Genomic DNA, 461,373 nt, shown 5'->3' with positions numbered 1-461,373 from the left:
AAGCGGGCCGGCGAGGGCCAGATCGCCAGCGACTGGGACACCGTCACCGAGGAGCTCGGGGCCAAGTTCAAGGAGCTGCGCGGCAAGCAGGGCGAGGGGCTCGCGGTCGTGCTGCCGACGGTCCTGTCGCCGTCGCTGCGTGAGGCCGTCAAGACCTTCACCACCAACTTCCCCAAGGCCAAGCTGTTCGACGGCGACGTCGTCGGCTCGCGCAACGCGAACGCCGGCGCCGAGCTGCTGTGCGGCGCCGGCACGCGCTTCACCTACCACATCCAGGGCAAGGGCAGCGCGGGCGGCCAGATCACCGCCGCCGGCACGCGCGTCATCTTCTCGGTCGACAGCGACTTCCTGTGCGGCGAGCAGGACAGCGTCCGCCTGCAGCGGGAGTTCGCCGCCGGCCGCGACGTGCACTCGCAGGCCGACGCCGGCAGCATGAACCGGCTCTACGTCGTCGAGCCGCACTTCAGCATCACCGGCGCCCAGGCCGACCACCGCCTGCGCATGCGCGCGAGCCAGGTCGGCGCGGTGCTGGTCGCCCTCGCCAACGAGATCAAGGGCAGCAGCAAGGCGCCGAGCGGCGCCGAGGCGGTGCTCGACGCCCTGCCGGCCGTCACCCTGACCGACGCCGAGCAGAAGTTCGTCAAGGTCCTGGCCAAGGACCTGCTGGCGGCCAAGGACGCGCGTGACGCTCACAGCCTGGTGATCGTCGGCGAGCGTCAGCCCGCGTGGGCCCACGCGCTCGGCCTGCTGATCAACGTCATGCTCGGCAACGTCGGCAGCAGCGTCCGCCTGCGCCACGACGACACCGCGGTGGTCGCCGAGCCGCTCACCGCCCTGGCGGCGGCGCTCGGCGCCGGCATCGACACCGTCCTGGTGGTCGAGTGCAACCCCGCCTACGAGGCGCCCGGCGAGCTCGATCTCGCGGGCAAGCTCAAGGGCGTCACCGTCATCCACCACGGCCTCTACAACGACGAGACCGGCAAGCTGGCCGCGTGGCACCTGCCGGCCACCACGTACTTCGAGGCGTGGGGCGACCTCGAGGCCGCCGACGCCACCATCTCGATCGTCCAGCCGCTGATCGCTCCGCTCCACCAGAGCAAGAGCGCGCTCGAGCTGCTGTCGTGGATCGCCAGCGACGCCGCGGTCGACGGCTACAGCCTCGTCCAGGGTTACTGGCGGAAGGCGCTCGGCGCCATGTGGTCCGACAAGGTCTGGCGCCGCTGGCTGCACGACGGCGTCGTCCACGGCGTCCCGCGCTCGGGCCAGAACCCGATCCCGCGGGAGTACGCCAAGGTCGCCGAGGCGATCAAGGCCGCCGACTTCACCGCGTCCGGCTTCGAGGTCAACTTCCACGTCGACCCCAAGGTCGCCGACGGTCGCTTCAGCAACATCGCGTGGCTGCAGGAGCTGCCGCACCCGATGACCAAGCTGACCTGGGACAACGCGGCCTACGTCAGCATCGGCACCGCGCGCAAGCTCGGCGTCGAGAACTGCGACCTCGTGACCGTGACCGTGGGCGGCAAGTCGGTCCAGATCCCGGTCTGGATCGCCCCGGGCCAGGCCGACGACACCGTCTCGCTCGCGCTCGGCTACGGCCGGCAGAACATCGGCCTCGCCGCCGACGGCGCCGGCGTCGACGTCTACCCGCTGCAGCCCGCCGCGAACCCCTGGTTCGTGCAGGGCGGCACCGTGGCCAAGGCGGGCGGTCAGCGCAAGATCTACTCGACCCAGGACTGGGGCTCGCTGTCGCCGGCGATCGACATGGCGTCGACGCGCGACGACAACGACCCCAAGCTGCTGAACCCGGGCCGCGGCTACCCCGACCGCCCGATCGTGCGCGAGACCACCGTCGAGGACTTCAAGGCCACCGGCCGCGAGTTCGCCGTCAAGGGCGACCTCATGAAGGACGAGCAGCTCGTCTCGCTGTGGGACCACAACACCCACCCCGACTTCGGCGCGCCGGCGATGGTCGGCAAGCAGCAGTGGGGCATGGTCATCGACCTCAACAAGTGCAACGGCTGCAGCGCCTGCGTCGTCGCTTGCCAGGCCGAGAACAACATCCCGGTGGTCGGCCGGGCGCAGGTCGCCAACGGCCGCGAGATGCACTGGATCCGCCTCGACCGCTACTACAGCGGCGCCAAGGAGGACCCGGCCGCGGTCGTGCAGCCGATGCTGTGCCAGCACTGTGAGACCGCCCCGTGCGAGAACGTGTGCCCGGTGGCCGCGACCGCGCACAGCCCCGAGGGCCTCAACGACATGGCGTACAACCGCTGCATCGGCACGCGGTACTGCGCCAACAACTGCCCGTACAAGGTCCGGCGGTTCAACTTCTTCAACTTCAACCGCGACCCGATGAACAGCGACGACGAGAAGTTGCTGTGGATGCAGAAGAACCCGGACGTCACGGTGCGCTTCCGCGGCGTCATCGAGAAGTGCTCGTACTGCGTCCAGCGCATCCAGGAGGCCAAGATCCAGGCCCACGTCGCTGGCGAGGACACCGTCAAGGACGGCGCCATCGTCGTCGCGTGCGAGCAGTCGTGCGCCTCGCAGGCGATCGTGTTCGGCGACGTCGCCGACCCGACCACGCGGGTCGCCCAGCTCCGCACCAACGTCCGTCACTACGGCGTCCTCACCGACCTCAACACGCGGCCGCGCACCACCTACCTCGGCCGGATCCGCAACCCCAACACCGAGCTCGCTCCGTCCGCTCCGGCCCCGGCCGCTGCGCCCGCCGCCGCCGCACCGCACGGTGCCGCCGCCGGCGAGCACAAGGCTGACCACGCCCCGGCGCACTAAGCCCAGGTGACGCACATGGCCAAGTATCAAGACGAACTCGACCCGATCACCGGCCGCATGGAACTCGTCGAAGGTGACCACGTCACCTTCCACGACGTGACGGAGGCCGTCGCGCGGCCGATCGAGATCCCCAGCAGCCGCTGGTGGATCGCGTTCATCCCGTCGGTGATGTTGCTCGGCGTGTACCTCATCTCGATCGCCTACCTGCTCTACATGGGCACCGGCATCTGGGGCCTCAACAACCCGGTGGCGTGGGGTTGGGCGATCGTCAACTTCGTGTTCTGGGTCGGCATCGGCCACGCCGGAACGCTGATCTCGGCGGTTCTGTTCCTGTTCCGCCAGAAGTGGCGCACGTCGATCAACCGCGCCGCGGAGGCGATGACGATCTTCGCCGTCATCTGCGCGCTGCAGTTCCCGACGTTCCACACCGGTCGTCCCTGGTTCATCTACTGGCCGCTGCCGCTGCCGAACCAGATGGACATGTGGCCGAACTTCCGCAGCCCGCTCCTCTGGGACGTGTTCGCGGTCTCGACCTACTTCACGGTCTCGCTGCTGTTCTGGTACGTCGGCCTGATCCCCGACCTGGCGACGATGCGCGACCGGGCCAAGACGCCGATCCGGCGCTTCGCCTACGGGCTGTTCTCGCTCGGCTGGCGCGGGTCCACGCGCCACTGGCTCAACTACGAGAAGGCCTACATGATCCTCGCCGGTCTGAGCACGCCGCTGGTGCTCTCCGTGCACACGATCGTGTCCTTCGACTTCGCGGCCTCGCAGCTGCCCGGCTGGCACACGACGATCTTCCCGCCCTACTTCGTCGCCGGCGCCATCTTCTCCGGCTTCGCGATGGTGCTCACCCTGCTGCTGCCGGTTCGGGCCTGGTTCAAGCTCGAGCACATCATCACGGTCAAGCACCTCGAGAACATGGCGAAGATCATCCTGCTGACGGGCACGATGGTCGGCTACGCGTACGCGATGGAGTTCTTCATCGCCTGGTACTCGGGCAACCCGTACGAGAGCTTCGCGTTCCAGAACCGCCTGTTCGGTGACTACTGGTGGGCCTACTGGATCATGGTCAGCTGCAACGTGATCTCGCCCCAGTTCTTCTGGTTCAAGCGGATCCGGCGCTCGGTCGTGTGGCTGTTCATCCTCTCGATCTTCGTCAACATCGGCATGTGGTTCGAGCGCTTCGTCATCACGGTGACCTCGCTCCACCACGACTTCCTGCCCTCGAGCTGGGACTACTACTCGCCGACGGTGTGGGACGTGTCGACCCTGGTCGGCAGCTTCGGCCTCTTCTTCACCCTGTTCTGCCTGTTCGTCCGCTACCTCCCGACCGTCGCCATCGGCGAGGTCAAGAGCGTGATGGCGATCGCCAACCCGCACCACCACGGTGATTCGCACGGGGAGCACCACTGAGCCATGAGTAAGCCCATCAAGAAGAAGACCTACGGCTTGCTCGCCGAGTACGACTCGGCCCGGGCCGTCTACCACGCGTGCGAGCAGGTCCGGGACGCCGGCTACAAGGTGTGGGACTCGCACACGCCGTTCGCGGTGCACAACCTCGACAAGGCCATGGGCCTCGGGCCGAGCGTGCTGCCGTGGATCGTGTTCGCCATGGGCATGACCGGCGCCACGCTGGCGATGCTGCTGCAGTACTGGACCTCGGCGATCGACTACCCGATCATCATCGCCGGCAAGCCGTACTTCAGCTGGCAGGCCTTCGTGCCGGTGACGTTCGAGCTCGGCGTGCTGTTCTCGGCGTTCGGCGCGGTGTTCGGCATGCTGGGCTTGAACCGGCTGCCCATGTGGTACCACTCGCTGTTCAACAGCGAGCGGTTCCTGCGCCACACGGACGACAAGTTCTTCATCGCCATCGAGGCGCGCGACCCCAAGTACGACCCGCAGAAGACCCGCGAGCTGCTCGAGCGCACCGGCGCCGCGCACATCGAGGAGGTCGAGGACTGACATGGCACGCACGAACCAGATCCAGGCCATCGCCCTCTGCCTCGGCACGCTCGGCGCCCTCGCCGGCTGTCAGGGCAACCGGTCCGAGCTGCCGCCGGTCCACCTCATCAACCAGATGGACTTCCAGCAGCGCTTCGACGCTCAGGAAGTCAACGACTTCTTCAAGGACGTCGACTGCGCCAAGGCCCACAACCCGCATCAGTGCGAGGGCAGGGCGGCGCGTCTGCCGGTGGCCGGCACCGTGGCCGTCGGGCAGCTGCACGACGACGAGGAGCTTTATCGCGGTCGCGGGCCCGACAACCGCCTGCTCGACCGGCTCCCGGCGGCGATCAAGCTCAGCACCGAGCTGATGGCCCGCGGCGAGGAGCGCTACAACATCTACTGCCAGCCCTGCCACGACTACACGGGCGGGGGCCAGGGCGTGGCCACCCTGCGCGGCGGCGGCTTCAGCGTCGCGCCGAAGAACCTCAATGACCCGCAGATCCGGGCCATGCCGCTCGGCCACTTCTTCGACGTCATCACCAACGGCAAGGGCACGATGATGCCCTACGCCGCCCAGATCCCGGCGCAGGACCGCTGGGCGATCGCGGTGTGGGTCCGCACGCTGCAGGTCGCGCGCACGCCCGAGGAGGCCAAGTAGCCATGAGCCACGCTCACGACAAGCCGTTCGTTCTCCCGGCCGACCAGATCCACATCCCGGCCGGTTCGATGTGGCGCAAGATGCCGATCATCGGCCTCCTGCTCGGCGCCGGCGGCCTCGGCGGCGCCTGGGCGACCTCGCACGGCGACAGCCACGCGTTCTGGTACGCCTACCTGGTCGCCTACATGGTCTTCCTGGCCATCGCCCTGGGTGGTCTGTTCTTCGTCATCGTCCAGCACCTGGTCCGCGCCGGCTGGTCGATCGCGGTCCGCCGGATCGCCGAGAACGCCATGATCACCCTGCCGGTGATGGTCCTCCTCGGCCTGCCGATCATCTTCCTCGGCGCCCACGACCTCTATCACTGGATGGACGTCGCCGCGGTCGAGCATGACGTCATGCTCAACGCGAAGAAGAGCTACCTCAACGAGACGTCCTTCCTGATCCGGATGGGCGTGTACTTCCTGGTCTGGACCGGCCTGTCCGTGTTCTTCTACGCGAAGAGCACCGGCTCGGACGGCAACCCCGAGGCCGGCATCCGCGCCGCGCACTCGATGCGGTTCTGGGCCGCGCCGGCGGTCGCCCTGTTCGCGCTGTCGCTGACCTTCGCGGCGTTCGACCTGCTGATGTCGCTCGACCCGCACTGGTTCTCGACGATGTTCGGCGTCTACTACTTCGCCGGCAGCGCGCTCTCGATCTTCTCGTTCATCAGCCTGACGGTGGTCCTGCTGCACAAGTCGGGCTACCTGCGCGGCGTGGTGACGACCGAGCACTATCACGACCTCGGCAAGTTCCTGTTCGGCTTCACGGTGTTCTACACGTACATCGCGTTCAGCCAGTACTTCCTGATCTGGTACGCGAACATCCCGGAAGAGACGATGTGGTTCGGTTACCGCATCGCCGACGACTTCCTGCCGCTGACCTTCCTGCTGGCAGGCGGGCGCTTCTTCATCCCGTTCTTCTTCCTGCTGCGCCGCGGGGTCAAGCGCAACGCGTTCACGCTGACGCTGGCCGCGGTGTGGATCCTGTTCATGCAGGTCGTCGACATGTACTGGCTGGTCCAGCCGGTGCTGGCGCATCACCACGCGCTGGAGAGCGCTGACCACGTGATGCACCTGCACATCGGCCCGGTCGACTTCCTGGCGCTGCTCGGTGTGGCGGGCGTGTTCATCGCTGGCTTCACCTGGGCGCTCGGCCGCAAGGCCCTGGTCCCCACCGGCGACCCGCGGATCGAGGAATCGGTCCGGTTCGAGAACTTCTGAGCGGAGCGGAGGCAGTCATGACCGAGCATCATAACGATTCGCACGGCGCCCACGGCGGCGGTCACGGACACGGTGGCGGCCACGAGCTCGACGCGCCGCCGACCCGCGAGCTGTTCAACATCGTCTGGGGCCTCGGCGCGCTGACGCTGCTGTCGCTGATCACCTGCGTGCAGCTGTTCAACGACCAGGCCCGCGACCTCAACGCCGAGCGCGGCAAGGAGGGCTCGACCCTCCTGGCCGACTACCGCAAGGGCATGGAGACCCGGACCCGCGGCGCGGGCGACGACGTCCTGACCGACGCGACCGGCAAGGTCGTCGGGCGCTACAGCTACATCCCGCTGGCCTCGGCCCGCGACCTGATCCTCGCCAAGCCGGAGAAGCTCGGCGCGTTCGCGCCGCCGTCGGGGTGGATCCACCCCGACGACGTCGCCACGGGCGGGCAAAAGGCCGCCGCGCCGACGCCGGCCGCGCCCGAGGGCGCTGCGGTCGAGGGCACGGCGCCGGTGGTCCCCGGTGCCGAGGGCACCGCGCCCGCGGACGGCACTGCGCCTGCTGGTGCCCCCGCTGACGGCACCGCGCCCGCGGGCACGCCGACCGACGGCGCCGCCGCCAAGCCGGCCGAGGGCACTGCGCCCGCGACCGACGGCGCCGCCGCCAAGCCGGCCGAGGGCACCCCGCCGGCCGCGCTGCCGCCGGGCACCAAGGACGAGGCCATGCCGATCAACGCCGACAAGGGTCAGTCCGAGAGCACCAAGCCGGTCCCGGGCGGCACGCCCGAGCCGGTCGGCGCCAAGTCCAACCCGGGTGCGACCGCGCCCGTGCCTGCGCCCGCGCACTGAGAAGCTCGTCGCCATGTCTTGCCGGATCCCCGCAATCTGCCTCGCCGCTGCTCTGGCCTTCGGGTCGGCCGCCGGCGTGCGCGCTGCGCCGAGCGACGCGCAGCCGGCGGGGAGCAACCAGGTCCTGGCGCCGGCGATGACCGCGATCGACGTCGACGAGCATCTCGGTCTCGACGTCGACCGCAGCTTGAGCTTCGTCGACCACACCGGCAAGCGCGTCACCCTCGGCGACTACCTCGACGGCAAGCGCCCGGTGCTGGTGACGATGAACTACTTCCGCTGTCCGGTGCTGTGCAACGTGCAGCTCAACGAGCTGACCGACGCGCTGCACAAGCTCGAATGGACGCCGGGGGACGAGCACTTCCGGGTGGTCACCGTCAGCATCGACCCGCGCGAGACGCCGGAGCTCGCGGGGCCGAAGCGGCAGAACCACCTGAACTCGCTGGGCCGGGGCGACGACGTCGACTGGGCCTTCCTCACCGGCGATGCCCTGAACGTCCGCCTGCTCGCGGCCCAGCTCGGGATTTCGTACACGTACGACCCGGAGCAGGACCAGTACGCGCACCCGGCGGTGATCGCGTTCCTGTCCCCCGAGGGCAAGATCGCCCGCTACGTCTACGGCCTGTCGTACAACCCCAGCGACCTGAAGTTCGGCCTCATCGAGGCTGGCGAGGGTCGCGTGGGCAGCACCATCGACCGGCTGATCCTCAGCTGCTTTCACTACGATGCGACCCTCGGTCGCTACGGCCCGTTTGCGTTCGGTCTCATGCGCATCGCGGGCGCCGTGACTGTGTTATTGATCGGAACAACCCTGCTCGTGTACTGGCGGCGCGAACGCCGGGCCACGGCCTGACAGGGACCTGCGGAGGAAAACCGTGCTCTTCTCGCTCTTGATCGCCCCCGCCGCCGCGGAAGCAGCGTTGCCGCCCTCGAACCCGGGCACGCCGCCGATGTCGGACTCCCCGTGGAGCCTCCTGCCGGCGGCTTCGGCCAACGCCGAGGCGCTCGACACGCTCTACATCTTCTTCTGGATCCTCTGCGGCATCGCCTTCGTCGGCATGATCGGGGTCCAGGCGTACTTCATGTGGAAGTACAAGAAGCCCGCCCATGGCCACGCCAAGACCTCGCCGCTGACCCACAACGGCAAGCTCGAGTTCATCTGGAGCGCCATCCCGACGTTCTTCTTCGTGATCCTCTTCGCCTGGGGCGAGATCGAGTACATGAAGCAGGCGACGCCGCCGGCGGACGCGATGGACGTGCGGGTCACCGGGCAGAAGTGGTCGTGGACGATCGAGTACCCCGAGGTGAAGGGCTGCTCGCTGACGAACGACCTCTACGTCCCGGTCGGCAAGCCGATGCGCCTGACGATGACCTCGGTCGACGTCATCCACTCGTTCTACCTGCCGGCGTTCCGCCTGAAGAAGGACGTGGTCCCGGGGCGTTACACGGTGCTCTGGTTCGAGGCGACCAAGCCGGGCCTGTATCCGCTGATGTGCACCGAGTACTGCGGTGACGAGCACTCGAGCATGGTCGGCCGCGTCCACGTCGTCGCGGCGGAGGAGTACGACGCGGTGCTGGCCAAGGCCTGCGAGCTCAAGCAGGGCGACGCCGAGTCGGCCGAGGACTTCGGCGCCCGCGTCGTCACCCGTGGCGGCTGCGCCAGCTGCCACACCACGGACGGCACCGTGAAGACCGGCCCGAGCTTCAAGGGTCTGTTCGGCAAGAGCGAGACCCTGGCCGACGGCACCACGATCACCGTCGACGAGAACTACATCCGCGAGTCGATCCTCGAGCCCAACGCGAAGATCGTGTCCGGCTTCAGCCCGCAGATGCCCAGCTTCGCCGGGCGCTTCGACGACAAGCAGATCGCCGCGCTCATCGCCTACATCAAGGCCCAGAAGTAACGCTTCGCCCGCGGCACTCCACGGAGTCTTCCCATGTCCACTGCTGTCCAGTCGCAAGACCCACACCCCGCCGTCGAGCCGAGCTACTTGGTGTCGAAGCGGGGCCTGATGTCCTGGCTCGTCACCGTCGACCACAAGCGGCTCGGCCTGATGTACCTGGCGTCGGTCATGTTCTTCTTCCTGATCGCCGGCATCCTGGCGATCGCCCTGCGTACCGAGCTGTTCACGCCGGACCAGGACTTCATGAGCGCCCAGACCTACAACCAGGTCTTCACGCTGCACGGCGCGATCATGGTGTTCCTGTTCATCATCCCGAGCGTACCGGCGGCGCTGGGGAACTTCTTCTTGCCGCTGATGCTCGGCGCCAAGGACGTGGCGTTCCCGCGGCTCAACCTGCTGAGCTTCTACGTCTACTCGGTCGCGGCGGTGTTCCTGATCGTCGCCATCCTGACGAGCGGTCTCGACACGGGGTGGACGTTCTACACGCCGTATTCGACGAGTACGGGGACGGCGGTGATCACCGCGACGGCAGGCGTGTTCATCGCCGGCTTCTCGTCGATCCTCACCGGCCTGAACTTCGTCGTCACGGTGCACAAGATGCGCGCGCCGGGCATGAACTGGAACCGGATGCCGCTGTTCGTGTGGGCGATCTACTCGACCGCGGTCATCCAGGTGCTGGCGACGCCGGTGCTGGCGATCACGCTGCTGCTGCTCATCATCGAGCGGTCGCTCGGGATCGGCATCTTCGACCCGGCGATGGGCGGCGACCCGGTGCTGTTCCAGCACTTCTTCTGGTTCTACAGCCACCCGGCCGTCTACATCATGATCCTCCCGGGCTTCGGCATCATCTCGGAGATCATCACGGTCCACAGCCGCAAGCACATCTTCGGCTACAAGGCCATCGCGCTGTCCTCGGTCGCCATCGCCGTCATCTCCTTCGTCGTGTGGGGCCACCACCTGTTCGTCTCGGGTCAGTCCGAGCTGGCGGGCGTGCTGTTCAGCTTCCTGACCTTCGCCGTCGGCGTGCCGACCGCCATCAAGGTGTTCTCGTGGGTGGCGACGCTGTACGGCGGCAGCATCCAGTACAACACCGCCTGCTGGTACGGCATGGCGTTCCTGTGGACCTTCACGGTCGGCGGCCTGACCGGCCTGCCGCTGTCGACCCTGGCGATCGACGTTCACCTCCACGACACCTACTTCGTGGTCGCGCACTTCCACTACGTCATGGTCGGCGGCACCGTCGTCGCCTTCATCGGCGGCCTGCACCACTGGTGGCCGAAGATGACCGGCCGGATGTTCAACGAGACGGCCGGCAAGTGGGGCTGCCTCCTGGTGTTCATCGGCTTCAACGTCACCTTCATGACCCAGTTCTTCCTGGGCCACCAGGGCATGCCGCGGCGCTACTACGCCTACCTGCCCGAGTACCAGGTGATGCACCAGGTCTCGACGATCGGCTCGTACATCCTCGCGGTCGGCCTGCTGTGGACCCTGATCTACCTGATGCACTCGCTGTGGAAGGGCGAGAAGGCCCCGTCGAACCCGTGGGGCGCCGTGACCCTCGAGTGGCAGACCCAGAGCCCGCCGATCGAGCACAACTTCCACGAGACGCCGCACATCCATGGCAGCCCCTACGACTTCCCCGAGATCGACAAGTCGGCCGGCGCCCTCCATCACTGATTCCTCCACGCCAGTTCCCCGGGGTAACGCAGCCATGAGCAACGAACACGCCCACGCGCCCGCCCACGACGACGACGAGCACAACCCGCACCTGGCCCATCACTTCGACACGATGGGCCAGCAGACGGCCTCGGCGAAGCTCGGGATGTGGCTCTTCCTGGCCACCGAGATCCTGATGTTCTCGGGCCTGTTCCTCGCCTACTTCATCCTCCGGATGCTCTACCCGGAGATGGTGCTCGAGGCGCACGAGCACCTCAGCAAGTGGGCCGGCGGCATCAACACGGTGGTCCTTCTGACCTCGTCGTACACGATGGCCCTCGGGGTCCGCTCGATCCAGCTCGGCGACGTCAAGAAGCTGCGCCTGATGCTCGTGCTGACCATCCTGTGCGGCTGCATCTTCATGGTGGTCAAGTACTTCGAGTACAGCGCCAAGTTCGAGCACGGCATGCTGCCGGGCAAGTTCTACTCGGCGCACCTCCACGGCTACGAGATCGACGGGCTGCCGCACATCTTCTTCGGCGTCTACTTCCTGATGACCGGCCTCCACGGCGTCCACGTCGTGATCGGCCTCGCCATCATGCTGTGGATGTTCGTCCGCGCCGGCCGCGGCGAGTTCGGCGCCAAGAACTACGTGGCGATCGAGAACACCGGTCTCTACTGGCACCTCGTCGACCTGGTCTGGATCTTCCTCTTCCCGCTCCTCTACCTGGTCAAGTGACCCTCGCCCGGAGTTGATTGTCATGGCAAAGGTCTTCCTCAACGGTCAGCCGGTCGAGCATCCGCACGAGGTCCACGAGCACATCTCGCCGATGAGCACGTACAACGGCGTCATCGGCGCCCTGTTCGTCCTCACCGGCCTGACCTTCGCGGTCTCGTTCGCCGACCTCGGCCCCGCCAGCCTCACGGTGGCGATGGTCGTCGCCTTCATCAAGGCGACGCTGGTCGTCGCCTACTTCATGCACCTGAAGTACGACGACAAGTTCCACCTGTTCGTCTTCCTCGGGACCATCATCTTCGTCGGCATCTTCTTCGGCTTCACCATGTTCGACATGAAGAGCCGCGACGCCCTCAACGACGAGCAGGAGACGTTCGTCCGCTGGAAGGAGCAGGAGAACGCCGGCAAGGGCCTCGTCGTCGGCGTCGACAACGTGCCCGAGCGGCGCGCCAAGGTCCTCGCCGAGATCGAAGCCCACGGCGGCGGTCACGGCGGCGGCGAGCACGGCGGTGGCCATGGTGGCGGCGAGCACAAGGCCGAGGCCAAGGCCGAGCACAAGGCCGCGGCGCACTGAGAGTCATCACGAGCCCGGCTCGCGCCCCGCGCGAGACGACGCGAATCCGGCCACGAGCCGCCCGAACGAGGGCCGCTACGTGGCCGGGCTCGCTTTCTGGCGCCGCCGGGCGCTCGTCGCGCCTGTGGTAACATGAAGCGACGCAGCAGGTGGTTCGCGCATGACCCTGGTTCAACTCCGCACCGCGCGGCCGCCGTCCGCGGTCGGGGAGCCTTCGCTGCCGGGGGGCCCGCTGGTCGACCCGCAGGCGCGGCGGATCCGCTACTTGCGCGTCTCGCTGACCGACCGGTGCAACTACCGCTGCACCTACTGCATGCCCGAGGAGGGCATCGACCGCATCGCCCGCGCCGACCTGCTCACGCTCGAGGAGGTCGCGACGATCGTGCAGGTCTTCGCGGAGCTCGGCGTCGAGCGCGTGCGCCTCACCGGCGGTGAGCCGACGGTCCGCCGCGGCTTCGTCGAGCTGGTCGCGGCGCTGGCGGCGATCCCGATCGACGTCGTCCTCACCACCAACGGCGCGCGCCTGGCCGAGGTGGCCGCGCCGCTGCGCCAGGCCGGCCTGCGGGGCCTCACCGTCAGCCTCGACAGCCTCGACCCGGCGCGCTTCGCCGCCATCACCCGCCGCGGCGTGCTCGCCGAGGTGCTGGCCGGCCTCGACGCCGCGCGCGACGTTGGCTTCTCGGCGATCAAGATCAACACCGTGGCGATCCGCGGCTTCAACGACCACGAGCTCGGCGAGCTGGCGCTGTGGGCGTGGGAGCGCGGCCACGTGCCGCGCTTCATCGAGGTCATGCCGATGTCCGCGGGCCGCCTGTACGTGCCCGGCGAGCTGATGCCGGCTGCGGAGATCCGCGAACGCATCGCCGTCGCGGCCGGGGCGCCGCTCGTGAGCGACAGCGGCGAGGGCGTGCGCGGCCTCGGCCCTGCGACCTATTGGCGCGTCGCCTCGGGCCCTCACGCAGGCCGCCGCGTCGGCGTCATCGCCCCCATGACCGAGAACTTCTGCGCCTCTTGCAACCGTCTGCGGCTGTCTGCCGCAGGGTCGCTCCACAATTGTCTCGCCCGCGACGACGCCGGCGATCTACGCTCGGTCCTGCGATCCGCCGGCCCGGTCGCCCTCGCGGCGCGCGTACGCGCGGTCCTCGGGTACAAGCAGTCGGGTCACACTTTCGCCCTGGATGGCCATGGAGGCCCGGACAAGGCGATGATCAGCATCGGAGGCTAACCCCGTCATGGCGCTCCCCGTCTCGTCCAAGGTCTTCATCGGTCTCTTCGTCGGCGGCGCGGTGTTCTACCTCGTCAGCACCAGCAGCGGCGAGGGCGTGCTCGACTACATCTTCGTCGACAAGGTCATCGACAACCCGGCGATGTACTCCGGCCGCATGATCAAGGTCCACGGCACCGTGGTGCCCGGCACCGTCAAGCAGAAGAAGGGCGAGGCCGGCGACTACACCTTCGACATCGAGCGCGAGGGCCGGCGCATGCCGGTCCACTTCACCAGCATGGTGCCCGACACCTTCGCCGAGGGCGGCGAGGTCATCCTGACCGGCGAGCTGCAGGACGGCCGCTTCGAGTCGGAGGAGATGGCCGCCAAGTGCCCCTCGAAGTACGAGGAGCGGCCCTCGGCCGACCCGAGCAAGAACGGTCGCTGACCGGTCCGAAGGAGCAGTCTCATGTCGATCGCTACTCTCGGTACGGCCTCGATCCTCCTGCTGTTCGTGCTCAGCCTGGCCAGCACCGGCTTCTCCGCTCTCGGCGCCGCGCGCCGGTCGGAGCGGCTGATCGAGGCCGGCCTGCAGGGCGTGTACGCCAGCTTCGCCCTGTCGGCGTTCGCCTCGTCGCTCATCATCTACGGCTTCATCGCCGGCGACTACTCGATCCAGTACGTGCAGAAGACCAGCGACGCTGCGATGCCGCTGTTCTACAAGATCACGTCGTTCTGGGGCGGGCTCGACGGCAGCATGCTGTTCTGGGTGCTGCTGCACACCCTGTTCGCCTCGCTGGCGCTGCACGCCAACCGCGACCGCCACCGCGAGCTCATCCCGCACGCCGCGGCTGTCCTCTCGGTCATCACCGCGTTCTTCGCCGGCCTGCTGCTGTTCATCAAGGACCCGTTCGGCGTCTACATGCTGGACATCCCGACGCAGGGCAAGGGCCTGAACCCGCTGCTGCAGAACCTGTACATGATCGTCCACCCGCCGAGCCTGTACCTCGGCTACGTCTCGCTGGCGGTGCCGTACGCGTTCGGCATGGCGGCGCTGATCACCGGCCAGGTCGACGCCGCGTGGCAGCGCAGCGTCCGCCGCTGGACCCTGTTCTCGTGGATGTTCCTGACCTTCGGCCTCATCCTCGGCGGCCTGTGGGCCTACGAGGAGCTGGGGTGGGGCGGCTACTGGGCCTGGGACCCGGTCGAGAACGCGGGCCTCTTGCCGTGGTTCACCGTCACCGCGTTCCTGCACTCGATCATGATCCAGGAGCGCCGCGGCATGATGAAGGTGTGGAACGTGTCGCTGGTGATCGTCAGCTTCCTGCTGACGATCGTCGGCACGTTCATGACGCGCAGCGGCGTGGTCCAGAGCGTGCACGCCTTCGGCGCCGACCCGGTGCTGGCGTGGACCTTCGGCGGCTTCATGCTGGCGATCGTGCTGTTCAGCTTCGGCCTGGTGATCTGGCGCCTGCCGCTGCTGCGCTCGCGCGGCGAGCTCGAGAGCGTGCTGTCGCGCGAGTTCGCGTTCCTCGTCAACAACTGGCTGTTCCTGGTCGCCGCGCTGTTCGTGCTCGGCGCGACCATGTGGCCGACCTTCACCGAGTGGCGGATGGTCCTGGCCGAGCGCTACCCCGACCTGCTCGGCTGGCAGGACCCGGGCGAGCGCGTCACCATCGGCGCCCCGTTCTTCAACCGCTACATGCGTCCGCTCGGCCTGTCGCTGCTGCTGCTGACCGGCATCGGTCCGTTGCTGGCGTGGCGCAAGACCTCGCAGGTCAACCTGGTCAAGCAGTTCCTCGGGCCGCTGGTCGCCGGCGTCGTCACCACCGTCGTCCTGCTGGCGCTCGGCCTCGGCTCGCCGTGGGGCCTGGCCTGCTTCGGCCTGTGCGCCTTCACCTTCTGGACCATCGTCCAGGAGTTCTACCGCGGCGTGGCCCTGCGCCGACGCCAGCGCCCGCAGAGCGTCCTCGACGCGCTGATCGGCCTGGTCCTGCGCGCGCGCCGGCGCTACGGCGGCTACGTCGTCCACCTCGGCATCGTGCTGATGTTCCTCGGCTGGGCCGGCAACGCCTACAAGATCGAGCGCAAGACCACGCTGCGCCCCGGCGACACCACCGAGCTCGGTGACTACGTGATCCGCCACGACGGCCTGCGCGCGACCGAGGACTGGCAGAAGGAGATGATCACGGCCCACATCGCCGTGCTCAAGGACGGCGACCAGAAGACCACGCTGCTGCCGGCTCGCTGGTGGTACTTCCAGCTGCCCGAGCAGCCGACCACCGAGGTCTCGCGCTACATGACCTTCGGCGAGGACGTGTACGTCTCGATCCAGGAGGTCGACATGACCACCGGGTGGACGCAGATGAGCCTCTACATCAACCCGCTCGTCAACTGGATCTGGTTCGGCTTCGCCGTCATGCTCGCCGGCTCGCTGATCTGCGTCGGCACGCGCAAGAGCGACGGGCCGGGAGAGGACGTCTGAACGTGACCGAGGCGCCGCAGAGCAAGGACGCTCGCGCCGCGGCTGCGCCGAAGCTCCCGCGCACCGCTGTCCTGACCGCCGGCCTCGCGCTCGTCGCGTTCGGCCTGGTCCTCGTGGTCGCTCGCGCGGCCGGCCCGGTCGACGAGCCGACCATCGCCCTCGCGGCCGCCGGCGCCGCGCTGGTCTACGCGCTGAGCCGCATGTACGCGATGGTCCGCGCGCTGGCCCGGCCCGACTCGCTGGCCCAGGTCGGCCGCGGCGTCGGCCACTTCAGCCAGTCGGAGCTGCGCGAGGAGAAGCGCCGCCTGCTGCGCGCGATCAAGGAGCTCGAGTTCGACCACGGCATGGGCAAGCTGTCGACCGCCGACTTCGAAGCGGTGATCGGCACTTACCGTGTACGGGCGATCGAGGTCATGCGCGCCCTCGACGGTGGCGGCGACCTCCACCCCGAGCTGCAGAAGGTCCTGGCGGAGCTCGACCGCAAGGCCGGCCCGCCGGCGGCTCCCGCGGCCCCCGCGGCCCCGGCCGCGCCGACCAGCGCCCCGGCCGAGGCGGCGCCCGGGCCCGAAGCCGGCTTCACGCCGGCACCGCTGCGCAGCATGACCGAGATCTCCGCGCCCGATCTCGACCGCACCTCGCGGATCTGCGCCAACTGCGTCGGCAACAACGACAACGACGCCAAGTTCTGCAAGCACTGCGGCGTCTCGCTCGGACGCAACAAGGTGAGCGTCGGCGAGAAGCGCGGCAACGCCTCGAGCTCGGGGGAGATCGGCCCATGACTGCGCCACGCCGGCCGCTCCGCGCGGCTGCCCTTGCGTTCCTGTTCGTCGGGACATGTTTCACGGGACAGGCCTCGGCCCAGCCGCCCGGCGGCCCGCCGATCGACCCGCGGGCCATGTCCGGCATCCCGCGCGCCGACCCGCAGACCGAGCCGGGGACGATCACCGTGCGCGCGCTGCTCGGCTCGTTCAGCCAGCCGGCCGTCGGCGTCACCGTCGAGCTTGAGCTGAAGTCGCAGGACGGCAGCAAGACCGAGACGCGCACCGCCGTGGCCGGGCAGGACGGCCGCGCCAACTTCACCGACCTGGCCGCGTTCCACGGCGGCACCGCGGTCGCCCGCGCCGACCTCGACGGCGAGCGCCAGAGCTCGCAGCCGATCGCGCTGTCGCCGACCCAGGGCTACCGCGTGCTCCTGGTCAAAGGGGCAGGTTCGTCCGGCGCCGCCAGCCCCGGGACGGGTCCCACCGCGGGCCCGGCCGCTCCGCCGAGCCAGCCGGGTCCTGGCGAGGTGCCGCTGCCCGGCGTCGCCTTCGTCAACCCCGGCACGCCGAAAGGCACGCTGCTGGTCGGCACCCTCGACCTGCGCGCCGGCACCCCGCTCGAGCGCGTCAAGGTCCGCCTGGTGCTCACGGGTCCCGATGGCAAGGTCGAGACGCGCGAGGCGATCAGCGACGCCCGCGGCACCGCGCGCTTCCCCGGGCTCGACGAGCTCGCGGCCGACGTCTCGCTGGTGGCCGAGGCCGACCTGCCGACCGGCACCGAGCGCAGCCAGCCGTTCTCGCTCACCGGCAAGGACGTCGGCATGGCGGTGGTGCTGGCGGTGATCGGCCAGCGCGCCGCGGGGCCGCAGCGGCGGCAGATGATGGGCCCGCGGGCGGTGCCGACGATCTTGCCCGGCAGCGTGCGCGTCACGGTCGTCGGGCCCGACGACCAGCCGATCAACGGCGTCCCGGTCACGATCGTCAAGCAGGACACCACCGGCTTCAGCAAGCGCTTCGAGGACGCCACCGGCGAGGACGGCGTCGCCCGCATCGCCGACATCCCGCTCACCGGCGAGGGCCTGTTCCACGCCGAGGCCTCGTACGCCGGCGCGCCGTGGAAGTCGAGCTTCTTCACCCTCGACGAGCGCATGGGCGTCGCCGTCGAGATGCGCGTCTACCCGATCACCACCGACCTGACGCGGCTGCGCTCGGCGGTGCAGTTCGGCGTCGAGTCGATGGAGAACGACCTCGCGCGGGTCGACCACCTGTTCCAGGTCTACGTCGACGGTGACGCCGCCTACTGGCCGGGCAAGGCCTACAAGCTGGCCGCGGCCGACGGCGCCACCGGCCTCGTCGTCCGCGACCGCGCCGACCAGGTGCTCGAGCACGAGTCGGACGCGCCGTTCACCACCATCACCGGCCCGCTGCCGCCCGGCGAGCTGATCGACCTGTCGACCGCGTACCTGCTCGAGCACGACGGGACCGCCGAGATCCACTGGGCCGCGCCGTTCCCGATCGTCGACGGCCGCGCGGTCGTGGTCGACGGCCTGAAGCTCACCAAGGGCGCCAAGAAGCCGCCGGTGAAGCCGCCGCACGAGAACGGCGAGAGCCGCGTCGACCTCGACGTCTACGACGTCGGCGCCATGCCGCAGGGCCAGGCCTACGACCTCGTGGTCGACGGCCTCGTCTCCCGCCCGCGCACCTACAAGTGGCTCGGCCTCGGCTTCGGCCTGTTCGTCGCCTTCGCCTGCGGCCTCGCGTTCGCCCTGCGCCCGCGCGCCTCCTTGCGCGAGCGGCTGCTCAAGCGCAAGGCGGCGCTGCTGCGCAAGCTCGAGGCCGCGGGCCCCGGCGAGCGTGAGTCGATCGTCGCCGCCCTCGACCAGGTCTACTGCCAGCTCGACGCCCTCGACTCGCGGCCGCGCCACGCCGACCCGGGCGCGGCCTGGCAGGACAAGGCATGAGCGGCGCGCAGCAGCCGATCACCCCGATCGTCCTGAGATCGATCTCCCAGAGGTTCGGCCGCAAGGTCGTCCTGCGGGGCGTCGACCTCGAGCTGCGCGCCCGCAGCATCACCGGCCTGGTCGGCGCCAACGGGGCCGGCAAGACCACGCTGTTCTTGATCCTCGCCGGCCTGCTGCAGCCCGACGGCGGCGAGCGCCGCTACGGCGAGCGCGTGGTCGCCGACATCGACCTCGAGCTGCGCGCCCGCCTGGCCTACGTCGCCCACGCGCCGCAGCTTTACCCGGGCCTCGGCGCGCGCGCCAACCTCGAGCTGTTCGCCGAGCTGCGGCACGCGGCCGGCCTGTCCTCGCGGCCAGCCGACGACGTCCTGCGCGGCCTGGGTCTGCCGGCGGAGGCCCTCGATCGCCCGGTCTCGACCTTCTCGCGCGGCATGGCCCAGCGGGTCGCGCTGGCCCGGGCCGTCGCCGGCGACCCCGAGCTGCTGCTGCTCGACGAGCCGTTCACCGCGCTCGACGCCCGCGGGCGCGCGCAGCTGGCCGGGGCGCTGCTGGCCGAGCGCGACCGCGGGGCGGCGATCCTCCTCAGCTCGCACGACCAGGGCACGCTGCTGCGCGTGTGCGATCGCCTGGTGCTGCTCGAGGCCGGCGCGATCGTCCGCGAGGTCGAGCGCGGGGACGACGACCCGGCCGGCTTCGCCGCCCGCGCAAGCGAGGTCCTCGGCGCCGTCGGCCCTGACGATCACGCCGCCGCCTGAGCCGCGGCCCAGCGCCGCAGGCTCGCATCGGCCCGCAGGACCCGCGTCGGCCCGCAGGACCCGCGTCGGCCCGGTTCCGCCGCGCGCCGACCCTGTGCTACACCTGGCGCCGGTGCGTCTGCTCCGCCAGAGCCTGCTCCTCCTCCGCAGCGAGCTGCGGCAGGAGCTGCGCGACCTCGAGCTGGTCCTGACCTCGACCTTCTTCACCCTGGTCGTGCTCGGCATGTTCTACCTGTCGTTCGCGGCGCTGGAGAAGAAGCACACCATGCCGGCGGTGCCGGGCCTGTTGTGGCTCACCGTCGCGTTCGTCGGCACCATCACCTTGACCCGCGCCTTCGACCGCGAGCGCGAGGCCGACACCTTGCGCGCGCTGCTGGCCGCCCCGGTCGAGCGCCTCGCGATCTACGTCGCCAAGGCCGGCTCGACCTTGCTGGTGCTGCTGGTCTGCTGCGCGCTGCTGGTGCCCGGCCTGGCCTCGATGTTCCCCGCGGGACAGGTCTTTTGGGACATGCCCCTCGAGACAGTCGCGCTCGTGGTCCTCGGCTGCCTCGGCTACGTCGCCATCGGCACCCTGTTCGCCGCCGGGCTGGCCGGCGGCGGCGGCAAGAACATGCTGCTGGCGGTGATCCTATACCCGGTCACCACCCCGGTGCTGATGTTCGCGCTGGTGACCACCCGCGCGCTGCTCGACAAGAACCCCAACCTCCCGAGCTACCTCGGCCAGATGGCCGCGCTCGACGTCATCTTGCTCGGCCTCGGCGCGCTGCTGTTCGAGCCGGTGCTCGTGGGGGCCGCGCCGGCCCGCACGGCCCAGGCCGCGCGGCAGCACGCGCGCGACCGCCTGCGCACGACCGGCCGAGAGGAGCCCCGATGAAGCGGAAGTCCGAGTTCGTGGTCCCGTTGCTGTTCCTGGCCGCCGCGCCGCTGGTGGTCTACAGCGTCCAGCGGGTGTTCCTGCACACGCCCAACGAGCGGACCATGGGCACCGCCTTCAAGATCTTCTTCTTCCACGTGCCGATGGGCTGGCTGTGCATGCTCATGGCCGTGATCTCCGGCGTCGCCGCCTACGTGCAGCTGCGTCGGCGCTCGCGCACGGCCAGCGCGGTCGCTCTGGCGGCGGCCGAGGTCGGCTTCCTCGGCGGCCTCGGCGTCATGCTGACCGGACCGATCTGGGGTCACGCGACGTGGGGCACCCCGTGGACCGGCGACGCCCGCCAGGTCACCACCGCCTTGCTGTGGCTGGTGATCGCCGCCTACCTGCTGCTGCGCCACTTCGGCCAGCACGCCTCGGAGCGGCTGGCCGCGGCGCTGGCGATCTTCGGCGCGGTCAACGTGCCGCTGATCTACTACGCGGTGAAGCTGTGGAAGACCACGCACCCGACCACCGGCGTGGTCGCCAAGCTGCCGCCGGAGATGTGGGCCACCTTCTGGCCGGGGCTGTCCGCGCTGTTGCTCGTCAGCTTCGGCCTGTTCGCCATCCGCGCCCGACAGCTCGTCCTCGCCGGCGAGCTCGACGACGCTTACGTCCGCCTGGAGGACTCTCGCGCATGACACCGATCGCTCCGCCCGTCCTGATCACCGGCCTCGTCTTCGAGGCTGCGCCCGCGCCGGCTGACGGCGGTGAGTACGAGCCCGCGGTCGGCACGAGCCGCGAGGAGAAGGAGATCCTCGCCACCCTCGAGGACAAGGCCGCGGCCAAGACCGCCAGCGACTACCAGCACATCGTCTGGGCCTACGGCATCCTGTGGGCGCTGTTCGCCGCCTACGGCCTGTTCCTGTGGCGCCGGTCCGCGCGGCTGCGCGCCGACGTCGACGCCCTGCGGCAGGAGCTCGGCAGGTCGGGGGCCCGCGGGGGGCCCGGGGCGTGACTCTCGGGCACTTCCTGTACATCCCCGGCGTCTTCCTGCTCGGGATCTTGATCGGGTACATCCTCGGCGGTCGGGCCGCCGCCAACAGCGCCGCCGACCGCGATCTCGTGGCCCGCCGCGCAGCTGCCCGAAGGGCCAGGTCGGAGCCGACTCACGAGCCCTCGCACGGCCGCGACGCGCCGCCGTGACTCTGGCGCCGCTTGTGTGACCGTGGTATGCGGGGGCGCCGTGTTCGACCCGACGTACACCGACGAGCAGAACGCCCTCATTCAGACCGCGCGCAAATTCACGCGTGAGTCGATCATCCCGGTCGCGCACGATTACGACGAGGCGGAGAAGTTCCCCGTCGACGTGTTCAAGGCGGCGTTCGACCTCGGTCTGATGAACATCGAGATCCCCGAGGCCTACGGCGGCCTCGGCTACCACACCCTCGACGGCTGCATCGTCAGCGAAGAGCTCGCCTACGGCTGCGCCGCGATCGCCACCAGCGTGATGTGCAACCACCTCGGCGCGCTGCCGCTGCTGGTCGCCGGCACCGAGGAGCAGAAGCAGAAGCACCTGCGCCGGCTGGTCGAGGAGTTCATCTTCATCAGCTACGCCTGCAGCGAGCCCGAGGCCGGCTCCGACGTGGCGTCGATGAAGACCCGCCTGGTGCGCGACGGCAACGGCTGGCGCCTCACCGGCCAGAAGCGGTGGATCACCAACGCCGGCCACGCCAGCATCTTCACCGGCTTCGCCACCCTCGACCCCGCGCTCGGCCACCGTGGCATCACCGCCTTCGTCGTCGACAGCGATCGCCCCGGCATCTCGATCGGCAAGAAAGAGAAGAAGCTCGGGCAGCGCGCCTCCGAGACCTGCGACGTCATCTTCGAGGACGTCCCGCTGACCGACGCCGACATCCTCGGCGAGCCCGGCAAGGGCTTCTACGTGGCGATGGAGGTGTTCGATCGCTCGCGGCCGATGATCGGCTCGCAGTGCGCCGGCATGATCCGCCGCTGCCTCGACGAGTCGGCCCGCTACGCCAAGGAGCGCAAGACCTTCGGCAAGCCGATCGCCGAGCACCAGGCGATCCAGTTCATGATCGCCGAGATGGCGATGGCCTACGAGACCACGCGCCTCCTCTACAACAAGGCCGCGTGGGAGGTCGACAAGGGCATCCGTCGCACCAACACCAGCGCGATCGCCAAGTGTGTCGGGGCCGACAGCGTGGTGAAGTGCGCCTCGGACGCCGTGCAGGTGTTCGGCGGCTACGGCTACACGCGCGAGTACCCGGTCGAGAAGATCTACCGCGACGCCAAGCTCATGCAGATCTACGAGGGCACCTCGCAGGTCCAGCGCATGGTGATCGCCAAGAACATCCTCGCTCGGGGCTAGCGTGACCCGGTCGACGGTGGCCGATCTACCGATCGGCGTGTTCGACTCCGGCGTCGGCGGACTCACGGTGCTGCGGGCCCTGCGGTCCGCGTTACCGGACGAGCGATTCATCTATCTCGGTGACACGGCGCGCCTGCCGTACGGGACCAAGAGCGGCGAGACGGTCACGCGATACGCCGAGCAGGCCACGCGGGTGCTGGTCGGCCGCGGGATCAAGCTGCTGGTCGTCGCCTGCAACACCGCGTCTTCGGTCGCGCTCGGTCACCTCGCGGCAGTGTTCGCGCCGCTGCCGGTGATCGGCGTCATCGAGCCGGGGGCCGCGGCCGCCTGCGGGGCCTCGGTCAGCGGGCAGATCGGCGTCATCGCCACGGAGGGCACCGTCCGCGGCGGCGCCTACGAGCGGGCGATCCGGGCCGCGCGCCCGGGCGCCGAGGTCGTCTCGATCGCCTGCCAGCTGTTCGTCGCGCTGGCCGAGGAGGGCTGGGTCAGCGGGCCCGTCGCCGAGGCCGTGGCGCAGCGCTACCTCGCGAACGTGGTCGGCGAGCGGCCGGGGCTCGACTGTCTGGTCCTCGGATGCACCCACTTCCCGGTCCTGCGCCAGGCGATCGCCGCGGCCGTCGGCCCGCGCGTCCGCTTGGTCGATTCGGCCGAGACGACGGCCGAGGTCGTGGTCGATTGCCTCCTGCGATCGGACCTGCGCGCCGGCCACCGGACCCGCGGGCAGGACGGGGCAGGGCAGGCGGGCGTCCGCTTCCTCGCCACCGACGCGCCGGCCCGGTTCGCGCGGGTCGGTGCCGTCTTCCTCGGCGAGGCGATCGCGCCCGAGGACGTCGAGCTCGTGGACCTGTAACGGACCTCGCGTGCTTTCAAAGCAGGACGCTGTCTCGCAGGCCCGCGGTTTTCGCGGCACCGGGGGGGAAGTCTGATCGCCGTCCGGCCCCGGAGGCCCGGTACTCAAGGCAAGATTCCCGTATTCAGTGTTGCTTTCGTTGTGATATACCCCCCGCTGGTATCCGACCGATGCCCGAGGCGCTCGCCGTGACCGCAAGGAGCACCCTCCTGTGAAGACAAGCCGCTCTCTGCTCAAGTACTCGCTGTCCATGCCGCTGGTCATCATCCCGCCAGCGGTCGCGGCGATGGCCCCCAACCTCGCGCTGGCGGCCTCCGACGTCACGATCAGCGGCGTCGTCACCGACCAAAACACCGGTCAGAAGATCTCGGGCGCCCTCGTCATCATTCAGTGTACGTGCCTCCAGGGCGCGCGCGAGGTGATGACCAACGCGGACGGTCTTTACACGTTCCGCAACCTGCCGCAGGGCAAGTACACGGTGCAGGTGCTGTATCAGGACGCCAACGTCAACAAGACGATGGACGTCCTGCCCGGCGCCAAGATGCGCGCCAACTTCCAGATCGATCCGAAGCTCAAGTTCCGCGTCGACATCGAGGTCCAGACCAAGACGCGCAACGACGCCGCCCAGGTCACCAAGGTGAAGATGGAGCAGGCGCGCAACATCCCGGTCGGCGGGACCAGCCGCGACTTCACGGCCGTGGTCGACATGTCGCCGACCGCCAGCCGTGACGCCGCCGGCATCCGCCTCGGTGGTTCGACGGGCGCCGAGAGCAAGTACGTCGTCGACGGCCAGAACGCCACCAGCCCGGCGTTCGGTACTGTCGGCGCGACGATCGTCCAGGAGTTCATCGACGAGGTCGAGGTCGTCGAGGGCGTGTACGACGCCGAGAGCGGCGGCGCGTCCGGCGGTCTCGTCAAGGCGCGCCGCATCGGCGGCAGCAACAAGCTGCGCGGCACGGTGCTGTTCCGCATGACCCCGCGCATCGCCTTGCCGCGCTTCATCAGCGCGACCGACGAGTCGCTGCGCGTGGCCGAGATCAACAACTACCAGGGCGAGGGTGTCGTCACCCTGTCCGGTCCGATCATCAAGGACAAGTTGTTCTTCGCCATCGGCGTCGCGCCGGGCGGCACCAACAACTCGCTGATCCAGTCGTTCTACAAGCGGCGCGACAAGGACCGCTCGGGCGGCTACGAGGATTGCGCCTACGAGAACGGTACCAACGACTGTACTGCCAACGGCAACTACATCGACTCGGTGAAGTTCGCCGAGCAGCGGTTCAAGACCGGCCGCTTCAACATGGGTTGGACGGTCGCCCTCGACTGGCAGATCAACCCCAAGCACCGCCTGCGCCTGTCGGGCGGCGGCGGCCCCGGCACCCAGCGGCGCAGCTATCGCCAGCCGCCGGGCTCCGAGCCCAACTCGTTCGGCACCAACCCGAACGCGACCATCGGCGGCGCCTCGCGCGTCGGCTCGGGCGTCGTCAACAACAGCTTCGGCAGCGACTTCGGCAACTCGACCACGGTCGGCCTCGACTACGAGGGCCGCGTCGCCAACGACAAGCTCGAGATCGACGCGGGCGTCTATTACTCGCGCTTCTCGCAGAAGCAGGCGTGGAAGCTCGACAACGAGATGCAGCGGAACATCCCGCTGACGCAGGAGACCGACAGCCAGGGCCGCAACCTGTACGACCTGCTCGACCGCGACGGCGCGGTGCGCCTGGTCCAGGGCGTCGACGAGGCGTGCAACAACGCCAACCTGCCGGGCCTCACCTGTCCGACGCGCGTGTGGCTGTCGGGCGGTATCGGCACCTACTCGCAGTCGGTCTCTGACCGCGTAGGCGGCCAGCTGGCGCTGACCCACTTCCTCAGCGGCAAGAAGGCGGGCGCGCACCAGCTCAAGTACGGCACCGAGATCGACAGCGTGCGCCTCAAGCAGGGCACCGCGTACTCGGGCCAGAACGACCCCGACTTCTACCAGAACTGTCCGGTCGGCACTGTCGGCGGCGGCGAGTACTGCTACGACCCGGCGACCAACAACTACTTGATGGGCGGCGACGTCAGCCCGAACCGGGTCAACAACAACCGCCTCGTCATCGTCGACGCCGACAACCCGGACAACCGCCGCACCCTCGGCTTCGGCCGCGTCCGCTACGAGCAGGAGGACCTGCGCGCGATCGCCAGCCCGATCGGCGCCGGCGTCCGCGTCTCGGCCTACAACTCGACGCTGACGACTCAGAACTACGCGCTGTTCGTCCAGGACAAGTGGTCCATCATGTCGAACCTGTACCTCAACGCCGGCGTGCGTTGGGAGATGCAGGACATGAAGGACGTGTTCGGCAAGCGCAACATCTTCATCAACGACAACGTCGCGCCGCGCGTCAGCCTCGTGTACGACTGGACGGACGAGGGCAAGAGCCGCCTGTACGCGTCGTACGGCTGGTTCTACCAGCAGCTGCCGGTCGTGCTCAACAACCGCGCCTTCGGCGGCCTCGTCAACGTCACCCGCAGCTACCGCGCGTCCGACTGCGCCACCCCGGTGCTCATCGGCGGCGAGTCGCGCGAGCGCTCGGTCAACGGCGCCCCGACCGAGTGGTGCACCGACTTCAACCAGTCGACCACCGGCCTCACCGCGGGCTCCGTCGTGCCGAAGCTGCGCGGCATGTACACCCAGAAGTTCGTCGTCGGCTACGAGCAGGAGGTCATCGAAGACCTGCTCGTCGGCGTCAAGTGGCAGCACGAGAGCCTCGGCCGCGCGGTCGAGGACGTGTCGACCAACGGCGGCCTCAACTTCATCATCGCCAACCCGGGCGAGTCGGTCTCGGCCTCGGACATCCAGCGCCAGCAGGACGCCTGTACCAAGCTGCAGGAGCAGTTCGACCAGGCCGCCGACGACGACCCGCAGCGCGACGTGCTCGCCCGCGAGCTCAACCGCTGCACCTTCCTCGCCGACGCCTACTCGAAGGTCGGGACGCTCTTCAACAAGCCGGTCCGCAACTACGACGCGTGGGTGTTCAACATCACCAAGCGCTTCGCCAAGAACTGGACCATCCAGGCCAGCTACATCTACAGCCGCCTGATCGGTAACTACGACGGCTTCGTCAACCGCAACACCGGCGCCATCGACCTCGGCACCACGACCACCTACGACATCCCGGAGCTGGTCCGTAACAGCTACGGCCCGCTGTGGGACAACCGGCCGCACCAGGTCAAGTTCGACGGGTACTACTCGTTCGACCTCAAGAAGGCCGGTCGCCTGACCCTCGGCCTGAACTTCCGCTACCAGTCGGGCACCCCGATCAGCGTGTTCGCCGACAACAACCGCTACAGCGGCCAGTTCCTGGTCTACGCCATCCCGCGCGGCGCCGGCGGCCGCCTCGAGCCCAACTACTTCGCCAACATCGGCATCAGCTACGCCTACCCGCTGCCCGGCGAGGTCGAGCTCGAGGTCTCCGCCCGCCTCGTCAACATCACCAACAACAAGGCCGTCCTCCGCGTCGACGAGACCTACTCGTACTCGCAGGGCCGCGCCATCGCCGGCGGTGACCTCGACGACCTGAAGCACGCCAAGGTCCAGAGCCCGAACGCGCCGACCAGCTTCTTCCAGCGCGGCGTGCTCCCGCCGCAGGGCAACTTCCTGGTCCAGACCGTGTTCCAGCAGCCGATCGGCGCGCAGTTCGAGCTCCGCCTGCGCTTCTAGCTCCTGGTTTCCTGACTTCTGGGACTCGAACCTCCGCTGCGAGGTTTCAGCTCGGCCCGCCTGTCCGCGACAGGCGGGCCGAATCGCTTTCGGGCGATCGCCGCCGCGGCGAGCTGGCCTCCGCGTGACCCTCCGCGGGGGTGGCAGTCCGGTGTCACCGGCTCCGATCATTCACCGCCCACGACTCGCGCGGCGCCCCGCTGATTCCCGCCATTCGCGCGAGTGCACGATTGCCGGCGGTGCCCCGATTCCAGGGCCCGGTCGCAGCCGGCTCTTCGGCCCGATTGCGGGCAGTCCAGAGCCGGCATCCGCGAACACGGGCATGGCGAAAATCGCCCACGGCCGTGCGATGATGGTGGGCATCATGCGTCGTGGGCTCCTCTGTCTCCCTCTCCTCGCGGCCGTGGCCTGCGGCGACCTCCCCGGCGACACCGACGCCGCCACTCTCGGCACCTCCGACGCGAGCACCAGCACGGACACCAGCACCGCGGCCTCGACCCAACCGACGACCACGCAGACCCCGCCGGACACCAGCGAGGGCAGCATGAGCGGGGCCGAGACGACGACGACGGGCGCGCCGACGGGCACCTCGGAGCCGCTGACGAGCACCACGGGCGACCCGCCGAAGGCCGACATGGGCAGCAGCGGCGGCGAGTTCTTGCGCTGTCACGACGCCCCGCCCGACGGCGCCACCCTGGCCCCGGACATCCCGGCCTACGGCGGCAGCTGTCCGACCCTCGAGATCGGCTACATGGAGGGCCAGGCGTTCAACGTCCTGCCGCAGCAGCTCGGCAACAACACCGTCGAGCGCCAGTTCCTCGTCATCGCCCCCGAGGACGCGGGGCCCGACGAGCGCTTGCCGGTGATCTTCCTGTGGCACTGGCTCGGCGGCGACGCCCAGGACTTCTACGAGCGCGGCGACGTGCAGAACGCGGTCAATCAGAAGCGCTTCATCGCGGTCATCCCCGAGGCGCGCGAGGGCCTGCTGTTCAAGTGGCCGTTCAGCGCGCTCGACAGCGACGCCGACCTGCAGGCCGAGTTCCGGTTCTTCGACGACATGCTGTCGTGCGTGGCCGAGCAGTTCAGCGTCAACAAGGAGTGCGTCTCCTCGACCGGCGTCAGCGCCGGCGCCCTGTTCACCAGCCAGCTCGCGGGCGGCCGCGGCGACGTGCTGTCGTCGTTCATGTCCCTGTCCGGAGGGACAGGCGGCGCGATCAAGCCGTGGACCGCGCCGGCCCACAAGATGCCGGCGATGGTGCTGTGGGGCGGCCCCGACGACTTCTGCATCCTCATCGACTTCGAGCAGACGTCGAAGGACCTCGAGCAGAACCTCGAGGCCGGCGGTCACTTCGTCCTCGAGTGCGTCCACAACTGCAACCACTCGACGCCGCCGTTCCCCGTCGAGCCGGGCGAGACCGCCTTCGCGCCGCTGTGGGACTTCTTCCTCGACCACCCGTACTGGCTGGCGCCGGGCGAGTCGCCCTACGACGAGTTCGGCGTCCCGGCAGGCATGCCCGACTGGTGCGCGATCGGGGTCGGCAACGCGGTCCCGCCGCCCGAGCCGTGCGACAAGAACGAGTGCTCGTGACGGCCACGCCGCGCGTACGCACGAAGGGCCCGGCGCAGTGCGACCGGGCCCTCGTGGCGCCGCCGTGGCGCTCCGGGCTCACAGCCCGCTGACGTTCAGGCCGCCCGCCTTCACCTTCGACTTCGTCTTCATTGGGACCCTCCTTTCGCCTCGACGATAGCCGGCGGGCCCGGGACGCACCACGCGCCGGGTCGCGCGTGTCGTGTTCGCGCGGGGGCTCCGGTTGCGCCCGCGCGCGACTGTGCGGCATCCTGACCGCGATGCTCGGTTCGCCCGCGACGCGCCGCTCCGCCGCCCTGTTCGCGCTGCTCTGCGCCTGCAGCGATTCGGCCGCCACCACCACCACCGACGACAGCACCGGCGCCGCCAGCAGCACGAGCGAGTCCGGCGCGAGCACGAGCACGACCACCGGCACGACCGCCGCGCCGACCACCACTGTCGGCCCCGACAGCACCAGCAGCAGCGGCGATCCGGGCTTCGAGCCGCCCGCCCCGGTGTGCGGCAACGGCTACCTCGAGGCTGGCGAGCAGTGCGACGACGGCAACGACGTCGACGACGACGGCTGCGACGGGGCGTGCCTGATCCCCTGCGGACTGGCCGGCGAGGCCATCGCGCTCGCGCCCTCCGCCGAGTCGGAGCTGTGGGTGGTCGCGGTCGCGCCCGCGCCTGACGGCGGCTTCGTGGCGATCGCCCGCCAGCGCGAGATCACCAGCGACGAGGAGGGCATGCAGACCTTCGGCCTCGCGCGCACGCGGGCGATCCGCTACGCCCCCGACGGCCAGCCGCAGTGGGACGTGCTGCTGGCGCCGGCCGACATTCGCTTCACGCCGGTCGACGGGGTCGTCGACGCCGACGGCCACGTCTACGTGGTGGCGACGGTCGCAGGGGCCGACGAGGACGACATCCGCGCGGTCAAGCTCGATGGCACCGACGGACATGTCCTCTGGACCATGGACAAGGACGGCGCCGAGCCGACGAGCGACGACAAGGCCAGCGGCATCGCGCTGGCGCCCGACGGCGACGTGGTGATCGCCGGCGACGTCAGCGACGGGCCCGGCGGCGGCGACGTGTGGCTCGGCAAGCTGACCGCGGGCGAGGGCACCGAGGTGTGGTCGACCGTGTGGAGCGGCGCGGGCAACGGCATGTTCTCCAACGACGACGCCGGTCGCCTGGCCGTCGCCGAGGACGGCTCGATCTACGTCGGCGCCCGCGAGTACGTCGACTACAACATCGGCGAGGCGGTGCTGCTCAAGTTCGCGGCCGACGGCGGGCCGGCCGAGTGGAAGTTCTCGCCGCTGGCCGACGGCAGCGTCCACAACCACGGGCCCGGCTGGGTGTCGGTCGACGCGGCCGGCGACGTGCTCTACACCGCGGTGCGCCTGCAGGGCGCGGTGTCCAACTTCTGGATCTACAAGGTCGGGCCCGACAACGAGCTGCTGTGGGAGCGGGCGCTGGCCGACTATGAAAACGACGGCGACCAGTGGTCGCTCGACGGCGCCGCGTTCGCGCCCGACGGCGAGGTCGTGCTGGCCGGCAGCCTGCGCCTCAAGGACAAGGTGGCCGCGCTCGAGTGGCGCGAGGCCTGGCTGGCCCGCCTCGGCGGCGACGGCGAGGTCCGCTGCCGGGTCCGCCACCGCGCCCCCAGCCCCGACCTGCTGCCGCCCGACGTCGTCACCTACGACGCGGCCGTCGGCGCCGACGCGACCGCGTACGTCGGCGGCGTGCTGGTGGTCGCCGGCGAGCAGCAGAGCTGGGTCGGCCTGTTCCGGCCGTAGCGCGGGCGAGCGGGCGCGTCGATCGGCCACGTCGCGGGTCTCGCGGGCTTCGGGTACAGCGCTTCGCGAAATGTCGACTGCGAAATCAGCTTAGTTCCGGCGTAAACGCCGGATTTCGGGCTACTTGCCAGCCAGTGCCCGGCGGTTGCCACGGCCGGTCGGGGTCGACCGCATCGGCACCATGGGCGCCAGCGTCGGGGGCGGGGCGGTTCCCGCCAGCATGTCCACCGCCTCGCGAGCCTTCCGCAGCTCGACCGCGCCGCTGGCCAGGACGGCGCCACCTGCCACTCGCCATGCGTGCCACAATGCCGCGAGATATGCTGACCCTCGCTCCCGTCGCTGATGTTTTGCTCACCCGAAGCTGGGCCGTCACCGACCTCGGCGGCCTCGCTGCCGAACATGTGATCGCGGCGGTGGCGGACGAGCAGACCCATCTGTTGCTGCCGGTCGGCCCCAGGCGGGCCGTGCTGTGTGAGCTCGACGCGCACTGCACCATCGCCGCGACCATGACGTTGCCGTCGAGCCACGTATGGGGTGATCGCGCGGGGAGTGAGGCCGACGAGGCGGTGGTCGACGGCGTGCCGGTCCTGCCCGTCGCGGTCTCCGTCGATCGCGGGTGCGTCGTGCTGAGCGCCAGTCCACTCCCGGACGCCCGGACGAGCTCGTTCCTCGACGGCGCGCCCGCCGAGGACGTCCTGCTGTGGTCCTGGGAGCGCGGCACGGTCGAGGCGATGTTCACCGGTGAGGCGCTGGCGGGCGAGCTGTGGGCGGCCGCCTTTGAGCCCGCGGACGCCACGCTGTGGCTGGTCAGCGCGGTGAGTCGGGACGACGTGAGCACCCTGTCGCTGCACCGTCACGGCCAAGCCGGTTCGCTCGACCTGGTGAGCGCTCGCCACGGTGCGGACTTCGAGCGGGACGGCTGGGGCTTTGTGCGGCTCACGCCGTGCGGCGGCGCGGTGGTGGTGTCGATCGGTACCTGTGGCGCGGCGACGGAGCACCTGCACGTCATCGTCGAGGCGCGCGGCGAGGCGCTTGTGGAGCAGGCGCGAAGGACCGGGGCTGGGACCCGTCTCCTCGGTCGCGGGCCGGTTGAGACACTGCGGCTGCATACGCCGGCGGGGATCGTGGCGTTCAGCGGCGCGGCGGCGGCGATCGAGCTGCCGGCGTGGCCGTCGCGGATCGAGGCCCATGGAGGTTCACTGATTGCCCTCGGGCGCGAGCACGCGGCTGTGCACACTCCGGACGGCTGGCGGCCGGTCGACATCGCGGCGCTCACCGAGCTGCTGGCCGCGTGGGACGAGACGCGCGACGAGGAGGTGCTCGCGCCATGGGACGACCCGCGGGTCGTGCGCACCGCCGACGGCGACGCGCTGCTGGTGACCGGCGTGACCGAGAATGGCCTCGTGGCGGCGATGTTCGGCGTGACCGAATAAGTACGGCGAACCCCGCGAACCTCTGGATGGCGGCGGCACGCTCGTAGATCGCTCGCCCGTCATACGAGGCCGACCCGCCGTCGTCGGCTCCACGGTCGGCTGTCCCTTCGACCAGATCTCTGGGCGCCTGGTCGACGGCCAGGGCTGGCCGCCGACGAGACGCTTTCTCGCGTCCATGACGGCGTGTCCTCTCCCGCGATGAATCACCCCCGGCGCGTCTCCCCGTAGAAAGGCTGGCATGTCGTTCGGGACATGCCCCTGAAGACATCCGCGCGTCGGCCCGCCGCTCAGGCGTCGCCGAAGCCGCCGGAGATCCAGCGGCCGGCGCTCGCGCTCGAGAGCTTGAAGTCCGGCGCGACGCGGCGCTCGGCCAGCTTGTCGCCGAGGGGGCCCCACGCGGTGAGCAGCGCGTGCGGGTCGTCCTCGTCGGCGGCGACGTCGAGGTCGACGCGGATCGCCTCGCCCTCGGCCATCACGGTGACGCTGCGGTGGCGCCGGGCCCGGGCCTGGGCCTCGTGACGGGTGAGGACGTCTCGCGCGCCCTTCAGCAGCGTTTTAAAGTCGGTGTGGTTGAGCGGCTTGGGGTTCTTCTTGTCGCGCCCCATGGTCCACGGGCTGACGAGGACCGGCTCGGCGTCGCCGTCGCGCGTCATCGTCACGGCCCAGCCCTCGTCGTCCTCGTTCTTGATCACCTGCGCAGTGAAGCCGCTGGCGACCCACCGGCGCGCGTCGCCCTCGCTCCCGTCGTCTGCCTGATCCGACGTGTTCTTCGTCATGGTGCTCCGTGCCTGGAGAGGCTGAGCGTTTGTATAGCATCGTCGCGGAGAGCGACAGGCGCCGCGCCTCAGGGGACGCGGACCAGCAGCGAGACCGGGAGGTCGGCGAACACGTCGGCCAGCGGCACGGTCTCGCCGCGGTGCTCGGCGCCGGTCAGCAGGTCGCGCCAGGCCGCGGCCGGGCCCAGCGCCAGAGTCTGCTCGCCCCACGCCGCGCCCAGCGGCCACGGCTGGCGGCCGCCCGTCAGCGTGTACGCCAGCCGCGGGACCACGCACACGAGCTCCTGGTCGCCGTGGGCGCGACGGAACGCGACCACGTGCTTGCCGGCGGCGATCGGTGCGTAGCTGCCCTTGAGGTAGAGGGCGCGGTGCTGGCGGCGGTGCCTCAGGCCGAGGTGCAGGACCATGAGCTTGATCCGGCCGTCGAGGTAGTTGGCCAGCAGGTCGCGCGCGCGCCCTCGCGGGTCCGACGCCCGCGCCTGGATGTCGGCCAGCGCCTGTCGGCGCCGCTCGTAGTCGACGGGCCGGCGGTTGTCGGGGTCGACGAGCGAGAAGTCCCACAGCTCGCCGCCCTGGTAGGTGTCGGGCACGCCGGGCGAGGCGAGCCGCAGGCACACCTGGGCGAGCGAGTTGACCGCGCCGTAGGTGGAGAGCTTGCGCGCGAGCGCGGCGGCCGGGCCGCAGAAGCCGGGGTGGGCCAGCATCTCGCGCACGAACTTCTGCACCGCGGCCTCGTAGGCGGGGTCGCTGGAGATCCAGCTGGTGCGCTCCTTGGCCTCGCGGGTGGCCTTCTCCATGTACGCGGCGACGCGGTCGACGAAGGCGGGCGGGACCGCGTCGCCCTCGCCGAGCTCGTCCAGCGGCAGGGCGCCGACGACTGTCTGATAGAACAGGTAGGCGTCGTTGCGGGTCGGCGCCAGGTCGTCGTCGACCTCGGTCCGGTACGGCCGCGACATCCGACTCCACGCCGAGACCGCCCGCCGCCACTCGTCCGGCAGCTCCGACAGCACCGCCAGGCGGGCCCGCACGTCCTCGCCGCGCTTGGTGTCGTGGGTCGCGGTGGTCGTCATGGTCCGCGGGAACCACTCGCGCTGGCGGTGGTTGTGCGCGTGGAACTCGTCGATCGAGGTGCCGAAGATCGCGGGGTCGCAGCCGACCTCGTTGAGGCAGACCAGCCGGTTGTAGCGGTAGAGCGCGGTGTCCTCGACGCCCTTGGCGATCACCGGCCCGGTCAGCTGGGCGAAGCGCATGGCGAAGCGCACCGCCTCGGCGCGCTGCTCGGCCTCTTCGGGCAGGTTGCGCAGCATCAAGAGGTCGCGCAGGAACTCGAACACGCTGGCGTCGACGTCGGGGCGGCGCCGCCGGGCCCGGCGCAGCGCGCGGTCGATGTACGCGTCGTCGCTCGCGGTCCGCGAGCCGTCCGGGCGCACGTAGGTGCGGTAGACCGGGAAGGCGGCGATGGTCTCGACGATCGCGGAGGTCAAGCTGACGCGCGTGAAGTCGCGGGAGCGCCGGCGGGTCTGGGCGATCCGCTCGAGCCGGTGGGCGAGCATGTGGATCTCGCTCGACAGGCTGGCGCTCAAAATGGCGAGCCGCGAGTCGTGGGCGATCGCGTCGTAGTCGCGCTCGGTGGCGATGAAGCGGTGATAGAAGCGGGTCAGCCGCGGGCCCGAGTCGGGGCGGACCCACAGGCCACCGACGATGCCGAGGAAGTCGTAGCCGGTGGTGCCGTCGACCTGCCAGCTGCGCGGCAGCGCCTCGCCGGGCTCGAGGATCTTCTCGATCACGAGGTACAGCGGCTGCGCGCCGGCCGGGGCGTGCGCCCGCGCTTCGGCCTGCAGCGCCTCGAAGTAGGCCGCGGGGTCGTAGAGGCCGTCGGTGTGGTCGAGGCGGAGGCCGGTGATCCGGCCCTCGGAGAGCTTGCGCAGCACGAGCGCGTGCGTGGCCGAGAACACCGCGGGGTCCTCCATCTTGATCGCCGCCAGCTCGTTGACGTCGAAGAAGCGGCGGTAGTTGATCTCCTCGGTGGCGACGCGCCAGAAGCTGAGGCGATAGACCTGCTCATTCAAAAAGGCCTCGAGGGCGTCGAAGCTGCGCGGGTCGCCGGGCGTGCCGGCGAGCTCCTGCAGGGCGGCGTCGACCGCGGCGGCGATCGGCTCGGACTCGGCGAGCAAGGCGGTCAGGCGGCGCTTGATCACGTCCTTCTCGCGCGCCCGCTGCTCGCGCGCCTCGGGCGGCGTGCTCGCCTCGGCGGGCAGGTGATCGATCGCGGTCAGGATGCTGTGGAGCTCGGCCAGCGTCGGGTCGTCGGCCGCGAGGCTCAGGCGCGCGAGGGCGGGGCCCAAGATCCGCGGCAGCGACTTGATCGCGGCCGGCAGGCGGCGCTCGTAATACGCGACGAAGAAGCTGCCGCCGTCGCGCACGACCTTCAGCTCGCCGGCCTCGAGCGCCTCGCCGAACTGGCGCCCGAGGATCGGCAGGAGCACCTTGCCGGTCATGCCGACCTTCGGCGGCGCCCACTCGATGTCGAACCAGCCCTCGTGGATCGAGGCCTCGCCGCTCTCGAGCACGTCGTTCCACCAGCGGTTCTCGCCGCTGCCGATGCCCATGTGGTTCGGCACGAAGTCGAGCACGTGGCCGAGGCCGCGGGCGCGCAGGCCGTCGGTCCAGGCGTCGTAGTCGGCCTCGTCGCCGAGCTCGGGGCCGAGGCGGCCGTGGTCGACGACGTTGTAGCCGTGGGTGCTGCCGCGCTCGGCGTGCAGGTACGGCGAGGTGTAGACGGCGTCGACGCCGAGGGCGTCGAGGTAGTCGGTGATCGCCGCGGCGGCGCGGAAGTCGAAGCCGGCGTGGAGCTGGAGGCGATAGGTCGAGGCGGGGGTCGTCACTGCGCGTCTCCGTCGGCCGCGTAGATGGCCGCGCGGGCCGGCGGCAGTGCCGGGTGGGCCTCGCTGCCGCTGCTCAGCAAGAGCCGCCACGCGCGCCCCTCCGGCGGGGTCGGCGGGCCGCCGGCTTCGCGCGGGCCGAAGTCGACGACCAGCAGGCGGTCGCCGCCCGGGCCCTTGCGCAGGACCCACATCACGTGCTCGCCGACGATCCCCACGGACATGTTCGATCGGTCATGCGCCCTGATCGTCTCGTCGGATCGCCGCAGGTGCAGCAGGGCGCGGTAGAGCTCGAGCACCCCGGCGTGCTCGCCCGCGTCGCGCTCGCCCCAGTCGAGGCGCGAGCGCTCGAAGGTCGCGGGGTCCTGGGGGTCGGGGATCTGCTTCTGTTGTTCGGGGTCGTGGAAGGCGGCGAACAGCTTGAACTCGGCGCGCCGGCCGGCGGTGACCTTCTCGCCGAGCTCCGGCGGGTGGTCGGTGAAGTATTGCCACGGCGCGCTCGCGGCCCACTCCTGGCCCATCCACAGCAGCGGCGTCATCGGCAAGAACAGCAGCAGCATCGAGGCGGCGCAGTAGAGGTCGAGCGCGGCCTGGTGGTGCAGGCGGTCCCCGAGGGCCCGGTTGCCGACCTGGTCGTGGTTCTGCAGGCAGTAGACGAAGGCGGGCGCGGGCAGGCCGCTGGCGTCGGCGCCGCGCGGCTTGCCCGAGGGCGGCCACGCCTGACCCTCGTAGACGAAGCCGCGCTCGATGCAGCGGGCCAGCTCGAAGACCCTGGGCTCGAAGGCGTCGTAGTAGCCGTCGCGCTCGCCGGTGAGGACGACGTGGACGACGTGGTGGAAGTCGTCGGCCCAGATCGCGTCGAGGCCGCGTTCGAGTACCAGCGCGGGGTCATGGGTCTCGTCCTCGGCGATGAGCAGGCGGTGCTCCGGCAAGGCGCGGACCTCGGCCGCGAGCTCGGCGAGGATCGGCCGCTCGGTCGGGTCGACCATCGCGTGGGTGGCGTCGAGGCGCAGGCCGTCGAAGCCGAACTCGGTCAGCCAGTAGCGGGCGTTGTCGATCACCAGGCGGCGCATCGCCGGGGTGGCGAAGTTCAGGGCGTCGCCCCACGGGGTCTGCACCGCGTGGGCGAAGTACTCCGGGCTGTAGCTGCCGAGGTAGTTCCCCTCCGGCCCGAAGTGGTTGTAGACGACGTCGAGCAGGACGTTCATGCCGAGCAGGTGGGCCGCGTCGACCAGCGCCCGCAGCTCGTCGGGGCGCCCGTAGCCGGCGTGCGGCGCGAAGTGGCCGACGCCGTCGTAGCCCCACCCGCGCCCGCCGGAGAAGCTCGACAGCGGCATCAGCTCGATCGCCGTCACCCCGAGCTCGGCGAGCAGCGGCAGCTTCTCCGTCGCCGCCGCGAAGGTGCCCTCGGGCGTGAAGGTGCCGACGTGCAGCTCGTAGATCACGCAGTCCGTCAGCGGCCGCGGCCGCCACTCGGTCGCGCGCCACTCGTGGTGCGCGCGCACGACCTCGGCCGGGCCGTGCACGCCGAAGGGCAGGGCGCGCGCGTAGGGGTCGGGGACCTCGGCGTCGTCGAGCTTGAAGCGGTACAGAGTGCCCTCGGGCAGGTCGTGGAACGCCTCGAACAGGCCGTCGCCGAGCGGCTGCAGCGGCCGCTCCTCGCGGGCGACCGGCGGACCGCCGTCCTCGGGGCGCTCGTACAGGACGACCGCGACGCGGCCGGCGCGGGTGCTCCACACGCGGAAGCGGACGCCGCCGTCGACGAGCGCGGCGCCGAGGTTCGACATGTCGGAAGGTTCATGTGTCATGGGTCATGTCCGGATCGACGCCGCGGAACAGCACGAGGGTCTTGGGCGGCAGCTCGGCCCGCTCGCCGCCGGCGACCTGGCCGTGGGGCTCGTCGGCGGCGGTGTCGACGAGCCGCTCCCAGGCGGCGTGCAGCGGGGGCAGCACGAACTCGACCGGGCTCAGGCTGCCGTTGAGCACCAGCAAGAGGTCGTCGTCGCGGATCGGCTCGCCCTCGTCGTCGACGTCGTCGACGCCGTGGCCGGCGAGGAACATGCCGAGGCTCTGGGTGGTCGGGTCCTGCCAGTCGTCGTCGGACAGCTGCTCGCCGTCGGGACGCAGCCACATGATGTCGTGGACGTCGCCGCCGCGGATCTTGCGACCCTTGAAGAACTTGGAGCGCTGCAGCGCGGGGTGGTCGTGGTAGACGCGGAGGGTCCGCTGCACGAACCGCAGCAGAGCGCGCCGCTCGTCGTCGAGCTCCCAGTCGTACCAGCTGATCTCGTTGTCCTGGCAATAGGCGTTGTTGTTGCCGCCCTGGGTGCGCCCGATCTCGTCGCCGCCGGCGATCATCGGCGTGCCCTGCGACAAGAGCAGCGTCGCCAACATATTCCGCTGCTGCCGCTGCCGCAGCGCCCGCACCTCGGGGTCGTCGGTCGGGCCCTCGGCGCCGCAATTCCACGAGCGGTTGTGGTCCTCGCCGTCGCGGTTGTCCTCGTGGTTGGCCTCGTTGTGCTTGTGGTCGTAGGCGACGAGGTCGGCGAGGGTGAAGCCGTCGTGCGCGGTGACGAAGTTGACGCTCATGTACGGCCGGCGCCCGTCGTTCTGGTAGAGGTCGCTGCTGCCCGACAGGCGGTAGCCGAGGTCGCCGGCGACGCCGCCGTCGCCGCGCCAGAACGAGCGCATGGTGTCGCGGTACTTGCCGTTCCACTCGGCCCAGCGCACCGGGAAGTTGCCGACCTGGTAGCCGCCCTCGCCGAGGTCCCACGGCTCGGCGATCAGCTTGACCTGACTTATCACCGGATCCTGGTGGATGATGGTGAAGAACGACGACAGCTGCTCGACCTCGTACAGGCCGCGCGCGAGGGTGGCGGCGAGGTCGAAGCGGAACCCGTCGACGTGCATCTCGAGGATCCAGTAGCGCAGCGAATCCATGATGAGCTGCAGGGTCTGCGGGTGCCGCACGTTGAGGCTGTTGCCCGTGCCGGTGTAATCGTAGTAGTAGCGCGGGGCGTCCGGCACGAGCCGGTAGTAGGTCGGGTTGTCGATGCCGCGGAAGCTGAAGGTCGGCCCGAGGTGGTTGCCCTCGGCGGTGTGGTTGTAGACGACGTCGAGGATCACCTCGATGCCGGCCCGATGCAGCGCGCGGACCATCTCCTTGAATTGCTGGACCTCGGCGGCGACGCGCTCGCCGCTGCGGTAGCGCACGTCGGGGGCGAAGAAGCCGATCGTGTTGTAGCCCCAGTAGTTGCGCAGGCCGCGGTCGAGCAGGAACTTGTCGTCGACGAATTGATGCACCGGCAGCAGCTCGACCGCGGTGACGCCGAGCTCGGTCAGGTGGCGCACGATCGGCGGGCTGCCGACGCCGAGGTAGGTCCCGCGCAGCTCGGGCGGGACCTCGGGGTGGCGCATCGTCAGGCCCTTGACGTGCGTCTCGTAGACGATGGTCTTGTGCAGCGGGACGTGCGGCCGGCGGTCGTCCTGCCAGTCGAAGCCTGGATCGACGACGACGCCGAGCGGCACGCCCCAGCTCTCGTGCGGGTTGGCGATGAGGTCGCGGTCGGGGCTGTCGCTGGCGATGTCGTAGGAGAAGGTGCCGTCCTCCCAGCGGGTGACGCCGCTGAAGGCCTTGGCGTACGGGTCGGTCAGGAGGTTGCGCGGGTTGAAGCGCAGGCCCTCCTCGGGCGCCCACGGGCCGTCGACGTGGTAGCCGTAGCGCTGGCCGGGGCCGACGCCCTCGACGAAGGCGTGCCACACGAAGGCGGTCCGCTCGCGCAGCGGCACCCGCTGCTCACCGCCGTCGGCGTCGATCAACACGAGCTCGACCCGCGAGGCGTGCTCGCTGTAGAGGGCGAAGTTGGTCCCGGTCCGACCGTCCCAGGTCGCTCCGAGCGGGTATGCATTGCCAGGGCGGATGCGCACGGTATTTTCTCGCTGTCACGCCCGGCGGCCGCGGCATTCGACGAGGAGGTCGCGCTCGCTGTCCGGGAGCTCCCGACGCGCCGGCCGGAGCCGCTCGCGCCGCACTTTGAAGTCGATCCTTCGCGTCGTCATGACGGGTGCCGGGGCGACCAGGAGAGACGTGCTCGGAAAACCGAGGCGAGCAAACGATGTCCGGCCGCGCGGCTTTTGTCGGCTCTGTCGCGCCAGGGGCTCGGCGCCCGCGTCGACCGGGCTGAACGGCGTGAGCCGCGCAAGACCGACTCCCCACGGCTCGTGCCAGATCCCGGGGCCGGGCCCCTCGCCGGGTAATTCGCCTGGGTCGCGGGTCGAGTCTTTCTTGCGAGAAAGACAGGCCGGTCGCAGTCCGGAGGTCGGGCTACACAGAACGTCTTTTTGGACATGTCGTGGGAGACATGCCCTTTGAGTCAGGCGCCAAGCCGCGCGTCAGTGCAGGCGCACGACCTGGCTGGCGGACACCGCCGCGCGCAGCTTGCCGCCCGTTTTAAAAGACAGGCCGGCCAGCGTCCCCGCGGGCAGGGCGGCGACCACCATCGTCGCGTCGCTGTCGGGGATCTCCAGCGCCGCGGCCGGCTCGCGCACGGTCTCACCGTCGAGCGCGAACTCGACGAAGGTGTCGCTCGCGCGCCCGCGCAGCGGCACCGCGCCGGTGGTCGTGTACCAGTGGGTCTTGCCGTCCTTCATCAGGGTGCCGACCACGATCGGCTGCGGCGCCGGATCGAGCGGAGCCCCGCCGGCGTCCCACGACGTAAGCTCGCGGATGCTGTCGAAAGTCTTCTCCCACCCGAAGTCCGACACCCACGACTGCGAGCAGTAGCTCATGTAGTCGCGGAAGCTGGTCGGCGAGCGCATCCCGGTGTCGTGGATCCCGTAGCCCCAGCGGCCGATCCGGCCGTTGGCGTACGGGTATTCGGGGTCGGCCCCGGCCTCGCCGCCGCTGCAGCGCACGTGATAGAGGCCCTGAGTGTGGCCGACCTCGTGGACGAAGGTGTCGCGCGCGGCGGCCCCTGACGATTGATAGCGGCCCACGGCCAGGCGCTGGTACGCGTAGCCCTTGGTGGGCAAGTCGGGGATCCCCGCCGCCTGGCCCAGGAGCCCCGGCGGATAGCCGTCGCAGCTCTCGATGAGGCCGTAGTAGTAGACGTTGTCGGCCGGCGCGTCGGCGGCCCGCAGCTCGCCGAGCTTGGTCAAGATCGGCACGAACCCGTTGGGCTCGTTGCCGATCGTCGCGGTGTACTCCCACGGCGCGTGGACCGTCAGCACCGCGCGCTGGACGGGGTTGTGTTGCTCGAGCCACACCCGCATCGCCTCGATGTCCGCGTCGGTGATCGTCGGCGTGCAGGTCATGCCGTCGATCACGTGCTGCAGCGGCACCAGCTCGACCTTGAGCTCCATCGGCGCGTCCTCGACGTGCAGCGTGCCGCGACCGGCCAGCGGCAGGATCGGCGGCGGGTCGCTGATCTCGCCGGAGGCCAGCGCAGGGTCGGGCTCGAGCGCCTCGATGCGGTACTGCAGCCCCGGCCCGACCAGCGACGCCGGCAGCTCCCACGAGAAGGTCGTGAACAGGTCGCCGTCGTTGCTCGGCCCGTTCACCATCACCTTGAAGTCGTCGACGCGGGTCTCGCCGTCGGGCGTCCAGAGCGTCAGGCGGCCGACGATCTCCCGGGGCGTGAAGCCGGCGTGCAGCAGCCAGTCGGCGCGCATCACCGCCTTGCGCCCGGACAGCAGGCGGGCCCCGAGCTCGCCGCTCGGCACCTCGGCGCCGTCGCGCACGATCTCCAGCTGCACGCCCTGATTGAGGGTGGCGCGGGTCAGGCGGATCCCGCGGGCGTACTCGAGCGCGGGGGTCTCGTCGTCGCCGGTGGTCGAGCTCGCGGCCGCGGTCGTCGTCGGCGTCTCGGCGCCGGTCGAGGTCGAGGCGTCGCCGGTGGTGCTGGTCGACGAGGGCAGGGACTCGGTCCCGCTCGCCGGGTCGTCGGCGCACGCGGGCAGGAGGACGATCGCCACGATGGACGCGAGGCGGGGGCGCGACATCGCCTGCGACTGTATCAGGCCCGGCGGGCGCCGAGTACCGCCCGCGGGCCCGAATCGGGCCGCGGAGGGTCCCGGTCGGCGCGAGTGCGGGTGGGGGCGGGTGCGCGCGCGTGCCCTCGCGCGTGATCCCGGCCGGCGCTCGCACCTGCTTGCAGGTGCAAGCCGGTCAGGGCTATAGCGGGAGTGCCGTGAAGTTGATCCGTCGCGTCTCCCTCGGCCTGCGCGAAGGCTCCTCCGACAAGGTCTACATCGTCGACCTGTGCGAGGTGAGCAAGGGCAAGTTCGTCGTCAACTTCCAGTTCGGCCGCCGCGGCGCGCCGCTGAAGGACGGCACCAAGACCGAGGCGCCAGTCGCCGAGACCACCGCGCGTTCGGTGTTCGCCAAGCTCGTCGACGAGAAGAAGCGCAAGGGCTACGCCGAGTCGACCGAGGCGGCGGCCGTGGCGCGGACGCTGGGCGGCGCGCCGAGCGAGACGGCGGCCACGGCGGCACCTGCCCGAAAGGCCAGCTCCGCGTTCACCAGCCCGAAAGAGGCGATCCTCGCCCGCCTGCAGGGCGGCGGCGGGCGCAAGCCGTGGAAGCCGGCGCGGGTGGTCTGGCGCGCCGGCGAGTACCGCCTGCGCGAGGCGGTGCCGCACCTCATCCGCCTGATCGGCACCGGCGACCTGATGCTCGACTACTGCATCGCCTGGGCGCTGGCCCGCTGCGGCGACGCCGACACCTTCACCGCCCTGGCGCGGGCCCGCAACGAACCTGGCCTGCAGGCCAGCAGCCTCGACGAGGCGCTGAAGCTGTTCATCCCGCGGGCGAGCAAGAGCGACATGGTCATGCGCATGACGCTCGAGATGCTGCGCGGCTGGAGCGACGAGCTGCGGGACGCAGTCGCCGCCAGGGCGCGCGCCGCCCTGCCGCCCGCGCTGAAGGAGTTCGCGGGCAAGGGCGACCCGGAGGCGTTCGCCGCGGTGCTGCTGGCCGCGCTGGCCGCCGGCGACACCGCCGCGCTCGAGGACATCTACCGCATCGACGACGAGACGGTGCGCCCGGGCCTGCTCGCCGGGCTGCGCACGATCCCGCTGCAGGTCGGCAGCTTCCGCCACGTCCGCCACGTGCTCAAGATGGCCGAGGTCCGCGGCGACGCCGAGGTGTTCGGCCTCATCGCCTACCGCGTCGAGAAGACCCCGGCGGCCTTCGGCTCGCGCCGCAACGTGTTCCTCGGCGGCGGTCGCTGGACCGACGTCGCCAAGGAGCTGAAGCGCCCCGACTCGCGCCTGGCCTACTCGAGCAAGACCCGCGACTTCCTGCGTCGTCGGGCCTTCCGCTCGCTGCGGCGCCTGGCCGAGGCCGGCGACGCGCTCAGCTACGTCAAGATGGCGGTCGGCGTGCTGCTGCCGTTCAGTGACGCCGACGGCCAGGAGGTCAAGACGGCGACGCGCTACAACTACAGCACGCGCAAGAACAAGGTCACCCGCTGGGACCGCTTCGCCGCCTACCACGCCTTCAACGCGATCCTCTACGGCGGCAACAGCCCGCGCTACGAGCCGCGGGTGCGCGGCGCGACCTGGCGCTGCCGCGGCAACTACAAGCCCGGCGACCCGGCCCCCGCGAGCCGCGAGGAGGCGTTCCCGAAGATCTGGGACCAGGTGCCGATGGGCCTGATGCACCTCCTGTCCGAGAGCACATGTACTTTGGTGCATGAATTTGCGGTCAGGGCGGTCCGCGACAACAAGGAGTTCCTCGGCGCGCTCGACGTCGACGGCATCGTCATGCTGCTCGAGCGGCCGTTCGAGGTCACCGCGCAGCTGGGCTTCGAGCTGGCCCGGGCCCGCTACAACCCCGAAGAGCCCGACCTGGCGCTCGTCGCCGCGGTCGCCAACTGCGCCGTGCCGGCCGCGCGCAAGCTGGCCCACGGGTGGATCGACAACAACCGGGCCCGCTTCGTCGAGGCCCACGACCTGCTGATCGCGCTGCTGTTCTCGGCCCACGCCGACACCCGCGCCTACGCCCGCGTGCTGCTGCAGGGCGTGCCGCTGCTGTCCGCGGCCGCGTCGGCGTTGATCGGGCGGGTCGTCGCCGGCCTGCTCGCGCTGCCGAACACCCCGGCCGCCGGCGAGGTCGCGGCCGACGTCGGCGAGACCGTGATGCGGGCGTTCGCCCGGCCGCTGCGCGGCATCGGCCTGGGCGTCGTCGTCGACCTGGTCGCGCACCCGCTCGAGGGCGTCCAGCTGCTGGCCGCCAACATCCTGCTCAACCACGACACGCGGCCCGAGGACCTGCCCGAGCAGCTCGTCGCCGCGCTCGCGGTCGAGAGCAAGCACGCCGCGGTGCGCAGCCTCGGCATCCGCCTGTTCGGCGAGCTGCCCGACAGCGTGCTGGTCCACCGCGGCGCGCTGATGCTGGCCTTCCTGACCTCGGCCCACGTCGACCAGCGCGACGCGATCCGGCCGGTCGTGCAGCGCCTCGCCGCGCGCGACCCGGCGTTCGCCGCCGCGATCGTCGCCCCGCTGATCGGCGCGCTGCTGGTCAAGGAGGTCCACGAGGGCGTGCACAGCTTCGTCCTGCGCCTGCTCAAGACCGACCTCGAGCAGGGCCTCGGCGCGGTCGACAAGGACCTCGTCATGCGCCTGCTGCGGGCCAAGGCCTCGGCGGCGCAGGAGCTCGGCGGGATCTTGCTGGCGCGCAACGTCGACCCCGACAGCCTCGACGTCGGCGAGGTCGCGCGCCTGGCCAGCCACGAGATCCTCGCGGTGCGCCAGGCCGCGTGGAGCTTCTTCGAGCGCAACGTCGAGCGGATCCGCCGCGAGCTGCCGCAGGCGATCAAGATCCTCGACGCCAAGTGGGACGACTCGCGCGCGTTCGCGTTCGCGTTCTTCCGCGAGCGCCTGCAGCCGGGCGACTTCCCGCCCGACGTGCTGGTGGCGATCGCCGACTCGGTGCGCGCCGACGTGCAGTCGTTCGGCCGCGAGATGATCACCCGCTGCTTCCAGGAGGAGCACGGCCTCGACTACCTGCGCCGCCTCAGCGAGCACCCGTCGGCCGACGTGCAGCTGTTCGCCACCAACTACCTCGAGCGCTACGCGGCCGGCTCGGTCGAGCGGCTGCGCGAGCTCTTGCCGTATTTCCTCGGCGTGCTGTCGCGGGTCAACCGCGGCCGGGTGGCCAAGGCGCGAGTGTTCCGGTTCCTGACGCTCGAGGCCGAGAAGAGCCCGGAGGCGGCGCAGCTGGTCGCCGAGCTGATGACGCGCCAGAGCTTGACGATGGCGATCGGCGACCGGGCGGCCAGCGTGGTCGCGATGGTCGAGGTGCGCCAGCGCTTCGGCGACGTGCCGTTGCCGATCGAGATCCGCCAGCCGCCGGTGCGGACGAAGGGACAGGTGCAGCGTGGAGTTTGAGTACCGCTATCACGGCAGCACCGCCGTGGACTCGTCGGCGCGGGCGACCAGCATGTCGTTCTCGCCGGACACCCGGCGCGAGCCGACCTACTTCGTCGGCGAGCTCGGCAAGTGCCTCGAGTTCCGCGAGGCGATCTCGGCGCTGCACGACGTCGTCGTGTCCGACCTGCGCTTCAAGCCCAAGGACCGCACCGAGTACATGGCGTGGCTGGCCAAGCAGGAGCAGGTCAACTGGCAGCAGGTCGCGCTGCAGCGCTCGCGCAGCGCCGCCGACATCAAGCGCATGCAGGAGGAGCTGGACGGGCTGTACCGCACCAGCTCGACGCGCATGCAGGGCTTTTACAACGCCAAGCGGCGCTACTTCGATTATCTGTACCAGAAGGACCGCGACGCCTGGTTCGTGCTCGACCCGGTGATCACCGTCCACCCCGACGAGGTGTTCTTCGAGTGCTTCTCGCAGGACGAGTCGACCTACGGCCGGCTCGGCGCGCGCTACGAGGTGTTCAAGCAGGTCAAGGAGTTCGCCTGCGGCACCACCAACATCGACTATTCGGCGGCGCTCTACGACGAGTTTCAGAAGATCCGCCGCTACAAGCAGACGATGTTCACCGTCGACCCGTCGGGCTTCGGCGTGCAGACCACCGCCGAGGACGACTTCAAGGAGCTGAAGATCGACCTGCCCGACTCGTGGGTGCGCGGGTTCTTGCAGGTCAGCTCGGCGATGACGCTGCCGACGATCTCCTTCGACCTGCACCCGATGGACGTGCACAACCTGTGCTTCGTCCTCCGCCGCAACAAGGAGAAGGTCGGCCCGCGCAGCCTGCGGTACATCCTCAAGCCCGGGCACCCGGTCAAGGTGGTGTTCGAGCCGTGGAACCGCGAGGTCGTGTTCCCGCGCTCGATCTTCCGCGGCGACAAGGAGCACGAGGTCCGCGTGTGGGGCCGGCGACGGATCCTCATCCTCGAGCGCCTCATCCAGCTGGCGAGCAAGTTCACCGTGCACCTGCTCGGCACCGGCCTGCCGTCGTTCTACATCGCCGACCTCGGCGACATGAACTTCACGCTCGGCCTGTCCGGATGGACAGCCAACGATTGGTCGACCGCCGGTAACTTCGACCTCATGGCCCCGCGCGCCACCGTCGACGAGTTCACCAAGCGGCGGGTGTTCGAGGGCCTCAAGAAGCACTGGTTTCACAGGCCCGAGGCGCTCGCGCGCGAGCTCGAGCTCGACACCAGCGCGGTCTACGGGGCCCTGGCCGCGTACACCCAGGCCGGCCGGGCCATGTACGACCTCGACAAGCAGGTCTACCGCGTCCGCGAGCTGAGCCGCGACCCGCTGCCGATGGACAAGCTGCGGTTCGCCAACGACCGCGAGGCCGAGGCCCAGGCGCTGGTCCAGCAGAATCACGCCACGGTGCGCCAGGCGTCGGCGTCGGGCGAGGGCGGGCTGGTGCTGCGCGGACGCGTCCGCGACGGCTCACACAACTACGAGCCCGAGCTCGCGCTCGACCGCGACGAGCGGCTCGCTTCCGCGTCGTGCACGTGCAACTTCTACCAGCAAAATAAACTGTACAAGGGCCCGTGCCAGCATATACTGGCCCTGCGGATCCAGCACCGCCGGGCCCAGGGCGGGGTCGTCTGAACCTGTCCTCCGGAGCAGCTGAAATGCCGCGTCGCCGCGGCAGTCCCCCCATTCCCACGAGGCGCATCACCACCGAATTTCGTCATGACAACGGCGAAGGCCGAGCCTAGCAACCCGGGCGGTGGATCGCCGTCCTTGCGAAATGCTCGTTCACGCTTCACTGGCCCGCTCTTGACTGTGCGGCCCATCGGGTAGCTGTCGCTATTCCGGTGTGACTTCCATGAAGCGACTGAGCGACAGCTACCCGGGGCCGCTTGAGTTGAGCGGTCCAGTCCTTGGAGCCTTCGTAGCGGGTCTTCGCCGTTGTCATGACACCTATTCCTCGCCGTCGCGCGCCCCCTGACGTGCCCCCGTAAGAACATGGCCGGCCAACCGACATCCCGCGAAGCGCTGTACGAGCGGATCCGCAGCACCTCCAAGGAAGAGGTGATTCTGGAGGAGATGATCCGGCTCGGCTTCTGGCCGGCGCAGGGCACGGTGCCGCACGACCCGGCCGAGGAGATCCGGCGCCGGGGCGAGCTCGAGCGGCAGCTGGCGGAGCTGCGCGAGAAGTCGCGCAAGCTCTACAACGAGAAGGTCCTGATCGCCGAGCAGCGCAAGGCCCGGCTGCTCGAGTCGCGACGCAAGCAGAAAGAGACGAAGGCCCGCCGCGAGCGCGAGCGCCAGGAGCGGGCCCAGAAGTGGGCGGCCCGCAAGGGCGGCGAGATCGTCTACCTGGGCGAGGATGTCTCCGGGGGCATGTCCGACAAGACACCCGACCTCGAGACGCTGAAGGAAGAGGGCCTGCCGGTCCTCGCCAGCGCCGAGGAGCTGGCCAAGGCGATGGGCGTCGAGGTCAAGGCGCTGCGCTTCCTCGCCTACAACCGCAAGGTCTCGCGCGTCTCCCACTACCGCCGCTTCCTCCTGCCCAAAAAGACAGGCGGCTTCCGCCTGATCTCGGCGCCGATGCCCCGCCTCAAGCGGGCCCAGAAGTGGGCGCTCGAGCACATCTTCGCCAAGCTGAACGTCGACCCGGCCGCGCACGGCTTCGTCGCCGGCCGCTCGATCGTCTCCAACGCGAAGCCCCACGTCGGCGCCGACGTGGTCGTCAACTTCGACCTCAAGGACTTCTTCCCCACGGTGACCTTCCCGCGGGTGAAGGGCGCCATCCGCCACCTCGGCTACAGCGAGTCGGTGGCGACCGCCCTGGCGCTGGTCTGCACCGAGCCCGACGTCGACGAGGTCGCGCTCGACGGCACGACGTGGTTCGTCGCCCGCGGCCAGCGCTACCTGCCGCAGGGCTCGCCGTGCAGCCCGGCGATCACCAACCTGCTGTGCCGCCGCCTCGACACCCGCCTCGGCGGCCTCGCGCGCGCGCTCGGCTTCGTCTACACCCGCTACGCCGACGACCTCACGTTCAGCGGCCGCGGCGAAGCGGCCGAGAGCAAGCGCGTCGGCAAGCTGCTGCGCGGCGTGGCCGACATCGTCGCGCACGAGGGCTTCGTCGTGCACCCGGAGAAGACGCGGGTGATGCGTCGCGGTCGCCGGCAAGAGGTCACCGGCATCGTCGTCAACGACCGGCCGAGCGTGCCGCGCGACGAGCTGCGCAAGTTCAAGGCGACGCTGTTCCAGATCGAGAAGGACGGTCCGGCCGGCAAGCAGTGGGGCAACGGCGGCGACGTGCTGGCCGCGGTCCACGGCTATGCGTGCTTCGTCGCCATGGTCGATCCGGCGCGCGGCCAGCCGCTGCTGGTGCGCGCGCGGGCGCTGCTCGCCAAGCACGGCGGCCCCCGCAAGCCGCCCGCTGGCTCGGCGCCGCGCGTGCCGTCGCCCGATCCGCAGCCCGTCAATGCCCCCGAAGCGCCCAAGCCCGCCGCACCAGCGAGCCCGGCCGCGCCCGCGAAGAAGGGCTGGAAGCTCTTCTAGCGCCCGCCCTGGCGTGCGACAGTCACCGGCATGACGCCGGAGTTGACCGCGCTGATCGTCACCGCGGGGGCGTGGATCCTGCTCCATCTCGTCGTCGCCGGTTCGCCGCTGCGGCGCGTCATCGTCGCCAAGATCCGCGAACCTGGCTTTCAGGGCATGTTCTCCCTGCTGTCGCTCGCCGGCCTGGTCGCGCTGGTGATGGCGTACCGCAGCGCCTCGGCCCCCGGCGTCAACTTCGACCTGTGGGTGCCGAGCCACGCGGCGCTGTGGACGCCGCTGGTCGTCATGCCGGTCGCGCTGCTGCTGCTCGTCGGCTCGCTGACGACGCCGAACCCGACCTCGGTCGGCATGGAGCGCGCGCTGCATGCCCCCACGCCGGCCCGCGGGATCTTGCGAGTCACTCGCCACCCGATGCTGTGGGGCTTCGTGCTGTGGGCCGCGGCGCACCTGGCCGCCAACGGCGACGCGGCCTCGCTCGTGCTGTTCGTCGCTGTCGCAGTGCCCGCGCTGACCGGCATGTTCAGCATCGACCGCAAGCGCGCCCGTCGCGACCCGGTCGGCTGGCAGCGCTACGCGGCGGTCACCTCGATCGTCCCGTTCGCGGCCATCGCCGCCGGTCGCAACCAGTTCGTGGCCGGCGAGATCGGCCTGTGGCGCGCCGGCGTGGCCCTGCTGGTCGCCGCCGCGATCGTGGCCGTCCACCCGCTGCTGATCGGCGTGTCGGCGCTGCCGTTCTCCTGAACTTCGGGCTATGTCCTTCAAGACAGCCGACGAGGCCCACGCCGAGGGCGAGCGCCGCCAACGACGCGGCGAGCACGAGGGGGCGCTGGCGGCCTTCGAGGCGGCGCTCAAGCTCGACCCGCGCCATGCCGCGGCGCTCAACGACGCCGGCTGGCTGCTGACCACGACCCTGTCCGAACGACCCGGTGCGCGGGGTCGGGGGCTCGAGCTGCTGCGTGACGCCATCGCCGCCGGGCCGGACGACACGCGGCCGCTCTACAACTTCGCCGACGCCTGCGTCGCCGTCGGCCAGCTCGGCGAGGCGCTGGCGCCGGTGCAGGCCGCGCTGCAGCGGCGCCCGGACTGGGCCGAGGCGTGGAACCTGCGCGGCTGGCTGCGCGGGGTCAAGGGCGACGACCCGCGCGGCGGCCTCGACGACCTGCAGCAGGCGCTGCGGCATCGATTTTGGTACGGCGACGCCCACCTCAACCGCGGGCGGATCTTCGTCGCCTTCGGCGAGCACGCGGAGGCCGAGTCGGCGCTGCGCCTGGCGCTCCGCTGCGGCTGCTTCCGCCCCGGCGAGGCGCACTACCGTCTGGCCGGGCTGCACGAGCGCCGCGGCCACCTGCGCCGCGCGCTGGGCCACTACCGCCGCGCCTTTGAAGTCGGCGCCGCCGAGTTCCAGCAGGACGCGGCCGGCGGGGTAGTCCGCTGCGGCAACGCGCTGCACCACCGCGGCGCCTTCTTCGTCCACGCCGACGAGCAGATCCGCCTCGCCACCATCGACCGCGAGGACCGACGCCCGCGGCCGATCGCCGACGTCCTGGTCGAGGTCCGCCGCGAGCTCGCGCGCGTCCCCGAGGGGTCCGAAGACAGCCAGATCGAGGTGGGCCGCCTCGGCCTCCTGGCCGCGGAGGCATGTCTGGAAGGACATGTCCTCGAGCCCAGGTGGACCGATCAGTCGCCGGCGCTGGCGATCGAGCTGCTGGCGACCGGCTTCACCGGCGAGCGGCACGACGCGCTGCGGCGGCTCGCCGAGGACGTCCGGCGGATCTGGCTCGAGCTGTATGACGAGCTGCTGGCGCGCGAGGAGCCAGATCCGGAGGCTTCGGCGCTGGCCGAGGTCGAGCGGCTCACCGGCGAGCGCGACCATGCGGCTGCCATCGCGGCCCTGCGCGCGATCGACGTGTGCGACAACGGACATTTGCTGCGTCGCGCCGACGTCGCCGAGCGACTCGGCGATCGCGCGCGCCTGCACGGCGACGTCCAGGTCGCGCTCGACCTCTACCGCCTCGCCCACGGCGACTTCGCCCGCTACGCCTCGTACGCGACCGCGGGCGCCGAAGGCATGGCACGTATGCGCGACGTGAATCGCCTGAACGGCAAGCTCAGCGAGCTAGGCGACCGCTGAGCTCATAGGCTCGTGAGAGCGTCGGCGCGGCCAGGGCGAGCGATGGCGATCTCATGACGGGCGCGCGGCGGCGCGTTCGCGCCCGTTGAGCCGCCGGGCCGGCCGCGTTACCGTGCAGCCCGGCGCGCGGCCCGGGCATGACCTGTCCCGAAGACCATCCTCCGCGCGCGGGGAGCGGACATGGGCGGCGGAAGTTACGACGGCGAAGTGGCCAGGGAGTCGCGCTCGCGCGGCGGCGACGTGTTCACCTACCGCGGCGAGGCCGCCCCGCACGGGGCGCGGGGAGTCCACCCGCTGCTCGACGCGCAGGGCAGGGTGCGCGAGTGCATGAACCCGACGCCGATCGTGGTGGCGATGGACGTGACCCGCTCGCGCGGCGACGACACGCGCCTCATCTACGCCAAGCTGCCGCTGTTCATCGGCCAGATCGAGCTCAAGGGCTATGTCCCCGGCGCCGCGATCAGCTTCTGCGCGATCGGTGACGCGACCGCCGGCGACAAGGCGCCGATCCAGATCGGTCAGTTCGAGGCCGACAACCGCCTCGACGAGGCGCTCAGCAAGATCTGGATCGAAGAGGGCGGCGGCGGCTCGGGCCAGGAGTCGTACGAGCTCGCGGCCTATTACTACGCCCGCCACACCAAGCTCGCCTGCCTCGACCAGGGCGCCAAGGGCTATTTCTTCTTCCTCGGCGACGAGGGCTTCTATCCGCAGGTCAGCGCCGAACAGGTGCGGCGCGTGCTCGGCCACGAGATGCCGGAGGCGCGGCCGGTGCCGGTCGGCGACCCCCGCGACGGCTACGAGCAGCCGGGCGCGACCGGCGTCGACAGCCGCACGATCTTCCGCGAGCTGCAGGACAAGTTCCACACGTTCCTCATCTACCCGCAGAAGTCGATGTCGGAGCGCCGCGCCGACATCGACGCGGAGATCCGCCAGCGCGTGCTGCAGGCCGGCGGCCGCTACGAGGGCGTCGACATCCGCGCGTCGCTGATCTGGGACAACCGCAACGACCTCGACCTCCACGTGATCGCGCCGTCGGGTGAGCACATCTACTACGCCCACAAGCGCTCGATGTGCGGCGGGTGGCTGGACGTCGACATGAACGTGCGCGGCGAGTCGACCAAGCCGGTCGAAAACGTGCAGTGGATCCGCGGCTCCGCCCCCGCGGGCCGCTACCGCGTGTTCGTCCACAACTACCGGTTCCATGAGCCAGACCAGCGGCCCACGCAGTTCCGTGTGGAGGTCGAGATCAACGGCAAGGTTCAGCACTTCGCTCGCGTGATCTCGGAGAAGGGCGAGACCGGGGTCAACAGCGAGGTGTCGATCCTCGAGTTCGACTACGACCCTGCCGAGCGGCCTCCCGAGCAGCCTGCCGACGCCGGTGTGTACGCCAGCTACAGCGACGACGTGATCCTGCGCCAGTGGGGCGAGGTCCTGCCGCAGCCGCACATCCTCCGCATCGAGGACCCCAAGGCGATCATCGACGTCATGCTCGGCGCGCTGGCGATCACCGGTGGCGGCCGCTCGCTCGACGAGTACATCGCGGACATGCGAGGCCGCGAACAACTCGACCTGCGCCAGGACCAGGCGTTCCGCACGCTCGGCGCGCTCGCTGCGGCCTGGCACGGCGGTGGCCCCCCGGCCGTGCAGGCCCCGGGCGAGCCGCGGGCCGGTCGCTCGCGCAGGCTGTGAACTGTTCCTGGGCCGGTGCGGCGGTCCCGGCTTCGCGGCGGCGGCCGCCAGCTCAGCGGGGCTTCGCAGCGGCGGCCGAGTCGATGCGGAGGGCTCGTCGCCGGCATCGATGCGCAGGCTGGAGTCGCCTGGTGCGCAGAATGGCGAAGGCCGCACGCCGCGATCGCTGCGAGCTCGAAGCTCGCGGGTTCGTGGCGGTGCGGCCGGGGTCGGCGCGCGCCGTTCGATCAGTGGCGGCCGCAGGCGAGCGCGCGCAGCTCGTTCATCGTCTTGAGGCGCACGCTGCACGGCAGGGTCTCGACGAACTTGGCGGCCTGCCGCCACGAGTCGCCGCGCATCTTCCACGAGTTGAGCTCCTCGGCGGGCGTGTACTTGCGGCGCTCGAGGTCGGCGCAGTACTGCTCGGCCGAGCGCTTGGCCATGCGCTTCGCGGGGGTCAGCTTGCTCTTGTCGACGGCCTTGGCGGCCGGGGCGGCGGGCGCCATCTGCAGCGCGGAGCCGGTCCACATGCCGGCGGTGACGACCTGCGCGTCGCGCTTGCTCAGGCCCGCGGCCTGCCAGGCGGCGACGTCTTCGGCGGGGGTCGGGCCGAGGGCGTCATGGCGCTGAAGCCATGTCCCGAAGACCAGGCTGGCGATCGCGGCCACGGCGAGGGCGCCGGCGCGGGCGGGGCGGATGGCGGTCTCGGAGCCGCGGAGCACCACGACGGAGCCGGCGAGGGCGGTCGCCACCGCAGCGATCGCGGCCACGGCGGTCGAGCCCGAAAGGCCCACGAGCAGGCCGAACAGGGTCCCCACGGCGCAGCCGAGCGTCAGGTCGGCGGCGAGGGCGTGACGGGGGGCGAGGTCGGTAGGCGAGGGGAAGGCTTTCATCATCGTGACCCCAGCGTATCACTGTCGCGAGGGCCTGCGACGGGCGAGCCCGCGCGGTGCAGCGATCGGCGGGCGTCGGATATCCTGCGCCGGTGAGCCCACGATCGCCGCTCGTCCTCCTTCTGCTGGTCGCCTGTCCCGGCGAGTCGGCGACCTCGGCCACCGACTCCGACGCAGGTGAGAGTTCGACGGCGAGCACGACCACCTCCGGCTCCAGCGGGGAGGGCGCGAGCGCGTCGACCACCGATGTGACTACGTCGACAGGGACTGGCGGATCGCCGACCGAGGCGACCACCGAGGTCACCGGCGGATCGACCACCGAGGACCCGGCGCTGGCGTGCAACGGCCACGTGGCCCTGTGCGCGCGCCGCTACGACGAGGTCGCCTATCCGTGCACGCACAACAGCTACTCGGCGCAGGACGCCGGGTTCACGCAGCTCGTCGCCAATCAGCGGCGCACCGTCGCGGTCCAGCTCGCCGACGGGGTGCGCGCGCTGATGCTCGACGTCCGCGTCGAGGACGGCGCGACGGCGCTGTGCCACGGCTCCTGCACGTACGGCCAGACGCCCCACGTCGAGGTGCTCGGCGACATCGCGGCGTTCCTGGCCGACAACCCGCGCGAGGTCGTCACGATCCTCTACGAGGACTCCGCCGAGGTCGAGGCGATCGCGGCCGACTACGCGGCGCTGGGGCTCGAGGACAAAGTGTTCGTGTACGCGGGCGGGCCGTTCCCGACGCTCGAGGAGATGATCGCGGCCGACACCCGCCTGGTCGTCACCGCCGAGCAGGGCGGGCCGCCTCCCGCGTGGTACCACCACCTGTGGGACCTCGCGTGGGACACGCCCTACTCGTACATGAGCGCGGAGGACTTCTCGTGCGCGCTGAACCGCGGCGACGCCGACAACCCGCTGTTCCTCGTCAACCACTGGGTCAACAGCGTGCTCGACCTGCCGAGCGAGATGAACGCGATCGAGGTCAACACCTACGAGGTCCTGCACGCGCGCGTGGTCGAGTGCATGCAGGCGAGCGGCGACTTCCCCAACTTCGTCGCGGTCGACTACTACGAGCGCGGCGACCTGTTCGCGGTGGTCGACGCGATCAACGGGGTGTGACTGCGTCGGCACGCGGGCGAGGCTGGCCGAGCGGACAGGTCAACGGCGAAGCGCGGGCAGGAGTCGGGCGAGCGGGACCTGTCCGTGAGGCCAGGTCGGCTCAGCCGTGGCGGACGGTGACCTGGAGGCTGCCGGCCTTGGGCACGGTGAGCACGCCCTCGGCGAGGATCTTCTGGCCGTCGCGGACCTGGATGTCGTGCTTGCCGGGCAGGAGCGACAGGTTGGCGTCGGGGGCGGTGCCGGCGTAGCGGCCGTTGACGAACACGCTGCCGCGGCCGCCGTCGATCTCGAACGCGACCTTGCAGGCGGGGCCCTTGCGCTTGGCCTTGAGTTGCTTGGTCGACAGCGAGGTGTCGGGCTCCCACTTGGCCTTGTCGTCGGACAGGCACACGCCGCTGGCGTCGGAGCAGGCGGCGGCGGCGGCGCGGGCCGGGGCGGCGGCGCCGAGGGCGAGGGCGAGGGCGAGGGCGGTCAGGACGGCGGGTGTGCGGAGGGACATGGCCGAAAGTTCCTGGTCGAAGGGGAATGTCCTGAAGGTCAGAAGCGACCGCCGAGGGAGAGGCCGCCGTAGCCGTAGCCGAGCGCGGGGGCGACGTGGACGCGGGCCGTCTCGCTGGCGCCGTGCTCGGCCCGGTAGGCCTTGCGCTTCTTGACGCCGAGGACGAGCAGGGCGATGCCGGCGGCGAGGCCGACGGCGGCCACGCCGATGCCGGCGTAGGCGACCACGTTGGCGGTCTTGCCCTTCTTGTCGATGTCGGCGAACTGGGCGTCGAAGTCGATCGCCGAGGGGTCGAGGGCGTCGACGTCCTTCTGCGCCTTGTTGCTGAGCGCGAGGCCGGCGCCGATCATCGCCAGGCCGCCGACGCCGACCACAGTGAGCAGCGAGCCGCCGGCGATGAGGCCGCGGCCGTCGCGCGGGGTGCCCTTCTCCTGCTTCGGCTCTTCCTTCGGCGGCGGCGCCTCGACCGGCTTGTCGAGGTCGGCGATCGCCTTCTCGCTGTCCTCGACGACCTTCTTGGCGCGGGCCATCTCGCGGTCGTAATCGCCGGCGTCGAGGTGCTGCCAGGCCGGGTCGCAGCGCGGGTCCTGCTGGAAGGCCGCGATGTCCATGCCGATCGAGGCCTGCTCGATCGCCTGCTCGAGCGCGGCCTTGTCGCGCTCGGCGACGCCCTCGGCGAGGAAGGCCTCGCCGGCGTCGATGAAGAGGATCGGGTCGCTGGTCTTCTTGGCCTCGGTGCGGAGCAGCTCGGCGGCGCCGCCGGGGTCGCTGCTCAGCATCGGCTTTGCGCGATCTTGCACGGTCTTGCGCACGCCCGAGGCGCTGGCCGGCGTGACGTCCCCGGCGGCCTGCGCCGGCAGCGGCAGGGTGGTGATCGGGAGCGTGACGGCGAGCAGGGCCGCCGCGAGCTGCGGGACAGGCCGCCTTGCCGGGGTCGAGTACGCGATCATCCCGGGCACGGTACCAGGGCCGGCGGCAGAGGAAAACAGCGCGCCCGGGGCGCGAAACCCCGGTCCCGCGAGGCGTGCGCGGACCGGAGAATTTCTTGGCGGGGTCTGGGTGCCGCAGTGGTTCGACCTGGCCCCGAGGCCCGGCTGCAGGCAGTCCTTGTTCGTGGGCTCCGTCGTCGCCGGTCTTCCCTTGCGCGCGGTTTTGCGGCTACGGTGACCGGGTGACGACAGGCCGCCACGGAGTTCGCGAGTGGTTGGGCATGGCGCTGCTGGGCGCGCTGCTCGGCGGTGCGTGCTACGAGGGTCCGGGTCCCAAGGAGCCGCCGCCGGGCTCGCCCGGAGGCTTTTGCGCGCCCGGCGGGCTGTGCAACGAGCCGACCAGCGTGTGCGAGCCGGACGGCGATTATTGCTACGACAAGTTCAACGTGTGCCGCGGGATCTTCTGCGGCGAGGCCGGCCAGTGCGTGCCCGTCGACGCCAAGCCGACCTGCGTGTGCGATCCCGGCTACACCAACGAGACCTACTCGCTGTTCTGCGAGCCGCTCGCCTCGAGGTGAAGGCGCCGCGCTCGCGGCGGCGCGCGCCCGCGAGTCGATCGGTCGCCGAGGGAGTAGTTGCGGCGCCGCGGGCCGGCTATGCTCGCCCGGCCCATGCGCTCGTTCGTGCATCGCCTGCTGACCCGTCCGCTGCGTCTGCCGGCCGTCCTCGGGCCGAAACCGCAGCCGGGTGACCCGCAGATCTTCCGCTTCAACAGCGAGCGCGAGCAGATCATCGCCGAGGTGGTAAGGCGCGTCGAGCAGCACTTCGCGGCCGATCCGAAGAAGCTGCTGTACGCGCTCAACGAGGCCGGCCACGCCGAGATCCGCCGGCTCTCGGCGCAGGGCGACGCCGAGGCCGATCAGGCGCTCGGCTCGTGGCGCCGGCTGGTCAAGCGCCTCGGCAAGATGTCGGACGAGGAGCGGACGGAGAGCCTGCGGGCGATCGGCCGCGTCATGACCGAGGACATCGCCGGCAACTTCGACACGCGGGTCTACAAGCTGGCGACGCGCCTGATCCCCGGCGTGCTGACTGCGGTGATGAACCCGATGGGCCTGCCGACCCAGCTGTTGGCCGGCGGCTTCAGCCAGCTCGACGCGCTGATCTCCGCCGAGGGTCCGATCGACAAGCTGCGCCGGTTGGCCCAGATCGGCACGCTGGTGCTGGTCCCGACCCACTCGTCGAACCTCGACTCGGTCGCGCTCGGCTACGTGTTGCTGCGCGCCAACCTGCCGCCGGTGGTCTACGGTGCCGGCAAAAATCTTTTCTCGAACCCGCTGATCAGCTTCTTCATGCACAACCTCGGCGCCTACCGCGTCGACCGGCGGGTCTCGGCGCTCCTCTACAAGGAGGCGCTGAAGACCTACTCGTGCCTGATGATCGAGCGCGGCTATCACTCGCTGTTCTTCCCCGGCGGCACGCGCTCGCGCTCGGGGGTGATCGAGCGCCGGCTCAAGCTCGGCCTGGCCGGCACCGCGGTCGAGGCGTTCTCGCGCAACCAGACCCACGGCCTCCACCGCCCGGTGTTCTTCGTGCCGGCGACCTTGAACTACGCGCTGGTGCTCGAGGCCGAGACGCTGATCGAGGACCACCTCAAGGGCGCGGGCGCGGCCCGCTACATCATCGACGACGACGAGTTCTCGCGGGTCGACCGGATCTACGCGTTCATGACCAAGCTGGTCACGCTGCGCTCGGCGCTGGTGGTCCGCTTCGGCGACGCGATGGACCCGTTCTGCAACCCCGTCGACGACGAGGGGAGATCGATCTCCCCCTCGGGCAAGCCCGTCGACCCCGGCTCCTACGTCAGCCGCCGCGGCGTGCCGAGCGTCGACCCGGCGCGCGACGCCGGCTACACCCGCGAGCTCGGCGACGCGATCGCCCAGGCCTATCAGCGCGAGACGGTGATCATCTGGACGCAGCTGGTCGCGCACGTGCTCTACCGCTACCTCGTGTGGGCGACGCCCGAGCTCGACCTGTTCAGCCGTCAGCGTCGGCGCGGCGAGGTGGCGATGCCGCGCGAGCAGCTGGTGCGCGAGGTCGCCGAGGCGCGCGACCGCCTGCTGCAGGCCGAGGCCGAGGGGCGGGTCCACGTCGGGCCGGTGCTGCGCTCGCAGTCGCCAGAGCGGATCGTTTCCGAGGCGCTGTCGGCGTGGCGCGACTACCACACCAAGGTCGTCGCGCGCGAGGTCGGCGACGACGTGCTCCTCGAAGATCCGAACCTGCTTCTGTTCTATCAGAACCGCCTGCTGCCGTGGGCCGAGGAGCTGGCGACCGAGGAGACGCTGGCCGCCGCGCGCAGCATCGTCAACCAGGGAGGCAAGGCATGAGCGCGCCGCCGGTCGGGATCATCGGAGGCGGAAACTTCGGCTGGGGCCTCGCGCACGCGGTCGAGCGGGCCGGGCGTCAGGCGCTGCTGTGGAGCCGCCGGCCGCAGCGCGCCGGCACCGACCACATCGACCTGGTCTCCGGGCCAGCCGCGCTCGCCGAGGCCGAGCTGATCTTCTTCGCAGTGCCGTCGCCGTACGTCGCCAGCATCGCCCGCGAGCTCGGCGTGCACCTCGACGGCGGGCACTTCCTGGTCCACATCTCGCGCGGCGTGGTCGGCGACGACCTGCACGGCCTGACCCAGGTGCTGCGCAGCGAGACGCCGTGTCGTCGGGTCGGCGCGCTGGCCGGGCCGCTGGTGGCCGACGCGCTGCTGACCGGCGCGCCGAGCGGGGGCGTGGTCGCCAGCCGCTTCCCCGAGGTGCGGGCGGCGGTGCGCGAGGCGATCGGCGGGCCGGCGGTGCGGCTCTACAGCACCGACGACGTCACTGGGGCCGAGTTCGCGTCGACGTCGGTGGGCCTGTTCGCCACCGCGATCGGCTTCGCCCAGGGCCACGGGCTCGGGCCGGCGGCGCAGGCGATGCTGGCGACGCGGGCGATGGCCGAGGCGGCGCGGATCGGCGTGGCGCTCGGCGGCAAGCACGAGACGTTCATGGGCCTGGCCGGCTTCGGCGACCTGATGGCGGCGGTGGCCGGCGACGACCGGCCCGAGCTGGCGATCGGGCGGGCGATCGCGGAGAACCAGCCGCTCGAGCAGATCGGGTCGATCGGCGGCACTTACTTCGAGGGCCTCGAGAGCGCCGGCCGGATCGCCGCCTACACCCGCCGGGTCAAGCTGTACGCGCCCGTGATCACGCTGTGCGCCGCCGCGTTCGCGCGCGAGATCCCCGCGGGCGAGGCCGTCGCTGCGTTGATGTCGCGCGAGGCCGGTGAGGAGTGATGTCATGACCTTGTTGCCCTCGTCTCGATTGGTCCCCTGTTCCGCCTGCGGCGAGCTGCTGCGGGCCGGCTCCGGCCGCTGCCCGCACTGCGATGTGAGCCTGTCCGAAGGGACAGGCCTGCTCTGCACCGCCGCGCTGCTGGTCTCCGGCCTGACCCTGACCGGCTGCCTGGTGACCGCCGTCTACGGGGTGCCGGCGACCGAATCGGACTCGTTCCAGCCGCCGCTCAGCACCGGCAGCGGGACCGAGACCGACACGAGCACGAGCACCGGCACGACCACCGGCGAGACGACCGGGGCGCCGACGACCGGGACGCCGACGACCTCGACGTCGACCGGGACGACGACCACGGACGAGACGACGGGGACGACCACCGACGAGCCCGAGACCGGCACGGCGAGCACGGGCACCGACACCGGGGCGACGACGAGCACCTCGGGCAGGAACTAGGCCGAGCCGGCCGCGCGACCCGGGCGACCGCGGGCGGCGAGCCGAGCCGCCGTCGACGAAGCTGTCCCGGGAGCATGTCTTCTGGAGCATGTCCAAAGGACAATGTTCTTTCGTCCAGGAGCGAAAGAACATGTCCGGTCGAGGAGACCCGCCAGTTCTGAGGGCCCCGCGACTGCGCACGCAGGCGACGATGAGGGTCCTCGAGCTAGCGGATAGGTCAGGCCGATGCTTCGCGGCGGAGGTCGCGGGCGCGGCGGCCGGCGTCGGCGACGATCAGGCCCTCGACCTCGCGGACGACGTGGGCCAGCAGGGGGCCGAGGGCGCGCTGGCGGCGGCGGACCAGTGACCACAGCAGGGCCGCGAGCGCGGGGACGTCGACGTCGGCGTCGCCGGAGACGCGGGCGAGCAGGTCGCGCAGGGGTCGGCCGCCGAGCTCGGCGAGCCATGGCGCGAGCCGGTCGTCGAGGGTCGCGGTGACCTCCCGCCACAGCTGCTCGTCGCCGGCGACGGCGTCGCCGAGCGCCGCGACGACGGCCGAGGGCCACAGCCGCTCGACCTCGCCGGCGCGCGCGAGCAGGCCGGCCGCCTCGCGGGGCGTCAGCGCCAGCGCCAGCACCAGCCGCAGCGCGCCGGCCTCGGGCGGCTCGCTGGCGGGGAAGCCGGCGGTCACCCCTCGCCTCCGCCGGGCACGACCTCGAGGACAGGTCGTTTGGGACAGGTCCGCGCGAGCTGCACCATCGCCCGCGCGAGGGTGGTGGTCAGCGCCTCGCAGGCGTCGCGCGCCAGGCGGAAGCTGAGCGGGCCGGCGTGGACGTGGACGACGCCGTCGTGGGCGAGCTCGACGCGGTAACCCGGCGCGCTGGCCAGCAGCAGCGGGTCGGGCCGCCCGCTCACGCCTCACCTCGCACGCGCCGCCCCAGGTGCAGCGGAAGACCGCCGTCGTGGTCGCTCGGCGGGCGCGCGGCCAGCTCGGCGACCGCCTCGAGGATCAACGCCGACACGCCCTCGAACGCCTCGGGGGTGAAGCGCAGGGTGGTGGCGCCGACGTTGAGGTGGATCATCGTGCAGCTGCACGAGTCGATCGTGACCATGGCGCTGGTGGCGAGGCGAGTCCGCTGACAAGGGCGTGTGGGGTGCATGGGTGCTCTCGGTGTTAATTGATATGGGTTTTGAATATCATTTTCAAGATGTGGTGAAGGCGACAATTTGGTGCTTGAAACGAAGTTCAGGCAGATGGGCGAAAGCGAGCGTGTCCCGAGAGTCAGCCCGGGTCGGCGAACTTCTGAAGCCGGGATCCTGCTTTTGGGGTCCGCCCCCGCCCTGGCTCGGGGGCATGGGAGCGTGGCGACGCCGGGGATGCATGGGCTTCGAGACATGTCCCCGAAGACATGTCTCGGCCGGGCCCGCGGCGCTCCGGCGCTTCACGTCGCGCAGACGTCGAGCGTGGCCGGGTCGGACGGCGGGAGCTCGGCGAGGCGAGGTTCACGGCGGGCAAGTTCGTCCGCGGTGAGCGAGCCGGCAAGGCGCTGGCCCAGGTGGAGGTAGAGGCGCCGCGAGTCTGGATCGAGGCGGCTCGTGAGGTCGGCGATGAGGTTGAACGGGAGGCCGACGATCGGCGAGATGCCCTGGACGTGGACCTGGAACGGGGCGAGCGCGCGGCTGTCGTCGCGGCCCTGCAGGCGCAGGAGCAGGCCGGCGAGGAAGGCGAGGCCGGCGGTCTCCATGGCGCTGGGCTCGGAGACGAGAACGAGGTCGCGCAGGCGCTGGAGCGCATCGCCGGCCGCCGAGAACTGGTCCGTCGATGCGAGCAGCAGGATGAGGTGCGCCAGGGTGAGCTTGTCGCGCGGGTCAGCCGCGAGCAAGGCGGCGATCGTGGAAAGGGCCGAGCGGACCGACTGTCGGGTGGGCGCGTCGGTGAGGCGTTCGACGAGGTCCAGCGACAGGGTGCGATCGCCGGGGAACTGCTCCAGCCCCGCGCGCAGCAGCGCGAGGGCGCGTTCGCGGTCGAGCTCGGCGCGGGCCTGGAGGGAGATTGTCCACGGGTCGGCGGCGGCGGCCTCGCCGGCGACCTGCTGCATCGCGCGTTGCAGCGAATTCGTGGCCGCCGGCAGACGCTGCAACGGCCCGGCGGTCCACGAGCGGGGCGCGGCGGGCTCGTCGGCCTCGAACCGCAGCTCCGAGGCTTCGTCGACCGCCGCGAACGCGTCCGCGAGCCGGAACTCGTCAGGTCGGACGAGGCGCCGCGCCGGTTCGCGTCGGTTCGCGCCGGGGAGCGAAGTGTCCGAAGGGACATGTTCCGCTTCGGGCTCGCTCGGGGCGGGCAGGGGCAGGTCGGCGGCGAGGTCGACGTCCCGCGTGGACGGGGCAGGCTGGCCGGCGGGAGGCGACCCGGGCGGGCTGCCCGAGAGGACAGGCGCTGGCTGGCCGTCTCGGCGAGAGGCGATGGACTGGCTGGCAGGGTCAGACTGGGCGCTCTGGCGGGGAGATCTGCCCGAAAGGACAGGCTCGCTGTTCGCATGGGGGGCGCTAGAGTCGCTGGGAAAGACGGGCCGGGCGTCCTCGCTAGAGCTGGTCGAAGGGACAGGCGGGGCCTCCTCCCGGGAGGCGCTCGAGTCGTTGGAAAGGGTAGGCCGGACGCCCGCGCGAGGGCTGCTCGAAGGGACAGGTCGGTCATCCTCGCGAGAGCTGCTCGAGGGAGCGGATCGGGCGTCCTCATGGGAGGTGGAGCTGCTCGAAAGGGCAGACCCGGCTTTCTCGGAGGTCAAGCCGTGCCACGGGTCGGACCGCGCGTCTTCGCGGGAGCTGCGCGAAGGGGTGGGCCGGGCGTCCACGCGAGCGGTGATGGCGCTGGTCGAAGGGACAGGTGATGGCTGGCCGTCGCGTCGCGCCGTGGGTGCCTTGATCAAAGGGACGGGCGATGACTGCTCGTCCGGGCGCGGGGGCGGTGGGCGGGCCGACGACGCGGATTCGAGGCCGCGGCGCGGGGGGGGCGGGGGCTGGGCGGCAGGGCCGGGCAGCGGCGCGGGCGTGTTGCTCGCGGACTCCGAAGGTGCGAGCGGCGACGAGGTCGAAGGCCTGGCCGAAGGGACAGGTTCACGGGCCTGCTCCGCGCGCTCCTGCTCGGCCGGCATCGCCTCCTCCTCCTCGGCCGCGGCGAGCGTCGGCGGGAACAGGCGCGCCTGCAGCTCCTCGACGCGGCGGCGGTAGTTGTCGACGCGGGCGCGGGCCTTGGACTCGATCACCTGGTCGAGCAGGGGGATCCGCAGGCGCGCGCTGAGCCGCAGCATGAGCTCGTCGAAGCCCTCGATCGGGACCAGGACGCCGCGGTGACGGGCCACGAGGCGGCGGATCTCGGGGCCGGGCGGGCCTGCGGGGCCGTAGTAGCACCAGAACAGCCCGCCGGGGATCGCGTCCTCCGGCAGCCCGTTCAAAAAGCCCATGAGGCTGCCGTCGTTGCCGCCGTAGCCGATCACGATCGGCGTGTACGCGCGGAACACCCGGGTGAGCGGCTCGATCCACGCCGTCTGCAGCGCGGCGATCTCGGCCGCCTGGTTCATCGGCGCCATCAAAAGGTCGCGGTGGATTTTGACGACCACCGGCCGGCGCGGCTCGACATGGACGAAGTTGGCCAGCGACTCGTGGCCGCACACCAGCGGCGCGGTGCCGGTGAAGATCGACAGCGCGTCACCGACGAGGTTGTCGAAGTTGGTGGTGATCACCAGCTTGTGGCGCGTCTCGGCGAGGATGTGGGCCAGCACCGAGTAGCCGAAGCTCGGGTCCTTGCCCTGCATGATGTCCTCGAGGTCGGCGTAGCCCTCGTCGGGGTGCTGGCGGAAGCGGCGGGCGAATACCTGGCTGTAAAACGCCGCCGCGTCGGTCAGCGAGAAGCCGCGGATCTCGAGCGCCTCGGCGGTGGCCCAGCGCTCGAGCGACAGGCCGCTGCGAGCGAGGCGCCGGTGCAGCTCGCCGAGCCAGCGCCACACCAGGGTGCCGGCCGTGGGGATCCCCGACTGCACCGACGCGCCGGCCCCGAGGATGAAGGCGAACCGGCGGTTGTGCATCTTGCGGTCGATGTCCCAGAACTGCTCGCACAGCCCCTCGGGGCCCCACTCCTCGGGCTCGACCACGCTCATGCGAGTCCAGGATGGCCCCCTGCGGGCAGGCCCCGCAAGGGCCGCGAGAGGTGGTCGGGGAGCCGTTGGCGGGAGCGCCGTCGACGAGCGAGGCGGGGCGGTTTCGCCGGGCGCTCGCTGCGGGGGCTCCCCGCGCGGTTATTCCTGGCTTTGAGGACAGCTCGGCCGCCGGGGCCGGCGGGCCGCGGGAGGGCCGCCGGGGCCGCGGCCTTGTGCCGGCGGGCGGGCGGTGCTACGAGGGTCGCATGCGCAGGGTCGCACGCGTCGCAGCGCTCGTGGTCGCCGGGTTCGCCGCTCTGGCGGGAGAATCGGGGCCGGTGCGGGCGGCGGAGGGGCTCGTGCTCGACAAGATCGTCGCCGTGGTCGGCGACGAGATCATCCTCCTGAGCCAGCTCGACACGCTGGTCGCCAGCTCGCCGCTGCTGCAGGAGGCGCTGCAGAAATACGGGCGCAGCCCGACCCAGCAGCAGGTCGAGATGGCCACCCGCGAGGCGCGGACGCAGGCGCTCGACGAGCTGATCGACCAGCAGCTGATCAAGAAGGAGGCCCAGCGCTTCCAGATCAGCATCACCGACGCCGACGTCGACCGCTACCTGCAGCAGATCGCCCAGGAGAACGGGTTCTCGAACACCAAGCAGCTGCGCGAGGCGGTCGAGCAGAGCGGCCAGTACGGCAACTGGGCCGACTACCTGCAGGACACCAAGGATCAGCTGCTCGTGTACCAGACCACTCGCGCGCTGGCGAACACGTCGGTGACGGACGCGCAGATCCGCGAGCAGTACCGCAAGATGGTCCGCGGCGTCGACATCAAGGCCGACCTGCTGCGCTTCGTGTTCACGCCCGACGAGCAGACCGCGAAGTCCCGCGACGCCGCCTACGCCAAGGCCCAGGCGGTCGCCCGCCGCATGCGCTCGGGCGAGGACCCGATGGCGCTGGCGCAGGAGTTCCAGATCAAGGAGCCGAAGGCGACGCTGTCGCGCGGCGAGGTCGCTCCGACCATCGAGGACGCCATCTTCGCCGCTCGCGTCGGCGAGACCGTCGGCCCGCTCGAGACCGGCCAGGGCTACCTGGTCGTCAAGGTGGTCCGCCACGAGACCGGCAACGTGCTGCCGTTCGACCAGGCCAAGGAGCGCATCCGCATGCAGCTCGAGCAGGAGTCGTTCGCCCGCGCGGTCAAGGAGCTACGCTCGAGCCTGCGGGCCAAGACGCACATCGACCAGCGGCTGTAGCGCGTCGGACGAAAGGACATGCCTGCAGGGGCATGTCCTCGCGGACATGCCCCCGGGGACAGGCTCAGCCGCACATGATGTCGGCCGGGCAGAACAGCGAGTCGAAGGCGCCGTTCAGCTGGTTGTTGTCGGGCAGGGTGAGCTCGAAGGTGCCGCGCACGCCGTCGGCGGTGATCTCGGTGATCTCGATCTTGCCCTGGTCGGTGCTCTCGGGCGTGCCGTCGCCGTCGTCGAACCAGGCGAAGCCGAGGCCGCCGAACAGCGGGTGCTCGCCGAGCTGCAGCTCGCCGGCGTCTTTGAAGAGGGCGATGCGGAGCTGCGGGGCGTCCTCGGGCCAGTCGGCGTCGCAGGCGCGCTCGGCCAGGGCGATCTCGAACTCGACCGCGGGGCCGTCGTTGGGCGCGCAGGCCTGGGTGTGGCTGCCCGGTTCGCCGAGGAGCGGGCCGTCGGTGGTCTCCGAAGTGGTGGCGTCGGTGGTCTCCGACGTGGTGGCGTCGGTGGTCTCCGCGGTGGTGGCGTCGGTGGTCTCCGCGGTGGTCGCGGTCTCGCTGACGGTCGAAGTCTCGCTCGCGGTCGCGTCGGTCTCGCTCGCGGTCGACGTCGGCTCGCTGGCGGTGCCGGTGGTGGTGCCGGTGGGCGCGTCGGTCGTCGACGCGGTGATGTCGGTGGTCGCAGTGTCGGTGGGGGCGCAGTCTTTACTGTCGCCGCACAGCGTCGTGGCACAGGCCGGCGCGAAGAGGATGAGGGTGAGGGGGAGCGCGTAAGCGTAAGTTCGCATGGCGGGGAGTATAGGAGACGCGGGTCGGCTGTCGAGCGGCGCGATCGCGCCGCGGCGTCGGCGGACCCGGTCGCTTCGCGGCGAGGGTGGCTTTGCTGCCGATGCCGTCGGGTCGACGACGCTTCGCCTCAGGGCTTCGCCGCTCGGCGGGTGCGGGCGAGGTAGACCGCGGCGGAGGCGGCGAAGCCGGAGAACCATGCCCCCGAGAACAGGAACTCGAGGCCAGGTACGAGCTTGCCGAGCAGGACCACCGCGACGCCGACGCCCATCGCCAGCATGGCGTCGGGGTTGAAGCCGCGGCGGTAGGTGTACGGGCCGTGCGAGCGGTAGAGGCCGGCGAGGTCGAGCTCGGTGCGGCGGACCAGCCAGTAGTCGGTGAGCAGCACCCCGCTGACTGCGCCGAGCAGGCCGGAGTAGCTGACCAGCCAGGCCTGGTAGACGTCGAGCAGCAGCCACGGACACACGAGGATGCCCATGGCCGCGGCGACCAGGCCGCCGCGGCGGAAGTCGAGCGCGCGCGGGAAGGCGCTGGCCAGCGAGTTGGCGGGGCCGACCACGTTGGCGGCGATGTTGGTCGACAGGGTGGCGACCGCCAGGGTCAGCATGGCGAGGACGGCGAGCAGGGTCGAGCCTGTCTCTCGGGACATGCGGACCACCAGCTCGACCGGGTCCCAGATCGCCTCGCCGTAGAGGATCAGGGTCGCCGAGGTGACCGCCACGCCGATGAACGAGAACAGCAGCATGGTGGTGGGCAGGCCGTAGAGCTGGCCCAGCAGCTGCTCGCGCTGGCTGCGGCAATAGCGGGTGAAGTCGGGGATGTTGAGCGAGAGGGTGGCCCAGAAGCCGACCATGGCCGTGAGGCCGGGCAGGAACACCTGCACGAACCATGTCCATGAGGACATGTCCTTTTGGCCCTGCACGAGCGCCTGCGAGCGCGACAGGATGACGCCGAGGCCGCCGGCGCGGCTCTGGGCCCACCACAGCAGGGCGAAGCCCACGACGATGAGGAACGGCGCGGCCAGGTTCTCGAGCCACTTGATCGACTCGGTGCCCTTGTAGACGAACACGACGTTGAGCAGCCAGAAGCCGAGGAAGGCCAGCCACATCGGCAAGGACAGGCCGATGAAGGTGCCGCCGCCGCCGAGGTCGTGCCACGCGGGCCACAACAGGCCGATCAGCTGCGACATGGCCTGGCCGCCGATGAAGGTCTGGATCCCAAACCACCCGCAGGCGATGAGGGCGCGCGCCAGGCTGGGGATGTGCGCGCCCTGGGTGCCGAAGGCGGCCCGGGCGAACACGGGGAAGGGGATGCCGTAGCGGGTGCCGGCGTGGCCGCACAGGATCATCGGCACCAGCACGATCAGGTTGCCGAGCAGGATGGTGAGCATGGCCTGCCACCAATTCATGCCGCTCTTGATCAGCGAGGCCGCGAGCACGTAGGTCGGGACGCACACGCTCATGCCGACCCACAGCGCGGCGAGGCTCCAGCGGTTCCACGTCCGCGCGCTGCGAGGCGTGGGGTCGAGGTCGGCGTTGCGGAGGGCGTCGTCGTCGGGCGGGCTCGTGAGCTCGACGAGCCCGTCCTGCTCCTGCGTGGTCATGCAAGCGATGCTACCAGGCCCGCGCTGAGCCCAGACCGTCGCCGGCGGCGCTGCGGCGGAACAACGCTCTGAGGGTCAACAGCCGCTGACCGCGAGCGCCTCGGTGGCGACGCTGACCTGGGCGGGCACCCACGGCTCGTCCTGCGGGAAGTCGAGCACGAGGTCGATGCTGTCGATGAGGGTCGGGCAGAACGGCTCGGTGTCCCAGGTGGCGACGCCGGCGACGCCGCTGGCGCCGATCGCCTGCGGCATCGGAGCCATGAATTCGAGGCAGTCGGCCGCGCCCTGCGAGACGACTGCGCCCTGATACCACCAGTCTGTCGGCAGCATGGGCTGCGGGTCCGCGCCGCCGCCGGGGCGGGCGAAGTGGATCTCGACGCAGAAGTCGTCCTTGAGCGCGGCCATGCGGACAGTGATGTGATCGAGGCCGCCGGCCCAGAACTCGGCGGCGAAGGCGACGTCGGGCACACCTTCGGTCTCGCCGGTCGTGGTCGTGGTCGTCGAGGGATCGGCGGTGGCGGTCTCGACGGGCCCGGTGGTCGCGTCGGTGGTCTCGCCGTCGGTGGTCTCGATGCCGGTGGTGGGCAGGGCGTCGGTGGTGGCCGAGGTCGGGGTGGTCGGCGAAGTCTCGCTGGCGACGGTGGTGGCGGTGGTGGGCAGGGCGTCGGTGGTCGCGGGCTCGGCGGTGGTGCTCGCGGCGGTCGCCGTGCCCGGCTCGGTCCCGCCGCTCGAGCTCCCGGTGGTGGGATCGGCGTCGGTGTCGCCGGGCGCCCCGGGGCCGCAGGCGAGGATGGTCGAAAGGACAGGTAAGGTAAGGATCGCGGTGCGCATGTCGCGAGGATGCGCGCGGGCCCGCGGTCTGTCCATGCGCGCGCAGCGATCCGCAGCTCGGCGGCCTGGACGAGCGCCTGGGCGAGGGCCGGGCACCTGCGCGAAGGCGAACGCGATGTCGGTGGCGAGTCCGGACAGACCGAGACCGCGCGCCGATAGTCGCGTCCGGTCGAGGCCTCCACGAGGAGGAGCCGGCGTGCGATCTCAATGAACATGCCCTGGGGGGCATGTCCTATCGGGCATGCGTGCTAGGACATGTCCTTCAGGGAATGTCCGAAAGCGCATGCTCTTCTTAGGGAATGTCGACCACCGGGGTCGGGGTGGTCGACTGGCTGCCGGTGCCGCCGCCGAGCTGGCCGCGCTGGTTGCTGCCCCAGCACAGCACGCGGCCGTTCTGGCGCAGCGCGCAGGTGTGTTCGGAGCCAGCGCTGAGGCGGGTGACGCCGTCGATGCGGGGGCCGGCGACGGGGAAGCGCTGGAGCTGGGTGCCGCGGTCGCCGAGTTGGCCGGCGTTGTCGCGACCCCAGCAGTAGATCTGCCCGCCCGCCACCGCGGCGCAGGTGTGGGCCTCGCCGCCGGCGATCGCCATCGCCCCGCGCATGTCCTTGACCCGCACGCGGGCGACCGAGGCGATCGTGAGGCCGGCGCCGAGCTGGCCGTCGTCGGTGTTGCCCCAGCAATAGACCTCGCTGTTGGTGGTGCGGGCGCAGGTGTGCAGGGCGCCGGCGGTGACCTCCTCGGCCGGCAGCAGCTTCATCACCGGGACCACTGCCTGGCCGGTCTGGGTGCCGACGCCGGCGAGGTTGCCGAGCTGACCCCAGCGGTTCTGCCCCCAGCACAGCGGGATCCGGTTCGACTGCAGCGCGCAGCTGTGGACCTCGCCCATGGCGAATTGAGTGACCTGGCCGAACGACCCGTTGACGATGGTCGGCCGGTCGGCGTCCTCGATCTTGCCGACGGCGACCTGGCCCTCGGCGCCGCGGCCCCAGCACACGACCTGGCCGGACTTGCGCTGCGCGCAGGTGTGGTCGCGACCGGCGCCGATCTCGACCGCGTCGCTCAGACCGGCGACCCCCACCGGGCGAGTGCGAGTCTGCTTGCTGCCGTCGCCGAGCTGGCCGCGGCCGTTCTGGCCCCAACAGGCGACCGCGCCGCTCTTGCGGCGGGCGCAGGCGTGGTTGCGGCCGGCGGCGATCTGGACCGCGTCCTCGATGCCGCTGACGTCGTCGGCGCCGCCGCGGTCGCCCTGCGAGCCGTCGCCGAGCTGGCCCATGTTGCCGGCGCCCCAGCACTGGACGGAGCCGCCGGACAGGGCGCAGGTGAAGTCGTCGCCGCTGGCGATCTCGCTGACCCCGGTCAGGTTGCGGACGCTGACCGCGACGCCCTCGGTCTCCTCGCCGGCGACGCCGTTGCCGAGCGCGCCGGCGCCGTTGCTGCCCCAGCAGACCACGCCGCCGCCCCGCAGCGCGGCGCAGGTGTGGTCGGCCCCGGCGGCGACGCTGACCGCCTGGGTGAGGCCGGCCACCGCGGTCGCGGCCTTGCGATCCTCGGCGGTGCCGTCGCCGAGCTGGCCGTTGGCATTGTCGCCCCAGCAGCGCGCGGCGCCGTCGCCGGTGCGGGCGCAGGTGTGGGCCTCGCCCGCGGTCAGGGCCACGGCCCCGGCGACCCCGGCGATGTCGACCGGGTTCTTGCCGAAGCCGGCGCCCCAGCACAGCGCGCCGCCGTTGGCCTTGAGCGCGCAGGTGTGGCCCTGGCCGGCGGCCAGCGCCTGCACGCCGTCGACCCCGGGGACCGGGCCGGGGGCGCGGGCGCTGCCGCGGTCGCCGAGCTGTCCGTGAGAACCTGTCCCCCAGCACATGACCTTTCCGCCCTGTACTCTCGCGCAGCTGTGGCGCGCGCCGGCGACGACCTCGCCGGCGTTGGTGACCCCGGGGACCAGCGCGGGCGAGGCCCACACTTGGCGGCTGAGGTCGCCTATCTGGGCGTGGCGGTTGTCGCCCCAGCAGGCGACCTGGCCGGTCTTGCGCACGGCGCAGGTGTGGCTCGGTCCGGCGGCGATCGCGGCGGCGTCGCTGAGGCCGCGGACGGTGGTCGGACGGGCGCTCTGGGCCCCGGGACGGCCGGCGCCGTCGCCGAGTTGGCCGGCGGCGTTGCTGCCCCAGCACTGGACCTGGCCGCCACGCACGAGGGCGCAGCTGTGCTGGTCGCCGAGCGCGAGCTGGACGACGTCGCCGAGGCCGACCACCCGCACCGGGCGCGGGCTGTCGCGCAGGTTGCCGTCGCCGAGCTCGCCGCTGCCGCCCCGGCCCCAGCAGTCGACCGCGCCCGAGCGCAGGACGGCGCAGGTGTGAAGGCCACCCGCGGCGACCGCGACGGCCGGGTCGGGGCCGGTGTTGGTGTTGCTCGGGACAGGTTGCGAAGGACCTGTCCCGGGGGACGTGTTCGTAGGGCCAGGTTTGTTGGAGGCGCTCGGCGGGGCGGTCGGATAGCCGCGCGGCCCGGTGGCGCAGGCGGCGAGGGCGAGGAGGCCCGCGGCGAGGCCGAGGGCGCGCGGGGAGCGGCGCATGCGGCGAGTATGCCCGGCCCGGGCCGCGCGCGGCCGCAAATCGCGGGGCTCAGCGCAGGCGCCGCAGGCTGCCGGGACCCGGACGAGCGCGAGCAGAGCGATGCATCTCGCTCCGCCTCGGAGCGCGCATCGCCTCCGTACCCGCGTGGCCGAGAGCAGCGAGCGGGAGCTCAGGCCGCGAGGGCTGGACGAGCGCGCCAGGCCGACAGGTCGAGCAGCGCTGCGCGGGGGAGGATGGTCAGGCCCCGCGCTCCGCGGTCGCGCCGCGAGCCCACGCGTGCGCGCGACGGCCTCCGCGTTCAGCGGGCCACGCTGGCGGGCGCGTCGAGGGGCTCGCCCTGCTGGCCGGCGGCGAGGCCGAGGAGGGCCAGCATGCCGCGGCGGTAGCCCTTGGCGTCGGGGCCGAGGGCGCCCTCGGCGAGGCCGCGGATCTGCTTGTACGTGACGGCGCGCGCGTGCTCGGAGTTGCGCAGCTTCATGCCGAACATGGCGACCGCGGCGGCGAAGCGGAGGTCTTCGGAGGCGGCATCGAGGGCGTGGCCCGGATCGGCGACCGGCATGGTGAGGAGCTGGCTGCCCTCGCCCTCGGGCTGCTTGTAGCGCAGCTTGACGTGCATGAGCTCGGCGCTGGCGGAGGCGGGCGCGGGCGCGGCCTTCGGCTGCTGATAGCGCAGCGGATCGACGCCGGGCACCGCACCCTCGGCTCCGGGCGGCAGGACCTCGTAGAGGGCGGTGACGGTGTGGCCGGCGCCGATCTCGCCGGCGTCCTTGCTGTCGTCGTTGAAGTCCTGGTGGGCGAGGACGCGGTTCTCGTAGCCGATCAGGCGGTAGGCGCCGACCTTGAGCGGGTTGAACTCGACCTGGATCTTCACGTCCTTGGCGATCGTGACGAGGGTGGCGCCGGCCTGCTCGACCAGGACCTTGCGCGCCTCCTGCAGGCCGTCGATGTAGGCGTAGTTGCCGTTGCCCTTGTCGGCCAGCATCTCCATCGTGCTGTCCTTGACGTTGCCGGTGCCGAAGCCGAGGACCGACAGGAAGATGCCGCTGTCGCGCTTGTGCTCGATGAGCCGCTGCAGCTCGCCCTCGCTGCTGACGCCGACGTTGAAGTCGCCGTCGGTCGCCAGGATCACGCGGTTGATGCCGCCCTTGCGGAAGGCCCGCTCGGCCAGCGCGTAGGCGGCCTCGATGCCCTGGCCGCCGTTGGTCGAGCCGCCGGCGTAGAGGGCGTCGATGGCGGAGACGATCTTGTCGCGGTCGGCGGTCGGCTCGAGCACGACGCCCGCGGCGCCGGCGTAGACGACGATGCCGACGCTGTCGACCGGGCGGATGTCGGCGACCAGCATGGCCAGAGAGCGCTGCAGCAGCGGCAGCTTGTCGGGGCTCGACATGCTGCCCGACACGTCGAGCAGGAACACCAGGTTGCGCGGCGGGATCTCGGCCGGCGCCAGCGACTTGCCCTTGATTCCGATCTGCACGAGCCGCGCCCGGTCGTTCCACGGGCAGGCCGCGACCTCGGTCTTCACCGAGAACGGCTGCGCGCCCGCGGGCTCGGGGTAGGCGTAGGTGAAGTAGTTGATCATCTCCTCGATGCGGACGGCGTCGGCCGGCGGCAGCTGGCCGTCCTCGAGGAAGCGGCGCACGTTGCTGTACGAGGCCGTGTCGACGTCGATCGAGAAGGTCGAGAGCGGGTCGTCGGCGACGCGCTTGAACGCGTTCTCGGCGATGTGCGCGTAGCTCTCGATGTTCGGCGCCTCCATCGCGGCGGCCGCCGGGGTCGCGGAGTAGCCCCCCCTCATGTCCGCGTAGGAGGCCCGCTTCGCGCAGGCCGGAGTGAGGAGCAGCAGGGCGACGACGGAGAACAGGCGCGGGCGGGTCATGCAGCCGCCCGAACGCCAGGGTCCCGCGGGCTCTTACAGGGGCTCGCGGGGCGCGGCCGCGCTCGCGCGGACAACTACGCGCAGAGAATCAAATGTCCTTCGGGACATGGTCCGAAAGACACTCGAGTGGGCGCGGGTGGAGGCGCCCAGCGACGAGCGCCCGTGAGGTCCGCACTCGTGGTCGGCGAGGTCGCCGCCGACAGCAGGCGGTGGACCAAAGCAAGAAGGCCCGAGTCTTGCGACCCGGGCCTTCTCACTTTTGTTGTCGGGGTGAGAGGATTTGAACCTCCGACTCCCTGGTCCCGAACCAGGTGCGCTACCAGGCTGCGCTACACCCCGAAGAGGAGGCCGGGTAGATAGCGGAAACGAGGTGTCCGTGTCAAAGGGTAAAACGTGATCGAACTCGCGGGTCAGAGGGCCGAAACGGGCTCAGGAGCGAGAATTGAGCGGAGCGCGACAGCCGCGCTGCGCGAGCGGCGAGTGACGCGATGGGCGCAGGGAGATCGCGCAGCAAAAGGGCGTCGGAGGGCCCGCGCAGGGCCGTGAAACTGGGCCGGCGAGCGCCGCGCCTCAGGTGACGATCGAGATCTCGTAGGGGCCGACCCAGATCTTGTCGTTCTCCTCGAGCTCGACCGGGCGCTGGACGGGGGTGTCGTTCACGCGCACCGAGCCGTCGCCGATGATCGGCCGGAGGAACGGGTGGTTGGGGATCCCGCTCCACTCGAGCACGGCGTGGACGCGCCGGATGTGCTGCGAGTGGTGGTCGGGCAGCATGATCTCGCAGCGCTCGCCGCTGCCGATCCGGTAGCTGCCCGGGAGGAACATCCGCTCCTCGACGCCGCCCTCCGGCCAGCGCAGGCGCAGGGTCGCCGCCACCGGGATGCCGAGCTCGCGGTGCAGCACCTCGCCGAGGATGTTGGCCAGCACCCCGGCGTCGTGCGGGCGCCGCTCCGGCTCCTTGTCGAGCGAGGCCATGAGCCCCTTGACCAGCGTCCGCGGCAGGCTCTCGCAGCCCTCGTGCTTGTCGATCGGAACCACCGGCATGCTCGCGTGCGCGTGCAACCATCGCACCGGCTTCTCGCGGTACTCCTCGCGCACCGCGTTGAGCGGGCGGTCGCCGTGGAACGGCGATCGCGCCGACAGCAGCTCGTAGAGGATGGTGGCCAGGCTGTACACGTCGCTCGACGGCGCCAGCACGCGGGTCTTGAGCTGCTCGGGCTGACAGTAGTGCGGCGTGCCGACGACCATGTGGATCTGGGTCGCGTTCATGCCGATCACGCTCTTGCCGTCCCACGAGCGCGCCAGGCCGAAGTCGAGCACTTTGATCTGCCCGTTGTCCTGGACGAAGATGTTCTCCGGCTTGACGTCGCGGTGGACGATCCCCTGCGCGTGCGGCTCCGCCAGGCCCAGGCAGGCCTGGTGCACGATGGTGACCGCCTGCGCCGGGTGCAGCGGCTGGTCGAACTTGTGCCACGTGTTGAGGGTCTGGCCCTCGAGGTAGTCCATCAACATGTACACGTGGCCGTCGGGCCGCAGGCCGCAGTCGAAGGTGCGCACGACGTGCGGGTTGGTCAGCGAGCGCAAGATCGTGATCTCGCGGAGCGCCCGCTGGGCCTGGTCGCCCGAGGTCACCGGCTCGCGCGTGAGCTTGAGCGCGAGCGGCTTGTCGTAGCCGCGGACTTCGACCTTGTACACGCTCGCAAAGGCGCCGCTGCCGAGGACCCGCAGGATCTTGATGTTTCCGGCGTAGACATCCCCGGGTTGAAGTACAAGCGCCATAGCCCGCACGAAAACTATCACGAGGGCCCCGCGAGACAGCAAGGGGGCCCGCGAACGAGCCGCCGGTCCCATGAACACACACCTGCCGAGCCGACCCACCCCCGAAGGCACCTCGGGTAAAGCCCCGGAAATTACGCCGATTTCGCGCCTGAGCCCGTCCCCGCGGCCTGCGCTGATTGCGACCGACGTCGACGGAACGTTGACCCGGGCCGGGAAGCTGGACCCAGCGGCGCTGGCGGCGATCACCCGCCTGGTCGCCGCCGGGGTCGCCGTCATGCCGGTGTCGGGCCGGCCCGCGGGCGAAGTCACGGGACTGTGTCGCTACCTGCCCGGCGTCACGCGTGGACTGGCCGAAAACGGCTTGCTCGAGGTGATCCCCGACCGGGCGCCGCGCTGGCTCGGCAGACCGACCGACAAGCCGCGGTTGCGCCAGGTCGGCGAGCGCCTCAACGGCGAGCATGACGCCCGCCTGCGGCTCACCGGTGACGACTTCTGCCGACTCGGTGATATCGCCTACGAACGCGACGGTCGCGACGAGCCCGAGCTGGTGCGCCTGCGCGACCTCGCCGCCGAGATGGGCGTCCACCTCGTGTGGTCGAACGTGCATGTGCACCTCGCCGAATCGGTGCCCGACAAGGGCGCAGCGGTGCTGCAGATGGCCGCCGAGCTCGGGCTCGACCCGCGGGCGATCGTGACGATCGGCGACGCGCCCAACGACGCGGGCCTGTTCGTCGGCGGCCGCTTCGGCGCGACGGTGGGGACTGCCGACATCGCCGGGCAATTGCAGTACCTGCCCGAAGCCCCGCAATTCATCACCCAGGCCCGCGAGGGCGCCGGTTTCGTCGAGATGGCCGAGGTCGTCCTCGCGGCCGTGGCCGCCGGGGCGTGAGGGCCCCTACGCGAGAAATCGCCGGTCCGTGAAACCAGGCGCTGGTTGCGGAGGTCGCAAGCCTTCGCCGCGCGGTCCACCGAGCGCGGGAGCGCTGCGACGATCCGCGGCGATCTCGCCGCTTTCGTGCTATGCCGCGGGGCGTAAGGCCCGGACATGCTGAGTTCGCCCGCCCCCACGAGGATCCGTCCGTCGCGTCGTTGGTTGCTGCTCTCCCTCGCGCTCGCGCTCGGCTGCCAGGCCAGCGCCGGCGGCGTCGAGAAGAAGGCCGCGGACGCCGAGGTGGTCGAGCAACCGAGCCCGGTCGTCGTCGGCACCGTCGAGCGCGGCGCCATCACGGCGACGATCTCCGCCGCCAGCACGATCGAGGCCGAACGCCAGGTCACCGTCCACTCCGAGTCGGTCGGCCGCCTCGTCGACCTCACGGTCGAGGAGGGCGACAAGGTCAAGGAAGGCCAGGTGCTGGCGAGGATCCGCTTCGACGCCCAGGCCAACTCGCTGCTCCGCGCCAACACCTCGCTGGCCAAGGCGCAGACCGACTTCCAGCGCATCGAGCAGCTCTACAACGAGCGCGTGCTCGGCAACGAGGAGTACCAGAAGGCCAGGAACCAGCTCGACATCGCCGAGCTCGACCTGCGCGACCGGGCCCGCGAGATGAAGAACACCAAGGTGACGGCGCCGTTCTCCGGCACGGTCACCCAGCGCAAGGTGATCGAGGGCGGCTTCGTCACCAACGGCGCCGAGCTGCTGCAGGTGACCGACTTCAACACTCTGGTCGCCCGCGTGTTCGTGCCCGAGAAGGAGCTCGACCGCATCAAGGTCGGGCAGGAGGCGCTGGTGGTCGGCAAGGCGGCGAAGGGCCGCAAGGGCACCGGCAAGGTCCTGCGGATCTCGCCCACCGTCGACGCCGGCACCGGCACCGTCAAGATGACCGTCGCGCTGCCGCAAGAGCTGGCCGGCGCCCAGGGCTTTTTGCCCGGCATGTACGCCGAGGTCACGCTGACCGTCGATCACCGCGAGGACGTCGCGCTGGTGCCGAAGGGCGCGCTCGTCCACGACGAGGAGCAGACCTACGTGTTCGTGCCCGAGGGCGACAAGGCCCGCCGCGTGCGCGTCGAGCTCGGGCTGCAGGACGCCGAGCGGGTCGAGATCGTCAAGGGCCTCGGGGCGGGCGACGCGGTGATCGTCGCCGGCCAGACGGGCCTCAAGGACGGGGCGAAGATCGTCCGCGTCGACATGCAGGGCCGGCCCGAGGGCGGCGACGCCAAGCCCGCCGGCGACGACAAGCCCGCCGAGGCCAAGGTCGACGCCAAGGCGGAGGACGCCAAGGCCGCCGGCAAGCCGGACGCGAAGGCCGAAGACATCAAGGCTGCCAACAAGGAGAACTAAAGCCGTGGAGCCCGTTCGTCCGGAGTCCGGCGACCTCCAACTGGCGGCCAGGGCCCGCGAGATGGAGCGCTACCGCTTCACGGTCACGCGGCCGGTCGCGGTGTTGATGGTGTTCCTCGCGGTGGTGGTGTTCGGCGCGTTCAGCATCCGCCTGCTGCCGCTCAACCTGATGCCCGACATCAGCTATCCGCGCCTGACGGTCCGCACCGAGTACCCCGGCGCGGCCCCGGCGGAGGTCGAGAACAACGTTTCTCGGCCCATGGAGGAGATCCTGGGGGTGGTCACGGGGCTGACGCGCATCGACTCGGTGTCGCGCGGCGGCTACAGCGACGTGATCCTCGAGTTCGCCTGGGACACCGACATGGACGAGGCGAACCAGGACGTCCTCGAGAAGATCGACGCGATCAAGCCGACGCTGCCGACCGAGATCAAGCAGCCGCTGATCCTGCGCTACGACCCCACGCTCGATCCGGTGCTGACCCTCTCGATCCACTCGCCGATCGAGCCGGATCCGGACAAGGCCCAGGGGGGCGTCGACGACCCGTTCGCCGGCACCTCGGGGCTCAAGTACCTGCGGCGGATCGCCGACCGCGACATTCGCCGCTTGCTCGAGCCGCTCGAGGGCGTCGCCGCGGTCAAGGTCAAGGGCGGCCTCGAGGAGGAGATCGAGGTCCGGCTCGACGAGGACCAGCTCCGCCGCACCAACATCAACATCGACACCGTCATCAAGCGGCTGCAGGCGGAGAACATCAACCTCGCAGGCGGCAGCATGCGCGACGGCCGGACGCGCTACCTGGTGCGCACGGTCAACGAGTTCCGCGACCTCGACGACATCCGCGACCTCGTGGTCGTCTCGCGCGACGGCAGGGACATCAAGCTGCGCCACCTCGCCGAGGTCAGGAGCGGCTTCAAGGACCGCGACGTCATCACCCGCGTCGACGGCCGCGAGGCGGTCGAGATCGAGGTCCACAAGGAGGCCGACGCCAACATCGTCGACATGGCCAAGCGGGTCACCGACGCCGTCGAGCAGCGGGTGCAGCCGCGGATCCTCAAGGAGTACGGGGCCCAGGTCGACATCCTCACCGACCGCTCGAAGTTCATCGAGTCGAGCATCGACGAGGTCCGCGGCACCGCCCTGTCGGGCGGCATCCTCGCGGTCATCATCCTGTTCCTGTTCCTGCGCGACGTGAAGACCACCCTCATCGTCGCCATCTCGATCCCGATCTCGGTGCTCGTCACCTTCGCCCCGCTCAACATCGCCGGGGTCTCGCTCAACATCATGAGCCTGGGCGGCCTGGCGCTCGGCATCGGCATGCTGGTCGACAACTCGATCGTCGTGCTCGAGTCGATCCACCGCTGCAAAGAAGAGGGCGACGACTACATCCGCGCCACGGTGCGCGGCGTGAGCGAGGTCGGCAGCGCGGTCATCTCGTCGACCCTGACCACCGTCGCGGTGTTCTTCCCGATGGTGTTCGTCGAGGGCATCGCCGGGCAGATGTTCGGCGACCTCGGCCTGACCGTGGTGTTCAGCCTGCTCGCCTCGCTGGCGGTGGCGCTGTTCCTGATCCCGATGCTGGCCTCGCGTCGGTTCGTCGGCGGGCCGCCGTCGAACGAGAAGCCCGCGGTCGGCTTCTGGCGCTCGCTCGGCCGGCTGTGGCTCGACTGGGAGTCGCTGCGCGACCTCCGGCGGGCGATTCGCCCGCGCTGGTGGTGGCTCACGGTGGTGCCGATCGTCTACGGCCTGCTGCGCTTCGTCCTCCACTTCGTGTTCGAGCTGCTCGGCAAGCTGTTCACCGCGCTGTTCCTGCTGCTGAGCTATCTCGGCGTGCGGGCGGTGCGGGCCGGCGGCTGGCTGCTGCGCTGGCCGCTGATGCCGGTGCTGTTCCTGTTCGACGGCCTGCTGCGCATGCTCGAGACCGGCTACCCCAAGCTGATCCGCTGGAGCCTGCGCAACCGCATCGTCGTCTACGCCCTGACCCTCGGCACCGGCGCCGCCACCCTGTGGGCCGCGCCCCGGCTCGACAGCGAGCTGATCCCCGAGCTGCACCAGGGCGAGTTCACGGTCGAGATGAGCCTGCCGGTCGGCACGCCGCTGCTGGCCACCAACGAGACCACCGCGCCGCTCGAGCGCGAGCTGCTGGCCAGCATCCCCGACCTGCGCACGCTGATCTCGACGATCGGCAGCCAGCGCGACTCGAGCGAGGCCGGCGAGCGCGGCGAGCACACCGCCCGCCTGCGCGTCGCGCTCGGCGAGAAGCGGGCGCCGCCCGTCAAGACCGCCGAGGCCGACAAGGCCGAAGGGGCAGGTTCCGAAGGACAGGACGCAAAGGACAGGCCCGAAGGGGCAGGTCCCGAGGGACAGGCGAAGCCGGAGAAGAAGCTCGACCCGGCGGCGGCGGAGGAGGCGGCGCTGGCGGTGATCCGGCCGCTGGTGCGCGGGGTGCCGGACGCGATCGTCCACGTCACGCGGCCGGTGCTGTTCTCGTTCGCCACGCCGATCGAGGTCCAGGTGCGCGGCTACGAGCTCGACGAGCTGCGCGAGGCGACCGACGCGGTGCGCGACGAGCTGGCGGGGATCGTCGACCTGCGCGACGTCAAGACGTCGATCCTGCCGGGCAGCCCGGAGGTCCAGATCGTCTACAACCGCGACGCGCTGGCCCGCCTCAACCTCGACATCCGCTCGGTCGCCGAGCTGGTGCGCAACAAGGTCCAGGGCTTCGAGGCCACCAAGTACAACCGCAAGGACCGCAAGATCCCCGTGCGCGTCCGGCTCAAGGACATCGACACCGCCACCGTGCGCGAGCTCGAGGACCTGGTGGTCAACCCGGGCCAGGCGCGGCCGGTGCCGCTGTCGGCGGTGGCCGAGATCACGCTCGGGCGCGGGCCCAACGAGATCCGGCGCATCGGTCAGCAGCGGGTCGGCCTGGTCACCGCCAACCTGGCGGGGTCGGGTCTCGGCAGCGCGGCGCGCGAGATCGACGAGCGGCTGGCCAAGCTCAACCTGCCGGCCGGGGTGACGACGGCGGTGACCGGTCAGAGCGAGGAGTGGGAGACCTCGTCGCGCTCGCTGTACCTGGCGCTCGGCCTGTCGATCTTCCTCGTCTACGTGATCATGGCCTCGCAGTTCGAGAGCCTGATGTACCCGATGATCATCCTGATCACGATCCCGCTGGCGCTGGTCGGCGTGGTGTGGACGCTGCTGCTGCTGAACGTGCCGGTCAGCGTCCTGGTGATCCTCGGGCTCATCTTGCTGGCGGGCATCGTCGTCAACAACGCGATCGTGCTGGTCGACTACGCCGGCCAGCTCAAGGAGCGCGGGCACAGCACCGACGACGCGCTGGCGCTGGCCGGGCAGGTGCGGCTGCGGCCGATCCTGATGACGACGCTGACCACGGTGCTCGGCCTGGTGCCGATGGCGCTCGGCCTCGGCGACGGCGCCGAGCTGCGCACGCCGATGGCGATCACGGTGATCGCGGGCCTCAGCTTCTCGACGCTGCTGACGCTGGTCGTGATCCCGACGATCTACGCCGGGGTCGACCGGATCTTCGGCGGCGGCGTGCCGGAGTCGCGCGAGGTGAAGCTGCTGCGCGAGGTGCGGGCGGTGACGCCGGAGCAGCTGGCCCCCGAGGTCGAGGTGCCGAAGTGAGCGGCTCGTCCGTCCCGGGGCCGGAGCTGCGCGACAACGGCATGGTCCACCTGTCGCTGGTGCGGCCGGTGACGATGCTGATGGCGCTGCTCAGCGCGGTGGTGATCGGCGTGGTCGCGTTCTTCGGGATCCCGCTCGAGCTGATCCCGTCGGGCTTCTCGCCGCCGTTCCTGATGATCGAGGTGCCGTACCCGAACGCGACGGCGCAGGACATCGAGGACCGGATCACGCGGCCGCTCGAGCAGTCGCTGGCGACCACGCCGGGGCTCGAGGAGATCAGCGCGACCTCGCGGGCCGACCGCGCCAGCGTGACTCTGGTGTTCGAGGGCGAGACCGACATGGACGTCGCTTACCGCGAGGTCCGCGACCGGGTCGCGCGCGCGCGGCCCGAGCTGCCGAGCGACGTGCAGCGGGTGCGGATCAACAAGCAGTCGGGCGCGGGCATCCCGGTGGCGTTCTACAGCGTGACCTGGGACGAGTCGATCGATCTGCCGCGCGACCGCGTGCAGAAGCACCTGGTCCGCGCCATCGAGCGCATCGACGGCGTCGCCCTCGTCAACCTGTGGGGCAAAGAGGATCGCGAGATCCGCATCGAGCTCAACCGGCCGCTCGCCGAGGCGGCCGGGGTCAACATCTTCACGCTGGCGCAGAAGCTGTCGCAGGCCAACTTCAACCTCGCCAGCGGCGAGATCCGCGACCCCGACGGGCGCTTCGTGGTCCGCTCGCTGGCGACCTACCAGACGGTCCAGCAGCTCGAGGACACGATCGTCGGGCAGAAGAGCCTGCGGCTCAAGGACATCGCCGACGTCGTCTACGACTACCCCGAGAGCGACCGCATCGACCGCTTCAACGGGCGGCCGTCGATGGTGCTGTTCGTGCTCAAGGAGTCGCAGGCCAACACCGTCGAGGTGTGCGACAAGATCCGCGAGGCGGTCGAGGCGGCGGTGCAGGAGCCGGGGCTGACGGGCTTCGACGTCAAGGCCTTCTTCATGCAGGGCGACGCGATCCGCTACTCGCTCAACCAGGTCACCGACTCGGGCCTGCAGGGCGGGGTGCTGGCGATCGTGGTGCTGCTGTTCTTCCTGCGCCGGGTCCGCCTGACGCTGTTGATCGCCGCCTCGATCCCGCTGTCGATCTTCCTGTCGCTGCCGGTGATGTACTTCCTCGACCAGTCGATCAACATCATCTCGCTGCTCGGCCTGATGATCTGCGTCGGTCTGGTGGTCGACAACTCGGTGGTGGTCGCGGAGAACATCGACCGCTACCGCGAGCGCGGCATGGGCCCGTACGCGGCGGCGCTGCACGGGGCCTCGGAGGTGGCGCTGCCGATCACTCTGGCGACGCTGACGACGATGATCGTGTTCGCGCCGGCGGCGCTGCTCAGCTCGGGGCCGACGCAGTTCTTCATGATCCGCATGGTCACGCCGGTGTGCGTGTCGCTGCTGGCCAGCCTGTTCGTGGCCCTGGTGCTGGTGCCGATGACCAGCGCGATGGCCCTCGGCACGCCGGACCCGCTGCGCTGGCGCGCGCTGCTGGCGGTCGACGCCTGGTGGAAGCAGTGGATGGGCCGGCTGTACACGGCCACGCTCGGGCGGCTCAACGCGTGGTACGGGGCGCTGCTGCGGGGCAGCCTGCGCCGGCGCATCGACGTGGTGATCCCGTCGCTGCTGATGCTGGTGGCCACGTGCGCGATCCCGATGCAGCACGTCAAGTTCTCGAGCGGCGAGAACATGGGCACGCGCAACTTCTGGGCCTACTACTCGATGCCCTCGGACATCACCAAGGCCGAGGCCGAGAAGTTCTTCGGCGAGGTCGAGCGGTCGATCGCCGAGGTCAAGGACGACTACCGGATCTCCGGCCAGTACATCGGCTTCGACGGCAGCTTCGCCCAGGTGCAGGTGTTCTTCGAGCCGCAGGAGCCGGGCGAGCGGCCGTTCAACGAGGTCCGCCAGGAGGTCTACGACAAGATGCCCAGCCGGCCGGGCTGGGTGAAGGAGGCCCGCTTCGGCGGGGCCGACGGCGGCCAGGACAACACCTTCATGGTCACGCTGTACGGCGACGACCACCGCTCGGTGCAGGAGGCCCGCGAGGCGCTGCAGTCGGCGCTGCAGCAGCAGCCGGGGGTGCTCGGGGTGTCGAACCGGGGCTCGGACGCGGTCCGTCGCGACGAGCTGGCGCTGGCCGTCGACCGGACGATGACCGAGCGGTTCGGCATCCCGGCGGGCAACATCGCCAGCTCGATCGCATACGCGATCCGCGGGCAGGTGCTGCCGCGGTTCCAGAGCGCCACCGAGGACCGCGAGATCGAGGTCCGGATCCGCTACCGCAAGGAGGACCGCGAGCAGCTCGGCGAGCTGCTCGAGTTCAAGGTGCCGAGCGAGAAGAAGCCGGGCACGGTGGTGCCGGTGCGGGTGCTGACCGAGATGACGGTGCAGAAGGGGGAGCAGGCGCTGATCCGCAACGACAAGCGGGTGGCGGCGCTGATCCGGCTCGAGCTGGCCGAGGACGACCGGCTGGCGGTCATGGACAAGCTGCGCCAGTTCATCGCCACCTACCGCCTGCCCGCCGGCATCAGCTTCGACGCCGACCGCGACACCCGCGAGACCGACGACCTGCGCAACGACATGGTCGGGGCGATGATCCTGTCGACCGCGTTCATCTTCCTGGTGATGGGCTTCTTGTTCGAGAGCTTCATCCTGCCGATGAGCGTGCTGCCGTCGATCCCGCTGTCGTTCATCGGCGTGTGGTGGTTCTTGATGCTCACCGGCTCGCCGATCGACGCGCTGGCGGTGATCGGGATCCTCCTGCTGCTCGGGGTGGTCGTGAACAACGGCATCGTCCTGGTCGACTTCATCAACAGCGCCCGCGCCTCGGGGCTGTCGCGCGAGGAGGCGATCGTCCAGGCCGGCATGCAGCGGTTCCGCCCGATCTTGATGACCGCGCTGACCACCGTCGGCGGCATGATCCCGCTCGCGTTCACCACCCCGAACGGCGAGGGCCTCGACTACGGCCCGTTCGGCAAGACCCTGGTCGGCGGCATGACGACCGCGACGGTGCTGACGCTGGTGGTCGTGCCGGTCGCGTACACGTACTTCGACGACCTCCGGATCGCCGCCGGCGAGTGGGCCCGCCGCGTGCTGTGGCGCCGCCGCTGAACAGTGATAGGTTTCCGGCTCGGAGAGGGTGTCTCATGAGCCAGGTTCCCAGGATCGGCGCCGGCCTCGGCGCGCTCGCGCTGGCGGTGCTGGCGGCCTGCCCGTTCCCTCGCGCGACCCAGAGGCCGATGCGTTCGAGCCAGCTGCTGGCCCACGCGGGCGAGCGCAGCGACACCGTGGCGATCCTGCTGCAGGGCCACGGCGACGCGCCGGAGGAGTTCGTGCGCCACGGGTTCGTCGCCGAGCTCGAGGCCGCGGGGGTCGACGTGATCCTGGCCGACGCGCACTCGGGCTACTACGCCGAGCAGTCGACGGAGGTGCGGCTGTGGAGCGACATCGTCGCGCCGGCGCGCGCGGCCGGCTACGCGCGCGTGTGGCTGGTGGGCATCTCGATGGGCGGGATGGGGGCGATCTGGACCGCCTCGATGCACCCGGGCGAGGTCAGCGGGGTGGTCCTGCTGGCGCCGTATCTCGGGCGCCGGCGCACGCTGCGGGCGATCGAGGAGGTCGGCGCGCCGGCCTGGCAGCCGCAAGCGGAGGCGGGGCCGTGGGACTACGAGATCTGGCGCTGGCTCAAGCAGGCCGGCGCGGCCCAAAATCCGCCGATCTTCCTCGGCTACGGCACGCAAGACGCCGACCGCGGGCGGGCGCTGCTGGGCCAGCTGCTGCCGCCCGAGCGCGTGTTCACCCGCCCGGGCGGGCACGACTGGCGGACCTGGACCGAGCTGTGGCACGTGATGGCGGCGAAGGTGCCGTGGCGCGGCGAGGACCCGCGGGCCCCGGGCGCGGGCCCGGTGCTGCGCACTGCCGACGAGCTGTGCCAGGACAAGGGCTTCGACTTCGCCTACGACCCGGCCGGGGTGCCGGTGGAGGGCAGCGGCGATCGAGGGTGCGGCTTCGGGCCGGGCACGCCGTGCGTGCCCGAGACCAGCGACGCCTTCTGCGACGGCGTCTCGATGGTCGCCTGCGAGCGCGGCAAGATGACGGCGACGAACTGCGTCCAGCACTGCCGGCAGGTCGGCGACCCCGAAGGGAACTTCCACGACTCCGGGCGCTGTGCGATCCGCAAGGACGAGGCCGCCTGCGTCTGCTGCGACCGCGACCAGCCGGGCTGCCTGCTCTGAGTGTGCTAGCGTTTGCGCTGACGACGGGCCGCGGCGCCGCAACGGTTGCGGGGATCGGGCCTGTCCTTTCAAACATGGACTTTTGGCTATGTATTTTCGGACATGGTTCTTGATGCTGGTGGGCGCGGCGCTGGCGGGCTGCGGCGACCCCTCCGAGCCGATCCTCACCGACAGCGGCGCGACCCAGACGACGACCGCCGCGCCGAGCACCGACGGCGCGAGCTCGACCGGCGGCGCGAGCACGACCGACGGGGCTGGCGGATCGCACGCGTGCGGGTCGCTGCTGGCGAACAACGACGCGGACTGCGTGTGCGACCCGGGCTACGAGCGCTGCGAGCCGGGCACGGACAACACCGACTGCTGCAAGAAGCAGGGCATGGGCGACGGGGCGTGTCCCGATCCGAACAGCACGCTCGATGGCGAGGAGTGCTTCTGCAACGACGGCTACACGTGGTGTAACCCGGACAGCCCGGACGACCTGTCGTGCTGCGTCGACCCCGACCAGACCACCGCGACGCCGACCGAGGCGACGAGCGACGCGACGAGCGAGGGGACCAGCGGCGGCGAGGCGTGCCCCGACGCGGTCGATCCGCCGCCGAGCTGCGCCGAGGACAGCGAGAGCTTCTACTGCACCAACCCGAGCTCGTGCGGGCCGCAGGGCAGCGCGCATTACGTCTGCGAGGGGGGCGTGTGGGCCCCTGACACGTCGCTCGACCAGACCTGCCAGCTCGACGGCTACGACTTCGCGTACGGCTGCGTCGACGACGGCGGCAGCATCTACGTCGAGTGCGGCTCGGGCTCGGGCGCGGCCTGTTCGGGCGAGGCCCCGAGCTGCCAGGACGCGAACACCTGGGTCGGCTGCAAGTGGGGCAAGACGAGCGAGGTCGACTGCTTCGTCGCGTGTACGGAGATCGGCGACGACATGGGGGCGACCTACGACCACGGCGCGTGCGAGGTGCAGGACGGCGAGGCGGTGTGCGCCTGCTGTGACGCGGGCGACCCCGGTTGCCCGATCTGACGCGCGCTCGCGGCCACTGGCGCGGCCCGGGCGGCAGGACGTACTCTCGAACGCGTCATGCCGCGCGCCCCCGTGCCCTCGTATTACTTCGCCCTCGTGGTGGTCCGCCGCGGCGACCGGTTCCTGGTCGTCCGCGAGGTCAAGCACGGGCAGCTTTGGTACCTGCCCGCCGGGCGCGTCGAGCAGGGCGAGTCGCTGTTCGAGGGGGCGCAGCGCGAGGTGCTCGAGGAGACGGGGATCCCCGTCGAGCTGACCGGCGTGCTGCGCGTCGAGCACACGGCCCACGCCGAGATGACGCGAGTGCGCGTGTTTTTTACAGCGGAGCCGACCGACGACCGGCCGCCGAAGTCGACCGCCGACGAGCACTCGCTCGAGGCCCGCTGGGTGACCCTGGCCGAGCTGCGCGCGCTGCCGCTGCGCGGCGAGGAGGTCGAGGAGCTGTTCGTCGCGGTCGAGCGCGGGCTGCCGGTCCACCCGCTGTCGGTGATCACGCCCGAGGGCGCGCCCTGGCGGTGAGCCGAGCGCGGTCCGATCGGCGCGGCCGCGAGCTGTGATACGAGCGAAGGTCGATGCGGGCGAGCCTCTTCGCGGTGGCGCTGTTCGGCTGTCGGGTGCAATCGTCGGCCCAGGCGACGCCGACGACCCCGCCCGCGCCGCGGACCATGGGCGAACAGTGCCGCTCGCAGGGCTTCGACTTCGCCTTCGACGACCGCGACCTCGGCGAGGAGAACGTGCTGATGCGATGCGGCAAGGGTCCCGGGACGCCGTGCGAGCGACAGCAGCGCCACTGCGCGGGCCGGATACTCGTGCGCTGTGATGCCGGCAGGCTGGCCGACCTCGACTGCAGCGAGTGGTGTCGGCACAGCAGTGCCGTCATGAGCCTCGACGTGGACGGCACCTGCGGCGAGCGCGACGGCACGGCCGAATGTGTATGCTGTGCCGCCGGTGAGCCGCCTTGTCCAAGCGAGCCGACGCCAATTCGCAGCGTACCGATGTCGCCGCCGATGGAGTGATGCTCAGCGCCGGCGGCGGCGCCACAGCAGCGCCAGGACCACCACGACGCTGGCCTGGCAGACATGTCCGAACAGCCAGCCGCCGCGGGCGTAGATCGTCGGCGCCGAGGCGGTGTCGCGGCCGAGCTCGAGCTGGACCACCAGGTGCTCGGGCGGCACCGGGGCGTCGACGCTGACGGCGCGCAGGTCGGTGGAGGCGACCACGCGACCGGCGCGATCGACCAGCGAGCTCGGGCCGGAGTTGACGGCGCGGAGCACGGGGATCCGGTGCTCCACCGCGCGGAGCTGGGCCAGCGCGAGGTGTTGCCACGGCTCGGCGGTCGCGCCGAACCACGTGTCGTTGGTGAGGTTGACGAACGCCTCGATGCCGCCGGGCTGGGCCGCGACGGCGCGGGCGAACGCGGGCAGCACGTCCTCGTAACAGACCAGAGGGCCGAACGCGATCGGCGGCGCCTCGCTGCCGGCCGGACCTGGCCGAACGAGCAGGCGACCCGGGCCCGCGCCGCGGAAGTTGTGGGCCATGCCGGGCACCAGGCCCTTGGCCCACTCGGGGTCGACCAGCGGAATTTCTTCGCCCAGCGGGACCAGGTAGATCTTGTCGTAGCGGCCCACCACCTGGCCGTCGGCGGCCATGTTGATCACCGAGTTGTAGCCGTACAGGTCGCTGTCGGCGGCGGTGCCGGCCCCGAACAGCGTCGGCAGCGAGTGGCGGCGGAGCACGCGGTCGTCGTCGCTGAAGTCGCGCTCGAACGGGCGGTTCAGCGACCACGGGAACATGTTCTCGGGCCACACCACGAGCTCGGCGCCCTCGGCCTCGGCGCGGGCCGACGGCTCGCGCAGGCGCTCGAGCTTGGCCGGGCGGTCGAACCACAGCAGCGGGATGTTGGGCTGGACCAGGCCGACCGCGACGGTGCGGACCGTCTCGCCGGCGAGCGACGCGATTCGCCAGCCGCCGAGCGCGAAGCTGGCGAGCGGGAGCGCGAGGGCCAGGGCCGCGAGGCGCAGCCGCCCCGGGCCGCGCGCGCGCCAGGCCTCGCCGAGCAGCACGCCGCACAGCAGCATCGGCACCTCGACCAGCTGGGCCCCGCCGAGCTCGGCCGCCTGGATCCACTCGGGCCGGGCCGCCAGGCCCATCGCCAGCGAGAACGGGAACAGCATCGGCCACGACCACCACAGCCCGGACAGGACCATCGGCATGACCCACAGGACATGTCTCGAAGGACCTGTCCAGGCGGACGCCATGGCCGTCCACGCGGCCAGCGGCGCGGCGGTCCAGGCCGCGAACACCACGAACAGCGGGACGCACAGCCACAGATCGAGCTCGCCGAAGGTGTGGAGGAGATCGACGATCCAGGGGTAGCCGATCGCGCCCATCACCAGGCCGGCGACGAGGCCGAGGCGCAGGGCCGCGCGCCAGCGGGGGGTCTCGCGGGCGGCGACCCACAGCGGCGCGACCGCGAGCCAGCCCAGCGCGGGTGCGCCGTGCGGCAGGAACGAGGCGGCCAGGAGGGCGCCGGTGCCGGCGGCGGCCAGGAGGCGGAGCGTCGGCGCGCGGTCGGAGGGCACGCGCGAGAGTATTCCGCGCGCGGTCGTCCCCGCAACCTGCGCTTGACTCGCCGGGCCCGGCCGATAGCCTCATCGCCCACCATCGGAGGCGCCATGCCCAAGCTCAATGCCATCCTCGCGGTCGAGAAGGGCCGCCGGACCGAGCTCCACACGCTCATCACCAGCCTTCACAAGTCGACGCAGCAGCCGTCGCTGATGACGGGCCACCACAAGAAATTCACGCCGCGGCGCGAGGACGGCGAGACCTTCCCGGACGACTCGCAGGTGGTGCAGCTGACCTACGAGTCGGCGATCAAGGACATCACGGGGGCGCTGGTGTCGCTGCTCGACACCGTGGCCACCAAGGACTGGTCGAACTGCCAGGCGCGGGCCGACGTGGTGGTCGACGGCAAGGTGTTCCTGCCGCAGGTGCCGGTGACCTACCTGCTGTTCCTCGAGAAGGAGCTGCACGACCTGCAGACCTTCATCGAGAAGATGGTCGAGCTCGACCCGGCCGAGCGCTGGTCGTACGACGCCGGCACGGGGCTGCACCAGAGCGACCCGGTGCAGACGCAGAAGACCAAGAAGGAGCAGCGGCCGATCGTGCTCTACCACGCGACCGAGCACCACCCGGCGCAGACGCAGCTCATCACCGAGGACGTGGTCGTCGGCCACTGGACCACGACCAAGCGCAGCGGCGCGATCCCCCGCCCGCGCAAGAAGGCGCTGCTCGAGCGCATCACCAAGTTAGGCGAAGCGGTCAAGTTCGCCCGCGAGCGCGCCAACACGATCGAGGCCACCGAGGTCGGCGCGGGCCGGCGGATCCTCGACTTCATCTTCGAAGGGGCCCAGGCCGAGGGCCCGGTGACCAAGTAGGGCCAGGCGCCCGCACGACCTCGCAGCCGCGAAGGAGGCCATGAATTCCCGACAGGGAGACAAGCTCAAGCTGGAGTTCAATCTCAGCAGCCAACCACGCGAGCCATGAAGGTTCGAGTCCTTCCCCCGACATCGCACGCGCGTCGGGGTGGCGAAACGGTAGACGCACCTTCACCTGGCGGTGAGGGCGGTTCGCAGGGCTTCAAGCTCATCTTCTCTCCCAAACTCAAGACAGGTCGGACGGAGCTCTCTCGACGCCCAGCCACACCCCGATCCGAGATGCCGGTTAGATTCCGGCCTGGCACGCCAATCGTATGTGCCGGTGGTCCAACGTCAAGACGCGGGTCTTCAGATCTAAGGGCTGGAAAAGGCCGTGAGCCTCGAATTCCGACCCCGCGGACGCAAGTGCCGATGGCACCCAGGTCCGCGGACCCCAGGGGCTCCAGGGTAGGCTACACTCTGGAGCTCCGCCTATTTGGTCAGCATGAACTTTTGGCCAGGTGAGGGGGGGCGCGGCGGTGGAGGTCTGCGCGGCCTGGCGCGATGGGATGAGCGCGGACGTGAGTCGGGGCGCGGCTTCATCGTGACGGTGCGTGACGGTGTGGTTGATCCGTCGCAGCGCACGGGCGATCGTCGGCGTTGCGGCGCCCTTGGCGATCGTTGTATGGTCCGGCTCGCGTGTCTGCTGCGTCCCCCCGCTCAGTGATTCGCCCGCGCGTGCTGCCGCGTGCGCGTAAAGTGCAAAAGGTCCCGTTCGTCGAGCTGTACGCCGGCCGCCTGCAGGGCGTCGTCTCGAGCGGCTCGGACGAGGAGCGGGTGTACGTCTCGTACTTCGAGGCGGGCACGGGCAACTTCTATTGTAGTACGAACAACAACCGCCCCTGCGGCGGCCTGCGCGGCTCGCCGTGCAAGCACTTGATCGAGCTGATCAACGAGGGCGTGCTGCAGTACGGGCCGGCGCGGGTGATCGCGTACCTCGGGCTGCAGCAGGCCGAGCCCGACAAGGTGAAGACCGGCGCCGAGTTGGTCCGCTTCATCAAGGGCGGGCCGCACAAGGTCGAGGCGGGCATGGTGTTCAGCCGCTTCCTCACCTATCTGCAATACGTCAGCGTGGCGCCGACCGGCGTGCCGCTGCCCGACATGGCCTGGTTCGTGCGCTGATGCCTTTGACGGATCTGAAGAGTGTCCCCGAGCCGGTCGTGCAGACCGCCGAGCTGATCGGGCACCTCGACGAGGTGTTCGAGTCCGGGTTCGGGCGGCTGTCGAGCGCCAACCTGCAGACCCTGGCGTCGCTGGCGGCGAGCTTCGCCGGCACGCCGCTGGCCGAACCGCTCGACGCGGCGATCGCCGGGCTCGGGCGCTCCGAGTTCGTCGACCGTCACTTCGCAGTGATCGCGGGGGCGCGGGCGGCCGCGCACGGGGCGATGCACGACGCCCTGGTGGCCCAGGCGAGCGCGGCGCTGGGACGGCCGCGGGCCGAGCTCGAGGCGCTGGCGAACACGCCGGGGCAGGCCGCGCCGCCGCGGGCGGCGGTGCTGCTCGAGAGCGTGCGGCAGTGGTTGATGGAGCTGGCGATCGCCGGCTTCGCCAACCTCGAGGTCGGGGCGCTGCTGCCGTTCCAGGCCACGCTCGACGCGATCATGGCCGAGCCGGCGCTGGTGCGGCACGCGGCGCTGCTCAGCGGCTTCCTCGACGAGCTGCTCACCGTGTTTCCCGCGCACGGCAAGCCCGAGGTGCCGCGGCTGCGGTGGGTCGATCTGTGGACGCGCTCGATGGTGCTGTCGCTGGCCCCGCCGGCGCCGGCGGCCACGCGCGAGGTCAAGGGCGAGCTGCGGGTGTTCGCCACCGACCTGCGGCAGCACGACCACGTGGTCTCTCTGGTGGCCTTCGGCGCGCTGCACGAGGCGGGCAAGCCGGCGCGGGTGGTGCGTACCAGCGTGTCGGCGTTCAAGGTCGACGTGCTGCAGGGCGACGATCTGGCGGGGCTGCTCAACGAGGTCGGCGGCAAGCTGCTCGAGGCGATCGCCGGCGGGCAGGGATTGAAGATCTCCGGCATGTTGTTGCACGCGACGGGCGACCTCGTGTGGCAAGAGGCGCGCGCGGAGGTGCTGCCGGCCAAGTTGAAGCTGGCCGAAGAGGCAGCCGCGGTGCTGACCTCGCCGACAGCGCTGCGGCCGAGCGCGCGGCCCGAGGATCGCCACCCTGCCGTCGTCGAGGAGCTGGTGTGGCTGCCGGGCGATGGTTACGCGGCGGTCGGCAAGGAGGCGCGCGAGCTGTCTCTCGGCGGGCAGCCGTTCCCGGTGGCGTTCGAGCGCTGGCCGAGCAGCGACGACCTGGTAGCTGCGGATATCGCGGGCAGCAAGGGCCTGGTGGCGCTGTTGCGGTTCGACGGCGGGCGCTGGTCGCTGCAGCCGGTGATGATCGACAAGGGCAAGCCGGTGCCGCGGATGGTCGGCACCGGCCTGCAGGCGGGCCGCGGCAAGGCCAAGGGCGGCAACCTCGCGACCCTCAAGGAGCGCGCCGGCAAGCTGCTGCGCAAGAAGAGCTGACCATGAGCGCTGCCGATCCCGAGCTGATGCAGCGGGCCCGTCAGGGGCTCTACTGGCGGTTGATGTCGGCCCTGTTCGAGCAGGGCGACGCGGCGCCGAACCTCGAGTCGCTGGCGCGCGAGCTGGCGAACACGACCGACCTGCCGGTCGAGCTGCTCGACCCGAAGGTGACCGTCGACGTGCTCGTGCACCGCTTCCCCAAGCTGAAGCCCGAGTTCTCGCGGCCCTTGCCCGGGTTCGAGCCGCCGGCGCTGGACGGTGAGGCGCCGCAGCCGTCGGAGAGCCCGACCGATCTGAAGAGCACGGTGCAGCGGGCGCTGGTCGTGTCAAAACTGCTGCTCAACGCGTTCGGGCCCAACACGCAGGGCTCGGTGACCGCGCAGCAGTACGGCGCGTGGGCCCGCGACGTCGAGTGGCTCGAGGGCGCGCTGGGGCTGCCGCCGGGGTCGTTGCGGCAGAGCGGCAATGCGCAGAGCTCGGGGCCGCCGTCGGGCGGGGGCGGCGAGGCGACGCGGCCGCCGATCGGCGACGACGAGCTCAAGGCCGGCCTGGCGACGCTCGAGGCCGACATGATCCACCGCATGGATCTGCGCGAGGTCCTGAAGGACCCGGTGCTGAGCGAGCGGCTGACGCCGTCGATGGCGCTGCTCGAGCAGATCCTGTGGGACAAGGGCAACCTCAGCGGGCCGGCGCTGCAGAACGCCAAGAAGCTGATCGCCCGCTACGTCGACGAATTGTCGAAGGTGCTGAAGCTGCAGATGCGCCAGGTGACGTCGCGGGTGCACGACAACCGGGTGCCGCCGCGGCGGATCTTCCGCAACCTCGACATGAAGCGGACGATCTGGAAGAACCTGACCAACTGGGACCCGAACGAGCGCCGGCTGTACGTCGACCGCCTGTTCTACCGCCGCACCGGCAAGAAGAGCCTGCCGACCAAGCTCATCATCATCGTCGACCAGTCGGGCTCGATGACGTCGGCGATGGTGCAGACGACGATCCTGGCGTCGATCTTCGCCGCGCTGCCGAAGGTGATCGTCCACCTGTTCGCGTTCGACACCCGCGTCATCGACCTGACGCCGTACGTGCACGACCCGGTCGAGACCCTGCTGCGCACCAAGCTCGGCGGCGGCAACGACATGCGGCTGGCGCTCGACCTGGCGGCGCCGTGCATCGACTCGCCGCAGAACACCGCGGTGGTCGTGATCTCCGATTTCTATGACTGGAGCGACTTCTTCTCGGTGCTGCGCCAGTGGAAGGAGTCGGGCTGCCACCTCATCCCGGTCGGGTCGCTGCACACGACCGGGTACTTCGCGGTCAACCCGGAGTACGCGGCGAAGTTCAAGGAGATCGGCGCGCCGATCCTCAGCGGCAGCCCCAAGAAGCTGATCGAGCAGATCAAAAAGGTGATGTAATCGCCATGGCCAAGAAGATCGCGACCCCCGCTACGACTGATTCCGTGCCTGCGCCCGCGCCGGCGACCAGCGAGACCAAGCTGCGCATGCCGGCCGAGGAGAAGTACGCGGCCGAGCTGGCGTACCTGGCCGGCGTCGACAAGGACCCGCGGCCGTTCTTGTGGCGCCTGTCGCCGCGGATGATCCGCACGTTCATCCTCGGGGCTGGCCCCGGGGACAGCTTCGACCGACCGATCGCGCAGAAGTTCTTCGGCGACGCGTCGCTGGTCGAGCGGGCGATCGTGACGCTGGCGTCGGACCGCGGCCTGCTCCTCATCGGCGACCCGGGCACCGGCAAGAGCTGGCTGGCGGAGCTGCTGGCGGCGGCGACCTCGGGCAACTCGACGCACGTGGTCCAGGGCACCGCGGGCACCACCGAGGACCACATCAAGTACTCGTGGAACGTGGCGATGGTGATCGCCAGCGGGCAGTCGCGCGAGTCGATGATCCCGTCGCCGATCATGACCGCGATGCAGCGCGGCGAGACGGGCCGGTTCGAGGAGCTGACCCGCTGCGGCTCCGACGTGCAGGACGCGCTGATCTCGATCCTGTCGGAGAAGTACATCACCATCCCCGAGCTGCGCGGCGACGAGGGCGTGGTCTACGCCAAGCCGGGCTTCAACATGATCGCCACCGCCAACAGCCGCGACCGCGGGGTCAACGAGCTGTCGACGGCGCTCAAGCGGCGCTTCAACTTCGTGACGATCCCGATCGTCACCAACAAGAAGTCGGAGAAGGAGATCGTGCTGTTCCGGACGCGCGAGCTGATGGCGCGCCACACGATCGACGTCGACGTGCCGCCGACGATGCTCGACATCCTGCTGCAGACGTTCGCCGACCTGCGCGAGGCGACCGCGAACACGACGTCGGAGGACCAGCGGCTCGAGTCGTCGCTGTCGACCGCCGAGCAGATCGGCGTGCTCGAGGACGCGCTGCTCCACAGCAACTTCTTCGGCGACAAGGCGCTGCAGCCGGGCACTCTGGCGCGCTCGCTGGTCGGCACGCTGGTCCGCCGCGTGCCCGAGGACGTGTCGATCCTCAACAAGTTCTGGCACGCGCCCGCGGCCGAGACCGACGGGGTCAAGAAGCGCAAGAAGGGCGAGGAGGCGGCCGTCGCGGCGCCCGCGAAGGGCGAGAAGTCGCCCGAGTGGCAGGCGTTCGTCGCCGGCGGCAAGCAGGCGCTGTCGTCGTTCAAGTAGGCGGTGCCCAGGTGAACTCGATCCTCGACCCAGCCCTCCTCGACCCGGCGCTGCAGGCCCTGCGCACCCAGCTCGAAGCGGCGGCGGCGGCGTTCGCCGGCGACTCGGCCCACCTCGGGGCGCTGCTGCGCGCGATGCTCGAGGACGTCCAGCGCGCCACCGCGGAGCCGGTCGAGGTGTTCCCGGTCAAGCACCACTCGCCGGCGTCGGCGCTGCACATGCTGCGCCGGCTGCGAGCGCGCGCGCCGAAGGTGATCTACATGGAGGGCTGCGAGGACCTCAACGCCTCGCTCGCCGGCCTGCACCACTGCCGCTTCCCGGTCGCGCTGCAGGCGTTCGCCCCCGAGGCGCCGGCGTTCCCGGCCGACTGGACGCCGCTCAACGTGGTGCTGCCATTGACGGAGTTCTCGGCGGAGTACCAGGCGATCGCGTACTGCCTGCAGAACCCGGGCACGAAGCTGGTGTTCGTCGATCGCTCGGTCGACCACGTGTTCCAGTGGATGCCGAAGGGCGGCCCGCCGCCGGGCGAGGACAGCGGCGAGGCCGACGACGGCGGCGAGGAAACGGAGCCGGCCGAGACGGCCGGCGAGGGCGAAGGCGAGGGCGCGTCGACGGGCAACACCGGCAACCTGCACGGCGGCGCGGTGGGCCTGCAGATCGGCGACATGCAGCCGACCTTCGGCGACTTCCTCGACGTGCTGCTGCGCAACGCCAAGGTGCGGCACTACAGCGAGTGGTGGACGCAGTACGTCGAGGGGCCGACGCTGGCCTGCGACTACGGGACGTATCGCCAGGTGTTCTTCCTGATCGGCTCGCTGCTGCGACGGATCGGGATCACGGAGAAAGACCGCGTCGCCGACTGCGAGCGCGAGCGCTACATGTGGACGCGGATCCGCGAGCACATGAAGGCGCACAAGATCGACCCGCGCGAGGCGATGTACGTGTGCGGGGCGATCCACGCGGTCTCGCCGATCGCCGAGTTCGGCTCGAAAGGCGCGACCTGGACGGTGCCGGCGAAGACGCCGACGCAGTGGTTCTACGGCGTGGTGCCATCGAGCTACGCGGCGATCGAGCGCCAGTTCACGCTGCCGGCCGGCGAGATCTCGATCGCGCAGTCGATGTGGGACAAGGGGCTGCAGGCGCTCGAGCTCAAGCCTTTCAAAATCGAGGCCGAGAAGAAGGCGGAGGGCGAGGGCAAGCCGACGGTGCGCAAGAAGGCCGCTCCGGCTGCGAGCGCTCCGGCGGCGCCGGTGGAAGTTCCGCCGGCGGTGAGCGGGGCGGGGCTGCGCGAGTTCTTGACCCGCCCGCCGACCTTCGTCACCGCCGACGACGAGCAGCTGATGCGCTGGTGCATCGAGATCGTCCGCCTGGCGCGCAAGCACGGCTACAACGCGTCGACGGCCGACACGATTGCGATCCTTCACACCTCGACGCTGCTGGCGCGGCTGCGCGACCGGCCGCACCCGTCGCCGTACGACTTCCAGGACGCCGCGGTGACGTGCCTCGAGAAGGATCGCGTGCCCGGCCGCCGCGACGTGCGGCGGCTGTGCCAAATCTTGCTCGGCGGCGATCGCCTCGGCCGCGTCGGCTACGAATCACTGCCGCCCCTGGCGCAGGACGTCTACGACCGCCTGGCGGTGCTCGGCATCAACCTCAAGTCGAGCCGCATCGAGCGTGCCTTGCTCGACATCCAGGGTCGACCGGAGTTACTCCCGGCGTCCGACTTGCTGTGGCGGCTGCGCTACCTCGGCGCGGGCGTGCGGCCGATCATGGGCGAGCGCACTCTCGGTCACAAGCCGAAGCAGGAGTCGTGGGACATCGAGATCGGCAAGCACCAGGGCTCGCTGATCCAGCTCGGCTACGAGGGGCTGACGATCGAGCAGGTGCTCGAGAAGCGGCTCAAGGCCAAGGCGTTCGAGGCGACGTCGCGGGCCGCGAAGGCGCTCGAGGCAGCCGAGGACAGCGTGCTGTACCTGCGCAGCGGGCGACTGACGCGCGAGCTGGGGCTGCGCGCGACGGAGCTGCTGCGTGCGGAGCTCGGTGGCAACGACGCGCCGGAGATCTTCCAGCGCGTGCGCGGCCTGGTCCACTACTACCGCACTCTGGGAATGCCGGATTGGATCAAGGACTTCGTGTCCACCGGCTATCGCCACTACGCGACGCTGCTGCCGACTGCGTTCACCGATCGCGGCACTGCGCCGCGTCAGCTGGCGGCGATGCTGGCGTTCATCTTCACGCAGGAGGCGCTGGCGTTCTCGATGGGCTGCGAGCGCAGCCAGCTGCTGATCGCGGTGGCGCAGGCGGAGCCCGAGGACCCGCCGAAGATCGCGCTGCGCTGGGCGGCGCAGTGGATCCTCGGCCAGCGCAGCGAGGACGAGATCCGCGCCGACTTCCAGCACCTGCTGAGCAGCTCGATGCTGCTGCCGGCCTTCCCCGAGTACATGGCGGGCTTCCTGCTCGCGCTCGAGTTCACCCCGCGGATCTCCCGGCTCGCGGTCGAGTTCCTCAGCCGCGCGTTCGCGGCCCTGCCCGACGAGGTGCTGGTGCCGTGGCTGCCCAAGCTGGTGGTGACGCTGCGCCCGCTCGGGCCGGGGGTGATGCAGACGCTGGTCAAGGAGGCGGGCCTGGCGTTCCCGCGCGACCTGGCCAAGTTGCCGGCGTGGGAATTTTCGTGGGACCGCAGCGTACCGGTGGCGCCTCCACCTGCCCCGAAGGCCAGGAGCGAGGCGAAGCCGACCGCGAAGGCGACCGTCGCGGCGCCGGCCGTCGAGCGCTCTCCGGCCGAGCTGGCGGTGGCGACGCTGCTGCGCGCCGAGCCGGCCACGCTCGACGCGCTCGCGGGGCTGCTCGGGGTGCCGACGACATGGGCCGCGCTGGCGCCGGCCGGCGAGGCGAGCGCGGCGACGAGCGAGGCCGAGGCGGTGGCGAGTGAGTCGCTCGAGGTCGCGGAGGCGAGCGTCGCCGACACGCCGCTGGCGCAGCTGCTGGCCGCCCACCCGGAGGCGCTTCAGGCCCTCGCGGCGCGCTTGCAGGCGCTCGCGTGAGCCCGGCTGTCGGTCCTGGCCGGCGCTTGCGGGCGCTCGCCCGGGCGTGCCACGCTCGCGCGGTGCGCTGTCTCGTCGCGTGGCTGATGCTCGGTTCGTTCGCCGGATGTGCTGGCTCGAAGGACATGTCGCAAGGTGCAGCTCCGGCGAACGCGGAGCGGCCGGAGCCATCGGCCGCGGAGGTGAGCGACGCATCGGCGCCGGATGAGCACGCGAGCAGGGAGCCGACAGGGAGACCCGATCCGTCAGCGCCGGCGGGCGCGGACGCGAGTGCAGGCGCCTCGGGGCAGCCCGACGCAGCCACGCCGGAGGTCGGGCCAGTCGCGTCGGCGCAGGCCGTCGCTCCGCCCGCGAAGGTCCCGCCCGCGCAGCTGCTCGGGCGCAAGCAGGCGGCGATCGAGGCGCAGCTCGGGCCGCTGCAATTGGCAGACGGATGGGCCCGCCCCGCCGACGGCGCGCTGGCGCTGCAGTTCCGCGGCGGGCGCTGCGTCGGTCTTCGCGGACATGTTCCGGAGGACATGGACTGCGCCGCGGTGGCGGCCTGGCTCGGCTTCGAGGCGGCGACCTTCCCGCTGCGCCGCTCCGACCGCTGCGAGTGGCCGGGGATCAGCCTCAAGCACCGCCTCGCCGACGGCGTAACCGGCAGCTACGTCCCCGCCACCCGCGAGTACGCGCTCACCCTTCAGCGATGACGGCGAGGAGGTCGAGCGTGGGGCACGGACGAGCCGCCGTGCGAGGATGATCTTTTAAAGATGACCTGAAGGACAGGTGCTGTTGAGCCGCGGCGAGAGTTCGGCGAGAAAGCTGTCCTCGCGGACAGGTCGGCCGCGACGGTCGCGCCGGGCGCCCCGAGCGCGTGGAGAGCTCCCCATTCTCGGTCTGCGCTGCGGGTTTCTCCCGGGTCTGCGGCGACTCGTGCGGCGATTGCGCGAAGTCGCACCCCGTTCCTTGCGCGTTCGCGGCGGTCGCCTTGCCAAGGCCAACCCGGTGTGGTCTCGTCAGCGCGGATGCGCCTGACGGGCCTCGCGGCGAGCTGTCTCTTCGGACATCTCGTCGCGGCGTCGGGCTGCGGCGGCGACCCGCGCGGGCCGGCCGAGCGGGCCGAGCCGCCGGTCGAGCCGGTGCTGCACGCGGGCGACTTCGCCGACCCGCAGGGCGGCCAGCGCTTCGACGGGGACGTGCGGTTCGCCGGCGGGGCGACGATCGGCGCGCGGCAGGTGACGCCGGCCGACCCGCGCCCGGGCGAGGCGATCAAGGTGCGCTTCGCGGCCACGGGCATCGGCGCCGGCGCGCGCCTGCGGGTCGGCCTGCGGGCGCCGCAGATCGCAGGGCTGCAGGAGGCGCGCGGCCAGACGAGCGTACCGCGCGGCCCGGTCGACGATCCGCGCGACCGCTTCGTCGAGCTCGCGGGGCCCGTCGAAGACGCGGAGGTCGAGCTGACGCTGGCGTCGCCGTGGCACGCCAGCCACGCGGTGATCGTGGCGGAGCTGGTCGGCGACGTGGCGGTCGCGGGGCCGCGGCGGGCCGACGGCGTGGCGATCCTCGCGGCAGTGCGGGTGGCCGGCGGGCCGATGCAGGTCACTGCGCCGCGGGCGAACAGCATCACGGTCGACGGCGTGCTCGACGAGGCGACGTGGAGCGGCCAGACCGGCGTGCCGTTGACGCTGTCGCTCGACGGCGAGCCCGACCCGACGGCGACGACGAGGGGGCAGATGACGCCGTTCGGGTCGCTGTCGCCGGGGCTCGGCACGCGGGTCGCGTTCGCCTGGGACGACGCCTTTCTCTACGCCGCCGCCGACGTGCCCGACGACGACCTGTGGACCGAGTACACCCAGCAGGACGACCCGCTGTACAAGCAGGAGGCGTTCGAGCTGTTCGTCGCGGCGACCAATGAAGGGCGACGCTACCTCGAGTATCAGGTGTCGGCGCGCGGGGTCACCTTTGACGCTCGCTTCCCGCGCTATCGCACCGGCGACGAGGCCTGGGACTCGCGCTGGCGCACGGCGGTGCAGGCGGACGGCACCATCGACGGCCCGCGCGACCGCGACCGCGGCTTCGTCGTCGAGGTGGCGATCCCGTGGGACGAGCTGTGCGCCGAGACCGAGCTGGCCTGCCCGCCGCGCGCGGGAATGCAGCTGCGGGTCAACGCGTTCCGCCTCGAGCGGGTCGGGCGCAAGCGGGCCGTCGGCCTGTCGCTGAGCCCGACCCGCGCGCCCGACTTCCACGCCTGGGACAACGCGGCGGTGCTGCGGCTCGAGTGAGGGGACGATGCTGAACTTGAAGACATGTGCGTTCGGACTTGTCCTCTCGAGCATGTTCGTACAGACAGGTTGTGCCGGTGGGCAAGGCGGGGGCGGCAGCGCTGGTGGTGGTGGCGGGGCCGGCGGCGTCCTGGCCGACGGCGCGACCACGGCCCCCCGGGTGCGCGGGATCTCCATCGCGGTCGAGGACGTGCGGCTGTCGAGCGCCGGGGTCCCGCGCTACGGCACGCCGGTCCAGCAGACGCTGAACGCCGCCGAGGCGGCGCTGGTGGAGGCGATGAACGGCGCCGGCCTGCGCCACGACGCCGGGCTGTCGCGAGCGGCGCGCGAGCTGGCCCGCACCGCGCCCGACCGCACCAACGTGCCGGGGGCGCTGATCACCGGCATCACCTCGTGGGTCGGGCTGTACGACCCGCCGCCGCGGCTGGCGATCTCCGAGCTGCCGCGCGACGGGGCGCCGTGCGGCGAGCAGGTCGGCGCGAGCTGCCGCGAGGCGATCGCTATGCTGGCGAAGGCGGCGCGCGAGTCGGTGCGGCAGCTGACGCGCGGAGGGGTGTACTTCGGGGCCGGGGTGTCGACGCTGCCGGACGGGACGATGCGCCTGGTGGTGGCGCTGACCGAGCGCGGGGCGGCGATCGAGCCGATGGCCAAGGCGCTGCCGGCCAACGGGCGCGCGGAGATCCGCGGGCGCCTGCTCGGCAAGCGGCAGAACCCGTCGTTCGAGGTGTTCGACCCGCAGGGCCGGTGGACGCCGATCCCCGCCAAGATCTCGCGCGGCGAGTTCGTCGGTCAGTTCTCGTGCGAGCACGGGCGCGGGGCCTATCAGATCGAGGTCCTGGCCGAAGGGACATACGGGCCGGAGGTCGTCGCCAACTTCCCGCTGTACTGCGGCGAGGACCCGCCGGGCGCGCTGCGCATCGAGGTCGAGCGGATGGACGCGAGCGTCGACGCGGCCGAGATCGCCCGCGCCAACTTCGCGGCGCTCAACGACACGCGCGCGCGCCAGGGGCTGCCGCTGCTGCAGTGGGACAACCAGGCGGCGGCGATCTCCCAGGCGCACAGCGAGGACATGCTGCGCAGCGGGTTCGTCGGCCACACCTCGCCGTCGACCGGCGACGTCGACGACCGCTTCAATCGCGCCGGCGTGAAGTCGGCGGTGGTGCGCGAGAACGTGGCCCGCGGCTACGGGCCGTGGGCGATCCACCAGGGGCTGATGCAGAGCCCCGGGCACCGCGTGAACATCCTCGCCACCGACGTGACCCACGTCGGCATCGGCGTGGTCATCGCCCCGCCCGAGACCGAGGCCAAGGACGCGCCGCGACCGATCTTGCTGACGCAGAACTACTACTCGAAGGTCGGCGCCGACGCGCCGACGTCCGACATGCCGAAGGCCCTGCGCGACCGCGTCGACGCCCTGCGCAAACAGAAGGGCCTGGCCGCGATCGGCTGGCACCGCGGGCTGTCGGAGGCGGCGCAGGTGTTCGCCGACGGCATCGCCACCGGCGACGAGGGCCGCGCGACCAAGCAATACGACGCGCTGCTCGAGAAGCACCGGTTCGCCCGCGTCGAGACCCACCGCGTGCTGGCGCCGAGCTTCGCCTCGCTCGACGGCGTCCAGCTGTGGTCGGAGGCGGTCGCGGGCGCGGTCGGGGTCGGGATCGCCAAGGTCGCCAAGGGCAAGGACGTGGGCTCGCTGGTCGTCATCATCGCCGTGGGAGCGGCGCGCTGAGTGCTGCTGCGGTTCTTCATCTACGGGGTGATCGGCTGGGCGGCGGAGATCGTATGGACCGCCGCGTACGAGCTCGTCACCGGCACCCGCAAGGATCCGCTCGACCCACGCGTGCGCGTCAGGATGACGCCGCCCGAGCGGTGGAAGCTGGCGGGGCACACCTATCTGTGGATGTTCCCGCTGTACGGAATGGGCGGTCTGGCCTTCGAGCCATGTCATGAGTGGATTCGCCACTGGCCATGGCCGATCCGCGGCGCGCTGTGGGCCGCGGGTATCTTCGCCGTCGAGTACGCGTTCGGCCGTCTGCTGCGCGCCGTGTCGGGCCGCTGTCCGTGGGACTACAGCTACGCGCGCTGGCACGTCCACGGGCTGGTGCGGCTCGATTATGCGCCGGTGTGGTTCGCGTTCGGGCTGTTCCTCGAGCGGCTCCACGACGCGCTGCTCCGCCTCCGCGCCTGAGTCGTCGCCGAAGAACATCGCTCAGGGCCGGCGGCGGCGCCGCCGATTGACCCGCGTGGCGGGCCGCGGCATGCTGATCCCGTGAGCCTCGCCCTCGCGCCCCGAATCGATGCCGCCTTCGCCGGTGGTTATCGCTATTACGGCGCGCGGGCGTAGCACCTCGTCGCGCCACGAGGGGCCGCCCGCGGAGGGCAGGCCCCTTTGTCGTGCGGATCGGCCTGCCGCGGGAGTCCCCCCAAACCCCAGCAGGTCAGCATGTTCCACGTCCAGCTCGATCCCGAACACCCCGGCTTCCACGACCGCTCGTACCGCGCCCGGCGCGACGACATCGCCCGGATCGCCGACCGCTACGCGGGCGACGGCGCCATCCCCGACGCGCCGTACACCGCCGCCGAGCACGCGGTGTGGCGGACCGTGACGACCGCCCTGGCGCCGCTGCACCGCCGCTTCGCCGCCCGCGAGGTGCAGGCGATGTTGGGGCGGTTCCCGCTGCCGACCGGGCACATCCCGCAGCTCGCCGGGGTGTCGTCGCGCCTGCGCGCGGCCTCGGGGATCCGTCTGCGCCCGGTGGCGGGGCTGATCGCGGCCCGCGAATTCCTGGCGGCGCTGGCGGCCGACACGTTCCTTTCGACGCAGTACATCCGCCACGCCAGCCGCCCGTGGTACACGCCCGAGCCCGACGTGATCCACGAGTTGGTCGGCCACGCGGCGACGCTCGCCGACCCACGCGTGGCCGCGCTGAACCGCCGCTTCGGCCGCGCGGCCCTCCGCGCCAGCGAGGCGGCGCTGCCGGCCATCGAGCGCGTCTACTGGTTCACGCTCGAGTTCGGCCTGGTCCGCGAAGCGGGCGAGGTGCGAGCGTTCGGCGCCGGGCTGCTGTCGTCGGTCGAGGAGCTCGAGCGCGCGGTGCTGCACACGGAGCACCGCGCGTTCGACCTCGACGCGATCGCGGCGACCGAGTACTCGCCCGCCGACCTGCAGCCACGGCTGTTCGTGGCCCATGGCGTGGAGGACATGTTTAATAAAACATCCGCGTGGCTGGACGGCTTCGCCGGGTGAGCGGCGGGCGGCTCCGGGCGGAATGCGAGGCGGCGCACAGCCGCCGGAGCGCGCCGCCCGGATCACGCAAATCTTCGCGGTCCATTCGCGAGGATTGTTTAAATGGTGAACCCGACGATCCTGCGGACATTCGACCGACGGACAATGGCCGATCTGGGTCCGCGAAGACGCCCTCGAAGAGCGGGGGAGCCGCCGGGTTGCGCGCCCACGAGAGCGGCCCGGGACGACGGTCCAGGCTGATCGGCGCGCCCGTCGCCGGGGCCGGGCGCGCCTCGTCGGCGGCTCGAACTCGCTGTCAGTTTAGCGACGCCACGCAGCGTCATTCCGCAGGGCGACCGCGCTCGAGCTGCGACGCTCGGTGTGATGGCCGACGGCCGGTGATGCGATAGAACCTGGCCTGCGAGACATGCTGCCACCCCCCACGAGTGGCAGCGGCCGAGAATGCGTCGCGCCTCACAGCGACGGGGAGGAGCGACCCGAAGCATGAGAAGGCACGCGGGACGCTCGCGAAGCGGCGCGTAGCGACGCGGTGCGACACGACCGCAGGCGTCGGTTCCCCCGTGCTCTCCATCATCGCGCCGGCGGCCTCCGGTACAACCTGAGCCATGGTTGTTCGGGTCGAGCGAGCCCGCGAATGGACGGGGGCAGCGATCGACGATTCGGTGCTAGCGAACGAGAGGATTGGCCTGACATGACCTGGTCTGGGCGATACGCGAGAGTTGCATGGACCCATTCCACGGGCGAGGGGGGCGTGGGCGCTCCTGCGGTCCTTTGTCCGATCGCGAAAGCACCGAGTCGCGGGCCCGAGGGCAGGTCGAGTCTGACCATGACATCCGGAGAACACGGGCGCTCCTCGGCGGTCGTGCTCTGGTCGGGCTCGCGCTCCGCTTGCTCGCTCCGACGCGGCCGCAGCGGCAGTCGGACGATGTTCGGGGCGAGTGACAGCGTTCACTGTACAATCGTGGGAGTGCAGCTAGATCCCCGGCAGGAGAGATCACAGCACCGGAGCCCGCAAGCCCGCGCGGGCGGGGGCGCCGGAATTGAACGGGTGGCTGGGAATCGTCTCGGTGATGCGTGAGCGCCGAAAGAGCGGTGGCTTATAGGCCGAACGAGCAAGTCGGTCCGATGAGCGACAGACCGGGGACCCATTCGCCAGGCGCGCTTGCCGGGCGCTGGTGGAGGCAGACAGACAGGATTCGTTCGTGCGTGGCCAGCCGGCTGGGTCGGGTGACTGCGTGCGCGAAAGGGACGACGGACCATTCCGCCGTTCCGAGCGGACCTACCATTTGTGAACAGAAGGAGGAGTGATCATGAAATTACACAACCAAACCTGGGCATACATCATGGCGGGGCGTTCGAGCGTGGCGGTCGTCGCCGGCGTCGGGGCGCTGTTGAGAGTCGGTTCTGCGTGGGCGCAGGTGCCTCCGCCGATCAACGGTCCATCGACGGAGAACGTCGCCTGCATGCAGGAGGTGTTCACGTCGGAGGTCGGCGGCGGCACCCTGAACTGCACGGCCAACGACGTCAGATCTCGGAGGCGACGTCGGTCTTTCCGAGCACCTGCGTCGCTGGCACGAGGTTCGACCTCACGGCGACGTTCGAGACGGTCGTGACCGCCAACTCGCGCTACGACGTGGGCTTCTGGTTCAATACTGAGGGCGGCGACAGCGCCCGAGGCAGCGGGGGTCTGGACGAGTGCTCGATCAGCGCGCTCACGCCTGCACTCAGCCCCTCGACGAACCTCGACGGCGACGCGTGCGGTGACCTCAACGCCGGCACATACGCCTTGACGTTCACCATCGAGGATGTCCTCTGCGAGGCGGCCGAGGGCACCAACGAGCTGCGGCTGCCGAACTGCACCAGCTGGCACAACAAGGCCGGCACGGTCTGCAGTCCCAACACGAGCGTGTTCGAGTTCTTCCCCGACACGAAGTCCAAGTGCGTGTGCGACGACACCTTCACGGTCCCCGTCGAGGTCGTGAGCCTCGGGGTCGTGAAGACCACGACGACGCCAACGCTCGTAGAGCCGGGTGGGACGGCGACCTATGAGGTCAGGATCGAGAATACGTCGGACGTGAACGTGGAGATCGTCAGCATCATCGACGCTCCTTTCGGCGACGTCGGCGCCGGCAATCCCCCGGGCGTTTCCGCCAATACCTGTCCTTCTTTGATCGGCGTGGTGCTCGAGCCCGACGACCCGCCCGCCATTTGCACGTTCTCCGCGCAGATCGAGAATGGGGCGCCCGGGGTCCAGTTCGAGGACGTGGTCACGGCTTGCGTGGCTCCGGAAGGCGGTGGGGAGGCGATCTGTGACAGTGACACGGCGGTCGTCCTGATCACCGATGCCGCCGTTCCACCGACTCTGACCAAGACCGCCGTGTCGACTCAGAACTGTCAGATCCAGGTGGATGCGGTCTACACCGTCTCGGTGAGGAACAACTCCACGCTCGATTCCATGCAGTTGCAGGCGCTCGTGGACGATCAGTTCGGCAACATCGCCACCCCCGGGACGCTCGGGCCCCGAGTCGTGAGCACGACCTGTTCGGTCCCGCAAACCATCGCTGCGAATGCCACGTACAACTGCTCCTTCACGGGGCGGATCACGAGTAATCAGTGCGACTTCACCCACATCGACAGGGTGACGGGCACCGTGAGGGACGATGACGGGGTCATCAGCTCCCCGTTCGATACGGCCGAGGTGACCGTGGTGACGACTCCGTAGAGCCCGGCGCTGTCCGATAGGGCCGCAGCTGGCTTCGCGTCGGTCAATCCGGCCGGCGCGGAGTTCATTGTTGCCTCTCTGCAAAGGCTAGCGACCCGATTGCGTGTCCTTGCGAGGATGGGCTCGTCTGGTTGTCTTGCGTCGATCAGAAATGTTTCTGTCGACGCGTCGTGAGGTGCGTTCACGGACGCCGGCGACGGCAGGCGACGAGAACGAGCAGGCCGAGCGGCGCCAGGCCGGCGCCGGAGGTCTTCGTGTCGCAGGCGATCGCGGTGGTGAAGATGGCAGCCGCCGGCGGCGCCGCGTCGAGGTCGCCGTCGTGCACGCGGAACACTCCGCGGCGCGGCGTCCAGTCGTTGAGGACCCGGCTCGTAGGTGTAGCCGGCCACCACATAGGCGACGCTTGCGGCGACGAGGACCGCTCGCGGTCCGGGCTCGACTGCTAGTCGCACTTTCCGGGGCCGATGATCCCGTTGTTGTACTGGTCGAGGATCTTCGCCAAAGCGACGATCTGCGCCTTCGTCAGGGGCTGCCCGTTGAAGTAGTCCTCGGCCTGTTGGAGCGCCGTGTCGACCTCGCTCGGCGTGCTGGCGCCGCTCTCGATGTTGAGGATCGCGGCGATGTACTGATGGGCGAGGATGTAGAACGGGTCGCCTGCAGGCGGCGTCCACATGACCTCGTACCAGGTCTGGCCGCTGTCGAAGAAGTCCTCGTCGGCCCCCTCGGACACCCCGTCGCCATCGACGTCGCCCAGATCGAACCAGGTCGCGTCCTCCGGTGCCGGCCCGTGGTGGGAGTGCGTCTTCCAGTACCCCTGCGTGAGGGTGCAACCGGCGTCGCAGGGGAAGTCGATGTAGACGACGTGGCTGTCACAACCCGTCGTGCCGGTGTCGTTCGTCTCGAAGCACGCCGTGTTCGTGAACTCGTGCGGGCCACAGACGTAGTAGGGTCCGACCTTCAACGAGTACTCGAACGTCTTCGGCGCATCGGCGGCGCACACCGTGCCGAGGATGCCGAACTGGTCGTCCGCGACCTCGACGCATTCGTCCTTCTCGGCCGTGGGCCCGTAGAACGTCACAGGCGCCGTGCCGACACCGCCTCCGACAGGCCCGTACGTCGTGACCGTCGCGGTGTTGGTGCGATCGGCGCCATCCGGAAGGTCCGCCGTATACGTGCAGAGCAGATCCTGCCCGGGCTCCAGCATGTACGGGAAGGCGACGCCGCAGTCGACGTCCGCGACGATGCCGGGAGAGATCACGTCCGTGACGCTCGTGATGGTCGCGGCGACGTAGGCCGGGTTGTGGATCGTGATCGTCCCCGAGACCGCCCAGTACGAATCCTTCGCCGTGGCACCGACCGTGACGTCGTAATTGACGACGTGGGACTCCCAGGGGTCCAGGTTCAGGGCGTTCTTGTCGCCGACCTTCTCGATGGTCCAGGTCCACGCGCGCTTGAAGGTGGTCTCGGCTGTTTTCGTCACCTTCAGGCTGACGTCGCCCCAGACGTGCGCGGGCTCGAGGGGCGCAGCATACGCGGTCGGGGCTCCGACGACTCCCGCTGCGGCCAGAGTCGTGAGTAGCAAGAACGAACTTTTCATGAAGAGCCTCATTGCCACTAACTATTGCCCCGTCGCTGAATCCGACAAGTGATCCTGGTGACCACCTTGAATTGGGATGTGCGCAGTGGGGAGTCAATGGCGAGGATGCGAATCAGCGCACAGTCATCGAGATGCACCGACCCGAACATGAGAACGACCGCGGGTCGTTTGCGAGGCATTTTTGGGGGGAATTCGAGCCGGCCGGGAGCGGGGCGCGTTCGCTCTCGTCGGCGGCACGGCCGGCGAATCGCGCCCGGGCGGCGTCGCCTGGCTGCGCGCCGCGAGAGCGGCCCGGGACGCGGAGCGGGGCCGCTGCTCGACGGCGCTATCCTCGGTGACATCACCCCGGAGCACGGCGACGCGCTCGATTCGGCCCGCCCAGACGAACGCCCGAATGGCGACCTGACTGCTCGCTCGTCGGTCGACGCGTGCGACATCAACCATACGAATATGGGGACTGCAGAGCAGGAGGCCGCGATATCGCGCGGTCAGCCCCCGGCTGATTCGGCGACTGCGCTCGTCCGAACGCCGGGGGCGAGACGCAACGATGAGCGCAAAGCGCCGCGAGTGGCTTCAATCGCGGCGGCGACGGCAGGCGACGAGGACGAGCAGACCGAGCGGCGCCAGCCCGGCTCCGCGGTCGGAGCTGCAGGCGCAACCGTCAGCCGGGTCGTCGGGCGTCTGGCCAGAGGACTCGGGCTCGCTCGTCTTGCCGCAATCCGGCAGGTCGTCGGCGGCCGGGTTGTCGCGGCAGAAGTCGAAGTCGTTCGGCTCGTCGCCGCCGCTGCCGGTCACGCCGGTCTGCTTGCGCATCAGCACCGTGCCCGGCGTGGGCATGTGGGCGACGGTGGTGCGGCCCTCCGGGTCCTCGACGACCAGGCGCACGTGCAGGCGGACGTCGGCGTGGGCGTCGTCGAGCACGAGCTCGATGTCGAAGTCGGTCGACTCGACCGGCGAGACCGGGACGAGCGTCTGCCAGTCGAGCTCGAGCCGGGGCTCGTCGGGCATCGCGGCGTACTCGAGCCGCCAGGTCGAGCCGGCCATCGCGTCGACGCACGCGGTCAGGCGCACCGGGTCGCCGTACCACACGTCGACCGCGGTGGTGAAGATGGCAGCCGCCGGCGGCGCCGCGTCGAGGTCGCCGTCGTGGACGCGGAACACCCCGCGGCGCGGCGTCCAGTCGTTGAGGACCGGCTCGTAGGTGTAGCCGGCCACCACGTAGGCGCCGGGCGCGAGCGCGGAGGTGTCCCAGTCGACGCCCGGTCGCGCCGCCTCGCAGGTGATCGGCCGGCGCTCCGCGGCGCCGGTGATCGGCCACCAGCAGTCGGTGAAGTACGGGCTGTCCTCGACGACTTGCCCCGGCTTCAGCTCCGCCGGGTCGAAGTAGCCGGAGTCGATGTTGGCCTGGACGTCGGCCAGGCTCAGCCAGTGCGGGATCGACTCCGGCGGCGCGTCGCGGCAGAAGGCCACGAACTGGTGCGTGCGGCTGTCGGCCGGCTCGTCGGGCGTGAGGCAGATGTCGATCGAGGGGATCGTGTAGTCGAGGTGGACGACCGGGTCGACGCTGCGGTCGACCCGGGTCAGGCACGCCTCGCCCCGGTGCTGGACGGGCGTGCGCGGCAGGCCGACGTTGCCCGCCGAGGCGGCCTTCGACCACGCCAGCGCCGCGAGCAGCGCCGCCTTCGGCGCTGCCCGGACGAGGATGTCCCGAAGGACAGGCATCACTCGAGGCCGACGACGCGGATCCGGTGATTGTGCGTGTCGGCGATGTAGAGGAGGTCGTCCTCCCACTCGACGCCGTAGGGACGGTCGAGCAGGGCCGCCGCCGCCCGCCCGCCGTCGCCGCCGTAGCCGGGGTTGCCGCACTGGCCGGCGACGGTGGTGATGACGCCCTTGGTGTCGACCTTGCGCACGCAGGAGTTGTCGGTGTCGGCGATGTAGAGGTTGCCCGCGGGGTCGAGGTCGATGTCGCTGGGGCGCGACAGCGAGGCCTTGAGCGCAGGGCCGCCGTCGCCGCCGAAGGTCGGGTCGCCGTTGCCGGCGTAGGTGCTGATCACGCCCGACGGGTCGATCTTGCGGATCCGGTTGTTGCCGGAGTCGGCGAGGAAGATGTTGCCGGCGCCGTCGATCGCCAGGCGCCCGGCCGGCGGCGCCGACTGCCCGCCCGGCAGCTTGATCTGGGCCGCCGCGGCCGGACCGTCGTCGCCGCTGAAGCCGGCCATGCCGGTGCCGAGGAAGGTTTCGATCTTCTTGTCGACCCCGACCTTGCGGATCCGCTGGTTCGCCTGGTCCGTGATGTACATGTTGCCGGCGGCGTCGAACGCCGTGGCCACCGGCAGGTCGAGGATCGCGTCCTTGGCCGGGCCGCCGTCGCCGCCGTAGCTGCGCATGCCGTTGCCGCAGATCGTCGTCAGCGTGCCCGCCTTGGTGTCAAACTCGATGATCTTCGAGTTGTGCCAGGCCGAGATGATGAGCTTGCCGTCGGGCGAGTTGCTCAGGTGGGTCGGGTGATTGAGGTTGGTCTTCAGCGCGTCGCCGTCGGGCGCGTCGCCGAGCTCGCCGGTGCCGACCACGCGCGTCACCTTGTCGTCGGCCTCGACGACGATGATGCGGTGGTTGTTCCAGTCGAGCACGTAGGGCCGACCGTCAGCCGCGAAGGTGAGGTCCTGCGGGAGGTAGAGCTCGGTGTCCTCGCGGTCGAGGCCGTCGTCGCCGAGGCCGGCCTCGCCGGTGCCGAGGTAGTTGCAGATCTTGCCGGGGCCGGGCTGGCAGCGCTCGTGGCCGCGGTCGCAGGCGGGGCTCGCCGCGAAGGTCAGGGCCGCGAGCGAGAGCAGGGTGGCGGAGGTCTTGATGGACATGGCTTTAAGTTCCTGTACTTAAGTTACTTGCCGAGGACCACGGTGCGGACGCGGTGGTTGTGGCTGTCGCTGATGTAGAGGGTGCCGTCGGCGTCGAACGCGACGCCGGTCGGGCGGTTGAGGGCGGCGTCGACTGCGGGCCCCCGGTCGCCGCTGAACTCGGCGCGGCCGTTGCCGGCCACGGTGGTGATGACCCCCGACTCGACGTCGAGGGCGCGGACGCGGTGGTTGAGCTCGTCGGCGATGTAGAGCCGGCCGTCAGGGCCGATCTCGATGTCGCGCGGGTTGTTGAGCTTGGCCGCGGAACCGGGGCCGTCGTCGCCGCCGTAGCCGGCCTCGCCGGTGCCCGCCACCGTCTCGATGGTGTCGGCGGCGAAGTCGATGCGGCGGATCGCGTGGTTGAGGGTGTCGGCGACGTAGAGGCGGCCCTTGGCGTCGAGCGCCAGGGTGCCGGCGGGCGGCGGGTTGCTGCCGGGCGGGAAGTGGAACTTGGCGTCCATCGGCGCGCCGCCGTCCCCGCCGAAGCCCATCTCGCCGGAGCCGGCGACGGTGCTGAGCATCGAACCATCGGCCGAGAGCAGGCGGATCCGCTGGTTGCGCTGGTCGAGCAGGTAGAGGTTGCCGTCGCCGTCGAGCACGCCGCCCGACGGCTGGTTGAGCCGCGCGTCGGGGTTGTCGATTCGCCCGCCGTCGCCCGCGTAGCCGGCCCCGCGCCCGCAGATCACGTAGGCCTTCCCGGTCTTCGGGTCGTAGCGGCGGATCTTGTGGTTGTGCCACGAGACCAGCAGCAGCGTGCCGCTCGCCTCCTCGAGCATCTGCGTCGGATGGTTGAGGTTGATGTTGGTGCCGGCCGTACCCGGCTGCATCAGGTCGGACAGGTCGAACGGGCCGTCGCCGACGAAGTCGGTGCCCAGGACGGTCTTCAGCGTGCCTTCCTCGGTCAGGAGGCGGACCTGGTGGTTGTTCCAGTCGAGGATGTAGAACTCGCCGCCCTTGGTGATCGTGACGTCGATCGGCCAGTACAGGCGGGCCTCCGACAGCGGCTCGTCGTCGCCGTTGAAGCCGGCCTCGCCGTCGCCGGCCCAGGTGCAGATCGTGCCGGCGGTGGTCGGGCAGGGCGGGGGGCCGTCGCTGTCACATGCGGACGCGAGGGCGATGACTGCGAAGAGCGAGAGGAGCGGTTGGCTGCGTGTCATCTGGGGGTACCGATGCTTTGTGCTAAGGGCTGGTTTAAGCGTTCACTGCGGGAGCGGGGCGCCGTAATGGGTGAGCAGTCCGTCGCTCAGGTTGCCGGTGTAGATCCGGCCCCCCACCGCCCAAATCTCGTCGGCGGGATCGACGTAGACGGCATGGTACTCCAGCGGCGTGGTCGGAGCAGCCTCGATCGCGGTCCAAACACCGTCATCCCCGCGCTCCCAGACCGCACCCTCGAGCCCGACCGCGACCGTGGCGGATTCGCTCGCGTAGACCCCCGCGAGCTGCGGAACCTCGCCCTTCGGCGTGACGTCGCGGGCGCCGTCGTCGCGGAGCTCGACGATGTAGCCCGAGACCGCACCCCCGACGGCGAACACGTCGCCGCCGGCCCCGTGAACGGTGAACAGCGGTCGGTCGGACGGGAGCTCGATGCGGCTCCAGGTGCCGCCCTTGTAATGGAGGACGACCCCGCCGTAGCCGACGAACCACAGGTCGTCGGCACGCGATCCCCAGACCTTGAAACAGGCGAAGCCTTCCGTCAGCTCGGGGGTGAGGTCCGTCGGCGCAGCCCAGGCGGCGCCGTCATAGCGCCAGATCACGCCGGCGGTGTTCTGCTCGTTGCTGCCGCACGCCCACACGTCGTCCTCGGCCAGCGGGAACACCCCGTAGAGGCGCTCGGGAGACGGGGCCGTCCATGACTCGAAGGACATGTCCTCTCGGTCATATCGGAGGATCCGCCCGCCGTCGCCCGCCATCCACACGCCGTCGCCCCGGCCGCTGACCCACCAGAGGTGCCCGGGGCTGCCGGCGTCGAGCTCCGTCCAGGTCTTGCCGTTCCAGTGCTTGACTGCCGGGCCGTCGCCGGCGTCGGCGCCGACGACCCAGACGTCATCGAAGCTGCTGCCCCATACGCTCATCAGCGCCCCGGGCAGGCCCTTCTCGACGATCTCCCAGGTGCCCTCCTCGGGCGAAGGGTGCGGACAGGCGGACAACGAAATAAGACAGGCGAAGGCGGCGCGACGCATGGCGCGACGGTAGCACACCGGCGCGACCGGCGGTCGCAAGCCCGCGCGCCGCCGACCCCGACGCGACTTTTGTGGCATGGTCGCGCGATGCAACGGCTCACGAGCTCGGTCCAGATCACGCTGCGGCTGTTCGTGGTGGCCCGCTGGGTGATGCTCGGGCTCATCGCGCTCGGCTGGACGCTGCAGGCGGTCCGGCCGACGCTGTTCCGCCAGATCGTGTCGTGGTTCCCGCCGCCGCCGGAGCCGATCGGGACCAGCATCGTCGTCGTGCTGATGGCGGTGGCCAACCTTTGGGTGTCGCGGCGCGTGCTGGCTCGCGGGCGGGCGACGATGTCCCTCGCGGGCACCCACCTGCTGCTCGACACCGCGGCGCTGACGGCCCTGCTGGCGCTGTCGGGCGGGGTCTCGAACGCGTTCACGAGCATGTACTTCGTGCCGATGACGCTGGCGATCCAGCTGTCGCCGGGCTGGGCGTGGGCGATCGGCGGGGCGTGCCTGCTCGGGTTCGCCAGCCTGTTCGTGCTCGGCCCGGCGCCGGTCGGCCCGCCCGGCCACGAGGAGCACTTCCTCGGCCACATCCGCGGCATGTGGGTGGCCTTCGGCATCTCGGCCGCGTTCGTGATCTACTTCGTGCACCGGATCGCGCTGTCGCTGGCGCGTCAGCGCGCCGAGCTCGAGCGGCTGCGCATGACGGCCCAGCAGGATCGCCAGCTGGCCGCGCTCGGGACCCTCGCGGCCGGCGCGGCCCACGAGCTCGGCTCGCCCCTGGCGACCATCGGCGTGCTGGTGGCCGACCTGCCGGTGATGGAGGCGCGCGAGCAGACCGAGGCGATGCAGACGATCCGCCACGAGCTGGCTCGCTGCAAGCACATCCTGCAGCAGATGTCGTCGCCCGAGCTGCGCGTCGGCAGCCTGGCGGCGTCGGCCGAGGCGTGGCCGCTGGCGGAGCTGGGCGAGGCGCTGCGCTCGTTCGGCAACGAGGTGACGATCGAGCTGTCGGCGGCCGGAGCGGCGGCGACGACGACGCAGCCGCAAGAAGTGGTGCTGCAGATCGTGCGCGCGGTGGGCACGAACGCGGTCGACGCCTGCCGCGCCAAGCCGGGCAGCGCCGGGGTGCGCGTGACGATCGACGTGGCGGCGGACCACGCGCTGCTGCGAGTGCGCGACGACGGGGTCGGCATGCCGCCGGAGGCGGTGGCGGCCGCGTTCGACCCTTTCTTCTCGACCAAGCCGGAGGGCAAGGGGATGGGTCTGGGGCTGTTCCTGGCGCGAGCCCACCTGCGCAAGCTCGGCGGGACGATCGAGCTCGAGTCGCAGCATGGCCGCGGGACCACGACGACCGTCCGCTTCCCGCTGCGCGAAGCCTTGCGCGAGGGTGCGACCGACGGTCGCGGCGGTTGAGGCCGCACGCCCGCAGACTTGCCGCGACGTCAGCGGCGCGGGATGCTTGCGGCGGAGGAGCGCGGGATGCCGGAGGCAGAGGACAGCCACAGCACGGTGCTCGTGGTCGACGACGACAAGCCGTTCTGCGCCGCCCTGGCGGGTTCGCTGCGCCGCCGCGGCTGCGCGGCGATCGTCGCCCATAACTTCGACGACGCCATGGCCGAGGCGGAGGCCTGGGCGCCGGACCGGGCGGTGGTCGACCTGCGCATGCCGGGCCGCGGTGGCCTCGAGCTGGTGGCGGCGCTGCGCAAGCTCGACCCGACCATGGCGATCGTGGTGCTGACGGGCTTCGGCAGCATCGCCTCGGCGATCGAGGCGATCAAGCTGGGGGCGACGTACTACCTGACCAAGCCGGCCGAGCCCGACGAGATCCTGCGGGCGTTCGAGCGCGTGGAGCCGACGATCGTCGAACCGCCGAGCCCGCACGCGGCCAAGCCGCTCGACGAGCTCGAGTGGGAGCACCTCCAGCAGGTGCTCACCGACTGCAACGGCAACGTGTCGGAGGCCGCGCGCCGGCTGGGGATGCACCGCCGCAGCCTGCAGCGCAAGCTGGCCCGCGGGCGGCCGTCGCACGAGCCGCCCGAAGCGCCGTGAGCGCGGCGGGGCGGTTCGCGCTATAGTCGCCGGGTGCCGCGCCTGTTCATCGGGATCGATCTGCCACCCGGCGTCGACGACCACCTCGAATGATGTGTTACGGCCTGCCCGAAGCCCGCTGGGAGGGCGCCGACAAGTTCCACCTGACGCTGCGCTTCATCGGCGAGGTCGACGGCCGGGTCCACCGCGAGATCGTCGACGCGCTGCAGGAGCTCGACAGCCCGTCGTTCCTGCTCGGCCTCAAGGGGATGGGGATGTTCCCGCCGCGCGGCCTGCCGACGTCGGTGTGGGCCGGGCTCGTCGACACGGCCCCGCTGCTGGCCCTGCGCCAGAAGGTCGACGCCTGCCTGCGCAAGGTCCCCGACGTGCCTCCCGACCCGCGCAAGTTCATCCCGCACGTGACGATCGCCCGCACCGGCGACTGCGAGCTCGACGACGTGATGGTCTACCTCACGGAACACTCGCTGATGCGCACCGAGCTGTTCCCGGTCGAGCGCGTGCTGCTGTTCTCGAGCACGAAGACGCACCACGGCTCGGCCTACCGCATCGAGGCCGCGTTCCCGTTGCGACCTGTCTGAAGGGCCATGTCCTCGCCGCGCCCGCCCATCCCCTGGCCGGCCGTGCTGCGGCGCCTGGTGGTCGCGGCGGCCTCGCTGGCGCTGGTGGCGACGCTGGTGTTCGCGACCTTCGAGTGGCTGGCCGACCCGGCCGCGCTGCGCCTCGGCCGCGGCGCCAGCCCGGAGGCGCGCGAGGCAATGCGCGCGGCGATGGGGCTCGACCGGTCCGTCGGGACACGTCTTTTGGAACATGTCGCAAGAGCCATCACGTTCGACTTCGGCCCGAGCCAGGCGCGCGGCGAGCCGGCCGGGACGCTGATGCTGCAGGCGCTGGGCCCGACTCTGGCCTACGCGCTGCCCGGCTGGCTGCTCGGGACCGCGGCGGCGGTGCTGGGAGGACTGGCGGCGGCGAGGCGGCGCGGGGTCGACCGCGCGCTGTCCGGGCTGTCGATGGCGGTGATCAGCACGTCCAGCGTGATCGTGGTGGTGCTCGCGCAGCACGTGCTGGCGCACCGCCTCGGCTGGTTCCCGGTGCTCGGCTGGCCGCTCGCCGGCGCCGGCGCGAGCCCGCTGGTGTACGTGATGCTGCCGGCGCTGGTGTGGGCGCTGCTGCAGTGGGGGCCCGACGTGCGCCACTACCGGGCGGTGTTCGAGCGCGAGCTGGCGGTGCCGCACCTCGACGGCCTGCGCGCGCGGGGCGTGCCGGAACGGCGGGCCTTGCGGCACGCGCTGCGGGCCGCGGTCGGGCCGATTGTGGCGCGCGTCGGCCAGCGGCTCTCGCACGTGGTCGTGGGCAGCGTGGTGATCGAGGAACTGTTCAACATCCCCGGGCTCGGCGCGCTGCTGGTCGCGGCCATCCACGAGGCCGACGCGGCGCTGGTGCAGGCGATCGCGGTGGCCACGGCGGCGGTGACGCTCGCCGGCCAGGCGCTGTGCGACGGGGTGGTGTGGCTGGTCGACCCGCGGGTGCGGCGGAGGGACGTGGCGTGAGGTGGAGGACGGCGGGCGAGATGCGGCGCTGCGTATGTCCTCAGGGACATGTCGTGGAGATCTCGGCGCGGGGGCTTTCGGTGGGCGTCGCATGTTGATGTTCTCCGGGACATGTTTAGAAGGACGTGTCGTTGTCGGCGGAGGCGGCGCGTGACGCGAGCGCTGGGGCGTGCGGGTCGGCTGGCGCTGCTCGGGATCGGCGGATTCGTGGTGCTCGCGCTCGGAGCGGCCGTGGGGCTGTGGGCCCAGGCGTGGGACGTTCCGGTCGGGCGGCCTTACATGTCCCCCGGGACAGGTGCATGGCTTGGCACCGACGCGCTCGGCTACGACCTGTTCGCCCAGGCGGTCCAGGGGGCGCGGGTGTCCCTGGTCGCGGGGGTCGGCGGAGCGGCGGGCACAGTGGCGGTCGGCGGGGCGCTGGGAGCCTGGGCGGGGCTGCGCGGCGGGTGGACCGACCGGCTGCTGTCGGGGGCCACGGACGCGTTCGCGGCGGTCCCCTCGGTGGTCGCGCTGCTGGCGATGGCCCTGGCTCTCGGGCCAGGTGTGTCGACGGTGGTGGTGGCGATCGCGGCGACCCAGTGGACGGGGGTGTTCCGGGCCGCTCGCGCGGAGGCTCAGCGGCTGCGCGCTGCCGACTACTACCGCGCGGCCCAGGCGATGGGCGCGGGTACGCTGCACCAGATCGGCTGGCACTTGGTCCCGGCGCTCCGGCCGGTGCTGCTGTCGGCGCTGGTGGTGCTGTTCGCCCACGCGGTCAAGGTCGAAGCGCTGCTGGCGTACCTCGGCGCGAGCGCGCCCGAGCTGCCCAGCTGGGGGAAGCTGCTGGCGCGCAGCGGCAGCGAGCTGGCGCGCGGAGTGTGGTGGCCGACGCTGGCCGCGAGCGCGCCGCTGGCCCTGCTGGTGCTGTGCGCCCAGGTGCTCGCGGACCGCTCGGGTCGGCGCAGCGAGTGAGACGGGGTCGTCAAAGGATTTTGGTGGAGCTGGTCTTCGGGCCATGTGAGGCGACTTGTCGCGGGGTGAGGCGCGTGCGACGTCGGGGCGATCGAGGGTCGCAGGTGGGCCGGCGTCGAGGTCAACGACGGCTGGCCTCGGGGCTGCGCGGCGCCGACCCGGCCGAGGTGCTCGCGGTGCTGCGCGGTTCTGTGGTGACGGGCGAGGCGGGCGAGGCTGCGCGCTGGCTGCGTCCGCGCGCGAGGGTGACGCCGTAGCGAACCGCCGCCACGCCGTGATAGTGGAGAGCGGACGTCATGAGCGCGCTGTTCCGCCGATTCTTCGACCGTCTGCCCGTGCGCACGATCCCGAGTGACGGTCAGCTGCATTTGCTCAGCGACGCGGAGCTCGCAGCGGTCCGGCGCACCCATCGCGTCGCCGTGGCCAGCGCGGCGGTGATGAGCGTGGTCGGCTTCCTGCTGTACTTCATGCCGGTCTACAGCGCTCCCGAGCTGTTCCCCTCGGTCACGATGTCGCTGTTCGGCAGCGACCTCGCGGTGCCGTGGGCGGAGACGCTGTGGGGCCTGCTCCTCATGGTGATCGAGATCTACGCGCTGGTGCTGCTCAACCTGTGGGGCGTCCACGAGATCGCCGCGGCGACCGGGTTGCTCGGCCCGCACAACAAGGCCGAGGTCGCGGGCACGCTCATCGACATCGGCCTCGAAAACAAGCACCGCGGGCTCCTCAAGTACGGCATCGATCCGTTCCTCGGCGTCAATCCGACGCTGCTCTTCCTGGTCAACCTGCTGTTGCGCCTGAAGGGCTGGCTCGGCAGCAAGATCCTCCGTTACGCGGTGCAGCGGCTGCTCGGGCGCTTCGCCGTGCGCGAGGTGCTCGACTTCGCGGGGATGCCGATCTACATGGCCATCAACGCCTGGAGCACGCATTCGGTGCTGCACGAGGCCAAGGTGATCATCATGGGCCAGAAGCTGATCGAGCACCTGTGCGTGCGCCTGCCCGCCGATCTGGCGCAGAGCCCGGAGGACAGGGCGCTGCTTTACGACACGTTCCGCTTCATCGCCGTCAGCAAGCGCGACTTCCATCAGAATCACTTCGCGCTGACGAAGGCGCTCATCGAGCGCTACGCGATCGCCGTCGAGCCGAATCAGGGCTCGCTCGAGGACTACCTGGCGCGGCTGGCCACGGCGCCGGAGCGGCTGCGTCGCGCGGCGGTGCTGCTGATCGTCATCGGGTTCCTGCTCGACGGCCAGATCTCGTGGCGTGAGCGGCGACGGATCCGCGAGCTCGCGGAGCGCGGCGTGTTCCGCTTCACCGCGGCTGAAGTCCGCGCGATGTGCCGCGACTTCGTGCGCGGGGCCGGGATCGAGGCGCTGCTGACGCGTCAACTGGCGCCGACGTGAGTCTGCATCAGCGGAGACGGTCGACAGCCCCGGACCGGGTTGGCAAGCTGCTGCGCGATGCCGACCGTATTCGAGGATTTCGTCGCCGTCCCGGGGGTCTGCGAGGTCGTGTATACGCCGCCGCGGGCGGGCGCGCCGACGCTGTTGGTCGAGCTGCCGCACGGGGCCACGCGTACCGCCGATTACGAGGCCACGCGCGTGCGCCTCACGGGGACGCTGCCCGATAACCTCGAGGCGTTCTTCTATGTCAATACCGACATCGGCACGCCCGAATCGGCGCAGTGGCTCGGCGAGGCGCTGGCAGCCGAGGGCTACGGTACGTTGATTCTGCGCTGCCTGGTGCCCCGGACCTTCATCGATTGCAACCGCGTGGTGCTCGGGGCGCCGGCAGGAGCGGTGGTCGACGGGTTGACGCCGGCGTTCGCGGCGTACATCGAGGAAGCGGCCGACCAGGCGCTGCTCGCCGAGATGCACGCCAGCTATCACGCGCTCACCGAGCGGGCCTATCGCCGCCTGTGCGGGGCTGGCGGGCTGGCGTTGCAGCTGCATTCGTACGCGCCGCGGTCGGTCGGTATCGACCGCATCGACGGCCAGATCGTGACGGCGCTGCGCCGCGCATACGAGGCGGCGGTCTACGAGACCTGGCCCGAGCGCCCTGCGGTCGACCTGATCTGCGCCGACGGCGAGGGCACGATGTGGTCGTCGCCGGAGTTGGTCGGAGCGGTGCGGGCGGCCTTCGCGGCCATCAACGTCGACGCGCGCGAGAACGAGACGTACAAGCTCCACCCCGCGACCATGGGATATCAGTACGCGCGGGCCTATCCCGGCCAGGTGCTGTGTGTCGAGCTGAATCGCGGGCTGCTGGCCGAGCCGTTCGTGCCGTTCGGCGAGTCGCCGATCAGCCCCGCGAACGTCGAGCGCATGACGCGTCCGCTCGCCGTGGCGCTGTCGCAAGCGCTGGCCCGGCAGGTCCGCTGACCCCGGCGCGGGGTCGCCCGGCGCCTGGTGCAGGGGGCTGCTCGCGGCGAGACAGCCGGCCGCGAATGTGCGACGGTCGAAGGGATGCAGCGCCGCTATCCTGAGGAAACGAGCCCCGGCCGCCGCCTGTTGCGAGCGGCGGTGCTGTTGTCGTCGACCGGCCTGGCCGCGGTCCTGATCTTGCGGGCAGGCGGCATGACGGGCTGTGACGGGCCCGCCTCGCCGCCGCCACATCAACCGGCGAGCCCGGCGCAGCCCCCGGCTTCCGATGCCACCAAGACGGCGCCCGCACCTCAAGCCGCGCCGCCCGCCGTGCAGGCCGCGAATGCCCCTACTCCGGCACCGCAGCCGGGGACGGCGCCCGCGGAGAACAAGGCGGCCAACAGCCCCGAGCCGAGGAACCTCGAGGTCGGCAAGAATTACTTCCCCGCCTCGAAGGCGGGGCCGGCGATCCACCCCGAGCCGTTTGTCGAGCCGGCGCGGGAGCCCGCGGTGCAGCAGCAGGCACCGCAGCCGCAGCAGGTGGCGCCGCAGTGATCGACCTGCTCCTGGCGACGGTCGCCAGCGCGGCCGTGTTGGCGGCGATCTACGGGCCGCTGGAACGAATGTTCCCCGCTCGCCCGGAGCAGGCGGTGCTGCGGCGGGAACTGGCGATCGACGCGGCGTTTTTCCTCGGCCAGTACCTGGTGTTCTCGGCGGTCGCGGTGACTGTCCTGACGTGGATGGATTACGCGCTCGCCGGCGTGTGGCCCATGTCCCTTCGGACATGGTCGATGGGACTTCCGATGTGGGCCCAGATCGTCCTGGCATTGGTGCTCGGCGATCTGTTGACCTACTGGTTTCACCGCGCCTGCCACTCCTGGGGCCCGCTGTGGCGGTTCCACGCCGTGCATCACAGCTCCGAGGATCTCGATTGGCTGGCGGCGCACCGCGAGCACCCGGTCGACGGTGTCCTGACCCAGCTGTGCGTGAATCTGCCGGGCATCGCGCTCGGTCTGCCGTTTGCGGCGCTCGGCGGACTGGCGATGTTTCGCGGTCTTTGGGCGATCCTGATCCACGCGAACGTGCGGCTGCCGCTCGGGCCGCTCGGACTCGTGCTCGGGGCGCCGGAACTGCACCACTGGCATCACGCGCGTCTCGATCGGACCCGGCACAACTTCGCCAACCTGGCGCCCTATCTCGACCTGCTCTTCGGGACATATCATCGCCCTCGTGGGCCGGAGACCTACCCGCTCGGCCTGACCGAGCCGTGGCCGCGCCGTTATCTGGCGCAGCTCGTGCGGCCGTTCCGGCGCGGTTAGGGGCGAGGTCCTGGCGCGAAGCGTCGGGCATGGCGATCCTCAGAACACACGCACCCGGCGACACGCCAGGCGAAAGCCCTCGCCCGTCATTCCGGCGGCGCGAGCCGCCGCGATCTTGGTGCGGTGGGCGCAGAGTTGGTGGCGGAAGTAGAGCGTCTCGAAGCCGGCGACTGCCTCGTCGTGGGTGCTGTGCATGAGCGCGGCCACCCGGGCGAGGTTCGGGTCGAGGTCGCGACCGAGGCCGAGGTCGGCGCGCTCGATCACCGCGCCCCCCGTGGCCAACCGGGCGCGCTCGACCACGAATTCGAGCTCGCGCACGTTGCCCGGCCACGAGTACTCGCGCATGGCGGCGACGGCCTCGGCGGACAGCGTGCGGCTGCGGCCGTCGACGCTGAGCCGAGTCAGGAGCCGCTCGGCGAGGAGGACGACGTCGCGGCCGCGCTCGCGCAGCGGCGCGAGCACCACGTGAAAGCCGCTCAGGCGCGCGTGAAGGTCGTGGTCGAACAGGCCGGCCGCGGCCAGGCGTTGCAGGTCGCGCCGGGACGTGGCCAGCAGTCGCACTGGTATCGAGGCGAGGGCGCGATCGAGGGCCGTCTGGATGGCCAGCGGGAGCTCGTCGATGGCCTGCAAGAGCAACGTGCCGCCGCTGGCCTCGGCCAGGCGACCCCGACGCGTCGGAGTGCCGAACAGCTCGGCGTCGATCTGCTCGCGCGCGATCCGGCGCAAGTCGACGACGACGAAGGCGGTGTCCCGGTCGGGACCCATGAGGTGGAGACTGCGGGCGGCGAGCGCCTTTCCCGTCCCGGCTTCGCCCGAGAACAACCCGTGACAGCGGCCCGGACGGGCCATCAGCTCGGCCAGGCGGTGGAACGTCAGCCGCATCGTCGGGCTGTGGCCGTCGAGGTCTCCGAAGCGACAGAAGGGCGGGAGGGGAATATCGGAGAGCTCGATGGTTACCAGCTCGAGGCGAGTGCCGCCGATACAAAAACCTGTCCCGGGGACCAGCCAAGCCTCTCGCACTCGCATATCGCCGACGAGCACCCCGGTGGCGCTGTCGAGGTCGCGGACAATGAGCGCCCCCCGCTGTGCGGCGAGCTCGAAGTGCATGTCACTGACCCGGGGATCGCGGAGTGCGAGGTCGCACAGCTCGCTGCGGCCCCCACGGAGCGGAGGACCCGCGACTTCGAGATCGAAGGTGAAAAGGCGGCCGGTGTCGGGTCCGGCGGCGACGCGGAGCACGACGCGGTGGACGACGCGCTCGGAAGTCTGAAGGGACATGTCCTGAAGGACGAGCGCGGAATTCATGGCGGCAGCGAGGTCGCGGACGGATGGGGTCGGGGCAGGACAGTGCTCGGTCATGCGCAGGGGCTCCTGGTTGCCGCGGCCTCTGCAGATCGCTTGCCAACCCGCAAACGGCCGCTGTGGCGGGTTTGGGCGTTCGATTCGGAGGAGGCCCAACGCGGGTTGGGCAGCGCCGGCGGGGACCACCCACTGGAGTTGGGGGATGACATGGCTTCAAAGACAGGTGAGTGCGAGGCCGCCGGCGAGGGCGGCCATGAGGACAGTCGCGGCGACGGCATGGGCTCGGCGAGGGCGACTCGCCAGCACCCCTGGGGGTGATGCAGCCGGCTCGGAGCTCGTCGGCTGGCATGGCTGGAGGGGTTCGTCGGCGGCCAGGATGGTACGGACCCGGGCGGCGCTGTGCGGGCGTCGCGTCGGGTTCTTGTCGAGGAGCTGAAGGAGCAGGCTGTCGGCTCGATAAGGCAAGCTGGCGACGACGCTGGAAGGCGCGGGCGGGCGGCGCGACAATTGCTGCCGGAACACCTCACGCGGTGGCCCCTCGAACGGCAAGCGACCGGTGACGAGCTCGAACAGGACGAGACCGAGGCCATGAAGATCGGTGCGTTCATCGGGCGCCTCACCCCGCAGCTGCTCCGGAGCCAGGTGCCCGGCGTCCGCGAGCAGGACGGAAGAATCGTTCGAATCGGTGAGGACCCGGATCCCGAAGTCGGTGAGCCAGACGTGCTCCCGGTCGATGAAGATGTTGGTGAGTTTGACTGCGCCGTGGATCACGCCGGCCTCATGAGCGACCGCGAGGGCGCCGGCGACCGCCTGGCCGAGCGTGCGTGCCTCTTTCCATGCGAGCGGGCCGGTTCGCAGGAGCCTGCGGAGCAGGCTCTCGCCGGGCAGCAGATCCATGACCACGAAGGGATGGATTGGGTCGGAAACGACTTCGTAGCGCCGAGCGCCGCTCACGAGCGGTGAGGATGCGATCGCCGCCAGGCGAGCCAATCCTGACGGGGTGCAGCGGCCCGGGTCGAGCAGCTTGATGGCGACATCGCACGAATGGAGCTCGTCGCGAGCGCGGTAGACGTGGCCCGAAGGACCGGAGCCGAGATACGATTGCAGGCGAAAGCCCGGCAACGCGGGGAGAGGCGCGAGCATGGGGCACTCCTGTGACGGTCGAGCGCGAACCATGCGGTGAAGCTAATCGAGTCCGTTATGCAGTGCCACGATTTAATCGATGCAATTTTATTTGGGGATGGACTACTGTGATTGCGTGGCCCCAACTGAATTTGGTGAGGATGCAAGAATTGCCGCGCTGGTTCGGAGCAGGCGTGGCGATATGCTGAAGGCTTGTTCCAGGGAATTCACAGCTCCGTGCATGCGACGCGGAACGGGGGCGCGAGGCCCTCGGGCGTCGGCGCCGTGGACACGTCCATCGCTGGAACGCCACCTGCTCGCCGGGACAGTGCGCCCGGTCCGAGGAAGTGTTTTCATCTCGCGCATCAGCTGGACCTGCGAGGTCGTCTTCGCGACGCCGTCGCGGCGTCACTCGCCGATGATCTTGATCAGCGCCCGCTTGCGGCGGCGGCCGTCGAATTCGGCGTAGAAGATCTGCTCCCACGGCCCGAAGTCGAGCTTGCCCTCGGTGATGGCCACGACCACTTCCCGGCCCATGAGCTGACGTTTGATGTGGGCGTCGCCGTTGTCCTCGCCGGTGCGGTTGTGCCGGTAGTGGCTGGTGGGCGCGTGCGGGGCCAGGCGCTCGAGGAAATCGTCGTAGTCTTGCAGCAGGCCCGGCTCGTCGTCGTTGATGTACACGCTGGCGGTGATGTGCATCGCGTTGACGAGGCAGAGGCCTTCACGCACACCGCTCTTGCGGACGGCGGCCTCGACCTGCGCCGTGATGTTGAGGTAGGCGCGTCGGGTGTCGGTCTGGAACCACAGCTCTTCGCGGTACGACTTCATGCACGCGAGCGTCGCTCACTTGGCCGAGGAGTGCCAGTGGGGCATCGAGCCGTGCGGGGAGTGGAAGTAGCGGGTGGGCGAGACGTAGCGGAAGTTGGTGACGCGGCTGGTGTAGATGCAGGCGTAGCTCTCGACCTGGGCGCCGAAGCGGCTCGAATCGCGGCGGGCGGCGAAGACGGAGCCCCAGTAGGGGTTGAAGGCTTCGTCGACGTCGGCGATCCGGCGCTCCAGGGTCGCGGCCATCTCCTCTTCGTACTTGCGCAGGCGGTCGAAGCGGCGGCGGACCTGGATGCGGGTGTCGGCCAGCAGGCTCTCGGCGGCCTCGGGGGCGACGCCTTGGCGGACCAGGTCGTCCGGGGTCATGCGGGCGAGCAGACGCGACAGGTAGCGCTGGGCCGAGAGCTCGTCGGCCAGCGAGATCCGCAGGGACGAGAGTTGCTCGACCTCCTTGAGCACGATCTGGCGGTCGCGGCGGATGCCGAGCTCGTGCTCGAGGTCCTCGACGACCAGCGCGGTGCGCCAACCGGAGCTCTTTTTGCTGCGGACGATGTCGCCGTAGATGTGGTCGCCCACGTAGAGCACCTCGTCGGGATGGACGCCGAGGGAGGCTTGCAGCCCGAGCTGATTGCCGCCGTTGTAGATCCGTCCGCGACGCGGCTCGCCGGTGGGGCGTCCGAGCGGGTTGGCGGTGGCGTCGAGCTCCTGGAACGGTTGGTTGCCGGTGAAGAACTCGGGCTTGCGGGCGCCGACGATGACCCAGTCGAAGTAGTCGCGCCAGGTGGCGTAGGCCGACATCTGCCCGCCGAGGACGTAGCCGAGCACCGATTCGGTGTAGGGCAGGAGGCTGTTGGTGAGGAGAAACAGGCGTTTGCCGGCCGAACGGAACTTGTGCAGCGTCGGCCCGAGCTCGAGGTCGAGCTGGAAGTAACGCGGCAGGTCGGCCTGGATCAGGTCCTTGAGCGAGCCGTCCTGGTGGGCCTGGTCGATGCACTCGCGCACGTCGTTCCACGCCTGCGCGTAGGTCGGCGGGCCGGAGGGCCACAGGTCGGGGCGCTGGTCGATGCGGTCGACGACCTCGGCGTACATCGTGACCTCGGGCAGCGCGAACAGGGTGTCGACCGGAGCGAAACGCTCGCGCTCGGTGCCGAGGCGCTGGGCGCGGTAGAGGGCCTTGCGCGTCGGCTTGGGGAGCAGGTTCTTGCCGTGATAGGCGCGCCCGACGTAGCCGTGGCGGTCCATCTTGATGATGTTCCCGTACGTCTTGTCGACCACGAGGCCGCGGATGGCGAACGCCGGATCGGCCTGCATGTCGCGCAGCGCTTCGGGGTAACCGCGCGCGATCAACTTGTCGAGCGTGCAGCGGATCGACAGCGCCTCGAGCTCCTCCTGGCGGTAGAGCGCGAGGGTGTAGTCCATGTCGAAGCCGATGACGCTGATCTGGTCGAACGCGAGATCGCGGTTGGTGAAGATCCGGCGGGTAAACGGAGCCTCGAGGACGAGCTCGCCCTCCTGAAGCACTCTGCGGATGGGAGACGGGAGCCCGCTGGCGATCGACATGGGGGGACGTTCAGGGTAGCAGCGCAGCCCGCTGGTGGCGGAGCGTTTCCCGGATTGCGCGGATCCGCAAAGCCTCGTAGCTTAGGAGGTAGCGAGAGCGCGCATGCATCAAGCCGCCAAGGAGCCTGCTCCGCCCAGGGACGAGCGCCGTGTGCTCTGGTACCTGCGCAAGATCCCGCTGCTCGAGGGCGTGGGCGGAGAGCACCTGAGAGCGCTCGCCGCGGTGGTGGAGATCAAGGAATTCCGCCGGCGGCAGATCGTGTACCTGCCGGGCGATCCGGGCGAGCACGTGTTCTTCCTGCAGGGCGGGCGGGTCAAGTGCAGCAAGGTGTCGCGCGACGGCAAGGAGCTGACCCTCGATTATCACGGTCCGGGGGCGTTCTTTGGCGAGTTGTGCGTGTTCGCGGGCGCGCCGCGCGAGGAGATGGCGGAGGCGATGAAGAACGCGATCGTGGCGCTGTTGCCGCGAGAGCCGCTGCGGGACCTGATCTTCGCCGACTCGGTGCTGGCGTTCCGCTTCGCCCAGGTGCTGGCGCAGCGGCGGCGCAGCGCCGAGACCAGGCTCGAGCACTTCGTGTTCCGCGATGTCCACGCCAAGCTGGCGGCGCTCCTGCTCGAGCTCGGCCGCGAGTACGGGCACGAGACGGAAGATGGGATCAAGGTCGACCTCAAGATCACGCATCAGGAGATGGCCAACCTGATCGGATCGACGCGAGAGACCATTTCCCTGGCGCTGGCGAGCTTTCGCAAGCGCAACCTCGTCCACCTGCTCGGACGCACGGTCGTGCTCGTCGATCGCGAGGGCCTCGCCGCGCTCTGTTGATCGACTCTGGCTCGGCGCTGCCGAAGGGTCCGGCGGCGGAGGCGCGAGGCGGCGAAGTCGAGTTCCGGGAGTCCGCCCGGTGTCAGCAATTGTTTGCTGGTTCAGGGCTCGTCGCGGTCACTGAGCTCAACGCCGATGAACTCGGACAGGACGCCGAACTTGTACATCGGCACGCGACCGAGCTCGCGCATGACCACATTCCCCTGCGGATCGAGGACGACGAGGGCGGCCTCGCCGGCGGGGATCTGAAAGGCCGCGCGGGCCTCGGTGCTGTCCGTAGCGGTCTTCCAGCGCTTGAGCTCGGCGCCGTCGATCTGGCCGACCAGTTGCGCGCTGACCTTGCCCGAGTCGAGCTTCGCGTCGCTGTCGACGACGATGCCGGCAAGCCGCACGTCGGGCTTGGCGAACTGCTTCACGCTGTCGTCGGTGCTGCCGTCGAAGCCCTGCTTGCCGCCCGGGATGTCCTTGCGGGCCACCGGGCCCCCGAGGAAGACGAAGGCGCAGGTGCGGCCGGCGCAGGCGGCGTTGTCGAGCTCGCCGACCTTGAAGGCGGGCGCGGGCGCGGGCGCGGGCAGCGTGGCGCCCAACAGGTCGCGCAACTTCTCGATCTCGGCGGGCTCCATCTTGCCGCTGTGGCGGTAGACGACGGCGCCGGCCGGGTCGAGCACGACGATTCCAACGTGGCCCTTCGGCAGCTTGAAAGTCTTGGTGACGGCGCCCTGAAAGTCGATGTAGAGCGGCAGCCGCAGCTCGGGCCGCATCGGTCCGATAAATTCTTCGATCTTCGAGGCGAGCAGGCCGAAGCCCTCGGCGTCGCCGACGGCGAAACCGGACACGGTGTCCGGATAGTTCCAGCGGGCCATGGCGCGGCTCATGGCCGACGACTCGCGTGCGGCCATGCTCTCGCGATCCTCGACGATGATGTAGACGGTGCGGCCCTTGAGATCGGCGAGCACGAGGTCGCCGAGGCCGCCGCTCCCGGGAATGACGAGCTTCTGCGGGTCGGCCTCGGCGACGTTGATCGCGGGCAGCTCGTCGGGGATCTCCTCGGCGCGCGAGCGCAGCATCCAGGCGACGAGGCCGAGGAGGATCAGGACCAGGAGGACGAGGCCGAGGGCGATCTTGCGGAGGATCGACACGAGGTGGGCAGTATATCGGCGGGGCCCGCGGGCGCCACTTCGCAGTCGGGGGCGACGATGGGAGATTCGCGGCCGACGGCCTGGCGACGACGTGAGCGATCGATCACGGGCCAGGCAGCCGCCGCCGTCGAAGAGGGGCCCTCAGGGGTCCGCGAGGCTGGCTTTGAGCACTCCCACGCGCAGCGAGCCGCCTTGCAGACAGGCGAGTGGGACGGTCGGCGTGTCGAGGTTGCCGCCGAGGCTGGGCATCAGCACCACGGCGCGGCACGACAGCGGCTCGGGGTCGACGAGGGGAAGGACGTAGGTGCGCAGCCCGTCGCCCAGCACCAGGTGTACGGGCGCGGCGTCGCCGTAGGGCAGGAGGAAGGCGGAGTAGCCGAAGAGGACGCCGGCGGCCGGCTGGGCGGTGATGCGGGCGTCGGGCAGCTTGTCGGCGGGGACAGTGACGGCGGTGTTCTTCGGCTTGCCGCTGGTACCGAGGAAGGCGACGCCCACGCCACGATCGGGAGTGACGGCGGCGACGGTGCGGGCGCCGAGGTTGCTGGTGATCGTGGTGAGCACCGCGGGTGCGCCGGGAGACAGGTCGACTTCTTCGCCCGGCTCCGAGATGAGGGCGGCGCCGGCGTCGGAGAGCGAGAGCAGACCGGTGACGCGCTGGCCGAGGCGGACGGAGATGCTGGCGCCGAGGCTGAGCTGAGGCAGGGAGACCGCGGGCCCGAGAGCGTCGAGGTCGAGCGGTTTGGCGGTCGGGACCCGCTCGGGGGCCGACCAACTGCTGCGATCGCTGCTGCGCCGCACGTGGGCGATGCCCCGATCTCCAGGGTGGGCGGTCTCGGCGTCGTCGGCGGCGAGGAACTCCGTGAGCAGGACGTCGCCGAGGAGGAACGGGCGGCCGAGCGCGGCGAACTCCGCGTCGCGAAAGAGGTCGGCCGACAGATCGACCGCGGTCTGCAAGGGACCGATGTTGGGCTCGGGGGCGATCGTGAGGTCGCGGGTGACGATGGCGTCACCCGGCAGGCCGCGGCGGTACGCGACGCGGACGACCGTGCTGTCGCTGCCCGGAGGCCGGGGCAGGACGTGCGCGGCAACGCCTGGCCCCAGAGACATGACCTCGGGGACATATCCCTTGAGCGAGGTCTCGAGTACCGGCGTGTCCGCCCAGGCGCCCTCGTCGGCGCGGTACAGGCGGAGCGTGGGGTCGAGGCCGCCGGAGACGACACCGAGCAGGATGTCCGGAGGGGCGCCGCTGACGAGCAGGGCGTCGCCGACGTCGCGCGGCTCCGGGTCGAGTTCGGTCCACACCTGCGGCAGCGGGTTGTCCGGCGCGCCGACGTTCATGGTCAGCTCGGCCGAGAAGCGCGGGCCGTCGGGTGTGAGCGAGGCCAGCTGCAGGGTGTGGGTCCCGAGCGCCAGGGCGCCGTGGAGGAAGATTCGCAGGCGAGCGCCGGTCAGCTCGCCGAGCGCGCTGCCCGGGCCGAGGGTGCCGGCGGTCTGGCCGTCGATGAGCAGCTGAGTATTGCCCAGCGTGATCTTCTGGACGACGATGTCCTTTGGGACATGTTGCGTGCTGACGACGAGGAAGTCGCCGAGCGCCGGGTTGAGAAAGGCCGGGTCGGGGACCACGCTGGAGTCGGTGTCGCTGCCCGTGCCCGTGTCGCTGCCGGTACCCTCGTCGATCGGTTCGCCGTCAGGTCGACAGCCGAACGAGCAGAGGCCGGCCCAGAGGGCGAACGCGGCGGGACGCAGGGGCCCACGAGGGAGCACGCCTCAGGCGTATCGCGTGCGCGCGAGGACGCCAAGGGGTGTCACCCGGACGTCGTGATCGTCCAGACGAGCACCGCGAGCACGGCGTGGCCGGCACCGAGAGCAAAGCCGGCCCAGCGCAGACGCGCGGCGCCCGCGAAGAAGAGCGGGAGGCACAGGCCCAGGCCGATGAGGAACAGCGGGAGGGCATCCTGGGCGAGCGGGACCCGCAAGTCGAGGAGCGCCCGGCCGCCGAACCACAACAAGGCGAGCGCCCCCCACCAAGCGCCTCGGAGCGCCACCGCGCGCAAGGCTGCCCGGTGCTGCCACAGGATGCCGGCGACGCGGCGGGAGGCGCGGGCGCTGGCTCCGCCGAAGCGGCGGCAGCCGCGGCCGATGGCGAGCCCGGCGACGCGCGACAGGCGGGCGGCCTGGGCGAAGGCGCGCAGGCTCAGGTGCGAGAAGCGGCGGAGGCCGCCGGCGCTGAGCCGGGACAGGCTGCGGAGACCACGTCCACCGGCCACGGCCGAGCGGCCGAGCTCGCTGGCCCCGTGGTCGAGGCCCTTGCCCATGCCTTCGATGGCGCGCTGGGCCGCGGGCATGAGCGCCCGACCGCGTTCGACGACGAGCTGTCCGGCCCGGCGCCAGGCGATCCGGGTTCGCAGACGCGAGGGAAGGCCGCGCACGACGAGGGCGCCGCGGCGGAGTTGGTTCATCAGCCAGCGCGTGTGTCGGCGCGCTGCGGCCTGGGCGGGAGGCCGGCGGCGCCGGTTGCCCTGGCCGGCGCGAACGGAGGGCCGGGGAGTCACGCGGCGAGTGTGCGTCGCCGGCGGGCAGGGACCAAAATTTTGGCGCGGAGCGTTGGCGATCGCGCGGCCGCAGCGGGCTGTGCCAGATGCTAGGCTCGCTACCCATGTCGTTCGTCGCGGCGATCTGGCTGGCGCTGGCGCCGGCGGGGTGGGAACCCCGACCGCCCGACCCGCCCACGGTATGGGCCCAGGCCGGCAGCCGGCCGTGGGGTCAGTGCCGCGAGCTCGAGCGGACCGCCGAGATCGCGGTCGCCAAACAATCGGTCGGCGCGGATGGGCCGAACGTGTGGGCAGAGCGGGCCCGGCTGTGCCCGGGGGCGCCCGCGGTCCTGGTGGCCGCGGCGATGCTCGAGCTGACGCAGGTGCCGAGCTTGCCGCCGCTGTCGGAGCTGGCCGGGGAAGTCGGGGCGCTGGCCGAGACGCAGCGACAGAGCCGCAAGCGGGCGGCGCAGTGGCTGGCAGCGGCGCGCGGCGAGGCGGCCCGCCGCGGTCAGGCGCCGCCGCCGATGACGTGGATCATGACGGCGATCGCGGCGATCGGGCTCGGCGATGCGACGACTGCCCAGGCCGCCCTGGCGCAGGCGGAGGCGCGGGCGGAGGTCGAGGGCTATCGCATCGATCGGCTGGCGGCCGTGGCGGCGCTCCTGGCTGGCGATCTGGCGCGGGCGTTGGACCTGGCGCACCGGGCCCGCGAGCGAGCTGCCTCGCGCGAGCAAGTGCGGACGACGCTGCTCCTGTCGCTGGTTTACGACCGCAGCGGCGCGGCCGATGCCGCCCAGCGCGAGCTGACGCTGCTGCGACCGCTGGCATCGAGCGCCGAGCGGATGGCAGTCGATGCCCTGTTGCCGCTGCACGAGCGCCTCTATCTGGCGGCGATCGAGCAGGTCGCGTTCAAGAACCCGGCGAACGCGAGCTTGTTGTTCAAGGGCTATCTGGCGTGCCCGGAGCCCGAGGAAGCAGAGCGGCGGCTGGTCGAGCGGCGGCTGGCCGAGCTGCGTCCGATGTGAGGCGGGCGCGCGGGGCAGGCGAGACGGGCGAGACGAGGAACGGGTCGACGGAGCGCGTCATCGCGTCGCGCAACAGGGCGGCGAGCCGCGCAGCGTCCGATTTGAGGCGGGCGCGCCGAGCAGGTGAGACGAGGGACGGGTCGACGGAGCGCGTCATCGCGTCGCGCAACCTGGCGGCGGGCCGCGCAGCGTTCGATGGGAGGCGGGAGCGCCGGGCAGGCGAGACGAGGGACGGGTCGACGGAGCGCGTGATCGCGTCGCGCAACGTGGCGGCGTGCCGCGCAGCGTCCGATGTGAGCGCGTCGGACGCGAGGCGGGAGCGGGCCGGGCGAGCAACTCCGGGTGCCGAGATACTACGAAGCCCCCGAAACATGGCGGAGAGGCCATGTCCCGGAGGCCGTGTTCTTCGAGACATGGCGGAGAGGCCATGTCCCGAAGGCCATACGCTCAGTTACGCCAGGTCAGCGCAGCTTGAGCCCGTCGGCGCTGCAGCTCCAGGCGAACTTGTCGCCGAGGAGCAGCGGGGCGTGGACGTTGCACAGCGACTCGGTGTCGGTGCCGGGGACGGCGAAGGCGGGGATCGCCGCCGGGTCCTGGTCGCGGCTGGGCACGCCCGACAGCATGAACTGCGGGGTGCTGAGCAGCATGCCGGCGAACCGACGGGCGCCCTCCTCGAGCTGGCCGGTGTCGGCCTGGCTCATCGGGGTGTCGAGCGGGAGGCCAATGACGCCCTCGATCGCGGCGATCTCGGCCGGTCCGTCGAGGGTCGGTTCGGTGATGAGGCGGTCCTTGATCGCCGCCGCGATGTCACCCACGGTGGCGCCGGGGACCATGCTGGCCTCGACCAGCATGAGCTCGATCCACTCGTACTGCGCGCAAGGCTGGCCGAGCGGGCCGGTGCAGCCGCCCTGCATCGACTGCTTGCTGCCGCCGGCGAGCTGGTTCTCCCACGACAGCAGGCCGTTGAAGTCGACGCCGTTGAAGCCGTTGATCGCGTCCTTGAGGAACACACCCTGGTCGCGCAAGAAGTTCATGCCCGGGTAGTTCCACTCGTTGTCCTGGACCTGCTGCACCGGCAGCTCCCACCACATCGCCCGCATCGCCGATTCGATCAGCACCCAGGCGCTGTAGCGCTGGACGCGGTCGCCGACGCCGTTGCCGCGCATGTTGGGGTCGGCGGCGGTGATCGAGAACGGGTCGAACACCGCCTTCATGGGGTACGAGGTCGAGGCGTCGCACAGGTCCGGCGCCTCCTGGTTGAAGTAGGGGTGCGTGACGATCTCGACCAGGAGAGTCCGCAGCGAGTAGTCGTCGGAGATGAAGGCGTCGGCGAGCTCGCCGAGGATCTCGCGCTGCTTCTCGTTGCGCGGGAAGCTGTGCGCGAGCGTCAGCGGGTAGCCGAGCATCTCCTTCCACACGCCGTTGGCGATGTTGACGGCGGTGAGGTACGCGAGCGCCTGGTCGGGGGCGACGGCCAGGTCACCGTCGACCATGAGGCCCTCGCTGGCGAGGGTGGCGAAGCCGGTCTTGAACAGCGGGTCGATGTCGAACAGCTGGCCGCCCTCGGGCAGCGCGCCGCCGAGGTAGCCGGGGATACCGAGGATGTCGCCGTCAGTGCCCGGGTTGAAACGGCCGCAGCTGCCGCTCCAGCCCCACGGCTCGACCGAGCCCTGGTCGTCGACGAAGCCGGTCCAGCGGAAGGCGGCGTACACCTCTTCCTCGGGGCGGCCCTTCGGGTCGCCGTAGATGGCGCCCTCGAAGTCGCCGGGGAGCGCCCAGAAGTGGTTGTACTTGGGATCCGGGTTGTAGGTGACCGACTCGGTGCTGGTGTGGCACTCGAGGCAGCCGCTGCGCCGACCGAGGTAGCTCGACTCGAAGATCTCGCCATAGTTCGAGCGCGCGTTGACCTCGAACTCCTCCTGAGTGATGTTGGCGCCGGACAGCGGCCGGGCCATGCGCGCGAACATGTCTGCGCGGTACATCGGGCTCAGGTCGTCGAGCCGCAGGGAGCTCATCATGACGTCGCCCATCGTGAACGGCGGGCCGAAGCTCGAGCCCTGGGCGTCGTTGTCGCGGATGTAGGCCGCGAGGTCGCCCTTGTCGCCGGCGCCGGTCATCTCCGAGTAGCAGCCGTAGTTCGACTTGGTCTCGAGCCGGTTGATCTTCAGCTGCTCCCAGAAGAAGGTGCGCCAGCGGTGAAGGTAGAGGTCGCCGCTGGCGAGCCCGCGGGCGACGATCGCCCGCCCGTCCTGGCCCTTGGCGTCGAGCTGCTCGATCGCGCTGACCAGCAGCTGGACCTCGCGCATGCCCTCGGGCTTGCGGCCCTGCAGCAGCGGGATGACGCGCTTGACGAACGCCTCGTCGCCGGCGTCGCACGACTCCTCGCCGTCACCGGCTGGCGGTGGCTCTTCGCCCGGGTCGCCGCCGGAGTCGCTGGTGGTCGCGGAGTCGCTGGTGGTCGGCGCGTCGCTGGTGGTCGGCGCGCTGTCGGTCGCGGACGCGCCGTCCTCGGTCGAATCGACGGTGGCCTGGCTGTCGCCCTCGGTGGCGGTGGAGGCTCCGGAGTCGTCGTTCGGACATGCCGTGAGAGACATGCACGCGAGGACAGATGCGAAGAGAGGAGCGTGGTTGGGATGAAGTCGGGTCATGGTCGCGCCTCCTCTCGCTCAGAGCTTGAGCCCCATGTAAATGTCGCGCAGCCGCTGGGCCGCCTCGGCCTGGTTCTTGACCCCGCCGGCGACGTCGCCGACGGCGAACGTCTGCGAGCTGAACGGGTAGATGCCGAGCGCCATCATCACGAGCATTCGGTTCTCGGCCGGGCTGATGTAGGTCTCGGCGAAGCCTTCGGCCTCGGTGATGGCGCCGTAGATGCCGCGCTCGGCCTCGGTGATGGGGCCGCCGATCAGGACGTTGACCATGCCCTGCGGCCAGTGATTGAGGCCCGACTGGCCCTGCCGGTGCGGCGTGCGGCCGAACTCGGTGTTGATGACGATCATCGTCTCGTCGAGGTTGATCTTGCCGGGGTCGTTCTCGTTCGGCGCGTTGATGATGTCGGCCAGGCACTGCATCGTGTGCGTGACGTTGCGCGAGGAGTCCTCGACGTGGCTGTCGTGGGTGTCGTGGCCGGCCGACGGGTTGGGCTTGAGGCCGCCGTCGATCCAGTGGACGTAGCGGGCGCGGTCCTGGGCGCGGGTGAGCAGGCTGGCGGCCATGCGCGCCTGCATGCGCGGCTTGTCGGTGCCGGACATGTCGCTGCACTCGGTGCCGGCGACGCCCTCGAACAGGTCAGCCGACAGCACGCCGGACAGCTCGCCGGCGCCGCGGCGGGCGAAGTGGGCGAACTCGAAGTTGCTGCGCTCGGCCGAGCGGGTGAGCTGGCCCTTGCCGCCGGGTCGGAAGCGCTGCTGGTAGGCGGCGAGGTAGTGGTCGACCGCGGCGTCGTAGCTGTCACGGCCGGCGCCGACGCTGGGGCGGGCGAGCAGCTGCGACAGCGACGAGCCCGGGTCGACCGTGACGCTGAGCGGCCGCGCGGAGCCGGGGTGGAGGCCGATCGCGGAGGCGGCGAGGACGTTGTCGGTGGGGAACTCGACGCCGGGGTAGAGGACGTAGGCGTACGGGGTCGGGCGCAGGCCGCCGGGCTGCTCGAGGAAGTGGCGCTGGATCGACGCGCCGACGCCGGCGAGGCGCGGCGAGCCGAGGCGGCTGCCGGTCAGCGCGTAGGGGTTGGCGCCCTCGTGCGGCAGGAGGTCGTGGCGCTGCACGAGGATCCGCATGCGCGCGACGATGTCGGGCCGCGCCCGCAGCGGCGCGACCCACGGGCCGAGGTGGACCAGGAGGCCGTTGGCGTCCTCGGCGAACTCGTCGGTGAGGGTGTTGCCGAGGCCGCACTGGCCGAAGCGGGTCTGGGTCTGGTTGTAGTAGGCGTGGAGGAACCGCTCGGTGTCCTGACCCCAATCCGGCACCGCGTAGAAGGTGTCGAAGGCGTTCATGCCGCCGTAGAGGTAGAGCTCGAGCACGTTCTTGGCCTGGCGCTCGACGGGGATCATGGCGTCGAGCTTGTCGGCCGGCCACTCGCCCCAGTACGCCTCCGCGCGCCGCGGATGGCGAAGAATGCCGAAGGAGGCGCCGGCCGCCGTGGCGACGCCGAGGGACTTCATGAAGGTTCTGCGCTGCATGGTCCGTCTCGTGGGTGTCCTTTAAATCAGGTCGGGATCGGCCCAGACTTCGTAGCGGAGGACGACCCGCAGGTCGCCGTCCGGGAGGCCGAGGTCGAAGCTTTGCTCGCGGGCGATGGTGAGGGTGGCAGGGCCGGGGGCGAGCTGGGAGAGCTCGGCGCTCGGGATGGTGAAGCTGCCGTCGTCGACGGCGTGGGCGGTGAGCATCTGGCCGTAGGTGTCGATGAGGCGGATGACGACCTTGTTCGGCTGGCCCCCGTTGGTTTCCCAGGCGAGCTCCAGGCCTTCCGCGCGGTCGAGCTCGAACAGCGAGACGCCGACGTCGGGGGCGGTGATGGTCAGCGCCGGCGGGGCGGTGACGGCCGCGGGCAGGACGATGTCGTCCTTGCCCTCGCCGCCGAAGGCGATCAGGTCGTACTGGGCGCCGGCTACCCAGCGCGCCGGATCGGGGGCGCACAGCGGGTCGAAGAACTCGGCGTCGTCGCTGAAGTAGACCGGGAAGGTGTCCTGCACGAGCAGGAGGCACGCGAGCGACTCGCCGGTCTCGCCGCGCAGCTTGAGCGCGTTGCCGCCGGTGACCCAGGTCTTGTCCTTGCCCCAATCGTAGGGCGCGGGGATCGAGTTGTTGACGATGGTGTTGGCCTCGTCCGGCGGCGGCGGGAGGTGCATGCCCCAGGCCTGGACGGCGAAGAAGTCGTCGGTGGTGAACGGCTCGGTGCGCCAGGCCCCGGCCATGCCCAGCTCGGCCGGCAGGCCACCGGCGGTCTCGGGGTAGAAGGTGAAGTTGAGCAGGCCCTTGGCCTCGCCGACGACGACGCCCGAGTCGCCGGTGGAGCCCGACGAGTCGATGCCGCTCGTGGTGGGGGCGGTGGTCCCGTCCGTCCCGGAGGTGCCGCCCGACGTGTCGCCGGTGCTCTCGGCCTGAGGGTCCGTCTCGCTGTCGGTGGTGTCTCCGCCCGGCTGGCCACAAGCCCAGAGAGACATGGCGCAGAGGACCTGTCCCACAGGACAGATGGCTCGAAGCAGGGGCGTCGCACGGACATTCGTGCGAGAGGAACGTCGATCAGTCCTTCCCATCAAAGTCATCTTTTCCTAGTGAAGAAAATAAGTCTGCGTGAAGACACGGCGGGAACTTCACACTCGGGTGATTTTTGTCACCGCTGTCCAGCGAAACAGCGCACGTCGAATCGCGGGCGTTCACTCTGTGAACTCGTCGTCACAGGCTCGAGGGACACGATGCGCCCAGGCCGCGAGGCGAGGCGTGAATCGTTCCGCACACATGTCGCGATCCGCTGCCCGACCGGCCAGGGGGCGCGGCGGCGAAATTCTTCATGGACGGCGACCTGGGTGCTCTGCGATATGCTTCGCGCGAGCGACGTATGACCCTCGGAGCCAAGCCCGCAGCAACCGGGGAGATCCCCGCGACGACGCGCCGCGTGACCGCGCCGGTGCTCCATCAATACAAGCGCCAAGGCCAGCGCATCGTGATGATTACGGCGTACGACGCGACCTTCGCTCGCCTCGTCGACGAGTCGGGCGCAGACGTGGTGCTGGTCGGGGACAGCCTCGGCATGGTGATGCAGGGTCACCCGCACACGCTCGAGGTCACGCTCGAGCACATGTGCTACCACGCTCGCTGCGTCCGCCGTGCCGTCCAGCGAGCGCATCTGGTGGTCGACCTGCCGTTCATGAGCTACCAGGTCAGCGCCGAACAAGCGCTGCTGTCCGCGGGCCGGCTCGTTCAAGAAGGTGGGGCCGAGGCGGTCAAGCTCGAGGGTGGCGGCCGAGCCGATGCGGTGCGCAAGATCGTGCAGGCCGGCATCCCCGTGATGGGGCACCTCGGCCTCACGCCGCAGAGCGTGCATGAATTCGGCGGCTTCCGCGTGCAGGGTCGCGAGGACGCGGCCGCGGAGCGGCTGCGACAGGACGCGCTGCAGCTCCAGGAGGCCGGCGCCTATGCAGTGGTGCTCGAAGGCATCCCGGCGGCGCTGGCGCGGCAGATCTCGCAATCGCTCGCGATCCCGACGATCGGCATCGGTGCCGGGGTCGGCTGCGACGGCCAGGTGCTGGTGATGCAGGACCTGCTCGGCCTCGACGACCGCTTCAAGCCGCGCTTCGTCAAGCGCTTCGCCGAGCTCGCCGGAGTGGTGCGCGACGCGTTCGCCACCTACGGCCGCGAGGTCCGCGAGGGCAGCTTCCCGGGCGCCGAGCACAGCTTCTCCAGCAACCCGTCGCCCGCGCCCGTGAGCGGCTCGGAGCCGCCGACGGAGTAGGACGATGCTGGTCGTTCGGACATGTTCGGAGATGCAGGTGTGGCGGGCCTCGCTCGGCCACGCGACGCGCGTCGCGTTCGTGCCGACGATGGGCTACCTCCACGAGGGCCACCTGACGCTGCTGCGCGAGGCCCGTCGCCGCGGCGACCGCCTGGTGCTGTCGATCTTCGTCAACCCGACGCAGTTCGGTCCCAACGAAGACCTCGCCCGCTACCCGCGTGACGAGGCCGGCGATCTGGCCCAGGCGAGCGAGTGCGGCGTCGACGTCGCGTTCTGCCCGACCGACCCGCGCGAGCTCTACCCGCACGGGACGAACACATGGGTCGAGGTCCAGGAGCTCGATCGCCACCTGTGCGGGGCGTCGCGCCCGGGTCACTTCCGCGGCGTCTGTACCGTGGTGGCCAAGCTGTGGGGGCTGGTCCGCCCCGACGTGGCGCTGTTCGGCGAGAAGGACTTCCAGCAGCTGGCGATCTTGCGGCGCATGCACGCCGACCTGTTCCTCGGCGGCGAGGTCGTCGGCATGCCGATCGTGCGCGAGCCCGACGGCCTGGCGATGTCGAGCCGCAACACCAACCTGTCCCCGGAGGCACGTGCGCAGGCCCTGGCGATCTCGCGCTGGCTGGCGGCCGTCCGCCAGCGCTTCGCCGCCGGCGAACGCGAGGCGACGGCGCTGCTCGGCGACCCCGCAGCTGCGCTGGCGCCGGGACGGGTCGACTACGCGTCGCTGGTCGACGCCGACGATCTGCAGCCCGTCACCGAGGTGACGCGACCGGCCCTGTGCGCGGTGGCGGCGTTCTTCGGCGGGGTGCGCCTGATCGACAACACCGTCCTGCGACCGTGACGCTCGCCGAGACCGCACGCGGTGGCGGCGTTCTTCGGCGGAGTGCGCCTGATCGACAACACTGTACTGCGACCGTGACGCTCGCCGAGACCGCACGCGGTGGTGGCGTTCTTCGGTGGGTGAGCCTGATCGACAACACTGTCCTGCGACCGTGACGCTCGCCGAGACCGCACGCGGTGGCATGCTTCGGCGAGCTCAGAGTGCCTCGAAGTCTTGCGTGGTTCACCTCGAGCCCGAGGGCGCCGTACCGGGCCGACTTGCTCGCAGCGATAGTGTTCGCGTCACTTCCATATTGGAGTGCGCCGAGCGGGCGGCGCACTCGAGTTCGCGGGTCACTGCAGGACGTCGCGCTTGCCCCGCACCAGGACGACGCCGGCGGCGCCGAGGCGCTGCTCGTCTCGCCGGTCGCCGTACTTCTGCCAGCGCTCGTAGAGGCCGAGCAGGTCGCCGTCCGGACAGCTGTCGGTGGCCTCGGAGATCGCCTCGGCGGCGGCCTCGAACGTGACCGCGAGGGTGCGGAACACGGAGGGCTCGCCGATCTGGCGATACGCGCTGGTGCCGATGGAGCGCACGTAGCGCAGGTCGACCGGGGTGCGGTCGATGCTGTGCGGGACGACCCCGGCGATGAACAGCGCCCGATCGCCGACCGCTCGCAGCGCCTGAGCCCGCCGGGCGCCCTGTTGCTCGCGGGCCGCGAGGTACTGCAGCGCCAGCGGCCCGGCGGTGCGACCGGCGACGCTGGTCCGGCGCACGTGGTCGGCGAGCATGTGGACCACATAGGCCCCAACCTCGGTCGGCAGCGAGCTACCGGTCTTTCCCTGGGCCACGCGGTCGTAGAAGAAGGACTCGAGGGTGCCTGCAAAACGAAGTTCTGGCTCGGGCATGGGAAGATTCCTATTTTCCCACGCTACCAGAGACGACCGACCAAGCAAGCCAATTATGTGAGTTAACCGCACGGATTCCGAGCCGATAACGCCCCGACAGGAGGGGTTGACCGGGTTGGGACTCGCTTTACACTCCGCGCCGCGTTAGCACTCCTACATGGGTGATTGCTAACCGAGCCCCCGCAAATTTTCACGGCGATTGCGCAGAGTTAGGCGAAGTCGCGCGGGAACGCTCGCAACCGCGAACAGCATCTTCCCCCCACGGGGCCTGCATCGGAAATCCCAGGAGAGACCGCAGATGACAACGACGAAGGTTCGTCCCTTGAACGATCGCGTGCTGGTGAAGCGCATGTCCGAGGAGGAGAAGACCGCCGGTGGTCTTTTCATCCCCGACTCCGCGAAGGAGAAGCCCGCCAAGGGCGTGGTGATCTCGGCCGGTCCGGGCAAGGTCGACGACAACGGCAAGCGCACCCCGCTCGAGGTCAAGGCGGGCGACAAGGTCCTGTTCGGCAAGTACTCCGGCACCGAGATCAAGCTCGACGGTGAGGAGCACATGATCCTGCGCGAGGACGAGATCCTCGCCATCCTCGAGGCCTGAGCGGGCCCGACGACGCAACCGTTTTTTCTCACCCACACACGAGACACACATCATGGCTGCCAAAGAAGTTCGTTTCGAAGAGTCCGCTCGTCACGCGATCCTGCGCGGGGTCAACATCCTCGCCGACGCGGTCAAGGTCACCCTCGGGCCGCGCGGCCGTAACGTGGTGATCGAGAAGTCCTGGGGCTCCCCGACGGTCACGAAGGACGGCGTGACCGTGGCCAAGGAGATCGAGCTCGAGGACAAGTTCGAGAACATGGGCGCGCAGATGGTCAAGGAGGTCGCCTCGAAGACCTCCGACATCGCCGGCGACGGCACGACGACCGCGACCGTGCTCGCCCAGGCGATCTACCGCGAGGGCCTGAAGATGGTCGCCGCGGGCCACGACCCGATGGAGCTCAAGCGCGGCATCGACATCGCCGTCGAGGCGCTGATCGGCTTCATCAAGGGCAACCTGTCGAAGGCCACCAGCAGCGACGAGGAAGTCGCGCAGGTCGGCACGATCTCCGCCAACGGCGACGAGGAGATCGGCAAGCTCATCAGCAAGGCGATGAGCAAGGTCGGCAAGGAGGGCGTGATCACCGTCGAGGAGAACAAGTCCTCGACGACCGACCTCGACGTGGTCGAGGGCATGCAGTTCGACCGCGGCTACCTCAGCCCGTACTTCATCACCGACCAGGAGCGCATGGTCGTCTCGCTGCAGGAGCCCTATATCCTCTGCTACGAGAAGAAGGTCTCGACGATGAAGGACCTGCTGCCGGTGCTCGAGCAGGTCGCCAAGCAGGGCCGCAGCCTCCTCATCATCGCCGAGGACGTCGACGGTGAGGCGCTGGCCACCCTCGTGGTCAACAAGATCCGCGGCGCCCTCCACGTCGCCGCCGTCAAGGCCCCGGGCTTCGGCGACCGCCGCAAGGAGATGCTCAAGGACATCGCCGTCCTGACCGGCGGCAAGGCGCTCACCGAGGACCTCGGCGAGAAGCTCGAGAACCTGACCCTGAAGGACCTCGGCACCGCCAAGCAGGTCACGATCGACAAGGACAACACCACGATCGTCGACGGCGGCGGCAAGAAGGCCGACATCCAGGCCCGCGTCAAGCAGATCCGTGCCCAGATCGACGAGACCTCGTCGGACTACGACCGCGAGAAGCTGCAGGAGCGCCTCGCCAAGCTGGTCGGCGGCGTCGCCGTGATCAAGGTCGGCGCGGCGTCCGAGGTCGAGATGAAGGAGAAGAAGGCTCGCGTCGAGGACGCGCTCCACGCGACCCGCGCGGCCGTCGAGGAGGGCATCGTCCCCGGTGGCGGCGTCGCCCTCATCCGCGCCCAGAAGGAGCTCGAGAACGTCAAGGCCCCGACGCACGAGCAGAGCGTCGGCATCAGCATCATCCGTCGCGCGATCGAGGAGCCCCTGCGCCAGATCGTGGCGAACGCCGGCGCCGAGCCGTCGGTCGTCATCAACGCCGTCCGCGGCGGTGAGGGTGCGTTCGGCTACAACGCCCGCAGCGGCCAGTACGTCGACCTCGTCAAGGACGGCGTCATCGACCCGACGAAGGTCGTCCGCACCGCGCTGCAGCACGCCGCTTCGGTCGCCGGCATGATGCTGACCACCGAGGCGATGATCGCCGAGAAGCCCAAGAAGGAAGCCCCCGCGGCTGGCGGCGGCGGTCACCCGGGTGGCGGCATGGGCGGCATGGACATGTGAGCCCCGCCCGCGTCCGCTGACCCGGACGCGCGCGCACGAGCCCCGTTCCGCGAGGAACGGGGCTCGGCCTTTTTAAGGCTCGAAGGTCCGAGGTGTACGAGCCCCGATCGGCCGCGATCGAGGCTCGTTTCTTTTAGGCAGGGTTTTGCTAGCGTCGCCGCCGTGGAGCTCAAAGACAGGGTCGCGCTCGTCACCGGCGCGTCGTCGGGCATCGGCCTGGCGACGGCCAAGTTGCTGCACCAGTCGGGCATGCGCGTCGTGATGGTAGCGCGCACGGCCGCCAAGCTCGAGGCGGCGGCCGCCGAGGTCGGCACGGGCGCAGTGGCGATCGCGTGCGACGTCGGCGACCTGTCCCGATTGACATGGCTCATCGACCAGGTGGTCACGCGCTTCGGCGGCCTCGACGTGCTGGTCAACAACGCCGGCGTCCACTACCGCGGCGACATGCTGCGCCACCCGCCGGAGGCGCTCGCCGAGATCTTCAACGTCAACCTGACTGCGCCGGTGGTGCTGACGCGGATCGCCGCCGACCACATGCGCGCGGGCGGCTGCATCGTCAACGTCGCCAGCCTGGCGGGCAAGCTCGGCGTGCCCGGTTCGGCGGTGTACTCGGGGTCCAAGGCGGGGCTGCGCTTCTGGGCACTGGCGGCCGCCGAGGACCTCGCGCGTCGCGACATCCGGATCGCCAACGTCAACCCCGGCCCGGTCGACAGCAGCTTCTTCGACTCCGACATCCAGGGCGTCAGCAACCTGACCTTCTCGCAGCCGATGAGCACCCCCGAGCAGTGCGCGGAGGCGGTGCTCGCGTGCATCCAGGACACGCGCAGCCCGGTGGAGATCGATCTGCCCTTCGCGTCAGGCAAGCTGGCGACTCTGGGCTATCTGTCGCCGCGCCTGCGCGCGTGGCTGCGGCCGGCCCTGGAGCGCCGCGGCGCCAAGAACAAGGCGGCTTTCATGCGCCGTCGTGGGCTGTCCTAGGGCGCGGTCGTGCGCGCGGGTTTTCGCCGTTGAAATGTCGGCTGCGGCGGACGATCCTCGCGCGCGCGTGGGGAGGCTTCACATCGGTCTGGTCGCGACGCTGTGGGCGGGCGCGGCGGAGCCGGTGCTGGCTGCACCCGCGAGTCCACGGCCGGTCGTAGAGTTTCGCTGGGACGCGCCCGCGAGCTGCCCGGTCGAGGCCGAGGTCGTCGCCGAGCTCGAGCGACTGCTCGGCGGACTGCTGGTCGAGCGCAAGGGGCCGCGGCTCACCGCCATCGCCCGCGTCCGCCAGGAGCCCGGCGGCGGCTTCGATCTGAGGCTGTGGACCGTCAGCGACGAGGGCACCCTGCAGCGGTCGCTGACACACGCGCAGTGCGACGCCCTCGCGCGCGCGGGGGCTTTGATCGCGGCGATGGCGATCGATCCGTCGGTCCTCGAGCGCATGTCCGAAGAGACAGACGCCGCCGAGGTCGCGGCCGAAGCCAGGACGGTCGAGGACCCCGAGCCGCTGCCCGAACCGGAGCCCCCAGCGCCCGAGCCCGAGCCTGCGCCCGCCGAGCCTGCGCAGCCCGAGCCCGAGCCGCCGAAGCCGCCCCCGGAGAAGAAGAAGAAGGAGAGGCGCGTGCGCGGCGGCGTGCGCCTCGGTGCCGGCCTGAGCTTTGGCGACCTGCCAGGCGTCGGCGCATTATTACGACTCACGCCGGCGCTGATCTGGCCGCGCGCGCGGCTCGAGTTCGAGGTCGGCTACGGCCCGCTGCGACGGGCGCGCTTCGACGACACGCCGGACCGCGGCGCCGACCTGCAGCTCGCGGTCGGCGCGGTGCGCGGGTGTCCGCTGCTGCACGCGCGCAAGTTCGAGTTCCCGCTGTGCGCCGGCCTCGAGCTCGGCGCCCTCTACGGCCGCGGGGTCGGCTACGAGATCACCAGCGAGGCGCGCCAGCTGTTCGTCGCCCTGCACCTGGCGCCCGGCGTGTTCTACGCGGTCCACCCGCGGGTCGCGGTCGGCGGGATCGTCGAGGGCGCGGTCCACGTCGTAAGGCCCAGGTTCGTCGTGGAGAACCTCGGGGAGATCTATCGCAGCGCCCTGGCGAGCGTCCGCGCGCTGCTCGCGGTGGAAGTCCGATTTCCGTGACCCGTCGTGATGATAATTCGCGGAGCCGGTCACAAACCCGCGAGTCCATGTCCGCCGCCGCCCAAGCCGCCGCTCCGCCCAGCCCCGCGCTGGTGGCGGCCTACCGCGAGCACTTCCAGTTCGTGTGGCGCAGCGCCCGGCGGCTCGGCGCGCCCGCGCCCGCGCTCGACGATGTCGTCCAGGACGTGTTCCTGATCGTCGCGCGCAGGCTGACCGAGTTCCGCGGCGAGGCCTCGATGCGGACCTGGCTGTTCGCCATCACCATGCGCGTGGTCCAGCTCCACCGGCGCAGCGCCTCGCGGCACCTGCGGCGCGTCGAGGCCTTCGCCGAGGCCCACGCCGAGGACGGCGGCTCCGACCCCTACGCGCGCAAGGACGCGACCGACACTTTAATAAAATTGCTCGACCAGCTCGACGACGAGCGCCGGGCGGTGTTCGTCCTCGCCGAGCTCGAGGGCATGACTGCGCAGGAGATCGCCGCCGGCCTCGGGCTCAACGTCAACACCGTGTACTCGCGGCTGCGAGCGGCGCGGCAGCAGCTCGAGCGTGCGTTGCCTGCGGCGGCGCGGACGGAGGTGCGCTGATGCAGTCCGACAGGCTCGAAGACCTGCTCCGCGCCGAACGCGAGGCCGTGCCCGAGCCGGGCGCGGAGGACCGGATCTGGGCCGCCGTCGAGCACCGCCTGGCCCATGGGCCAGCTCCGCCGAGCGGCGCCGATGTCGCGCCTGCGACCCTCGGGAAGGCCGCGGGCGGCGGGGTGACCCTCAAGGTGATCGCCGGGCTCGCGCTCATCGCGGCTGCGGTCGGGGTGTGGGCCGCCCGCGATAGGCCCGCGGCGGCGCCGGTCGTGGCCGTCGCGGCGCCGATCGAAGCTGTCCCCGAGGCCAGGCTTGAAATTCCCGCGTCGACGCCGACACCCGCAGGGGTGGAGGCGCCTGCGCCTGCGCCTGCGCTGAAATCTCCGGTGATCGAGGCGCCCGCTCCTGAGCCGGTCCCCGAAGAGCCGCAGGAGATCAAGAAGAAGCCGCGCACCAAGGCGAAGGCCGAGGCGCCGGTGGAAGAGGAGCCCGCGGACTTCGCCGCCGAGCTGAAGCTGATCGCCCAGATCCGCGGCGCCCTCAAGCAGGGCGACAGCGCTCGCGCCCTGGCCGGCGTCGACGAGCACGCGCGGCGCTTCGGTGTCCGCGGACAGTTGGTGCAGGAGCGGCTCGCCTATCACGTCGAGGCGCTGTGCCTGGCGGGTCGCGTGGCCGACGCGCGGCGGGTCGCGCGGGACATGCTGGACAAGTGGCCGGACTCGACGCACGCGCCGCGGGTCAAGAGCAGCTGCGCCGGCGCGTAAACAGCTCGGTGAGAGCCCTGTGAGACATGTACGATCGTACATGTCTCTTTTGTCATGTCTAAAGATGGAATTTCCGGGCAGATAGCCGCGCTGCGTATTCACTGGCTCACGCGGGCCTCGGGTTGAGGAACCTCAGGGCTCCGCTCCGCTGAAAAATCGCCGCCGCGGTAACGAACCGATGGAACGAGAGAACGACGCCATGAAGACCACGACTACCTTGAAGCTCCGCTCGCTCTTCGCCGCCCTGTGCCTCGCGGCCTGCAACGCCTCGCTCGGCGACGGCACCGACAGCTCGGACGAGACCGACGGCGCCTCGACCGCTTCGACCAATCCCAGCGGCACCCCGACCGATCCCAGCGGCGATCCCAGCGGCGATCCGAACGCGCCCTGCAGCGCCGCCAACGCCTGCCCGGACGGCCAGTTCTGCTGGAACGGCATCTGCGCGATCGGCTGCACCAGCGACGGCGACTGCGCCGAGAACCAGTTCTGCGCGACCGACACCGACATGCTGTGCCACAACAAGGAGGTCACGACCTGCCCCGAGGTGCCTTGCGCCGAGGGCCAGGTGTGCAAGAGCGGCTTCTGCAGCACCCCGCCGCCGCCGACCCAGTGCACCCCCTCGCCGGTCGACGACGGTTGCGAGTCGAACGCGGTGTGCTTCCAGGAATCGGAGGACAAGGCGAGCTGCTACACGCTGCCGTACTGCTCGCAGGACGACACCTGCCCGACCGGCACCGAGGGCGCGGTGTGCAACAACGGCCTTCTGCCCGACAAGGACAAGATCTGCCTGATCGGCCTGTGCACCGAGGTGGCGAACTGCCCGGCCGACTGGAAGTGCGTCAAGGACCAGCCCAACGCGGTGGTCGGCTACTGCAGCGACGGCGGGACGTTCGCCCCGTGCAGCACCAACGAGGACTGCGCCAGCAACGTGTGCGACCTGCCGTTCCCGGGTCAGTCCGGCTTCTGCCAGTGAGCCGCGCTCACGAGCGCCAGCGCAGGCCGATCACGCCGTAGGCGGCGGCCGCGTAGAACACGGTCGAGATCCACGGGATCCCGATCGGCGACGTCGCCGGCAGACCGAGGCCGAGGGCGTACGTGCCGCAGGCGATGCAAGTGATCGTCAGCGCGGCGCGTACGCCCTGGTTCATGCGCCGCTCGGCCGCCTTGTCGAGCGCCGTCAGCGACGCGGGCGCGAGGCCGACGGCGAGGCGGCCCTCGTGGACGTCCTCGAGCAGCGCGGGCAAGCGCTGCGGCAGGCTGTGGGCCGCGCGGGACAGCAGGTGGAAGTCGGCCAGCAGGGTCTGCTTGATCCGCTCGCTGCTGTAGCGGTCCTGGATCATCTGCGAGATGAACGGACGCGCCTGCTCGAGCGGGTCGACGTCGGGGGCGATCGAGCGGGCCAGGCCTTCGGTGGTGAGGATCGCCTTGAACATCATCGTGAAGTCGGTCGGCATGCGCACGCGGTGGCGCGTGGCGCCGGCGACGAGCTCGCCGAACAGCTCGCCGATCTGCAGCTCCGACAGCGGCACGCCGCCGAGGTAGCGCTCGGCGATCTCGACCACGTCGGCCTCGAACGCGGCGTAGTCGACCTTGCCGGCGGTCGGGATCGCCAGGGCGTAGAACGAGCGCGCCAGCGCCTCCATGTCCTCCGACATGACCGCCCACAGGATGTCGATCAGCTTGTCCTTCATCGACGGCGACAGGCGGCCGACCATGCCGCAGTCGATGATCGCCAGGCGGCCGCCCTCCTGCACGAACACGTTGCCGGGGTGCAGGTCGCCGTGGAAAAAGCCGTCGATGAACAGCATCTTGTAGGCGGTCTTGAAGTACACCTCGACGAGCGGGCGGGTGTCCTCGCCGGACTGCAGCACCTCGCTGAACTTGCGGCCCTCGACGAACTCCATGCACAGCACCTCCTCGGTGCTGAGCGCGTCGTAGACGGTGGGGACGCGGACGTTGTCGTCGCTCGAGAAGTTGCGGTGGAAGCGGGCGATGTTGCGGGCCTCGACGCAGAAGTCGAGCTCCTGCGCGAGCGACTTGGCGAACCCGCGGATGACGCCGACGAGGTCCATCGCCGCGGCCTCGGGGAAGGCCTCCTCGACGTAGCCGGCGGTCGCCAGCAAGATGTTGAGGTCGCTGGCGATCTTCGGGCGCAGGCCGGGCCGCTGGACCTTGAGGACCACGCGCTCGCCGGTCTTGAGGGTGGCGCGGTGGACCTGGGCGATGCTGGCCGAGGCCAGCGGGGCCTCGTCGATCTCGGCGAACTGCTCGCGCCACTTGGGCCCGAGGTTGCTGCGCAGCTGGGCCTCGATCTGCTCGAAGGGCAGGGGCGAGACCTGGTCTTGCAGACAGGTGAGCTCGCGGATGACGGCGTCGGACAGCAGGTCGGGCCGGGTCGAGAGGATCTGGCCGAGCTTGACGAAGGTCGGGCCGAGCTGCGTAAACGCGGCGACGAGGCGCTTGCCGGTGTCGGCGCTGCCGACGGTGGCGCGGGTCAGCTCGCCACCGGTGAGCTCGATCTGCAGCTCGCGTCGGAGCTTGAGCTGGGCGACCCACCAGCCGAAGCCGTGACGCACGAAGACGGTGGCGATCTCGCGGAAGCGGGCGACGTCCTTGGCGCCGGTGACGAGGGCGCGCGAGGAGCTGACGATCGTGCGCAGGACGGACACGCGCGCGCAGTATACCGAGACCGGCGTCAGGCAGCGGCGCTGGATCTGCTAGACTTGAGGCGTGCGAAGTCGGCTGTGGACATGGCTCCTGGTCGGAGCGGCCGTCTCCGGGTGCGACGCGCCCGAGGGCCGCACGCGGGCCGCGGAGATGGCCGAGATGGCCGGCTCGCGCACCGCGGAGGCGGCGCGGGCGGCCCGCGCCTGGGCGGGGCAGCTCGGCCTCGGCGAGCTGTCCGAGGCGGCCAAGGCCTGGTTGCGCCAGGGCGCGGAGGCGTCGTCGTCGGGCATCGAGGCGGTGCTGCAGAAGGGCGAGCAGGTGGTGCCGGTGGCGGTGGAGATCGGGCGAGCCCTCGGGGGCGCGGTCGACACCAGCACGCAGTTCGAGCCGATCTACCAGGAGGTGCCGGGCGGCTCGTCGGAGCTGGCGGTGCGGCGAGCGGAGGCCGACGCGGCGATCCAGGGCATGCCGCGCGTCGAGCTCATCGATGGCCTCTCGGTCGGCTTCAAGCAGCTGTCGAGCGTCGACCTCGGCCGCACGAGCTCGGAGTCGGCATACCTGGTGATGTGGCGCCAGCACGACCGGCTCATCGGCTTCGTGTTCCGTTCGCGCCGCGACGTCGCGCTGGCCGACCTCGTGCGCGAGGCGCCGCGGCTGGTCGCGCTCGTGCGCTCGGTCCTGTGAACAGGCGGTTGCTGCGCCGCCCCCGCCCTGGTATGCCGGCCGGGCTTGGCGAGCCTCCAGCGGACGCTCTTGCGGCAGATCGGCCGCGCGAATCGGCGCTTCGGCCCGATCGAAGTCGGCGACAGGAGCATGGTCGCGGGCGAGCCGGCGGGGGCGCGCGACACGGTGCTGCTGTCGCCGCGGATGCTCTTGAGGGCATGAAGGAGAGGACATGCTGCAACGGACATGGTTCTTGGGACTGGTTCTCGCGGCGGCGGGCTGCAACAAGTCGTCGGGGATCTGCATGAACTCGAGCTGCGAGGCCTCCGTGCCGCTCACCGTGGTCGACGACGGCCAGCCCGGCGGGCGGCTGCGGGCCGGGGCGTACACGTTCCGCGTGGCCACCGACTACGCCGAGGAGACGTGGAGCTGCGCGCTGCCGGCCGAGGACTGCGCGCTCGACTTCTTCACCCCCTTCGAGGACGGCGAGGACGACGGCACCCTGTCGATCGTGGCCCACGCGGGTGAGACCGGCCTTCAGATCGAGGTGCTCGAGATCCGCGGCAACACCTGGAGCGGCCCGGCGAAGTTCGTGGTCGCGGTCGAGCGCGACGGCGAGGCGGTGGTCGAGGAGACCTTCGAGCCGCGCTACGAGGAGGCGCTGGTGCCCGACGCGTGCGCGGTGTGCCTGAAGCGCAAGGGCGGCGACCTCGTGGTCCACGTGCCGGCCGAGTAGGGCCCGGCAGCGCGTCCCGCCGGCTGGACGTGTCCCGCGGGCGGGACGGGTCGGGTGAGGCGGCTGCGCGAAAGGACAGGGGATTTCGCGCGAGCCCGGGCCGCGGCGCGGCGTGCATGGCCCCGCGGGTGTGCGCCTCGCCCGTCGATCCAGTCCTCGGCCTCCTGCATCGCCGGCCCGAGCTTGTCGTCCTCGCGCTGCACCGCCTGCTCGGCTGGGAGCTCGAGCAGCCGGCCCGGGCCGAGCCGGTCGACGTCGGCGATACTCAGCTTTACGCCCACGGGCACGAGTGGTCGGCCGACCTGGCGTTCGCGCTCCACCGGCTCGGCGGGCCGTCGACGTGGCTGGCGGTGGTGGTCCCGCCCGCGCGCGAGGAGCAGGCGCGGGCGTACCTGTGGCCGTGCTACGCGGCGCTGCTCGGGCTGCGCCGCGGCGGGCCGGCCGCGCTGCTGGCGATCGTCGGCGACGACGACGCGGCGTGGGCCCGGCAGACGGTCGCGTGCGGCTTCGGGGCGCTGACGTTCACGCCGCTGGTGATCACTCGCGCCGCGCTGCTGGCGCTCGGCGAGGATGTCTGATGGGACATGTCTGTGCGGACAGCCTGTCGGCGGGCCCGCGCGAGGCGGCGCGGCGGCCGGAGGTTCCACCTGTCCTTCGGGGCAGGTGGGAGCGGGCGACGCGGCTAGGGCTTGCGCCTGTCTTTGAGGACAGGGAAGCGCTCGCGCGCGTCGCGGACGACCTCGGGGCGGACGTCGGCGAGCACCATCGTCTCCCCGCCGGCGGCGGCCGCGAGCACCTCGCCCCAGGGGTCGACGATGCGGCTGTCGCCGCTGTAGTCGAGGCCGTTGCCGTGGCCGACGCGGTTGACGCCGACGACGTAGGCCTGGTTCTCGATCGCACGGGCCTGCAGCAGGGTGGTCCAGTGGTGGCGCCGGCGCTCGGGCCAGTTGGCGACCACGACGTAGGCGTCGGTCTGCTCGGCGCGGCCCCAGAACTCGTCGGCGAAGCGGAGGTCGTAGCAGACGAACAGGGTGCAGCGCAGGCCTTCGACGTCGACGGTGATGTGGTCGCTGCCGGCGCCGTAGTGCTCGTGCTCCTTGGCGAACGAGAACGGGTGGATCTTGCGGTAGCGGACGACCTGGCCGTGCGGGCTGGCGAGCACGAGCGTGTTGTAGGGCTTGGCCTCGCCGAGCGGCACCTCGGGCACGCTGCCGCAGATCCACAGGTCGTGCTGACGCGCCTGGTGCTCGAGGAAGCGGGTCGAGGGCCCGCCGGGCGGCTCGGCGATCTTGGCGGTCGTCATCGAGAAGCCGCAGGCGAACATCTCGGGCAGCACCACCAGCTTGGCGCCCGCGGCGGCCGCCGCGGCCACCCACGGGCGCAGGCGAGTGAAGTTGGCCTCCGGGTCCTCCCACGCGATGTCGCTCTGGATCGCCGCGATCTTCATGCTCCGGTCCCCCTGCGTGCTGTCCTTCGGGTCATGCGTGATAGTCTATCCGCCCGCGCTCGCCAGCGGCGCGCGGCGCGGCAGCTTCTGCAGGCGACGCAGGCCCTCGTCGAGCACGTCGTCGGTCTTGCAGAAGGCCCAGCGCACCAGGTGACGGCCGTTCGCCGGGCGCTCGTAGAACGACGACGGCGGGATCGCGGCGACGCCGACCTGCTCCGGCAACATGCGGCAGAACTCGACGTCGTCGGCGTATCCGAGCGGGCGGATGTCGGTCATGACGAAGTACGCACCGGCCGGCGCGAGCACGCCGAAGCCGAGCTCGCGCAGGCCCTGGCACAGACGATCGCGGCGCGCGCGGTACTCGGCGACGAGGCCGGTGAAGAAGGCGTCGTGGGCGACGAAGGCCTTGGCGAGCGCGTGCTGGAACGGTGTAGCCGTGCAGAAGGTCACGAATTGGTGCGCACAGCGAATCGCAGCGCTGAGCGCCGGAGGCGCGCACGTGTGTCCGACCTTCCAGCCGGTGAAGCTGAAGGTCTTGCCCGAGGAGGAGATCAGCACGGTGCGCTCACGCATCCCGGGGAGCGTCGCGAGCGGCACGTGCGAGCCCTCATACACGAGGTGCTCGTACACTTCGTCGGTGATGGCGATGAGGTCGAAGCGCTGGCAGAGGCTCGCGATATGCTCGAGCTCGCTGCGCGTAAAAACCTTCCCAGTGGGGTTGTGCGGGGTGTTCAGAAGAATTGCCCGAGTCTTGGGGGTAATGACCGCTTCGAGCTCTTCGGGCCGGTACGCGAAGTCAGGCGCGTGCAGCGTGACGACCTTCGGGACCGCGCCGGCCATGGTGACGCTGGCGCGATAGGAGTCGTAGAAGGGCTCGAACAGCACGACCTCGTCGCCGGTGTCGCACAGCGCTTGCAGCGTCGCGCAGATGGCCTCGGTCGCGCCGGAGTACACGGTGACCTCACTGTCGGGATCGTAAGAGAGGTCGTAGAAGCGCTGCTGGTGCGCCGCGATCGCGCGATTCAGCTCGGGCAGGCCGCTCATGCGAGAGTACTGGTTGGCGCCGGCGCGGATCGCAGCGATCGCGGCTTCTTTGATGAAGTCGGGTCCATCAAAGTTGGGGAAGCCCTGGCCGAGGTTGACCGCGCCGAATTGAATCGCAAGGCGCGTCATCTCGGTGAAGATCGTGGTGCCGAATCCTTGGAGGCGGGCTGTGAGGTGCGGCTGGCGGGCGCTGCTCATGGGCCGCTGGAGTGTGGCATAGTTGTAGCGATGCAGGACGTCCAGAGCGCGCACGCCGACCTCACCGCCCACGCCAACGACGCGGGTCCCGACCCGGCCGCCCGCCTGTCGCAGATGGCCGGGGCGCTGGTGGGATCGGAGATCCTCAAGATCGCGGCCGAGATCCGCGCGCTGATGGGCCAGGGCGTCCCGGTCTGCAACCTCACGGTCGGCGACTTCAGCCCCAAGCAGTTCCCGATCCCCGAAGTGCTCCAGCAGGCGATCTTGCGGGCCCTCGAGCGCAGCGAGACCAACTACCCGGCGGCCAACGGCCAGGTCGAGCTGCGTCAGGCGATCCAGCGCTTCTACGAGCGCGAGCTGGGGCTGCGCTATCCGCTCGACAGCTTCCTCGTCGCCGGCGGCGCGCGCCCGGTGATCTACGGCCTCTACCGCACCGTGGTCGACGCCGGTGACACGGTCATCTATCCGGTGCCGAGCTGGAACAACAACCACTACGTCCACATGTGCGGCGCGCGCGGCGTGCCGGTCGTATGTGGCCCCGAGACCAGGTTCCTGCCCACCGGCGAGGCGCTGCTGTCAGAGCTGCCGTCGGCGCGCCTGGTGTGCCTGAACTCGCCGCTCAACCCGACCGGCACTGCCATCAGCCCCGACGCGCTTCGCGGCATCTGCGACGCGATCCTGGCCGAGAACCGCAAGCGCGAGCAACGCGGCGAGCGCCCGGTCTACCTGATGTACGACCACATCTACTGGATGCTGCGCTTCGGCGACACGAAGCACGTGACGCCGCCCGGGCTGCGCCCGGAGATGGCCCGCTACACCGTGTTCGTCGACGGCATCAGCAAGGCGTTCGCGGCCACCGGTCTGCGCGTCGGCTGGGCCGTCGGCCCGGTCGACATCATCAAGCAGATGTCGGCGGTGCTCGGCCACGTCGGCGCCTGGGCCCCGCGCCCGGAGCAGATGGCCACGGTCGACCTGCTCAGCGACGCCAAGGCCATCCACGCCTACGGCAACAACTTCCTGCAAGGCCTCGACCGCCGGCTCGAGCTGCTGCACACCGGCTTCCAGGGGCTCAAGAAAGACGGCCTGCAGGTCGACAGCATCCCGCCGATGGGCGCGATCTACCTGACCGTGCGCATCAATCCGTTCGGCCGCCGCACGCCCGCAGGCCAGGTGCTGCAGACGAACGAGGATGTCCGCAAGTACATGCTCACCGACGCCGGCATCGGCATCGTCCCGTTCCAGGCGTTCGGCGTGCCCGGCGACGAGGGCTGGTTCCGCCTCAGCGTCGGCGCGGTCTCCGAAGACGAGATCAAGGCAGCCCTGCCCCGCCTCGCCCGCGCGATGCAGGCGCTCACCTGAGCTGCTCGATCGGGGTAGGTCGGAGAGCTGTCCGTAAGGGCAGGTCAGGCGCCGCGAGAGAGCCTGCGCGCAAGGGCAGGCTCGAAGGGACAACCGCTCGGAGGTGCAGGCGGGGTGAGGGGGAGCCTGCTCGAAAGGGCAGGCTCGAAGGATCGAGCGGGGCCTGCTCGAGAAGGTAGATCGGGGCGATATGGTCGAGGGGACATGTTCTTGAGAACATGTCCCATCGTGCAACCTCAGGCGCTGCGGATCCCGTGGCGCGCCAACACCTCGACGAACGCGGCCACGTGCGAGCGGCGCTTGCGGAAGGGCGAGGGCGGCGGCGAGGGGTTGGTGGTCGGATAGACGACGGGGCCGCCGGCGAGCGCCTCGCCGATCGCGGAGCGGATGTCGGCGGTCACGGCGCCGCGCAGGTCGACGCGCGCGAGCAGGGCCCGCACGGCAGGGCCGTGGTAAGCCGACAGCACCAGCGCGTCGGTGATCTCCTTGAGCAGCGACATGTTGCCGCCCTGCCACATGCCGCCGCGGTAGTAGCAGGTCCACGAGAACAGGCTCTGGCCGGCGTCGGTGTCGGCCAGGCCGCGCAGGCCGGGGAGCGCCCGCAGGCGCGCGAGGGCCAGCGAATGGTTGTAGGCGCGCCACTTCGGGGTGGTGAAGACGTCGGCCAGGGCGCCGACCCAGAAGATGGCGCGCCGCTCGAAGCGACCGGCGAGCTCGCGCAGCTCGGCGACCCATCGCACGTGGTCGAGGCCGATCCGGCAGGCGTTGACCGCGATCTCGCTGTCGAGCAAGGAGGCGTCGCGGTCGACGAGCTCGACGACGTCCATGCCGAGCCGGTTGTCCTTCACGAACTGCTGCACGAGCGGGAAGTTGGGCCGCGCGCTGACGGCGATCACCGGGTTCTTCCACGGCAGTAGCAGCAGGTTGAGGCTGTCCTTGCCGCCGCACAGGACGAGGTTGGTGAAGCCGGGCCGCCGCGCCTCGACGCGGGCGATGTCGGCGCGCATGGCCGCGGCGAACTGGGCGACGTACTCCTGCGGATCGGAGAGCTCGAGGGTGGACAGCTCGGGGCAGCCGACGCGACGCACGCGGCGGTCGATGGTCGCGTTGGTGGCGAGGTAGCGGACGGCGCCGCCGACCTGGCGGGCGACGTCGGCGTCGAGCTCGAGCGCGCCCTTGTGGACGATCAGCGGCAGCGGCGAGGTCGCGTAGAGGTCGCCGCTGCGGTAGACCGGATAGAACATCGGCGGCGGCCGGCGGAAGCGCTCGGCCTGCCAGACGACGGGACCCGGCGTGAGCCACAGGTCGTCCTCGTCGATCTCGGGCTGCCGACGCAGCTCCCAGCCGTCCTTGGAGGTGAGATCGGGCAGGATCATCGCAGGTCCTCGTCGTCGTCGAGCTCGCGGCGCGGCGGCGCGGGCCCTCGACGCGACTGCAGCGGCTCCTGCAGGGCGCAGGCGTGCTTCGTCGGCGTGTCCAGGCGGAGGAGCATCGTGTGGTGCTCCGCGCGATACCAGAGCCCGGCGAGGACGGCGTGCCGCGGGGGTTGCGGAGGGCGTGCGGCAAGTCATGGCTGGGCGAGGCCGGTTGACACCCTCGCGCGCCGGAGCGTACGTTCGCGGCCGTTTCGCTCGGCATGTCGACCTCGCCGACCGTCGGCTTTGTACGCCACGAATTCCTGCCGCCGTCGGAGACGTTCATCTACACGTCGATGCGGTCGCTGGAGCGCTACGCGGTGCGCGTGTTCGCGGTCGAGCGGCTGTCGCGGGAGAAGTTCCCGGACGGCGAGGTGACTGCGCTGCGCGACCAGCCGCTCGGGGCGCTCGAGGCGCTGCTGTACCGCGCGACCACGCTGTCGCCGCGGCTGTCGCGGTGGGCCCGCGGGGTGTCGCTGATCCACGCGCACCTCGGACAGACGGGGGCCCACGCGCTGCTGACCGCGGCCCGCCACGGCCTGCCGCTGGTGACGAGCTTCTACGGCAAGGACGTGACGGTCCGCGGCTCGCGGCTGCGGCTGCTGCCGGCCTACTGGCACTTCGCCGCGCTGGCGCCGGCGCTGTTCCGCCGCGGCGACCGCTTCCTCGCGCTGTCGCAGCACATGCGCGGCCAGCTGGTCGCGCAGGGCTGTCCCGAGAGCAAGATCCGCGTGGTCCCGCTCGGCGTCGACCTGTCGCGCTTCCAGCCGGCGCCGCGGACGACGCGGGCGCGCACGCGGGTGCTGATGGTCGGCCGCGAGGTCGAGAAGAAGGGTTTTGATGACGGGCTGCGGGCGTGCGCCCGGGCGCGCGACGAAGGGGCTGACCTCGAGGTCATGTTCCTTGGGACAGGTTCGGCGGGGGCCGGGCCGCTGCGCGCGCTGGCCGAGTCGCTGCGCCTCGACGTGACGTGGGCGGCGCCGACGACGGCTGTCCCTTCGGCCATGCAGGAGGCGGACGTGCTGCTGGTGCCGAGCCGGACGGCGAGCGACGGCGACCAGGAGGGCACGCCGACGGTGATCTGCGAGGGCTCGGCGGCAGGGCTGCCGATCGTGGCGACGCGGCACGCGGGGATCCCGGAGCAGGTCGAGCACGAGCGGACGGGGCTCTTGGCGGAAGAGCGCGACGTCGCGGGGCTGGCGGGGCACCTGGTGCGCCTGTCCCGAAGTGCAGACGAGCGGGTCGCCCTCGGCGAGGCCGGGCGGCGCAAGATGCAGGCGGAGTACAGCGTGGAGGCCCACCGCGAGCGCCTCCAGGCGGTCTACGACGAGGTCCTGGGGAGGTCGCGATGAAGGTCGTCATCCTGTGCGGGGGCAAGGGGACCCGCTTCAAAGAGCAGACGGAGCTGCGTCCCAAGCCGATGATCGAGGTCGCGGGGCGGCCGATCCTCTGGCACATCATGAGCTACTACGCGTCGTTCGGGTTCGACGACTTTGTGCTGTGCCTCGGCTACCGCGCCGAGGTGATCAAGCGCTACTTCCTCGACTTCGCGGCGCTGTCGGGCGACTTCACCGTCGACCTCGGGCAGGGCGGCAAGCTGACGCTGCACAACCCGCCCGAGGCGCGCTGGCGCGTGACCTGCGTCGACACCGGCGAGGAGGCGATGACCGGGGCGCGGCTGCGCCGGGTCGGTCGCCACCTCGACGAGGACGACTTCATGCTGACGTACGGCGACGGCCTGTGCGACGTCGACCTGAAGGCGCTGCTGGCGTTCCACCGCAGCCACGGCAAGATCGGGACGGTCACCGGGGTGCGGCCGCAGAGCCGCTTCGGCGAGCTGCTGACCGACGGCGAGCGTGTCGACCGCTTCAGCGAGAAGCCGGCGGTCACCGAGGGGTGGATCAACGGCGGCTTCTTCGTGTTCCGCAAGGCGATGCTCGAGTACGTGCGCGACGACGATGTCTGCACGCTCGAGCGCGAGCCGCTCGAGCAGCTGGCGGCCGACGACCAGCTCCGGGTCCACCGCCACGAGGGCTTCTGGCAGTGCATGGACACCTACCGCGATCTGCAGCTGCTCGAGCGCGCGTGGACCGGCGGCGCGGCGCCGTGGAGGAAGTGGTAACATGTCCTTTTGGACAGACAAGAACGTGCTCGTCACCGGGGCGACCGGGCTGCTCGGCAGCCACATGGTCGAGGAGCTGCTGGCCCGCGGGGCGGCGCCGGTGTGCCTGGTCCGCGACGGGGTGCCGCGCAGCCTGTTCCACGGCCGCGGGCTCGACCGCCGCTGCGTCAGCGTACAGGGCCAGCTCGAGGACTACGCGCTGCTCGAGCGGGTGATCAACGAGCACGAGATCGAGGCGGTGTTCCACCTCGGGGCGCAGACGATCGTCGGCACGGCCGGGCGCAACCCGCTGTCGACGTGGGAGGCCAACGTCCGCGGCTCGTACAACCTGCTCGAGGCGTGCCGCCGCAACGAGCGCAAGGTCCGGCGGATCGTCGTCGCCAGCTCCGACAAGGCCTATGGCGACCAGCCGGTGCTGCCGTACACCGAGGAGTCGCGGCTCGAGGGCCGCTTCCCTTACGATTGCTCGAAGAGCTGCACCGACCTGATCGCCCGCTGCTACTTCGACAGCTACCAGCTGCCGGTGTGCGTGACCCGCTGCGGCAACCTGTTCGGGCCCGGTGACCTCAACTGGAACCGCATCATCCCGGGGACGGTGCGCTCGGTGGTCCGCGGCGAGCGGCCGCTGGTGCGCAGCGACGGGACGTTCGTGCGCGACTACGTGTACGTCGGCGACGCGGTGGCGGCGTACCTCGAGCTGGCCGAGCAGATGGACCGCCCCGAGGTGGCCGGCGAGGCGTTCAACTTCTCCGACGAGCGGCCGCAGAGCGTGCTCGACATCGTCGACCGGGTGCTCGGCCACATGGACGCGCGCCACCTGCCGCCGGTGATCCTCGGCGAGGCGTCGCGGGAGATCCGCGAGCAATTCCTGTCGTCCGAGAAGGCGCGCCGGGTGCTCGGCTGGCGCCCGCGCCACGGGCTCGACGAGGGGCTGCAGCGCACCATCGCCTGGTACCGCGAGCTGCTGGGGGCGACGTGACCGCGGTCGCGATCGGCGGCGGCGGCGGCTTCATCGGCCGCGCCGCCGCACGCGCGCTCGCCGGTGGGTCGGCGATCGCGTTCGGTCGCGAGGGGCTGTCGGAACGGACATGTCCGGAAGTACACGCGCTGATCTGGGCCGCCGGCGGCCGCGAGGGCGGCGAGGCGGGGCTGGCCGAGATGCACGTGGCGGCGCCGCTGCGGGCGCTGGCGGTGGCGGCGGCGCGCGGGGCCCGGCGGGTGGTCTACGTCAGCAGCGGCGAGGTGTACGGGCTGCAGCCGGTGCCGTTCGCCGAGGACGCGCAGCGGCTCGGCGACACGCCGTACGCGCGGGCGAAGATCCGCGGCGAGGACGAGGTCCGCGCGGCGGCGGCCAGGCTGAAGCTCGAGGCGGTGATCGTGCGCCCGGGGGTGGTCTACGGGCCAGGTCAGCGCCCGGGCATGCTGATCCCGTCGCTGCTGGCGGCCCTGCGCGCCGGCCAGCGGTTCGCCTGCACGCCCGGCGAGCAGACCCGCGACTTCGTGCACGTGCGCGACGTGGCTCGCCTGCTGGCCCGCTGCGCCGAGGACGGGGCGCCGGCGGGGACCTACAACGCCGGCACGGGGATCGAGTCGGCGGTGGCGATGGTGGTGCGCGCGCTGGCGTGGCGGCTCGGCCGCACGGACCTGATCGACCTCGGCGCGCTGCCGTACCGCGGCAGCGAGGTGATGCGCTACGTGCTCGACGCGACCCGCGCGAAGGAGCGGCTCGGCTTCGTCGCCAAGGTGGCGCTGGCCGAGGGGCTCGAGTCGGTGGTGAGCTGTCCCGAGGAGCATGTCGGTGCTTGAGGCCGAGGCGACGTTGCGGCGCGCGATCGCGGAGTGGATGATGGTGGCGAGCTGTCCCGAGGAGCAGGTCGGTGCTTGAGGTCGAGGCGCGGTGGTTGCGGGCGCGGCTGCAGGAGCTCCCCGACGGGGAGCTGTCCCCTTTATTGAATCTCGGCAGCAGCGACCTGCACTTTCGGACAGAGGCGCAGCCGTGGATCGACCGCGAGGTGTTCGCGCCGCTGCGGGCCCGCGGGGCGGAGATCGTCCACAGCGACCTGAAGACGCTGCCGGGCGTCGACATCGCCGCGGACGCGCTGAGCGAGGCGGGGCTCTCGCGGCTGCGCGCGGTCGGGGCGCGGGCGATCCTGTGCTGCAACATGCTCGAGCACGTGACCGACCGGGCGGCGCTGGCCGAGCGCCTGGCGGCGCTGGTGCCCGCCGGGGGGCTGCTCGTCGTCACGGTGCCGTTCAGCTACCCGTACCACCCCGACCCGATCGACACGTATTATCGACCTGACCCGGAGGACATGTCCCGCGAGCTGTTCCCGGGGCTGCGCCTGGTCCGCGCCGAGATCGTCGACGGGCCGACCTACGCGCCCGAGCTGTTGCGCCGGCCGTGGCTGCTGGTCCGCGACCTCCGCAAGCTGGCTGGCCTTCGGGACAGCCCGAGCGGGACCGCGGGCTCGCGCCTGCCTGGCTGCGTCGCCCCTATCGGGTCAGCTGCGCGGTGCTGCGGCGGGAGTAGAGGATGTCGGAGCGCGAGGAGCAGGTCCGCGTCAACCAGAGCCTGGCGTGGGTCGGCACGGCGACCGCGCTGATGGGCGTGCTCGACGTCGCTACCAAGGCGGTGCTGCTGGCGATCTGGATCAGCCCCGAGGAGTACGGGGTGGCGACGCTGGCCCTGGCGGCGATCCCGATCCTCGACCTGGCGACCGAGCTCGGGCTGCCGGGGGCGCTGGTGCAGCAGGGCGACCACACGCCGGCGCGCCTGTCGACGGTGTTCTGGCTCAACCTGCTGCTGTCGCTCACGATCGTCGCGGCGATCTTCTTCGCGGTGGCGCCGCTGCTGGCCAGCCACTACAAGGCGCCGATCGTCGGCTGGATGCTGCAGGCGCACTGCGTCAAGCTGCTGCTGCAGAACCTGTACATGGTGCCGGGGGCGCTGATGATCCGCGAGATGCGCTTCCGCGAGTTCTCGCTGATCCGCTTCCTCGCCAGCGTGGCCGAGAACGTGGCCTTGCTGGTCGCGGCGCCGCTGGTGGGGATCTGGTGCTTCATCGCCGGGGCGATCGGCCGCACTCTGGTGACGACCGCGGGGGTGCAGTACTTCCAGCCGTGGCTGCCGCGGCTGTTGTTCGACTGGGCGGCCACCCGCGAGGCGGTGCTGTTCGGCTTAAAGACCTCGCTCAGCCGGATCCTGTTCTTCGTCTACACCGGCCTCGACTTCTACATCGTCGGTCATTTCTTCGGCCGCGCCGCGCTCGGCCTCTACAAGGCCGCCGCCGACCTGGCGCTCGACCCGGCCCGCATCATCAGCACTGTGGTGGTGTCGGTGGCGTTCCCGGCGTTCTCCCGCGCGCGCGACCGGCCGGCGGTGCTGGCGGAGCAATTTCTGAAGTTGTCGCGGCTCAGCTTCATCGTCGTCGCCGGGTTCCTGGTGATCGTGGTGCCGGCGGCGCCCGACCTGCTGCTGCTGCTCGACGAGCAATGGGTCGGCGCGGCGGCGGCGGTGCGCGTGCTGGCGATCGCGGCGCTGCTGCGGGCGGTCAGCGCAGTGGTGCCGCCGCTGCTCGACGGGGTCGGGCGCCCGAGCCTGACTCTGAGCTACATGGCGGTGGCGGCGGTGACGATGCCGCTGTGGTTCGCGATCGCGGCGATCGTGCTCGGCGGCTGGCTCGGCTACGCGTCGGTGGCGTGGGCGTGGGTGATCGGCTACCCGATCGCGTTCGCGGTGCTGCTCCGCTTCGCCCTGCGCCACCTGCAGCTCGGCGCCGGCCGCTACGTCGGGGCGCTGCTCCGCCTGTTCTTGTGGACAGGTCTGGCGATCGCCGCGGGGGCAGGGGTGCGGGCGCTGATGACCGACGCGGTCGCGCTGCCGCTGGTGCGCGCGCTGGTGACCGCGGCGACTTCGATGGGGACGTTCCTGGCGGCGCTGGTGGTGGCCGAGGGGATCACGCCGGCGTCAGTGTCGGCGGCCCTGAAGCCGCCGCCGCGTGACCCGGAGCCGGCGATCGAGTAGAGGTGCAGGCGTGGAACCAGCATCGGGCGACGACGACCTCTCGCTGCTCCGCGCGTGGCAAGCCGGCTCGACCGCGGCCGGCCGGGCGCTGATCGCTCGCCACTACGCGAGCGTGTACCGGTTCTTCTTCGCAAAGGTGAGCGGCGACGCCTGCGAGGACCTGGCCCAGGGGACATTCGAGGCGCTGTGCCGGCGCCGCGACGCGTACCGCGGCGGCTCGTCGTCGTTCAAGGGGTTTTTGTTCGGCATCGCCCGCAACAAGCTGCTCGAGTACATCCGCCACCGCTCGCGCCTGGGGCCGACGTTCGACCCGGCGACCGGCAGCGCGATCGACCCGGCGACGGAGGGGTCGCTGTCGTCGCTGCTGGCGGACCGGCAGATCGAGCACGTGGTGTCGCAGGCGCTGCGCGGGCTCAGCCTCGACGACCGGATCGTGCTCGAGCTGAAGGAGTACGAGCAGCTGACCGCCCGCGAGCTGGCCGAGCTGTTCGCGGTGCCGGGCGGGACGATGGCGGGGCGGATCGCGCGCGCCCGCCAGCGCCTGCGCGAGGCGACCGAATTGTTGCTGGCTCAACCTGACCTGAGAGACAGCCAGGTGCGCGACCTCGACAGCGCGATGCGCAGCATCGGCGACAAGATCGAGGGCTACCTCCGCGACCGCAAGTGAGCGGAGTCGCGCGCGCGAAGTCGGTGCTTTTTTCCACCGATCAAAGTCGCGACAACCAGCACTCGCCTGGCGATGCGTCCCGAGCTCCCGCCCCCGCCCTCGCCCGATCCCGCCACCCTCGCGCGCGCGCAGGCCCGCCTGCTCGCCGGTCTTTCGCACCTCGGGTTCGAGACGACGGCGGGCGACGCGACTGCGGGCCAGAGGTCGTGGGGCGAGCCGGAGGCCTCGCGCGAGCCGACGCGCGGCGAGCCGACCACCGGGCGCTACCGCTTCGGGCCGGTGTTCGCGCGCGGCGGCCTGGGAGCGGTGCGCCGCGCCGAGGACCTCAAGCTCGGGCGCACGGTGGCGGTCAAGGAGCTGCTGCGCTTCGACGAGCGGTCGGTCGACCGGTTCGTGCGCGAGGCGGCGATCACGTCGCGCCTGCAGCACCCGGGCATCGTGCCGCTGTACGACCTCGGCCGCGCCGACGACGGGCGGCCGTTCCTGTGCATGAAGCTGGTCGAGGGCGCCTCGCTCGAGCAGCGGATCGCCGGCTGCGCCGACGTCCAGGCGCGGCTCGGGCTGGTGCCGCACGTGATCGCAGCGGCGGAGGCGATGGCCTACGCGCACCGCCAGGGCGTGATCCACCGCGACCTCAAGCCGGCCAACATCCTGATCGGCGCGTTCGGGGAGGCGGTGGTGATCGACTGGGGGCTGGCGAAGTACCTGTCCCAAGAGACAGAGGCCGCGCCGGCCGAGGACAGCGATGACTTCGCGGTGTCCAACCTCACCACCGCGGGCTCGTTGCTCGGGACGGTCCGCTACATGCCGCCCGAGCAGGCGCGCGGCGACGGGGTCGATGGGCGCAGCGACATCTATGCGCTCGGGGCGGTGCTCTACCACGTGCTGGCCGGGGTGCCGCCGTTCCACGATCGCCGCGCGGCCGAGCTGATCCGCGAGGTGCTCGAGGGCGAGCCGCACCGCCTGGCGAAGCTGGTGCCCGAGGCGCCGCCGGCTTTGATCGCGGTGGTCGAGAAGGCCATGGCCAAACAGCCAGGTCGCCGCTACGCCGACGCGGAGGCGTTGGCCGACGATCTGCGGCGCTATCAGGCGGGGCGGCTGGTCGGCGCGCACGCGTACTCACTGGCGGAGGTCGGGCGGCTGTGGCTGCGGCGGCACCGGGCGGTGGCCACGGTGGGAGCGGCGTCGCTGGTGGCGCTGGCGGCGATCGGGGTGGTGGCGGTCGGACGGATCCGCGAGGCCCGCGACGTCGCCGAGGAGCAGCGCGCGGCGGCAGAGTCGGCGCAGGATGTCGCCGAGGCGCGCGCGAGCGAGGCCGAGGCTGCGCGCGTGACCGCGGACCGACGCGCGGATGAGTTGCTTTTGGCGCAGGCGCGGCTGGCGATCGCGGCCGAGCCGGCGCAGGTGTACCCGTTGCTGGCGCAGCTGGCCCCCGAGCCCGCGCGCGACGGGGCGGTGCGGGCGCTGGCGCTGGCGGCGTGGCAGCCGGGGGTGGTCGGGGCGGCGATGACGGGGCCGACGGACTCGCTGCACGACGGCATCAACCTGGCCGATGGGACATGGATCGCGGTCGGCCTCGACGGGCTGTGGCGCTGGCGGCCGGGAGCGGCCGTGGGCGAGAAGCTGGGCGGTCGCGGGCAGCTGGCGGTGACGCCCGATCGGACGGTGTGGGCGCACGTGAGCTCCGAGCGGGGCAAGGAGTTCGTGGCCGAGGTGCATCGGCCGGGCGGCGGTGAGTCATTGCGCTTCACCGGCAAGACCGACAAGCCGGTGGGTTTCTATCGCTGGGCGCTGAGTCCCGACGGGGAGTCGCTGTGGGCCTGGCCGGTGCTGGCGGTGCCGGCGCTCGAGTTCGCGGTGCGGACCGGGGCGCGCCGCGAGCTGCCGGGGGCGGACGCGCCTGCCGCGGTGGCCGGGCTGTCGCTGCACGGCTCGCCTGACGGCCGGCGGCTCGCGGGGGCCCGCGACGAGTCGCTGGTGGTGTGGGACCGCGAGACCGGCGAGGTCGGGGTCAGCCGCCATCCGTGCAAGCCGCGGCTGTTCGCTTACCAATGGACGCCGGACGGGCGCACGCTCGTGGTCCCGTGCGCGGGCGCGGAGCGGGCCGACAGCGCGTCGGGGGTCGACCGCCAGCTGGTGTGGCGAGCCGAGGGGCCGTCGCGCATGGTCGAGGCGGCCTGGTCGGCGCCGGCCCGCGACGCGCTGGTGTTCGTCGCCCACCGCGACGGCCGGACGACCGCGTGGGCCGAAGACCCGGCGGGGGCGCGGCGGTGGACGCGAGATGTCCGAACGGACAGGTCGCCCGACTTCGTGGTGGTGCCGAACACCAGCCGCGACGGGCGGTTGGTCGAGTGGGGCTTCGGGGTGACGACCGAGGTGATCGACGTCGCTACCGGGACGTCGATCGTCGCGCAGGCGAACCTCGGCACGACGGTCCTGGGCGACGGCGAGCTGCTGCTGGCGAGCGCCGACGGGCACCGGCGAGTGCGCCCGACCGACGCGCCGTGGCAGTCGCTGTGGCCGACGTCGGCGGTGCCGCAGCGGCAGGCGCGGCTGGCAGAGAACGGCGGCTGGGCGGTGGCGGGCGGGCCGGACAGCACGGCCCGGCTCGATCTGCGCTCGGGCGCGACGACGACGCCGACGGCGAGTTGTCGGCCGCGGCGCGAGTATCACGAGTCGATGGTGGTGGCCGACGACGGGCAGGTGCTGGTGTCGGTGGGCGAGGGCACTGCATGCCTCTGGGGACATGGCCGCGAGGACATCTTCGAGGTGCCGCGGCACCCGTGGACAGGCGCGGTGTTCGGGGCCGGGCGGTTTGCGATCGGCTTCGCCGACGGCGAGGTCCGCGAGTGGACGTCGCCGGGCGCGCCGTCGCGGCGCTTGCCGCTGCACGACCACCTGAGCGTCCTGCAATACGCGCCGGGCGGCGAGGTGCTGGCGGCGCTGGCCGGGGACGGCGGGGTGATGGTGGTCGAGCGCGACGGGGCTGCGCGCCTGGTGGTCGAGCCGGTGGCGAGCGCCAACGGCTCGCCGCACGCGAGCCTGGCGTTCGCGCCCGTGGGGGCGACTCTGGCGGTCTACCGCCGCGGGCAGCCGCAGGTCGAGGTGGTCGATCTCGAGCGCGACGGTCGGCTGCAGCTCGCCGGCGCGACGACGAGCCAGACGGCCGGGGCGTTCGTGGCGTCGCGCTTCAGCCCGTCGGGCCAGCGACTGGTGGTGCTCGACGGCGATCTGCTGCAGGCGTGGTCGCTTGCGCAGCCCGGGGCGCCGCTGCGGGTGCAGGGCCCTCAGGGGCGCGACGCGGCGTTCCTCGACGAGCAGACGCTGGCGGTGGTGGGGATCGACGGGCGGGTCGAGGTGGTCGACCTGGTGTCGGGGCTGGCGGCGCCGATGCGAGAGCCGACCGGGGGGCGCGTGTGGCCGCAGCTGGCGGCAGTGGAGGGCGGGCTGGTGCTGCTGGCGGGCACGGGCGAGGTGCTGCGCTTCACCGACCGCCTGCCGGCCGCGGGGGCGCCGCTGCACGCGTGGCTGCGCGCGGCGGCTGGCGCTCGGGACATGCCCTGAAGGACATGTGATGATTCATGATGTGTCCGCAAGAGCATGCTCGGGTGGCCTCCGGGACCGCGCGGCGGCGGTCGGTGCGAGGGCGCGCGGGTCGTGGCTCGTAGGCGCACCGGCAGAGGCCGCCGGCGGCGTCGGGGTGCGACGGCTGCCGCGTCGGCCGGCCGTGGTAAGCTCCGCGGCCGATGCCTGTGCCGATCTTCGCCCTCGCCGCCGCCGCCATCGCCGGAGTGGGGCTGTCCTACGCGCTGTCGACCGACGCCCGCACGCGCCGGTCGCTGAAGAAGCGTCCGGTGACGCCGATCCGGGGGCTCCGCGAGGGCGAGCTCGTGCGCGTGCGCGGGCGCGTGCTGGCCGGCGAGCGCGTGCTCGAGGCGCCGCTGTCGCATCGGCCCAGCGTGTACTACCTGGCGACCGTCGATCAGGAGACGGGCCGCAATCACTGGCGCGAGGTGGCCCGTGAGGAGCGCTTCGTCGAGTTCGCGATCGACGACGGGACGGGACGGATCCAGGTGATCATGAGCGTGCCGCGGGTGGCGGTGGTCAGCGATCACCACACGCGCTCGGGCTCGTTCGACGACGCGAGCGAGGTCGAGGAGGCGTTCCTGCGCCGCCACGGGCTGAAGAGCACCAACCTGATCGGGCTCAACATCGCCATCCGCTACGACGAGGGGACGATCGAGCCGGGCGAAGAAGTGACCGCCTTCGGGCTGGTGCGCGCGGAGATCCGCGATGGCCAGCGCGTGCTGGTGCTCGACGCGCCCGACGACGGGCCGCTGCTGCTGAGCGACGATCCTCGCGCGGTCCACGGGTGAGACGGCCGCTCCTCGGCGTCGACGGTGCGATCACGACGGCACCCGGGAGAGTCGCGCGAGCGTCGGTCGCTCAGCGCTCCCACGGGCGGCCGCGGTGCTTCCACAGGTAGTAGGCCAGCACGGCCAGCAGGAGGCCGTTGTAAAAGGCGACGATGGAGAGGATCGAGACGGTGGAGAAGGCGGCCAAGAGCATGCGTTTGTCACCTCGGACGCGATGACGATGAATCGTCGCGGCCGCGGCGGCGCGCGAAGGTTTTTCGCCGGCTCACGTGACGTAGCGTGATGTGCTAAACGCTTAGCGTCATGTCCACGAGCGCGGCCTCTTCTCGAGCGATCTGGATCGTCGGCGCCGGCGCGGTCGGCCTGCACCTCGTGGCGCGCCTGCACGAGGTGGCCGCGGTGACACTGGTCGCACGCGGAACGCGAGCTGCAGCGCTGGCGACGGAGGGGTTCGAGCTGACGGGGGCGGAGCAGCGACGGGCGTTCGTGCCGGTGGTGGACGCGGCGGCGGAGTGGTCGGTGCCGGCGGGGGCGATCGTGCTGGTCGCGGTCAAGGCGACGCAGCTGGCGGAGACGCTCGAGGCCCTGGCGCCGCGCCTGACGCAGGGGCAGGTCCTGGGGCTGTGCCAGAACGGGCTGGGGATCGCGGGGCTCGCCCGCGAACGCGTCCCCGCGGCCGCGCTGGTGCGCGTGGCCTGCTGGCTGGGCGCAGGGCTTGCCGGGCCGACGGCGGTGCGCGTGGCGGGGGTGTTCCAGCTCGAGCTGGCGGCCGACGATGAACCTGCCCGTTCGCACATGTCCGAACTGCAAGGTCTGCTGACGGCCGGCGGCTACCCGGTGACGGTGGCGGCGTCGATCGCGGCGTGCGAGTGGCGCAAGTCGCTGTGGAACCTGGCGGTCAGCGGACCGTGCGCGCTGCTCGACGCGGTGAACGGGGCGATCCTCGAGGTGCCGCAGCTGCGCGCGCTGGCAGAGACGCTGCTGGCCGAGGCGCGCGCGGTGGCGGCCGCCGAAGGCGTGACCCTGAGCGAGGCGGATCTCGAGCGAGTGTTCGCGTCGACCGAGAAGACGCGCGCGAACTACAACGCGATGCTGCAGGACCTGCGACGCGGGGCGGCGACGGAGATCGAGTTTTTAAATGGGGCGGTGGCGCGGCTGGCCGAGCGGCATGGGCTGACGGCGCCCACGCACGCCGCGGTGGCGCGCCTCGTCGCGGCGCGCGAAGTGCTGGCGAACGCGGCGCGACGCGAGTGACGGCGTCCGCGGGGGCCTGTCTGGGCCGCTGGTGCGGCGAGCGGTCTGGGCCGGTGAAATGTCGCCCGCTGCCGGTCGGATGGTGATGACATCGCTGCATCCGAGCTCGCGCGCGACGAGGTGACAGCTCCGGAGGTCGGGCGTCGGCGTGCCGCCCACACGCTGGCGAATGCAGATGTCGGGATTGGCGGAGCGATACACCATCGCCACGTCCCGGCGAGTTGGGGAGCAATTGCGAGTATCATGGTGCAGCGAATCAACCACGCGACGTATGATCTGTGTAGGGGTGACACGCCCATCGTAGGTCGTGAAGGGATCAGGCCCGAGGCGGCCCGAGGGTAGCGAGTCGGTAGCGAACAATCTCATAGTTCGTCGACCGCGCCTCCGAGCCGCCGCGGGCGGTGGTTCAGGCCGAGACGAAGGTCCTGCACCCGAATTCGTTGCGGCCGACCTCGTGGCAGCTGGGGTAATGAATCGGCGCCTCCCCCCCGAGCCGCTCGCGGATGCAAACGTCCGGATTGTTGGTCTCCCGCACCCTCCCCCACACCCGGCCCGTTCCCGAATCCCCGGACATCGTGCAGAGCCGGCTATCCCGCTCGATGACGTCCTCGGTGGCCTCGTCGTCGGGCTCGGGGGCGGCGAGCTCGGGCTCGGCGAGGGCGAAGGTGCTGACGAGGGCTGCCCCCAGGATCTTGATGAAAAACAACATGGGTCGACTCCTTTTGATTGTGAACTTTGGGCTGTCACCAAAGCGCCGACGCAGCATTGCGACGACGCGGTGATTCCAGGGTGATGGGGGAATCCACGGGCGTCCAGCGGGCGACCATGAAAAAGCCCGGGTCCATGCGAACCTCACGGGCTCGACGAGCGAGCGAGACGCTCTCGCCTCAGCCTGCTCCGTGCAGGTGACTGCCGGTTATGACGCCCGGCGAGCCGTCCAGGACCTGAAGGGACGACATGATGTCGGGGCCGGTGAGACGCGCGCGCCCGATGGCCCCACGTCGCGTGATCGCAGGCTGCACGTCCGGTATTCAGCGACGGGCCGGGACGACGGCGGCGCCTTGCGCGACGCCGATCGGCGACGTCTGAATGAGGGCTCAGGGACTGGGTAGAGTCCGCTCTTCGGACGCGGAAAAGTTGCGGTCGTCCGCTGGACGGAGCGCGCGATTGTCTGCATGGTTGCGACAATCGCCGAGCTGCGGAAAGGATGCACCGACCATGTCGATCTTCGCTGTCGCCGCCGATTCCTGCCTGAGAACGCTGTACGGCGCCTACCTCGCAATCGCCCCGCTGGGCGCTCCGATCGAGGCCCAGCGCGAGGCGCGGGCCGATTGGTTCATCTGTACGATGGCGGGCGAGAGCGACACCGGGCGGGTGTGGGGGCGCGTGCAAAAGCTGCAGAGCGGCTATTGCATCCGCGACCGCGTCGGCGGCGAGGCGCCGCTCGACGTCTCGAGCTGTCACGAGGTCGCCAAACTGCTGGAATGCGCGGCGCCGACGGTCCACGACGTCCTGGATGAGGACTGACGGCGTCGGGCGGTCGTCTCTCAGTCGCGCTGGCGCGGGCGCGCCAGGACCATCGTCCACGGGAACACGCCCGGGGCGGCGAGGACCTCGAAGTCGCGGGCGATGAAGCGCTGGAAGCCGGCGCGGCCCCAGTGGTTGACGTGCTCGGGGTCGTTGCCCAGGCGGGTGAGGTTCTTGCCGCGCATGAAGTTGAGGGCGCAGAAGAACGGCTCGCGCGGGACGCTGAGCAGGACGTGCTGGCGGGCCAGGCGGCGCAAGATCGGCAGCATCTGCGCCGGGGCGGGGATGTGCTCGAGGACCTCGAGCATCATGACCATGTCGAAGCTGCGGCCGTCGTCGATGAGCTGGCGCGCGTCCATGACGTCGAGCCGGGCGCGCTCGCCGATCCGCGCGCGGGCGTCGGCGATGGCGCCGTGCGCCAGGTCGACGCCGGTGAACTCGGCGTCGATGCCGGCCTGCAGCAGGGCCTCGATCATGTAGCCCTCGCCGCAGCCGAGGTCGAGGATCGTCCGCGGCGCGGCCTGCCGCACCAGCGCCGCGGCCTCGCGCTTGAAGCGGGCGATGAGGGCGCGCTGGATCGGGTTCTTGCTCTCGTGCTTCTGCTTGTTGCCGCTGGTCATGCGGGTCCCGGGATCGATGAATCGTCGCGCGCGCTGCCGCGGCCCGTCAGCGCCGCGCGGCCGGGCTCGGCGGGCTCGGCGGGTTCGGCTTGCCGGCGACCGTGACGGTGCGCGCGTCCTCGCTGATCTCCTCGGCGGCCGAGACGGGCAGCTCGCGGCCGCTCATCGGCGGGGCCGAGGGGCCGAGCTGCGGGCTCGGCTGGGCGTAGATGGCGGCGCGTGTGGCCGCGGGCGCCTCGCGCTCGTCGCGGATCGAGAACACCTCCTGCGAGCGGATGGTGGTGCGCACGAGCAGCTCGCCGAGCAGGCCGACGCCGATAAACTGCATCGCCACGATGGTGAGCAGGACGCCGAGCGTGAGCAGCGGGCGCTCGCCGATCGCGTAGCCGAACAGCCACAAGAAGCTGAGGTACATCAGGATCAGCACGCCGAGGCCGCCGAGGACCATGCCGGGGATGCCGAAGAAGTGCAGCGGCCGGGTGCGGTAGCGGGTGACCAGCAGGACCGTCAGCAGGTCCATGAAGCCGTCGAACATCCGCTTGACGCCGTACTTGCTCTTGCCGTGCTTGCGCGCGCGGTGCTTGACGATCAGCTCCTCGACGCGGAAGCCCTTGTGGTGGGCGAGCACCGGGAGGAACCGGTGGAAGCCGCCGTAGACGGCCAGCTCGCGCACGCAGTCGGCCCGGTAGGCCTTGAAGCCGCAGTTGAAGTCGTGCAGCCGCACGCCCGACAGCCGGCTGACGACGGCGTTGAACAGCCGCGACGGCAAGGTCTTGTCGAGCGGGTCGTGCCGCCGCTTCTTCCACCCCGACACCAGGTCGGCGCCGGCCTCGATCCGCTTGACGAAGTCGTCGATCATCGCCGGGTCGTCCTGCAGGTCGGCGTCCATGGTGACGACGATCTGGCCGCGCACCCGCTCGAAGCCGGCCGCCAGCGCCGACGACTTGCCGAAGTTGCGCCGGAAGTGGACGACCCGCGCGCGTGGGTCGCGGGCCGCGAGGTCGTCGAGCGCGTGCGCCGAGCCGTCGCGGCTGCCGTCGTCGATCCACAGGATTTCGTAGCTGCGTCCGAGCCTGACGCACGCGTCGGTGACCTGCGAGTGCATCTCGGGGATCGAGCGCAGCTCGTCGTACAGCGGGATGAGGATCGAGATGTAGGGCTGGTGGCTCAAGCGGGTCCTAGCGGTCGCCCTCGGGGGCGATCATGGCCTCGGGGCGGACGTAGCGGTCGAACTCCTCGGCCGACAACAGGCCGAGCGCGACGGCGGCCTCCTTCAGCGAGGAGCCGTCCTTGTGCGCCTTCTTGGCGATCTTGGCGGCGTTGTCGTAGCCGATGTACGGGTTCAGCGCGGTGACGTTCATCAGGCTCTGCTCGAGGTTGTGCGCCAGCTTCTCGCGGCGCGGCTCGATGCCCTCGGCGCAGAACTCGCGGAAGTTGCGGCAGGCGTCGCCGAGCAGGCGGACCGAGTGCAGGGTGTTGTGGATGATGAGCGGCTTGTAGACGTTGAGCTCGAAGTTGCCGCTCATGCCGCCGATGTTGACGGCGACGTCGTTGCCGAGCACCTGGGCGCACACCATCGTCATGGCCTCGCACTGGGTCGGGTTGACCTTGCCGGGCATGATCGAGGAGCCGGGCTCGTTCTCGGGGATGGTGAGCTCGCCGAAGCCGCAGCGCGGGCCGGAGGCGAGCCAGCGGATGTCGTTGGCGATCTTGGTCAGCGCGCAGGCGAGGGTCTTGAGCGCGCCGTGGAGGCCGACCAGGGCCTCGTGGCCGGCGAGGGCGGCGAACTTGTTGGGCGCGGTGACGAACGGCAGGCCGGTCAGGGCGGCGATCTGCTTGGCGCTGGTGACCGCGTAGTCCTTGTGGGTGTTGAGGCCGGTGCCGACAGCGGTGCCGCCGAGCGCGAGCTCGTAGACGCGCGGCAGGTTGCTCTCGACGGCGCGGCGGGCGTCGTCGAGCTGCTGGACGTAGCCCGAGAACTCCTGGCCGAGAGTGATCGGGGTGGCGTCCTGCAGGTGGGTGCGCCCGACCTTGACGATGTCGGCGAAGGCGGCGCTCTTGGCCGCGAGGACGTTGCGCAGCGCGTCGAGCCGCGGCAGCAGGTGATGCACGACCTGCTCGGCGGCGGCGATGTGCATGGCCGTCGGGAAGGTGTCGTTCGACGACTGGCCGCGGTTGACGTCGTCGTTGGGGTGGATCGGCTTCTTGCTGCCGAGGACGCCGCCGGCGAGCTCGATCGCGCGGTTACCGATGACCTCGTTGGCGTTCATGTTGGTCTGCGTGCCGCTGCCCGTCTGCCACACGCGCAGCGGGAAGTGAGCGTCGAGGTCGCCGGCGATGACCTCGTCGGCGGCGCGCACGATAAGGTCGACCTTGTCCTTCGTCAGGGTGCCGAGCTCGCCGTTGGCCAGCGCGGCGGCCTTCTTGAGGATCCCGAGCGCCCTGATCATCGGCCGCGAGAAGCGGTCGTCGCCGATGTCGAAGTGGTGGAGCGAACGCTCGGTCTGGGCGCCCCAATAGTGGCCGCTCGCCACCTGGATCGGGCCCATGCTGTCGGTCTCGGTGCGGCTGTCGTCCTTTGCGCCTGCGGTCATGCGCCGGGCAAGCTAACACCATCAGCGTCACAGAGGTGGGCCTTTGTCGCTACAAGTTCACGACTTGACCGCACGCACGCTCCCGGGCGAGGGTCGGCGCATGCGCAAGGTTGTGATCCCCGCCGCGGGCGGACACGAGCGGCTGACCCTGGTCGATACGGAGGCGCCCCGACCCGCGCCCGGCGAGGTCCGGATCGCAGTGACGGCCATCGGGGTCAACTACGCCGACTGCGTGGTCCGCATGGGCCTCTACGCGTCGGCGCAGGAGTTCGTCGGCTGGCCGATCACGCCGGGCTTCGAGGTCGCCGGGGTGATCGACGCGCTCGGGGAGGACGTGGCCGGCCTCGCGGTCGGGGAAGAGGTGGTGGCGGTGACCCGCTTCGGCGGCTACGCGACGTCGGTCTGCGTGCCCGCCCACCAGGTGTTCGCGGTGCCCCAGGGCCTGTCCCTCGCCGAGGCCGCGGCGGTCCCGTCGGTGTATCTGACGGCCTGGTACGCGCTCCACGCGCTGGCGCACGCGCGCAAGGGCGAGACGGTGCTGGTCCACTCGGCGGCCGGCGGAGTCGGCGGCGCCCTGTGCCAGTTCGGCCGCCGCGCCGGCTGCCGGGTGATCGGGGTGGTCGGCGGCCCGCACAAGGTCGCGGCGGCACAGGCGGCCGGGGCGGAGGTGGTGATCGACAAGTCGAGCACGTCGCTGTGGCCGGCAGTGAAGGCGGCCGCGCCCGCCGGAATCGACGTCGCCTGCGACGCCAACGGCCCGGAGACGCTGCGCCACAGCTACCGCCACCTGGCCGCGGGCGGGCGACTGATCGTGTATGGCTTTCACACCATGCTCCCGAGGACAGGTGGCAAGCCGAACCTGCTCAAGCTGGCGCTCGGGTTCGTGCGCACGCCGTGGTTCTCGCCGCTGGCCCTCACCAACGAGAACCGCGGGGTGCTCGGCTTCAACCTGTCGTACATGTTCCACCGCGCGCCGCTGCTGATCGAGGGGATGGCGGCGATCGCCGGCGGGCTCGCGGCCGGCGAGCTGCGCCCGCCGCCGATCACGACCTATCCCCTGGACCAGGTGGCGCAGGCGCACCGCGACCTCGAGTCGGGGCGCACTGTCGGCAAATTGGTGCTGCTGACCTGAAGGTCAGGTGTGATGATTGCGGCCGCTCAGATCTTGCAACCGCACTTGCACTCGTCAGGCTGGTTGGGGTCGTCGGCGACGCACAGGGTCCAGCCGCTCGGCTTGGGCCCGCAGATCGTGGTGACCTCGACGATGCCGTCGACCTCGCGCCAGTAGACCGGGTCGGTCCAGCCCATGCAGTAGCCCTGGTCGACGTAGGGCAGGCTGATCTCGTCGCAGGTCTTGCTGCTGAGATCGGTGCCGGGCAGGCAAGCCTCCTGCCACGGGGGATCGTCGCAGGCGCCGTCGAGCGGGCCCTCCTGCGAGACCGTGAACCACCCGCACGCGAACGAGCCGCCGACGGCCGCGTTGCTGCAGGTGTTCTCGTTGGTGATCGCGCCGCAGAACTCGCCGAGCAGCTCGGGACAGTCGAGGGTGGCGGAGGTGCACAGACAGGCGAGCGGGCCGTCGCAGTCGCAGGTGTTCCACTCGGGGCCGAGGTCGGTCGGGGTGAACGGGAACTGCAAGACCTCGATGTCGCCGTTGTCGTCGCGCCACACGCTGGTGAGCCCGCCCGAGGGGTCCTTGGGCACGCAGAAGTCGCGGATGTCGCCCTGACAGCCCTGGTTGCTGTGGGTGTAGCTGACGATCTGCGTCCACTCGCAGCCGTTCTGGCCGCACGCCCCCATCTCGGTGTACTGTGAACAATTGCTCGGCGGCGGACCTGTGGTGGTGTCGTCGGTGGTGCTCGCCGTGTCCTCGGTGGTGGTCGGCGTCCCGGTCGTGCTGGTCCCCGTCGGCTCGCCCGTGGTGGTGGTCGTGCTGGTGGTGACGGGCGGGTTGGTGGTGGGGTCGCTGGTGTCGGTGCTCGGCGAGACGTCGGTGGTCACTGCATCGTCGCCACACGCGATGAGGAGCACGAAGGCGCACGAGAGTAGGCGATAGGGCGAGGTCATGCGGCTCACTATACGCCAGCGCACCCAGCCGCGGCGAGGCTGCCGATCGAGCACGAGCGAGGTGACGGCGGCGTCAGGATAGCGGCGGTCCGGGCGCTGGACCGCGAGGCCGCGGACAGGCGCTACAGGGCCGCCGCGCCCGCGTGCGCGGACCCGGGCGAACCCGCGCAGGGCTGTCCGAAGGAGCAGGTCGAACGCGGGTCCGGCCGTGATGGCGCGGGTGCGGCGGAAGCCGTCGGTCGCGTCCTCCGCCGGCGAGGCGATGATGCCGTCGGCGACGCGGACGAGGCTCGTGAGGATCTCCTTCGCTCTCGAGGTGGTCCGAGATCGCTGCCGGCCTGAGGGACCGGTGATCGAGCGCTCCGCTCGGGCAGGGTCTGCAGGCGACCGTCGCCGCCGTCGATCGTCGTGACGATGGGACGGCGCCGCGGTGTGGTCGGGTGACGACCGCGGTGGTGCGGAGGAAGTTGCGACCGTTGTACTCGCAACCGTCGGCCTGCTCGTCGAGGTCGCGCCGGTGCGCGGCGACGTCCTCGATGGAGTGGTGGAGCGGGGTGGCGATCCCGACGATCGCCAGGGCGTGCGGCGCGGCGTCTCTGGCGCCGGTGTCGGCGAGGATGCGGGGCCTGGTTCGCGGACGACAGGTGGGGGCGTATCGGGGGCGCGCGGCGAAGCTGTCAGTGACGACAGATCACGCGTGGACGCGGCCGAGAGCGACGAGGGCGTCGTCGGGGACGTGGAGCGCGAGCGGTCCGCGGACGGCGAGCGAGAGGTCGATCCCGCCGATGCGGAGTTCGCTGCCGTCGGCTCGCGCAGTCGCGGTCCCGCGCGCGCCGACGAGCAAGGTCGGCTCGTCGATCTCGCGCGTGTGTTCGCCGGGGCCGAGCAGCTCGAGCTCGACGTGGGCGCCGCGCAAATGTGGGGAGGCGTCGCCCGAGCGCCACAGCTGAGGTCGGGCGGAGACGTCGAGCGTCGTCAGCGCCGACTCGACGTGCAGCGGGCGTCCGCTGCCGTAGTCGTAGAGGCGGTACGTGCAGTCCGAGGGTTGCTGGATCTCCGCCAGCAGGATGCCGGCGCCGATCGCGTGGACCGTGCCCGCGGGGACGAGCACGACCAGGCCGGGGGTGGCGACATGTTCTTCGAGACAGGCGACGATGCTGCCGTCCTCGGCGGCGCGGGCGAGGTCGTCGCGGTCGACGCCGGGGCGGACGCCGGCCCACAGACGGGCGCCCGGGTCGGCGTCGAGCACGATCCACGCCTCCTCTTTGCCAGGCAGAATCGCGCCGGGGCGCGCGGGGTCGGGGCGATCGTCGGGGTGGACCTGAACGCTGAGCGGCAGCGCGGTGTCGATGAGCTTGGCGAGGAACGGCAGCGGTCGGCCGAGGACGTCGCCGAGGCGGCGACCGCCGTGCGTGAGGCTCTCGTGGCCGGGGAGGGTGGAGAACTGCCATAGCTCGCCGACGCTGCGCCCGCGCAGCTCCGCGTGCGCGGGGCCTTCGCTCAGCAGTTCGGCCAGGCGGCGGCCGCCCCAGCGGGTCTCCTTGATCGTCTCGAGGGCGAGCTCGGGGGAGAGCAGCGCGGGGACGGCGGCGGGCATGCGCCCAGGGTAGCGTGGGTCGCGGGCGGTCGGGTATCCTGCGGTGGCCGCCTTGGGCGGCACAGGAGGGTCATGTCGAGCCGAGAACGCGGTCACGGAGCGGGGCACGGAGCTGAATCTCGGGACATGTCCTCCGGGTCAGGAGGAGAGCCGGACGCCGGGCGCCGCGGGGTGTTGAAGCTGGGGATCGGGGCGCTCGGGGTCGGGCTGGCGGCGGTGCCGGTGGTGCCGGCGATCGGCTACCTGCTGTTCCCGACCGGCTCGAAGGCCGGGGAGGGGTCGTTCTTGCCGGCGGGCAAGCGCTCGGCGCTGGCCGGGGCGGTGCCGGTGCGGGTCGAGCTTTACGCCGACAAGGTCGACGCGTGGAACAAGACGCCGGACGTGAAGCTGGGCTCGTGCTGGGTGCTCGAGCGCGACGGGGCGCTGCAGGCGTTCTCGACGGTGTGCCCGCACCTCGGCTGCGCGGTCGATTACGACGCCGAGTCGCAAAAGTTCAAGTGCCCGTGCCACCGCTCGGCGTTCGGGCTCGACGGGGCGGTCGAGGCCGGGCCGTCGCCGCGGCCGCTCGACTCGCTCGAGGTGAAGGAGGAGAACGGGCTGGTGGCGATCCGGCTGGTGCGATACCGCCAGGGCGTGTCCCAGAAGGAGCCGGTCTGATGGCGCTGCTCGACTGGCTCGACGAACGCACCGGGATCCGCTCGGCCACCCGCCTCATGCTCGAGGAGGACGTGCCCGGCGGCGCGCGGCTGCGCTACGTGTTCGGCTCGGTGCTGGTGTTCCTGTTCATGCAACAGGTGGTGCTCGGCATCCTGCTGGCGTTCTACTACAGCCCCTCGGCGACCGACGCGTGGGCGAGCACGGCCTATCTCAACGACCAGGTCACGTCCGGGTGGTTCCTCCGCGGGCTGCACCACCACGGGTCGTCGGCGATGGTGGTGGTCGTGGTGCTGCACCTTTTGCAGGTGGTGTTCGCCGGCGCGTATCGCAAGCCGCGCGAGGTCAATTGGTGGACCGGCCTGCTGATGGGCGCGATCGTGCTGGCGTTCGCGCTCACCGGCTACCTGCTGCCGTGGGACCAGAAGGGCTACTGGGCCACGCAGGTGGCGACCGGGATCATGGGGTCGGTGCCCGGGGGCGAGCCGCTGCAGCAGTTCGTGCAGGGCGGGCCGGAGTACGGCAACCTGACGCTGACGCGGTTCTTCGCGCTGCACGTGTTCGTGCTGCCGATCGCGTTGGCGGGGCTCCTGGGGGTCCACCTGCTGCTGTTCCGCAAGCACGGGGTGACGCCGCCGGATTTGCCGGAGGCCGAGCTGCAGCGCAAGACGCAGCCGTTCTGGCCCAATCAGCTGTTCCTCGACGTGCTGGCGATGGCGGTGTGCGCGGCGGTCCTGGTCGGCCTGACGGTCAAGACCCACGGCGCCGAGCTGTTCGCCCCGGCCGATCCGGCCAGCAATTTCGTGGCCCGGCCCGAGTGGTACTTCCTGTTCCTGTTCCAGCTGCTCAAGTACTTCCAGGGGCCGCTGCAGATCGTGGCGACGGTGCTGCTGCCGGGGGCGGCGGCGGTGTACCTGTTCGCGCTGCCGTTCGTCGACCGCGCCAAGTCGCGAGCGGTGCGCTCGCGCTGGGCGGTATTGTCGGGGGTCGGCATCCTCATGGCCGGGGTGACGGCGTTGACGGCGGTGGCGATCGCCGAGGACAACAATAACGAGTCGTTCCAGCACGGCGTCGAGCAGGCCCACGCCGAGGCCACCCGGGCGCGCGAGCTCGCGCGAGAAGGCGTGGCGCCGGTCGGCGGGCTCGCGGTGTTCGACAACGATCCCGAGCAGAAGACCCGCATGCTGTTCAAGGAGCATTGCGCGACCTGCCATACCCTCGAGGGCAAGGGCAGCGAGGAGGCGCCGACGCTCGACGGCTTCACCAGCCGCGAGTGGCTGACGGCCCTGGTCCGCAGCCCGCGAGACCGCCGCTTCTACGGGGCGACGAAGCACAACACCATGGAACCACTCACCACGGAGCAGGCCAGCGACGAAGAGCTGGCGGCGGTGGTGGAATACCTGATTGGCCTGTCGGGCGCCAGCGCGGCGGCGAGCGTGGACGCGGCGATGGTCGCTCGCGGCAAGGAGCTGTGGGACAAGAAGCTCGAGTGCTCGTCTTGCCACGAGCTCGAGGCCGGCAAGGACAGCACCGGGCCGACTCTGGCCGGCCGCGGTTCGCCGGCGTGGGTCGCCCGCATCATCCGTGACAGCAGTCAGAAGGACCTGTACGGCGATACCGCGGAGATGCCGAAATTCGCGGACAAGCTGACGCAGGAGCAGATCGAGGCGCTCGCGCAATTCGTGGCGTCACGCAAGACGCCTTGATCGCGGGTCACCGCGGCGGCAGGGGCTCGGTGCGCTGAGGCGTGCGAGCCCCTGTTTTCGTGTGGCGCTGTACGAACATTCGACAGCGCTTGTTTCGGAGAATTCCAAGCCGCTCGAACATTCGCAGGGCGCTTTCGGGGTGATATCGAGCCCGACGGCGTCGTCAGCGAAAGTGCGTCAGGCGGGCCGCGCGCCGCGACTGGCCGCGATCTGTCGCGGCTGCCGCGCAGATCTGGTGTCTCCAGAGACAGATCATTCGATTGCTCGATGTGGCGAATGCATGAAATGTCAATCGTGTCGCGCCCGCGGGTCCGAGCGAGCGCTCGCCGGGCCGCCCGCGCCGCCGATGATTCGTCGCGACCCAAGTACGCTGATGGGCGAGGGGGAACTCGGGCATGCGGAGGTATCGGCATATACAAGCGATGACGGTCGCGTTGACCGTTTGTGGGTGTGACGAAGTCGTCGTCGGGTTCGAGGACGTCACCGAGGGCGAGGAGACGCGGCTACGCGCGCTCCACGACAACGGGGTCGAGTTGAACGGGACCCGCTTCAATGGAACCCGTTTCAACGGGACATGGTTCAACGGGGTGAAGCTGATCAGCGCCAGCATCAGCGAAGGAACGACGAAGTCGAGCCTGAGCGGCTGGTCGCTGGTGCCCGGCACCAGCGAGCTGCAGGCGTACGGCAGCAAGGGGCTGCTGTACCGCGGCGCCGACCTCGCGGGCGCGCGGTTACAGTGGCTCGTCGACGACGGCGGCAAGGAGCCCGTGAGCGCCCAGCTGCGGATCGCGGCGGTGACTCAGAGCGCGAGCCTACCTGATATTTATTTTACGGACATCGACGTCCGCATCAATGAGGGCAAGTGGGAGTCGCTGTGCAGCGACGGTGCGGGCGCTCCGACCTCGGCGATCGTGGTGCCCGGATACTTCGACCTGGTGACCGCCGACTGGCGGCCGGGTGAGCACGGCGAACTGGCCTTCGCCTGCCGCGGGACCGCCGCCGGCAAGTGCCTCGAATGGGGCTACCGAATGTGGGCCAAGCACGGGGGCGTCTCGCTCGCCGACCACTATCGCGCCTGTACTCGCATGGTCCGCGCCGACTACTGCGGCACCAACGTGGCGCACACGGAGAACGGCACACCGATCGATATTTCGGACGGGCTGTCGCCGGCGATCCTGGCCCCGGAGACGGATTGGCAGATCGAGGCCAAGTGGGGCCCGCACGGCGCGGTGTGCCTCAATCAGCCGCGCAAGCTGGACTATACGCGCGCCGCGGTGGTCGCCGAGTGCGAGGCGGCCGGACGCGGCAAGTTGCCGACGTGCGGCGACGATGACCCGGCCGAATACGGCGGGCTCCTGGTCTCGCAGGCCGAGCCGAGCTGAATCCGCATCGAGGGATACGAGCCGCTCACGCGGCGGCTCCTGTCCACATTCGGGGGATCCCTGCCGGCGATCCTCCCGACCTCGATCGGTCAAGGCACCGCGTGCTTCGAGTCGGCCGCTCCGCCGTGCTCGCGCGCGCGGAGCCAGTCCCGCGCGACGCTGCGCCGGTGGGCGTCGCGGAGCACGATCGCGTCGTGCTCGGCGGCGTGGGCCAGCTCGAGCGCCCGCGAGCGCCGGTCGGGCGCGTGCTCCCACAGCGCCTGGGCGTACGACAGGCGGGTCCGGTAGCGGGCGGCCGAGTCGCCGACGCGCTCGCCGAGCTCGTAGGCCCGCTCCAGCTTGGCGAGGCCGCCGACGACGTCGCCGTCGCGCAGGTCGAGCAGGCCGGCGACGGACCGGTGCTCGGCGGTGCTGGGATGATCGGGGCCGATGATCGCGGTCCAGGCCGCGAGCGAACCGGCCAGCGACTCGCGGGCCTGCTCGTACTCGCCGCTGTCGAATTGCACGAGCGCGAGGTTGGCCAGCGACTGCAGCGTGTTGGGGTGCTGCTCGCCGACTGCCTCGCTGAAGCCGGCGATCGCCTCGCGGATCAGCGCCGCGGCCTCGGCGAAGCGGCGGCGCTCCTGCAGGTCGACGCCGAGGTTGCACAGCGTCATGGCGATGTCGGGGTCGTGCGTCGGCAGGGTCGCGCGGCGAAACTGCAGGTTCTCGCGGTGCAGCGCCTCGGACTCGTCGTGGCGGCCCTGGCGGAACCGCAGCACCGCCAGGTTGTTGCGCAGCTCGCCGACCAGTCGGCTGTGCGGGGCGATCCGGTCGAGCAGGGCGTCGGCCTCTTCGGCCATGCGGTCGGCGGTGGCGAACGAGTCGGCGTCGTGGGCCAGCACGTACACCTCCTTGATCATCGCCCGCGCCAGCACCTCCTCGTGGTCGCTGCGGGTGGCGGTGACGATGGCGCGCCACAGCTCGTTCTCGGCGGCCAGCGAGTCGCCGGACTCGGCCAGCAGCGTGCCGCGCCGCAGGTGGGCCTCGGCCAGCACCGGGCGGTCGTCGATCGCCTGAGCGGTGCGCACGGCCTCCTCGGCCAGCGCCAGGCCGCGCTGCAGCTGCCCGGCGCGCCCCAGCGCGTCGATGTGGGCCAGCTTGAGGCGCAGGGTCTCGACCTGCGTCGGCGCCGTCGGGTCGCGCAGGCCGTCGATCCGCTTCCACGCGTCGAGCAGCTGGGCCGGGTCGCCGCAGCTCGCCACCGGGGTCAGCGAGCGGACCGCGTCGACGGCGTGGATCACGATCTCGGAGTCGGCCTCGGCGAGCACCTCGACGCGCGCGGCCAGCTCGGCGCGCCGGCGCTGCAGGCACGACATGCGCAGGTCGAGCACCGAGTCGGACTGCTCGCCCTGGTGGTGGGCCAGGCACGCCTCCTGGTGCTCGGTCTTCCACTGCGACGCGTAGCCGTCGAGGGCGTCGCGGGTGAAGGTCGAGGTCTGGGCGGCGAACGGGAGGCCGGTGGCGAGGAAGGCCTCGTGCAGCGCGCGGTCGCGGCTGGGGTCCCACACGCCGGCGAGCTTGTCGTCGGCGCCCTGGCAGACGGGTGCGGTCTGCGTGACCATGAAGCCGGCGACGCCGAGGCCCAGCGCCGCGAGGCCGCCGGCGATCAGGCGCCTGCGGCCGCGCACGCGGTCGAGCTCGGCGAGCAGGGCGTCCATCGAGGGGAACCGGCGGGTCGGGTCGCGGGCGAGGCCCCGCATGGTCAGGTCCTGCAGCCACTGCGGCACCATTGACAGCACCGGGGGCGGCAGCAGCTTGCCGAGCAGGACGCTCTGTTTCAGCTCGTCGACGGTCTCGCCGACGAACGGCCGCCGGCCGAACAGCGCCTCGTAGAGGGCGACGCAGAACGAGAACTGGTCGCTGCGCGCGTCGGCCGGGACGCGCATGAACTGCTCCGGCGCCATGTACTTGGGGGTGCCGACCAGCGAGCCCATCGCGGTGAGGCGGGCCAGCGACGGGCTCGAGCGCGAGGCGCTCGGTGAAATCTGCTCCGGCAGCGGCGAGTCGGCCGAGCGCGCCAGGCCGAAGTCGGCGACGAACACCCGGCCCTGGCCGTCGATCAGGACGTTCTCGGGCTTGAAGTCGCGGTGCACCAGGCCGGCCGCGTGGGCCGCCGCCAGCCCGCGCCCGGCTTGCGCGAACACTTGCGAGATCTCCGGCCAGCTCCTCGGCTGTTCCGAGAGCCATGTCCTCAAGGTCTGGCCCTGCACGAACTCGAGGGCGATGAAGTCGAGGCCGCCCCACTCGCCCACGTCGTAGACCTGGACCACGTTGGGATGCGACAGCTGGGCCAGCGCCTTGGCCTCGCGCAGCAGGCGGGCGCGCGCCTGGCTGTGGTCGGCCCCCGGCGCGCGCAACAGCTTCAGCGCGACCTTGCGGTCGAGCGCCTCGTCATAGGCGCGGTACACCACCCCCATCGCTCCGGCGCCCTGACGTCCGAGCACGACATACCGCCCGATCCTTACGACCTCGCTGGGATCGGCGGTGGTGTCGTCGGAGGGGGACTCTGCATTCGTCGTGGACAGCAGCACCGACAACCCAAGGCTAGGATCGGATCGCAAAAGTAAGCAAGCGACTGCTGAAAAGCCGCTGGGCACAGGAACGAGGGTAACCTCGCTGGGGTCGTCGACCCGCCGAGGTGTGGGCCGAACGCCGCCATGGGGAATCGCATGAAATGCGGCGCTCGGAGGACGCCCGCATGACCCTCGCGGTATGGTGATTTGCCGGGCGGCGGGTGTATGCGCATTTCCGGGGCGCGCGATCGCAGCGCGGCGGCGGCCGCCGGAGCGGACCGCGGGCGATTCGACAGGGCGCGGCGGAGCGGCCGCTGTCGGCCACGAAACAGCGATAGCGCCGCGTGGTGGCCTTCGGAGGTCTCCCGTGGCGGGGCAAAGCCGGGCCGGCCCGCGGCTGAGGGGCCTGCCGCGGACGGGCCGTTCGCCGGGCGAGCCGCGCCGAATGTGCGTAGTCGACGGGGCTCCGGTCGCGCGAGGACTCGTGCCATTCGCGGGGGGCGGACCGGGCGCTCGATTCGCGGCGACCCGCGGGCCGTCGTCCCGGCGCGGACATGACCTGGCTCGAGAGACAGGTAGACGATCGGCCCCGGCGGCGAGCCGCAAGCGGCGCGGAGGGTGCGCTGCGGCGTCCGAACGCGGCCGGGTGCGGCGCCTTGCGCGGGGCCGCCCTTGTTGATATTGCCCGGATATGGACTTTCGCTCGCTTTTCTTGTTCGCCCTCGTCTGTACGTTCTCGACCGCCGCCGCCTGCACCGAACGCGATCCGCTGGACAGCGCGACGATGGCCGCGACCGGCGACTCGACCGGGGCGCCGCCCACCGACCCGCCCAGCGATCCGGTGACGACCACGGGCGACGCGCCGACGCCGACGACGGCGGTCGACACCGGCGACCCGACGGCGACGACCGGTTCGGTGCCGGGCGATCCGACCGAGACGAGTGACTCGACCACGGGCGACGCGCCGGTGCTGGTAGGGGAGTACTTGTTCGCGGTGTCGACGGTCATCGCGCCCGCGCAGCCGATCCAGTTCATCGCCACCAACGAGCTGATCGGCGCGCCGGGCCAGCAGACGCTGCGCACCGCGCTGCAGCCGCTCAGGCTCGATCAGGGCAAGGTGACGACGCCGCGCACCCCGATCGGCGAGCCGCTGGTGTTCTTCGGGATCCCGGTGGTCGACGGCATCTTCAAGGTCGACCTCGGGGTGGTGATGATCAGCGGCGCGGCCAACCCGATCACCGGCAGCGACATCACGGCCCAGCTCGCGCTGGTCGGCGAGTTCGTCGGCCCGGACTTCTACTGCGGGACGGTCGAGGGCGACCTGTTGGCGCCGCTGATGGCCAGCCTGAACGGCTCGACGTTCGCGGCGGTGCGCATCGACGACCCGAGCGACCTGCCGCTCGACGTGACGCTCGACTGCTCGGGCAACACGGCCACCGACCCCTGAGCGCTCACCCGTGCGGGGTGATGTCGATCTCGGGCGTGCTGCTGAAGAAGTTGTTGCGCTGCGGGTCCTGGTAGCGGGCGTAGTCGATGGCCCACGGGACGGCCTCGACCAGGCCGTCCTTGCTGGTGACGGTGAGCGCCATCGGCCGGACGTCGCGGTAGTTGCTGTCTTGCGGGAGGTCGTCGTTGCTGGCGCCGCCGGCCGAGAACAGGGTGAAGAGGCGGACGTCGGCGTCGCCGTAGTGGTTCTTGAAGCCGGCGTTGACCTTCTCGTGGCCGCGCACCAGCACGTTGCAGCCGATCCGCTGCATGAACTTGCGGAACTGCAGGCGGCCGAAGGCGAACCGCGCCGAGGCCTTCTGCAGCTCGTCGGGGACCATGTCGGCCTTGCTCGGGTCGCTCCACAGCATCTGGAAGCGGATGTCCTCGCGGTTGAGCGAGGCCAGGTCGGCCCACTTCTCGGCGATCATGCTGTCGCGCGGGATGCCGGCGTGGACGAACAGCATCTGGTCGAACAGCAGCATGTTCGGCATGGCGTCGAAGAAGTCGAGGAAGCGGCCGAACACGTCGGCGCCGAGGTGCGGGGTGAGGCTGTTGATCGCCTCGGCCGGACGGACGCCGCCGTACACCTTGCCCTGGTACTCGATGTAGTACTCGTGGTTGCCGCGCAGCACGAACACGTGGTCGGGGGCGGCGAGGAAGAGGTTCAAGATCGTGCGCAGGACGCCGTTGTAGCTGAAGCGCCCGCGGTCGATGTAGTCGCCGAGCAGGACCAGGCGGACGTCGGGGTTGTTGTCGGGGTCGGCCTTGAAGCGCCGGACCTTCTCGAAGAAGTTGCTCTGGTGGACGGCGGCCTTGAGGCACGAGTAGCAGCCGTGCAGGTCGCCCAGGACGATGAGCTCGTACTGACGGCCGGGCTTCGACGGCAGGACGTAGACGTGCTCGTCGAGGAACTCGTCGCCGCCGGCGAAGTCGGCCACGCTGGCGTGACCCTCGAGCCGGCCGCGGCCGCGGACGCGGTACTCCTCCCACTTCTCCTCGACCTTGTCGAGCAGCGCGAGGTCGGCCGCGAACTGCCGCTGCAACTGCGACGGGTCGGCCGAGTAGTGGTACTCGAACTTGGCGAAGAAGGGGTGGTTGTCCTGCGCCGGCAGGGCCAGCTGGATCGGCTCGCGGACCTCGATGCTGACGCTCTCGAGCGCGCTGTCGTCGAGGATCAGTTCGGCGCCCAGCAACTCGGCGAGGTCGTTGCGGAAGGCGGCCTCGTCCGGATGCACCTGGCCGTCGGCCTCGATGAAGCGGTCGACCACCTCGAGCAGGTGCTGCCGGTTGGCCTCGTCCAGCTCCTGGAACATCTCGAAGCAGCGCAGCTTGAGCTGCGAGACGACGAACCGCTGCGGGTCCTCGCCGTCGGCGACGGCCTCGGTCAGGAGGTTCTTGATCTCGCGGTCGATCTCCTGGAACCGCTGGACGTAGTGCTCGTGCTGGTTCTCGATCCGCTCGAACCGCAGCTCGGGGTCGAGCGGGCCGCCCTCGTCGATCCGCGCGGTCACCAGCTCGCGCAGGAAGGCGCGCACGAACGCCTTCTCGCGGATGTCGAACTCGCTGTCGATGTAGCCCAGAGTGGTGAGGTAGAAGATCAGGGCCTCGATCTGCTGCTCGGCGATGGCGGGATCGGAGTGGAGCTGGATCATGTGGCGACCGGCGCAACCATATCGCGGGGTCGCCCCCGACGCGGACCCGGGTGCTCCCGGGCATTCACGGGCCCTCGCGGCGCGGTCCCGCGCAGACGGGCTCGCGGACGCGGTTCGTCGCGCCAGGCGAGGCAGGAGTGACTTTACGCCGCGGGCGGCCGGCGGCGCACAGATCGAGCGGAGGCCGGAGGGCGCGCGACCGCGCCGGTCGCGGTCGCAGGGGGCGGCCGGGAGGATGTGGCTTTTGGGGCATGTCCTCGGGGACATGCACGGAGCGGCGTTCGCAGGGGCGCAGGGGCGACCCGAGCTTCGGGTCATGTCCGTACGGACAGGCGAGGCGGCGTCGCCGCGGTGGGGGGTGATGCGCGGATGTGCGATCTCCGCGAGGCGGGGCTTTGCCCGGCCGTATCCGTGTAAATGTGGGTCGAGGCTGGCGCGAGGTCCGGCCGCCGCGCCTCCGCAGGGCCGCTGCAGGGCCGAAACGCGGGATCCGGCGGCAATACCACGGCGAGCGACCGGGCCGCGGCGAAGGTCCGAGGAGGTAAGGACTCCTGCTGAGGTCGGGCGGCAAATCTGGTAGCGTTTGCGCCTTGCGCTGCCACGCGTACCTCATACGCAGCGAGCGCTACCTCGACATCGAGGAGGTCTTGCTGCAACAACTGGCCACGGCCAGCCGCGAACAGGTCCTGGACCTGATCGGGCGCGACTATCGTCGCGTCGAGCTGCTGAGCGGAGAGTGGCGCCTGCTGTTCACCCAGCCGCGCGTCCTCGAGGCCTACCGACCGACGATCGGCACCAGCCAGCGGCGAGTGGCGCGGATGATGGCCGCGCCCGACCAACTGGCGCCGCTGGTCAACACTCTGTGGCAGCACGAGATCCGCGACCGCTGGCGGGCGATCACGTTCGGGCTGCAGCACCTCACCTGCGCCCTGCCGCTGGCCTCCGGCCTGGTCGGGGCGGTGTTCGTCGAGGAGCCCGACCTGTGGCTGTCGGCCGAGCCGACGCACGAGATCCTGGCGATCCATCCCGACGTGTTCGCGCTGATCGGGACGCAGATCCGCAAGCTCGCCGAGGAGGGCGACTGGGCCCAGATGGCCCGCCTGGTCGCCGATCATTGTGACTCGTCGGTCGAGTTCACCAGCGACAAGTGGCTCGGGCTGCGCGAGCAGAGCGCCGCCAAGGCGCCCGCGCTGGTCCGCTACATGGACGGCTTCTTGACGCCGCCCGAGCTGCACGAGAGCGTGATCGCGGCGATGCGGCAGATGCTCGACGCGCACGTGCAGCCGAGCCTCGACGCGTGGCTCCGCGTCCACGCCGACCGGGCCCGCTACGCGCTGGTGTTCCGCGACATGCGGCGCGAGCACTCGCGGGCGTCGGCGCCGCTGCTGGTGGCGACCGGCTGACGGGCCCGCCGGGCGTCGTTCCGGCGCCATGAGGCCGAGGCCCGGGCTCCGCGGCCCGGCAGCGAACGGGTCCGGCGCGAACGGATTGCCGGCGGCGCGCGTGCGGCCTTCGTGCTTAGATGAGGCGATGCGGACGATCTCCGGGCGCGCCCTCGCCCTCGCGCTGGTCGCGGGCTGCGCCGACGACGTGGCCGAAGCGACAGGTGAGCCGACGGCCTCGGGCGAGGCGACGACGACGACGACGACCGACGCGACGACCGAGTCGACGACGCCGCCGCCGGTGACGACGACCACGGGGACGACCACCGGCGACGAGACGACCGCGACCGCCGAGCCGACCGTCGGACCGACGACGGGGGTGGTCGACGAGGCGCTGTGCATGCGCCTCGGCGGGCAAGCCGGGGCCTCGGCGCTGGCGGTGGGGATCGCCGGGCAGGTCGCGGCCGACGAGCGGATCAACGCCTACTTCCTCAACGCGCAGTTCGACGGCGGCCGCTTCCTCGACTGTCTCGTGGACCAGCTGGCGACGCTCGCCGGCTGCCCGGGCGCGACCTACACGTGCAAGGGGATGAAGTCGGCCCACACCGGGCTGGGGGTGTCGGCGATCGACTTCTCCGACTTCGTGGCCGACGTGGCGACTGCGCTCGACGACCATCAGGCCGGGCCCGCGCCGCTGCTGACCGACGCCGACAAGGTGACGTTGCTCGACGCTTTGGCCGCGATGGCGGGGGAGGTGGTCGAGGACGCGGGCGACGACGCGACGCTGTACCAGCGCCTCGGTCGCAAGCCGGGGCTGCAGGCGGTGGTCGGCTCGCCCGAGGCGCCGGGCTCGTGGCTGGCGGGGGTGATGGCCGACGCGACGCTGTCGGGGTTCTTCGCGGGGATCGACGAGGTGCGCTTCGGGACATGTCTCGTGAGACAGCTTGCGAGCGTCGACGGGCCGACGGTCTACGGCGAGGAGGTCGACCCGCCGCCGGGGCTCGAGCCAGGCGTGAGCGCGGCGACGCCGTGCCGGGCGATGCAGCCGGTCCACGCGGGGGTGAAGAACGAGATGCTCGGCGGGACGCCGATCACGTCGGCGGACTTCGTGGCGATGCTCGGCCACCTCGGCGTCGCGCTGACGAACGCCGCCGCCGACGAGGACGACGCGGCGGGGCTGCAGAAGGCGCTCCAGCCGCTGTGCGCGGAGATGGCGGTCGACCCGGAGAACTGCCCGGGCGCGACCGAGGTCGAGGAGTTCGCGCAGGTCGACCTCGGCGCGGCGATCGAGGACGGGTCTTATGACGGGACGCCGGCGACGATGGCCTGCGCGACGTTGACGGTGCCGGCGACCGGGTTCGACGTGGTCGCGGGGGTCGAGGTCGAGGTCGGGATCGACACCGGCTACGCGGGCGACTTGACGATCAAGCTGCTGTCGCCGGCCGCGGAGACTGTGACGCTGGTCAGCCGCCCGGGCCTCGACGAGGCCGCCGACGACGGCTCGGGCTGCAGCGGCGACAACTCCAACGTCAGCGCCGCGGCGCCGCTGACCTTCAGCCTCGCGGGCGAGAAGGACGCGGAGTCGATGGGCGACGGGCTCGGCACCGACGAGACGATCTGCGCCGACGACATGGCCTGCAGCTACACGCCGAACCCGGGCGCGGCGGTCGGGCCTGATCTGGCCAGCCTGGCCGGCTCGGCAGCCCCCGGCGAGTGGCAGGTGTGCGTCGGCGACAGCTGCGGCGGCTTCACTGCGACGCTGCAGCTGGCGCGCCTGCGGCTGACGCGAGGCAAGTGAGGTGCGCCGCCGGGGGCGGACGAGTGACGCGCGTCAGCGCGGCTGACTCGCGGTGAGCGAGGCGTCATCGCGGCAGCTCGGGCGCCGACTCGCGGCGAGTGAGGACCGGGGGCGAACGAGTGAGGCGCAGCAACTCATGCGCGCGCGGCTGACGTGGCCGGCCGCCGGGTGTGGCGTCACGGCGACGGGGGCCGAGGTGTCGATGCGGCAGGGCCGGTCGCGCTGGGGGAGGGCGCGGTCGGGGGCTGTTCAGGGGTCGTTGAAGGCGCCGGGGACGAGGCAGGCGGCCAGGTCGCTGCGGCGGATGAAGACGCTGCGTCCGAGCCGGACGGAGGGGATCTGGCCGCGACTGATGCGGTGATAGATGGCCTTGCGGCTGGTCTTGAGCATGGTCGCGACCTCGTCGACCGTGAGCAGGTCGAGCGCCGCGGCGTTGTCTGAGCGAGGCTTCGCGCTTTTCCTATCCCCACGCGGGACCATCGGTTCCCTCCCCGTTCCCCGAGGTCACGCTAACCCAAGCGCCAGCGGGAGCACAATGGCCGCCCGGGACGGCGTTGGCCGCCCCTGGGGCTCGCTTCCGCGAGGTTCGAGCTTGCTTCGCGGCGGGCGGCGGCGCAAGACTGCGCGGCCGATGTCGCTCGCCGAGCTCGTACACGTCTCTGCCCTCGAACAGGCGCGCCTGCTGCGGCGCCGCGAGATCCGCAGCCAGGAGCTGGTCGGCCTGTACCTCGACCGCATCGCCGCGCACAACCCCGCGCTGTCGGCCTTCGTGTCGGTGTTCGACGCGCGCGCGCGGCGGGCGGCCCGGGCGGCCGACGATGCGCTCGACCGCGCAGCGCGGCGCGGCGCGCCCGACTCGATCCCGCCCCTGCTCGGGGTGCCGATCGGCGTCAAGGACCTCAACTTCGTCCGCGGCTCGCGGACGCGAATGGGCTCGCGCGGGGTGCTGCCGCTGTACTCGCCGGTCGACGACGCGACGGTGGCCAAGCTGCGCGCGGCGGGGCTGATCGTGCTCGGCAAGCTGGCGACGTCGGAGCTCGGGGCCTTGCCGGTGACCGAACCGGACACGCACCCGCCGACGCGCAACCCGTGGGACCCGACGCGCACGGCCGGCGGCTCGAGCGGGGGTTCCGGCGCGGCGGTCGCCGCCGGCCTCTTGCCGTGGGCGCAGGGCAGCGACGGCGCCGGCTCGATCCGGATCCCCTCTGCTTTCTGCGGGCTCGTCGGCGTCAAGCCGTCGCGGGGGCGGGTCGCCAACGCGTTCGGCCGCGACGACCGCACGCTCCTCTACACCTGCGGCCCGCTGGCGCGCTCGGTCGCCGACGCGACGGCGTTGCTCGACGTGATGGCCGGGCTGACCGTCGGGCGGCCGCACTGGCTGTCCCCCCCGCCATGTCCTTATGGACAGATGACGGAGCCGTCGCCGCGCCTGCGGATCAAGCTGGCGGTCGACTCGCCGATCGCCGCCGCCGAGCCGGAGTGGGCCGCGGCCGCGCGCGTCGTCGGCTCGGCGCTGGCGGCGGCGGGGCACCGGGTCGAGGAGGTCGAGATGGCGCGCGGGTCGGTCGACGACTTCCTGCCGATCTATCAGCGCATGCTGGCCGACGTGCCGTGGGTGCGCGCGGACCGGCTGCAGCCGGCGACCCGGTGGTTGGTCGAGGCCGGTCGGCGGAACTCGCCGACGCTGGCCCACGCCGCCTACATGACGCTGCGCGAGCGGGTGCTGGCGTGGGTCGGTGACGCCGAGTTGGTGCTGACGCCCGCAGTGGTGGGACCTCCGCCGCCGATCGGGGCGTGGCGGGGACCTGACGGCGAGGCGGTGTTCCGCGCCTACGCGGTCTACGGGGCGTTCACTGCGCCGTTCAACATCACCGGTCAGCCGGCGGTCGCGCTGCCGGTGGCGAGCTCGCGCGAGGGCCTGCCGATCGCCGTCCAGTTGGTCGCCCCGGTCGGCCGCGAGGACCGTGTGCTGGCGGTCGCTCGCGAGGTCGAGGCGCTGTTCCCCGGGCGCCCGCGAGTACCTGTCTCGTCGAGCATGTCCTGACAGCCAGGTCTATTGGCCGCCTGAGGCGCCGTCCGTTACACCTGCCTGACAAAAAGTCGCGACGGAATCTCACAGGAATGCCGTGCGTTCCGACTGAGTCCGATCAGCATCTCGGTGCGTGATCTGCAAGAGACCACCGAGACGTGCGAGATCAAAACGGTGTCGGACATCGAGTGATCCAACACGCGGCCCCCCGCCGCTATCACGACAAAGACCTTATCGCGGAGAACGTGCCATGACCCCCCCCAATGCTTCCAAGCTGCCCCTTTACGTGCTGACCGGCGTCTACTACCTCATGACGGCGCCGCGCTCGGTCCGCAGGCTGCAGAAGAAGCTGCTTGCGCTGACTTAACGAAATCCCGCGGCGGCCGGTACGCCGGCCGTCACGGGCATGTGTCCGGGCGAACGCGCTGCGCCCTCGACGACAGCGCGACTCTTAACAATAGAAGAGAGCGGCCTCTGCCACCGCCCCCGATGTGACAGCGGTGTCAGGCCCAGTGGAGCTCGCCGACCATGGATGTCGCGGTGAACTTGCCATGGGCGTCGCGGGTCAGCTTGCTGGCCGCGACATCGGGATCGTGGGTGTAAAACACTGTCCCGTCGTCGGCGAGGATCTGGGCCAGCAAGGCCTCCTTCTCGTCGATCAGCAGCTCGGGGTAGCGGTCGTAGCCCATGGTGATCGGCAGGTGGACCCACGGGACGCCGGGCACGAGATCGCCCAGGAAGGTGACCGCCCCCTGCGGTGTCTCGATGCGTGCGAGCAAGAGGCCGGGTGTGTGCCCGTTGGAGACGGTGAAGGTGTAGCCGGGGCCGAGCAGCTCGCTGCGCTCGCCGCTGACGCGCTCGAGGCGCCCGGTGGCGAGGAGCAAGTCGGTGAGCCCCGGGATGAAGGAGGCGCGGTCACGCGGGTGCGGGTGCAGCGCCCGCTGCCAGGCGTCCTCGCCGACCACGTAGCTGGCCCGGGGGAACACCAGGGCCGGCGGCTGGCCGTCGGACCAGGCGGTGAGGACGCCGCCGGCGTGGTCGAAGTGGAGGTGGCTCAGGACGATGATGTCGACGTCCTCGGGCTTCACCCCGAGCGCGGCGAGCGAGTCGAGGAGGACGTGCTCCGACTCGACGACGCCGAACCGCTCGCGCAGCTTGGGCTCGAAGAAGGCGCCGATGCCGGCCTCAAAGAGGATGGTGCGGCCGCGGTCGTCGCGGACGAGGAGGCAGCGGCAGGCGAGGGAGATCCGGTTCTGCTCGTCCGGGGGGGCCCAGCGCTGCCACATGGCCCGCGGGACGTTGCCGAACATCGCGCCGCCGTCGAGCCGCTGGGTGTTGCCGCGCACGGAGTCGAGCCGCATGCGGCGGGTGTATCACTTCTCCGCAGGCAGCGCCCGCACCAGCCGGGCGAAGGTATCGCCCCGCTCGCCGTAATTCTTGAACCAGTCGTAGCTGGCGCACGCGGGTGAGAGGACCACCGCGTCGCCGGGCCCGGCGAGCGCGGCCGCGACCTCGACGGCCTCGGCCATGGTGCTCGCCCGGCGCGCCGGGACCACGCCGTCGGCCAGGGGATAGAAGGAGTCGGCCGACTCGCCGATGGCGACGAGCGCGCGGCCGCTGCGGCGCAGCAGCTCGCGCAGGGGCGTGAGGTCGTCGCCCTTGGCGCGGCCGCCGGCGATCAGGACGAAGGGGCGGTCGAAGCCGTCGAGGCTCGCGAGGACGCTGGCGACGTTGGTCGCCTTGGAGTCGTCGTAGAAGCGGACACCCGCCCGCTCGCGGACGAAGGTCATGCGGTGGGGCAGGCCGTGGAAACCCTCGAGGCCGCGCAGGCAGGCGGCGGGGTCGACCCCGAGGTGGCGGGCGGCGAGCAGGGCGAACAGGGCGTTCTTGCTGTTGTGGCGGCCGGGGATCGGCAGGGCCGCGCGCGGGAAGCTGTCGCCGCCGGGCAGGTCGAGGCTGTCCCCGGGGCCAGGTCCGACGATGCGCGCGCCGTCGGGGTCGTCGACGAGGACGAGGCGGCCGGCGCCGACGCGGGCCCGCAGGAAGGCGGTCCAGCCGTCGCCGGCGTCGAGCAGGGCGAGGCCGCCGGTGTGAAGGCCGGTGAACACGCGCGCCTTGGTGGCGGCGTAGTCGTCGAGGGTGGGGTAGCGGTCGAGGTGGTCGGGGGTGATGTTGAGGACCATCGCCACGTCGGTGGCGGCGTGCCCGAGGGTCTCGAGCTGGAAGCTCGAGCACTCGAGCACGAGGGCGTCGGGCGCGGGCGCCCCGGTGCGCAGGAGGTCGAGCAGGGCGGCGGCGAGCGGGACGCCGAGGTTGCCGCCGACGAACGGCTTCAGGCCGCCGGCGGCGAGCAGGGCGCCGGTGAGGGCGGTGACGGTGCTCTTGCCGTTGGTGCCGGTGATGAGGACGGTCGGCAGGCGGCCGAAGCGGGCCGAGGCGATCGCCAGAGACAGGCTCATCTCGCCGTGGACCCGGGCCTGCGGGGCGAACTGCTGCTGGGCCGCGCGGAAGCGCTCGGGCGGGACGCCGGGGCTCAGGACCATGAGGTCGACGCCGGCGAAGGCCCCAGCCGGGACGTCGGCGGCCCCGAGCACCGGCTCGACGCCTTCGGGGACGGTGGCGCCGGGGTTCTGGTCGTAGAGGCGGACGCGGGCGCCGAGGAATACCAGCAGCTCGGCCGCGGCCCGACCGCTGGCGCCGGCGCCGATGACGAGGGCGGTGCTGCGGGCGAAGTCGAGGTCTGACGGCGTGTCAGAGAGAGTCGGTGAGTCGGCGGTCGCGGGCGAAGCAGCGGCCGACGCGGTCGAGGGCGAAACGGCGACCGCCGACGCGGAGAGGCTCGCGTCGGCGGAGTCGGAGGGGGACGAGTTGTTGGCGGCGGTCACGGGTCCTCAGCGCAGCTTGAGGGTGGCGAGGCCGATGAGGGCGAGCATGAAGCTGATGATCCAGAAGCGGACGACCACCTTGGGCTCGCTCCAGCCCTTGAGCTCGAAGTGGTGGTGGATCGGGGCCATCTTGAACACGCGCTTGCCGGTCAGCTTGAAGCTGACGACCTGCACGATCACGCTGACCGCCTCGAGCACGAAGATGCCGCCGACGACCACGAGGGTGAACTCGTTCTTCGAGGCGACGGCGAGGAAGCCGATGCCGGCGCCCAGCGGGAGGCTGCCGACGTCGCCCATGAACACGCTGGCGGGGAAGGTGTTGTACCAGAGGAAGCCGATGCCGGCCCCGCACATGGCGCCGCAGTAGATCGCCAGCTCGCCGACGCCGGGGATGTGCGGGATGTTGAGGTAGCGGGCGATGTCGAAGCCGGCGATCAAGGTGCCGGCCGCGTAGGTCAGCACGAGGAAGGTGGCGGCGCTCATGCACACCGGGCCGATGGCGAGGCCGTCGAGGCCGTCGGTCAGATTGACCGCGTTCGAGAAGCCGACCACGACGAGAGTGGCGAACACGAGGTACATCCACTCGGGGAGCACGAAGAAGTGCTCGTAGAAGTCGGTGAACGGCATCGCCAGGCGGAAGCGGATGGCCTCCGGCATCAGGCCGCTGAGCGGGCTGAAGAGGTACCAGACCGCGGCGCCGGCGATGAGGAACTGCAGCAGCAGCTTCATCTTGCCGGGCAGGCCGCCGGAGTTCTTCTTGCGGATCTTCAGGCCGTCGTCGATGAAGCCGATGACGCCGCACCCGGCCGTGACCGCGGTGGCGAGCAGGACGAAGCCGTTGCTCATGTCCGACCACAGGACGGTGGGGATGATGAGGCAGAAGAGGATCAGGCTGCCGCCCATCGTCGGCGTGCCGCGCTTGGAGAAGTGCGACTTGGGCCCGTCGTCGCGCACGACCTGCCCGAGCTGGATCTTCTGCAGGGTGCGGATGAACCACGGGTAGAGGATCAGCGACAGGACCAGGGCCGTCAGCGTGGCCAGCAAGATCCGCGTGGACGTGTAGCGCAGGACGTTCAGCCAGCTCAGCCAGCTCACGTCGTCGTGGAGCGCGAATAGGAGTTGGTACAGCACGTCGCGAGCCGGCTTGCCATGCATGGCCCTGGCGGCGCAACTATTCGCCGAACGCGCCTCTCAGCGGCGCACGGGCCGCGCAGACGCGCCGGGAATACGGGCGGGAGGGCCGCGCGTGCATGTCGGTGCATCGGGTCAGGTGAGCGCGAAGCGGCCGTCGCCGGGGTCCTCGGGCCGGTGCGTGCGACGACGGCGGGCGCGTGCACCTCGGGGACTCAGGCCGGTGCGACGGGGCGTCGCCGCAGGCCGACGAGCGCGACGGCGAGGACGACCAGCACCACCTCGACGGGGCCCGGGGCGACGCCGGCGACGAGCCAGCCGGCGAGCGGGACGGCGGCGAGCAGGACCACGAGGGCGCCGTGGAGCAGCGCGGGGGCGCGTGAGAAGGTTCGCGCGAGCAGCAACGCGAGCACGAGCACCGCCACGAACATCCGCAGGGCCAGGCTCTCGGCCCGCGCGAGCGCCGGGACGCGCGACAGCAGCAGCAGCGTGGCGATCGCCAGCGGCAGGCCGTAGCCGAGGCCGGCGAGCCAGCGCCGCAGTCGTTCGGCGGCGCGGGCCTCGCCGTCGCGTTCGCGCCGGCGCGCCAGCAGGACCCCGCCGAGCCACGACAGGGCCACGAGGCCGGCGCCGAGCAGGACGTAGGCGAGGTCGACCAGCCACGCCGGACCCCACTCGCCGTAGTGCAGCACGACCGAGGCCATGAAGGCCTGCAGGCCGGGGCCGGCGGCCGGGAGGGCGCGACAGTCTCGCAGCGCGCCGTCGGCCCCGCGGGTGAAGGAGCCGCGCTCGAGCAGACCGTCGCCCTCGAGATCGACGCGCACCGTGCCGCTGGCGAGGCCCGGGTGACGCACGCGCAGCTGGTGGACCTCGGCGTCGGCGAGGTGCGCGTCGACGACGGGGCAGCGGGCCGCGAGCGCGCGCTGCAGGTTCGGCCGCTCCACCGCGGTGTCGACCAGCGGCGGGCGATCGGTGGCGAGGACGTCGCGCATCAAGGCGACCCGGTCGCCGCCGTAGGCCCCGCCGCCGACGATCGGCACGACGACCAGGGTCAGGCCGAGCAAGGCGCCCGACCACGCCCACACCAGCGCGGCCGGCAAGGTGAAGAAGCCGACCCACTGGTGCATGCGCATGGCCAGCGGCTGGGCCGGGCGGCGCCGGCGGACCAGGTTGCGCAGCCAGTCGCGGCGCGTGGCCAGGCCGGTGCAGAGGATCAGGGCCAGCGCGACTCCGAGCAGGCCGAGCACCGCCTCGCCGATGAGGGGTTGGGTCAGGAGGTGGCGATGCAGGTCGCGGACGACCCACAGCGGGCCGCGGCCCTCGGCCACCTGGGCGCCGGTGATCGGGTCGAAGTCGACGCGGACCGGCTCGCGCGTGGGGCCGAAGTAGACGACCTCGATCCACGGGTGCTCGGGGCCGGCGGGGTGGATCGACAGCTCGCTGCGGACCAGGGCCGGCTGGGCCGCGAGCAGGCCGGCGAGCACCGCGTCGAGCGGCTGCGCGCCGACCGGGGGCACGTCGGTGGCCGCGACGTGCACGACTTGCCAGCGCGCGAGGGCGCGGTCGAGCACGGCGCCGACGCCCGAGCCGAAGATCAGCATGGCCGCGAGCGCCAGCGCGCCGCCGAGGCCGCGGTGGATGGCGAACAGGCGCCGCCGACCGGAGCCGGGCGCGGCGTGGCGGCGCCAGGTGACCAGGGCGAGGGCGAGCAAAGTCCAGATCGGGATGAAGGCGACGCTGGCGACCGTGGCGCGCTCGACCGGCAGGTCGGGCCAGGCGCGGGCGATGAGCCAGGTGAGCAGCCCCGCGGCCGCGCCGGCGAGCACGACCAGGCCGAACTGCGCGCGCGCGCCCGACTTGCGCGGGGCGTCGCTCATCGCGACCTCGCGTCCTCGCGCGGGCGGGCGCGCCAGCGCACCAGCTCGCGCTCCTGCTCGACGGCGAAGCGGCGCCGGCCGAGCACGTCGTTGAGGATCACCGCGGAGCGCCAGGCCATCAGGCTGAGCTGCGACTCGGCGATCCCGTGGGTGGTGCGGCCGCCGTTGACGATGTAGAGCCGGCCGTCGCCGGGTCGGCGGCGGCGCAGCTCGAAGTTGTTGTCGACCTGCAGGCCGCCGTGCTCGTCGCGCTCGAGCTCGGGCAGCAGCGACTCGATGCACGGCGGCAGGTGCTCGCGCAGGCCGGTGCACAGGATGACCGTGTCGGCCGGGACGGCCTCGTGCTCGCCGTCGAGGTTGTTGCGGGTGTGCAGCTCGAAGCCGGACCCGCGCGGGTTCAGCGACAGCAGCTCACGGCCCGGCAGCAGCTCGACGCGCGGGCCGGAGCGCAGGGCGCCGAGCTGGTAGACGCGGTCGTGCAGCTCGCGCAGGGTCGACAGCGAGATGCCGTCGCCGGCCAGCTTGTGGCGGGCCAGCAGCGACTGCCGGCGCGGCCGGTCGAGCTCGTGGAAGGCGGCGACGAAGCCGGGCGTGAACAGGTGGTTGGTGAACGGGCTCTCGTCGAGCGGCTCGAAGTTGAGGCGGCGCGACACCCAGCTCAGCTCGGCGACCTCGCCCCAGCTGCCGCGCAGCAGCTCGAGCACGACCTCGGCGCCGGTCTGGCCGCCGCCGACCACCGCGACCCGCGAGCCCTTCAGGTCGAGCGGCCGCGCGAGGATGTCGATCGCGTGGAAGCAGTTCGCCCCGAGGTGGGCCCGCGCGCACTCGGGCACGGCCGGGACCCGACCTGTCCCGAGGACCACGTGACGGGTGCGCGTGCGGCCGGTGTCGTGGCGCAGCTCGAAGCCGCCGGGCACCGGGGCGACGTCGCGGACCTCGACGCCGAAGCGCAGCGACGGCAGCCGGCTCGCCACCCAGCCGAGGTAGTCGGCGAACTCGACCCGCTCGACGGCCGAGCTCTCCTGGGCCAGGAACGCGTGGAAGCGGCCGTGCTGGACCAGGTAGTTGACGAACGAGTGCTGGCTGGTCGGGCTGACCGCGGTGACCAGGTCCTTCAAGAAAGAGGTTTGCATCCGCGAGCCGCGGAACATCAGGCCCGGGTGCCAGGCGAAGCGCTCGCGCTTCTCGAAGAAGCGGGTGCGCAGCTCGGGCAGCTCGTCGGCGAGCGCCGCGATGCTGAGGTTGAAGGGCCCGACGCCCACGCCTGCGAGATCGATCTCATCGTTCATCGTCCACCTCCCTCACCAACGGGTTGTGCAGCGGCGGTCCGAGCGCGGGCAGCGGGCGCGTGGCGCCGCCGCCGTGGCCGATCCGCAGACGCGCGCGGTTCAAGCAGATCCGCTCCATCTCCGGACGGAACAGGTCGAAGCGCGCCGTCGTCTCCCGCGGCACCGAGTCACAGTAATCGCGCAGCGCCCGGGACAAGAGCCGCAGGAACTCGCGCTCCGGCAGGCCGAAGCCGCGCTCGCACAGCGGCGCGACGAAGCGCAGCACGCTGACGAAGTAGCCGGTGTAGAGGTCGTGCACGATCTGGTTGGCGGGCAGGGCCTTGAGCCCGCGCAGCGCCGCCTCGTGATCGAAGCCGTCGTCGGCGACCCGGCGCACGTCGCCGTGGACGTCGCGCAGCAGGATCGCCGTCGGCAGGCCGCCGCGCAGCACCAGGCCGAGGTTCTGCCCGTGGGCGATCACGCCGATGCCGTGACGGCACAGCAGGTGATAGAGCGGCACCGCGGTGCGCTCGAACAGCGCGGTCAGCCAGCCGACGATCGAGGCGCCGCTCTGCTCGACCCACGTGCGCAGCAGCGGCTCGCCATGGAGGTCGGTCTGCTGCAGCGCCGCCGCGGCCACCTCGCGCTCCTCGGGGCCGAGCCGCGGGTTGGCGCTCTCGCGCCACAGGGCGCCCAGCTGCTCGCGCAGGCGATAGGGCGCGCCGCCGAGGGCCTCGAATTCGGGCTGCGGCACGTGCACGCCGCCGAGGTCGCCGAGCACGTGGACGCCGTGCAGGCGCGGGTCGCCCTGGACGCGTCGGCGCAGCGCGGCGCCGATGCCGACGCCCTGCTCGACGTGCTCGCCGGGCAGGCCGCGCCAGCACGAGGTGTTGAGGATCGTCAGCGCCAGCTTGACGTCGGCCCGCTCGGGGCGCGAGGCGTCGGCGAGGGTGCGGATCGACAGGCGCGGGGCGTAGGCGTCGCCGAAGCTGCCGAGCGAGACGACAGAGCCGCGGGTGAGGGCGCCGACGTACTGCGCGGCGAGGTGGTGCTGCCACTGCCACGGGTGCACCGGCACCAGCACGCCGCTGTCTGCGAGGCCGGGGGCGCGCGCGTGCAGCTGCTCGAGCAGGCGCGCGCGGGCGTCGGCGTCGCAGCTCTCGTCGACGAGCTGCAGCCGACCCGGCCCGGCGATCCCGCTGCAGCGGGCCAGCTCGGGAGCGACGACCAGCCAGTGCAGGTGGACGCGGGCGGCCGACTCCGGGGCGTGCGCGGCCAGATCGGCCACGCCCCAGCCGACGCGGCCGCGGTGCGCGATCAACTTGGGGTGGCCGTCGAGGTGCTGCTCGAGCGCGGCGCCCGAGAGCGAGGCGAGCTCCGGGGCGCGCATCGTCGAAAGGCGCGCGCACTGGTTCGTCTCGGCCAGCAGGCTGTTGTGAAGCTCCTCGAGGAACTCGGCCAGGGCGTCGGCGCCGACCCCGAGCGCGGCGCGGGCGTCGAGGACCAACTGCACCGGTGACTCGGCGGCTTCTTCGGGGCCGTCGCCGACGCGGCGAGTGATGCCCGCGGCGTCGACGTGCAGCCCGCCCCAGGCGCTCGGCCGCGCGGTGAATTGATAAAATGTCCCTTCGGACAGGTCGATCGCCCAGCGATCGCCGCCGAGGGCCCGCGGGTGCAGCAGGCCCTCGAAGCTGAGCTCGCCGATCGCCTGCGCCAGCCGCCGGCGGCCGGCCAGGCGGGCGTGCTCGCGCCACTCGGATGTCTCGCCGGGGTTCACGACACTAGTCCTCGAAGCTGGCGAAGAAGCGCTCGCGGGTGAGCACCATCAGCACTGCGGTCTTGTGCGGGAAGCGGACCTCGCCCCACTCCTCCCACGGGGTGGTGTTGGCCCAGCTGCGCACGCGGGCCTGATCGACGCGCGGCTCGCCGACCAGCCGCTGCGTCCGCGGGTCGTCGAGGAACAGGTAGTGCGCCATCGACAGGAACCACTGCCGGCCCCAGCCGCGGTGCCGCACCTCGGCGTCGCCGATCGCCATGTGGAAGCCGCGGTCGAAGTCGTCGGCCGCGTAGTGCGGGCCGAGCCGATCTTCCTTGGCCCAGTAGATCTCGTAGTAGGCGACCGGGCGCTCGTCGAAGTAGCCGATCGCGGGGATCGTGTGCGGGTCGGCCTGGCGCTGCTCGATGTAGTCGACCAGCTGCGCGCGCGGCCAGGCCTGCTCCCAGAATTGGGCGACGACCGGGTCGTTCATCCACTCGCAGAACAGGTCGAGGTCGCGCGCCATGTCGAAGCGACGCAGGCTGAAGGTGCGATCGATCGCCGCGCAGTGGCGGCGATAGAGGAGTGACTCGCCGTCGCCCGTGCGCAGCGGGTGGACGATCGCGCCGGTCTGCACGAGCGGCGTGGCCTCCGGCAGCCGCTCGCCGCGGTGGTGCCACAGCGGCCGCTGATAAAAGGCCTCGCGTGCGATGACCTCGCGGCTGTCCTCGTGGACATGTGCGAGGTGACGCAGGCCGAGGCGGCCGGTGAACAGGCGATCGCTCAGCAGGTCGCGCGCGCGCGGATCGAACTGTTGCCACTGCACGGTCGCGTGGCCGTCGGCGAGCGTGAGCGTGAAGGCGTGCGCGTCGATCTGCCCGCGGAACTGCGAAGGCGTGACCTGCGAGAAGTCGACCTGCGCGTCCCCGCCGGCGAAGTCGGCGGCGCGGCCGGAGGTCGGGGCGGGCAGGTCCGCGGGCGCGCGGTGTAGCGGGCTCGGGATGGCGCGGTAGATCGTCAGCGGGTCGGCGAGCGAGACCTCGTCGACGCCGCTGGCGAAGCAGCGCACGTTGGCCTTGGTCCACAGCTCGGGCGACTGCAGCAGGTAGTCGATCGCGCGCGGGTCGGCGGGCTCCTGCGCGCGCAGGCCCTGCAGGCAGGCGCGCAGGTGCTCGAGCAGCAGGCCCTGGTCGAGGCCGGGGATCATCGCCAGCGAGGCGACGGTGTTGAACACGCCGTTGATGACGACCGAGTAGGCCCACACCCGCTCGGCCAGCGGCGAGCGGAACACCGCCCGCTCGAGGCCCGGGACGCGCTCGCCGTGGCGGCGCAGGGCCAGATCGGTGTAGGCGGTGCCCTGGGCGTCGCGGAACCACGCGCGCGTCGGCGTGAGGCCGTCGTCGGCGAGGCCGATCACGAGGTTCTGCTGGTGCGCGCTGAGCAGCAGGCCGAGCTCGGCCTGGGCGGCGACGATCGGCGCGAACACGACGGCGAGGAAGCGCTCGAACCACTTCTCTGCGAGGGCGATCGGACGCACGCCGAGCTGCGCGGCGGCCCGCTCGAGGCGCAGGGCGAGCCGGCTGCGGCCGCTGCGAGGGTCGTCCTGCAGCAGGGTGGCCAGCATCTCGGCCGGCTGGTCGGCGCGGAACGGGTTGTCGCGCAGGGCGAAGAAGCTGACCGAAGGGCCAGGTTGATCGTCGTCCCCGCGCAGGCCGAACCACGCCGGCTCGCGCAGGATGTGGAAGTCGGGGTGGCGCGGCAGCGGGGCGTCGGTGTCGCCGAGGATGCGCCCGAGCAGCAGGCCGCGGTCGAGCTCCGCCAGCGACAGGGTGCGGCGCGAGTTGGTGAGGCGGACCGGCAGCGACTGCTTGAGCATGAACGGCGCGCCGTCGGCGTGGAGGGTGCGCAGCGACGAGGTCACCGCCCACGCGCGGCCGAGCGGGCCGAGCGGGACGAGGTCGCCGCGGCGCCGGCCGCCGTCGAGAACAGGATCGTCGAGCAGGGCGCGGTGCTGCAGCGGGTGCAGCGGCAGGATCACGAACTCGGGGCCGACGGTCGCGGCCTGGGCGGCCCACGCGGGGTCGCTGGCGATCAGGCGGGCCAGCAGGGCGTGCGGATCGTCGCCGCCGTGCAGCAGCCGCTCGCGGCGGACCGCCCACACGCACAGCGGCGTGCGCCCGCGCAGCTCGGGCACCAGGGCCTCGTCGCCGTCGCCGAGGCCCTCGCGCAGGCGCGGGGCCGGGTGGACCGAGTGGCCGAGGAGCAGGCCCTGCTCGGCCTCGATGAAGCCGAGCGGCCCGGTGAACAGGGCGTCGAGGTCGGCGGCGCGGGCCGCGAGGGTGGCCTCGAGGTTGGCCGCGCTGGCGCGCACGCGGGCGACGAAGCGATCGAGACCTGGCCCGGAGGACAGGCCGAGGGCGGCGGCGACGCCTGGCTCTTCGACCAGGCGCGCGATCAGCCGCGCGAGCGGCAGCGGCTCGCTGGCGCCGCCGGCGTCCCGCCAGCGGGCCTGGCCAGCGGCGACCCGACCGACGCCGGCGGGCCGGGCCAGCGGGACCTCGATCGCGCCGCCCTGCGCGGGCATGTCGAGGCGCAGCCACTCGCGCCCGGGGGCGCGCTCGCTCGTCCAGCCGTCGAGCTCGCGCAGGAGGGCGCTGAGCAGGGCCCGGCTGGCGGGCTCGAACGCCGCGTCGTCGCGCTCACCCAGTCGTGTCTCGTCGCGCGTGGTCATGGCTCACTCCGGGATCACGCACGCGCCGACGTGGGCCTGCTCGGGCGCGGTGGCGCCGATCGACTCGCAGGTGGCGCCCATGCTCTTGGCGGTGCAGGTGTTCTCGCCGCTCTCGGTGTCGCAGTAGTCGGTGCAGCAGTACGAGTCGGGCGGGCAGCCGACCACCCGCTGCGCGCAGTGCAGGCCGGGGGCGCAGCTGATCGCGGTCTCGCAGTCCTCGCCGATCGCGTGGCCGTCGACGCCCTGCGGGAAGCACACGAAGCCCTCGGGCTCACGGAAGATGCAGGCCTCGTCGGCGGTGCAGCCGACGGCGAGCAGGGGGTCGCAGACCGGGGCGCACACCGGCAGCGCGCCGATGCTGACGCAGCGCTGATCGTTGCCGCACACGTCGCCGACGCACAGCGGGTAGCACAGGCCCTCCCACGGCGCGCCGGTGGTGTCGAACGAGCCGATGCACCACGACGTCTCGTCGCAGTCGTCGGTGCCGGCGATCACGCCGTCGTGATGACAGCTGTCGCCGGCCGCGTTGTCGCCCTGGACCGGCAAGCACACGAACTCCCAGTCGGCGGCGCCGCGCCGCAGCACGCACTTGAAGTCGTCGGGGCAGTCCTGCAGGTCGGCCTGACACTGAGCCTCGCCGGGATCGGAGGTGCCGCCGGTGGTCGGGCCGGTGCTCGCGTCGCTGCTCGACCCGGTGCTCGCGTCGGTGCCGGTGCCGGCGCCGGTGCCGGTGGTCGGACCCGTGGCGTCGGCCGCGGTCGCGGTCGCTCCAGTCGCGGTCTCGTCCGCCGGGTTGGTGGTGCCGCACGCGAGCAGGCACGCCGCGCTCAGCAGGACACCGAAGGGTCGTCGCAAGGTCGTTCGCATAGGCCGGAAAGTACTTTCAGGAGATAATGATTTTCAAAATTAATCGTGACGCGCTCGGGAGAGAATTCTCAGGGGTATTTGCGCCACAGAGGTAGGATTTTGATAATCAGAATCGTGACACTGCCGTGAACTCGTTCGCGTCGACGGCCTCGACGTCGCAAGGCGCGATCGCGCAGGGCGCATGGCTCACGGCTGGGAATGACATGTCTCGAGAGGCATGTCGCCGGAAGACCCCGCGAAGGGCCTCGCGCCGCCGGTGGCGGAGTCGTGGGGTCGGAGAGGCGGGCGATTCATACATGTCCTTCAGGCCATGTCGTGTGGGGCCGCCGGCACATCGGAGGACCGGGGGGACGCCGACGGGCGCCACCTCGAAGTGGCGCGCCGCTGCGTGGAATCGGGACGAGCGCCCGTGCGAGCGGCCCGTGGCCTCAGGCGGACGCCGGCGGGCGCAGCTCGAAGCGGTGCAGGGCGTGCGAGCGGAGCACCGCCGGCTTGCGCGCGCGCAGGTACGAGAACGCGAGGCGGTGCTTGAGCGGGACGCGGCTGCGCAGCTCGGGCGGGAGGTCGAGCATGGTCATCGAGTCGAGGCAGCGGTGGCGGCCCCAGGCCTCGATGGTGCGCGGGTCGTCGCAGCCCCACACGAACGGCGCGCGGTAGGTCTGCATCATCGGCCGGGCCTGGCTGGCGATCGCGCTGCGCGTGACGGTATCGAGCACGAACTGGCTGCCGGGGTAGGCGGCCGCGATCGCGTTGAGGCCGCGACGGACTGTCTCTTCGGTCAGGTAGACGAGGACGGCCTCGGCGATGAACAGGAACGGTCCGTCGCCGGCCGACCCGAGCTGCGCCAGCCAGTCGTCGTCGCCGAACGCGCCGACGACCATGCGCCGCCGCGCGGTGTCGGTGAAGAACCGCCGCCGCAGCGCCAGCGAGTCGGGCAGGTCGACGTCGAACCACCGCAGGGCGCCGTTGTCGACCCGCTCGAACCGGGTGTTGAGCCCGGTGCCGATCTCGACGACCGTGCCGCCCGGGTGCATGCGCAAGAACTCCTGGACCCACCGGTCGATCATGACGGTCCGCAGACATGCCCGAAAGGCCAGGTCACGCTGCGACGCGAACCGCCGCTCGAAGTCGTAGTCCAGCTGCGCGACGATCTCCTGCGCCCGCGGGTCGCGGAGGATCGGCCGCCTCCGCGAGGTCTCGATCGCCCGGCACCACAGCGGGATCATGAGCGTCTCGCTGACGTCGCCGAGAGCCACCGCTTGTTTGTTCGTCATGAGGCGGAGTTAATAGTGAAAATGATTTTCACTGTCAAAAATGAGCCAGCGCACGTCGGCGGGGCCGCTTTCGGGTGATCGAGCGAGTCCGCTCGTCCGACTCGCACCCGACTTCGCTGCTTCGCGAGAGGTTCGCGGCGCGGTCGCGACAGTCATGCGAACGTCGTGTCGGTGGACGCCGATCGCGCGACGCGGAAGCACGGCCGACGGACGTGGAACTCGTGAGCGATGCGCACGCGGACGTCGCTCGTGCGCGAGTGCGAGGTCTGGAGGTCGGCGGCTCGAGGGGCGCGGCGGAGATCCAGCGGCGCGTCGACTCGCGGCGCGCGCGGACGTCGCTCGTGCGCGAGTGCGAGGTCGCGGAGGTGACGGCGACTCGTGGCGCAGGCGGGACGGCGCTCGCGCGAGTCGAGGTCCGCGGCGCCGTCGATGCGAGGCCCGGCGGACGTGGCTCGTGGGCGCGTGCGAGGTCGAGAATCGGACATCGAAGTGAAGCGAACGCCGCTCGGCGAGCCGCTGACGCGGAGCTCCAGCGCGCGAGCGAAGCGCCGGTCGGCACGGCGCGACCCCGACCGGCGAGCCGCGAGCGGGCGAGCGGAGAGAGCGAGCGCCTGCGTCGATGGATATGTCCTTTCAGACATTTTAGTTTCGAGACAGAGAGTCGCGCGCTCGCGGTCTCGGCGGCGCGCCGCATTCGCAAACCCCGGGCGAGCTCGTCGCGCGCATCGGCGAGCGCCGGAGCGCGCGGGCCCGGCGGCCGCGCGTGCGGTGCGAACACCTGCGCTCGCGGCCGACATGCGCCCGCCTGGACAAGCCGGGCGGGCGCCGCGACACTGGGCGACCGACGTCTCGAACGAGGTGAATGCTTGCCGATGACTTACGCCACCCGCGCCGCGCTCCTGTCCCTTCTCGTCGCTCCGCTCGGCTTCACTGCCTGCACCCCGAGCGACCCGGTCTCGACCGATACGGCGGGGTCCGACGCGTCGACTGCGACGACGCTGACCGCCGGGACAACCGACACCACGAGCGACGGCGAGACGACCACCGCGACCGACACCACGCTCGGTACCAGCGACGCGAGCACGACGACGACCACCGGGCCGACCACCGAGGCGCTGCCGACGACTGACGCGACGACGTCGACGACGACGACGACGACCGACGCGACGACGACGACGACGACCGACACGACGACCACCGAGACGACCGGCGGCAACGTCCTGTGGGACACGCCGAACCTCTGGTACTCGGTGGAGAACCACCTCATCTACATCCAGATCGATCCCGCCGACGGCTCGGTCGTCACGCTCGTCCACAACGAGCTGGTCGCCGACGAGCCGCTGATCCACGGCCAGAACGGCCTGACGATGCTCGAGGACGGCTCGCTGATCGGCTCGCGCGAGTCGGCCGAGGGGACCCAGATCTTCCACATCCCCGAGCCGCCGACCACCGAGAACACGCCGGCCCAGGCGACGCTGCTGGGGACCGTGCCCAACGACGGCCAGGACCAGCCGATCCGCATCGAGGCGCTCTACACCGACTGCGACGGCCGGGTCTACCTCATGGACACCGGCGAGGACGTGGGCAACAACGAGGGCAACCGCCTGCTCCGCTTCACCGGCGCGTACCTGCAGGGCGACCTGGCGTTCGAGGTCATCACCGACCTCGGCAACGCGTCGGTGGCCGACATCGACGACATGTCGCCGGGCATCGTCGACGGCGAGGTCAGCGACAGCCTCGGCTTCGCCATGGACTCGAGCAACTTGTGGCAGATCGACTACACGACCGGCACCGGCATGCAGCTGGCCGACACCGACGGGACGTGGGGGATCCACGCGCTCGGCGGGCCGCTGTTCGACGACCTGCAGCCGCGCCTCTACATCCTCAGCTCCGGCGAGGGCGACGCCGGCGCCGAGCTGATGGAGGTCGACCTCGGCGATTTCTCCAACACGCGGCCGCTGGTCACCGGCCCCGACCTCGACCTCAATAGCGGCTACAACGGCTGGAGCGGCCTCGCCGGCCCGCTCACCGAGTGCATGACGACGATCCCGGGTTGAGCTGTCCTGCGGGACAGCTGGCGCGGCGCCGAGGTGTCCCGGAAGACAGCTCGGAAATCTCCGCGAGGCGCGGCGGTTCCTGCGCCGCGGGCCCGACGGCGGGCTCGGCCGCGGCGGAGACGTGTCCCCGAGGACAGGTCGCGGGCGGCCTCAGGCGGCGCCCAGCCAGGCCCGCCAGGCCTCGGGGACGTCGTGGGTCGGGAGGCGCTGGGCCAGAGTCATCGGGGTCCACTTGGGCCGGGCCGGGCGGGTGCGCAGCGGCAAGCCGGCCTGCTCGGGAGTGCGCCCGCCCTTGCGCCGGTTGCAGGCGCCGCAGGCGGTGACGACGTTGGTCCAGGTGGTCTTGCCGCCGTCGACGCGCGGGACCACGTGGTCGAGCGTGAGCTCGTGGTCGCTGTATTGGACGCCGCAATACTGACAGCGGTGATTGTCGCGCAGGTACACGTTCTTGCGCGAGAACCGGACCACCTGCGGGCCCGGCCGCGCGGCGTGCAGCAGGCGGACGACCGAGGGCGTGGGGTAGCTGTGGCTGATGGTCCTGACCTCGCGCTCGTAGCTGGCGATGACCTCGACCTTGTCGAGGAAGCTCAGGCACAGGGCACGCCGCCACGAGATGACCTTGATCGGCAGAAAGCCGGGATCGAGGACCAGCGTATGCATGGGGTTGCCCATCCACGAGGCTAGCATGACCCGGCGTCGACGCGGCCACGGCCCCGTGACGGCTGCGACGCAGGCGCGCGTCCACGCGCGGCAGCGGGGCGAGCGAGGGCGAGCGAGGGCCGCAGCGACCGGCGCGGAACGGCGAGCTGCGCTACCACAAGGCCGAAGGGACATGTCCATAAAGACATATGATGGGACAAATGCCGGACCGGCGGCCGCCGCGACCGCGCGGACCGGGCGGGGGACGTTCGCCCCGTCACGGGCCGACGACCCCCGATGACCCGCGCCCTCGCCTCGCCGCAGGGCCGCTGCGCAGCCGCCGCGGCGGGCCCAGCCGAAGAGTGGCGCGCCGACGCGTCGGGGTGCTAACGGTCAGGCGTGCACTTCACCCCCGAGACCCTGGCCGCGACCACCGGCGGACGCCTGCTCCGCGCGGGTTCGCGGGAGATCCGCGGCGCCTTCGTCGACAGCCGCGACCCCGTGCCCGGCGGCCTGTTCGTGCCGATCGTCGCCGCCCGCGACGGTCACGCGTTCATCCCCGACGCGATCCGGGCCGGCGCCGCGGCGGTCCTGCAGGCCCCGGGGCACCCGCTGCCCGACGAGCCGACGGTCACCGTGATCGAGGTCGCCGACACCTTCGCGGCCCTGACGGTCCTCGGCCGCGCCGCCCGCGAGCGCTGCAGCGGCCCGGTGGTGGCGATCTCCGGCAGCAACGGCAAGACGACCACGCGCGCGCTGATCGAGGCGGTCCTGCGCAGCCGCCACGGCCGCGTCCTGGCCACCCGCGGCAACCTCAACAACCACCTCGGCGTGCCGCTGTCGCTGCTGAACGGGCCCGATCATCCGGAGGCGATCGTGCTCGAGCTGGGGATGAGCGCGCCCGGCGAGAACGAGCGCCTGGCCGCGGTGGTGCGCCCCGACGTCGCGGTGATCACCAGCGTCGCGCTCGAGCACCTCGAGTTCATGGGCAGCCTCGAGGCGATCGCCGCCGCCGAGGCCGAGCCGCTGCGCCACGTGCGGGCGGACGGAGTCGCGGTGGTCCCCGACGACGAGCCGCTGCTGCCGCCGCACTTCCCGCCTGGCCTTTCGATCCTGCGCTTCGGGGAAGGTCCGGACGCGGCGGTGCGCATCCTCGGGGTCGAGCTCGACGAGCGGACCCACGCGACCTTGCAGCTGCAATTACCCCGCGGCGGCAGCGAGGAGATCCGCCTGAGCCTGCGGGTGTTCGGGGCCCACAACGCCCGCAACGCGGCGGCCGCCCTGGCGGTCGGGCTGCACCTGGGCTGTCCGGTCGGGCCGATGATCGAGGCGCTCGAGGGGGTCCAGCCGGTCGGCGATCGCGGCCGGGTGCTCCGCTTCGACGACCACCACCTGCTCATCGCCGACAACTACAACGCCAACCCCGGCTCGGTCACCGCGGCGCTGCACAGCCTGGCCGCGCTGCGCCCGTCACGGCCGGGTCCGCTGGCCGCGGTGATCGGCGACATGCTCGAGCTGGGCGAGCGCGGCCCGGAGCTGCACGCGGAGGTCGGCCGGCTGGCGGCCGCGCTGAAGCTCGACGCCCTGTTCACCTTCGGCACCCAGTCGCAGGCCGCCGCCGACGCGGCCAAGGCCGGCGGGATCGCATCGTGGCACGCCGGACTTTGCGTCTCCGACCTCGTCGCGGCCGTCCGCGCCGCCTTCGCCGAGCGGCCAGGCGCCCTCCTGGTCAAGGGCAGCCGCGGCATGCGATTGGAGCGGGTCGTCGAGGCCCTGCTGCAGGCGCCGCCCAAGGCCGTGTAGAATGTGGCCATGCTCGTCGCGCTCGCCGTCGTGTCGCTCGCCCTCGCCCCGCCCGCCGGTCTGCGCAGCTACGACGGGCCCGAGGCGGTGCTCGTGGATGGCGCTTCGGACATGTTCGATGGGACCTTGCCCGAAGGTCAGGTCACGCTGATCCACCACTCGGTCGCGGGGACCGAGGTGGCCGCCGGGGCAGCCACGGCCGAGGCGCCGGCCCCCGCGCCGGCCGTCGACGACATGCCGCGCTACTACCCGGCGCCGCTGACCGACGCGCAGTGGCAGCGGCTGGGCGGGCGGCGGGTGCTGGTGATCCTCGGCACCGCGGGGCGCGAGTGCGTGACCTTCTCCCGCGCCGACAAGTCGGCGGTCTACTACGTGCACCCGAAGAACGGCGCGCAGCAGGCCCCGCTGGGGGCCGTCACCGCGGTGCACGAGAACTCGTGGGAGTGCGTCGAGGGCCGCGAGTCGACCCCGTCGGAGTGGGCCCGCGTCGGCGCCGGCGTCGGCATCGGCTTCTCGGCGGTCGGCATGTTGATGGGCGTGCTGTACGACGCCGGCCGCGCCGGCAAGCCCGACCCGAGCGATCACAACATCAAGCACTTCATGTACGCCGGCCTCGGCCTGACGACGACGCTGCTCGGCACGCCGATCGTCGCCATCGGCGGCGCGAGCACCAGCCGGGACCTGCGCGTGCGCGGCAAGATCTGGGCGCGCGGCCTCGGCTACGCCCTCTACGCCGGCGCGGCGGTGTTCAGCATGCTGTGGCTGATCGGCCAGTACGGCGACAAGGAGCCGCTGCGCTTCGTCGGCGTCACCAGCCTGGCGGGCGGCCTCGGGCTGGCCGGCTCGGCGTTCATGGCCGTCGACGCCCTGTCGTCGCGCGCCGAGCTCAAGACGCTCGAGCGGCAGGACACCGGCCAGGGGCGCAAGACGGCCCGCCGCGGTCAGCTGCACTTGGGAGCAGGTCCTTCGGGACAGGGCTTCGGGGTCGCCCTCGGCGGGAGGTTCTGAGTGCGCGGCGACTACGCCCGCGTGCGCGCGGCCACGGAGGCGCTGGTCGCCGGGCTGCCCGCCGAGGACCTCGTGGTCCAGAGCATGCCCGACGCGAGCCCGGCCAAGTGGCACCTCGCGCACACGACGTGGTTCTTCGAGACCTTCGTGCTCGGCCCGGCGCGCGCCGACTACCGGCCGTTTCACCCCGAGTTCGAGGTCCTCTTCAACTCCTATTACGAGGCCGTCGGCCCGCAGTTCAGCCGGCCGCGCCGCGGGCTGCTGTCGCGGCCGACCGGCGCCGAGGTGCTGCAGTACCGGGCCCACGTCGACGCGGCGATGCTAGGGCTGCTGGCGCAGGACGGCCCGCCGTGGCTGGCCGAGCGGGTCCGCCTCGGGCTCGAGCACGAGCAGCAGCACCAGGAGCTGGTCCTGATGGACCTGCTGCACCTGTACGCCCAGAACCCGCTGCGCCCGGCGCTGCGGGCGGACGCGGCGCCGCCGTCGTCACACCCGGCTGCGCCGCTGCGCTGGTGCCCGGGGCCGGCCGGGGTCGGCGAGGTCGGCCACGCCGGCGACGGCTTCCACTTCGACAACGAGGGCCCGCGCCACAGGGCGCTGCGGCGGCCCTACGTTTTTGCGTCGCGCTGCGTGACGAACGCGGAATATGCGGAGTTCGTGGCCGACGGCGGCTACCGCCGCAGCGCGCTGTGGCTGTCCGACGGCTGGGCGCAGGTCCAGGCCGAGAGCTGGACGGCGCCGCTGTATTGGTACATGTCCGAAGGGACATGGTGGCAGATGACCCTCGGCGGCCCGCGCCCGCTCGACCCGCACGCGCCGGTGGTCCACGTGTCGCACTACGAGGCCGACGCGTTCGCCCGCTGGGCCGGGGCCCGCTTGCCGACCGAATTCGAGTGGGAGGCGCTGGCCGAGCGCGCTCCGGTCAGCGGCAACTTCGTCGAGTCGGGCCGCCTCCACCCGACCGCAGCGGACCCGCCGCCGCGGGCCGAAAACCTGCCCGCGCAGCTGTTCGGCGACGTGTGGGAGTGGACGGCCAGCGCGTACCTGCCGTACCCGGGCTATCGCCCGCCGGAGGGCGCGCTCGGCGAATACAACGGGAAGTTCATGTCGAACCAAATGGTGCTCCGCGGCGGTTCGTGCGCTTCCCCGCGGGATCATTTGCGTGCCAGCTACCGCAATTTCTTTCCGCCCCGGGCACGGTGGCCGTTCACGGGGATCCGTCTCACCAAGGATGCATGATGCGACCGCTCCCACGCACGCTCGATGAGGCGACGCAGGCGCCGGCCGACGGGTTCCTCGCCGATGTGATCGAGGGCCTGTCGCGCCCGGCCAAGCGCCTGCCGTCCAAGTACTTCTACGACGCCCGCGGCTCGCGCCTGTTCGAGGCGATCTGCGAGACCCCGGAGTACTACCTGACCCGCGCGGAGATCGAGATCCTCGGCGACCACGCGATGGAGATGGCCGCCGCCGTCGGCCCGCGCCGCATCATCGTCGAGTACGGCAGCGGCGAGAGCATCAAGACCCGCCTGCTGCTCGACCACCTCGACGCCACCGCCTACGTGCCGGTCGACGTGTCGCGCGAGCCGCTGCTGGCCGCCAGCGCGGCGATCCAGACCGAGTACCCCAAGCTCAAGGTGCTGCCGCTGCACGCCGACTTCACGCGCCCGTTCAGCCTGCCGGTCGGCGCGCTCGGCCGCAGCCTGGTGTACTTCCCCGGCTCGACCATCGGCAACTTCGAGCCGGCCGAGGCCACCGCGCTGCTGCGGAACATCGCCCGCGCGCCCGGCTGCGAGGGCGCGCTCGTCGGCATCGACCTCGTCAAGTCGAAGCGCGTGCTCGAGGCCGCCTACAACGACGGCGACCTGGTGACCGCGGCGTTCAACCTCAACCTGCTCCACCGCATCAACAGCGAGCTCGGCGGCGAGTTCCAGCCCGGCCGCTTCTCCCACCGCGCCGTCTACGACGAGGCGGCGGGCCGCATCGAGATGTACCTGGTCAGCAAGATCGACCAGGTCGTCGGCGTCGGCGGCCGCAGCTTCAGCTTCCGCGCCCGCGAGGCGATCTTGACCGAGCTGTCGCACAAGTACACGCTGGATGGCTTTTCGGGCATGTCCTCCAGCGCAGGTCTGACCCTGACCCAGGCGTGGACCGACGACGCCGCCCGCTTCGCGGTGGTCCACCTGGTCCGCCGCGCGGCCTGAGGCCTGCGAGCCTCGCGGACCCGCGGACCGCGGACCCGCGACGCTCGCTCGGGGCTCCCACCAGCCGGCACGGCGTTCCTCCGCGACGCCCCCGGGCAGGTCCGCAACCTGTGAATCGGCGCCGACCCGAGAACTGCAAGTCGAGGCTCGCAAACGCGACGCAGCGTTCGTCTTGAGCGCGTCGCAGCGCGGTCGTACCGTCGCGGCATGCTCCGCGCCGCGGCCCTCGTCACGCTCGCCTCGCTCGCGCTGTCCGCCTGCTCCGACGACGGCAGCGGCCGCGCCTCGGCCACCGCCGCGATCGTCTCGAGCGTGGGCACGCTGCCGCTGACCACCGACGACGCGACGTCCTCGGGGACGCCGACGTCGACCGGCGAGACCACCGGCACGACCGCAGGCGCCACCGGCGACGACGGCAGCAGCGCGCCCGACCCGACCGGCGCCGGCGGGCCGAAGTTCGACATCGGCGAGACGCCCGACGCCGGGCCGCCGCCGGAGCCGAAGGCGTGCCTCAAGGTCGACCTGCTGTTCGTGGTCGACAACTCGGCGAGCATGAAGGACGAGCAGGACAACCTGGTGGCGAGCTTCCCGGGCTTCGTACAGGAGATCCAGCAACAGCTGGTAGACGCGGAGAGCCTGCACATCGGGGTGGTGTCGACCGACAAGTACGAGGGCAACGAGAACCCGTGCGACGGCGTGCTCGGCGGGCTCATCACCCAGACCGACGGCAGCAACTCGAGCAACCAATATTGCGGCCCGTACGTCAGCGGCAAGCGCTACATGACGGAGCAGGACGACCTGGCGACCCGCTTCGCCTGCGCGGCCCAGGTCGGCACGACGGGCGACAGCAACGAGAAGCCGCTGCAGGCGGCCCTGCGCGCGCTCGGGCCCGACCTGGCCCAGCCGGGCCAGTGCAACGAGGGCTTCGTCCGCGAGGACGCGCTGCTGGTCCTCGTCGTCATCACCGACGAGGAGGAGGACGGCTCGTCCGGCGACCCGCCCGACTGGTTCAATGAGCTGGTGGCGCTCAAGGGCGGGATCGAGACCAACATCGTCACCCTCGCGCTGATCGGCCCCGAGAACCCCGAGTGCGAGAGCGCGGCCGAGATCGCCCACCGCATCATCGACTTCGCCGAGATGTTCACCTACGGCAGCATCGGCCAGATCTGCGCCGCCTCGTTCCAGCCGTTCTTCCACGACGCGATCGCGGTGATCGACCAGGCCTGCGAGAACTTCGTGCCGCCGGGCTGAGGCGCCCTCGCCGCGCCTGTACGGAAGGACAGGTCGGTTGGCTCACGCGGGCCGGCCGGGCCCGGCGCGCGCGAGCGGCTAAAGTGAAGCTAGCTCGCGCTGCGGGCCCGGACGAGGTGCGCCGTACCCGGTGAGGACAAGACGACGCGGAAGGAGCGCGTCATCATGTCCACCGCGTGGATGTATCTCTTCGTCGCCGGCCTGCTCGAGGTCGGCTGGGCCCTCGGCCTCAAATGGAGCGATGGCTTCGACGTCCGCAACAAGCCGGTCGCCACCATCCTCACCGTCGTCGCCCTGATCGCCAGCTTCGCCCTGCTGGCCCAGGCCAGCAAGTCGCTGCCGATCGGCACCGCCTACGCGGTGTGGACGGGCATCGGCGCCGCCGGCGCGGCCGTCGGCGGGATGCTGCTGCTCGGCGAGCCGGTCGCGCCGCTGCGGGTGCTGTTCCTGACGATGCTGGTGGTCGCCATCGTCGGCCTCAAGTTCAGCGCCGGCGACGCTTGAGGGACATGCCCGTCGGGGCATGTCCCTTAAAACATGGCAAAAAGGGCATGCCCCTCGGGGCAGGTCACTCGGGGGTGCCGCAGCTGGCCCAGCGGTACAGCTGGTCCTCCTCGTCCTCGCTCAGGGCGGGCAGGCCGGCCGGCGGCATGGCGCCCTCGTAGACCTCGTGCATCGCCGTCGCGGCGTGGGTCTTGGCGGTGGCGTAGGTGTCGAAGTCGACGCCGACGGGAGCGTTCACGCGAGACGCCCCGGTGAGCGTCGAGGCGTGACAGGTGGTGCACTTGTTCCACACGGTCGACATCTCCGAGAACTTCGGGACCGTCGCGGTGGCGCAGTCGATCTCGGGGCCGTCGCCGGCGTCGTCGCTCTCCTCGCCGCCGCCGCAGGCCACCGCCGCCAGCGGCGCGAGGGCGAGGGCGAACAGCCGGGTACGAAGGTCGGTGAAGAGGGTGCGTACACGCGAATGAGTCATGAGAGTCTCGATCGCGCGGACGATAGCCAGCGCCGGCGACAAGGCGCAAGAATCCGTTCCGCGCACGCCAGCCGCGATCGCCGGTGCGCAGTGGTCCGCGCTCGCGGCCGCCTCGGCGAGGCGCAGGGGCGCGCCCGTGCCCGAAGATGGGTCGTGGTGCGCTCCGATTCGGGCCGACGGGGCCGCGCTCGTCGAGGGCAGGCTGACGGGGCGGCAGCTCGCGTGCTTCGCCGCCTGCGCGCACCTGTCTGGCGCGGGTCTCGGCGCGTCAGCGAGCGGGCGCGGGCGCGGGCGCGCGGGCGAGGTAGCCGACGAAGGTCAGCCAGGCGCCGACGGCAGCGAGCGCGGCGAACCCGGCCTGCGCGGCAGGCACCATCGTCATCGACGCCGTCACGCCGCGCGCCATGACGTCGGGGATCGCCAGCAGGGCGAGGCCGCGAAGCGCCAGGAACCAGCCGAACAGCGAGATCGCGATCGCCGGCCGGCTCGACCAGTACGGATGATGGGCGATGATCATCAGCCCGGAGACCAGCAGCAGCGCGCCGAATTGCCAGACGACGATCGGCAGGGCGAAGAAGTCGAGGTCGCCCATCGCCGGCAAGCGAACTGCGATGATGAGCGGGACGATGAGGACGAACGGACCGATGACGCGAGCGAACGCGCGGGTCCGGGCCCTCGACTCTGGCGTGGCAGGCATGGCGCTGCTCCTCGGTCGTGACCGCGGGGGTCGTTGATTCGTAGACTGTTAGTCTAAGAATAACCGACGCGAAGTGGGTGTCAAGGCGATGTGTGTCGGGCAGCCCGCGCGATGACGCGCGCGGCCGCTTCGGGTCGCGGCGCGCTGGCCTCGAGGGCGCCGCTCAGGTCGCGGCGGAGCGACGCCGGAGGGCGCGGGCCGCCGGCCAGATCGAGCCGGGTGCTGCGCCGAGCAGGCGCTCGATCGCGTCGGCGGTCGCCTCGGCCATTCGGGCGATGTCGGGCTCGCCATGCGGGTCGGCGACCACTGCCTCGGCGATGGCGCGGCCGAGGTCGTGGCGGAGACAGAGGAGCATCCGGGCCGTCTGCTCGGGGTCGGGGGCCGTGAAGGCGCCCTCGTCGACGCCCTGGCGGATGATCTGCGCGAGCAACGGGGTGACGCGCCCGAGGCCGTGGACGAGCAGTCGGTGGCGGAGCAGCGCGTTCTCGTCGGCGTACCACGAGCGGGCGACGTCGACGACGATGCGTCCCTCGTCGTGTTTCCAGTCGTCGACGGCGGCGAAGTGGCGCTCCAGCTTGTCGCGACCGGACAGCCCGCGGTCCTCGACGAGCGCGCGCAGGTCGGCCTCGACCGCCGCGGTCCGGCGCTCCACCAGCGCCAGGAGGACGTCCGGCTTGGACTCGAAGTAGTGGTAGAAGGCGCCCTTCGACATCCCGAGCGCGTCGAGCAGGTCCTGCAGCGACATGGCGTCGTAGCCCTTCCTCGCCACCAGGCGCTCGGCGGCGTCGAGGATCGCCGCCCGCTTGGCGTCGTGCAGCCGGGGGTCGATGGGCCGCGTCACGCCGGCCCTCGTAGCACGCGAGCGACGGCCGCGCTCACCCCGGGCGAGCGGCATGTCCCGAGAGACAGGCGACTTCGCGTCTTCGACTCGCATGTCCCGAGGGACAGGAGCTCCTCGTCTCCGAAGACATGTCCCGAGAGACAGCCTTGGCGCCGGTCGGCGAACGACATGTCCCGAGAGACAGGCGTCAGCGCGCCAGCCAGGCCGGGAGCTGCTCCTCGGCGATGAGCGCGTCGACGGTCTTGCGCGGTCGCGTGACCGCGAACTGGCCGCCGTGCACCATGACCTCGGCGGCCAGCGGGCGGGTGTTGTAGGTCGAGGCCATGGTCATGCCATAGGCGCCGGCGCTGAGGATCGCCAGCAGCTCGCCGGGTTCGGCTGGGGCGACGAGGCGGTCCTGGGCCAGGAAGTCGCCGCATTCACACACCGGCCCGACGATGTCCGCGCGGATCGTCGGGCGCTCGCCGGCGGCCGCCTCGACGGGGACGATCGGGTGGTACGCGCCGTAGAGGGCCGGGCGCAGCAGGTCGTTCATCGCCGCGTCGACGATCACGAACTCGCGCTCGCCGCTGCGCTTGCGCCCGATCACCCGCGTGAGCAGCACCCCGGCGCTGCCGACCAGGTAGCGACCTGGCTCCAAGACCAGCTCGAGGCCGAGGGGCGCGACCGCGGCGGTGAGGGCGGCGCCGAGGCGTTCGACGTCGAGCTCGCGGTCGCCGGGGGCGTAGGTGATGCCCATGCCGCCGCCGAGGTCGAGCTGGCGCAGCGGCGCCCCGTCCGCCTGCAGCGCGCGCACGAGGCCGCACAGGCGCTCGAAGCTGGCCAGGAACGGCGACGCCTCGAGGATCTGCGAGCCGATGTGACAGGCCAGACCCACCAGGCGCAGCTCCGGCAGCGCGCGGGCGCGGGCGGCCACGGCCGCGGCGTCGCCCATGGCGATCCCGAACTTGCTCTCGCGCAGGCCGGTGGCCAGGTACGGGTGGGTGTCGGGGTCGATGTCGGGGTTGAGCCGCAGGGCCACGGAGGCCACGCGGCCGAGGGCGCGGGCGCGGGCCGCCACGCGGTCGAGCTCCGCCACCGACTCGATGTTGATCGACCGCACCCCGGCGGCGATCGCCGCGTCCAGCTCCTCGTCCAGCTTGCCGACCCCGGAGAACACGACCCTGTCGGCCGGGACGCCGGCCACCAGCGCTCGCCGCAGCTCGCCGCCGGACACGATGTCGGCCCCGGCGCCGAGCTGCGCCAGGTGAGCGAGCACCGCCTGGCTGCTGTTGGCCTTGACCGCGTAGGCGACCAGCGTCGGGTGCGAGCGGCACGCGCTGGCCAGGGCATGAAAGCGAGCGGCGATTTCGCCGGCGCCGTACACGTACGTCGGCGTCCCCACGGCCGCGGCGATCTCGGCGAGCGCCACGTCCTCGACCGCGAGCCGGCCGGAGTGCATGCGCAGGCCCCAGCGGGCCGGAGCGGCGAACACCGGCGCGTGATCGGGGCCGGTCTGGACCACTTCGGAGCTCACCACGCGGACCTCATCGCCGAGGCTCTTGCCACGCGGGGCGGCGCACTGTCAAACCCGCCCGCGCGCTGGATCCGCGGCCACCGTTCGCCGGGTCCGCCGCGAGAGGGGGCGAGGGGCGTCACAACTCTTTGCCAGCGCACACAAGCTTGCTAAGGTTGGACCGTCACCCTCAGGCCACCGGCAAAAGGAGGTAGCTGATGAACCAAGCAGATCGTTGTGTGTGGAGTACTTGCGCTGCGCCTCGACTGTCCTGCTCTTCAGGAGGTGCGCACTAGCCTTTGCCGGGGTCTGAGGCTCGTTTCGCCGAGCCGCCCTTCCCGTGTGCGCTCTGCGGGGCGCACACGCAGTGACACCCCCGGCCGCGCGACCGCGGCCGTAAAGTCACGCCCTTCACCGGTTCGCTCCCCGCGAACCGACCCGCGACGGCGCCGCCGCGCCGCCGTACGTCACCCACCGGTCAGCCCGGCGACTGACCCACGCCACGTCCGTGGCACCCGGCCCACCACGGCCGGAAACCCCTGACGGGGCTCACCGCCCCGCAACACAGAACCGGCATCGCGCCCGAGGGGACCCGCGGCGGAGCATTGTGCTCCGCCGCTTCTTGTTTGGTCGCCCGACGTCCGCGGCGGGCGCTGCGGCCGGTCGCGCAGCCCGCGGGCGAACTCGCCGCGCAGGAACGAGCGAGGGCGCGGCGCACGGTGCTCGCGTGGTCGAAGGGGCCACGACGCGCGCCGGGACGCGCAGGGTGCTCCTGCGTGACCGCGACCTGGAGGCCACGAGTGTCCTCACCGTCGTCTCGTGGCGCAGACCGAGAGGGGCCTGCGTGAGGCCGGCCCGGCTCCGGTCGGGTCGAGCTGGCGTTCACCTCGACTGCGAATTTTGCTCGCGGGCAATCCGGCTCACGGCGGTCGGCGATCGCGGCGCGCACCTCGTCGCAGCGAGCACGCCGCCTGCGCTCCAGGAGCCGCGGCCGCAGCGGCGGTGCGCATGGCATGTCTCTTGAAACATGCGCATGAAGGCATGTCCGAAGGGACAGGCTCCATCGAGGCGGCGCGCATGGCAGCGCGTCGGGCGCTAGAACGCGTAGAGCAGGTCTTCCCAGCCGGTCAGGCGGATCACGACCTGGCCGTGCGGCCTCCGGTAGAGCTTCTGAAAGACGCTCTTGAGCCCGCTCAGGTCGAACGAAAGCGGCTCGGTCATCTCGAGCTTGCACGAGTCGTCGTTCGCCGCGTGATCGATCGCGGTGAACGCCTGCACCGGATACGACTCGCGGAAGCTCCCGTCCCAGCAGTACGAGAACGCGTGCGCGAGACAACCGCCGCGGTACGTGACGCGGACCTGCAGCTCGTCGCCGAGGAGCTCCGCCGCCGCGATCGTGAACGCGTCGGTCTCGACGGGGTAGCCGCATTCTTCCAGGGCGCCGCTGGTGTCGCTCGTCCGCGGCGCCACGATCTCGTAGGTGGGGGCGACCTCGGCGAGAGCGACCCCCAGGGCGATGGCGATGGCAATCGTCGTCAGCATGGGTGATGGCTCCTCGGGCACAGACCGTGACATGAGGCCGCGAAAGATCGAGCGTCCTCAGGATGGGTCTTTTCCGGCGGCTCGCGCGCGGCCGCGAAGGTGCGGGCGGGCAACCTCTTGGCGCCGGTCAGACGCGCGTAAAAACCACTGCCAGCGGCTGTCGAGGGCGCTGGACACTTTGCGCATTCGCGCTCCAGACTTCGGGCGGCGGGCTCTCAATGTCGAGAGCCGGCAGGAGGTAGGAATGACTGGTGTTAAGGAACGTGCCCTCGGTCGTGCGAGCGAGGGCAGATGCGGGGCGATCGTCGTCGTCGGCGCTTGCGTGCTCGCCTGCGTAGGCACGGACGCGAGCGGCGGCGAAGTCGAGGGAGAGGATGCCGCTGCCCTGCGCTCCAAGCTGGATTTCAGCGAGAAGCTGTTGCAGCGCAAGGAGGAAGACCCGACGTACGACGCCTCGAGCGCGGAGTTCCTCGTGCTCGGGGAAGCGACCTGCGGCGACGTGATCGACCTGCAGTACGCCAACGCCTATGACGGACGGCTCGTTTTGAAGGGACCGAAGGCGAGCTGAAATGCCGCGCGACGCGAGCCGAGGCGCCTGGCGGCGCTTCGGCCCGCGTCCTCGACGTCGCGCTCGACTCCGACCCACTCGCAGGCGAAACGGGCGCCACGGCGTCGTGCAGAGCGCCGTGGCGGGCCCGGCGGCGCGTGAGGAACGATCGATTCATCGACGGCCGCGCCGCGGTACGAGCGTCTTGAGCTCGACGGAATCGATGAACCCGAGCGCCGCGCGTGCGCCTCCGCAGGGAGCGTCGGGGACGACCGAAGTGGGCCGCCGGACCCGCCGAGAGGCGATTCGGGCGCCGAATCGAGGTCATCCGGGCCAGCGAATCCGCCGTGACGGCGATCACCGTACTGTTTGCGGGTTCACCCTCGCTTCGCATGATTCATCCTCACAGGAAGTGAGGCGCGTGGATATCATGCGGTCAAAAACACTCAGAATCATCGGTGCCTCGATTATCGTCGTCGCAGGGGCCTGCCAGGAGCCTTCGGCAGCGCAGACGCCGAAATCGTGCGACTTCGAAGTGGCGCCGTCATTCGCGGAATTCGAGCGCTGTACGACCCGCGAGACAGCGACAGGGGCCTATATCGTCGACGGTGACCTGGCGATCTATTCGAAGGAGGAGCTGCTGCGATTCTACGAGGCGATCCTCGGCGCCCATGACGACAAGCAGGCCACCGAGAACCTGGCCAACGCCGGCACCGGCGGCGAGCTCATCGTCCACCTGGAGATGGGGGAGGACGCGATCTGGAACAAGAAGCTGCGCTGCGACATCAGCTATTGCGTGTCGCGGGACTTCGGCGGCCGCTACGCGGAGGTGGTGGCAGCGATGGAGCAGGCGACCTCGACGTGGGCGGAGGTCGCCGGGGTCGAATTCCGCCACGTCCTCACCGAGGATGACCGGTGCGACGACCGCAACACCCAGGTCCTGTTCGACGTCCGGCCGATCTCCGGCCAGCAGTACCTCGCGCGCGCGTTCTTCCCCAGCAACCGGCGCTCGCAGCGGAACATCCGGATCGATCGCTCATCGTTCACGGTCGACGAGCCGCTGACGCTGACGGGGATCCTCCGCCACGAGGTCGGCCACGCGCTCGGCTTCCGCCACGAGCACACCCGCCCCGAGGCCGGCCGGCGCTGCTTCGAGAACCTGTCCTGGCGCCCGCTCACCCCGTACGACAGCGAATCGGTGATGCACTACCCGCAGTGCGGCGGGGCGGCCGGCTGGGCGCCCGTGCTGTCGGAGAACGACGGGATCGCGGCCGCCAAGATCTACGGAGCCCCCGGCGACTGCTCGTGAGCGCGAGCCCAGAAGCAGCCTGCCCGAAGGAGCATGTCCCGATCGACATGGCCATGGCGCCATGCCCGATCGGGCATGCTCGTCAGAGCAGGTGGCCGCTCTTGTCGCGCTTGGTCGCCAGGTAGTGGCGGTTCTGCTCGCGGGCCTCGGCGATCAGCGGCTCCCGGCGGGCGACGGTGACGCCGCCCTGCTGCAGGCCGGCGACCTTGCTCATGTTGTTGGTGTGGAGCACGACCGAGCCGACCTCGAGGGCGCGCAGCATCGCGGCGGCGACCGAGTAGTCGCGGAGGTCATCGTCGAAGCCCATGTGGAGGTTGGCCTCGACGGTGTCGAGGCCCTGCTCCTGGAGGTGGTAGGCGCGGATCTTCTGGGCGATGCCGATCCCGCGGCCCTCCTGGCGGAGGTACAGGATGATCCCGGCGTCGCGCCCGGCGATCCGCTGCAGCGCGAGCTCGAGCTGGTCGCGGCAGTCGCAGCGGAACGAGCCGAACACGTCGCCGGTCAGGCACTCGGAGTGGATCCGCGTCGGCACCTCGGTGCGACCGCGGACGTCGCCGCGGACGATCGCCACGTCGTCGAGGGTGCGGCCGACGTCGTCGATGAACGAGACGATCTCGAACTCGCCGTGGCGCGAGGGCAAGCGGGCTCGGGCGAACACCTGCGCACCGCGAACGACGCGCAGCGGTCGGGCCTGGAGGTTGTTCGGCACGGGCATGCGGTGCCTATTGCATGTCACGCCCGCGAGGAATCAACAATGCTCTGGTAGAGCCGACTCGACGAGCGGATCCCCTCGTCCATGCTGTCGAGGACGAGCTGCAGCAGTTGGTCCTGATCGAGCCTGAGCACGTCGTAGTAGGTCTGGCGCTCGTTGTGGTGCAGGATGCACGGCCAGTAGTTCTCGGCGATGAGGATGGCGTTCATCGCCAAGCGCGCCACGCGCCCGCTGATGTCCGGCCACGGGAAGATCCGGATGAGCTCGCGGTGGACCTCGACCGCCAGCTCGATCGGATGGGCCTTGCGGCACTCCTCGGTGCGGAACCAGTCGGTCAGCTTGCGCATGCGGTAGCTGATCTTGTCGGCCGGCGCGAGGTCGTGGAAGTACATGCGGTGGATCGGGTTGTCCTTGCGGTACTGGACCTGATCCTTCTTGCCCTGCGGCAGCAGAGTCTGGTGCAGCTTCTTCAGCCACTCCAGCGACAGCTGCAGGCGCTTGCCGCGGGTCTCGAGCAACATGTAGATGCCGTCGCGGACCGCTTTGACGTGCAGATACGCGGGGATCAGGCTCGGCGTCGAGATGATCTCGTCGTCGATGGCGGCCTTGATCTCTGCGACCGACAGCATCTGCCCCTCGAGGGCGAAGTCGTGGAAGATCCACGACATCATGAAGCGCTCGTCGAAGTTGCGCCGCTGAGCGGCGTTGAGCATCCCGAGCTTTTCCCAGAGGAGCTCCGAGGACTCGAAGAGCTGGCGATAATTCTTCATCCGCGTCGAAAGCACGGCGGGCTCCCTCGAAATAAGGCAGCGCAACCTACAAATTTTGGCCCCGGGGGGTCAATGAAAAAGTGCCCAAGATATTGTTTTCTCGGGACAAATTTACCCGCGCGCGGGCCCGTCCGCAGTCGAGTCCGGTCGGGCGGGGCGCCCGAATCGCCCGCGCGGCCGGCCCCGGGGCTCGACCGGCCTGTTTTTTGACCGGGCCGGCGAGCGCTGTCACACCCGCCTGGCGCGCGCGATGTCCTCCGAGTTCCACAGGCCGGTACTGGTCCGCGAGGTGTGCGAGGCGCTGGCGCCGGCGCTCCTGCGCGCCGAGGCGCCGGTGTTCGTCGACGCTACCTGTGGTGGGGCTGGGCACACGCTGGCCATGCTGGCCGCCTACGCGGACGCCCGACCCGACGGGCCCAAGCTGCGGGCCATCGCGCTCGACCGCGACGAGGAGGCGCTGGCCGAGGCGCGCCGGAAGCTGCCGGACGACGTCGAGCTCGTGCATTCGAGCTTCGGCCGCCTGCCCGAGGTGCTCGAAGCCGCCGGCGTGACCGCGGCGACGGCCATCCTCGCCGACCTGGGAGTGTCCTCACACCAGCTCGACACGGGCGCGCGCGGCTTCTCGTTCCAGGCCGACGCGCCGCTCGACATGCGGATGGACCCGAGCCGCGGGTTGTCGGCCTCGCAGCTGCTGGCCGACATCAGCGCCGGCGAGCTCGCTCAGATCCTGCGGGACTACGGCGAGGAGCCCGACGCCGGGCGGATCGCCACCGCGATCGTGGCGGTGCGGCCGACCACCACCGGGGTGCTGGCGAAGGTCGTGGCCGCAGCGATGAGCGCGCCGCAGCGGCGCAAGCTGGGGCTGCGGATCCACCCGGCCACGCGCACCTTCCAGGCGCTGCGGATCCGCGTCAACGACGAGCTCGGCGAGCTCGACCGCCTCCTCGCCGCCGCGCCCGAACTGCTGCAGGTCGGCGGCCGCCTCGGCATCATCACCTTCCACTCGCTCGAGGACCGCGCGACCAAGCAGCGCTTCACCGCGCTCGCCCGCGCCGAGCAGCCGCCCGCCGGGCTGCCGATCGCCGCGCGCGACCTGCCGCGGCCGCGCTTCGTCGTGCCCGCCGGCTACCGCCAGGGCGCCGCGCCCGGCGAGGCCGAGATCGCCGCCAACCCGCGCAGCCGCAGCAGCCGGCTGCGCGTCCTGGAGCGCGCGCTGCCATGACGCCGACGACCCATCCTCCGCGCACCGGCAACGTGCGGCGCGGCGGGGCGCCGGCGAGCTTCGAGCACGGCTTCCAGCGCGCCGACGACCGCCTGCCGCCGCCCCCGCCGCGCCGGCCGACCGGGCTGCCCCTGGTGTTGATGCTGGCGCTCGGGCTGCTCACCGCGGCCGGCGTGGTGCAGGTGCGGACGCGGGCGCGGGTGCTCGAGCTCGGGGCCGACATCGCCGAGCTGACCGCGGAGCACGGGCGCCTGCTCGACGAGAAGCGCCGGCTCGAGGCCGAGCGGGCCTACCTGCGCCACCCCGACTACATCGAGGACGTCGCGGCGGGGCGCATGCAGATGGTGCCGGCCACGCCGGACCGGCTGCAGGCGATCCGGCTGCGCGACGAGTCCAAGCAGACAGGTCCCTCGAGACAGGGCGGATGAGACAGGGCGGATCGAACATGTCCGAAAACCGCGGCAACATCATGCGCAAGAACCTGATCCCCGCGCCGATGGCGAGCGACATGCGGGCGGTCGGGCGGCGCGCGTCGCTGGTCGGCGCGGCGATCTGCGCCGCGCTGGTCGGCGCCGGGGTCAAGGCGACGCGGCTCGCCACCGTCGAGCACGAGGCCTACGCCGAGCAGGGCAACCGCCAGCAGCTGCGCAGCTTCAAGCTGGCGGCCAGCCGCGGCGAGATCGTCGACCGCGACTTCATGACCCTGGCGGTCGACGACCGCGTGCACAAGATCGCCATCAACCCCCGGCTCGTGCGCGCGCGCGCGGCCGAGGAGGCGCTGATCGAGGCGGTGCTGGAGATCGAGCCCGACGAGAGCGCCGACTACCTGCGCGAGGAGATCGCCAAGGACAAGGCCTACCGCCTGCTGCGCCTGCCGCTGTCGGACGCGCAGGTGAAGACGCTGCAGGCTAAGGGCATCCCGGGCGTGTCGTTCGAGCCGTCGACCGCGCGCGTGTACCCGCGCGGGCTCCTGGCCTCGCACGTGCTCGGCCGCGTCGGCGCGCAGGGCAGCGGCACCGCCGGCGTCGAGCTCGGCCTCGACATGCAGCTGCGCGGGCGCGAGGCGCTGTCGCCGGCCTACTTCGCGGCCGGCAAGAAGCTGCTGGTCGACGGCGTGCCCGACCCCGGGGTCGCGCGCGGCGACACCGTGGTGCTGACGATCGACTCGCAGATCCAGGCGATGGTCGAGGAGGAGATCAACACCCTCGTCCGCCAGTGGAACCCGGTCGGCACCTCGATCCTGGTGCTCGACCCGCGCAACGGCGAGATCCTCGCCATGGCCAACCGGCCGACCTACGACCCCAACCACCCGGTCCAGAGCGCCCACCAGACGCAGAACCTGGCGGTCCAGGCCGCGTACGAGCCGGGCTCGACGCTCAAGGCCGTGACCGTCGCGGCCGCGCTCGAGCTCGGGGCGGTGCGCGAGAACGAGACGTTCTACTGCGAGAAGGGCCGCTGGAAGTACACGCCGCGCAACACGATCCACGACGCGCACCCGGCCGAGTGGCTGACGGTGACCGAGATCCTGGCGGCGTCGTCGAACATCTGCACGACCAAGATCGCCGACCGCCTGGGCAAGCAGACGCTGTCGAAGTGGGTCAAGAAGTTCCACTTCGGCGAGCGCCCCGGGGTCCAGCTGCCCGGCGCGACCGCGGGCCTTTTGGCGCCGCCGGAGAAGTGGTCCGACATCCAGATGGCCAACATCTCGTTCGGCCAGGGCATGGCCGCGTCGCCGCTGCAGGTGACCGCGGCCTTCGGCGCGCTGGCCAACGACGGCGTCTATCACGACCCCACCATCGTGCAGAAGATCCTCGACGCGCACGGCGGCACCGTGTGGGAGCACGCGCCCGAGGGCGAGCGCCTGGTCCGCAGCGCGACCGCCAAGACGGTGATGCGCATGCTCGAGGACGTCGTCCACACCGCGCTCGGCACCGGCGAGAACGCCCACGTCGACGGCTACCTGGTCGCCGGCAAGACCTCGACGGCGCAGAAGGCCGGCAGCAAGGGCTACGCCGACGGCATGTACTACTCGAGCTTCATCGGCGCGCTGCCGGCCCGCGCGCCGCGGGTGGTGATCCTGGTGTCGGTCGACGTGCCCGAGGGCGCCCACTACGGCAACGACGTCGCCGCCCCGAGCTTCGCCCGCCTCGGCGCGCAGATCATGACCCACCTCGGCGTGCCCCGCGACGACGGCAAGACGCCGCCGCCGCCCAAGCCGGTGGTCGTCGCCGCCAAGCAGATGGAGGCCGCGCTCGGCGTGCTCGCCGACATCGACGTCGAGCCGTCGCTGCCCGGCGTCGAGGAGCGAGGCAGCGGCGCCGCCGCCCACCCGAAGATCACCACCGGCATGCCCGACTTCACCGGCCTCACCCTCGCCCAGGCGGTCGACCTCGCCGGCCGCGCCAAGGTCGAGCTGCGCGCAACCGGCTCGGGCGTCGCAGTGTCGCAGGACGTGACGCCCGGCCAGGTCGAGAGCGGCCGGGTGGTCCAGGTCGCGTTCGCGCCGAAGAAGTAACCTGCCCTCGGGGGCATGCTCGATGGAACATGTCTCGATGGACATGCTCTCGGGAGCATGTCCCCTGGCTCAGCGCCCGCGCAGCGCGGCCAGGTAGACGTGAAGGTAGCCGCGGTAGCGCCGCGGCAGCCCGGCGGCGACGCGGCGGTGCAGGGCCGGCACGGCGTGGAACGGCACCGCGGGCCAGCCGTGGTGCTCGGCGTGGTAGGGCATGTTCCAGAACAGCCACCTGACGACGGCGTTGCTGCGGATCGATCGGGTCCGCGCGAGCACGTCGCCTTCGGTCGGCATGCCGGTGTGCTCGGCGGCGAGGTAGGGCCCGAGCACCACGTGCGCCCCGGCGCCGCCGGCCAGCAGCCACCAAAACGGCGGCCACACCAACCACGCCAGGAGCGCCAGCGCGGCGAGGCCGGCGAGCATGAAGCGGGCCTCGCGGATCGTCGCCGGGCGCTGGGCCTCCGGCAACCACGGCATCCATTTCAAAAACCACTTCGGCCCGCGCGGCACGGCGAGGTTGACCAGCGCGGCCAGCTTGGCGAGCAGCAGCGGCAGGCCGCTGAGCACGATCAGCGCCGCGATCGGGTTCCTGGGCCAGGCCGCCAGCTCGAGGTTGCCGCCGGGGACCTCCGGGTCGCCGACCTCGTGGGTCTTGCGGTGGTGCTCGAAGTGGAAGGCCACGAAGGCGGTGGGCGGTAGCAGCGACAGGTTGCCGGCGATCCGCAGCACCAGGCGATTGAGCCGCTTGCTGGCGAACGCGGTGCCGTGGCCGGCCTCGTGCGTCGGCGCGAACATCGAGGCCAGGAGCACGCAGTAGGCCGCGAACACCGGCCAGAACACGAGCGCGTCGGCGTCGGCGAGCGCGACCGTGGCGATCGCCGCGGCGAGCAGCAGGCCCAGCTGGACGGCGAAGCGCAGGACGCCCGGGCCGTCGCGGCGCGCGTACAGCTCGCGCCGCTCGTCGGCGGTCAGCGTCGCGGCGCGCGAGAACTCGCCCTCCATCGCTCAGTTGTTGCGGCGGCGCAGCGCGCCCTCGATCGCCTCGAGCTCGTTGATGTAGAGCTCGCCGCCGACGTTGCCGCGCGGGTTCACCAGCAGCGAGCCGACCCGGCGCGACACCGCCAGCGGGACCAGACGCGCGCCGGGGATCAGCGCGAACGGCCAGCCCTTGGGCTGCCACAGGCGCAGGGAGTCGGCCTCGGTGAAGGCGGCGATGACCGGGAAGTTGCCGAGGCGGTCGACCTCGAGCGGCTCGTCGCTGATGCGGCCCGCCGGGTTGACCGGCATCAGGAAGGTCGCGTTCATCACCGCGACGTAGACCCGCTGGCGCGCGTCCATGTCGCGGCGCACCGCCAGGGCCTTCATCGCCCGCACCAGGTCGGGGTTGCGCGTGGGCTCGGGGTCGCCGAGCTGCAGCTCGAAGCTCGCCGGCGCGTCGGCCTCGACGCCGAAGATCTGGGCGAACAGCGCCAGCAGCTCGTCGGCCAGCTTGCCGGCCGCGTCGGCGCCGGTGAGGCGGACGTCGCGGAACAAGTTGTTGTAGCCGCTGCGCTCGAAGTAGCCGCGATCGCCGAGCGACCGCAGCCGCGCCGGCGTCAGCTGGGACGGGCCGCCGAGGTAGAAGTTGGACACGACCTCGACCGCCAGGTCGGAGCCGCCCAGGCGGCCGTGGACCACCACGTAGTAGTCCCCCGCGACGACGACCAGTTTGTTGTCGGCCCCGCCGCTTTGGCTGAGCTGCTGCAGGGACGTGACGAGCCGGTCGCGAGTGAGTGTGGACATGCGGGGGAGGGGCGAAGATATAGCAGAGCCGCCCGGATGCGCCCGGCCGCCGGCCCGCCCCGGCGTGCGCGATCCGGCACGCAGCCCCGCCGGAGCCGGAGGCGCTGGCCGTGGCCGCCGCCATGCGTCACCCTGCGGGGGATGTCCTGGTTCGCCTCGTCCGACAAGCTCCGAATGCCGCGCCCGCAAGAGGCGCTCCCCGGTCGCGACACGCCCATGTCGGTCGCCGCGCAGCACGCGGTCCTCGGCGGGCCGATGTCGCCGCCGTTCCCGGCCGGCGCCGAGATCGCCATCTTCGGCATGGGCTGCTTCTGGGGCGCCGAGAAGAAGTTCTGGCAGGTGCCCGGCGTGATCTCGACGCAGGTCGGCTACGCCGCCGGCTACACCCCGAACCCGACCTACCGTGAGGTGTGCAGCGGCCGCACCGGCCACAACGAGGTCGTCCAGGTGGTCTTCGATCCGTCGCGCGTCCGCTTCGAGGAGCTCCTGCGCGTGTTCTGGGAGAACCACGACCCGACCCAGGGCATGCGCCAGGGCAACGACGTCGGCACTCAGTACCGCTCCGGCATCTACTACACCAGCGAGGCGCAGAAGCAGGCCGCGGAGGCGTCGCGCGACGCGTACCAGAAGCGCCTGCTCGACGCGGCGTTCGGCGAGATCACGACCGAGGTGCTGCCGGCTCCGACGTTCTATTATGCGGAGGATTACCATCAGCAGTACCTGGAGAAGAACCCGGGCGGCTATTGCGGGATCGGCGGGACGGGCGTGTCGTGCCCGACGGGGCTCACCAGGGCCTGAGAATCGGCGCGCGCCGGACGAGAGTGATTCGGCGGCGCCGCGCTCATGATTCGCTGGAGAGCGAGCCGACCCCTCGCACTTCGGCTCTCATGATTGTCTCCGAGCCGTGAATCATGACCTGGCCGATGGGATAGGTCCGCGGGGACATGCGCGAATGGGCGCATGCCCGCGTTCGGGTTGACAGCGTGGGGTGAGGCGGACACTCTGCCGGCCATGTCGAAGCACCCGCAGAAGCCCGCCCACCTGCCTGCCGACGCGTTCTGGGAGGACGACGTCTGGAACTCGGGCCCCAAGGATCCGAGCGGCCGGCGCGTCGGCACGTGGACGTCGTGGCGGGCGAACGGCGAGGTCGAGTGCGTCGAGGAGTGGGGCGACGGGACGCAGCGGCTCGAGTATCGGCGCTTCCACCCGGACGGCTCGGAGTCGCAGCGCGGGGCGAAGAACCTTTTGAAAGACGTGTGGACCGGGCTGATGCGGTGGACGCGGCTGGAGGGGCCGTCGCCGGAGGACAAGTACTGGGACCCGGACCTCGGCGAGGCAGTACGCGTCATGGAGCGCGAGTTCGACGACGACGGTTACATCGTGACGGAGCGGACCTTCGACGCGCAAGGGCGGCCGGTGGGGCGCTACGGCGATCCGCTGCCGCCGCGGCCGGCGAACGTGCCGGCGGAGGCGTTTTATCATCCGGACGAGCAGGGGTGGGTGCTGCAGCGGAGCGCGCTGGTGACCGGCGATCTCCGCGGGGAGCGGCGCCTGTGGGACCGCAACGGCGTGCTCGGCGAGCGCAGCTTGCACGAGCCCGCAGGCACGCCCCGCGAGGAGGACACGTACAGGAGCGGCCAGCTGTGGATGTCCAAGCGGTGGGCGGACGACGGCGACATGGTCCAGTCGTTTTATTATGGCGACACCGACCCGCCGGCGGTCCGCAGCGCGACGCTCTACCGCAACGGGGACAAGGACCGCACGGAGACGTTCTTCGACGCGCAGGGGCAGAGGCTGTACTCGGTGCGCATGGAGGAGGTCGCGCCGCACCACGAGCGCCGCTATTACGACGACCGCCTGGTGTTCGAGGTGATCTCGAGCGCCGACCCCAAGCAGCCGCCGACCAAGGTCGAATACTACGACCTCTCCGGCGCGCTGCTGGTCTCGTACGCGTCGACGGGCGAGGGCAACGGCGTGTGGACGCTGCACGACGCGACGGGCGCGGCGGAGCTGACTCTGGCGACCGACAGCGAGCACGATCTCAACGAGTACGATCATTGGGACTGCTTCCTGCCGAGCTTCGCCAGCTATGAAGTGGAGAGCACGCAGGACGATCCGTCGAGCGTGCGCGAGGCGTTCCGCCAGGCCCACGAGGAGGAGCTCGTGGCGGCGGCGCTGCATCGCCTGGAAGCGTCGCCCGAGCTGGTGGCCGCCCTCGGCCCGGTCTCGTGGGCGCGGGTCGAGACGGCGTTCGGAGACGGCAAGGAGCTGCCGCTGTACGTGAAGGGGGTGCTCGCGGACGATCCGGCGATCGCGGAGTATTCGCTCGAGAGAATCTGGCCGGAGATCGAGCACCAAAACAGCGTGTACCCGGCGACGTATCGGGTGGCGACCGCGCTGGCGACGATGCTGCCGCTGCAGGCGTCGCGGCCGGCCGTGGAGCGGCGCGTGATCGACTTCCTGGTCGCCGTGCTGCAGTTGGCGTACATCACCGAGGCGCGCAAGCCGTACGAGGCGTGGATGACGGCGATGCACCCGTCGCTGGCGCGCTTCGTGGCGCTGGCGTCCGGCGAGGACGAGACGCTGGCGCACGCAGGTGCTTTTTTGATGGCGCACGCGGGGCGCGGCGAGCGAGAGGTGATCGAGTGGTTCGCGCGCCGGTTGCGAGCGGGCGCGACGCCGGCCGACCGCGGTCGCGCGGCGATGGGGCTGGGGATGACGGCCAGCAAGGAGGCGTCGCGGGCGGCGTTCGAGGCGGCGTTCGCGGCCGAGAGCGACCCGATGGTGCGCTTCCTGCTGGCGGTGCTGCTGGGCTCGCGCGCGAAGAAGCCGGCGCCGGAGTGGATCGCGGCGATCGAGCCGTACGCGATCGACGGTTCGCCGATCGAAGATTCGTTCACCGAGCTGGCGCCGTTCTTCGAAGGGGACGTGGCCACGGTCGCGCGCGCCAATCTGCCCGAGGAGGTGCTCGCACGCCACATGGACGCGCTGACGGAGACGCTGCGCGAGCAAGACCCGCTGTCGCAGGTGACGACGCTGGAGACGCTCTTCTTCGTGCTCTTCCCCGACGGCGAGCCCGAGCGGCTGTCGGAGGTGCAACGCCGGGCGCTGCGCGCCTGCGCGGACGTGGTCGACGCGTTCCCGAACTTCGTCAATCACTCGGAAGTTTTTCAGGAGTTCGACCTGCCCTACGACTCGTTCGAGCTGCGCCAGCTCGCAGAGCGCGAAGATCCCCCGGCTCGCGCGGCCCGGAGCGCGAAGAAGGCGGGGGCGAAGAAGGCCGTGAAGAAGGCGGCGAAGAAGGCGGGGGCGAAGAAAGCCGCGAAGAAGTCGGCGAAGAAGTCAGGCGCCAAGAAGGCGGCGAAGAAGTCAGGCGCCAAGAAGGCGGCGAAGAAGTCGGGCGCCAAGAAGGCGGCGAAGAAGTCGGGCGCCAAGAAGGCGGCGAAGAAGTCGGGCGCGAAGAAGTCGGCGAAGAAGTCGGGCGCGAAGAAGTCGGCGAAGAAGTCAGGCGCCAAGAAGGCGGCGAAGAAGGCGGGCGCGAAGAAGGCCGCGAAGAAGGCGGGCGCGAAGAAGACCGGGGTGAAGAAGGCCGCGAAAAAGACCGGGGCGAAGAAGCCGACGAAGAAGTCGGCAGCGAACAAGAAGAGGACCAAGTAGCCGACGGGCGCGCGCGGCGGGGCCCTGGCGATCAGGACCCGAACCGATGAGCAGGCCGCCCCGTTCGTCGCAGGTCGCCGGCGCCCTCACGCCGGTGATCGCGGCCCGCGCCCGTCTCACTGCGGGTTGATGATCTTGAGCTTCAGCCCGCCCGGATACGCGTAGGACGTCACCTGCGTGTAGCCGATGTTGAGGATCCCGAACGGCGCGTCGCTCTCGGCCAGGTGGGCTCCCTCGGAGATCGGGAAGTCGGCGACTTCGTAGCCGCCGACGGCGTAGTAGCCGGCGACGACCTGGCCGTCGATGACGACGTCGGGGTTGCCGGCGAGGCGGATGATCTGCGCGAAATGGATGTCGTAGCCGATGCCGGTGACGAAGGCGTAGCGGTCGAGGAATTGCTCGACCGGGACCATCTGATACATCGCAGGGTCGCCCGTGCCGGCGCCGCCGCTCTCGCCCTCGAGGTACTGCACCGGCATGAACGGCTTGTCGCCGTCGAACACGAAGCTGGTGTTGTTCGGGATCACGAGCTCCTTCCACTGGCCCTTGTTCAGCGTGAACGGGGTGCCCGGCTGGGCCGGGGTGGTCGTGATCGTGGTCTGGTCCTCGCCCGCGTAGACGCGCCAGTAGTGCTTCTCGGAGCCGCGCTTGGGCGAGTGGGCGCCGATGTACTGCTTGCCCCAATAGTCGAGCGGGATCACCTGCTCCTCGAGGTGATCGCAGAAGAAGACGTTGGCGGGCACGTTGGCGCAGTTGACGGCGCCGATGACCCAGATCGGCTTGTCGCCGTGGACGAAGGTGCCGGACAGGTCGGCGTCGTTGGGCGCGCGGACCTGCAGGACGTCGAAGCGGTTCATCGTCACGGTGCCGGTCTGGTTGGCCGCGACCGCGGGCACGCCGGCGCCGGCGACGGTGCCGATCGGCGGGGTCCACTGCACGACGGTGGTGTCGGCGGTGGCGACGATGTTGAAGTAGCTGGGGCGATCCTCGCCGAACACGGTGTCACCATAGGCGGTGATGACGTGGTCCTGCCGCAGGGCGTGCTCGGGCAGCAGCATCGACGAGTCGTTGGTGGCCTGGGCGGTGATCGGCGAGTGCTGGTACGCGACGATCGGGATCGAGCTCTGCACGCGGTAGACGCCGCCCTTGCGCAGCGCCGAGGTCTTGTTGAAGGTCGGATTGGTCAGCTGGAACTGCAGGGTCACGCCGGGCAGGAGGTTGGTCGGAGCGCCGGACGGCTGCTCGTTGTTGGTGCCGTCGGGCGTGAAGTAGAGCTGGACCGAGGCGGTCTTGGTCTTCGAGGTGTTGCCGACCACCAGGGAGTCGACGTTCGCGTAGTCGTAGTTGTCCTGGCGCACCGCGAAGAACGAGCAGCCGACCGAGCTCGGGGTCTCCTCGGCCAGGCTGCACAGCGACAGGCACTGGCCGCCGGCGCAGGTCTCCTCGGGCGCGCAGTCCACCGGCGGCAGCCAGGCGTCGCCCTGCTCGTTGCATTCCTTGTAGGCGTCCTCGCCCTCGCACACCTTCTGGCCGGGGTTGCAGAAGGTGGCCGGACACGCGCCGTCGACACATTGCCCGCCGCCGGGGCAAGGCTCGGGCGCGACGGTCTGACAGTCGTCCTGACACACGAGCTGCTGGCCGTCGCGGTCGCAGCCGCTGATGTCGCCGGGGTTGCAGGTGCACGCGTCGGTGGTGCCGGTGGTGGTGTCGGTGGTCGTGCTGACGACGCCGGTCTCCGACGTGGTGGTCGTCGTGCTCGCGTCGGTGGTGGTGGACGGCGTCGTCGTCGAGTCGGACGCGGTGCCGGTGCCGGAGGCGTCGGTGGTCGAGGTCGTCGGCGCCGCGTCGGTCGTGGCGGTGCCCTGAGTGTCGGGCGCCGTCGTCGTCGCGGTGGTGCCCTGGGTCTGGCTGGCCGAGACGGCGGAGTCGTCGTCGCCGCAGCCGACGAGCGCGATCGCAAATGCAGTGAGGGGCAAGCTGAAGCGATGCATGCCGCGACTTCACCGCTGTCCGCCGCCTCCGGCAAGGGCCCTCGCGGCGAGCCGACCCTGCGTGGACGCACGCGCGGCGCTGCGAATGTCAGGCCCGCTCCGAGGGGCTTGTCCGCGGTCGTGGTCAGCCGAGGGGCGCACGCCTCACCTCGGGGCCTGCGCTCGCCCTCGCGGTGCTCGAGGGGAGCGCAGCGACGCGTCCGTCGACGGCGCGTCGCTCGTGCGCTCGCTCGACTCAGCGGATCGTCGGCGACGGCGCGCGGATCGGCTCGGGCGGATCGACGGGCGGCTTGCGCTGCTCCTGGCCGGCGTCGGGCCGCTGCGCGCGCGACCACGGCGGCAGCTGGACCGCGCGGCCGCTGCGGGCCGATTGCAAGATCGCCTCGACCACCCGGATGTCGGCCAGGCCCTCCTCGCCCGACGGCTCGGGCTCGCGGTCCTCGAGCACGCAGCGCGAGAACTCGACGAGCTCGGGCGCGAACTGATCGCGCGGGGGGAACTTGTGCTCGCGGCTCTTGCCCTCGGTGGTGAGCACGAACTTCAGGCCCTGCTCGTAGTCGTAGATCGGGTCGGCGTAGAGGTCGCCCTCGGTGCCGACGACCCGATAATAACCCATCGACGAGCCGCCGAGGCTGACGGTGAGCTGGGCGACGCGGCCGCTGGCGAAGCGGAGGACCGCGGTGGTCGTCTCGTCGACGCCCTCGAAGCGCGCGTCGCCGCTGCTCGACACTGCGGCGAGGACCTCGATCGGCTCCTCGCGGAACAGGTAGCGGACGGCGTTGATCGGATAGACGCCGAGGTCGAGGAGGGCGCCGCCGGCGAGCTCGGCGCGGGTGCGGATGTCGCCGGGCCGGACCTGCTGGGTGAACAGGGAGCTGAACATCCGCGGGTCGCCGATCTTGCCGCCCTTGAGGGCCTCGATCGCCTGCAGGTTGGCGGCCTCGAAGTGGAGGCGGTAGGCGATCATCAGCTTGACGCGGTGCTCGCGGCACACGCCGATCATCGCCTCGCAGTCGGCCACCGTCGGCGCCATCGGCTTCTCGCAGAGGACGTGGACGCCCAGCTTCGCGGCGCGCTCGGTGAACTCGCGGTGGTGGGTGTTCGGGGTGGCGACGAAGACTGCGTCGACGCGGGCGCGTCGCAGCACGTCCTCGAATTCGCGGTAGTCGCCGAGGGCCTCGATGCTGGCGTAGCGCTCGGGCAGGGCCTCGCGCTTGACGGGGTCGCCGGAGACGAGCGCGACCAGCTCGGAATTCTCCTCGGCGTTGGCGAACGCGGGCAGGACCGCGACCTGCGCGATGTTGCCGGCGCCGACCACGGCGTAACGGACCTTCTGGGCGGCTTTGTTCGTTGTCATGGCGCGGCAGCCTTTGGCGACGGCCGGGTCCGGGCAATGCATACACCGCGAAGAAGCGGCGCGCGGGACCACGGACGCGGCTCCGGACAAAAGGCGCGAGCGCTCGCGCAGGGACCGCGGAACCAGCGGGCTCGACCATGTGCGACGATTGGGGCACCGCCGACCCGAGCCGTGGCGAGGCCCGCGGCGGACGGCTTGCGCGCGGTGAAAACACCGCTCACCGTCCCCGCGTGAACGACACACCGCTGGGTCATCGTCGCTGGGCCATCGCCGACGGGTACATTCCCCAGGGGAGCCACGGCCCCGAGCCCGAGATGACGAGCCACGAGACGGCCTCGATCCTCAACGCCTCGGACCGCGACGCGCAAGTACGATTCACGATCTACTTCGCCGATCGCGAGCCGGCGGGGCCGTACCGGGTGACGGTGCCGGCCCGGCGCACGCGACACGTGCGCTTCAACGACCTCGACGATCCGGAGTCGATCCCGCGGGCCACCGACTTCTCGTGCGTGATCGAGTCGGATCAGCCGATCGTGGTCCAGCACACTCGCCTCGACTCGCGCCAGGCCGAGAACGCGCTCATCACCACGATCGCGTTCCCGGCCTGACCCGCGCCGCGGTCCTGCGGCCCCGACTCGGAGGACTTTTTAAAAGATGAGCGCCGACGATCCCATCCTGCTCGCGCTGGGCAGCATCAACCTCGATCTGCAGGTCCGCGCCGACCGCTGGCCGGGGCCGGGCGAGACCTTGCCGGTCCGCGACCTGCTCCGCACGGGCGGCGGCAAGGCGGCCAACCGCGCCTTTTTGGCGTGCCGGCTCGGCGTGCGCGCATGTCTTTTGGGACATGTCGGCGACGACGACTTCGGCGAGGAGGTGCTGCGCGGCCCGCGGGACGTCGGGGTCGACGTCTCGCCGGTGGTGAAGGTCGCGGGGCAGGCGACTGCGCTGTCGATGATCGTGTTGCGGGCCGACGGCGACAAGACGATCTTGCTGGCGGCCAACGCCAACGACGCGTGGGGCGACGGCGAGATCGAGGCGGCGGTGAAGGTCGTGGAGGCGGCGCCGGCTGGTTCGGTGCTGACGGTCGACCTCGAGGTGCCGGTCGCGGTGGTCCGCGCGGCGGTTCGTGCGGCCCAGGCGCGGGGGTTCAAGGTCTTGCTCGATCCATCGCCGGCCGAGCGCATGCCCGACGACCTCTACGCGATGGTCGACGTCATCACCCCCAACCCCGAGGAGACGCGCGGCCTGCTCGGCTTCGCCGTCGAGTCCGAGGCCGACGCGGTGCGGGCCGGCGAGGAGCTGGTCGCGCGCGGCGTCGGGGTCGCGTGCGTCAAGCTGCCCGACGGCGGAGCGGCGCTGGTGAGCGCGGACCGACGCGAGTTCGTGGCGCCGCTCGACATCGAGGTCGTCGACAAGACGGGGGCGGGCGACGCGTTCGCGGGGGCGCTCGGGGTGGCGCTGCTCGAGCGGCAGGAGCTGCTGCAGGCGGTCAAGTTCGCGGCGGCGGCGTCGAGCCTGGCGTGCACGGTCTACGGGTCGCAGCAGTCCTACCCCGATCGCGGGCAGCTCGAGCGGGCCCGCGGCGGGCGGGAGCGGGTCCGATGAGCCCGCACGACCGCGACGGGGCCCGGCTGGCGCCGTGGTCGATCGTCTACGAGTCCTTCGACGAGGAGCACGAGGGGCAACGCGAGGCCCTGTGCGCGCTCGGCAACGGCCACTTCGTCACCCGCGGCGCGGTGCCCTGGGCGGCCGCGGGCGGGCCGCACTATCCGGGTACTTACCGCGCCGGGCTTTACAATCACAAGACCAGCGTGGTCGACGGGCAATCGCTGCACCACGAGGGTCTCGTCAATCTCCCCAACTGGGTCCGCGTCGACGTCGGCCTCGCCGAGGGCGAGTGGTTCTCGCTCGCGCGGGCCGAGGTGCTCGAATATCGCCAGGAGCTCGATCTGCGCCAGGGGCTCCTGATCCGCCGGGTCCGCTTCGAGCTCGACGGCCGACGGGCGACGCTGACCGAGCGGCGGCTGGTCCACCTCGGGGAGACGCACCTGGCGGCGCAGCAACTGCAGCTCGAGGTCGAGGGCGCGGGCGCCGAGGTCCACCTGCGCTCCTGGCTCGACGGACAGGTGACGAACGCCAACGCCTCCGAGTACCGCGGGGCCGACGGCGACCACCTCGAGCAGTTCGAGGTCGCGGCGCCGGGCGCGGGCCTGTTGACGCTGCGGGCGCGCACTTGCGGCTCGCGCCTCGAGTTCGCCCTGGCGACGCGCACGCGCGTGTTCGTCGAGGGCGGCGAGGTCGGGCCGCTGGAGGCGCGCATCGAGGGGGCGAAGGCGGTGGCGCTGCAGGCGGATGTGGAGCTGCAGACCGCCGGGCGCGTGACTCTCGAGAAGATCGCGGCGCTGTACGCCCGCCACGATCGCACCATCCGCGAGCCGCTCGAGGCGGCCACCCAGGCGGTCGCGAGCGCCGACGACTTCGCGGGGCTGCTGCCGGCGCATACGCGCGCGTGGGCCGAGCTGTGGGACCGCTTCGACGTCGACGTCGAGGACGAGCAGGCGACGACGACGACCCTGCGCCTGCACCTGTTCCACATCCTGCAGACGGTCTCGCCGCGCACGATCGGCCTCGACGCCGGGATCCCCGGGCGCGGCTGGCACGGCGAGGGCTACCGCGGGCACGTGTTCTGGGACGAGCTGTTCATCTTCCCGGTGCTCGCCTACCGCTTGCCCGAGCTGGCGCGCTCGCTGCTGCTGTACCGCTTCCGCCGCCTGCCGGCCGCGCGCGCTGCGGCCCGCGAGGCCGGCCTGCGCGGGGCGATGTTCCCGTGGCGCAGCGCCAGCGACGGCCGCGAGGTCAGCGAGCCGCGGCGCAAGAACTCGCGCTCGGGCCGGTGGATCGCCGACAACAGCTCGTTGCAGCGGCACATCGGCGCGGCCGTGGCCTACAACGTCTGGCATTATTACGAGATCACCGGCGACCGCGAATTCATGGTCGATCACGGCGCCGAGATGTTGGTGGAGATCGCCCGCTTCTGGGCCAGCGCGGCCGAGTTCGACCCGCAGCGCGAGCGCTTCGTGATCCGCGGGGTCGGCGGCCCCGACGAGTTTCACGACGCTTACCCCGACGCGCCCCGCCCCGGGCTCGACAACAACGCCTACACCAACGTCATGGCGGTGTGGACGTTGATGCGCGCCCGCCAGGCGCTGGAGCTGCTGCCCGCGGGGGCGCGGCAGTCGCTGATCGACAAGCTGGGGCTCGGCGCCGACGAGCGCGCGGCCTGGGAGGACGTCGCCCGCCGCATGTTCGTGCCGTTCCACGGCGAGGGCCTCATCAGCCAGTTCGAGGGCTACGAGCGGCTGGCAGAGTTCGACTGGGACCTGTACCGCGCCCGCTACCGCGACGACATCCACCGGCTCGACAACATCCTCGAGGCCGAGGGCGACTCGGCCAATCGCTACAAGGTGTCGAAGCAGGCCGACGTATTGATGCTGTTCTACTTGCTCGCGCCGGAGGAGCTGCGGGCGATCTTCACCGGCCTGGGCTACGCGTGGGACGAGGGGATGCTGGCCCGCAACACCCGCTATTACTTGCAGCGGACGTCGCACGGCTCGACGCTGTCGCGGGTGGTGCACGCGTGGGTGCTGGCGCGCTGCGATCCGGCCCACTCGTGGCAGATGCTGCGCGAGGCGCTGGGCAGCGACCTCGGCGACATCCAGGGCGGGACGACCGCGGAGGGCATCCACCTCGGGGCGATGGCCGGCACGATCGACATCTTCCAGCGCTGTTACACCGGGCTCGAGGCGCGCGAGGGGGCGCTGTGGCTGCGGCCGGCGCTGCCCGACGAGCTGAAGAGCGTGTCGTTCCGGCTGCGGCACCGCTGCGCGTGGCTGTCGCTGGCGGTGCGCAACGACTGCGTGACGGTGCGCGTCGACGACGACGCGGAGCACGCGGTGACGGTGCGCGTCGACGGCCGCGCGGAGGAGGTCGGACCGGGCGAGACGCGGACGTTCGCGGTCCCGCCGGCGCGCGAGCGCAGCGTGGGGGCGTGCGCGTGAGGCTGGCGTATCACTGCTCTCACGAGCAGTTCGCGCCGAGCGAGCTGTTGGCGCTGGCGCGCGCGGCCGAGGCGGCGGGCTTCGACGCGGTCACCTGCTCGGATCATTTTCACCCGTGGAGCGAGGCGCAGGGCCACAGCGGCCACGCGTGGACGTGGCTCGGCGCGGCGCTGCAGGCGACGACGTGCGGCTTCGGCGTGGTCACTGCCCCGGGGCAGCGCTACCACCCTGCAGTGCTGGCGCAGGCAGTGGCGACGCTGCTCGAGCTGTTCCCCGGCCGCTTCTGGCTGGCGATCGGCAGCGGCGAGCAGCTCAACGAGGGCATCACCGGCGAGCCGTGGCCGACCAAGCCGCGGCGCAACGAACGACTGCGCGCGTGCGCCGACGTCATGCGCGCGCTGTGGGCCGGCGAGACTGTGACGCACCGCGGGCTCGTGCGCGTCGAGGCGGCGAAGTTGTACTCGCGGCCGCGCGAGCCGCCGCAATTGTTCGGGGCGGCGCTGACCGCCGAGACCGCGCGCTGGCTCGGGAGCTGGGCCGACGGGCTCATCACCGCGGCGCAGCCGGACCAGGGGCACGCGCGGGTGATCGAGGCGTTCCGCGAGGGCGGCGGCCAGGGCAAGCCGGTCCACCTCAAGGTGCAGCTGGCCTACGCGGCCGGCGAGGCGGCGGCGCTGCGCGGGGCGTGGGAGCAGTGGCGCACCAACGTGTTCGCCAGCGACGTGCTGGCTGAGTTGCGCACGCCGGCGCAATTCGAGGCGGCAGCGGCGTTCGTGACGCCGGAGGCGATGCGCGGCCCGGTGCGCGTGGCGGCCGATCCGTCGCGCCACGTCGAGTGGCTGGCGCGCGACGCGGAGCTCGGCGTCGACCTGGTGTCGCTCCATCATGTCGGACGCGAACAGCGGCGGTTTATCGAGGACTTCGCGGCGCGGGTGCTGCCGCAGCTGCGCGGGTAGGTTGACGCGGCGCGGAGCGAGCTGCGGGCGCGTCGCGTCGACCGCAGCCGCTGCGGTCGTGAACTGGCGTGGGGACGGCGAAGGGGCGAGGCTGAAGGGAGTCATGACATTCGCGGAGGCGGTGACGCGTGGGTCAGTGTCGCGGCGGTGACGACGGCCGTGCGAGCCACGGACAGTGGTGAAGGCGAGCGGGTCGAGTCGACTGCTGCTCGCTCGCGGCGATTCGCTGCGATTGCGCATACCGATGTCCGAGGGAGCGCATCGGTCGCGCGGGCGCCACGCATGAGTCCGGCGCGCGAGGTCGCGGCGGCGGCGGCACGCGGGCCGGAAACGAGCGATGGCGGACGATGCAGGCCAAGCCCGCTCGCTCGCGGCGGGGGCTGGCGGAATCGGTGGTCTTGCCCATGGTTTCAGGCGTGCAGATCCACGAACCCTCGCGCCGTCGGTTCCTCGCGCTCGCGGGTGGCGGCGGGATCACTGCCGCGCTCGCGTGCACGGCGGGCGGGCGAGGGCGCGGCGGTGGGGAGCTCGTCATGGCGTTGCCGCCCGCGGTGTTCGTCCGCCACGGGGCGCACAACGCCGAGACGCGGCTCGAGAGCTTGCCGGTCGGCCGGCTCGTCACGCCGAACGATCGCTTCTACGTGCGCAACCACGGGCCGACGCCGCGGCTGTCGCCGACGGACTGGCGGCTGGAGATCCGCGGCGACGCGGTCGAGCGGCCCGTCAGCTTGACGTACGAGCAGTTGGTCGCGCTGCCGACGGTGACGATCACGCGGTACCTCGAGTGCGCGGGCAACGGCCGGGCTTACTTCTCGGAGCTGCTCGGCGTCGCGGTCGAGGGCGATCCGTGGCGCGACGGCGCCTACGGGGTGGCGGCGTGGACCGGCGTGCCGCTGGCGACCTTGCTCGAGCTGGCGGGCCTGCGGGACAGCGCCGCGTGGGTGATGCCGGTCGGCCTCGACGCCGAGGCCTACGCGCGGCCGATGCCGCTGGAGAAGGCCATGACCGCCGACACCATCCTCGCCCATCGCATGAACGGCGAGGTGTTGCCGATGGACCACGGGTTCCCGGCGCGCGTGGTCGTCCCGGGGTGGATCGGCGCGGCGAGCGTGAAGTGGGTCGGCGCGCTCGAGGTCTCGGCGCGCGAGCCCGCGGTCGCGACCAACACCGAGGACTACGTGCTGCTCGGCGCTGACTACCCGAGGCCGCCGCCGGTGTTGACGACTGCGGTGAGCAAGAGCGCCGTCTGTCTGCCGTGGCCCGCGGTGCTGCCGGCCGGGCGGCGGACGATCCACGGCCTCGCGTGGTCGCCGTTCGGGAAGATCGCCAGGGTCGACGTCAGCCTCGACGGCGGCCGCACCTTCACTCGAACTGCGCGCCTCGTCGGCGACAACTTGCCGGTCGCCGGCACGTGGTGGCAGATCGAGCTCGACGCGCCGCCGGGCGACCTCACGATCACGCCGCGCGCGGCCGACGAGCACGGGCACACGCAGCCGCCGCTGTCGCAGCAGCGGCCGAACGACAAGGGCTATCTGTTCGCGGCCCCGGTGCCGCACCCGATCCGCTTCGAGTAGCCGGACGTGCCCGTTGTCGCTGCAAGCGATCGTGCTTGCGCCGTCGTAGCTGCAAGCACCGTGATGGCGGCAAGCGCCGTGATGGCAGCAAGCGCCGTGATAGCTGTAAGCGCCGTGATAGCAGCAAGCGCCGTGGTGGCCACGAGCGAGCGCGCGGGCGAGTTCGACGCGGGGGTCGCCGGATGCGGCAGGGTGCGCGGATCGCATCCCCGAACGGCGAGTCGTGAGTGGCGCACCGATCATTCATCGGGGGCCCCGGATTGCGCCCGCTGGAGCCCCCACGTGGGGGCTCGGGCCCCGGCAATGGCTTTCTCGCTTGACTCTCTGGACCCGTTCGCGATAGCGAGGGGATGAGCTAGGAATTGCGTGCCCACGCTGCGACGTACGATTCGACCGACTCGCACCTCCTCATTGTGGTGGGGCGAGAATTGACGTCACTGGCACGTTCGACCCTGGCCGACCCGGGCGTATGAGGCCCGGCCCTGCGGCTCCGCGCCGCCATCGACCGATCAGCTCATCGACAAGGACGCTCGCCATGACGCACCACCCGCTTCCTCGGAAGATTGTTCTGTTCACGCCGCTCTCGCTGCTCGCGCTGGTCGCGGGCGCGTGCGACCCGGAGATCGATACCGACGCCGAGCTCGACACCGTCGACGTCGCCGCCGGCAAGGCCGACATCAGCGACGCCGGGCAGCCGACGGTCCTCAGCCACGAGGAGCTGTTCGCCGGCCTGGCCGACCCGCCGCCGGCGCCGCCGAGCGACGAGGGGGCCAGCGACGAGTTCACGGCCGAGGTCGACGAGGACGGCGAGGCGATCTACGGCGGCACCACGGTGCCGGCGTGCGGCTGGGCGTCCACGGTCGAGCTCGGCGGCTCGTGCACGGGCACTCTGGTCCACCCGCAGGTGGTCATCTACGCCGCCCACTGCGGCGCGAGCTACAGCAAGATCTACTTCGGCGAGAAGTACACGACGCCGGCCAAGACGGTCACGCCGCAGTGGTGCAAGGTCTACCCGGGCGGCCAGCCCGGCAGCGGCAACGACTTCGCGGTGTGCAAGCTGTCGACGCCGGTCAACGACGTGCCGATCGTGCCGATCCTGATGGGCTGCGAGACGAGCAACCTGCAGGCCGGCAAGCAGGTCACGCTGGTCGGCTTCGGCAACGCCGACAACGGGCCCTACGGCGTCAAGCGCCAGGTGACGACCACGATCAACGGCTTCGACGGCGACGAGATCTCGATCGGCGGCAACGGCAAGGACACCTGTCAGGGCGACTCCGGCGGCCCGGCGTTCATCAAGCTGGCCGATGGGACATGGCGCGTGTTCGGCATCACCTCGTACGGCGGGGCGTGCGGCAGCGGCGGCATGTACTCGATGATGCACAAGGGCATCAGCTGGTTCGAGCAGCAGACCGCGCTCGACCTGACCCCGTGCCACAACGCCGACGGCACGTGGAACCCGGGCCCCGGCTGCTACAACTTCCAGACCAACCCCGGCAGCGTGAACGACACGTGGACCGGCGGATGCAACGCGGGCGCCCCCAGCGGCGCGTACAGCCAGACCTGCGGCGCGGCGTACCAGGGCGGCGGCAACCCGCCGCCGGTCGATCCGCCGCCGAACAACGCGCCGTGCACCAACTGCACCGAGTACGGCGGCACGCTCTCGGGCGCCGGCGACTCCGACCAGCACCCGAACGGCAGCTACTACCAGAGCACCACCTCGGGCGCGCACGAGGGCTACCTGGTCGGGCCGGCCGGCACCGACTTCGACCTCTACCTGTACAAGCACAACGGCACCAGCTGGGTGCAGGTCGCCGGGGCCGAGACCGCGTCGACCAACGAGACCGTCAAGTACAACGGCACCGCCGGCTACTACGCCTGGCTGGTCCAGTCGTACAGCGGCAGCGGGACGTACAAGTTCTACGTCAAGAAGCCGAACTGAGCGCGTCGCGGCGGTGAGTCGCGGTGGTATCGCAGGACATGTCCTCGCGGACATGTCCTGTGATTGCTGCGGGCGGCGCCGAGGGGACCCGGGCGTGGGCCCGGCGCACCGCTCGGGGCAGGACCCCGCGAGCCGCGTACATGAGTTCGCCGGCTCTGCAAGCGGGCCGATCGGGGCCGCGGACCCGCAGTGGCTCCCGAGGGCCGTCAAGAGGGCCAGAAACCTCGGTTGCACTTGCATCGATCACCGCCGCGCGAGTGAACTTCGTTCGCCGTCCGCGAGGGGGGAGGGTCGGGCCGCGGAGCGCGCTTTGCGAGGCGGGGTGGTTCTCGCTATCACGGGGCTGTGGCGGGAAACCTCCGAACGATGGCGGCGCGCACTCTCCGCATGACGCGGCGAGAGGTCAGCGCGCTGTTCCCCGGCGACCCCCGCACGCGCTACGACGACGCGATGCTCGGCTGGTCGCTGGCCTTCCACGCCAGCTACTTCGCGTTCGTCGCCGAGGTGCTGCCGGGCTGGCTGTTCGGCCCGCTCGGGGTGGTGCTGTTCCTGCGCTACTTCAACCGCTGGCACGAGGCGCTGCACTCCGACCAGCGCGGGGCGGCGCGCTGGCACCCGGCGCGGGCGCTGCTGGTGGTGGTGTCGCCGGTCTACCTCGGCCGCGCGCAGCTCGAGGAGCTGCACGTGATGCACCACCGCGAGGAGGGCAGCGAGGCCGACCCCGACCGCGAGATGATGGAGTGCGGCCCGCTGCGCTCGGCGCTGCTGTGCCTGGTCCAGCCCGAGCTGATGGCGTGGTGGTACCTGCGGCGCCGCGGCCTCGACCCACGCCTGGCGGTGGAGATGTTCACGCACGCGGCGACGTGGTCGGCGCTGATGTGGTTCGGCGGGCTGCGAGGCTTTGTCGCCTACAACCTGGTGGTGCGGATCGGCAACGCCCTGGCCTGGCTGGTGTTCGCGTGGCTGGTCCATCAGCCATGGCTCTACGGACATGTCGAACCACCCGAGTTCCCGCGCCCGCTGCGGTGGCTGTGGATCGCGCTGGTGGGCCGCGAGAACTACCTGGGGGTGCGCTTCCACTTCCTGCACCACCTGTTCACCGCGGTGCCGGACCGCCGGCTGCCGGCCCTGGCGCGACGCCTGCACCCGCCAGCGGCTGAGAGCGCCCCCGAGGGGGCCTGAAGCGAGTTCCTGGCGCAAGAGACAGGGATCGGCCCCCAAACACGGGGCGGCGCGGGTAGCGCCGGCCCTTGAAATTGCGACGAGCGACGTGGGCTGGCGCAGCGACCGAGATCACACATGTTGGCGGCATGACGCGGCTCATCCTCGAGGCGATCGCGGAGGGTACGATCGCGGCGGCGGGCAACCGCGATCCGACCAGCATCGCGCTGGCGGTCAGCTCCGACGACGGGGCACCGATCACCGACGTCGACATCGCCGACATCCGGATCGACGCGATGATCGTCGGCGTGGGCGGGGTGCCGGTGCGGATCGCCGGCGTGACGCCGGGGCGTCTGCCCGGGACGTACATCGCGCAGGTCGTGCCGCTGCGGGAGGAGACCTGGAAGCCCGGCGGACATGTGTTCGCCGTCGCAGTCGCCCACGGGGCGCGGCGGGGGCTCACGCTGACCCGCATCGTGCTGACCTGAAGCGCGCGGCTGCCCGCGGTCGATGTTCGCTTCGGCTGGCATTCCCGACTATGCTTGGGACCCGCCGATGACGGACTCCGGTGATATCTGGCAGCGCTACGACGCGAAGGTCCTGCACATCCAGCAGCTCGAGGCGCGGGTGGCGGAGCTCGAGGGAGCGGTCGCGGCCGGTCGACACGAACGCGACCACTGGGCTCAGGTGTCGCGCCAGTTGAACAAGAAGCTGCAGGTGGCCGCCGGGTTGGCGCAGCGCCTGCGTCAGGCGCAGCAGGAGCCGCAATCGCAGCCCGCAGCGCCGGCGGTCCCGAGCCCCCAGGCCGCGCCGGGCGTGCAGGCAGAATTCGACCGCGCGCGCGAGGTGCTGGGCCTGGTGCTGTCGGCGTTGACGCGCGCCCTCGACGACGACGACGAGGCAGTGGCCGAGCTCGGCCGTCGCCTGCGTCACCACGCGGGCGGCAAGCTGCTCCACAGCATCACCCGCGGGTCGCTGACTCTGGTGCCGCTCGACGGGCGCTACCTGGTCGACCGCGCGTGGCTCGAGCGCCTCGACCTGGCCGCGCTGCGCGGCGAGCTCGACGTCGCGGCGCAGTCCGGCATCTATCCGCGACCGGCAGGCTCGTCGATCGTCCACACCGAGCCGCCGATCCGCCGCCCCGACCTGCAGGCCCGCCTCGCCGAGCTCCACCCGACGCCGGTCACGCCCGCGTCCCGTCCGGCGCCGATCGCCATCTCCGGCGAGCTCGAGATCGACCTCGAGCACGAGCACGAAGAGTACGACGCGTACACCGACCTGCCGCCGCCGCCGCCGATGCCCGCGACGCAGCTGACGATGCCGCCGCCGCCGCTGCTCGCCGCGCTGCCGGCCGACGACGTCCCGCCGCCGCCCCCGATCCCCGAGGCGCCGCGCCGCCTCGAGGACACCATGCGCGGCAAGATCCAGACGCCGGCGGCCCTGACCGAGGCGTTCATCCCGAACTTGCGGATCGGTCGCCTGGTCAAGACACCCAGCGGCGGTTGAGAATTTCATAAAAAGAAAGGGCATGTCCTTCGGGGCATGTCCATTGGGTCATTGATCGGGGTGAGGCTCGAATCGGAGTACGGCTCGGGGTCGTTGGCCGCGAGGTCGTCTTGACGCTGTCCCGCGGGACAGGTCGAGGCCGGGGCGCGGACGAGGCGCGCTCTTCGAGGTCGGCTGGCGAGGTCTTTGCTGTCCCCGGGGACATGTTGATGCCGGGGCCGAGCCGCGGACGAGGCGAGCTCTTCGAGACGACTGGCGGGGCCGATGAAGATGTCTCCGGAGACAGGTCGACCGGTCGTGCCGACGACGGCGACTCGCAGGTTCGACCCGGGGATCCACGGCGGATGTCCCGCGGGACAGGTCGCCGCTGCGGGCGGGCCGCCGAGCACGGGTGCCGCGCGGGTGCTTCCCGGGCGGGCGCGGCTGCGCTAGCCTGCCGGCGATGTCCGACACGCTGCGCCTCGGGACCCTGCTCGCCGGCGAAGATGCCAGCTATCACGGCTGCGGGCCGGACACTGCGGTGACGCGGCTGGTCGTCGATTCGCGGCGGGTGGTCCCCGGCGCGGTGTTCGTGGCGGTGCCGGGGCTGGCGCACGACGGGCACGCGTTCGTGCCGGCGGCGCTGGCGGCGGGCGCGGCGCTGGTGATCGTCGAGCGCGGGCGGCTGGCCGAGCCGGGGCCCGAGCCGCGGGTCGAGCTGCCGGCGATCGCCGACGCGCTGCCGCGGCTGTGCGCGCGCGCCTGCGGCGAGCCGGGCGAGCACATGCGCCTGGCCGGAGTGACGGGGACGAACGGCAAGACGACGGTGACCTTCCTGGTGGCGGCGATGCTGGCGGCCGCCGGGCGCAAGTACGCGCGGATCGGCACGACCGGCAACTGGGTCGGCGACCGCGAGGAGACGGCGGCCTTCACCACGCCGTTCCCGCTCGAGCTGCAGGAGCTGCTGGCGCGGGCGCGCGAGCGCGGGGCGACCGATGGGGTGATGGAGGTGTCGTCGCACGCGCTGGCGCAGGGCCGGGTGAGGCCGCTGCGCTATCACGCGGTCGGCCTGACCAGCTTCTCGCAGGACCACCTCGATTTTCACGCGACCATGGACGAGTACCTGGCCGCCAAGTGCCTGCTGCCGGCGCAGCACCTGAGCGCCGGCGGCGTGGTGGTGGCGGCGGTCGACGACCAGCCGGCGGCGCAGCAATTCCTGGCAGCAGCGCGGTCCGGGTCCACGGTGTGGCGAGCGTCGCGCGGCGGGGCGCCGGGGGCGGAGATCGTCGCCTCTTCGGTCATGTCCGAAAGAACAGGTCTCAAGGCGCACGTCGACACGCCGGCCGGGCCGCTCGCGCTGCGCTCGCCGCTGGTCGGCGCGTTCAACCTCGACAATCTGCTGGTGGCGATCGGCCTGGGACTCGGGCTGGAGCTGGAGCTGGAGGCGATCGGCGCGGCGCTGGCGAGCTGCCGCGGGGCGCCGGGCCGGCTCGAGCGGGTCACAGTGGCGGGCGTCGACGGGCCGGTGGTGCTGGTGGACTACGCGCACACGCCGGACGCGGTGGCGCGGGCGCTGCAAGCGGTGCGGCGGGCCTGCAGCGGGCGACTGTTCGTGGTGCTCGGCTGCGGGGGCGACCGCGACCCGAGCAAGCGCGCGCCGATGGGCGAGTTCGCGGCCACCCTGGCCGACCGCTTCTACGCCACCTCCGACAACCCGCGCACCGAGGACCCGGAGGCGATCGTCGCGCAGATGCTGGCCGGGGTGCCGCCGGCGCGCCGCGACCAGGTGGTGCCGCTGGTCGACCGCCGGGCTGCGATCGCCCGCGCGGTCGCCGACGCCGACGCCGACGACGTGGTCGTGATCGCCGGCAAGGGCCACGAGGATTATCAAATTGTCGGGACCACCAAGCTGCACTTCGACGACCGCGAGGAGGCCGCCGCGGCGCTGCGCCTGCGCGCGTCCGCGAGCCGACTGCCGATATAGCGAGATGTCCGTGAGGACAAGTGCCAGGTCGCTGGACGGGGCGCGGCGGCGAGGTCGGGGTGGTCGAGGTCGCGGCGAACGTGTGCGCTCGCGCGGCTAGCGTGGGCGCAGTCGCGGTGACAGGCGTGGTCGCAGTCGCGGTGACAGGCACCGGACCGCGCGGCGAGTGCGATCGCAGTCCAGGTGCTGGCTCGCGCGGCGAGCTCGGTCGCGGCGGCGGGCGCTGGCTCGCGCGGCGTCGCAGTGGGGACAGGTCGGTGTCTGCGGACGCTGCTGCCACGAGCTGCGACCCGGGCGAGCTGCGCACCGCATGTCCGCGAGGACAGGTGAGCATTCGCCCTGTGACGGCGGTGTGGCGGGGGGGCTGCGTCCCCGGCTGTCTCAAAGGCCAGGCGCGAGCCGGCGCGGCCGTGGGGGGCCGGCAGAGCGGCTGCCTGGGCCCGCGGAGCGCGGCGGGGGCCACGAGCCGCCGCGCCCGTTGCGACCCACCCCACGCGCAGCGACGGCGGCGTCCGTGGTTGTGATCACGTCGACTCGTCCGCTGCCGGAGGCGAGGTCAGAGTTAGGTGCGAGGAATGGAGCGAGCGATGCGTACATTGATTGTGACGATGACCACGCTGGCGCTGGTCGGCGCGCTGGCGTCGACGCTCGCAGCGGCGAGCGAGAGCGCCGGCGCGGGCCCGCGGGTGACCGACCTCGAGGTGTTCCGTGACGGTCTCACCTTCGTCGCGTCCGGCAGCTTCGCCGCCGGCGACGTCGGCCCGGCGCCGGTGCTGGTGCGCGCGCGGGGGCTGGTGAGCGGCTCCTGCGTCGAGCCGCGGGCCCGGGCGACCCAGCCGTTCGCCCTGCCGATGGTCCTCAAGGGCACCGCGGTGACCCGCAAGGCCGGGCGCGAGGCCACTTTCTTCGTCCGCACCAGCCCGCCCGAGGTCGCGGCCGTCGAGGTCTGTCCGGGCCCCGAATGGCGAGTGTCGCCCACCGACATCGAGTTCACCGCGGTCAAGCTGCAGGTCGGTCGCCCCGGCACGCGCGTGCTGTGCCAGTTCCCCGCGGTCGACGGCCGCATCGACGACCCCGGCTGCCAGCTCGACTCGTGAGGCTATGATGGGGCGCCACGGACATGTCTCTGGCGCCATGTCCTCGAGGACATGGCCCGAAGGCCGCTCGAGGCCGGCTCAGCCGCCGATCACGGTGACCGTGCGGACCTCGACCACGGCCTCTGCGCCGACGAACTCGCCGGCGTCGAACACGGTGCGGTCGGAGCGGGTGGCCGACGCGCGCAGGGCGGTGCCGGGGCCGCCGTCGAGGCCGAGCGCGTGCAGCTCGTCGAGGTCGGCGACGAACGAGCCGTCGTCGCGGGCGACGCAGGTGAGCTCCTCGCCGACCGGCTCGCCGCCGATGAGGCTGACGAGGCGCAGGATCAGCGGCTCGCGGCCGTCGGGGCGCCACTCGAGGCGGAGCTCGTCGCGGTCGCGGTCGATCGCGCCGGACAGCAGGGCCGGCTCGGGCAGGCGCGGGCGCAGGGTGAAGCCGGGCAGCTCGTCGCCCTCGCCGTCGACGCGGATGACCAGCTCGGACGGGGCCGGCTCGCCTGGCGGCCAGGCGCCGGCGGGCAGGCTGTCGCTTAGGTAGTCGTAGGTCACGCCGGAGATCGTCGGCACCAGGTCGGGCAGCAGCGCGAGCGGCACGTCGATCGCGGCGTCGCCGAGGCCGAGGCTGAGGTTGCCGGCGTCGAGCAGGATCAGCTCGCGCGCGCCGCTGCTGTCCTTCGAGACAGTGTCCTTGGAGACAGGTTCGTCGCCGGCCAGCAGCTGGTCGCTGGGGACGCAGTGGCCGGCCCGCAGGCGCTCGGCCGGCGGGCGCGGCAGGTCGAGGCGGGTGCGCGCGGCGGCCTCGTCGTAGCCGCGGTACTGGGCGAACACCGCCGCGACCTCGAGCGCCGGCTCGTCGCCGCCGTACTCGCCCGGCGGCTGGACGACCACGCGGATCTGGGCGAGGCGCGAGGCCGCGGCCGGCTCGCCGGACTCCTGCGGCAGAAGGCCCAGCTCGCCCGGCTCGTCGACGCCGCTGCACGCCGCGATCACGGCGGCGAGCATGAGGCCCAGAGCGGCGGGCCGGCGACAGGCGACGGGGCGGTCGGTCACGGATCCAGAATTACCGCGGCCCGGCGGCCAAGTCACGGAAGCGGGGCAACGCGGCGATCACGACCCCTGTGGTAGGCTGCCGCACCCGCATGGACCCCGAAGCGGCTGTGGCGCTCGCACGCGCGGTTCTCGTCGATCTGACCGCTGGCGAGGCGCGGGCGATCTCGGCGGCGCTCCAGCCGGTCCTGGCGAGCCTTCGGGCCCTGCCGGACCCCCCTGCGGAGGCTGCGCCGGACGCCCGCCAGCGCGCAGAGCAGGTCTTGCGCGCAGACGTCCCGGGCCCGGCGCTGCCGCAATCGCAGGCGCTCGCGGGGGTGCCGTCGACCACCCCCGACGGCCTGGTGCGGGTCTCCGCGTTCGCGGCGGCCGATGTGTCGCCGCAGTCACGCGAGGGCGGCGGGTCGTGACCGCGGACCGCGCGTGGATCGTCGCACTCTCCGCCGGTGAGCTCGCCGACGCGGTGCGGGCCGGGACGATCGCCGCGGTCGAGGTGGCCCGGGCCTACCTGGACCAGGTCGAGGACACGGCCGGCCGCCTCGGGGCCTATGTGCGCACGACGCCGGCGCTGGCGCTGGCCGAGGCCGCTGCGATCGATGCGGCGCGGGCCCGCGGCGAGTCGCTCGGTCCGCTGGCGGGGGTGCCGTATGGCCTGAAGGACAGCCTGGTGACCGCCGGGGTGGCGACGGCCGCGGGCTCGCGGATCCTCGCCGGCTGGGTCCCGCCGTACGACGGCGCTCAGGTCCGACGCATGCGCGCGGCCGGGGCGGTGCTGCTCGGCAAGCTGGCGCTCGACGAGTTCGGGATGGGCGCGCACGGGGACCTGTGCGCGGATGTCCCCGAGGACAGGCGAGGCGGGGGGGTGCATTCGGGACATGCTCCGAGAGACATGTCTCGAGAGGCAATCGACCGAGGCGAACGGGCCGGCTCGAGCGGCGCGGGGTCGGGGACCCCGCGGCGCGCGGCTGAGACTTCGGCGGCCGGATGGCCTTCGGGGCACGTCGGCGAGGCGGCGGGCGGGGCCGCAGGCGCCTGGTCTTCAGGACATGTTTCGACGAGCTCGTCGCGCGAGGCGGCGGGGACGGATGGATGGTCTTCTGGACATGTCCTTGCGGACTCGTCGGACCGAGGGTGGCGCGGGCCCTGCAACCCCTGGTCTTCGGGACATGTCCCCGGGGGCTCGTCGAGCGGGGCCGCGGCTGCGGTCGCGGGGCGGGCGGCGGCGGTGGCCCTCGGCAGCGACACGGGCGGATCGATCCGCGTGCCGGCGGCCCGCTGCGGGCTCGTCGGCGTGCGGCCGACCTGGGGCCGGGTCTCGCGGGCCGGGCTGGTCGCGTTCGCCTCGAGCCTCGACACGGTCGGCCCGCTGGCGCGCACCGTCGACGACGCGGCCCGCGTCCTCGCCTGTCTCGCCGGACATGACCCCGAGGACAGCACGTCATTGCGCGCGCCGGTGCCGGACTACGCGGCCATGGCGGCGCGCGGGCGGAGCGACGGGCTGCGCGGGGTGACGATCGGGGTCGACCGGGCCGGGCTCGCGGGCGTCGAGCCGGCGGTGGCCGAGGCGTTCGCGGCGGCGCTGGCGACCCTGGCCGGCGCCGGGGCGGCGATCGTCGAGGTGGCGTTGCCGGACCCGGCGCAGGCGCTGACTGCCTACGCGGCGCTGTCGGCGGTCGAGGCCGTGAGCAACCTGGCCCGCTACGACGGGGTGCGCTTCGGGCTGTGTGTCCCGAAGGACAGCTTCGCGGCGACGGCGGCCGCGACGAGGGGCGCCGGCTTCGGGCTCGAGGTCAAGCGCCGGCTGGTGCTCGGGGCGTGGCTGCAGGCGCGTCCGGACGTGCTGGCGCGGGCCCGGGCGGCCCGGGCGACTGCGACGGCCGGGCTGCAGGCGGCGCTCGAGCGCTGTGACGCCGTGGCCAGCCCGACCTGCGCGGAGGCCGGCGTGCCGATTTTTAAAACTGTCTTGGAGGACAGCCAGGGCGCGGTTCGGACCGCGGCCGACCTCGCCGTCGATCGCTTCACTGTGGCCGCCAGTTTGGCCGGGCTGCCGGCGCTGTCGCTGCCGTGCGGCCTGACTGCGGGCGCGCCGGCGCTGCCGATCGGGCTCCACCTCGTGGGTCGGCGGCTCGAGGAGGGGCGGCTCCTGGCGATCGCGGCGGCGTTCGAGGCGGCGACGCCCTGGCGTGCGCGCCTGCTCGCCGGTCCGGAGGGCGCGTGACTGCGGCCGAGCTCGTCCCGGTGATCGGGCTCGAGGTCCACTGCCGGCTGAAGACCGCGAGCAAGCTGTTCTCCGCCTGTCCTTTAAAAAACCCTGGCGCTGCGGCCAACTCGGCCACCGACCCGTACACCTGGGCGCTGCCGGGGACGCTGCCGACGGTCAACGCCGAAGCGGTGGCGCTGGCGGTGCGACTGGCAGCGGCGCTCGGCTGCGAGGTCGCCGAGGAGAGCGGCTGGGACCGCAAGCACTACTTCTATCCCGATCTGCCGAAGGGCTATCAGATCAGCCAGCACGCGCGCCCGCTGGCCCGCGGCGGCGCGATCGAGGTGCCCGATCCGGAGGTGGGGCCGTGGGCGACGCGGACGGTCGCGCTGCAGCGGCTGCACCTCGAGGAGGACGCCGCGAAGGTCCACGCCGGCGCGCTGCTCGATTACAACCGCGCCGGCGCGCCGCTGGTCGAGATCGTGACTGCGCCTGTGATCCGCAGCGCTGCGGAGGCTGCGCGGGTGTTGCGGGCGCTGCGCTTGCTGCTGCTCCGCCTCGGTGTGTCCGATGCCACGATGGAGGATGGTTCGCTCCGCTGCGACGTGAATGTCTCGCTGCAGCGGCGCGCATGTTCGGCGCCGGGGGTGCGCTGCGAGATCAAGAACCTCAACTCGTTCAACTTCATCGAGCGGGCCGTGACGGCCGAGGTCGAGCGCCAGGAGGCGCTGCTTGCCGCAGGAGTGCCGGTCACGCCGGTGACGCTGCGCTACGACTCGGCCCGCGCGGCGGTGCAGGTGATGCGCGTGAAGGAGACAGAGCTCGAATACCGCTGGCTCCCCGAGCCGGATCTGCCGCCGCTGCGCGTCGATCCGGCGGCGGCAGCGGCGGCGCGCGCGAGCCTGCCGGAGCTGCCCGAACGGACCCGCATGCGCTACTGCGTGCTCGGCCTGACGCCGCTCGAGGCGAGCACGCTGGTCGACGAACCTGTCCTCGGGGACTGGTTCGACGCGGCGCTCGACAGCCTCGGCCCGCGCGGGCCGGCGCTGGCGCGGCGGCTGTGCAAGTGGCTGACGGTCGAGCTGATCGGGCGCGTGCCGCCGGCGCAGCTGGCGTCTGCGAAAGTGGTGCCCGCGGCGCTCGCCGAGCTCGTCCGTATGCTCGAGTGCGGCGAGGTCAGCGCACCGGCGGCGAAACAGATCCTGGATCTTCTGGTGGAAGAGGGCGGCGTCCCGGGGGGGATCGCCGCGCGTGAGGGCCTGGTCCTCGAGGACGACGACGCGGCGCTGACTGCCGCGATCGTCAGCGTGCTGCGTGGTTACCCGCGGCAGGTGGCGCAGTATCGCGCAGGAAAGGCGGAGTTATGGGGATACCTTATTGGTCGGGTCATGCAGGTGCTGCGGGGTCGAGCCGACCCGCAACGCGTCCACAAACTCCTCGTGGTGGCGTTACATTCGCCGCCCCCAGGAGACGACACGATATGACCAGCGAATCCAGCGCCATGCTCCGTCCGGTCAAGCTCAGCCCTGACGGCCGGGTGCTGCACCTGCTCGACCAGCGTTCGCTGCCCGAGCGCGAGGACTGGCTCGATCTCGAGGACGTCGAGTCGGTGGCGGAGGCGATCGAGCGGCTGGCGGTGCGCGGGGCCCCGGCGATCGGCTGCGCCGCGGCGCTCGGGCTCGTCGCGTCGTCGTGGCGCTTCTCCGACGACACGGTGATGTTCCGCGAGTCGTGCCTGATGGCGTGCGAGCGGCTGGCGCGGACCCGGCCGACCGCGGTCAACCTGTTCCACGCGATCGCCCACATGCGCGGCGCGCTGGCCGAGTGCCCGGCCGGGCTCGCGGTCGCCGGCGTGCGCGGGCACCTGCACGCGGCGGCGCTGCGCTACGTCGACGACGAGCTGCGCGCGTGCCTGACGATGGCCGACCACGGCGCGCCGCTGATGCCCGAGGTCGGCACGGTGCTGACGCACTGCAACACCGGGGCGCTGGCGACCGCCGGCTGGGGCACCGCGCTCGGGGTGATCCGGCGGGCCCACGCGAACGGCAAGAAGCTGCGCGTGCTCGCCGACGAGACGCGACCGGTGCTGCAGGGCGCGCGGCTGACCGCGTGGGAGCTGCGGCACGACGGGATCCCCGTCGACATCATCGCCGACAACATGGCCGGCGCGCTGATGGCCCGCGGCGAGATCCAGGCGGCCATCGTCGGCGCCGACCGGATCGCCCGCAACGGCGACGTCGCCAACAAGATCGGCACCTACACCGTGGCGGTGCTGTGCCGCTACCACCAGATCCCGTTCTACGTGGCGGCGCCGTGGTCGACGATCGACCCTGCCACCGCGAGCGGGGCCGAGATCCCGATCGAGGAGCGCGACCACAACGAGGTCCACCTCCACGGCGGCCGGCGCATGACCCCGGCCGGCGTCGGCGCCCGCAACCCCGCCTTCGACGTGACCCCGGCCGAGCTCGTCACCGCGTTCGTCACCGAGCGCGGGGTGTTCCGCCCGGCCACGCTGTCGGCGCTGATGGATACCTAAAAAAGGGACATGTCCTGAGGGACATGCGCGGGAGGACATGTCCGCGAGGGCATGTCCTCTCGTGCGCTCACTTGCCGCGCGGCTTGGCGGGCGCCGCGGCGGGCTTGACCTGGCCTTGCAGCCAGGTCGTGAGCTGGCCGAGGAACGCGCGGTCGACGGTGCGGGCGGCGTCGAGGTAGCGGGACGGGTTGGAGTTCTCGGGCTCGGGCTTGAACAGGTGGTCGAGGTCGGCGAACGGCTTGAGCTCGGCCTTGCGTTTGCGGCGCTTGGCCAGCTTCATCAGCTCTTGCGGGTCGCGATTGGGGTCGACCTCGAAGTCCTTGTTGCCCTGGGCGATCCACAGCGGCGCCTCGCCGCCGGCGATCAGCGCCTCGGGTGAGACCTGCAAGATTTCCCGCACCCACAGCGCCTGCGCGGCCAGCTCGGGCGGCACGTTGTGGCCGGTCTTGAGCGCCTGCAGCGTCTTCTCCTGCGTCTTCTTGGCGTCGTCGCGGAGCTGGGGCGGCACCGCCTGCAGCGCCGCTTCGCCCTGCGCGCGCAGGATCTGCTCGTACGGGCGGCCGGGCGTGGCGAGCAGGGCCACCGCCTTCACGCCCGGGTCTTCGGCGGCCAGGGCGAGCGCCTTCCAGCCGCCCTCGCCGTGGCCGACGAGGACGATGCGGTCGGGGTCGACCTCGTCCTGGACCAGCAGGGTCCGCAGCGCGCGGCGGGCGTCCTCGAGCTGGCCGAGGTACGAGACCGGGCCCTCGGCGCTGCTGCCGAAGCCGCGCTCGTCGAAGCGGAGGACCGCGAAGCCGGCCTCGGCGAGGGCGTCGGTGATGCTGTGGCTGCCGAGGTCGACCGGCGGCGGGCCGGCGAAGCCGAAGCGGTCCTGCTGGCCGGTGCCGGGCAGCAGCAGCGCGCCGGGGAACGGGCCGTTGCCCGGCGGCAGCAGGACCTCGCCGGCGAGCGCGGGCTCACCTGGCCTTCCGGGCAGCTCGACCTCGCGGCGGGTGAACTTGGCGCCCGGCGGCGGGCTGTACTCGAGGACAGGTGGCCCCGCGATCGCCCACTCGGGCCAGGTCGGCGGCTGGACCGGGACCTGGACCTCGACGTCGTCGGCCTCGATCTGGATCTTCTCGATCCGGCCGTCGCGCAGCTCGATCGTCTCGCCGAGGTTGGTCTTGACCGTGGCCCGGCCGGGGGCCGCGGGGTCGGGGATCGTCAGCGTCGCCGTCCACTCGGTCGGCATCGAGCCCGACAGGCTGACCAGGCGCCACGCCAGCTCGCCGACCTCGAGGCGGCGCAGGCCGAACATCAGCTCCTCGTGGAAGATCGCCGAGAAGGCCATGAACGCGTCGCCGCTGCGGTACGTGATCTCGTCGCGCTCGCGGCCGGAGCTGAAGTGGATCGCGTCGCCCTTGCGCTCGAAGGTCAGCTCGGCGGCGTTGCTGCGCTCGAAGCCGCGGACCAGGTCGCCGCGGGCGTCGACCACGATCTCGCCGGAGCTGCGCAGCGGCTCGGCCGGCTTGCCGTCGCGGCCGGGCGGGCGCAGCTCGATGCGGGTGGCGAAGCGGAAGTGGCCGGGCTCGCCGTCGACCGGGCCCTCGTAGCGGCCCCACGAGGTGCCGATCGGCTTGCCGCTCTGCATCATCGTGTAGACCCGGACCTCGCCCGGGCGGTACAGCTTGTCGACCGCGGCGCCGGGCCACGACAGCGTGACCTGTCCTTCGGAACCTGTCTCCGGGGACTTGGACGCCTCGGTCGGGATCTTGAGGCAGCCGCTCGCGAGCGTCAGTGAGAGGGTGGCGAGGGCGAGCGGGCGGGAGCGCATGCGCACCGGGGATAGCCCAAGACGCCCGGCGATGCCACCGCCGCGGCGAGCGCGGCGCTCACGGGTTGCGGCACAGGCGGAAGCTGTCGAAGCGGGTGATGTCGGGCAGCGCCTGGCCGCCGTTGTAGCCCCAGACCTGCAGGCGGACCAGCGACTTGTTCGGGTCGAGCAGGGGCAGGATGTCGTGAAGGACCCACCCGGACAGCTGCTCGTTGAAGTAGAGCGTGTTGCCGGTGGTGTTGTCGGCGTAGCCCCACTCGACGTACATCGCCGGGTTGTCGGCCGCGTCGTGCCAGGTCCAGAAGTTGGCGCTGACGAGCTGGGCGACCGGGGTGGCGGCGAAGGTCTGCTGGATGTGCCAGTTGTCGGTGGCCTGGGCGGCCCACACGCCGTCGTGCGGGTTCATCGTCACGGTGACGCCGCCGTTGGTGGTCCACGGGGCCAGGGCGCCGGACTCGAAGCCCTCGTTGACGAGCAGGCTGAGCTGGCCGGGCCCGCACAGCGACAGCACCTCGACCTCGCAGGTCGGGCTGCAGCCGTCATTGGCGACCACGTTGCCGTCGTCGCAGTCCTCGCCGGCCTGGACGACGCCGTCGCCGCACGCCTCGGTCTCGCAGGTCGGGCCGCAGCCGTCGTCGGCGTCGGTGTTGCCGTCGTCGCAGGTCTCGCCGAGGCCGGCCTGGACGACGCCGTCGCCGCACGCCTCGATCGCGCAGGTGTCGCTGCAACCGTCCTCGGACACGGTGTTGCCGTCGTCGCAGGTCTCGCCGAGCTCCATCGTCAGGACGCCGTCGCCGCAGCTCTCGAGCACGCAGGTCGCGCTGCAGCCGTCATCGGGGTCGGTGTTGCCGTCGTCGCAGGTCTCGCCGAGGCCGACCTGGACCACGCCGTCGCCGCACGCCTCGAGCAGACAGGCGGCGCTGCAGCCGTCGTCGGGGTCGGTGTTGCCGTCGTCGCAGGCCTCGCCGAGTCCCGCCTGGACGACGCCGTCGCCGCACAGCTCGCTGACGCAGGCGGCGCTGCAGCCGTCGCGATCGGCGGTGTTGCCGTCGTCGCAGCCCTCGCCCGGGCCCTGGTGGCCGTCGCCGCAGACGTTGAGGACGCAGTCGGCGAGGCAGATCTTGTCCCCGCCGTTGTTGTCGCCGTCGTCGCACTCCTCTTCGTCCTCGACCATCCCGTTGCCGCACTCGGGGAGGTGGCCGGGCGGGGTGGTGGTCGAGCTGTCGTCGCTGGTGGTGGTCGTCCCGGTGGTCGGCTCGCCGGTGGTGGTCGAGTCGCCGTCGGAGGCGGTGCCGTCTTCCGTGTCCGAGGTGGTGGTCGGCGCGCCTGTCGTCGGCGCGTCGGTGGTCCCGGGCTCGGTCGAGCTGCCGTCGGTGGTCGTAGACGAGGGGTCGAGGGTGTCGGTGGTGGCGACTGCGTCGCCGCAAGCGGAGAGCGCCAGCAAGGTGAGGGCCGCGAGGGCCGGGGTCGCGCAACGGGCGAAGTGCATCGCAGCCATCGTATCAGCGCGGCGCGACGGGCGAACACGGGAATGACTATACATGGCCGATAGGACAGGTCACAGGAGGCGCCGTCGCACATGTCGGACCGGAGCTGCGCGTCGGCGAGCCAGTGATATGTCCGCAGGGACAGGTCCGCTCAGCCGCCGGCGAGGCGGCAGTCGGCCTCGACCTGCTCGAAGTCGTCGCGGTGCGGGGCGAGCTCCTCGCAGGCCTTGCGCAGCAGGTCCCCGACCGAGGTCGGGAAGAGCTTGATCCGCCCGTCGCGGCCGGCGGTGACGATGAGGCGGCCGTCGGGCGAGAACTCGGCGTGGTTGACGGCGGCGGCGTGGCCGTGCAGCGTGGCCAGCAGGTCGTAGTTGGACGAGTCGACCGGGGCGTCCCACAGCTTGGCGGTGTTGTCGGACGAGGCGGTGACGATCCGCCGGCCGTCGTTCGAGAAGGTGGCGTGCAGCAGCGAGGCGGAGTGGCCGAGCAGGGTGGCGAGGACGTGCGGGCGGTCGTCGGGGCCGGCCATCGACCACACCCAGGCGTCGCGCGCGGTGGCGAGGACGAGGCGGCCGCCGTCGCGCGAGAAGGCGGCCGAGGCGATCGCGCCGGCGGCGGGGTCGAGGGTGGCGACCTCGCTGCCGTAGCGGGCGACCCACAGCTTGGCGGTGTGGTCGGCGCTGATGGTGACGACGGTCTCGCCGTCGGGCGAGAACACCGCGCCCTCGACCCGCGCGCTGTGACCGACGAGGTCGGTGATGAAGCGCAAAGCCTCGGCGTCGATCAGCTGGGCGGTGTTGCTGTCGCGGCTGGCGAGCACGACGTAGCGGCCGCCGGGGGCGAAGCCGGCGACCGTCTGCTGGCCGCGCGTGCCCTGCCATGGCTCGCCGACGACGGCGCCGGTGGTGGCGTCCCACAGGCGCAAGGTGTCGTCGGCGCCGGCCGAGACGATGCGGGTGCCGTCGCGCGAGAAGCTGGCCCCGAGGACATGTCCCGCGTGACCGAGGACGGCGACCTCGTCGCCGTTGCTGGCGTCCCACAGGCGCAGGTTGGAGTCCTCCTCGGCCCAGGTGAGGAGCCGGCCGGAGCCGTCGCCGGCGAACACCGCGGCGACCACCGGGCCGGCGTGGCCCTCGAGGGTGCGGATGTTGCGGGTGCTGACGACGTCCCACAGGCGCGCGGTCTTGTCGTCGCTGGTGGTGACGATCCGGCTGCCGTCGGGCGAGAAGCGGGCCAGCCGCACCGAGGCGCCGTGGCCCTTGAGGGTCGGCACGGCGTTGTTGAGCGAGCCGTCCCAGATCCGCGCGGTGTTGTCGCCGCCGACGGTGAGGATCCGGGCGCCGTCAGGCGAGAATTCGGCGGCCAGGACGGCGGCGGTGTGACCCTCGAGGGTGGCGATCGGCTGGCCGCTGGCGCTGTTCCACAGCCGCGCGGTGTTGTCCTCGCTGGTCGTCAGCACGCGCGAGGCGTCGAGGGAGAACCTGACCGAAAGGACCTGTTCGGTGTGACCGGTGAGCGTGGCCGCGACCTCGCCCTTGACCGGGTCCCACAGCTTGACCGCGGTGCCCGCGGCCCCGCCGGTGCCGGCGCCGACGGTGGCGACGCGGCGGTCGTCGGGCGAGAAGGCGGCCTGCTTGAGCAGCTCGCGCGGGTCGGTCAGGCTGGCGAGCTGCTTGCCGGCGTTCGACCACACGATCGCCCGCGCCAGGCTCCACGTCAGCACGCGGTCGCCGCTGGCCGAGAAGCTGGCCCCGAGGACAGGATCGCCGTGCGGCAGGCTGGTGACCGCGGCGCCGGCGGTGGTCCACACCCGCGCGTCGCCGTCCTCGCCGACGGTGACGAGGCGGTCGCCGAGCGGCGAGAACTGCACCGCCGAGACGTTGCCCTTGTGCCGCTTCAGCTCGGTCTTGAGCTCGCCGGTGTCGAGGTCCCACAGCCGCGTGACGCCGTCGCTGCCGCCGGTGGCCACCAGCGGGTCGCCGTCGGCCAGGGCGATCGCGGTGACGTTGCCGCTCTGGGTCCGCGGCAGGTCGCGGGCCTTGTTGCCGCGGATGTCGACGAGGTGCGCGCCGCGGTCGACGCCGAGGAAGTAGACGCTGTAGCCGTTGTCCGACAGGCCGGCGATCATCCGCTGCGGCGGCACGGACACGTTCTTGTACTCCTCGAGGTTGTCGCCGGTGGCGGCGTTCCACAGCCGCGCGCTCTTGTCGGCGCCGACGCTGAAGATGCGGGTGTCGTCGCGCGAGAAGCTGGCTGAAAGGACAGGCGCGGCGTGCTCGAGCACGCGGATCGTCTTGCCGGAGACTGCGTCCCACAGGTGGGCGGTGCCGTCCTTGCTGGCCGTGAGCACGCGGGTGCCGTCGTGCGAGAAGTGGGCGCCGTGGACCGCCTCGGCGTGGCGCAGCACCAGCGGCCGCTGGACCGGGGTGGCGACCGCGGCGGCCAGGCCCTGCATGACGCGCGGCGGGACCTCGCCGTCGCGGGCGAGCGCGTCGGCGGCGGCCTTGATCGCGGTCAGCAAGGCGTCGCGCTCCTTGCCGGGCTGCTGGGCGTAGAGGAGGGCGTCGGCGCCGAGGCGGTCGAGCCGGGCGTCCTCGTTGCGGCGCTCGGACATCCGCGACAGCTGGTCCTTGCTCTGCTCGGCGACCACGAACTGCCACACGGTCAGCGCGAGCAGGACGCCGAGGGTGGCGACGGTGCCGGTGAGGATCGAGATGGTGCGCCGCTGCGACACGGCGCCCTCCTCGGCCCGCTCGCGCCGCTCTCGCTCGATGTCGGCCCGGTAGCGCTCGCGCTCGGCCTTGCGCTGCTCCTCGAGCGCGGCTAGGCGGGCCTGCTCCTGCATGCGCGCGGCCTCCTCGAGCCGGTGGCGCGCCTCGGCCTCGCGGCGGGCGAAGTTGAGGCCGGCGAGCAGGAACTCGTGGTCGCCGAGGGTCAGGTCGCTGCGACCGTGCGACCACGCCAGCGCGTCCTCCAGCGCCGCGCCGCGCAGCAGGTAGTCGTCGTGCCGCCCCGAGGTGTCCCAGCGGGCCACGAACTCGGCCAGCCGCTGCTCCTTCTCCCGCTCGCGCAGCCACTTGTGGTCGTAGACCTCGGCGAACACGAGGTTGCGGACCCGCAGCCCGATGTCGCCCGTCTCGTCGCGCGCCTCGGCCGCGAGGCCCGTCAGGCGCAGCTCGATCTGCACCGGGTTGTTCGGCTCGGCCGGCGCCGGCTCGCCGCTCAAGATCCGCCGGTACAGGTCGAGCATGTCGCGCGCGCGCGCCCGCGGGCCGTTGGCGTTGGCGTTGGCGTTGGCGTTGAGCCGCTTCTCGGCGTACGCGAGGTTGGCGTCGGCGGTCCGGCCGTTGCGCACGAACAGGGTGTAGGCCGAGTCGTCGACCCGCCCGGCCTCGGTCTTGTCGCTGACCGGGCCGCGCCGGACCAGGTCGTCGCATAGCCTTTGAGACATGTACGGATGGCCAGATGTCCACGCGTACACGGCGTCGAGCAGGGCGTCGGGGCTGCCGCCGAGGCCCTCGAGGCCGGGGCGGAAGGCGTCGAGCTCGGCCCGCGAGAAGTCCTCGAGGCGGATCTCGCGGCCGATGTTGAACGGGGTGCGGACCGAGTTGGAGATCAGGTCGGCCGGGGCGGCGACGCCGAGCAGGCAGAAGGTGAGGCGCTCGTAGGCCGGGTCCTCGGCCCGCAGGTTGTAGGCCGAGCGGATCGAGGCGAAGAAGTCGTCGGAGCTGAACGGCAGCGCCAGCACCGACTCGACCTCGTCGATGAAGACGACGATCGGCGCGTCGGTTCGATCGATCAGCTCGTTGCGGAGGTAGCGGTACCAGCGGTGGACGGGGGTGAGGTTCTGGTGGGTGCTCCAGAACAGCTCGGGGCTCGGCAGGCCGATCGACTCGGCGATCTCGACGGCGATGCTGAAGTACCAGTCGTCGATCGAGACCAGGGTCGAGCCGATGTTGGTAAAGTCGATGCTGACGCAGCGCACGCCGCCGGCCTGCAGCCGCTTGGCCGCGCGCACGCGCAGGCTGGTCTTGCCGATCTGCCGCGGCGCGAGGATGTAGCAGAACTCGCCGCGCATCAGCGCCGACAACAGCTCGCGGTCGGCCTTGCGCTCGATGTAGAAGGCGCCGGCCTGGACCGCGCCTCCGACCTGGAACTGGGCGCCGTGGTGTCCGAGGCCGCCCGAGTTCGAATGTGCCGGACTCATGGCCGCAGCCGTTCGTACAGCCGGTAGCGCAGGCGGTAGAAGCCGACCTTCTCCTCGACCGCGATGCCGCTGCTCTCGAGCGCCGCCGAGGTGTCGGAGTCGAGCTCCGCCAGCGAGTCGCTGCGCAGCCGCTTCACGCCGGCCATCATCTCGGGGTGGAGGTGGAGGCGCCGCGCGTAGCGCTGGAGGAAGTCGTCGAACAGGTTCGACGGCTCGGCCAGCAGCTCGCGCGCCGACAGCCCGCCGGCGAGGTTGGCCCTGTGCATGGCCAGGCGCACGAGGTACGGGTGGCCGCCGACCAGGCTCATCAGCGCGGCGAAGTCCTGGTGCGTCCACTCGAGCCCGTAGAGGTGCGACAGGGTCTCGACCTGGTCGCGCGTGAGGTCGCCGAGCACGATCGGCGGGCTCAGGTTGAACGGCGACTGCGTGGTCCGCTCGATCAGCCGCCGCGGCGTGGTGCTGATGCCGAGCACCAGCCGCAGCTTCTCCAGCCGCGGGTCCTCGGCCCACGCGCGCAGCATGCCGAACCAGTCGTCCTTGAACGGCAGGCCCCACACCGCGTCGACGCGGTCGAGCGCGAGGATCACCCGCGTGCTCGCCAGCGGCAGCACGTTGTCCCGCATCAGTCGGCCGAGCTTCTGGTTGACGCTGCCCGGCGACTTCCACAGCGTCGGCACCCAGTCCTCGGGGCCGCCGATCGAGCCGACGATCTGGAACGCGAACTCGCGGATGAAGTTGCCGTAGTCGCTGCGCGACTCGTAGTCGAAGGTGTCGAGGTTGATGGCGACCACCCGGCAGGCGCCGCCGTCGGCCTGGTAGACCATGTCGGTCAAGAACTGCGACATCCAGGTCTTGCCGAACTTGTCGGGGCCCCACAGCACGACCGGCGCGCCCGGCTGGTCGAGGTAGTTGAGCGCGGTGCGCTCCTCCTCGGCGCGGTGGACGTGCCAGTTGATGTTGTACGGCGCGCCCGGCGGCTGCACGCGCGCGGCGATCGACGAGTAGAAGATGCCCGAGTCGCCCGGGGCCCCGCCCGACAGCGAGGTGATCACGCCGAGCGGGATCGGGGCGGTCTGCGAGATCGACGGGTGCGAGCCGGACGTGCTGGCCGAAGGGACAGGTCCGGTGGCGATCAGGTTGGCCGGGTTTACCGGCGGCGGCGGCGGCGGAGGCGGGGTGCGGCGGCGGGGCGGCGGCAGCGACTCGGGCCGCGTGCCCTGATCGTCACCGAGCTCGAAGGCGTCGAGGTCCTGGACGATGCGCCAGTGGCCGGCCGCGTGCTTCTTGGCCGCGCGCGGCCACAGCCGCAGGGTGGCCTCGTTCTTGTCGTCGACGGTGATCCGCGCGGCGGTGTAGCCGTGGCGGCGATCGACCTTGCCGCCGTAGACCTCGAGGCCGAACAGCGAGCTGCCCTGGAGCTCACGCCGGCCCTGCGCGCCGCCGATGGCGACCACGCTGCTCGCGTGCTCGTGCATGTGGCCGTAGACGTGAGCGACGAAGCGGCCGGGCGGGGCGATCTCGGCGACCAGCTCGTCGCGCGCCTTGGCCTGCAGCCAGTTCGGCGGGTGATGCGTCATCAGCAGGGCGAAGTCGCATTCCTTGACCCACGCCGGGCCGTCGCCGCCGCAGGCCGCGTGCAGCTGGCGGACGTCGAGCGCCAGCTTGCCGGTGTAGTCGCCGTCGCCGAGCTGCAAGAAGGCGCTGTTGAGGCCGACGATGCCGAGCTTGAGCCCGTCCTTGGCCAGCACCGCCGAGCAGTCGCCGGGCAGCATGCCGCGCTGCAGCTGCAGGCCGGCGAACGGGTGGTTCTTCAGCCACTCGCTGTACGGCGCGAACGCCTGGTCGACGAGGGCGCGGTAGGGCGAGCTGGCGTCGCGCCAGAACTCGACCTGAACTTCGGGATAGGTGTCCCAGCGGCCGAGCACCAGCGACTCGGGCCGGCGCGGGTCGGGGCGGATGAGGTCGTGGTTGCCGGGGACGGCCACCAGCGCGGGGGTCGAGCCCAGGGCGCGGAGGTGATCCCACAGCTGCTGCAGGGTTTGGTTGAGGCGCGCGAACTCGGCGGCGCTGCCCCGCTGGGTCAGGTCGCCGCTGAACAGGACCAGGTCCCAGGGGCCGCAGCGGGCGTGCAGCTTCTCGAGGTCGGCCAGCAGGACCTCGCGGACGCCCGGCCACAGCCATCCCTGGGCGTCGAGGCCCTGGTGGAGGTCCGTGAAGTGAAGCCAGCCGAAGGAGCGCATGGGAGCGGAGCTGCGCGGCCAAGGGGCCGCAGGTAGCCGATACGAGTGTACCACCGGGGGCCAGCGGCCTTGCCGCGTCGGCGCGGCTTTCGACCCCGGGGAAAAACGATTGTCCGGCGGCCCGCCGAGGCAAGCCCGGGAACGAGACATTACGCAGGAGGTGGGGCCCCGGCTTCCCGGGCTCGCGCACGCCGGGGGCACCCCCGCGCGGCCGGCTTCGGCGGCACTAGCCAGGGGCGCCGGGCTTGGAGCATGCTCCTGCCGCTTGCGCCCGCGACCTCGCCGCCTCGCCTGCCACCGGATCGGGACCGTCGGCCTGCGTGGGCTGGGCGCGGTGCTGACCCTCGCGGCGGCGCTGCACGCCGGTTCCGCGCGTGCGCAGGACCCGGCCGACCTGGTCCAGCCGGTGCTGCAGAACAGCGTCGATCTCGAGTACCCCGAAGATCTGCGCCGCCTGCCCGCGCCGCCGTCGGGTCAAGTCGTCGTCAAGCTGGTGGTCGGCGTCGACGGCGTCCCCAAGGAGCTCGAGGTCGTGCAGAGCGTGCACCCCGAGCTCGACGCGCTCGCCAAGTCCGCCGTCGCCCAGCTGCGCTACGCGCCCGGCCTCTACAAGGGCCGCCCGATCGAGGTCGTGCTCAAGGTCGGCATCGACATCGCCGCCCCGCCGCCGCTGCCACCGGAGCCGGCGGAGCAGCCGCCCGAGGTCGACGCGGGCGAACCCGCGACCGACGCGGGCGAACCCGCCCAGCAGTCCCAAGGGACAGGTCCGATCCGGCTGCGCGGCGTGCTGCTCGAGGCCGGTCAGCGCGTCCCGGTCTCGGGCGCGAGCGTGCTCGTGGTGCCGGCCCCGCCGGACTGGCCGGTGGGACAGGTCACCAAGAAGATTTACGGCGACGAGCCCGAACCGGCCTGGACCATGCGCGCCGAGACCGCCCCCGACGGCTCGTTCGAGCTGCGCGGCGTGCCCGACGGCAAGATCCGCATCATCGCCCTCGCGCAGGGCTTCGACCGCTACGAGGTGGTCGAGGAGCTGGCCAAGGGCGACCTGCTCGAGGTCAAGTACTTCGCGCGGCGGCTGGTGTCGAACCCGTTCCGCACGGTGGTGAAGCAGCGCCGCGACGCCCGCGAGGAGGTCGCGCGGCGCACGATCACGCCCGAGGAGATCTACAACCTCCCGGGCACGCAGGGCGACGCGCTCAAGTCGCTGCAGAACTTCCCCGGCGTCGCGCGGGCGCCGTTCGGCCTCGGCCTGCTGATCATCCGCGGCGCCGCGCCGGGCGACTCGAAGACGTACCTCGGCTACCACGAGATCCCGCAACTCTTCCACTTCGGGGCGCTGTCGTCGACCTTCAACTCCGACATCCTCGCGCAGATCGACTTCATCCCCGGCAACTTCGACAGCCGGTTCGGTGACGCGATCGGCGGCATCATCAACGTCAACCCGCGCAAGGGCCGGCGCGACGGCTATCACGGCTACGTCGACGCCGACGTGTTCGACGCCGGCATCATGCTCGAGGGCCCGATCAAGAAGGGCAGCTTCGTCACCAGCTTCCGCCGCAGCTACGTCGACGCGATCCTCAAGGCCGCGCTGCCGAAGGACATCGGCCTCGGCCTGTCGCAGGCGCCGCGCTACTACGACTATCAATTCCTGTTCGACTACCCGGTCGGCGGCGGCGAGCTGTCGGTGCGGTGGTTCGGCTCCGACGACCGCCTGCGGGTCATCGCCCAGGGCCCGAACGAGACGATGACGGGCTCGGAGAACCAGGCGCGCACGGCGATCCTGTTCCACCGCCTCGACCTCGTGTACCGCAAGCAGGACGGCCCGTGGGACTTCCTGATCACGCCGTCGATCAACTACCAGTCGCTGTCGGGGGCGTTCGGCGGGCTGTTCACCTTCAACTTCCCCAAGTACGAGTTCAGCTGGCGCGCCGAGGCGTCGCGGCAGCTGAGCTCGCGCTCGGCGATCCGCATCGGCACCGAGCTGCAGGCCGGCCGCTACGAGATCGGGGCGCGCGCGCCGAGCGTGCCGGCCGCGGCCGGGACCGGCGACACCGGGGTCTACAACGTCGCCGACGTCGGCCAGAACTACGCCACCCCGGCGATCTACACCACCGCGACGATCGGCCTCGGCGAGCGCTTCACGCTCTACCCCGGCGCGCGCATGACCTACTACGCGCTGGCGGTGAAGAAGGCGACCGTCGACCCGCGCGTGCGCTTCAACTGGCAGGTCGGCGAGAACACCGCGATCAAGGGCGGCGTCGGCCTCTACAGCCAGATCCCCGACCTCATCAGCCTGGCGCCCGTGTGGGGCAACCCGCGCTCCGGCATCGAGCGGGCGGTCCACACCAGCCTCGGCGTGGCCCAGGTGTTCGACAGCGTCGGCGTCGAGGCCGAGGTCACCGGCTTCTACAAGTACGTATTCGACCGCTCGACGTCCTCGAGCGTGCTCATGCGCGACCCCGTGTCGGGCGACATCCGGCTCGAGAACTTCGCCAACCAGGGCACCGGCCAGATCTTCGGTATGGAGCTGCTGGTCCGCAAGGCGCTGACAAAGCGACTGTTCGGGTGGGTCAGCTACACCTTGATGAAGAGCCTGATCCAGGCCCGGCCCGGCGCCGACTACCGGCCGTTCAGCTTCGACCAGCCGCACATCCTCACCATCCTCGCCGTCTACAAGCTGCCGCGCGGCTGGCAGATCGGCGGCCGCTTCCGCCTGGTCAGCGGCAACCCGTCGGTCGCCTACTTCGACAGCGCGTTCGTCCAGGACGGCTACGAGCCGTGGTTCGGCCGCGACGAGCGGCTGCCCGCCTTCCATCAGCTCGACCTGCGCGTCGACAAGCGCTTCACGTTCAAGCGCGTGACGGCGAACTTCTATCTCGACATCATCAACGTCTACAACCGCCAGAACGGCGAGGCGTGGGTCTACTCGTACAACCTGCAGCAGCGTCAGCTGCAGACCGGCCTGCCGATCTTGCCGTCGCTCGGCGTGCGGCTCGAGTTCTGACAGCGAAGCGCCGGCGCCTGACACGGCACCGGGCTCATCTGACAGCGGATCGATCAGGCGGTCGCCCGCGCGCCGGCGTCGCGCGCGCGTGATCCGGGTCGCGCCTCGCGGGACCTGTTCGCGGCGCCCTTGACAGTCGAGGCCGCGGCAATAGTTTGTCAGCGCCGGTGCGGGACGACCCGCCGAGGCCGCCGGGGAGCCCGCAGAGGGCTCCGGCGCACGCCAGCCAATCTACCACCGATCCGCGGGCCGTCACGTGCCCGCCGGGCGCGGAGTGACGGCGGAGCCAGGGCCGCACCACCAAAACCGACCGAGAGCGACACAGGAGACACGACCATGCTGAGCTACTGGATGGACTTCAACGACCCACTGCGCACCTTTGACAGCCTCCGCCGGCGCATGGACCAGGCGCTGCGCGAGTACGCCGACAGCGAGGGCCGCGGCCAGAATCTGGCCTTCCCCCGCGCCGCCCTGCGCGACACCAAGGACGCGTTCGTCCTGGTCGCCGAGGTGCCGGGCCTCGCCGACGCCGAGCTGCAGCTGTCGGCCACTCAGGACAGCCTGACAGTCAGCGGCGAGCGCAAGGCCACCGCCCCCAAGGGCTACGCGGTGCACCGCCGCGAGCGCGGCGACCTCCGCTTCTCCCGCAGCTTCGCCCTGCCGGCGCGCATCGACGTGGACAAGGTCAACGCCGAGCTCAAGAACGGGCTCCTGGTCGTGACCATGCCCAAGCACCCCGAGTCGCAGCCCAAGCAGATCACGGTCAAGGCGGCCTGAGCGAGCGCGACCCCACGACTTCACACGAGAGGAACTTTCAGCCATGTCCCAAGAGACCAACCCCCAAGTGACGACCCAGTCGAAGCCGAACGGGCCGGCCGCCGAGACCACCCGCGGCCGCCCCGTCATCGCCCCGCCGGTCGACATCTACGAGAATCAGGAGCAGTACCTGGTGCTCGCCGACCTGCCCGGCGTGAAGGGCGACGACGTGCAGATCCGCTTCGAAGACGGTGAGCTGACCATCCGCGCGTCGCGGGCCGACAACGGCCACGGCGAGGTCCTCGGCGCCGAGTTCACCGCCGCCGACTACGTCCGCCGGTTCTCGATCCCCGAGACCGTCGACGCCTCCAAGATCGACGCCAAGCTGCAGGCCGGGGTGCTCGAGCTCACCCTCCCCAAGGCCAGCCGCGTCAAGCCGCGGCAGATCGCGGTCAAGTCGGCGTAAGTCCACCTCACTTCCCCTGCGAGGTCGCGTTCCCCAAGCGAAGGGAGGTGCATCGTAAAAAGACGCATCCTGGAAGGCGCGCCGGCTCGGGCCGGCGCGCCTTCTCTTTTATCGACATGTCTTTCAGGGCATGTCCGTTCGAAGCGGCGAGGCCGCCGCGTCGGGTGACGCGGCGGCCTCTCGTTTCATGTCCCGGAGGACACGTCTCTCAGGGCACGCAGCTGGCGACGAAGTTCGAGAAGCAGGCGTTGATCTGCGACTTCGTGTACATGCCGAATTTGCCGTTGGGGTAGGTCGTGTCCATGAAGGTCTTCATGGCGACGACGTTGTTGTTGGCCTTGAGGCGGACGATGATCGTCATCTCGCCGTCAGCCTTGTGGGTCAGCTCGAAGGTGTACTCGGTGGCCTCGGTCCAGCCCATGGTGGTGAACTCGCCGACGGGCACGAGCAGCTTCGAGTTGGCGGTGTCGGCCGGCTGGAGCCGGTCGGCGCAGGTCTGAGGCGCGTTCATCGGGTCGGCGACGTCGACGACCTTGACCTGCATGCCGGCGGGCAGGTTGCCGCCGCAGTTGGCGAAGTCCTGACCGACGCGCTTCCACGAGAACAGGTAGTAGTGATCGGTGTCCTGGAGGCCCCACATGAAGCCGATCCAGTCGTCGTCGTTGGCGTCGTCGGTGACCTGGAACGAGCCGGTGATGGTGGCGTTGTCGAGGTCCCAGCCGCAGAACAGCGCCGCGCTCTTGCCGTTGATCGTCTGGCACAGCGTCTTGGTGTTGTTGTTCCACACCCAGTTGGTGGCCGCGTCGGCCTCGTCCGGGAAGTCGTAGGTCTCGCAGATCTGCGGGTCGAGCTGCAGCGTCTGGTTCTTGAGGTAGACGGTGACGCTGTCGGACGCCATGTTGCCCTCGCCGTCGCTGACGTCGATGGTGTAGGTCGTCGGGCCGACGGGGGTCGCCGTCGGGTTGGCGATCATGCCGTCGCTCAGGGTGTCGGCCGGGGTCCAGTTGTAGGCGTAGTTGCCGTCGCCGCCCATGGCCACCGCGCTCAGCTGCGCGGGCATGTTGAGGTCGACGCAGACGCTGTCACCGGCCTCGACCGAGAGCGGGTCCCAGCACTTGAGGCCGTCGTCGTCGCAGCCGTGGTCGCAGGTCTGGACGTCCTCGGCGGTGCCGCTCTCGTTGCAGGTGTGGAGGTCCTTGTCGACGCACTTGACCTCGTTCGGGTTGCAGCGCGCGCAGTTCTCGTGGACGTTCGGGTCGCGGTCGGTGCAGTCGGTGCCGGGGGTGACGCCGGGCTCGGGCATCATGTCGCCCCAGTCGTCCTCGTCGGCGTCGGTCATGCACGCCGTCGGGTCGTCGTTGGGCGCGGCGCCGGGGAAGGTGAACGCGTCGTTGTCGTCGCAGTCGGTGCCGGGCACCGCGCCGTCGTCGTCCGGGTCCGGATCGCCCCAGCCGTCGCCGTCGGCGTCGGTCTGGCACACGTTCGGGTCGACCTCGTTCTCGGCCGCGCCGGGGCCGGTGGCCGCGTCGGTGTCGTCGCAGTCGGTGCCCGGCGTGACGCCCTCGGGCGGCATGTCGTCGCCCCAGCCGTCGCCGTCCTCGTCCTCCATGCACGCGCTCTCGGAGTCGTTCTCGGCCGAGCCCGGGAACGCGTTCGGGTTGTCGTCGGCGCAGTCGGTGCCGGGCACGGCCTGGGGCACCGAGGGCATGTCGTCGCCCCAGTCGTCGCCGTCGGCGTCGGTCATGCACGCCTCGGGGCTGTCGTTGGGCGCGGCGCCGGGGAAGGTGGCCGGGTCGTCGTCGGCGCAGTCGTTGCCCGGCGGGACGTCCGGATCGTCGGGCATGCTGTCGCCCGAGCCGTCGCCGTCGGAGTCCTGCGTGCACTGATCGGCGGGCAGGTCCTTGGCGGCGCCGGGGAAGATCGTGCTGTTGTCGTCGTTGCAGTCGGTGCCCGGCTCGACGCCCTCCGGCGGCATGTCGTCGCCCCAGCCGTCCTCGTCGGCGTCCTCCATACAGGCCGTCATCGACTCGGCTTCGGCCGCGCCCGGGAACGCGTTGGCGTTGTCGTCGGCGCAGTCGGTGCCCGGCTCGACGCCCTCGGGCGGGTTGCTGTCGCCCCAGCCGTCGCCGTCGGCGTCCTCCATGCAGGCGGTCATCGACTCGGCCTCGGCCGAGCCGGGGAACGCGTCGGCGTTGTCGTCGGCGCAGTCGTCAGCGTTGGGCACGGAGCCGGGGAACATGTCCGGCTGGCACATCGTCGGGTCGCCGAAGCCGTCGCCGTCGGCGTCCTTGCACCACATCTCGCCCATGCCCATGGTCGAGGTCGGTGTGTCCATCGTCGTCGTCGGCGCGGTGTCGGTCGGATCGACCGTCGTGGTCTCGGTCGTCGTGTCCGAGTCGCCGTCGCTCGCCGTGACCTGCTGACACGCCGGGTTGTCGGCCTGGTTCCACACGAGGCCGTCGTCGCCGCACACGTTGCCGCAGCCCTCGAGCGCGAGCAGGCCGAGGCCGCCTACCAAGCTGGTTCGCACATCAAATCGAAGCATGCGGCGATGGTGAGCGCGGGCGTGCCGGGGCGTCAAGCGCGTCGAGGTCGTCGCTCACGCACAAGCGCACGAGCAGACCCCGGCGCGTGGACGCACACCTGCCGGACGACATGTCCCGAAGACCAGCTTGGGGGCGGGCGGGCGCGGGCGGGCGGCGAGCGGGCGCCCGGACCGCCGCGTGGGCGCCTCGTAGAACCTCAGCAAAACTGTGATAGGTAGCGTTATGAGCGAAAATCTGTCGGAACGTACAGGTCGCGATTGCGGAGGGTGTGCACGTGATTCACTGTGATCCGCGTCGTCGCTCGTGCGAGCAATTCGCTAGGCAGCGCCGCCGATCTTATGTACAAACCTGACCGCCGTCGTCCGTGCGACGGCAGTCGTCTCAGCGTGGGTTCGACCATGTCCAAATTCTCCTTCTCTGTCGTGGCAGCCATGGCCCTCTCGATCTCCTCGACCGCGCGCGCGGCCGAGCCCGCTGGCGCGGCCGCGGGCGGCTCCGTGTCCGTCTCGCCGGCCGGCGCGCCGGCCGACGCGAACGCGTCGAAGCCGGCGAAGAGGGCCAACAAGAAGAAGCAGCAGAGCGCGGCCGACGGCGACAACACCCCGTGGATCAAGCGCCACCGCCCGACCCGCAACCAGCTCGAGCTCGGCATCTACGGCGGCATCCTGCTGCCGTCCAAGGAGCACGAGCTTTACAATCCGAGCGACCCCAGCGTCACCTGGCAGCCGTACAAGACGGTCGCGCCCGACATCGGCCTGCGCTTCGGCTACTACCCGCTGTCGTTCCTCGGCCTCGAGATCGAGGGCGGGGTGGCGCCGACCAAGACCGGGACGTCCAACCAGAGCGCGGTGATCGGGATGTTCCGCGGCTACGGTATCCTCCAGCTGCCGTACCGCATCGCGCCGTTCGCCCTCATCGGCTACGGCCTCATGGGCACCAGCGGGCTCGGCAAGGACATCGACCCGACGCTCCACTTCGGCGGTGGCGTGAAGTTCTACATCAACCAGCGCCTGCTGCTCCGCGTCGACGTGCGCGACAACGCGACCGCGCGGTACCGCACCGACGGCGGCCGCACCAACCATCTCGAGGTCCTGCTCGGCCTGTCGATCGTCCTCAACAAGAAGAAGCCGGCCCCGGCGGACCCGGACAGCGACGGCGACGGCTTCAAGGACAGGGTCGACAAGTGCCCGACGACCCAGGGCGTCGCGCCCGACGGCTGTCCGCTGGCCACGCCCGCGCCCGAGCCCGACAGCGACGGCGACGGCTTCCTCGACAGCCAGGACGCCTGCCCGCAGGAGCCGGGCATCGCGCCCGACGGCTGCCCGGAGAAGGACAAGGACGGCGACGGCTTCGTCGACAGCAAGGACAAGTGCCCCGAGGTCCCTGGCGTCGCGCCCGACGGCTGCCCGCCGCCCGACCGCGACAAGGATGGGATCCCCGACGCCGAGGACAAGTGCCCCGACATCCCGGAGACCAAGAATCAATACCAGGACCAGGACGGCTGCGCCGACGAGGTGCCGCGCGCGGTCACCAAGTTCACCGGCGTCATCAAGGGCATCTTCTTCGACGTCGACAAGGACTCGATCAAGAAGACGTCGCGCGCCACCCTCGACAACGCGGTCAAGGTCCTCAAGGACTTCCCGGACGTCAAGGTCGAGATCAGCGGCCACACCGACAGCTCCGGCGACCGCGACCACAACGTCGACCTGTCGAAGCGCCGCGCCGACGCGGTCAAGCAGTACCTGGTCGACAAGGGCATCGACGCCGGCCGGATCTCGACCCGCGGCGCCGGCCCCGACGAGCCGATCGCCGACAACAAGACCGCGAAGGGCAAGTCGCAGAACCGCCGTATCGAGTTCAAGCTGCAGTGAGCTGTCCCGCGGGACAGGCTCGGCCGGCGTGACCTGCAGCAGGCGAGTCACGCGGGCCCACGGCGCCGGCTCCACGAGCCGGCGTCGTCGCGAGGTGACCTGCCGCGAGTCGGCGGGTCACACTGGGGTCAGGCGGAGCGGAACGAGAATGCCTCCGAGGACATGTCGCACGAGGCATGTCTCTCGAGACATGCATGACGCCGCTACGGGCAATTATTGTTAAAAGATGTCCCGGGGGACAGGTGTCAGACGGAGGCGCTCGAGCGGCGGATCCGGGCCTCTTCTCCGGCGGCGGCGAGCACCGCCTCGGCGTCGATCGACTCGTCGCCCGGGCGCCACTCGAGGTCGGCCTCGTAGGCCTTGAGCGGCTGGTTCAGCGCGCGCAGGCGCTCGAGCGCGCGATCGAGGCGGTCGAGCGGTTCGCCGACGCCGGGGCTGCGGCGGCGGACGGTGGCGCTGGCGAGCGCGATCACCTGCAGCGGCGTGTTCGACAGGTCGCGCACGGCGAGCAGCAGACGCGCGGTGCGACGGGCGTCCGAGGCCTCGGTCTGGGCCTGCACGAGCGCGCGCTCGGTGGCCAGGCCGCGCAGGCGGTACAGCAGCAGCACGGCACCCACTGCGCCATACACGAGCATGACCAGCGGCTCGCTGGTGTCGATGCGGCCCTGCTGGGCGGGGTCGAGGCGGACGAACTGAAGCACGGGGATCAGCGCGAACGCGAAGATGCAGAGGAGGCCGGCCCAGCGCTCGGGGGCGAGGATGGCGACGGTCAGGGCGCCGAGCTTGTGGACCTGGAACGGGATCAGGTTGGGGTCCTGCAGCTGGTACGGGCCCATGATCTGCGCGGACGCGAGGATCGCGGCCTGGTTGACGATGAACAGGGTCGAGCCGAGGAAGACGCTCTGCGGCCGCCGGCGATGGACCCCCAGGACGAAGGCGGCGATGAGGAAGCCGACCGCGCTCGCGCCCAGGATCGGCCACCACGGCGCCGGTCCGATGTCGCGCCCGCGCAGGACGTCGAGCGGATAGAGGCACGCGTTGAGCAGCGCCGCGATCAACGTGCCGCGCCAGACGTGGCGGGCGTGCAACGCGGCGAAGCTCTGGGTCGTCAATGCGGCTCCAGCTCGAGCAAGCGGGCGATCGTCGGCACCGGCAGGGGCTTCTCGTACACGCGCACACCGGCGAGCTGGCGCGCCTCGGCGACCAGCGGGTGCGAGGCGGCATGACCGGTGAGGAAGACGATCCGGCCGCGGTAGTTCTGCTGGCGCAACCACTTGTAGGCATCGAGCCCGCTCGGCAGGCCGGGCCCGAGGTTGATGTCGAGGATCACCAGATCGGCGTCGAGCACCCGTTTGCGGTTGTGGACCAGCTCGTCGACGCTGCCCACCGTCAAGCACTCGCGCTCGGCCAGCAGGGCGACCACATCCACGAACAAGTCGCGCAAATCCTTGTCGTCGTCGAGGAAGACCACGCCTGGATGAGCCACGACGCCACCTTAGCACCGCTTGCGGGAGAACCGGAGGGGGCGCCTGCGGCGCGGCCGAAAAGCACGGCGGACAGGTCCGCACCCGCGGCCCGTCGCGCGGGCGCAAGACGCGGGCCGTTCACCTCAGCTCGTCGACGAACGCGGCGATCCGGTCGGCCACGGCGCGCGGCCGGTCGAGGTAGGGACAGTGGCCGAACTCGTCGGGCTCCTCGATGCGCACGTGCGCGGGGACGGCCCTGCGGAAGAACTCCAGCGAGGCGCTCGGTAGCAGCCGCTCCGACCGACCCCACAAGATCAGCGTCGGCGGCTGCAGAGCGGCCAGCTCGTCGGGCGTGAACATGTGCTCGGGCCGGAACGACTCGAGGACGTGCCGCAGCGGGCCGAGCGCGAAGCGGCGCAGGATGTCGGGCGCGAGGAGGGTGTTGTACCAGGGAGGCTCGTGATAGAGGCGGTCGAGGAGATCGCGCGCCTGGCCGAGCGAGCGGACCCGGAAGCTGCCGGTGAGCGCCGCGAAGTCCTGGGCGTCGAGCAGGGCCCCCGCCGGCGAGGCGAGCAGCAGCCCGCGCACCCGCTCGGGGTGCTCGAGCGCGTAGCGAATGGCGAACGCGCCGCCCAGCGAGTTGCCGAACAGGATCGCCGGCTCGCGCAGCCGCGCGTCGAGGAAGTGCGCCATCGCGGCGTAGGCGTCATCGACCGTGAGCCGGCCGTGGGCGCTCGAGAACCCGTGAGCGGGCGCCTCCGGGACCCAGATCTGGCCGATCCGCCGCCGCAGCAGCGCGATCACCCGCGCGAAGCTGCTGCCGCTGGCGCCGAAGCCGTGCAGGATGACGACCGGCGGCGCCTGGCCCTCGCCGCGCGCCTCGTAGTAGTGCAGCCGCCCCTGCGGCGTGGCGTGGTACTGGCTGGCGATCCCGAGCGAGTGGAGGCGCCGCCGGATCATGCGCTCGGCGAGGGGCAAGACGAACATGGGCGTGAGCTCCGTGAGGACAGGTCAGATGGGACAGGTCGAAGAGGGCAGGTCCGAAGGGGCAGGTCCGACAGAGCAGGTCCGAAGGGACAGATCGGTCCGACGCTCGGAGCGCGCGGGGCGGTCGCCCGCAGAGCGCGACCGCGAGGAAGTCGCCGCGGCGCGGGGCGAATCAACCGGCGCGAGGCTGCGAGTCGATCGATTGCGTCGCGCCGCTGAGCACGACGGGATGACGGAGCGCGGCGCAGGCGGGCATGCGTCGCCTCGTCGCCGGGGCGAGGCTGCTCGAAGCGAGGCGCGCAGCGAGCGCCCGGAGCGGCACGCGAAGAGCCGAGGCCGCGGCCGGGTCAGTAGGTGGGGCACGTCCAGGCCTTGGGCGGGCAGTCGGTGCAGCCGAGCCTGCAGGCGCCGCCGCAGCGGCTGACGACCTCGAGCGAGTCGCGGCGGACGTAGTGGTACGGGCCGTCGACGGCGGACTCGCAGTCGACGCCGATCAGGTCGCCGCAGGCGCGCTCATAGCGGCAGCGCTCGCCGAACTTCTCTTTGATCTGCGCGGCCAGCTCGGGCGAGACCTCGGTCTGCGCCGGGTCGCCGCGCGGCGGCTCCTCGGCCCCCGCGGGCGCGGCGAAGCCGGCGCTGTCGCTGTCGGCCGGCACAGGCTCGGTCGAGGGGACGGGCTTGCCGGCGGGCGGGTTGCTGGTGCCCGTCGCGCCGCTGCAGGCGAGGACGAGGGCCGGAGCGACGACGAAGAGCAGGCGGCGCATGACGGCGCCCAGCCTACTCGCTCGCCGACGGCGGCGGAAGCGTGGCGGCGATGCGGTCGATCGCCTGCGCGAGCTCGACGTCGAGGTTCGACAGGCCGCCGGCGTCGTGCGTGCTGAGGGTGACGTCGACGCGGTTCCAGACGTTGAACCACTCCGGATGGTGGTTCATCCGCTCGGCCACCAGAGCGACCTGAGCCATGAAGCCGAACGCGGCGCCGAAGTCGGCGAAGCGGAGGCTGCGGAAGATGGCGTCACGCCCCTCGACCTCGCGCCACCCGGGCAGAGCGGCGAGAGCGGCGGCACGGGCTTCGGGCGACAGACGGGCAGGCATGGTGGCTCAGAAGAAGTCTGGATCGTCCGGCGACATGGCCGGCATGATCTTCGGGTCGGATTCTTCGATCGAGAAGCCGGGCTGCGGCTGCGGCTTCGAGGGCGGCCGCGGCGGCTGCGGCTGCTGCGGCTGCGGCTGCGACTGAACGCGCAGCGGCGGCGGCGGCGGCTTGGCGACGTGCCGCGGCGAGGGGTCGACCAGCTCGGGCTCGGCCTCGCCGTCCTCCGACTCGGGCTCGTGCGTCCGCGGCGGCTGGGCCTGGGCCTGCTTCTCCTGCTCCTGCTGCTCGGCCAGGGCCATGAAGCTGGCCAGCAGCGACGACTGCGAGACCGGTTGCTTGCGCGGCTCGGCCCGGTTCTCGGGTGGCGCGGCGACTGCGTTGCGCAGCGGAGTGGCCTCGGACGGGCCGCCGCCGAAGCCGCTGAGGTTGACGCGCGGGGGCGGCGGCGCCTCGGCCTCGGCCATCGCGTCGAGGTCGAGCATGGCGATGTTGGAGGTGCGCGGCACGAGGTCGGCGAGCTCGCGCAGCTGCGGCACCTGGGCCGACCACAGCTCCTCCCAGGCGATGCCGAGGAAGGGCTTGGCCGTCTGCCCGCGCTGGTACGCCTCGGCGAGCAGCGCCAGCGCGTCGCCCAGCTTGGCTGGCATGTCGCGGGTGATCTGCAGCAGCGCCGAGGAGATCATCACGCCGCTCATGAGGTTGCCGAGCTGACCGACGTAGTACGACTGGACCGCGAGCTCGCCGAGCGGGCTGCCGTCGTACTCGGTCAACACGTGGATGATCGGGTGCGTCATGCGGACCCGCAGCGCCAGGTAGGCCGCCGGGTCGCGGAAGTCGAAGCCGGCCGGAGGGCCGATGAGCCGCTGCTGCTTGTGCGCCCGCAGGTAGCGGGCGACCTCGCGGCCGAGAGTGCCGTCGCCGTACGCGTGCAGGCGGTCGAGCGACTCCGGCTGCGGCAGGTAACGGCTGTCGTAGAGCGGCCGGACGCCGTCCTGATCGAGGAGACGGGCGACGTCGAGGCCGAGGCTGCGGATATCGAGCCGGCCGAACAAGTCGCCGAGCTCGAGGTTGGCGTCGGCCCGCACCGCATCTTCCGCGACGCCGAGGAAGGCGCTCGCCAGCTTGAGCTTCTTGAAGGGGTCGAACATCCTGGGCGTGTCTCGAGAGAGGACGCGGCGCTCACGCGCCTGCTGCCATGGTACCCCACAAGCCGCGGCCATGGGAACCGCCGAGGCCCGTCGCGGCGCCGCGGAAGCCCGAGAATTTCGCCTCGCATGGCCGATCTCGCGGCGCCGGACGGTGTTTCGGCGGACCAGACCCCACCCCCGGGGCTGCGGCGACGCCGCAGCGGGGCGGAGATCAGGATGCGATCACGGGGAGCCCGTGGGGGCGCCGGGGCCGCCGCGGGGACTCCGCCGGGGCCCGACCGAGCTGCCCACATGCAGCCATGGTGTCGTCGCCCCGCGTGGCCCGGATCGAGGTGTTGAGCCGCATGCCCTGCAGGTGGGCCTTGAACGCCGCGACCTGCTCCGGCTCGGGCCGGCGGAATTCGCTGCCCGGATGGGGATTCCACGGGATCAGGTTGAGCTTGCAGGGCAGGCCGCGGACCCATTCGGCCAGCCGCTCGGCGTCGGCCAGGCTGTCGTTGACGCCGGCCAGGAGCACGTACTCGAGGGTGACGCGGGCCCGCCGGGCCAGCGGCAGCTCGCGCAGCGCCGCGAACAGCACCGCCAGCGGGTACTTGCGGTTGACCGGCATGATCGCGTCGCGGACCTCGTCGGTGGTCGCGTTGATGCTGACCGCCAGCTGCGCCGGGCTCTCGGCGACCAGCCGGCGGATCTGCGGCACCAGCCCCGAGGTCGAGACCGTGACCCGCCGCTGCGACAGGCCGAGCCCCTGGTCGTCGACCATGACGGCGATCGCCGGCAGCACCTGGTCGAGGTTGTGCAGCGGCTCGCCCATGCCCATGAACACGACGTTGGAGATCCACACGTCGGGGAAGCGCCGGCGGGCGATCACCAGCTGGTCGACGATCTCGGCCGCGCTGAGGTTGCGCGCCAGGCCCATGGTCGCGGTCAGGCAGAACTGACAGTTCATCGCGCAGCCGACCTGGCTCGACACGCACAAGGTGGCCCGCTCGGGCCCAGGGATCAGCACCGATTCGACGGCGGCGCCGTCGTCTGTCTCGAAGACCAGCTTGCTGGTGCCGTCGGCGGCCTGCTTGACGCTCTCGAGGCGGAGCGCGTCGAGCCGCGTGGTCGCGGCGAAGCTGTCGCGCACGGCCCGGTCGAGCTCGGGCATCACCGCGAAGTCGGACCGCAGCTTGCGGTAGAGCGCGGCCCACAGCGCGTCGGCCTGGCCCGGACGCAGCCCCTGCTCGGCGGCCCACGCCAGCAGCTGCGGCCGGGGCACGCCCTTCAGGAGGAGCCGTCCGTCGTGGTCGCGGGGGAGCACCGGTCGGGGATAGCACAGCCGCGCCGGCTCAGGCGACCAGCTGGCCTTTGAGCCAGGTTGCGATCGCCCGCCACAGCGGCTCGCTGGCGGGATCGGTGACCGGGGCCATGTGGCCGGGGGCGCCGACGCCGGCGAGCTCGGGCAGGCCGCGGCCGTCCTGGTCGGTGGCGCCGCCGGCCGCGAGGCGCCAGGTGGTGCGGCGCGGCAAAGGCGACCACAGGCGCTCTGCAGTTCGCGGCGAGGCGACGCGATCGCCCTCGCTGATCACCAGCAGCACCGGCAGGTCGACGCCGGCGAGGCCGGCCCGGTAGTCGTGGCCGCCGCGGGCCCGCCAGCCGTCCTCGGCGATGCAGCGGCGGAGGTCGTCGAAGCAGGAGTAGGCCTCGTCGGCGCTGCCGACGCCGAACCCGCGCGCGGGCACGCGGCCGAGCACGCCGGTGAAGCGGGTGCCCACGGCCATGACCAGCCGCTTGAGCGCCCACACGAGCCGGCGATCTTCGGTGCCGGGCAGCCAGAAGTCGCCGCACAGGGCCACGTGGGCGGCCGGGGCGGTTTCGCGCGCGGCGGCGGTGGTGCACCAGGCGGCGGTGGTGTGGCCGAACAGAGAGTGGCCGAGGGTGGCCAGCGGGAGATCGGGAGCGAGGCGGCGGGCCAGGTCGAGGTAGACCGCGGTGTCCTCCACCAATTGATCGTAGGACCAGTCGCCGCCGCGGAGGGGGTCGGGGCCGCTTTTGCCGTGGCCCCGCAGATCCGGCAGCAGCACGCGCAGGCCGGCGTCGCACAGGGTGCGGGCCAGGCACGGGCGATCGCGGCGGAGGAAGGTGCGGCGGTCGACCATGATCGCGTGACCGGCGACGACGACGCCCCACGCAGCGCCCGCGGGCTGGAGGTCGAGGACGGAGAGGCGCCAGCCGTCGGCGGCGCGGACCCGGTGCTCGGCGATCACGCGACCTCCGAGGTCGGCGCCCGTGCTGACCCGAGAGACAGGTGACAGGGAGACCTTCGCGCCGCGCCAGCCGGGCTTGCCGGACGCAGGATCGACGCGGTCACGCGGCGGCGGCTCCGGCCCGGCGAGCCCAGAAGAGGATCAGCGAGCCGCGCCGCTCGCAGTCGAAGTCGATAAGGCCGTGCGCGCTCAGCATGCCGCGCAGCTGGTCGACCTCGAACACGTGGAACTGGCCGACGCGCGAGACGACCGCCTCGAGCTGGCGCCGCAGGCCGCTCGTGTGGGCGAAGGTGCTGGCGACGAAGGCCCCGCCCGGGCGGACCACCCGCGCGACCTCGGCGACTGCGCCCTGCGGGTCGGGCCATACGTGGAAGGCCGCGCCCGCGTGCACGCCGGCGAGGCTGGCTGTCTTGAAGGGCAGGCGGCCGACGTCGCCGCGGACGAGCCGCATCAGGCCGCGGTTGTCGGCGGCCGCGCGCGCCAGCATCGCCAGCGACCAGTCGACCCCGAACACCCGCGCGAACCGGCCCGACTCGGCCAGCTTGCGCCCGGTGAAGCCCGGGCCGCAGCTGAGGTCGACCACCGCGCCGCCCTCCGCCGAGGCCAGCGCCGCCAGCACCGCCTCGAACTCGGCCCGGTAGTCGGGCAGGCCGTTGCTGGCCACGGTGACGAAGAAGGGCCGCCACAGCCGCTCGTACACGCGGGCCAGCGTCCGGCTGTGCATCAGCCGCGGGCCGAGGCCCTCGCCCGCGGCGCCGAGGCCGGGCAGGAAGTCGAGGTAGCCGCGGTCGCCCGGGTAGCGCCGGTCGCACGCGCGACAGGCCGCGCCGACGCCCTCGACGGCGAGCGGGCCGCGGCAGGCCGGGCAGCACAGTTCGGAAGGCAAGGACATGTCGTAAAGGCCAGGTCTTGAGGGGCAGGTGCGAGAGGACAGGTCTGAAAGGACAGCTCAGGGCGCGGCCGGAGCGGCGTCCGGGGCGGCGGTGTAGCCGAGCTTGGTGATCGTGTCGGCGATCGCGGCGGCCGGGGCGCGGGCCGGGTCGTGGCGGACCTCGGCGGTGCCGGCGGCGTGGTCGGCGGTGCAGGCCTCGACGCCGTCGAGCTTGCGCACCGCGGCGCAGATGCCCTCCTCGCACGAGTGGCAGACCATGCCGCCGACGACGAAGCGGGTGTTGCGGACCTCCGGCGGGCTGGCGCAGGCGGCGGCGAAGGCGAGGACGAGAGCGGCGATCCGGCCCATGAGGAGGCGAGTAAAGCGCAAAACAGCGGCCCGCGCGAGCCGGACGACTGTCTGTCGCAGGCGAGCAGCCGGAGGTCCGTGAGCACCCGCCGACCGACCAGTCGGCGGGCCGAGTCGATGGGCGAGCGCCACGATCCTCCGCGAGCCGGACTCGTCGGTGAGGGTGCACGCCGACCCGCCGAGGTCGGCTCCGGGACGCGCTCGCTGTCCCGGCGCCGCAAGGCCCGTCAGCAGGTCCCGGTTGCCAGTGAACCGCCGGCGCGGGCGCGGCGGCGGTTCGTCGACACGCCCCCCGCAGGATCGGTCGCGAGCGAACAGCCGGCGCAGGCCCGGTTCGTCAGCGGCTCCGCAGGGCTTCAAAAATCGACGGGGCGACCCGCCGGCGAGTCCCTGTCGCGAGCGAACCGCCAGCGCGGCGCGGTGGCGGTTCGTCGGCGGCCTCGCGGGGCCTTCTCGATGTTTTTTTAAAGAATCAGTTGGGGGCGACCACCGTGAGGGTGATCGTCGTGCCGAACGGGACCTTGGCGCCAGCGGCGGGGTCTTGCTTGAGCACGTAGTTCTCGCCGTGCTCCTCGTGCTCGACGCGCTTCACGTCGCCGACGTCGAGGCCCGAGTCCTTGAGCACCGTCTTGGCCTTGTTGAGGTACTTGCCGGTGACGGCGGGCACCTCGAGGAGCGGCAGGGCGGCGATCGTCAGCTCGACGCTGGTGCCCGGCTGGACCTTGACGCCGGCGGCGGGCTTCTGGCTCAGGATCGTGCCCGGGGTCTTGCTCGAGTCCTTCGGGATCTCGGTGAACTCGACGCCCAGGCCCGCGAGCGTGGACTTGGCCTCGGCGATCGGCTTGCCGACCAGGTTGGGGACCTTGGCCTCGCGGGCGCGGGCGACGATGACCCGGATCTCGCGGGTGCTGGTGAGCATCGTGCCGGCGGTCGGGTTCTGCTCGAGGATCTCGCCGGGCGTCTTGTCCGGCGCCTCGCGGTCGCCGTCCTGGATGATGATGATGCTCTGCGACACCGCGATCTTGCGGGCGTCCTTGATCGTCGTTCCGACGAACTCCGGCGCCGGAATCGCCGCCTCGGCCTGCGGCGCCGGCTGGGCCGGAGCCTGCGGGGTCGGCTGCGTCGGCGCGGCCTGCACCGGCGCCGGCGCCACGGCCACCGGGGCCGCGCCCTGGTGCTGTTGCTGCTGCATCCGCTGGATCTGCGGCCCCAGCAGCACCTGGACCAGAACGGCCGTAATCAGCGAGATCAGGAACATCTTGACGGTGTCGTTCATGGGCGTCCGGGCGGGCGTAGGGCTCCCACGAAGCATACCCCGGGCGGCGGTCTGGCCGCAAAGACTTACCGGGCCGGGCGGGCCGTGCAGCGCCACGAACTGGCCTTCGGGCAGAAGCGGCGGAGGAGCCTGCGCAGGTCCCGAGCCTCGGCAGCGGGCGCGGCGGCGGTTCGCTGAGGCGGACGGGTCCCGCCGCGCGAGAAAAGGCGCGCGGGCGTGCGGGCGGGTGTATGATCGCAGGCCCGATGGTCGATTCACGTACGCTCCCCGAGGACCGCTCCGAGGCCGGCTTCGGCGACTACAAGCCCGCGCTCGGCCCGGCGCAGGCGCTCGCCGAGGCCAACCGTTGCCTCTACTGCGCCGACGCGCCGTGCGTGCAGAAGTGCCCGACCGGCATCGATATCCCGGAGTTCATCCGCAAGATCTCCACCGGCAACCTCAAGGGTTCCGCGCGCACCATCCTCGACGCCAACATCTTCGGCATGAGCTGCGCCCGCGTGTGCCCGGTCGAGGTCCTGTGCGTCGGCGGCTGCGTGTACAACGAGATGGACGCGCCGCCGATCGCCATCGGCAGGCTGCAGCGCTACGCCACCGACGCGGCGCTGGCCGCGGACTGGCGCTACTTCGAGGCCGGGCCCGACAGCGGCCGCTCGGTCGGCCTGATCGGCGGCGGTCCGGCCTCGCTGGCCGCCGCGCACGAGCTGCGCCGCCGCGGCCACGCCTGCACGATCTACGACGCGGGCAAGTGGCTCGGCGGGCTCAACACCACCGGCGTCGCGCCTTACAAGCTGCGCGCCGACGACGCTCTGGCCGAGGTCGCTTACGTGCTCGGCATCGGCGGGATCGCCGTCGAGTCCGGCGTCCAGGTCGGCCGCGACGTCACGTGGGACGCGCTGCTGGCCCGCCACGACGCGCTGTTCATCGGCGTAGGTCTCGGGGCCGACCGCACGCTCGACATCCCCGGCAAGGAGCTCGGGGGCATCGACGGGGCGGTCGCGTTCATCGAGAAGTTCAAGCTGGGCCGCGTCGACCTCGCCGGCGTCCAGCGGGCGATCGTGGTCGGCGGCGGCAACACTGCGGTCGACGCGGTGCGCGAGCTGGTCGGCCTCGGCGTGCCCGAGGTGACGATGCTGTACCGCGGCGACGAGGCGGCGATGAGCGGCTACGAACACGAGTGGAAGGCCGCGAAGATCGAGGGTGTGCGGTCGTTGTGGCACACCCAGCCGACGGCCTACGTCGGCCGCGACGGGCGGGTCGCCGGGCTGCGCTGCGTCAAGCTCGGGGCCGACAAGCGGCCGCTGCCGGGCGAGGGGTTCGAGGTGCCGGCGGAGCTGGTGCTGCTGGCGATCGGGCAGGCGCGGCTGGGCGAGCTGGTCGCGGGGCTCGGCGGGGTGCAGCTCGAGGGCGGGCGATTGCTCGTCGACGCCGACGGGGCCACGGGCAACCCGCGGGTGTTCGCCGGAGGCGACTGCGCCAACGGCGGCAAGGAGGTCGTCAACGCGGTCGCCGAGGGCAAGCGGGCGGCGCTGGCGATCGATCGGGCGCTCACGACGGGCGCGAGCAAGTAAAGGATCCACACCACATGGCCTTCGGGACATCTGTCGACCTGACCTCGAACACCGGCGGGATCGTCACGCCCAACCCGTTCTGGCTCGCCTCGGCGCCGCCCGCCAACTCGGGCGCGCAGATCATGCGAGCGTTCGACGCCGGCTGGGGCGGGGCGGTGTGGAAGACCCTCGGCACGCCGATCCAGAACGTGTCGTCGCGGTTCGGCGCGCTCCACTTCAAGGGCACCCGCGCGATCGGCTTCAACAACATCGAGCTCATCACCGACCGCCCGCTCGAGGTCAACTTCCGCGAGATCGCCGAGGTCAAGAAGCGCTACCCCAAGCACGGCGTGATCGTGTCGCTGATGGTCGAGACGCGCGACGAGTGGCGCGACATGATCAAGCGGGCCATCGACGCCGGCGCCGACGGGCTCGAGCTCAACTTCGGCTGCCCGCACGGGATGTGCGAGCGCGGCATGGGCTCGGCGGTCGGCCAGGAGCCGGCGCTCAACGAGAAGATCACGAGCTGGGCCGTCGAGTTCTCGACGGTGCCGGTGCTGGTCAAGCTGACGCCCAACGTCGACGAGATCAACCCGCACGGCCTGGCCGCCAAGCGCGGCGGGGCCCACGGGGTCTCGCTCATCAACACGATTAAAAGCCTCATCGGCATCGACATCGACCGCTTCGTGCCCGAGCCGCGCGTCAGCGGCCTGTCGACCAACGGCGGCTACTGCGGCGCCGCGGTCAAGCCGATCGCCATGCACATGATCGGCTCCCTCGCCCGCGACCCCGACTTCGGCCTGCCGATCAGCGGCATCGGCGGGGTCGCCAATTGGCGCGACGCGGTCGAGTTCATCCTGCTCGGCTGCTCGTCGGTCCAGGTGTGCACCGAGGTGATGCTCCGCGGCTACCGCGTCGTCGGCGACATGATCGAGGGCCTCACCGAGTACATGCGCTCGCACGGCTTCTCGACGATCGAGGAGATGCGCGGCAAGGCGGTGCCGCAGTTCTCCGAGTGGGGCGAGCTCGACCTCAACTACGAGACGGTGGCCAAGATCGACCCCGGCAAGTGCATCGGCTGCCACGCCTGCGTGGTCGCCTGCCACGACGGCGCCCACCAGTGCATCCACCCGGCGCCCAAAGAGGCCGGCACCCGCGTGCCCGTGGTCGACGAGTCGGAGTGCGTCGGCTGCAACCTGTGCCAGATCGTCTGCCCGGTGCCCGACTGCATCACGATGGCCGCGGTCGACAACGGCTTCAAGCCGGCGACCTGGAACGAGTTCGTGTCCGAGGGCAAGCCGCTGCGCCCGAAAAAGGGCGCGCACTGAGTTTTTAATAGGAGGAGGACATGTCCCTGTCGACATGTCCCGGATGACAGGTTTCGAGGGGCATGCCCGACAGGACATGCCCCTCGGTGCATCACCAGGGAGCCAGCTCGAGCTGGCTGGTCATGTCGACCGGCTTCTTGTACGGGCCCTTGGTGGCGATCGGGTTGCCGTCGCGGCCGATCAGCTCCATCGTCAGGGTGTGGCTGGCCCGGTCGGCGGTGATCCGGGCGAAGTTGTCGTCGTTGCAAAAATTCCAGGCGCGGTAGTCCATCGTCACGCCGGGGCGAATTTCAAAGGTGTCGGGGGTCCGCGGGTCGCGGGAGTCGTGGACGAACTCGGCGGGGTCGCCGTCGGCGAACGGGAACGGCCAGTAGAACGCGGACGAGACCAGCGAGTAGGCGCGCAGGTCTTCGCTGCCGCCGCCCTGGAAGTCGAGCCGGGCGACGGAGGCGCTGTGGACGTCGCCCGACAGAAACACGACGTTCTGGATCTTGCTGTCGACGATGGTCTGCAACAAAGCCCGCCGGGTCTGCGGGAAGGCCGGCCAGGCGTCGGTCTTCTCGAGGTGGGCGACGCTGGCGCCGTGGATGGCGAACACGGGGTTGGGCGCGAACACGCTGGCGCTGATGATGAACTTGGGCACGTTGCCGCGGTCGGCCTGCTGGTCGCGCAACCACTCGCACAACACGTCGAGCTGGCTCGGCTCGTCGGGGTCGAGCGAGGGCCGGCCGAGCATGTGGTTGTCGTCGACGGTGTCGGGGACATCGTCCATGTAGCGCTGCGTACGGCAGTCGAGGGCGAAGAACGGGTAGCCGCTGCTGACGAAGCTGTAGTAGAGCCGCTTGCCGTAGTTGCGCGGCGAGTGGCTCCACTGATAGCTCATGTAGGCGCCGATCGCGAGGTTGAACAGGATCTTCTTGCCCGGCTTGTGAAGGCGGTCCTGCGCCCAGTTGTCCTCGATCTCGTGGTCGTCGAGGCACATGTACGTAGGGACATGTCGCAAGAGCCTGCGCATGTTGAACGAGCCGAACGCCTGCTGGTAACGGTCGGTGAACTCGGCGTGGGTGTCGGCGAGCCCGACCGGGACCGCGCGGTGGAAGGTGTCGGCGTAGATCTGGTCGCCGCACATGACCACGAGGCTGGGCCGGGCGCCGAGCCTCTCGGACGACAGCTCGGTGAACATGGGGCCGAAGATCCGGTCGGACTCCTTGATCTTCCACATCAGGCCCGGGTACCGGCACGAGCCGAGCATGAAGGCGAAGGCCGGCGCGGCGGTGCTGCGCGGGCTGCAGGTGCGGAACACTGCCTCGCAGGCCACGTCCGGCAGGCGCTCGATCTGCGCCGCCCACACCTGCGGGTTCGGCAAGGTCGCGGCGAGCTCCTGATCGCTGGCGCGCAGCTCGTTGTCCTCGGCGTCGTCGAGCGCGAGCGAGGCGAGGCGCACGTGGTAGGTGGTGTCGGGCTCGAGCGCGAAGACAGGAGTGGTGCCGCCGAGCCCGGCCTCGAAGCCGAGGATGAAGGTGCCGGTGCGATCGAACTCGCGATTGAGGCGGAAGTAGAACACCGGCCGCACCGGCGCCGGGATCACGTGCTCGCCCTTCTGCATGACGACGAGGACGCCGACGGTGCGCCGGTCCTCGTCGGCGACGACCTTGCGCGGGTCGTCGAGCGCGGCCGCCTGCATCCACAGGCGACAGGAACGGTCAGTCGTGTGGCCGATGATCGGGCCGAGGCCCGGCGGACGAAGCGTGCTCATACGCCCACCAGCGTAGTGCGGAACGCGAGATCGTTGCAAACCCGTGACGCGGGCGTGAAGTCGACGCAGTCGCGCGCATTCGCCCGAGTCAGGCGCGCTCGCGTGCGGCGCCGGCGGAAAAAGTTGCCGCTACAAGCCGCGCACCCGCTCGGTGCTCGCTGCGCCTGACGGATATGTCCTCGGGGACATGTCGCTCGCCGCGAAGGGGCGCAAGTGATCGATCCGTCGCGAAAGAGGACACGCCGCAAGGACGCGAGATGGCGTCGGGTCGGCGGCCAGCCGGCGCGACGTGGGGCAGGAGGTTCGTCGCGGAAGAGGACACGCCGTAAGGTCGCGAGATGGCGTCGGGTCGGCGGCCAGCCGGCGCGACGCGGGGCAGGAGGTCGTCGCGGAAGAGGACACGCCGTAAGGTCGCGAGATGGCGTCGGGTCGGCGGCCAGCTGGCGCGACGCGGGGCAGGAGGTCGTCGCGGAAGAGGACACGCCGTAAGGTCGCGAGATGGCGTCTGGTCGGCGGCCAGTCCTGGCCGCCGACCAGGCGCCACGGGGCCTGCTCGAGAGCACATCCGGCATCGGAGCCCGAGGCGGCGGGTCGGCCTCTCACGGCTGCAGCCTTCCCCGGACCCCCCGCGAGGCGCAGTCGGCAATTCGCGAAACCAGACACTCGAGATCCCCAAGATGCAGCGAAGATCAGCCCGGCGGCTCGATCTCTTCGCATTTCTCCTGGATCACCCCTGCCAGCGCGTCACCCACCACCATCGCGTAGTCGCTGGGGTCGCCGTCGATGTTGCCGGTGAAGGGCGGCGCCGAGAACGACTCGAGGAACGTCTTCAGCGTCGAGTCGCCGGGGTTGTCGTAGCAGAACGACGGCACCAGGCCCGAGGCGAGGATGCAGTTGATCCCGCCGCACTCTTGCTTCGCCGCGACCAGCTTGTCGACCCATTGACTGACCGGCTCCGGCGACTTGTCGGGCTCGTCGGTGAGGACGAACACCACCAGCACTGCGCCGGCGTCGCGGATGAAGCCTGCGTTGGTCGGCGCCGTGGCCGGGTCGGCGGCCCAGCCGGCGGCGGCCGCCGGCATCTCGAACGAGCAGCCGGTCTCGCCGGCGGCGGTGGCTGCGGCCGTGAACCACGCCTTGAGCGCGGCCGGGTCGTCGTCGGTGTTCAGCGAGAAGTAGTGCTGACCTTGCCATTCGAACAGGCGGCCCTGCCCGCCGTTTTCGCTCGTGGTCGCCGGCGGCGCCACGTAGTGCTGGAGGATCTGCTGCTCGCTCGACTGGCTGACGCAGTTGACCGTGCTCTCCGAGCAGCTGCCGTCGTAGAAAGACGTCGTCGTCATGCCGACGTGCAGGTCGGTGCCGGGCGGGAGGGCGGCGATGATCGCGTCGACGAAGTCGGGAAAGACCGCGCTCAGGTCCTCCTGGTGCTTGCCCATCGACGCCGAGTTGTCGATCACGAACAGGAGGTCGACCGCGGTGCAGCCCTTGGCGGCGTCGGTGTCGGCTGTCGGGTCGCTCGGGAAGTCGGGCTGGCCGAGGTCGAGCTTGATCCCGCTGCTGTCGTTGCCGGTGCTGGTGGTGGGGGCGGGGCCGGTCGACGTGGTCGGGCCGCCGGTCTCGGTGGCGGTGGCGGTGCCCGGGTCGGTGGTGCCCGCGGTGTCGTCGGTGGTGCCGGCGGTGAGCGGCGGCAGCGTCGTGGGGGCGGTGGTCGGCGTGCCGGCGGTGGCGGTGGCGGTGGTTCCGGCGTCGTCGCCGCAAGCGGTGAGGGTGACCGCGAGCGCGGCGAGGACGCGGGCGCAGGCGCCGGAGATCGAACAAACGGTTCGCATACGGGTAATAGCCTCCCGTGTTCGCCTATACAGCCGAGCTCGTTCGCCGGCAAGGGTTCTCGGCGGCGCCGTGCTCCCGACTTGGGGGAAGGCGGCTACAATGCGCGGAAGATGCGGTGGTTCATCGGCGACCTGCAAGGTTGCGCCCGGGAGTTCGAGGACCTGTTGCGGAAGATCGGCTTCGACCCGCAGGCGGACGAGCTGTGGTGTCTCGGCGACCTGGTGAATCGCGGGCCCGACTCGCTGGCGGCGCTCCGCTTGTGGCGGGACGTCGGCGGCCGCGGCGTGGTCGGCAACCATGACGTCTACGCGCTGCTGATCGCCGCCGGGCGATGGCCGCGCAAGCACGACACTCTCGGACCGCTGCTCGCCGCGCCCGAGGGGCCGGAGCTGCTCGCCCGCCTGCGCGCGATGCCGGCCCTGCAATTCCTGCCCGCGGGGCCAGGTTCGAAGGGGCCGGACGTGTGGGCGGTCCACGCCGGGTTCCATCCGCGCTGGAACGACCTGCACGGGCTGGCCACGCGGGTCAACGGGGCGCCGCACGACGACGCGTGGCTGGAGTCGCCGGAGCTGTCGTTCATGACGCGCGTGCGCTGCTGCACCGCGTCGGGCGAGCGCAGCAAGTTCGACCGCAAGGCCGAGGACTGCCCGCCGCCGTATCGCCCGTGGGACGAGTTCTACCGCGGCGAGCCGATGGTGATCCACGGCCACTGGGCGTGGCGCGGCCACTACCGCGGGCCGAAGACGATGGGCCTCGACTCGGGCTGCGTGTACGGCGGGTCGCTGACGGCGTGGTGCCAGGACGAGGACCGCGTCGAGCAGGTGCCGTCCCGCGGGGGGTGACGGCGGGCTGTCTTTCGGGACAGGCGGCTCGAGTGCGCGAGCTCCGGGCCGATCGCCTGGCCGCCTCCGATGGCTGGCGCATCGGCCATGTCTTTCAGGGCATGTTCTTGGGGACAGCTCTTACTGCCCGGCACGGACAAGGAGATGATCGAGGTCCGCCAGGTGCAGGAGCTCGCCGACTCTCCGGCGGTCGCGGCGAGGTGCCCGAGCCGCAAGGGGTCGAGGGCTCGCCCTGAGGCGCATGAGACATGTCCTCGAGGACATGTTTATTGAGCGTCCTGCTGGCTGGCGGTCCGCCAGGCCCGGGCGAAGCCGCCGGACAGGACGAAGCGCGGGAAGGTGACGAACTGCTCGGCGACCAGGCGCGCGATCATGTCGCCGCGCGAGCGGAACGGGACCGGGGCGTGCTGCTCGCGGCGATGGCCGCGGCCCTGGGCGGCGAGGGCGAGGAGGGTGAGCACGAGGCCGACGCCGGCGAGGCCGAAGCGGCCGCCGGCGAGGGCGAGGACGAACAGGGGCAGGCCGAGGACGAACAGCGGGACGGTCACGGCGTGCAGGGCGAGGTTGGCGCGGTCGGCGTGGTTCAGCGAGTAGTGCTCGAACTGCCAGGCGAGGAGGTCGGGGCGCATGCGGAGGGTGTACCGCGGGGGCCGGCGGGCGGCTTGAACGGACTGGCTACGATCGACCGGAGGCCCGCAGGCAGATGGAGGCCGACGCCGGTGGCGCTGCTGCACGCTGCGAAGCCGTCGACCTGGCGATCCGCCGGCTGCGAGCGGCATCGGTCACGAAAGGACACGCCCTGCGCGAGAGAGTCCGTCGACCTGGCGATCTGCCGGCCGCGAGCGACACCGGTCGCGAAAGTGGCACGCGGAAGCGCAGGCGAGGCACGCCCGGCCTGCGCCGGCTCAGGGCGGGCGCGGGAGGTTGCGCTGCAGCTCGGAGGCGGTCATGCCGAACATGCGGCGGAAGGTCCGGCTCATGTGGGCGGCGTCGGCGAAGCCGGCCGAGTGGGCGGCGCGGGCCAGGGGCTCGCCGGTGGCCATGGCGACGACGGCTCGCTGCAGCTTCTGCCATAGCAGGTAAGGGCGCAACGGGATGCCGACCGAGTCGCGGAAGGCGTGGACGAGCCGGCCCTCGGACAGGCCAGCGAGGGCGGCGAGGCCCGGCAAGGAGGTGTCGGCCTCGGGCTCGGCGCTGCGGAGGGCGCGGAGCAGCTTGCGCACGCGCGGGTGGATGACTCTCGGGACAGCTGTCTCGAAGGACAGGCGCTCGGCGGCGGCGTGGCCCCACGCGTGCAGGGCCTCGGGCCCGGCGTCGGCGGGCAGGTCGGCGAGCAAGGCGTCGCGCTCGGGCGCATCGATGGCGCGGACGGGCGCGTCGAGGCCGGCGCGCAGGCGCTCGCCAGCGTCGCTCTCGGGGTCGAAGAAGACGAGGACGATGTCGACGCCGCGGGCGTCGAGGGCGTGCTCGTGGTCCGGCGCGGTGACGATGCCCGCGGCGCGCACAGTGGCGTCGCCGGCAGTGACTGCGAGCGTGCCGACCCGCGCGAGCACGAGGTGCATGGCGTGGTGGGCGTGGGCCTCGCTGCGCGCGCCCGGGCCGGCGGTGACGAGCACCGGGGGCCACACGCCGGCAGAGGTGACGAGGGGCAGCTGCATGCGAAGCTCAGGCGGAGATGCAAAAATCGCGGCATGGGCGGACCGTCATGGGACCATCGCGTAGACGCGCCGAACGTATCCATAGCACCCTTCGCCCGCGCCGCGGCATCCGTGCTCGATCGTCACCCGGACCGGGGCGAGGTTGCGGTAGGGTCGAAGCGATGGCCTTCGTCGACGCGGCCGCGGGGGAGATCCGCCTCAAGATCGTGTACCACGGGGCGACGTTCGCCGGGCGGACGACGAATCTACAGTACATCTACAACAGGACGCGGCCGGAGAACAAAACGAGGATGGTCAGCCTCGCGACCGAGACGTCGAGGAGCCTCGAGTGCTTCGTCCTGGCGAAGTCGCTGCGGTCGCCGGGTGGGCTGGGAGTGCGGCTGCACCTGGTGTGCTCGCCAGGTTGCCTGCACATCGAGGGTGCGAAGGAGCAGGTGCTGGCGGAGGTCGACGGGGTGGTCCTCGTGGTCGACTCGCACCCGTACGTCGCGGACGCGAACACCTACGCGCTGCAGCAGCTCGAGCGCTGCATCGCCGCCCAGGGGCGGCGGCTGGAAGACCTGCCGCTGACGCTTCAGCTCAACAAGCGCGACCTGCCGGGAGCGCGTGCCGTGGCCGAGCTCGAGGCCGAGTGCAACCCGTACGGCCGGCCGGCCTTCGCCGCGGTCGCCTGCACCGGGGTGGGGGTGTTCGAGACGATCGAGAGCATCGCCCTGCAGACGCTCGCCGCGACGGGGCGGTGAGTCGGGGCCGCTCGTGCATGTCCCCGGGGACAGGTCACGCCGGCGGGCCGTCGGCGATGGTGGCGGTGCGGGCGGCGGTGTCGATGGTGACGACGGTGAAGCGGCCGGCCGAGCAGGTGCCGGTGTTGATGACTGTCCCTTCGGACAGGTGATGGGCGTGGGCGACGTGGGTGTGGCCCATGACGACGAAGTCGGCGCCGCGCTCGCGCATGAGGGCGGCCGCGGCGGCGGCGTAGGGGCCGGCGGCGTGGCCGAAGCGGCGGTGCTTGATCGCTACGTCCTTCTTCTCGAAGTAGTGGGCCACGGGGCCGAGGCCGGCGCGGCGCAGGCGGCCGGTGAACCAGGTGGCGGCGCGGGCCGCCGCGTAGGCGCGGGCGAACACCGGGTCGTGCTGGTGGCCGTGGATGAACAGGACGCGGCAGCCGTCGGCGTCGAGCTGCAGCTCGGACGGAGCGCCGAGCTCGTCGCGGGCGATGAAGTCGTGGTTGCCGTGGACGTAGTCGAGGCGGTCGAGGGCGCGGGTCAGCCGCGGCAGCCGGCTGCGCGCGCGGTGGAGCTGACGCGCCGCGGCGCGCGGGCCGGTGAACAGGTCGTGGTCGGTCTGCCAGATGTCGCCGACGAGGACGACGCGATCGTGGCTGGCGACGACGCGGGCGAGCTTGTCGAGGAAGGCGGCCTCGTCGTGGCGAAACTCGTCCATGCCGGCGCGCGCGCCGATGTGGAAGTCACTGAGCGCGGCGATTCGCATGGGCGAGAGGCGCGGTGACGCGGCGACGGGAGCGACCGGGCGCGGCGAGTCGCGTGCGCGCGGAGAGAATCACTGGGGACGGCCCGCCGCGAGCTCGGCGGTGAAGACCGCGTGCAGGCGCTCGACGAGGTCGCTGCGGAAGCGGTCGTCGTGCTCGCGGTCGTAGAGGTAGCCGCGCACGCGCAGCTGCAGATCGAGGGCGCTGCCCTGGCGCGGGGCGAGGAAGACCTCGGGCGGGCGGCGCGGCGAGGCGTAGCGGCTGAGCGCGGCGGCCTGGCGGGCGAGGTCGGCGGCGCGGGCGGGGGCGATGCCTGCGGGGACGTCGAGGGTGAGATCGCAGGGAGTGTCGTGCTCGCCGAGGTTGAGGCGGACGACGGGCTCGCGGAGCAGGCGCTCGTAGGGGATGGTGGCGTCGACGCCGGCGAGGCCGCGCAGGGTGATCGCGCGCAGGCCGACGCCGACGAGGCGGCCCTCGACGTCGCCGACGCGCAGGTCGTCGCCGATCTTGTAGCGGGCCTCGACCGCGAACACGACCCCGAGGCACACGCTGCGCAGCCACGGCAGCGCGGCGACGGCGAACACCAGCAGCCACAGGCCGCGCGACCACCCGTCGGCGCTGCTGGCCGCGGGCGCGAGGCGGTGCTGCAGCAGCCACACCAGCGGCAACCACACCGCCAGGTGGAGCAGCGGGATCCACGGGTGGACCTGGCGGAAGGTCTCGACTGTGGCGAGCTTGCGCAGGACGAACGAGACCAGGAGGCCCAGCGCGACCAGGCCGCCGACGTAGACCACCGGGAACAGGCGGGCGATCACGGAGGTCGAGGCGCTCAGCGGGTCGATGGCGAGGGCCACGAGCATCGTCCTGCCGAGGATGCCATGGATCGCCGGCGCGGCCCAAGCCCGCGCGCGGCGGCCGCTCGCTGGCGCTCACTCGGGGTCGCAGGCCCCGTCGCAGTAGGTCTCGACCACGCCGGTGCGCAGGAATCGGTCGAGCATCTGCGCGGCGCCGGGCAGCTCGCGCGGCTTGGCGTGGGGGTCCTCGCCGTCCGAGGGCGGGATGTTGGTGGTGGGCTCGGGGGCGAGGCCGAAGTCGTACTCGACCATGGCCGAGCCGGTGTAGGGGGCGGCGGCGCTGTCGATGCCCCAGATCGCGCGGTTCTCGGGGGCGATGTTGGCGATGCCGCCGATCGCGCGGGCCATGATGTGGGCGCCCAGAGTGCTGACCTGGTGATCGCCGATCGCAACCTCGATCAGGATCTCCTTGGGCGGCGAGCCGGGCAGGTTGCCGGTGCGGATGGTGTGGCTGTACCCGGTCGGCTCGGTGCGGTCCCACAGGATCTGCAACAGCGCGAGCACCAGCTGGCGATCGAGGCCGTCGGGGAAGGCGCTGTTCAGCGGGGCGAAGAGCTCGCCCATGGCCTCGCCGCGGTTGAGCAGCAGGCTGTACGGCTGGCCGGGGACGCCGAGCAGGCCGCGCTCGACGTCGGTGCTGAGGGCCATGTAAGTGGCGCCGAGGATCCCGCCCTGCGAGTCGCCGTGGTAGTAGCGCTCGCTCGGGTCGATCAGCGGCTGGCCCATGGGCTGAAGCATCGGGTCGTCGACGAGGGCGCCGCTGACGAGGCGCATGGCCAGCAGCGCGTTGAGGATGCCCTGGTGGAGGCGGTCGACGAGGGTGACGAACTGCTCGAGGTCGCCGGCCGCGACGAGGTCGGCGATCGCGACGGAGTCGTCCGCGGCCATGCCGATCCAGTCGACTGCGAAGAGGGCGTAGCCGTAGGTGTCGGCGAACGCGACTCTGGGGTCGAGTTGAAGCTCCTGGCGCCCCGAGCCGAGCAGGCCGTGGCCGTACTGCAGCGGCGTGGCCGGGGTGGTGAAGGCGCTCTGCGGGATGACGACGGTGAACTCGAACTCGGCGGTGCCGTTCTGCTGCGGCAAGCCGTCGTCGTCGAGCACGAGGCGGGCGCCCGGGCCCGGCTGGTCGAGGTAGAGCGGGACGGTCATCGTGCCCTCGACGTAGAGGCCGATCCGCGGGTCGGGGTGCTCGGCGTCGACGAGGGTGAGGGTGTACGCCGGGCCGTCGTCGCCGACCGCCGCGAGCGCCTCGTCGCGCATCTCGAGCAGGCCGGCGGTGTTGTGCTCGCGGCTGGCGGTGGTGAAGTCCCAGGCCAGCTGGAGGTCGTCACGGGCGACGCCGGCCTGCTCGAGGCGCGTGAAGATGTCGGCGTAGAGGCCGCGGCGCTCGCCGATCGAGGGGTCGTCGAAGGCCTCGTCGTCGCGCAGGGCCTTGAACGCCGGCGAGGGCGGCAGCGCGTCGCCGTCGCCGTCGACGACGCGCCGGATCGCGGCGATGTAGCGGTGATTGTCGGTCAGGCGCACGACGGGGCGGAGCATGAAGGCGCGCCGGTCGTCCTGGTCGTGCGACATGTCGAGCTCGGCGAAGTGGGCGATCCGCTCGCCGGTGTCGGCGTCGATGAGGACGGTCGGCGAGTCGAAGGCGAGCGAGTCCTCGAGCGTCCACGGGCCGGGCAGGCCGGCGACCGTGGCACCTGGCAGATGGGACATGACCGCAAGGCCAGGCGAGAAGCCGTCCGAGCGGTTCCACAGGTCGGGCTGCGCCGGCTGGCCCTGGGCGCGGTCGGGGATCAAGGCCGCGGAGAGGGCGAGGCGGCGGCCGGTGACCGTGGTCGGGTCGGCGCTGGTGAAGACGTTGGAGGGGAACGGGAAGCCGCAATAGCTCGGGACCAGCGGGTCGCACTCGAGGGTCGGCCAGTCGACCTCGGGGACGATCTCGCCGGTGGTCGGCGCACCGGTGGTCGGCGCGGTGTCGCCGGTGCCGCTGTTCGGCGGGGCAGTGCCGGCGTCGCTGGCCGAGGCGCTGTCGTCGTCGTCGGGCACCGTGCAGGCAGCGAGCGAGACGACGGCGAAGGCGCGGACGAGGGCGAGCGACCGGCGAAGCATCACCTCAGGATAACGGGCCGCCCGTGGGGCACGACAGGCCCGGAAACCCTCGCGGAGGAGCCCGGCGCGCGAGCTCGCGCGGACCAGGGAACGCGGCTTTCTCGGGCTTCCGGGGGATTGCCGGAGACGCGCGGTCGGAGTAGACGGGCGGCCGTGACGCACGTGCGCTCCGACCTCGAGCTGGCCTTCATGTCACAGGGGCAGCTGTTCCGTGACGACGACGGGGCGACGATCGCGGTCCGCGTGGAGCCGCTCGGCGAGCTCGAGCTCGCGGGAGTGGCGATCGGCGATCCGCTGGCGAGCGAGCTGCAGACTGCGACGCCGCCCACGGGGACGATCGCGGGTCGCGGGCGGGTCGAGCTGGCGCTGGCGCGCGCAGAAGATGGCGTGGAGCAGGTGGCGGCGGCCCGCGTGGTGCTGGCCGAGACGCCGGTGGCGCGGTGGGTCGAGGTCGAAGGCGGAGTGTTCGGGGTCGACGCGGGCATGGCGGCGTTCGCCAGCGCGGGGGCGATCACCGGACTGGCGACGGAGGCGGTGGCCGAGGAGCTGCTGGGGCTGCTCGACAAGCACGACCGCGGCGGCTGGACGTGGGCCCGCGTGGAGGTCGAGGGACACTCGGTGGTGGTGTTCTCGTCGGGTCATGGTGACGGGATCTACGCCAGCTACTGGGGGCTCGACGGCGAGGGCCGCGCGGTGGCGCTGGCGATCGACTTCGGGCTGTTGATCGGCAGGGTGTTCGAGCGCTTCGTGGTGCCGCGGCCGAACCGGCGCGGGCGGGTGGACGCGCCGGCGCTGGCGGCCCGCGGGGTGACGCTGCGGGTGCCGTGGCTGGCGCCGCGGTGGCTCGAGATCCACGGCGCCAGGCTGCCGGCGGAGCACCGGGTGTACGTGCGGCTGACGAGCCCGGGCGAGGCGGCGGACCGGTGGATCCGCCATCACTTCACGGGTCAGGACCGCAGGGTGTTCCGCATCGACCTGCGCGAGGTGCCGGCCGAGGCGGCGCTGGCGGTGCGGATCGTGACGGGCCTGCGGCCGCTGTCGCTGGCGTGATCTGGTCGAATGGACAGGTCAGAAGGACGGGTGATTCCCCGCCGTCGCGGCGAGGATCGGCTATGCTGCGGCGATGTCACGGCGCTTGCTCGAGTCGATGGCGATCCCGGCGGAGCTGCAGGTCAATCCGGTGATGGTGGCGGAGTCGGTGTCGGAGGCGTTCCCGGTGATGTCGATCGTCGGCGGCCGTGGCGAACAGGAGCTCCGCTTCGTCAGCCCGGCGACGCTGGTGGTGGTGATCTCGGCGACCGCGGTCGAGTGCTACGACGAGCCGCTGCCGCCGCCGGAGGAGGACGAGGACTTCGCCGAGGACGAGGAGGATGAAGATCCGCGGTCGACTGCGGAGGACATCCTCGGGCACGTGTCGGAGCTGCTCGGGCTCGAGGAGGAAGAAGAGTCGCCGGACGAGCCGACGCCGGACGACGCGGCCGACCGCCGGGCGGCGGCGATCGTGGCGGCGCTGCTGCAGGACGGGCTGCTCGAGCTGGTGACGCCGCGCTCGCGGCCGCAGGTCGAGGGGCGGCTGGCGCACCTGCTGGCCCACGGGATGCACGACGCGGGGGCGCTGGCGGAGTCGATCGCCGACCTCAGCGGGGTGGCGGAGTTCTACGCCGACGACGCACAGATGGCCGCGGTGCTGGCGAAGGTGCGCCGCGGGGGTTGAGGTGACGCGGCGAACAGGACATGTCGCATCGGACATGTCCTTCGGGCGTATTGCCCGCGTTCGGGATGAGGACATGGCGCCGAGGACATGTCCTCTTCGCCATGTCCTTTCGCTCAGGCGGCCGCGCGGAGGGCGGCGGCGGCCGGCTGGACCAGGCCCTCGAGGCCGCGCAGCCACACCGAGGCGCGCAGCGGGGCGTCGACGACGCCGTGGGCGCGGAGCTCGGGGGTGCCTGCCTCTCGGGCCATGTTGCCGGCGGCGGCGGCGGCCTCGGCGACCGCGTCAGCGAACACCGCGTCGGTGCGGGCGCGGGCGTCGTCGCCCAGCTGCTCGCGGGCCCAGCGGACGAAGCGCCAGCCGAGCTCGGCGTGGCGCTGCTCGTCGTCGGCGATCCGGCCGAGGATCCGGCGCAGGCCCGGATCTTCGGCGCGCTCGGCGGCCTCGCGCGCCTCGAGGGCGGACAGGGTCTCGCCGACGCAGGCCTCGCGGATCACGGCGGCGACCACCGACTCGAGGTCCGCAGCGCCGGGCTCGTGCGCCTGCGCGAGCGGGCCCGGGCCGACGCCCGCGCCGCCGTAGCTGCTTGCCAGCGCGAAGCACAGACGCGCGTGCTCGATCTCGTCGGCGAGCGCCCGCTGGGTGTCGAGCACGAACTCCGGCGGCGCGCCGACGGCGAGCAGCTGCAGGACGTGGCGCGCGAACGAGGCGACCGAGGCGTGCTCGGCCAGAGCGATCTGCGTCCAGTGAGCCGCCAGCGCCGCGCGCAGCTGCGACGGCGCCATGGGCACCGAGGCGACCGCGCGCCAGTCGTCGCGCGCCGCGGCGGGCGCGGTGACGGCTTGCTCGTCGACCATGAACGGGCGGCCGCAGGCGACCAGCGAGCACTCCCAGACGTCGTTGTCGGTGTTGAAGGCGCACGGCGAGTCGCCGCACGGCGGGTCGGTGTCGCACAGGTCGTTGGGCGTGGTGCAGGCGCCGTTGACGACCTCGGCGGCGCAGTCGTAGCCCATCGACTGCGAGAACTGGCACAGCTGGTCGCCGCAGTCGGCGTCGCTGGTGCACTCGGACGGGACGCACTGCGAGACCGCGCCGAGGATGTCGCCGCCGCAGCGGCACACGAAGCCGGCGTCGCAGTCGGCGTCGGTCTCGCAGCCGTAGGTGCAGCCGCAGCCCTCGAAGCCGACGTTGAAGTACTGGCACGAGCCGAACGGCTGATCGGTGCAGTCGTCGTTGGTCTGGCAGGGCTGGCCGTTCAGCGGGCAGTTGGTGGGCGGCGCGGGGACGAGGCACACCTCTTCGGCGACGCGGTGGGGCAGCTTGTCGCCGCACTTGACCCACCCCGACGGCACCGGCGGATCGGTCATGCCCTGCATGAGGATGGTGCACTCGGGGTCGGGACCGGTGTCGGTGTCGGTGTCGGTGTCGCCGGTGGTGCTCGTGGTGGTCGTGGTGTCGACGGTGGTCGTGCCCAGCGTCGTGGTGTCGAGCGTCGTCGCGCTGACGGCGGTGGTCTCGCCGTCGGTGGTCGTCGTCGTCGAGGTGGTGGGGGACGTGGTGTCAGTGCCGGTGTCCGAGGTGCCGGTCATGCCGGTGGTCGGAGCGCCGGTGGTGTCGGTGGTGCCGGTGGGGGTGCCGGTGCCATCCGTGGTGGACTGCGTCGTGCCGGTGCTGGTCTGGGTGTCGGTGCCCGCCGAGGTCGCGCCGTCGTCGCCGCAGGCGCCGAGCAGACCCATCGCCAGGAAGAGCGAGAGCCGCAGCGGCTCGATACGTGTATGGAGGTAAACAAGCATGCGGGCATGCTGGCCCGATTCATGCGCCGCGGCAAGTCCGGTCCCTGCAGCCGGGCGTGACCGCGAGCGTCAGGGCGGTCCCGATCGCTCTCGACATGGCGTGAAACAAATCGTGGAGGACATGTGTCTAACGACATGTCCTCAAAGACATATCATTCGCCGGCGGCGATCAGCGGCCGACGCTCGCGCGGCGGCCGCTCGAGCTTGTAAGCGCCGTGCTTGTCGGCGACCACGCGCGGCGGGGCGCCGGTCTGGAGGAAGGCGAGGTAGCCGGGCACGAGGCCGTCCCAGAACGCGGCGAGATCGGGACGCGCGGCGGAGTCGGCGGCCAGGCGCGCCTGGCAGGTCGGCTCGTCGAGTCGGCACGGGAAGATGTGGATCGGGATGTCGCGCTGGCCGGCGTCGCGGGCCAACACTGCGGCGACGTAGAGCTCCTCGATCGGGCCGTCGCGCAGCGGGATGCAGCCGATCGTGACGCAATTGCCGTGGATCATGATGGCGCCGCCCGGCGGCTGGCCGGCGCTGTGATGGCGGTCGGCGGCGTTGGGGTAGCTGACGCCGAGCGAGAGGTGATAGCTGCTCTGCGGGTTGAACAGGCTGACTCGGTAGAAACCCTCGGGGACCTGCTCGTCACCCTCGCGCCGCTTGGGCCCGAGCACGCCGCTGTTCTGGCAGACCGGGAAGGTGCGCACGAGCACGTGCGGATCGCCCCGGCGCTCGGCCGCGGCCCACAGCTCGGTGACGGCCTCGGCCTTGAAGCTGCGGATGAACAGGTCTCGCGGGGGCCACGCCGCGCCGGCGGCGCGGAAGCGGTCGGCGAGGTCGTCCTGGTGGCGCTCCAGCGCGGCCTTGACCCGCGGGTAGCGGCGCTGTCGCTGCAGGAAGTCGCCGGCCTGGGCCTCGGCGGCGGGCATCAGCGGGACGGAGCAGACGAGCGCGGCGAGGACGGTGACGACCGGGCTGAGGCGAGGCACGAGGAGTGGTACGCGCACGCGGCCCGAGAGATTCGTTCGGGTTGCCAGAGTCGGCGGTGGTGACTAATTTTCGGGCGCGCAGACGCGCGGCGAGGTGACGACGATGAGCGAGGCGCTGTTCTTCCGGTGCGGGGCGTGTGGACAGATGAACAAGATCGCGGGCGAGCGCCGCTTCGACGCGCCGAAGTGCGGCCGCTGCAAGCAGAAGCTCGACACCACCGGGCACCCGCAGGACGTGAGCGACGCAGAGCTGCAGCGCGCGGTGGCCAACGCGCCGGTGCCGGTGCTGGTCGACTTCTGGGCCCCGTGGTGCGGGCCGTGCCGGCAGCTGGCGCCGCACATCGCCGACCTGGCGGCGCGCCACGCGGGCAAGCTGTTGGTGCTGAAGCTCGACACGGAGCAGCACCGGCAGACTGCGGCGACGCTGCAGATCCAGTCGATCCCGACGCTGTGCGTGTATCAGGGCGGGCAACTGGCGTTCCGTCAGCCGGGCGCGGTGTTCGGGCCACAGCTGGAAGCGGTGGTCGCTCCGTTCCTGTGATTGTGCGATAAACAGGGCGCGATGAAGCGAAGCCTCTTCTCCCCCGACCACGACCTGTTCCGCGCGACGGCGCGGGAGTTCTTCGCCCGCGAGGTGGTGCCGCATCAGGAGCGGTGGATGGAGGAGGGGATCGTCGACCGCGAGACGTGGCGCAAGGCCGGCGCGGCGGGGCTCCTGTGCCCGTGGCTGGCCGAGGAGGAGGGCGGGCCGGGCGGCGACTTCCTGCACTCGGTGATCATCATGGAGGAGCTGGCGAAGGTCCACGAGTCGGGCTTCGCGCTGCCGCTGCACAGCGACATCGTCGTGCCGTACATCGCCACCTTCGGCACCGACGAGCAGAAGAAGAAGTGGCTGCCGGGCTGCGTGTCGGGCGACCTGGTGACCGCGATCGCGATGACCGAGCCGGGCACGGGCTCCGACCTGGCGGCGATCGCGACCACTGCGCGCCGCGAGGGCGACGAGTACGTGATCAACGGGGCCAAGACGTTCATCTCGAACGGCATCCTGTGCGACCTGTGCGTCGTAGCGGCTCGCTCCGAGAGCTCCGACAGCCCGCACCAGAACCTGTCGCTGTTCGTGGTCGAGGGCCACCGCCCCGGGTTCGTCCGCGGCAAGAAGCTCAAGAAGGCCGGCATGTACTCGCAGGACACCTCCGAGCTGTTCTTCGAGGAGTGCCGGATCCCCGCCGAAAACATCCTGGGCTCGCCCGGCGCCGGCTTCCTGATGTTGATGCAGAAGCTGCAGCAGGAGCGGCTGGTGGTGGCGATCGGCTCGCAGGCCGGCGCCGAGGTGGTGCTCGCCGACACTCTGGCGTACGTGCAGGAGCGCAAGGCGTTCGGCCGCTCGATCGTCAAGTTCCAGAACACCCAGTTCAAGCTGGCCGAGTGCGCCACCGAGGTCGAGGTCGGGCGGGTGTTCCTCGACCGCCTGATCGCCGAGCACATGTCGGGCGAGTACCTGGTGAAGGAGTGCTCGATGGCCAAGCTGTGGCAGACCGAGATGCTGGGCCGGGTGGTCGACGCCTGTCTGCAGATGTTCGGGGGCTACGGCTACATGCTCGAGTACCCGATCTCGCGCGCCTACATGGATGCGCGGGTGCAGCGGATCTTCGCCGGCACGAACGAGGTCATGAAGATCATCATCGCCAAGCAGATGGGGCTGTAGACGGTCGGCGAGATCCGCCGCACGCGGTCGGCGGATCTTGCCGGGGCCTGGACTGCGAGGTCCGCCGGGGCGATGGAAGTGCCCGCGGTGGTTGCAGATCGGGGGGCGCGGAGCGACGGCTCGCGGGGTGCTTGAGGCGGGGGCATGCCCGTCACGATCTCGAAGCACTCCTGCGTAGGTCACCTCTCTCGAACGAGCCTCGCGCTCGTGCTCGCGCTCGCCGGCGCTTGTGATGCCGGCGGGTCCGGGGCGAGCGGCGGCGATGATGCGAGCGGCACGTCGTCCACGAGCGAGGACGGCGGCGCCGAGACGACCGGGTCCGAAGGCGCCGAGACGACGGATGCCGACGGCAGCAGCACCGGAGGCGACGACGAGGACGGGGACGGGCTCGACTTGCCGGCGACGCCGTACGACTACGCGAACCCGGACTTGCCGGCGCACTTCCGGACGCCGCCGGTCCGCGACCTCGACAACACGCCGCAGGACAACCCGATCACCGACCACGGGGCGACGCTCGGCCGGGTGCTGTTCTACGACACGGCGCTGTCGCGCAACGAGACGGTCGCGTGCGGGACGTGCCACCAGCAGGCGGCGGGCTTCAGCGACACCACGCAGTTCAGCGAGGGCTTCGAGGGCGGGCTGACGGGGCGCAACTCGATGGGGCTGTCGGAGTCGCGCTGGTACGCGACCGGGCGGTTCTTCTGGGACGAGCGGGCGGCGACGCTCGAGGAGCAGGTGCTGGGGCCGATCCAGAACGAGGTCGAGATGGGGCTGACGCTGACGGAGCTGGTCGAGCGGGTGTCGACGCGGCCGTACTACCGCGAGCTGTTCATCGCCGCGTTCGGCGACGACGAGGTGACGACCGAGCGGATCGCCCGCGCCCTGGCCCAGTTCGTGCGCGCGATGGCGTCGTACCGCTCGCGCTTCGACGAGGGGCTCGCCGCGGCCGGATCGATCCGCGGCGAGTTCGCCAACTTCACCGCCGAGGAGAACCTCGGCAAGGACCTGTTCCTGCAGCCGCGCACTGCCTGCGTGGCTTGCCACCTCGGCGGACCGCCGCCGCCGCCCGGGCAGGACTTCGCCAATCAGGCGATCTTCCTCCCGCTGGAGCCGCTCAACAACGGGCTCGACGCCGGACCGCTCGCGGACGACAACGGCGTCGGGGACGTCACCGGCGACCCCGCGGACGACGGGCGCTTCAAGTCGTCGTCGCTGCGCAACATCGCGGTGACGGGGCCGTACATGCACGACGGGCGGTTTGCCACCCTGGCCGAGGTGATCGACCATTACGACAGCGGGATAAAGCCGCACCCGAACCTCGACCCGCGGCTGCGCGGGCCGAACCAGCAGCCGCGGCGCATGAACCTGACGCCGGCCGAGAAGGGCGCGCTGGTGGCGTTCCTCGGCACGCTCACCGACGAGGCGATGCTCGGGGACCCGAAGTTCGGCGACCCGTTCGTCCGCTGAAGCATGTCCGACGGGCATGCCCATGAGGACATGTCCCGAGGGTCAGCTAGCGCCGAGGGCCGTGGCCATGGCGTCGCAGTAGCTCTGCGACAGCTCGATGCCGATCGCGGGGTGGCCGAGGCCGCGGGCGGCCAGGAGGGTGGTGCCGGAGCCGGCGAAGGGGTCGAGGACGACCCCGCCGGGGCGGCAGCCGGCGCGGATGCAGCGGTCGGCGAGGGCGGCGGGGAAGGGTGCGAAGTGGGCGGCGGGGTTGTCGGGGCGGGCGGTGATCTGCCAGATGTCCTCCTCGCCCTGCAGCGCGCCGCGGTCGAAGTGGTAGCGCGGGGCGAGGGAGAACAGGAACACGTGCTCGTGGGTGTTCCACGGGCGGTCGCGGGCGGTCGGCTCGGGCATGGTAGCCGGGCGCTTCCAGATGATGTCGCTGCGCAGGGTCCAGCCGTCGTCCTGCAGCGCGAGCGCGACCCGCCAGGGGATGCCGATCAGGCTCTTGCGCGGGAGGCCGAGGCCGGGGCCGTCGACCGCGCGCAGGGTGCTGCGCGCGAGCATGCGCCCGCGGTGCTTGTCGTCGCGCCCGTGCGGGCGGCCCTTGGCCGAGTAGTAGGTGTCGCCGAGGTTGAGGAACAGCGCGCCGTCCTTCTTGAGCACGCGCCGGGCCGCGGCGAACACCCCGCGCATCGAGGCGACGTAGGCGGCGATGGTCGGCTCGTGCCCGAGCTGCCCGGCGACCCCGTAGTCGCGCTGCCAGAAGTACGGCGGGCTGGTGACGATGCAGGCGATCGAGTGGTCGGCCAGCGCGGCCAGGCCGTCGCGCACGTCGCCGTGGAGGATGGCCCAAGGGACATTTGCTGCAGGACCGGACAGCCGCGAAACCACCCGCGCCGCGCCGGTCCGGATCAGCGGCCGCAGCGGATGGGCATTGACCATAGATGGCGGTTCGGACAGGTCCTGAGCGCCATTGTACCGACCGTGCGCGGAGACGGGCGGCGGGGGCGACCGCGCCGAGGAAATGCCGTCGGCGCGCGTGAGACCGTCGGCATCGCGGTCCCGTGGACGATCTGGCCGATCGAGGTCGGAGGGATCCGCGGCCACGCCGGCGAATGATGGCTGTCGATTCCGCGACTGTAAAGAGGCGGACCTACCGCCGGAACAACAGGCTCACCAACTGGGTGCCCAGTCCACTCGCCACGAACACCAGGCGGCGGTTGGCGGCCAGCCGGGCGACCCAGTCGAAGGCGCCGCCGTCGGCGATCGGGAAGACGCTGCCGTCCGCCGCGATGAGCTCGATCGTGAAGCGCAGACCGTCGTAATACGGGTGATCGAGCGGCCCGCGGACGACGTCCACGACTGGTGCCAATTGCTCGGAGATGCGATCGGCGAGGGCGCTGCGAGCGGCGGTGGCCAGCAGGCGCACGGACCGTCGGCCGAATGTGTAGCCTTCCTGGGTCAATTCGTCGAAACCAGTCAGAAGGGTACGCACATGCTCGATCAGGGCATCCACCAAGAAGCCGTGATCTCGCGTCTGTCGCCCGGCCGTCGCCAGCGTGAACAGCCTGAAGTGGTGGGAGTAGCCCGGTAGCTTGGGGATCTCCTGCGCCCGGACGACGCGCTGACAGGTGGTCAATCGGACCGGTGTATCGGGGTCGCGTCGTAGCCGACGGGCACACTCGAGCGCGAGCACATTGGTGGAGTCGGACACGACCTCGGTGCCACGTAAGGTCGTGACGATCTTGTTCTGGCTGATCGGGCCGACCGCAGTGCAGGTCGCCAGCGGGGCGAGGGGCGGCAGGTCGACGGCCTCGAAGGCGGCGGCGGCCTCCAGGAGCCGCAGCTCGGCGCGCAGCACCAGGCGCAGGTCGACGGCGGAGAGGCCGGTAAAGGTGTCGCTCTCCCACTGCCGCAGGACGTCGGCCGGGCCCCGCCCGCGAGCCCGCCGCTCGGCGAGGGTCATGAGGAACGATGTCAACACGGAGCCCGGCAAGTCGGTCAGCGCTTGCAACAGGGATTCGCCGCCAGCCCCCGCGGTGGTCCAGTCACGCGTCGTCATTTGCGTAGGATCGTATCAGGGCCGCGCGAAGAGATCGCGCCAGCGGCACCTGTGTCGAGCGGGCGCGGACGTGCTCGATGTCGGCGAGCGACGACCTCGACCTCGGCTTACGCCAGGTCGGCGATGACATGTCGCAAGGGACATGTGACAGCGGGCGCTGCAGCCCGGCGAAATCGGTCCATTTCTTTAAAAACAAATCGCCGCGAGCGCGGGGCGTCGCGGCGATTCGCGGGGGCGGGCGGCTCAGTGCTTGCTTCTCACCAGCTCGCCGGTGAACGAGAAGCCGAGCAAGAACAGCGGGATGCCCTGGTGGATCCGGTCCTCCATGCCCGGCGCACCCTGGCCGCGGTAGCGGTGCTTGAGCCACCACTGGGCGGCGAAGATCAGCGTCGGCTTGTTGAAGCGCTTCTCGGGGCGGTCGAAGAACGTGTAGGTCAGGACCGGGCCGAGGCGGTCCATCGGCGTGTTGGGGTTGTCCGTGACCTCGCCGGGGCCGTACATCTTCGACGTGTAGAACACGTGGACCAGCGAGTTGCGCACGCCGGCGTTGAGGCCGAACTTGGTCATGTAAAGCAGGTCGGTGTCGTTGGTGAGGAACCAACCCTTGGCCGGCACCAGGACGTCGTGGCGCAGGTCGTAGAACACGTCGTTGCCGGTCGGCAGGCGGATGTTGTTGTTGTAGAAGGTGACCTCGTTGCGGATCGCGATCATCTTCACGCGCACCTGGAACAGCGCGCTGAGCTCGACCTGACCGCCGAGGACGTTGGCGCCCGCCTCGTTCTTGAGCTTCTGGGGGCCGTACTCGGTCGTCGGCGACGAGTAGGGGTGGGCCTTGAAGCGGTCGCTGCCGTACCAGGTGGCGAGGTAGTAGGCGCCGCGGAAGCGGAGGATCGTCAGCGGGGCGAAGTCGATGTTGCCACCGATGCGGGAGATCGAGGGCGAGATGGTCGGGCTGAAGCCGACGCCGAAGTAGGAGTCGCGGAACAGCGGCTTCGGGTTGTTGTAGAGGCGCAGGTTGTAGCCGAGGGTGAAGCGGTCCTCGGCGCCGAGCGGGTTGACCCGCAGGACCAGCAGGTTGCTGTAGACGAGGCGATGGCGGGCCGGCAGCGGCGGCAGCTCGCCGGTGCCGTCGGGCTTGGCGCGCGGCTCGACGACCGGGGTGCGCGACGAGTCGGCGACGCCCTCCGGCGACGAGGGCGGGGCGGCGTTGGGTGCCGGCTCGGGCGGGGGAGCAGCCGCGGTGTCCTCGGCGGGGCCCTCGGGCGCGACGGCGGGCTCGGTGGCGGCGGCGTCGGGCGTGGGCTCGCTGGCGGGGGCCGCCGCGGGCGCCGGCTCGCCCCGCGGTCCTGGAGAGATGGCAGGCGACTGCGCCAGAGCCAGGGTCGAATACAGAGCTACCAGGACAGCAGGCCAGACTTGCGAGACACGCATCCAGCGCACAATACCGCAGGTGCCCCTCTCAAGGGGGAGTTTGAGGCTGACCTTCGGGACAGGACGGGACGATCCGTGAATCCCGAATCGGACAGCAGCGCCCGCAGATGCGCAGGCGCAGACGCGGCGGCGGCTGTCCTTCGCGGCAGGTCCGTCGGGACAGATCCGGCGTGGGCTGACGCGGGTGCCGGGCGCCCCGCTGCGGGGGCCCGCGCGCGACGGCGAGCCTGAAAGAAATAAAAGAACAGGCTCTTTCGAGCCTGCTTTTTAGAACATGACCGAAGGTTCAGGCCGAACGCCTGGCCGATCAGACCCGGTGGAGGTAGCGACCGGCCCCGCGCTCGACCCGGAGCTCGCCCCTCGTGAACGCCAGCTTGCCGGCGACGACGGTGTTGGTGACCGCGCCGCGGATCTCGAAGCCCTCGAAGATGTTGCGGTCGACCCGCTGGTGGTGGGTGCGGGCGCTGATCGTCGAGGAGGCGGCGGGGTCGTAGGTGAACAGGTCGGCGTCGGCCCCGACCCGGATCGCGCCCTTGCGCGGGTAGAGGCCGAAGATCTTGGCCGGCTGGGTGCAGCAGACGTCGACCAGCTGGTTCAGCGTGAGGCGGCCGGTGGCGACGCCGTACGTGTACATCAGGGCGATCCGGTTCTCGATGCCGGCGGCGCCGTTGGGGATCTTCGTGAAGTCGTGCAGGCCCATGACCTTTTGGTCATGTTGGCGGAACGGGCAGTGGTCGGTGGCGACGTGGTGGATGAGGCCGCACGACAACGCGTGCCACAGCGCCTCCTGGTGGCCCTTGGGGCGGATCGGCGGGCTCATGACGTAGGCCGCGCCCTCGAAGTCGGGCTTGTCGTAGACGCTGTCGTCGAGCAGCAGGTACTGCGGGCAGGTCTCGACGTAGACCAGCTGGCCCTCCTGGCGGGCGCGCACGACCGCGTCGAGCGACTCCTTGCAGGTGAGGTGGACGATGTAGATCGGCTGGCCGGAGCAGCGCGCCAGCATGATCGCGCGGTTCGTCGCCTCGCCCTCGACCCACGAGGGCCGGCTCTCGGCGTGGTGGCGCGGGGAGGTCTTGCCCTGGGCGATCAGCTTGCGCTGCAGCGCCTGGACCGCGAGGCCGTGCTCGCAGTGGGCGGTGACGAGGGCGCCGAGGGAGGCGGCGGTGTCGATGACGCCGATCATCTCGTCGTCGTCGACCCCGATCGCGCCGGTGTAGGCCATGAAGACCTTGAACGAGGAGATGCCGTCCTCCTGGAAGACGCGGCGCATCTCCTGCTCGACCTGCTCGCCGTACCAGGTCACGGCCATGTGGAAGCCGTAGTCGGCGCAGGCCTTCTTGGCGTTGTTCATCCAGAAGTCGCGGGCCTCGATGAGGCTCTGGTTGCGGCTCGGGATGATGAAGTCGATGATCGAGGTGGTGCCGCCCGCGATCCCGGCGGCGGTGCCGGTGAAGAAGTCGTCGGAGCTGACGGTGCCCATGAAGGGCAGCTCCATGTGCGTGTGAGCGTCGATGCCGCCGGGCAGGACGTACTGCCCGGAGGCGTCGACGACCTCGGTGCCGGCGGGCACGTCGAGGTTCTCGCCGACGGCGACGATCTTGCCGCCTTCGCAGTAGATGTCGGCGACGTATTGATCGAGGGCGGTGACGACTTGGCCGTTGCGAATGACGATGCCGGACATGCGAGACCTCGCAGGGGACGGGGCGCAGGGGGACGGGGCGGCGCGGGCGTTACAGCTTCGTGAGGTCGCCGTAGGTCTCGGGGCGACGGTCACGGTAGAACTGCCAGGTCTGCCGGACCTCGTCGATCACCGACAGGTCGAGGTCGGCCACCACCAGCTCGTCGTTGTCCTCGCTGGCCTCGGCGAGGAACTTGCCGCGCGGGTCGACGAAGTAGCTGTGGCCGTAGAACTTGCCGATGTTCCACGGCGCCTCGGTGCCGACGCGGTTGATCGCGCCGACGTAGTAGCCGTTGGCCACCGCGTGCGCCGGCTGCTCCAGCTTCCACAGGTACTGGCTCAGGCCCGCGACCGTCGCGCTCGGGTTGAACACGATCTCGGCGCCGTTCAGGCCGAGGGCGCGCGCCCCCTCCGGGAAGTGCCGGTCGTAGCAAATGTAGACCCCGATGGTGGCGAATTGCGTGCGGAAGACCGGGTAGCCGAGGTCGCCGGGCTTGAAGAAGAATTTCTCCCAGAACCCCGAGGTCTGCGGGATGTGCTGCTTGCGGTACTTGCCGAGGTACGTGCCGTCGGCGTCGACCACGGCCGCGGTGTTGTAGTAGACGCCGCGCATCGCCTCCTCGTAGAGCGGCACCACGATCGCCATGCCGAGCGACTTCGCGTACTCCTGCATCAGCGCGGTCGTGGGCCCCGGAATCGGCTCGGCGGCCGCGTACCAGCGGCGGTCCTGACCCGGGCAGAAGTACGGTCCGTTGAAGATCTCTTGCAGGCAGAGGATCTGCACGCCGCGCCGGCCGGCTTCCTTCAGGAAGGGCAGGTGCTTGTCGAGCATGGCCTGCTGGATCTCCTTGACCGGGACAGTCTCGTCGTTGATGGGGTTACTGCACTGGATGAGGCCGCAGCGGACGGTGGGGTTCATCACTCCCGACTCTAGCTCGAGAACATGCTGCTGTTCGCGCCCGAATGCGCCGGGATTGCGCGGTTCGCGGGTGCTTTCGGCGGGGACTTGCGCCGGCATGGAGGAGCAGAGTAGTAAGGCGAAGATCCCCGAGTGGGGCCGCCAGGGCCCCGTTTCGTGACGATCGCTTCATGCCGCGCCAGGGCCCGGGCCCTGTACCACCGGCTGAAACCCTGGTTCCAGCTCGGGGCCCCTGGCCCTGATTCTCGCTCCCACGGCCCCTGCGGGGGCCAAACCCTGGTTCTCTCAAGCCCTGTTCGAGCCTGATCCTAAGAGTCGGGGGACGCACCCCACGGAGACCGCGATGACCTGTACCAACCTGCGCTTCTTCTTCGCCAGCGCGCTGGCGCTTTCCTTGACCACCGTCGCCTGCGGCGACGACAGGGGCGACTCGGCCACGGCCAGCGACAGCGCCACCACGGCGCCGACGACGACCGACGCCACGATGGGCGACTCGACGACGACCAACACCCCGACGACGACGACCGAGCCGACCGCCGGCACGGGCACCGACTCCGAGACCGGCACGACCACCCCGGACAACCCGACGACGACCACCACGACCGAAACCACGGTCACCACCGGCTCGCTCTGCAACGACCCCGAGGACCAGCCGGTCAACAGCCCCTGCACCGACTCGTCCGGCTGCGGCTGCGACACCGAGAAGTGCTTCGTCGTCCCGGCCCTCGGCGGCTTCTGCGGCGAGTGCCTCGAAGACGCCGACTGCTCGCCCGGCGGCTGCTCCGTGCCCAACCCGATCGCCGGCGTCGGCGCCACCTGCAACATGGGCGGCCCCGGCGAGGGCTGCCAGACCGACGCGGTCTGCGCCGATGCCGAGTTCGGCATCTGCGGCACCCTGCTCGAGGTCCCCGGCATCATCACCGTCGCCACCTGCGGCCAGTGCAAGGACAACGCCGACTGCACCGACCCGGCGCTGGCCAACTGCACGCCGACCTACGACGTGCCCAACTTCAAGGGCCAGCTCGACTGCCTCGCCGACGGCTCGGTGGAGAACAATTTCGGCTGCTCGCTCGAGGACGACGGCGGCAACCCGGCCGGCAACAAGGCCTGCAAGTCGGGCTTCTGCGGCGAGGCCAGCGTCATGGGCCTGCTGAAGCTCGGCGTCTGCGGCGAGTGCAACGAAGATGCCGACTGCCCGATGGGCCAGATGTGCAGCGACCCGGCCGTCGACCTCGACATGGGCGCGCTGGTCGGCTCGGTCTGCATGTGATCCGAGCGCCGTGGCGCCTGTCCTGAAGGCCAGGCGCCGCGGCTCTTTGCCAAGCCGGCGAGATGAGCGCGTACCGATCGCTGCGCGAGTGCGTGGCCGACCTCGAGCGGCACGGCCACCTCGCGCGCGTCGACGTCGAGGTCGACCCGCACCTCGAGGCGGCGGAGATCCAGCGCCGCGTCTTCGAGGCCGGCGGCCCGGCGCTGCTGTTCCCGCGGGTCAAGGGCAGCGCCTTCCCGATGGTCTCGAACCTGTTCGGGACGGCCGAGCGCACGCGGTTTTTGTTCCGCGACACGCTGGCCCGCGTGAAGCAATTGGTGGCCCTGCGCGGCGACCCGGGGGCGGTGATGCGCCGGCCGTGGCGCTACGCGGGCCTCGTGCGCACGGCCTGGCACGCGCGGCCGAAGTTCGTCGGCTCCGGCCCGGTCATGGCGCGGGAGATCCGGATCTCCGACCTGCCGCAGCTGGTGTCCTGGCCGCTCGACGGCGGGCCGTTCATCACCCTGCCGCAGGTCTACAGCGAGGACCCCGAGCGGCCCGGGTGGATGAAGAGCAACCTCGGGATGTACCGCGCGCAGCTCGGCGGGGGCAGCTACGCGCAGGACCGCCAGATCGGGCTGCACTACCAGATCCACCGCGGGATCGGGGTCCACCACGCGGCGGCGATCCGCAAGGGCGAGCCGCTGCGCGTCAACATCTTCGTCGGCGGCCCGCCGGCGCTGACGCTGGCGGCGGTGATGCCCCTGCCCGAGGGGCTGCCGGAGCTGGCGTTCGCCGGGGCGCTGGCGGGGCGGCGGGTGCGGATGGTCCAAAGGCCAGGTGCGCTGCCGTTCGCCGGCGAGGCCGACTTCGTCATCTGCGGCACGGTCGACCCCGAGCTGCGCCTGCCCGAGGGGCCGTTCGGCGACCACCTCGGCTACTACAGCCTGGCGCACGACTTCCCGGTGCTGCGCGTCGAGAAGGTGTACGCGCGCGCCGACGCGATCTGGCCGTTCACGGTGGTCGGGCGGCCACCGCAGGAGGACACCCAGTTCGGCGCGATCATCCACGAGATCACGGGGCCGGCGATCCCGGCGGTGATCCCCGGGGTGCACGCCGTCCACGCCGTCGACGCGGCCGGGGTCCACCCGCTGCTGCTGGCCCTCGGCAGCGAGCGCTACACGCCCTACGCGCCGCGCGACCGGCCCGCCGAGCTGCTGACGCAGGCCAGCGCGATCCTCGGCCAGGGCCAGATGTCGCTGGCCAAGGTGCTGATGATCGCCGCGGCCGACGACGCGCCGAACCTCGACCTGCACGATGTGACAGGTTTCTTCGGACATGTCCTGGAGCGCGTCGACTGGCGCCGCGACCTGCACTTCCACACCGAGACGACCATCGACACGCTCGACTACTCGGGCGGCGGGCTCAACGTCGGCAGCAAGGTGGTGATCGCGGCCGTCGGCGCGCCGCGGCGTCCGCTGCCGGTCGAGGTGCCGGCCGACCTGCGGCTGCCGCCGGGCTTCTCCGACCCGCGCGTGTGCATGCCGGGGGTGCTGGCGGTGACGAGCCCGGCGTGCACCGTGGCCGGCGACGGCGCACTGCAGCGATTCTGCGCCGCGCTGACGCCGGAGGACGCGATCAATCGCTTCCCGCTGGTGGTGCTGGTCGACGACAGCGAGTTCGCGGCGCGCACCACCAATAACTTCCTGTGGGCGACCTTCACCCGCATGAACCCGGCGGTCGACATCGAGGGGGTCGGCGCGCGCACGGTCCACAAGCACTGGGGCTGCGAGGGCGCGCTGGTGATCGACGCGCGCCGCAAGCCGCATCACGCCCCGCAATTGATCGAGGACCCGGCGGTGACCCGCCGAGTCCGCGAGTGGGCGGCCCCGGGCGGGCCGCTGCACGGGCTGTTGTGAGGGGGGCGCTCAGACGCCGCGCTCGAGCTCGACGTCCTTGATCTCGGCGCCGAAGAACGAGCCGGTGACCGTGCACTGGTAGGACGGGAACCCGTCACAGTCGCCGCCGCAGGACTGCGAGGTGAACAGGACGAAGTCGCCGGTGATCTTGTAACCCTTGATCGAGATGGCGACGTCGAGCGACCGCGTGGTGGTGGTGGTGGTGTTCTCGCCCGGGTCATCGACCTGGACGTCGTCGCCCTCGAACGTGTAATCCGTGCCCGAGCGCGAGCCGATCAGCACGTCTTCCCCGTACTCGAGGAAGAAATCGTCGGCGTCTGTGGCGAAGATCTGGAGCGTGCCCGCGGTGAAGAACGTGGTGGAGTCACGCAGATCGGGGTTCGTGCCGCAGTCGGCGCCCTCCTGCACGGGCAGGGACGTGATCTTGTAGATCCGGTATTCGCCGGGCTTCACCTGGCAAGCGCTCAGGGAGGCCATGAAGCCGAGGGCCGCGACGGCCGAGAAGATGCGAGAGGGGTTGCGCATGCGCGGCATCCTACTCAAGCCAGGGGTCCAGGGGGAGAATTGTGACAGCGTACGCAAGCGCGTTCGCCCACATTTGCGGCCGGGCGCCCGGCCCCTGATGGTTGGAAATCCCCGGGTCTGCGTGGTCGTGTTATAGGAAGACATGGCGCTGTTTCGCCCGACAGGATTGTCGTTTGTGGTCGTGTTGTCGGCGCTGCCGGCCTGCGGCCAGGACCCGGCCACGACCACGGAAGCTTCGACGTCCAGCGCGGACACGACCGATGCACCGGCCACCACCGCGACGACGGCGGATGTGCCAGCGACCGGCACGACCACCACGAACGAGCCGACCACCGGCGACGAGACCAGCAGCACTGGCACGACTGGCGGCGAGCCGCAGCAATTGGTCCCGGTGGCCCATACCCGCGAGTTGCGGGCCGTATGGGTGGCGACGGTGTCCAACATCAACTTCCCCAGCGCGACCGGGCTGTCCGCGGCGGCGCTGCAGGACGAGCTGCTGGCGATCCTCGATACCGTGCAGGCCGCGGGCCTCAATACCGTGGTCTTCCAGGTCCGGCCGGAGTGCGACGCGGTCTATTCGTCGGACCTGGAGCCGTGGAGTCGTTACCTCACAGGCGAACAAGGGGAGGATCCCGGGGTCGACCCGCTGCAATTCTTGATCGACGAGGGCCACGCCCGCGGCATCGAGGTCCACGCCTGGCTCAATCCGTACCGCGCGAAGGCCAACGCCAACCACGCCCTGGCCGACAATCACGTCGCGTCGCTGCTGCCCCAGTACGCCTACGAGTACTCGACCTTCCTTTGGATGGATCCGGGCGCCAAGGAGGTGCAGGACCTATTGCTGGCGGTCGTCGCCGATCTGGTGACCCGCTACGACGTCGACGGGATCCACTTCGACGATTACTTCTACCCGTACCCGGTCGACGGGGTCGACTTCCCCGACGACACGACCTGGGAGGCCTATCAGGGCGGCGGGGGGCAGCTGTCGCGCGCCGACTGGCGGCGCGACAACGTCAACGCGATGGTCCAGGCGGTCGGCGACACCGTCGCCGACATCGCCCCGCACGTCCGCTATGGCATCAGCCCGTTCGGCATCTATCGCCCCGGGATCCCCGAAGGCATCAACGGCTTCGATCAATACGAGGGCCTCTACGCCGACCCGCTGCTGTGGATGCAAGAAGGATGGGTCGATTACCTGGCGCCGCAGCTGTACTGGCCGACGACCCAGGCGGCCCAGGCGTACGGCAAGCTGATCGAGTGGTGGTCGAGCATCACCGGGGGCGGGCGCTACATCTTCGCCGGCAACTACCTCAGCAAGCTCGGCACCGAGGACAAGTGGTCGCTCGACGAGTTCAAGCAGGAGATCCTGCTCAGCCGGCAATACGCGGAGCAGGGCTCGCAGGGCAACATCTTCTTCCAGATCGCGCCGCTGCAGGACAACCTGCTCGGGGTCACCGACGCGCTGCGGGCCGAGTTCTACGCCACGCCCGCCCTGACGCCGCCGATCGCGGCGCTCGTCGACGAGGTCCCGGCGCCGCCCACGGTCACGCTCGAGGGCTCCCAGGCGACGCTCGCCCACGCCGACGCGGACAGCCTGCGCGCGTGGGTGGTGTACGCCCAGTCGGGCCAGGAGTTCATGATCGACCGCATCGTCCCCGCGCAGGCGACGAGCATCGACCTGTCCCCGGGGACATGGGCGATCAGCGCCGCCGGCAAGCACAACGTGGAGAGCGCGGGCGTGTTGGTGACGGTGCCCTGATCCCGAGCCGCGCCCGCCGGCGGTGGCGGGCGGGCGGCTCACTCGCCGCCCTCGTACATGGCCTCGATCAGCGGGGCCCACTGCTTCTCGATGACCTTGCGCTTGAGCTTGAGGGTGGGCGTGAGCTCGCCCTGGTCGGAGCTGAGGCTGCGCGGCAGCAGCTTGAACTTGCGGACCTGCTCGACGCGGGCGAACTGCTCGCCCGACTTCTCGACCCACTTGCCGATCTCGGCCACCAGCGCCGGGTTCTCGTGCAGCGGCTCGTCGGCGGGCAGACCCTGACCGGCGAGCCACTTGGCAGCGGCGGCGCGATCGAGCGCCAGCAAGGCGCTGAGGAACTTGCGCCGATCGCCGATCACGACCGCCTCCTCGATCAGCGGGCTCTCCTTGAGCGCGGCCTCGAGGTTCTTCGGGGCGATGTTCTTGCCGCCGGCGGTGATGATGATTTCCTTCTTGCGGCCGGTGATCGAGAGGAAGCCGTCGGGATCGAAGGCGCCGAGGTCGCCCGAGTGGAGCCACCCGTCCTGCAGCGCCTCGGCGGTGGCGGCCGGGTCCTTGTAGTAGCCCTTGAAGATGCTGGGGCCGCGCACGAGGATCTCGCCGTCTTCGCCGAGCCTGACCTCGAGGCCAGGAATGGGGCGGCCGACGCTGCCGAGCTTGGTTGCGCCGGGGATGTTGAGGCTGGTCGGGCCGCAGTCCTCGCTCTGGCCGTAGACCTCGGCGACGACCACGTCGAGGCCGGTGAAGAACTCGAGCACGTGAGCGGCGATCGGCGCGGCCCCGGACACGCAAGCGCGGGCGCTGCCGAGGCCGAGGGCGGTCTTGAGCTTGGTCAGGACCAGGCGCCGGGCCAGCTGGTACTGGGCGCGCAGGGCCAGCGGGACGGGGCGGCCGCGGGTGGCGAGGGCGTGGTAGCGGCGGGCGACGTCGGCGGCCCAGGTGACCAGCTGTTTCTTGGGACCTGTTACTTGAGACAGGCGTGCTGCGACCGCGGCGTGGAACTTCTCCCAGATCCGCGGCACCCCGAAGAAGACGGTCGGCTGGACCTCCTTGAGGTTGTCGGGCACGCGCTCGAGCGCCTCGGCCCAGTAGATCGCGTGGCCGCAGCAGGCGGGGCCGTGCATCGAGAGCATCTGCTCGGCGATGTGCGACAGCGGCAAGTACGACAGCAGGCGGTCGTCGGGGCTGTTCTCGACCAGGCGGACGAGCACCTCGGTGGTCCACAGCACGCTCTTGTGCGACAGCATGACGGCCTTCGGCGGGCCGGTCGTGCCGGAGGTGTAGATGTACGTGCTGGTGTCGTCCTCGTGCAGGCCCGACAGCCGCTCGGTAAAGGTGGCCTCGGGCACGGCGTCGGCGCGGGCGAGGAACTGCTCCCACGACAGCACGAGCGGGTCGTCGATGGCCGGCGCGCCCTGCATGAGGATGATGTGACGCAGGCCGGGCAGCTGCTCGCGCTGGGCGGCCAGCTTGTCGTACTGGGCGCGGTCCTCGACGACGACCAGCGGGGCCTCGGCGTGGTGGACGATGTACTGCACCTCGCCGGCGGAGCAGGTGGTGTAGATGCCGGCCGGGACGCCGCCCGCGGCCATGGCTGCGAAGGCGGTGATGGCCCACTCGGCGCGGTTGTAGGCGAGGATGCAGACGCCCTGGCCGGGCTGCAGACCGAGGCCGATCATCGCCCGCGCGGCCGTGCGGACCTGGTCGTTGTATTCGCGCCAGGTGGTCGGCCGCCAGGCGCCGTCCTTGCGCACGTAGTAGGCCGGTTTGTTCGGGTGGGCCTGGCCCCGGGCGAAGAAGCGGGCAGGGATGGTGTCGACGGCCACGGCGTGCTCCTGGCGAGAGTGTTTGGTTTTACTAAAGGCCCATCTGCTTGGCGGCGAGGTCCTTCATGATCTCCTCGGCGCCGCCGCCGATGGCGAGGACCTTGGTCTCGCGGTAGATCCGCTCGACCTTGTTGCCGCGGATGAAGCCGGCGCCGCCGAAGATCTGCACGCCCTCCTTGGCGCAGAACTCGACGCACTGGGTGGCGGCGTTCTTGAGCATGCAGATCTCGGCGATCGGCCACTCGCCGGCGTCGATGCGCCGCGCGAGCGCATACAGCCAGGTGCGCACGGGGTGGATCCGCGTGGCCATGTCGACGAGCTTGTGGCGGATGACCTGGCGAGTGGCGAGCGGCTTGCCGAAGGTCTCGCGCTGGCGCGCGTAGGCGATCGACTCGTCGAGGCAGACCTGGGCGAAGGCGATGGCCATGGCCGCGAGCATCAGGCGCTCGCGGTTGAAGTTCTGCATGATGCCGAGGAAGCCGTGGTTCTCCTCGCCGAGCAGGTTGGCAGCCGGGACCCGACAATCGTCGAAGTAGAGGGTGGCGGTGTCGGAGCACCACCAGCCCATCTTCTTGTCCAGCGCGGTGCGGGTGAAGCCGGGGGTGCCGGCCTCGACGACGAGCAGCGAGATGCCGCCGAGCCCCGTTGGACCGGTGCGCACCGCGACGGTGACGAGGTCGGCCTGCATGCCGGAGGTGATGAAGGTCTTGCTGCCGTGGACGACGTAGTGGTCGCCGTCGCGGCGAGCGACTGTCTTGAGGTTGGCGACGTCGGAGCCGCCGGAGGGCTCGGTGACCGCGAGCGCGGCGACCTTGTGGCCGGCGAGGACGTCGGGCACGAAGCGCCGCTTCTGCGCGTCGTCGCCGAGGTTCAAGATCGGCGGCAAGCCGATGCCGTGCGAGAACAGGCCGGCGATGAGGCCGCCGGCGCCGGTGCGCGCGAACTCCTCGCACAGGACGACGAGCGAGGTGCTGTCGCCCGGGCTGCCGCCGAGCTCCTCGGGGAAGCCGAGGCCGAGGATCCCGAGCTCGCCGGCGCGGCGGTAGAGCTCGCGCGGGAAGCCGCCGGCCTCCTCCCAGGCGTCGATGTGCGGCATGACCTCGCGCTCGATGAATCCACGCAGGGTGCCGCGCAGGGCTTCGCGGTCGGCGTCGTCGAGGACGGACATTTTGCGGCCGACTTTATCACGGCCGCACCGGCGACGGGCGTGGCGATCGCGACCGCGTCACTCGTGGCGCTCGCATACACGAGGAGCGAGGCCCGGACGATCGCGGCGAGCTTCGCTCGCGCGGCGCGTCGAGTCGGGAGGCGAGGACGAGCTCGCGGGCTCAGGCCGCGAGGTGCATGCGCTGGCGAGCTTCGGCGGGCGAGGCGATCTCGCGGCCGACCTCGCGAGCGCTGGCGACGAGGGCTTCGATGAGCCGGCCGTTGCTGTCGGCGCGGCTGCCGTCCGGCAAGTAGAAGGTGTCCTCGAGGCCGGTCCGCAGGTCGCCGCCGAGTTCGGCGGTGCGGCGATGGATGGCCCAGATCTCCTCGCGGCCGATGGCGGTGACCTCCCAGCGCGAACCCGGCTTGATGTACTTGAGCAGGAACGGCAAGAGGTCGGGGTCGGTCGGCATGCCGGAGGCGACGCCAGTGACGAAGTTGTAGTGCGGGTGCCGGGCGAGGCCGACGTCGACGAAGAGGCCGACGGAGCGGACGATGCCGAGGTCGAAGCACTCGAACTCGGGGGCCGTGCCGCACTCGGCCATGACGTCGAGGAAGGCCTTGACCTTCTCGACAGGGTTGTCGAACACCATCGGCGGCCAGGCCCAGGTGCCGTCGCTCTTGGCCTTGAGGTAGTTGAGGCTGCCGGCGTTGCAGGCGGCGATCTCGGGCTTGATGGCGCGCATGCACGCGACCGGGCCGCTGATGTCCTCGCCGACGACGCCGGTGGTCATGTTGAAGATGAGGTCGGGGCACTCGGCGCGGATGGCCTCGCGCACCGCGACGGCGACCTCGGGCTCCCACGACGGCAAAAAGCCCATGCCAGGCTCCTGGCGCCGGAAGTGGACGTGCACGACGGAGGCGCCGGCGTCCCGCGCCTGCCGAGCGGCGCGCGCGAGCTCCTCCGGTGTGACCGGGACAGGGTGCTGCTTGGGGTTGGTGAGCACGCCGGTGAGGGCGCAGGTGACGATCGCTTTGTCGTGGGTCATGGCGAGGAGCGGAGTCAGGAGAGCCGGCGGTCGATACGCGCCAGGAGCTCGGCACGGACCTGTTCCCACTCGATGAGTTCGTCCTCGCCGTCCTCCAGCTCCCTCAGACGACGCAGCACCTCCTGGTACTGCGCTTCGGCGAGGGCATCCGGCGTGGGGCCGATGCTCTCCTCCTCCGGGGCGCAGGGGTCACGGCGGGAAGCGTCGGGTGGGATCCTGGCGCTGGTGAAGGATCGCATCGATGATGACGTGATCGGCGGCGAGGTGATAGACGATGGCATACGGATAGGGCGGTAAGAGGCGCCGGCGGTAATCGGGAGCTCGCCATGGAGCCCAGCGGAGCGGGGACTCGGCGATTTCGTCGAATGCATCGGCGAAGGTCTGGCAAAGGCGACGATATTCGTTTGGATAGGCAGTTCGGCACCACGAACGTGCCCCTCGGAGGTCGGCGCGAGCCTCGAGGGTGAAGAAGAGCTTGTTCATGCCCTGGTTCTACGAGCTCGTTATTTTCGCGGTACACCGCGCCATGCGCGGCTCACCGATCGTCCGCCAGGAGTTCGTCGCGGACTTCCCCCCACGGTATGAGCGACGATTCACCGGCTTCGAGGCGTCGCCGTCGCTCCTGGATCTCCGCGTACCATGCATCTTCGATACTGGCGGCACCCGGCGTTTCAGACGCCGGGTCGCCCAGGCTGGCGGCGACCTTGCGCATCAGTGCGCGCCGTTCGTCGGGAGGGAGGCTCAGAATCTCGTCGAGGAGACGCGCGGCGCTCATGACTGCACCTTAGCACGCCTAGGCGGCGGCGGAGGCGGCGCCGGGTTCGGGGCCGTCGTCGGGGGTGACGACTGCGAGGAGGCGGCCTTGTGGGACCTGATCGCCGGGCTTCACCTTGACCTCGGTGACGACGCCGGCGACGGCGACCGCGAGGGCGTTCTCGATCTTCATCGCCTCGAGGGTGACGAGGGTCTGGCCGCGGCGGACGCGGTCGCCGACCTGGACGTGGACCGCGACGACGCGGCCGCTCGTGGGCGCGAGCAGGTTGCCGTCGCCGCCGACGTCGGCCTCGGCCTCGGCGCCCTTCGGCGGCGGCTCGACGAACTCGGCTTGCACGCCGCGGGCCTCGAGGAACAGGCGCTCGCCGACGACGGCGGCGTGGACGGTCTCCTGCACGTCGCCGACGAGGACGCGATAGACCACGCCGTCGCGCCCGAGCACGCGCACGGGCAGGGCGACGCCGTCGACTGTGACGTTGGTGATGCCGCTCGGGTCGAGGTCGACCGCCAGCTCGCGCTCGCGCTCACCTGTCCGAAGGGGCAGGGGGAACGCGGCCCGGCCGGCGCTGCGCCACGGGCTGTAGTCCCCGCGGACATGTCCCAAAGTCCAGATGGTGGCGGCGATCGCCCAGGCGCGGGCGTCGGGCTCGGGGCGCGCGGGTGCGGGCAGGTGCTCGTCGAGGAAGCGGGTGGTCGCGCCGCCGGCGGCGAACACCGGGTGCTCGAGGATGTCGGCGAGGAAGCGCTTGTTGTTGGGCAGGCCGAGCAGGACGCTGCGGCCCAGCGCGCTGACGAGGCGGCGGCGGGCCTCGTCGCGGTTGCGGCCATATGTGATGACCTTGGCGATCATCGGGTCGTAGAACGGCGAGACGGTCTGCTGGCGGTGCAGGCCGTGGTCGACGCGCACGCCGTCGCCGCTCGCGGGCTGCCACGCGACCACCTCGCCGGCCTGCGGCAGATAGCCGGCGTACGGGTCCTCGGCGTAGAGGCGGACCTCGATCGCGTGGCCGCGCAGCTCGATCTGCTCCTGCGTCAATGGCAGCGGCTCCCCGGCGGCCACGCGCAGCTGCCAGGCGACCAGGTCGAGGCCGGTGACCAGCTCGGTGACCGGGTGCTCGACCTGCAGGCGGGTGTTCATCTCGAGGAAGTAGAACTTGCCGTCCGCGTCGAGCATGAACTCGACGGTGCCGGCGCCGACGTAGTCGATCGAGCGCGCGGCGAGCACCGCGGCGGCGCCCATCTCGGCGCGCAGGGCCGGCGACACGGCCGGCGAGGGTGACTCCTCGACGACCTTTTGGTGACGACGCTGGACCGAGCAGTCGCGCTCGCCGAGGTGGATCGCGTGGCCGTGGCTGTCGCCGAACACCTGGATCTCGACGTGGCGACCGCTGGTGATCGCGCGCTCGAGGATCAGCTCGCCGCTGCCGAACGCGCTCTCGGCCTCGCTGCGCGCCGACGCCAGCGCGGCCGGCAGTCCGTCCCAGTCGCGGACCATCCGCATGCCGCGGCCGCCGCCGCCGGCGGCCGCCTTGATCAGCAAGGGCAGGCCGATGCGCTCGGCCTCGGCGGCGAGGCGTCCGGCCGACTGGCCCGCTTCGCTGCTGTCCTGAAAGCCAGGGATGCACGGGACGCCGGCGGCGATCATCGCCCGCTTGGCGGCGGCCTTGTTGCCCATCGCCCGGATCGCGGCCGGCGACGGGCCGATGAACACGAGGCCCGCGTCGAGCACCGCCTGGGCGAAGCCGTCGTTCTCCGACAGGAAGCCGTAGCCCGGGTGGACCGCGTCGGCGCCGGCTTGCTTGGCCGCGGCGATCAGCGCCGCGACGTTGAGGTACGACTCGCGCACCGGCGGCGGGCCGATCCGGACCGCGCGGTCGGCCAGGCCGACGTGCGGGGCGCCGGCGTCGGCGTCGCTGTAGACGGCGACGGTGCGGTAGCCGAGGGCGTGGGCGGTGCGGATGATCCGGCAGGCGATCTCGCCGCGGTTGGCGATCAGGATCGTGGAGAAGGTCATTGGTCGTTCCAGGCGGCGTTGCGCTTCTGAATGAATGCGAGCATGCCCTCGACGCCCTCGGAGCCGCGGGCGGCGCGGGCGAAGTCGTCGGCGGCGAGGTCGAGCAGGGCGGACAGGGCGTCGCCGTGCGGCGCCCCGCTGGCGGCCAGGACCAGCCGCTTGGTGGTGGCGACCGCCTCGGGGGCGCAGCGGCCGATGTCGGCCAGGACCTTCGCGACCTGTCCTTCGAGACCTGCCCGATCGGTCACGTGGTGGACCAGCCCGAGGCGCAGCGCCTCGTTTGCGGTCAGCGCCCCGCCGGTGACCGCGAGCCGGCGCGCCTCACTGTAGCCGACGCGGCGGACGATGAACGGCGCGATCTGGGCCGGCGGCACGCCGAGGCCGGTCTCGGGCAGGCGCAGCTTGGCGTCGTCGGCGGCGACCGCGACGTCGCTGACGCAGCACAGGCCGAAGCCGCCGCCCATGACCGCGCCCTCGAGCACCGCGACGACGGCCTGCGGGGCGTCCTCGATCTGCTGCAGCATGCTGCCGAAGATCCGGTTGGTCGTCGCCAGCGGGTCCTTGCCGTCCGGGCCGGGCTCGGCCCCGCGGGCGCCGGCCATGTCCTTGATGTCGCCGCCGGCGCAGAAGTTGCCCTCGGCGCCGCGCAGGACCACCGCCCGCACCTCACGGTCGCCGGCGATCGCGGCGAACACCGCCTGCAGCTCGCGCACCATGGCGAACGACATCGCGTTGCGCGCCTCGGGCCGGTTGAGCGTGACGTGCAGGCGCCAGCCGTCGCGGCGCAGCAGCAGCGCCTGGCACTCGGGCAAGGTCGTCTGGGACATGTCCTTTCAGCCTTTCCCGGGCAGGATGCCCTCGAGCTTGGCGATGATGCCGAGCATGACCTCGTCGGCGCCGCCGCCGACGGAGATCAGGCGCGAGTCGCGGAACATCCGCGAGATCTTCGATTCCCACATGTAGCCCATGCCGCCCCAGTACTGCAGGCAGCTGTCGGCGACCTCGCGGCCGAGGCGGCCGGACTTGAGCTTGGCCATCGAGGCCAGGCGGGTCACGTCCTTGCCGGAGATGAACAGCTCGGCGGCGCGGTAGATCAGCGCGCGCAGCGACTCGACCTCGGTGAGCAGCTCGGCGATGCGGAAGTGGACGACCTGGTTGTCGAGGATCGACTTGCCGAAGGCCTTGCGCTCGCGGGTGTACTTGACGGTCTCGGTGATCGCGGTCTCCATCGCGGTCAGCGAGTTGGCGGCGCCCCACAGCCGCTCCTCCTGGAACTGCAGCATCTGCAGCATGAAGCCGGCGCCCTCGGGGCCGATCGCGTAGCGCTGCGGGACGCGGACCTCGTCGAAGAAGATCTGCGCGGTGTCGGACGACCACATGCCGAGCTTGTGCAGCTTGCGGGCCCGCTCGACGCCCTTCGAGTTCAGCGGGACGACGATGAGGGTCTTGTTCTTGTGCGGCTTGTCGTCGCTGGTGTTGGCGAGGCAGCACATCCAGTCGGCCTGGATGCCGTTGGTGATCCACATCTTGCCGCCGGAGATGACGTAGTCGTCGCCGTCCTTGCGGGCGTAGGTCTTGAGGCCGGCGACGTCGGAGCCGGCGCCGACCTCGGACACGCCGATGCAGCCGACCAGGTCGCCCGCGATCGAGGGGGCGAGGAACTCCTTCTTGAGCTCGTCCGAGCCGAACCGTGCCAGGGCCGGCGTGCACATGTCGGTCTGCACGCCGATCGCCAGCGATACGCCGCCGGCGTCGACGCGGCCGAGCTCCTCGGCCATCACCAGCGCGTACGAGTAGTCGAGCGCCGAGCCGCCGTACTCGGTCGGCTTGGTCAGGCCGAGGAAGCCCTCGTTGCCGAGCTTCTTGAAGAGCTCGTGCGCCGGGAAGATCCGCGCCTCCTCCCACTCGTCGCAGTAGGGGTTGATCTCCCGGGCGATGAACTTGCGCAGGCTGTCGCGCAGGAGGTCGTGCTCGTCGGTGAACAGCGGCATGTCGGGGCTGGCTCTCGGGTCAGGGTGGTCGAAGGGACAGGTCAGACGTCACAATCGGGCGACGCCGAAGGTGTTGGGGCGGACGCGGCGGGCCTCGCCCTCGCGGCAGACGGCCAGCGCCAGGGCGAGCACGCGGCGGGTGTCGCGGGGGTCGATGAGGCCGTCGTCCCACAGCCTCGCGGTGGCGTAGAGCGCGGTCGACTCGGCGTCGAGGCGGTCCTTGATCGACTTGCCCATCTGCGCCATCGCGTCGGCGTCGGGCTTGACACCCATGCGCGCGAACTTGGCGGTGGTGATGATCTCCATGACCTTGGCCGCCTGCTCGCCGCCCATCACGGCGATCCGGCTGCCCGGCCAGGCGAACACGAAGCGCGGGTCGTAGGAGCGGCCGCACATGCCGTAGTTGCCGGCGCCGAAGCTGCCGCCGAGGATGACGGTGAGCTTCGGGACGTCGGCGTTGGCGACCGCCTGGATCATCTTCGAGCCGTGCTTGACCATGCCGGCCCGCTCGGCCGCGGTGCCGACCATGTAGCCGGTCGTGTTCTGCAGGAAGACCAGCGGGGTGCCGCTCTGGCAGCACAGCTGGATGAACTGCCCGGCCTTGCAGGCGCCGTCGGGGTTGATGGGGCCGTTGTTGCCGAGGACGCCGACGGCGTGGCCCTCGATCTGGGCGTGGCCGCACACCGTCGCCGAGCCGTACAGCGCCTTGAACTCGAAGAAGTCGCTGTCGTCGACCAGGCGGGCGATCACCTCGCGGACGTCGTAGGGCTTCTTGAAGTCGACCGGGACGATGCCGAGCAGGTCCTCGCCGTCGAAGCGGGGCGGGCGGTGCGGCCTGGTCGAAAGGTCATGTGCGAACCGGCTCAGCGGCGCGCGCTGCAGGTTGGCCAGCAGCTCGCGCGCGAGGTGGATCGCGTGGGCGTCGTTCTCGGCCATGTACTCGGCGGTGCCGGTGACTGTGGCGTGCAGCTCGGCGCCGCCGAGCTCCTCGTCGGTGGCGACCTCGCCGAGCGCGGCCTCCACCAGCGGCGGGCCGGCGAGGAACACCTTGGCCTGGCCGCGCACCGCGATCACGTAGTCCGACAGGCCCGGGAGGTAGGCGCCGCCGGCCGTGCTGCTGCCGTGGACGATCGTGATCTGCGGGACGCCGGCGGCCGACAGCCGCGCCATGTTGGCGAACACGCGGCCGCCGTCGACGAAGATCTCGGCCTGGTAGAGGAGGTTGGCGCCCGCGCTCTCGACGCAGGAGATGATCGGCAGCTTGTGCTCGAGCGCGATCTCCTGGGCTCGCAGGCTCTTGCGCAGGCCCATGGGCGAGATCGCCCCGCCCTTGATCGCGCTGTCGCTGGCGCTGACGATGCATCGCACGCCGGACACGACGCCGATGCCGACGATGCAGCCGCCGCCGCTGGCGTCGCCCCTGCCGTCGTCGTCGTGCATGTTGAAGCCGGCCAGGGTCGACAGCTCGAGGAACGGCGCGCCGCGGTCGAGCAGCCGCGCCACGCGGTCGCGCGGGAGCAGCTGGCCGCGCTTGGCGAACTTCTCGGCCTGCTTGCCCGAGTTGTCGCGCACGCGCTGCTCGGCGGCGCGGAACTCGTCGATGAGCTTCAGCTGGGCGGCGCGGTTGCTCTGGAACTGGTCGCCCTGGAGGTCGATGCGGGACGTGAGCACGGGCATGACTGGCTGGCCTTTAGCGCAGGTTGTCGGGGAGCTCGGCGCGGTGGAAGCCCTCGTACGGCTTGGAGCGGTCGTGCTCGCTCGCGGGCCACACTGCGCTGGAATTGGGGGCGGCGCCGTCGACCCGCAGCGTCGACCCGCTGATGAACGCGGCGGCCTCGCTGAGCAGGAAGACGATCGCGGCGCTGACCTCGGCCTCGGTGCCGAGGCGGTGCAGCGGGACGGCGGCCTTGAGCCGCGGCAGCAGGCCCTTCAGCATGTCGGGGTCGTAGTTGTCCATGCCGGACGAGGCGATCCACCCCGGCGCGACGGCGTTGACGCGCACGCCCGAGGGCGCCCACTCGACCGCGGCGGTCTGGGTGAAGTTGACCATGCCGGCGCGCGCGGCCCCGGAGTGGCCCATGCCCGGCATCGACCGCCACATGTCGGCGACGATGTTGACGATCGCGCCGCCGTGCTCGGCCATCGACTGGGCGTAGACCTCGCGGGCGAACAAGAAGCCGCCGACGAGGTTGGTACGCACCACGGTCTCGAAGCCCTTCTGCGAGATCGCGGCCAGCGGGGCCGGGAACTGCCCGCCGGCGTTGTTGACGAGCCCGTCGACGCGCCCGCGCGCGGCCACGATCGCGGCGACGGTGGCCTTGACCTGCGCCTCCTCGCGGATGTCGCACGCGTGCAGCGAGCAGTCGCCACCGTCGGCGACGATCTCGGCGGCGGTGGCCTCGAGCTTGGCGAGCTTGCGGCCGACGAGCACCGGGTGGGCGCCGAGCGCGGCCAGCTCGTGCGCGGTGCAGCGACCGATCCCGCTGCCGCCGCCGGTGACGACGATCGTTTGCCCGGCGAACAGCCCCGGACGAAAGACGGAACGGTACCCGCTCATGGCGCCGCATCGTACACAGCCGCGGGACCAGGGGAAGCGGGAAATCGCCGCCGGGCGCGGGGAGGGTCCCGGGAACGACGTATGCGCTGACGTGGGGGTAGGGCGGATCGAACCCGCGTCGGCGAGTAGATTTTCGCGGCGCGGGTCGGAGACGCCGCGGGCGTCGAAGGCGCCGGTAGATTGTGGTAGGCAGGCGTCATGAGCGACATCAGCCTGGAAAAGTTCACCGAAGAGATCCGCGCGAAGGTCGGCGCCGACTCGGGCCTCAAGGCGACGATCAAGTTCGTGTTCTCCGACGCGCAAGTGCTCTACATCGACGGCGAGAGCACCCCCAATACGGTCGACAACACCGACCGCCCGGCCAAGTGCACGGTCAAGGTCTCGCTCGAAGACTTCGCCAAGCTGGCGTCGAAGAAGCTCGACCCGACGACCGCGTTCATGACCGGCAAGATCAAGATCGAGGGCGACATGGGCGTGGCCATGCGCCTCGGCAAGCTGTTCAACTAGCGAGCAGGTCGGCGCAGGGGCGCGGCTCAGGGGCAGCGCCCCAGCGCCGCCCGCACGCGCTCCGCGGCGGTGCCCGTGGCGGCCTCGAGCGCCTGCTCGAGGCCCAGCGCGGCGACGTCCTCGCGCGTCAAGGCGAGCGGCAGGGCCTGCTCGAGCGCACCCGACCAGGCGTCGCGCTCGTCGGCCCCGAGGCCCGGGGCCAGCAGCGCCCGGGTCAGCGCCGGCGCAGGATCGGGCTCGCGCAGGCGGTCACCGATGTAGACCCACCGCCCGTCCTGCTCGGCGAACGCGTGCGGGTCGAGCTCGAGGCCGAGGTCCTCGCGGGCGAGCAGGCGCAGCGCGGCGGCGTAGGCAGACGCGAGCCGCTGCAGGTGCCGCGGGCGCTCGGCCCCGGCCGCGTCGCGTAGCTCGGCGCCCAGCGACTGCAGGTCGGGCACGATGTGCCACAGCGCGGCGTCGTCGTCGCCCACCGCCAGGGCGACCGCGATCCCGGCCGGCAGCAGCGGGCCGAGCCGCGCGGTCCGGCGGACGTGCTCGAGGAGCGCCTCGCGCCCGCGCTCGCGCTCGGCGAACCGCCACTCGGCGCGGGTATGCAGGCGGTAACCACCTGACTTGAAGGACATGGTACTTTGAGCATGCCCTTCGGGACCTGTCGCGAGAGTCAGAGGATGGCCGGCGATCTGCTCGAGCACGCCGCGTCCGCCGGGGACCGGCCATACGTGCCCGGGCGGCAGAGCGGGCCCAGGGCGCAACGGGAGGGCGACAGGCGGGGCTGCGAGGTCCGGCGAGGCAGTTTCGGAAGAAACCTGTGCGGACGCGGCTTCGAGTGACTCGCGCGTGGGGCTCGCCACGCCGTCGCTGGAAGGAATGATGGGCGGCTGGGACGCCTCGTCGCGGTCACGCGGCTCCGGCCGGTCGCCCGCTGCGGCGGCTGCGAGCGGAAGGACGGCGAGCGGGCTTCCGGGCCCGGTGCTGTGATTCGGCGCGGCGATGGCTGGCGCGGGCAGATCGGGCTCCGCCGCGGGCCCTGGCGCGAAGTCCGGCGCGGCTGGAGTCTCGAGCCGGGTCCCGCGAGCGACCGTGGGCGGGGGCGGGAGAGGGACGCCCGCTGGCACCGCGCCGCTCGTGATCGCGGCGACCTCGGGCGGATCGTTGGCCGGGCGCGGTTCGATGAACATCGCCGACACCGGGACTGCGCCGCCGCGCGGGCGCTCGGCATGTGGCCTTTCGGACATGTCCGAAAGGCTGGTCTTCAGCGGCGCCCGGGCCCGCGCGGTCGCCTCGCCGTGGGCGCCGGCGGCCAGCTGGGTGGCCAACTTCTGCGAGCGGATGTAGACCACCCGGCCCTCGTCGACGAGGGCAGCGGGCAGGGCGCCCCGGGCCTCGTCCTCCGGGCTGCGGCGCTCGCCGACGCTGCGGCCGGCGCCGACCGCCTCGATGTCCTGCAGGGCCGCGCGCAGCTCGTCGGCGGTGCCGGCCCTGCCGAGGATCGCGTCCACGCCCTCTCGCGCCATGCGTCGCTTCATCTGCCGCACGGCCGCCCGGATCGCACCGATCACCGTCTCGCGCACGCCGATGCCGGCCGAGGCCTGGGCGCTGACGACGGGCGTGTCGTAGCCGACGCCGAGCGCCGCGCCGAGCTTCTGCGGCGACATGGCGTTCGCCAGGTCCTGCTTGTTGGCCTGCACGACCAGCGGCACGGGGCGCGTGCTCGTGGCGAGGTGCTCGCGCAGGCTGTCGAGCATCTCGCGCGCGGCGTCCGGGCCCGCGGCAGCGCAGTCGCACACGAGGACGACGACGTCGGCGGTATGCAGAATGTGCGCCCGGCGCGGCTCGAGGCTCTTGTGACCGGGGACGGTGACGACCTGCACCTGTAATTGGTGGCCGTCGATCATGCCGCCGTCGAAGCTGAACCAGTCGAAGTAGATCGTGCGCCCGCTGGCCGCCGGATAGACCTGCAGCTCGTTGCCGGGCTTGTTGCCGAAGATGCGCGCGAGCTGCTCGACGTTGGTGGTCTTGCCCGCGCGCCCCGGCCCGTCGTAGACGACGCGTATGACGATACGCGCGCGGTCTCGTTCGTAGACTGCCATGACCGGTCCTTTCTCGTCACTTCGCCGGACGCTCGAGCGCGCCGAGCTGCGCGCGCAGCTGCGCCCACCCGAGGCCGACGCTGATCGTGCGGTCGGTGACGAGGATGAGCGCGCGGCGGCGATCGCCGAGCAGCTTGCCGAATAGATAATGATCGCTGGCGGTCAGCTGGACCTCGTGCAGGCGGCCGACCGCCAGCCGGCCGGCGCCGCCGAACAGCTCGCGCGCCGCCGCAGTCAGAGCCGACTCCGACGTGGGCCCGGCGGCGCCGCGGCGGTGGTGACCGAGCAAGCCGCCGCCGTCGACCGCCACGACTGCGCACGCGAGCGCGCCCTCGACCGCCTCGGCCATTCGCCGGCACGCGTCGTCGAGCGCGTCGTCGCGGGCGCCGGCTGGCTCGCGCGCCGCCCACGACGGCTCGTCGTCGAGCGCGTGCGCCGGCGCGGCGATCTCGTCGGTCTCGCCGAAGTCGCCCAGGTCGAACAGCGCCGGCGTCTCGGTCGGTCCCCGGCCGTCGTGCAGCTCCTCGTCGAGGCGGCTCAGGCTGGCCAGCAGCAGGTGATCGAAGGGCGCGTCGATCGTCGGCGCCGCGTCGTCCTCGAGGCCGGTGGTGTGCAGCGCCCCCGAAGAGGCGGCCAGGATCGCCCGCAGCGCCGCGCAGCCGACCAGGTCGCCGTGCGAGGCGCCGACGATCTCGCCGCGGCGGAGGTGGATCTTGCTGGCCGGTCGCCCGGTCGCAGTGACGACGATCGTGACCGAGCGCTGCGCCAGGTGGAACATCTGCGCCACGTCGATCAGCGACAGGCCGTGGACGCTGCCGACGAACCCGGTCTCGCAGTCGATCGCCTTGTGGATCGATCGCAGCAGCTCGGCCGGGGTGAACGGCTTGATGAGGACGTCGATCGCGCCGAGCTCGGTCGCGACCTGGTGGTCGCGGGCCGACGCGTGCGCGCTCATGAGAATGGAGCGAGACCGCCGGGACACGCTCGGCAGCAGCTTGAGCAGGTCGAGCCCGTCGGGGCCGCCCAGCCGCAGATCGGTGAGCACCACGTCGGCCGGGCGGCGGGCCAGCGCCGCGAGGGCTGAATGCACCGAGGGCGCCGAAGCGACCTGAAAGCCGCGACCTTCGAGCTCGCGCGTGAGCTCGCCGCGAAAATGTGAATCGTCCTCGACGATGAGCAGCGAAGCCAAGGGTAGTTCTCCCGGTGCGGAGCGCCGACACACGCGAATCGTAGGAGGGCGCCCCGGTCAGGGTGGAGGCGGCCGCAGCAGGTGAGGCGCTAGAGCGCCGTCGCGTGCTCGATCTCCGCCAGGGTTCGTCGGGCCATCGCCAGGTTCGTCTTGTTGCGATCGCAGGCGACGTAATAGAAGACCGCAGGCGCCCGGCGCAGCGGTCGGATGATGTGGTATTGCTTGCCCAGAGTGATGAGAATGTCCTCCAGCTCGTCGGCGAGGCGGAGGGCGTTCATGGCCTTGAGCTTGGCCTGGACCACGTTGGTGTTGGCCGCCGCGGCCACCTCGATGTCGAAGGCCGGCCCGCCGCCGGCGGTGGCGAGGGTCATGCCGCTCTCGCTGTCGACGAGCGCCGCCGCGATCGCCCCGTCGATCTCCATCGCTTTTTTGATCTGATTCCCCGTATTCCCCATAACCAGCTCCCCCAAGTCGTGATTGCATCTTCGCAAACAATCCGAGCTCCGGCAAGAGCAAGTATTGCGGCGCGAGATTGTGATGTATAGCGATTCGGTGAACGCACGCCAATGCAGCGACGAATCGGCGGAACGACGAATCGGCGCCGGTGAACGCGATGCGACCGGCGTTCGTCGGGCGCAGGCGACTGGCGAGGGGCGGCGACCTCGGGTGAGCGTCGGCGCAGGTGCGGCGCTGGGGTGGGACACGTCCGGCGGGCCGGACGGTGTCCAGCGGGCGGGACAGCGACGGCGCGTGCGCGCGGGCAAGTCGTTGATTTGCTTCGCGGCGGCCGAGCACGGCGATTGTAGGGAGTGGCCGCGTGCTGACTCGCTCCTACTCCGCCAGCGTCCTCGGCGTCGAAGGTTTTGTCGTCACCGTCGAGGCCGACGTGGGCCTCGGTCTGCCGGGCCTCACTCTGGTGGGGCGGGCGAGCGGGGCGCTGATGGAGGCGCGCGAGCGGGTCCGCAGCGCGCTCGGCCACTGCGGGCACAAGCTCCACCCGCGCAAGCAGGTCGTCAACCTCGCGCCTGCGGATGAACGAAAGGACAGCCCGGGCATCGACCTCGCGGTGGCCTGCGCCCTGCTGGCGAGCCACGAGGTCGTGCCGGCGGAGCGGCTGCAGGGCCTGATGCTGTGGGGCGAGCTGTCGCTCGACGGCTCGCTGCGCCCGGCCGCCGGCACTCTGGTGATCGCCGACTGCGCCCGGCGCATGGGCTTCACCACTCTGGCGGTCGCCGAGGCCAGCGCCGACGAGGCTGCGGTGCTCGGCGGGCTGGCGGTGCTGCCGGTCCGCGACCTGCCGCAGCTCGTGGCCCACCTCCGCGGCGATCGCGAGATCGGCGCGCACGCGGCCAACGATCCGCCGCCCAGGCCGCTGCGCGAGCTCCACGACCTCGAGGACGTGCGCGGGCTGGTGCTCGCCCGCCGCGCGATCGAGGTGATGGCCGCCGGCGGTCACAACGTGCTGCTCCACGGGCCGCCGGGCGTCGGCAAGACGATGCTCGCGCGGCGAGCCATCGGCCTCTACCCGCCGCTCGACGACGAGGCCGCGCTCGAGGTGACGAAGATCTTCGGCGTCGCCGGGCTGCGCGCGGTCGACGGGCTGGTCCGCGAGGTGCCGCTGCGAGCCCCGCACCACACCGTCAGCGTCGCCGGTCTGCTCGGCGGCGGGCCGTTCCTCCGCCCGGGCGAGGTCAGCCTGGCGCACCGCGGGGTGCTGTTCCTCGACGAGCTGCCCGAGTTCTCGCGCGGCTGCCTCGAGGCGCTGCGCGAGCCGCTCGAAGAGGGCGTGGTCCGGATCGTGCGCGCGCGCGGGAGCGTGGGCTTCCCGGCCCGGTTCCAGCTGCTGGCGGCGATGAACCCGTGCCCGTGCGGCTTCCTCGGCCACCCCGATCGCACCTGCGTCGACAACCCGGCGGCGGTGCTGCGCTACCAGCAGCGCGTGTCGGGGCCGCTGCTCGACCGCATCGACGTCTCGGTGTCCGTCACGCCGGCGCGGCCCGACGAGCTGCGCTCGGCCGACCCACCTGAGTCGAGCGCGCTGGTGCGGACGCGCGTGACGAGGGCCCGCGCCCGCCAGCTGGTGCGGCTGCGCGGGACGCCGTGGCGCACCAACGCCGAGGTGCCGGCGGCGGCCGGGTCGATCGAACGCCTGTGCGCGCTGACGCCGGCGGCGGAGCGCCTGCTCGCCGCGACCGCCGAGCACCGCGGCTGGAGCCCGCGGGCCCAGCACCGCCTGCGCCGGGTCGCCCGCACGATCGCCGACCTCGCCGACGACGATCGCTGCCCGGTCGCCCCCGCGGCCGAGGTCGACGTGGCCCAGGCGCTCCACCTGCGCGCGCTGCCGGAGGTCGGATGAGGTGTCCGCGGGGACATGTGCATTCGGCCATGTCGCACGCGACATGGCCGAACGAGCAGCTCACGAAGCTGTCAGGCGCTGCCCATGGCGAGGACCTTGCGGCCCTCCTCGAACAGGATGGCGCACTTCTTGGCCTCGAGCACCTCGAGCACCACGCCCTTGCCGAACTTCGGGTGCGACACCGGATCGCCGGCGGCGAAGGTCTCGCGCATCGAGTAGGCCTTGATCGGCGTGCCGCCCTGGTGCGCCAGGTCCTCCATGCGCCGCAGCCACTCGCGCGCGCCGGCGCCGGCCGGGGGGCTGAGCGCCGAGGGCTTGGCCGCCGCGGGCTTGGCCGCCTTGGGCGGCTTGGGCGGCGGCGGGTTGCGAGCGACGGCGCTGCGGTTCACCACCGCCGGCTGGCTCGGCGCTTCTGTCCGCGAGGGCAGCTTGGGCGCGTGGTACATGTGCTGCCCGCCGCAGCTCTTGCACTCGACCCGCTTCGGCCCCTCGTTGCCCGGCTTGAGCGCGACGACGACGTGAATCGTGTCGAGGCGGCACTTGGTGCAATAAGCGTCGATGTCTCCGCCGACTTTGAAAACCATGGATTGATCGAGCAGCAGAGTAATGCAGGCCCGCGCCGACGGCCACGGCCTCGGCGTGAGCTGAGGAGCGCTCGGCGAGGACACGTGTCCGCGGCCGGGTGGCGCCTGCTCCGCGAGACACGGTCGACGCCGCTCCTGCTCGCGGAACGCCGCACGCGACCGGTGCGGTATCGGCGCGAGCCGCGGCCTTGGGAAGCGAGCCCGTGCGTGCGATCTTCAAGGACCGAGGACGCTCGTGGACACCGCGCTCGAACAATTCGCAGACCTCGACGGCCGCCTGGTCGACGCCGCCAAGGACATCAAGGTGCTCAGCCAGCTGGCCTGGCCGCCGCAGGTCGGGGCCGAGTTCCTGGCCCGCTGGCACGCCGGCGATCCCCGGCTGCCCGCGGTCGAGCCGCCACGCGTGCGCTTCGACTCCAACATCCGCGCGCTGGCCTCGATCATGCGCGAGTGCGACCGAGACCACCCCGTCGGCCGCTACCTGTACCGCACCGCCCGCAGCTACAAGCTCGCGGCGGCGATGATCGAGGAGGCCGGCACGCCCGAGTTCACGGTCCGCTCGATCGAGCTTTACGGCGGTCCGCGCGACCCCGTCGGCCCCGGGCAGGTCAGCAACCTCTCGGCGGCCGAGCAATTCCTGGCGCTGACCGACGACTTCCGCGCCGAGGGTTACATCCCCGAGCAGGACTTCTTCGTCACGCCCGAGCAGGCGGCCGACGCGCTGCGCTCGCGCATCACCCCGGTGTTCGGCGACCTGCCGATCGCGGTCGTCGTCGACCCGGACATGGCGGCCAAGGCGGCCGCCGGTCCGACCCGCGTGCGCCTGCGCGGCGCGACCTGCTTCAGCCCCTACGACGTGGCCCAGCTCGTCGAGCACGAGGTGTTCGTCCACTCGCTCACCGCTCTCAACGGGCGCGAGCAGCCGCACGTGCGTTCGCTCGGGCTCGGCGCGCCGCGGACCACGGCGACCCAGGAGGGCCTGGCGACCTTCGCCGAGATGATCACCAACGCGATCGACCTGGCCCGCCTCCGTCGCCTGGCCCTGCGCGTCAAGGCAGTCGACCTCGCGCTGTCCGGCGCCGACTTCATCGACCTGTTCCGCTTCTTCCACGACGCGGGCCAGGACCCGGGCGAGAGCTATCACTCGGCGGCGCGGGTGTTCCGTGGCGGCGACGTCGCGGGCAAGGTCGTGTTCACCAAGGACATCGTCTACCTGCGCGGCCTCCTCGGCGTGCACACGTTCTTCCTCAAGGCGATCCAGAGCGGCCGGCCCGAGCTGCTGCACCACCTGTTCTCCGGCCGCATGGCGCTCGGCGACGCCATCGAGCTCGACCCGTTCTTCCGCGCCGGAGCGCTGGCCCCGCCGCGGTTCGAGCCGTCGTGGGTCAAGAGCCGCGCCACCCTGGCGGCCTTCCTCATCTACTCGGTGCTCAGCACCTCGCTCCGCCTCACCGGCGTCGAGCTCACCGACTTCGCCGCCGACGCCACCGACATGGCCACCTGAGGCCGGCCGTTCGGCACGTGGCGATCGGGACATGCCCGATCGGTCAGGTGGCCGGACGGACCCGGCCGGGAGGCGACTCACGGCGCATGGCGATCGGGACATGCCCGATCGGGCAGGCGTCAGCCCGGCATCAGCGACGACTTGAAGCCGAGCGTGACCCGCAGCCGCTGCCCGGGGGTGTCGACCGTGTTGCCCATGGTCGTGTGCGTGTCGAGGTTGTTGTCGATCGCGTTGGGCTCGGAGCCCATGATGTAGTTGTCGCCGAGCCCGACGAAGCTGGCGAGGTAGCTGCCGAACTCGAATTCGTTGTTGTCGAAGTTGAGGGAGATCTCGGCCAGATTGAGCCCGCCGCCCGCCGGCAGCTTGGCTTCGAACGAGCCGGCGATCGTCAGGTAACTGCCCAGCGGATCGAACACGCCGTCCACGTCGGAGTAGTACACGTCGTAGAACTCGACGCTGGTGCCCTCGATGTCGCGGTTGGCGTTGGTCAGCGGGTCGGCCAGCAGGGTGTTGAGCTCGGGCCCGTCGACCGAGAAGGTGAACTCCATCACCCCGCTGGTCGACTCGTAGAAGGTGATCGACACCAGGCCGGGGATGTCCTTCACCGGGATCGGCATCTCCGCCGGCAGGTCGAGCTTGGGCCCGACTGTGGTGGTCGACGGGTCGACCGGCTCGGTGGTCGAGGTGTCGATCGCGGTGGTGCCGGTGACCGCGGTGATGGTGCCGGGCTCCTCGGTCGTGCTGCTGCTCGACGTGGTGGTGGTGCCGGTGCTCGGGTCGCCGGTGCTCGTCGGGGCGACGTCGCCGCTGCTGCTCGAGGTCGAGGCCGGCGCGGTGGTGCCGGTGGGCGCGGTCGCGGTGTCGGTGGCGTCGGCGCGACCATCCGGGCCGCAGGCGGTGAGGACAGCGAGGACGAGACCGAGGCGATGCACGTGCATGACCCCGTGTTTCACGCCGCGGCCTGGCGTGTCAAACCCGGTCGCGCCGGTGCGCAGGCCCGCGCGCATCGGCGCAGCCACGCGCGAGCTTCAGCGACCGAGAGTTCGCACGTCGCCGCGACGGCTGACGTGCCGCCGGCCGCGGGCCTCGCTGACGACGAAGCCGCGGCCGTCGTCCGCGAGCGCGACGGCGACCGGCAACCAGAAGCGCGCCTGCTCGCAGTCGCCGTCGACGTCGCCGGGCGTCCCGGGGCAGCCGGCCAGCAGCGCGAGTCGATGGCTGCGCAGGTCGTAGCTCCACACCACGTGGTTGCGCGTGTCGGCGATGACCAGCCACTCGCCGTCGCACGCGAGCCCGCTCGGGGTGAACTCCTGGACATGTGCGATCGTGCAGATGTCCGCGAGCGTGAGCGCCGTGTTGACCACGCCGGCGCGGGTGTCGATGCTGCGCACCGCTCCGTTGCCGGTGTCGGCGACGAACAGCAGCGAGGCGCCGCCCTCGGTCAGCGCCCGCGGGCCGTGAAACCGGGCCTTGCGCCGCGGGCCGTCGATCCGCCCCGGCGCGCCGCGAGAGCCGGCGTAGACCGGGTCGGCTTCGGTCGCGCGGGTGCCGATGAAGTGCTCGGCGGCGTCGCAGTAGAAACGAGGCGCGGCGGCGGTCGACATGGCCCGTCCGCCAGTGTGCGCGATCCCGCCAGAGCCGCCAAGAGGCGGCGCGATTTCGCACCAGAGCGCCCAATGAGCCGCCAGAGTCGGTTCTGGGCCCCGTGGAGGTCGGGTACGATGGCCGGCGATGCCCAGGCGGACGACCGCGAGCGAGGGGCGAGTGGAGCTGACCTGGCCCGGCAAGGTCCCGCTGCTCGCCGCCGTTCCGCCGGGTCCGCTGATGCTGCGCGAGCGCGTCGGCGAGGCGAGCGGCTGGCACGACCGACTGATCTGGGGCGACAACTCGCTGGCCCTGGCGGCGCTGCGCGAGGAGCTCGGGGCCGCAGTCGACCTGGTCTACATCGACCCGCCGTTCGACGTCGGCGCGTCGCACTACTTAAGGAAGGGCGAGGTCGAGGTCCTGGCTTACCGCGACACGTGGGGCGGCCCCGGCTACCTGTCGATGCTGTACCCGCGCCTGGTGCTGCTGCGCGCGCTGATGAAGCCGACGGCGACGATCGTGGTTCACGTCGGCATCCAGGTGTGCCACCACGTGCGCGTGGTGATGGACGAGGTGTTCGGCGCCGACAACTTCGTCAACCAGGTCGCGTGGAAGCGCTACTCGGCCCACAACGACGCCGGCCAGGGTGCGCGCCGGCTCGGGGCGGTGCACGACGTGCTGCTGATCTACGGCATGGGCCCCGAGCGCACGTGGACGACGCTGCGCGCGCCGTACGACAAGGACTACGTGGCGAAGTGGTACCGCCACGTCGAGCCCGGGACCGGCCGCCGCTTCATGTCGAGCCCGCTCACGGCCCCCGGCGGCGCGGCCAAGGGCAACCCGAGCTACGAGTTCCTCGGCGTGCGCCGGTTCTGGCGCTACGGCCAGGCGACGATGGCGGAGCTGCACCGCAGCGGCCGCGTGTACCAGAGCCGACCGGGCGCGGTGCCGCGGCAGAAGCATTACCTCGACGAGCAGGAGGGGGTGCCGCTGCAGGACGTGTGGACCGACATCCGCGCGCTGCAGGGGACGCACACCGAGCGGGTCGGCTACGACACGCAGAAGCCGGAGGCGCTGCTCGAGCGGATCGTCCACATGTGTTCGCGCCCGGGCGACCTGATCCTCGACGCGTTCGCCGGCTCCGGCACGACCGCCGCGGTGGCCGCTCGCTGTGGCCGGCGCTGGGTGGTGATCGATCGCTCGCAGCCGGCCTTCACGGTCATCCGCCGGCGCCTGCGGGCGATGACGCAGCGCGGCGAGGCCGGCCCGTTCGCGGTGTTCGACGCGCTGCCTGCCGCCCGCCGCGCGCTGGTCGAGCGCCTCGGCGAGGCCGAGCTGCGCGGCCGCTTGCTGGCGCTGCACGGAGCGACAGCCTGGTCCGAGGGACAGGTCACGGCGCAGGTTGCAGTCGAAGGCTCGGGCAACGCAGCCGGAGAAACGACATGGCCCGAGGGACAGATCCACGGACGACGCGGCGAGGCGGCAGTGGTGGTGGCGGCCAGCGAGCAGCGACCGACCGCCGGCGACATCGCGAGGTGGCAGGCCGCGGCGCGAGGGGCTGGGGCCGCGGCGCTCGAGGTGATCGCGTGGGCGTTCGAGCCCTCGGCGCACGACGTGGACGCGCCCGAGGTGACTCTCTGGGAGGTGCCGCGCGCGTTCGTCGAGGGCGAGTCGATCGGGCCCATCCGAGCCTCGCGGCTCTCGCTCGCCGTCGAAGTGACGGCCGCGGGCCGGGCGATCCGGCTCGCCGATTACGCCGGACCGGACAGCGCCGGCTGCTGGACCTCGCCGGGCGTCGACGCGATCGTCGAGTGGGCGATCGACGAGCGCGGCGAAGATGGCGTGTTCACGCCGCGGTGGTCGACGCAGCGCGGACGTGACGGCGCGATGGAGCTGTCTTCGCCGGCGATCGCGGGCGAGGGCAGGGTCGTGGTCGAGGCGGTCGACGTGGCTGGGCGGATCAGTACGCGGGCGATCGGTTGAGCCGGTGCAGCGAAAAACGGGGTGTCGAGTGCTGGGTGGGAGCCGTTCCGCGAGGCCGCGTTTGAAGCACTGGGCCCGCAGTTCGCAGGGCGAGTCCGTGTGGGGACGATTGTTCGACGTGCACGGTCAGGCCGCGGGCCCGCCGAGTTGCCGTGCTCGGAGGTTCGGCGAGCATCGGCGTGCTCTGAGGAAGTTGCATGTGTCGTGACCGATGATTCGTCATTCACTTGAATGACCCAAAAGACAGGTCCGAGCGAACGGGCGCAGGTCGGCGCGCCCGTGGCCGCTGCGCGGGTCGTCGGCGAGTGCTCGCACCGGCGCGCGCCATCGAGCGGACGACGCAGCGGCGGTCGTGATTTTGCGGCCGGTCTCCACGGTGCGTGCGCTCGCTGCAGGGCCCCGCACGGTCGCAGCGGCGAGCGCCACGGGCGAGGTCTGGCGGAGACGGGTGCGTGGAGCGGCGCATCGTCGTGCGGACGCTGCGCCTTTGCGATACCCTCGCCCCGCCGCGGGCCCGGGCCCGGGCGCAGAGGACGCGATGAAGCAGCACATCGAACAGATCACACAGCTCCTGCTCGGCGCCGCGTATGCCGACAAGCGCCTCGCGGGCGCCGAGATCACGCGGATCCGCTCGCTCCTGTCGACATTGCTCGGCGGGGCCGAGGTGCCGGACACGCTGCTCCGGCAGATCAACACGTTCAGCCCGGCCGCCTTCAACGTGCAGCAGGTCGCCACCGGACTCGACGGCCTGAGCCAGGAAGAAAAGCGCAAGCTGCTCGAGCTGGTCGCCAGCGTGAATGAAGCGGACGAGGAGCTCGACCTCGCGGAGGACATCTATCTGCGCACCGTCGCCGCCGCGCTCGGCCTGCCGCAGGAGGAGTTCTCCGACCTCACGCTCGAGATCCTCGGCGGCGACGAGCTGCACGGCCTGCTGGTCTGATCGGCCGGGCTCCGGAGCCGCAGCCCCGCGGCGATAGGCGAGGGGACGCAGACCCAGGGGCCGCGCTGCAACATCCCGCGAGCCCGGCGAAGGGGTCGTCGTTCGGGTCGACGTCGACGAGCGCCGCCCGCGGTGGCCTCGTCGGCGCTCGTGCAAAGTCATCGCCTCGAGGTGCCGACCACCCGCAGCGGTTTCGCGGGCGACGATCAAGCGCGGTTGGTCCTCCCAACCGGATTTGCCAATGGAGCTTGGGGTCCACGCCTCCGATCCCCGCTCAACAGCCCTGCAAGGCTCCGGCGAGGTTGGCAAGGCATGTGCATCGGCGTCGACCAGATGCCCGCGACTTCAACAAGGATGTCGACGCATACGCCGGCCCTCATCGACAATCGCCGGAGCATGGCACGCCGATCGACATTCACGGTTATCACCGCCGTCGCGCTGCTCTCGCTCGCGGCCTGCGGCGACGACACTGCGACGAGCGGCACCGCGTCGGAGGCGTCGACAGGAGCATCGGGCGGCATGAGCTTCTCCGCCACCAGCGCCGAGCCCACTGGCGATCCCGAGCCCGAGGTGACGCGCGTCGTCTACCGCCGCTTCGGCGAGCGATCGACCACGATCGCGCTCCGCGGGGTCGAGATCGTCGACGGCGCTCCTCAGCCGCCCTTCGACATCCTGGTCGCGCCCCCCGACAGTGGGCTGCAAATCTACAGCTCGCTCGAGCTGCCGCGCTGGCTCCCGGTCACCACCCACGGTGCCGATCCGTCGCGCTTCTGGATCGTCGACACCACGACGCTGTCGGCGCACGAGAGCGCCGTCCCGCCCGGCAGCGCCTTCGACTGGCCGCGCCTCGACGACCGCGGTTCGGGCGTCATCCTCCCCGCCGCCGAGGGCGCCGAGCAAGCCCCCTTCATGGTCTGTGCGATCGACGAGGGCGGTTCATGTCCGCTGCTCGAGCTCGACCCGCTGCTGCCCGCGGGCGTCGTGCTGGACGATGTCCGCGAGCTGTCGGCCAGCCGCGGATGGGTCGTCTACACGACGCGGCCCGAGCTCGGTGACGGCGTCGACGTCCACCTCGCCGGCCTCGACAGCCTCGACGCCCCGCTCACGCTCGCCAGCTTCCCGACCGCGACGAGCCTCCGCACCGCGCGCTCTCTCGACGATGGCACGCTCTACATCGAGGTCGGCGCCGGCACTCAATCGCTCAAGCACGTCGCCATCGACCTCACCAGCGATCCGCCCGGGCCGCCAGTCGCCCTGCACCCGCCGCTCCTCGGCGGCGAGCACGAGGCGCTGTGGGCCCCCGACATGTCCGCGTTGCTGCTTTTCTCCGGTGCGAACGGCTTCGGCGACCTCCACCTCGTCGAGGTCGACGGCGCGGCCGCCGGACCGATGCAGCCCATCCATGCGAGCGCGCCCGGCCACGCTTTCCACTCTCCATCCGAGATCGCGTGCTTCGCTGCCGACGGCGCTCGCTTCACGTACTACTCCGATCACGAGAGCCCCGGCGTCGCGCAGATCTACCTCGTCGATCGCGCGGCGCCAGGGGGGCCTCCGAAGCGCCTCAACGGCCCGCTCGAACCCGGCGAGTTCGTGTTCGACTCGAAGTTCCTCCACGACTCCGAGCGCCTCGTCTACTTCACGAACGAGCGGATCGTCAGCGCGACGATCGATGGACCGTCGGTCACCCATACCCTCAATCCTCCAGAGGTGGACTCGCTCATCAGCTCGGTGCACCAGAGCGCCGACGGCTCGCAAATCGTCTTCAGCAACATCCCCGTCGTCAATCACACGGAGCTGTTCCACGTCCACCTCGCCACTCCCGAGCCTGCTGCCATCGCCCTCGCGGACTTCTTGCCGGCCGGCCGTCCGCTGTGGCAAGGCTTCTCGCCCAGTGGTCGGCAGTTCTTCGTCAGCCTCGGCGTTGACTCGTTTACCGGTCCCATGAGCGTGGCGATGATCCCGCTCGACCCGCTCGCCGAGGCGGTCGTGCTCTCCGAGCCCGGCGAGCGCGGCTACTTCCTCCACATCGTGCCACCGACGTGACTCTCTGCGGCCTGTAGAAGCTCGCGGAGCGGGCGTAGGACCCGAGCGAGGTGGACGCAGGTCGCCGGGCGGCGAGACAAGCGGAATAGCTAGACCGGGGATGCACAAGTCGGCTAATTAAAAGCGGACGCCGGTGAGTTGCTCGGACACGCGCCATAGGCGTTCGGCGGCGGCCCGGTCTTCCGCTTGCGGCGGCACCTTCGCCGGAGCCGGAGAGCCCCGCATTTCGTTCATCTTGTCCGGGCCGTAGTAAGCGCCGGCCCTCGCCTCGGGCGAGGTCGCGGCGAACAGCGTCGGGAGCGCGCCCTGCGACGCAGGCTGGAACATGAACCACAGGAGCGTCCGCGAGATGCCGGCGGCACTCCAACGCCCGGGAGCGTTGTGCAGGAGATCGGTGCGCGAAATGCCGGGGTGCGCGGCGATGCTGGCGACGCTCCACCGATTCGCCTCGCTGCGCCGCTGCAGCTCGAAGGCGAACATCAGGCAGGCGAGCTTCGACTGGCCATAGGCTCGCATCGGCGTGTAGCTCCGCGCCGCGTGCAGATCGTCGAAGTCGATCGCGGCGTCCCGCGCGGCGACGCTCGACAGCGTGACGACGCGTGGACTCGTCCCGTTTCGCAGCAGCGGCATGAGTCGGGCCGTCAGGGCGAAGTGGCCGAGATAGTTGGTACCGAACTGCAGCTCGAAGCCATCCGAGGTCTCCTGCCGCTTCGGCGGCGTCATCACTGCGGCGTTGTTGATCAGGAGATCGAGCTTGTCTGTCTGGCTCCGCAACCGCGCGGCGAACTTCGACACGGATTCGAGGCTGGCGAGATCGACCTGCTCGAACCGGACAGTCGCCGAAGGCACCTCGGCGAGGACTTTGGCGACAGCGTCCGCCCCTTTTTGAGGATTGCGGCCCGCGATGATGACCTCGCCACCGGCGCGCGCCAGCGCCAGAGCGTCCTCGAGTCCGAGCCCTCCGGTGCCGGTGACGACGGCCAGACGGCCCTTCTGAGGCGGAATGTCGGAGGTCTTCCAGTTCGCCGTGACGCTCCACCGGTGACGAGGATTGTTCTGGGCCTCGAGTTTCATGGCGGTAGAGTAAGGAGCACGCGAGCCGCGAAAAAGGGCGCGCGCTCCGACACACTGTCTGTTACTTTCAGACAATGAGCTTCGACCTCGACTCTCTCAAGGTGTTCGTCCGGGTCGCCGAGCTGCAGAGCTTCACGCAGGCCGCTCACCAGCTCGGCATGCCGAAGGCGCGGGCGTCGGCGCACGTGCAACGGCTGGAAGGCGAGCTCGGAGCGCAGCTCCTCCGCCGTTCGACGCGCGTCGTTCGCCTCACGCCGGAGGGTGAGTCACTGCTGAAGCGTGCCCACGGCTTTCTCGCGGAGGCCGAGGAGATCGGGGCGCTCTTTCAAGCGGGTCGCGGGTTGCGTGGGAGGGTGCGCGTCGAGCTGCCCGTCCTCATCGCGCGCGAGTTCGTCATTCCCCGGCTGCCCGAGCTGCTCGCGCGCCATCCGCAGCTGCAGCTGGAGATCTGCGCGAGCGACCGGATCGTGGCGGCGCTGCGCGAGGGGTTCGACCTCGTGCTGCGCGTGGGACCGGTCAACGAGCCGGAGCTCGTCGGGCGCCGCCTCGGCGAGGCGCCGATGATGAACTGCGCGAGCCCTTCGTACCTGCGCCAGCGCGGGACTCCGCGCACTCTGGACGATCTGCGCGACCACCTCGTCGTCCATTACGCCACCGATTCGGCCCCGGTCTTCGAGTACTTCGACGGCACGACGTACAACGAGCTGCCGATGCGCAGCGCGGTGACCGTCGACAACTTCGACGCGTACGAGGCGGCGTGCATCGCTGGCCTGGGCATCGTGCAGGTGCCGCGTCCCGGGCACGAACGGCACGCGAACAAGCTCGTCGAGATCCTGCCGGAGTTCACCGCGCGACCGGTGCCCATCACGCTGCTGCACACGCACGGGCGCTCCGCACCGCGTCGCGTGCGAGCCGTGATGACCTGGCTGACGGAGCTGCTCTCGCCCCTCGTCAGCGAACTCGTGATTTCTGGATGACGGCCTCGAGCAGCGGTCCAGCCCAGCCGGTTGACGTGATTCACTTCGACGCCCGCGGCGATCAAGTCCGCATCGCCGCCCGAGGTCGTGCGCGAGGGGCCTCGACCCGTTCCAGCGGATGCGGCCAGGTCGTCGAGGTGGTCGAGCGTCGACCGGCCTCGCGGGTCGTGGCCCGATCTTGTCAGGGACAGTTCTGCGAGGTGACGACTTCTCCGCCGTCGGGGACACCGTCGGGGGCGACGTCGGCGAACTGGACGGCGATCGACTGGCAGAACGCCAGACCGCAGCCCTCCTGGCGAGCGACGTGGGCGTGGGGGCCGGTCGACCAGCCGGTCGAGCCGGTGAGCCCGACGATGGCGCCGCGTGGGACGTATTGACCGACCGTCACCGAGACCTGGCTCAGGTGAGCATAATTCGATTGGGTGCCGTCAGGGTGCTTCAAAGTGACGTAATTGGCCGAGTTGATGCACTCCATGCCGCCGCCGTCGTAGCAGGGGTCGCCCGGCATCGTCCCCCCGTAGGCGTGCGACACCGTGCCCTCCTCGATCGCCACCAGCGGCGTGCCCAGCGCGAGACCGAAGTCGAAGGCGTAGGCGGACGTGCCCTGATGGCTGAAGGGGCCGAAGTTGCCCTGCGTGACCGTGGCTGTGGTGCCGCACTCGAGCGGCAAGAAGAACCCGGCCTCCGAGGGCTCGTCGGTCGTGCACTCGACCCACGCGCCGAATACATAGCCCTCGGGCCAATTGCCGGCGACCTGATACCAGGTGTCGACGCCGTCGATCGCCTCACCCTGCACGATTGCCAACACGTCGACGATGGCCCCGCCGGCCAGCGACCCCACCGGTGCCATCGCGGTCGACGGCTGCGGCCGCACATTCAAGACCTGGCCCGGCGGCACGAGCACGCGCACGCGCGGGCACGAGGGGTCCGGGATCACGCCGGTGGTGGTCGTAGAGGTGCCGGGTTCGGTGGTGGTCGTCAGATCGGACGGATCGGTACCGGTCGAGTCGAGACCGCTCGTGCTGCTCGCGTCGGTCGTCCAGCCAGAGGTCGACGCGGTCGTCGGCTCGGGCGCGTCGGTGGTGCCGGCCGGCTCGGTGGTGCCCGAGCTGCTATCGCCCGTAGGTCCCGCGCTGAGGGTGGACCACGCCGTGGTGTCGCCCCCGAGGTCCGGCGAATAACAGGCGGGAGCGAGGAGGACGAGCAGCAAGGGTGGACGAAGGCGCATGAAGCCCGGACCTACCGGATCTTGCGCACGCGTTCAACCCCTGCAGGTGCCGGCTCGTCGGAGATGACCTTTGAGACATGTCTGTCGCGGCGAGGGCTAGGACACGAGCGTGGCCCAGCGGCTCATGTCGGTCCCGCACCCTCCTCCCCGAAAAACCCCGTGGACAGCAGAAGCGCGGGCGTTTGACGGTTGCCGGGTTTTCGCGGGAGGCGGTCGGCGGGTCAGAACTTGTTCCACTCAACACGGTCGAGGTGTGCGGTAAGATCCGCACGGTGTTCGCGTGCGGCAGCAGCAGCGCGTGGGAGGTCTGGACGCACACGATCCTCTTTGAAAGCCGGGGCTCAAAGGCGTTGCTGTCGCTTCGACCGAGTGCTTTCGGGGCGTGGACACCAAGCAACGTCGCTGGGTCTCGGCTTTCGCCGGGACGACGGGGAAGCGACGTCCGCTCTCGCTGCCGGTGCGTTCAACCCGGCGCCGTGCCCGAGACGTGCGGCGCGTTTCCGAAGCGTTCGATCAGGAGCTCGGTCAGCACCCGGACCTTGCGCGCAGGATGCTGCGCCGGCGGACGCACGACGAAGATGCCGAACTCGGGCGGCGGATAACGCGTCAGCACCGGGACGAGCGCGCCGGATGCCAGATGCTCGGCGATCAGCCTATCCGGCAGCATGGCAATACCGAGCCCCGCGACCACCGCGGCTGCAATAGCGACGCCGTTGTCGGCCTTGACCCTGCCCTGGGGTTTGATCGCTATCGTCTCCTCACCGTCCCTGAAGTACCACGACTCCGTGCCTTGCAGGATGGCCTCGTGGTCGAGGAGGTCCTCCAGCGTCTCGGGCACCCCGTTCGCCGCGATGTAGTCCGGGCTCGCGACCAGCGTGGCGTAGATCGGTCCGACGCGTTGCGCGAGCAGCGTCGAAGGCGGCAGCCGACCGACCCGGATCGCGCAGTCGTACCCCTCGTCGATCAGGTGGACGAACCGATCGCTGTAACACGCATGGATGTGCAGGGCCGGGTGTTGTCGCGCCAGCTCGGCAAGCACCGGTGCGAAATGCGTCGGGCCGAACGAGAGCGGCGCGGCGATCCGCAGGCGGCCGCGCAGTTCGCCGTTGGGCAGGACGGTCTCGCGCGCGATGTCGATCTCGGCGACCACCTTCGCGGCGTAGTCGCGAAATGTCGCGCCCGCCTCTGTCAGCGACGCGCCTCGCGTAGTCCGCGCCAGCAACTGCACGCCGAGGTCTGCCTCGAGCCGGATGAGCCGCCGGCTGACGATGGCCTTGGCCACGCCGAGCCTGCGTGCCGCCGACGTGATGCCTCCGGCGTCGGCGACTTCCACGAAGGTCTGCAACTCCTCGATATCCATCTGGCGTTCCCCGATCTGCGACACCAAGTAGGTCGAAACGAGGCTAGCGTGTCAAAAGACGGGCTGTCAATGTGCTTCGAGGCAACGCTGATGTCATTGCCTGCCACCCGGCCACAGCCCCTTCCAACGACACCAGAGGATCACATGAGCTTTCGCAACGGCCTCGACTCGCTTCTTCGTCCCGAAGATTCCGTCCTCGTCCTGATCGACCACCAGCCCTTCCAGCTCGCGAATCTCAACAGCCACGTCCCGCAAGTCGTGGTCAACAACGTGGCGGCACTGACGAAAACCGCCAAGGCCTTTCGCGTCCCGACCATCATCACCAGCGTCATCGCCGATCGGGGCGGGCTCATCTTTCCGCAGATCACCGATGTCTTCCCCGACGAGAAAGTGATCGATCGCACCACGCTCAACACCTGGGAAGACAAGAAAGTCGTCGACATCGTGAAGGCGACGGGCCGCAAGCAGTTGGTCATCGCCGGCCTCTACACCGAGATCTGCGTCGCGATGCCTGTGATCCACGCCCTCGGCGACAGTTGGGACGTGACGGTGATCACCGATGCTTGCGGCGGTGTTTCGCTCGAGGCGCATGAGGTCGCCATCCAGCGCATGATCGCCGCCGGCGCCAACGTGATGACGTGGCTGGCGCTTGCATCCGAATGGCTGCGCGACCATGCGCGAACCGAACACACCGCCGAGTTCGTGGAGGTGCTCAAGGAGCATGCGGCGGGTAGCGGTATTGCGTTCCTGTGGGAGCAGCAGCTGCTTAACACGCCGGTGGAGACGCTGCAAAGCTCCGGCTTCTGATCCGGTGACAAGGGTGCCGTCGCCGCATTGCCGAACGGCGACGCGGCGGCGGCGGCGCTGTCGCAAGGCTGTCCTGCGCGGCCCGTCATGGCCGCTTGTCACGCCCGCCATCTCGACGCCACTCACGCCATGGTCGACCCGAGCGAGCGCCGATTCTCGCCGAGCTCGCGGCCGAGGTCCGGGCCTTGCCCGAGCACCGCCTGCTGTCTCGGAGGACATGTCGGCCGGGGAGCCACCTCCATCGTCCACGAGCCGGCGGTGCGGACGACGCGGAGGCGCGACCTGTCCCGAGGGGCACGTCGTTGACAGCCGGGGCGCGGCCGGCGACCCTCGCCGGCGATGTACACCGAGGGCACCAAGGGCTTGCGCGCGGTCGAGCTGTGGCACGCCTGGGGCGAGATCCTGGCTCGCGGCGGCGACCCGGGGGTCCTCCTCTCCACCATCTCGCTGCGGTCACCGCGAACAGGCCGGTCGCGCGCCTGCGGCTGGGGCTGAGCCACTCGGGCCCGGGCACGCAGGTGGTGCTCGAGCTGCGGATCGACTTCAAGGGGACGACGAAGGCCGAGCTCGAGCTGGACAGGGTGGTCTACGACGAGAGGTCGAGCCTGTCCGGCGACCGGTCCGACGCGTGGTGCAGGGCCGTCTTCGGCGGCAAGTTCGTCGAGTTCAGGGTGGTCCACGAAAACGTGCCGCGGCTGATGGAGGCGGTATACGCCTGCTCGGAATTCATGCCGCAGCTGCCGGCGCTGGCCGAGGTGGCGGACATCCGCTGGCTGCAATTCGGGGTCGACGCGGCTCTCGGCGCGGCGCAGCGGGTCCACTTCGAGCTGCACCAGGGCAAGGACGAGCGCACGGCGTTCGACGGCATGGATTTTTCGCTGTGCCGCGCCGACCGCACCCCGTACACCGACGCGGAGGAGCACGCTTGGCTCGCGCGCCGCGGCCCCGACGCCGGCCTGCCGCGCGGCGTCGCCTGGCGCCGTGACGACGTGGTGCTCACCGCGACCTGTGCCAGCTTCGGCGAGCATGCGCCCAAGATCTTCTCGTACTGACAGCACGTGCGGTGCCAGTCGAGCCGGCAGCCACTACTGTCGCCAGATCACCAACGGCGGCAGCGGCTCGCTGAAAAATCCGGCTAAGTGGCCTGGGGGGGATACACGCCCCTCGCGCGAGGCCCTCAGCTACTTTCGGCCTTCATGGCGTTCCGTCAGGGCTGCGCGGGCATGATCCGCCTCGACGCGGTGCAATTATCACTCTTTCGCTCGACCTCGCCCTGCCACCAAACGCGCGGCGATGCGCCATGTCGTTGCCAGCTGGTCGGCGGCTCGGGGCATTTGCGCATCTCGTGGCCTTCATGCCGCAAGCAGGGCCAAGGGCGACATACGCGAAAAGACGCCGACCGATATCGCCATTTACCACCGGTGAGGTTTCTTACGACAGTCTCCATAATGCGGACGTTGTCATAGCTATCGCATATTCAAGGGCGTCGGGACCGCTTTAAGGCGTATCCGCGCCCGCTAAAAGTCTGTCTGAGGGGCTCTCGTGCTGTTATGTTGGTCTCCCATGCTTCAGCGAATCTTGGAGCACGAAGTGATGGATACGCCCGAAGACGCTCGCGACTACGACGCGATGGACCACGCCGCGGTCAACGCCGCGTTCTGCGATGATTTCCTCGCTCTGGGGCCGCCGCCTGCGTGCATCGTCGACTTCGGCACCGGCACCGCCCTCATTCCAATCGCGCTGTGCGAGCGGGCGGCGGGCTTTTCAGTGGTAGCGATCGAGCTGGCTGAGAATATGCTGGCGCTCGCGCGCGACAACGTGACGCGCGCGAAGCTCGGAGAGCGCATCCTTTTTAAGAGGGCCGATGCCAAGGGCACCGGCTTCGAAGACGCCTCGTTCGGCGCGGTCATCTCGAATTCGATCGTTCATCATATCCCCGAGCCAGGGCAGCTCCTCGCCGAGATGTGGCGAGTCGCCGCCCGGGGTGCCGTGCTCTTCGTGCGCGATCTGCATCGTCCGAACAGCGAAGCCGAGGTCGATCGCCTCGTCGCGCTCTACGCGGGCGAGCCGCCCCGCGACGCCGCGCTCGTCGCCTCGTTCGAGCGCCAGCGCGCCCTCTTTCGCGATTCTCTGTGCGCCTCGCTCACCGTCGCCGAGATCGCGGCGATGGTCGCTCCGCTGGGTATTCCGGCGGCAGCCGTGACCATGACGAGCGACCGGCACTGGACACTGGCGTGGAGGAAATCATGACGCCGAGCACGGGGGCGGCCAGTTCGTCCCCGTGGAGATGACTCGAGGCGCTCGCTCGCCCGACGCTGCGACCTGGTCTCTGGATTCGTCATGGGCGCGAACAAATGCGCGTCGATTCGCCCGCGGCCGCCCGCTCCGGGCTGATCGGCGGGTAGCGACCGTCGACGGTGGATTGCCGTCGCGGGTCGTGGCGAAGCTCGGCGCGCCGGATCGGCGCTCTGCCGGGCTCCTGCGCGCATCCTGGTCCCCAATCAACATCCATCATCGAAACGCCGAAAAGCCCTCTTTACCAAGACAATCTCATGCCAAACTTTGACCTTCACAAGATTGAAAACCAGCTTAGCAAGCCGATCTGCGAGGCGGCGATCCCGAAGCAGTACAAGGACCCGATCGATGTCCTGAGCCGGTGGAGATACCTCTCCGAGCAGTTCCCCCGGTTCCTGGGCGCGATCCTGGCGCGCAGCCCGCTGCCCGCCGCGCAGTGCCTGGTGGCCAAGAACATCACCGGGGAGTGCGGTGGTGGCGACGCCGCGGCCATGCACTCGAAGCTGCTCGGTGAGTTGGTCGGGCCGGTGATCACCCGCAGCCGCGAGGCCTTCAGCGAGAGTGACCTCTCCCGGGTCGTCGAACAAAACCTCGCCGTCATCGCCACGATGGGCGAGGGCCAGTCGATCGGCTTCCTGATCGGCCTCGAGGCCCCCGCCTACGAGATCCTCGCGTTGCTGCGCCGGTGCTTGCTCGAGGCCGGCGTCGCGGCCGAAGCGATCGACGGCTCGGTGTACATGGCGACCCACCAGGAGGTCGAGGCCGAGCACCAGAAAGACAGCCTGCTGATGGCCCAGATCGTCGCGGAGCTCGGCTGCGACGAGGCGGCGATCCTCGAAGGCGGCCATCGGGCGGTCGAGTTCTGGCAGGCGTGGTGGGGCGCGGAGATCCACGCGAAGGCCAGCTGACGGCTCGTGGACCGAGAAGGACCGACTAAAGGAGCTGCTTCGCTTGAATAATTCAACCAACATTACCGGCCTGGAGGCGCTGATCGAGTCGCGCTTGCGCCACCGGGTCCGATACGCGCAGCGCGACGAATTCGACCGGGTTCACCGCGAGCTCATCCTGCGCCAGAGCCTGCTGTTCAATCCCATGTATCAGGCGCTGTTCGCCGACGAGCTGCGCCCGCGGCAGGTCGCGCTGTTCCTGTCCGAATACTACCATGGATCGATCGCGGGCTTCCTGCGCGAGGTCATGCCCCTGGCCTTGAACGCGCACCAGGAGCCGCTGTGGGGCGCTTACATCCGCCAGATCCGGCTGGAGGAGAGCAAGCCGCGCAACCACGCGATCCTGTTCGAGGAGTTCATGGCATCGGTGGGCGTGGTCGCCGGGCCGCCGCGCGCGCCGGCGCTGGAATTCATCGCCGCCTCGAAGCGGGGCTACACCCTCAACTTGCCGCACTCCTGCGGCTACGCCCTCGCGGTCGAGGTCGAGGCCGATTATCAGATCGCCGTGGTCGCGGCCTTCGCCCGCCGGCACTTCGGCGCCGGGGCCGTCGCGGGCAACACGTGGTTCGACACTCACCTCGACGTGACCGGCGAGGAGGAGCACGCGCGGCAGACGGTGGTCCTGTCGGAGGTCGCGGTCAAGGACGCCGCGGACTTCCAGGAGTTCGTGCTCGGCTTCGAGCACGCGTGCCGGGATACGGAGCGCTTCATGTTGTCGTTGCACGGACTCATGCGAGCGCAGGAGGTCGACGATGCCTGAACGAGCCAATGTGAGCACGATCGATACGGTCACCTTCGAGGACGGCCTTGTCGAGGCTATCGAGCCGATCCGTCAGTTCGCGCTGGCGACGGCCATCTTTCACCTGTTCGAGGCGGGTATCTACGATCGCATCGACGGCGCGCCGAGCTCGGTCGCGGAGCTGGCCAGCGCGCTGGGCCACGATCGTGCCAAGCTCCAGGGGCTCCTCAGCTACCTGCGCAACGAGGAGCTGGTGTCCCTCAGCGACGGAGTGGTCGCGCTGACCCGGCGCGGGCGGTCGTTGGCGAGGTATCGCGCCTGGTACACGATGCTGATCGGCGGCTACGGCCAGACCTTCCTGGCGATCGGAGACCACCTCGGCGTGGGCTCCGGCGGGGCCTCGCGGGACATCGTGCACGTCGGCGTCGGCAGCTGCGGGATCAGCCGTCACGACGCGTTTCCGCTGACCAAGGAGCTGATCGACAAGATGCGGCGCAAGCCCGAGGTCGTGTGCGACCTCGGGTGCGGCAACGGCATGTACCTCGTCGAATTTTGCCGCTACTTCCCCGGATTGCGGGCGGTCGGCATCGAGCCCAGCGAGGCCAGCTGCGCCGCCGCCCGCGGCTTCATCGCCGAGGCCGGGTTCAGCGACAGGATCGAGATCGTCTGCAACAGCGCGGTCGAGTTCGTCGCCGATCCGAAGGCCACCAAGCCCGACCTCTACGTGCTCGGCTTCGTGCTGCACGAGATCCTCGGCCAGGAGGGAGAGCGCGGGGTCATCGACTTCCTGAGCAAGATCCGGGGCGAGAACCGGGGCGCGCACGTCGTGGTCATCGAGGTCAGCGATCAGATCGACGAGGCGAAGCAGATGCAGCACGGGCTCGCCAGGGCCTACTACAACCCGTATTACCTGCTGCACTACTTCACCAGCCAGAAGCTGGAGACCCACGAGTACTGGATGTCGGTGTTCGCGCGGTCGGGCTTCGAGGTGCTGGCGCGGGCGACCACCTCGGCCGAGGTCGACTCGACGGGGTTCGAGCTCGGCTATCTGCTCCGCGCCTGAGGAGAGCGGGGACCATGGTCGAGCCAGCACGCTCCTCCGCTCGTGCGCCCGCGGGGTCCCTGCTCCGCGGGCGCGCCTTGCCGGTACTGCTCGCCGTCGCGGCGATCCTGTTCGTCGACAACGTCGACGTCAGCGCGCTGACCGTCGCGCTGCCGAGCATGGCGTACGAGCTCGGCGGCGAGCTCGGGAGCATGCAGTCGGTGATGACGGCCTACTTCGTGTCGTCGGCGTCGTTCTTCCTGCTGGCGGGCTTCCTGGGCGATCGGCTGGGGATCCGGGACACGCTGACGCTCGGCGTGGCCCTGATCGTGGTCTCTTCGCTGTGCGGGGCTCTGGCCGCGAGCCTGCTCGCCGTCGTCGTCTGGCGCTTCGTGCAGGGCATCGGCTACGCACTGACGTTCTCGATGATGATGCTGCTGATGAAGCGGCTGCTGCCCCCGGGCCAGCAGAACGTGGGCATGGGCATCTTCATGGGGGTGGCGATGCTCTCGAGCATGAGCGGGCCGGTGATCGGCTCCGTGATGACGCAGCAGTTCGGCTGGCGCTCGCTGTTCTTCGTCAACGTGCTGCTCTGCGCGCCCTGCGTGTGGGTGCTGCTCAAGAACCTCCACGGCGGGCCCGAGCACCCGCCGCTCGAGTCGCCCCGGTCGGACCGGCCGGGGGTGCAATTGGCGGCGAACGTGATCTTCGCCGTGGCCGTGCTGGGGGGGATGACCGTGCTGATGCAGCTCGGCGCGGGCCCCTCGGGCGGCGCGCTGCCGCCGGGTCTATGGCCGTGGCTGCTGGGGGTGGCGGCGCTGTGCGCGGTGACGTTCGTCGCGCTCAACCGGCGCCTGCCGCGACCGATCTTGAGCCTGACCATCTTCGACAATCGCCGCTTCCTCGCCGTGGTCGCGGTCCGCGTGTTGCTGCAGGCCGTGTCCTACTCGTGCCTGTTCTGGCTGCCGATCTTCCTTCAGCTCGGGCTCGGCCTCGGTGTGGTCGATGCAGGGCTGATCCTGACCGTGTTCACCGCGACCGCGGCGGCGGGCTCCTTCGCCGCCGGCGTGCTCGCCGAGCGCCTGGGTCAGGACAAGGTGGCGCTTTTCGGTCACGGGCTCGTGCTGCTCGGCGTCGCCGCCTTGCTGCTCGGGCGCCCGGAGGACTCGTCGTACGGGCTGCTCGGCGGGCTGGCGCTGCTCGGCGCCGGCTTCTCGGCGGTGTTCACGGTGGTGAACGCGGCCTTGCTCGCGGCCATCGAGCGGGGGCCCGAGGGCATGCTCGTCGGCAGCTATTACACCGTGTCTTACATCGCTGGCAGCCTCGGCATCGCGGCCACCAGCTTCGTGGCCGCGCGGGCCAGCGAGGCCGACGCACGCGGCTATCTCGCGGCCACGACGGCGCTCGCAGGCTGCTGGCTCGTGGGCACCGCCGCGAGCCTGATCATCTCCCGGATCTTCCCCTTCACATCGCCGTCGCTGGCCGCGCGAAACACCTCATGTCCGTGAAAACCAACATCATCATCCTCAATCGTGTGCCGCTGTCGCGCAGCCCCTATCACGAGTGGCTCGACCTCGACGCGCACGCTCTCTATCTGCTGACCGACGCGGGCACGGCGGACGATCTGGGGCCGGCGCGGGCAGCCTATGCCGAGATCCACGAGTTCGAACATTACGTCCACAATGCCAACGTCGAGCTGTGCGCGCGCGCGCTCGGCCAGCGGATCGCGGTGGAGGCGATCGTCGCGTACAGCGAGGTCGACCAGATCCGGGCGGCGCGGTGCCGCCAGGCGCTGGGCGTGCCCGGCCAGGACCTGGTGAGCGCCCTCGCGTTCCGCGACAAGCTCGACATGCGCGACCGCTGCCGGGCTGCGGGCCTCGCCGGTCCGGCCTACGCGAGGATCGACGACGTGGGCGACCTGCGCGACTTCATCGACGCCAACGGCTACCCCGTGGTCGTCAAGCCGCGCCTCAGCACGGCCTCCCGCTCCGTGATGCGCCTCGACGACGACGCCGATCTCGCGCGCTTCCTGGTGCGAGGTCTCTACACCGACATCGACGTCGGCCCGCCCGCCATGGTCGAGGCCTTCGTGGAGGGCGACCTGTACGCCGTCGACCTGCTGCTGGCGGGCGGAGAGGTCGTGTTCTTCGAGGCGCTCCGCTATGTCAATACCTGCCTCGACTACTCTAGCCGCGCGTGCAAGTCCGTCGGCCTGGCCCAGGTCCCGGCGGACCACCCCGACGTCCCGCGCCTCGACCGCTTCTGCCGCGAGCTCCTGCGGCACTTCCCGCACCCGGGTCACGGCGGCTTTCATATCGAGGCCTTCGTGGGCCCGGACGAGGTCGTCCTGTGCGAGGCGGCGAGCCGCAGCGGCGGCGCCGGCGTGCCGCAGCTGATCGAGCGCAGCGCCGGCTTCAACCCCGATCGAGCCACCGTCCAGCTCCAGGCCTCGCACGGGCGCGATCGGTCGTGGCTCGGGGCGTCGCCGGGCAGCGAGCGCGCCTACGGCTTCTTGCTGCTGGCTCCGGGCGACGTGGCCGGCGGCTGGCAGACGCCGGTCCGCAGCGAGCTCGAATTCATCGTCGACTACGAGCCGGCCGCGGCGCCCTGCGGTGCGGTCGACGACGTCGCCAAGTTCGCGGCCTTCGCGATGGTCGAGGGCGAGTCGATCGGCGCGATGCAGACCCACCTCGAGCAGCTCGAGCGGTGGTTTCACGGGGATCGGAGCGGGGACCGCCATGAGTGAGAACAACAGCGCGGTGGCGCGTCGCCACCTCATCGTCGTCGACGAGAACGTGATCCGCGTCGAGCTCGATCGCTGCTTGCCTGCGGGCGAGCCCGCCGACCTGTTCGCCAGCGCGCGCTGCCTGCAGAAGCTCTCGCCAGGCAACGCTGCTCGCTTCGAGCGGGTCGTGGAGGTCGCGGACTTCAGCGTCGAAGCCCTGAGCCGGTTGATCGAGGCGAACTTCGACCCCGCCGAGCTCGCGGGCCTGCAGCTGGTGACCAACGATGAGTGCGTCGAGGTCGTTCTCGCCGCGCTGCGCGCTCGCTTCGGCCTCGCCGGCGACGGCGCCGAGCGGGCGCGGTTGATGAGCGACAAGCTGCGCATGAAGTCGGCGCTGCGTGGGGTCGAGGGGGTGCGCTGCCCCAGCTTCGCGGGCTTTTGTCCCGAGCGTTACGCCGCCGAGGGCGAGGCGTACCTGCACGCCTTGATCGTGCAGGTCGGCCTGCCGCTCGTCGTCAAGCCGACCGACGGCACCAGCGGCCGGGGAGTCGTCGTCTGCGAGCGCTTCGAGGCCCTGCGCGCCTGGGCCCGGGTGAACGGCGAGCACCGCAACTACGAGCTCGAGTCCTTCGTGGCCGGGGTGCTCTACACCGTCGACTCGATCGTCCGCGGCGGCGAGGTCATCCACGTCAACGCCGGCGAGGGAGCGTGGCCCTGCCTCGATTACTCTGCGGGGCGCAACATGGTCGTCCAGGTGGTGCTCGAGGGCACGCCGATCCACGCCAGGCTGTGCGCCTTCAATCACCGGGTGGTCGCCGCGCTCCAGCCTCCAGACGGGGCCCTCCACATGGAGGTGTTCGAGCGCGGCGACGGCGAGCTGGTGTTCGTCGAGGCCTCGGCGCGGCCCGGCGGCGGCGACCTCGTCTGGATCTACGCCACCCATGACGGTGTCGACATCGAAGAGGCTCACTTTCGCCTGCGCTCGGGGGCCGGCTTCGAGCTCCAGCCGCGCGAGGGCCCGCGCACGCACGCGGCCTTCTGCGTGTACCCCCGGCGCCGCGGCCAGGTCACCGAGCTGAAGGTCCCGGCGCTGCGCTCGCGCTTCGAGCTCCGCTGGGCGATCGCGGTCGGCGATTCGCTCGTGGACGCGACGGATCTGGCCTCCCCGGCGGCGGGCTCGCTGCGCCTGTGGAGCGCCTCGCGTGAGGACATCGCGGCGGACTTCGCCCTGCTGCGAGACTTCGTGCCCTTCAGCGTCGATGTCCGGTCGCCGCGGTTGATCGGCTACGCGTGCGGCATCGGCTCGGAGCACGCGACGAGCCGCGAGGGCCCGGCGGCGCTGCAGGACTTCCTGGCAGACATCGGCTCGGCCTGGCGCTGGCAGAGCATCGTCGGCCACCCGGACGCGCTCGCCCAGCTTCGCGGGCACGCGGCGGGCGCAGCGGTCGCGCAGGTGTGCGAGCAGTTGGCCCGCGAGACCCGGGCGGCGACCCTGGCCGGACACTTCCCGATCGTCATCGGCGGCGATCACTCGAGCGGCGTCGGGACCTGGACCGGCGTGGCCAGAGCCCTGCGGGAGCGCACACCCGCGCGCGAGGGGCGGCTGGGGCTGCTGTGGTTCGACGCTCACCTCGACAGCCACACGCCCGCGACGAGCCCCAGCGGCTACTGCCACGGCATGCCGCTCGCGGCGCTGCTCGGCCACGCCAGCCCGCACCTCGCGGCGCTGGTAGACGGCGCCGTGCTGGCGCCGGAGGACCTGATCCTGATCGGCGCGCGCAACTACGAGGCCGAGGAGCGGAGCTTCCTCGCGGGCCATGGGGTGCGCGTGTACTTCATGGACGAGGTCGTCGCGCGCGGGCTGCGGGCGGTGGTCGAGGAGGCCGTGGCGAGCATGGCCGGGCGCGTCGAGTACCTGGGGATCAGCGTGGACCTCGACGGCCTCGATCCGCGCTTCGCACCGGCCGTCGGCACGCCGGTCGAGGGGGGTCTCGACGCCGCCGAGCTGCTCGAAGCGCTGCGCGGGCTCGCGCGAGACCCTCGCGTGGTCGGCCTCGAGATCGCGGAGTTCAACCCCTGCCTCGACGTCGAGCACAGGACCCGTGACCTGCTCGTGGAGCTCGTGGCGATCTTCGCGGGCGATCGGGGGTCGCCATGAGCATGACGCGCTTCGACCTCAACGAGAGCGCCCTGGGTCTGCCCGAGGTCGTTCGGCGTCGCGTCCGCGAGAGCGCCGATCAGTTCCACTGCTACCCGCTGGCGCAGACCGAGCGGACCCTGGCGCGGGTCGCCGAGCACTTCGGGGTGACGCGGGACGAGGTGATGCTGACTCAGGGCATCGACGAGTGCGTCGATCGCCTGATCACCCACTTCGAGGCCATGCGCTTCGTCGCGACCTGGCCGGGCTTCCACGGCTACTGGGATCGCATCGCGGTGATGCGACGACGCAGCTTCGCGCTGCGTCGGGTCGGCCCGCGCTTCGAGCTGGCCCGCGACGACGTCGAGGCCCTCGAGCGCGACGACTTCGTCTTGCTCGCGGACCCCGACAACCCGACCGGGGTCGTCACGACGCAGGCGCAGCTCGAGCAGCTCCAGCAGCGCTGCGGGGGGCTGCTCGTCGATCGCACGTACGCCGGCTACGCCGACGCGCCCCTCGCCGCGCTCGCGCCCGGGCCGCGCGGGTTCTACTTCCACTCGTTCTCGAAGTCCTTCGCGATGGCGGGCCTGCGCGTGGGAGCGCTGATCGGTCCGGCAGAGGACATCGGGGCGATGCGGGCGCGGCAGTGGTTCTGCAGCATGAGCACGCCCAGTCTGGTCGCCGTCGCGGCGGCATTGGACCACGTCGATGAGTTTCAGGCCCGCTGCCGCGCGCTGATCGAGGAGCGCGGGCGCGTGGTCGCGGGCCTGCGCGCGCGCGGCTTCACGGTCCACGAGACCCAGACCAACTTCGTGATCGTGGCCGCGGACCCGGCGGTCGTGCTGCCGCGGCTGGCGGCCCGCGGCATGCTGGTCAAGGACATGGGCTGCTATGGGCTCGATGGCCACGTGCGCATATCCCTGCGTACGCCCGCGGAGAACCTGGCCCTCGTCGAGGCCATCGGGGACCCGGGCGCCGCGTGACATCGCCGCGGACATCCGGGGCGCTGCTGCTCACGGCCCAGCTCGCCTGTGCGGAACCCGAGCAGGTCCAGGCGGGTTCCGAGCCCGCTGCGGCCCCGGTGGTGGTCGCTCGTGCGGAGGCGGGCGTGCTGGCGAGCGAGCACGTCTTCCCCGGGCAGGTCCGGGCCATGCAAGCCGCGGCGCTCGGCTTCGGCGCGCAGGGTCGGGTGCTCACGGTGGAGGTCCGGGAGGGCGATCGGGTCGAGCTCGGCCAGCTGCTGGCGACCCTCGATCCGCGTCAGGCTCGGGCCCAGATGGCGGCGGCCTCGTCGAACCTCGACGAGGTCGAGCACGAGCTGTCGCAAGCCCGCCGCGAGGCCGGGCGCGCGCGGGACCTGGGCGCGCAGGTGCTGGCCGGCGAGTCGATCGAGCGCGAGCTCGGCCGCGCCGAGGCCTTCGCGGCCCGTCGCGATCGTCGCCACGCCGAGCTGCGGGCGGCCCGGGTCGGTCTGTCCGAGCACCAGCTGAGAGCCCCCTTCGCGGGGGTGGTGCGCACGCGCGAGGTCGACGCGGGTGCCTGGGTCGCGGCCGGGCAGGCCGTGCTCGAGCTGGTGGCCGAGGGGCCGGTGGAGGTGCGCGCGGCGGTCTCACCGACGCTGCGCGAGCAGCTGGCCGTCGGGGGGGCGACGAGCTTGCGTCCGAGCCTCGGCAGCACGCCCGAGCGAGCCGCTCGCGACCCGGCCGAGCTCACCGCCGAGATCGTCGCTATCTCGGCGATCGTCGAGCCGGTCACGCAGACCGTGGAGCTGCGCCTGAACCCGCGTGGACAGGGGTGGTTGCTGCCCGGGATGATCGTCCAGGTCGCGCTCCCGGTCCGCCACGAGGGCCCCGGTGCGGTGGTCGTGCCGCGCGACGCGGTGGTCCAGGGCGCCGCCGAGACGCGGGTGTTGAAGGTGCTCGACGGCCACGCCTGCGCGGTCCGAGTCGAGCTGCTGGCGATGGCTGGCGCGAGCGCGCTGGTGCTCGGCGCGGGCCTCGGGCCGGGGGACATCGTGGTCACGCGGGGCAACGAGCGCCTGCGCGACCGGCAGGACGTGCGGATCGTGGAGGCGAGGGAGTGACGACGAGGGTCGCAGACCCGACCCCACGCGGGCTCCTGCACGCTGCGATCGCCCATCCGGTCGCGGTGATGGTGGCCGTGATCCTGGTGGTCCTGGCCGGCCTCGTGTCGCTGATCGACCTGCCGATCCAGCTGACCCCCGAGGTCTCGACCCCCGAGATCGGCGTGACGACGGCGTGGCCGGGGGCCAGCCCCGCCGAGGTCGAGACCGAGCTGCTCGAGGAGCAGGAGGAGGCGCTCGAGGGCGTCATCGGCCTGCTGCGCATGGAGTCCGAGGCCAAGCCAGGTCAGGCCCGGATTCGCCTGATCTTCGAGGTCGGCACCGAACTCGAGGTCGCACGGCTGCGCGTGGCGAACGCGATGAGCGAGGTCGACATGCACCCGGCGGGCGCACGCCAGCCGGTGATCGCGACGGCGGGCACCGTCGGCCAGCCGATCTCGATCGTGATCATTCGTGGTCGCGAGGACCAGGCGGTGGCGGGGCACCGGCACTGGGTGGAGCGCAATGTCTTGCCCCGATTTCGCCGCATCCCGGGAGTCGCGGCCGTCGAGCTGACCGGCGGTGGCGATCAGGTCGTGCACATCGACTTCGACCTCGCGGCGCTCGCGGCGCGGGATCTGTCGATCGCCACCGTGGCTGCGCGCATCAAGGCGGTCCTCGTCGACGCTTCGGCGGGCGATGTCACGCTGGGCAAGCGCCGTCTGCTGGTGCGCACGCCGCTGGCGCCGGAGAGGGTCGAGGACTTCGCGGCGATCGTCATCGGCGGGGCGCCGAGCGCGGGGCTGCGGCCGATCGTCCTGGGGGACGTGGCGACGGTGCGCGCGGGCTTGCGCAAGCCGACGGGGGTGGCCATGGCCGGGACCAGCCCGGCGATGGGGCTCGTCATGTTCGCCGAGGCGGGCGCCAACGTGCTCGCGGTCTCGCGCGAGATCCGTGCCCTCGTCGACGGGCTCGCGCGCGAGCGGGTCGCGGCCGAGGGCCTGCACATCGAGGTCTTCGACGACCAGGTGGACTACATCGAGCGGGCCCTCGATCTCGTGACCGAGAACCTGCTCATGGGCGGCGCGCTGGCGATCGTCGTCCTATGGCTGTTCCTGCGCAGCGCCGGCGCGGCCGGCCTGATCGGCCTGTCGATCCCGATCTGCGTGTGCGGCACGGCGCTCGGCATGGCCAGCTTCGGACGCAGCGTCAACGTGGTCTCCCTCGCGGGCACGACCTTCGCGGTCGGCATGGTCGTCGACAACTCGATCGTCGTGCTCGAGTCGATCGAAGTGTGGCGCGGGCGCTGTGACAGCATGGTCGAGGCGGCGCGGCGCGGCGTCGAAGAGGTGTGGGGCGCGCTGGTCATGAACACGGCGACGACCGCCGTCGTGTTCGTGCCCGTGGTGCTGTGGCGCGGCGAGGTCGGCGAGCTGCTCCGGGACATCGCCGTCGCCATCTCGGCATCCGTCGCCGTCTCGCTGCTGGTGTCGAACCTGGTGTTGCCGAGCCTGGCGGCGTGGTGGCTCCGAGCGCGACCAGAGCGTGACCGGGCGCCTGGGCCCGCGGCGAGCTCGGGCGTGCGCTCGCTGCTGACCGGCCAGATCCGCTGGCTGACGCAGACTCCGACCCGGAGCGTCGGGCTCCTGGTGCTGTTCATGGCCGCGGCGGTCGCCGTCGTCGTGAGACTGCCTGCGATGGAGTACCTGCCCAGCGGAGACCGCAACCTGGTGTTCGGGATCATCGTGCCGCCGCCGGGCTACAGCGTCGGCGAGCTCGAGGCGATGGGGGCGAGTGTGCAAGCGGAGGTCGTCGCTCACGAAGGCGTCGACCGCGGCGGGGTGCCGGCGGTCCGCCGAAGCTTCTTCGTCGGCGACGCCAACGAGGTGCTCTGCGGCGCCTCGACGGTCGACGACGCGCGGGCCGGCGAGCTGGCGGGCTTCTATCGCCGAGCGCTGGCGGAGGTCCCCGACGCGAACAGCTTTGCCACCCAGGCCAGCCTGTTCGCCAGCCGCCTCGGTGACGGTCGCGCCGTCGAGATCGATCTGCGTGGCCCGGACCTGGACGTGCTGCGTGCATCCAGCGAGGCGCTGCTGGCAGAGTTGAGCGAGCGCGTGCCAGCGGCCCAGGCGCGAGCGATCCCTTCGCTCGACCCAGGCGCACCGGAGCTGCGGGTCGCGCCGCGGTCCGAGCGATGCGCGAGCATGGGCATGGGTATGGCCGAACTCGCCCTCGCCGTCGACGCGATCGTCGATGGCGCGGTGATCGGCGAGTGGGGGCCGACCGGCGAGGCGAAGCTCGAGGTGGTCTTGCGCGCTCGCAGCAGCGGCGAGCCGCTCGTCGGGGGTGAAGCGTCGTCGAACATGCGCGTCGAGCAGCTGGTCGCTGCGCCGCTGGCTGGCCCGCGCGGTGAGCCGGTGTCGCTCTCCTCCCTCGCGGACATCACGGTCGAGCTCGGGCCGACGCAGATCCGTCGCATCGAGGGGGCACGGGCGATCACCTTGCAGGTCACGCCGCCGCCCGAGCTACCGCTCGAGCGCGCGATGCAGCAGATCCAGGGCACGGTGAGCGAGCTGTTGGCCGACGGTCGGATCCCGGCGACCGTCGACGTGGCGATCGCCGGGACGGCGGGCAAGCTGGCCCAGGCCAAGGGCCAGCTGACGCGCGTGCTGTGGGTCGCCTTGCTGATCTCCTACCTGTTGCTCGCGGCCCTGTTCGGGAACTTCTTCGCCCCCATCGCCGTGCTCGTCACCATCCCGCTCGCCGGTGCGGGGGGCGTCGCCGGGCTGCTGGTGCTCGATCGCTTCGGCGGCGGGCAGGGCCTCGACGTGATGACGGCGATCGGTTTTCTGATCCTGATCGGCGTCGTGGTGAACAACGCGATCCTGATCGTCGAGGGGGCCCTCGCGCGGCTGGCCGCCGGCCTCGATCTGGTCGCGGCCACCACCGATGCTGTCGGCGCCCGCACGCGACCGATCCTCATGACTTCGCTGACGTCCCTCGTCGCCTTGCTGCCGATGGTGCTGGTGCCGGGGGCCGGCGCGGAGCTGTATCGCGGCGTCGGTGCGATCGTGCTCGGCGGCCTGGCGGTGTCGACGGCGCTGTGTCTGCACGTCGTGCCCTGCGTGTTCGTCACCCTGTGGCGGGTGCGCGGGTGGTTCGAGCGGAGCATGTAGACTCGCCCGGCCTCTTCGATCTCCGCCACAGCACTTCGGTCTCGGCGCCGGGCTCATCGACGCCAGCCTCGACGACGTCAAGAACGACCGCCGCAGCAACATCCGCGCCGGCGCCGCGGTGCTGCGCAGCTACGCCGACGACCTCGAGTTCGACCGCGACGACCTCGGCGCGTGGGCCCCGGCGATCGCCTCGATGAGCGACATCGCCATCGAGGACGCGCTCGTCAATTACATCCAACACGACGTCTACGGCGCGCTCCAGGGCGGCGTCGCCGTGCTCGACCTCGGCGGCGCCCCCGTGGCCCAGCTCAGGCCCGAGGCCGGCGTGGTCCCCGACTTCACCACCCCGAGCAACCGGCGCTCGCGCCCGGCCCCGACTACGCCGGATCGATCTGGCGCGCCTCGCCGAACTACAGCGCGCGGCCTGCGGGCACGGCCGGCAAGGTGAAGATGACTCCCCGGCAGGATGGGCCAGGCGGCTGCCTCGGCGAGGCCCAAGGCGACGCGCTTTAGCCCTTCAGCGGGTCGATCCCGAGCAGCCTTCGCAGGTCCCAGACCACCTCGGAGACTGCGGCGTCCGAGTGGGTCGGAAACGACACCTCCCGGATCCGCTGCGGTCCCTTGCCGTAGCCCTCGCCGTGTCCGGAGTGGTGGATCCTGACGTTGCCGACGGCTCGAACGGTGTGAATCACCGCCCGCTGCTCACGAACGCCCTCGTAGCCGAGCGCCTTGGTGCGACGCGTCCAATCGGCGAAAGCCACCTCGGGGGCGGCCTCGAAATCGGGGAGCTCGTCTTGACCGAGGCGCGGCCGGTTCGTCTGCCACTTCGGCGCCTCGTCCTGCCACGGGGAGTCGCCGTGGATGGGGTGATGCATGACCAATACCGCGTTGAGGTCCACGCCCCCTTCGATCTGCCCGCCATGGCAACGCAGCGGCGTGGTCCCCGCGCGCAAGAGCACCCCCTCGAAGGCGCTCGCCAGGTCGGGGAGCCCGAGCCAATAGCGAAGATCGGGAAGCCACAGGCCGGTCTGGGCGCGCAACCAGAACTCGGCCAGCTGACGCGCGTGCGTGGGCGTGAACTCCTTCACTCGGCCAAGCGCGTCCGAGCAGGCCATTCGAAGCGCGAGCTCCCGCGCATCCCCCAGGTCGGGGACGAGCGGAGGTGGGGTGCGTCCTCCTTCCGCGACGAAGAAGAACGCGCCCGACGAGTGGATCATGGGCAGCTCGCTCGCCGCGGCCCTCAGCTCTTCCGCGTCTTGGCCAAAACACGCGGCCGCGGTGCTCCACCGCAACCACCCCTTGTCGCGGCCAAAGAGGCGAACGAGCTGCGCGAGGCGGTCGGGCCCGCTCAGCAGGGCGCTCGGCGGAGCGCCCCTCTCGCCCGCGATGCGCTGGCCCGCTTCGCGCAGACCGGCGCGCGCGCGCTCGTCGTCCTCGACAGCCAGTCGACGCTCGATGAGGTGCAGGTGCCCCGGCCGCATCATCTGCGCGGCCGCGATCCGGTGATCGGCTTCCGTCGCCTCGATGTGGCGCTCCAACACCGCGTCGTTGAGGGTGGCGTACTCGTGGCCAGGAATGCCGAGCTCGGACGCGAACGCCCGCCCGCCCGCCCCGACGCGCTCCGCCGCCAAGAAGATGCACGCGTCTTGGTACTCGTCCGACGTGAGCGGCCACTTCTTCGCGAGCCGGTTTCTCAGCACGATGCGCAGGAAGCGGTCCGCGGGGACCGTCTGGGGGAGCATCTGAGCGAGCTCGTCGGCGCTCGCGCCACGGCCTGCCGCCCGACTATTATCGCAGCGAGGCGCGCGAGGTGGCCGAGGCCGAGGCAGAGGCCGTGGCTGGCTTGGCCGTTCACTGAGCCCGCCGTATCATATGATACGACGGGCTCAAGCATCGGAGGCCGAGGCCGCGTTGCAACAACCATTTCCGCGCGAATCAAGGCGGGACGCTGCGATCACACCAGCTCTGCGACGCGAGTCCGATGATCATGAACGACCCCGCGCCGGAACCCACGCGAATCGAACTCGACAGCTAAATCTCCTCGACGCTGAAGGCCGGCTCTGCGAGCTCGCCCTCGAGCGCGCCGGCTCACTCGTCGGTGCCGCGGCCTTGCTCGGCGTCACTCGGCACGCGCTGCGGCGCCGAATTCTCGAGCTCAAGCTAAACGGCCGCCGCGTCGAAGCTGCACGTCGCCGTCGTCGAAGTCGGGCGCCGCGAGCCACAGGCGCAAGAGGCGTCGTTTTTTCGGCCGGGTCATCCCAATCCTCGTACGTGGTGCGCTTGTGCAGCACGACCGAGTTCTTCAGGAACTGGATGTCGCCAGGCCGAGCCCCGACGCGTGGGCCGGCTCCGTGCGAGCGGTCAGCGGCGTTGCAGGTCGTGGCACTGCATAGGCATGCAGATCGCAACGCGCCTGCATCTTTGCTGCGCCGCAACATAACTCTCCGTGCATGGCCGTTTATTCCGGCCAGCGCCAGACACGGCACCTTGCACCGCAAAAACATTGCGTACCCCTGCGCGCGCAGGTGCCCGGCGTGACGGCGAGCGTGCGGCGAGCGCCGCGTTCGCCCGTTCTCCTGATCGCAGGGGGCGTTCGATCCCGAGGTCGAGCCATGCGCGCGGGCGCCCACCTGGGGTGGGTGCTCGTGGCCGCAGCGTCGCCGAGGGGCCTGAGATCGCCGGATGAACATCGTTCTGCATCATGCCATCCGGCATCACCGCATTATGTTGCAGCGCAAAACAAATCGCTTGACCATCCATGGGTCCCGCGCCTAACGTCCCGGTCTGTCCGGACATTGAGGAGAAGTGTCATGCGGTATTCGTTGTCCCCGCTGTCGCACCTGTTCATCGCGCTCTCTGGCCTCGGCCTGGTGGTATCCGCCGGCTGCGTCGACTTGCCCGACGATGCGGTCGACCTCGACGAGGCCGACCGCACGAGCGACACGGGCGACGCCGTGCCCATCGCTCGCAACTTGCCCGATCCTGGAGAGGCCATCCCTGCGCCGTTCGACGCATACTTCGATCCGCCGGCCGACGACGTGTACCAGGATGATTATCGGGTGGTCGGCCAGCTCACGCCGCCGTCGTGGTCGTGGGGGAAGATCGAGCTCCTCGAGGGACTCCAGGCCTACCGCACCGAGGGCTACAATTTACGGACGCAGAAACCTCGCTGGCAGGATACCTACGAGGACGGCACCTATCCGCTGCAGACCTACTTCGGCGCGCTGAACCAGCAGCTCGTGGACGGGTTCAACCTCCATTACAAGAGCGCGTGCGCCGGGAAGGTGGGCTCGAAGTCGGCGCCGTCGTGCCCGTCCGTCGGGCCGACCCGGCCCGAGGCCCGCTTCGTGCTGCTGCAGCACGGGCCGAAGACCGGCAAGAATGCCTGCGATCCCGGGAAGGTGCCCGTGCTGCTCGTGCATGGGGCGCTGCAGAACGGCAACGTGTGGCTCTTGCCCGGCGGGCGCAATGGGTCCGGCGCCGCGTACCCGGGCACCACGCAGAAGACCGGCTTTGTGCAGGCGCTGGAGGCGACCGGCCGCTGCACGTATGCGATCACCTTCGGCAACTTCCACGGCGACAATTACAGCCAGGCCACCCACGTGGCGAACGCGATCGACCGGATCAAGGAGCTCACCGGGCAGCCGAAGGTCGACGTGATCGCGTGGAGCAAGGGGGTGCTGTCCGTCGATCTCTACGCCGGCGACGTCGCCACGTGGGACGACTTCGGGCCGAAGCACTTCGAGCGGCTGGCGGCGGAGCAGGCGAAGCGCGTGCCGACGTTCCGCGACGACGTGCGCGTCTACGTGCCGCTGTCGGGCCCGCACCTGGGCATCGACCTCAATTTCCGCCATCCGTACGACGATCTGCTGATCTACAGCACCCTCGAGAACGCGCCGGTCGGCCAGGGGCCGGTGACATGGGGATGGATGAGCGCGCTCCAGTGCGTCAACTGGGGCTACGGCGGGAGCCCGCTGCTCCCCAACCAGTTCGCGCAGTCGGTGTGCGACGGCCGCGGCGGCACCTGGCCGGACTTCTTCTCGCGGATCTACAGCTCGAACATCACCGGGCTCGACGCGGCGGGGCGGCCTGTCTCTTCGAGCAGCCTCGAGGCGCTCAACGCGGCGAACGGGGCGAGCCAGGTCAGCTTCGACAAGTACAACCTGGCGATGTGGGGGTCGGTGGACGAGCACGGGAAGCACGTCTCGGCGTACCTCGGCCAGCTGCAGGCGGCGTATGACCTGCGCCCGTATTACCCGATCCCCGACCGCCAGAGCGACGGGGAGGACTGGTCGGAGCTCGACACCGACGAGACCAAATGGCGCACGTGGATGTCGTACAAGCTCACGTACATGTTCGGGGGCTACCTCGACGACGACGACGGTCACATCATGTGCCGCGAGACGGCGTTCGATCCGGCCGGCTCGCCCTGCCAGGCGCAGCACGTCTATTACGACGCCGAGAACGCGGACGACTACTCGTGGGGGTACGCGACCTATCGCCTGATGGACGGGATCGGCATCCAGGCCGTGATGGAGATCGGCGGCAACTTCATCGAGCGGCTCCGTCATCACGGCCTCAGCAGCGAGCTCGACTTCCTGTACGTGGTCCACGGCACGACGGGCGGCGCCGGCGCCCCGTTCGAGATCGACGGCATGAGCTGCCCGACCTGCGAGGTGCATGGCGACGGCGTGCTGTTCGATGTCAGCGTGGCGGCGCGCGATCAGCTCACTCAGGGCTGGCCGGGCGCCGACAAGGCCGCGCGCTCGCGGCAGGAAGGCGTGCCCTTCGGGCACCTCGAGGTCGGTGTCACCCCCGCGGTGTGGAAGAAGATCATCAGCCAGCTCGACGCGGTGAAGTGACCGTAGAGGGCGGCCTGGGCGCGCTGTCGCCGTGCTGCCGCCCCCGCCCTGCGCTGGCCGCCGAGGAGCCGACGACCAGCCCGCCGCAGGGCCTCGTCGCGGCCCCGGAGCGCGTCCTGTTCGTGGAGACCGGATACCTCGTGGTCCTCGCGGAGATGCCCGCCTGAGCGTCGATCTGGCCGCGTGATACCCTGCGCGCCATGATGCTCCACGTCGAGCCGGTCGCCCCCGAGGTCGTCGCCGAGACCCTCGCCTTCAACCACCGGCTCGAGGCCATGCTCGCCGACATCCCGCCCGCGCACACGGTCCCGCCCGCGCTCGTCCGCGCCGGACGGCGCGCCGGCAAGGGCATCTTCCCTGCGCCGGTGTTCCTCCCGCACATGCGAGACCTCGAGATCCCGGCCCGCGGCGGCCCGCTGCGGCTCCGCGTCGCCCGTCCGCCGTCGGCCGCCCGCGGGGTCTATCTCCACATTCACGGCGGGGGCTGGATGCTCGGCGCCGCCGACCTTCAAGACCCCGCCCTCACGGCGCTGGCGGCCGCGACCGGGCTCGTCACGGTCAGCGTCGACTATCGCCTCGCACCCGAGCACCCCTTCCCGGCCGGGCCCGACGACTGCGAGGACGCGGCTCGCTGGCTCGTCGAGCACGGCGCCCGGGTCCTCGACGCGCCGCCCGTCTTCACGCTCGGCGGCGAGTCTGCTGGTGCTCACCTCGCCGTGCTCACGCTGCTGCGGCTGCGCGACCACGGCGACCTCGCGCGGGCGTTTCGCGCCGCGAACCTCGTCTATGGCGCTTACGACCTGTCGCTGACGCCGAGCCAGCGCGCCTGGGGCGAGCGCAACCTCGTGCTCTCGCGCCCGCTCATCGAGTACTTCGGCGCCGCCTTCGCGCCGGGCCGCTCGCTCGAGCAGCGCCGTGTCCCCGAGATCTCGCCGCTCTACGCCGACCTCCGCGGACTGGTCCCCGCGCTCTTCACCGTCGGCACCCTCGATCCGCTGCTCGACGACACCCTGTTCATGGCGACCCGCTGGCACGCGGCCGGCAACCTTGGGGAGCTGCGCGTCTGGCCCCACGGCGTGCATGGCTTCAACAGCTTCCCGATCGCCCTCGGCCGCCTCGCCGACGCGGCGATGTACGAGTACCTCGCGCGCCTGCTGCCGGCGACCTGAGCGGCGGACTCACGCCTGGAGGCTGGGTCCGGTTATCCGTAATCTCAAACGAACCTGTGCCAACGAGGGCGCTCCGTTGGCACGATCGTCGTCGGCGGCGCCAACAACGTAATCGTCGCTGACGATCGGCTCACCGCCGAGTTCAAGCGTGCCCTTGCGAGGTCGTGAATGCGCTGCTGGCGCTCGTCGCCAAAACGGCGCGCCCAGTGGCGCACACCGTCAGGGCCGAACTTAACGAGGAAGATGTCCTCGGTCGGGTAGACGACGTCGATCTGCTCCTCGGCACCTGGGACTGCGGTGAGGACCTGGCCTTGGATGACGAGCTTGCCGGTGAAGCTGCCGCCGACGACGATGTTGCCGGCACAGTCGACGGCCCCTACCTGCCAATGTCGTGTGAGACACGGCCCCCGCGAAGTTTAGAGAGCAGGGCGAGTCCGTGAATCAAGAGCATGAGCAACCCAACCATCAAGAGAAGTAGCAACGAGGAGCAATCGAGTAGGCAGGGCGTGAGTGGGGCGAGGTTGTCGGCCACCGATGCGACGATTCAGCAACAGTGTAGTCCGGTCGAAATTCTTGCTGTGCCTACGGCGACGACGAACATCAGGAGCGCCTTCAAAACGAGCGGCAACGAGGAGCAATCGAGTAGGCAGGGCGAGAGCGCGTCCGAGGTCGTCGGCCACCGAGGCGACGAGTCAGCAACGGTGTAGCCCCATCGAAATCCTTGCTTCACCGGGGTCGACGCTCGGCGAAGAGCACCCGAGAGTGGAGTTCGGCCTGCAATCGGGCGAGTCAACGGAGGCATGAATCCGATGGCGACTCCAGCACGAGAGCCCAACCCCGAGACCGCCGAGAAGGCGACGCGACGCCGCTTCACGCCGGCGTACAAGCGGAAGATCCTCGCGCAGACCGACCAGGCCAGCGAGGGGCAGATCGGCGCCATCCTGCGCGAGGAAGGCCTGTACAGCTCGCTGTTGTCGACCTGGAGGCGACAGCGGGACGAGGGACCCTGGGGGCGTTGAAGCCGAAGAAGCGCGGACCGAAGCCGAAGCAGGACCCCGAGCAGAAGGAGTTGGAGCGTCTGCGCCGCCGGGTGGCGCAGCTCGAGCACAAGCTCGAGACGGCAAAGCTGATCATCGACGTCCAAAAAAAGTCTCGCAATTGCTCGGGATCCCGCTCGCGACGATCGATCCGTCCGAAAAGCCCTGATCGCGCAGGCAGACGAGCTGTCCGAGAGGACAGGTCTGCCGCGGGCGTGCGAGGCGCTCGGGGTCTCGCGGGCGACCGTGTACCGCCGGCGCCGCCCTGCGCCGTCGCCGAGGCAAGCGAAGCCGCGGCAGTCGCCGCGGGCGCTGGGCGCGGCGGAGCGCCAGGAGGTGCTGGAGCTGCTGCACAGCGAGCGCTTCGTCGACAAAGCCCCCGAGGTCATCGTGCCGACGCTGCTCGACGAGCAGCGATGGGTGTGCAGCGCGCGGACGATGTATCGCCTGCTCGCCGCCGAGGGCGAGCTCCGCGAGCGCCGGCGACAGCGGCGGCACCCCCAGTACAAGCGCCCGGAGCTGTTGGCGACCGCGCCGAACCAGGTGTGGTCGTGGGACGTGACCTGGCTGCGAGGACCGACGAAGGGCCAATACTATTACCTGTACGTCCTGCTCGACATCTACAGCCGCTGCGTCGTCGGCTGGACCCTGGCGCGCCGCGAGAGCGCCGACATCGCCGCGCGGCTGATCCGCGCCGCCTGCGACAAGCAGAATATCCAACCTGACCAATTGACCATCCACGCCGATCGCGGTGCCGTCCCCACGTCCCGCGAGCTTGCCGACCTCTACGACGTCCTCGGCGCCCGCCGCTCGCACAGCCGGCCCCACGTCAGCGACGACAACCCCTACTCGGAGGCCCACTTCAAGACCCTCAAGTACACCCACGACTACCCCGCGCGCTTCGCCTCCTACGACGACGCCCACGGCTTCTGCGTCCGCTTCGTCGACGGCTACAACCATCACCACCGCCACTCCGGCATCGCCTTCCTGGCACCTGCCGATGTGCATTACGGCCGCACCGAGGCCATCCTGTCCGTCAGGGCAGCCACCCTCCATGCCGCCTACGAGGCCCACCCCGAGCGCTTCGTCCGCGGAAGGCCCACCCCGCGCCGGCCTCCCGCCGCGGTCTACATCAACCCTCCGCGGCGTCCCGACCGCGGTCTTCGCGAGTACGACGTCCATGTCCTTTCGGACAGATGCACCAAGATTGACCCATCCTCGGATTGCAGCTCCGGCGAAATCTCACATTCACTAAACCTGACCAGCAACGTGTCTCAAAGTCATTGACAGGCTCCGCTCGCAGCGGTCGCCACTCCGCCCACCACGAAGGTCCCGTCGGTGTCGACGCCCCCGAGCAGCCGGCTCGCTTGCAAGGCGCCGCGGATGTCGAGCTGCAGCCGGCCGTCGGTCTGCGACACGCTCGCGGTCCCCGACTGACGGGCACCGACGTCGCAGACCGAGAGCACCACCAGCTCCGAGAGCCGCACGGGCGCGCAGATGCCCTCGCACGAGAGCGTCGTCAGCTCCATCGTGTAGTCGCCTGCGAACGCATCGCCGAGCGCGTCGCCGGCCGGGAGGTCGGTTACGTCCGCTTCCGAGAGTTGATCGTCACACCCGCCGAGGACTACCGCGAGGGCGATTCCGGCCAGCGTCGAGGCTCGCATGCCGGGTTAACCCGCGAGATCGGGAAAGTCGCATCAGTCCGGCGCGAGGACGCGAGGAAAACTGTTCTCGAGCCGCGACTGGAACAGCCGGGCCAGGCTCCCGGCTCCCCCTCGTCGAGGTCCAGGCGTTCCCGAAGTAGCTTCAGGGTGTCCTCCTTGAGGTCGCCCCGGCTCTTCGCTAGCCACCGCGCAGCGTTCGCTCGTCGGCCTGCACCTAGCTCCCGCGGATCGAGAGCGCCACCCCGCCAGAGAGCCCAGTGCGCCGAGCGCATCGAGCTCAGCCCTTCTTCAAGGCCGCAAGCTCGCGAGAGGCCTGGGCGGCGCCGAGGTGCAGCTCGATGAGCTCGACCCCCTCCTCGAGGCTCAGCTTCTTGCCGTTCACGCACAAGCCCGCCGAAGCGAGCACCAGCTTGCGGTCCTTGCCCTTGTCAAAAACCAGCACCTGGCAGGGGAGGAACCCGCGCTGCCGGGTGGCCTGGGGGAGCTTCGCATCCGCGTCCACGTGGAGATTGGTGTACGTGTGGGTCGCGTCGACCAGCTCGACGCCGTGGATCGCGCTGAGCGGAAACGGCGCCGAGAGGTTCGAGGCCAGCAGCTCGGTACGGGTCAGGGTCATGAGGACCTTGTTGCCGTCCTTGCGGTGCTGGAAGGCCACGATGGCGCCGAACACGCCGAGGGCGCCGAGACCGATGGGCGCGGCAGCCTTCACCTCGGGGTTGCCAGCGAGGGCCGCGGCGAGGCCGAGGCACACCACCGCGCCGAGGGCGGCCCCCACCAGGATCTTCTTGGTGTCGGTGAAGTTGCTGCGCTCAGGAGCGGCGTCGATGATCGCCTGAAGCTCGCGAATGGTCTCGGCGCGATCGGACTGACTGGACTGGTGAAGCTCGTCGCTGAGGGACTGGGCGAGGCCCTGAGGGCGCTGGGTCGGCTGGGACATCTGGTGCTCCGGATGGGGGGGAACGGCGAAGCGCTCAGGCGGCCCTGGATGGGCTGTCGAGCAGGGACTGGAACCACGAGGTATCGGACGCGCTGGGCCTTCGGACCGCGCGCTGGATCAGCACCGCGTCCAGAGGGACCGAGAGCGCCTCAATCCGCACGCGCGTCGGCGGGTGCGTGTCGATGGGGTGCGCGAGCGTGTGGTCGAGGATCTCCTCCGGCAGCTCGATCGGATGCAGCTGGAGCGCCTCTACGAGCGCGTCGACGGCGTTGACGCCCGCCTCCCGCTGAGAGGCCTCGAGCGCCCGATCCACGTGCTCGGCGAGCGCGGTCACGCGAAGGAGCGCCGCGGCACAGGCCTCGGGGCCCTCCACGCGCGCGCCGATCGCATCGGCGCGCAGCTCGTGCTCGCGGCTGAAGTGGAAGTACGCGCGGTCCAACTGCTCGAGGAAGACGATCGAGGTCCACAGCGCAGGTAGGTTGAAGAGGCTGGGCGCCTCTTCCTCCTGTGCGGCGAGGCGCTCGATCCCCTGCTGCATGCGGCGATGGGTGACGGAGAGCTGCACGCCACGCTCGGTGTCCTGCATCGCGAAGTGGCCAAGCTCGTGGCCCACGATCGAGGCGGCCTCGTCGCGGCTCAGGACGCTGAGGAACGTGAGAGGAAGGTACAGGGTGCGCCCGCTGAGTTCCTGCCGGCGGGGCAGCATGCACACCGGAGTGCTGGTGACGAAGAAGCCCTGCGAGAGGCCCACCACGACGTGATCCGGCATCGGGGCGCCGACCCGCTCCGCGATCTGGCGCACCCACCTCCAGAGCCCCGGCGCGACGTCGGCGGGAAGGACCCGTCCGAGCAGCTCCAGACTGAGCGGGGGAAGCTGGGCGAGTGAGCGGGCCGAGCGCAGCATCAGCCGGCTCGTGGCGATGATCGCGCCCCACAGCGGCAGCAGGAACACGAGCGGCATCCACCCCACCGAGGCGAAGTGGCTCCACGACCACGACACCTCGTAGAGACCCATGGCGACCATGGCCCCGAGCATGAGCGCGACGTGCAGGAGCACCCCGCGCGAGACGGCTCTCCAACCCGGGCCCAGCGTTGCGAGCAGGGTCTCGAAGGAGGCCTGTGCGCGGCGGCTGTCACGGCGGATAAGCAGCAGCAGTCCGCACCCCACCACGAACGCGGCCAGCGCCACCCCGAAGCCCAGCCACGCCAAGACCTCCCGCTCGGCCAGTCGCTCGTTGCCGGCGACGAGCTCCTGAAGCTTCTCGGTGTCGCGGGTGAGGCGGCCCTCGGCTCGGGGAGCGGCGGCAACGCCCTCGGACTGCAGGCGCTCCTGAGCCTGCTGCGCGCCCCGCGTGAGCTCGCGCTGCTCGTCCCGACTCACGTGCACGCGATAGAGCTGCAGCGTCGGCAGGAGGGTCAGCCCCAGCGGCAGCAGCAGCAGGAAGGCGAAGACCCTGAGTCGGATGGCAGTCATGAGGCACGCGTCCGAAAGCGAGGCTGAGCGGCCGGAGAGGGTTGGGCGCGTGTCAAAGGGGGCGCCATATAGCCCGGAATCCGAGGAGTGCCAAGCCACGCTCGGATGCCGCCTGGCGCGCCGCCGCTCACCGGCATTACGTCCCTTCGCCTCGGCCACCGGGCTTCGCGAATCTTTGCCCGCTCGCCCCACTCGGTGCTGCGATCGCGCAGTTGCTCCGCTGCTGGACCCGCGTGTTCTCCGCGCGCTCGGACATCCACCTCCTGCACAACACCGCTCCCCCGTCTCCGCGGCCACTCTGGCCGCGCTTGCGAGCCGGCTTCTCGCACATGCGCTCGCGCTCGCCGCCGAGACCGGCCCCATGCACTCTTGCTGGGTCTTCAAGGACATGCTGGCCGAGGCCGGCAGCAGCAGCGAGGGTTACAACGGGGGCCTCGAGCCGCTGTCTCCCGGCGTCTTCTCGATCATGAAGAAGCAGCTCGAGCTGTGCCGCGCCTGGGGCCTCCGCTACCTCTACCTCGGCCTGTACATCCGCGAGTGCCCGTCGATGGCCTAAAGGCCCTCAGGTGCAATCCCAGTGGTAGAGCACGCGCGAGAAGTCGCGGCGCTTGAGGTCGTCGAGTCGAACTCTTCACACGGATGGATCGCTCTGGAATCTCTAGTGAGATATGGGATGGTCCACGGACTCATTCCCAAAGAGAAGCCAAACTCGCAGACCATTCGGGGTGGTCCGAATGGGTTGCTGAGCATTCCGACGAGATCAAGAAGTTTGCGACCCCCGGCAACGAGGAGACATTCATCGACACTGTTCGCGGCTTGTCCACGGAGCCGTCCAAGGTACGAGGGGCCTTCAAGAGCCTGGGACTACCTTGGACGGCGGAGATGGATGTGCTCGGGATGTTGCGAGGACAGTACATTCACGAAGGAACTGCGAGAGACTATGATCCGCAGACAACCCACAACCAGATCGCGTTGTTGAGGATCATGCTGTCGGCGCTGTACGCCCGCATTTTGCGCTACGAGGGACCTATCGCTGCTGGTCGCCAAGTGCCCCATGTGCGTCGCCGCGTATCTCGCGAGCTTCGGCCTCGGTGCGGGGTCTCGCACAGCGCGGCGCCGTTCGTGCGGCCCGTCGCGTTCACGAGCGCGGGGGTCGCTGCGCTGGCGCTGGCGCTCGGCGTGTGGCGGATCTGCAGGCGCCGTGCCGCGCCCTGCTGCCGACCGTGATCGACGAAGAGCGCGGCGTCGACCCTCGCGCGCGAGATACACCGTTGTGTCGACCCGGGCGAGCAGGTATGAGGCCCGCCATGCGAACGGCGTTATGGTGCCTCCCCCTCCCGATCTACCTCCTGGCTTGCAACGCCGATCCCGGCGAGACCAGCCAGATCGGCGAGACGGACAGCACCACGAACAGCGGAGCCACCACGACGGCGACGGACCCGACCGGGGAGACCACCGCGAACACCAGCGAGCCCGTGCCGACCAGCGAGCCCGTGCCGACCAGCGAAGGCCCGACCAGCGAGGGCCCGACCACGGACCCCGGCAGTGACACCGACGCCACGACCGTCGGCACGACCGAGGATCTGACCGCGACGAGCGACGCGACCGACGGCACGACCGACGGCACGACCACCGAATCGATGCCGTGCCGCGCCGGCGACGAGCAGCCGTGTTACGGCGGACCGGACGCGACCGAGGGCGTCGGCCTGTGCAAGGCGGGGGTCTCGACGTGTGACGGCGAGGGCACGTGGGGCGCGTGCGTCGGCGAGGTCGTGCCGGCGCCGGAGAGCTGCGAGACGCCGGGCGACGAGGACTGCGACGGGCTCGACCCGTGCGCGGGCGACGGCAATTACGCGTGGCACAAGGTGTGGGGCGACAGCGGGGCGCAGCGCGGGGTCAGGCTCGGCTTCGACGCGACCGGTGCGCTGATCGTGGCGGCGTCGGGCGTCGGCACCGTGAATCTCGGCGGCGGGCCGCTGGTCAGCGCGGGCGGCCACGACCTGTATCTCGCCAAGTACGCCCCCGACGGCGCCCACGTGTGGAGCAAGCGTTACGGCGACGACGAGGCGCAGTTCGAGTACGGCTGGGCGCTGGCGGTCGATCCGGGGGGTGACATCGTGGTGGCCGGCGGTTACCTGGGCCAGATCGATCTCGGCGGCGGCCCGCTGCCGCACCAGTTCATGCCCGCCACGTTCATGGCCCGGCTCAAGGGGGACGGCTCGCACGTGTGGAGCAAGTCGTTCGAGACCGAGACCTCCGTGCAGCCGAACGACGTGGTGATCGGCGCCAACGGTGAGATCGTGCTCGGCGGTCATTTCCGCGGCGGGCTCGACCTCGGCGGCGGCAAGATGGTCGCGACTGGGGTCGGCATCGACGGGTTCGTCGGCAAATTCACGGGCGCCGGCGAGCACGTGTGGAGCCTGCGCTTCGGCGACTCGGACACTCAGACCGTCCGGGCGCTGGCGATCGACCCGGCCGGCGAGGTCATCGTCGGCGGCTTCTTCGCGGGCGCGATGAACCCGGGCAACGGCATGCTGGTCAGCATGGGCAACGACGACGCGTTCCTCGTCCGCTACGACACGATCGGCAACGCGATCTGGGCCGCCCGCTACGGCGACGCAGACGTCCAGCAGCTGCTCGACCTGACCCTCGCACCCAGCGGGCGCATCACGGCAGTCGGCGTGTTCGACGGCTCGCTCGACTTCGGCGGCGGACCGCTGATGGCGGCGAACCTCGGCGGCTTCGTGGTGCAGCTCGAGGCCGATGGCGCGCACCGCTGGTCGAAGTTTCTCGGCAATGCCGAGGACCCGGCGCTGCCGTGGGCGATCGCCAGCGACCCGCTCGGCAACCTGCTGCTGACCGGATACTTCAACGACCCGGTCGACCTCGGCGGCGGCCTGCTGCCGAACAACGGCGGCAGCGACGTGTTCACGCTCAAGCTCGGGCCCGCCGGCAATCACGTGTGGAGTGATCACTTCGGCGACGACGATTCGCAGTCGGGGCTCGGCGTCGCCGCGTCGACGACCGGTGCGGTGGCCGTGTGCGGCGAGTACTGGGGCGGGATCAATTTCGGCGGCGGCCCGTCTACCAGCAAGGGCGGGTACGACGGCTTCGTCGCCGTGTTCGGGCCGTGAGCGCGGCGCAGGCCGGAAGTCGCGGGCGCCTCGTCGTGCTCGGGGCCGATCTCCCGATGAGCAGGGCCGTGCGGGGCGTCCCGCCAGCGCGGCTCGGGGCCTGCCGCGTGATCACGGCACACGCGTGCATCCGTCTCGCGCGTCACTGGCCCGGCCGCTCGGCAGGCCCGGTCGGCCGCGGCCCGGTCGCTACCGGCGGGTCGGCGGCGACTCGGCCGTCTTCATGACCGCGGCGACGGCCGCGAACACCACTGCGACGGCGGTCGCTCCCGGGTCGGGCACGCCGCGCAGCGCCTCCTCGCGGACGTGGCTCGAGCGGCCCGCGCTGGCTCGCGCCATGCTGGCCGTGCGTGCGGCTCCTTCGGCGGCGGCGTGGGCGGCAGCGGTGAGGTCACCGCTCCGCTGGAGCGCGGCGATCGCTGGCACGAGCGCGTCGAGCATGGTGCGATCGCCGGGCGCGGCGCCGCCGCACTCGCGCACGCGACGGGACACCCTCGGCGAGCGCGGCGGGCCAATCGGCGGTCGCGCCGACGCAGGCGCCGACCGCCGCGGCGAAGCTGGCGAGCAGGATCCCGCTGATGCCGCCCATCGTCCGCGAGAGGTCCTCGGAGAGCGCCGCGAACAGCTCGCCGGCGTCGGCCGTCACGAGCGCGGACCTCAAGACCGGCACGATCACCTGCGGGGCGATCGACGCGACGTGCCGGCCAGCCTGAGCTTGATCAGGCGCCCCAGCAAAGCCAGGCGAGGCTACGAGCCGGCGCAGCGGCAGAGCGGGGTGACAGTGAGGCGCTGGTCGTCGATCCGCGCGATCCTTGAAACCCGCGGCGGGCCGCCGCGAGCCTCGAGTGGCCCGCGGCGTGATCAATGACCGAGGAAGGTCGTCGGGAGGTTTGTCGCGGCGAGCAGCGCTTTAGCCGAGGTCCACCATTTTGGTGCAACCGATCGCCTTCGACAACTGGATGCAAGAAACCCGATAGCCCGTGTCCTCGTAACCAAGCTTTTCCCGCATGCACGTGTCCGGATCCCCGGGCCTGACCCTGACCCGCGCCACCTGCCGCTTCCCGTCGATCCATGCCGCCGAGCACTCGTACCAGGCCCGTTCAATGGCTTCGAGGGCGTCGTCTTCAGGTTCGGGGGCGACGACATCCGGGGAGTTGACGGCGAGGGTGCTGAAGAGCGCGGCCTGGAGGAAGTTCGTGACAGCAGTGAAGAACAGCATCGAGCGTCTCCTTTGAGTGAACCGTGGCGTCAGCATATTGGCGACGCCACGGGGCACAAACCGTGGTGGGACTCCCCCTCATCGTCTAGCGGACGGCCGTGAAAATTACTCGACGGCCGAGCCCGCATCCCGCTCGGCGTCCCAGAGGACGCCGCCCGGTAGCTCGCGCTGGCACTCGCACGGCCGACGGCCGAGCAACTGCGGCCCCGGGGCCCAGCAATCATCGACGACGAAACGCTCACGCGGGACCCCAATTACCGCGTCCCCGACGATGAGGACGATCAGTAGGGCCGCCGGGCGAGCGCCGAGCGCAGCCTCGGCGCGCACACCGAGCGAGGCCCGCCAGCGAACCGGCGGGCCTTTGGGTTCTGGCCTACGCGGCCCGTCGCGGCGTGAAGCCGCGAGCGGCAAGAGGCGCGCATGCTCGTCGCTGCCGTACGGCACCACTCGCCGGATCTCGATCGAGTTGTCGGGCAGCAGCCGGACCACGGCCTCCTCGCGGCTCGGCGGGCCGCCGCCGGGCGGCGTCCTCCTGGGCCCGCTGACCGCCGCCGTCACCCTCGCCGCCTACGCCGACTACTCGAGCGTCGCCGTGTGGCAACTGACCGGACCCCAGCCCGAGCTGACCTCCGGGACAGATCTCGCTCTCGCGGCCACCAACGCCTCCCTCTACGAGATGCCGGCCTACAGCGTCAGCGTGCTCGTGCCGCAGTGAGCGCTTGCGGTCCCGCCTCCGACGCGTTACGCAGCTCGCACCATCATGCAGGCTCCCCTTCCCGCCATCGAGGTCGGCCCCGCCGAGCGCAGCGATCGCTTGACGCTCGCCGGCGGGCGAGTGCTCGCGTGGCGCGAGTGGGGCCCGGAGCGCGGTAGGCCGGTGCTCCTCTGCACTGGCGCCGGCATGAGCAGCGCGCTCGGGCTCGACCGGGAGGTGCTCGCGGCGCTCGATGTGCGTCTCATCGTCGTCGATCGCCCGGGCCTCGGCGGCTCGAGCCCCGATCGTCGCAAGACGCTCTTCAGCGTCGCCACCGATTTCGGCGCGTTGGCCGAGGCGCGCGGGTTCGCCGACCTACCGGTGATCGGCTTCTCGCAGGGGGCTCCGTTCGCGCTCGCTCTCGCGGCCGGCGGCCTGGTGCGCGCCGCCGCGATCGTCTCCGGCCAGGACGAGCTGACGTTTCCGGACGTGTATCGCCAATTGCCGGCCGAGGTCGCCGTCATGGTCGACGCGGCGCGCACCGACCACGTCCGATTCGAGGCCGACATCGCCGCGATTGCCAGCGCCGATTGGCTGTCGACCATGACGCGGGTGATGAGCGGTCCCGCCGATCGCGCCGCTTACGAACGGCCGCCGTTCGCCCCGCTGTTTCGCCAGAGCCTGGTCGAAGGCTTCGCCCAGGGCCCCCGCGGCTACGCCCGCGACCTCGCCATCGCCCTGGCCCCGTGGCCGTTCGCCGTCGAGGACATCGCCGCGCCGGTACACCTCTGGTACGGCGCCCAGGACACGAGCCCCGTACACTCGCCCGACCACGGCGTCACCCTGGCCCGCCGGCTGCGCGCCGCGCCGCACGTGATCGATCCTGAGGCCGGCAGCGCGCTGCTGTGGACGCGCACCCGGGACATCCTCGCCGCCGTGCTGGCCGACGGCTGAGCGACCGTTTCGGCATCACCGCGGCTGCCGCGATGCATCGCGTCGCAGCGGCCCGCTGCCGCGATACGTATCATTGCAGACGGCGACGATTCGCAGCGCGGCGCGCTGCTCAACGGCGCCGCGATACCCATCCCCGCGGCGGCGCCGCCTCACCGCCCGCAGCAGGCCGTCCAGCAGCACGAGCCGTCGTCCTGCCCGCAGTTCTGCCCGCCGTTCGTCCAGCCGAAGTCGCAGTTGTCCATCTCTTCCTGCGAGCAGTTGCCGCCGCCGCCCTTGCAGGCCTGGATGTCGCCGAGCGGACCGCGGTCGATGCCGGACATCGCCACCAGCTGCGGCGGGCAGGCGACCTCTTGATAATGCAGGTTCGGGTTGTCGGCCGCCTCGTACCATTGCACGTACCACTCGCAGCCGGCGGCCAGCTCGGCCAGCCCCGGCTCGTCGAACACCGCCGCGCAACGGCCGAGGACGCACTGCTTGATCTGCTCGAGGTTGCCGCCTGGCCAACATCCGAAATCCAGTGGACGGGTCCCGACGCTACGGCTCACGCGAGGTCGAGCGCTTCCTGACCCCGGAGGAGCGCCGCAATCTTCAGGCCGTCCTCGAGGAAGGGTTGCGGCGTCGCCCAGCCACCCGCGGTCACATCGAGCCGATGACCGTCTGGGCATTGCAGCTCCTCGCGCTCACCGGCCTGCGACGCGACGAGATCCTGGACCTCAAGTGGTCCATGATCGACTGGCAGCACGCCCTCTTCAACCTCCCGGACACCAAGACCGGCCAGCGTCCCGGCGGCGGCCGAGGGAAAGGACGCCCACGAGCAAGAAGACACGACGTCACCACACCCACCTCGAGAAGGTTCCCGTGTCGGAGGGTCTGTGAAGGCGCTGCCGAGCGTCTTCCATGGCTGGCAGCATCACCTGTCGAGCACGGCACCGCCGCGTTTGGTGAATCTCGCAAGCGGGCACCCGCGGCGTCATTCGACGGCGGGCTGACAGCGCACAGGCGGTAGTTCGTGCGCCTCGGACGCGGTCGGCGCTACTGCAACACGCACTTCTGCGCGACGCAGGCGGGCTGTCGGTCGGTGCATTGATCGGCGCCCGCGCAGGTGTCGGCGTCGGCCTCGGACGGCGGCGTGCAGGCCTCGAACGTGTCCACGCACTGCTCGGCGACCGCGAGCTCGAGCCCGCCGAGCGCGCAGTCGCAGCAGCCGAACGTGATCCGCACGCAGTCCGCGTCGGTCTGGCACAGGCAGCCGGGTGGCGGGGCGCACGCGCAAATCGGGCACCCGTCATCGCCCTCCATGAAGCCGAACTCGCAGTACAGATCGCACGCGCCGAGCTGGCAGCGCGCGTCCTCGACGTCGATGCAGGTCCCGCCCTCGCAGTCGTCTGCGCACACCGGTGGGCTCACGGTGCAGTCGCAGCTCGAGGGCGCGCAGCCGAACTCGAACTCGCAGTATTGTCCTTCTGGACAGGCATTGCTCACGCATCCCGGCTGGACGAAGCCGTCGCAGTTGTTGCCGCCGTCGCTGCTCACGGTCGCGGGCGCCGTGGTGCCGGTTGTCTCTCCGTCGCTCCCGCCGCCCTCGGTCGGTGCCGTGCTCGACCCCGCCGTGGAACCTCCGGTCGTCGCCGTGCTCGCGCCGACCGTCTCCATCGACGCCGTCGAGCCACCGGTGCCGGAGTCGCCGGTCGTCTCGTCCGACGACTCCCCGCAGGCGGCAGCGACGGCGAGCGCCGCCAGAATCTGCGCCAAGATGTTCAAGTCATTGAGTCTCATGTCCACGTGGATAACCGATGGCCGCGGGCCGAACAAGGACGCCGACTCGGTCCGCTCCGGGGTTGCGAGCCCCCCCGCGCCAGCGCCCACCAGCGCTCGACCGACAACGAGCCCACCGCACGGCGCCAGCGCGCACAGCCGTCCCCGACACCTGCGCACCGACGATATCGAGCGGCTCATCCACGCTTCGAGGTCAAGATCCGGGTGCCCGTTCCCGCGGTGCGCAACGTGTACCTCGAGCCGCACCCCCGTCCTGGCCCCGACGCCGCCGCGCGCCAGCTCACGGCCAACAGCCGGTCGGCCTACGCAATTCGCCGGATGGTCCCACCGGGTCGTCTTTGTAGTGTTCGCGGGCGCCAGGGGAGACCGCGCAATCGCGTCATGTGCATGGTTGCGGACATCCCTCGCGCCCACACCCTTGTGAGGTCGAGTTCATGAACAAGCTCGTCGTCATCTCCGCATTCCTGTCGCTGGCTCTCGGATGTGCGGGGAGCCTGAAACTGAACACCAAGTCGTTGCTCAAGAGGAAGTAGGGCGACTCGTCGGCCGGCTCGCCCGAGGTCGTCGCGGGATCGCCCGACGGAGCCAATGCGGACAGGGCCGACACGGCCAAGGCGGAGGCCCCGCCGAGGCCAAGGTCCACGCCGATCCTGCCGCCGATTCGCCAAGCCCGAGCTGCTGGTCGTCGACGAGATGGGCTATCTCAGCCGTCGGAGCCGGCGCCTCAGCGCCAGCGCGCCGTCCTGCGCGGCGAGGTCGGTGAGCATGGCCGAGGCCGAGACGAAGCGCGCGGTGTGACCGAGGACGAGGGCGTGGAGCGCGAGGTTCTGCGCGAGCATGGTCTTGCCGACGCCGTTGGGGCCGATGAAGACGACGTTGGTGGCGTCGCGGAGGAAATGGAGCTGGAAGAGCTCCTGGATGTCGTGCATGACGCGAACCCAAGGTCCTGCCGTCACGCCCGCCCCCGAGCGACTCCAGGGGACGGGCCAGGCGTTGCAGGACCGTGCTCCCTGGCGCGAGTCCCCCGAAGTCGCGAGGCCGGCCGAGCTCGGCTTCGGGTCGGCGTGCTCGGTGCCTCGCCGGGTGTAATGATTGGGCCGTCGCGCCGCGCGATGCTCGACGAGTCCAAACTGTTCCGCCGCCGCGACAGTAATGCGACCACCCTTACCCGCGCTTGAGACAGCAGCAGAGAAGGTCGCGGAGGCCGGCCAGGGCCAGATGCCGTTCACCACGTCGATTGGCGCCGCGCTGCGGAGCGACCTGGCGTGCGGGGGCGTCAAAGCTCGACAACGCAAACAACACTTTTTGTGGAGCTCTCCCCGTGCTCGGTAACCTCGAATTGAATCTTCGAATCGAGATCGGGCACTCCCGTGCCGAAACGAGCCTGAAAATCCAAGTCATACCAGGGCTCGACAGAGGTCGGATCGGACACTTTCCACACGATTTGCTCGTAGTCGCCCACCACCGTGTGATCGAAGACGAAGATCGTGTTGTCGGGTGCCGTGTGCGAGACCACCAGGGATGGGCTCGTAAACTCGTAAGTACCGCCCTCCCCCAGCTCAAGGCTGCAGGCCTCGCCCGAGGGTGTCTTTCCTTCGTAGGTTTCGGCAAGGCATGCGCCCGCAGAGGGATCGCTCGAGAGGGAAAGGACGGGACACTCCGCGAGCTGTTCTTCGAACGCTGACCCGCCGCCGTCGGTCGCGTCTTCCTTCGATTCGCAGGCGATGAGGCACAGCAGCCCGCCGAGCACGACGGCGGTGGACATTGTGGACGAGGGGCTCGAGGAGAAGGCAGTTTCGAACATGGTCAGTTCCGAGGTCAGGTCGTGGAGGCCGCGCAGTCAATCGTTCGGTGGGCGCCGCGGGGGCTAGCCGACGAGTGTCGACCTCCTGGCGCTTGATCGGCGCGCGCGATCTATTTTGGGAGGCGCGCGCGATAAGCGCACGTTGTCCGCGCGGACGCGCGGCGATACCCTTGCGTCTCACTCCGAACCCGCGAGCGCGACGTGCAGTGAACGGCTTAACCTGCTCGAGCGCCAGGGTGAGTGCTATGGACATCACGGGTTGAAGGTGACGATGAAGCCGTCTTCGAAGCCAAAAGTGTTGGTCTGCGGGCCGTCGCCGAAATCGACCGCGCCGTAGATGCGGCCGGTTGCGGCGACGACGCCGGCGGCGGAGCCGGCGACGGCAGACGCGCCCGGCTGACCGACTTCCCCGAAGCTCTTGCTCCACACGTGATCGCCGGAGGGGGTCAGCTTGGCGACGAGGATGGCGAGTTCGTCGGCGGCGGTCAGCAGACCGCCGCCGACGTCGCACTGGCCCTGGACCACCCCGGCGAGCAGGACACTGTCGAACCCGTCGGTGGCGATATGGGCCCTGCCGAGACCGGTGGTGCACAACAGGCGGCTCCACTGGTGCGCCCCGCTGGTGTCGAACTGGGCGAGCACGCCCGCGGCGTCGGGCGTCACGAGCGGCCCGCCGCCGAAGTCGATGCTCTGGTTCGTCATCCCCGTGATCGTGATGCGATCCTTGCTGTCGACCACCAGCCCTTCGCCCCACTCGTCGCCGGCGCCGCCGAACCGCGCGCCCCACACGGCGTCGCCCGCGGGGTCGAACTTGGCGACGAACATGTCCAACTCGCCGGCGCTGATGAGGGGGCCGCTGCCGGGGTCGATCGCGCCCCGGAACCCGCCGGTCACGTAGATGTTGGCGGCGCCGTCGACTCCGACGCCGTGGGCGCTCTGGCTCTGTAAGTCGCCGAAACGGCGGCTCCACTGGTGCGCCCCGGCGGACGAGAATTTGGCGAGAAAAACGTCGGTCTCGCCGGCCGCGACCATGACACCGCCGCCGAGGTCGATGTCGCTCCTGCAGGAGCCGGCGAGGACGATGTTGCCGCCCTCGTCGACCGCGAGGTGCGGCTCGAATTCCTTGCCGCCCTTGATGGCCTTGCTCCACGCGTGCTCGCCGTCGCCGGTGAACTTGACGAGGAAGCCGCCGGGGTTCGGCCCGTTCACCAGCGGGCCGCCGCCGAAGTCGATCGTGCCTCTGGCGTCGCCGGCCATCACGATCTCGCCGGCTGCGGTCGTCGTGATCGCGAGCCGAAAGCCCTGGTCGTCCGCGTCGCCGAAGCGCTTGCTCCACAGGTGGGCACCGGTGGGCGAGAACTTGGCCACGTACACGTCATAATCCGGGTAGACGCCCGCGCCGATCAGCGGCCCGCCACCGAAGTCGATCGACTGCGTCGAGGTTGCGGCCACCACCACGTTACCGGCGCCGTCGAAGGCGACGCCTTTGCCGTAATCCTCTGTCGGACCGCCGAAGATACGGCTCCACCCCACGGTGCCCTCGCCCATGCAGGGGTCGGCGCCGTCGCAGTCCTCGTCGCCGGCCAGGTCGCAGCTCTCGGGCGCCGGCACGACCTCGCCGATGCACAATTCCCAGGTCCCGTCCGGACCGCATTGTTGTTCGCCGGCCTTGCACTGGCCGACGCCCTCGGTGCCGTCCGGGCCGCTGTAGCAGGCTCGTGTATCGTCGGGGGCGCAGTCTTCGGAGGCGCCGGTATCGGTGTCAGGACCCGTGCTGGTGTCCACTGTGGTGGTGTCGCCCGCCGTGGTTGGGCTGACAGTCGTCTCGGTCCCCGCGGTCGCCAGCGTGGTCGTGGGCGTGGTACTCCCCGTCTCGCTGGCGGCCGTGGTGCCCGCGGTTTCGGTGCCCGCGGTGGGTTCGTTGGCGGTAGTCTCGCCGGGGCTTCCCGAACAGGCGGCGAGCAACGCGAAAAGGAGAGCAAAGGGGGGGAGTTTTTGCATGGCCAGATCGATCTTGTTAAGCGGATGGACGAGGAGTGTCGCTTCGAGATACTCCCCGGTAACTTCGGCTGGACCCCCCGCAGAGAGGGTCCCGCGAACCCCTGGAGAACTTCGGAGCGGCTGTACTAGGCATGAGATTGAGCGAGTATGCGCAGGTAGCCCTGCAGCTTGACCCGTTTGTAGGCAGCCGGATCTTCGTCATTGCCGCCCAGTGGGAGCGCCGGAAACAGCCCATAGCACTCGTCGGCCTCCAGGGTGCCGAGCCTCTTGTGGACAGCCTTGAAGATCTTCTCGCGTAGTAGGTTGCCCCGATTGCGCGGTTTCAACCCGAAGGTGAGGAACACGGACGGATCAGGACCGAGATCGAGGATGCGCCCCCATTGCCCGTCCAGCAATCGGGTGTTTCCTTCGCTCAGAAAATACAGGTCCGCGAACGCGTTCCTGGCGAACACGATCGCGTCGCCGGGAACGACGGTCCAGTCGTTCGACAAGCCCGAGAATTCGCGAGGGTCCACGGTCCAGAACAAGCCGTCCCTGTACCGCGACCAGCCATCACTCTTCCAGAGCTCGAGCAGACCTTCGTCGGCCTGGGCCAGATCGCTCGTCAGGAACGATTCGTCGGGAAGCATGCGGTTCTCGGGCTTCCCCAGGGATTTGTGCAGATCGTCGTACATGCTCGTGGGACTGAGGTGCGGCTGTGCGGGCGACGGAGAGCGTCGGGCCCGTGGACCCGCGGTGGTCGGCGCCTCGGTCGTGGGCGCCTCACTCGTCGTGCTGGTGCCGGTTCTCGTCGAATCGTCGCCGGTCGACGTCGCGGTCTCGGTGGGACTGACGGGCCCGCGCGCGCCGGAAGGCGAGGACGAGGGATACGTATGTCGAATGAAACAATGTGGGCATCATGACTGCCCAGCCGCCCGGGCGCACCCGGAGCCGCAGCGCAGACACTAGGCGGCGAGGCGAAGGTCGCCATCGGACGAATTGCGTACGCGGCGACCGGGCGTCGTGAGCTGACACGCGTGCGTGGCGGCGCTGGCGATCGAGCGCGCCGTCTTTGCCAGCATGTGAGGCGAAATGACCGGCCGGAACGACGCGCCGCATGGGCGGGCGAGATCTCCGATCTGGCCCGGTGGTGTCGATTGCATTGCAACGGCCACGTAAGACGACCGGGCCCGAGCATGCGGACTGTCGAGATCATGCTATGGTGCAAGCACGGGTCCGCGCAGAGCGGTAATTTTCGATGCATCGATCGGGCGATCCGTGATAGTTCGCCCGACCCATGAAAGCACGTAGCATGAACTTCTCGATTCACTTCGCTCCCGCGGCGGCGGCCTGCCTCCTCGGCCTGAGCCTCGCGGCGAGCTGTGGGTCCACGGATCCGGGGGCGGACGGCAGCGCGACCGAGGTGAGCTCGACCACCGGGGTGGGCGCTTCGACCGAGGTGACCTCGACCACCGGGGCGGGCGCTTCGACCGAGGCGACCCCGACGGAGGGCGCGGAGACGACCGGCTCGTCGGAGTCCGGGACGGGAACGGGCGACACGAGCACAGGCGGCGAGGCGGTGTGCGGCGACGGCATCGTCCAGCCCGGCGAGGCGTGCGACGACGGCAACGCGGACGACTCCGATGGCTGCACCAACGCGTGCGCGGAAGCGGCGTGCGGCGACGGAATCGTCGGTCCCGGCGAGCTGTGCGACGACGGCAACGCGGACGACTCCGACGGCTGCACCAGCGCGTGCGCCTCGACCTCGTGCGGCGACGGCATCGTCCAGGGTATCGAGGAGTGCGACGACGGCAACGCGGACGACTCCGACGCGTGTCTCAACACCTGCAAGGCCGCATCGTGCGGGGACGGGGTGGCGCAGGCGGAGGTCGAGGCATGCGACGACGGCAATGCGGACGACGCCGACGCGTGTCTCGGCACCTGCAAGGCCGCGTCGTGCGGAGACGGGGCGGTGCAGGCGGGGATCGAGGCGTGCGACGACGGCAACGCGGACGACGCGGACGCGTGCACCAACGCCTGCACGGCCGCGGTCTGCGGGGACGGGGTGGTGCAGGTCGGGGTCGAGGCGTGCGACGACGGCAACGCGGACGACGCGGACGCGTGCACCAACGCCTGCAAGGCCGCAGCCTGCGGCGACGGGATCGTCGGACCCGGCGAGTTGTGCGATGACGGCAACATGAACGACGCCGACGGTTGCACCAATACGTGCACCTCGGCGACGTGCGGCGACGGTGTGGTGCAGATGGGCGTGGAGGAGTGCGACGACGGCAATCCAGTCGACACCGACGCGTGCCTCACCACCTGCTTGCTCGCCTCGTGCGGGGACGGTGCGGTGCAGGCGGGGATCGAGGCGTGCGACGACGGCAACGAGCTCGACACCGACGCGTGCACCGCCGCGTGCGAGGAGGCCGCGTGCGGGGACGCGATCGTGCAGGCGGGCGTGGAGGCGTGCGACGACGGCAACGTGGTCGACACCGACGCGTGCACGGCCGCGTGCACGGTCGCCGAATGCGGGGACGGCGTCATCCAGACGGGCGTGGAAGAGTGCGACGAGGGCGCCGCGAACTCGGACTCGGCGGCGTGCACGAGCACCTGCAAGGCGGGGGTCTGCGGCGACGGCCTGCTCTTCGCCGGCGCGGAGAGCTGCGACGACGGCAACGGCGCGAACGGCGACGGCTGCGAGGCCGACTGTTCGCCGACGCTCCGGGCGGTCGAGGCGGGCGGTGAGCACACCTGCGCCCTGTCGGCGAGCGGTCGGGTGCGCTGCTGGGGCGCAGGAGACGGCGGCCGACTCGGCTACGGCAACCTGACGTCCATCGGCGACGACGAGGCGCCGTCGGCGGCCGGCGACGTCCAGGTCGGCGCGACGGCGCTACAGGTCAGCGCCGGCGACCAACACGCGTGCGCGGTGCTCACGGGAGGCGGCGTGCGCTGCTGGGGCGCGGGCGGCTCGGGCCGGCTCGGCTACGGCAATACCAATAGTATCGGCGACAACGAGACACCGGCGAGCGTCGGCGTGATCAACGTCGGCGCCAACGTCGTCAAGGTCACCGCGGGCGATCTGCACACCTGCGTGCAGGTGAGCGGCGGCAAGGTCCGCTGCTGGGGCGCCGGCAGCGCCGGACGGCTCGGCTACGGCAATCTCAACAACATCGGCGACACCGAGGCGCCCGCGGCCGCCGGCGACGTGAAGGTCGGTGCCGAGGTGCTCGATGTCAGCGCCGGCGACGATCACACGTGCGCGCTGGTGGCCGGCGGCAAGGTCCGCTGCTGGGGTCGTGGGTCGGACGGTCAGCTCGGCTACGGCAACGTCAATTCGATCGGGGACAACGAGGTGCCGTCGACCGCGGGCGACGTCAACGTCGGCGGCGCGGTCAAGCAGGTCGCCGCCGGACAGACGCACACCTGCGCCCTGCTGGAGAACGGCAGCGTGCGCTGCTGGGGCGCCAGCGCCAGCGGCGAGCTCGGCTACGGCAACACGAAGACGATCGGGGACAACGAGACCCCGGCGTCCGCGGGCAACCTCGACGTCGGCGGCGTGGTCGTCCAGATCACGGCCGGCTGGCACCATACGTGCGCCCTGCTGATGAACGGCGGGGTGCGCTGCTGGGGCTCCGGCGCCGAGGGCCGGCTCGGGTACGGCAACACGAACAACATCGGCGACAACGAGACGCCGGCGTCCGCGGGCAACGTCAACCTCGGCGGAGTCGCAGTGGCCGTGACCGCCGGCCGCCATCACACCTGCGCGATCCTGGCGGGCGGCGGGCTGCGCTGCTGGGGCAGCGGCACCTACGGGAAGCTCGGCCACGCCAATGTCACGACGATCGGCGACGACGAAGCGCCGGTGACCGCGGGTCCTGTCTCGGTGTACTGATACGACGCCGTCGCACCTCGTGGTCCGGCCGCGGACGCGACGCGCGACGGCGATACCCGAACCCGCTGCGAAACGGGGTGGCGGTGGGCCTCGCGCAGCGTGTAGCTTCATGGGGCGTCATGACCGACGACGACACGACCCTCCGTCCGGTGACGATCCACCGGCGAACAACCGCGCGACCGCTCATTCGGGTGATCGTCGGCAAGCGCCGCGGCGAGGCGTTCGTGCTCGATCGCCGCGAGTCGACGATCGGACGCGACGCGAGCGCGACGCTCCGCTTCGAGGATCGAGGCCTGTCGCGCCTGCACGCCAAGCTCCTCCTGGCGAGCGGCGGCCTGATCTCGATCCTCGACCTCGACTCCACGAACGGTACGTTCGTCAACGGCACCCGCGTGGGCCTGAGTGCCGTCCGCGAAGGCGACCAGATCCAGCTCGGGCCGGAGGTGGTCCTCCAGCTCGCCCTCGAGGACGTGCCCACGGCGGCGCGCCAGCGCGAACCCCTGCCGCTGAGCCCGCGCCAGCTCGAGGTCGCGCGCCTCGTCGCCACCGGGATGACCAACACGGAGATCGCGGAGAAGCTCGGGTTGAGTCCCCGGACCGTCACCAGCCACCTCGACCACATCTACGCCCGCCTCGGGATCAGCTCGCGCGCCGCCCTCACCCGGGCGCTCGCCCTCGCCGGGGAGCTGGCGACCGAGTGAGCTCAGCCCGGGTGCTCGGCGAGCCAGCGGTCGGCGCCGTCGAGGTCCATGGAGCCCTCCGGCTCGCTGCGCGCGAGCCCGGCCCGTGCAGCGAGGGCGAGTGCTCGCGCCTCGGGGCGCTTACCTGTCCTCCAGAGCAGCTTGGCCCGGGCGAGATCGAGGAGCGGTCGGAGGCGGACCTCCGGCCCGGCCTCGGCTGCGCGCTCGAGGTGTTCGGCGGCCGCACGCGGATCGCCGCGCTCGAGCTCGACCTCCGCGAGGGTGATCCGAACAGCGGCGATCGAGGTCGAGCGCAGGGTCGAGGGTTCCGCCGCCGCGAGGTGACCGAGGGCCAAAGCCCCAGCCCGCAGCGCCTCGTCCAGGCGACCTCGGCAGCGCTCGGCGGTGGCGAGGCCGACGAGGATCGCCGTCCCCGTCGGTGAGCCAGCGTCGCCGCTCGCCTCGACGAGCGCGCGGACCTCGGCGAGGACCCGCGCGGCCTCGTCACAGCGGCCGAGCTTGCGCAAGGCGTTGCCGAGGTTGTACCGGACGGCCACGCCCTGCGGGTGCGTCGCGTCGACGGAGTCCTTGGTCATGGCGAGGATCTCCTCGTAGCGAGCGGCGGCCTCGCGGTACTGGCTCTGTTTGAAGTGAAGAGTGGCGATGTTGCCGAGCGCCAGGGCGACGCTGGGATCCGAAGCTCCAAGTTCGCGCTGCCAGATCGCCAGCGCTCGCTCGTAGTGCGCCAGCGCCTCCGGCCAGGCCCGCCTGCGCGAGTCGATCGAGCCCAGGTTATTGTGGACGATCGCCACGTCCGGGTGCTCGGCGCCCAGGGCCTGCTCACGAATGGTCAGCACCCTCCCGACGACCGCGCGGGCCTCATCGAGCTGACCGATCACCGCCAGATCGGTGCCGAGACCGAGGAGTGGGTACGTCAGTTCGGGGTGCTCTGGACCGAGCCAGCGCTCGAGATCGGCGAGCGCGCGTCGGTGCCCGGCGATCGCCACCGCGTGCTTTCCACGGCGGTAATGGAGGTTGGCGAGGTCGCTCCGGACGAGCGCCGTCAACGGGTGATCTTCGCCGCGCTCCGCCTCGTAGATCGCGATCGACTCGCCGTAGGCGGCCTCGGCCTCGTCGTGGCGGCCCGCCGTCTCGTGGACATTCCCCAGGTAGCCGAGGAGCAGCGCCCGGTGCTCTGGGTCGGCGCCGGCGCGGCGGGTGAGCGCGCGAGCGTGGTGGGCCCAGAGGAGCGCCTCCGCGGGGCGCTGGCGCCGATAACCGACGACGAAGAGCAGCTCCGCGGCCGCGACCGTAGCGATCTCATCGTGGCCGACGGACTCGGCGAGCTCGGCAGCCGTGACCAGCTCGGTCTCCGCCGTGGCGAAGTCGCCGGTCCGCTCGGCGAGGAGGCCGTGGCGCAGGAGCGCCTCGGCGAGCACCGGCGGGTGATCGCTAGCGAGGGCCAGCGCGTCCGCGCGGGCGCGGGTCGCCTTGCGGAGGCCTTCCTGGTAAGAGCCAGCGCGCTCGAGGGCGTCGACCTCGACCAGACGTTGGCGGAGCTCGGCGACCGCGGCCATGGCCGTCGGACTCTCCGGCACCTCGACCCGCGAGCGCAACGCCTCGAGATCGGCGCAGCGATCGACGGACGGCAGTCGGGCGACCGCGTCGACGGCTTTCAGGGCGACCTCGTCGTCCGCGCTGGCGAGCACCTGGATCTGGGCCTGGAGCGCGGCGAGACGGCGGCGGAGGCACGACAGGCGGAGGTCGAGGAGCGTGGTCGAGTGCTCACCACGTGCGCTCGCCCGGTGGGCGTCGACGTAGCCGGCGATCCAGGCCTCGGCGTACGCGTCGATCGTTCGCTCGACCGTCGTCGCGCTGGCCTCGGCGAAGGACCGCTCGCTCTTCGTGGTCGCCCGGCGGAGCTGCTCCTTCGCCGCCGGCGACCAGACCTCGTCGATCTGCCGGCGGGCCAGCACCTCGGGCGACGGCGCGGTGGGCCAGAAGGCCGCCGCGGACACGGCGATGAGCCCGGCGGCGGTCAGCGACAGCGCTCCTCGGAGCCTTCGCCAGGAGGGCTCCGACTCCAGCTCCTCGAGGAGCGCCGCCATCGACGGATGACGGTCCGCGGGATCGACCGCGAGCCCGCGAGCCAAGAGGCGATGGAGGTGCGGCGGTCCGATGCCGCCGGTCGGTGGTCGAGGGAGCGAGCGTCGCTTGGCGGCGACGAGCTCCGCTTCGCCCGCGCCGACAAAGGGAGGCGCGCCGTGGAGCGCCTCGAAGAGGGCGATGCAGAACGCGTAGAGATCGGCGCGGGCGTCGGCGGCCCCTCCCGCGTGGATCTCGGGCGCCATGTAGCGCGGCGTGCCGACGACGCCGCCCAGGCTCTCGTCGCCGTCGAGGGACGGCGCCGCCACCGAGCCGGTCGGCGCGGCGAGGCCGAAGTCCGCGACCTTGACCACGCCGTCGTTGCCGACGAGGACGTTGGCCGGCTTGAAGTCGCGGTGGACCAGCCCCGCCTCGTGGGCGGCGACCAGCCCGCGACCGGCGGCGACGAACGCCCGTCGGATCTCCGGCCAGCTCCGTCGTCTCGCCGCCAGCCAGCGGCCGAGATCGACGCCTTCGACCAGCTCCATGGCGATGAAGAGGAGCTCGTCGCTCGTCTCGGCAGTGGGGACCCAACTGACATCATGGACCGTGACCACGTTGGCGTGCGAGAGCTTCGCCAGAGCGCGGGCCTCGCGGATCATCCGCGAGGTCGACGCGCCATCGTGAGAGCGAAGGAGCTTGAGCGCGACCTTGCGGTCGAGTTCTGGATCGTAGGCATCGTAGACCACGCCCATCGCCCCGGTGCCGCGCGGGCCGAGGACGACGTAGCGCCCGAGCACGAGCCCGCGCGCGACCCCCGGGTAGCCGGCGGCGGCCGGCGTCGCCCGTCGCCCGTCGCCGCTGTCTTCCGCGGCTGTCGTCGCGTCCAGCATGCCTCGCGCAGAGGATAGGCCAGCGGCGCGTCGGCACGCAACCGAGCGTCCGTTCCGCCCGGTGACGGGTTCGACAGCGTCCTGCTCGCCGGGTGGCGAATAAGCGAGTGCGACATCCTCGACCTCTCCATATCCACCCCGCCGCATTCCTGCTTCAAACCCTTAATCGCGGTGCGGAGCGACGTTGGAGGTGTTTTCATTCAAGGTGTCGTCTCGGCCGATGGCGCGTTCTTCAGGACTTTCGAATTCATGGCAGGCATGGTACCCCGCGGCCCGCATTCCCTTTCAGCCGGCCGCGCTTGCCGACGGCAAGGGTGCAGCGAGCAATCGTCGCGGAACACTCCCTCCGCTGCGAATGCTCCAAAACCCATGACACGGGCCAAGGATCGACCGTTAGACGTTCGATACTGAAACAGGCCGCTGGGCGATCATTCAAGTTCCAGGAGCTTTGAACACCAGCGTCAGATTGCCTTTCTTGCCGCCCAGTCGGGCAGCGTAGCCGTCGGCGCCCTCGCTCCGCAGGTCGAAGACGCCGATGGGCGTGACCAGGGCCGCGCGCGCGAAACTACCTTCGGGGTCGAGACCGACGAGCCGAAGGTTCGCCACGTCCTTTTGCGGGAAGCCGTTCAGCCAGGCGCCGAAGGCGTTGTCGGCGGAGATCTCGCCCTCACAGAGCCCCTGGCGCTTGGCGAAGCGGGCCGTGCCGACAATCGGCTTGCTCTCGAAGATTCCTTCGAAACGGACGGCGCCGGTCGGGCAGGCGCGCTTGGGCAGCCCGGCTGCGGCGCCGGGCCGGAAGGGCGCGGTCAAAGTAATCGCCGTCGGCTCGATGGCCGAGGTCCACAGGGCGTTGGACAACAAGCTGACCGACAACTTCCGATCCGGATAGAGCACCAGGACACTACGGGCGCCCACCGTGATCCCCGCGTGGTGGACGATCGACTCGCCGTCGAAATCGCGTGCCAGCCGCCAGCCAAAACCGACCTTGTAGTCGCCCTCGGTCACCGGCTCGCCGCTGTTCAGCGTCATCGGCGTCGTCATCCAGGCGAAAGTCGCCGGCGTGACGATCTTGCCCGTGACGACCCGCCCCCCGAACGTCGCCAGATCGGGCGCCGTGGCTGACAGCCCGCCGCCAGCCCAGGTATAGCTGACGTCGTGTGGCGGCTCCCGGTGGACCGGGCCGTCCTCGATGTCGTAGGCGCGGCTGACGCGCGGATCGGGACCGTCGGTCGCGTCCGGGCCGAGACGAAGGCCGGGCGTGATCTCCGTCGCCAGGTAGTCGAGGAAGGGCTTGCCTGCGGCTGCCTCGATCTCGGCGCTGAGCAGGGTGTAGCCCCAGGAGGAGTAGCCGTACTTTTCGCCTGGCGGCGAGAGCAGCGGACGGTCCTGGAAGATGCCCACCGCCTCGCGGACGGTGGCGTAGCGGTGGCCGCCCAAGCTCTCGTCGGTGTCCTGGTAGTGCGGCATGCCGGAGGTGTGGGCGGCGAGCTGGCGGGCGGTGATCGCGGGCCAGCGGTCGGCGGGCAGGTAGGGGACCAGCGTGCTCACCGGGGCGTTGGGGTCGAGGAGCCCTTCCTCCTTCAGCTTGGCCGCTGCCGTGGCGGTTATCACCTTGGACACGCTGGCCAGGCGGAAGACGGTCTGGTCATCGACGGGCGCCCTCGTCTCCAGATCGCGATAGCCCGCCGAGCCGCTCCAGACCACCTTGCCGTCGCGCCAGACCGCCGCGCCCATGCCGGGCACGCCGTTGGCCTCGACCAGGAGCTCCAGTACGCGGGCGGAAACCCGGCTCGCGCGTGCGTCGGCATCCGGGCCCGCAAGCTTGGGCGCCGCCACCGTGGCGCCGGCGCAGCCCGTCAGGAAAAGGACGACGCCCAGCGGCCGGACAAACGACAACGAACGGCGCGAAGGCGTCGCCCTGTGTAGAAAGAAACAAGCCCTGGTCACGTCAATGCAGCTCCGAATCCAGAAGTAGACCCTGGACGGTGACCCTACGCGGGGCGCAGCCACATATCAAGGTCGCCGACCTCGCGCTTGAGCTTCTCGAAGTTGAAATCTGGCGCCGGAAACGTTCCACGGCATCCATGAGTGGCCGCGCTCGAGCTTCGGGCAGCGGTACGTGCTCGACCTCGGCAGTGGAGCTCGTGCACCGAGCCGAGTCGCCCTGCGGCGATCGCGGGCCCAGGCGCATTCCTGGTCGGCGAGCAGGTCACGCTGCTCGGCAATTCACTTGGTCTGGCACAAGCCCTTGTCGGGAGTATCGCAGTTCACGATTCGACAATCCGCAAGGACCCATTCGCAATCGCCCTTGGACTCGCACATGAATCGATCCGAGTGCTCCTCGCAGAAGGGGACCTCGACGAAGCAGCAGGTCCCGAAGTTGTCGCAGGCCCAGACCTCGGGGTTGGCGACCGCGTACTGGCCCCGGAGACACGGCGACTCGCACGTCCCGCCCGCGGCCTCGCAACTGAGCGGGGAGAACGCGGTACAGAAGCGTTCGCAGCACGGGTTCGGGAACATCGATTGATCGCAGTCGTCCGTGCATTGCTGGACGCACACCTCACCTCGTCGGCAATCGTCGTGGGCCTGGCAAAATCCCTCGCCGGTCGTTTCGGATCCCGAAGTTCCAGTCGTCGAGTCCGTCGCGGTGCCCACGGTTCCCGAGGTCGTGTCCCCCCCGCTCGACTGCGTCTCGACGGCCGTGTCCGTGCTCGTGGTCGTCGGCTCCTGCGTGGTCGCGGGCGGGGTGCTCCCCGTCTCGCTGGCGGCCGTGGTCCCCGCGGTCTCGGTGCCCGCGGTCGGGTCGTTGGCGGTCGTTTCGCCGGGGCTTCCCGAGCAGGCGGCGAGCGAGGCGAAAAGGAAAGCAAGGGCGAGCTTTTGCATGGGCTGCATGTATCCTGCGGCCACCCGGGCGCACTCGGAGCCGCCGCGCGGACACTAGGCGGTGAGGGGAGGGTCGTCATCGGATGAATTGCGTACATGTCGACCGGGGCCCAACACGACTCGCTCCCGGTCCACCTCGCCCGGGGGCGACGATGAGCGGACGTCCCCGCCGCCCCGGGCGAGCGCCTGCCGTCGAGCCCCGCGAGCATGCTGCTCGCGTCGAGCGACGGCGCCGTGGTGTGCATGCTCGGCGACCGGTCGCTGAGCTACCAGTTCTCGTGCCACGACGCGCGCGGGGCGTTGCGATGGACCCGCGAGGTCCCCCACACACGCGTCGACGTGCAGGGCAAGGAGTACCTCTACACCCGGGAGCTCCACGGGCAGAGCGCGGGCGCGAGGCACCTGCTGCTCGGCTCGATCTACCCGGGCGACCGGGCGCGCGCCGTGGTACTCTCGCTCACCGACGGCCGCGAGGTGGTCGCGCTCGACCGGGCCGTCGCCGCGCTGGTAGAGCGGGCCGACGGCACGCTCGAGGGCCTGCTCGTGGTCGACGAGAAGCGCCAGCAGATCGAGCTGCTCGACCCCGGCACCCGGCGCCCGCGCTGGACCCTGCCGACCGGCGCCCACGGCAGCGCCGTCGACGCCGTGGCCGCCGGCGACCGCCTGGTGCTCACGCTCCACAGCCCGATCTCCATGGGCACGAATACCTATTGCGTCGATCGGGCCACCGGTGCGGTGAATTGGCGCGGCAACGAGATCCTGGTGGGCGACGGCCACTCGAAGTACCGCAACATCGTCCGCTGGACGCTCGCGGGCCCGCTCGCGCTCATGGAGGGCCGCGAGAGCCACGGCGCGTACCTCCAGATCTTCGACGTCGCTACCGGAGCGCGGCGCCTTCTGGTGATGCCCGACGACTGCAGCGGCGCGCCGACGCGCTGCCAGGACATCTCCCCGCCGCCGTGATCGCGCCGGTGCGGGCCGCGCTCGCGCGGCGCTCGCGGCCCCGCCGCGCGACCTCGGGGTCCGAGTCCTCCGCGAGGAGCACGCCGATGTGAATGGCGCTCGCCTTGTGCGTGCCCTCCGGAGACAGGTAGTCGACGCTGCGGCCGACCTCGAGCCGGATCGAGACGTCCCGTCGGCCGAGCCAGATGAAGGGATAGCCAAACCGAACGTGACGATCGCAGGGGAGCAACGTTGGTTCGCCTGTCAAGAGTCCGAAACCGTGCATCTGAAACGCCGGTTCCACTTCGGCCTGGATTCAGGCCCAGGAGAGAGCTCCAGACAGTCGTCCGTGAAAGATTTTGGTGATGTGGTGTACAAGCCCAACTAGACCCCCCTGCGGACCTGAATTCGAGGGGTCGTCTCGAAAACTTCCCGGATCGCGACAAAATCGAGACGAATTTTCGAGACAACCAGGGGATCGCGCCGTCGCGCATCAGGGCCTCCAAAGCACCCTAAACCTCCCGCTTGACCAAGCTTTCAGGCCGCCGGCCGCCGGACCGAAGAGACAAGCGGAACGGGAAAGGCGGGTGCGCAGCGCCGAGCGACGGGCGACATCACACTGCCCGGCGAAAGTGCGTGACGTGAACCAGAGGACAGGCGACTCCCTCGTGTCCGTCTCAGTTCACGCCGAGCCCTCGCGTTCCGGCCGACGTGCGCCGAACGTCGCGTAGAGCACGGGCAGCACGAACAGCGTGGCGACCGTCGAGGTGAGCACGCCGCCGATGACCACTGTCGCGAGCGGGCGCTGCACCTCCGCGCCGACGCCGGTGGCGAGCGCCATCGGTACGAACCCGAACGCGGCCACCGTCGCGGTCATCAGCACCGGCCGCAGGCGGGTCTCCGCGGCCTCGCGGATCGCCTCGCTCGGCGCCCGACCTCGCTCGAGCAAGTGCATCACCCGCGACACGAGCACCATGTCGCCGAGCACGGCGATGCCCGAGAGCGCGATGAACCCGACTCCAGCCGAGATCGAGAACGGCATGTCGCGTATCCACAGGGCCACGACGCCCCCGACCGTGCCGAAGGGCACGCCGGTGAACACGCGAATCGCATCGACCGCGCGACCGTAGGTCAGGTACAGCAGCGAGAACACCAACAGCAGGGAGATCGGCACGACCACCAGCAAGCGACGCTGGGCTCGCTCGAGGTTCTCGAACTGCCCGCCGAGGGTCGTGTAGTAGCCGTCGGGCAGATTTACGTCCTTGTGCAGCGTGCGGCGGACGTCCCCCACGAACGAACCGAGGTCGCGCCCGCGCACGTTCGCCTGCACGATCACGCGCCGCTTGGCCCACTCGCGCTGGATCGTCGAGGGACCTTCGACCACGTCGATCCGCGCGACCCGCGACAGCGGGCTCTGGGCGCCCGACGCCGTGGTGATCAGCACGCGACCGATTCGTTCGGCCGACCCGCGGGCATCGTCATTCAGGCGGAGCACGAGATCGAAGCGCCGCTGGCCCTCGACGACCTCGCCGACCTTGCGGGTTCCCAAAGACTCGATGACTTCGAGGATCTCCCCGACCGGGAGCCCGTGGCGGCCGGCGGCCTGGCGATCGACCTCGATGACGAGCATCGCCTGGCCCGTCAGGAAGTCGTCGCCGAACAGCTTGATGCCGACATCGGCGCGGACCGCCGCGACCATCTCGTTCACGCGCATCTCGATCGGCTGGGTGAAGACGCTGCGCATGCCCGGCATGCCCTCGAGCTCGGCCGCCATGGCCTGGACGAGCTCGTCCTGGGTCTCGCCTCGCGTCCATCGCTCGCGCGGCGTCAGCGTGATGAACACGTCCGAGACCTCGAGGCCCATCGGATCGGTGGCGACCTCGGCGGTGCCGGTCCGCGTCCAGACGTGCTCGACCTCGTCGGGAAAGCGCTCCAGCAGTCGCCGCTCAAGCTGCGTCCCGTAGCGAACGGACTCGTCGAGCGAGATGCCGGCCACGCGCACGGTGTTGATGACGACCGCCTGCTCACCGAGCCGCGGCACGAATTCCGAGCCGAGCCGCACGGCCAGGCCAGCGGCCAGCGCCACGATGAAGCCCGCGAGCACCAGCACGAGCTTGCTCCGCTCGAGGGCCCGAGCGAGCGAGCGTCGATAGCCGCGCTTCAGCGGACAGTCGCTGTTCCTGACGCGCCTGGGCGAGGATCTGGACGGCGCTGACGAGCGCGAGGCCGGAGATCAGGGCGGCGACCAGGAGGTCGGGCCAGCGCGAGCCGAGGGCGAGCACGCCGCTGGCGGCGAGCAGCACCGCGAGGTTGCCGACCACGTCGTTGCGCGTGCACAGCCTCACCGAGCGCATGTTGCTGTCGCCGTCGCGGTAGCGGTAGAGCAGCACGGCGACGGCGAGGTTGGCGCCCAGCGCGACGACGCCGGTCGCGCCCATCACCTCGGCGTGCGGCAGCTCGCCGCCGGCGAGACCGAGCACCGCGCGCGCGAGCACCCACAGGCCGAACAGGCCCATGGTCGCGCCCTTGACGGTGGCGACGCGGGCCCGCACGCCCAGCGCACGCGACGCCGCCCACAGGCTCAGGGCATAGTTGCCGGCGTCGCCGAGGAAGTCGAGCGCGTCCGCCTGCAGCGACAGCGAGCCCGCGAACAGCCCCGCGACGACCTCGGCCACGAACATGACCGCGTTGACGACCAGCGCGATCCACAGCACCCGGCTGTAGCCAGACGCGGTCTGCAACGGCGTTCCGCAACATCTTGCGCCCATGACGGACCTCTGAGGGTGGGGTCAGCCTAGACCCCGTAGCGACTACAAGGTCAAGCGAGGCCCGGCGGCGGGCGCGTGCGAGGAGACGCACGAGCACCCATGGCCACGTTCGGGACGCGCCGCGGCAGGATCGACGCGTGGCGAGCCGGCTACCGTCTGTACGAGCCGGAGCACGTCCGCCGCCTCAACTTCATCCGCCGCGGCGTCAGCCGACCATCAGCTTGGTCTCCGGGAAGGTCACGTGGGCGCTTCGCGGAGTACCGAGCGCCAGTGCCAGCGAGATCGGTCCGACGCGGCCGATGAACATCGTGACGATGATCAGCCACTTGCCGAGCGCGTTGAGCTCTGCCGTGCCGCCGATCGACAGGCCCACGGTAGCGAGCGCGCTCACCGTCTCGAAGGCCGCCTTCTCGAACGCCATGTCATGGCTGGCGAGCAGGGCGAAGCTGACGATGACCGCGACGAGCGTGGCGATCGTCATGATCGTCGCGGCGCGGTAGACGATGTCGTGCGGGATTGTCCGGCGCAGCAGCAGGGCCCGCGCCTGGTTGCGCGCGAGCGCCGGGATCGCGGCGAGCACCACCGCGAGGGTCGTGGTCTTGATGCCGCCGCCAGTGCTCCCCGGCGAGGCGCCGATGAACATGAAGACGATCATCATCAGGATCGTCGAGCGCTCGAGGGGCGCGTAGTCGACGCTGTTGAAGCCGGCCGTCCGCAGCGACACGCTCTGAAACGACGCGTTGAGCAGTTTATCCTGCACGGACAGCGCCGCGAGCGAGGCGTCCCACTCCGCGATCGCGTACAGCACCGCCCCGGCGACGAGGAGCCCGAGGGACATCATCAACACCAGGCGCGCTTGCAGCGGTAGGCGGCGCTCGTTGCCCCGCGCTCGCCACCACAGCGCCGCGAGAACAGGGAAGCCGAGGCCTCCCAGAATAATTAGTCCCGCATGGACGCTGAGGACCCACGGATCGCTCTGGAACTGGATCAGAGAATCGCTCCACAGCGAGAAGCCGGCGTTGCAGAAGGCCGAGATCGCGTGGAACGACCCGCGCCACACAGCGTCGAGCGGCGCCATGCTGTATTCGTAATAGAACGACAGCGCCAGCGCGGCGGCGCCGAGCGCCTCGATGGCGAGGGTCGAGAGTACGATGAAGCGCGTCAGCTCGTAGGCCGAGCCGGGACTCGCCAGGTCCAGGACCTCCTCGAGCGCCTGCTCGCCGCGGAGCGCCAGCCTCCCACCGAGGAGCACCGCGGCGAAGGTCGATAGGACCATGATGCCGAGGCCACCGAGCTGGATCAGCACGAGGATCACGAGGTGCCCGAAGCTCGAGAACGCGACCGGCGTGTCGAGCACGACGAGGCCAGTGACGCAGGTGGCGCTCATCGCGGTGAAGAGCGCGTCGATGAACTGCAGGGAGGACCCTGCGGCCGACGCGGCGGGGAAGGTCAGCATCAGCGCGCCGGCGAACGCGAGCAGGCCGAACGTCGAAAGGATCAGCAGCGCCGGGCGCTCGTAGAAGCTCCGCAGCAGATCCGCGAACACGGGCCCGCCGGCGAGGAGCACCACTAGGACGCTCGCGTGCAGGATCCAGAGCAGGACCAGCGCGACCGTCAGGCTCGTGAGCGCGCCAGGCAGCCAGAACAGGAGTAACAGCGCAAGCGCGACCCCGTAGCGCCGGCGCCGCCTCAGCAGTTGAAGCACGAACGGCGCCGTCATGACGGTCGTGGCCAGCGCGAACGCGAGAGCCAGCGCGCCGGGGACGAACGCGTCGCGGATCGGGTAGCCGAGGACCGCGAGGCTGCCGAGCAAGGAGACCAGCAGGGCGTGCTGCGCGGCGGCGCCGTAGCGCTGCTGCCACAGCTCGCCGACGTCGCGCTCCCGGGACCGGCGTGCGCGCCGAGGATGTCCGCTGACCGCGAACAGGCTGTCGCCGAGCAGCAGCAGGTTCCACAAGACGAGCACCCCGGCGATCAGCACGTCGACCGCGATCATCGGGACGCCCATGCTGATGTTGAGCGACAGCACCACCCGCTCCGCGGGTAGCGCCCAGCGACTACCGCGAAGCATCCCGAAGACGGCGAGGAGCGCCGTGAGGCCGGCGAGGATGCAGTAGAGGCTGCCGAGCGCCACGAGCTGGTCGGGGTCGCCGAGGAAGCTGCTTGGGTTGGCATCGACGACGATGCGCACGCCGATGATGCTCAGCACCGTCGCCCCGAGGACGTGCGCGGCCTGAAGACGACGGGCGGGGCGGGGCAGGGACGCGCTCCTCATGCGGTCCCGGATGATTGGTTGGCCGGAGTTAAGAAGGAGTTAAAACGGCGAGTGCTCCAGGGGCTGGCCTTGCGTTCGCCGACCATCGGCCGCTCAGTGAGCGGCCACGCGCGCGAAACCGGTGAGCATGAGGGTATAGATCGCCGTGAGCGAGCCGAGGTCGGCGAGGGAGACGTGCTCGTCGGCGTGGTGCATCGACGCTCCGACGAGCCCCAGCTCGACCAGGGGGCAGTACGGGTGGATGAAGCGTGCGTCGGAGGTCCCGCCGCTGGTGCTGAACTCCGGCGGGCGCCCGACCACCTCGCACGCGGCCCGCGCGATCGCCTCGTGCCAGCGCCCCGGCGCACACACGAACGGCTCGGCGCTGCAGCGAAGCTCGAGCTCGTACGCCTCGTGGAGCTGCCCGGCCGCGAGGCGGCGGAGCCGTGACTCGAGCGACGCGCGGGTATGGCAGTCGTTGAACCGGATGTCGAAGCGAGCCTCGGCTTGCGCCGGGGTCATGTTGGCCGCGGCGTTGCCGACGGCGATCGAGGTGATGCTGACCTCGGCATCGCTGCAGTCTTAACCCCTTCTTAACTCGGCCCGATGCAGCTTCCAATCGCGGGGAGCTGCGCGGCAGGTGCATTTCCAGCTCGCCTCTTCACACGAGCCGATCCCGACCCAGGCACCGATGACCGACCTCTTCTTCATCGCCGTCGTACTCGCGTCGTTCGCGGCTACCTGGGGCTTCATGCGCCTCCTTGGCCGGCTCTGATCAGGAGACCATCCCATGTCTGTCATGCACTGGCTCGCCGGCCTTGTGTCGATCGGCCTCGGCGTCTACCTCCTCTTCGCCCTCCTCGCGCCGGAGAAGTTCTCGTGACCGCGCACGCGCTCCTGCAGTGCGGCGTGTACGTCGTCGTCCTCGTCGCTCTGGCGGTTCCTCTCGGGGGCTACTGCGCGCGGGTCCTGGGCGGCGAGGCGACGCTGGTTCAACGCCTGCTTGGCCCGCTCGAGCGCGGCCTCTATCGCGCCGCCGGCGTCCGACCGGACGACGAGATGGACTGGCGCGACTACACCGGCGCGGTGCTCTGGTTCAACCTGTTCGGGCTGCTCGTCGTGTACGGCCTGCAGCGGCTGCAGCACCTGCTCCCGCTCAACCCGCAGGAGCTCGGCCCGGTCGCGCCGGACCTCGCCTTCAACACGGCCGTCAGCTTCGCCTCCAACACCAACTGGCAGGCGTACGGCGGCGAGACGACGCTCAGCTACCTCACGCAGATGGTCGGCCTGACGACGCAGAACTTCGTGTCGGCGGCGACCGGCATCGCTGTCCTCGCCGCGCTCGCGCGGGCGTTCTCCCGCCGGCGGGCCGAGACGATCGGCAACTTCTGGGCCGACCTGGTCCGCTCGACGCTTTACATCCTGCTGCCGCTGTCGCTCGTCCTCGCGGTCGCGCTGGCCGCCGACGGCGTGGTGCAGACGTTCGCGCCCGCAGCCGAGGTCGAGCTGATGCGTGCGGCGACCGGTCCCGAGGGACAGGTGATCACGCAGCAGACCATCCCGCTCGGCCCCGGCGCCTCGCAGATCGCCATCAAGCAACTCGGCACCAACGGCGGCGGCTTCTACAACATCAACTCCGCGCACCCGCTCGAGAACCCGACGCCGCTGACCAACGTCCTCGAGTGCCTGGCGATCCTGCTGATCCCGGCCGCGCTGTGCCTGAGCTTCGGCAAGATCGTGGCGGATCGGCGCCAGGGCTGGGCCGTGCTGGGGGCGATGTTCGCCATCTTCCTGCCATTGCTCGGGCTCTGCGTCTGGTCCGAGGGACAGCTCGCGCCGCAGCTCGTCGAGCTCGGCGTCGATCCGTCCGCCGGCAACCTCGAGGGCAAGGAGGTGCGGTTCGGTGCGGCCGCCTCGGCGCTGTGGGCGACGGCGACGACCGCGGCGTCGAACGGCTCGGTGAACGCGATGCACGACTCCTTCAACCCGCTCGGCGGCCTGGTGCCGATGTGGCTCATGCAGGTCGGCGAGGTCGTGTTCGGCGGCGTCGGTTCGGGCCTCTACGGCATGCTGGTGTTCGCTATCCTGGCGGTGTTCCTCGCCGGCCTGATGGTGGGCCGCACGCCCGAATACCTCGGCAAGAAGATCGAGGCCTTCGAGGTCAAGATGGCCGCGCTGGTGATCCTGCTGCCGTCCGCCGGCGTGCTGGTCGGCACCGCGATTGCGGTGGCCAGCGAGGCCGGGCGCGCCGGCATCTCCAACCCCGGTATCCACGGGTTCAGTGAGGTGCTGTACGGCTTCTCGTCGGCGTCGAACAACAACGGCAGTGCGTTCGCCGGCCTCGGCGCCAATTCGTTCTTTTACAACCTGGCTCTCGGGCTCTGCATGCTGATCGGGCGCTACGGCATCATCGTGCCGGTGCTGGCGCTCGCCGGCGCGCTCGCCCGCAAGCAGACCGTCCCCCCGGGGCCCGGCACGATGCCGACCCACACGCCGCTGTTCGTGTTCCTGCTCGCCGCGATCGTCGTCCTGGTCGGTGCGCTGACGTTCGTGCCCGCGCTCGCGCTCGGGCCGATCGTCGAGCACCTGCAGATGACCGGCGCTCACCCCTGAGATTTCGCCGTCATGCACTCGCCCAAGCACAAGCCGGCCCGCGGGCCGATCATCCGGCGCGCCGCCATCGAGGCGTTCACGAAGCTCGACCCCCGACGCATGGTGCGAAACCCCGTCATGTTCGTGGTCGAGGTCGGCAGCGTCCTCACCACGATCCTCGCCGCCCAGGCGCTGGTCGGCGAGGGCGAGGCGTCGTTCGGCTTCATCGCCGGCGTCGCCGTCTGGCTGTGGTTCACGGTGCTGTTCGCCAACTTCGCCGAGGCACTCGCCGAGGGCCGCGGGAAGGCGCAGGCCGAGAGCCTGCGCAAGGCCCGGCAGCATGTGCAGGCGCGCCGGCTCTCCGAGCGCGACCGGCATGCTCGTGCCGAGCAGGTGCCGGCGGCGCAGCTCCGCCGAGGCGACCTCGTCCTCGTGATCGCCGGCGACACGATCCCCGGCGACGGCGACGTGGTCGAGGGCATCGCCTCGGTCGACGAGAGCGCCGTGACGGGCGAGTCGGCGCCGGTCATCCGCGAGAGCGGCGGCGATCGCAGCGCCGTCACCGGCGGCACGCGGGTGCTGTCGGACTGGATCATCGTCGAGATTCGCAGCAATCCCGGCGAGACCTTCCTCGATCGCATGATTGCGATGGTCGAGGGCGCCAAGCGCAAGAAGACGCCGAACGAGATCGCGCTCGACATCTTGCTCGCCGGGCTGTCGCTGGTGTTCTTGCTCGCGTGCGCGACGCTGTACCCGTTCTCGCTCTACGCGCTCGAGACGCGCGGCCAGGGCGCGCCGGTGCCGATCACCGTGCTCGTCGCGCTGCTCGTGTGTCTGATCCCGACCACGATCGGCGGGCTCCTGTCGGCGATCGGCATCGCCGGCATGGACCGCCTGATCCGCGTCAACGTGATCGCCACGTCCGGGCGCGCGGTCGAGGCCGCCGGCGACGTCGACGTCCTCCTGCTCGACAAGACTGGCACGATCACGATCGGCAACCGTCAGGCGGTCGAGCTGCTGCCGGCGGCGGGCGTGAAGGTCGAGGCGCTCGCGGAGGCCGCCCAGCTCGCCTCGCTGGCCGACGAGACGCCCGAGGGCCGCAGCATCGTCGTCCTCGCCAAGGAGAAGTACGGCCTGCGCCAGCGCGAGCTCGCCAACACCGAGGCGCGCTTCATCGCCTTCACGGCGCACACGCGCATGAGCGGCGTCGACCTCGCCGGGCGAGAGATCCGCAAGGGCGCCGCCGACGCGATCGGCAAGCACCTCAAGGCCAAGGGCGGCGGTCTGAGCCCCGACATCCAGGCCCTCGTGCAGACGATCGCCAAGAGCGGCGGGACCCCGCTGGTCGTCGCCGAAGGGTCGCGCGCGCTGGGCGTCGTGCACCTGAAGGACATCGTCAAGGGCGGGATCCGCGAGCGCTTCGCCGAGTTCCGGCGGATCGGCATCGAGACGATCATGATCACCGGCGACAACCCGCAGACCGCCGGCGCGATCGCGGCGGAGGCCGGGGTCGACAGCTTCCAGGCCGAGGCCACCCCCGAGACCAAGCTGGCGCTGATCCGCGGCAAGCAGGCGGCCGGTCACCTGGTCGCTATGACCGGCGACGGCACCAACGACGCGCCCGCGCTGGCCCAGGCCGACGTCGCGGTGGCGATGAACACGGGCACGCAGGCGGCGAAGGAGGCCGGCAACATGGTCGACCTCGACTCCGACCCGACCAAGCTGCTCGACATCGTCGAGATCGGCAAGCAGATGCTGATGACCCGCGGCGCGCTGACGACCTTCAGCGTCGCCAACGACGTCGCCAAGTACTTCGCCATCATCCCGGCCGCGTTCGCGGGGACCTACCCGGACCTGCGCGCGCTCGACCTGATGCGTCTGCACTCGCCGCAGAGCGCGGTGCTGGCGGCGGTGATCTTCAACGCGATCATCATCATCCTGCTGGTGCCGATCGCGCTGCGCGGCGTGAAGGTGCGGCCGCACCCGGCGGCGGCGCTGTTGCGGCGTAACCTCCTGGTCTTCGGGCTCGGCGGCCTCGTCGCGCCCTTCATCGGGATCAAGCTCATCGACCTGGTCATCACGACCATCGGCGTCGCCTGAGGAGACACGAGCATGCTGAGCGCCATTCGTCCTGCCCTGATCCTCCTGGCCCTCTTGACCGTCGTCACCGGCGCTGTCTACCCGCTCGCCGTCACGGGGATCGCCGATCTCCTGTTCCACGACGAGGCCCACGGCTCGCTGGTCGTAGCGACCGCGGGCCCCGTCGGCTCCGAACTCGTCGGCCAGAACTTCACCAGGCCGGGTGATTTTTGGAGCCGTCCATCGGCGGTCCACTACGACGCGAAGTCCTCGGGCGCGAGCAACATGGGGCCGCTGCACGAAGGCCTGCAGGAGGCCGTCGCGGCGCGGATTGCGACGCTGCAGGCGGCCGACCCCGAGGCGGAGCTGCCGGTCCCCGCCGACCTCGTGCTCGCGTCGGGGTCGGGGCTCGACCCGCATATCTCGCCGGCAGCGGCCCGCTACCAGGCGCGGCGCGTCGCGCGGGCGCGCGGCCTCCCGACGGCAGAAGTGCTCGCGCTCATCGAGGGCCACACCGAGGGGCGAACGCTGGGTATCCTGGGAGAGCCGCGCGTGAACGTGCTCCGCCTCAACCGCGCCCTCGAGGAGATCCAGCCGTCGCCATGAACCGCACGGAGCTCGACGGCGACCGCCCCGATCCTGAGGCCCTCCTCGAGGTCGCGCGCGCAGAGGAGGCCAGGGCCAAGCGCGGCGAGCTGAAGATCTTCTTCGGCGCGGCGCCGGGCGTCGGCAAGACGTACGCGATGCTCGAGGCGGCGCGGCGCGCACGGGCCGAGAAGATCGACGTCGTCGTCGGCGTCGTCGAGACGCATGGGCGCAGCGAGACGGCGGCCCTGCTGGAGGGGCTAGAGCGTCTCGCGCCGCGCACGATCGAGTACCGCGGCAAGCCGCTCCAGGAGTTCGACCTCGAGGCCGCGCTCGCGCGCCGGCCGGGCCTGCTGCTCGTCGACGAGCTCGCGCACACGAACGTCCCCGGCTCGCAACACCGCAAGCGCTGGCAGGACGTCGACCTGCTTCTCTCCAGCGGCATCGACATCTACACCACGCTCAACGTCCAGCACCTCGAGAGTCTCAACGACGTTGTCGCCCAGATCACATGGGTCCGCGTCCGTGAGACGGTCCCCGACGCGGTGTTCGACCGCGCCGACGACGTCGAGCTGTGCGACCTGCCCGCGGACGAACTGCTCGAGCGGCTCCAGGAGGGCAAGGTTTACCTGCCCGAGCAGGCCCGGCACGCGACCGAGGCCTTCTTTCGCAAGGGCAACCTGCTGGCGCTGCGCGAGCTGGCGCTGCGCCGCATGGCCCAGCGGGTCGACAGCGACGTGCACGCGTATCGCCGCGCGCACGGTATTTCGACCACCTGGGCCATGTCCGAGCGGATCCTCGTGTGCATCGGTCCGAGCCAGAACGGGCCGCGGCTGGTCCGCGCCGCAGCCCGCATGGCGGCGGGGCTGCGCGCCGAGTGGATCGCCCTGCACGTCGAGACGCCGCGCCTGGCGCTCGTGCGCGTGACGGGCCGCGGGACCTTGGCCGAGACGATCCGCCTCGCCGAGTCGCTCGGGGCCGAGGTCGTCAACATCGGCGGCGAGTCGATCGGCGAGCGGATCCTCGAGTACGCGCGCGCGCGCAACGTCACTCGCCTCGTGGTCGGCAAGCCGAGCCAGCCGCGCTGGCGCGAGCTGCTCGGTGGCTCGGTGCTCGACACGCTGGTCCGCGGCAGCGGTGCGATCGACGTCCACGTCATCTCCGGGGACGAAGGCCCGCTGGCGCGCCGGCCGACGCTGCAGCCCGCGACGCCGAGCGGCGCGTCGCCGATCCCCTACGCGTGGGCGGTCGCCGGCGTCGTCGGTGTCACCGGCGTGTGTACGCTGCTCTACAGCTACATCGACCTGTCCGACATCATCATGCTCTACCTGCTGGTGATCATGGTGACGGCGGCCCGCTTCGGCCGCGGACCGTCGATCCTGGCCGCGGTCGTGAGCGTCGCCGCCTTCAACTTCTGCTTCGTCCCGCCGTTTTACACGTTCGCGGTCGCCGATGCCCGCTACATGCTGACCTTCGGGGTGATGCTGCTGGTCGGCATCGTGATCTCCGGCCTCACCGAGCGCGTGCGCATGCAGGCCGAGGCGGCCCGCGGGCGCGAGCAGCGGACGGCGATCCTCTACTCGCTGAGCCGCGAGCTGGCGCAGCTCCGCCACAAGCAGAGCATCGGCACGAGCGCCGCTCGCCACGTCGCCGAGCTCGCCGGGGGACGCGTGGTCGTCCTCGTCGCCGGAGCGGACGATTCGCTGACGCCGCTGCAAGGGACCGACGTCGAGCTCGTGGCAGATCCGCTGGAGCAGGCCGCCGCCCGCCAGGCGCTCGAGCGCGGCCCGGCGGGCGCGGGCACCGATACGCTGTCGTCCGCCAAAGCCCTCTACGTGCCGCTCCAGGCGGTCGGTCGCACGATCGGTGTCCTCGGCGTGACGACCGGGGACCCCGTCCGCCTGCGTCACCTCGCGGAGCAGGAGCTCTTGGCGGCGATGAGCGGCCAGGTCGCGCTGGCGCTCCACCGCGTGCTGCTCGCTCAGGAGGCGCAACAGGCCGAGCTCCGCGCGCGCACGGAGGAGCTGCGCGGGGCTCTCCTCAGCTCGGTCAGCCACGACTTGCGCACGCCCTTGACCGCGATCAGCACGGCCGCCAGCGTGCTCGGCCAGGCGGGCCCGATGGCGGACGAAAAACGGCGCGAGTTCGCGAGCTCGATCTACGAAGAGGCGCTCGGCCTCGGCCGGCTCGTCACGAACCTCCTGCACATGACGCGGCTCGAGACCCCGGGTGTCGCGCTGCGACGCGAGTGGACGCCGCTCGAGGATCCTATCGGCGCGGCGTTGACCCGGCTCGAGCGGGCGCTCGGGCGTCACATGGTGAACGTGTCGCTCGCGCCCGACCTACCGCCAGTGCTGCTCGACGAGGTGCTGTTCGAGCATCTGATGCTCAACCTGCTGGAGAACGCCGCCAAGTACACGCCGCCTGGCAGCGCCATCGACGTGTCTGCGCGCGTCGAAGGCGCCTCGGTCGTGGTCGAGGTCGCGGACCGCGGCGGCGGGATCCCCGCTGGCCAGGAGGACCGGATCTTCGAGAAGTACTTCCGGGTCGGGGGCCCCGCTCAGGGCGGCTTCGGGCTCGGTCTGGCGATCTGCCGCGCGATCGCGGTGGCTCACGGCGGCACCATCACCGCGGCCAACCGACCGCAGGGCGGCGCGCTCTTTTGCGTCACGATGCCGATCGGTGAGGAGACGCAGACCGCCCTCCCGTCCGCGCAGGAGGCGACAGCATGAGCGAGCCCGGAGCCTTGATCCTCATCGTCGAGGACGAACCGTCGGTGCGGCGATCGTTACGGACGATCCTGCTCGACTGCGGGTTTCGGGTCGTGGAGGCCGAGACCGCGGCCGAGGCCGTGCTGCGGGCCAGGGAGCACAACCCCGACCTCGTCCTCCTCGACCTCGGGCTGCCCGACCGGGACGGCCTCACGGTCGTCACGGCGATGCGAGCCTGGTCGCTGGCGCCGGTGATCGTCCTGTCGGCGCGCGGCCAGGAGGACGACAAGGTCACGGCGCTCGACTCCGGCGCCGACGACTATCTCATGAAGCCATTCAGTGCCAACGAGCTGCTGGCGCGGATCCGCGTCGCGCTGCGGCACGTCGCGCAGCGGACCCCGCTTCGTGATCCCGTGGTCGAGCTGGGCGACGTGAGGGTCGACCTCGGTCGTCGGGTGGTGACGCGGTCGGGGCAGGAGATTCACCTGACCCCGCACGAATACAAGCTCCTCGAGGTCCTGCTGCGACACGCGGATCGGGTCGTCACGCACCGGCAACTGCTGAACGAAGTGTGGGGACCGGGACATTCCACGGAGACCCGCTATCTCCGCGTCTATATGGTCGCGCTGCGGCAGAAGCTCGAGCCCGTGCCGGGGCGCCCGCGCTGGATCATCACCGAGCCCGGCGTGGGCTACCGTCTTCGGCTCGACCGCGAATTAGCATCGTCTTAACCCGCAGCTCTCTACGCTGGCAGCACATCGTTCATGTGCATGCCGGTTCCGCTCTTGATCTTGCTCGTCAGGCTGCTGGCAGCCGTGGCCCCCGCCGAGCCGTCGCCGCCCGGCTCGGCGTCCCCGACCGCGCCCGCAGCCGCTCCTTCCGCCCCGTCTGCGGGGTCCACGGCGCCCTCTGCAGACCCGGGGGCTACGCGCTCGCTTCCGCCCTGGACGCCCCCGGACGACGAGGACGAGGTCCAGGGCGCGCTGCCCGGCACCGATGCGGCGTCCGTGAACAACCCGGCGATCTCGGCCGGGCGAACTCCGGCAGCGCCGGCCGCGGTGCCCGTCGGCCCCCGCGAGGAGGCGGACGAGGACCGGGTGCAGAAGGCATTGCCGGGGACGGACGCGGCGGCGGTGAACAACCCCGCGATCTCGGCCGGTGACAAGATGGACCCGACGGGGGTCACTGGCTTCAAGGCGTGGGAAGTCGGCGGCTTCATCGACGTCAACTACAGCTACAACAGCAACAACCCCGACAATCATGTCTACCGCGGCACGAGCGTGCAGCCGCGGACCGGCGAGTTCTCGCTCAACCACGCCGTCGCGTACATCCGCCGCGATGCGATTCCGGGCCGCTTTTCGCCGCTGTTCGAGTTCGCCGCCCAGGGCGGTCCGGCCGCCGACGCGCTGGTCGCCTACGAGCCGAACCCGGGCGGCGCCAACGGCAAATTCGCCGGACCGGAGGTGTGGAAGCATATCTCGCGGGCCACCATCGGGTTTCGCACCCGCCACGGCACCGAGGTAGTCGCTGGCCTTCAATTGAGCCCGGTCGGTATCGGCATCCACTGGAGTCCCTACAACTGGAACTACACGGTCACCTGGCAGCTCAACAGCGTGCCGTATTATCTCTCGGGCCTCAAGCTCGCGCAGACGATCCGCGACAAGCACCAGGTCCAATTGTGGGTGGTCAACGGCTGGCAGCTGCTCGCCGACAACAACAAGGCGCCGAGCGTGATGCTCGGCTACACCTTCACCGCGAGCGAGCGCTTCAATTTCGGCGAGTACGTGTGGATCGGCCCCGAGCAGGCCGACATGCGCCCGAAGGCCTGGCGGCTGTTCTCCGACTCGCAGTTCACCTACAACACCGACCGATTCGGGATCGGCGGGGTGTTCGACGTCGGCGCTGACCCCCGCACCGACCTGCCCCTGTCGCCGTGGCAGATGTGGATGAACGGGGCCATCTTCACCCGCTGGCGCGTGCTCGGGAAGGAGCGCACGTGGGACATGGCACTGCGCCCCGAGTTCTTCTGGGACCGCGACGGCCGGATGTTCGGCGTCCCGCAGACCTTGATCTCGGGCGCCTTCACCAACAACTTCCGCGTGTTCAACAACCTCCTGTTGCGCGTCGAGTACCGCTACGACCACTCGACCAACCCCAGTGGCTTTTTCTACCGCGGGGCCGCGATCGCCGACGACGGGATGGGCCTCGCGCGCGACCAGCACACCGTGTTCTTCAACGTCGCAGGCGTGTTCGCCCACCGCTTCGGCGGCAAGCCCACATGACCCAACCATCGGAGGTCGGATGTCTCCACTGATCATACTCCTCGTCGTATTCGCCGGCTTCGGGATCTACGGGGCCATCAGCGATCGGGCCGACGATCGGGCCCGCCGCCGGAAGGCGCTCCGTCTCACGCTCGAGCAATTGCCGGTCGATCGTCGGCAGTCCCGGACCATGCCGCGCGCCGGGAGCAGGCGGGCGCCTCCGTGATCGCGGAGTACTTCGTCGGTCCGCAAACGGCGGAGGGCGCGCCCCGCGCTCGAATGAGATGCTTCCGACCCTGGCCCATCCAGGGCCGACGACTGGTGTCTCGGAGTCGACCGACCGAGACGTGGGCGGCATCGTGGCACCTCAGAGACCTGGGCTTGGCTCACGGCCCGCAGAACCAGCCGAGGATCGCGGCGTCCCCGAGCGTGTGCCGGGCGTGCGTGCTCGCAGTGAACCATAGGTTGTTCGCGGCGTGGAGCAGGATACCGGGAAGGATCGATCCGGTGCGGAGGAAGACCCAGCCGAGCGCCAGGGCGACGAGGAGATAGCCCGTGTTCCAGCCGTAGCCGTAGAGGTAGTGCAGGACCACGAACACGCCGCCACCGATCACCAGCGCCTGGGGGTCCTTGAACCGCTCGCGGAGGGCGGAGAGCAGGAGAGCGCGATACACGATCTCCTCGTAGAGCGGCGCGAGCAGGACCATGCAGATCGTGTCTCGCACGAACACGGGCCACGGATAGACCACCGGGGCCCGTAGTGCCCGCTCGCCGAGATCGCACACGAGACTCGGGAGCGCGAGCCGCCCGAGCACCAGCACGACCGCCGCCGCGAGGAGCGCGACGGCCGCGACCTTCGCGAGCCAGCGCAGCGCCGGCCCGTGCCGCCCCACGGCAAGCCCCAGCTCAGGCGCACTGAACCAGCCGGAGCGCAGCGCCCACGCGAAGGCGACACCCGCGATCAGACAGCGGCCAGCTTGGTAGCCGGCGTAGAACCCGGCTTCGCCGTCGGCGAGGCCGAGCGCCCCGAGGACCGGGATGTGCGTCGCTACCCACGCGAAGTCGGCGAGGATCGTGGCGACGACAAGCGCCCCCCGCTTCTGCGAGGGGCGCTGCGGTGGCGTCGGCGCGTCCATGGCCGACACGAGTCCTGCGACCCCGAGCGCCTGATTTTCCTCGACGAGTCCGGCTCGCACATCTCGATGACCCGCACGCGGGCCTGGGCGCCCTGTGGGAAGCGCGCCCAGGGCGTGGTGCCGCGGAATCGCGGCCGCGTCACGACGATGCTCGGCGCGCTGTCGATCGACGGCATCGAGGCGATGATGACCGTCGAAGGCGGTACGACGGCGAAGGTCTTCCTCGAGTTCCTCGACCAGCATCTGGCGCCGAAGCTGCGCCCGGGCGACATCGTCGTCATGGACAACCTGGGAGCGCATCACGCATCCGGCGTCCGCGAGCGTATCGAGGCTCGCGGCGCGCAGGTCGTCTATCAACCGCCGTACTCGCCGGACCTGAACCCCATCGAGCTCGCGTGGTCCAAGATCAAGGCGGCGCTCCGCGGCCTCGGAGCGCGAACGGTCCCCCTTCTAAAGGCCGCGATCTGCGCCGTCTCCGGCTTCGTCACACCCGCCGATGCCGCCGGATGGTTCAAGCACTGCCGCGTCAGCACGCCTCAAGGCAAATGAGACATGCTGTCAGGACTGCCTTGGTGAGTGCCTGATGCCGTCAACCAACTTCAGCAGGTGCCATTAGAACGCGACCCGCTGCGGCGGCGTCCAGAAGGCCGACGTGGGCGCTGCCTGCGCGTCGCGCGCCCCCGTCGCGCCCCAGAAACGATCGCCCCAGCACCACACCGATCCGTCGCCCCCGAGGGCGCAACCGTGGTTCGCACCGAGGGCGACCTGCGCGGCCGCGATCGGCAGTGCGACCTGCCGCAGCAGCCCGCCAACGCCCACGGTCCCGGACTCACCCCAACACTGCACCTCGCCACCGCTGCCGCCGCCGATCGCGCACACGCGCGAGCTCACGGTGCTCATGCACATAGTCGAGACGGGCGGAAGCCCCGTGCTCGGCACTGGCTCCGGTCGCTCCGTGCGCGTGCCGTCGAGCAGTTCGCCGCCGATGTTCGCGCCCCAGCAGCGGGCGACGCCGCCGTGCAGGAGACCGCAGTGGTTGACCGTGCCGAGCGCGAGCGCGGTCGCGCCGTGTAGCGCCGGCACGACCCGCGGCGTCGGGTCGGCGGGCGCCCTGCGGTACGACTGTCCGAAGCACGTGACGTCGCCGGTCGCTAGCCGCGCGCAGGTCAGCTGCTCGCCGACCGAGACGTCGACCACGTTGGTCAGCCCCGCCAACCGCTGCGGCGTAAGCACACTCACCGAGGTGTCGCCCTGGCGCGCGACGACCCCGGGCGGCAGCGGTGCAATAGGCACGGGACCGAGCTGTCCGTAGAAACCGTTGCCCCAGCACGCGACGCCGCCATCGCCGAGGCGCGCGCACGCGTGCTTCGGCCCCAGCGCGATCTGCGTCGCGTTCGCGAGCCCCGCGACCGGCGTCGGCAACGGGCGGTCGGTCGTCGTGCCGTCGCCGACGGCGCCGTACGTGTTGCCGCCCCAGCAGCGCACCGTGCCGTCGCCCAGCAGCGCACACGTCGTGTCCGCCGCGGCGGCCACCGCCGCGACGTCGACGAGCCCCACGTCGGCGGGAGTGTCGCGGCACGACTGCGGACTCCCCGTCACGCCGAACATCGAGTCCGTGTTGGCGCACGCGGTCGGCGCCGGCGCGCCGAGCTGACCGTGGTCGTTGGCGCCCCAGCAGCGGACCGTCGCGTCGGCCATGCGGGCGCACGTATGGTTGTACCCCGCGACGACCGTGGTCGCGTGCGCGCCCGGCGTCGTTAGCGAGGGCCGCGCCGTCGAGCGTGTCGGGTGTGTCGACCGGTCGACCGCCGCGCCGTTCGAACACGCGATCACGACCGCGACGACTGGCGTGAGGGAGAGAGCCTTGCGCGACATGTTATTGGTTCTACGCGCCGACCCGGGCAAAGCTTACACACGACTGACGCGCCCGCGAGCGCAGGCGGCGAGTCGCCGCACGCTCCGACCTCGCGTCTCACCGCCGCCGCTGCGCGTGCATACGTGCGCAGCCACGTTGCGTGCTTGATGTGTTGGACGCGTGCTCCGCGCGGCGGTAGACCCGCGCGTCGTGGTACCGGCACACCAATCGGTGAAGACCGACGGCTGCCGCGCCGACGATCACGACGACCAGTGACGCGGATCCATGGTGATGGACGCTTGGCGCTCATGTTCGCGGCGAGCGGGCCGAGACGAGGGCGAGCCCGACGAGCGCGCCGGGCGGCGCTCGCAGTTCATCGCTGGCGACTTCCGCCGGATCAGCCAGGCGATGGTGGAGGACGCCGACGTGGTGCAGATTTCATACGACTTGAGTCCACGATACGTATCCGCTCGGTGCACGGCATCCTGGTGGGACGAGGGGAGCCCGCTGTGCGCGATGATCCGAGCATCGGATGTTCGAGGAAGGCGCGCATCCGGTCGTCGCGGTCGTGTCCTTCCTCGCATTCACCCGCGTGCGACACGACGCGACCGCGGCGTCGATCGAAGCGCGTGCGACCTGGAGGCGACTCGTTCGTCGTCATCGTTGTCTCGACCGGGTTCGCCTTCGCCCTTAGGACTGGGCCAGAGTCGGCCGCATGCTGACGAGGACGAAGGGGTACGCGCGGGGCTTGGTCTTGGGCCTGGTGGCCGCGTGCGGTGGTGGTGGTGGGTCGAGCGCGACGACCGACGGCAGCACGTCGACAGCGAGCACAACGAGCAGCAGCGGCAGCGAGACGGCTGGGACCGACATGAGCAGCGGCGGCAGCGAGACGTCGGGCGTCGTCCCGACCAGCGGCCCGACCACGACGTCGAGCACGAATGACGGCGACGACACGAGCACGAGCGCCACCGGCGCGCCGGCTTTCGACTGCGGCGACGAGATCAACAGCGCCTGGGGCATGGGCGACGACGTCGGTGCGCTTGACGGCGACGCATGGACGCCAGGGCGCGACGGCGACGGTCGGGTCAACTGCGTGTCGTGGCAGACCGTGCCGCTAAATCGCTGGGTGCGGGTGGTCGGCACGCGCCTCGACGCGCTCGACGCCGAGGTCAAGGCCGCGATCCCGGGCTGGAGCGATCGCGGCAACGAGGACTGGCACGGCGTGCTCGCGGACTGGGTCGGCATGGCCTGGGACACGCGCCACGGCAGCGAGCGCGGCTGGGTCACCGTCGGCGGCGGCCACGACGGCTCGTCGAACGACGGCGTGTACCGCCTCGATCTGCGCACGATGATGTGGAACATCGAGCGGATGCCCAGCGACAGCTCGTTGTGGCCTCCGGAGTACAACGCGAACTTCACCAACTTCAACCCGGCCGTCGCGTACTACGAGGCCAACTTCGAGAACCCCGAGGGCGTGTACAGCGACGAGTTCTTCGACCCCGACAACCCGGCGAGCTCGACGCGCACGCCGACCTCCCGCCACACCTACGGCTCGACCGTGTTCGTGCCCGAGCTGGGCAACGCGGGCAAGATCCTCATGGGCTGCCGCCGCTACTGGGAGTACGACGTCGAGACCGCGACGTGGTCGCTGCCGAAGTTCCCGTTCGACGCCGCCGCCAACTACTCGGGCGAGACCGGCTACGCCGGCGAGAACATGCACGGGTGGTGGAACGCCGCCGAGGGCCGCTACTACATGTCGGCCACGCAGAACTACAACGCCTCGCAGACGTGGTCGGTGCTGGCCGGCGGGACCGAGTTCCGCTGGGAGGGCGGCTACCCGAGCGGCGGCTGGGCCGCACTCAGCAACGCGATGGATCAACGCGGGCAGACCCTGCACACGCTCCAGTACGACGCCGGGCGCCCACACACGATGCTGGTGACCAACCTCGACACCCGCGAGATCGTCAGTCACGAGCTGACCTACGGCCCGTCGGCGGCGGCGCTGATGTTCGACATGCAGTCGGGGTTCGACGGCCGGACGCTGGCGCACGTGGCCGAGACCGGCCAGTACCTGGCGAACCTCGAGGCCATCGGCGAGGGCATGCTGTGGGCGTGGATCGACGAGAACACGTGGACGCTCGAGCGCGCCGCCATCGCCGGTGACTACCCCGCCGTGGTGAACACCAACACCGAGACCAAGCTCGAGTACTTCCCCGAGCTGCACGCGATCGTGTGGGTGAACGTCGCGGAGGAGGACATCCGCCTGATCCGCTTGCAGTGACGCCGGGCCTCATTCAAGCGCCATGTCGCCCTGTCCGTTCCGCGGACAGGACACCCGGACGGTCGGCGTCGACGGCCGCATCACCGGCGACGAGAGCACAGGCGCGACTTACGTTCCATTTCGTGGGGAAGTCACCATGACGATCGATCGACGAACTTTTCTTGAGTCCACTCTCACACTGTTCGGCGCCTGGGGCCTCGGCGCATGCGGCGGTGACACGGGGGGATCCGGTTCTACCGACAGCGACGGGACGACCGGCCAAGGCGGGAGTTCCGGTTCTACCGGCGGCACCCCGACGGATGGGACAGGCGGGGAACCCGATTCCACCGGTGGTGACGAGACGACGGGGGAGACCGACGGATCCGGCGTGACGCCCAAGGACATCACCACGGTGAGTCTCACCGCGGGCACGTCCGGCGAACTGTTGCCGTGGACGATCGGGCACTTCTTCGCGGAAGGAGACATCCCGTCGGAGGCCCGGATCGCGGCGGACGTCGACGAATTCCAGGCCGTCGTTCGCAATCGCTGGCCCGACGGCTCGGTGAAGTTCGCCGTTCTCTCGGGGCGTTGTGACTTCACCGCGGGGACACCGCGGATCGTGAAGCTCTCGCGCGTCGCCGAGGCCTCCGATCCCGCGCCCGCGATCACCGAGGCGGAGCTCGTCGCGGCAGCTCCGGACCTCGGCATCCAGGTGGGCATGCTCGGCGCCGTCTCGCTGGCGTCCGCGCTGGGAAATCCCGTCCAGCAGATCCTCTCCGGCCCGGTCGCGTCGGAGTGGCGCTATCGCCTCGACATCGACGACCAACTGGTCGTCTGGTTGTTCGTCCGCCTCTACAAGGGGGGCGCCGTCGAGACGCTGGTCAGCGTCGAGAACGGCTGGTTCGACTACACGGGAGCCACCAACAAGATCGGTCGCGTCGTCGCGACGTCGCAGGACAAGACGCTCTACGACTCGACGAGCGAGCTCGACATCAAACACCACACGCGGATCGTCTGCACGGACGGGCACAGCGGCAAGCTGTGGCTCGACGCCGATCCGCAGATCGTCGTCGCGCACGACCCCGCGTACCTGCAACAGAGCGGGGCGGTCCCCGCCTTCCTCGCCGAGTCGATCAATGAGACGCTCTTCGACAACCTCGCGGACAATTACGTCCCCTACGCGCAGCACAACCTGCCGGGAGATGCCCTGGGCAGCGGCGGCGACAGCCCGTCGATCGGCTGGCTTTCGCAATGGGACGCTACCTACGTCGTCTCGGCCGCGCCGCGGGCGCTGCAATCGGTGCTGGTCAATTCGTTCGCTTCCGGGGCATGGAGCGTGCACATCCGCGAGGCGGCGACGAATGCCCCGCCGACGTTCGCAGCGCACCCCGACGCCAAGCTCCCGCAGTCGACCGGAGACATGTACGGAGGCCGCGCGTACTTTTCGGGCCAGTACGGGACCGACTGGGACATCTCGCACGGATGGCTGCCCGGTTATGTCGCCTATCTGGTCACAGGCGACTGGTGGCACCTCGAGGAGCTGCAGTACTTCGTGAAGTGGGTCCACTTCAGCACAAGCGTCGAGTCGCGCGGCGGCGCCGCGGGCCTCATGGTGCGCAGCCTCCAGCCGCGCGGGACGGCCTGGCAGATTCGCAACTGCGGAATGGCGGCTGCGATCACGCCCGACGACGATCCGGAGCACCTCGGGTACGCCGGCGCCGTGGGCGCGTCGCTCGCGTGGATGCGCGGCTTCCACACGAACGCGCTCGGGGTCGTGATCGAGCCGGACCAGGTCTACTGGGGCGACATCGGCGGAGAACGGACCTGGATGAGCGATTACGTGGTGGGCTCGGTCGCCTGGGTGCTCGACCTGAAAGTCGTCGAGGCGACCCACGAGGCCGATGCGACGGCGTTCATGGAGTGGATGGGCAAGGGCCTGGTCCAGCGCATGTCGGACGGCACCAACCCCGAGGGCTGGCACTGGGCCTATCAGGCCTATTCTCCGATCCTCAGCACCTTCGCTTTCCCCGAGAATCAGGACCAAGCCAAATTCGACGCGAATTGGGGCATCGCGTTCGAACGTTTCGCCGGCCGCCCCAACGGCCCCGATCTGGACGACGGGAACATTCACGCCACGAATTGGGACACCCTCGGCTTCGAGGGCATGCCGGTGAAGCAGGCGTTCGGCGGCGACTACTTCGAATATGCGATGTGCGCGCTCGCTCAGTGCGTGAATCGGCAGGTCGAGGGCGCGGAAGCTGCGTTCGCGCGGATCGCTCAAGCCTCCAACTTCCCTGCGTGCCGCGCCGCGCTGGCGGGAGACCCGCGCTGGGGGATTGCGCCTCGCTCCTTCGTCCAGCAGCCGTAGCACCCTGAAGTGAGGCGCGCCGCATGTCTCGATCACCGCCCGCGCAAGCGACTTCTTCCATCCTCAGCATGGGCTCCACCGCTTGCGGGGGACCGTGCAGTACCCGGGGGCCGCGTAATGCGACGGCCTGAGAGACCACCGGTAAGCCGTGTGCGGGAATCCGCACGCACGGTTTGAACGGGGGTCCTGTCTGTCTCCGTGCGGAAGACCGCGATTGATAAGAAAGGATCTACCAATGACGTCGCTTGTGCATCGCTCTCTGGTATTCGCTCCGCTCCTGCTGGCCGCCTGCGGCGGCGACGACAACGAAAGTGCGACCGCGTGGGGGTTGACGGGAACGACGGCGCCGTCGACCACGACCGACAGCGCGACCGGCAGCGCGACCGGCAGCGCATCGACGCCGACCGAGGGCGGCAGCGAGTCGGCCGGTTCGACGACCGAGTCGGTGACGCCGACGGAGAGCAGCGGCGGATTCAAGTTCGACCTCCCGGTCAGCGACCTCGGCGAGACCGGCGGCCCGGTCGGTGAGGTGTGCAAGGTGCAGGACAACATGGATGCGGTCGGCAGCTGCAAGCTCCAGGCGCCGCCCGAGAGCTTCGCCCCGGAGCTGCAATGGTCGTTCGGGCCCGACTTGCAGGCGATGGTGACGCCGCTGGTCGGCAACTTCACCGACGACAACGGCGACGGCGAGATCGATCTGTGCGACGTCCCGGACGTGGTGCTGGTCGCCGGCGAGGCGATCGACTACGCCAAAACCTGCGAGGTGTTCCTGCTCGACGGGGCGACCGGCGCCCAGCACTTCGCGATCCCGAAGTCCGAGAACGTGTCGTGCTTCTCCACGCCGGCGTTCGCCGACATCGACGGCGACGGACTGCCCGAGATCGTGGCGCTGTGGAACCTCGACGGCAACTTCCACCTCAAGGCGTTCGAGCACGACGGCACGCTCAAGTGGGCCAACACGACCAACGGCGGCGACCCGATCCAGAAATTCTACCGCGAGTCCGGGTCGATCGCGATCCACGACCTCGACGCCGACGGCGACGCCGAGATCGTCTTCAACCACGAGGTCTACGACCACAACGGCGTGCTTCTGTGGGAGAAAGCCAACCCGCAGCCCGGCGAGATCGAGGCGAGCACCGCCGCCGATCTCGACGGCGACGGCAAGATGGAGGTCATCACCGGCCACGCGGCGTATCACCACGACGGCACGCTCTACTACGAGGCCCATCCGAACGTGCCGTACCAGTCGATCCCGCAGGTCGCCAACCTCGACGACGACCCGTTCCCCGAGGTGCTCGTCACCTCGGGCTTCGGGCTGCACCTGCTCGAGCACGACGGCACCCCGAAGTGGGGCCCAGTGACGCCGAACGGAGTGTTTGGTGGCAGCTACTTGACCTGGCAGCGACCCGCCACGGTTCATGACTTCGACGGCGACGGGCAGCCGGAGTTCGCTACGTCGTCCGCCAAGCTCTACTCGGTCTTCGAGGGTAACCCGGCGGCGGTGTTGTGGGAGACGGAGGTGCTCGACCAATCCGGCGCGGCCGGCGGCACGGCGTTCGACTTTCTCGGCGACGGCGTGGCCGAGGCGATGTATGCCGACGAGCAGAGCTTCCGCGTCTACGACGGCCTCAGCGGCGAGGTGCTCGTGACCCAGCCCCGCTTCAGCCTCACGCTGGGCGAGTACCCGATCGTGGTCGACGTCGACAACGACGGCTCGGCGGAGATCCTGCTGACCTCCCGCACGGGCCAGCCCGCCCTGCAGGTCCTGCGCGACGCCGAGGACCGGTGGATCCAGGCGCGCCGGATCTGGAACCAGCACGCCTACTACGTCACCAACGTGCGCGAGGACGGGACGCTGCCGACCACGCCGATCGACAACTGGAAGATCTTCAACACCTTCCGGACGAACGCCCAGATCGAGGGCGCCGGGCTGTGCTTGCCCGAGCCGCCTCGCTGATCACCCGTTCGTTCGAGGTGGTTCGGGCATACCTCTCGAGGCTGACATGACGCCGAGCCGCCGCCCCGATCGTGCCGCGACTGCTGCGCGCCGTACTCGCGTCGCGGTCGTTCGCCGCGCGAACGTTCGCCGCGCGGCAACGCTCACAGGTCCGGCTTGCGCAGCAGCGACGAAATTTGCACGTCGAGCTGGCTGTGGACCAGGCGCGCGATGCTGCCGAACTCCGAGGGCGACAGCCCGAGCGACGCGGTCAGCAGGCGGCGCGTCTCCTCGAAGAGCAGCGCGCGAGCGCGGGTCAGCCAGCGCGCCGCGGTCGCCCGGTGGACCCCGTAGACCTGGCCGATGACGTCGATCGTCAGGCCGTTGACGACCGACAGGCGCAGGACCGCGCGCTCGCGCGACGGCAGGTGAGAGCAGGCCTCGCGGAACGCGGCCGCGAATTCGACGCGGTAGCGGACGCGCAGGTAGTCGAGTTCGGGGTCGTCGGCGGTCGCCGGCGCGAGGTGGCCGGCGTCGTGCAGGCGCTGCTGCGCGCGGCCCTGCTGGCGGCGCTGCGTCAGCGCGGCGCGGACGAGGATGATCTGCACCCACACCGCCAGCGGGCCGCGCCCGGCGTAGTCGAGCAGGCGCGGCCCCGCGTCGTCGCCGACGAGCAGGCGCTGGCGCACGATCTGCCGCACCTCGTCGCCGAAGTCCGGGTCGGCGTCGATAGACCGCACGACGTCGCCGACCTCGGCGAAGATCCGCGCCTCGAAGCAGCGCACGGCGATCGGGTCGCCCATCACGGCGCAGGCGTACGCGAGGTAGAGGTCGCCGACGTGCAGACCGGCGACCACCGGCAGTGCGGCCTCGGGATCAGCGGGCAGGATGCCGCGGCAGTGCGCGAGGAAGGCGTCGCGGTCGACCGTGACCGTCGGCCAGGCGGCCTGCGCCTCGGGCCAGCGGTTGCGCAGCACCGCCGTGACCGCCTCGGCTGGGGGGAGCACTCGCATTAATCGCGCGGTCAGCAAACCTCGCAAAATTCGCCGGCCCGCACAAGTCGCGGCGGCGCGCGTCGGGCTGGTGTGAGTCCCGCGGCGAGCTGATAGATCTCGATCCGGCGCGATGCGACGCGGACCCGACTGCCTCGGCGACAACGACGTGCTCGACGTGCTCGCCGGCGGTGACCGGCGCGAGCTCGACCCGTTGCGCGCCCACCTCGATGACTGCGACGCCTGCTGCGAGCTGCTCGCGGCGGTTGCTGGGCTCGCGGGGCCGACGCCGCCGGGTGACGGGGCGCCGGCGACCTCGCCGCTGACCCCAGGCGCCGAGGTCGGGCCGTACCGGCTGCTCGAGCGGATCGGCAGCGGCGGCATGGGCATCGTCTACGCGGCCTTCGATCCGCGGCTCGATCGCAAGGTCGCGCTGAAGCTGCTCCGCCCCGAGCTGGCGGCGCTCGACCCGGGGATGGAGCTGCGGCTGGTCCGCGAGTCGAAGGCGATGGCGAGGCTGTCGCACCCGAACGTGCTGGCGATCCACGACATCGGCGCGCTCGCCGGGCAGGTGTGGCTGGCGATGGAGCTCGTCGAGGGCGAGACGCTGCGCGCGTGGCTGCGGACTCCGCGGCCGTGGCGCGAGGTGCTCGCGGTGTTCGTCGCCGCTGGGCGCGGGCTGGCCGCGGCGCACGCCGCCGGGCTCGTGCACCGCGACTTCAAGCCCGACAACGTGCTGCTCGATCGCGGCGGACGCGTGCTCGTCACCGACTTCGGCCTCGCGCGACCCGCCGAGGCCGCGGTCACCGGCTCCGGTCGCGCGGCGCCGGTGGGCGACCTCGCCGACGAGCTGACCCACACCGGCGCGCTGGTCGGCACGCCCGCCTATTGCGCCCCGGAGCAGCAGCGCGGCGAGGCGACCGACGAGCGCTCCGACGTGTTCAGCTTCTGCGTCGCGCTGCACGAGGGGCTGCACGGCGAGCGCCCGTTCGCCGGGGCCCCACCCAGGGATCCCGACGCGCCGTGGCGGCTCGCCGCGCCGGGCCGGCGGGTCCCGGGCTGGCTGCACCGCGCCGTCACCCGCGGGCTTCAGCGCGAGCCCGACCGCCGCTACCCGTCGATGAACGCGCTGCTCGACGCCCTCAGGCCGCCGAGACATGTCCGGGCTTACATTTCCGTCGGGGCAGTCATCGTCGCGGCGACCGTCGGCGCGACCGCGGCCTTGCTGCGCGCACCGCCCGACGAGCGCGCGCAGGCCTGCGGCGCGGCGCGGCTCGGCGACGGGTGGGACGACGCGCGCCGCGAGCTCGTCCGTGGCGCCCTGCTGGTCGCCGACACCCCGCGCGCCCGCTTCGCGTGGAGCCGCGTCGAGCAGGCGCTCGACGGGCAGGTCGCCGCGTGGACGCGGACCTTCGCCACGCTGTGCGGGCCCGACCGCGCCCCGCCCGGCGCGCTCGCCGGGGCGCGCTGCCTGACCGCGCGGGCGGCCGAGCTCGCCGCCGCGACCTCGGCTCTGTCCCACAGGACAGACGACGGTCCCGACCGCGCGCTGCGGGTCGTCGACGCCCTGCGCCCCGTCGACGCCTGCCTGCGCGCCGACGCCGACGAGCCGCGCGACCCCGCGCCGGACGACATCGCTGGCCGGGCCGAGGCCGCGGCGATCCGCGCCGCGCTCGTTGAGGCCGATGCGCTGCTCCTTGCCGGGGCCTTCCCCGCGGCCCGGGCCGCGATCGAGCCGCAGGTCCGCCGCGCCGAGGCGCTCGGGTACCGGCCGGTCGTCGCCGAGGCGCTGCTGCTGCGCGGCATGATCGAGGGCGAGTCCGGCGACCCGTACGCCGGCACGCGGATCGTCCGGCAGGCCGCCAACGCCGCCGAGGCGAGCCGGCACGAGCGCGCCGCGGCCGACGCGTGGAGCTACCTCGCGTTCGTCACGGCGCAGCGGCTCGGTGACCTCGAGCGCGCGCGCGAGTACGCCGACCAGGCCGACGCCGCGATCGAGCGTCTCGCCGGCGACCCGGAGCGGGCGGCCCGCGTCGCCCACTACCGCGGCCTCATCGCCCTGCGAGCCGGCGACCCCGAGGGCGGCCGCGGGTGGTTCGAACGCGCGATCGCGCTGCACCGCGAGGCCGGCCACGAGCCCCACGTCGTCGTCCTCGAGGGCCTCGCCCTCGCCCTCGGCGAGGCCGGCCGGCACACCGAGGCGATCGAGCAGTTCACCCGCGTGCTCGCCCTGCGCCGCGAGCAGTTCGGCCCCGATCACCCCGACCTCGTCGACACCCACACCAACCTCGCCGCAGAGCTCGTCGACCTCGGCCGCGAGGAGGAGGCCCTCGCACACATGCAAGCCGCGGTCGACCTCCACGCCGCCGCGTACGGCCCCGATCACCACGAGGTCGGGCTCCTGTACTACGACCTCGGCGAGGTGCTGCGCACGCTCGGCCACCCCGACGAGGGCCTCGCGCACAACAGCCACGCGCTGGCGATCGCGCGCCGCGTCCACGGCGACGAACACTCCGACGTCGCGCTCGTCCGCGAGTACCGCGCGGGCCTGCTGCTGGACCTCGGGCGACACGACGAGGCGATCGCGCTGCTGCGCGAGGTCCTCGCGTCGTACCGCCGCACCGGCGGCGATAACGGCGCGCTGATCGCCCACTGCCGCCTCAGCCTCGCCGACGCGCTGCGCCGGGCTGGCCGCCCCGACGAGGCCCTCGCACACGCCCGCGAGGGCCTCGCGCAGCTCGAGCCGCTGCTGCCGGCGAGCAGCGCCCTCCGCGGCTACGCCCGCACCGCCGTCGCCCGCGTGCTGATCGCGACGGGTCACGCTTCCGAGGCTCTGCCCGCGCTCGAGGAGTCGCTGGCGAGCTACCCCGCCGACGACACCAACCCCTACCAGCGCGCGCTGACGCAGGCGACCCTCGCCCAGGCCCTCTTCGCCACCGACGGCGACCGCGTCCGTGCCCGCGAGCTCGCGCGAACGGCCCGCGACACGCTCGCCCGCGGCGGCGCCGGCTGGGCGTCCGAGCACGACACGATCGATCGCTGGCTCGCCGCGCTCCCGCCGGAATCACCGTCGCCGCGATCCATCGCTGCGCCGAAGTAACGCCGGGCCGCACAACTGTACAGCAGCCGCGGTCACCCCGGCCGTGCCCGCGAAATCGAGCCCGGGACGTGCGAGACGAAGATCGTCGCGCTGAAGTCTGGCGGCACCAGCCCGGGCGGGATGGTGGCGATCGGCGCGTCGGGGACGGCGTGGTGCCGTGGCGCCAACGTGGGTTCGCGCCGGGGACGGAGCACGTCGCCTGCAGCCTGCTGCGCCCTCGGTTCCCTGCGAGCTCGGGTGAGTCGACACCCACCGCGGCCGCACGTGTTTGAAGCGACGCAGACCTACGCGTGCGACCCGGACGTGCAACGAATACCACTCCAAGCGCCGCTCGACCGATTGGCGGGCCTGCAGGAGGTCGGCGGACCAGCACCGGAGGAGCGGTGGCGGTCTTCGCTCGAGCAGGCGGTCTTGGAGGACTCCCTGGTAGCGCCTCGAGGCCGAGGCAGTACATCGCGCATCAGCGTGCCCGGCATCGGCTCGCCCGTGGCCCGATCGAAGCCAAAGGTCGTACGCGCATTTCACCTGCCCTCACGGCAGAGGAGCAGGATGAAACGTGCCGCCGGCGCGTCCTGGCGGCCAGGACGTTTCCGGCTCCCAGGTCGTCGTCGTCTCACTTGACGGCCCGGTGACGGTTGGACGCCCGATCCCCGACGTCGTGGGCGTCGCGTCGCCCGCGGAGGTGGAGCTGGATCGGTGTCCGGTGCGAGTCCCGCCCCAGCCGCGAAGAGCTCCTGAAAGTAGCTGCTCAGCGGGACGGCCAAGATCGACATGAGCGACGATCCCCCGCTCGAGCGTCGCGCACCGCTCGAGCGTCTGCAGGTAGGAGCGGCTCCGTGTAGACGAAGATCCGCACCGACGTCGTTGGCCTCCACGCGGCCGCGCATCCGGATCCGTGCGCTGCCGACGTCGAGCTCGATCACGCCAGCGTCGGCGCTCGACGAAGTCAGTCGCCGCTGGTCCCGTCGCGCCGGCCCTCGCCAGCTTCGACTTCCACCACGTCAGCGTCCGCTGGTTGACGTCCGCCTTCGACGCGTACGCATCAGCCAGGTCGGTCGTTCGCGCGTGGTGACCACGCCGGACATGAGGATGTTGGTCAAGATGCCGGTGGGGCTGGCGCGTCGCCGGGGCCGTATTCGGGGAGGCGCTGTGGGCGGTGCTCGAAGCCGCCGTGCCGCTAGACCCGCGATTGCCGCGGCGGGTCGACGCCGACGGCCGCGCGACTTGCCTGCCAGCGCGAGCCGTGGCCGACCGTGCTCCGAGAGGGATGGATCCTCGACACCGTGCGGCCGCTACCCGACGACCGCGTACAGGCCGAGTTCCCTGGCCGGAGTGAGCTCGTGTTCGCGGCTGACCTCTCTAGCTGGCGCGAGCTCGGCGACGGCCGTTACTTCCTGATCGAGGACTGGCGACCGACCGGCACCGCGAGCACGCCGCGGTGTCCCGAGCCGGCGTGACGCCGCGGCCGCCGGAGAGCTGGTCACGCGCCGCTGTGAGAGCGGCGACGGCAGCGGCGAAGCCAACTCCCGGCCTCATTCACCGCACGGCTTACACGTACGCACGCTTGCCACGGACGACCCGAGCACTGTGCGGCTCGCAAGCAGCGACAGGGTTGGCAGCGAGCGAGGACCATGAGAGATTGACCCCGAGGAGCCGCAGGGTGGAGCCGTCCGAGCGAGATCCGCACGCCGACGAGCGCTGTCCACTGTGCGAGAGTCCCATCGCCGAGGACCTGCGCGCTCTGGACTACTGCGACACGTGCGGTTGCCTGCTCCTGGAGTGGTCGCCACGCCACCAGATGGACGATGCCCTCCCGCCTGGCGTCACGTGTCGAGCAGCTCCGGCGCTAACCGAAAGCGATGCGCGCGATCCGTACCGCGAGGCCGCCGAGGAGACCCGGCTCGACATTCTTGTCGAGCACCGACAGCAGCAGTTCCGAGTAGCGGCAGCTTCTGCCGCGCTTTTCTTCGTCGGTGTCGTGACCAGAAGCGAGCTCCCCGTGGCGATGATGGCTGGCCTCGCGGCGCTCGCCGTCGGCGGGATTGCGTGGAGCCTAATTCCCAGGATCTCGGTCATGCGGTTCATCGCCACGCCCGATAGCCTCACCGTCGTAGGTGATGGCGTCCCTCTTCACCACGGCCAGCGCTTCGTGGTCGACGACGTGAAAGGGGTGTTTGTGTGCGCTCTCGCGCGAGCCGAGCGCCCTGAGGAGCGCCGCCTGGAGCTTGTGCTCCTCGATCGCCACGGTAGACATCAATCGCTGCTGCGCGGGCTCGACGACCCTAGGACGCTCTCGTGGATCGCTACCCATATCGAGCGGGCGCTCGGGTTCGAAGAACCCTCGGGTCGCCAATGACGGAGAAGCGGGTCCGGCGTCTCCGAGAGGGGAGACGGATACACGGATCGTCGAGTCGGCGGGGGAGTCGCATGCGCGGTGCGGCCAGGCGGGCTCAGGGCTGGCGCACGGCCACGCCGATCGCACCGATGCACATCTCGTCGAGGGTCTCTTCGCCGAGCTGGACGTCGATCGGGGCGTCGAGGCCGACCTCGGCGAGCGCCTCCTGGACGCCGGGGTTCTGGATGGTGTTGTCATAGACGCAGCGGACGCGGATGGTGTCGCCGGACTTGAGGCGGACCATGTCGCCGAGCGGACGGTCGACCTCGTAGACGCGCTGCCAGTCGAAGTCCCAGCGCGGGGTCTCGAGCAGGCAGGTCTCGGCGCCGCTGTCGCGATCCTCGACCCACACGCGCAGATCGACGCCGACCTTGTGCATGTGGGCGGCGACGGCCCACAGGCGGGCCTCGACGGAGTCGGGGAAGTCGGTGTTGCCGGGGCCGGTGACCTTCCATTCGAACTCCTCGACGTGGTCGGTGGTGTCGGCGGGGATGACGAAGGGGCCGCTGAGGGGGTTGCCGTCGCCGGGGGCGCCGAGGAGCGAGAACATCGAGACCCACTCGGGCTGCTCGGTGGTCCAGCGCAGGGCGAGGCCGGTGGCGTCATCTTGCTCGGGGCCGGCGCCGGTGGCGTGATAATGGACGTTGAGGACAAGCCGCGCGCCGGCGGGCAAGGCGATGCCGACATCGGCGGGGACCTCCATCGGCAGGCCGCCGGGGACCCATCCGCTGACGAGCGGGGCCTTGCCGCTGAGGCCGGAGCTGCCGCCGCAGTCGGGCTTGATACCGTTGGCCCAGCCGGCCGACTCGGCGGCCTCGTCGACGTAGATCAGGACGTGGTGCACGATCTTGCGGTTGCCGGGGATGAGCTGCAGACCGGTGACGAACACGTCGGTCTCGTTGCCGGGATCGATGCTCAGGCAATTGAAGAAATCGAGGGTGTTGTCGAGCTTCTCGACGGTGACGCCGGAGGCCATGATCGCGGTGGCGCTGGGGTCCGGCAGATCGAGCGAGGGCGGGGTCGGGAGCGGCGCGGCGAGCGACGGATCGCCCTCGGGGGCGCCGTTGTCGGACCAGGCCTGGAACATGGCCTTGAGCTCGTCGGACAGGCGCGCGTCGTGCTTGAAGCCGTGCGGCGGTTGACAGGCGTCGGTCTCGACGGCGTGCCACGGCGGCATGAGGCCCTCGGCGACGTCGAATGCCATGACCGCGGCCCAGTCGCGGGTGTCCTCGTAGGTCTCCATGGTGAAGGGGGCGATGCCGCCGGCGATGTGACAGCCCTGGCAATGCTCGGCGACCACGGGGGCGACGTCCTCGTGCCAGTTGGGGCGCCCGGCGGGAGCGCCGGTGGTCGGCTCGACGTCGGTGGTGCCAGTGGTGGTGGAGGCCGTGCCGGCGTCGGTGGTGGTCGATTCGGCGGTGGTGCCGTCGGTGGCGGCGCCGTTGCCGTTGCCGCAGGCGAGGAGGAGCGCGGTCGTGAGCGCGAGGGAGATCGGGGCGAAGGTCGAAGCCATCGCGGCCGACAGAGCACGCGGCGTGCCAGGGCGAGGAAGCGGCCGGAGCGGGCGCCAGCGGCGATCGGCGGGCGACGGCTGTCGCCGGACCCTGGACTCGAGTCCATGCGGCGCGCGGAGTTGCGGTAGGATCGCGGGGATGACGACGATCCGCGATCCGTTTCGGCCGTTCGTCGCGGTCGACGACGGCGCGCGGCTGGTGCTGACGCGGCGCCGCAGCGCGGCAGACTGGCTGCTGCGCGGGGCCCTGTACTGGCTGCTGGCGCTGGTGGTGGTGCTGATGGGGCTGATCCCCTACGCGGCGTGGACGCGCGGCTCGGGCGTCGGCGACGTGGTCCTCGCGGTGGTGCTGCTGACGCTGACGTGGTTCGTGCTGCAGCTGGTGATGCTCGGGTTTCACGTCGACGGGGTGCGGCGGATCGCGGTCGGCCCCGGCGAGGTGGTGCTCGACGCCCGTGCCAGCGGTCGAGTAGGAAGTGTCACAGCGGCGCGGCGAGCGGCGGTCAGCCGCGGGTGCGGCCGGGGCGGAGGCCGTACTTGTCGAGCAGGCGGAGCATGTAGACGCGATCGATCTCGGCGGCCCGGGTGGCGCGGGTGATGTTCTGATCGAAGCGCTGCATCAACGCGGTGATGTAGCTGCGCTCGAACTGCTCGATGAGCAGGGCCTTGCCGACCTTGAACGGGATGTTGGGGTCGGCGGCGATCGGCTCCGACGGGGGCGCGGGGGGGGGCTCGCCGGCGGGCGTCGCGGGCGGTGGCGCCGGCGACGCCGAGAGGTCGCCGAGGAGGACGGCGCGCTCGATGGTGTTGCGCAGCTCGCGGACGTTGCCGGGCCACGGCTGGGCCTGCAGGCGGGCGACGGTCTCGGGGTCGATGGCGACCTGCGAGCCGCCCTCGGCCCACTCGGCGAGCATGGCGGCGACGTACTGCGGGATGTCCTCGGGGTGCTCGCGCAGCGGCGGGAGGTGGACGCTGACGACGGCGAGGCGGAAGTAGAGGTCGGTGCGGAAGCCGCCGCGGTTGACCTCCTTGCGCAGGTCGCGGTTGGTGGCCGCGATGACCCGGACGTCGACGCTGCGCGGGCGACTGGTGCCGAGCGGTTGGACCTGCCGCCGCTCGAGCACGCCGAGCAGGCGGGTCTGCAGCTCGAGCGGGAGCTCGCCGACCTCGTCGAGAAAGAGCGTGCCGCCGTCGGCGGTGACGAAGGCGCCGTCGCGCGGGGCGGTGGCGCCGGTGAAGGCTCCGCGCTGATGGCCGTAGAGCTCGCTCTCGATCAGGTTGGCCGGCAGGCCGCCGCAGTCGACGACGACGAACGGTCGATCGCGGCGCGGGCTGGCCTCGTGGATCGCCCGCGCGGCGACCTCCTTGCCGGTGCCCGACTCGCCGGTGACGAGGACGGTGGCGTCGCTGCCGGCGACGCGGCCGAGGACCTCGAACACGCGGCGCAAGGCCGGGCTGCGGCCGAGCAACGGGCCGAAGCCGTCGGCGGCGGGCAGCGGGACCTCGACGGTGCTGCGCAGTGGTTGAAGGCGCAGCTCGGTGCCGCCGATCCGCACGCGGGTGTCGCGGTCGACGACGACGTCGCCGACGCGGACGTCGCCGATGAAGGTGCCGTTGCGCGAGTCGAGGTCGTGGAGCGCCCAGCCGTGGGCGACGAGGGTGATCTCGAGGTGCTGACGCGAGACGGTCGGATCGCCGAGCACGAGGTCGCAGCTGTCGTGGGTGCCGATGACGACGCGATCGCCGGTGAACTCGCGCGCGAGCTTGCGGTCGGGGCCGGCGAGGACGGTGATCCGCAGCGGGTTGCGGAGGAGGCTGACGCCGCCGCGAGGGTCGCGGATCTGCTGCGTGTGCGGTGTGGACGGTTCCATGTCTGCCAGTCGGTGAGAGGCGGTCGTTGAGGATGCGCGGGTCACCAGTCGGTGACGTGGGTGTCGGCGCCGCGGGTGATGGTGATCGCGCGGGTGCGTCGCTGGCCGAGGTCGGGGTTCTGCAGCTCGAGGGTGTGCTTGCCGGGCGCGAGCTCGACGGTCAGCGGGGTGCGTCCGAGCGTGCGACCGTCGACGCTGGCCTCGGCCCACGGGACGAGGTTGACGAGCAGGCGCCCGTGCGCGGCGCGGGCGGGCGTCGGCCTGGTGCGCGGCGGGGCGACGGTCGGCGAGGTCGGCGGAGCGGGGAGTGGCTTGGGCGGGGTGACGGCGAGCGGCGCGGGCGGTGCGGGTTCGGGCGCGACGGGGACGACCGCGGGCTCGGGCTCGGGCGCGAAGATCGTCGGCGCGAGCGCGGGGGCGTCTGCGGTCGGCACGGCGAGCCAGACGACGCCGGCGAGCACCCCCAGCAACGCGGCGGCGGCGGCCAGCGCGGGGGCGCGGCGGCGTGGTCGCGGGGCCGGGAGTGCGGCGGTCTGCGGCGGGCGCACGCGCTGGTCGAGCGCCGCGCCGAGGTTGCGCGCGAGGTGGTCGCGGCGGTGCAGCAGGTCGCGCACGCAGGCGGCTAGCTCCGCGGGCTCGTGCGAGATCCGCCGACTCGCGCGCCACTGCTCGAGCGCGGCGGCCAGGCTCGAGATGTCGGGGAAGCGATCGTGCGGCGCCGGTGATGCGGCACGCGCGGCGATCGTGCGCGGCTCGTCGGTGTCTGGCGTGTCGGCGAGCAGCTCGCCGAGGACGACGCCGAGCGCGTAGACATCGGCGCGGGCGTCGACGGGCCGGCCGGCGAGCTGCTCGGGGGCGGCGTAGCCGGGGGTGCCGAAGCCGGGGCCGACGTCGCGGGCGGCGGTGGTGAGCGCGGCGATGCCGAAGTCGGTGAGCTTCACGACGCCGTCGCGCGAGACGAGGATGTTGGCGGGCGTGACGTCGCGGTGCACGAGGCCGAGCGGCGCGTCGTCGCCGTCGCGCGCGGCGTGGGCGTGGGCGAGGGCGGCGGCCACCGACTCGACGACGAACAGCGCGGCGGCGATCCCGAGGTGGGTGTCGCGCTGCTCGAGGTCGCGTGCGAGCTCGGCGAGCGAGACGCCGTCGACGTGCTCCATCACGAGGTAGGGCGCGTCGTCGTCGACGCCGACGTCGAGCACCTGGACGATGTTGCCGTGGGCGAGGCGCTGCACGACCTCGGCCTCGGCGAGCAAGAGCGGCGCGACATCGGGGCGGCGCGCGAGCTCGCGGCGGACCTGCTTGACGACGAGGCGCTTGCGAAAGCCCCTGGCACCCTCTACGTGGGCCAGATACACTTCGCCGAGCCCGCCGCTCCCGAGCCGTTCGCCGATGACGTATCGGCCCAGACGCCTGGCCCCGCTCACCGCCCCATGATACGGCACCGCGACAGCTTCTCGGCACGGCTCGTCGGCGCAGTCGTGGCGGTGGGGTCGGCGCTGGCGATCACGCGGCCCGCGGATGCGGCCCCCGCGGTAGCGAGCGAGGTGACGGTGTGGCCGCGTGGCCCGGGCACGGCGATCGCGGGCGGCGACGAGGCGGTGCGGGCCGCGGGGTCGCGGGCGCGCGGGTTCGCGTCGCTGCGGGCGCGGCTCGAGGCCGAGGACGCGGCGGCGCAGGCGAGGCTGCGCGCGGCCTTGCAGGCGGTCGAGCAGGGGCTGGAGGCGGTGCGGGCGGCCTATCTGGCGCAGAGGCCGGACGACATGTTGGTCGCGCTGGCGCGCGCGGAGGCCGAGGCGGTGGCGGCGTTGCCCCCGGGGCCGCTGTGCGCGGCGACCCTGTGGGAGCTCGAGTTCCAGCTGGGCCTGGCGTACGGGGCGCGCAAGGGCCCAGGCGACGCGGAGCGGGCTTCGGCGCGGTTCGCCCTGGCCTGGGCCCTCGACGGCGAGCGGAGGCCGCTGGGCGCCCTGTACGGGCCCGACGTCGGGCTCGCGTTCGCGCAGGCGGTCGACGCCGCGGCCCGCCGGCCGTCGCGGCCGGTGACGGTCGAGGTGACGCCGGACGACGCCCGGGTGGCGGTCGACTGTCGCCCGCTGGCGGCCGATTCGGGGCTGCGGCCGGGGCTCCACGCGGTCCGCGTCGACGCGCCGGGGCACGGGGTGTTCGCGCAGGTGGTCGAGGGCGCGGAAGTGATTCGGGCGGCGCCCGGGCCCGACGCGGCGGCCGAGCTGGGACCGTGGTGGTTCGCGGGGACGCTGACGCCGATGTCCGCGAGCGCCCGAGACGCGGTGCAGCGGTTCGCGGGCACGCGCGAGGTCGTGTGGGTCGAGGAGGCCGACGCGCAGTTCGTGGCCAGGCTGGTGGTCGACGGCCAGCCGCGTCGGGTCGCCCGCGCCGAGTCGGCGGCCGCGGCGGTGCGGCAGGTGCTGGCGCCCATCGAGCCCTCGGCGCCGCGCGTCGAGGCCATGCCGCGCAAGCGGACCGGGCTGTGGGTCGGCCTGGCCAGCGCGGCGCTCGGCAGCGTCGCGCTCGGGCTGGGCCTCGGGCTGGGCCTGCGCGAGCCGCCGGAGGCGCGGCTGCAGCTGGTGGTCCGCTAGTCGGTCGGCGTCATGAGGATGAAGCTCGCGCCCATCGGCCTGCTCCTCGCGCTCGCGGGCTGCCCGGTCGAGGTCGAGGACGAGGTCGTCGACCTCGCGCTCGCCGGCGACGCGTCGTGCACCGAGTCGCGGCTGTCCGGCCTGGCGAGCGTGTCGGTCGAGGTCTACGGGGTCGACGACGGGGCGCTGTGCACCCTGGCCCGCCGCTGCGTGACGCTCGACGCGGTGACGACGGTCGCGGCGCTCGAGGCGGCCCTGCGCGCGGCGATGCAGCCGCTGGTCGACACCGCGCTCGACGACACGCGCCAGATCGCGGTGTTCGGCCACGATCGCCTCGGCTGCGGCGAGGCCGACCGCGGGCTGTGCGGCTTCGCCGACCTCGCCGACGTCGAGGCGGCGTTGCTGACGGTGCCGCTGCGCTGCGGACCCGCGATCTGCCCCGACGAGGTCCCGCCGTTCTGCCCGTGAGCCGCGGCCCTCGACTCGAGTCAAGGGGACGCCGCGCCGACGCGAAGACGCGTGTGATCTCAAGCGCGAGCGACCGGCACGCGGCGTGCTCTCCATGCCGGCGCATGACCATGATCCGCGAACTCACCGCCGCGCTGACGATCGCCTGCGTGCTCGTCGGCTGCGGCAAGGACGAGCCCGCCGACACCGACGCGAGCACCGGCGAGGCGACCACCGACGACGCGACCGCCGGATCGTCGACCGGGACCACCGCCGAGCCGACGACCACGTCCGGGGCCGAAACGGGGCCGACCTATTATCAAGACATCGCGCCGCTGCTGAACGAGCGCTGCGTCGGCTGTCACGTGAGCGGCGGCGCGGCCCCGTTCGCGCTGGCGAGCTACGAAGAGGCGTCGTCGTTCGCGCCGGTGATGCTGGCGTCGGTCGAGGCGGGGACGATGCCGCCGTGGCCGCCGGGCGGGACGACCCCGCCGCTGCAGCACGATCGCAGCCTGCCCGCGGCCGAGCGCGAATTGCTGGCCGCGTGGGTCGAGGCGGGCGCGCCGGAGGGCGACGTGAGCGACCCGGCGCCGCTGCGCGAGCCGGAGACGATGATGCTGCCGTCGGTCGATCTGGCGACCGACATCGGCCACGACTACGTGCCGGACGATTCGCTGTCCGACGACTATCACTGCTTCGTGATCGACCTCGGGACCGCGGAGGATCGGGTGGCGCTCGGCTATCAATACACGCCGGGCAACCGCAAGACGGTCCACCACGTGCTGAGCACGCTGTTCACGCCCGACAGCCTGGCGGCGATCCAGGCGGTCGACGACGAGACGCCGGAGCCGGGGTGGTCGTGCTTCGGCGGCTACAGCAACATCCCGGGGGCGACGGCCGCGGGGGCGCTCGGCGGCTGGGTGCCGGGCGTGACGGCGTCGAACTTCCCGGCGGGCACCGGCGTGGACGTGCCGGCGGGCGCGCTGCTGGTGGTGCAGATCCACTACAACCTCGGCGGCGGCACCGACCCCGATCGCACGCGCCTCGACATCGCGTTCGCGCCGAAGGAAGACGAGGCGGGCATCGAGCGGCTGAAGACGAACCCGTTCCCGTGGCCGGCGTTCACGCTGCCGCCGGACGAGAAGGACATCGTCGTCGAGCAGGTGATGAGCGCGCGCGTGACCGCCAAGAACTACCCCGACGGCGACGCCTTCATCGTCGGCGTGGCCGGGCACATGCACCTGCTCGGCACCGCGTTCTCGCTGTCGCTGGTGCAGGGCGGCGGCGAGCAGACGATCCTCGAAATCCCGCGCTGGGACTTCCACTGGCAGGGCAGCTACGCGCTGGTCGAGCCGATCCGCGTGGCCGTCGGCGAGGAGGTCAAGATCCGCTGCGTCTACGACAACACCGCCGAGCACCGCGCGGCCCAGGGCCTGGGCCCGCCGGTCGAGGTGAAGTGGGGCGAAGGCACGCAGGACGAGATGTGCCTCGGCTACCTGCAGATGATCGACAACCTGCCGTGAGGCCGTCATGTGGCAGCCGTGCAGGTCCTTTGGTAAGGTGTCGCCGGTGAGGCCGGTGCTCACGCGCACGCGAGCGATGTCGACGATCGTCGGCGCAGCCGCGATCGCGTGGGCGACGGCCTGCGATCCCGATCCGGCGGAGCCGGAGGACGAGCCGGTGGCGCAGGTGACCCTGGCGGCGCTCGACGCCAACTCGGCGACGCTGAGCCTCTACGACGGGCTGCTCGGGCCGGTGAACCTCGCCGGCGTGTCGCAGGCTCTGGCGCCGCAGAAGATCATCGAGCAGGTCGAGGGCGGGCTCGACACGTCGCTCGCCGATCCGACGTGTTTGACGCTGAAGTCGGATCGCACGAGCTTCCTCGACCTGCAGTTCGACCGCTGCCGCTTCAAGGGCGTGCTGCTCGACGGCGGCCTGCGCGTCGAGCTGACGACCGAGGCCGGCACCTGCGACGGGGTCGAGTGCGTGGCGGCGACGGTCTACACCACGCGGCTCGACGCGCTGACGATCGGCAAGTCGCTGGTGAGCGCGGCGACGTCGGTGCTGCGGATCCCGACCACGCCCGGCGAGCCGCGCAGCTACACCGCCGAGGTCGAGCTCACCGACAAGCTGGACCGCGAGCTCCACCTGCGCCACGAGCTGACGTTCACGCGCAAGGACGGCTGCGTCGACGCCGAGCTCGGGGCCGAGTTCATGGTCGACGAGCTGGCGATCAGCGTCGCCGCGACGGCGGTCGAGATCTGCGGCAACAAGTGCCCGCGCGCCGGCGAGGTGCAGATCGCGTGGGGCAACGGGCAGGCGCTGGCGTGGGAGTACACCGGCGACGCCGAGGTGATCGTCCGCGGCCCGCGGGGGCGCGAGTTCGTGCTGCCGCTCGAGTGTTGAGATGAGACGTCGTCGCATCGCACTGAATTGCATGGTCGCCGCGCTGGCGCTGGGCGGGTGCGCCCGCGAGCCGCGGCGGCAACAGGCGGTCGAGCCGGCGCGGCCGGGCGAGGCGCCGCCGATCGCTGCGACGAGCCGGCCGTACGCGCCGCTCCGGCCGCTGGCGCCGGCGGCCGACCTCGAGCTGCTGGGGTCGGACGATCACCTGGTCCGGATCGCGCTGGTGCTGGCCGGGCGGCGGCCGACGGCCGAGGAGATCGCGGCGGTGCGCCGCGATCCGGGGTCGCTGGGATCGATCGTCGATCGCTACCTCGACGCGCCGACGTTCGGCGCGGTGGTCCGCGACATGTGGCACGAGGTGCTGCTGCTGCGGGTCGAGGGCCGCTTCGTGCTGCCGCGGCTGGGGCCGCTCGCGGGCGCGGGCACCGACGCCGACTGGGTGCGCGAGGTGTCGGAGGAGCCGCTGCGGCTGATCGAGCACGTGGTGACGCACGACCGGCCGTTCACCGAGATCGTGACCGCGGAGTACGCGATCGCCAGCGACCTCGGGCTGCGGGTGTGGGGCGGGCGCGAGCTGCCGGCCGACGGCGACGCGCCGGCCGAGGGGTGGAAGAAGGTCGCGTGGGACTCGGAGCAGCCGATGGCGGGGATCCTGTCGAGCGGGGCGCTGTGGCTGCGCCACCCGTCGAACGGCACCAACCTCCACCGCGGTCAGGCGCACGTGATCGCCGACGCCCTGCTGTGCAGCGGGTTCCTCGAGCGCGACGTGCCGCTGTTCAACGACATCGACCTGTCCGATGAGACAGCCGTGAACAACGCGCTGGTCGAGGACCCGGGGTGCGTGAGCTGCCACCAGACGCTCGACCCGCTGGCGAGCCACATGTTCGGGTTCGTGCGCGTGACGCCGGGGGCCGTCAAGCGCTCGTACGCGCGCGGCGAGGGCGGCGAGTGCGTCAAGGAGGAGCGCGGGCTGTGCTACCCGCTGAGCGAGTACCGGCCGCAGCAAGCCAAACAGTGGCGCAAGAAGACCGGGCGGCCGCCCGGCTACTTCGGGCTGCCGAGCGAGGACCTGCGCTCGCTGGCGCAGCAGATCGCCGGCGACCCGCGGTTCTCGATGTGCGCGGCCCGGCGGTTCTACGGCTACTTCATGCAGGTCGGCTGGAACGAGGTGCCCGACGCGACGGCGGTGTCGCTGCAGGACGCGCTGATCGCCGGCGACATGCAGGTGAAGCCGCTGGTCAAGGCGATCGTGATGTCGGACGACTTCCGGGCCGCACGCGCGCGCGCGGGCTCGCCGGCCGAGGGGATCGCCGGGCGCAAGACGACGCGGCCGGAGCAGCTGGCGCGCCTGGTCGCCGATCTGACCGGGTTCGAGTGGAAGGCCCACCCGGGCAAGGTCGACAAGATCGGCGAGGTCGCGCTGATGAACTCGGACCAGTTCGGCTACCGGGCGATGGCCGGCGGGGTCGAGGGGTTCCAGATCACCGAGCCGAGCCACGCCTATGGGCCGACGCGCACGCTGGTGCTGCAGACGCTGGCGGCCGAGGCGGCGGCCCACGCGGTCGAGCGCGAGTTCGCGACGGCGCGGGCGAAGCGGCGGCTGTTCACGGAGGTCGACGACGGCGAGGCATCGGAGCCGGCGGTGCGGGCCCAGATCGTGCGGCTGCACGAGCGGGTGCTGGCCGAGCCGGTGGCCGAGAGCGGGCCCGAGGTCGACGCGACCTACGCGCTGTTCAAGGCGGCGAGCGACGGGCGGCGCGGGTGGACGCTCGTGCTGGCGGCGCTGCTGCAAGACCCGCGGGTGGCGTTCCACTGAGGTGATCGCATGAGCACGTCGCGTCGCCACTTCCTCGTCAGCACGGCCGCCGGGCTCGGCGCGCTGGCTGTCCCAAAGGCCAGCTTCGCGGCGCCGGCGGAGCAGCGGTTCTTGCTGGTGGTGTTCGCCCGCGGGGCCTGGGACGTGACCTACTGCCTCGACCCGAAGGCGCCGCCAGGCTGCGACGTGCCGGCCGGCGAGGTGACGACGTACCCGGCCGGGCTGCGGGTGCTGACCAGCAGCGAGCGGCCGAGCATCCGCGCGTTCTTCGACGCCCACGCGAGCCGGGCGGCGATCGTCAACGGCATCTGGATCGGCTCGGTCGCCCACGTACCGGCGCGGGTCCGGATCCTCACCGGCACGCGCAGCGAGCGGAACCCCGACGTGGCGGCGATCTTCGCCGCCGAGGCGGCCGGGAAGCAGCCGGCGCTGGCCTTGCCGTACGTCGACCTCGGCGGCGGAGCGTACGCGGGGCCGCTGGCGAGCTTCATGGGCCGGGTCGGCAACACGAATCAATTGGTGACGCTGCTGAACCGGGCCAAGGCGTTCCGCGGGGCGCCGAAGGGCAAGGCGCAGCCGGGGTTCGAGTTCACCGGCGAGGAGCAGGCGGCGCTGGCGAAGTTCGTGGCCGGGCGCGCCGACGCGGCCAGGGCCGGCAAGACGGGGCCCGAGGCGCAGGTGCTGGAGGGCTTCCGGACCAGCCTCGATCGCGCGGAGGCGCTGCGCCGCGATCCGCAGCTGCGGGCGATGGCGGTCGGCACGGCCACGTCGCTGGCGCAGCAGGGCGAGCTGGCGGTGGCGATGTTCCGCGGCGGCGTGGCGGCGGCGGCGTTCCTCGACTCGCGGCTCGACTGGGACACGCACGACGCGATCGCCGATCAGGGGACCGCGCACGAGCAATTGTTCGCCGAGCTGGGGACGATCGCGCGCAAGCTCGACGAGGCCGGGCTGCTGGCGCGCACGACCGTGGCGGTGCTGTCGGAGTTCACGCGCACGCCGAAGCTGAACAGCCAGCCGGAGCCGGGCAAGGACCACTGGCCGCTGACCAGCGCGCTGGTGTTCGGCGGCGGAGTGAGGCCCGGGGTCTACGGTGCGACCGACGAGAAGCTGGGGGCGATGCGCGTGCGCATGGACGACGGCAAGCCGTCCGACGGCGGGCGCCTGCTGCAATTCGACAACTTCGCCGCCGGGCTGCTCGAGCACCTCGCGGTGTCTTCCAGGCGCTGGATCGCCAACGCGGAGCCGTTTCGTGGGCCGTTTGCGTGAGCTCGGGGTGCTGGTGATCGGGCTGCTCGCGTGCGACTCGGTCGCGCGCGAGGCGGAGCCGGCGGCCGTGTCGGCGGTGCTGCTGGCGCCGGCGACCGCGGAGGAGAAGGCGGCGCGCAAGCAGGCGCGGGCCGACAAGCAGAACAAGAAGGCGGGGAAGATCGCCCGCGAGGCGCCGGCCAAGAAGGCGGGGAAGCAGGCGAAAGCCGGGAAGCAGGCGAAGACGGCGAAGGAGGTCGACGCGCGGGCGAACGCGAAGACGATGCCGTCCTCGCCGTCACCGGCGGCGCCCGGCGGACCGCCGCTGCCGCCGTGCCCGCCCGAGAACGTGCTGACGTGGCGCAGCTTCGGCGCGGGCTTCCTGCTGACGTGGTGCACGGGCTGCCACAGCAGCTCGCTGGCCGAGGAGGCGCGGCAAGGCGCGCCGCTGGCGGTCGATTTCGACACGTACGCGCGCTACAAGCCGTTCGAGCGGCTGGTCTACGAGCGCGCGGTGACCGAGGCGCACGCGGTGGCGATCGATCCGCAGGCGGCGGCGTCGCCGATGCCGCCGGCGGGGTTGGTGCCCGAGGCGGATCGCCAGCGGCTGGCGCAGTGGATCGCGTGCGGGTCGCCGCCGGCGCCGAATTGAGCGGCGCGCCGTCGCGGCGCGGCCGGTGACGAATGGGTGTGGCGAATCGATGCGGCGCGAATTGCGGCGCGCGCTCGAACCTGCGAGCTCGGACCGGCGCGCATCGCCGCCGTACGAGGCCGCGCCGTCATGGTCGACACATGGCACCTGTTCGGCGGCCAGCCCTGGCCGTCGAACAGGTGCTCATGACATGTCCCAGAGGACAGCTACGTTCGGAGCCGACGACGGCGAGTCGGCCGCTCACGGCTGCAGCCGTGCCAGGGTCCGGGGAAGGAGCGGCCGCCATGGGGCGGGTCAGAACTCGACCAGCTCGCCGCCCTTCATCACCGCGGCGACCCCGTCGATCACGGCGTGGATGTCCGTCAGCGGGTCGCCCTCGATGGCGATGATGTCGGCGTAATAGCCCACCTCGACGTTTCCGATCTCGTCCCCGGCGCCGATGCTCTCCGCCCCGTGGATCGTCGCGGCGCGGATCGCCTCGAGCGGGGTCATGCCCGCCTCGACGAGCCAGTGGAGCTCGCGCGTGTTCTGTCCGAACCCGGTGAACACGGCGTCCGGGCCCATGGCGATCTTCACACCGGCGTCGTGCGCCGCGCTGACGGTCACGACATTGAGCTGCGTGAACGCCTCGAGCTACGGCACCAATTCGGGCGGGTACCCGAACAGCTCGAGGTTCTGGCCGTAGTACTCGTTGTGCGCGATCGTCGGCACGTAGACGACGTCCTTGTCGATCATGTCGAAGAAGTCCGTCTCCTCCAGGCCCTCCGGGTGCTCGATCGAGTCGGCGCCGGCGAGGATGTTCGTTTCTCACGGTCACCACGGCGTACTCGAGGTTGCCGGCGCCCTTGTCGATCGTGGTGGTGACGCCCTTCTTGAGCGTCGCCAGGGCGGCCTTGCGGGCCTCTTCCACCAGCACCAGCGGGGCGTTCTGGTGCAGCCAATTCCGCCGTTCCCAGGCGGTCGTGTTCGGCTCCTGGTCCGTCTGATAGGCGAAGTGCGTGTGCGCGTCGACGAGCCCAGGAAGGCCGGTGTAGGCCGTCCAGTCGATGATCTGCGCGCCGCACGGGATCTCGTCCTCGTCGGTGGTGACCTGGCTGATCCGGTCGCCGTGAACGACCACGATCGCGTTCTCAAGGACGGTGCCGTCCTTGGGATTGACCAGCCTGCCGAGCTTGATCGCCCTGTCATCGCTCACGCACGGCTCCTCGTCCGTGGTCGCCGTCTCGGTCGCGCCGTCGGTGGTGCTGCTCGTACCCGTGGTCGTGTCGAGGCCCTCGGTGGTGGTGCCGGTGGTGGTGCCGGTGGTCGGGTCGGTGGTGGTGCCGGTGGTCGGGTCCGGGGTCGTCGTCGTCGTGTCGTCGGCCGGCGGCAACTCGGGGGCCGGCGGTTGCCGCCCGATCACGCGAGCCTCGGGCTGCTCGCGGATCTGGTGACTCACGCGGAAGTCCACCACATCCTCGTCGTCGGAGCTTTGAGCGCGTGGTTCTTCAACAACACCCGAATCGTCTCTCGGCCGACCTCGTCGACACCCTGGCGCAACCGGCCGACGCGTCGGAGCCGGTCGTCGCGCTCGATGAACGGCCGGTCGTACTTCGAGACCCCGCTCGTCCTGGCCGACCAGCCTCACCTGGCCGCATGGCCCGCCAGGATTATGAATACGTGCGGCGCGGAACCGCAAATATCTTCTGCATCGTCGAGCCCAAGGCGGGGCGCCACCTGACCTATGCGACGCCGAACCGCACGGCGAAGCAGTTCGCTCGGGCTCTCCGCAGAATAGCTCAACGATATCGTTCGGCGCGGACGATTCACCTCGTCATGGACAATCTCAACACGCACCGCGACCGCCCCGAGCCCGAGCTGCGCCTTGCGGACCCATCGTCTGCGCTTTCCCGATGACATCGGCCCCTTCGTGCACCGCCGCGGTGTAGACATTCAGACGCGCGCGCGCGCTCGGCCTCCGGTCCCGTCATTTGCCCCGGGCGAACCGCCGTCTCCGTCGCGGCTCGCGCCGGCGGTCCCCCGGCCCGCTCGATGAGCCGCCCGAGCACGGCCGTGACGGCGACGAGCGCCGCGAGCGCGAGCACGACCGGGTCCACGCGGCGCGGTGGACCCGCGCGAGCCCGAGCGCATGCGCGAGCGGCGTGTGCAGGACGGCGAGCTGAAGGGCACCGGAGCTGCCGTGCGCAGGCTAGCGCGCTCTACGGTGACATGTCTCGAAAGACATGTTCTCGATCGGCGGCGCGGCGTGGAGTCGCAAGCTCCGTCCCGTCGGGCCGGAGCGTCTGGCTCACTGGAGCGGAACGGCGCTGACCGTGTCGGCGCGGCGCGCGAACGCGTCGATGCCGAGGAACCCACCGACCGCCGGGGTCGGTGGTCGAGGCTGCGTTGACGCCGCGGTGCTTCAAGGTGGAAGCGAGGGCGACGACAAGCGTCCCAAACACCGCCGCGGACCCGGGCGAACCCGACAGTCGACCAGCAGAGGCGCGAGTCGCTTGCGTTGCCCGCTTTTGAGCGCTCCCTATACTTGTATGTTCGTGCGATGTACGAGCGAGGAGGGAGCGGCGGCGGTTTCGGCGTTGCCGGCAGTCATTCTTTCGGTCCTCGCACTCTCGATCCTGCTGCAGGTTGCGGCGGCGGTGTTGGCGTTGCGACTCATCCGCAGGACGACCGCCGCCGGCCACGCGTGGCTCCTCCTCGCCTTCGCCATGCTCCTCATGGCGAGTCGGCGCGTCGTGACCATCCTCGGGCTCTATTTCCCGGCCCTCGAGCAAACTTTCCGCGGCGTGATCGCCGAGACGATCGGGCTGGCCGTCGCCGGGCTCGTGTTCGCGGGCGTGCTCCAGATGCCCCGGGTGTTCGACGCGCTGGCGGCGGCACGGAACGCGTCCGAGGCCGGCCGCCGCCGCGCGGCCTTCCTCGTCGAGGCCAGCGCGGCGCTGGTGGCGGCACCTCAGGAGGCTGCGGTCCGCGTCGCTCTCCTCGCCAAGCTCCCGGTGCCGGCGTTCGCCGACGCCGTCCTTGTCGATGTCTTCGACGATCGCGGGGTGGTGCGGCGGATCGCGGCCGCTGCCGCGCCCGGGGTCGCCGAATTCCTGTGCCGGCACCACCCTCCAAACGTCGACGCACCGGGAGAGCTCGGAGCCGTCCTGCGCGGCGGGGAACCCGTGCTCGCCGAGGAAGCCCCGGCCGACGCGTTGACGCGGATCGCGCCAGGTGCTGTCTCGCCGGAGCTGTCCATCCGCTCGTACGTCATCGTGCCTCTTGCGGCCCGGGATCGCCGGTTCGGCGCGCTCATCCTCGTATCCCTGCGGGAGCGCCACTATTCGCACGAAGATCAGGCCCTCGCCGCGGACCTCGCTCGGGTCGCCGCGCTCACCCTCGACAACGCCCGGCTCTACAGCGAGGCCCAGGAGGCGATCCATGTCCGCGATCGCTTCCTGTCGATCGCCTCCCACGAGCTCCGAACGCCCCTCACCCCCCTCGTGCTGCAGCTCCAGAGCATCTTGAGAAGGGGCGCGGGCAACTTCGCCGGGGACGCCCTGCAGCAGAAGCTCGAGTGCATCGAGCGCCAGGTCCACCGGCTCACCCGCCTCACGGTCGAGCTCCTCGACGTCACCCGTATCACCACGAAACGGATCGAGCTGCGCTGGGAGGAAGTCGACCTCGCCCGGGTCGTGCGCGACGTGGTCCACAGCTTTCACCGGTCCTTGTCGGATGCGGGCTGCACCGTCACCATGCAAGTTCCCGCTTCGCTGCTCGGGCGGTGGGATCGCATGCGCGTCGAGCAGGTGCTCGACAACCTCCTGTCGAACGCGATCAAATACGGGGCGGGAAAACCCATCGACATCGTCCTCGGTATCGACGCGGAGCGGGCCATGGTCTCCGTACGTGATCACGGCATCGGGATCGCGCCGCTCGATCAGAGCCGGATCTTCGACCGCTTCGAGCGGGCGGTCTCCGACCACCACTACGGGGGGCTGGGCCTCGGGCTATGGATCGTGCGCCAGATCCTCGATGCGCTGCATGGCTCCATCCGCGTGGAGAGCTCACCTGGTCGGGGTTCGACATTCATCGTCGAGCTCCCGCGCCGCGTTCAGGAATGAGAGTCGCTCGCTATCCCCGGATGAGTCGGCCGGGGCCGAGCATTGCGGCGTAGCAATCGTGGGTCTGCCGCGGGACATGGGTCCCTCCTGCGGCCCCGTAGACGACGATCACGTCTCCGCGCCCAGCCCGCTCGGCGATCCACGTACGCTGCAGCGGGGCTTGCGCTCGAAAGCAGGCCCCACCTGGGGCCGTAAGGCCAATCGATCGCCCCGTGCGCGTAGGCTTGCAAATCGGTCGCCCACCGAACGTGGTACCGGAGTACAAGTGACAGCAGGTTCGGCGACGCGGCAACGGGGCAGCACAGGGCGGGGTCGATGCCACGACCGCAGTTGGCGCAGCCGTGACGCTCGCGCTTAAGCGGTTCGAAGGGGGAATTTCGTCGAAGTGTCGAGTACGAGAACGCTTGGAGGTCCACGGAGCAGGGTCGCAGGGTCAGCGGTTCGAAGGGGAATTTCGTCGAAGTGTCGAGTACGAGAACGCTTGGAGGTCCACGGAGCAGGGTCAGTTCGTGAACCACGATGCTCGACCTCGAACAGCTCTACAGAGCTCTCGGTCGGCAGGTATCGTGAAGCTCTACAGAGCTCTCGGTCGGCAGGTATCGTGAACCTGGGCCCGGCGGGCACGCCGAGACGGACTCCTCGTCGGGCAAACGACAAGGGGCACGCCGAGACGAACTCCTCGTCGGGCAAACGACAAGGGAGGCCGAGCGCGGCGCTGGAGGCCGGCGCGGTCAACCGGTGAACAGCAAGACCTGCCCCGGAGGAGCGGGCCGGGGCGGTCGCGGTGGGGCTCGCGCACCGTGGAGGACACGGACGATGTCGTCGGGGTCGCGGGTCTGTCCGACGGGCTCATGATCGATTGTCCTCACGTCGAGAGCATAGCCATCGCCCGACTCGAGAAGCTCGAAGCCGGTTGCCTTCGGAATGTATGTCGCGGTGTCGAGCCGAGGGTAGTCCACGACGAGGTGCCTCAGGAGCTCGACGTACTCCTCTCCCCCTAGCCCGGATTTCTCACCAAGAAAAGGAATTCCAGCGGCGAGGAACAGGAGTGGCGCGACGACTCGGGGACCTCGAAATCGCCGCACCGATGGAGCGCGCTCGTCGAGCTCTGGTCTGCGCGGCCCCTCACTGCAGCGCCCCGGTGACCCGGAGGACGTCGCGGTGCTCGACGCGCGGCTGGACGCCCCCGGTGCGGGAGCGTCGGCCCGCGGCGGGCTCACGGGCATTTCGGCGCGAGGAAGCGGCCCTCGACCCCGTCCTCGGTGTCGACGATCGCGCCGGCGATGCAAGTTTCGCTGACCGCGTAGATCGTCAAGGTCCCCCCGGGCACAAATCCGCCGTAGCCGCCGTTCGCGCATTCCCGGTCCCACACGGCGGAGACGCCTTCCATCGTGATGTCTTCGCCGTCGACGTACTGTCCGGGGACGATCGGCCCCGGGAATTCGGCGTTGACGAGGAAGCCGCTGTTGCAGCTGGTCCCGAAGCTGTCGGCCGAGACGTCTCCGCACAGGAATTCCTCGGCGTCGGTCAGCCGAATCGACATCGGCCCGGTCCAGCGGGCACTCTCGACCATGGCGGGCGCCTCCGGCGGGAACTCGAGGCCCTGACAATTTTCCTCGACCGGATCGGGCCCGCCGGTGGTCGTCGTGGTGTCGTCTTCCGTCGAGGTGCCGGGTGAGCTGTCCGTCTCGGTCGGGTCGCCCGCAGTAGTCGTCCCGGGCTCCTCCGTGGTGCTCGTCCCGGGGCCCTCCGTGGTGCTCGTCCCGGGGCCCTCCGTGGTGCTCGTCCCGGGGCCCTCCGTGGTTGTCGGGTCGTCGCTCGTGCCCGTCGAGGTGCTCGTCGCGCCGCCGGTGTCCGAGCCGGTCTCGTCGGTCGTCGCGGTCTCGCCGGTGGAGCCGGGCGTGCAGCCGGCGGCGAGGGTGAACGTCAGGATCCAAGGTGTAAGAGAGATGAATTCGTATCGCATGGTGACTCGCGTCCGTGGCAGGGTGCCCGGGTCGCGGCGCGTTTGTCAGGGGGTCCGAGAAAAATTCGACGCCCGTCGACCTTGCAGGGCGCGCGCACGTGGAGCGCCAGCGCGCTCGTAAGTGGGTCACGCAGCGCGTACGGGCCATCGCCTTGTGCCGACGCCCCGTGCTGCAGAGCGACAGCAGCGGCGCCGGTAGCCATGCCTCGACCGCGGTCAGAATCGGCAGGACGAGCACCAGCGCCGCGATGCTCCCTTCGCCAGCTCGCGCGATCTGGCGAGGGCCTGCCCGATCCTCGCGCGGAGGATCCCGAGCGGTGCGGCGAGCGGCGCCGTGGCCAACGAGCGGCTCGTGCTCTGGAGTGGAGCTCCACGTGGGGTCTTCGTCGCCGAGGCGGCGGTTGAAGAAGGGCGGGGGCGGCCACGATCGGGCTGTGGCCGCGGAGCAGAGGCTCTATCGGGGGCCGGGGCAGGCTGGGCCGGGGTCCTACGTGTGCGGGCCGTGGCGCCTCGGGCCGTGCTTTGCGGGGTGCGGGGGTGCAGCTCCTCGACGCGACCGTCTTCGTGGATCAGCACCTCGGCGTGCAGGAAGCCGTGGGCGAAGCGGCCCTGGACTGTCACGGTCTCGCCGACGGCGACGAGCTCGCCGCCCCCACCGGCGCGGCCGGTCTCGATCAGCGCCCGGCCGGTCGGGTCAGCCAGGACGAACTTGTTGCCGAAGAGCTCGGTGACCTGACCGTGCACTGCGGTCCGGGTCTCGTCCGCGAGGCTGCCGACCGCCACCGGCGGCACGAGCGCCTCCGTGTCTTGCGGCCGCAACGCGCGCAGGCCGAAGAACAGGCGCTTAAGCGGTTCGAAGGGGGAATTTCGTCGAAGTGTCGAGTACGAGAACGCTTGGAGGTCCACGGAGCAGGGTCGCAGGGTCAGCGGTTCGAAGGGGAATTTCGTCGAAGTGTCGAGTACGAGAACGCTTGGAGGTCCACGGAGCAGGGTCAGTTCGTGAACCACGATGCTCGACCTCGAACAGCTCTACAGAGCTCTCGGTCGGCAGGTATCGTGAAGCTCTACAGAGCTCTCGGTCGGCAGGTATCGTGAACCTGGGCCCGGCGGGCACGCCGAGACGGACTCCTCGTCGGGCAAACGACAAGGGGCACGCCGAGACGAACTCCTCGTCGGGCAAACGACAAGGGAGGCCGAGCGCGGCGCTGGAGGCCGGCGCGGTCAACCGGTGAACAGCAGGAGCGGCGCTGGAGGCCACGACAAGGGAGGCCGAGCGCGGCGCTGGAGGCCGGCGCGGTCAACCGGTGAACAGCAGGAGCGGCGCTGGAGGCCGGCGCGGTCAACCGGTGAACAGCAAGACCTGCCCCGGAGGAGCGGGCCGGGGCGGTCGCGGTGGGGCTCGCGCACCGTGGAGGACACGGACGATGTCGTCGGGGTCCGAGACCACCTCGAGGACGCGCATGCGGCCGCCGCACTTGCGGCACCGCGTGATGTCGATAGCGAAGACCCGGGCGAGGAGGTTGGCCCACCCGAGGCGGCGCGGCCTCGACGACGCTTCGACCCCTCGCCAGAGCCATCGTTCGCGGCGTCGGCGAGGTCGAGTGCAAGCTGCTGGTGCGAGGGGACGGGCTCGGCGAGGGCCTCGAGGTGAAGCTCGATCACCCGCATCGCGCGCCGACGGGGAGCGCCAGGCCGTGGTCGTACTACTCGCCCGCGAGCTCGCCATCTTCGGGCTCCGCATCCGAGAGTTTCATCTCAACCAGCCCAAGTGCTAGCTTGTCTTTCGACGTCATGTCCCCCGGGGTAATGTTAATGAATTTGCGTCGTTTTCGCACCGGAAGACGGCGCGCATGGGGTGTAAACGTGCCGTCTCTACTGCTTTCAGGCTGTCGTAGATGTCCCTTGGAGAGGGGTCACTCCCCCCTCGAATACTCGTTCGACACAAAAGGTGGCGATAGAAGACCCCCCAAGAAAGCACACTGTCTACGAAGTTTACCACGTTGTTCACAGCGACCACGCATCGCGGGGGATCAGGCACGTCCGAATCGAGCTGCTCTGCAGAAGCCACGGCCCCGGTTCCCCGGACTCAAGCTCAAGGACGAGGACCGAGAGCTGTTGCGACGAAAAGCTCGGGAGCGGCTCACGGAGCGGATCTGGAAGTGAAGCTGCCCCGCTCTGGTGGACATCCTCGATGAGTCGGGAGTAGAGAGGGTTGAAGGGCATGAGCAAGAAGAAGCGAAGAGCATTCACGCCGGAGCAGAAGTCGCGCGGATGGACGACGTCCTCGACACCCTGGCGCAACCGGCCGACGCGTCGGAGCCGGTCGTCGCGCTCGATGAACGGCCGGTCGTACTTCGAGATCCCGCTCGTCCTGGCCGACCAGCCTCACCTGGCCGCATGGCCTGCCAGGACTATGAATACGTGCGGCGCGGAACCGCAAATGTCTTCTGCATCGTCGAGCCCAAGGCAGGGCGCCACCTGACCTATGCGACGCCGAACCGCACGGCGAAGCAGTTCGCGCAGGCTCTCCGCAGAATAGCTCAACGATATCGTTCGGCGCGGACGATTCACCTCGTCATGGACAATCTCAACACGCACCGCGAGAACTCGTTGTGCACGACCTTCGGCGGTGATGCGGGGCGTGAGCTCTGGAGTCGCTTTACCGTCCACTACACTCCCAAGCACGGGAGTTGGCTCAACCCTGCTGAGAACGAGGCCAGCTTATGGTCACGTGAGTGCCTCGGGCGTCTCCGGATCGGCTCTCTCTCCGAACTGCGTCGTCGAACGTCCTTGTGGAACAAGGACGCCCACCGGCGCCGGCGCAAGGTGCGCTCGCCCCGTGGCGGCCGTCCAGTGGGCGGCCACCCGGCCGGTCTGCAGGCCAAGGACGTCACGACGAGGCGTGCAGGTTCGGTAGGCATCTCGCCCACTTGGTGAGCGGGTCGCGCGCGGCAGCGCCGGCCTGCAGGCGCGATCCATTATTCAACGAAGATCGAGCTGACTTTATCGTTCCAGTCTCCCATAGATTCTTCCGCCCTGCAGTAGCCCGTAGGGCCGGGGTACCAGCCCCCCTTACCATCAACGTCCCGAGCGAGGTGGGCCGTGTGTACGCCGGTCTCGTATGAAGACACCATGTCGTTCATGTGGTACTTGTGGTCGGTGAGATTTACCCAAACGCGGCGATCGCAGAAAGCCAGGTGCTTGCCTCCCGTTCTGCGACGTCGATGAGCCGAACACCTGTCCTGGCAAGGGCCAGGAGTGTGTCCCCTGGTATGACGACCCCGCCGACGCCGCCCCCTTCAACATCGACGTCGGCCTCTGCCAGCTCCCCACGCCCTGACCTTTCCACCAGGTCCTACCGGGCATCTCCATCCGCGAGCATGACCAGCTCAGGACCTCGTCGGCGAGGGATACCACTCGCGCGTCTCGCCGATCTGTCACGCAACCTCGTGGGCGTGGGGACTGGCGTCGCCGGTACTGCACAGTGCTGGACGCCGGCGTCGTGCAGTGCTGGTCGCGCGGCGGCCCAGCCGCGCGGATGGGACTACCTGGACACCGGCCGTGTAGCGATCGCGCTCGACGAACCGGCGTCGCAGCTCGTCATTTCCCGCGGGGGCGCGCTCGTGCGGGACGGCCTCCGTGAACACGCCCTGGAGAGTCATGACCGGATCGGCGTCGTCGTTCTTCCAAGCCACATTCAACGGGCCGCCCACGCGGGCCTCACATTCGCAGATGCTCAGGGTCCATCCCGGGGGAGGGAGCATCCAGCGTCGCCTCTTGGCTGGCTCGGTCATTGCCTCCCGCACGAGCCGACGCGGGGCGTTGCGCTCACGTGAAGTCGAGCACCGGGCGACCGCGCAGGCCGCCGGCCTCGAGCACGCGGTGGGCCTCGGCGGCCTCGGCCGCGGGGAACACCCGCGCGACGCGCAGCGTGAGCACGCCGTCCTCGGCTTGCTGGCGCAGGCGGTCGAGCTTGGCGGTGTCGGTGAGGCCGGTGGTCACGAAGATCGGGTGGGCCACGATGCCGCGCTCGGTCGGGCCGCTCCAGCCGCGCACCGTGGCGATCCCGCCGCCGTCCTTGATCGCCGGGAGGATGCGCTCGTGCAGCATCGCGGCGTCGATCACCGCGTCGACACCGTCCGCGGCGACCTCGCGGAGCTTGTGCGCGAGGTCGTCGCCACGCTCGAGGACGATGTCGGCGCCGAGCGACTGCACCAGCGCGTGGTCGGTGACGGAGGCGTCGACGATGACCCGCAGGTCGTCGGCCTTCGCCAGCTGGATCGCGTAGCCGCCGATGGCCCCGGCCGCGCCGGTGACCGCCAGGGTCTGGCCGGGGCGCAGGGCCAGAGCGTCGAGCGCGAGCCGCACGGTGAGCGCGTTCATCAGCAGCGTCGACGCGGCGGGCATGTCGGCGCCCGCGGGCACCGGCACGACCGAGGCCGCGGGCACGACGAGCTGCTCGGCGTACGCGCCCCCGTGCGGGCCGAGCGGCATGACCACGGCGACGACGCGATCGCCGACCTTGAGCCGCCCGTCACCCTCCGGCCCGACCGCGTCGATCACTCCGGCCGCGTCCATGCCCGGCGTGTAGGGGAACGGCGGCAGCTTCGGCACCAGCCGTGCGATCTCCCCCGAGCGCAGCAGCAGGTCGGTCGGGTTGACCGTGGCCGCGTGTACGCGGATCCGGACCTCGCCCTTGCCGGGCTGCGGCTGCGGCCGCTCCACCAGCTTCAAAACCTCGGGACCCCCGAACGCCTCGATCACGACTGTTCGCATGCGAAGGGTCATAGACCACATGCATCGGCGCCACAAGCCGGCGGCCGGTGCAGGGCCGCGGACCTACCCCACGACGGATCTTTCGGTACATGTGTCAGACGTTCGTGCGACCGGTGATACGCGCCGAGCACGAGGGTGCGCGCTACAGTCGTCGGCCCACGAACTCACCTCGCGGGCCCAGGACGGATCGAGCCGCCGTGACTGAACCTGTCGCCGAGGAGGTCGCGCATCGCGGGAGGAGGCCGACCTCGAGGCCCCCGCGACGTGGGCACCTATGATGCTCGATGCAGTCATCCGGACGCATGTCGCTAGTCGGACATTCGCTCGGTGCCCTGCATACGCCGCGAGTTGCCGCGTCCGGCATCATGGGCACGAGACACGCGAGCTCGTCAGCAATTGGACAGGTCCTCGAGCAGTTCGGGAAGCGCTACAATCATTGTCGTCCAACGCCGTACCCGCGCGCTTGGAAGGTCGAGAAATCGCCTGCGCTTGGACCCTCCGCGATCCGTTCAGCTTCTATTGCACGGTGTCCACGGTGAGGAGCGCGCGCGTGTCCCAGAAAAAGACGTCCCCGCCGCCCTGCACCGACACCAGGAACGCGTTGTTCGGGGACCATACGACCTGCTGGACGTACTCCCCGGGGACGAAGCGCCCGAGACAGGCGCCGGTCCGGACGTCCCATATGCGTATCGTTCGGTCCTCGGCCGCGGAAGCCAGGAGAGCGCCGTTTGGCGAGAATTTCACATCGAGGACCCACCGTCGATGCGCGTCGAGGACGTGGAGCGCCCGGCCTGTGCGAGTGTCCCAGATTCTCACCGTTCCGAAGGAGCTAGCGGCCAACTTGTTTCCGTCGGGTGAATAGCTCGCGCAATGGACACGATCCGCGTGCCCATCGAGGATGAGGACGGTCTCGCCGCTCCGGGTGTCCCACACCCGCACCGTGCGATCCCACGATGAAGACGCCAGGTGAACCCCATCCGGCGAGAAGCTCACGTCGAAGGCTTCAAACTCGTGGCCCTTGAGAATGCAGAGCGGCTTCTCGGCATGACCGTCCCACAGCCACACCGTGCCGTCCTCCACCGCGGAGGCCAGGCGCGCGCCGTCCGGCGAGAACCTCACTGCGTTGACCGATGCCGTGTGGAAGAGGAGGCCCGTCTCCTCACCGTCTTCAGCGTCCCAGATACGCACCGTCCCGTCACCCGCCGCGGAGGCCAGACGGGCGCCGTCGGGCGAAACAGCGAGGTCGTTCACGGTCGTCTTGTGGCGCTCTCGACTCGCCCAGCGCCGCAACCGGTCTCGAGGTCCGAGGCATGCACGCAGCCGTCGCTGTCGCCCGTGTAGAGGGTGCGGCCGTCGGCCGACAGGGCAATGCTGCCCGAAGCGCGAGATATGCCGGGCGTGTCGGATCGCAGCGCACCGAGGCAGGCCCCCTTGGCGTCCGACAGCGGAGGCACCCACAGCGAGGCCTCGACCGGTGACACCGCCCGGCCGAGCCCAGGCGCCGGCCGGGTGCTCGATCCGCTGCAACATTTTCGGTGCGGCGCCGCGTGCTCCTAATAGCGACGGCTACCCGATGGGCCGCACGCTCAAGAGCGGGCCAGTGAGTCAATGTCCACAGGGACAGCGCGGTGGGATCATCCTCGTCTGCGAACACCAACTGGTCGCCGTCGGGCGACCACGCGACGACCAGCGCGCCCGGGAGCACCGCGAGGCGGCGCCCGGTCGTGGCGTCCCACAGGCGGACGGTGCTGGACGCGGAGGCCAGGCGCCTCCCGTCCGGCGAGAAGCGCACCGTCTTGACCGCGTGCTCGTGGTCGTCCAGCACGAGCAGTTGTTCGCCGGTTCGGAGTTCCCAGACCCGGACGGGTGGCACCCACCCCGTCGCCCGAGCGATCGCGTGGCTCCGCGAGCACTTCGAGCAGACGATGCGCGTCGACGAGCTCGCGAAGCGGATCGGGATGAGCCGCTCGGGGCTGCACTCTCACTTCCGAGCGGTAACCGGGATGAGCCCGCTCCAGTACCAAAAGACGCTCCGGCTCCACGAGGCGCGCCGGATCCTCGTCGCGGAGGACATCGACACCGCAACCGCGGGGTTTCGCGTGGGCTACAACGATCCGTCTCAGTTCACGCGCGAGTACCGCCGCCTCTTCGGCGCGCCGCCCCTTCGCGACCTGAAGAGGCTCCGCGCGGCCAGCGACGCGGGCCGAACGGCGTCGGCTCTCCCCTGACCCGGAAGGAACGGTGGCGGCCACAACCGCATAACGGCGCGATCCCCTGCGCCCCGCAGCCGTACGGCTCCGCGATCTCGCTCCGGGAGCGTCGGCGCTTGACGGTGAGGCATGCCTGGCCTAGAGAGGGCGCGCGTTCGCATGAACATCTGGAAGTGGATCGACGACCTTGAGCCCGAACTGCGAGCCGCCGGGCACCAGCGCCTGGCCGAACTGATGCGCGAGCTCCCGCGCGCGGCCGCCTCCGATCGACACGATCGCGTCGATGCCATCGCGCCCGTCGCCCTCGCGCTGGCCCGCGCCGCTCGGCTCCCGTGGGTCGAGGTCTTCGTACGCCACTGGCACCTGCAGAGTCGCGTCCTCTACCGCGCGCAGGGGGACATGGCCCTCGGGGAGGCCGTCGCGCTCGTCGACTTCTCGCACAGCGAGGCCGCCCGTGGCTGTCCCCAGGCCGTATGCACCGTGCAGGATCTCGCCGCCTGTTACGCTTGGGTCGACGGCCCGGGCTACGCGCCGGAGCGGATCGACGTCTCGCGCGAGGCCCTGAGGCGCATCGACCCGAGCTGGCCGTGCTACGCCTGCATCAGCAACGAGCTCGCCGGCGCCCTGCGCGACCAGGGTGCCTCTCAGGCGTGCATCGACTTTCTCGACGAGCAACGGCGGGTGATGGCGCCAGCTCGCCACGAGCTGCTGCCGCAGCGGATCGGCGCGCTCATCGAGCTCGGTCGCGTCGAAGAGGCGCTGGTCGCCTGTCAGGAGGCGATCGCCCATGGCCGTGGCGACGACCACACCCGCCGGGCGCGGCGGATCGACCTCGCCCGGATCTACGCCCGAATGGGTCGGACCGACGACGCGATGCGGGAAGTACCTGTCCCTGAGGACATTCTCCCGATCTCCGCCCTCTACGGGATCTACACCGACGCCGTGGTCCAACTCGTCGCCATCGGCGCGCGGCCCAACGACCGCGCCCTCGATCGGCTGCTTCAGCGCTTCATCACCCGCCTGGAGGCCCAGGGGTCGTTCGACAGGCCGTTTCAGATCGCAGCCGAGGCGGTCGAGCTCGCCTGCCGCCGCAGGTCGCCCGCGGTCGCCCGCGTCCACGTCGCCACCATGGAGCGGCTCGCCAGCAAGCTGCGTCGCCCGCTGGGCCGCCTCGACCGCCTTGCCCGCGCGCGTCTGTCCCTCGAGATAGCCGAGAGTCAGCCGATCGCCGCGCGTCCGTCGGACCCCGAGGACATCCTGCGAGTCCGCGCCGCCGCCAGCGCCGCACGCCTGGGCGACCGCGTGCTCGCCCGTCGCCACGCCGCCGCGCTCTTCGACCTTGGCTTCGCCAGCGAGTCGGCCGCGCTGCTCGAGCGCTTGCTCGCCGAACGACCCGACCTGGACGTCGCCCGCCTGCTCGAGAACGCCTACCTGGCGGCTGGCGAGTCCGACCGCCACCGCGCCCTCGGCGAGCGCCTGCTGGCCGCCGGCGACGACGCTTCGCGCCGCGTCGGGCGGTGGATCAGCGCCCGCCGTCTCGCCCGCCAGGGCGACTTCACGGGCAGCAACGAGCACCTCGTCGCGCTGGCCACCGATGAGCGCGACGCCGTCGCCGCGCGCCTGTTCCGCGCCAGCAACGCCCGCGCGCAGCGCGACTGGCCCGCGGTCTTGCGCTTGATCGACGAGGTGCTCGCGCTCGACCCCAATCTCGGCGGCGGCGGCCATCACTGGGAACGCATGCTCGCTGCCACCCTGCTTGGTGCGTGGGACAAGGTCCGCGACAGCGCCGCTCGGCTCGGTATGACGATCGCCGGCGACGCTGGCCCGATCGACGAATGCTGGGAGCTGTGCAAGATCCGCGTCGTTCACCCCGACGGCGAGCTGCAGGATCTGTGGGCCCGACGCTCGGGCCCTTGCACGGCGAAGCTGCTTCAGATCTCCTCGCTCCGGCACCCGCAGCGTTATGGCGATCGGGTCGCTTTCGATACCCTCGCCGTCGAAGACGCGCCAGGCCCGAACGAAGCCGACCCGCCCGTCATGATTTACGCCGAGCTCGCCACGCTCGCGCGCGGGGGCTGCTTCGCGTTTCGCATCGATGGTGTCCATCCCGGCGAGCCCGCGCTCGCTGGACTGCGCCGTGTCGTCGAGGCTCACCGCGGCGCGCTCCAGCTCCAGAGCGGTGCCGGCTATCGCATCGTCTCGCCCGAAGGCGCCGAGCATCCGGGGCTCTGCGCCTTTATCGTCTATCCGGCCGAAGTCGAGCTCGCGCGCGCCGCAGCGGCCCTCGACGCCTATGCCCGGACGCTGCCCGGTCCGCTCATGTGGCCCGAGCTCGCCGAAGCTGCCGGCGATGACGAGACCTGCAGTCGCCACCGCATGCTCGTGGGCGCGTAAAGCCTCGACTCCTGAGCGGCCGCCTGCAGGCCAATGGGGCAGGCCGCCGTTCACCGGCCCGGCGCCAGCAAAGTGACGCTCACCGGCACGGCCCGTCGCCGGGCACGCGCACGTTCCAGTCGGCGATCGCGGGGCCGTCGCGGCGAGCTTGATCCGCAGCTCGGGCGCGGCGCGCTCGCACGCGAGGGCGAACACCGCCCAGGTCCAGCGGGTCGAACGGTGTCGCCGCCTCCGACGTGGCGTCGATGAAGACCCGCCTGGTGCGCGACGGCAACGGCTGGCGCCTCACCGGCCAAAAGCGGTGGATCACCAACGCCGGCCACGCCAGCATCTTCACCGGCTTCGCCACGTAGCGGAACGCGATCGGCGCGCCGTGGCGCCGATACAGGTCGCGCCTTGCCGCGACGGTCCCCGTCACGCGTACTTTTTGCCGCGCCCTCTACCTTTCTTTAGAAAGTCGATCAGCACCTCAAGCTTGGGGGCGAGGTTCAGCCGGCTCGGGTAGTAGAGAAAGTAGCCCGGGATGTGCGGGCAATACCCGTCGAGCACCCGCACGAGTCGCTTCTCGGACACGAGCCCGCTCACCATGTCTTCGAAGACGTACGCGAGGCCGACGCCCTCGACGGCGGCGTCTACCAATACCGATCCATCGTTGGTCACGACGCGGCCGTCGACGGCCAGCTCCAACTCCTTGTCGCTCTCGACGAACTTCCACCGGGCGACTGCGCCCGTCGACATGCGCAGACCAATGCACTCGTGCCCGTGAAGCTCGCGCGGATGCGTGGGCTTGCCTCGGCGCGCGAAGTAGTCCCGTGAGCCGACGACCACGAGGCGCTGGTCCGGGCTAACGCGAACAGCGATCATCTCGCGATCGAGGCTGTGGCCGAGGCGTATCCCCGCGTCGAAGCCTTCGGCTACGATGTTCGACAGCGCCTCCTGGAGACAGATGTCGATTCGGATGTCGGGGTACGCGGCGAGAAAGGCCGCGAGCTTCGGCTTGATGACGTCGTTGTAGCCGGTTCGGAGCATCGTCAGGCGCAACAGACCCGACGGGCGGCCGTTCATGGCCCTGAGCGACTCGAACGCGACGTCGATGCCGTCGAATGCAGGCCTGAGCTGCGCGATGAAGTGCTCACCGGCCTCGGTCAAGCCGACGTTGCGTGTGGTTCGTTGAAGCAGGCGCACACCGACGCGCTCTTCGAGGGCGCGAACGATCTGACTCACGGCAGAGGGCGTTACCCCCAGCTCGGCGGCCGCCGCCCGGAAGCTGCGCTTTTCGGCTACGCAGAGGAGGGCCCGAAGCCCGGATAGGTCGTCACGCATTGTTTAGCCTGGCTACCTATAGCATGCACGATTCAGCGTATTTTTTTTTAGTTTGGCGAGACTAGTCTCTCCGAAGCGAACCAACGCAGAGGAGAATACTCATGGCGCCCGCACTCCCCAAACCCATCGCCGCCTATGTCGCGGCCAACGCAGAGCTCGATGTGGACGGCATGCTGAAGCCTTTCGCGGCCGATGCGGTCCTCTCGGACAACGGAAAACGTCACGAGGGCCACGCGGAGCTGCGAACCTTGTTTGAAGACGAGGTGATCGCCGTCAAGGCGATCTTCACGCCGGATGCCGTTCGCCAGGAGGACGGTCTGGTCGTGGTCGAAGGCCCTGCCCATGGCGACTTCAAGGGCAGTCCGATCCGCTTCACCTATCGCTTCACGCTCGAAAACGACGCCATCAAAGCACTGGAGATCACGACATGAACATCAAAACTGATCCCACGGAGTTCGCTGGAAAGCGTGTGCTCATCAGCGGCGGCAGCAAGGGTCTGGGCCGCGCCACCGTCGACCGCTTCCTGGCCGGGGGCGCCCGGGTGATCACCGCAGCCCGCGGAACCCTGGAGCCCATCGACGGCGTCGAGTTCGTCCGGGCGGATCTGACGACCGCCGAAGGCGGGGAGACCCTGGCCAAGGCGGCGCTCGAGCGTATGGGCGGCGTCGACATCCTCGCCCACGTGATCGGCGGCTCGGCCTCGCCGGGCGGCGGCTTTCTCGCCCTGACGGACGAGCACTGGCTTGCCGAACTGAACCTGAACCTTATGGCCACGGTCCGCCTTGATCGCCTCTTGGCTCCGCAGATGATGGAACGGGGTGCCGGCGCGATTGTGCATATCACGTCTATCCAATCGATCCTGCCGCTTCCCGAATCGACCACTGGCTACGCCGCCGCAAAGGCCGCGCTCAGGACCTACAGCAAGTCGATCTCCAAGGAGCTGGGGCCGAAGGGCGTGCGGGTCAACGCCGTCTCCCCCGGCTGGATCATGACCGAGTCGTCCGTCGACCTGCTGAAGCGTCTGCAGGCCGCCAATGGCGGCACGGTCGAGGAGGCGCGGCAAGTTGTCCTTGATGCTCTGGGCGGGATCCCGATCGGGCGTGCGGCCGAGCCCGACGAGGTTGCCGATCTCATTGCCTACTTGGCCTCGGATCGCGCCGCCGCGATCCACGGCGCCGAGTTCATCATCGACGGCGGCACCGTCCGGACCGTCTGAGGTCATCGCCCCGACGTTTGCACCTAGTGGCAGACGTCGGAAGGCGGCGGGTCGCCCTGTTCCCCGACGCGTGGGAGCGGTTCCTCGCCCCGATCCCGGCGGCCGAGCAGCCTCGCGTTCGCCCGCATCGAGGCTTCCAGACTCCGGAGGCGCTGGAGCACACAGGCGGCCGCGTGGCGCAGAGAGCGCCGGTCAAGACGATTACCCGAAATCGTCCGGGTTTTGGGGCAGATTTGTGGCAACCAGAGGCACCCAGAGGCAACCCGTGGCAAGTCGCCCATCTCGCCAAAGCCCCTCCGGGTGGAGATCCGCGGCGTTTTGGCAGCGGAGGGGCTTTTGGCGAGGATGGGTCAGAACTTGTTCCACAGCTGGTGGGCATCTCCTTGCCGGCGAGGAGATACCGCCCTTTGGCTATGACTTAACGATTCTCAACACGGACTTAACAGGCCCCGGGACAGGCGCGGGATCGGGCTCCGGATCGTCGAGCCGGGCGATGCCCGCGCGCATGGCCTTGGCGGCGTTGCGGACGTGCATGTAGCCCTCGGTGGTGCTGGCGTGCTTGTGGCGCGCCAAGAGCTGGAGCTCGTTGAGGGTCGCCCCCTTCTCCAGGAGGAGCGTGATGAAGGTGTGCTTCCCCTTGTGGAAGCCCCTCCACTCGACCCCGGCCTTGGCGGCCAGGGCGCGCATGTAGTTGCGGAACGCGCTCTCGGACATCCAGGCGTTCCGCTCGCCCTGGAAGACGTGGTCGGTCAGCTTCCGATCCCCCCTCGCCTTCACCAGCTCAGCCTTGAGCCGTGCCCGCATGGGCACGGAGACGGCCTTCTTCCCTTTCGTACACTTCAGCCCGCTCCGGTGGGCCGAGTGCTTGACGTGGATCTCGTTGTTCTTGAGATCGACATCGCACCAGCGCAGCGCGAGCATCTCGTTCCGCCTCAGCCCGGCGTCCAGGCTGAGCAGGAGGGCGAGGGTTCCGACCTCATCCCCCTCCGCGGCTGCGAGAAGCAGTCGCATCTCTTCGTCCGTGTAGGGGTCCTTCTCCGCGGCGCTCGGGATCTTCAGGCGGCCAATCTTCGGCACCGCGGCGAGCTTCTCCTTCTCGACCGCGTAGCTGAGGATCCCCTGCAGCTTGGCGATGATGTGATTGCACGTCGATGCGGCATGCCGCTTCTGCAGCTCTTCGCGGTAATCCAGGATTCGCGTCTTGGTGATGAGACCGATCGGCATCTCGCCGAACTTGGGCATCAGGTGGCAGTGCCAGATGCTCTTCCATGCATCCCGGGTCGTCGGCTCTTGGTGCCGGATTACCCGATCTTCCATTTGCACGAACATGTCGGCGAGCGTGAGTGCCTTCGTGGTCTCGGGCTCGGGCTCAGCCTTTCGCTGGGGCTGGGGCTGGGGCTTGGCCTTGGGCTGGGGCCTGGTTTCTCCTTCTGCCTCCTTCCTCATCGTCTTGCCGACGATCTCGGCAAGAAACCGCTCCGCGTTCTGGTCCGCCCACTCCTTGGCGGACTCCAAGGTGTAGCCTGCCGGAGCCGTCTTCTGGATCCGGAGGGGACGATCTTTGGAGCTGCGGGGGTCTTTGCAGTCGAACATCATGTCGACTTGGACGCGTTGGGGGTTATGCGGTGCTGGTCTGGTATTGACCTTCACGAGTTCGGCCTTCGGGTGCGAAGGCCGTTGCTGTGTCGCCACCAGCAAGCCCACCAGATCTTCGTGCGTCCAGCAACGCCTACCGGCGATAATCCTGCCGGCAGGGAAGGTGCCCCGCTCCAGGGCATTTCGCAGGGCTTTTGGGGTGCGGCCGAAGAAGGATGCGATCTGGGGCACGTAGGAGACAGGCGGGAGCGCCGCCTGGAGGAGCTTTAGAGCCGCCTCACGCGATCCGGCTGTCGTGTTGATCCCCGCCATCCGCGCACCATCGCGCTCGTCGCGCATCCCCTGAGATCGCCCACGCCGTCCATCTGGCGGCATGTCTGGTCCTTCCGCAGCGCCGCGCGAGTACGACGAGCAGGACCATCACGCCCTCACCGAGTTGACCGGAAAACGACGATACCGCCGATGACGACGGCGCCGAGGCTGAGAACGCCTACGCCGATCATCAACGCCTTGCCGATGCCCTGGCCGACAGCGCCCACGCCCTCGCCGAGGCCCTTGCCGATGTGCTCGACGGCACCGAACACGTGCTCGCTCGCGGCTCTGCCGGCTTCGCCGAGCGCCTCCAGGCGCGTGTCGAGCCAGGCCCGCCAGCTCTTGGCATCGGCGGCGACGGCGAGGTCGAGCGCGTCGACTTTTTCGACCCAGGCGGCGACGGGGTAGCTGCGGGCGATGAGACTCGGGACCAGCGGATCGGCGCCGAGGAGCAGCTCGCCGCGTAGGCCCCATTCGCGGGGCGCCGCCATGATGAAGTTGAGGACCTCGAGCTTGCGCGTGTGCGTGAGGAGCTCGTCGATGAAGACGTTGATCTCGCCGCGGAGCGTGCGTGACCCGTACTCGTCGGCAGCGGCCTCGGTCGCGCCGTGCTTGATCGCCGTCTCGCGGCTCTCCTTGTGCTTCGCCTGGAGAAGCTGCCAAAGCTTGAGGCGATCGGCGCGGTAGTTCTTGGTCTGCGAGCTCGTCTCCATTTCCAGGAGACCCGGCGGATCTTGGGTCGTCGGTTGTGCCATGACGCGTATCTTCCGGGGGTGCCCCCATGGGATTTAGCAATGCAGCGGCAGCAGCGCCGTCGATCGAACGGCGCCGAGTCACGCCTCGAACCCAATGGTCTCAAAACATTCTATGTGCAGGTTCGCTCGGGGGTGAGCCGCGGGCGTCGCCAGAGGAGGTGTCGATGTTCGCTCTCTTCGTGCTTTGATCGGGACGGGTGAGTCTGACGACTGCATGGCTATCTGACTCTTCCGACACGTTCGGCGGTGACTCGGGGCGACGTTGTGGCGCCTCGGGGCCCGGCTGAGAGCGTGGCGGTCCTGAGATTTTTTGGCGGAAGAGGTCGTGTAGGCCGCACAGTGCGGCCTGAAGGATTCGGTGCTGCTCTGCGGCGCTCTGCGCGATCTGCTCTTCCAAACGGGTCGCATCGTCTCGTATCGTCACCTGTACGACGTCGACCAGGCGGCGGAGCTCGGCGCGGTGGTCGGAGTGGATGCGCTGGAGCTCGGCGCGGTGCCCGTCCTGGATACGCTGAAGCTCGGCGCGATGCTCGGATTGCAGGCGCTGGTGTGCGGCGCGGTGCTCGGCCTGGAGGTCATGGAGGATGGCGTGTAGCGATTCGAGCAGGGCAGCTACCTGCTCGGCCGGGTGGGCCCCGACGCCAGGCGGCACCTCAGCGTGCTGGCGGCCGGGCTCTGACGTAGGCGCCGGCGCCGAGGCTGCCCTCAAGAGCGAGGTCCTGAGCCCGTCCCGCTGCGCGATGAGGACGTCGATGTGCGCACTCAGCATCTCGAGCTGGCGCTCTCCGTTCGTGTCGCCGCCGGATCGCGGCGCGTCGGCGAGTGAAACGGCGGCTCCACCGGCGCGAGGGGCACCGACAGGGCTCGGGGCAGCCGACCCGAAGGACAAAGCTCCAGCGCTCCAGGTAGGTGCAGCTCCATTGACGGCCAGCGTGGGGGTCGACGGGAGCTCCGGGGTTGCGTGGCCAGCGAAGGGCCCGAGGAGCGGTCCGCCATTCGAGTTTCCGGGTGAATGCTGGAATTGCGCCGCGACCGGCGCCGCGGCTATGGACGGACCTGGCTGCCCCACGAGCTGAGCGCCGGGTGAATGCGCGGGATGCGGTTGGACGGGGGCGGTCGGGACGAACGAAGGCGGTGGAGCGAAGGGGTACCCCTGCGCTTGCCCCTGTGCAGGTGTTCTTCCGGCTTGACTGGCAGCTTGAGGTTGCACGAAGACCGGTGCGATGAATCCGAATGGCGGCGCCATCTGCGGCGTGACCGGCTGCTGCGCGGGCACAGGCGCTGCTGGGCCGGGGTGGACCCCGAAGGGAGGCGACTGCATTGGCCAGGAATGTGGCGCGCCGACGAAACCTGGCGCACTGCCAGCGTGCGGGGCCTGAGGTGGCACAACCGGAGTCTGGCCCGAGAGCAACGCGGCGATCTGCGGCCCGTAGGGCCCGCTGAGTAGGGCTGTCAGGTCCGCGCCAGCGGCGGGCGCCGGGCTCGTGGGCGATTCCTGGCGTCGCGCGGGCCGTCGAGCGGCGGCCAGCATGTGGAGGATGTTCTGCACCGAGGACGAGGGTGTCTGTTGGGACATGTCTTCTCCTACATTCGAGCGTGCCGGGCACCGCGCAAGCCGAGGGTGTTCTGCTCCGCGACGACGGTATACGTGCCGGGGTTGACG

Annotated in this window: 368 protein-coding genes, 1 tRNA gene, 5 pseudogenes and 1 riboswitch (2 of these 375 cut by a window edge); of the genes and pseudogenes, 215 read left to right on the top strand and 159 right to left on the bottom strand. The window is 70.9% G+C overall.

Features of this window, described 5'->3' with window-relative positions:
* From OV090_RS14525 to OV090_RS14395, 27 genes are all read left to right on the top strand, one after another.
* Nucleotides 1-2,796, top strand: partial view of a 4Fe-4S dicluster domain-containing protein gene (locus OV090_RS14525; RefSeq protein WP_267704226.1) — the 3' portion only. 474 nt of this gene lie to the left of the window's left edge; only the last 2,796 of its 3,270 coding nucleotides appear in the window; its start codon lies beyond the left edge, outside the window; the stop codon is at nt 2,794-2,796.
* Nucleotides 2,797-2,811: 15 nt separating this feature from the next.
* Nucleotides 2,812-4,212, top strand: coding sequence for an NrfD/PsrC family molybdoenzyme membrane anchor subunit (gene nrfD / locus OV090_RS14520; protein ID WP_276600966.1), 1,401 nt, complete (start codon nt 2,812-2,814; stop codon nt 4,210-4,212).
* A 3-nt stretch (nt 4,213-4,215) separates the two neighbouring features.
* Nucleotides 4,216-4,761, top strand: a complete 546-nt coding sequence (locus tag OV090_RS14515; protein ID WP_267704225.1) for a DUF3341 domain-containing protein — start codon at nt 4,216-4,218, stop codon at nt 4,759-4,761.
* A gap of 1 nt (nt 4,762) precedes the next feature.
* Entirely contained in the window at nt 4,763-5,401 is a 639-nt protein-coding gene (locus OV090_RS14510; RefSeq protein WP_267704224.1) for a cytochrome c, read from the top strand.
* A 2-nt stretch (nt 5,402-5,403) separates the two neighbouring features.
* Complete coding sequence (locus OV090_RS14505) at nt 5,404-6,660, top strand: hypothetical protein (RefSeq protein WP_267704223.1); 1,257 nt, start codon at nt 5,404-5,406, stop codon at nt 6,658-6,660.
* Between the two features lie 17 nt (nt 6,661-6,677).
* Nucleotides 6,678-7,499, top strand: coding sequence for a hypothetical protein (locus OV090_RS14500; RefSeq protein ID WP_267704222.1), 822 nt, complete (start codon nt 6,678-6,680; stop codon nt 7,497-7,499).
* Nucleotides 7,500-7,512: 13 nt separating this feature from the next.
* Nucleotides 7,513-8,352: an SCO family protein gene (locus OV090_RS14495; protein ID WP_267704221.1), complete on the top strand. Its 840-nt coding sequence runs from the start codon at nt 7,513-7,515 to the stop codon at nt 8,350-8,352.
* Between the two features lie 22 nt (nt 8,353-8,374).
* Entirely contained in the window at nt 8,375-9,403 is a 1,029-nt protein-coding gene (gene coxB / locus OV090_RS14490; protein ID WP_267704220.1) for a cytochrome c oxidase subunit II, read from the top strand.
* Between the two features lie 33 nt (nt 9,404-9,436).
* Nucleotides 9,437-11,080, top strand: coding sequence for a cytochrome c oxidase subunit I (gene ctaD, locus OV090_RS14485; RefSeq protein ID WP_267704219.1), 1,644 nt, complete (start codon nt 9,437-9,439; stop codon nt 11,078-11,080).
* A 34-nt stretch (nt 11,081-11,114) separates the two neighbouring features.
* Nucleotides 11,115-11,798: a cytochrome c oxidase subunit 3 family protein gene (locus OV090_RS14480; protein WP_267704218.1), complete on the top strand. Its 684-nt coding sequence runs from the start codon at nt 11,115-11,117 to the stop codon at nt 11,796-11,798.
* Nucleotides 11,799-11,820: 22 nt separating this feature from the next.
* Nucleotides 11,821-12,369, top strand: coding sequence for a cytochrome C oxidase subunit IV family protein (locus OV090_RS14475; protein ID WP_267704217.1), 549 nt, complete (start codon nt 11,821-11,823; stop codon nt 12,367-12,369).
* Between the two features lie 160 nt (nt 12,370-12,529).
* Nucleotides 12,530-13,594, top strand: a complete 1,065-nt coding sequence (gene moaA, locus OV090_RS14470; protein WP_267704216.1) for a GTP 3',8-cyclase MoaA — start codon at nt 12,530-12,532, stop codon at nt 13,592-13,594.
* Between the two features lie 7 nt (nt 13,595-13,601).
* Nucleotides 13,602-14,021, top strand: coding sequence for a cytochrome c maturation protein CcmE (locus tag OV090_RS14465; protein ID WP_267704215.1), 420 nt, complete (start codon nt 13,602-13,604; stop codon nt 14,019-14,021).
* Between the two features lie 21 nt (nt 14,022-14,042).
* The gene (locus OV090_RS14460) at nt 14,043-16,058 is read left to right on the top strand and encodes a heme lyase CcmF/NrfE family subunit (RefSeq protein WP_267704214.1); all 2,016 of its coding nucleotides are present in this window, start codon (nt 14,043-14,045) and stop codon (nt 16,056-16,058) included.
* Between the two features lie 2 nt (nt 16,059-16,060).
* Nucleotides 16,061-16,837 (top strand): zinc ribbon domain-containing protein, encoded by a 777-nt coding sequence (locus tag OV090_RS14455; protein ID WP_267704213.1) that lies wholly within the window; start codon nt 16,061-16,063, stop codon nt 16,835-16,837.
* Nucleotides 16,834-18,780, top strand: a complete 1,947-nt coding sequence (locus tag OV090_RS14450) for a hypothetical protein (RefSeq protein ID WP_267704212.1) — start codon at nt 16,834-16,836, stop codon at nt 18,778-18,780. Before OV090_RS14455 ends, OV090_RS14450 begins: the two co-directional genes overlap by 4 nt.
* A complete protein-coding gene (locus tag OV090_RS14445) occupies nt 18,777-19,535 on the top strand; it encodes an ABC transporter ATP-binding protein (RefSeq protein ID WP_267704211.1) in 759 nt (252 codons plus the stop codon). Before OV090_RS14450 ends, OV090_RS14445 begins: the two co-directional genes overlap by 4 nt.
* 112 nt (nt 19,536-19,647) lie before the next feature.
* Complete coding sequence (locus tag OV090_RS14440) at nt 19,648-20,409, top strand: heme exporter protein CcmB (protein WP_267704210.1); 762 nt, start codon at nt 19,648-19,650, stop codon at nt 20,407-20,409.
* Nucleotides 20,406-21,086: a cytochrome c biogenesis protein CcsA gene (gene ccsA, locus OV090_RS14435; RefSeq protein ID WP_267704209.1), complete on the top strand. Its 681-nt coding sequence runs from the start codon at nt 20,406-20,408 to the stop codon at nt 21,084-21,086. The genes OV090_RS14440 and ccsA overlap by 4 nt, the downstream gene beginning before the upstream one ends.
* A complete protein-coding gene (locus OV090_RS14430) occupies nt 21,083-21,403 on the top strand; it encodes a hypothetical protein (protein ID WP_267704208.1) in 321 nt (106 codons plus the stop codon). Before ccsA ends, OV090_RS14430 begins: the two co-directional genes overlap by 4 nt.
* Nucleotides 21,400-21,591 (top strand): hypothetical protein, encoded by a 192-nt coding sequence (locus OV090_RS14425; protein WP_267704207.1) that lies wholly within the window; start codon nt 21,400-21,402, stop codon nt 21,589-21,591. Before OV090_RS14430 ends, OV090_RS14425 begins: the two co-directional genes overlap by 4 nt.
* 40 nt (nt 21,592-21,631) lie before the next feature.
* The gene (locus tag OV090_RS14420; protein ID WP_267704206.1) at nt 21,632-22,777 is read left to right on the top strand and encodes an acyl-CoA dehydrogenase family protein; all 1,146 of its coding nucleotides are present in this window, start codon (nt 21,632-21,634) and stop codon (nt 22,775-22,777) included.
* Nucleotide 22,778: 1 nt separating this feature from the next.
* The gene (gene murI / locus OV090_RS14415; RefSeq protein WP_267704205.1) at nt 22,779-23,627 is read left to right on the top strand and encodes a glutamate racemase; all 849 of its coding nucleotides are present in this window, start codon (nt 22,779-22,781) and stop codon (nt 23,625-23,627) included.
* Between the two features lie 211 nt (nt 23,628-23,838).
* The gene (locus OV090_RS14410) at nt 23,839-27,324 is read left to right on the top strand and encodes a TonB-dependent receptor (RefSeq protein WP_267704204.1); all 3,486 of its coding nucleotides are present in this window, start codon (nt 23,839-23,841) and stop codon (nt 27,322-27,324) included.
* A 364-nt stretch (nt 27,325-27,688) separates the two neighbouring features.
* Nucleotides 27,689-28,912 (top strand): hypothetical protein, encoded by a 1,224-nt coding sequence (locus tag OV090_RS14405; protein ID WP_267704203.1) that lies wholly within the window; start codon nt 27,689-27,691, stop codon nt 28,910-28,912.
* Nucleotides 28,913-29,172: 260 nt separating this feature from the next.
* A complete protein-coding gene (locus OV090_RS14400) occupies nt 29,173-30,687 on the top strand; it encodes a DUF4215 domain-containing protein (protein WP_267704202.1) in 1,515 nt (504 codons plus the stop codon).
* Nucleotides 30,688-31,004: 317 nt separating this feature from the next.
* Entirely contained in the window at nt 31,005-32,120 is a 1,116-nt protein-coding gene (locus tag OV090_RS14395) for a hypothetical protein (RefSeq protein ID WP_267704201.1), read from the top strand.
* A gap of 287 nt (nt 32,121-32,407) precedes the next feature.
* Here the strand turns inward: OV090_RS14395 and OV090_RS14390 are convergent, their stop codons facing one another.
* From OV090_RS14390 to OV090_RS14370, 5 genes are all read right to left on the bottom strand, one after another.
* Nucleotides 32,408-32,896, bottom strand: a complete 489-nt coding sequence (locus OV090_RS14390; RefSeq protein ID WP_267704200.1) for a hypothetical protein — start codon at nt 32,894-32,896, stop codon at nt 32,408-32,410.
* 68 nt (nt 32,897-32,964) lie between these two features.
* Nucleotides 32,965-35,781 carry a malto-oligosyltrehalose synthase gene (treY, locus tag OV090_RS14385; RefSeq protein WP_267704199.1) on the bottom strand — a complete coding sequence of 939 codons (2,817 nt, stop codon included), beginning with the start codon at nt 35,779-35,781 and terminating at the stop codon, nt 32,965-32,967.
* Nucleotides 35,778-37,565: a malto-oligosyltrehalose trehalohydrolase gene (treZ, locus tag OV090_RS14380; protein ID WP_267704198.1), complete on the bottom strand. Its 1,788-nt coding sequence runs from the start codon at nt 37,563-37,565 to the stop codon at nt 35,778-35,780. Before treZ ends, treY begins: the two co-directional genes overlap by 4 nt.
* Before the next feature lie 10 nt (nt 37,566-37,575).
* On the bottom strand, nt 37,576-39,705 hold the full coding sequence (gene glgX, locus OV090_RS14375) for a glycogen debranching protein GlgX (protein WP_267704197.1): 2,130 nt from the start codon (nt 39,703-39,705) through the stop codon (nt 37,576-37,578).
* Between the two features lie 465 nt (nt 39,706-40,170).
* The gene (locus tag OV090_RS14370; protein WP_267704196.1) at nt 40,171-41,778 is read right to left on the bottom strand and encodes a M66 family metalloprotease; all 1,608 of its coding nucleotides are present in this window, start codon (nt 41,776-41,778) and stop codon (nt 40,171-40,173) included.
* 188 nt (nt 41,779-41,966) lie between these two features.
* On the opposite strand from OV090_RS14370, the gene OV090_RS14365 reads away from it, so the two are divergent.
* The 6 genes from OV090_RS14365 to OV090_RS14340 all read left to right on the top strand — a co-directional run bounded on the left by OV090_RS14365 (nt 41,967) and on the right by OV090_RS14340 (nt 52,534).
* A complete protein-coding gene (locus tag OV090_RS14365) occupies nt 41,967-45,167 on the top strand; it encodes a hypothetical protein (protein WP_267704195.1) in 3,201 nt (1,066 codons plus the stop codon).
* Entirely contained in the window at nt 45,157-46,809 is a 1,653-nt protein-coding gene (locus tag OV090_RS50655; protein WP_267704194.1) for an SWIM zinc finger family protein, read from the top strand. Before OV090_RS14365 ends, OV090_RS50655 begins: the two co-directional genes overlap by 11 nt.
* A 360-nt stretch (nt 46,810-47,169) precedes the next feature.
* Entirely contained in the window at nt 47,170-48,714 is a 1,545-nt protein-coding gene (locus OV090_RS14355; RefSeq protein ID WP_267704193.1) for a reverse transcriptase family protein, read from the top strand.
* A gap of 30 nt (nt 48,715-48,744) precedes the next feature.
* Complete coding sequence (locus OV090_RS14350; RefSeq protein ID WP_267704192.1) at nt 48,745-49,455, top strand: NnrU family protein; 711 nt, start codon at nt 48,745-48,747, stop codon at nt 49,453-49,455.
* Nucleotides 49,456-49,465: 10 nt separating this feature from the next.
* Nucleotides 49,466-50,845: a tetratricopeptide repeat protein gene (locus OV090_RS14345; protein ID WP_267704191.1), complete on the top strand. Its 1,380-nt coding sequence runs from the start codon at nt 49,466-49,468 to the stop codon at nt 50,843-50,845.
* Between the two features lie 180 nt (nt 50,846-51,025).
* Nucleotides 51,026-52,534 (top strand): hypothetical protein, encoded by a 1,509-nt coding sequence (locus tag OV090_RS14340; protein WP_267704190.1) that lies wholly within the window; start codon nt 51,026-51,028, stop codon nt 52,532-52,534.
* Between the two features lie 227 nt (nt 52,535-52,761).
* On the opposite strand, the gene OV090_RS14335 is transcribed toward OV090_RS14340, so the two are convergent.
* Nucleotides 52,762-53,409 carry a hypothetical protein gene (locus OV090_RS14335; RefSeq protein ID WP_267704189.1) on the bottom strand — a complete coding sequence of 216 codons (648 nt, stop codon included), beginning with the start codon at nt 53,407-53,409 and terminating at the stop codon, nt 52,762-52,764.
* A gap of 89 nt (nt 53,410-53,498) precedes the next feature.
* On the opposite strand from OV090_RS14335, the gene OV090_RS14330 reads away from it, so the two are divergent.
* Entirely contained in the window at nt 53,499-54,518 is a 1,020-nt protein-coding gene (locus OV090_RS14330) for a hypothetical protein (protein WP_267704188.1), read from the top strand.
* A gap of 100 nt (nt 54,519-54,618) precedes the next feature.
* Here OV090_RS14330 and OV090_RS14325 read toward each other — a convergent pair whose 3' ends face one another.
* Together OV090_RS14325 and OV090_RS14320 are read right to left on the bottom strand one after the other, a co-directional pair.
* Nucleotides 54,619-55,017 (bottom strand): hypothetical protein, encoded by a 399-nt coding sequence (locus OV090_RS14325; protein ID WP_267704187.1) that lies wholly within the window; start codon nt 55,015-55,017, stop codon nt 54,619-54,621.
* A gap of 38 nt (nt 55,018-55,055) precedes the next feature.
* Nucleotides 55,056-55,967 (bottom strand): hypothetical protein, encoded by a 912-nt coding sequence (locus OV090_RS14320; protein WP_267704186.1) that lies wholly within the window; start codon nt 55,965-55,967, stop codon nt 55,056-55,058.
* 221 nt (nt 55,968-56,188) lie between these two features.
* Here OV090_RS14320 and OV090_RS14315 point away from each other — a divergent pair, with 221 nt between their 5' ends.
* The 4 genes from OV090_RS14315 (at nt 56,189) to OV090_RS14300 (ending at nt 59,719) form a co-directional block, all read left to right on the top strand.
* On the top strand, nt 56,189-56,524 hold the full coding sequence (locus OV090_RS14315) for a hypothetical protein (protein ID WP_267704185.1): 336 nt from the start codon (nt 56,189-56,191) through the stop codon (nt 56,522-56,524).
* A gap of 93 nt (nt 56,525-56,617) precedes the next feature.
* Nucleotides 56,618-58,330 carry a 1-acyl-sn-glycerol-3-phosphate acyltransferase gene (locus OV090_RS14310; protein ID WP_267704184.1) on the top strand — a complete coding sequence of 571 codons (1,713 nt, stop codon included), beginning with the start codon at nt 56,618-56,620 and terminating at the stop codon, nt 58,328-58,330.
* Complete coding sequence (locus tag OV090_RS14305) at nt 58,327-59,268, top strand: NAD(P)-binding domain-containing protein (protein ID WP_267704183.1); 942 nt, start codon at nt 58,327-58,329, stop codon at nt 59,266-59,268. Before OV090_RS14310 ends, OV090_RS14305 begins: the two co-directional genes overlap by 4 nt.
* 4 nt (nt 59,269-59,272) lie before the next feature.
* Nucleotides 59,273-59,719 carry a hypothetical protein gene (locus OV090_RS14300; RefSeq protein WP_267704182.1) on the top strand — a complete coding sequence of 149 codons (447 nt, stop codon included), beginning with the start codon at nt 59,273-59,275 and terminating at the stop codon, nt 59,717-59,719.
* 217 nt (nt 59,720-59,936) lie between these two features.
* Here the strand turns inward: OV090_RS14300 and OV090_RS14295 are convergent, their stop codons facing one another.
* The 4 genes from OV090_RS14295 to OV090_RS14280 all read right to left on the bottom strand — a co-directional run bounded on the left by OV090_RS14295 (nt 59,937) and on the right by OV090_RS14280 (nt 63,852).
* Complete coding sequence (locus tag OV090_RS14295) at nt 59,937-60,389, bottom strand: hypothetical protein (RefSeq protein WP_267704181.1); 453 nt, start codon at nt 60,387-60,389, stop codon at nt 59,937-59,939.
* Nucleotides 60,386-60,613 (bottom strand): hypothetical protein, encoded by a 228-nt coding sequence (locus tag OV090_RS14290; RefSeq protein WP_267704180.1) that lies wholly within the window; start codon nt 60,611-60,613, stop codon nt 60,386-60,388. Before OV090_RS14290 ends, OV090_RS14295 begins: the two co-directional genes overlap by 4 nt.
* A complete protein-coding gene (locus tag OV090_RS14285; RefSeq protein WP_267704179.1) occupies nt 60,610-60,858 on the bottom strand; it encodes a hypothetical protein in 249 nt (82 codons plus the stop codon). Before OV090_RS14285 ends, OV090_RS14290 begins: the two co-directional genes overlap by 4 nt.
* 282 nt (nt 60,859-61,140) lie before the next feature.
* On the bottom strand, nt 61,141-63,852 hold the full coding sequence (locus tag OV090_RS14280; RefSeq protein ID WP_267704178.1) for a hypothetical protein: 2,712 nt from the start codon (nt 63,850-63,852) through the stop codon (nt 61,141-61,143).
* Nucleotides 63,853-64,097: 245 nt separating this feature from the next.
* Here OV090_RS14280 and OV090_RS14275 point away from each other — a divergent pair, with 245 nt between their 5' ends.
* The gene (locus OV090_RS14275) at nt 64,098-65,081 is read left to right on the top strand and encodes a peptidyl-prolyl cis-trans isomerase (RefSeq protein WP_267704177.1); all 984 of its coding nucleotides are present in this window, start codon (nt 64,098-64,100) and stop codon (nt 65,079-65,081) included.
* 64 nt (nt 65,082-65,145) lie between these two features.
* Here the strand turns inward: OV090_RS14275 and OV090_RS14270 are convergent, their stop codons facing one another.
* The 7 genes from OV090_RS14270 to OV090_RS14240 form a co-directional block, all read right to left on the bottom strand.
* Nucleotides 65,146-65,859, bottom strand: a complete 714-nt coding sequence (locus OV090_RS14270; RefSeq protein WP_267704176.1) for a hypothetical protein — start codon at nt 65,857-65,859, stop codon at nt 65,146-65,148.
* A gap of 128 nt (nt 65,860-65,987) precedes the next feature.
* Nucleotides 65,988-67,460: an NCS1 family nucleobase:cation symporter-1 gene (locus tag OV090_RS14265; RefSeq protein WP_267704175.1), complete on the bottom strand. Its 1,473-nt coding sequence runs from the start codon at nt 67,458-67,460 to the stop codon at nt 65,988-65,990.
* A gap of 75 nt (nt 67,461-67,535) precedes the next feature.
* On the bottom strand, nt 67,536-68,291 hold the full coding sequence (locus OV090_RS14260; RefSeq protein WP_267704174.1) for a hypothetical protein: 756 nt from the start codon (nt 68,289-68,291) through the stop codon (nt 67,536-67,538).
* Between the two features lie 292 nt (nt 68,292-68,583).
* On the bottom strand, nt 68,584-70,857 hold the full coding sequence (locus OV090_RS14255) for a hypothetical protein (RefSeq protein ID WP_267704173.1): 2,274 nt from the start codon (nt 70,855-70,857) through the stop codon (nt 68,584-68,586).
* A 299-nt stretch (nt 70,858-71,156) separates the two neighbouring features.
* Nucleotides 71,157-72,734: a VWA domain-containing protein gene (locus OV090_RS14250; protein ID WP_267704172.1), complete on the bottom strand. Its 1,578-nt coding sequence runs from the start codon at nt 72,732-72,734 to the stop codon at nt 71,157-71,159.
* A gap of 265 nt (nt 72,735-72,999) precedes the next feature.
* Nucleotides 73,000-73,073: transfer RNA gene (locus OV090_RS14245), tRNA-Pro, on the bottom strand.
* 231 nt (nt 73,074-73,304) lie between these two features.
* Nucleotides 73,305-74,513: an FHA domain-containing serine/threonine-protein kinase gene (locus OV090_RS14240; protein ID WP_267704171.1), complete on the bottom strand. Its 1,209-nt coding sequence runs from the start codon at nt 74,511-74,513 to the stop codon at nt 73,305-73,307.
* A 199-nt stretch (nt 74,514-74,712) separates the two neighbouring features.
* Here OV090_RS14240 and OV090_RS14235 point away from each other — a divergent pair, with 199 nt between their 5' ends.
* The 8 genes from OV090_RS14235 (at nt 74,713) to OV090_RS14200 (ending at nt 86,747) form a co-directional block, all read left to right on the top strand.
* Nucleotides 74,713-75,402 carry an HAD family hydrolase gene (locus tag OV090_RS14235; RefSeq protein WP_267704170.1) on the top strand — a complete coding sequence of 230 codons (690 nt, stop codon included), beginning with the start codon at nt 74,713-74,715 and terminating at the stop codon, nt 75,400-75,402.
* 156 nt (nt 75,403-75,558) lie between these two features.
* A complete protein-coding gene (locus tag OV090_RS14230) occupies nt 75,559-76,791 on the top strand; it encodes an efflux RND transporter periplasmic adaptor subunit (protein ID WP_267704169.1) in 1,233 nt (410 codons plus the stop codon).
* A gap of 4 nt (nt 76,792-76,795) precedes the next feature.
* Nucleotides 76,796-80,437 (top strand): efflux RND transporter permease subunit, encoded by a 3,642-nt coding sequence (locus OV090_RS14225; RefSeq protein WP_267704168.1) that lies wholly within the window; start codon nt 76,796-76,798, stop codon nt 80,435-80,437.
* Nucleotides 80,434-83,592 carry an efflux RND transporter permease subunit gene (locus tag OV090_RS14220; RefSeq protein WP_267704167.1) on the top strand — a complete coding sequence of 1,053 codons (3,159 nt, stop codon included), beginning with the start codon at nt 80,434-80,436 and terminating at the stop codon, nt 83,590-83,592. The genes OV090_RS14225 and OV090_RS14220 overlap by 4 nt, the downstream gene beginning before the upstream one ends.
* A gap of 35 nt (nt 83,593-83,627) precedes the next feature.
* Nucleotides 83,628-84,716 (top strand): alpha/beta fold hydrolase, encoded by a 1,089-nt coding sequence (locus tag OV090_RS14215; protein WP_267704166.1) that lies wholly within the window; start codon nt 83,628-83,630, stop codon nt 84,714-84,716.
* An 88-nt stretch (nt 84,717-84,804) separates the two neighbouring features.
* A complete protein-coding gene (locus tag OV090_RS14210; protein WP_267704165.1) occupies nt 84,805-85,734 on the top strand; it encodes a hypothetical protein in 930 nt (309 codons plus the stop codon).
* A 57-nt stretch (nt 85,735-85,791) separates the two neighbouring features.
* Nucleotides 85,792-86,250, top strand: coding sequence for an NUDIX domain-containing protein (locus OV090_RS14205; RefSeq protein ID WP_267704164.1), 459 nt, complete (start codon nt 85,792-85,794; stop codon nt 86,248-86,250).
* Nucleotides 86,251-86,303: 53 nt separating this feature from the next.
* The gene (locus tag OV090_RS14200) at nt 86,304-86,747 is read left to right on the top strand and encodes a hypothetical protein (protein ID WP_267704163.1); all 444 of its coding nucleotides are present in this window, start codon (nt 86,304-86,306) and stop codon (nt 86,745-86,747) included.
* Nucleotides 86,748-86,750: 3 nt separating this feature from the next.
* Here the strand turns inward: OV090_RS14200 and lnt are convergent, their stop codons facing one another.
* Nucleotides 86,751-88,313, bottom strand: a complete 1,563-nt coding sequence (lnt, locus tag OV090_RS14195; protein ID WP_267704162.1) for an apolipoprotein N-acyltransferase — start codon at nt 88,311-88,313, stop codon at nt 86,751-86,753.
* A gap of 93 nt (nt 88,314-88,406) precedes the next feature.
* Between lnt and OV090_RS14190 the strand changes: the two genes are divergently transcribed.
* The 12 genes from OV090_RS14190 (at nt 88,407) to OV090_RS14135 (ending at nt 105,641) form a co-directional block, all read left to right on the top strand.
* A complete protein-coding gene (locus tag OV090_RS14190; protein WP_267704161.1) occupies nt 88,407-89,168 on the top strand; it encodes a hypothetical protein in 762 nt (253 codons plus the stop codon).
* 738 nt (nt 89,169-89,906) lie between these two features.
* Nucleotides 89,907-90,329 carry a hypothetical protein gene (locus OV090_RS14185; protein WP_267704160.1) on the top strand — a complete coding sequence of 141 codons (423 nt, stop codon included), beginning with the start codon at nt 89,907-89,909 and terminating at the stop codon, nt 90,327-90,329.
* Nucleotides 90,329-91,717, top strand: a complete 1,389-nt coding sequence (locus OV090_RS14180) for a hypothetical protein (RefSeq protein WP_267704159.1) — start codon at nt 90,329-90,331, stop codon at nt 91,715-91,717. The genes OV090_RS14185 and OV090_RS14180 overlap by 1 nt, the downstream gene beginning before the upstream one ends.
* 2 nt (nt 91,718-91,719) lie before the next feature.
* Nucleotides 91,720-93,129: a VWA domain-containing protein gene (locus tag OV090_RS14175; RefSeq protein WP_267704158.1), complete on the top strand. Its 1,410-nt coding sequence runs from the start codon at nt 91,720-91,722 to the stop codon at nt 93,127-93,129.
* Between the two features lie 86 nt (nt 93,130-93,215).
* Nucleotides 93,216-94,367 (top strand): AAA family ATPase, encoded by a 1,152-nt coding sequence (locus OV090_RS14170; RefSeq protein ID WP_346660391.1) that lies wholly within the window; start codon nt 93,216-93,218, stop codon nt 94,365-94,367.
* A gap of 11 nt (nt 94,368-94,378) precedes the next feature.
* Nucleotides 94,379-97,411 carry a DUF5682 family protein gene (locus OV090_RS14165; protein ID WP_267704156.1) on the top strand — a complete coding sequence of 1,011 codons (3,033 nt, stop codon included), beginning with the start codon at nt 94,379-94,381 and terminating at the stop codon, nt 97,409-97,411.
* 182 nt (nt 97,412-97,593) lie between these two features.
* A complete protein-coding gene (locus OV090_RS14160) occupies nt 97,594-98,103 on the top strand; it encodes a hypothetical protein (RefSeq protein ID WP_267704155.1) in 510 nt (169 codons plus the stop codon).
* A gap of 297 nt (nt 98,104-98,400) precedes the next feature.
* Entirely contained in the window at nt 98,401-99,672 is a 1,272-nt protein-coding gene (locus OV090_RS50650; RefSeq protein WP_267704154.1) for a carbohydrate-binding family 9-like protein, read from the top strand.
* Between the two features lie 52 nt (nt 99,673-99,724).
* Nucleotides 99,725-101,401 (top strand): CAP domain-containing protein, encoded by a 1,677-nt coding sequence (locus OV090_RS14150; RefSeq protein WP_267704153.1) that lies wholly within the window; start codon nt 99,725-99,727, stop codon nt 101,399-101,401.
* On the top strand, nt 101,402-101,860 hold the full coding sequence (locus OV090_RS14145; RefSeq protein ID WP_267704152.1) for a hypothetical protein: 459 nt from the start codon (nt 101,402-101,404) through the stop codon (nt 101,858-101,860).
* A gap of 255 nt (nt 101,861-102,115) precedes the next feature.
* Nucleotides 102,116-102,919, top strand: coding sequence for a hypothetical protein (locus tag OV090_RS14140; RefSeq protein ID WP_267704151.1), 804 nt, complete (start codon nt 102,116-102,118; stop codon nt 102,917-102,919).
* A gap of 1,408 nt (nt 102,920-104,327) precedes the next feature.
* On the top strand, nt 104,328-105,641 hold the full coding sequence (locus tag OV090_RS14135) for a hypothetical protein (RefSeq protein ID WP_267704150.1): 1,314 nt from the start codon (nt 104,328-104,330) through the stop codon (nt 105,639-105,641).
* Between the two features lie 181 nt (nt 105,642-105,822).
* On the opposite strand, the gene OV090_RS14130 is transcribed toward OV090_RS14135, so the two are convergent.
* The 6 genes from OV090_RS14130 to OV090_RS14105 all read right to left on the bottom strand — a co-directional run bounded on the left by OV090_RS14130 (nt 105,823) and on the right by OV090_RS14105 (nt 112,315).
* Nucleotides 105,823-105,966, bottom strand: a complete 144-nt coding sequence (locus OV090_RS14130; protein ID WP_267704149.1) for an MYXO-CTERM sorting domain-containing protein — start codon at nt 105,964-105,966, stop codon at nt 105,823-105,825.
* A 117-nt stretch (nt 105,967-106,083) separates the two neighbouring features.
* A complete protein-coding gene (locus OV090_RS14125) occupies nt 106,084-107,238 on the bottom strand; it encodes a hypothetical protein (RefSeq protein ID WP_267704148.1) in 1,155 nt (384 codons plus the stop codon).
* Nucleotides 107,239-107,811: 573 nt separating this feature from the next.
* Nucleotides 107,812-108,960 carry a hypothetical protein gene (locus OV090_RS14120; RefSeq protein ID WP_267704147.1) on the bottom strand — a complete coding sequence of 383 codons (1,149 nt, stop codon included), beginning with the start codon at nt 108,958-108,960 and terminating at the stop codon, nt 107,812-107,814.
* Entirely contained in the window at nt 108,960-110,096 is a 1,137-nt protein-coding gene (locus OV090_RS14115) for a hypothetical protein (RefSeq protein ID WP_267704146.1), read from the bottom strand. Before OV090_RS14115 ends, OV090_RS14120 begins: the two co-directional genes overlap by 1 nt.
* Nucleotides 110,097-110,119: 23 nt before the next feature.
* On the bottom strand, nt 110,120-111,292 hold the full coding sequence (locus tag OV090_RS14110; protein WP_267704145.1) for an SMP-30/gluconolactonase/LRE family protein: 1,173 nt from the start codon (nt 111,290-111,292) through the stop codon (nt 110,120-110,122).
* Nucleotides 111,293-111,334: 42 nt separating this feature from the next.
* A complete protein-coding gene (locus tag OV090_RS14105; RefSeq protein WP_267704144.1) occupies nt 111,335-112,315 on the bottom strand; it encodes a hypothetical protein in 981 nt (326 codons plus the stop codon).
* An 87-nt stretch (nt 112,316-112,402) separates the two neighbouring features.
* On the opposite strand from OV090_RS14105, the gene OV090_RS14100 reads away from it, so the two are divergent.
* The 9 genes from OV090_RS14100 to OV090_RS14060 all read left to right on the top strand — a co-directional run bounded on the left by OV090_RS14100 (nt 112,403) and on the right by OV090_RS14060 (nt 120,529).
* Nucleotides 112,403-113,716, top strand: coding sequence for a HAMP domain-containing sensor histidine kinase (locus OV090_RS14100; RefSeq protein ID WP_267704143.1), 1,314 nt, complete (start codon nt 112,403-112,405; stop codon nt 113,714-113,716).
* A gap of 66 nt (nt 113,717-113,782) precedes the next feature.
* On the top strand, nt 113,783-114,352 hold the full coding sequence (locus tag OV090_RS14095) for a response regulator (RefSeq protein WP_267704142.1): 570 nt from the start codon (nt 113,783-113,785) through the stop codon (nt 114,350-114,352).
* An 89-nt stretch (nt 114,353-114,441) separates the two neighbouring features.
* Complete coding sequence (thpR, locus tag OV090_RS14090; RefSeq protein WP_267704141.1) at nt 114,442-114,930, top strand: RNA 2',3'-cyclic phosphodiesterase; 489 nt, start codon at nt 114,442-114,444, stop codon at nt 114,928-114,930.
* A gap of 6 nt (nt 114,931-114,936) precedes the next feature.
* On the top strand, nt 114,937-115,899 hold the full coding sequence (locus tag OV090_RS14085; RefSeq protein ID WP_267704140.1) for an ABC transporter permease: 963 nt from the start codon (nt 114,937-114,939) through the stop codon (nt 115,897-115,899).
* A 150-nt stretch (nt 115,900-116,049) separates the two neighbouring features.
* Entirely contained in the window at nt 116,050-116,850 is an 801-nt protein-coding gene (locus OV090_RS14080; protein ID WP_267704139.1) for an ABC transporter permease, read from the top strand.
* 296 nt (nt 116,851-117,146) lie between these two features.
* Entirely contained in the window at nt 117,147-118,250 is a 1,104-nt protein-coding gene (locus OV090_RS14075; protein ID WP_267704138.1) for a hypothetical protein, read from the top strand.
* Nucleotides 118,251-118,307: 57 nt separating this feature from the next.
* The gene (locus OV090_RS14070; RefSeq protein ID WP_267704137.1) at nt 118,308-119,228 is read left to right on the top strand and encodes an N-formylglutamate amidohydrolase; all 921 of its coding nucleotides are present in this window, start codon (nt 118,308-118,310) and stop codon (nt 119,226-119,228) included.
* 84 nt (nt 119,229-119,312) lie between these two features.
* Nucleotides 119,313-119,765, top strand: coding sequence for a hypothetical protein (locus tag OV090_RS14065; RefSeq protein ID WP_267704136.1), 453 nt, complete (start codon nt 119,313-119,315; stop codon nt 119,763-119,765).
* Entirely contained in the window at nt 119,762-120,529 is a 768-nt protein-coding gene (locus OV090_RS14060) for a sterol desaturase family protein (protein ID WP_267704135.1), read from the top strand. Before OV090_RS14065 ends, OV090_RS14060 begins: the two co-directional genes overlap by 4 nt.
* Before the next feature lie 39 nt (nt 120,530-120,568).
* Here OV090_RS14060 and OV090_RS14055 read toward each other — a convergent pair whose 3' ends face one another.
* The 4 genes from OV090_RS14055 to OV090_RS14040 all read right to left on the bottom strand — a co-directional run bounded on the left by OV090_RS14055 (nt 120,569) and on the right by OV090_RS14040 (nt 125,338).
* Nucleotides 120,569-121,834, bottom strand: a complete 1,266-nt coding sequence (locus OV090_RS14055; protein WP_267704134.1) for a sigma 54-interacting transcriptional regulator — start codon at nt 121,832-121,834, stop codon at nt 120,569-120,571.
* Between the two features lie 210 nt (nt 121,835-122,044).
* Nucleotides 122,045-122,974 (bottom strand): serine/threonine-protein kinase, encoded by a 930-nt coding sequence (locus tag OV090_RS14050; protein WP_267704133.1) that lies wholly within the window; start codon nt 122,972-122,974, stop codon nt 122,045-122,047.
* 387 nt (nt 122,975-123,361) lie between these two features.
* On the bottom strand, nt 123,362-123,781 hold the full coding sequence (locus tag OV090_RS14045; protein ID WP_267704131.1) for a secondary thiamine-phosphate synthase enzyme YjbQ: 420 nt from the start codon (nt 123,779-123,781) through the stop codon (nt 123,362-123,364).
* A 15-nt stretch (nt 123,782-123,796) separates the two neighbouring features.
* On the bottom strand, nt 123,797-125,338 hold the full coding sequence (locus OV090_RS14040) for an HAD-IG family 5'-nucleotidase (RefSeq protein WP_267704130.1): 1,542 nt from the start codon (nt 125,336-125,338) through the stop codon (nt 123,797-123,799).
* A gap of 103 nt (nt 125,339-125,441) precedes the next feature.
* Here OV090_RS14040 and OV090_RS14035 point away from each other — a divergent pair, with 103 nt between their 5' ends.
* Nucleotides 125,442-126,161 carry a Crp/Fnr family transcriptional regulator gene (locus OV090_RS14035; protein ID WP_267704129.1) on the top strand — a complete coding sequence of 240 codons (720 nt, stop codon included), beginning with the start codon at nt 125,442-125,444 and terminating at the stop codon, nt 126,159-126,161.
* 101 nt (nt 126,162-126,262) lie between these two features.
* Here the strand turns inward: OV090_RS14035 and OV090_RS14030 are convergent, their stop codons facing one another.
* The 3 genes from OV090_RS14030 to OV090_RS14020 all read right to left on the bottom strand — a co-directional run bounded on the left by OV090_RS14030 (nt 126,263) and on the right by OV090_RS14020 (nt 129,759).
* On the bottom strand, nt 126,263-127,300 hold the full coding sequence (locus OV090_RS14030; protein WP_267704128.1) for a hypothetical protein: 1,038 nt from the start codon (nt 127,298-127,300) through the stop codon (nt 126,263-126,265).
* Between the two features lie 141 nt (nt 127,301-127,441).
* Complete coding sequence (locus tag OV090_RS14025) at nt 127,442-129,064, bottom strand: hypothetical protein (protein ID WP_267704127.1); 1,623 nt, start codon at nt 129,062-129,064, stop codon at nt 127,442-127,444.
* Nucleotides 129,065-129,105: 41 nt separating this feature from the next.
* Nucleotides 129,106-129,759: a hypothetical protein gene (locus OV090_RS14020; protein ID WP_267704126.1), complete on the bottom strand. Its 654-nt coding sequence runs from the start codon at nt 129,757-129,759 to the stop codon at nt 129,106-129,108.
* Between the two features lie 197 nt (nt 129,760-129,956).
* Here OV090_RS14020 and OV090_RS14015 point away from each other — a divergent pair, with 197 nt between their 5' ends.
* A complete protein-coding gene (locus OV090_RS14015; protein ID WP_267704125.1) occupies nt 129,957-130,859 on the top strand; it encodes a hypothetical protein in 903 nt (300 codons plus the stop codon).
* A 461-nt stretch (nt 130,860-131,320) separates the two neighbouring features.
* Here the strand turns inward: OV090_RS14015 and OV090_RS14010 are convergent, their stop codons facing one another.
* From OV090_RS14010 to OV090_RS14000, 3 genes are all read right to left on the bottom strand, one after another.
* Nucleotides 131,321-133,453, bottom strand: coding sequence for a hypothetical protein (locus OV090_RS14010; RefSeq protein ID WP_267704124.1), 2,133 nt, complete (start codon nt 133,451-133,453; stop codon nt 131,321-131,323).
* A gap of 72 nt (nt 133,454-133,525) precedes the next feature.
* Nucleotides 133,526-135,034 carry a DUF1501 domain-containing protein gene (locus OV090_RS14005; RefSeq protein ID WP_267704123.1) on the bottom strand — a complete coding sequence of 503 codons (1,509 nt, stop codon included), beginning with the start codon at nt 135,032-135,034 and terminating at the stop codon, nt 133,526-133,528.
* Nucleotides 135,035-135,055: 21 nt separating this feature from the next.
* Nucleotides 135,056-136,018: a hypothetical protein gene (locus tag OV090_RS14000; RefSeq protein ID WP_267704122.1), complete on the bottom strand. Its 963-nt coding sequence runs from the start codon at nt 136,016-136,018 to the stop codon at nt 135,056-135,058.
* 395 nt (nt 136,019-136,413) lie between these two features.
* Between OV090_RS14000 and panB the strand changes: the two genes are divergently transcribed.
* A complete protein-coding gene (panB, locus tag OV090_RS13995; RefSeq protein WP_267704121.1) occupies nt 136,414-137,307 on the top strand; it encodes a 3-methyl-2-oxobutanoate hydroxymethyltransferase in 894 nt (297 codons plus the stop codon).
* Nucleotides 137,308-137,311: 4 nt separating this feature from the next.
* Nucleotides 137,312-138,148 carry a pantoate--beta-alanine ligase gene (gene panC, locus OV090_RS13990; RefSeq protein WP_267704120.1) on the top strand — a complete coding sequence of 279 codons (837 nt, stop codon included), beginning with the start codon at nt 137,312-137,314 and terminating at the stop codon, nt 138,146-138,148.
* Nucleotides 138,149-138,480: 332 nt separating this feature from the next.
* Here panC and OV090_RS13985 read toward each other — a convergent pair whose 3' ends face one another.
* On the bottom strand, nt 138,481-139,032 hold the full coding sequence (locus OV090_RS13985; RefSeq protein ID WP_267704119.1) for a hypothetical protein: 552 nt from the start codon (nt 139,030-139,032) through the stop codon (nt 138,481-138,483).
* A gap of 298 nt (nt 139,033-139,330) precedes the next feature.
* Here OV090_RS13985 and groES point away from each other — a divergent pair, with 298 nt between their 5' ends.
* From groES to OV090_RS13950, 7 genes are all read left to right on the top strand, one after another.
* A complete protein-coding gene (gene groES, locus OV090_RS13980) occupies nt 139,331-139,630 on the top strand; it encodes a co-chaperone GroES (protein WP_096330647.1) in 300 nt (99 codons plus the stop codon).
* A 52-nt stretch (nt 139,631-139,682) separates the two neighbouring features.
* Entirely contained in the window at nt 139,683-141,329 is a 1,647-nt protein-coding gene (groL, locus tag OV090_RS13975) for a chaperonin GroEL (protein ID WP_267704118.1), read from the top strand.
* Nucleotides 141,330-141,491: 162 nt separating this feature from the next.
* Nucleotides 141,492-142,307, top strand: coding sequence for an SDR family oxidoreductase (locus tag OV090_RS13970; RefSeq protein WP_267704117.1), 816 nt, complete (start codon nt 141,492-141,494; stop codon nt 142,305-142,307).
* Nucleotides 142,308-142,374: 67 nt separating this feature from the next.
* A complete protein-coding gene (locus OV090_RS13965) occupies nt 142,375-143,439 on the top strand; it encodes a hypothetical protein (protein WP_267704116.1) in 1,065 nt (354 codons plus the stop codon).
* A 47-nt stretch (nt 143,440-143,486) separates the two neighbouring features.
* The gene (locus tag OV090_RS13960) at nt 143,487-144,023 is read left to right on the top strand and encodes a sigma-70 family RNA polymerase sigma factor (RefSeq protein ID WP_267704115.1); all 537 of its coding nucleotides are present in this window, start codon (nt 143,487-143,489) and stop codon (nt 144,021-144,023) included.
* Nucleotides 144,023-144,781 carry a hypothetical protein gene (locus OV090_RS13955; protein WP_267704114.1) on the top strand — a complete coding sequence of 253 codons (759 nt, stop codon included), beginning with the start codon at nt 144,023-144,025 and terminating at the stop codon, nt 144,779-144,781. Before OV090_RS13960 ends, OV090_RS13955 begins: the two co-directional genes overlap by 1 nt.
* A 178-nt stretch (nt 144,782-144,959) precedes the next feature.
* Nucleotides 144,960-145,754 (top strand): hypothetical protein, encoded by a 795-nt coding sequence (locus OV090_RS13950; RefSeq protein WP_267704113.1) that lies wholly within the window; start codon nt 144,960-144,962, stop codon nt 145,752-145,754.
* Nucleotides 145,755-145,761: 7 nt separating this feature from the next.
* On the opposite strand, the gene OV090_RS13945 is transcribed toward OV090_RS13950, so the two are convergent.
* On the bottom strand, nt 145,762-147,450 hold the full coding sequence (locus OV090_RS13945) for an AarF/ABC1/UbiB kinase family protein (RefSeq protein ID WP_267704112.1): 1,689 nt from the start codon (nt 147,448-147,450) through the stop codon (nt 145,762-145,764).
* A 61-nt stretch (nt 147,451-147,511) separates the two neighbouring features.
* Here OV090_RS13945 and OV090_RS13940 point away from each other — a divergent pair, with 61 nt between their 5' ends.
* The 3 genes from OV090_RS13940 (at nt 147,512) to OV090_RS13930 (ending at nt 149,425) form a co-directional block, all read left to right on the top strand.
* Nucleotides 147,512-148,132 (top strand): hypothetical protein, encoded by a 621-nt coding sequence (locus OV090_RS13940; RefSeq protein ID WP_267704111.1) that lies wholly within the window; start codon nt 147,512-147,514, stop codon nt 148,130-148,132.
* Between the two features lie 211 nt (nt 148,133-148,343).
* Nucleotides 148,344-148,847 carry a hypothetical protein gene (locus OV090_RS13935; RefSeq protein WP_267704110.1) on the top strand — a complete coding sequence of 168 codons (504 nt, stop codon included), beginning with the start codon at nt 148,344-148,346 and terminating at the stop codon, nt 148,845-148,847.
* 128 nt (nt 148,848-148,975) lie between these two features.
* On the top strand, nt 148,976-149,425 hold the full coding sequence (locus OV090_RS13930) for a hypothetical protein (protein ID WP_267704109.1): 450 nt from the start codon (nt 148,976-148,978) through the stop codon (nt 149,423-149,425).
* A 104-nt stretch (nt 149,426-149,529) separates the two neighbouring features.
* Here OV090_RS13930 and OV090_RS13925 read toward each other — a convergent pair whose 3' ends face one another.
* Nucleotides 149,530-150,294, bottom strand: coding sequence for a carbon-nitrogen family hydrolase (locus OV090_RS13925; RefSeq protein ID WP_267704108.1), 765 nt, complete (start codon nt 150,292-150,294; stop codon nt 149,530-149,532).
* Between the two features lie 45 nt (nt 150,295-150,339).
* Nucleotides 150,340-151,536, bottom strand: a complete 1,197-nt coding sequence (locus OV090_RS13920) for a methionine aminotransferase (protein WP_267704107.1) — start codon at nt 151,534-151,536, stop codon at nt 150,340-150,342.
* Between the two features lie 30 nt (nt 151,537-151,566).
* Between OV090_RS13920 and OV090_RS13915 the strand changes: the two genes are divergently transcribed.
* Nucleotides 151,567-152,895, top strand: a complete 1,329-nt coding sequence (locus tag OV090_RS13915; protein WP_267704106.1) for an aminotransferase class I/II-fold pyridoxal phosphate-dependent enzyme — start codon at nt 151,567-151,569, stop codon at nt 152,893-152,895.
* Between the two features lie 236 nt (nt 152,896-153,131).
* Here OV090_RS13915 and OV090_RS13910 read toward each other — a convergent pair whose 3' ends face one another.
* A complete protein-coding gene (locus OV090_RS13910) occupies nt 153,132-154,271 on the bottom strand; it encodes a hypothetical protein (RefSeq protein WP_267704105.1) in 1,140 nt (379 codons plus the stop codon).
* Between the two features lie 260 nt (nt 154,272-154,531).
* Here OV090_RS13910 and OV090_RS13905 point away from each other — a divergent pair, with 260 nt between their 5' ends.
* The 9 genes from OV090_RS13905 (at nt 154,532) to OV090_RS13865 (ending at nt 165,499) form a co-directional block, all read left to right on the top strand.
* Complete coding sequence (locus tag OV090_RS13905; RefSeq protein WP_267704104.1) at nt 154,532-155,662, top strand: glycosyltransferase; 1,131 nt, start codon at nt 154,532-154,534, stop codon at nt 155,660-155,662.
* The gene (gene rfbF, locus OV090_RS13900) at nt 155,659-156,432 is read left to right on the top strand and encodes a glucose-1-phosphate cytidylyltransferase (protein ID WP_267704103.1); all 774 of its coding nucleotides are present in this window, start codon (nt 155,659-155,661) and stop codon (nt 156,430-156,432) included. The genes OV090_RS13905 and rfbF overlap by 4 nt, the downstream gene beginning before the upstream one ends.
* A 1-nt stretch (nt 156,433) precedes the next feature.
* On the top strand, nt 156,434-157,411 hold the full coding sequence (locus tag OV090_RS13895; protein WP_267704102.1) for an NAD-dependent epimerase/dehydratase family protein: 978 nt from the start codon (nt 156,434-156,436) through the stop codon (nt 157,409-157,411).
* A complete protein-coding gene (locus OV090_RS13890; RefSeq protein WP_267704101.1) occupies nt 157,408-158,238 on the top strand; it encodes an NAD-dependent epimerase/dehydratase family protein in 831 nt (276 codons plus the stop codon). Before OV090_RS13895 ends, OV090_RS13890 begins: the two co-directional genes overlap by 4 nt.
* Before the next feature lie 71 nt (nt 158,239-158,309).
* Complete coding sequence (locus tag OV090_RS13885; RefSeq protein WP_267704100.1) at nt 158,310-159,035, top strand: hypothetical protein; 726 nt, start codon at nt 158,310-158,312, stop codon at nt 159,033-159,035.
* The gene (locus OV090_RS13880; protein WP_267704099.1) at nt 158,966-160,456 is read left to right on the top strand and encodes an oligosaccharide flippase family protein; all 1,491 of its coding nucleotides are present in this window, start codon (nt 158,966-158,968) and stop codon (nt 160,454-160,456) included. Before OV090_RS13885 ends, OV090_RS13880 begins: the two co-directional genes overlap by 70 nt.
* Nucleotides 160,457-160,466: 10 nt before the next feature.
* Complete coding sequence (locus tag OV090_RS13875) at nt 160,467-161,123, top strand: RNA polymerase sigma factor (protein ID WP_267704098.1); 657 nt, start codon at nt 160,467-160,469, stop codon at nt 161,121-161,123.
* A gap of 72 nt (nt 161,124-161,195) precedes the next feature.
* Nucleotides 161,196-164,687, top strand: a complete 3,492-nt coding sequence (locus OV090_RS13870; protein WP_267704097.1) for a protein kinase — start codon at nt 161,196-161,198, stop codon at nt 164,685-164,687.
* A 182-nt stretch (nt 164,688-164,869) separates the two neighbouring features.
* Nucleotides 164,870-165,499: a GIDE domain-containing protein gene (locus OV090_RS13865; RefSeq protein ID WP_267704096.1), complete on the top strand. Its 630-nt coding sequence runs from the start codon at nt 164,870-164,872 to the stop codon at nt 165,497-165,499.
* Nucleotides 165,500-165,569: 70 nt separating this feature from the next.
* Here the strand turns inward: OV090_RS13865 and OV090_RS13860 are convergent, their stop codons facing one another.
* Nucleotides 165,570-165,692 (bottom strand): hypothetical protein, encoded by a 123-nt coding sequence (locus OV090_RS13860; RefSeq protein WP_267704095.1) that lies wholly within the window; start codon nt 165,690-165,692, stop codon nt 165,570-165,572.
* A 110-nt stretch (nt 165,693-165,802) separates the two neighbouring features.
* Between OV090_RS13860 and OV090_RS13855 the strand changes: the two genes are divergently transcribed.
* Nucleotides 165,803-166,753 carry a 2-dehydropantoate 2-reductase gene (locus tag OV090_RS13855; protein WP_267704094.1) on the top strand — a complete coding sequence of 317 codons (951 nt, stop codon included), beginning with the start codon at nt 165,803-165,805 and terminating at the stop codon, nt 166,751-166,753.
* Nucleotides 166,754-167,159: 406 nt separating this feature from the next.
* On the opposite strand, the gene OV090_RS13850 is transcribed toward OV090_RS13855, so the two are convergent.
* A complete protein-coding gene (locus tag OV090_RS13850; protein ID WP_267704093.1) occupies nt 167,160-167,462 on the bottom strand; it encodes a hypothetical protein in 303 nt (100 codons plus the stop codon).
* A 509-nt stretch (nt 167,463-167,971) separates the two neighbouring features.
* Here OV090_RS13850 and OV090_RS13845 point away from each other — a divergent pair.
* The gene (locus OV090_RS13845; RefSeq protein WP_267704092.1) at nt 167,972-168,280 is read left to right on the top strand and encodes a hypothetical protein; all 309 of its coding nucleotides are present in this window, start codon (nt 167,972-167,974) and stop codon (nt 168,278-168,280) included.
* Between the two features lie 20 nt (nt 168,281-168,300).
* Here the strand turns inward: OV090_RS13845 and OV090_RS13840 are convergent, their stop codons facing one another.
* The 3 genes from OV090_RS13840 to fumC are packed head-to-tail and all read right to left on the bottom strand — an operon-like array spanning nt 168,301 to nt 171,494.
* Nucleotides 168,301-168,900, bottom strand: coding sequence for a class I SAM-dependent methyltransferase (locus OV090_RS13840; protein ID WP_267704091.1), 600 nt, complete (start codon nt 168,898-168,900; stop codon nt 168,301-168,303).
* A gap of 46 nt (nt 168,901-168,946) precedes the next feature.
* Nucleotides 168,947-170,071: a glycosyltransferase family 2 protein gene (locus OV090_RS13835; RefSeq protein WP_267704090.1), complete on the bottom strand. Its 1,125-nt coding sequence runs from the start codon at nt 170,069-170,071 to the stop codon at nt 168,947-168,949.
* A 7-nt stretch (nt 170,072-170,078) separates the two neighbouring features.
* Nucleotides 170,079-171,494: a class II fumarate hydratase gene (gene fumC / locus OV090_RS13830; RefSeq protein ID WP_267704089.1), complete on the bottom strand. Its 1,416-nt coding sequence runs from the start codon at nt 171,492-171,494 to the stop codon at nt 170,079-170,081.
* Nucleotides 171,495-171,594: 100 nt separating this feature from the next.
* Here fumC and OV090_RS13825 point away from each other — a divergent pair, with 100 nt between their 5' ends.
* Complete coding sequence (locus OV090_RS13825) at nt 171,595-172,626, top strand: medium chain dehydrogenase/reductase family protein (protein ID WP_267704088.1); 1,032 nt, start codon at nt 171,595-171,597, stop codon at nt 172,624-172,626.
* 26 nt (nt 172,627-172,652) lie between these two features.
* Here the strand turns inward: OV090_RS13825 and OV090_RS13820 are convergent, their stop codons facing one another.
* Nucleotides 172,653-173,561 (bottom strand): hypothetical protein, encoded by a 909-nt coding sequence (locus OV090_RS13820; RefSeq protein ID WP_267704087.1) that lies wholly within the window; start codon nt 173,559-173,561, stop codon nt 172,653-172,655.
* A gap of 691 nt (nt 173,562-174,252) precedes the next feature.
* On the bottom strand, nt 174,253-175,158 hold the full coding sequence (locus OV090_RS13815) for a type I phosphomannose isomerase catalytic subunit (RefSeq protein WP_267704086.1): 906 nt from the start codon (nt 175,156-175,158) through the stop codon (nt 174,253-174,255).
* A 126-nt stretch (nt 175,159-175,284) separates the two neighbouring features.
* Between OV090_RS13815 and OV090_RS13810 the strand changes: the two genes are divergently transcribed.
* The 3 genes from OV090_RS13810 (at nt 175,285) to OV090_RS13800 (ending at nt 178,900) form a co-directional block, all read left to right on the top strand.
* The gene (locus OV090_RS13810) at nt 175,285-175,815 is read left to right on the top strand and encodes a Rieske 2Fe-2S domain-containing protein (protein ID WP_267704085.1); all 531 of its coding nucleotides are present in this window, start codon (nt 175,285-175,287) and stop codon (nt 175,813-175,815) included.
* Nucleotides 175,815-177,518: a cytochrome b N-terminal domain-containing protein gene (locus OV090_RS13805; protein ID WP_267704084.1), complete on the top strand. Its 1,704-nt coding sequence runs from the start codon at nt 175,815-175,817 to the stop codon at nt 177,516-177,518. Before OV090_RS13810 ends, OV090_RS13805 begins: the two co-directional genes overlap by 1 nt.
* A 422-nt stretch (nt 177,519-177,940) precedes the next feature.
* Nucleotides 177,941-178,900 (top strand): ADYC domain-containing protein, encoded by a 960-nt coding sequence (locus OV090_RS13800; RefSeq protein ID WP_267704083.1) that lies wholly within the window; start codon nt 177,941-177,943, stop codon nt 178,898-178,900.
* Between the two features lie 89 nt (nt 178,901-178,989).
* Here the strand turns inward: OV090_RS13800 and OV090_RS13795 are convergent, their stop codons facing one another.
* Nucleotides 178,990-181,386 carry a protein kinase gene (locus OV090_RS13795; protein ID WP_267704082.1) on the bottom strand — a complete coding sequence of 799 codons (2,397 nt, stop codon included), beginning with the start codon at nt 181,384-181,386 and terminating at the stop codon, nt 178,990-178,992.
* A gap of 760 nt (nt 181,387-182,146) precedes the next feature.
* Here OV090_RS13795 and OV090_RS13790 point away from each other — a divergent pair.
* Complete coding sequence (locus OV090_RS13790) at nt 182,147-182,902, top strand: hypothetical protein (protein WP_267704081.1); 756 nt, start codon at nt 182,147-182,149, stop codon at nt 182,900-182,902.
* A 4-nt stretch (nt 182,903-182,906) separates the two neighbouring features.
* Here the strand turns inward: OV090_RS13790 and OV090_RS13785 are convergent, their stop codons facing one another.
* On the bottom strand, nt 182,907-184,595 hold the full coding sequence (locus tag OV090_RS13785) for a metallophosphoesterase family protein (protein ID WP_267704080.1): 1,689 nt from the start codon (nt 184,593-184,595) through the stop codon (nt 182,907-182,909).
* A gap of 590 nt (nt 184,596-185,185) precedes the next feature.
* Between OV090_RS13785 and OV090_RS13780 the strand changes: the two genes are divergently transcribed.
* Both OV090_RS13780 and OV090_RS13775 read left to right on the top strand, forming a co-directional pair.
* On the top strand, nt 185,186-185,998 hold the full coding sequence (locus OV090_RS13780) for a hypothetical protein (RefSeq protein WP_267704079.1): 813 nt from the start codon (nt 185,186-185,188) through the stop codon (nt 185,996-185,998).
* A 127-nt stretch (nt 185,999-186,125) separates the two neighbouring features.
* Nucleotides 186,126-187,775 (top strand): proprotein convertase P-domain-containing protein, encoded by a 1,650-nt coding sequence (locus OV090_RS13775; RefSeq protein WP_267704078.1) that lies wholly within the window; start codon nt 186,126-186,128, stop codon nt 187,773-187,775.
* A 249-nt stretch (nt 187,776-188,024) separates the two neighbouring features.
* Here the strand turns inward: OV090_RS13775 and OV090_RS13770 are convergent, their stop codons facing one another.
* Complete coding sequence (locus OV090_RS13770; protein WP_096333764.1) at nt 188,025-188,255, bottom strand: helix-turn-helix domain-containing protein; 231 nt, start codon at nt 188,253-188,255, stop codon at nt 188,025-188,027.
* A 151-nt stretch (nt 188,256-188,406) separates the two neighbouring features.
* Here OV090_RS13770 and OV090_RS13765 point away from each other — a divergent pair, with 151 nt between their 5' ends.
* Complete coding sequence (locus OV090_RS13765; protein ID WP_267704077.1) at nt 188,407-189,819, top strand: amidase; 1,413 nt, start codon at nt 188,407-188,409, stop codon at nt 189,817-189,819.
* A 488-nt stretch (nt 189,820-190,307) separates the two neighbouring features.
* On the opposite strand, the gene OV090_RS13760 is transcribed toward OV090_RS13765, so the two are convergent.
* The 9 genes from OV090_RS13760 to OV090_RS13720 all read right to left on the bottom strand — a co-directional run bounded on the left by OV090_RS13760 (nt 190,308) and on the right by OV090_RS13720 (nt 203,593).
* Complete coding sequence (locus OV090_RS13760; RefSeq protein WP_267704076.1) at nt 190,308-191,165, bottom strand: MBL fold metallo-hydrolase; 858 nt, start codon at nt 191,163-191,165, stop codon at nt 190,308-190,310.
* A 12-nt stretch (nt 191,166-191,177) separates the two neighbouring features.
* Nucleotides 191,178-192,689, bottom strand: coding sequence for a UDP-N-acetylmuramoyl-L-alanine--D-glutamate ligase (murD, locus tag OV090_RS13755; RefSeq protein WP_267704075.1), 1,512 nt, complete (start codon nt 192,687-192,689; stop codon nt 191,178-191,180).
* Between the two features lie 6 nt (nt 192,690-192,695).
* Nucleotides 192,696-193,844 (bottom strand): phospho-N-acetylmuramoyl-pentapeptide-transferase, encoded by a 1,149-nt coding sequence (gene mraY, locus OV090_RS13750; RefSeq protein WP_267704074.1) that lies wholly within the window; start codon nt 193,842-193,844, stop codon nt 192,696-192,698.
* 191 nt (nt 193,845-194,035) lie between these two features.
* Nucleotides 194,036-195,697 carry a PepSY-associated TM helix domain-containing protein gene (locus OV090_RS13745; RefSeq protein WP_267704073.1) on the bottom strand — a complete coding sequence of 554 codons (1,662 nt, stop codon included), beginning with the start codon at nt 195,695-195,697 and terminating at the stop codon, nt 194,036-194,038.
* On the bottom strand, nt 195,694-196,986 hold the full coding sequence (locus OV090_RS13740) for a SidA/IucD/PvdA family monooxygenase (protein ID WP_267704072.1): 1,293 nt from the start codon (nt 196,984-196,986) through the stop codon (nt 195,694-195,696). Before OV090_RS13740 ends, OV090_RS13745 begins: the two co-directional genes overlap by 4 nt.
* The gene (locus tag OV090_RS13735) at nt 196,976-198,742 is read right to left on the bottom strand and encodes an IucA/IucC family protein (RefSeq protein WP_267704071.1); all 1,767 of its coding nucleotides are present in this window, start codon (nt 198,740-198,742) and stop codon (nt 196,976-196,978) included. Before OV090_RS13735 ends, OV090_RS13740 begins: the two co-directional genes overlap by 11 nt.
* Nucleotides 198,743-198,746: 4 nt before the next feature.
* Complete coding sequence (locus OV090_RS13730; protein WP_267704070.1) at nt 198,747-201,452, bottom strand: GNAT family N-acetyltransferase; 2,706 nt, start codon at nt 201,450-201,452, stop codon at nt 198,747-198,749.
* A gap of 3 nt (nt 201,453-201,455) precedes the next feature.
* Nucleotides 201,456-202,307: a hypothetical protein gene (locus tag OV090_RS13725; RefSeq protein WP_267704069.1), complete on the bottom strand. Its 852-nt coding sequence runs from the start codon at nt 202,305-202,307 to the stop codon at nt 201,456-201,458.
* A gap of 440 nt (nt 202,308-202,747) precedes the next feature.
* Nucleotides 202,748-203,593 (bottom strand): class I SAM-dependent methyltransferase, encoded by an 846-nt coding sequence (locus OV090_RS13720; RefSeq protein ID WP_267704068.1) that lies wholly within the window; start codon nt 203,591-203,593, stop codon nt 202,748-202,750.
* An 872-nt stretch (nt 203,594-204,465) separates the two neighbouring features.
* On the opposite strand from OV090_RS13720, the gene OV090_RS13715 reads away from it, so the two are divergent.
* On the top strand, nt 204,466-205,650 hold the full coding sequence (locus OV090_RS13715) for a hypothetical protein (protein ID WP_267704067.1): 1,185 nt from the start codon (nt 204,466-204,468) through the stop codon (nt 205,648-205,650).
* Between the two features lie 150 nt (nt 205,651-205,800).
* On the opposite strand, the gene OV090_RS13710 is transcribed toward OV090_RS13715, so the two are convergent.
* Complete coding sequence (locus OV090_RS13710) at nt 205,801-206,310, bottom strand: HNH endonuclease (RefSeq protein WP_267704066.1); 510 nt, start codon at nt 206,308-206,310, stop codon at nt 205,801-205,803.
* Between the two features lie 378 nt (nt 206,311-206,688).
* On the opposite strand from OV090_RS13710, the gene murF reads away from it, so the two are divergent.
* The 6 genes from murF (at nt 206,689) to OV090_RS13680 (ending at nt 213,056) form a co-directional block, all read left to right on the top strand.
* Nucleotides 206,689-208,092: a UDP-N-acetylmuramoyl-tripeptide--D-alanyl-D-alanine ligase gene (gene murF, locus OV090_RS13705; protein ID WP_267704065.1), complete on the top strand. Its 1,404-nt coding sequence runs from the start codon at nt 206,689-206,691 to the stop codon at nt 208,090-208,092.
* 9 nt (nt 208,093-208,101) lie between these two features.
* Nucleotides 208,102-209,100, top strand: coding sequence for a hypothetical protein (locus tag OV090_RS13700; protein ID WP_267704064.1), 999 nt, complete (start codon nt 208,102-208,104; stop codon nt 209,098-209,100).
* On the top strand, nt 209,101-210,339 hold the full coding sequence (gene egtB, locus OV090_RS13695) for an ergothioneine biosynthesis protein EgtB (RefSeq protein WP_267704063.1): 1,239 nt from the start codon (nt 209,101-209,103) through the stop codon (nt 210,337-210,339).
* Nucleotides 210,336-211,301: an L-histidine N(alpha)-methyltransferase gene (egtD, locus tag OV090_RS13690; protein ID WP_267704062.1), complete on the top strand. Its 966-nt coding sequence runs from the start codon at nt 210,336-210,338 to the stop codon at nt 211,299-211,301. The genes egtB and egtD overlap by 4 nt, the downstream gene beginning before the upstream one ends.
* A gap of 207 nt (nt 211,302-211,508) precedes the next feature.
* The gene (locus tag OV090_RS13685) at nt 211,509-212,552 is read left to right on the top strand and encodes a hypothetical protein (RefSeq protein WP_267704061.1); all 1,044 of its coding nucleotides are present in this window, start codon (nt 211,509-211,511) and stop codon (nt 212,550-212,552) included.
* A gap of 87 nt (nt 212,553-212,639) precedes the next feature.
* Nucleotides 212,640-212,703: riboswitch (guanidine-III (ykkC-III) riboswitch) on the top strand.
* Nucleotides 212,704-212,717: 14 nt separating this feature from the next.
* On the top strand, nt 212,718-213,056 hold the full coding sequence (locus OV090_RS13680; protein ID WP_267704060.1) for a multidrug efflux SMR transporter: 339 nt from the start codon (nt 212,718-212,720) through the stop codon (nt 213,054-213,056).
* A 64-nt stretch (nt 213,057-213,120) separates the two neighbouring features.
* Here the strand turns inward: OV090_RS13680 and OV090_RS13675 are convergent, their stop codons facing one another.
* The 5 genes from OV090_RS13675 to OV090_RS13655 form a co-directional block, all read right to left on the bottom strand.
* A complete protein-coding gene (locus OV090_RS13675) occupies nt 213,121-213,528 on the bottom strand; it encodes a hypothetical protein (protein WP_267704059.1) in 408 nt (135 codons plus the stop codon).
* A gap of 268 nt (nt 213,529-213,796) precedes the next feature.
* Entirely contained in the window at nt 213,797-214,225 is a 429-nt protein-coding gene (locus tag OV090_RS13670) for a hypothetical protein (protein ID WP_267704058.1), read from the bottom strand.
* Nucleotides 214,226-214,388: 163 nt separating this feature from the next.
* Nucleotides 214,389-215,066, bottom strand: a complete 678-nt coding sequence (locus tag OV090_RS13665) for a TetR/AcrR family transcriptional regulator (protein WP_267704057.1) — start codon at nt 215,064-215,066, stop codon at nt 214,389-214,391.
* Nucleotides 215,067-215,253: 187 nt separating this feature from the next.
* Nucleotides 215,254-216,507, bottom strand: coding sequence for a diaminopimelate decarboxylase (lysA, locus tag OV090_RS13660; protein ID WP_276604630.1), 1,254 nt, complete (start codon nt 216,505-216,507; stop codon nt 215,254-215,256).
* 1,149 nt (nt 216,508-217,656) lie between these two features.
* Nucleotides 217,657-218,103: a hypothetical protein gene (locus tag OV090_RS13655; protein WP_267704055.1), complete on the bottom strand. Its 447-nt coding sequence runs from the start codon at nt 218,101-218,103 to the stop codon at nt 217,657-217,659.
* 322 nt (nt 218,104-218,425) lie between these two features.
* On the opposite strand from OV090_RS13655, the gene OV090_RS13650 reads away from it, so the two are divergent.
* Nucleotides 218,426-218,671 (top strand): hypothetical protein, encoded by a 246-nt coding sequence (locus OV090_RS13650; RefSeq protein WP_267704054.1) that lies wholly within the window; start codon nt 218,426-218,428, stop codon nt 218,669-218,671.
* A 514-nt stretch (nt 218,672-219,185) separates the two neighbouring features.
* Nucleotides 219,186-219,959, top strand: coding sequence for a M57 family metalloprotease (locus OV090_RS13645; protein ID WP_267704053.1), 774 nt, complete (start codon nt 219,186-219,188; stop codon nt 219,957-219,959).
* Nucleotides 219,960-220,041: 82 nt separating this feature from the next.
* On the opposite strand, the gene ribA is transcribed toward OV090_RS13645, so the two are convergent.
* Both ribA and OV090_RS13635 read right to left on the bottom strand, forming a co-directional pair.
* Nucleotides 220,042-220,674, bottom strand: coding sequence for a GTP cyclohydrolase II (ribA, locus tag OV090_RS13640; protein ID WP_267704052.1), 633 nt, complete (start codon nt 220,672-220,674; stop codon nt 220,042-220,044).
* Nucleotides 220,675-220,691: 17 nt separating this feature from the next.
* Nucleotides 220,692-221,456, bottom strand: coding sequence for a Fic family protein (locus OV090_RS13635; RefSeq protein WP_267704051.1), 765 nt, complete (start codon nt 221,454-221,456; stop codon nt 220,692-220,694).
* A 235-nt stretch (nt 221,457-221,691) separates the two neighbouring features.
* On the opposite strand from OV090_RS13635, the gene rsmH reads away from it, so the two are divergent.
* From rsmH to OV090_RS13620, 3 genes are read left to right on the top strand one after another with little or no spacing between them, the layout of a single operon-like run.
* Nucleotides 221,692-222,663, top strand: coding sequence for a 16S rRNA (cytosine(1402)-N(4))-methyltransferase RsmH (gene rsmH / locus OV090_RS13630; RefSeq protein ID WP_267704050.1), 972 nt, complete (start codon nt 221,692-221,694; stop codon nt 222,661-222,663).
* Nucleotides 222,660-223,091 (top strand): cell division protein FtsL, encoded by a 432-nt coding sequence (locus OV090_RS13625; RefSeq protein WP_267704049.1) that lies wholly within the window; start codon nt 222,660-222,662, stop codon nt 223,089-223,091. The genes rsmH and OV090_RS13625 overlap by 4 nt, the downstream gene beginning before the upstream one ends.
* Before the next feature lie 17 nt (nt 223,092-223,108).
* Complete coding sequence (locus OV090_RS13620; RefSeq protein WP_267704048.1) at nt 223,109-225,178, top strand: penicillin-binding protein; 2,070 nt, start codon at nt 223,109-223,111, stop codon at nt 225,176-225,178.
* 69 nt (nt 225,179-225,247) lie between these two features.
* On the opposite strand, the gene OV090_RS13615 is transcribed toward OV090_RS13620, so the two are convergent.
* Together OV090_RS13615 and OV090_RS13610 are read right to left on the bottom strand one after the other, a co-directional pair.
* Nucleotides 225,248-226,177, bottom strand: a complete 930-nt coding sequence (locus OV090_RS13615) for a fatty acid desaturase (protein ID WP_267704047.1) — start codon at nt 226,175-226,177, stop codon at nt 225,248-225,250.
* Nucleotides 226,178-226,180: 3 nt separating this feature from the next.
* A complete protein-coding gene (locus tag OV090_RS13610; protein WP_267704046.1) occupies nt 226,181-226,957 on the bottom strand; it encodes an SseB family protein in 777 nt (258 codons plus the stop codon).
* 141 nt (nt 226,958-227,098) lie between these two features.
* Between OV090_RS13610 and msrA the strand changes: the two genes are divergently transcribed.
* Both msrA and OV090_RS13600 read left to right on the top strand, forming a co-directional pair.
* Complete coding sequence (gene msrA / locus OV090_RS13605) at nt 227,099-227,755, top strand: peptide-methionine (S)-S-oxide reductase MsrA (protein ID WP_267704045.1); 657 nt, start codon at nt 227,099-227,101, stop codon at nt 227,753-227,755.
* 213 nt (nt 227,756-227,968) lie between these two features.
* Nucleotides 227,969-230,614, top strand: coding sequence for a hypothetical protein (locus OV090_RS13600; RefSeq protein ID WP_267704044.1), 2,646 nt, complete (start codon nt 227,969-227,971; stop codon nt 230,612-230,614).
* Nucleotides 230,615-230,730: 116 nt separating this feature from the next.
* Here OV090_RS13600 and OV090_RS13595 read toward each other — a convergent pair whose 3' ends face one another.
* Both OV090_RS13595 and OV090_RS13590 read right to left on the bottom strand, forming a co-directional pair.
* Nucleotides 230,731-232,605, bottom strand: coding sequence for an IgGFc-binding protein (locus OV090_RS13595; RefSeq protein WP_267704043.1), 1,875 nt, complete (start codon nt 232,603-232,605; stop codon nt 230,731-230,733).
* 235 nt (nt 232,606-232,840) lie between these two features.
* Nucleotides 232,841-233,962 carry a Gfo/Idh/MocA family oxidoreductase gene (locus tag OV090_RS13590; protein ID WP_267704042.1) on the bottom strand — a complete coding sequence of 374 codons (1,122 nt, stop codon included), beginning with the start codon at nt 233,960-233,962 and terminating at the stop codon, nt 232,841-232,843.
* Between the two features lie 230 nt (nt 233,963-234,192).
* Here OV090_RS13590 and OV090_RS13585 point away from each other — a divergent pair, with 230 nt between their 5' ends.
* The 11 genes from OV090_RS13585 (at nt 234,193) to OV090_RS13535 (ending at nt 248,216) form a co-directional block, all read left to right on the top strand.
* On the top strand, nt 234,193-234,570 hold the full coding sequence (locus tag OV090_RS13585; RefSeq protein WP_267704041.1) for a sensory rhodopsin transducer: 378 nt from the start codon (nt 234,193-234,195) through the stop codon (nt 234,568-234,570).
* Between the two features lie 46 nt (nt 234,571-234,616).
* Complete coding sequence (locus OV090_RS13580; RefSeq protein ID WP_267704040.1) at nt 234,617-235,567, top strand: ribokinase; 951 nt, start codon at nt 234,617-234,619, stop codon at nt 235,565-235,567.
* Entirely contained in the window at nt 235,564-238,020 is a 2,457-nt protein-coding gene (locus tag OV090_RS13575; protein ID WP_267704039.1) for a glycosyl hydrolase family 65 protein, read from the top strand. The genes OV090_RS13580 and OV090_RS13575 overlap by 4 nt, the downstream gene beginning before the upstream one ends.
* A complete protein-coding gene (locus tag OV090_RS13570) occupies nt 238,011-238,976 on the top strand; it encodes a TIGR03885 family FMN-dependent LLM class oxidoreductase (protein ID WP_267704038.1) in 966 nt (321 codons plus the stop codon). The genes OV090_RS13575 and OV090_RS13570 overlap by 10 nt, the downstream gene beginning before the upstream one ends.
* A gap of 416 nt (nt 238,977-239,392) precedes the next feature.
* On the top strand, nt 239,393-240,550 hold the full coding sequence (locus OV090_RS13565; protein WP_267704037.1) for a sulfite oxidase: 1,158 nt from the start codon (nt 239,393-239,395) through the stop codon (nt 240,548-240,550).
* A gap of 535 nt (nt 240,551-241,085) precedes the next feature.
* The gene (locus OV090_RS13560) at nt 241,086-242,489 is read left to right on the top strand and encodes a S1 family peptidase (protein WP_267704036.1); all 1,404 of its coding nucleotides are present in this window, start codon (nt 241,086-241,088) and stop codon (nt 242,487-242,489) included.
* Nucleotides 242,490-242,855: 366 nt separating this feature from the next.
* Complete coding sequence (locus OV090_RS13555; protein WP_267704035.1) at nt 242,856-243,671, top strand: fatty acid desaturase; 816 nt, start codon at nt 242,856-242,858, stop codon at nt 243,669-243,671.
* A gap of 128 nt (nt 243,672-243,799) precedes the next feature.
* On the top strand, nt 243,800-244,138 hold the full coding sequence (locus tag OV090_RS13550; protein WP_267704034.1) for a hypothetical protein: 339 nt from the start codon (nt 243,800-243,802) through the stop codon (nt 244,136-244,138).
* Nucleotides 244,139-244,205: 67 nt separating this feature from the next.
* Nucleotides 244,206-245,156, top strand: a complete 951-nt coding sequence (locus OV090_RS13545) for a hypothetical protein (protein ID WP_267704033.1) — start codon at nt 244,206-244,208, stop codon at nt 245,154-245,156.
* Nucleotides 245,157-245,598: 442 nt separating this feature from the next.
* Nucleotides 245,599-247,119 (top strand): UDP-N-acetylmuramoyl-L-alanyl-D-glutamate--2,6-diaminopimelate ligase, encoded by a 1,521-nt coding sequence (locus tag OV090_RS13540; protein ID WP_267704032.1) that lies wholly within the window; start codon nt 245,599-245,601, stop codon nt 247,117-247,119.
* Nucleotides 247,120-247,706: 587 nt separating this feature from the next.
* Nucleotides 247,707-248,216 carry a hypothetical protein gene (locus OV090_RS13535; protein ID WP_267704031.1) on the top strand — a complete coding sequence of 170 codons (510 nt, stop codon included), beginning with the start codon at nt 247,707-247,709 and terminating at the stop codon, nt 248,214-248,216.
* Between the two features lie 78 nt (nt 248,217-248,294).
* Here the strand turns inward: OV090_RS13535 and OV090_RS13530 are convergent, their stop codons facing one another.
* On the bottom strand, nt 248,295-249,263 hold the full coding sequence (locus tag OV090_RS13530) for a hypothetical protein (protein WP_267704030.1): 969 nt from the start codon (nt 249,261-249,263) through the stop codon (nt 248,295-248,297).
* Between the two features lie 89 nt (nt 249,264-249,352).
* On the opposite strand from OV090_RS13530, the gene OV090_RS13525 reads away from it, so the two are divergent.
* Genes OV090_RS13525 through mtnA form a run of 4 tightly spaced genes read left to right on the top strand, consistent with a single transcriptional unit; the run spans nt 249,353 to nt 253,996 of the window.
* On the top strand, nt 249,353-249,670 hold the full coding sequence (locus OV090_RS13525) for a hypothetical protein (RefSeq protein WP_267704029.1): 318 nt from the start codon (nt 249,353-249,355) through the stop codon (nt 249,668-249,670).
* Nucleotides 249,667-251,478, top strand: a complete 1,812-nt coding sequence (locus OV090_RS13520; RefSeq protein ID WP_267704028.1) for an amidase family protein — start codon at nt 249,667-249,669, stop codon at nt 251,476-251,478. Before OV090_RS13525 ends, OV090_RS13520 begins: the two co-directional genes overlap by 4 nt.
* The gene (gene gatB, locus OV090_RS13515; RefSeq protein ID WP_267704027.1) at nt 251,475-252,944 is read left to right on the top strand and encodes an Asp-tRNA(Asn)/Glu-tRNA(Gln) amidotransferase subunit GatB; all 1,470 of its coding nucleotides are present in this window, start codon (nt 251,475-251,477) and stop codon (nt 252,942-252,944) included. Before OV090_RS13520 ends, gatB begins: the two co-directional genes overlap by 4 nt.
* 17 nt (nt 252,945-252,961) lie before the next feature.
* Nucleotides 252,962-253,996, top strand: coding sequence for an S-methyl-5-thioribose-1-phosphate isomerase (gene mtnA / locus OV090_RS13510; protein ID WP_267704026.1), 1,035 nt, complete (start codon nt 252,962-252,964; stop codon nt 253,994-253,996).
* 67 nt (nt 253,997-254,063) lie between these two features.
* Here the strand turns inward: mtnA and OV090_RS13505 are convergent, their stop codons facing one another.
* From OV090_RS13505 to OV090_RS13490, 4 genes are all read right to left on the bottom strand, one after another.
* Nucleotides 254,064-255,809 (bottom strand): alpha/beta fold hydrolase, encoded by a 1,746-nt coding sequence (locus tag OV090_RS13505; RefSeq protein ID WP_267704025.1) that lies wholly within the window; start codon nt 255,807-255,809, stop codon nt 254,064-254,066.
* Between the two features lie 58 nt (nt 255,810-255,867).
* Entirely contained in the window at nt 255,868-257,298 is a 1,431-nt protein-coding gene (locus OV090_RS13500; RefSeq protein WP_267704024.1) for a DUF4215 domain-containing protein, read from the bottom strand.
* Between the two features lie 149 nt (nt 257,299-257,447).
* Complete coding sequence (locus OV090_RS13495; protein WP_267704023.1) at nt 257,448-261,503, bottom strand: AAA-like domain-containing protein; 4,056 nt, start codon at nt 261,501-261,503, stop codon at nt 257,448-257,450.
* Entirely contained in the window at nt 261,500-263,743 is a 2,244-nt protein-coding gene (locus OV090_RS13490; protein ID WP_267704022.1) for an AAA-like domain-containing protein, read from the bottom strand. The genes OV090_RS13495 and OV090_RS13490 overlap by 4 nt, the downstream gene beginning before the upstream one ends.
* A 265-nt stretch (nt 263,744-264,008) precedes the next feature.
* Between OV090_RS13490 and OV090_RS13485 the strand changes: the two genes are divergently transcribed.
* From OV090_RS13485 to OV090_RS13475, 3 genes are all read left to right on the top strand, one after another.
* Entirely contained in the window at nt 264,009-266,747 is a 2,739-nt protein-coding gene (locus OV090_RS13485) for an energy transducer TonB (RefSeq protein WP_267704021.1), read from the top strand.
* A 336-nt stretch (nt 266,748-267,083) separates the two neighbouring features.
* Entirely contained in the window at nt 267,084-267,524 is a 441-nt protein-coding gene (locus OV090_RS13480) for an Hsp20/alpha crystallin family protein (RefSeq protein WP_267704020.1), read from the top strand.
* A gap of 43 nt (nt 267,525-267,567) precedes the next feature.
* Nucleotides 267,568-267,969, top strand: a complete 402-nt coding sequence (locus OV090_RS13475; RefSeq protein WP_267704019.1) for an Hsp20/alpha crystallin family protein — start codon at nt 267,568-267,570, stop codon at nt 267,967-267,969.
* A 208-nt stretch (nt 267,970-268,177) separates the two neighbouring features.
* On the opposite strand, the gene OV090_RS13470 is transcribed toward OV090_RS13475, so the two are convergent.
* On the bottom strand, nt 268,178-270,514 hold the full coding sequence (locus OV090_RS13470) for a hypothetical protein (protein WP_267704018.1): 2,337 nt from the start codon (nt 270,512-270,514) through the stop codon (nt 268,178-268,180).
* Nucleotides 270,515-270,946: 432 nt separating this feature from the next.
* Between OV090_RS13470 and OV090_RS13465 the strand changes: the two genes are divergently transcribed.
* Nucleotides 270,947-272,386 carry an OmpA family protein gene (locus OV090_RS13465; protein ID WP_267704017.1) on the top strand — a complete coding sequence of 480 codons (1,440 nt, stop codon included), beginning with the start codon at nt 270,947-270,949 and terminating at the stop codon, nt 272,384-272,386.
* 245 nt (nt 272,387-272,631) lie between these two features.
* Here the strand turns inward: OV090_RS13465 and OV090_RS13460 are convergent, their stop codons facing one another.
* From OV090_RS13460 to OV090_RS13410, 11 genes are all read right to left on the bottom strand, one after another.
* Nucleotides 272,632-273,498 carry a hypothetical protein gene (locus OV090_RS13460; RefSeq protein ID WP_267704016.1) on the bottom strand — a complete coding sequence of 289 codons (867 nt, stop codon included), beginning with the start codon at nt 273,496-273,498 and terminating at the stop codon, nt 272,632-272,634.
* On the bottom strand, nt 273,495-273,872 hold the full coding sequence (locus OV090_RS13455; RefSeq protein ID WP_267704015.1) for a response regulator: 378 nt from the start codon (nt 273,870-273,872) through the stop codon (nt 273,495-273,497). The genes OV090_RS13460 and OV090_RS13455 overlap by 4 nt, the downstream gene beginning before the upstream one ends.
* A gap of 118 nt (nt 273,873-273,990) precedes the next feature.
* Nucleotides 273,991-274,839 carry an alpha/beta fold hydrolase gene (locus tag OV090_RS13450; RefSeq protein ID WP_267704014.1) on the bottom strand — a complete coding sequence of 283 codons (849 nt, stop codon included), beginning with the start codon at nt 274,837-274,839 and terminating at the stop codon, nt 273,991-273,993.
* 347 nt (nt 274,840-275,186) lie between these two features.
* Complete coding sequence (locus tag OV090_RS13445; protein ID WP_267704013.1) at nt 275,187-275,603, bottom strand: hypothetical protein; 417 nt, start codon at nt 275,601-275,603, stop codon at nt 275,187-275,189.
* Between the two features lie 13 nt (nt 275,604-275,616).
* On the bottom strand, nt 275,617-275,934 hold the full coding sequence (locus tag OV090_RS13440) for a 4a-hydroxytetrahydrobiopterin dehydratase (RefSeq protein WP_267704012.1): 318 nt from the start codon (nt 275,932-275,934) through the stop codon (nt 275,617-275,619).
* A gap of 6 nt (nt 275,935-275,940) precedes the next feature.
* Nucleotides 275,941-277,083, bottom strand: a complete 1,143-nt coding sequence (locus OV090_RS13435) for a Coq4 family protein (protein ID WP_267704011.1) — start codon at nt 277,081-277,083, stop codon at nt 275,941-275,943.
* 211 nt (nt 277,084-277,294) lie between these two features.
* Nucleotides 277,295-278,389, bottom strand: coding sequence for a 23S rRNA (adenine(2503)-C(2))-methyltransferase RlmN (gene rlmN, locus OV090_RS13430; RefSeq protein ID WP_267704010.1), 1,095 nt, complete (start codon nt 278,387-278,389; stop codon nt 277,295-277,297).
* A 28-nt stretch (nt 278,390-278,417) separates the two neighbouring features.
* Complete coding sequence (locus tag OV090_RS13425; RefSeq protein WP_267704009.1) at nt 278,418-279,335, bottom strand: alpha/beta fold hydrolase; 918 nt, start codon at nt 279,333-279,335, stop codon at nt 278,418-278,420.
* 100 nt (nt 279,336-279,435) lie between these two features.
* The gene (locus OV090_RS13420; RefSeq protein ID WP_267704008.1) at nt 279,436-280,227 is read right to left on the bottom strand and encodes a methyltransferase domain-containing protein; all 792 of its coding nucleotides are present in this window, start codon (nt 280,225-280,227) and stop codon (nt 279,436-279,438) included.
* Between the two features lie 57 nt (nt 280,228-280,284).
* Complete coding sequence (locus OV090_RS13415; protein WP_267704007.1) at nt 280,285-280,575, bottom strand: heavy metal-associated domain-containing protein; 291 nt, start codon at nt 280,573-280,575, stop codon at nt 280,285-280,287.
* Nucleotides 280,576-281,047: 472 nt separating this feature from the next.
* Nucleotides 281,048-281,851 carry a PASTA domain-containing protein gene (locus tag OV090_RS13410; RefSeq protein WP_267704006.1) on the bottom strand — a complete coding sequence of 268 codons (804 nt, stop codon included), beginning with the start codon at nt 281,849-281,851 and terminating at the stop codon, nt 281,048-281,050.
* A gap of 245 nt (nt 281,852-282,096) precedes the next feature.
* Between OV090_RS13410 and OV090_RS13405 the strand changes: the two genes are divergently transcribed.
* Both OV090_RS13405 and preA read left to right on the top strand, forming a co-directional pair.
* Nucleotides 282,097-283,419 carry an FAD-dependent oxidoreductase gene (locus OV090_RS13405; RefSeq protein WP_267704005.1) on the top strand — a complete coding sequence of 441 codons (1,323 nt, stop codon included), beginning with the start codon at nt 282,097-282,099 and terminating at the stop codon, nt 283,417-283,419.
* 14 nt (nt 283,420-283,433) lie between these two features.
* Nucleotides 283,434-284,726, top strand: a complete 1,293-nt coding sequence (gene preA / locus OV090_RS13400; protein ID WP_267704004.1) for an NAD-dependent dihydropyrimidine dehydrogenase subunit PreA — start codon at nt 283,434-283,436, stop codon at nt 284,724-284,726.
* Nucleotides 284,727-284,817: 91 nt separating this feature from the next.
* Here the strand turns inward: preA and OV090_RS13395 are convergent, their stop codons facing one another.
* Both OV090_RS13395 and OV090_RS13390 read right to left on the bottom strand, forming a co-directional pair.
* Complete coding sequence (locus OV090_RS13395) at nt 284,818-286,482, bottom strand: alkaline phosphatase D family protein (protein ID WP_267704003.1); 1,665 nt, start codon at nt 286,480-286,482, stop codon at nt 284,818-284,820.
* 689 nt (nt 286,483-287,171) lie between these two features.
* Nucleotides 287,172-288,311, bottom strand: coding sequence for a hypothetical protein (locus OV090_RS13390; protein ID WP_267704002.1), 1,140 nt, complete (start codon nt 288,309-288,311; stop codon nt 287,172-287,174).
* Nucleotides 288,312-288,422: 111 nt separating this feature from the next.
* Between OV090_RS13390 and OV090_RS13385 the strand changes: the two genes are divergently transcribed.
* Nucleotides 288,423-289,154 (top strand): metallophosphoesterase, encoded by a 732-nt coding sequence (locus tag OV090_RS13385; RefSeq protein WP_267704001.1) that lies wholly within the window; start codon nt 288,423-288,425, stop codon nt 289,152-289,154.
* Nucleotides 289,155-289,420: 266 nt separating this feature from the next.
* Here OV090_RS13385 and OV090_RS13380 read toward each other — a convergent pair whose 3' ends face one another.
* Both OV090_RS13380 and OV090_RS13375 read right to left on the bottom strand, forming a co-directional pair.
* A complete protein-coding gene (locus tag OV090_RS13380; RefSeq protein ID WP_267704000.1) occupies nt 289,421-289,783 on the bottom strand; it encodes a terminase in 363 nt (120 codons plus the stop codon).
* A 276-nt stretch (nt 289,784-290,059) separates the two neighbouring features.
* Nucleotides 290,060-290,812: an AraC family transcriptional regulator gene (locus OV090_RS13375; RefSeq protein WP_267703999.1), complete on the bottom strand. Its 753-nt coding sequence runs from the start codon at nt 290,810-290,812 to the stop codon at nt 290,060-290,062.
* Between the two features lie 161 nt (nt 290,813-290,973).
* Here OV090_RS13375 and OV090_RS13370 point away from each other — a divergent pair, with 161 nt between their 5' ends.
* Nucleotides 290,974-291,555, top strand: coding sequence for a GTPase domain-containing protein (locus tag OV090_RS13370; RefSeq protein WP_267703998.1), 582 nt, complete (start codon nt 290,974-290,976; stop codon nt 291,553-291,555).
* Nucleotides 291,556-291,589: 34 nt separating this feature from the next.
* Here OV090_RS13370 and OV090_RS13365 read toward each other — a convergent pair whose 3' ends face one another.
* From OV090_RS13365 to OV090_RS13355, 3 genes are all read right to left on the bottom strand, one after another.
* A complete protein-coding gene (locus tag OV090_RS13365; RefSeq protein WP_267703997.1) occupies nt 291,590-292,303 on the bottom strand; it encodes a metallophosphoesterase family protein in 714 nt (237 codons plus the stop codon).
* Between the two features lie 69 nt (nt 292,304-292,372).
* Nucleotides 292,373-293,161 carry a mechanosensitive ion channel domain-containing protein gene (locus tag OV090_RS13360; RefSeq protein WP_267703996.1) on the bottom strand — a complete coding sequence of 263 codons (789 nt, stop codon included), beginning with the start codon at nt 293,159-293,161 and terminating at the stop codon, nt 292,373-292,375.
* 69 nt (nt 293,162-293,230) lie between these two features.
* Nucleotides 293,231-295,261 carry a hypothetical protein gene (locus OV090_RS13355; RefSeq protein ID WP_267703995.1) on the bottom strand — a complete coding sequence of 677 codons (2,031 nt, stop codon included), beginning with the start codon at nt 295,259-295,261 and terminating at the stop codon, nt 293,231-293,233.
* Between the two features lie 153 nt (nt 295,262-295,414).
* Here OV090_RS13355 and OV090_RS13350 point away from each other — a divergent pair, with 153 nt between their 5' ends.
* Together OV090_RS13350 and OV090_RS13345 are read left to right on the top strand one after the other, a co-directional pair.
* Complete coding sequence (locus OV090_RS13350; RefSeq protein WP_267703994.1) at nt 295,415-296,311, top strand: DUF4241 domain-containing protein; 897 nt, start codon at nt 295,415-295,417, stop codon at nt 296,309-296,311.
* Nucleotides 296,312-296,384: 73 nt separating this feature from the next.
* Nucleotides 296,385-296,975 carry a hypothetical protein gene (locus OV090_RS13345; RefSeq protein WP_267703993.1) on the top strand — a complete coding sequence of 197 codons (591 nt, stop codon included), beginning with the start codon at nt 296,385-296,387 and terminating at the stop codon, nt 296,973-296,975.
* Nucleotides 296,976-297,088: 113 nt separating this feature from the next.
* Here OV090_RS13345 and OV090_RS13340 read toward each other — a convergent pair whose 3' ends face one another.
* Together OV090_RS13340 and OV090_RS13335 are read right to left on the bottom strand one after the other, a co-directional pair.
* Nucleotides 297,089-298,765 (bottom strand): ferritin-like domain-containing protein, encoded by a 1,677-nt coding sequence (locus OV090_RS13340; RefSeq protein WP_267703992.1) that lies wholly within the window; start codon nt 298,763-298,765, stop codon nt 297,089-297,091.
* 152 nt (nt 298,766-298,917) lie between these two features.
* The gene (locus OV090_RS13335; RefSeq protein ID WP_267703991.1) at nt 298,918-299,739 is read right to left on the bottom strand and encodes a L,D-transpeptidase family protein; all 822 of its coding nucleotides are present in this window, start codon (nt 299,737-299,739) and stop codon (nt 298,918-298,920) included.
* A gap of 103 nt (nt 299,740-299,842) precedes the next feature.
* Between OV090_RS13335 and OV090_RS13330 the strand changes: the two genes are divergently transcribed.
* The 3 genes from OV090_RS13330 (at nt 299,843) to OV090_RS13320 (ending at nt 302,911) form a co-directional block, all read left to right on the top strand.
* The gene (locus tag OV090_RS13330; protein ID WP_267703990.1) at nt 299,843-300,280 is read left to right on the top strand and encodes a thioredoxin domain-containing protein; all 438 of its coding nucleotides are present in this window, start codon (nt 299,843-299,845) and stop codon (nt 300,278-300,280) included.
* Nucleotides 300,281-300,301: 21 nt separating this feature from the next.
* Nucleotides 300,302-301,444 (top strand): acyl-CoA dehydrogenase family protein, encoded by a 1,143-nt coding sequence (locus tag OV090_RS13325; RefSeq protein ID WP_267703989.1) that lies wholly within the window; start codon nt 300,302-300,304, stop codon nt 301,442-301,444.
* A 144-nt stretch (nt 301,445-301,588) separates the two neighbouring features.
* The gene (locus OV090_RS13320) at nt 301,589-302,911 is read left to right on the top strand and encodes a cytochrome c peroxidase (RefSeq protein WP_267703988.1); all 1,323 of its coding nucleotides are present in this window, start codon (nt 301,589-301,591) and stop codon (nt 302,909-302,911) included.
* Between the two features lie 42 nt (nt 302,912-302,953).
* Here OV090_RS13320 and OV090_RS13315 read toward each other — a convergent pair whose 3' ends face one another.
* The 5 genes from OV090_RS13315 to OV090_RS13295 all read right to left on the bottom strand — a co-directional run bounded on the left by OV090_RS13315 (nt 302,954) and on the right by OV090_RS13295 (nt 308,983).
* On the bottom strand, nt 302,954-303,835 hold the full coding sequence (locus OV090_RS13315; protein ID WP_267703987.1) for a site-specific DNA-methyltransferase: 882 nt from the start codon (nt 303,833-303,835) through the stop codon (nt 302,954-302,956).
* Between the two features lie 211 nt (nt 303,836-304,046).
* Complete coding sequence (locus OV090_RS13310) at nt 304,047-304,859, bottom strand: hypothetical protein (protein WP_267703986.1); 813 nt, start codon at nt 304,857-304,859, stop codon at nt 304,047-304,049.
* Between the two features lie 339 nt (nt 304,860-305,198).
* A complete protein-coding gene (locus tag OV090_RS13305) occupies nt 305,199-306,386 on the bottom strand; it encodes a hypothetical protein (RefSeq protein WP_267703985.1) in 1,188 nt (395 codons plus the stop codon).
* 307 nt (nt 306,387-306,693) lie between these two features.
* Entirely contained in the window at nt 306,694-308,067 is a 1,374-nt protein-coding gene (hydA, locus tag OV090_RS13300) for a dihydropyrimidinase (RefSeq protein ID WP_267703984.1), read from the bottom strand.
* A 49-nt stretch (nt 308,068-308,116) separates the two neighbouring features.
* Nucleotides 308,117-308,983, bottom strand: a complete 867-nt coding sequence (locus OV090_RS13295) for a nitrilase-related carbon-nitrogen hydrolase (protein WP_267703983.1) — start codon at nt 308,981-308,983, stop codon at nt 308,117-308,119.
* Between the two features lie 343 nt (nt 308,984-309,326).
* Between OV090_RS13295 and OV090_RS13290 the strand changes: the two genes are divergently transcribed.
* A complete protein-coding gene (locus tag OV090_RS13290) occupies nt 309,327-310,253 on the top strand; it encodes a hypothetical protein (protein ID WP_267703982.1) in 927 nt (308 codons plus the stop codon).
* Nucleotides 310,254-310,315: 62 nt separating this feature from the next.
* Complete coding sequence (locus tag OV090_RS13285) at nt 310,316-312,151, top strand: UbiD family decarboxylase (RefSeq protein WP_267703981.1); 1,836 nt, start codon at nt 310,316-310,318, stop codon at nt 312,149-312,151.
* 9 nt (nt 312,152-312,160) lie between these two features.
* Here the strand turns inward: OV090_RS13285 and OV090_RS13280 are convergent, their stop codons facing one another.
* Nucleotides 312,161-312,676 (bottom strand): hypothetical protein, encoded by a 516-nt coding sequence (locus OV090_RS13280; RefSeq protein WP_267703980.1) that lies wholly within the window; start codon nt 312,674-312,676, stop codon nt 312,161-312,163.
* A 142-nt stretch (nt 312,677-312,818) separates the two neighbouring features.
* Between OV090_RS13280 and OV090_RS13275 the strand changes: the two genes are divergently transcribed.
* Entirely contained in the window at nt 312,819-314,435 is a 1,617-nt protein-coding gene (locus tag OV090_RS13275; RefSeq protein WP_267703979.1) for a family 10 glycosylhydrolase, read from the top strand.
* Nucleotides 314,436-314,473: 38 nt separating this feature from the next.
* Here OV090_RS13275 and OV090_RS13270 read toward each other — a convergent pair whose 3' ends face one another.
* The 10 genes from OV090_RS13270 to OV090_RS13225 form a co-directional block, all read right to left on the bottom strand.
* Nucleotides 314,474-316,261, bottom strand: coding sequence for a long-chain fatty acid--CoA ligase (locus OV090_RS13270; RefSeq protein ID WP_267703978.1), 1,788 nt, complete (start codon nt 316,259-316,261; stop codon nt 314,474-314,476).
* A 31-nt stretch (nt 316,262-316,292) separates the two neighbouring features.
* Complete coding sequence (locus tag OV090_RS13265) at nt 316,293-317,429, bottom strand: acyl-CoA dehydrogenase family protein (RefSeq protein ID WP_267703977.1); 1,137 nt, start codon at nt 317,427-317,429, stop codon at nt 316,293-316,295.
* A gap of 160 nt (nt 317,430-317,589) precedes the next feature.
* A complete protein-coding gene (locus tag OV090_RS13260; RefSeq protein WP_267703976.1) occupies nt 317,590-318,456 on the bottom strand; it encodes a 3-keto-5-aminohexanoate cleavage protein in 867 nt (288 codons plus the stop codon).
* Nucleotides 318,457-318,645: 189 nt separating this feature from the next.
* Nucleotides 318,646-318,939 carry a type II toxin-antitoxin system RelE/ParE family toxin gene (locus OV090_RS13255; RefSeq protein WP_267703975.1) on the bottom strand — a complete coding sequence of 98 codons (294 nt, stop codon included), beginning with the start codon at nt 318,937-318,939 and terminating at the stop codon, nt 318,646-318,648.
* 52 nt (nt 318,940-318,991) lie between these two features.
* Entirely contained in the window at nt 318,992-319,231 is a 240-nt protein-coding gene (locus OV090_RS13250) for an addiction module protein (protein ID WP_267703974.1), read from the bottom strand.
* A gap of 18 nt (nt 319,232-319,249) precedes the next feature.
* Nucleotides 319,250-321,244 carry a biotin carboxylase N-terminal domain-containing protein gene (locus OV090_RS13245; protein WP_267703973.1) on the bottom strand — a complete coding sequence of 665 codons (1,995 nt, stop codon included), beginning with the start codon at nt 321,242-321,244 and terminating at the stop codon, nt 319,250-319,252.
* The gene (locus OV090_RS13240; protein WP_267703972.1) at nt 321,241-322,071 is read right to left on the bottom strand and encodes an enoyl-CoA hydratase/isomerase family protein; all 831 of its coding nucleotides are present in this window, start codon (nt 322,069-322,071) and stop codon (nt 321,241-321,243) included. Before OV090_RS13240 ends, OV090_RS13245 begins: the two co-directional genes overlap by 4 nt.
* A 6-nt stretch (nt 322,072-322,077) precedes the next feature.
* Nucleotides 322,078-323,235: an acyl-CoA dehydrogenase family protein gene (locus tag OV090_RS13235; protein WP_267703971.1), complete on the bottom strand. Its 1,158-nt coding sequence runs from the start codon at nt 323,233-323,235 to the stop codon at nt 322,078-322,080.
* A 48-nt stretch (nt 323,236-323,283) separates the two neighbouring features.
* Nucleotides 323,284-324,912 (bottom strand): carboxyl transferase domain-containing protein, encoded by a 1,629-nt coding sequence (locus tag OV090_RS13230; protein WP_267703970.1) that lies wholly within the window; start codon nt 324,910-324,912, stop codon nt 323,284-323,286.
* Nucleotides 324,913-324,925: 13 nt separating this feature from the next.
* On the bottom strand, nt 324,926-325,792 hold the full coding sequence (locus tag OV090_RS13225) for an SDR family oxidoreductase (RefSeq protein WP_267703969.1): 867 nt from the start codon (nt 325,790-325,792) through the stop codon (nt 324,926-324,928).
* A gap of 198 nt (nt 325,793-325,990) precedes the next feature.
* On the opposite strand from OV090_RS13225, the gene OV090_RS13220 reads away from it, so the two are divergent.
* Complete coding sequence (locus tag OV090_RS13220; RefSeq protein ID WP_267703968.1) at nt 325,991-326,299, top strand: SCP2 sterol-binding domain-containing protein; 309 nt, start codon at nt 325,991-325,993, stop codon at nt 326,297-326,299.
* A 26-nt stretch (nt 326,300-326,325) separates the two neighbouring features.
* Here OV090_RS13220 and OV090_RS13215 read toward each other — a convergent pair whose 3' ends face one another.
* From OV090_RS13215 to OV090_RS13205, 3 genes are all read right to left on the bottom strand, one after another.
* Complete coding sequence (locus OV090_RS13215; protein ID WP_267703967.1) at nt 326,326-328,389, bottom strand: ADP-ribosylation factor-like protein; 2,064 nt, start codon at nt 328,387-328,389, stop codon at nt 326,326-326,328.
* A gap of 16 nt (nt 328,390-328,405) precedes the next feature.
* Nucleotides 328,406-329,578 carry a response regulator gene (locus OV090_RS13210; protein ID WP_267703966.1) on the bottom strand — a complete coding sequence of 391 codons (1,173 nt, stop codon included), beginning with the start codon at nt 329,576-329,578 and terminating at the stop codon, nt 328,406-328,408.
* A gap of 89 nt (nt 329,579-329,667) precedes the next feature.
* A complete protein-coding gene (locus tag OV090_RS13205; RefSeq protein WP_267703965.1) occupies nt 329,668-330,000 on the bottom strand; it encodes a hypothetical protein in 333 nt (110 codons plus the stop codon).
* Nucleotides 330,001-330,395: 395 nt separating this feature from the next.
* Between OV090_RS13205 and OV090_RS13200 the strand changes: the two genes are divergently transcribed.
* Nucleotides 330,396-331,934: a YifB family Mg chelatase-like AAA ATPase gene (locus OV090_RS13200; RefSeq protein WP_267703964.1), complete on the top strand. Its 1,539-nt coding sequence runs from the start codon at nt 330,396-330,398 to the stop codon at nt 331,932-331,934.
* Between the two features lie 71 nt (nt 331,935-332,005).
* Here the strand turns inward: OV090_RS13200 and OV090_RS13195 are convergent, their stop codons facing one another.
* Nucleotides 332,006-332,518 (bottom strand): hypothetical protein, encoded by a 513-nt coding sequence (locus OV090_RS13195; protein WP_267703963.1) that lies wholly within the window; start codon nt 332,516-332,518, stop codon nt 332,006-332,008.
* Between the two features lie 235 nt (nt 332,519-332,753).
* Here OV090_RS13195 and OV090_RS13190 point away from each other — a divergent pair, with 235 nt between their 5' ends.
* Nucleotides 332,754-334,022: a tyrosine/phenylalanine carboxypeptidase domain-containing protein gene (locus OV090_RS13190; protein ID WP_267703962.1), complete on the top strand. Its 1,269-nt coding sequence runs from the start codon at nt 332,754-332,756 to the stop codon at nt 334,020-334,022.
* Between the two features lie 119 nt (nt 334,023-334,141).
* Here OV090_RS13190 and OV090_RS13185 read toward each other — a convergent pair whose 3' ends face one another.
* The gene (locus tag OV090_RS13185; RefSeq protein ID WP_267703961.1) at nt 334,142-334,960 is read right to left on the bottom strand and encodes a hypothetical protein; all 819 of its coding nucleotides are present in this window, start codon (nt 334,958-334,960) and stop codon (nt 334,142-334,144) included.
* Between the two features lie 90 nt (nt 334,961-335,050).
* A complete protein-coding gene (locus OV090_RS13180) occupies nt 335,051-335,626 on the bottom strand; it encodes a hypothetical protein (RefSeq protein ID WP_267703960.1) in 576 nt (191 codons plus the stop codon).
* Nucleotides 335,627-335,753: 127 nt separating this feature from the next.
* On the opposite strand from OV090_RS13180, the gene OV090_RS13175 reads away from it, so the two are divergent.
* The 3 genes from OV090_RS13175 (at nt 335,754) to OV090_RS13165 (ending at nt 340,572) form a co-directional block, all read left to right on the top strand.
* A complete protein-coding gene (locus OV090_RS13175) occupies nt 335,754-337,589 on the top strand; it encodes a site-specific DNA-methyltransferase (RefSeq protein ID WP_267703959.1) in 1,836 nt (611 codons plus the stop codon).
* Nucleotides 337,590-338,127: 538 nt separating this feature from the next.
* Entirely contained in the window at nt 338,128-338,529 is a 402-nt protein-coding gene (locus OV090_RS13170; protein WP_267703958.1) for a TerB family tellurite resistance protein, read from the top strand.
* A gap of 396 nt (nt 338,530-338,925) precedes the next feature.
* Complete coding sequence (locus OV090_RS13165; RefSeq protein ID WP_267703957.1) at nt 338,926-340,572, top strand: hypothetical protein; 1,647 nt, start codon at nt 338,926-338,928, stop codon at nt 340,570-340,572.
* 117 nt (nt 340,573-340,689) lie between these two features.
* On the opposite strand, the gene OV090_RS13160 is transcribed toward OV090_RS13165, so the two are convergent.
* Entirely contained in the window at nt 340,690-341,646 is a 957-nt protein-coding gene (locus tag OV090_RS13160) for an oxidoreductase (protein ID WP_267703956.1), read from the bottom strand.
* Between the two features lie 74 nt (nt 341,647-341,720).
* Between OV090_RS13160 and OV090_RS13155 the strand changes: the two genes are divergently transcribed.
* Entirely contained in the window at nt 341,721-342,623 is a 903-nt protein-coding gene (locus tag OV090_RS13155) for a LysR family transcriptional regulator (RefSeq protein WP_267703955.1), read from the top strand.
* A gap of 181 nt (nt 342,624-342,804) precedes the next feature.
* Here the strand turns inward: OV090_RS13155 and OV090_RS13150 are convergent, their stop codons facing one another.
* Both OV090_RS13150 and OV090_RS13145 read right to left on the bottom strand, forming a co-directional pair.
* Nucleotides 342,805-343,851, bottom strand: a complete 1,047-nt coding sequence (locus OV090_RS13150) for a peptidoglycan DD-metalloendopeptidase family protein (RefSeq protein ID WP_267703954.1) — start codon at nt 343,849-343,851, stop codon at nt 342,805-342,807.
* Between the two features lie 463 nt (nt 343,852-344,314).
* Nucleotides 344,315-345,211: a LysR family transcriptional regulator gene (locus tag OV090_RS13145; RefSeq protein ID WP_346660390.1), complete on the bottom strand. Its 897-nt coding sequence runs from the start codon at nt 345,209-345,211 to the stop codon at nt 344,315-344,317.
* A 144-nt stretch (nt 345,212-345,355) separates the two neighbouring features.
* Here OV090_RS13145 and OV090_RS13140 point away from each other — a divergent pair, with 144 nt between their 5' ends.
* From OV090_RS13140 to OV090_RS13075, 14 genes are all read left to right on the top strand, one after another.
* Entirely contained in the window at nt 345,356-346,018 is a 663-nt protein-coding gene (locus tag OV090_RS13140) for a hydrolase (RefSeq protein ID WP_267703953.1), read from the top strand.
* A gap of 339 nt (nt 346,019-346,357) precedes the next feature.
* Nucleotides 346,358-346,513, top strand: coding sequence for a hypothetical protein (locus OV090_RS13135; protein ID WP_267703952.1), 156 nt, complete (start codon nt 346,358-346,360; stop codon nt 346,511-346,513).
* Nucleotides 346,514-346,536: 23 nt separating this feature from the next.
* A complete protein-coding gene (locus OV090_RS13130; protein ID WP_267703951.1) occupies nt 346,537-347,070 on the top strand; it encodes a hypothetical protein in 534 nt (177 codons plus the stop codon).
* Nucleotides 347,071-347,581: 511 nt separating this feature from the next.
* A complete protein-coding gene (locus OV090_RS13125) occupies nt 347,582-348,268 on the top strand; it encodes a class I SAM-dependent methyltransferase (protein ID WP_267703950.1) in 687 nt (228 codons plus the stop codon).
* 302 nt (nt 348,269-348,570) lie between these two features.
* Nucleotides 348,571-349,221 carry an iron-containing redox enzyme family protein gene (locus tag OV090_RS13120; RefSeq protein ID WP_267703949.1) on the top strand — a complete coding sequence of 217 codons (651 nt, stop codon included), beginning with the start codon at nt 348,571-348,573 and terminating at the stop codon, nt 349,219-349,221.
* Nucleotides 349,222-349,264: 43 nt separating this feature from the next.
* Complete coding sequence (locus OV090_RS13115) at nt 349,265-350,020, top strand: hypothetical protein (RefSeq protein WP_267703948.1); 756 nt, start codon at nt 349,265-349,267, stop codon at nt 350,018-350,020.
* Entirely contained in the window at nt 350,013-351,062 is a 1,050-nt protein-coding gene (locus OV090_RS13110; RefSeq protein ID WP_267703947.1) for a 2-ketoarginine methyltransferase, read from the top strand. The genes OV090_RS13115 and OV090_RS13110 overlap by 8 nt, the downstream gene beginning before the upstream one ends.
* Before the next feature lie 77 nt (nt 351,063-351,139).
* Nucleotides 351,140-352,549, top strand: a complete 1,410-nt coding sequence (locus tag OV090_RS13105) for an MFS transporter (RefSeq protein WP_267703946.1) — start codon at nt 351,140-351,142, stop codon at nt 352,547-352,549.
* Nucleotides 352,540-353,787 carry a hypothetical protein gene (locus tag OV090_RS13100; protein ID WP_267703945.1) on the top strand — a complete coding sequence of 416 codons (1,248 nt, stop codon included), beginning with the start codon at nt 352,540-352,542 and terminating at the stop codon, nt 353,785-353,787. The genes OV090_RS13105 and OV090_RS13100 overlap by 10 nt, the downstream gene beginning before the upstream one ends.
* Nucleotides 353,780-355,924: an arginase family protein gene (locus tag OV090_RS13095; protein WP_267703944.1), complete on the top strand. Its 2,145-nt coding sequence runs from the start codon at nt 353,780-353,782 to the stop codon at nt 355,922-355,924. Before OV090_RS13100 ends, OV090_RS13095 begins: the two co-directional genes overlap by 8 nt.
* Nucleotides 355,921-356,886: an aminotransferase class I/II-fold pyridoxal phosphate-dependent enzyme gene (locus OV090_RS13090; RefSeq protein WP_267703943.1), complete on the top strand. Its 966-nt coding sequence runs from the start codon at nt 355,921-355,923 to the stop codon at nt 356,884-356,886. Before OV090_RS13095 ends, OV090_RS13090 begins: the two co-directional genes overlap by 4 nt.
* The gene (locus tag OV090_RS13085) at nt 356,883-357,986 is read left to right on the top strand and encodes an efflux RND transporter periplasmic adaptor subunit (protein WP_267703942.1); all 1,104 of its coding nucleotides are present in this window, start codon (nt 356,883-356,885) and stop codon (nt 357,984-357,986) included. Before OV090_RS13090 ends, OV090_RS13085 begins: the two co-directional genes overlap by 4 nt.
* Nucleotides 357,983-361,141, top strand: a complete 3,159-nt coding sequence (locus OV090_RS13080) for an efflux RND transporter permease subunit (RefSeq protein WP_267703941.1) — start codon at nt 357,983-357,985, stop codon at nt 361,139-361,141. The genes OV090_RS13085 and OV090_RS13080 overlap by 4 nt, the downstream gene beginning before the upstream one ends.
* A gap of 118 nt (nt 361,142-361,259) precedes the next feature.
* Nucleotides 361,260-361,589, top strand: coding sequence for a hypothetical protein (locus tag OV090_RS13075; RefSeq protein WP_267703940.1), 330 nt, complete (start codon nt 361,260-361,262; stop codon nt 361,587-361,589).
* Nucleotides 361,590-361,650: 61 nt separating this feature from the next.
* Here OV090_RS13075 and OV090_RS13070 read toward each other — a convergent pair whose 3' ends face one another.
* A complete protein-coding gene (locus OV090_RS13070) occupies nt 361,651-362,883 on the bottom strand; it encodes a hypothetical protein (protein ID WP_267703939.1) in 1,233 nt (410 codons plus the stop codon).
* 1,068 nt (nt 362,884-363,951) lie between these two features.
* Between OV090_RS13070 and OV090_RS13065 the strand changes: the two genes are divergently transcribed.
* From OV090_RS13065 to OV090_RS13045, 5 genes and pseudogenes are all read left to right on the top strand, one after another.
* Nucleotides 363,952-366,003, top strand: a complete 2,052-nt coding sequence (locus OV090_RS13065; protein WP_267703938.1) for an alpha/beta hydrolase — start codon at nt 363,952-363,954, stop codon at nt 366,001-366,003.
* A complete protein-coding gene (locus tag OV090_RS13060) occupies nt 366,000-366,170 on the top strand; it encodes a hypothetical protein (RefSeq protein WP_267703937.1) in 171 nt (56 codons plus the stop codon). Before OV090_RS13065 ends, OV090_RS13060 begins: the two co-directional genes overlap by 4 nt.
* A 33-nt stretch (nt 366,171-366,203) precedes the next feature.
* Nucleotides 366,204-367,172, top strand: a complete 969-nt coding sequence (locus OV090_RS13055) for an alpha/beta hydrolase (RefSeq protein WP_267703936.1) — start codon at nt 366,204-366,206, stop codon at nt 367,170-367,172.
* 164 nt (nt 367,173-367,336) lie between these two features.
* Complete coding sequence (locus OV090_RS13050; protein ID WP_267703935.1) at nt 367,337-367,612, top strand: hypothetical protein; 276 nt, start codon at nt 367,337-367,339, stop codon at nt 367,610-367,612.
* A 360-nt stretch (nt 367,613-367,972) separates the two neighbouring features.
* Nucleotides 367,973-369,355 (top strand): annotated as a pseudogene (locus tag OV090_RS13045) (IS3 family transposase); the annotation flags it as partial.
* 134 nt (nt 369,356-369,489) lie between these two features.
* On the opposite strand, the gene OV090_RS13040 reads toward OV090_RS13045, so the two are convergent.
* The 3 genes from OV090_RS13040 to OV090_RS13030 all read right to left on the bottom strand — a co-directional run bounded on the left by OV090_RS13040 (nt 369,490) and on the right by OV090_RS13030 (nt 372,284).
* On the bottom strand, nt 369,490-369,873 hold the full coding sequence (locus OV090_RS13040) for a hypothetical protein (protein ID WP_267703934.1): 384 nt from the start codon (nt 369,871-369,873) through the stop codon (nt 369,490-369,492).
* 277 nt (nt 369,874-370,150) lie between these two features.
* The gene (locus tag OV090_RS13035; protein ID WP_267703933.1) at nt 370,151-370,810 is read right to left on the bottom strand and encodes a hypothetical protein; all 660 of its coding nucleotides are present in this window, start codon (nt 370,808-370,810) and stop codon (nt 370,151-370,153) included.
* 34 nt (nt 370,811-370,844) lie between these two features.
* A complete protein-coding gene (locus OV090_RS13030; RefSeq protein ID WP_267703932.1) occupies nt 370,845-372,284 on the bottom strand; it encodes a M48 family metallopeptidase in 1,440 nt (479 codons plus the stop codon).
* A gap of 361 nt (nt 372,285-372,645) precedes the next feature.
* Here OV090_RS13030 and OV090_RS13025 point away from each other — a divergent pair, with 361 nt between their 5' ends.
* Both OV090_RS13025 and OV090_RS13020 read left to right on the top strand, forming a co-directional pair.
* Entirely contained in the window at nt 372,646-372,840 is a 195-nt protein-coding gene (locus tag OV090_RS13025) for a hypothetical protein (protein WP_267703931.1), read from the top strand.
* Nucleotides 372,841-373,591: 751 nt separating this feature from the next.
* Nucleotides 373,592-375,418, top strand: a complete 1,827-nt coding sequence (locus tag OV090_RS13020; RefSeq protein ID WP_267703930.1) for a hypothetical protein — start codon at nt 373,592-373,594, stop codon at nt 375,416-375,418.
* Nucleotides 375,419-375,607: 189 nt separating this feature from the next.
* On the opposite strand, the gene OV090_RS13015 is transcribed toward OV090_RS13020, so the two are convergent.
* Nucleotides 375,608-375,910 carry a DAK2 domain-containing protein gene (locus OV090_RS13015; protein WP_267703929.1) on the bottom strand — a complete coding sequence of 101 codons (303 nt, stop codon included), beginning with the start codon at nt 375,908-375,910 and terminating at the stop codon, nt 375,608-375,610.
* Nucleotides 375,911-375,996: 86 nt separating this feature from the next.
* Between OV090_RS13015 and OV090_RS13010 the strand changes: the two genes are divergently transcribed.
* Nucleotides 375,997-376,131, top strand: coding sequence for a hypothetical protein (locus tag OV090_RS13010; protein ID WP_267703928.1), 135 nt, complete (start codon nt 375,997-375,999; stop codon nt 376,129-376,131).
* A gap of 197 nt (nt 376,132-376,328) precedes the next feature.
* Here the strand turns inward: OV090_RS13010 and OV090_RS13005 are convergent, their stop codons facing one another.
* The gene (locus OV090_RS13005) at nt 376,329-376,637 is read right to left on the bottom strand and encodes a hypothetical protein (protein ID WP_267703927.1); all 309 of its coding nucleotides are present in this window, start codon (nt 376,635-376,637) and stop codon (nt 376,329-376,331) included.
* A 466-nt stretch (nt 376,638-377,103) separates the two neighbouring features.
* On the opposite strand from OV090_RS13005, the gene OV090_RS13000 reads away from it, so the two are divergent.
* Both OV090_RS13000 and OV090_RS12995 read left to right on the top strand, forming a co-directional pair.
* A complete protein-coding gene (locus tag OV090_RS13000; protein ID WP_267703926.1) occupies nt 377,104-377,352 on the top strand; it encodes a hypothetical protein in 249 nt (82 codons plus the stop codon).
* Nucleotides 377,353-377,397: 45 nt separating this feature from the next.
* Nucleotides 377,398-378,285, top strand: a complete 888-nt coding sequence (locus OV090_RS12995) for an alpha/beta hydrolase (RefSeq protein WP_267703925.1) — start codon at nt 377,398-377,400, stop codon at nt 378,283-378,285.
* A 149-nt stretch (nt 378,286-378,434) separates the two neighbouring features.
* Here the strand turns inward: OV090_RS12995 and OV090_RS12990 are convergent, their stop codons facing one another.
* The 7 genes from OV090_RS12990 to OV090_RS12960 all read right to left on the bottom strand — a co-directional run bounded on the left by OV090_RS12990 (nt 378,435) and on the right by OV090_RS12960 (nt 384,540).
* The gene (locus OV090_RS12990; protein WP_267703924.1) at nt 378,435-378,830 is read right to left on the bottom strand and encodes a hypothetical protein; all 396 of its coding nucleotides are present in this window, start codon (nt 378,828-378,830) and stop codon (nt 378,435-378,437) included.
* Nucleotides 378,827-379,111 (bottom strand): hypothetical protein, encoded by a 285-nt coding sequence (locus OV090_RS12985; RefSeq protein WP_267703923.1) that lies wholly within the window; start codon nt 379,109-379,111, stop codon nt 378,827-378,829. Before OV090_RS12985 ends, OV090_RS12990 begins: the two co-directional genes overlap by 4 nt.
* Before the next feature lie 206 nt (nt 379,112-379,317).
* Nucleotides 379,318-380,061 carry a hypothetical protein gene (locus OV090_RS12980; RefSeq protein WP_267703922.1) on the bottom strand — a complete coding sequence of 248 codons (744 nt, stop codon included), beginning with the start codon at nt 380,059-380,061 and terminating at the stop codon, nt 379,318-379,320.
* Between the two features lie 698 nt (nt 380,062-380,759).
* Complete coding sequence (locus OV090_RS12975) at nt 380,760-380,990, bottom strand: ATP-binding protein (protein ID WP_267703921.1); 231 nt, start codon at nt 380,988-380,990, stop codon at nt 380,760-380,762.
* 347 nt (nt 380,991-381,337) lie between these two features.
* On the bottom strand, nt 381,338-381,865 hold the full coding sequence (locus OV090_RS12970; RefSeq protein WP_267703920.1) for a hypothetical protein: 528 nt from the start codon (nt 381,863-381,865) through the stop codon (nt 381,338-381,340).
* A 252-nt stretch (nt 381,866-382,117) separates the two neighbouring features.
* A complete protein-coding gene (locus OV090_RS12965; RefSeq protein WP_267703919.1) occupies nt 382,118-383,830 on the bottom strand; it encodes an SBBP repeat-containing protein in 1,713 nt (570 codons plus the stop codon).
* Between the two features lie 161 nt (nt 383,831-383,991).
* Nucleotides 383,992-384,540, bottom strand: coding sequence for a T6SS immunity protein Tdi1 domain-containing protein (locus OV090_RS12960; RefSeq protein WP_267703918.1), 549 nt, complete (start codon nt 384,538-384,540; stop codon nt 383,992-383,994).
* Between the two features lie 602 nt (nt 384,541-385,142).
* Between OV090_RS12960 and OV090_RS12955 the strand changes: the two genes are divergently transcribed.
* Both OV090_RS12955 and OV090_RS12950 read left to right on the top strand, forming a co-directional pair.
* Entirely contained in the window at nt 385,143-387,740 is a 2,598-nt protein-coding gene (locus OV090_RS12955; RefSeq protein ID WP_267703917.1) for a DUF4215 domain-containing protein, read from the top strand.
* 119 nt (nt 387,741-387,859) lie between these two features.
* Nucleotides 387,860-388,441, top strand: a complete 582-nt coding sequence (locus OV090_RS12950; RefSeq protein WP_267703916.1) for a LuxR C-terminal-related transcriptional regulator — start codon at nt 387,860-387,862, stop codon at nt 388,439-388,441.
* Nucleotides 388,442-388,443: 2 nt separating this feature from the next.
* Here OV090_RS12950 and OV090_RS12945 read toward each other — a convergent pair whose 3' ends face one another.
* The 3 genes from OV090_RS12945 to OV090_RS12935 all read right to left on the bottom strand — a co-directional run bounded on the left by OV090_RS12945 (nt 388,444) and on the right by OV090_RS12935 (nt 394,281).
* A complete protein-coding gene (locus OV090_RS12945) occupies nt 388,444-391,398 on the bottom strand; it encodes a serine/threonine-protein kinase (protein ID WP_267703915.1) in 2,955 nt (984 codons plus the stop codon).
* A 432-nt stretch (nt 391,399-391,830) separates the two neighbouring features.
* Nucleotides 391,831-393,294, bottom strand: a complete 1,464-nt coding sequence (locus OV090_RS12940) for a serine hydrolase domain-containing protein (protein ID WP_267703914.1) — start codon at nt 393,292-393,294, stop codon at nt 391,831-391,833.
* Nucleotides 393,295-393,624: 330 nt separating this feature from the next.
* Entirely contained in the window at nt 393,625-394,281 is a 657-nt protein-coding gene (locus OV090_RS12935) for a hypothetical protein (protein WP_267703913.1), read from the bottom strand.
* A 207-nt stretch (nt 394,282-394,488) separates the two neighbouring features.
* Here OV090_RS12935 and OV090_RS12930 point away from each other — a divergent pair, with 207 nt between their 5' ends.
* A complete protein-coding gene (locus OV090_RS12930) occupies nt 394,489-395,244 on the top strand; it encodes a hypothetical protein (protein ID WP_267703912.1) in 756 nt (251 codons plus the stop codon).
* 661 nt (nt 395,245-395,905) lie between these two features.
* Here the strand turns inward: OV090_RS12930 and OV090_RS12925 are convergent.
* The 4 genes and pseudogenes from OV090_RS12925 to OV090_RS12910 form a co-directional block, all read right to left on the bottom strand.
* Nucleotides 395,906-397,387: pseudogene (locus tag OV090_RS12925) on the bottom strand (efflux RND transporter permease subunit); the annotation flags it as partial.
* Nucleotides 397,388-397,421: 34 nt separating this feature from the next.
* A pseudogene (locus OV090_RS12920) lies at nt 397,422-397,991 on the bottom strand (cation transporter); the annotation flags it as partial.
* A 205-nt stretch (nt 397,992-398,196) separates the two neighbouring features.
* Nucleotides 398,197-400,266, bottom strand: a complete 2,070-nt coding sequence (locus OV090_RS12915) for a TrkH family potassium uptake protein (protein ID WP_267703911.1) — start codon at nt 400,264-400,266, stop codon at nt 398,197-398,199.
* Nucleotides 400,267-400,359: 93 nt separating this feature from the next.
* On the bottom strand, nt 400,360-400,803 hold the full coding sequence (locus OV090_RS12910; protein WP_267707104.1) for a M20/M25/M40 family metallo-hydrolase: 444 nt from the start codon (nt 400,801-400,803) through the stop codon (nt 400,360-400,362).
* A gap of 82 nt (nt 400,804-400,885) precedes the next feature.
* Here OV090_RS12910 and OV090_RS12905 point away from each other — a divergent pair, with 82 nt between their 5' ends.
* The 8 genes from OV090_RS12905 (at nt 400,886) to OV090_RS12870 (ending at nt 410,494) form a co-directional block, all read left to right on the top strand.
* The gene (locus OV090_RS12905) at nt 400,886-401,020 is read left to right on the top strand and encodes a hypothetical protein (RefSeq protein WP_267703910.1); all 135 of its coding nucleotides are present in this window, start codon (nt 400,886-400,888) and stop codon (nt 401,018-401,020) included.
* A 15-nt stretch (nt 401,021-401,035) separates the two neighbouring features.
* On the top strand, nt 401,036-401,128 hold the full coding sequence (kdpF, locus tag OV090_RS12900) for a K(+)-transporting ATPase subunit F (protein ID WP_267703909.1): 93 nt from the start codon (nt 401,036-401,038) through the stop codon (nt 401,126-401,128).
* Nucleotides 401,125-402,858 (top strand): potassium-transporting ATPase subunit KdpA, encoded by a 1,734-nt coding sequence (gene kdpA, locus OV090_RS12895; RefSeq protein ID WP_267703908.1) that lies wholly within the window; start codon nt 401,125-401,127, stop codon nt 402,856-402,858. Before kdpF ends, kdpA begins: the two co-directional genes overlap by 4 nt.
* A 12-nt stretch (nt 402,859-402,870) precedes the next feature.
* Complete coding sequence (gene kdpB / locus OV090_RS12890) at nt 402,871-404,937, top strand: potassium-transporting ATPase subunit KdpB (RefSeq protein ID WP_267703907.1); 2,067 nt, start codon at nt 402,871-402,873, stop codon at nt 404,935-404,937.
* Nucleotides 404,938-404,949: 12 nt separating this feature from the next.
* The gene (kdpC, locus tag OV090_RS12885) at nt 404,950-405,522 is read left to right on the top strand and encodes a potassium-transporting ATPase subunit KdpC (RefSeq protein ID WP_267703906.1); all 573 of its coding nucleotides are present in this window, start codon (nt 404,950-404,952) and stop codon (nt 405,520-405,522) included.
* Entirely contained in the window at nt 405,519-408,233 is a 2,715-nt protein-coding gene (locus tag OV090_RS12880; RefSeq protein WP_267703905.1) for a sensor histidine kinase KdpD, read from the top strand. Before kdpC ends, OV090_RS12880 begins: the two co-directional genes overlap by 4 nt.
* Nucleotides 408,230-408,943, top strand: coding sequence for a response regulator (locus OV090_RS12875; RefSeq protein WP_267703904.1), 714 nt, complete (start codon nt 408,230-408,232; stop codon nt 408,941-408,943). Before OV090_RS12880 ends, OV090_RS12875 begins: the two co-directional genes overlap by 4 nt.
* Nucleotides 408,944-409,219: 276 nt before the next feature.
* Nucleotides 409,220-410,494, top strand: a complete 1,275-nt coding sequence (locus OV090_RS12870) for an outer membrane beta-barrel protein (protein WP_267703903.1) — start codon at nt 409,220-409,222, stop codon at nt 410,492-410,494.
* Between the two features lie 365 nt (nt 410,495-410,859).
* On the opposite strand, the gene OV090_RS12865 is transcribed toward OV090_RS12870, so the two are convergent.
* The gene (locus OV090_RS12865; protein ID WP_267703902.1) at nt 410,860-411,609 is read right to left on the bottom strand and encodes a CPBP family intramembrane glutamic endopeptidase; all 750 of its coding nucleotides are present in this window, start codon (nt 411,607-411,609) and stop codon (nt 410,860-410,862) included.
* Between OV090_RS12865 and OV090_RS12860 the strand changes: the two genes are divergently transcribed.
* Nucleotides 411,514-412,158 (top strand): IS630 family transposase, encoded by a 645-nt coding sequence (locus OV090_RS12860; RefSeq protein ID WP_267703901.1) that lies wholly within the window; start codon nt 411,514-411,516, stop codon nt 412,156-412,158. The genes OV090_RS12865 and OV090_RS12860 overlap by 96 nt on opposite strands.
* Before the next feature lie 63 nt (nt 412,159-412,221).
* Here OV090_RS12860 and OV090_RS12855 read toward each other — a convergent pair whose 3' ends face one another.
* The gene (locus OV090_RS12855) at nt 412,222-413,484 is read right to left on the bottom strand and encodes a hypothetical protein (protein ID WP_267703900.1); all 1,263 of its coding nucleotides are present in this window, start codon (nt 413,482-413,484) and stop codon (nt 412,222-412,224) included.
* Between the two features lie 670 nt (nt 413,485-414,154).
* Complete coding sequence (locus tag OV090_RS12850; protein ID WP_267703899.1) at nt 414,155-414,334, bottom strand: hypothetical protein; 180 nt, start codon at nt 414,332-414,334, stop codon at nt 414,155-414,157.
* On the opposite strand from OV090_RS12850, the gene OV090_RS12845 reads away from it, so the two are divergent.
* From OV090_RS12845 to OV090_RS12835, 3 genes are all read left to right on the top strand, one after another.
* A complete protein-coding gene (locus tag OV090_RS12845; RefSeq protein ID WP_267703898.1) occupies nt 414,333-415,745 on the top strand; it encodes a hypothetical protein in 1,413 nt (470 codons plus the stop codon). The genes OV090_RS12850 and OV090_RS12845 overlap by 2 nt on opposite strands.
* A 22-nt stretch (nt 415,746-415,767) precedes the next feature.
* The gene (locus tag OV090_RS12840) at nt 415,768-418,092 is read left to right on the top strand and encodes a hypothetical protein (RefSeq protein WP_267703897.1); all 2,325 of its coding nucleotides are present in this window, start codon (nt 415,768-415,770) and stop codon (nt 418,090-418,092) included.
* Between the two features lie 247 nt (nt 418,093-418,339).
* A complete protein-coding gene (locus OV090_RS12835; protein ID WP_267703896.1) occupies nt 418,340-420,049 on the top strand; it encodes a VCBS repeat-containing protein in 1,710 nt (569 codons plus the stop codon).
* 143 nt (nt 420,050-420,192) lie between these two features.
* Here OV090_RS12835 and OV090_RS12830 read toward each other — a convergent pair whose 3' ends face one another.
* Nucleotides 420,193-421,035 (bottom strand): sigma factor-like helix-turn-helix DNA-binding protein, encoded by an 843-nt coding sequence (locus OV090_RS12830; RefSeq protein WP_267703895.1) that lies wholly within the window; start codon nt 421,033-421,035, stop codon nt 420,193-420,195.
* A gap of 118 nt (nt 421,036-421,153) precedes the next feature.
* Between OV090_RS12830 and OV090_RS12825 the strand changes: the two genes are divergently transcribed.
* From OV090_RS12825 to OV090_RS12815, 3 genes are all read left to right on the top strand, one after another.
* Nucleotides 421,154-424,120, top strand: a complete 2,967-nt coding sequence (locus OV090_RS12825; RefSeq protein ID WP_267703894.1) for a serine/threonine-protein kinase — start codon at nt 421,154-421,156, stop codon at nt 424,118-424,120.
* A gap of 1,253 nt (nt 424,121-425,373) precedes the next feature.
* Nucleotides 425,374-425,577, top strand: coding sequence for a hypothetical protein (locus tag OV090_RS12820; RefSeq protein WP_267703893.1), 204 nt, complete (start codon nt 425,374-425,376; stop codon nt 425,575-425,577).
* A gap of 203 nt (nt 425,578-425,780) precedes the next feature.
* Nucleotides 425,781-426,476, top strand: a complete 696-nt coding sequence (locus tag OV090_RS12815; protein ID WP_267703892.1) for a hypothetical protein — start codon at nt 425,781-425,783, stop codon at nt 426,474-426,476.
* Between the two features lie 94 nt (nt 426,477-426,570).
* Here OV090_RS12815 and OV090_RS12810 read toward each other — a convergent pair whose 3' ends face one another.
* Nucleotides 426,571-428,028 (bottom strand): hypothetical protein, encoded by a 1,458-nt coding sequence (locus OV090_RS12810; protein WP_267703891.1) that lies wholly within the window; start codon nt 428,026-428,028, stop codon nt 426,571-426,573.
* A 139-nt stretch (nt 428,029-428,167) separates the two neighbouring features.
* Here OV090_RS12810 and OV090_RS12805 point away from each other — a divergent pair, with 139 nt between their 5' ends.
* Nucleotides 428,168-428,626 carry a hypothetical protein gene (locus OV090_RS12805; protein ID WP_267703890.1) on the top strand — a complete coding sequence of 153 codons (459 nt, stop codon included), beginning with the start codon at nt 428,168-428,170 and terminating at the stop codon, nt 428,624-428,626.
* Here OV090_RS12805 and OV090_RS12800 read toward each other — a convergent pair.
* Together OV090_RS12800 and OV090_RS12795 are read right to left on the bottom strand one after the other, a co-directional pair.
* Nucleotides 428,532-429,899 (bottom strand): sigma 54-interacting transcriptional regulator, encoded by a 1,368-nt coding sequence (locus OV090_RS12800; RefSeq protein WP_267703889.1) that lies wholly within the window; start codon nt 429,897-429,899, stop codon nt 428,532-428,534. The genes OV090_RS12805 and OV090_RS12800 overlap by 95 nt on opposite strands.
* A 41-nt stretch (nt 429,900-429,940) precedes the next feature.
* On the bottom strand, nt 429,941-431,323 hold the full coding sequence (locus OV090_RS12795) for a serine/threonine-protein kinase (RefSeq protein ID WP_267703888.1): 1,383 nt from the start codon (nt 431,321-431,323) through the stop codon (nt 429,941-429,943).
* A 6-nt stretch (nt 431,324-431,329) separates the two neighbouring features.
* Between OV090_RS12795 and OV090_RS12790 the strand changes: the two genes are divergently transcribed.
* From OV090_RS12790 to OV090_RS12760, 7 genes are all read left to right on the top strand, one after another.
* Nucleotides 431,330-432,493: a hypothetical protein gene (locus OV090_RS12790; protein ID WP_267703887.1), complete on the top strand. Its 1,164-nt coding sequence runs from the start codon at nt 431,330-431,332 to the stop codon at nt 432,491-432,493.
* A gap of 12 nt (nt 432,494-432,505) precedes the next feature.
* Nucleotides 432,506-432,961: a hypothetical protein gene (locus OV090_RS12785; RefSeq protein ID WP_267703886.1), complete on the top strand. Its 456-nt coding sequence runs from the start codon at nt 432,506-432,508 to the stop codon at nt 432,959-432,961.
* 104 nt (nt 432,962-433,065) lie between these two features.
* The gene (locus tag OV090_RS12780; protein WP_267703885.1) at nt 433,066-434,463 is read left to right on the top strand and encodes a hypothetical protein; all 1,398 of its coding nucleotides are present in this window, start codon (nt 433,066-433,068) and stop codon (nt 434,461-434,463) included.
* A gap of 46 nt (nt 434,464-434,509) precedes the next feature.
* Nucleotides 434,510-435,346, top strand: coding sequence for a hypothetical protein (locus OV090_RS12775; RefSeq protein WP_267703884.1), 837 nt, complete (start codon nt 434,510-434,512; stop codon nt 435,344-435,346).
* A 1-nt stretch (nt 435,347) separates the two neighbouring features.
* Complete coding sequence (locus OV090_RS12770; RefSeq protein WP_267703883.1) at nt 435,348-437,162, top strand: hypothetical protein; 1,815 nt, start codon at nt 435,348-435,350, stop codon at nt 437,160-437,162.
* A 9-nt stretch (nt 437,163-437,171) separates the two neighbouring features.
* On the top strand, nt 437,172-438,428 hold the full coding sequence (locus OV090_RS12765; protein ID WP_267703882.1) for a DUF1501 domain-containing protein: 1,257 nt from the start codon (nt 437,172-437,174) through the stop codon (nt 438,426-438,428).
* Nucleotides 438,412-439,059: a hypothetical protein gene (locus tag OV090_RS12760; protein WP_267703881.1), complete on the top strand. Its 648-nt coding sequence runs from the start codon at nt 438,412-438,414 to the stop codon at nt 439,057-439,059. Before OV090_RS12765 ends, OV090_RS12760 begins: the two co-directional genes overlap by 17 nt.
* Before the next feature lie 294 nt (nt 439,060-439,353).
* Here the strand turns inward: OV090_RS12760 and OV090_RS12755 are convergent, their stop codons facing one another.
* Nucleotides 439,354-439,665, bottom strand: coding sequence for an amidohydrolase family protein (locus OV090_RS12755; RefSeq protein WP_267703880.1), 312 nt, complete (start codon nt 439,663-439,665; stop codon nt 439,354-439,356).
* A 542-nt stretch (nt 439,666-440,207) separates the two neighbouring features.
* Here OV090_RS12755 and OV090_RS12750 point away from each other — a divergent pair.
* The 3 genes from OV090_RS12750 (at nt 440,208) to OV090_RS12740 (ending at nt 443,162) form a co-directional block, all read left to right on the top strand.
* The gene (locus tag OV090_RS12750; RefSeq protein WP_267703879.1) at nt 440,208-440,492 is read left to right on the top strand and encodes a hypothetical protein; all 285 of its coding nucleotides are present in this window, start codon (nt 440,208-440,210) and stop codon (nt 440,490-440,492) included.
* A 46-nt stretch (nt 440,493-440,538) separates the two neighbouring features.
* A complete protein-coding gene (locus tag OV090_RS12745; RefSeq protein ID WP_267703878.1) occupies nt 440,539-440,955 on the top strand; it encodes a transposase in 417 nt (138 codons plus the stop codon).
* Nucleotides 440,956-441,281: 326 nt separating this feature from the next.
* Nucleotides 441,282-443,162, top strand: a complete 1,881-nt coding sequence (locus tag OV090_RS12740; RefSeq protein WP_267703877.1) for a HAMP domain-containing sensor histidine kinase — start codon at nt 441,282-441,284, stop codon at nt 443,160-443,162.
* A gap of 1,216 nt (nt 443,163-444,378) precedes the next feature.
* Here OV090_RS12740 and OV090_RS12735 read toward each other — a convergent pair.
* On the bottom strand, nt 444,379-445,128 hold the full coding sequence (locus OV090_RS12735) for a hypothetical protein (RefSeq protein ID WP_267703876.1): 750 nt from the start codon (nt 445,126-445,128) through the stop codon (nt 444,379-444,381).
* 537 nt (nt 445,129-445,665) lie between these two features.
* Here OV090_RS12735 and OV090_RS12730 point away from each other — a divergent pair.
* Nucleotides 445,666-446,223 carry a hypothetical protein gene (locus OV090_RS12730; protein ID WP_267703875.1) on the top strand — a complete coding sequence of 186 codons (558 nt, stop codon included), beginning with the start codon at nt 445,666-445,668 and terminating at the stop codon, nt 446,221-446,223.
* A gap of 1,083 nt (nt 446,224-447,306) precedes the next feature.
* Nucleotides 447,307-448,065 (top strand): IS630 family transposase, encoded by a 759-nt coding sequence (locus tag OV090_RS12725; protein WP_267703874.1) that lies wholly within the window; start codon nt 447,307-447,309, stop codon nt 448,063-448,065.
* An 891-nt stretch (nt 448,066-448,956) separates the two neighbouring features.
* Here OV090_RS12725 and OV090_RS12720 read toward each other — a convergent pair.
* On the bottom strand, nt 448,957-449,904 hold the full coding sequence (locus OV090_RS12720; RefSeq protein ID WP_267703873.1) for an NADP-dependent oxidoreductase: 948 nt from the start codon (nt 449,902-449,904) through the stop codon (nt 448,957-448,959).
* A gap of 516 nt (nt 449,905-450,420) precedes the next feature.
* Nucleotides 450,421-451,434 (bottom strand): WD40 repeat domain-containing protein, encoded by a 1,014-nt coding sequence (locus OV090_RS12715; RefSeq protein WP_267703872.1) that lies wholly within the window; start codon nt 451,432-451,434, stop codon nt 450,421-450,423.
* A 341-nt stretch (nt 451,435-451,775) separates the two neighbouring features.
* On the opposite strand from OV090_RS12715, the pseudogene OV090_RS12710 reads away from it, so the two are divergent.
* A pseudogene (locus OV090_RS12710) lies at nt 451,776-452,132 on the top strand (AraC family transcriptional regulator); the annotation flags it as partial.
* A gap of 120 nt (nt 452,133-452,252) precedes the next feature.
* On the opposite strand, the gene OV090_RS12705 reads toward OV090_RS12710, so the two are convergent.
* Nucleotides 452,253-453,233, bottom strand: coding sequence for a hypothetical protein (locus OV090_RS12705; protein ID WP_267703870.1), 981 nt, complete (start codon nt 453,231-453,233; stop codon nt 452,253-452,255).
* Between the two features lie 9 nt (nt 453,234-453,242).
* Between OV090_RS12705 and OV090_RS12700 the strand changes: the two genes are divergently transcribed.
* Together OV090_RS12700 and OV090_RS12695 are read left to right on the top strand one after the other, a co-directional pair.
* Nucleotides 453,243-454,508 carry a hypothetical protein gene (locus OV090_RS12700; protein WP_267703869.1) on the top strand — a complete coding sequence of 422 codons (1,266 nt, stop codon included), beginning with the start codon at nt 453,243-453,245 and terminating at the stop codon, nt 454,506-454,508.
* 224 nt (nt 454,509-454,732) lie between these two features.
* Nucleotides 454,733-454,852 (top strand): annotated as a pseudogene (locus OV090_RS12695) (acyl-CoA dehydrogenase family protein); the annotation flags it as partial.
* A 70-nt stretch (nt 454,853-454,922) separates the two neighbouring features.
* On the opposite strand, the gene OV090_RS12690 reads toward OV090_RS12695, so the two are convergent.
* Entirely contained in the window at nt 454,923-455,831 is a 909-nt protein-coding gene (locus OV090_RS12690; RefSeq protein WP_267703578.1) for a LysR family transcriptional regulator, read from the bottom strand.
* Nucleotides 455,832-455,932: 101 nt separating this feature from the next.
* Between OV090_RS12690 and OV090_RS12685 the strand changes: the two genes are divergently transcribed.
* Together OV090_RS12685 and OV090_RS12680 are read left to right on the top strand one after the other, a co-directional pair.
* The gene (locus tag OV090_RS12685; protein WP_267703579.1) at nt 455,933-456,262 is read left to right on the top strand and encodes a nuclear transport factor 2 family protein; all 330 of its coding nucleotides are present in this window, start codon (nt 455,933-455,935) and stop codon (nt 456,260-456,262) included.
* Nucleotides 456,259-457,047, top strand: a complete 789-nt coding sequence (locus OV090_RS12680; RefSeq protein WP_267703867.1) for an SDR family oxidoreductase — start codon at nt 456,259-456,261, stop codon at nt 457,045-457,047. Before OV090_RS12685 ends, OV090_RS12680 begins: the two co-directional genes overlap by 4 nt.
* A gap of 411 nt (nt 457,048-457,458) precedes the next feature.
* Here the strand turns inward: OV090_RS12680 and OV090_RS12675 are convergent, their stop codons facing one another.
* A complete protein-coding gene (locus OV090_RS12675; RefSeq protein WP_267703866.1) occupies nt 457,459-458,955 on the bottom strand; it encodes a tyrosine-type recombinase/integrase in 1,497 nt (498 codons plus the stop codon).
* 116 nt (nt 458,956-459,071) lie between these two features.
* Nucleotides 459,072-459,710: a hypothetical protein gene (locus tag OV090_RS12670; RefSeq protein ID WP_267703865.1), complete on the bottom strand. Its 639-nt coding sequence runs from the start codon at nt 459,708-459,710 to the stop codon at nt 459,072-459,074.
* 358 nt (nt 459,711-460,068) lie between these two features.
* Here OV090_RS12670 and OV090_RS12665 point away from each other — a divergent pair, with 358 nt between their 5' ends.
* On the top strand, nt 460,069-460,305 hold the full coding sequence (locus OV090_RS12665; RefSeq protein WP_267703864.1) for a hypothetical protein: 237 nt from the start codon (nt 460,069-460,071) through the stop codon (nt 460,303-460,305).
* Nucleotides 460,306-461,294: 989 nt separating this feature from the next.
* Here OV090_RS12665 and OV090_RS12660 read toward each other — a convergent pair.
* Nucleotides 461,295-461,373, bottom strand: the 3' end of a protein-coding gene (locus OV090_RS12660) for a hypothetical protein (protein ID WP_267703863.1). The gene runs 209 nt beyond the window's last position; the window shows 79 of its 288 coding nt (coding positions 210-288); its start codon lies beyond the right edge, outside the window; it ends in the stop codon at nt 461,295-461,297.

This window comes from Nannocystis sp. RBIL2, assembly GCF_026626745.1.
Classification (GTDB): domain Bacteria; phylum Myxococcota_A; class Polyangia; order Nannocystales; family Nannocystaceae; genus Nannocystis.
This window is presented reverse-complemented; position numbering and strand designations above follow the sequence as displayed.

Coding starts and splice junctions, on each gene's coding strand:
- nrfD (WP_276600966.1), top strand. CDS start 2,812: ATGGCCAAGTATCAAGACGAACTCGACCCGATCACCGGCCGCATGGAA.
- OV090_RS14515 (WP_267704225.1), top strand. CDS start 4,216: ATGAGTAAGCCCATCAAGAAGAAGACCTACGGCTTGCTCGCCGAGTAC.
- OV090_RS14510 (WP_267704224.1), top strand. CDS start 4,763: ATGGCACGCACGAACCAGATCCAGGCCATCGCCCTCTGCCTCGGCACG.
- OV090_RS14505 (WP_267704223.1), top strand. CDS start 5,404: ATGAGCCACGCTCACGACAAGCCGTTCGTTCTCCCGGCCGACCAGATC.
- OV090_RS14500 (WP_267704222.1), top strand. CDS start 6,678: ATGACCGAGCATCATAACGATTCGCACGGCGCCCACGGCGGCGGTCAC.
- OV090_RS14495 (WP_267704221.1), top strand. CDS start 7,513: ATGTCTTGCCGGATCCCCGCAATCTGCCTCGCCGCTGCTCTGGCCTTC.
- ctaD (WP_267704219.1), top strand. CDS start 9,437: ATGTCCACTGCTGTCCAGTCGCAAGACCCACACCCCGCCGTCGAGCCG.
- OV090_RS14480 (WP_267704218.1), top strand. CDS start 11,115: ATGAGCAACGAACACGCCCACGCGCCCGCCCACGACGACGACGAGCAC.
- OV090_RS14475 (WP_267704217.1), top strand. CDS start 11,821: ATGGCAAAGGTCTTCCTCAACGGTCAGCCGGTCGAGCATCCGCACGAG.
- moaA (WP_267704216.1), top strand. CDS start 12,530: ATGACCCTGGTTCAACTCCGCACCGCGCGGCCGCCGTCCGCGGTCGGG.
- OV090_RS14465 (WP_267704215.1), top strand. CDS start 13,602: ATGGCGCTCCCCGTCTCGTCCAAGGTCTTCATCGGTCTCTTCGTCGGC.
- OV090_RS14460 (WP_267704214.1), top strand. CDS start 14,043: ATGTCGATCGCTACTCTCGGTACGGCCTCGATCCTCCTGCTGTTCGTG.
- OV090_RS14450 (WP_267704212.1), top strand. CDS start 16,834: ATGACTGCGCCACGCCGGCCGCTCCGCGCGGCTGCCCTTGCGTTCCTG.
- OV090_RS14445 (WP_267704211.1), top strand. CDS start 18,777: ATGAGCGGCGCGCAGCAGCCGATCACCCCGATCGTCCTGAGATCGATC.
- ccsA (WP_267704209.1), top strand. CDS start 20,406: ATGAAGCGGAAGTCCGAGTTCGTGGTCCCGTTGCTGTTCCTGGCCGCC.
- OV090_RS14430 (WP_267704208.1), top strand. CDS start 21,083: ATGACACCGATCGCTCCGCCCGTCCTGATCACCGGCCTCGTCTTCGAG.
- OV090_RS14405 (WP_267704203.1), top strand. CDS start 27,689: ATGCGTCGTGGGCTCCTCTGTCTCCCTCTCCTCGCGGCCGTGGCCTGC.
- OV090_RS14400 (WP_267704202.1), top strand. CDS start 29,173: ATGCTCGGTTCGCCCGCGACGCGCCGCTCCGCCGCCCTGTTCGCGCTG.
- OV090_RS14395 (WP_267704201.1), top strand. CDS start 31,005: ATGCTGACCCTCGCTCCCGTCGCTGATGTTTTGCTCACCCGAAGCTGG.
- OV090_RS14390 (WP_267704200.1), bottom strand. CDS start 32,896: ATGACGAAGAACACGTCGGATCAGGCAGACGACGGGAGCGAGGGCGAC.
- treZ (WP_267704198.1), bottom strand. CDS start 37,565: ATGTCGAACCTCGGCGCCGCGCTCGTCGACGGCGGCGTCCGCTTCCGC.
- OV090_RS14370 (WP_267704196.1), bottom strand. CDS start 41,778: ATGTCGCGCCCCCGCCTCGCGTCCATCGTGGCGATCGTCCTCCTGCCC.
- OV090_RS14355 (WP_267704193.1), top strand. CDS start 47,170: ATGGCCGGCCAACCGACATCCCGCGAAGCGCTGTACGAGCGGATCCGC.
- OV090_RS14350 (WP_267704192.1), top strand. CDS start 48,745: ATGACGCCGGAGTTGACCGCGCTGATCGTCACCGCGGGGGCGTGGATC.
- OV090_RS14345 (WP_267704191.1), top strand. CDS start 49,466: ATGTCCTTCAAGACAGCCGACGAGGCCCACGCCGAGGGCGAGCGCCGC.
- OV090_RS14340 (WP_267704190.1), top strand. CDS start 51,026: ATGGGCGGCGGAAGTTACGACGGCGAAGTGGCCAGGGAGTCGCGCTCG.
- OV090_RS14335 (WP_267704189.1), bottom strand. CDS start 53,409: ATGATGAAAGCCTTCCCCTCGCCTACCGACCTCGCCCCCCGTCACGCC.
- OV090_RS14325 (WP_267704187.1), bottom strand. CDS start 55,017: ATGTCCCTCCGCACACCCGCCGTCCTGACCGCCCTCGCCCTCGCCCTC.
- OV090_RS14320 (WP_267704186.1), bottom strand. CDS start 55,967: ATGATCGCGTACTCGACCCCGGCAAGGCGGCCTGTCCCGCAGCTCGCG.
- OV090_RS14310 (WP_267704184.1), top strand. CDS start 56,618: ATGCGCTCGTTCGTGCATCGCCTGCTGACCCGTCCGCTGCGTCTGCCG.
- OV090_RS14305 (WP_267704183.1), top strand. CDS start 58,327: ATGAGCGCGCCGCCGGTCGGGATCATCGGAGGCGGAAACTTCGGCTGG.
- OV090_RS14300 (WP_267704182.1), top strand. CDS start 59,273: ATGACCTTGTTGCCCTCGTCTCGATTGGTCCCCTGTTCCGCCTGCGGC.
- OV090_RS14285 (WP_267704179.1), bottom strand. CDS start 60,858: ATGCACCCCACACGCCCTTGTCAGCGGACTCGCCTCGCCACCAGCGCC.
- OV090_RS14280 (WP_267704178.1), bottom strand. CDS start 63,852: ATGAGCGTGGTCGAGCCCGAGGAGTGGGGCCCCGAGGGGCTGTGCGAG.
- OV090_RS14275 (WP_267704177.1), top strand. CDS start 64,098: ATGCGCAGGGTCGCACGCGTCGCAGCGCTCGTGGTCGCCGGGTTCGCC.
- OV090_RS14270 (WP_267704176.1), bottom strand. CDS start 65,859: ATGCGAACTTACGCTTACGCGCTCCCCCTCACCCTCATCCTCTTCGCG.
- OV090_RS14265 (WP_267704175.1), bottom strand. CDS start 67,460: ATGACCACGCAGGAGCAGGACGGGCTCGTCGAGCTCACGAGCCCGCCC.
- OV090_RS14260 (WP_267704174.1), bottom strand. CDS start 68,291: ATGCGCACCGCGATCCTTACCTTACCTGTCCTTTCGACCATCCTCGCC.
- OV090_RS14255 (WP_267704173.1), bottom strand. CDS start 70,857: ATGCGCCGCTCCCCGCGCGCCCTCGGCCTCGCCGCGGGCCTCCTCGCC.
- OV090_RS14250 (WP_267704172.1), bottom strand. CDS start 72,734: ATGACCCGCCCGCGCCTGTTCTCCGTCGTCGCCCTGCTGCTCCTCACT.
- OV090_RS14240 (WP_267704171.1), bottom strand. CDS start 74,513: ATGGCGCTTGTACTTCAACCCGGGGATGTCTACGCCGGAAACATCAAG.
- OV090_RS14230 (WP_267704169.1), top strand. CDS start 75,559: ATGCTGAGTTCGCCCGCCCCCACGAGGATCCGTCCGTCGCGTCGTTGG.
- OV090_RS14215 (WP_267704166.1), top strand. CDS start 83,628: ATGAGCCAGGTTCCCAGGATCGGCGCCGGCCTCGGCGCGCTCGCGCTG.
- OV090_RS14210 (WP_267704165.1), top strand. CDS start 84,805: ATGTATTTTCGGACATGGTTCTTGATGCTGGTGGGCGCGGCGCTGGCG.
- OV090_RS14205 (WP_267704164.1), top strand. CDS start 85,792: ATGCCGCGCGCCCCCGTGCCCTCGTATTACTTCGCCCTCGTGGTGGTC.
- OV090_RS14200 (WP_267704163.1), top strand. CDS start 86,304: ATGCGGGCGAGCCTCTTCGCGGTGGCGCTGTTCGGCTGTCGGGTGCAA.
- OV090_RS14190 (WP_267704161.1), top strand. CDS start 88,407: ATGCCCAAGCTCAATGCCATCCTCGCGGTCGAGAAGGGCCGCCGGACC.
- OV090_RS14180 (WP_267704159.1), top strand. CDS start 90,329: ATGCCTTTGACGGATCTGAAGAGTGTCCCCGAGCCGGTCGTGCAGACC.
- OV090_RS14175 (WP_267704158.1), top strand. CDS start 91,720: ATGAGCGCTGCCGATCCCGAGCTGATGCAGCGGGCCCGTCAGGGGCTC.
- OV090_RS14170 (WP_346660391.1), top strand. CDS start 93,216: ATGCCGGCCGAGGAGAAGTACGCGGCCGAGCTGGCGTACCTGGCCGGC.
- OV090_RS14150 (WP_267704153.1), top strand. CDS start 99,725: ATGTTCGTACAGACAGGTTGTGCCGGTGGGCAAGGCGGGGGCGGCAGC.
- OV090_RS14140 (WP_267704151.1), top strand. CDS start 102,116: ATGTTCCACGTCCAGCTCGATCCCGAACACCCCGGCTTCCACGACCGC.
- OV090_RS14125 (WP_267704148.1), bottom strand. CDS start 107,238: ATGAAAAGTTCGTTCTTGCTACTCACGACTCTGGCCGCAGCGGGAGTC.
- OV090_RS14120 (WP_267704147.1), bottom strand. CDS start 108,960: ATGCCTGTCCTTCGGGACATCCTCGTCCGGGCAGCGCCGAAGGCGGCG.
- OV090_RS14115 (WP_267704146.1), bottom strand. CDS start 110,096: ATGTCCATCAAGACCTCCGCCACCCTGCTCTCGCTCGCGGCCCTGACC.
- OV090_RS14110 (WP_267704145.1), bottom strand. CDS start 111,292: ATGACACGCAGCCAACCGCTCCTCTCGCTCTTCGCAGTCATCGCCCTC.
- OV090_RS14105 (WP_267704144.1), bottom strand. CDS start 112,315: ATGCGTCGCGCCGCCTTCGCCTGTCTTATTTCGTTGTCCGCCTGTCCG.
- OV090_RS14100 (WP_267704143.1), top strand. CDS start 112,403: ATGCAACGGCTCACGAGCTCGGTCCAGATCACGCTGCGGCTGTTCGTG.
- OV090_RS14095 (WP_267704142.1), top strand. CDS start 113,783: ATGCCGGAGGCAGAGGACAGCCACAGCACGGTGCTCGTGGTCGACGAC.
- thpR (WP_267704141.1), top strand. CDS start 114,442: ATGATGTGTTACGGCCTGCCCGAAGCCCGCTGGGAGGGCGCCGACAAG.
- OV090_RS14085 (WP_267704140.1), top strand. CDS start 114,937: ATGTCCTCGCCGCGCCCGCCCATCCCCTGGCCGGCCGTGCTGCGGCGC.
- OV090_RS14075 (WP_267704138.1), top strand. CDS start 117,147: ATGAGCGCGCTGTTCCGCCGATTCTTCGACCGTCTGCCCGTGCGCACG.
- OV090_RS14070 (WP_267704137.1), top strand. CDS start 118,308: ATGCCGACCGTATTCGAGGATTTCGTCGCCGTCCCGGGGGTCTGCGAG.
- OV090_RS14065 (WP_267704136.1), top strand. CDS start 119,313: ATGCAGCGCCGCTATCCTGAGGAAACGAGCCCCGGCCGCCGCCTGTTG.
- OV090_RS14055 (WP_267704134.1), bottom strand. CDS start 121,834: ATGAATTCCGCGCTCGTCCTTCAGGACATGTCCCTTCAGACTTCCGAG.
- OV090_RS14050 (WP_267704133.1), bottom strand. CDS start 122,974: ATGCTCGCGCCTCTCCCCGCGTTGCCGGGCTTTCGCCTGCAATCGTAT.
- OV090_RS14045 (WP_267704131.1), bottom strand. CDS start 123,781: ATGAAGTCGTACCGCGAAGAGCTGTGGTTCCAGACCGACACCCGACGC.
- OV090_RS14040 (WP_267704130.1), bottom strand. CDS start 125,338: ATGTCGATCGCCAGCGGGCTCCCGTCTCCCATCCGCAGAGTGCTTCAG.
- OV090_RS14035 (WP_267704129.1), top strand. CDS start 125,442: ATGCATCAAGCCGCCAAGGAGCCTGCTCCGCCCAGGGACGAGCGCCGT.
- OV090_RS14020 (WP_267704126.1), bottom strand. CDS start 129,759: ATGAACCAACTCCGCCGCGGCGCCCTCGTCGTGCGCGGCCTTCCCTCG.
- OV090_RS14015 (WP_267704125.1), top strand. CDS start 129,957: ATGTCGTTCGTCGCGGCGATCTGGCTGGCGCTGGCGCCGGCGGGGTGG.
- OV090_RS14010 (WP_267704124.1), bottom strand. CDS start 133,453: ATGTCTCTCACGGCATGTCCGAACGACGACTCCGGAGCCTCCACCGCC.
- OV090_RS14005 (WP_267704123.1), bottom strand. CDS start 135,034: ATGCAGCGCAGAACCTTCATGAAGTCCCTCGGCGTCGCCACGGCGGCC.
- OV090_RS14000 (WP_267704122.1), bottom strand. CDS start 136,018: ATGTCTCTCTGGGCTTGTGGCCAGCCGGGCGGAGACACCACCGACAGC.
- panB (WP_267704121.1), top strand. CDS start 136,414: ATGACCCTCGGAGCCAAGCCCGCAGCAACCGGGGAGATCCCCGCGACG.
- panC (WP_267704120.1), top strand. CDS start 137,312: ATGCTGGTCGTTCGGACATGTTCGGAGATGCAGGTGTGGCGGGCCTCG.
- OV090_RS13985 (WP_267704119.1), bottom strand. CDS start 139,032: ATGCCCGAGCCAGAACTTCGTTTTGCAGGCACCCTCGAGTCCTTCTTC.
- groES (WP_096330647.1), top strand. CDS start 139,331: ATGACAACGACGAAGGTTCGTCCCTTGAACGATCGCGTGCTGGTGAAG.
- groL (WP_267704118.1), top strand. CDS start 139,683: ATGGCTGCCAAAGAAGTTCGTTTCGAAGAGTCCGCTCGTCACGCGATC.
- OV090_RS13960 (WP_267704115.1), top strand. CDS start 143,487: ATGTCCGCCGCCGCCCAAGCCGCCGCTCCGCCCAGCCCCGCGCTGGTG.
- OV090_RS13955 (WP_267704114.1), top strand. CDS start 144,023: ATGCAGTCCGACAGGCTCGAAGACCTGCTCCGCGCCGAACGCGAGGCC.
- OV090_RS13950 (WP_267704113.1), top strand. CDS start 144,960: ATGGAACGAGAGAACGACGCCATGAAGACCACGACTACCTTGAAGCTC.
- OV090_RS13935 (WP_267704110.1), top strand. CDS start 148,344: ATGCTGCAACGGACATGGTTCTTGGGACTGGTTCTCGCGGCGGCGGGC.
- OV090_RS13925 (WP_267704108.1), bottom strand. CDS start 150,294: ATGAAGATCGCGGCGATCCAGAGCGACATCGCGTGGGAGGACCCGGAG.
- OV090_RS13920 (WP_267704107.1), bottom strand. CDS start 151,536: ATGAGCAGCGCCCGCCAGCCGCACCTCACAGCCCGCCTCCAAGGATTC.
- OV090_RS13915 (WP_267704106.1), top strand. CDS start 151,567: ATGCAGGACGTCCAGAGCGCGCACGCCGACCTCACCGCCCACGCCAAC.
- OV090_RS13910 (WP_267704105.1), bottom strand. CDS start 154,271: ATGATCCTGCCCGATCTCACCTCCAAGGACGGCTGGGAGCTGCGTCGG.
- OV090_RS13905 (WP_267704104.1), top strand. CDS start 154,532: ATGTCGACCTCGCCGACCGTCGGCTTTGTACGCCACGAATTCCTGCCG.
- rfbF (WP_267704103.1), top strand. CDS start 155,659: ATGAAGGTCGTCATCCTGTGCGGGGGCAAGGGGACCCGCTTCAAAGAG.
- OV090_RS13895 (WP_267704102.1), top strand. CDS start 156,434: ATGTCCTTTTGGACAGACAAGAACGTGCTCGTCACCGGGGCGACCGGG.
- OV090_RS13880 (WP_267704099.1), top strand. CDS start 158,966: ATGTCGGAGCGCGAGGAGCAGGTCCGCGTCAACCAGAGCCTGGCGTGG.
- OV090_RS13870 (WP_267704097.1), top strand. CDS start 161,196: ATGCGTCCCGAGCTCCCGCCCCCGCCCTCGCCCGATCCCGCCACCCTC.
- OV090_RS13865 (WP_267704096.1), top strand. CDS start 164,870: ATGCCTGTGCCGATCTTCGCCCTCGCCGCCGCCGCCATCGCCGGAGTG.
- OV090_RS13860 (WP_267704095.1), bottom strand. CDS start 165,692: ATGCTCTTGGCCGCCTTCTCCACCGTCTCGATCCTCTCCATCGTCGCC.
- OV090_RS13855 (WP_267704094.1), top strand. CDS start 165,803: ATGTCCACGAGCGCGGCCTCTTCTCGAGCGATCTGGATCGTCGGCGCC.
- OV090_RS13850 (WP_267704093.1), bottom strand. CDS start 167,462: ATGTTGTTTTTCATCAAGATCCTGGGGGCAGCCCTCGTCAGCACCTTC.
- OV090_RS13845 (WP_267704092.1), top strand. CDS start 167,972: ATGTCGATCTTCGCTGTCGCCGCCGATTCCTGCCTGAGAACGCTGTAC.
- OV090_RS13840 (WP_267704091.1), bottom strand. CDS start 168,900: ATGACCAGCGGCAACAAGCAGAAGCACGAGAGCAAGAACCCGATCCAG.
- fumC (WP_267704089.1), bottom strand. CDS start 171,494: ATGACCGCAGGCGCAAAGGACGACAGCCGCACCGAGACCGACAGCATG.
- OV090_RS13825 (WP_267704088.1), top strand. CDS start 171,595: ATGCGCAAGGTTGTGATCCCCGCCGCGGGCGGACACGAGCGGCTGACC.
- OV090_RS13820 (WP_267704087.1), bottom strand. CDS start 173,561: ATGACCTCGCCCTATCGCCTACTCTCGTGCGCCTTCGTGCTCCTCATC.
- OV090_RS13815 (WP_267704086.1), bottom strand. CDS start 175,158: ATGCCCGCCGCCGTCCCCGCGCTGCTCTCCCCCGAGCTCGCCCTCGAG.
- OV090_RS13810 (WP_267704085.1), top strand. CDS start 175,285: ATGTCCTCCGGGTCAGGAGGAGAGCCGGACGCCGGGCGCCGCGGGGTG.
- OV090_RS13805 (WP_267704084.1), top strand. CDS start 175,815: ATGGCGCTGCTCGACTGGCTCGACGAACGCACCGGGATCCGCTCGGCC.
- OV090_RS13800 (WP_267704083.1), top strand. CDS start 177,941: ATGACGGTCGCGTTGACCGTTTGTGGGTGTGACGAAGTCGTCGTCGGG.
- OV090_RS13790 (WP_267704081.1), top strand. CDS start 182,147: ATGGACTTTCGCTCGCTTTTCTTGTTCGCCCTCGTCTGTACGTTCTCG.
- OV090_RS13785 (WP_267704080.1), bottom strand. CDS start 184,595: ATGATCCAGCTCCACTCCGATCCCGCCATCGCCGAGCAGCAGATCGAG.
- OV090_RS13775 (WP_267704078.1), top strand. CDS start 186,126: ATGCGGACGATCTCCGGGCGCGCCCTCGCCCTCGCGCTGGTCGCGGGC.
- OV090_RS13770 (WP_096333764.1), bottom strand. CDS start 188,255: ATGGTCCCGCGTGGGGATAGGAAAAGCGCGAAGCCTCGCTCAGACAAC.
- OV090_RS13765 (WP_267704077.1), top strand. CDS start 188,407: ATGTCGCTCGCCGAGCTCGTACACGTCTCTGCCCTCGAACAGGCGCGC.
- OV090_RS13760 (WP_267704076.1), bottom strand. CDS start 191,165: ATGCGGCTCGACTCCGTGCGCGGCAACACCCAGCGGCTCGACGGCGGC.
- mraY (WP_267704074.1), bottom strand. CDS start 193,844: ATGCATGGCAAGCCGGCTCGCGACGTGCTGTACCAACTCCTATTCGCG.
- OV090_RS13745 (WP_267704073.1), bottom strand. CDS start 195,697: ATGAGCGACGCCCCGCGCAAGTCGGGCGCGCGCGCGCAGTTCGGCCTG.
- OV090_RS13740 (WP_267704072.1), bottom strand. CDS start 196,986: ATGAACGATGAGATCGATCTCGCAGGCGTGGGCGTCGGGCCCTTCAAC.
- OV090_RS13730 (WP_267704070.1), bottom strand. CDS start 201,452: ATGACCACGCGCGACGAGACACGACTGGGTGAGCGCGACGACGCGGCG.
- OV090_RS13720 (WP_267704068.1), bottom strand. CDS start 203,593: ATGACGAACAAACAAGCGGTGGCTCTCGGCGACGTCAGCGAGACGCTC.
- OV090_RS13715 (WP_267704067.1), top strand. CDS start 204,466: ATGACTTACGCCACCCGCGCCGCGCTCCTGTCCCTTCTCGTCGCTCCG.
- OV090_RS13710 (WP_267704066.1), bottom strand. CDS start 206,310: ATGCATACGCTGGTCCTCGATCCCGGCTTTCTGCCGATCAAGGTCATC.
- OV090_RS13700 (WP_267704064.1), top strand. CDS start 208,102: ATGCTCGTCGCGCTCGCCGTCGTGTCGCTCGCCCTCGCCCCGCCCGCC.
- egtD (WP_267704062.1), top strand. CDS start 210,336: ATGATGCGACCGCTCCCACGCACGCTCGATGAGGCGACGCAGGCGCCG.
- OV090_RS13685 (WP_267704061.1), top strand. CDS start 211,509: ATGCTCCGCGCCGCGGCCCTCGTCACGCTCGCCTCGCTCGCGCTGTCC.
- OV090_RS13680 (WP_267704060.1), top strand. CDS start 212,718: ATGTCCACCGCGTGGATGTATCTCTTCGTCGCCGGCCTGCTCGAGGTC.
- OV090_RS13675 (WP_267704059.1), bottom strand. CDS start 213,528: ATGACTCATTCGCGTGTACGCACCCTCTTCACCGACCTTCGTACCCGG.
- OV090_RS13670 (WP_267704058.1), bottom strand. CDS start 214,225: ATGCCTGCCACGCCAGAGTCGAGGGCCCGGACCCGCGCGTTCGCTCGC.
- lysA (WP_276604630.1), bottom strand. CDS start 216,507: ATGCACTCCGGCCGGCTCGCGGTCGAGGACGTGGCGCTCGCCGAGATC.
- OV090_RS13655 (WP_267704055.1), bottom strand. CDS start 218,103: ATGCTGACGACGATTGCCATCGCCATCGCCCTGGGGGTCGCTCTCGCC.
- ribA (WP_267704052.1), bottom strand. CDS start 220,674: ATGCCCGTGCCGAACAACCTCCAGGCCCGACCGCTGCGCGTCGTTCGC.
- rsmH (WP_267704050.1), top strand. CDS start 221,692: ATGTCCTCCGAGTTCCACAGGCCGGTACTGGTCCGCGAGGTGTGCGAG.
- OV090_RS13625 (WP_267704049.1), top strand. CDS start 222,660: ATGACGCCGACGACCCATCCTCCGCGCACCGGCAACGTGCGGCGCGGC.
- OV090_RS13620 (WP_267704048.1), top strand. CDS start 223,109: ATGTCCGAAAACCGCGGCAACATCATGCGCAAGAACCTGATCCCCGCG.
- OV090_RS13615 (WP_267704047.1), bottom strand. CDS start 226,177: ATGGAGGGCGAGTTCTCGCGCGCCGCGACGCTGACCGCCGACGAGCGG.
- OV090_RS13610 (WP_267704046.1), bottom strand. CDS start 226,957: ATGTCCACACTCACTCGCGACCGGCTCGTCACGTCCCTGCAGCAGCTC.
- msrA (WP_267704045.1), top strand. CDS start 227,099: ATGTCCTGGTTCGCCTCGTCCGACAAGCTCCGAATGCCGCGCCCGCAA.
- OV090_RS13600 (WP_267704044.1), top strand. CDS start 227,969: ATGTCGAAGCACCCGCAGAAGCCCGCCCACCTGCCTGCCGACGCGTTC.
- OV090_RS13595 (WP_267704043.1), bottom strand. CDS start 232,605: ATGCATCGCTTCAGCTTGCCCCTCACTGCATTTGCGATCGCGCTCGTC.
- OV090_RS13590 (WP_267704042.1), bottom strand. CDS start 233,962: ATGACAACGAACAAAGCCGCCCAGAAGGTCCGTTACGCCGTGGTCGGC.
- OV090_RS13580 (WP_267704040.1), top strand. CDS start 234,617: ATGAGCGCCGACGATCCCATCCTGCTCGCGCTGGGCAGCATCAACCTC.
- OV090_RS13575 (WP_267704039.1), top strand. CDS start 235,564: ATGAGCCCGCACGACCGCGACGGGGCCCGGCTGGCGCCGTGGTCGATC.
- OV090_RS13560 (WP_267704036.1), top strand. CDS start 241,086: ATGACGCACCACCCGCTTCCTCGGAAGATTGTTCTGTTCACGCCGCTC.
- OV090_RS13555 (WP_267704035.1), top strand. CDS start 242,856: ATGGCGGCGCGCACTCTCCGCATGACGCGGCGAGAGGTCAGCGCGCTG.
- OV090_RS13550 (WP_267704034.1), top strand. CDS start 243,800: ATGACGCGGCTCATCCTCGAGGCGATCGCGGAGGGTACGATCGCGGCG.
- OV090_RS13545 (WP_267704033.1), top strand. CDS start 244,206: ATGACGGACTCCGGTGATATCTGGCAGCGCTACGACGCGAAGGTCCTG.
- OV090_RS13540 (WP_267704032.1), top strand. CDS start 245,599: ATGTCCGACACGCTGCGCCTCGGGACCCTGCTCGCCGGCGAAGATGCC.
- OV090_RS13535 (WP_267704031.1), top strand. CDS start 247,707: ATGCGTACATTGATTGTGACGATGACCACGCTGGCGCTGGTCGGCGCG.
- OV090_RS13525 (WP_267704029.1), top strand. CDS start 249,353: ATGGACCCCGAAGCGGCTGTGGCGCTCGCACGCGCGGTTCTCGTCGAT.
- mtnA (WP_267704026.1), top strand. CDS start 252,962: ATGCTCCGTCCGGTCAAGCTCAGCCCTGACGGCCGGGTGCTGCACCTG.
- OV090_RS13505 (WP_267704025.1), bottom strand. CDS start 255,809: ATGCGCTCCCGCCCGCTCGCCCTCGCCACCCTCTCACTGACGCTCGCG.
- OV090_RS13500 (WP_267704024.1), bottom strand. CDS start 257,298: ATGCACTTCGCCCGTTGCGCGACCCCGGCCCTCGCGGCCCTCACCTTG.
- OV090_RS13495 (WP_267704023.1), bottom strand. CDS start 261,503: ATGAGTCCGGCACATTCGAACTCGGGCGGCCTCGGACACCACGGCGCC.
- OV090_RS13490 (WP_267704022.1), bottom strand. CDS start 263,743: ATGCGCTCCTTCGGCTGGCTTCACTTCACGGACCTCCACCAGGGCCTC.
- OV090_RS13480 (WP_267704020.1), top strand. CDS start 267,084: ATGCTGAGCTACTGGATGGACTTCAACGACCCACTGCGCACCTTTGAC.
- OV090_RS13475 (WP_267704019.1), top strand. CDS start 267,568: ATGTCCCAAGAGACCAACCCCCAAGTGACGACCCAGTCGAAGCCGAAC.
- OV090_RS13470 (WP_267704018.1), bottom strand. CDS start 270,514: ATGCTTCGATTTGATGTGCGAACCAGCTTGGTAGGCGGCCTCGGCCTG.
- OV090_RS13465 (WP_267704017.1), top strand. CDS start 270,947: ATGGCCCTCTCGATCTCCTCGACCGCGCGCGCGGCCGAGCCCGCTGGC.
- OV090_RS13450 (WP_267704014.1), bottom strand. CDS start 274,839: ATGTTCGTCTTGCCCCTCGCCGAGCGCATGATCCGGCGGCGCCTCCAC.
- OV090_RS13445 (WP_267704013.1), bottom strand. CDS start 275,603: ATGCGCCGCCTGCTCTTCGTCGTCGCTCCGGCCCTCGTCCTCGCCTGC.
- OV090_RS13440 (WP_267704012.1), bottom strand. CDS start 275,934: ATGCCTGCCCGTCTGTCGCCCGAAGCCCGTGCCGCCGCTCTCGCCGCT.
- OV090_RS13435 (WP_267704011.1), bottom strand. CDS start 277,083: ATGTTCGACCCCTTCAAGAAGCTCAAGCTGGCGAGCGCCTTCCTCGGC.
- OV090_RS13420 (WP_267704008.1), bottom strand. CDS start 280,227: ATGTCCTTGCCTTCCGAACTGTGCTGCCCGGCCTGCCGCGGCCCGCTC.
- OV090_RS13415 (WP_267704007.1), bottom strand. CDS start 280,575: ATGGGCCGGATCGCCGCTCTCGTCCTCGCCTTCGCCGCCGCCTGCGCC.
- OV090_RS13410 (WP_267704006.1), bottom strand. CDS start 281,851: ATGAACGACACCGTCAAGATGTTCCTGATCTCGCTGATTACGGCCGTT.
- OV090_RS13405 (WP_267704005.1), top strand. CDS start 282,097: ATGGTCGATTCACGTACGCTCCCCGAGGACCGCTCCGAGGCCGGCTTC.
- preA (WP_267704004.1), top strand. CDS start 283,434: ATGGCCTTCGGGACATCTGTCGACCTGACCTCGAACACCGGCGGGATC.
- OV090_RS13395 (WP_267704003.1), bottom strand. CDS start 286,482: ATGAGCACGCTTCGTCCGCCGGGCCTCGGCCCGATCATCGGCCACACG.
- OV090_RS13390 (WP_267704002.1), bottom strand. CDS start 288,311: ATGCGAACCGTTTGTTCGATCTCCGGCGCCTGCGCCCGCGTCCTCGCC.
- OV090_RS13385 (WP_267704001.1), top strand. CDS start 288,423: ATGCGGTGGTTCATCGGCGACCTGCAAGGTTGCGCCCGGGAGTTCGAG.
- OV090_RS13380 (WP_267704000.1), bottom strand. CDS start 289,783: ATGCGCCCCGACCTCCTCGCCTGGCAGTTCGAGCACTACTCGCTGAAC.
- OV090_RS13375 (WP_267703999.1), bottom strand. CDS start 290,812: ATGCAGCTGCCCCTCGTCACCTCTGCCGGCGTGTGGCCCCCGGTGCTC.
- OV090_RS13370 (WP_267703998.1), top strand. CDS start 290,974: ATGGCCTTCGTCGACGCGGCCGCGGGGGAGATCCGCCTCAAGATCGTG.
- OV090_RS13365 (WP_267703997.1), bottom strand. CDS start 292,303: ATGCGAATCGCCGCGCTCAGTGACTTCCACATCGGCGCGCGCGCCGGC.
- OV090_RS13360 (WP_267703996.1), bottom strand. CDS start 293,161: ATGCTCGTGGCCCTCGCCATCGACCCGCTGAGCGCCTCGACCTCCGTG.
- OV090_RS13355 (WP_267703995.1), bottom strand. CDS start 295,261: ATGCTTCGCCGGTCGCTCGCCCTCGTCCGCGCCTTCGCCGTCGTCTCG.
- OV090_RS13345 (WP_267703993.1), top strand. CDS start 296,385: ATGTCACGGCGCTTGCTCGAGTCGATGGCGATCCCGGCGGAGCTGCAG.
- OV090_RS13340 (WP_267703992.1), bottom strand. CDS start 298,765: ATGCTTGTTTACCTCCATACACGTATCGAGCCGCTGCGGCTCTCGCTC.
- OV090_RS13330 (WP_267703990.1), top strand. CDS start 299,843: ATGAGCGAGGCGCTGTTCTTCCGGTGCGGGGCGTGTGGACAGATGAAC.
- OV090_RS13325 (WP_267703989.1), top strand. CDS start 300,302: ATGAAGCGAAGCCTCTTCTCCCCCGACCACGACCTGTTCCGCGCGACG.
- OV090_RS13320 (WP_267703988.1), top strand. CDS start 301,589: ATGCCCGTCACGATCTCGAAGCACTCCTGCGTAGGTCACCTCTCTCGA.
- OV090_RS13315 (WP_267703987.1), bottom strand. CDS start 303,835: ATGGTCAATGCCCATCCGCTGCGGCCGCTGATCCGGACCGGCGCGGCG.
- OV090_RS13310 (WP_267703986.1), bottom strand. CDS start 304,859: ATGACCCTCGCCGAGCGGCGGGCTCGCGGGCGGGGCCCGGCCGACGTC.
- OV090_RS13305 (WP_267703985.1), bottom strand. CDS start 306,386: ATGCGTGTCTCGCAAGTCTGGCCTGCTGTCCTGGTAGCTCTGTATTCG.
- hydA (WP_267703984.1), bottom strand. CDS start 308,067: ATGTCCGGCATCGTCATTCGCAACGGCCAAGTCGTCACCGCCCTCGAT.
- OV090_RS13295 (WP_267703983.1), bottom strand. CDS start 308,983: ATGAACCCCACCGTCCGCTGCGGCCTCATCCAGTGCAGTAACCCCATC.
- OV090_RS13290 (WP_267703982.1), top strand. CDS start 309,327: ATGACCTGTACCAACCTGCGCTTCTTCTTCGCCAGCGCGCTGGCGCTT.
- OV090_RS13285 (WP_267703981.1), top strand. CDS start 310,316: ATGAGCGCGTACCGATCGCTGCGCGAGTGCGTGGCCGACCTCGAGCGG.
- OV090_RS13280 (WP_267703980.1), bottom strand. CDS start 312,676: ATGCGCAACCCCTCTCGCATCTTCTCGGCCGTCGCGGCCCTCGGCTTC.
- OV090_RS13275 (WP_267703979.1), top strand. CDS start 312,819: ATGGCGCTGTTTCGCCCGACAGGATTGTCGTTTGTGGTCGTGTTGTCG.
- OV090_RS13265 (WP_267703977.1), bottom strand. CDS start 317,429: ATGTCCGTCCTCGACGACGCCGACCGCGAAGCCCTGCGCGGCACCCTG.
- OV090_RS13260 (WP_267703976.1), bottom strand. CDS start 318,456: ATGACCCACGACAAAGCGATCGTCACCTGCGCCCTCACCGGCGTGCTC.
- OV090_RS13255 (WP_267703975.1), bottom strand. CDS start 318,939: ATGAACAAGCTCTTCTTCACCCTCGAGGCTCGCGCCGACCTCCGAGGG.
- OV090_RS13250 (WP_267703974.1), bottom strand. CDS start 319,231: ATGAGCGCCGCGCGTCTCCTCGACGAGATTCTGAGCCTCCCTCCCGAC.
- OV090_RS13245 (WP_267703973.1), bottom strand. CDS start 321,244: ATGACCTTCTCCACGATCCTGATCGCCAACCGCGGCGAGATCGCCTGC.
- OV090_RS13240 (WP_267703972.1), bottom strand. CDS start 322,071: ATGTCCCAGACGACCTTGCCCGAGTGCCAGGCGCTGCTGCTGCGCCGC.
- OV090_RS13235 (WP_267703971.1), bottom strand. CDS start 323,235: ATGCCGCTGTTCACCGACGAGCACGACCTCCTGCGCGACAGCCTGCGC.
- OV090_RS13230 (WP_267703970.1), bottom strand. CDS start 324,912: ATGCCCGTGCTCACGTCCCGCATCGACCTCCAGGGCGACCAGTTCCAG.
- OV090_RS13225 (WP_267703969.1), bottom strand. CDS start 325,792: ATGAGCGGGTACCGTTCCGTCTTTCGTCCGGGGCTGTTCGCCGGGCAA.
- OV090_RS13220 (WP_267703968.1), top strand. CDS start 325,991: ATGAGCGACATCAGCCTGGAAAAGTTCACCGAAGAGATCCGCGCGAAG.
- OV090_RS13215 (WP_267703967.1), bottom strand. CDS start 328,389: ATGGCAGTCTACGAACGAGACCGCGCGCGTATCGTCATACGCGTCGTC.
- OV090_RS13205 (WP_267703965.1), bottom strand. CDS start 330,000: ATGGAGATCGACGGGGCGATCGCGGCGGCGCTCGTCGACAGCGAGAGC.
- OV090_RS13195 (WP_267703963.1), bottom strand. CDS start 332,518: ATGGTTTTCAAAGTCGGCGGAGACATCGACGCTTATTGCACCAAGTGC.
- OV090_RS13185 (WP_267703961.1), bottom strand. CDS start 334,960: ATGCACGTGCATCGCCTCGGTCTCGTCCTCGCTGTCCTCACCGCCTGC.
- OV090_RS13180 (WP_267703960.1), bottom strand. CDS start 335,626: ATGTCGACCGCCGCCGCGCCTCGTTTCTACTGCGACGCCGCCGAGCAC.
- OV090_RS13175 (WP_267703959.1), top strand. CDS start 335,754: ATGCCCAGGCGGACGACCGCGAGCGAGGGGCGAGTGGAGCTGACCTGG.
- OV090_RS13170 (WP_267703958.1), top strand. CDS start 338,128: ATGAAGCAGCACATCGAACAGATCACACAGCTCCTGCTCGGCGCCGCG.
- OV090_RS13165 (WP_267703957.1), top strand. CDS start 338,926: ATGGCACGCCGATCGACATTCACGGTTATCACCGCCGTCGCGCTGCTC.
- OV090_RS13160 (WP_267703956.1), bottom strand. CDS start 341,646: ATGAAACTCGAGGCCCAGAACAATCCTCGTCACCGGTGGAGCGTCACG.
- OV090_RS13155 (WP_267703955.1), top strand. CDS start 341,721: ATGAGCTTCGACCTCGACTCTCTCAAGGTGTTCGTCCGGGTCGCCGAG.
- OV090_RS13150 (WP_267703954.1), bottom strand. CDS start 343,851: ATGCGCCTTCGTCCACCCTTGCTGCTCGTCCTCCTCGCTCCCGCCTGT.
- OV090_RS13145 (WP_346660390.1), bottom strand. CDS start 345,211: ATGGATATCGAGGAGTTGCAGACCTTCGTGGAAGTCGCCGACGCCGGA.
- OV090_RS13140 (WP_267703953.1), top strand. CDS start 345,356: ATGAGCTTTCGCAACGGCCTCGACTCGCTTCTTCGTCCCGAAGATTCC.
- OV090_RS13135 (WP_267703952.1), top strand. CDS start 346,358: ATGTACACCGAGGGCACCAAGGGCTTGCGCGCGGTCGAGCTGTGGCAC.
- OV090_RS13125 (WP_267703950.1), top strand. CDS start 347,582: ATGCTTCAGCGAATCTTGGAGCACGAAGTGATGGATACGCCCGAAGAC.
- OV090_RS13120 (WP_267703949.1), top strand. CDS start 348,571: ATGCCAAACTTTGACCTTCACAAGATTGAAAACCAGCTTAGCAAGCCG.
- OV090_RS13110 (WP_267703947.1), top strand. CDS start 350,013: ATGCCTGAACGAGCCAATGTGAGCACGATCGATACGGTCACCTTCGAG.
- OV090_RS13100 (WP_267703945.1), top strand. CDS start 352,540: ATGTCCGTGAAAACCAACATCATCATCCTCAATCGTGTGCCGCTGTCG.
- OV090_RS13095 (WP_267703944.1), top strand. CDS start 353,780: ATGAGTGAGAACAACAGCGCGGTGGCGCGTCGCCACCTCATCGTCGTC.
- OV090_RS13090 (WP_267703943.1), top strand. CDS start 355,921: ATGAGCATGACGCGCTTCGACCTCAACGAGAGCGCCCTGGGTCTGCCC.
- OV090_RS13070 (WP_267703939.1), bottom strand. CDS start 362,883: ATGCTCCCCCAGACGGTCCCCGCGGACCGCTTCCTGCGCATCGTGCTG.
- OV090_RS13065 (WP_267703938.1), top strand. CDS start 363,952: ATGCGGTATTCGTTGTCCCCGCTGTCGCACCTGTTCATCGCGCTCTCT.
- OV090_RS13055 (WP_267703936.1), top strand. CDS start 366,204: ATGATGCTCCACGTCGAGCCGGTCGCCCCCGAGGTCGTCGCCGAGACC.
- OV090_RS13040 (WP_267703934.1), bottom strand. CDS start 369,873: ATGCGAGCCTCGACGCTGGCCGGAATCGCCCTCGCGGTAGTCCTCGGC.
- OV090_RS13035 (WP_267703933.1), bottom strand. CDS start 370,810: ATGTCCCAGCCGACCCAGCGCCCTCAGGGCCTCGCCCAGTCCCTCAGC.
- OV090_RS13030 (WP_267703932.1), bottom strand. CDS start 372,284: ATGACTGCCATCCGACTCAGGGTCTTCGCCTTCCTGCTGCTGCTGCCG.
- OV090_RS13025 (WP_267703931.1), top strand. CDS start 372,646: ATGCACTCTTGCTGGGTCTTCAAGGACATGCTGGCCGAGGCCGGCAGC.
- OV090_RS13020 (WP_267703930.1), top strand. CDS start 373,592: ATGCGAACGGCGTTATGGTGCCTCCCCCTCCCGATCTACCTCCTGGCT.
- OV090_RS13010 (WP_267703928.1), top strand. CDS start 375,997: ATGCCGCCCATCGTCCGCGAGAGGTCCTCGGAGAGCGCCGCGAACAGC.
- OV090_RS13005 (WP_267703927.1), bottom strand. CDS start 376,637: ATGCTGTTCTTCACTGCTGTCACGAACTTCCTCCAGGCCGCGCTCTTC.
- OV090_RS12995 (WP_267703925.1), top strand. CDS start 377,398: ATGCAGGCTCCCCTTCCCGCCATCGAGGTCGGCCCCGCCGAGCGCAGC.
- OV090_RS12980 (WP_267703922.1), bottom strand. CDS start 380,061: ATGAGACTCAATGACTTGAACATCTTGGCGCAGATTCTGGCGGCGCTC.
- OV090_RS12975 (WP_267703921.1), bottom strand. CDS start 380,990: ATGCACGACATCCAGGAGCTCTTCCAGCTCCATTTCCTCCGCGACGCC.
- OV090_RS12970 (WP_267703920.1), bottom strand. CDS start 381,865: ATGTTCGAAACTGCCTTCTCCTCGAGCCCCTCGTCCACAATGTCCACC.
- OV090_RS12960 (WP_267703918.1), bottom strand. CDS start 384,540: ATGTACGACGATCTGCACAAATCCCTGGGGAAGCCCGAGAACCGCATG.
- OV090_RS12955 (WP_267703917.1), top strand. CDS start 385,143: ATGAAAGCACGTAGCATGAACTTCTCGATTCACTTCGCTCCCGCGGCG.
- OV090_RS12950 (WP_267703916.1), top strand. CDS start 387,860: ATGACCGACGACGACACGACCCTCCGTCCGGTGACGATCCACCGGCGA.
- OV090_RS12945 (WP_267703915.1), bottom strand. CDS start 391,398: ATGCTGGACGCGACGACAGCCGCGGAAGACAGCGGCGACGGGCGACGG.
- OV090_RS12935 (WP_267703913.1), bottom strand. CDS start 394,281: ATGCAAAAGCTCGCCCTTGCTTTCCTTTTCGCCTCGCTCGCCGCCTGC.
- OV090_RS12930 (WP_267703912.1), top strand. CDS start 394,489: ATGCTGCTCGCGTCGAGCGACGGCGCCGTGGTGTGCATGCTCGGCGAC.
- OV090_RS12915 (WP_267703911.1), bottom strand. CDS start 400,266: ATGAGGAGCGCGTCCCTGCCCCGCCCCGCCCGTCGTCTTCAGGCCGCG.
- kdpF (WP_267703909.1), top strand. CDS start 401,036: ATGTCTGTCATGCACTGGCTCGCCGGCCTTGTGTCGATCGGCCTCGGC.
- kdpB (WP_267703907.1), top strand. CDS start 402,871: ATGCACTCGCCCAAGCACAAGCCGGCCCGCGGGCCGATCATCCGGCGC.
- kdpC (WP_267703906.1), top strand. CDS start 404,950: ATGCTGAGCGCCATTCGTCCTGCCCTGATCCTCCTGGCCCTCTTGACC.
- OV090_RS12880 (WP_267703905.1), top strand. CDS start 405,519: ATGAACCGCACGGAGCTCGACGGCGACCGCCCCGATCCTGAGGCCCTC.
- OV090_RS12875 (WP_267703904.1), top strand. CDS start 408,230: ATGAGCGAGCCCGGAGCCTTGATCCTCATCGTCGAGGACGAACCGTCG.
- OV090_RS12865 (WP_267703902.1), bottom strand. CDS start 411,609: ATGGACGCGCCGACGCCACCGCAGCGCCCCTCGCAGAAGCGGGGGGCG.
- OV090_RS12855 (WP_267703900.1), bottom strand. CDS start 413,484: ATGTCGCGCAAGGCTCTCTCCCTCACGCCAGTCGTCGCGGTCGTGATC.
- OV090_RS12845 (WP_267703898.1), top strand. CDS start 414,333: ATGAGCAGCGGCGGCAGCGAGACGTCGGGCGTCGTCCCGACCAGCGGC.
- OV090_RS12850 (WP_267703899.1), bottom strand. CDS start 414,334: ATGTCGGTCCCAGCCGTCTCGCTGCCGCTGCTGCTCGTTGTGCTCGCT.
- OV090_RS12840 (WP_267703897.1), top strand. CDS start 415,768: ATGTCGCCCTGTCCGTTCCGCGGACAGGACACCCGGACGGTCGGCGTC.
- OV090_RS12825 (WP_267703894.1), top strand. CDS start 421,154: ATGCGACGCGGACCCGACTGCCTCGGCGACAACGACGTGCTCGACGTG.
- OV090_RS12810 (WP_267703891.1), bottom strand. CDS start 428,028: ATGGCTTCGACCTTCGCCCCGATCTCCCTCGCGCTCACGACCGCGCTC.
- OV090_RS12805 (WP_267703890.1), top strand. CDS start 428,168: ATGACGACGATCCGCGATCCGTTTCGGCCGTTCGTCGCGGTCGACGAC.
- OV090_RS12800 (WP_267703889.1), bottom strand. CDS start 429,899: ATGGAACCGTCCACACCGCACACGCAGCAGATCCGCGACCCTCGCGGC.
- OV090_RS12790 (WP_267703887.1), top strand. CDS start 431,330: ATGATACGGCACCGCGACAGCTTCTCGGCACGGCTCGTCGGCGCAGTC.
- OV090_RS12785 (WP_267703886.1), top strand. CDS start 432,506: ATGAGGATGAAGCTCGCGCCCATCGGCCTGCTCCTCGCGCTCGCGGGC.
- OV090_RS12780 (WP_267703885.1), top strand. CDS start 433,066: ATGACCATGATCCGCGAACTCACCGCCGCGCTGACGATCGCCTGCGTG.
- OV090_RS12770 (WP_267703883.1), top strand. CDS start 435,348: ATGAGACGTCGTCGCATCGCACTGAATTGCATGGTCGCCGCGCTGGCG.
- OV090_RS12765 (WP_267703882.1), top strand. CDS start 437,172: ATGAGCACGTCGCGTCGCCACTTCCTCGTCAGCACGGCCGCCGGGCTC.
- OV090_RS12740 (WP_267703877.1), top strand. CDS start 441,282: ATGTTCTCGATCGGCGGCGCGGCGTGGAGTCGCAAGCTCCGTCCCGTC.
- OV090_RS12735 (WP_267703876.1), bottom strand. CDS start 445,128: ATGCGATACGAATTCATCTCTCTTACACCTTGGATCCTGACGTTCACC.
- OV090_RS12720 (WP_267703873.1), bottom strand. CDS start 449,904: ATGCGAACAGTCGTGATCGAGGCGTTCGGGGGTCCCGAGGTTTTGAAG.
- OV090_RS12715 (WP_267703872.1), bottom strand. CDS start 451,434: ATGTTGCAGCGGATCGAGCACCCGGCCGGCGCCTGGGCTCGGCCGGGC.
- OV090_RS12700 (WP_267703869.1), top strand. CDS start 453,243: ATGGAGCGGCTCGCCAGCAAGCTGCGTCGCCCGCTGGGCCGCCTCGAC.
- OV090_RS12690 (WP_267703578.1), bottom strand. CDS start 455,831: ATGCGTGACGACCTATCCGGGCTTCGGGCCCTCCTCTGCGTAGCCGAA.
- OV090_RS12685 (WP_267703579.1), top strand. CDS start 455,933: ATGGCGCCCGCACTCCCCAAACCCATCGCCGCCTATGTCGCGGCCAAC.
- OV090_RS12680 (WP_267703867.1), top strand. CDS start 456,259: ATGAACATCAAAACTGATCCCACGGAGTTCGCTGGAAAGCGTGTGCTC.
- OV090_RS12675 (WP_267703866.1), bottom strand. CDS start 458,955: ATGGCGGGGATCAACACGACAGCCGGATCGCGTGAGGCGGCTCTAAAG.
- OV090_RS12670 (WP_267703865.1), bottom strand. CDS start 459,710: ATGGCACAACCGACGACCCAAGATCCGCCGGGTCTCCTGGAAATGGAG.